Here is a 461,373-nt window from a genome sequence, read left to right on the forward strand (position 1 = left end):
GCCGTACATTTCAGTGTCCAGCAATGGAAACCCTTTATTCGTAAGAGAAGGATTAAGCTATCTTGCAGAAAGCCAGACTGACGGTTACGAACAGATGTTCAAAGAGCAGTCCATTAGAAATAAGGTGATTGACGATATTAAAAGCATTTACCGCCATAAATTTATTGAAGTAACAGGAATTTCCCGAAGCTTGTTCTCAGAACCCGGACAACTTCCTCAGAATCTTGATTTCTTAGAAGGAAAGGAAGAAATTACAAAGTTTCTGGATAATAAAAGTTTCTTGTGGCTTACCTTTGAATTTCCACCGCAGTTTTCAGCAGAAATCCTTGATAACTTCTCGTTTGTACTGAATGCTTTCCCAATCTACAACAGAGGCTGGAAAAAAACAGAATACAGTCTTGATATCATGGGAAATAATATTCCTCTGGTAACCGATGAAGGAGAACATTTCCTTTATGTAGATGAGGTACAGGACGGTGACGGAAGAAAGTACACCGAAATCCCTTTTACACCGGCAGATGATCTTAAAAAAGGTTTATATACCGTAAGAAAAGGAGGAATGGAACGCTTCACAAGCAGAAATGCAGTTGACATGATTGCTAATGTTCTTGAATTGACAAGAGACGAAATTGCAGCATTTTCCCTTTTGAACAGAGACAACGTAAAAGGAGTTCTCAGTGAAATGTCCGATAAAATGAAAACCATGGTGCAGAAAGTAAACAATGCCAAAAGGAATATCAGACAGGAACTGAATTATGTTATCATGGAACCGGTAGAAAAAACCGACCATACCTATGCTTCTTTCTGGGTTACCCATTGTACTTTGGCCAATCATATGCGCCCTGGAACAGAACTTTCCAATCAGTTGAAGTCACAAACTGTTGTATTGCTTAGCGAAACATTAGGTGGTGCCGAAGAACAGAAAGGAACAGACAGTATTCAGGCCTATAAATATGCACTTACAACAAGAGATAAAATTATTTCTTTGGAAGATGTCAAAAACTATTGCCGCATGATTCTGAAAGATGAGGTAAGAGAAGTGAGAGTAAGAAGAGGAACCATGATCAGCAATAAACCCAAAGAAGGTTTTGTAAGAACTGTTGAGGTAGAAATTATTCCGCAGAACTACTCTTTCTACGGAAGAGCGTATTGGGAGAACATGGCCAATATTATCAGAAATCAGATCATTGCCAAAGCCATTGACGGGATTGAATATGTAGTAAGAATAAACAATGAAGATGTTGATTTTCAGGATATGTAACCTTTAAATAAAATTAAAATCATTTTAAAATATAAATGCCGTAGTTGATATGGCATTTTTTTATTTCATTAAATTGAAAAATTTGCAGAATCAGCCAAATCAGCGTGAGGCACAATATTCAATAAAAGCGGGCTTTAGCCCGTTTAACAAAAAAATATATTCATCCGGCTTTAGCCAAAACCTGTATGACCACCCTGCAACATTACTTTACAAACCTCTATGAATTTATGAAATTTTTATACCTTTTATATTCAAAAAAAGTCTATAAAATTTCGTATTTTTGCACGTTGTGATTTTCAGGCAAAATCACCCCGAATTATGAGCAAATCAACAGAATATATAGAAGTTTACGGAGCACGTGAACACAACCTTAAAAATATTAATGTTAAAATTCCACGCAACGAATTGGTCGTTATTACAGGCCTTTCCGGAAGTGGAAAATCCTCATTGGCTTTTGACACCATTTTTGCAGAAGGCCAGCGCCGTTATATCGAAACATTCTCTGCCTACGCACGTCAGTTTCTGGGTGGATTGGAACGTCCTGATGTAGATAAAATAGAAGGACTTTCACCCGTTATCGCCATCGAACAGAAAACAACCAATAAAAACCCTCGTTCTACTGTAGGAACTGTTACCGAGCTGTACGATTTTCTTCGTCTTTTGTATGCAAGAGTTTCAGATGCATACTCTTTGTCTACCGGGCAGAAGCTGGTAAGCTATACGGAAGATCAGATTCTGGAAACCATCAAAGAAAACTATAAAAAAGAGAAAATTATGCTTTTGGCGCCGGTAGTGCGTTCCAGAAAAGGGCACTATCATGAACTTTTTGTACAGATGGCTAAAAAAGGCTACGGACAGGCAAGAATTGATGGTGAATTGCAGGATATTGAATACGATTTAAAGCTTGACCGTTATAAAACCCACGATATTGATATCGTTATCGACCGTTGGATTATAGGGGAGAGTGCCTCAGAAGGCAGAATGGAAAAATCATTGCGTACCGCGATGGAAATGGGAGAAGGAATTATCGGAATTCAGAAATTGGGAAGTAAAGACATTGAATACTTTTCCAAAAACCTGATGGATGCGGAAACGGGACATTCTTTGGCTTTGCCGGAACCGAATACTTTCTCATTCAACTCTCCGAAAGGAAGCTGCCCGAACTGTAAAGGATTGGGAACAATCAAAAAGATCAATACCGATTATTTTATTGATAATCCAAAACTATCAATCAATCAGGGAGGATTATTACCATTGGAAGATATCAAATCAAACAAATGGATTCTTTCACAGATCAAAAATATTCTTGAGATTTTCGGACTAGGATTAACAACACCTTTGCAGGATATTCCTGAAGAAGCACTGGATTACATCTATAACGGATGTCATAAAGAATTTAATAAAGATCTTAAATACGCGGGAATTACCAAGAAGATTAAGATTGGTTTTGACGGGCTGATTGCTTTCATGGAGGAAATGATTGATGAAAGAGAATCTTATGAAGCCATTTTGCTGGAAAGACACTTCACTACAGAAGAAACATGTCCAGAATGTCATGGGACACGTCTTCAGCCTTCAAGTTTAAGTTTTAAAATTGACGGAAAAAATATTGCTGAGGTCAATGGATTAAGCTTAGCAGATTTAAAAGATTGGTTAGCTGATGTTAAAGATAAATTCTCAGAAAAAAATAAAATCATTGCTCACGAGATTTTAAAAGAGATCGAAACCAGACTTCAGTTTTTGCTGGATGTAGGGTTGGATTATTTAAGCTTGAGCAGAAGTTCAAAAACCCTTTCGGGAGGAGAATCACAGAGAATCCGTCTGGCAACACAGATCGGATCTCAATTGGTGAATGTCCTATATATTCTTGATGAACCAAGTATTGGGCTTCACCAGAGAGATAATGAAAGATTGATTCATTCCCTGAAAAACCTTAGAGACATCGGGAACTCTGTATTGGTGGTAGAACACGATAAAGACATGATTCTTGAAGCAGATGAGGTATTGGATATTGGCCCAAGAGCCGGAAAATTCGGTGGCGAAATCCTTTGGCAGGGAAAACCAAAAGATTTGTTGAAAGCAGATACCATCACTGCTCAATATATCAATGGAAAAAGAAAAATTGCAATTCCTGAAGAAAGAAGAGCGGGAAGCGGTAAGAATATTGTTTTAAAAGGAGCTACAGGAAACAACCTTAAAAATGTAACTCTGGATGTTCCTCTTGGAAAACTGGTAGTAGTAACCGGAATCTCGGGAAGTGGAAAATCTTCTTTGATTAATGGTACTTTATATCCAATCCTTAATAAACATTTCTACAGAGCAGTTCAGGAGCCTTTACCTTACAAAAAGATTGAAGGGCTGGAGAATATTGATAAAATTGTAGACGTAGATCAGACACCAATCGGAAGAACGCCACGCTCCAATCCTGCTACCTATACCGGAATGTTTACCGATATCAGAAACCTTTTTGCTGAGCTTCCGGAAAGTAAAATCCGTGGGTATAAGCCGGGAAGATTCTCTTTCAATGTAAAAGGCGGAAGATGTGAAACCTGTCAGGGTGGAGGATTGAAAGTGATCGAAATGAATTTCCTTCCGGATGTATACGTTCATTGTGAAACCTGTAACGGAAAACGTTTCAACAGAGAAACCCTGGAAGTTCGTTACAAAGGAAAATCCATCTCTGATGTTCTGGATATGACTATTGATGAAGCGGTAGATTTCTTCCAGCCGATTCCTAAGATTTTTGCAAAAGTAAAAACATTACAGGACGTTGGGTTAGGATATATTACCCTGGGACAGCAATCAACGACGCTTTCCGGAGGAGAAGCCCAGCGTATCAAGTTAGCAACCGAACTGTCAAAAAGACAAACCGGAAATACCCTTTATATTCTTGATGAACCAACGACAGGACTACATTTTGAAGACGTAAAAATACTGATGGATGCTATCAACCAATTGGTAGAACTTGGAAACTCGTTCATTATCATCGAACATAATATGGATGTAATCAAATTAGCAGACCATATTATTGACGTAGGACCAGAAGGAGGAAAATATGGAGGGCAGATTGTAGCACAGGGAACTCCTGAAGAAATTGTGAAGTCTAAGAAGAGCTTGACAGGGAAGTTTTTGAAGAGAGAACTAGAGTAAATATTCATAAAAATTATAAAGTATGTCATTCCGAAGGAATCTAAATAGTTTTCGTTGCAATGTTGAAATACTTTTAAAATAAAATTCCTATAATATTGGCTAAACTCATCGGGTTTAGCCTTTTTCATGCTTAAAATCGTCTCCCAATATTAAATTTTTAATTATTTTAAAAATTTATTGCACTGAAAATCAATTAATTAAATCACAATGTTAACTCAATGTTAACTGAATGTAAAATTAATATGAATTATTTTTAATAACTTTGGGTAAGAGATACAAAAATAGGTTAGTATAATATTTAAAACCAATTAGTTATGAAAAATAGAATTCAAATATTGTTTGCTTCACTTTTCGTTTGTGGATTTGCTGCCATTTTGAACACTGCCAAAGCCCAAACTACCAATCATAATACCATTGAACCTATTCAGCTGAATAGAAGTGAGACTTTTACAGATATAAGAAATAAACTGGAAGCCAATTTTGACCTTACCAATCCTGATTACAAGCAGGGAACAGTAAACTCAGTAGTGAAATTTGATATTGCAAAAAATGGTAAAATTGTAAATGTTCACTCCACAGGAGACTGCAAAACCGTAAGCAAAGAAATTGAAACAGTATTAAGGGATCTTGATTATAAAGTAGATCGCAATAAACTGACTGAAAATATGGTTGCTTACACTTATGTAATGCCCGTGACAGTAGAGATTCACAGCAGATAGTATTTACAGCATATTATTCAAAAAAGTGTGAATAATGAAAACTTATCAGATTAAGTTGTAATAAAGAATAAGCAGCAAGGTTTTAATTTTGGGCTACCATAAAATTAAAATTATATGAAAAATTTAAAGAAACTGACGAAGTCAGATTTGAAGTCAGTGTACGGAGGAGAACCTAAAAAATACTGTACGTTTTGCGAATGGGCAAATAAAGTAATTTGCAGTGATGTTCCAATCGTGCAGTGTCCATAAAAAAATAAAGCCGCTTTTATAAGCGGCTTTTCTATTATTTTGTACTTTGAACAAATTCTGTTAATCTTGCTTTAAGATCTTTAGAATTCCCTATCTTATCAAAAGTAACATTATCTATTCTCCATCCTTTCTCTGTATTGATCAGATGTACGGTATCCATCCAGGTTTCTTTAGGAATAGAGGAATTGTATTCAAACGCTATCAGTACTTCAGCAGTTTTATCCTGTATCTTGACAGATTTGATTTTATAACCTGTAAACCCTTCATAAAGACTGGAAAAAATAGCCCCTTCGAAAATTAATGGCTTTTCATCAGGGTGATCACTCTTTTTTACCTTTTCAATATCCGCTTTTGATGCATGTATTGCCTCGTCTAAAACTTTTTTTAAACCCGGGGAAAATAAACTATCCGGAATCGGTTGATTATAAATAGCTTCATTGGATTTGCCATACTGAGTATAAAGCTCATTTACTTTCTCATGAATGGCTTTATCTTGGGATAAAGCAGACTGAACTTCATTCTTTTTACAGGATACAAGGAATAGGAAAATTCCTAAAAAGAGAAATAATTTTTTCATTTGATATTATTTTTTGCGGTATTTATCAGAATTCCAGGCTCAAAATGTATACCAAAATCCGTCTATAAAATATTTTTTAAGAATCACAAAAATCAATACATTTGAGTAGATAAAAAAAATTGTGGATCCTATTCTTAACGTTGTTGTCCGTTCCCTCTGTGTTTACCTTTTCATGGTAATTGCTATCCGTTTATTTGGTAAAAATCAGCTTTCCCAGCTCAATGCGGGAGATGTTGTGTTATTGCTGTTGATTTCAAATGCTGTCCAGAATGCGATGGTAGGTCCTGATACCTCCCTTCAGGGAGGAATTATTGCGGCATTGGTTTTGTTTGTTGCTAATTTTATTTTAAAGAGGATTATGTTTTCCAGCCGTTCCTTTCAGGCCTTTATGGAAGATGAGCCGGTAATTCTTATCAGAGATGGAATTGCTGATCAGGCAGCCCTGAATCGTGTGAAAATTACAGAAAGTGAACTGGAAGAAGCTATAAGGGAACATGGGATTGAAAACATACAGAATGTAAAGCTTTCCGTTTTGGAAGTTGATGGCAACATCAGTGTTGTTTCTGAAGATGAAAAGAGCAAGCAGACCCATTATTCAAGGATTAAAAGAAAAATGAAAAGAAAATACCATTAAATACGATGAATTACGAATTAAGAGAAATGCTTCCCGGTGACGAACCCCGTGTGCTTGAAATTTTCCGACAAGGAGTAGATGGTGGAATCGCCACTTTAGAAACAGAAGTTCCTACAGCTGAAGCCTGGAGTATGGAATATTTCAATGACTGCCGCTGGGTGCTGGAAAATGAAAATAATGATGTGGTAGGATGGTGCGCTTTGAAGCCAGTGAGCAAAAGAGAGTCTTTTAAAGGAGTTGCAGAAGTAAGCATTTATTTTGATAACGAATACCAGGGTAAGGGATTGGGTTCCGTGTTGCTTAAAAAGATAATTTTGGATAGCGAAGACCACGGATTCTGGACATTACAAACCAATATCTTCTCCGAAAATGAAATGGCCATCAAGTCTCATCAGAAAAATGGGTTCAGGGTGGTAGGTGTCAGAAAAAAAATCGGAAAGCTCAACGGCGAGTGGAAAGATCTTGTTTTGATGGAAAAAAGAAGCGAAATCATTTAAAAAATTATAAATGATGAGTTATGAATTAGGGATAGCTTCATTATAACTCGATATCTTTAAACCTTAAACCTTAAACCTTAAACCTTACATTTTGAACTTTTCAATTTGGCATTACCCTTGTAATAATAAAGTTGAAAAAATAGAAATAATGAAAAATATAATTAAAATTACCGGAGTACTTATTGTGGCATTTATGCTTTCATCTTGCGTAGTTCATGATAATGGAAACCGTGCTAAGACACTTCCGCCGGGACAGGCTAAAAAAGTGTATGGTGGAAGCGCAAAAGATTATGCCCCTGGGCAGGTGAAAAAGAGAAGTGGTTACTAACTTATAAAATAAGAACACCAACATTCAGTTTTAACATACATTAGCCTAATTTCAATTTCTTTTGGCATTAACATTGATATATTTCGCTATCGAGATTGAAAAAGTGAAAATAATGAAAAGTATGTTTAAAATTGTTGGGGTAGGCGTGGTCCTATTAATGCTGTCCTCTTGCATAGTGCATGAGCCTCATGGAAGAAGAATGCCGCCGGGTCATGCAAAAAGATATTATGGTGGAAGTGCAAGATATTATGCACCTGGTCAGGTTAAGAAAGTGTATATTTATGACGATCGTGGCCATCATCACAGAGGCCGTGGTCATGGACATCACAGATAAAAAAGAAAAGCACTGATTTTTTCAGTGCTTTTTATTATAAATTATAATCTCGATTTTTTTGGATTCAGAAAAGTATTAAAAATCATAACTTCCTGTCCAAACTTTTTCTCAATTCTTTCAGAAATATTCAGAAGTTCACTTTGAATGAAGTCTTCCCTTAGCTGATCATTATCAAAGATTAACAGAAGATTGTAGTTTTTACCTTCCTCAATAAAGTCACTGTGTACTTCAGAAAGAATATATTTGTCTACATCCATCAGGTTTTCAGTCATTAAAACCAGTGTTTCATCAATATAATTTTCCCATTCTTCTAGGTTGTCTTTCGTACAGTGGAAAGTTATACTTAATACGCTCATATTTTAAGATTTTTTAAGATTTTTTTGGATAAATTCTACAGCAAAAATCGGCATTTTTTTCGTAAATTAGCCCGTTAATAAAAATTGGAAATAAATAATTTTCAGACTTACAGCTAAGAGTTTGAATATCATTACAATAAAATTTGTTTATGCAAAAAGAAGGAGAAAGACTGATTCCTATCAACATTGTTGATGAAATGAAGTCGTCTTATATCGATTATTCGATGTCCGTTATCGTTTCAAGAGCGTTGCCGGATGTAAGAGACGGCTTAAAACCTGTTCATAGAAGAGTACTTTATGGTATGTATGGATTAGGGGTGTTTTCTAATAGAAAATATTTAAAATCTGCGAGAATTGTTGGGGATGTTTTGGGTAAATATCACCCCCACGGAGATTCCTCTGTATATGATGCTATGGTAAGAATGGCCCAGGACTGGAGCTTACGTTATCCTCAGGTTGACGGCCAGGGTAACTTTGGTTCAATGGACGGTGACCCGCCTGCAGCAATGCGTTACACTGAGGCAAGATTGAAAAAAATCTCTGATGAGGTGCTTTCAGACTTAGACAAAGAAACAGTTGATTTCCAGAATAACTTCGATGACAGTTTACAGGAACCGACAGTAATGCCAACTAAAATTCCGAACCTTTTGGTAAACGGTACTTCTGGTATTGCAGTGGGGATGGCAACTAATATGGCGCCACACAACTTATCTGAGTCTGTAGATGCTATCTGCGCTTATATTGATAATAAGGAAATTACAATAGACGAGCTGATGCAGCACATCATTGCACCGGATTTCCCTACAGGAGGTATTATCTACGGTTATGATGGAGTAAGAGATGCATTCCACACAGGAAGAGGTAGAGTTGTTTTAAGAGCTAAGGTTAGCTTTGATGAAATTGGAAACAGAAACGCTATTATTGTTAGCGAGATTCCTTATCAGGTTAACAAAGCGGAAATGATCGCCAGAACAGCAGAGCTTGTCAAAGATGAGAAAATCCCTGGTATCCACGAGATCAGAGACGAATCGGACAGAAAAGGACTTCGTGTTGTTTATGAATTGAAAAACGATGCTATCCCGAATGTTGTTCTTAACCTATTATATAAATATACATCACTTCAGACTTCTTTCAGTGTAAACAATATTGCATTGGTACACGGAAGACCGGAGCAGCTGAATCTTAAAGATATCATTCATCACTTTGTAGAGCACAGACACGAGGTAATCGTAAGGAGAACTCAGTTTGAACTTAAGAAAGCAAAAGAAAGAGCACATATCCTTGAAGGGTTCATGAAAGTAATCGGAACTCAGGATTCTTTAGACAGAGCGATTTCTATTATCCGTCACAGTGCAAACCCTCAGGCTGCAAAAGAAGGCCTTATTGAGGCATTTGAACTTTCAGACATTCAGGCTCAGGCGATCCTTGATCTTAGATTGGCTCGTTTAACAGGAATGGAGCTTGATAAGATCCGTGATGAATATGATGCAATCATGAAAGAGATTGAAAATCTGGAAGATATCTTAGCCAATGAGCCAAGAAGATTCCAGATCATTAAAGATGAATTGATCGAAGTCAAAGAAAAATACGGAGACGAAAGAAGAACAGAAATTGATTACTCAGGAGGAGAAATGTCTATCGAAGATATTATCCCGAACGAAGCTGTAGTTCTTACCATTTCTCACGCAGGATATGTCAAGAGAACTTCCCTTTCAGAATATAAAATTCAAAGTAGAGGAGGTGTAGGAAATAAAGCAGCAACAACAAGAGACTCCGATTTCCTTGAATATATCGTTTCTGCCACCAATCACCAGTATATGTTATTCTTTACAGAAAAAGGAAGATGTTACTGGCTAAGAGTATTTGAAATTCCGGAAGGCTCCAGAACAGCAAAAGGAAGAGCGGTACAAAACCTTATCAATATTGAACCGGATGATAAGATCAAAGCTTATATCAGAACCAACAACCTGAAGGATTCAGAATATGTAAATCAAATGAGCGTTGTGATGGTTACCAAAAACGGTACTATCAAGAAAACATCATTAGAAGCTTATTCAAGACCAAGAGTAAACGGGGTAAATGCTATCGAGATTAGGGATAATGACCAGTTATTAGGTGCTTACCTTACCAATGGAACATCTCAGATCATGATTGCTACCAAAAATGGTAAATGTATCCGCTTCCCTGAAGAAAAGGTAAGAGAGGTAGGTAGAGGATCTATCGGAGTAAGAGGTATTGCGATGGAAGACAATGATGAAGCTATTGGTATGATTGTTGTGAACGATGTAGAAAACGAAACAGTACTTGTAGTATCTGAAAAAGGATATGGAAAGAGAACTGCAGTAGAAGACTACAGAATTACCAACAGAGGAGGAAAAGGAGTTATCACCCTGAACATTACCGAAAAAACAGGAAACCTGATTGCTATTCAAAACGTAACAGACGAAGATGGATTGATGATTATCAATAAATCCGGTGTTGCGATCAGAATGGGTATGGATGAAATGAGAGTAATGGGTAGAAATACTCAGGGAGTAAAACTGATCAATCTTAAGAAAAATGACGAAATTGCAGCCATCGCAAAAGTAGCAATGGATAAAGATGTAGAAGAAGATTCTGAAGAAACTGAAGAAGGAACAGACATTGTAGCTGATAACCAGGAAGACAATACAATACCTCAGGCTGAAAATGAAACTCCAGCAGAGGAAAATGAGAATTCTGATTCTGAAGAATAAATTGTACAATATAAATATAAAATAGTTATTATGAAGAAACTAATTTTAGGAATGGCTATCGTAGCGTCTTCTTTTGCTTTTGGGCAGAAAAAAGATGCAGCTGCTTTGAATGCCCAGCTTCAGGAAGCTAATAAGGTTGCTATGGATGCATATAATGCAAAAAACTATGCAGCTGCAGCACCTAAGTTTATAGAAGTTTATGACCTATTGAAGGCTAATGGACAGGACAACAAAATATATATGTATTATGCCGGACTTAGCCATGCGTTAGCGAATAACAGTGATCAGTCTATCAAAATATATACAGATCTTGTTAATTCTGGATTTACAGGAGTAGAAACTACTTATACTGCAAAAGAAAAGAAAACAGGACAGGTAGTGAATCTTGATAAAGCGACTTGGGAGCTTATGAAGAAGAATGCTGACTATACTGATTTCAAAACAGAGCAGACTAAAAGTATAGAGGGAGATTTATATGAAACTCTGGCTTCATTACTTCTTAATGCGAAAAAAGGACCTGAAGCTCTTGCTGTCATCGAAAAAGGATTAGTTAAATTTCCAAACAGTGCTAAACTTAAAGAAGCTCAGACTACAGCATATCTTCAGTCAGGAAATACAGATAAATTTGTTTCCGGATTGAAAGAACAACTAGCTAAGAACCCTAACGATCCAACAAATTGGTATAATCTTGGGGTAATGCAGGCTAAAAATCCTGCTACTGTTAATGATGCTTTAGAAGCGTTTAAAAAAGCAATTGAACTTAAACCTGATTTCTCTGATGCTTATCAGAACTTAGTGTATACAACTATTGGTGATGATGCTAAAGTAGTAGGAGAGATCAATGCATTGAGAAAAGACAAACCGGATGAAGCTTCTAAATTGATCGACGCAAGAAGAGAAAGATTTGGAAAAGCACTACCATACGCAGAAGGATGGTATAAAGCAAATCCAAAGAGTATTGACGCTGTTTCTGCATTGAAGGAAATTTATGTAGTAACTAAAAACATTGAAAAAGTTAAAGAAATGAAAGCTAAAGAAGCTGAGCTTAGTGCAGCTGCTAAGTAATCATTTGATAACTTAACTATAAAAAGCCGGAACAGCAATGTTCCGGCTTTTATTTTTTAAGAAAACAGAGTCCTTGCCCATTCTGAAAAACACATTCTTACTCAATATCTACAAGCAGAAATTTTTCATTCAAAATTTCTCTTCTTTATTGAAATGATGGGTGAATTTCACACAGAGAATTTCTCTGTAATTCCGTATCTTTGAGAAAAATTTTTATAAGATGATCGAGTGGAAAACCGCCAAGGAATACGAAGATATTACCTATAAAAAATCTAACGGAGTAGCAAGAATTGCTTTCAACAGACCGGAAGTACGTAATGCGTTCAGGCCAAAGACAACTTCAGAATTATATGATGCTTTTTATGACGCTTCTGAAGACCCCTCAATAGGTGTTGTTTTACTTTCAGGAGAAGGACCAAGTCCAAAAGACGGAGGTTGGGCTTTCTGTAGTGGAGGAGATCAAAAAGCAAGAGGAGATCAGGGATATGTTGGAGAAGATGGAAGACACCGTTTAAATATTCTTGAAGTTCAGCGTTTGATCCGTTTCATGCCGAAAGTGGTTATCGCAGTGGTTCCGGGATGGGCAGTTGGTGGAGGACACTCACTTCATGTAGTATGTGATTTAACGTTGGCGAGTGAAGAACATGCAATCTTCAAGCAGACAGATGCTGATGTGACAAGCTTTGATGGTGGTTATGGCTCTGCTTACCTTGCTAAAATGGTAGGTCAGAAAAAAGCCCGTGAAATCTTCTTTTTAGGAAGAAACTATTCCGCTCAGGAAGCTTTTGAAATGGGAATGGTAAATAAAGTAGTTCCGCATGCAGAATTAGAAGATACAGCTTACGAATGGGCACAAGAAATTTTAGGAAAATCTCCGATGTCTATCAGAATGCTGAAATTTGCGATGAACCTTACAGACGATGGCATGGTAGGACAGCAGGTATTTGCAGGAGAGGCAACCCGTTTAGCATACATGACCGAAGAAGCTAAAGAAGGAAGAAATGCATTCCTTGAAAAAAGAAAACCGAACTTCGGAGAAGATCAATGGATATCTTAAAAATATAATTGATAATTGATAAATGATCGCTCAATCATCATTTATCAATTATCGTTTATCAATTATAATTATATGACTGATTGGATAAAAGCCGCAAGGCTAAGAACTTTACCGCTTTCCTTAAGCGGAATTATTATGGGAGCTTTCATTGCAAAATGGAGACTTTACGGAGAAGGTGGAATCTGGGACTGGAAAATTTTTGCTCTGGCCCTTTTGGTAACACTTTTATACCAGATTTTATCAAATTATGCCAATGACTATGGTGATGGAGTAAAAGGAACCGATGCCAAAAGAATCAATGAAGCTGAAGCGAGAGCTGTAGCATCAGGAAAAATTACGGCTAAACAGATGAAAAATGCAGTGATCCTTTTCGCAGCATTATCTTTCATTGCTACTATTGCTTTATTGTATGTGGCTTTCATTCCAAACTACATGAATGAATTCTATATTTTCATAGGATTGGGAGTAGCAAGTATTCTGGCAGCAATTGGGTATACAGTAGGTAAAAAACCATATGGATACATGGGGTTGGGAGATATCTTCGTGTTTATCTTCTTCGGACTTGTTTCTGTATGTGGAAGTTACTTTTTATTCACGAAAACTTTCAGCTGGGATATGCTATTACCTGGAACAGCTGTTGGGATGATGAGTATGGCGGTTCTTAACCTGAACAATATGAGAGATATTGAAAGTGATAAACTATCAGGAAAAAACAGCCTTGCTTTAAGAATGGGATTCAGAAATGCAATGATTTATGAAATGGTGCTGTTACAGCTTCCTTTATTGCTGATTCTTGCGTTTTTAGGAATAAACGGATTTATGCAGCAGCAAAACTATTACGTTTTCATCGTAATGATTCTGTTGATCCCACTATCAAAACTGAGAAGAAAGATTCTATCGGTAAAAGAGCCAAAAGAATTAGACCAGTATTTAAAGCAGGTAGGCATCATGACGTTTGTAATGGCAATTCTTACAGCAGCCGGACTTAATTTATTTAACTAAATCTAAAATATTATACCATGAGTTCTAATGTCTATGTTGAAGCTCAAATGCTTATCAGGAAACCGGTTGAAGATGTTTTTGAAGCATTTATCAATCCTGAAATAACAACTCATTTCTGGTTCACAAAATCTACCGGAAAATTAGAAGAAGGTAAAACAGTTACCTGGGAATGGGAAATGTACGGAGTAAAAAACGTAGTAAATGTACATCAGATCATCCCATACCAACTGATCAAAACAGAGTGGGGAGAGCCTTCAACGAACGTAGATTATGAATTCAAAACCATGGAAAAAGGCACTCTTGTTGTGATTAAAAGCTACGGATTCAGCCAGACAGGTGAAGATCTGTTAAAAGTAATTAATGACAATACAGGAGGTTTTACGACAGTTTTAGACGGCTGTAAAGCATATCTGGAACATGGAATTAATCTCAGACTGATTGAAGATAAATTCCCGCAAAAATAGAACACATGAAGACTGCTTTAAAGATAACTTCTTGTCTGTCTATTGTTTTAGCTTTATTACTTATTTATTATTTGATAGAAGAGTTAATGGGGGGTATGTCAGTTTTTGAAATTGATTTCATTCCTGCCTTGGTTACTTTGATTATCATTTCTAATGCTGTGTTAGCTTTTTATGTATTAATCAGGAAAGTACAAATAATGAAACCGTTATTGGGTCTCCAGATTTTAATAATAATACCCACATGTCTGTTGATATATGAGTTTTTTATAAAGCCACCCATGGGATGTTCTTAAATAAAAAGATGATTCTTTTCCTTAAAGGGATGAGACATCATTATTCAAAATTTTAAACTAAATTTAAAATGAAAATACAATTCTTAGGGCAAAATTGCTTCCTGTTTACGTACAAGGACAAAACAATTTTGAGCGACCCTTTTTACAATTACAAAAAAGCAGAATCAGGTTTTGATATTTCTGCTCAGAAAATTGATTACATCCTGTTGACTCATGCACATGGTGATCATATTGCCGATGTAGCAGAAGTATTGCAGCATTATCCTGAAGCTACCATCATTGGAGTACCAGAAGTATGCGGTTATTTTCAACAGGCTAAAAATAGAGACGATGTGAACTTAGGAGGATCTGCAAAAATTGACGATCTTAAAATTTCCATGGTTCCGGCTCATCATACAAGTTCTTTCCCTGATGGAAGCTATGGTGGCGTTCCTGTAGGGTATATCTTCAGATTGCCTGAAGGTAAGAATATCTATTTGGCAGGAGACACAGGAGTAATGGCAGATATGGAGCTGTTCCCGAGATTATACGGAAACATTGATCTTTCTATCCTTCCAATCGGGAGCCACTACACAATGTGCCCTAGAAAAGCTTCTTTTGCCGCTGCAGAACTGTTGAAAACTCCAAAAGTAATCGGATGTCACTTTGATACTTTCCCGGCAATTGAGATCAATCATGAAAGTGCATTAAAACATTTTGCAGATAAAAATGTAGAACTTGTTTTACCAAAATTAGGCGAGACGTTCGAGTTTTAATCAATAACGGGAATAGGTAATCTGAAAAATTAGAAAAATGAAAATGATGCGTAAGGTATTAAAAACAAAAAAAGATAATTATCAAATTACCTCTCTTCTCACTTTAAACCAAAAAAAAATGGCAAGCTACCTAAATCACACCGCTACGACCAATTACCTTTGCTGCGTTCCCACCCTGGAGGATTCTCAGGAGCTGGTTGTTTAGGACTTGCCGTTGCAAAGGTAGGAATATTTTATAAACTTCAAAACTTTATCAAAGAAAATTAGTCGAAAAAATGCCGTGGTAAAGCTAAACACTTGACATTTAGAGGGAAAATTTTTCAACTTTTTTCTAAAAATTTAAATATGACGAAAAGTCCATCAACACTAGGAATTATACTTTTTATCGCTACAATGATCGTTTTCTTTGTAGTATACACTTTTTTCTCAGGAATCAATTATTTTGATATCTCTCTGAAAGCCAATGCTTTTGTTTTGCCTCTTCTCTATGCGGGGGCTGCTTTCTGGTCTGTAAAATCCTATTGGAACAACCATAGAGTAGTAAAATTCAAAGAAGCTTTCAAAAGAGCATTCGTTCCGATGTTTGTCGGAGGAATTCTTTCCATTTTCAGTATTTATGCCTTTTTAAACTTTGTAGATCCGGCGGCCAAAAAGCTGTTGAACTACCAATATGTTCAGAGACAAAAATCAGAATTGGATACAGAATACACCTCTGCAAGAAAAATTCTGAAGCATCAGAAAGATATTGACGAGCTGGATCAGAAGTACACAGAAAGATTACAAAGCTTCACTCCAGAGGCGGTTAAAGGAAAAGATATGCTTACCGCAAGTCATTTTTCAGGATACTTTGCAGCAATTCTTATATTTTACGTAGTTTTGTCGGTGTTTTTCGGAGCGTTTTTCAGAACAAGAACAATACATCAGCCCGAAGAAACAAATCAAGCCTAATTTTTATTAAAATTAAATGAATTTATCTATAGTTATTCCGTTACTGAACGAAGAAGACTCTTTGGAAGAGCTTTTTTCAAGAATTGATAAAGTATGCACAACCAACGATTTATCTTATGAAATCTGGTTTGTAGACGATGGAAGTACGGATTTGTCGTGGAGCATTATTGAGAATATGAAAGTTCAGTATCCTCAGATCCACGCTATTAAATTTTCCAGAAATTATGGAAAATCTCAGGCTCTTCATGCAGCCTTTGAAAGAACAAACGGAGATGTAGTTATTACCATGGATGCAGACTTGCAGGATTTCCCTGAAGAAATTCCGGAACTGTACAATATGGTAATCCATGACAACTACGATATCGTTTCCGGTTGGAAAAAGAAGCGTTTTGATAATGTAATGACGAAGAATATTCCGTCAAAATTATTCAATGCAGCAGCAAGAAAAGTTTCAGGAGTTTATCTTCATGACTTCAACTGTGGTTTGAAGGCTTACAAAAAGCAGGTGGTAAAATCTGTAGATGTTTACGGAGATATGCACCGCTATATTCCGGTATTAGCTGCCAATGCAGGCTTCAGAAGAATTACTGAAAAAGAAGTACAGCATCAGGCAAGGCCTTACGGAACTTCAAAATTCGGAACTGAAAGATTTGTAAGAGGTTTTCTGGATTTGATAACTCTTTGGTTTGTAAGTCGTTTCGGGGGAAGGCCAATGCATTTCTTTGGAGCAGTGGGAACTATAATGTTTATTGTTGGTTTTCTTTCTGCACTTTGGCTGGGAATTTCAAAACTGATTGATGTTGCAAGAGGAATTTACGGACATTTAATTACCAATAATCCTTGGTTCTTTATTGCTTTAACAATGATGATTTTGGGAAGTCTTCTGTTTGTAGCAGGATTCTTAGGAGAAATGATTATCAGAACGAACCGCGAACACAAGAATTATAATATTGATGAAGTGATATAATTTAAACACTAATGGCGCAAATGTTTCACAAATGACACTATTGGTGTTTGTGATATTAGTGTATAAATTAGTGTACTTAGTGGTTTTTAAGCTAAATGATAGACACCACAATTAATTATAAAAATTCATCTTAATAAATGAAAGCACTCTGTCAGCAGGGTGCTTTTTGTAATTTATAAAAACTTTTAACTTTCATGTTTAAACTCAAACCTATTCTTTTTTATTTTCTTTTACTTTTTACAGCTTCCTGCTCATCCAACAAACTTTCTGGTTCCTGGGAGTTTATTGATATTTATGACGGGGAAATCCGTCAGACGGATACGTTGAAGACCAAAACAAACAATTCCAGATACGGAACAGGAATTCTCACTTTTTATCGGGATAAAACTTTCAGTTCGATGGGGAATAACGGAACTTATCAGATAGAAAATAATTTGTTGAAAATGAAGTATCATGGTGATGAAAAAGTAACATCCATGAGAATTTCTAATATCAGTAAAGATTACCTGCTTTTATTTTCAATGGCCGGAAGTCCTAAAACATGGTTTTATAAAAAAGTAAGAGGAAAGGAGAAATAAGAAATAGTCTTTTTCTGAAAAGCAAAAAATTGAAAATTATCAGGTATTTTATTGTCAAAAGACAAAGATTTTTAGAAATTTTAATCCTATTTTTGTTTAAAATAATATTGAAAGTCCTGTGAGAGACATGAAAAACCTTTTATAGATTTTCAGTAAAGATCGTTACGGTTATAATATAGAATATTTAAAATTAAATATGAAAAAAGTTGTATACACATTAATGCTGATGGCAGTAGTTTCCTGTGGAAAAGTTTCTCCGAAAGGAAATATTGAAAAGAAGGATGTGGATGTTTCGGAGTTTGTAAACCTTGATCTGGAAGGGAAATTCCGTGTATTTTATGCCAAAGGGCCTAAGAATTTTGTGGAAATAGAAACCTATCCGAATGTTGCTAATAACCTTGATGTGGATGTAAAAGATAAGACCCTTTTCATCAAAGAAAAAAGAGGTACTAAAGGAGTGGATTTTTATAATGTAACAATTTATTCAAAATATAACCTGGAAAAAGTAGCTGTTTCTGATTCTGTGGAAGTGAATATTTCAAGTGAAATAAAGACAGACAATTTCAGACTTAATATGAAAAATAATGCAAGCTTCATGGGGTCTGTAAATACCAGAAGAGCAGAGGTGGAAATGCACAACAGAAGCCGCGCCAATTTCCTTGGATTGTCCAAAGATGCCGTTATAAAGATTTCAGATACAGCAAGTTTAATTGCTCCATACTGGAAAATTACCAATCTGAATATCGACTCTAAAAACGGGAATTATGCAGAAGTAAATGTAAAAGATTCTTTAAAAGGACATATTCAGAATACTGCAAAATTTATCTATTACAACGACCCTATCAGAGCTTTTAAAATAGAGAAAACAACGAAAGTTGAAAATAAGAAATTAGAGTAGTTTGGCTGGAAGTCAGAAGCTGGAAGATGGGAGTACTATTAGTTTTTCATACTTCTTATTTTCCAGATTAGAAATTTGCTTCCAAACATATTTAAAAATAAAAATAGAAAAAATAAAAACAAAGCCAGAATTTTGAAGCAGGCACAATATAACTTCTAGCCTCCAGCTTCTCTCTTCCAGCTTAAAAAAATATGAGTTTTAAATTTGAAAAGTTAATAATTTGGCAAAAATCTATGGATTTTGGAGAGTCTATTTTTAAATTATCTCAAAAATTTCCAAAGGGTGAAGTGTTTAATTTAACTTCACAAATAAGAAGAGCTTCCGATTCAATTGCACTTAATATTTCTGAGGGAAGTATTTTGCAATCAAAACTAGAATTTAAAAAATTTTTAGGATATTCGATTCGTTCTTTGGCAGAAACAGTAACATGTTTATATAAAGCAAAAAATAGAGCGTATATTACAGAAGACGAATTTAATACATTATATCATGAAAGCTATAATTTGATGAACCAGATTGTGGCATTTAGGAATCAGATAAAAGAATAGAAAAAGGCTGGAAGATGGGAGTACTATTAGTTTTTCATACTTCTTATTTTCCAGATTAGAAATTTGCTTCCAAACATATTTAAAAATAAAAATAGAAAAAATAAAAACAAAGCCAGAATTTTGAAGCAGGCACAATATAACTTCTAGCCTCCAGCTTCTCTCTTCCAGCTTAAAAAAATATGAGTTTTAAATTTGAAAAGTTAATAATTTGGCAAAAATCTATGGATTTTGGAGAGTCTATTTTTAAATTATCTCAAAAATTTCCAAAGGGTGAAGTGTTTAATTTAACTTCACAAATAAGAAGAGCTTCCGATTCAATTGCACTTAATATTTCTGAGGGAAGTATTTTGCAATCAAAACTAGAATTTAAAAAATTTTTAGGATATTCGATTCGTTCTTTGGCAGAAACAGTAACATGTTTATATAAAGCAAAAAATAGAGCGTATATTACAGAAGACGAATTTAATACATTATATCATGAAAGCTATAATTTGATGAACCAGATTGTGGCATTTAGGAATCAGATAAAAGAATAGAAAAAGGCTGGAAGATGGGAGTACTATTAGTTTTTCATACTTCTTATTTTCCAGATTAGAAATTTGCTTCCAAACATATTTAAAAATAAAAATAGAAAAAATAAAAACAAAGCCAGAATTTTGAAGCTAGGCACAATATAACTTCTAGCCTCCAGCTTCTCTCTTCCAGCTTAAAAAACTTAGACATAAATATGAATACACTAGAAAAAGCGAAACTTTGGTTAAGTGATACCTTCGATAAAGAAACGAGAGATGCTGTGCAGGCTTTGATCGACAGCAATTCTCCAGATCTGGAAGATTCTTTCTACAGAGAACTGGAATTCGGGACAGGAGGAATGCGTGGAATAATGGGAGTAGGAACCAACCGCTTGAATAAATATACATTAGGACAGGCTACACAAGGATTGGCGAACTATATGCTGCAGCAATTCAAAGGAGAAGAGATCAAAGTAGCTATTGCTTATGATGTTCGTCATAACTCAAAAGAATTCGGAAAGCTGGTAGCTGATGTTTTGACTGCAAACGGAATCAAAGTATTGCTTTTCAAAGATCATAGACCCACTCCGGAATTGTCTTTCACAGTTCGTGATAAAAAATGTAACGGGGGAATTGTATTGACAGCTTCTCACAACCCACCGGAATACAACGGTTATAAAGTATACTGGAATGACGGAGCTCAGATTGTTCCGCCTAATGATGAAGCCATTATCAATGAAGTATATTCTGTAAAGTTTGAAGAAATTAAATTCAACGGAAATGATGATCTTATCGAGTGGATCGGAGAGGAGCAGGACGATGTATATATCGATGCATGTATTGAAAACTCTACCTATCAGAATGTTGGAAAAGAAAATTTAAATATAGTTTTCACATCAATCCACGGAACAACATATACCACTGTTCCTAAAGCACTTGAAAAAGCAGGATTCAAAAAAATAGATCTTGTGAGAGAACAGATGATCCCAAGCGGAAATTTCCCTACTGTAGATTCTCCAAACCCGGAAGAGCCTGCAGCATTGGAAATGGCAATGGATCTTGCAAGAATTACGAATGCTGATATCGTGATTGGCACAGACCCGGATGGTGACAGATTGGGAATTGCGGTAAGAAATCTTGATGGTGAAATGCAGCTGTTGAACGGAAACCAGACCAATACCATTCTTACCTACTATATCCTGAATGAATGGAGAAAACAGGGAAGAATTACAGGAAAAGAATTTATAGGTTCTACGATTGTAACTTCAGATATCTTCTTTGATATCGCTCAGAAATTCGGAGTAGAGTGCAAAGTAGGTCTTACCGGATTCAAATGGATCGGAAAAATGATCCGTGAAGCAGAAGGAACACAAAAATTTGTGTGTGGAGGTGAAGAAAGTTTCGGATTTATGACCGGAGATTTCGTTCGTGACAAAGATTCTTGTGGAAGTATCCTTTTAGCTTGCGAAATTGCAGCGTGGTGCAAAGCCAACGGAAAAACAATGTATCAGTACATGATCGAGATCTATAAAGATCTTGGAATGTATTACGAAGGATTAATCAACATTGTAAGAAAAGGAAAAGAAGGCGCTGAAGAGATCGAGAATATGATGAAAAACTTCCGTGAAAACCCTCCAAAAGAATTGGCAGGATCATTAGTGGAAGAAGTAAAGGATTTCAAAGAACAGACAAGCCTTACCGTTTCTACGAACGAGAAAAAAGTAATGAACGATATTCCAAAGTCCAACGTATTGATTTATTACACACAGGATGGAACAAAAGTATGCGTAAGACCTTCAGGAACAGAACCTAAAATTAAGTTTTATGTTTCTGTAAAAGATTCTGTTACTTCAGAAGCGGATTTCAGAGATAAATTAAAATCATTGGAAGCTAAAATCGGAGCTGTTAAAACAGATTTGAAACTGGATTAATTTCCCCAAAAACAGCAGATGATCAAAAAAATAATAGCGGTTTGCCTGCTTTCTGCAGCTGTAGTTTCCTGTAAAAAGGAAACTGCAGCTGCAGAGACAAAACTTGAAAATGATTCGATTGCTACTACAGAAACCAAAGAAGATCAGTACAAACCGATAGATACAGTATGTTCTCCAGCTCATAAAACGGAGGATTATATCACATCACTTCAATGGTACCGTACAAAAATCGAAAAAGAAATGGCTGGAAACAGTCCGGAGCAGAATGACAATGTATACGAAGATTATTTAAAAATAAGAGGAAAGTATACAGAATGTCTGATGAACTTACATACTGATATTTTAGATAAATATGTGAATTATTATAACTATGATAAGGATCAGTACAATTTGCCGGACAATGTTAAAAAAATAGCTTCAGAACTGAAAAAAGAAGGCCTTGAATTCAGGGAAGTAGGAGAAGGGATGACTGAAATATGGACTGTGCCCGGATATTATTCTTCTCTGTTTAAGAACAAGGTAACTCCTGATTATGAAGTCTATATTTCACAGACTGATAAAGAAAGTGAATCCAATTATGCTGCAGATGCAGGACTGATAATTACCTGGGAACAGCTTGGAGACAGGCTCATGTTTTGGGAAAATTTCATGAAGAAATATCCTAAGAGTAACCTTTTAAAAGCTGTAGAACAGGATTATAAAATATATTTGTCTGATTATCTTTTGGGAATGGATAATACACCCACTTACGAAAGAGATCAGGACAAAGGAACAGGAAAACTAAACGATGAAAACAGAGCGGAATTCAACAGGATTATTAAAAAATATCCGAATTCCAATACGGCAAAAAAAGCAAAAGAAATAATTACTCTTTTTGATGCGCAAACGCCGGTAGATCAAATAGATGAAAAGATCAATGGAGAACGATAATATAAATTTAAAATAAGAAAAAGTGAAAGTTTCAAAATTAGCAGCGAACCTGATCGGTTCTGAAATTGTAAAAATTGGTAACGAAGTAAATGATCTAAAAGCAAAGGGAGCAGAAATTGCCAATCTTACTATTGGTGATCTGAATTCTAATATCTATCCTATTCCGGCATTGCTGAAGGAAGAGATTCAGAAAGCATATCAGAATAATCTGACGAATTATCCGCCTGCAAATGGACTTTTATCTTTAAGAAAAGAAGTTTCCAAAGACCTTAAAAAAAGATGGAACCTGGACTATTCTCCAGAAGATATTTTGATTACGGCAGGATCAAGACCTTTGATTTATGCGGTATACAAAACAATTGTAGACGAAGGAGATAAAGTAGTTTATCCTACACCATCATGGAACAACAATCACTATGCTTATCTTACTTCTGCCAATGCTGTAGAAGTAAAAACAAAACCTGAAACTAATTTTCTTCCTACAGCAGATGATCTAAGACCTCACCTGGATGGAGCTGTATTATTAGCACTTTGCTCACCATTGAACCCTACAGGAACAATGTTTACAAAAGAGCAGCTTTCAGAAATCTGTGAATTGGTCATCGCTGAAAACAAAAAAAGAGGGGCAGACGAAAAACCGTTATACTTAATGTATGACCAGATCTATTCTTGTCTTACTTTTGGCGCTGAGCATGTAGATCCTGTTTCTCTTTTCCCTGAAATGAAAGATTATACAATCTACATCGATGGTATTTCCAAATGCCTTGCAGCAACAGGAGTACGTGTAGGATGGGGATTCGGGCCTGCTCATATTCTTGATAAAATGAAAGCACTTCTTACTCACGTTGGAGCATGGGCACCAAAACCAGAGCAGGAAGCTACGGCTAAATTCTATGCAAACCCAGAGAATGTAGATACTTTTGTTGAGGATTTTAAAGGTAAACTTGAAGAAAGTTTAAAAGTTCTTCACAACGGAGTTCAGGATTTAAAAGGAAAAGGACTTTCAGTAGACAGTATCGAACCCATGGGAGCTCTTTATCTTACGATTAAGTTAAACTATATCGGAAAAACAAAACCCGATGGAGGAATCATTGAAAACTCTTCAGACCTGGTATTTTACCTGATCAATGAAGCAGGAGTGGCTTTAGTACCATTCTCAGCCTTCGGAGAGGATAAATCTGAACCTTGGTTCCGTGCTTCTGTAGGTGGATTGGCCACAGATGAGATCAAAGTAATGCTTCCAAAACTGGAAAGTGCTTTGAACAATTTAAAGTAGTCTTTACATAAAAAATATATATGCTTCGACTCTGTCCGGCATGACATCGTTAAATCCCAAATGAGTATTAATTGTGTCATGCTGAGCGGAGTCGAAGCGTTTCAAATACAATATAAACCATGAAACTTCCACGGAAATCTTTTCTGGAAACAAAATATCTGTTTTTTTAACGCTGGTGATTATTGCAGTAGTAATTCTAAGCGTTTGGCTTTCCGGAAAAGCAGCACATCGCTCTCTATTTCAGAATTCTATTGTATCAACCTCTTTTTTGGCTGGAGCATTTTTTCTGTTTATCAGTGCAGGACTGTATTATGGCTTGAAATTGAAAGACAATGTCGGGAATGTTTTAAACAAAGAAAGAATACAAAGATATACTGATAAAACCCCAAAACTTAATGGTTTTGAATTTGATCCCCCAGCTGTAGGCGATGGAATAGGAGGCATTATCATTTCCATTCTTTTGTGGATTGTATTTTCAATTTTGCTGATCTTTCTTATTTTTTGGGACTTTTCTTTTGGTCGGCTATATTATTATTGACTGCCAGCTTGTATTGGGTGTTTTTCAGGGCACTCAGATTGGTTTTTAAAAATTCAGGAAAATGTAAAGGCGATTTCTTAAAAAGCATTGGATTCGGTTTTTTTTACTCTTTTCTGTACATTTCCTGGATGTACGGAGTTATTTTTCTCATCAAATATTTGAATTAGATGTGCGTTTATCCGTAAAAGATTAAATAAACATTAAAAGTTAAACAACCACTTTGTACAACACTCATCTAGGAATTATCTTTGAGACTTCTACACACCTAAATATAATAAAGTCGAAAATTACACGAGGAAAAAACTGAGATTTCTACTCTTACCAGTTTCAATATTGGTATGCTCACAAGAAGTTGACACACTGAAAGTAAAAGAATTGCCCAAGGAATCTGAGCTACCAAAAGTACAGACTTATACCTTGAAAGACGGTTCTGTCAGAACTTATACCAAACCCAAATTATTGGATTTTGTAACGAAATTACCCAGAAACTTTATCAATACAAATAAAGATTTCGTTGCCAAAGATCATGCTTATTATCTTGGAGGTGCCGTTGCTGCTACTCTGATTCTCTTGCCATTTGATCAGAAACTGATTGACAATTCAAGAGAGTTGGGAGAAAGATGAGGAATGGATAAAGACAATAACTACAACAAAATAGGTGGTGTTTTTTAAATTCCTAAAGATATTGGATCTACCTTATATCTGATAGGAAATTGTTCCACACTGGTCTTACTGGGCATGGGTTTTGGAACGTATGGTTTGATGAAAAATGATTACAGGGGCAGTATGGATAAAACTAGTAGGGTACACTTTAGCAGGAGCTTTATGTTTTCAGATGATGTAAAGTAAAGTGCACTGGGCTTCAGATTATCCGCTCGCTTTATTAATGGGATATTTTATTGGAAAAACAATATCAAAAAGCCGATATACTTCATCAGAAGGCACCATCGGAAAAACAAAATATAATCTGAATTTTACGGCATCCCGCCAATGGGAATATATATGGTAGGTGTAAAACTCTCTTTTTAAGCTGCCAAAAACTCTGTTTTGTAGAGTAAATAAGATACTTTTCACTACATTTGATCTCAAGATAAAAGGATTATTGCAGCTTTTACAAATATTGCAATGAAACTTGTTGAATTAAAGAGATTTACTTAATATTTTTATTGAATGAAAATAATAGCTGTCATCCCTGCACGTTACGAAGCGAGCCGTTTTCCAGGGAAACTAATGCAGATTTTAGGAGAAAAAACCGTTATCACTACCACTTATCAGAACGTAGTGGAAACCGGGCTATTTGACGAAGTTTTTGTGGCAACAGACTCTGAAATTATTTTTGATGAAATCGAAAAAAACGGTGGAAAAGCTGTTATGACAGGACAGCACGAGACTGGAAGCGACCGTATTGCCGAAGCTGTACAGAATATAGACTGCGATATCGTGATCAATGTTCAGGGTGATGAGCCTTTCCTTAAACTGGAACCTTTACATCAGCTGATTGAAGTCTTTAAACATGATGATCAGCAGGAAATTTCTTTAGCTTCTTTAAAAATACAGCTGCATGAGAAAGAGGAAGTTGAAAATCCTAATAATGTAAAAGTTATTACAGATAACAATGGTTTTGCTTTGTATTTCAGCCGTTCTGTAATCCCTTTTCACAGGGAAGTTTCCTATGGTATAAGCTATTTTAAACATATTGGGGTATATGCTTTCAGGAAGGAAGCACTATTGCAGTTTTCAAAACTGGAAATGAAACCATTGGAAATATCTGAAAAAATCGAATGTATCCGCTATCTTGAATACGGAATGAAGATCAAAATGATAGAAACCAATTTCGTAGGAGTGGGTATTGATACACCGGAAGATCTTGAAAAAGCCAGAAAGCTGATTTAAATAATGTAGAGGCAAAAAGCAGATTCACAGATTCACAGATTCGCTCTTTCGCCTTTTTTTGCAATTGTACATAAATCCCCCTATATTTGAATTTATAAATAAAATTAATGAAGAAGTTACTATTAGTATTTGGACTGATATTTTCGTATTTAACATTTGCGCAGACTGCGAAGGAAATTATAGACAAAAACATTGAATTATCCGGAGGGTTAACCAATTGGAAACTTTTGAATTCAGTATTGCTTCAGGGAAAAGTAGTATTGGGAATCAAAGATGAATATCCGATAAAAATTTATCAGCAGCGTCCAAATCTTACTAAAACATTAATTACTACCGGCGGAAAAGAAACTGCAATTGAAGGTTTTGACGGTACCAAAGGATATGCAATGAATTATGCCGCCAATAAACTTCAGGAATACCCTGAATATGTACCGGAAAGTTTTGATAATGACTTCATTGATTGGGAAAACAAAGGTTTTGATGCCAAATATCTTGGAAAAGAAAAAGTAGGAGACATCTACTGTCATAAAGTAGAACTTACCAAAAATGTGAATAAGAATATGTATTATTTTGATACAAAGACTTATATGCTTTTAAAAGAAGTGAAAAAAGATGAAACGCTGATATATTCTGACTATAAAAAAGTAGGAAATATTATTATGCCTTTCAGAATTGAATCTTCCAGTACCAAAAAAGACGGAGATTATGTGATGTTACTGAACAAAGTAGAAATCAACAAAGTTTTTCCGGCTAACATTTTTAAGTTTTAATTCAACTGCAGCCCGGCTGCATAAAATGATAAAAAATGAAAAATATTTTTTTAATGCTGCTTTCTTGTATAGCATTCCTGCAAAGCTGCACCAATCAAAAAAGTGAAATTTCTAAAGCCAAAACCACTGAACTTATGGGAAAAACAATATATGACTTCAAAGTAGAAAGTCTTGACGGGAAGGAAATCAATTTTGCAGATTTCAAAGGAAAGAAAATCCTGATTGTCAATACCGCTTCAGAATGTGGATTTACTCCTCAGTATGCTGATCTTGAGAAAGTATATGAGGAATATAAAGATAAGCTGGTTGTAGTAGGATTCCCTGCCAATAATTTTGGCGGACAGGAACCTGGAACCAATACCGAAATTGGCGCTTTCTGCCAGAAAAATTACGGAGTGACATTCCCTTTGGCAGCTAAAGTCTCTGTAAAAGGAGATGATACCGCCCCGATCTTCAAATACTTAACAGAAAAGGAATTAAACGGAGTGAAAAATACAACCATTCTTTGGAACTTTACCAAATTCCTGGTTGATGAAAACGGAAAACTGGTTGATACTTTTGTAAGTACTACAAAGCCTACTGATGAGGCGATTACAAAGTATCTGAAATAAAGAGAAAAAAGTATATTTTTACAAGTGGGTGTTTACATCCACTTTTTTTATTTTTATAACCATCAATGATTTCTTATGAAGAAAATAATTTTTACCCTTTCTATTCTGGCAGCTTTTATGTCAGGATTTGCTTTTAAAGCCGTTACAGAAAATAAATCTGATGAAACAAAAAGAGTAACCGGTATCGGCGGAATCTTTTTTAAATGTAAAGATCCTAAAAAGATGAGAGAATGGTATGAAAGCCATCTGGGACTTGTGACCAATGAATACGGAGCTGTATTCGAGTGGTATCAGAGAGCAGATCAATCTAAAAAAGGATTTAGCCAATGGAGTCCTTTCAGTGAAAAAACAAAATATTTTCAGCCTTCTGAGAAAGATTTCATGATCAATTATCGGGTAGAAAATCTTGAAAAACTGATCGGGCAGCTTAAAAAAGAAAATGTAACCATTGTTGATAAAATGGAGACTTATGAATATGGGAAATTTGTCCATATTATGGATATAGAAGGCAACAAAATAGAACTTTGGGAACCTAATGATATTGAATATGAAAAGCTGGGACAAAAAATGGGAAGTAAAACCACAAAGTAATTTTGTAATAGGTAATAGGTAATAGGTAATAGGTAATAGGGCTTAGGTTTTAGGGAAATTAATAACAAAGCCAAACCGCATTATCCCGAAGCCAGTACCTCTAATCTTTTATTCATTAGTCTTTTCCGCAAAACAGAAAATATTTCCAAGTTTTATACTGGAGTATCCGTTACTTTTTATTTTTGAAGATTTTATCATTGCTTTTGCCAGAATATTGGTGGGGAGTGGCTTCTGGCTTTCTAATAACCCCAGTTTATTGGCAAATTTTATAATCCGGCTGCCAAGAACTTCTCCGGTTCTCTCAGAATTTGTCCGTTCAAGCATTCCCGGTTTGAAAATAGTGATCTTATTGAAATGCAGTAGCTTTACGGCTTCTTCCAGCTCACCTTTCATTTTAGAATAGAAAATTTTGGATTGCGGATTGGCACCATAAGCGGATACCAGAATATAATCTTCCACATTATTTTCTCTCGCAGCTTTTGCAAATTCATACTGATAATCGAAATCTACTTTCTTTTGGGCCTCTTTACTTCCTGCATCTTTTAAAGTAGTTCCCAGGCACGAAAACGCCACATCTCCATTCACCATATCTTTCCATTCTTCAGGCTTTTCAAAATTCACAATATGAACCTTAAGCTTTTCATCCTGAATATCAACAGGTTTTCTAACAAAAATATCCACTTCGTCAAACTCTTTGTCATTCAATAACTGATTGACAAGATCTTTTCCCGTGGCGCCTGTAGCACCTATTACCAAAGCTTTCATAATAATTGTGATTTGTGAGATTATTTCTTTCTTAAATTTACTAAATTTGAATTAAAGATTAAAGAATTATATCATTTAATCATTACTAATTATTGATCACTCATTACTTATCTCTGATATGGATGCCAACGAAATTTTAGATTACTGTCTTGCGAAAAAAGGAGTTACGGAAAGCTTTCCGTTTGATAACGAGACCCTTGTGTTGAAAGTAGACACCAAAATGTTTTTACTGATGGGGCTTGAAAGACAACCCTTAGCGATTAATGTAAAAACAGATCCTGAATGGAGTGCAGAGCTTCGTGAACAGTATCCTCAGATTACAGGGGCTTATCATATGAACAAAACCCATTGGAATTCTGTAACAGCAGATGGTTTGAAAAGAGATCTGATCTTTAAACTCATTGACCATTCCTATGATTTGGTTTTTAAATCCCTGACAAAGAAGGCTCAGAATGCAGTAAATTCTTTATAAAATAATAAAAATAATTTAAGGTATGGAATTTGTTACCTATGGTCAGTAAAATACATGATTAATGTTAACAAAATAAATAACAAATGAGAAATCACCTTTTATTATTCGTAGCAGCAGGTACATTGATGTTGTCAAGCTGCACCCAAGCAGTAAAGAAAAGCACTGCTGAAAATCCGGCTTCTGCTGTCTCAGCTTCAGAAAATCTTAAAATAGAATTTTCAGGAACAGAGAATTTTACGATTAAAAATCCAAAACTTAAAGTAAGCTTATACGGAATGGATGAAAAACTGGCAGATGCTCCTGCCACTTTAATTACAGAAAAAGAGTATGAGCAGAAATCTGTACCGTTCACTATTGACCTGCCAGTACCCAAAGATGCTGAAAGCAAAATCAATCCAAAACCTGCAGGACCGGCAAAATATTATGTAACAATAAGCTGGGATTCTGACGGAAACGGAAAAGCAGATGAAAAAGGGGATATTTTTGTTGATTATGACAAACAGTTTCCTAACGTGAAACTAAGTAATGAACCTCAGAAAATATACTTAAAAATATTGAAATAAATAAAAAGGCTATTCATCACTGAATAGCCTTTTTTATATCTTAAAAATCAAATTTCTCTGTTAACCTCTTATCTTCGTCCAGTCTTTCAATCAATTTTTCAAGACCTTCAAATTTGATTTCATCATGAAGAAAATCTCTGAAACTTACCGTAATTTCTTCATCATAGATATCTCCATCAAAATCAAGGATATAAACTTCCACAGTTAATTTCTCTCCATTTACCGTAGGGTTGGTTCCCACACTCAGCATTCCTTTATATTGGTTGCCTTTTACGAATACTTCTACAATATAAGCTCCTTTTTTAGGTAAAAGCTTAATTGATTCCGTATCAATATTGGCCGTTGGATAGCCAATTGTTCTTCCGATTTTCTTCCCGTGAACCACCGTTCCTGAAACAGAGTAGGAGTACCCCAGCATTTCGTTGGCCTCCTTAATATTTCCTGTTAAAAGTGCATTACGTACTTTCGTAGAACTGATATTGTTTTCGTGAATATTGATTGCTTCCATTTGTTCAACATCAAAATCAAGCTCCTTGGATAATGTTTGAAGAAGTTCAAAATTTCCACTCTTGTTTTTTCCGAAAGAATGGTCGTATCCTATAATAAGGTATTTAACGTTGAGTTTATCAATTAAAATCTGACGTACAAATTCTTCTCCGGTTAAGTTTCTGAACTCTTCATCAAACTCCTTCAGGAACAGATTATCAACACCATACTTCTCAACCAGCTGTTTCTTTTCTTCTAAGGTATTCAGAAGTTTTAAATCTTCATTAGGATTAAAAACAAACCTTGGATGCGGCCAGAAAGTAAGGATAGCAGTTTCCAGATTGTTCTCTGTACCTACTTTCGTCAGTTCATCAATAATACTCTTGTGCCCGAGATGTACCCCGTCAAACATTCCTAAAGACAATGCTAAAGGCTTCTGTGAGGAATAATCTGTAAAATTCTTGAAAACTTTCAAAACGGAAAAATTTGACTGCAAATATAGAAATAATGTGCCAATGTATCAATATAACAATGGAGTAATACCTATAACCTTACTATTGCAGCACCTATTCATTGTTATATCGTTATAATACTAAAATAATCTATTCTCAAAAGCATGATAAAAATCTTTTTTTTACCAATTGCGGGTTTATGAAGAATCACTATATTTGCACCAAGAAAAAATTTAGCAATGGCAAACCAAATTAAAGGTAAAATTTCTCAAATTATTGGTCCGGTAATCGACGTTGTCTTCACAGATGTGGAAGCTGTTCCAGCAATCTATGACGCGTTAGAAATTACAAAAGAAAACGGTGAAAAAGTAGTTTTAGAGGTAGAACAACATATTGGCGAAGATACAGTAAGATGTATCGCAATGGACGCTACTGACGGTCTTAAAAGAGGGCAGGACGTAATTGGATACGGAAATCCTATTATGATGCCAATCGGAGAGGCTGTAAACGGAAGACTATTCAACGTTGTTGGTGATGCTATCGACGGACTTCAAGATATTTCTAAGGAGGGTGGTCTACCAATTCACAGACCAGCTCCAAAATTTGATCAACTTTCAACTTCTGCAGAAGTTTTATTTACAGGTATTAAAGTAATCGACTTAGTTGAGCCTTACGCAAAAGGAGGTAAAATTGGTTTGTTCGGTGGTGCTGGTGTAGGTAAAACAGTATTGATCCAGGAGTTGATTAACAATATTGCAAAAGGACACGGAGGTCTTTCTGTTTTTGCCGGAGTAGGTGAAAGAACGAGAGAAGGAAATGACCTTTTGAGAGAGATGCTGGAATCAGGAATTATCAAGTATGGTGATGATTTCATGCACTCTATGGAAAACGGAGGTTGGGATCTTTCTAAAGTAGATTTAGAAGCTATGAAAGATTCTAAAGCTGCATTCGTTTTCGGACAGATGAACGAGCCGCCAGGTGCAAGAGCTAGAGTAGCACTTTCTGGTCTTACATTAGCAGAGTACTACAGAGACGGTGGAGAAAGCGGACAAGGTAGAGACGTACTTTTCTTCGTAGATAACATCTTCCGTTTTACACAGGCTGGTTCTGAGGTATCTGCACTTCTTGGTCGTATGCCATCAGCGGTAGGTTACCAACCAACTCTTGCTTCTGAAATGGGTGCGATGCAGGAAAGAATTACTTCAACTAAAAATGGTTCAATTACTTCAGTACAAGCGGTATACGTACCTGCGGATGACTTAACTGACCCGGCTCCTGCAACTACGTTTGCTCACTTGGATGCAACTACGGTACTTGATAGAAAGATTGCTTCATTAGGTATTTACCCAGCGGTAGATCCATTGGCTTCTACTTCAAGAATCCTTGCTCCGGAAGTTATCGGTCAGGAACACTATGACTGTGCTCAAAGAGTAAAAGAAATTCTTCAAAGATACAAAGCTCTTCAGGATATCATCGCAATCCTTGGTATGGAAGAACTTTCTGAAGAAGATAAATCTGTTGTATACCGTGCAAGAAAAGTTCAGAGATTCTTATCTCAGCCTTTCCACGTAGCAGAACAGTTTACAGGTATTCCAGGATCATTGGTAGATATTAAAGATACAATCAAAGGATTTACTATGATTATGGATGGTGAATTAGATCACTTGCCAGAAGCTGCTTTCAACTTGAAAGGAACTATCGAAGAAGCTATCGAAGCAGGACAAAAAATGTTAGCTGAAAACGCTTAATAATTAGACATAAAGATAAAAGATACCAGACATGAGACTTTAAGGTTGTCTGAAATCTGAAATCTGAAATCTTCAAATCTAAATTAAAATGAATATAAAAATTTTAACACCAGAATACGTAGTTTTTGAAGGAGAAGTAGACTCAGTATTGTTGCCTGGAAAAAATGGTGAATTTCACATCATGAAAAACCACGCGGGAATTGTTTCTTCTTTGATCGGAGGTAATGTAAAGCTTTTTGCTAATTCTATTGATGAGGCTTTTGCTAAAAACTTTACCAAAGAAGCTGGAAAAGACTCTGTTTTTGCTTATGCTATCAAAAGCGGTGTTGTAGAATTTAATCATGATAAAGGTATTATCCTTTGTGAATAATTAAATGAAAAGCTAAATATATTTTCAAGAAAGTGTAACTTTGTGTTACACTTTTTTTATTTGTAAAAGTTTGATTGTATGAAGAGAGGCATAATCATATTCTTTACAGTTCTGGGTGTTTTCCTTCATGCTCAGAATATCAAAACCAAGAGAGGAATTATCAATCTGGATGGTATTCCGGTAGCGAAACTGTCTAACAAATCCAGCGAATATACGTTTATGGATCTGAAGGAAACCCCGATGTATACTATAAAATTCATTGATAAAAGTATCGTTGATTCTGTTCGCGACAGCTATATCAGTATCAATAGAGTATATAACAGGGACAAAACGATTGAAATTGATTATTCATCACCTTCAGCGTTCTCCGGTGAAGAAAAGTCAGCAGTTTTTACTTCGGTTAAGGATCTTAAAATCATTGATAATAAAGGAATCAATGTGAAAAACCTGGATGAGATCTTTTCAAATGTTCCGAAAAGAAAACTGGACAGCAAGACCAAAGATGCATACACGATCAGAAAGAAAATTGATAAGATGAATATTGAGGTCAATAAAGTGGGAGAGATCTTAAGTAATGGTGTTCCGGTGGGATATTTTACCAATCTGCCTGTAAGTTTCGGTTCACAAGATATAATTATGGATAAAACACCTATAGATATTGAGATTTATGATGCCAAAAGTAAACTAATCGGCAGGTATATTACGACCACAAAGCAATTAAAGACAGCAGGCGGAAAATCTTTCACCATTTATAAAGAAATGTCTGGGAGAGCTTCTATTCTAAAGTTCCCGACTTATAAAGCCCTTGCAGAACGCATGGCTATCATGGATCCAAATTTTATTAAAATTCAGGAAAAAGTATCTGTCGGTACTGTTTCAAAAGAAACCCCTAATTAATGCTTTAAAGAGAAAACAGATTTGTAAAATTTGTAATCTGTATTCGAGAGAAATAATATTTAATAGAAACGGGCTAAAGCCCGTTTGTTAATTTAATAGTGACAATTGGCTTCAGCCAAAATAATTTTCATAAAGTAAAACGGAACTTAATCATCCCATAGGATATAAAAAAGCACAAAACTTCCTATTTTTAAAAATCCCTGAGAAAAAATTGAAAATTTTTATAAACTTAAAATCACTCCATTTTCCTTCAACTGCTGCATTTGTTTTGAGAACCAGAATAGCTCAAAATCTTCAAAATTCTCTTCAAAGTGATTCTTAAGTTGTTGAATAGTAGTTTTTTTTGAGTTTTCAATAGAATTTTCTTCCAATACATTCATCAGCCATTCTGCCTTTTCCTGTTCCAGTTCAACCTTTACAATATTGGTTTTTAGGTGGAATGTAAGGATCGTATATGTACCAGAGTATTTCTTTTTATTTTTTACGCGATTCTCAGCGATTACATTTTTGGTCAGAAAGACAACTTTCGAATTGGTCTTCAGTTGAAACTGCCCATCTTCTAAAAGACAGTCGTGGATATAATCCGGATGAATAGTTGTTCTTGGAATTTTAAAATCAAACCATTCCTGAAGTGGCAGTTCAAAATTCACTCCATGCATAAAATTGAATAAAGATTTTTTCAATCCGAAACTGAACTTGTTATGATCAATTCCGGTTTTATCCTGAAAGTCTATATCATTATTGGCAAACAGAATTTCTTGTTTTATAGGAATTACTCCAAAATCCTCAGGCTTCATTCCAACAGGAGAATGGGCAGTCATTGCAAACTGATGCCAGAAACCACTTTGAAGAATTCCCATTTCAAACATCTGCCGGATCATTTCCAAAGAATCAACTGTTTCCTGAATGGTTTGGGTAGGGTAGCCATACATCAGATAAGCATGCACCATAACTCCGGCTTCTGTAAAATTTCTTGTTACGTTGGCCACCTGTTCTACAGAAACTCCTTTGTCAATTAATTTCAGCAATCGGTCACTGGCCACTTCAAGTCCTCCGGAAACAGCAACACATCCCGAAAGTTTCAGGAGGTAGCATAAGTCTCTGGTGAAGCTTTTTTCAAAACGGATATTAGTCCACCAGGTAACGACAAGATTTCTTCGGAGAATTTCCAAAGCAACCTCTCTCATCAAAGCAGGCGGTGCAGCTTCATCCACAAAATGGAATCCTGTTTCACCTGTTGTTCTGATCAATTCTTCAATTCGGTCTACCAGGATCTTAGCAGAAATAGGCTCGTAGATTTTGATATAGTCTAAAGAAATATCACAGAATGTACATTTTCCCCAATAGCATCCATGGGCCATCGTGAGTTTGTTCCATCTTCCGTCACTCCATAAACTGTGCATGGGATTGGCGATTTCGATAACGGAAATATATTGGTCCAGTCTTAGATCTGTATAATCCGGAGTACCAATATCAGCTTGTTTATAGTCGTGTCTTTTTGAGTTATTCTTATAAACAACTTCATTATTTTCGAGAAGAAAAGTTCTTTTAAATTCACCTTCTCCATTGGAAATTTCTAAATTTTGATGAAGAAGTTCAATAGGAAGTTCGCCATCATCTAGGGTAATAAAATCAAAGAATTCAAAAACTCTCTGATCTTTAATTTCTCTTAATTCGGTGTTGGGGAAACCTCCACCCATCGCAATTTTGATGTGAGGATGATTCATTTTGATCCATTGCGCACATTTGAAAGCAGAGTACAGATTACCGGGAAAAGGGATTGAAAAGCAAACCAGTTTCGGCTGAACTGTTTCTATTTTTTCACGAAGAATTTTTAAAGTAAATTCATCAATAAATGTTGAGCCTCCAGATAATTTTGAATACAATTCATCAAAAGAATTGGCACTTTTTCCGAGACGTTCAGCATATCTGCTGAAACCAAAATCAGGATCAATATTTTCAACAATATAATCTGATATGTCTTCTAAGTATAAGGTTGCCAGATGTTTGGCTTTGTCCTGCAGACCCATATTTCCAAAAGCAAATTCCATATCATCCAGCTGGTTGAAACGGGAAGCTTCAGGAAGGAAGTTCATACTGCAGATCTGTCTTGCCAAAGTGGGCGTTTTGTCCTGTAAAAACAGAATAACCTGATCTATGGTTTTGATATATTCTTCTCTTAAGGCATAGATTCTCTGAGAATTTTCAGAGGTATCCTGAAGATCAGTTTTTTTGCTGAAAACCTTCTGAATTCCGTCTTTTGAAAATAATTCCAAAATAACATCAATCCCCAAATCTACCTGATAACCGGAAATATTTTTGGTATTTAAAAATCCTTTAATATAAGCAGTTGCAGGATAAGGAGTGTTAAGTTGTGTAAAAGGCGGAGTAATAAGAAGCAGGTCTTTCAACAGAAATTTTTTGCAAAGTTATTCTAAAGTTTTTTTAGAAAAAAATTTTTTCTCCTGATTATAAACAGTGATGAAAAGTCTTTAGAGTTCTGGTTTATAACAACCTGTTTCTATGGGATGTATCAAAATAAGTTAGTAGGTTTAACAAATAAGGCATCCGGAGGATTGGTATCAATAAAGGTTAAAAAAGAATCTTCATCAAAATATCCGTCTTCGTCAAGAATTTCGGGATTCAACAGTCCAATTTCACTTGGTTTTTCCAGGCTGATATTTTCGATGAACTTTCCGGTTTTTCCTGTTATTTCGTTATGAAAACTAATTAAATACCTGGAATATATATTGCCTTCTGCAACCGTATAATGTCCGTTTTCTGCAATCAGAGAAGTCATAATACTTCCACCGATATACGTTTCATTATCATTACCAGATGCTCCGAATAATACTTTGCTGGTAACATTTCCGGAACAGTACAGTGAACCGTTGATGATAATATTTTCTGCCTGTATATTACCTGTTGCAATAAGAACGATATAGTCTTCAACAAAAAGGGTTTCGGATAAATGAATGTCACCTTCTATGAAAATGATTTTATAGCCTTCATTTTCATCGGTAATCAATTCAAGGGAAGTGCTGTTTTCGTTCTCTATAAGGACAATCTCGGGAGCGTTATTTTCATTATTAATGTGAAGGGAAGCATCTTTTATTTTTTCTGCTGTTTCATCATCCAGCATTTCAAGAAACTCGGCAAGACTTTCTTCATCTAAAGAGCTTTCATTAAAGAAATTATTTTCCAGCGCTTCATGGGCAATGGTATATAGATTTTCAGATTTTTCTTTGAGTTTTTTGTATAATTGATCTTTGGTGAGTTTTTGTAATTCTTTCATCGGCTTTTAAAAGTATATACATTGGTCTGTTCAGTGGGGGAAACACCTATTAATAGACAGATGCAATATAATCAGATAAATCTTGTTATACCAGAAAGTAAGGTATTTATTTTTTCAAATATTTTTCTTATGGGTGATTTCTTACGTTCAAATATTATATTTTTTTCACAAATAATCTGTTTTTTGAGCTTCTGCATATTGTTTTATGATTGTTGATATAAAAAAGAACATTGTTGAGCTTATATTTTGATATTATTTTTTTGAAGCTTTTCATATGTATATCTGTTCAGTTTTTTTTGATATATTGTTATGGTGATTTATTCAGAATCTATATAACAAGTTTTATTTACAATGTCAAAAGAAACCATTCCGCTTGTAGAATATTTTAAAAGCTATATTCCGCTTTCAAAGAAAGAAATTGAGGTGTTGAATGAACGTTTTGTTGAAAGGAGAATCAAACGAAAACAGTTTATTCTGAAAGAAAATGAAGTGTGTCAATATTATACATTTGTTGTCTCAGGATGTTTAAAAATGTACAATATAGATGGTAACGGCGAAGAACATAATCTCCAGTTTGCGGCAGAGAATGACTGGATTGTGGATATAGACAGTTTTCATCATAAAAAACCAAGTCAATTGTACATTGCGGCTCTTGAAACTTCTACTGTTTTGCAGATTGAAAAAAATGATCTTTGGTTTCTTTATACGTATTATCCCAAATTCGACAGGAATTTCAGAGTTATTATTGAACAGAAATTCATCGAGCTCCAAAATAGGGTACTTCAGAATATAAGTGCAACAGGAGAAGAAAAATATGAATTTTTCCTTAAACATTATTCTCAGCTGGCCAACAGGCTTCCCAATACACAGATTGCTTCCTATCTTGGAATTACTCCGCAATTCTTAAGTAAAATCCGTCAGCGGCGGATCAAAAACTGATGATTATGCGCCGGAAAAAGTGTTTATAAAGAATTAATTAAAAAATTACATCAGATTTCAATATTTTGAGAAATAAATAAGTATTTTAGAATAATTTACTCATGTTAAATAAAATTGGCTCTGTTTGCATTTTGTGTTCTACAGCATGCCTATGAACAAATATAAAAAGGACAATGCCAATACATCAGTTACCTCCGGACGGAGGCATATTATATAAAGAAACAGATATGGCTCAGTTTTTTCCTGAGCCGTTAAATGCGGTGACAGCTGTATTTTTTTTAGCCATAGCCATTTTTTGGACCCTTAAAATGAAAGGTAATTTTAAACAATATCCTTTTTTAACCTACTGTTTGGTTTTATTATATATTGGTGCCATAGGAGGAACTGTTTATCATTCATTCAGACAATGGCCGGTATTTATTATGATGGATTGGCTGCCCATTATGTTGCTCTGCCTGTCTGCCGGATTTTATTTTATAGCACAGAGTACGAAATGGTATTATGCTGTTGTAATGGTTCTCGTATATGTACTGCTTATGTTTGCTTTGAGAAACTGGATTTTGATAGATAATCCTTCACTTTTTATCAACCTAAATTATGCAATCATGGCTTCATTTGTAGTTTTCTCGGTATTGCGTTATTTAATCTACACCCAATGGAAAGCTGGTAAATGGGTGGGCTTTGCTGTACTGTCATTTGTTTTTGCATTGACCTTCCGTATCGCTGACAAATGGGAATGGTTCAGTTTCGGAACCCACTTTTTATGGCATACTTTCGGGGCGGCAGCAACATTTTGTATGTTTAATTATATCAGTCTTACGCGGAATACAATTAGGAAGACATAGGTGGTTTTTATTTCCTGTTGTTTAAAGCTTCCCGACTTTGAGCCAGTCAATAAGATTGTTTCCTTTTTTATGAATCAAATATTTTTTGGGAATCAGCGTTATAACCACTAATAACCTATTTAATGATGAACATCAGATGCTTTACCCTTCTCCTGGGCCTATTTTGTACTAACCTTTTTGGACAGACTCCTGAAAAAATCACTTTTAAAGATACTCAGAACCATTATTTGAAATTACTTCCGAAGGATAAACCTGAAGGAATACTTGTTATTTTACCGGGTGGAGGTGAAAATGGCGAAAAAGTAATGAATCAGATTAAGCTGGATGATCTGGCATTGGAGAAGAATCTTATCGTATTACTCCCAACCTGGGAAGACGGAGATTTTGGATTTCATATAGAGCAGAAGTTTTTGGACAGAATGGTAAAAGATACAGTGGAAAAGCATAAAATTTCCAAAGATAAAATATCAATGGGAGGACTTTCCGGCGGTGGAATGCTGGCTTTTACCTATGCTGAAAGGGCAATCAGGGACAAAAACACCTATTTTATACCCAATTCTGTATTCGCTCTTGACACACCGTTAGATTACGAGAATATGTATTACAGGTTGCAGAGAGAGATGGAAAGAAACTATTCTGATATTGGAACTAATGAAGCTAAATATTTAACTGCTGAAATGGTTGATGCTATGGGTACACCGGATAAAAACAGAGCCAATTACGTAAGAGAATCCATGTTTTCTTATCGTGAAAAAGATGGCGGCAATGCAAAATATCTTCTGAATATCCCTATTCTGATTTATACAGAACCCGGGATTATATGGCAGATGGAAAACAGAGGAAGGGATATTTACGACCTTAATGTGGCAGATATTACCGCTATGATTAATCTATTACGACTAAAAGGCCACAAAAACGCTGATCTTGTCATCACCAATGATCGTGGAATTCGTCCGGACGGTACAAGACATCCTCATTCCTGGAGTATCATGGATTCTAAAGAATGCTTAAACTGGATATTAAAACATATGGGGGCATAAAGTTGCCACAGCTGATTGTATGTTTTACAGGTATTTACTAACGGATATACAGATAATAGTTATGAAAAGGGAAGGAGCAAAACCGTAGAGTAGAGCTGGTGAAAAAATAATATAAACCTTATAAGAATACAGGATTAGATATTCTTTTGCTTAAAAAATCCCAACGAATGCTGGGATATTTTTTGTTTTCAAAGCTATACCTTTAATATAACTACTCAGCATTATTATAAAACTCTTCTTCAGCTTTTATCAATGGTAAATGCCATTCCCATAGTTCTTCAAGTGTCTGAAAATTATCAGGTACTTTATTTCCTTCCTGAAACATTTCATTTGGGCTAAGCGGCATTGCCCAATGGCGATAGCTTTCAACCATTCTTCTAGGATGTAATGCTAATGAACTGTTAAAATAATCTTTACAATAATGGTAATGATGAGAGTGTATAAATTTATTCCAAGCATTCCGTACATCATCTTCTTCTCTGATATCTATTAATTCAAATTCTTCCATTGCTCGATCTTCAACATTGCCCCACGCTTTACTTAGCAAATCTATTGCTTCAACATCACTAACAGGTGCTGAGTAGCCAAAAACCGTAACTCTTTCCGCAATTTCCAATCGACCGGCAAGGGAATCCCACTGACCTTTTATGTAAGGATCGGTATTATAATCTTTCTTATCAACTGGATACAGCAACTGAGATGGTTCAAAAAGCTGTTCTGTTTTTTTTGAATACATTCCTGCAGGTCCAACCGTGCCGTTAGATTTGTCAAACCCTAAAGAGACACATCCATGTAAAAACAATATTCCTGGGCTTTTTGTGAACTTACCATTTCTAACATATGCCTTATAAAGAAAGGGATCCCAGTTAAAAGTTGCTATAATATCTTTTCTAGATCTTAATGCCAATATCATATAATCATAAATCGTTGGTTCATCTGGTAAATCAAGTTGCTCAAAGTAGTTGTAAACAGCCAGCTCAATAACCTCTTTTTCCTCGGGAAACTTATCTTCATTAGATATTTTACTGTACAGCTTTTCAAAATCCTGCTTTAATGCTTTGTAATCAGCTGGTAACTGATCAACGATACCGTTTAGACCGACAATATCAACAATATTCCACATTAAGGGAAGATTTTTACCATTCTTTTCAGGATTTTTTAATGTTGATGCAAATGAGGCACCTGCTCCTAATAATAATACATGCGTTCCACTGCCATGTACTTTTTCGATTTCATCTTGAGTAGTCATGTGTTAAAGTTTTTATTTGAACTAAAATAACTATTATCTTTTCTTAAATACCTCTACTAAACATTAAAATTTCAAATTTTTAGCATTATAATCCAATTATTGAGATGTTCAACTTCTGGTAATGAGAAAATAGCTTTAACTAAAAGTTATTTCATTTTTTCTCTGCAGTACAAAGGCTCCTGACTTTGAGCTGGTAAATAAGATTATTACCTTTAAACTTGCACCAAATTTGAGACTTCACAGAGAGAATTTAAATAAATGATTGTAAATCAATTATATTTTCTTGCCCAAACCATTTTTTAATTTTTTCGAGTGCTGCATCATCAATTTTAGATAACATCAACACAACTAAATTCTCTTTTGCTCTAGAACATTCTACATAAAAAAGGTTTCGTGTACGGAATTTTCTTTCTGGTTTTTCTTCTAAATTATTAAAAAAATTATTGAAGTTATATTCTTGTTTCCACTCAGTATCATCAATTACAGTCAATACATTTCTATACTCATCACCCTTAGTTCCGTGTTTAGTAGAAAAAACAGTTTCATTTTGTATATGTTTCCAAAAATTTAAAATTTCTTTGTAAGGTAAATCTATAAAGTTTTCATAGAATTTTTTATCTTTTTCAATTCTTTCTTTAGTGTTTTGGTCTAATTCTTCTGAATTTTGATGTATCCTTTTTAAGTATTCATTAAAAGAATTTGATGAAATTATTCCATTATCTAAAACAGTTTTTAAAACTTCTTTGATTGTTCTTGTACCTCTATTATTATTTAAGTCATCTAAAGTTTCAGATATTATTTTCTTTTTATAATGTTTAAATTCACTTAATAGAGTGCCATTTTTTTTAATAAATCGAATTACTTCATTATGGTTGTTCTGATTCCAATAAATTAATAAATGCTCTAATCCAACTGGTCTTTCCTGCGAGTTTTTCTTATCAACATAACCAGCAACTAATCTTATAAGAATATGATTTCTGTCTAAAAGCCGTTCTTTAACAGACTGTGTAAATCTTTGGGAAAATAATTTATAAAGATTCGAAAACCCTGCTCTTTCTGCTATACGACTATTTGCTAGAACAAGAATTTTGTCTGATTCTGCATTAAAAACCCACCCTTGTTCTATTAATTTGTTTACAGTTTTATCGTAGAAATCATTTTTTTGACTTTTCAATGAATTTTCAAATTCAGTTATTTTTTGTTCCCCTCCCTTTTCAGGATGATTTTTCCAATAAAGAAATTTGACTGAACCTTGTATTTCTTTTTGAGGATTCTGTTCAATATTTGTTCTAAAGCTATTTAGCAACTTCACAACTTCTTTTGAAGATCTATAATTTTCTTCTTTTTTAATTAAGACTAAAGTTTTATTCTCTCCTTCGTAATAGTTTTCCAGATTTCCAATACCTGAATCATAAATTTTTTGATGAGAATCCCCATAGAAACCTAATACAATACTTTTTTCATTTCTTTTTAATAAAAAGTCTATTAGAGTTTGTACTGTATCTAAAGATGTATCTTGATATTCGTCTATAAAAATATATGGATATTTTTGTGCAACAATTGATGCTAATAACGAGTAATTTTCAAAAAGCATTTTAGCCAATTCGATAACATCATCATGATGTAATTCTCCATTTTCAAAATCACGAAAAGAGGAATCATTATAAAATACTGTTTCAATATTATTAACTCGGTCTTTTAAATTTTTAATATACTTAGAAGCTTTATCATTATCAACGTCTTTTTGATATCTTATTTCGTTGAGCTTACATAACTCAATTTTAAGTTGTTTTTGGAATTGTTTTATAGATTGCCATAAAAATTCGTGAATCGTGTATACATTAACCAAATCATTAAATTCAATTCTTTTGATAATTTCATTTTTAGCTACATTGGTATATGTAATACAGATAATACTTTGATTATTCAAGTTCAAATTATCACCTTGCAATTCTATTAAATGATTTAATGTTTGGATTAATAAATATGTCTTACCTGAACCAGCACCAGCTTCAACAACAAAACTTGATTTTTTCTCAATACATTCTTTTACTTCGTCAAATGCTGCCATACTAGTCAATTTTTGTAATTTCCATGTTATCATTTTTTGATAACCATTCCAAGCCTTCTTTAATATATTTGGGGACTTTCCATTCAAGCTTAGTTAAATTTTCATCAAAAGTCATCAAATCGAAAGTAAAATCTGTTTTTTGTTTAGAAGATGGATCTACTTCTGATTGATCTTTTTCCGTATCCATATAAATTAAATCATCCAAATTTTTAAGTTTTTGATAAGAAAAAGATTTGTGCACATTTACCTCTGCGCCGTCTTCAGAAGAATATTTACTTTTAAAAAATATTTGATTGCAATTAACAATTGCATTTTCCAAGCTTCTTGCTACAAATGTTTGATTATCTTCAGCAATTTGGAAAGCGACTCTAATAGTTGTTGATTCGTCTAATTTTTCTTCATAAGTTAATGCTAATAGTTCTGAAATTTTCGTTTTCTTAGGAAGCCATATAGATAATGTTGAATTACTTGTATTTGCATTAGCTTTTAATACATGACAGGACTTACCTGTGATAGAATCAACAGAATCTATATCAGTTATAACAAGAACTTTTGTATTTAAAAATTTAAAAAACTCTTTGAATTTATGAGTATAAGCTCCTCCTACTTCAATGATTGAAACATATTCATTTTCCAGTTCTTTAGCAACTTTCTTTATAAACAAAGGTATCAAAAGTTTTTCGGTGATACCTTCAACCATAATTACCTTATCTGCAAAAAATAAATCACATTTGTTTAAGTTTAAATATTGTTTCAAAAATCTAAAGGTATCTTTATTAGTTTCTCTATGCTTAAAGTCATTAAAATCCTTAACCTCGACAATATTTTTATTGTCTTTTTTGAATTTGTTGAAATATCTGATTCTCTCAAAACTCCTTTTCACATTTAGACCTGCTTCAGCAATCATATGAGAAGAATGAGTACTAATAATTAATTGCACTTGTACTTTGTCTTCTGATAAAGTTTTTTCAATAGTTTCTCTCACTTGTTCAACAAATACTTGTTGCATCTGTGGATGTAAATGTGCCTCTGGTTCCTCAAGAAGAATTGTTAAGATTTCAGTCTCATGCTTTGCTTTATTTTTCTTGAAATTTTCGATAAAAGAAACAATTTTTAATACCAAAAAAATTAGATTGCTATATCCTAATCCATTGTAGTTTTCAGGAAGTTCAATATCACCATTTTTGTAAAAATATTTTATATTATTTTTTATGATGTTCTCTGGGTCAAATTTGGATTTCAGTATTATTTCAGGAATATTTATTTCCTTGTCGACTCCGAATGATTTAAGTTTTTCAAGAATTTTTTCAAGGACTTTTTCATATTTTTCATCTAATTCAGTAGAAACATTTTTTAAAGTATTTTTAAGTGCTTCTACATCAGCATCTTGATCACCATGAACATTTTGATAATAATCTGAAAATCCAACTGCTAATGATCTATTTCTATCTGTCTTAATATCATCTAATTTTCTAGATGCTTGAATACTTTCAAAATATAAAACTTTTGAAATTCTACTTAAAACATTATCTTCTATTAAATTATCTCCTCCAAAAAGACGTGTGGAATAATATCCAATAATATTTTCATTTAGCCATTCAATTAATCTTATGTCTTGATTTACTCTGTTATGAAATGTTTTAAAAAGATTAATTGTATCGCTAGGTTCATGTTTGAAGAGTATTGTTGCTTCTGTTTTTGAATCGTCTAAGTCAGATATAAAGTCGCTTATATTTATTAGAGAATCTTCATTTTTATTATACTCAATTTTTATTTCTAATGTAATTCTGGGAATATTTAGGATAATTTCTTTTTCCAGTCGATCTCGTTTAACTTCGTCGACTTCAACAAGTAATTCATCTTTAAATTTTTTGTAACAATTTTCAAAAATTTCATAACTATTTTGAGAAAAGTCATGAAAGGAAATTTTATATTTTCCTCCTAGAAATAAGTTAATGATTTCAAAAAGAGAAGTTTTTCCAGTGTTATTTTTTCCAACAATTAATGTTATATCATCTTCTATATTTATTGAAATATTATCTAATAAACGAAAGTTGGTGACTGAAATTTTAGTTATTTTCATGGTTAAATATTGTGGAAATAGTTTTTAGTATTTTATAAGACATAAAAATAGTAAAAAGCCAAAAAATCTCATTACGGATTTCCATAAAAATAAGAAATCCCAACTCTCGTCAGGATTTACTCATTTATTTAATTTATTTTCTAAAACACTTTTTTCAAGATGTTGAATTTTAGATTTTAAGTCAATATCATAATCTTCTAATTTTAATTGATTATTGATAACAATCTTTAATTCTTTTTTTACAAAATCAAGTTCATTAAGTATTTGTTCAAGCTTTTTATCCAGAATGATTTGATTATTTCTTATTTTTTCTAATTGTTTTTCCATTTATTTTATTTTTAATTTATGTCAAAATCGAACAATTCTTTTATTGTTACATTTAGCCCTTTTGCTAATTCCAGAATAGTAGACATTTGAATATTTCTTAATCCTTTTTCAATCTTACTAATGTCACTATAATCAATGTCGCAATTTTGTGATAATTGTCTGAGACTTAGATTTTTTTCATTTCTTAATACCTCGATTCTTTTTCCAAAGCTTTTTAGAAATGCGATTTTTTCTGATGTTGTAGACATATCAATATTAAATTGATAGCAAGTTCAATAGAAACATATAAAAATTTGTGGGTATAATTACCCACTTTTTGAAATTTTTTATTATATTTGTACAATAAGCTGCAATAAAGTAGCTTTGCGATACTTCAAAGAATAATAGAAGCTATTGCTTAGAATCTCGTATCAGAAAACTGGTAATTTTTAGCACACGGGAAGATAGGCAGGAAGCTCACGACCTAGGCGTGGGCTCTCTTATCTGTGTGCACGGTATACCAGTACCTCTGATTCAGATATTGTAGAGTCCCATGCCGTTTTTATTTCATGCTGTTCAGTTTTTCTATAATCATCTTTTTCTAAGCCGCTTCACTACATAAAGTATCATGATAGGGTACAATGGAGTGTACAATCCATTGCGGCTTCAGGGCTTTCACGGGAACACAGATTTTATTTCTATTCATCATTTACAATACAACTCAGCGTACATCGGTAGGCTGGTGGTTTCATGCATTCTAAAAATACAAACAATGAAAAAGATAAAAACAGATTTCGATGCCCGGTTTCGGACAGGTAAGAAGTGCTCCGGGTTGCAACTGATGGAAACGTTCTTTCAGTTCAATGAGCTGGATGTTTCCAAAGAAAGGCTCAGCAATTTGATGAATTATGCGGTAAAGAGGAATAGTTGGATCCATGAAGATCCGGCGGTGATCTTCCAGTTTCATCAGTCGATGAGATCGCTGATCCGGGCAGGCTATCTCATCATGCTAAAGGAAAGGACATGGATGGTCGATACCCGGCCGGAAAAGATTTCCCCTTGGGTTCTTGGCCTGCTTTCAGAGAAGGAATACCGGAATCCTCTGTTGGTTTTCAAAACAGCATTCAGGGAATACACCCTCAAAGAGTTTGATTATTTTATGTCCGGAATTGTCTATTTCTCAATGGGTGTGTATGAAAATCTACCGGAAAGAAATATCGTGATGCCCTACATTCATACGGTTAAAATGCTGGATGCCGCACACCTTATTCTTCAAAGAAGGAGAGAAAAGAAGATGGCTGGAACCAGTTCAGGATAAGAAGGTTGTGCGCAAATAAAAAGTAGGAGTTGTAGATCAGTCTCAAAACTTGGGAATAAAAGTTTTAATTCATCTGAATAGAAAAAATGATTTTATAAATTTCAATAAGTCGAATACAGACAAATCGATCTGGAATGAAAAAAGCACCACTTTTTAAAGGAGTGCTTTTTAATTGTTATTTTTTAGAAGACAAAAGTGGGTTGATTTTCAAAATCATTTCCTTCGCATTTTGATTGGTGGGGTCCAGTTCTAATGATTTCTGATAATCGTCTTTTGATAATTGATATTCTTTTTTATTGAAATAGGCTTCACCGCGACTGTCATAAACGTTGGCTGATGCGGGAAATTCTGAAACATTAAGACTGAAAATTTTAAGGGCTGAATCTACATTTCCACCCCTTAATAGTTCATATCCTAGTTTATTAAGCTCGCCTGGGTTCTCAAAGCTATATTCATTTTTAGATTTTTCTTTGAGTACATGGTAGGTTTCTATAGCCTTATTTACGTCACCCAGAGATTCTTTTCTGATCTGTTGATAAATAGATTTTTTAGGAATTTCGTACTCTTTTCCCAACATTAGGTTGTGAATAATATGCCCCAGGTCCCACACTCTATTTAGATTATTAGACACCAGAATTATTGTAATATTATTTTTAAAATCGTTTAAATAGATAGATTCAAATTTATAAGAGACGCCATTATGTCTTTGCAATTCGTCATTTTCAAAGTATCTGCCAAGTGACCCGCCTTCATCTTTTGCGTATGGGTTATTCAGCAAAGTCTGAAGAGATTCTTTGGATATTAACCGATTAGAATTCAGTGCTTCAATCCATTTATAGAGATCATTACTATCTACCCAGAGCCATCCGCTGATAAATTTCAATTCCGGGCATCGGGCATTGTCCATATCATAACACGATGTTCGGTTTTTATAACCCAATTTGGGCTCAAATACCGAATTGGTCATTTTCAATGGTTTCACTATATTTTTAATGACAAATTCCTCAAATGATATTCCGGTTACTTTTTCAATAATTCTTCTTTGTAGAAATACATTTCCATTATCATACCTGTAACTGGTTCCCGGTTCAAAGAGCAGGCTGTCATTACTTCTCAAAATATTCCACGCCGCCGCATCATTTTCGGGTTTTAATCGTTCGATGGGAGGAATACCACTGGCATAATTAAGAAGATGTCTTATGGTCACTTTTTCAGACCATTTCGGCAGGCCCAAATTAAATTTGGATACCCTGTCATCAAGACTAAGAAGACCACGTTCCACTAAAATCATGATGGCAACAGCATTGAATTCCTTTGCAATGGAGCCAATATTAAATATCGACTTATCATTTAAATAAGTTGTATGCGTTTCATCTGTAAAACCAAATGATTTCTGATAGATAATTTTATTATTTTTAGCGATCAGGACATTTCCATTAAATAAACCTCTTTCATAGGATTTTGCCATTAAAGAATCAATTTGATTAACGTGTCTATTTTTCGTTTTATCAAATGTGATATCTATTTTTTGTTGCGTAACGAATTGAATATTTTTCTCACTTTTTTGAGAAAATACAGGTGTTGAAAATAGAAAAAGAAAGGGTACAATTATATTTTTCATGAGTTTTTTTGAATTTGTTTTTTTGATGCAAATATGCTTCAGAAAGTCTCAGGACGCGACCGATTAAAAAAAATCGAACTCATTTTTTGAAAATAATTTGATTTTACAAAGCTTGTTTTCTGTAATCTGTTGGTGTTTTTCCTGTATATTTTTTGAAAGAGGTATTAAAGGAAGATTTGGAATTAAAACCAACCTGATACAAAATTTCCAAAACCGTCAGTTCTTTTTGAGAAGGATCTTTTAGGATTTGCATTGATTTTTCAATTCGATATTCATTCACGAAATCGAAAAAATGTTTATCCATATACAAATTAATCAAAGTAGATAAATCTTTAACAGGCATTTCTACTTGCTCTGCTAAATCCTGAATGGTTAATGAGGAATCCAGATAAGGTTCTTTTTCAACCATAAAATCTTTTAAAAATTCGATTTCCTTATTTTTTTCTTCAACTGGGAGAAGGCTGGTTTTTTGTTTTGGAACAACTTCTGTGATAGGTTTCAGCTCAGAATTTACTCCTCGAAAAAATTCCGGATTGTTTAATGCAGTAAATAGATACCAGCAGGTACAAAATAAAAACGCACACCCATCAAGGATTACAATCCATTGTCTGACCTCTCCTAAACCAAATGTAAAAGTAACCAGCCATCTTAGAAGTACTAAAAAATGTATGAAATAATATAAAATTGTTATTTTGTATAGTGCGTTAAGTACGGAAATATTCGGATTCGTATAATTCTCGAGATAGACCGTTCTGGATTTTCTAATAACCAGAAATGAAGCAATAAAATATACTTGAAACAAAAATTCAAAAAGAAATTGAAAAAATTGCATTAAAGGCATATCATTCATGCCATTTATAAAATCTATTTTCGAGGCTCTGTCTACAAAATAGATTCCCCACATTAAATACAAATTGTAAGCAACAAAGGGAATTGCATGCAGTAAATATTTCGGTTTTAAGCGAAAATTGGAGTAACAAACGGACAATACATAGAGATAAAACGATGCCGGGACCAAATAAACAATACTCCAACGAAACGCCTCCAGGTTGATATAATTAACAGGAAATTCTCGCTGTAAAAATTTTAATGCATCTACGGCATTGGTAAAAATAAAAAAAGCAAAAAGCCAATTTGAAAGTCTGTGCTTGGCTTTTACGGTAATCAAAAACAAGGCAAGCAAAAGTACCATGAAAATCCCAATAGAGGAAACGAGTTCTAAAAAGTTGTATTTGTCCATTGTTTCTAATAGAAATACAAATTTAATTCTTCCCAAATTAAAATATTTGATGTTTTACTGTAATTTTTGTTCAACAGTTTTTTATACCTGTGAAAAAAGAGACAACTATGAAATAATTGTCTCCTTAAGTGACCAAAACAAGGATATTTTCAAAATACTTTAATAAATAATTTATTCTTTTAGATAGAGTTGATTTTAAAATCGATAACCAATACTTAAGCCTAGCTTTAGAACCTGATTGTGATCCGTTTTATCTGCATTGAAGACTAGTCTTCCGTAGGCAGTGTTGGCTTCAAAAACCAATCCTTTCTTTGTAACCAGTTTCCATCCCAAACCTGCACCCAGTGCAAGATCATATACATCTTTACCTTCAGTGAATGTCAGATTGTCTGAGGCATATATTTTTTTTCCATCAATGGAAGTGAACATTCCAAATCCTTCGACAAAAAAACCGGAAGCATATTTTTTCCCCAAATAATATCTGTAATAGGGAGAGATATAGTAATTCATATCTTTTTCTCTTGTATTATCATAAACCTTAAATACAGAAATTCCCAGTGACGAATTTTTGCTGAGATACCGCTCAAAACCTGCTTCTACAGCACCGGATAATGGCGAAATTAGATTCAGTTTAATTTCATTGTTTTTCTGATAAGGATTTGCATCAGGTCCATTTTGAGCATTGACAGAATTAAAAGCAAACAAAAGGATGACTAGTAAAAAGGGTTTTTTCATAAAAAATTAATTTGAATTATTTGAATGCAAAACTCAAATAATTCAAATTAGAACGGGTTTCAAAAGCTTAAAAATGGAGAAAATGGTACTTATTTGAGGGTGTTTTTATATTCATTTGGCGTCTGACCAGTCACTTTTTTAAAGGAATTATAAAAAGTTGTTTTTGAAGTAAACCCGGATTCTAATCCCATCGTCAGCAAAGTATAGTTTTCAAATTCAGGATCTGATATCATTTCCTTGACTGCTTCCACTCGATATTGATTGATATAATGGGCAAAATTATCTCCTGTTATTGTGTTTACAATTTGTGAAAGATATCCCGCGCTTATGCCTAGTTTTTCAGCCACTTTTTCTCTGTTTAATGTACTGTCGGTATAAATGTGCTGATCTTTGCAAAGAAGTTCCAGTTTTTGAAAATAAAGATTATCAGCGGTGATAGATTCCTTATATTCTTGCGGTGTACTATTTTGTACAATTTGCAAATCGGGATATGTAATAACAGAACCATTATTTAGTAAATTATAGATAGCATCTTTGTTTTTGGCCAGTTTATATTTGTAAATACCTATATAAGCTGTCCAATGCATGATGAATGTTGCACATAAAGCAAGGACGCTCATGGTAGAGGAAATATCTAATCCAAAAAACAAACCAGTCATATAGGTGGTAAGCCAGACAAGTAACACCAGATAGATAATGGTTAATAAGGTAATGACCCATTTTTTCTCTTGTGAGTCTTTTAAATGCCTTATCATAAAATAAGAATAGAAAGGAAGAAACAAGATAATAATTACCGCCAATAAAAGCTGAATCATTTGAAGTATATTGACTAGATACATGTAAGATTCAGGGATTTTATAAATTCCTGCTACAGTATCAAGACAGATGGCAGTATTAAGAATACTATTATAGACAAATGGAATGTAATACAAATACGTTTTTTGCCTGTTTTTAACTGCATCATCAATACGATTTATAATAAACAAAAATGTAAAAACGGGTAACAAAAATACCCAGTCGATATTGTCTATAAAACGCAATAAAGGATAGGATATGAAAGCTCCCTCAATTTCAAAAACATAATTTAGTAAGACAATGGAAAGTGCAAATAGCAAGTATGCCAAATATTTATTTGAATTGCTATTGAATAGGGAAGACTTTAAAATAATTAAGCCTAAGATTATTCCCTGGAAAATCGCAATATTTAAAAGTGTTGTATAAATCAATTTTTGAATATAAAAGATGTTTTTAAATATAGTTCTTTCATATAAACTGATACAACTAATCAGCAATAGTTATCATATTTTTTTTACTTCAGTGGGGGAGACCGGATGAGTGAGATCGTTTTAAATATAAAGTATGAAATGGATAATCTTAATCTTGAAAATATTTTGCATTTATATTGTTGAGAATCATCAATTTGTAATTTGCTCGTCTGCTGGATAGCTATTTAATATACTTTTGATGAAAAAAACTCAAACAAAAGTCAATCTAATTTTTATATTTGCACCTGTTGGATTTTTAACCTTGATAGACTTTCGGAATTCCAATAAAAATTTAAAAATAAAATAGCAATAAACAAATAAGAATAAAGAATGGATAATATTAGTTTATTAATTATTGTAAATATAATCTCTTTATTCATCTCGTTGTTTCTGGCATTTTTCCTGATTACCCTTAAAACAAAGTACAAAATAAGTAATTCTTTATTTGCTTTTTTTCTAATATTAAATGCAATAGATATTAGTGAGCCTTTGTTTAGCATGGTAACTGACGGTCCGTCCAACCTGGGAATGTTTAGGACCACCTTTGCTTTTCTGCAGATTCCTGTTTTTTATCTTTATATCATATCAGTCTGTTACTCTGATTTTAAGCTAAAGCCAAAATATCTGCTGCATCTGCTTCCGTTTTTGATTGTTAATCTTGTTTTACTGCCTCGTTTTTATACTGTGGACGCGGCATCAAAAATGAGTTTTATTCAGAATCGTCAAAATATGATAGAGTTTCAGTTCATTCATATTTTAATACATCTGCAGATGGTTCTATATATCATTGCTGTTTTTAGAATACTAAGAAAATCGAAGAAACTATATCTTGAAAACTATGCAGGAAAAAACATCAGTTCCTATAACTGGTTATTCCAGTTTACCGTTGTACTGAGCATTTTATATGCGGTAGCTCTTTTAAAAAATATTTTGAAATTCTCTGATTATCAAAATGTTTCGGAATGGATCAAGATCGGACTTTTCGTATCATCTCTTTTTATTTTTTGTTGGTATCTGTTCAAAGCGTTAAATAACCCTGATCTTTTTAGAAACATTGATTCAAAACTAAAACTTGTTTCTGAGATTGTTTCCGAAGAAAAAAGCAGTAATCAAACAATGGGAGATGAAAAAGAATATAATGAAGAACTTTTGAAATTGAAAAAATATATGGTTGAGAAAAGACCTTTTCTGAACTCCTCACTAACCATTCAGGATGTTTCCAATGATATTGAAATTCCTGTCCGGGATTTATCTCTTTTAATCAATCATCAGTTAGGGCAGCATTTCTATGATTTCGTGAACGCTTATCGGATAGAAAGTGCTAAAGATATTTTAAAAGATACTTCAAAAAGTAAGGTAACGGTTTTAGAAATTCTATACGAAGTTGGTTTTAATTCAAAATCTTCTTTTAATACTGCTTTTAAAAAACATACTGGCAATACACCAACTGCCTATCGCAAAAGCTTGTAAAATAAGTGTTTGTAATTACTCGTACTCTTTTTTATAAAGATTCGTACTCATTTTTTATATAAATCCGACCGATTACATGTACTCGGTCGCATAGTTTTAATGTCTTCCACATCTTTGTATCGAAATAAATTTTAACATAAAAACGATACAATGAAAAGTACCATTTATTTACTAATTCTTATAGCGCTGTTTTCAAGCTGCCAGACAAGAAAAAAAGTTTTTCCGGAAAAAAGAGATTACAGTTTTCTTACGGATAGTTTAAATATTGAACCCCAATTAGAAAAGTACAAACTTCCTGGATTCAGCCTTGTTGTTTTTGAAAATTATAAGATTGTATACTCAAGCCAGGTGGGAGTAAAATCAATGAATTCTAAAGAAAAGTTAGATGAAAACACTGCTTTTTCTACAGCATCTATTACAAAACCAATCACCGCACTTCTTTGCCATATTCTTGAAGAAAAAGGCTTAATCAACCTGAATGATCCAATAGATAAATACTTAAAGCGATGGCATTTGCCAAAAAGTAAGTTTACTGAAAATAATAGCCCAACCTGGAAACAGTTTTTAAATCATACAGCCGGTACAAGTCAGGGGGGATTTGAAGACCATTATGAAGGAGAAAAAATTCCAACGATAACACAAAGCCTTTTAGGGCAGATTCCCAGATATGATAAGGAAATTGAATTTTTGTTCACACCGGGAACCAGCTTTGAATATAGCGGTGGTGGCTATGTAATCATCCAAATGGCATTAGAAGATACTTTGAATAAATCTATTGCAGAATTGGCACAAGAATATATCTTTTCTCCTCTTGGAATGAAAAATACCACAATGATTCAGCCTAATGAAAAAGGATTTCTAAAGAATGTGGCTTTTGTACATGATAAAGAAGGAAAAGTGATAAAAACAGGTCTACCCATCACGCCTCAGGTTGCACCATCCGGGTTATGGTCTACTCCTACAGATTTAGCTAAGCTTTCCATTGAGATCCAAAATGCGCTGCGCAATAAAAACAATAAGGTGATTTCTCATCAGGTAGCAAAAGAAGTAACAAAAGTGACTGCTTTGAAAAATGCAGTTGGAGGATGGAGCTATGGCTGGCAAAAATCTTTTGGATATAGTAATTATGATTGGTTCTCGTGTAATGGTTCCAATACTGGAGTTGGTGGCAATATTTTGGCTTCTATGACAGATGGTAATGGGATGGTATATCTTGCCAATGGTGAGAAACCGAATCGCTTTCCTGTAATGAATTATACCAGAACAAAGGTTCTCACATTGATGGATTGGAATAAAACAATTCATGAAGATATTCAGGAGCTCCCATTAAATCTTAAAAAACAACTCATCGGAAGCTATGACGATTTTCTGTATGGACAGGGAATGGAAACGAAAATTCTGGAAAAGAATAACCGTCTGTATGTAGAGTCTCCAATTTTAGAACATTTTAAAGGGAAAAATGAGTATGAATTACTCTATCTGAAAAATGGAACCTTCAGAATTGTAGATTATCCGAACCTGTTAAAATTTGATTTCAGCAATGGAAAGGTTAACTCTGTCATCTTAACAAGAGATTCGCTGAAAACAGAAGTCAAGATTATTAAAAAATAGGTCCAATAAATATTTAAAAAACAAAAACTTAACCCCCAAAAGTATGAACCTATTATTTTTAATTCCAATAGTAGTAATAATTGCAGGTGTAGCTTTCATGATTATCATGAATAATAAGCACAAAGCTGCAAAATCAGAAATTGATTTAGATTCTGAAAGAACTAAATATGACCGGTACAAACAAGAGCTTCTGGCTCAGGATTTTTCAAAATTGAAACAGTGGATGGAAGGTAAGTCCATTGATGCTTTTACTTCGGCCTCTGTTCCCCAGTCAACAGCCAATAAAGTGCAGGACCTCGTAACCGACGGGATAAAAAATGTAGCATTATCCACGATTGGGGTAAAGCTTACACGAATTGAAACAGATTGCTTCTGGGTGTTAAGTGGAAATGATCTGCATTTTTTCAGTACCAATACTGTTGGAGAACTAAATGAACACATTGTATTTGATAATTTTAGAGTTGAAAAAGCAAGCCTTCAATATGGAGGTCTCTTGAAATCACAACTGGGTATTTATTCAAAATCATCAGAAGAATATTTACCAAAAACATATATTATCACCTTTGATATTGACGGAAGTTCATTATCTCTTGAAATTCATGATAGACTTAATTACGGAGTTGATCCGGAAGATATGCTCAATCTAAAAAAGCAATTGGAAACAAGAGCAAAATATCAGGTAGTTGGTGAAAAATTTGTAAAAATTTCTCAGGATAGATTCCCTAACCTCAAAATGTCTTAATATAGTATGGGAATTGTATCAAAATTTTTAAGCTCATTTAAAAGCATACGATTAAATGATAAGAAAGGAATGGTTGAGTTTCGGAACACATTTTTTATGGTATACTTTCGGGGTGGCAGCAATATTTTGCATATTTAATTATATCTATCTTACTTCGTAGATAAATAAAAAATGAGGCTGTCTCAAAAATGACATTCTGAATGAAATGCAATAAAGAATCTCAAATAATTGATTCCTAATAAGATTCTTCCTTCGTCAGAACTCGAAGATTCAACATAGCCAAGACAAAAACTCAATTATATGACTTTTTGAGACAGCCTCATTATATTATTGTGCTTTTACTTGCTCTAGTTTTATGAATATTTTAGAGAGGTTGGGTTGGGCACTGCCTGAAGTGGGTGCTCCTGCCATAATGGTTGCGGTATAAGCGGTTTTTGAAGAAGAATTACTGTCTATCCAGGTATATCTTCTATGTTCAGGTCCGCCACCGGCTCCATCTATAATCCCTACGTTCCCCCAGTAAGCATTACCCACTGCCCCTGTACCTTGAGGAAACCAGGTAACTGATGAATCTGCCATACCGCCCCATACTCCTGAAGTAATATTGTTTGTTGTTACCGCTGAACCAATATAACCACCATATTCGGTATTATAATTCCAATACAGATTAACGGTAGAACCTGTATTATTATATAATTGTACATTAGGAACTGCAGCGGTTGTACCACTTGTGGTATCAAATATTACCCTGATTGAATATTTACCATCCGGGGTAGCAAGAGGAAAAGTATAGGCTTGTTTCCCATTGGGATCGGTTGTTAGGGTGGGATATCCCATCACAGCGACAGATGAAATGTCTGCACGACTGGTATTTCCCACTGTAGCGGTACAGTTTTGTCCCGCCGTTAAGAAAGGAACTGCAGCGCTGGTGATAGGAAGAGTCATATCATTACCAGTGGTAGGAGTTCCACTCACTGAGAATACCAATTCGCCATCCCCAAATTCTAGCGTTCCAGGTCTTAGTTGGAAGGTTAATCCATTTACTGTAAAAGGAGCTCCTGAATTATACGAACCTCCGTTTCCCTGGCTATAGATAACTCTCAGGTTTCCGTTGAAAGGAGTACCGGGAGTATAAGTAGAAGGATTTAAGTAAGCTGTAGTACATTGTAATGCGGAAATCGAAGGAGCTATGGTATTTGTTGCTTGTGTCAATCTCTGCCATACTGTTCCATCAAAATAATAATAGCCCATAGCAGTAACATTGATACGTTGTCCTGTGGCATCTCCACCGGTAACATCCGTAATATAAATTAATGCTCCTCTCTGATCGCTGCCATAGGTAGCTGTATTTACAGTAAGTTCAGCTCTTGTAAGCCTCGGAGCCTGTAATCCGAATGTTTGTGCGTTATCTGTAATCACTCCTGAAATATCTCTTTTAGCAGATACATCCACCGTTGTTTTTGGTGATACTGTATTGAATCCTACTTGGGCAAATGAGAATCCTGAAATAAGGATAGCACTGATTTGTGTAAATTTTGTTTTCATTTTAAAGTGTGATTTGTTAATTCAAATATAACTTTTTTTTGTAAATAATAAAGAAAATTATTTATAGTTGATAAAAATTAATTAATTAGTAATATTCTATTTGATATAAATAATTTATCACAGATGAAATTATTTATATCAAATTCTATTTTTCTCTCAATCACATTCTTTAATTGTTCTTTGATTAAAAATACAATTCATTGATTATAAGTTCTTTGATGGAAATTCTTCATTCTTTTAACACTTTAGAATACTTTAGAAAATGCCGTACAATTAAGTTTACATAAGATGAAAAGCTTTGACTTTCAGTAACTTTAGTGTACTTCTTATACGAAAAAGTAAATAACTTATGTGTTTAAAAAGCTTTTGTGTCTCCTTTGTGGTTTAATAAAAAAATTAAACAGCTTTATAGGAATGAACAACAATGCTTATTTAATGTTGTGAAATTCAGAGTCTGATTCTTTTACGGTTGAAAGAAAGAGGATTTACTTATATTTGCCTCGCAAAGCAAATTCAAATGTTCAAAAAAGTAATCATTGTATCTATCCTTGGATTTAATACGGTTTTTTGTTCGGCCCAGCAGGTTCGGCCCTCAAAATCATCTGAAATTTACCGCGAACTCAAAACTCTTAAACATCTGCCTAAAGTTTTATACCTTGCCGCTCATCCCGATGATGAAAATACAGGATTACTTTCCTGGTTAATCAACGACCAAAATGTAGAAACGGGCTATTTATCTTTAACCAGAGGTGATGGTGGTCAGAATTTATTAGGAACAGAGCAAGGTGCTGCATTGGGCTTAATCAGAACACATGAGCTTTTAGAAGCAAGAAAGTTAGACGGCGCCCAACAGTTTTTTACCCGGGCGATTGATTTCGGGTTCTCTAAAAATACAACCGATACCTTTAAACAATGGGACGAAAACAGCATTATCGCTGATGCAGTTTGGGTCATCCGTAAATTCCGTCCTGATGTTATCATTTGCCGTTTTCCTCCTACTGCTGCGGCAGGCCACGGACAACATGCGGCTTCGGCTGTGGTTGCGGAAAAAGCTTTTAAGCTGGCAGGTGATAAAACGGCTTTTCCTGATCAACTAAAATATGTGAATGTATGGCAGCCAAAACGCGTATTGTGGAATACTTTCCGCTTTGGTGGAGTCAATACGACCGCTGAAAATCAGCTGAAAGTTACCGTTGGGCAATATGATGCGCAACTGGGAATGGGCTACGGTGAACTGGCAGGATTAAGCAGAAGTTTACATAAAAGCCAGGGTGCAGGAACACAGTCTGTAGCCGGGATCAGAACTGAATATTTTGCCCACGTTATTGGTGAACCCGCAAAAGCAACACTTTTTGATGGAGTAGCTAACACCTGGACAGCAAAAGGAAACGCTGATATTGACCAATCATTAGATAAAATTATTTCCGCTTTCAATTTCAATACTCCAGACCAGAGTTTACCTGCTTTGCTTGCTTTGCGAAAAAAGGTCATGGCGCTAGAGGATACAGACCTAAAAAAGGATAAACTTAAATCTCTTGACAATATCATTGTAAGCTGCGCCGGTTTTATGGGCGAGGTGGTTACCAGTCAGGCTGAAGCTGTTGCCGGAGATCATTACAATTTCAGGCTCAATCTGATCTCAAGAGCTGAAAATCCTGTCGTTTTAGAAAATGTAAAATGGCTAGGTCAGTCAGAGAGCATCAACAGAAAACTATCAAAAGATTCTTTAATTACCATTCAGCATGACATTCAGATTCCTGCTGATGCAGCACTTACAGAACCTTATTGGCTGGCAAAACCAGCTGTGAACCCGGCAATTTTCTCTGTTCCCAATGATACTTTAGTTGGTTTGCCTGAGGCAGAATCACCACTTAATGTTTTGCTTGATTTAAAAATTGGTTCGGAAAAGCTTCAGGTTAAGCTTCCTTTATCTTTCAAGAAATTAGATCCGGTGCGTGGTGATGTTGTCGAAGCTTTGCGCATTGTTCCTGCACTGGAACTGAAATTTACACAACCGGTTTATTTAGTCAAAGAAAATGAAGATTTACATTTGAGTTTAAATGTTAAGGTTAATTCTAACAAACAGTACAGTAATGGTATTCTAAACCTGATGTATAACGGAGAGAGATTAGGAAGTGCTGATGTAAATTCGCTCAAAGGGAAAGACACTACCATTGAATATATTATTCCTAAAAATAAGCTTGCCTCCATACATTCGGATCGTTTGCAACTGGATGCAAATTTTGTGGCAGACGGAGTAACTTATAATAAAAAACAAGTATTAATTCAGTACCCGCATTTACCCACCTTGCAATATTTTGCGCCTGCAACGGTAACCGTAATGAAAGGTGATATTCAGGCAGCGGTTAAAAAAGTGGGTTATATAGAAGGTGCTGGTGATTTCATTCCTGATTTTCTGCGTATAGCAGGTATTCAGGTAGATGTCCTGAAGGACGAAGATTTTTATGGCAGCGTAAATGAATCCGGCGGAAGCGGCAGTCAAAACAAGCTGTCACAATATGATGCCATCGTAATGGGTGTTCGTGCCAATAACACAGAGAAAAAGCTGGGTCGCTGGATGCCTTTTTTATGGTCTTATGCAAAAGCTGGCGGTAATCTGGTGATGCAGTACAACACCAATCAGGATACCACTGTTGACAAATTGGGGATTTACAATTTCAGTATTGCCAATAAGCGGGTTACCGAAGAAAATGCTGCAGTTACGTTTTTAAATCCCAATCATAAAATACTGAACTTTCCGAATAAAATTACTGCGGATGATTTTAAAGGCTGGGTACAGGAGCGTGGTGCCTATTTCCCTGCTCAATGGGATGCAGCGTACGAACCGCTTTTTGAAATGCACGATACAGATGAGGAACCTCTGCAGGGATCAACTTTATATGCCAAATATGGAAAGGGTAATTTTATTTATACACCGTTGGCATTTTTCAGACAGCTTCCTGCGGGAAATGTTGGGGCGGCACGTTTATTTTTAAACTTTTTATCTGCACAGAAAAACTGATGAACAAGAAACTTAAAAATTGGAATACCTGGTACATACTATTAGCAGCTGCATTAGTATTCCAGATCGCATTTTATTATTTGTTTACTAAATTCTGGGCATGAGCAATATAGATTGGACAGTTCTCATTTTTACACTTGTTGTAGTGGTTGTTTACGGCGTATTTATCGGTCGTGGCCAAAAAAGCAACGAATCATACCTGAAAGCAGATAATAAAATGCCCTGGTACATTGTGCTTATCGGTATTATGGCTACGCAGGCAAGTGCCATTACATTTCTTTCAGCACCGGGCCAGGCTTATACAGACGGGATGCGTTTCGTTCAGTATTACTTTGGCCTGCCTTTGGCGATGATTGTTATCTGTATCACTTTCATCCCGATTTTTCAGCGCTTAAATGTTTATACGGCCTATGAATATTTAGAAAACCGTTTTGATAAAAAAACAAGGGTACTTACTTCACTGCTATTTCTTTTTTCCAGAGGCTTATCAACAGGAATCAGCATTTATGCTCCGAGTATCATCTTATCAAGCGTTTTAAACTGGAATATATATTTAACCAATGTTTTAACAGGCGGTATTCTGTTGATTTACACTTATATTGGCGGAGCAAAAGCGATTGCTCACACCCAAAAATTACAGTTTCTCATTATTCTGGGAACCATGGCTTTTGCTGGTTTTCTGCTTGTTCAAAATATGCCGGATGGAATTGGTTTTAAAGATGCGCTTTATCTGGCGGGGAAATCCGGAAAGCTCAATGTAATCACCACAGAATTCGATTGGAAAGATAAGTACAATATCTGGAGCGGGATTATTGGCGGGTTTTTTCTGGCACTTTCTTACTTCGGTACTGACCAGAGTCAGGTTGGGAGATATATTACTGCGAAAGACAATACCAATGCAAAAATGGGCTTGCTGTTGAACGGATTGGTTAAAATTCCGATGCAGTTTGCTATTCTCCTGATCGGTGCTTTGCTTTTCGCTTTCTTTTCGCTGAAACCGGCTCCGATTTATTTTAATGAAAGATCTTATCAATATTTAAAGGAATCACAACCTGAACAGGCTGCGATTTTTGAAAAAGAGCATCAGGATTTACAAATAAAATTTAATGCAGAATCGAAAGAAATTCTAAAGTTGAAAGAAACTCATTCTCCCCAACTTAAAAAGACAATTCAGGATTTTAAAAACACACAAACCCAGGTAAAAGCGCTTCACGGCAGGGTAGAGGAAGCGATCAATAATTCAAACTATAATGCAGAGAAAACGGATACCAATTATATTTTCCTGTATTTTGTAAAAAATACCTTGCCTGTAGGGATGATCGGCTTACTGTTTGCCGTCATTTTTCTGGCCAGCTGGGGTTCAATTTCTGCAGCGCTGAATTCCCTTGCTGCCTGCTCATTAAAAGATGTTCATTTGATATTTAGCAAAGAAATTCCTGATCAGGAAACCGAATTGAAGTATAGCCGGCTGCACACTTTAGCCTGGGGTATTTTCTCAATTGGTGTAGCCATGTTTGCCACGCAGATGGGTTCCCTTATTGAAGCAGTTAATGTATTGGGTTCTCTTTTCTACGGTCCGATATTAGGGATTTTTCTTGTCGCATTTTACTATAAAAAAATCAATGGTGCGAATGTATTTATTGCTGCCATTTTATCAGAAATTACCGTCATTGCCGTTTATCAGTTTGATATCGTTTCTTTCCTTTGGCTTAATGTAATTGGGGCAGCAGCGGTCATTATATTTTCTGCAATCGGGTTATTGTTTTATAAGCCAAAAGCAGTAAATTCGTAAACGGATAAATGAAAATAACCAAATAACAAAATATTATGAATACAATGATTAAATCTGCTACCATGATTTTTGCTGCAATGACGATTTCAGTGAATGCCTTTGCACAGGAAACTAAAAAACCTGCCAGCCCTCCGGCTACTGCTACGGGGAAAATTAAAGATGCAACCATTACCATTGCCTATAGCAGTCCCTCTGTTAAAGGACGTACAATCTGGGGTGGTTTAGAAGCTTATGATAAAGTTTGGCGTGCAGGTGCTAATGAAGCCACTACTTTTGAAACGGATAAAGATATTACCGTTCAGGGTAAAAAACTGCCTGCAGGTAAATACAGCTTTTTCTTAATTCCTAAGGCATCCGGAACCTGGACTGCCATTTTCAACAAAGAGCCAAAACAATGGGGTGCTTATAAATATGAGGAAGCTAAAGATGCTTTGCGTGTTGATGTAAAAACAAAGGCTTTACCGGCAACACAGGAAACTTTAGTTTATAAAATAAACAATAATGGATTCACAATGGATTGGGATAAAATCTCAGTTCCTGTAGAGGTAAAATAAATTTAAATATAAGAAATTAAAATCCCGTTAATCCGGGATTTTTTGTTGAGGTCAAACTCTTAATGAGAGGGATTGATTTGAATTATTTACGGTTTTCCATAATTAATGTTTAAAACAAATAATTAATATTGTCCGATTAAATAGGTGAACCCGATATTTAGGAATAAAACATTATTTTTTTTAGCTATTAATTAACAAAATTAAATATAATGACCATAAAATCTAAACAACTTTTCATTATCATCGGAGATGACAGAACAGGTAAGACAACACTTCAGAAACTTTTAATTGATCGACTTTGTGGTTTAGGCTATGAACGTTTACCAGTAAACAAACTGTTTGATATTAACCATCCCGAAATAAAAAGAAAGTATCAAAGTATTTCTTTTGGTAATAGAAGTTATCAAGAAAAAATTGGCGACTATGAAACGGTTGATAATTATTTTCAAAATCATTTTCATCCAGCAGATATTGCTTTTATTTCTTCGCATTTAGTTCTTTCAGATATTCAACAAATGATAACAAATGGCAGAAATATGTTTTATAACGTGAATGGGCTTTTTTGGACAAATTCTATAGATAGCAATAGAACTGCAAACTCTCAAATCTCTTCGCTTGACTGGAATGAAAGATTTTTAATAACAAATCCTTATTCTGATAATGAAGAATTGATACAACGACAACTTGAGCAAATAGCCGACAGCATTGTTGATTTACTAATTAATAGGACTTCAATTTCATAGTTTTTTGAAGGATATTTACTGAAATTATTCTTTAATTATTACTGATGATTTTAATTAAAGAATCTCATCATATTTTCTAAATATCAAAAAGAAGTGAAAGGTAAGAACCCTTGGAATTAATAGATCGATGACTGATGATGGGACTTTTGATTCTGTAATACATAAATTTACAGGTTAGTAGAAATATTAAGTAAAACAACTATATTAAATAACAATTATGAAAAAAACAATTGCTTTTTTTACTATTCTTTTATCAGTAATTAATATTCAAGCTCAGGAAAATATTGATTTATTGACCTACGAAAACACTCAGGATATTAAATTTTTTAACACTATTAAAAGTGGCACTCAGGTTAAGGAATATATAACAACGAGTAAAAATAGTGTGAAGGTGGGGGACACTTTAATATTAGGATCTCCTACCTCTGAAGAACTGAATACAAGAACTTATTCAGGGAGTTATGGAAATAAGGCAAGAGGGGGTATTTCACAATCAAGAAGTACTTCAAAAAAAACGTATGAATTTATACAAATGGGAAGACCAGCTGGATTTGGAAGTATTATGTCTGCTGTGGGGGGTGATGCACAGAATATGGCAGATAACAGTTTAAAAAATACGAGAGTTATTGTCAGCGAAATAAAAACATATCATAGAGGCAGTAAAAATAAACCTCTGTATGTGGTGATGGTTCTGGGAGAAATAAATGGCAGAGCTTTTGGAATAAATAAATATTTAAGCGTAATGGATACCGAATTAGGGATTGAGTCTGGTGAAATTCTTTTAAAAAATAAAAAAATGACCAGAGATGAAGCGATTGCAAAATTAAAAGAAGCGAAAGAACTAGTGGAAATTGAGATGATGAGCAAAGAACAGTTTGACGAATTAAAAAAAGAACTCGCTCCAATTATCAACAATAATAACTAAGAATAATACTTGTGCTGATAAGGATTAGCAACAGCGGGGCTGAAATTTTTCAATCCACGATTGTGTGTTGTTACAATTTTGTGATATAGTTGAAAGTTTCGTATTCGTTTTGCCTACCATCACATGCCCAAAACGTTTATTTTATTACGTTTCAATCTCAAGAATGATGTTTATATGAAACTAGTTTAATGTTTCACCTTACCATTTATCAAGATTATTTCTTAAACTAGTTTGCCCTTTTTTGAATGACTTTCCTCCTAATTTTGATCTAGATAAATAATTAAAAATCAAAAGAAATGGAAACATTAAAAAAAGTGGCCGTTATCGGTCTGGGGAATATTGGAAAAGCAATCGCAGGTGATTTGGTCAATAACAGTCATGAGGTGATTGTAGCATCAAGAAATAATGAAGAGTCTGCGGACTTCGCTCAGCAATCCAACGGTTTTGCTCAAAGTATGGATATTGATCAGGCGATCAAGGAGGCAGATATTGTAATACCAGCAATATGGTTCGGGGCTTTTAAGGAATTTTTCAATGATCATGGGGATATTCTGAAAAACAAAATTATTGTTGATGTATCCAATCCTATTGCTCCGGATGGAAATGGAGGGTTTAAAAAGATTATCGGAGAAAAAGAATCTGCAGGAGAGCTTAACAGATCTGCGCTTCCCCAGGGAGCCAAGCTGGTAAAAGCATTCGGAACATTAGGGGCTGGAAATCTTGCCGGAGCATCCAACGGAAATCCTGAAAAAACAGTATTGTTTTATGCTTCGGATGATTCATCTATTGACGGGGATATTGAAAAAGTGATAGAAAATGCAGGATTTGATCCTTTAAAAGTAGGAGGGATTGATCAGTCTATTCGTATTGAAGTTTTTGGAGATTTGCATGAATTTGGTGCATTGGGAAAAACGGTAAGCCTTTCAGAAGCGAAGTCAAAATTATAGAAAACACTTGCGTAAGTATACAAAAAGCCGGATTCATGAAGAACTCCGGCTTTTGTATTATTTTTTGTATCAATTTCTAGACGTGTCCTATCTTCTTTTGACTGCCAATCACATTCAGAGTAACTCCAAAAAGAATTAAAGTAATCCCAATAAGCAGATTAGAGGTGAATTTTTCATGAAAGATCAATACACTAATAATTACTGCAACAACGGGTTCCAAAGCTCCCAGAATAGCAACAGGAGTAGATCCGATATCTTTGATGGCAAATACAAGACAGAGACTGGAGATAACTGTAGTGAGAAATGCAAAAATGAGAAAGCTCATGAGAATCTCTGTCGATGGAATAGCAAACGATTCATTCGCCATCACCGCTTTGGTCATAAAGAACAGGGAGGTAAAAAGCATTGAATAAAAAGTTAGCTTAAATCCGGAAACTTTAATATTTGATTTGTTGACAATCACCATATATAAAGCATAGAATAGTGAACTGAGCATTACAATACCCAATCCTGCAAAATTGATTTCCAGTCCGTTTCCTTTTAAACATAAAACAATAACGCCAACGAAAGCAAGTAATAAAGAAACTACGGACAATTTGGAAAGCTTCTCTCTGTAAAAGAAAAACATGATCAATGCTACAATAACCGGATAAATGAATAAAACAGTAGAGGCAATTCCTGCAGTAAGATAATCATAACCCAAAAACAAGAAATCCGAAGAAAGAGCATAACAGGTCCCAAGCACTGCCAGAATTAATGCTTCTTTTTTATTGATTTTAAAACTCTCTCTGGAATACAGCAGATATCCTCCCACCATCAAAGCTGAAAAGAAAAATCTATAAAACAATGTAATATCCATTGAAAAATGTACCTGTTTGATAGGCAGGATAAAAATCGGAATCAGCCCATATGAAACAGCTGACAGAATCCCCAATGCGTAACCTCTAAGTTTCATGTATTGTTATCGGTATTAAATAAAAAACCACTGAATCAATCAGTGGTTTTTATTATTTTAAAATTAAATCGGTTTAAAACTTAATCCTTGTTCCTGCAGTAATTTTTGTTCCTGCTCTTTATAGTAACCACTTACTAATTTATCATGAATCGCTTCAAATGCGGCCAGAGTTTCGTTAATCTCTGCATCTGTATGAGAAGCGGTAGGAATTAATCTTAAAAGAATCATTCCCTTCGGAATCACCGGATATACCACCACTGATGTGAAGATACCGTAATTCTCTCTTAAGTCTTTTACTAATAGAGTTGCTTCTACCGGAGTTCCCTGCATCATTACCGGAGTTACACAAGTGTTGGTATCTCCAATGTTGAATCCTCTTTCTTTAAGTCCGTTTTGCAGTTTGTAAACATTCTCCCAAAGTTTAGCTTTGATCTCAGGCTTTGATCTCAACAGTTCCAATCTTTTCAATCCTCCGATTACCATTGGCATTGTAAGAGATTTTGCAAAGATTTGTGATCTCAGGTTGAATTTCAGATATCTGATGATTTCTTTATCACCTGCAAGGAATGCTCCGAAACCTGCCATTGATTTAGCAAACGTAGAGAAGTATACATCAATCTGATCATTACAGTCTTGCTCTTCACCCACACCGGCACCCGTTTTACCAAGTGTTCCGAAACCGTGTGCATCATCTACCAATAGTCTGAACTGATATTTTGATTTAAGATCGCAAATCTCTTTGATTTTTCCCTGCTGGCCTCTCATCCCGAAAACTCCTTCTGTAATCACAAGAATACCTCCTCCTGTTTCTTCAGCCACCTTAGTTGCTCTCTGAAGGTTTTTCTCAAGGCTCTCCATATCGTTGTGCTTGTAGGTAAATCTTTTACCGGCATGAAGTCTTACTCCATCCACGATGCAGGCATGAGAATCCATATCATAAACAATTACATCATTTCTGCTCACCAAAGCATCAATGGTAGAAACCATTCCCTGGTAGCCGAAATTCAATAAGTATGCTGATTCTTTTTGTACGAAGTCTGCCAATTCTCTTTCCAGCTGAAGATGCTGATCTGTTTCACCAGACATTGCTCTTGCTCCCATTGGATAGAACATTCCGTATTCTGCAGCCGCTTTTGCATCCGCTTCTATTACTTCAGGATGATTACACAATCCTAAATAGTCATTGGCACTCCAGAAAATTACTTCTCTACCCTGAAATTGCATTCTAGGGCCAATAGGTCCCTCTAATCTTGGGAAAATAAAATAGCCTTCACCATAATCTGCAAATTGTCCAAGTGGTCCTGGATTTTCTTTTATTCTTTCAAAAATATCCAACATTGTATCGTAATTTTTAAGTAATAAAGCCTTTTTTGTCCGAACACGCAAAAGGCTTTATTTGTATTTTGATTTTATTCGTTTTTATTTAATAAACTCCGTTTTGAAAACTTCGTCATAATTGTGAACACAGTTGTTGACAAATCCCTGTTCGGCCATCCATTGATCACTGTATACTTTAGTGATGTATCTTGAACCGTGGTCAGGATATATTAAAACAATCAGGTCATTCTCTGTAAGCTCATGAGACTGGGCATACTGTATCAGACCCTGCGTTACTGCTCCGGTAGTATAACCTCCCATAATGGCTTCTTTCAAAGCAATTTCGCGGGTTCTGTACGCGGACATTTCATCATTTACCCTTACAAACTCATCTACCTTGTCGAAAAGCAGGGCAGCAGGGATCAGGTTTTTACCCATTCCCTCAATCTGATAAGGATGTACATCTTCTTTATGGATTTCTCCTGTCTCGTGATAGCTCTTCAATATAGAACCATCTGCATCCACACCAATGATCTTGATATCCGGATTTTTTTCCTTCAAAAACTTGGCAGAACCGGATAGTGTACCACCAGTTCCTGTACAGGCAAAAAGGTGAGTGATCTTACCTTCTGTCTGTTCCCAGATCTCTGGACCCGTCGTCTGATAGTGCGCATCAATATTAAGCTCGTTAAAATATTGATTGATGTAAATAGAATTAGGAGTCTCCTGGGCAATTCTTTTAGCAACTTCATAGTATGATCTCGGATCATCTGCAGGTACATTGGCTGGGCATATATACACCGTAGCACCCAATGCTTTCAGATAAGCAATTTTCTCAGGTTTTGTTTTATCACTTACTGCAAGAATACACTTATATCCCTTAATGATACATACCATCGCAATAGAAAACCCAGTATTGCCTGATGTAGTTTCTACAACTACAGAATCTTCTTTTAAAAGGCCTTTTTTCTCTGCGTTCTCTATAATGTGAAGTGCGATTCGGTCTTTGGTGGAATGTCCAGGATTATATGATTCTAACTTGGCGTAAACGGTTGCTGGAATATCTTTTGTAACAGTATTTAGCTTCACCATCGGAGTATGTCCTATTAGGCCAAGAATATTATCGTAAACATTACTCATTATTTGTTATTTTCAATAAAAATCTGACTGCAAAAATACAAAAAAATAAATAATTACTAAACTTTTGTTTGGTTTCTAGGGCATAGTTTTGTAAAAAGTCATTTTCTTATTTACAGTTTTAACACGTCTATAATCGCAAATACTACGCCAAAATTTTTAAATTTTGTTAAAACCCGCATAAAATAAGATAAAAGCCTTATTTTCGCATAATTGATTTAATACTATGAAAAATTGGACTTTTAGGCAATGGAACACCGTTTCAGGATGGGTGATTTTCGTCATTGCGTTTTTCACGTACTTGTCCACCATAGAACCCAATTTCAGTTTTTGGGATTGTGGCGAGTACATTTCTTCTGCAGTAAAACTTGAAGTAACGCACGCTCCCGGAGCAGCTTTATTCCAGATAGTGGGTGCCGTGGCAGCCATTTTTGCATTAGGGAAGGGCGAAAATTATTCTATCGTGATCAACGCGATGTCTGCATTGTTCAGTGCGCTGACTATTTTATTTTTGTTCTGGACGATTACACACTTTGTGAGAAGACTTCTGAACAAAGATTTTGAAGAAATTACAAAACATCAGGAAATCTCTATTTTATTTGCCGGAGCGGTAGGGGCACTTTGCTTTACCTTTTCAGACACATTCTGGTTCTCAGCAGTAGAGGGAGAGGTTTACTCTATGGCTTCTATGTTTATCGCGCTTTTGGTCTGGTTGATCACCAAATGGGAAAATGAGTACAAAGCGGGAGACAGTGAAAGATGGATTATTCTTATTTTCTTCGTTTTAGGACTTTCTGTAGGGGTGCATATGATGGGTATGCTGGCAATTCCTGCAGTATGTCTGGTATATTATGCAAGAAACTACAAGTTTACATGGAAAAATTTTATCTGGGCAAACCTTATTACATTGGGGATTTTGATTATTGTTTTCAAAATTATCTTCCCTTTGATTATGACAATGTTCGGAAGACTTGAGATTTTCTTTGTGAATGGTCTTGGACTTCCTTTCCACTCTGGAACGATTGCCGCTTTTGTTTTAATGGTAGCGATTTGCTATTTCTTAATCAAATATGCAAAGAAAGCAAAGAAAAACATCTACCAGACTGCAGCTTTATCTGTAGTTTTCATGATGATCGGATTCTCTTGCTGGATGGTTATTCCTATCAGAGCCAATGCTAATCCACCGATGAACCTTAATGATCCGGATACTGCAATTGGTATGCTGGATTATTATAACAGAGAGCAGTATGGTGACTGGCCTACAATCTACGGACAAAACTATACAGCATTCCTTGATGCTAACGGAATTGAGAAAAACGAAGACGGAAGCTTTAAGACACAAAAAACCGGAGAGATCTACGAAAAAGATGAAAAAACAGGAACGTACAGAAAGACCGGAGACCGTTTCAATTATGTCTTCAATAAATCTCAGGTAAGCTTAATGCCGAGAATGTTTAATGAGGATAAGGATGTAATGGCTAACTATATTTCAATGTATGGTGCGCCTGATTTTACATTTAATTATGCTAATGAAGATGTGGCAGATAATCCACAGGCCAAGCAGATTTTTGACGAGCTGAGAGCAAAATATGAAGACAAGTCAATTACTGCTGCAGATTATCTGAAAGTAAAACCTTATAACCTTATCAATGTTCAGAAGCCTTCATTCCTTCAGAATATGGAGTATTTCATTTCTTTCCAAAATGGATATTACTTTGTAAGATACCTGATGTGGAACTATGTAGGAAGACAGAATGACCTTGAAGGAAACATGGAAAGCACAAAAGGAAACTGGATTTCAGGAATTCCTTTTATAGATAATGTAACTGTAGGAAACCAGGATAAAATGCCTGCTAAATTCAAAAATGAAAGTACCGTAAAATTCTTCTTCCTTCCGTTAATTTTAGGTCTTATTGGATTCTTTTTCCAGTTAAACAGAGACTTCGGAAGATTCTATGCACTGTTATCTTTATTTATTTTAACAAGTGTCGGGATTGTTTTCTATACAGGAGTAAAACCTTTTGAACCGAGAGAAAGAGATTATGCAATGGTAGGTTCATTCTACGCATTTGCAATATGGATTGGTATGGGAGCAGGAGCAATTTTATGGTTCCTGCAGTCTAAAATAAAATCAAACGGAGCTAATATTGCTTTAGGAGTGGTTTTATTAGGTGTACCTTTCATGATGGGCTTCCAGAACTACAATGTTCATGACAGAAGCAACAGATATACAGCGTATGATTACGCGTATTCAGTTTTAAAATCATTACCGAAAAACGATATCCTTTTCGTTTACGGAGATAACGATACTTACCCGGTTTGGGCGATCCAGGAAACAGAAAGATTCAGAGATGATGTGAAGGTAGTGAACTTTACCCTTGCTTCAACTCCATGGAACCTTGATCAGATAAAAAGAAGAACTTATAACGCTATGGGAATCCCTAGCCAGCTGGCCCACGAAGATTACAGAGACGGTGTAAATGACCAGATCTATATGATGAAGAAAGAAGATTGGGAAGGTGTTTTCTCTATGTTGAAAGAGCAGGGAGCTCCTGAGACAGAATTCCAGTCTTTCAGAAAGTATCTTACTCAGGATTCTTTAACATTGAAAGAAGCAATCAATTTCATTAAGTTCAAATCTCCTGAGAAAGACGAATTGTTGAAAATGTATTTTGGGGAAGAGAAATTTGAAAAGTATAATATTCTTCCGGTAAATAAATTCATTCTTCCGGTAAATAAAGAAAATGCTTTAAAAGCAGGAATCATCAACAAAGAAGATCTTCCGAATGTTGCGAATCAGATCATGATTACTTACAAAGGAAATACATTATATAAGAACAACCTTATTTTGATGGATCTTTTGGCAAACTTTGATTGGAAACGTCCAATCAACTTCTCATCAGGAGGTATCTATGACAGTGAGAATATTTTCTATCTGAACGATTACCTTCAGTTTGACGGATTCAGCTACAGATTAATTCCCATCCAAACACCTCCTACAGCTGATGGAGACATGGGAAGAGTAGATGCTAATTCTCTTTATAACGTAGTGAAAAGCTTCAGATGGGGGAACTTCAAAAACTTAAATGTTCACTTTGATGAAACAGCGACTTCCAATATTATCAGCTATAGAATGTCGGCGAGCAGAGCTGCTGCTGCACTTGCATTAAACGGACAGAAAGCTAAAGCATTAGAAATTCTGGATCTTGCGGCAAAAGAAATTCCTGCTGAGAAATATAACGACCCTCGTTCATTAAGCTCAATTGTATCAGGATATATTATTGCAGGACAGGAGCAGAAAGGTCTTCAGCTTGCTGAGGTTCTTAAAAAAGGAATCTTTGAAGAATACGATTATTATTTAAGCCTTTCCAAAGCAGATCAAAGCTACCTGAGAAGACAGATGAGAACAAAACCTATGGAATATTCTCTTGTAGTAGCTGCTGTAACGGATGCTTACACGAAGATCGGGCAGAAAGAAAAAGGATATGCTTATCTGGTAAAATCTATAGAGCCTATTGACAAGAAGTTCAATGTATTTGTCAAAGATCTTCAGGAAATGGGCAAAGAAAAGGCGATGAAAGAGTCTGAAAATGTTCAGCAGATCACGCCATTCTATCAGTACTTATTTGATGTGATGGAACCATATGATTCTACGTATTCAAAAGAAAAAGAAAATCAGATAACGACAGCAATTATCAAAGCAACTAAATAACATACTTTAAAACGGGACTTCGGTCCCGTTTTTTATTATTGGGATTCCTGAATATTAAGATTATATTTGTGAAATTAAAAATACATAATGGCTGAAACAAAAAATAGCAGGTTCCCTATCTATGCCGTAATTGCTACAGTTGCTTTTAAACTTCTTTTTTTACTGACACATTATATCCAGGAAGATGCGTTTATTACCTGGAGAGTGGCCCAGAATCTACTGGATTACGGAGTAATCGGTTTCAATGGTGATGTCAAAATTTCTGCATCTACTACCCATTTTTATGTTTTTGTATCTTACCTTTTCAATCTTGTTTTTGGAAAAGAAAACTTTATTGAACCTCTTTTAATATTCAATTCTATATTGTTTACGATAGGAACGTTGCTTCTTTCCCATTTGGTTCTTAAAAACCCGTGGCACAAGGCAATCTTTATATTTTTGATCGGCATTTTACCTCCGGCCATTAAAATTTCAATTCTCGGAATGGAATATGGAATTCTGTTTTTCCTCGAGATGTCATTGTTGTATTATGGTTTCCATAAAGGAAAAAAATGGATGCTGACACTTCTTCCGGTGTTAATTATGTTTACAAGAATTGATACTGTGATATTCCTGGGAATTGTATTTCTCGTAGATATGTTCTGGAACAGAAAAATCAGATGGAACTATATTTTTGGCGGAATTCTGGGTGTTTTATCCACAGTTGCTTTCAACTGGTTTTACTTTGGCGAATTGGTTAACAATACCATTACAGCAAAAAAACTTCTTTATAGCGAGAACTTTACGATCCAGCAGCATATCGGCTACTTTTTTAAGAGCTTCGGAAACTTCTGGGGAATGCTGAAAGTTCCCGGAGATTTCAATCCTATGACGGTTGTAATATTGATTTTTGAACTTCTTTGCTTCGTTTATCTGATCAGACAAAGAGAAAAGAGAAACTACTTCTTATGGATGATCTTCATTTTCGGATGGGTAAAACAGATTATTTTTATTTCTCAGAAAAGCTTGTTCGACTGGTATTACTGGGTGCCTCAGCTTTTGCTTTTCGTTCCTATTCTTATTTTTGTACTGGAACAGAAAGAAAAGAGAAATCTATGGCTGTCATTACTTGTTGTATTTTATATTTTTCCGATGCTTGTTTTCCAGACTGTTCACTGTATTGCAACCGGAAACGGAGAGTGGAACTATCGCAGAACGATTGGTACCTTTTTAAATCAATATGAAAAGGATAAAAACCAGTGGATCCTATTGGAACCTGCTGGTTATGTACCTTATTTTTCAGGATTAAAAACGATTGATGAGGTTGGATTGGTAGATAAGCAGATTCAGGAGGAGATAAAAAAAGACAAAGTAAATTACTGGATCAATACGGTAAAGACAAGAAAACCGAAATACCTTCTTTCTTACCAAAATCTATATGACGGGAACAATACAAATTCAGAGTACTATAAAACTCATTATAAGCTTCTGAAAGAATTCAGAGTGAAAGATCATCTGAGAAGTGACAATAAAATTTTAGAGAAAATTTACAACCTGAAACCTTCCGGTACAGACTATAATTTGTACATTAGAGTTGATTAAAATATTTAAGCATTTAAAGATTTAAAAAATAAGGAACTCCCTTAACTCCAAACCCTGCAACCTATGATCTAATCCCTAATCCCTGAAAAAATGAAATACTGTGCTTTTCTCCGTGGTGTCAACGTAAAAGGAACCAATATGAAAATGGCTGATGTCTGCAAGGTCTTTAAAGATGCCGGAATGACTGATGTGGTTTCAATATTGGCTTCAGGAAATATTGTTTTTTCTTCGGATAAAAATACTCAGGATTTAAAGGTGATTCTGGAAAAGGCAATGTCAGATTACTTTTCTTATGAAGCATTTTTGTTTGTAAAATCTCAGGAAGAGACTGAGGTTTTCTGGAAAAGTATCCCTTTTGAAAAGAATGAAGAACTTCATATTTATGGCTTTGTTGGTATTCCAGGGATTGAAAAAGTTCTGATGGAAGAATTTCAAAAAGCTGCTCAGGTTGAAAATGAAAAGGCAGAAATTGTCAATGATATATTTTACTGGCAGGTTCCGAAAGGCAATACTTTGGACTCTACCTTTGGAAAGGTACTGGGCAAAAAAAGCCTTAAAGATCAGTTTACCAGCAGAAATGTGAATACGTTTGAGAAGATTCTGAAGAAATTCTAAATAAAATATTGCGGATGCTTCTACAGGCTCAGCATGACATCGCTATAAAATAACCTTATTGTAACGCAAATTCCGATATGTTCTCTACACTGGTTGTTTATACTGGTTATCATAGTTTTCACATTAATATAACAGATAGTATTAGGGACGTCATGCTGAGCCTGTCGAAGCATCTATCAATTTAATAATAGGAAATTCAAAAATCCAAAAGACTCAAAAACTATTGCAACCATAGCTTGTTAAAGCAATCAAATAATTTCCATTTGTGAAACTTTCTCAGTATTTTTACTGAACTTTTTAATTACAATAAAATGATTCAGTATTTAGATAATATTTCGCACAAAGATTCAAAGAACTTTTTCCTTATTGCCGGACCTTGTATTATTGAGGGGGAAGATATGGCACTAAGAATTGCTGAAAAAGTAATCAATATCACGGATAAATATAATATTCCTTATATTTTTAAAGGAAGCTTCAAAAAGGCCAACAGAAGCCGTGTAGATTCTTTCACCACTATTGGAGAGGAAAAATCACTGGAAATTTTAAAAAAAGTAGGAGAGACATTTAACATTCCTACAACAACAGATATTCATGAAAATGAACACGCAGCTCTGGCAGCACAGTATGTAGATGTTCTGCAGATTCCCGCATTCCTTGTCCGCCAGACTGATTTATTAATTGCAGCAGCGAAAACAGGAAAATGTGTTACCCTGAAAAAAGGACAGTTCCTTTCACCGGAAGCCATGAAGTTTGCTGTTCAGAAAGTAACAGATTCTGATAACCAGAAAGTAGCGATCATTGAAAGAGGAAATTCTTTCGGATATACAGACCTTATCGTGGATTACAGAGGAATTCCTACGATGAGAGAATATGCTCCCGTTATTTTAGATGTTACACACTCTCTGCAGCAGCCTAACCAGAATTCAGGGGTTACAGGTGGAAGACCGGACCTTATTGAAACCGTTGCCAAAGCAGGAATTGCAGTAGGAGCAGACGGAATTTTCATAGAAACACACCCTACACCGGAAACAGCATTGTCTGATGGTGCCAACATGTTAAGATTAGATTTATTAGAAGATTTGTTACAAAAACTAACAAGAATTAGAGAATCGATTTTGTAATTGTTAAAAAAACATTAATTTTAGAAATTCTAAAACATTTCTTTTGAAAAAACTAGTTTTACCGCTAAGCCTTATGGTCCCTATGCTTATTTTCTCCCAACAAAGAAAAAAGGATACAGCGACCACTAAAGTGACCGATATAGAGGAAGTTGTCTTCCAGAAAAAAACAACAGGAAGAACCAACGACCTTACCAATGTGAGAATTTCAGCAAAAGAAGCAAAATCTGTAGCTTCTATCAACGGTGGAATTGAAGGATTGCTTAAGACACTTCCTTCCGTAAACTCCAATACCGAGCTGTCTTCCCAATATATGGTTCGTGGTGGAAACTATGACGAAAACCTTATCTACATCAATGATATTGAGATCTACAGACCTTTCCTGATCAGAAACTCTCAACAGGAAGGGATGAGCATCATCAATCCGGATATGGTTTCTGCAGTGAATTTCTCTGCAGGAGGATTTGAAGCCAAGTATGGTGATAAAATGTCTTCTGCTTTAAATATTTATTACCGTGAACCTGAAAAATTTGAAGTTTCAGGAGAGGCTAGTTTAATTGGAGGCAGATTGACAACAGGGCTGGCTTCAAAAAATAAAAAATTTACAGCTTTATTTTCCGGAAGATACAGAAATACCAATCTTGTTCTTAATACCTTGAAGGAAGATACAGACTTTAACCCTACGTATTGGGATTTCCAGTCTTATCTGAATTATCATGTCAGTGATAAATTCTCTGTGTCATTCATCGGATATTATTCCAAGAATGATTACGAAATGATTCCTAAAGCAAAAAGTGTTACTTTCGGAAGCCTTCAACAGCCTATTACAGTAAATATAGGATATGCTGGTAAAGAAAATGACCAGTATAAAAATATGATGGGTACATTCTCCATGAATTATAAGCCGACCGACAAATGGAAGCTTACTTTGGATGCCTTTGCCTATCAGAACAGAGAAAGAGAATATTATACAATACAGTCAGCATATGAGCTTCAGACATTTGATCCGGTAACACAGCAGCCTGTGACATCTTTTGATGTTGGCGGACAGATAGAACATGCAAGGAATGATTTATTTGTAAGAACATACGGAACACAGTTCAGAGCCAAATTTTCTCCTAATGTAAATACCGACTTTGAAGTTGGATTTAAATATGAGAAAGAAAACCTGAAAGATCTTACCAATGAGTGGAAATTGGTAGATTCCGCAGGATATAGTATTCCAAGACCGGAAATTATTGATCCGAGAACAGGAACTACAGGAGATCTTAAGCTTGCTTATTATATTGCCGGACAAAACAATATTGAACCTACAAGACTTTCAGCCTATGCACAGTATTCGCAGAAATTCTACTGGGGAGCGAGCAAAGTGTTTGTAAATGCCGGAGTACGTGTTGCCAACTGGAGTTTCAATAAAGAAACAATATTCTCTCCAAGAGTCCAGTTTGCGATAAAGCCTGATTGGGACAGTGATATCTTGTTCAAAATTTCAGGAGGGATCTATTATCAGTCTCCTTTCTATAAAGAAATTAAAGATTTAGACGGTAATTTTAATTCTAATATAAAGTCACAGCGCTCTATCCAGGTAATTCTTGCCAACGATTATGAGTTCCAGATGTATGACAGACCATTTAAGCTTACAACAGAGCTTTACTATAAGAAAATGGATAATCTGATTCCGTATTATATGGATAATGTGAGAATCCGTTATTCCGGGCAGAATAATTCCAAAGGATATGCGTATGGTATTGATACCAGATTATTCGGAGAATTTGTGCCTGGTGTAGATTCTTGGCTGTCTGCAAGTTATGCTAGAGTATATGAAAATATTGATGGAAGGGGAGATATTCCGAGACCTACAGATCAGAGATTGAGATTTGCCATGTTCTATCAGGATTATATGCCAAGCTTTCCGTCTATGCGTGTGAATCTTACTTTGGTCTATGCTATGGGAATGCCTACAGGAGCTCCTGTACTATTCAACAGTAACGGGCAGCCGGATTTTGGTTCTGCTTATAATTATCAGCAGACTCTTCCTGCCTATAAAAGAGTAGACTTAGGATTGACAAAAGTATTTATCGATCCGAAAGAAAAGAATAAGAGATCTGGTTTCTGGGGTAATTTTGAAGAACTGACATTAGGAGTTCAGGTTTTCAACGCATTCAACATCAACAACACGGTAGCGAACCAATGGATCACCGATTATAACAGCAATTATATGTATCCGGTTCCGGTACGTCTTACAGGACGTTTCTTCAATGTGAAACTGGAGTTCAAACTGTAAAAATTAGAGGTTGAAGTTGACTTTAATCTCTCAAAAAATAAATAAAAGCTTTCGGAAAAATTCGGAAGCTTTTTATTTTGCCCGAATTTTATAACAACATTACCAAATTTTATAACAATGGTCTCAAAGATATTTTTAATTTTGTCTTATCAATGAAAAAGATTCTTGCCATATTGTTTTCTATTTTCTACTTCGGATTTTCTTCCGGAGCAGCTTTTAGCATTCATTATTGCATGAAGGAATTTGTTTCTGTAAGCCAGAAAACTGATGGTATCTGTGCTAAATGCGGTGCTAAAGACAAAAAAGGATGCTGCAAAACAGAGATCAAAGTAGTAAAAGTAGATGATTCCCAGAAGTCTGATCTTCTGAACATCGATTTTTTAAGTTCAATTTCAGAAGTCCCGGTGAAACATCAGTTTGCTGTTGTTGACAAATCTTTTTCAGTAACCAAGTATACTCAAATTCAGATTAATGGACCACCAGAATACCGGCCGGTTCCTATCTACATCAATCATTGTAATTTTAGAATTTAGAATCCGTCTGTCGTTTTCTGTATCATTACCGTATACAGTTACTGGCGACATGTTCTGACGCATATTTCTGATGCGTTACCATTATTCTTTATTAAAAATTAATTCTAAAATTTAAAACAATGAAAAAATATATCATCACAGCAGCCCTATCTTTATTTTCAATCATTTCATTATCAGCACAATCTAAAAAGGATGCTCAGGTTTCTAAGCTGTATCAGAACTATATCGCAATCAAATCAGCGTTAGCTTCAGATGATGCTGACAAAACATCAAAAGCCGCAACAGAATTCATTAAAACAGCTTCAACCATTGATTATAAAATGGTTTCAGAAGGTAACCTGAATGTTCTGAGAAAAGATGCGTCTGCTATTTCTGAAGCAAGAAACGTTGCTGCCCAAAGAGAAACTTTTTTCAATCTTTCAGATAATATGATCGCTTTGACCAAGCAGTTCAAACTTTCTGAAAAACCAGTCTATGTACAATATTGCCCAATGGCTGACGGAAGCTGGCTGAGCGACGAAAAACAGATCCTTAATCCATACTACGGGAAGTCTATGCTTTCATGCGGAAGTGTAAAGTCAGAGATTAAATAATTAGTCTATTATTCTTTAAAATAATAAGTTGTATATCTTAAGTTATAATTAACTTTAAGTTGTACAGCTTCTAAAAACTTTGAAATATTATGAAAAAACTGATAATGTTTCTGGTGCTTTTATTCTCTGTTTTTACTTTCGCACAAACTACAAAAACATATTATACCTGTCCGATGCATCCTGAAGTGGTGTCCTCAAAACCTGGAGACTGCCCGAAATGCGGAATGACTCTGGTTAAAAAGACGGTCGTTGTAAAGCCTTATGCGAAACCTATACTTAAAACAGAAACGAAGACAAAGCCTGCAGAAACAAAAATAAATAAGGTAAAAGTTGAGAGAAATGGAGACCTTAAAAAGGCAAGTAAAACAAAGGAAACCAATAAGGCTGAGAAAGCAAAAGTAATAAAGCCTTCTGTTCAGCCAGAGAAAAAAGCTGTATCACCAGCTAAAACCCAGGTTTTAACTCAAGCTCAAACTACTTATACCTGTCCGATGCATCCTGAAGTAGTTTCCGATAAGCCGGGAAAATGTCCTAAATGTGGGATGGATCTGGTTGAAAAGGAAGATCATTCTCATGTACAGGCAGAAAATCCGAAAGAGGAGAAATCTATTTTAAAACGTAATTCTGAAAACGGAAGAATTACTTTTGGTGGAAAAACAGTTCGTTATGATCTGTATGTAAAAGATACCATTGTCAATTTCACTGGAAAAAACAGGAGAGCAATTGCGATCAATGGGAAACTTCAGGCTCCTACTTTATATTTCACAGAAGGAGATACTGCCGAGATTTACCTGCACAATATGCTTAAAGAAAATACAGGATTGCACTGGCATGGAGTAATTCTGCCCAATGAGCATGATGGAGTTCCCTATCTTACTACAAAACCTGTGACACCGGGAGAAACCCACTTATACAAATTCAGAGTTTCCCAAAACGGAACGTATTGGTATCATTCCCATGAAGCCCTTCAGGAGCAGATAGGAATGAATGGAATACTGGTTTTCAATAAAAGAGAAGGTGAGCCTAAAACAGAATACAATGCGGAAATTCCTGTTTTGCTGGGCGATTGGAGTGATGATGATCCCATGCAGATTGCAAGACGACTTCATATGGCCAATACAGACTGGTATGCGGTAAAGAAAAATGCAGTGCAGAGTTATTGGGAAGCCATCAAGTCCGGAAACTTCGGGACAAAAGCATTGAATGAATGGAAAAGAATGGAAGCCATGGATGTAAGTGATGTCTATTATGATAAATTTCTGATTAATGGTACTCCCAGTTCTGATTATTCTAATCTAAAAGCTGGTGATAAAGTAAGATTGAGAGTCGCCAATGGAGGTTCATCCACTTATTTCTGGCTGAATTATGGTGGAGGAAAGATAAAAGTAGTTGGAAATGACGGTAATGATGTTGTCCCGGTAGAAGTTGACCGTCTGATTGTTGGGGTTTCTGAAACGTATGACATTGAAGTTACCATTCCTGAGAATAAAAGCTTTGAATTCAGAGCGACTTCTGAAGATAGAATAGGACATGCTTCCCTTTGGCTGGGTTCAGGTGAAAAAATTGAAGCACCCAATCTTCCAAGGCTGATGCTTTTTGAAGGAATGAAAATGATGAACGGCATGATGGAGATGAGCGGAAATATGAAACCGATGAATATGACGATGGGAAATCAGATGATGGATATGAATGAAGTGATGTACCCGGAATTATCTGAAAATCAAAGAAAAACTACAGCGAAACATATCAATGAAATGATGGGAGTGAAGACAAAGGAAGATAAAAAAGAAGATCACTCTCAACACTCAGAAATGGAGATGAAGGAAGAAAAAACAATCAAGAGATTGTCTTACAATATTTTAAAATCTCCTGAAAAAACCATTCTTCCTACGGATACCATTCGTGAAATGAAATTTACGCTGGAAGGAAATATGAACCATTATCTGTGGACGCTGGACAACAAAACTGTTACAGAGACAGATAAAATTCTGATTAAAAAAGGAGAGATTGTTAGAATTAAACTATACAATAATTCTATGATGCGTCATCCGATGCACCTTCACGGTCATGATTTCAGATTAATAAATTCAAAAGGCGAGTATTCTCCATTGAAAAATGTAGTGGATATCATGCCGATGGAAACCGTAACAATAGAGTTTGCTGCCAATCAGGATGGAGACTGGTTTTTCCACTGTCATATTTTATATCATATGATGGCAGGAATGGGAAGAGTTTTCAGTTATGAAAATTCAAAACCGAATCCACAGCTTCCGAACAGAAAATTAGCCTGGAAAAATTTTATACAGGATAATACAATGACCAGTTCTATGGCGATGCTGGATATAGCAAGCAATAAAATTCATGCAGAAACAATGACAATGTTCGGACCGAGATGGGCAAACCTTAACGAGTTTCATTCCAACTGGAATTTTGATCATTTTGAAGGAAGTGCAAAAGTAGGACGCTTCTTAGGAAAATTCCAATGGGCGCTTCCTTATGCAGGAGTCAGAGTTCAAAAAAATCATGAGATCATGGAAAGACAGATGACAGAGGATATGGGTATGGATTTTCATGGTAAAAAAACCTGGTTCGGACAGCAGAAAGCTTCCAAAAACAAATTTGCATTCATGATAGGTATGCAGTATGTACTTCCCATGTTGATTACCGCTGATGCAAGTGTGGACCAAAACGGAAAAGTATTATTGGAGCTGAGCCGTGAGGATATTCCACTTTCCAGAAGACTGAGAGGAAATTTCAGTGTCAATTCTGATGGGGAATTCTCAACAGGAATGAGATATATTCTTCAAAAATGGTTATCCGTTTCCGGAAACTATGATAATGAAATGGGCTGGGGTGCAGGTGTTACTTTAACCTACTGATACACAATAGAATTTTATAAAATTAATTTAAAAAAAAATGAAAAACATATTAACCGTTCTTTTAGTAGGAGTTCTTTTATACTCGTGTAATAAAAACAGTTCCTCAAAAAAGGCAGCAGAAACTGATCTTAAAACGCAGGAAGAGTCTGTAGAAGCTGTACCACTAAAAGCAGAGAATGATTCTGAAAAAGATATAAAAAAATCAACAGTTTCTTCAGTATTTTCAATAAAGCAAATTGTGGAGGGGTATCTGCCTTTAAAAAATGCTTTAACAAAGGATGATTCTAAAACCGCTTCATTAGAAGCTAAAAAACTGTATTCTATCTTAAAAAAACAGGATGGAAGTAAGCTAAATTCTGAAGTAAAAGATATTTTGGAAAGTGCAGCAGAGAATGCAGAACATATAGGTGAAAAATCTGACGATATAGCCCATCAGAGAGAACATCTGCTGTCCCTGAGTAATGATATTGCCGATTTAATCAAAGAAAAAGGAACCGACGGATTAAAATTATACCAGGACTTCTGTCCAATGTACAATAATGGAAAAGGAGGAACCTGGATCAGTGAGTCGGAAGAGATCATCAATCCGTATGAAGGGCAAAAAATGATCAACTGTGGATCTGTAAAAAAAGTATTTTAAAATTGTAAAAAGTGATGAACCGACACATGAAAAACATATTGTTAGGGTTTGTTCTAATTTTTTTACTTATTCAGATCATTCAGCCTGCCCGTAATATTGATTACGGGCAGGTTCCTTCAACAGATATTTCAAAGGTGTACAAACTTCCTGAGAATGTGCAATCTGTTCTTACAAATTCCTGTTATGATTGTCATAGCAATTCTACTCATTATCCGTTTTATTCCTATATACAGCCTTTAAGTTATTATCTTGAAAAACATATTACAAAAGGAAAAGAAGAATTGAATTTTAATGAATGGGGTAGTTACAGCCGTCGTAAACAGGCCAATAAATTAGAATCTATTGCTCATCAGATACAACAGAAGAAAATGCCGCTTACCTCTTATACTTATCTTCATCCGGAAGCTAAACTTTCCGAAAAACAGATAGAAGAAATGGTCCGTTGGATAGAGCAAATGCAGGTTGAAAATGAAAGATAAGGACTTAAAAAATAAAAGCCATCTCGTAAAAATGAGATGGCTTTGTTTTATTATATAGAAACTTTATTTAGAAGCTCCTGCAGTTTTTTCGCTTTTGGGTGTGTAAGTCACCTTTGAAATATCAACGGTCATTTCCTTCAGGCGTTTTGCCACATTTTCAGGCATTTCTTTCTGATATCTACCTCCGATTACTTCAGCAAGGAATTTCTCCGTTTCAGCATACATTGCCATGCTGTTAACCGGCTTACGGAATCCATGGCCTTCATCATCAGCAAGAATGTAATTTACCTTTTTCCCTTTATCACGAAGCGCAATGACAATCTGATCTGCTTCAGCCTGCTTCACTCTTGGATCATTAGCTCCCTGAACAATCAATAATGGCTTGTTGATTTTATCCACACTGAATAAAGGGCTGGCATCATGCATACGTTTTTTACCTTCTTCGGTTTTAGGATCACCTACCATTCCGTACAGGAAAGCACGTGCCGCTTCCCAGTAAGCAGGTACAGAATCCAATAAAGTAAAGAGGTTGCTTGGTCCTACAATATCTACTCCCGCAGCATATACATCCGGAGTGAAGGCTAAACCTGCCAGTGTTGCATATCCACCATAGCTTCCTCCCATGATCACTACTTTGTTTTTGTCTGCAATTCCCTTATCAATCAGGTATCTTACGCCCCATGTGATATCGTCCTGCATCAGTTTTCCCCACTGAAGATCTCCGCCATTCTGGAACTTTTTACCATAACCGCCACTCGCTCTGAAGTTAGGCTGTAATACTGCATATCCTCTGTTGGCTAAAAACTGTACCGTTGAATTGTACCCCCAATAATCCCTTGGACCCTTCGGACCTCCATGAACAAGAACAACGACAGGTACATTTTTGCCTGATGAACCTACAGGTAGAGTCAGATATGCCGGAATTTCAAGTCCGTCACTGCTTTTATAAGAAATAGGAGTCATTGCAGCCAGATACTTTTCAACCTTTTTTAATTCTGTTCTTGGGGTATACTGGAAAATCAGCTGTTTTGTTTTTGCATCAAAAAAATACGCTTCAGAAGCATATTTATCCCCTCCAACAGCAACTAAGAATTTAGAATAATCATTGGTAGAGCTTGAAAAATTAACTTCTCTTCCAGGAAATTTACTTTGCAGAAATTTATAATTGTCCTCCCATGTTTTGTCTTTCCAGTAGTATTCTGTTTTGTCTCCGGTGTAAGAGGTGTAGATCATCTTTCTGGTATTTCTGTCCAGAAACAGCCCTCCAAAATCTACTTTATCTTTAGGGTCACTTTCTATTTTTGTAATCTGTTTGGTTTTCGGATCCATCAGGAATAAGGTAGATTTATCAAGATTCCCTTTGTTGGTTACCAGATAGAATTTAGAATTATCTTCATTCCAGTTTGAGATATAGGCACTTTCTGTTACCAAAGTCTCATAAATAGGAGTCAGTTTATCGCCTTCTTTATAAAAAAACTGGGTAGTTCCTTTATCATCCGTTTTGGAAAGGACTCTCAATTTTTCATCCCAGTCAAATTCATAGCTTGTGATACGGTCTGTATTTTCATAAATCTTTTTCAGCTCACCTGTAGAAATTTTCAATGAATATAAATCATGCCATGCTTTATCACGGTTATTTAATCCAATCATCAATAAATCAGGATCTTTTCTGCTCACCATATAGATCTGTGCTGTAACATCTTTAAGAGGTGTTATATTCCTGGATTCCGGAACTCCGGTGGTAATTTTTGCCATAGGATCTACGGCGAAAATATTCATGTTTTCATCCCCGTTACCATCTTTTACATAAAGGATATACTTTCCGTCTTCTGACCAGAAATATCCGTTCATCGGGCGTTTGCTATCCGTGAGTGGACGGGCTTTTTCAAAAGGTTCATCAATTTTTTTTACCCATATATTCATGATACCGCCATATTCTTTTGTAAAGGAAATCCATTTTCCATCCGGGCTCAACTGTCCTCCGGAAATTTCCGGATTTCCAAAAAATAATCCTCTGTCCAGTACCGGGACCTCCTGTGCTTGTGCTGTATGTACTCCTATGAATAAGAGCAATACATAAAAGATTTTTTTCATGTTTTTAATTTTAGTTGTTATTAATAAATCGAATATAATTTTTTAAATTTTATATTTTTCTTAAACCGGACTTCTACATTTCCAGTTGTATAATCTTTTTAGCCATTTTTTGATTGATGCTTTCCGGAATCATACCCATCAGAAAATTACGTATTGAATTTCCTCTTTCCCATTGAGAAACTTTTCCTATGGTTCGGCTTGTGTTGACAATATAATCTACTTTTTTTCTTCTGATGCTTTGAAATGCTTCAAAAACCGCATTGAAATCCTGATTTTTTTCCAGTAGTTTTCCAATGATATAAGCATCTTCAATTGCCTGGCAGGCACCTTGTCCCATATTGGGAGTTGTGGCATGAGCAGCATCTCCAATCAGACATAAATTTTCAGAATACCATTTGGGAATAGGTGAGAGGTCAGAAATTGTGTTACAAATAATATTTTCGTCTGCGGTAGCTTCGATAAGTTGTAATACCAAAGAATCAAAATCATTAAAAATCTCTGCGATTTCAGTATATTTCCCAAAGCTTTTTTCATTCACGCAGGCATACCAGTATACTTTTTTATCAGAAATTTTTACAAATCCAAAACGTTTTCCTTTTCCCCACATTTCAAAGGCCTCCTGATGATGTTTCTCAGGCAGATCGAAATCTAAAAGACCACGCCAGCATTTTTGCCCTGAATTACGGATCGTTCCGGTTTTTAGAATCTGGTTTCGGATAGGGGATTTTATGCCGTCAGCTCCAAAAACGATCTGGCTTTCAAATTGATTCCTGTTTTCAAAATCTAAAATATAGTTTCCTTTTTTTTCAATTTTTTGTAGAGAATGATTCAGTTTAATGGAATCGGAAGGAAGGTTTTCAGCTAAAATCTTCTGGAGCTCAGCACGGTGGATCGCAACATTGCATGAATTGTATTGAGTTTCCAATTCCAGAATTTCTGTCTTGGAGATGGTCTGTAACGATTCAGTGGCAATAACAATTCTGTGAATTTTATTGCCAGCCTTTTCAATTTTTTCCTTCAATCCCAGTTGATCAAATACCTGCATCGCATTCACTGCCATCATAATCCCGGCTCCTACAGGTTTTATTTCGGAAGCGGATTCATAGATCGTGAAATCATACTGATGCTGTTTCAGTACATTTCCGAGAGTTAACCCTCCGATTCCGGCTCCGATGATTGAAATGGTGTTCATAAGTTTTTTGTTGGATGATTGATACTCTTGATGTTATGCAGTTTTTAAGGGAGGATTTTACCTTTAAAATTTGATGCTGCATATTTAAATTTATATTGTTAAAATATAGCTTTCCGATACCTTTTTAAAACCATACTTACTAAAAAAGTTGTGAGCTCCATGATTGTTGACTCCGCTTTCCAACAGGATGAAATTGATGTTCCAGTCTTTAGATTCATGAATAGCTTTCTCCAAAAGCTTACTTCCAAGTGACTGACCTCTTACAGACTGATCCAGCAGCATATCCTCCAGAATTGCATACTTTTTAAAAGGGCTGTTGATCACATTGAAAACCATCATTCCAACAATTTCCCCATTTTCATTTTCTGCAATTAAAATATTCAGCTTGGAGCTGCCATCAGAATTAAAATCAGTAATCAGCTGCTCGGTAAGAATCAGTTCAAGATCCGGATTCCAGTGATGGGAATCAATAGCTCTGCCGGACATCATTTCGCCATGGGAAATATAAGAATCTGTTTTATGGGTAATAAAAAAGTCTACCAGTTCTTTAACGCGGGCTTTATCAGTGAGCCATTTTGTAGTATATTTCATGAGGTGTAATGGTGTTTATTTTAATTTTTTCAATTCTCCCAGCAGTTGATTCTGCTTATTGATAAATTGGTTAAGGCTGTCTGTTTTCAAAGGATGAGCATTCTGATATTTTTCAATTTCAGGAAGAGTCTTTCTGATTTTGAATACAATATATTGATCATAAAGCACTGCTTTATTCGCCTTTATTTTGCCGATGAGATCTCTGATAGCTTGTGTTTTTACATCATATTTTTTAGAGCTTGCCTTTATTTCTTCTTCAATCTGCTTTTTGGTAATGGAATCGGTTACAGAGCTAGATAATGTAGTAGCATCATTATAGTATATTTCTGATTTTCCGATAATATCATCATATTCCGAAATAGCGGTTTCGGTTTCTTTTTGAATGTTTTCTATTCTGTTGTCCAGTTCCTGTAAGGATTTATCATTTTTTATAAGTTCCTCATAGATTTCATTAACAAGGTTTCCACCACGTGAGTATGTGGCATTTTTCTTAATAGATCCTGAAACTGAAGATTCAGCATTGTCAACTGCATTTTCTACTATAGGAGCTTGCCGTGATTTGTTTTCTTTGCAGGAAATTACGGAGAAAGCCAGGATAGAGGCGAAAAGTATTTTTTTCATAGTCTGTTTTATTTTGGTGTATTATCAACGTCATATCCCAACAACTAAAATTACTCATTTAGATTTTATTGCAAATGAGTAAAGGATATGATTTTGATTAGTTGAACAAATGGTGAAGAATGTTACATAAATCTGCAGATTGAATGTAATTAGTCCTGTTTATAACCTCTGATGTAAACAAGAAAGCAGACTCCGCTTATAAAATTAATGACATATTTAAAAATGTCAGACCTGTGCTATACTCATGTCATATCTGTGTAATAGGCATTTTTTAGAAGTGGGTTTTACTCTTTTGTATTATTGCGGCTTAAATATTAAAAAAAATAGTAATGGGGAAAAAAACTATTCTCATATGCTCTTTGATCATCTCATCAGTGGCATATTCTCAGGTTGGAATTAATACGACTAACCCTCAAGGCACTTTCCATGTTGATGGAGCTAAAGACAACCCTTCTACGGGAGCTCCTTCCACAGCTCAACAGGCTAATGATTTTACTGTAACTCCTGCCGGAGCTGTGGGAATTGGGATAACGGTTCCGACTAACACTCTTGATGTTAATGGGACTGCAAGAATAAGAACTATCAACTCTGCCTCATCAGGAACCGTTTTGTCTTCTGTTTATGTAGATGCTACGGGGGTTGTAATGAAACAAGAAAGTTCAACCACTGGTGAAGTAAGATCTCATAGCGGTACTATTGGTGCGGGCGTTAATGGTTTATATTTGTCAGGTATCCCGAATGGTTTATACAGGCTTACTATTACAAATGTTAACGGTTGTGGTGATGCTACTACTGTAAATTATTTGGTTCATAGTTATTCAACTAACAGTTATTACGGTCTTAAAGGAATAAATGGTTTTTTAACCAGTACTTTTGGCTCTCCAACATATGCTCAGACATCAAGGAATACTGTTGTTGTGACATGGTCAGGCCTTGGAGGGTGTGCTGATGGTGGTAATGCAACAGCATTTAATTATACGGTAACTATGCCAACTGCAGGACAGATCAATATAATAAATAACGGAAACGTAGCGAGAAATTACAAAGTAACTCTTACTAGAAATGACTAAAACCAGCTTGTTTTTTTGAAATCGGGATATCGTCTTCGAATAAATTGACGATAATATTACGGTACTTAGTTATCCGGGGAAGGATATTTCTCCGGGTTTTTTGTGTATCTGATCTCAAAGAAAGTGAAATTGATGTGTTGTTTGAACCAACTAAAAATGTTACATCAATTATACAATACATTAAATAAGTTGCTTTATTGATGAATTACAATAAAAAACGGAGCCTGAAAAACAGACTCCGCCTATAAAATTTTTTACGCTAAAATTATTTACCCAGGTAAGATTTAAGAATCTTGCTTCTGGTATTGTGTTTTAGTCTCTTAATTGCTTTTTCTTTGATCTGACGAACTCTTTCTCTTGTAAGATCGAAAGTTTCACCAATTTCTTCTAAAGTCATTGGGTGTTTTCCGTTCAGTCCGAAGTATAATCTTACCAAATCAGCCTCTCTTGGCGTCAGAGTATTCAATGCTCTTTCAATCTCAATTTGCAGAGATTCAAGCATCAGATCTTTATCAGGACTTGGAGATTCTCCTGAACGCAATACATCATAAAGATTAGAATCTTCACCTTCTACTAAAGGTGCATCCATAGACAGGTGTCTTCCGGAGTTTTTCATTGATTCTTTGATATCTTCCTCGCTCATGTCAAGAACTTCAGCCAATTCTTCCGGAGAAGGTGGTCTTTCATTTTCCTGCTCAAGGTGAGCGTATGCTTTATTGATTTTGTTGATAGAACCAATCTTGTTCAATGGTAATCTTACAATTCTTGACTGCTCAGCCAATGCCTGTAAAATTGATTGACGGATCCACCATACTGCATAAGAGATAAATTTGAAACCTCTAGTTTCATCGTACCTTTTTGCCGCTTTCATCAATCCTAGGTTACCTTCATTGATCAAATCGGGTAAAGAAAGACCTTGATTTTGGTATTGCTTGGATACAGAAACTACGAAACGAAGGTTGGCTTTGATTAATTTCTCCAGTGCGGCTCTGTCGCCTGCACGTATTCTTTGTGCCAATTCTACTTCTTCGTCCGCAGTGATCAGTTCCACTTTACCAATTTCCTGCAAATACTTGTCTAATGAAGCAGTTTCCCTGTTGGTAACCTGCTTAGTGATTTTTAATTGTCTCATTTATTTTATCCTCAAAAAAGAGTTACTATAATATATACGTATGAAAAGGTAAAAAGGTTACACAAGTTTTATTTTTTTTGTAAAATGTACAAAGTAAAATGTATGAATGTCTTTTTGTTTTTATGTAATTGATTGATAAAAAGTGAATTAAAATGATTTAAGTAGAGTGTTTTTTTATAATGTAAAAAGTAAAATAAATGAATATTTTTTCAGAGATATTTTAATAAATTGATAACTAGCATGTTATGATTTATTTCATTTAAAAACCAAAGTATACATCAATAAGAGGATCTGAAATTCTTTAAAAAACCTCGTAAATTCCCTAAACCCTAAACCCTAAACCCTAAACCCTAAACCCTAAACCCTAAACTTTAGACAAAAAAAAAACGAAACCGAAGTCTCGTTTTTATATCTAAGAATACTTTTTAAGCTGTCTTTACTTAATCCACAACTTACAATCCGTATTTAGAAAAGCTCATTTAATACTTTTGCCAGTCTCAATCCTCCGTACAATAGTTGTCTTTCTACAGTATCATTAAACTTATACTGATAGTCGTAAGATAATTTAGAATCGTTAGGAGTCTGTGCATAGATCTTGTTGGCAATTTTATGAGAATCGTACAACCAGTCTTCCAGTGTCCCGGACTGTATCTGTGCTACTTCTTCTTTAGATTTGATATCCAGAAGCTTAGAATACTCCGTGTAGCTGTATTTTTGAGAATCCACCAATTTCCCGTCCCAAACGGAGTGTAAATTAGTTTTTTCCCCGAAATAGGTCACATTGATTTTGTTTCCACCTAAATCTTCTGCTCTTCCCACGTGAAGGGGTTGTGCAAGATCTCCCATAATATGGATAAGGAAGATTAAAGCAATTTTTCTGTCTTTTTCAGAAGTCTTTTTGTCTTTGATCTGGCTGGATAATGTGTTTACCTGAGTGTAAAGGCTTGGTCCTGCCTGTGCTTTTAAGTTTTGTTCAAAAGCTTTAAAGTCGGTCATCGGATCAATATTTACATAATGCCATGATGAAGCCTGTTTCCATGCTCCAGTGGTATCAGATTTGATGAAGTCCGGCCAGTTGGCCCAGTACGCCAGGCGTTCTTTTCCCATCATCTTTTTAATTTCTCTTCTTGCTTTTCGGGAAAGATGGTTTTCTGCAATGTCTGCAATAACCCTGTGTCCCGTTAATCCCCATGCATAAGAATAAAGTGAAGAGGCCATGAATGCTAAAATCAGAATTTTAGAATAAATACTTTTCATTTTAAATAACAATTTTCAGTCTGCAAAGATACGGCCCGCTTTCGGAATGAGCATGCATTATCCTGAATTTATTCCATAAGATGATGTTAATAAAATTTAATCTAAATAAAAGACCTATTTATATTACGTTTGAAAACTGATATTTTTCAGAAAAAGAGGATAAATAACTGATGAGAAGTAGGAGGGCATGAGGTTCTTTATATAAGGAAGACCTAAAACACGGTATCTCAATCTTAAACCCTAAACCTAGAATTTTGAACCCTTAACCATTTGATTATGAATAGTTAATTTTATATTTTAAAAAACAAACGAACCTTCTATTTACCGTATTTTTACGGAATTTGCTTGAATTTATTCCTTTTAATGTCAATAAATTATTATTTTTAGGATAAAATTATTAGTAAAATATTTTTTCAAACTTATGAGATATATTATCTTTACAAGTCATAATCAGAGGAAACACTATGTATGAGACTAATATTGTAGATATGCATTACAATAAGCTGCAGACAGACTTTAAAGCTGAGGCTGTGGCTGTTAATCTATTGAAATACCATCGTGCGGTAAGTAATATATTCATTGAGCGTGTTGGCGTGAACGACCGTGCTTACCTGAAGGATATAAAGAGCATTTCAAGCAGTTATTTGGGATTTGATGAGGAAGTATTTACCATAGAGAGTTACAGGGAGGGTATTTATGACTATCTTCCGGAAGGCTTATTTCATCCGCCATCTCTTGGAGCTTCCAGAAAGAATGTAGATACTGTGGTAAGGGAAATCCGCAAACAGAAAAGAGTAGAAGATGATGCCCGTAAGTTTTTCCGCCCTTTTGAACTGGAAGTTTTTTTTACGGAAATCAGTGCTTTACTTAAAGAATCAGAATTTGATATTACGAGCAATACGGATTCTTTATTGGAAACGGTAAGTGAGCTTTGGCCTCTGATAAAGATGCTGGATAAACAGAGTGCTTATATTTTTATGCATATTCTGCCATTTTTCCACCAGATCCGGGGAGACAAAAAATGGTTTGAAAGGTGTATGACTGCTTTTCTGCAGGTACCGGTAAACGTGACTTTTTCACCCAACATCATTGATGAGATTGAGAAAAATGATAATTCCATGCTATTGGGAAATTCAAAATTAGGAGTAACCTATATTCCAAGTGGTCCGCATATGGACGGGCAGCGAAACTGGGTGGTGAATATTGGTCCTATTCGATATGAAGATATGAAAAAATATATCCCGGGAAGTCCGTTCAGAAATGTACTTCAGTCACTCTATGATTATTTTCTTCCGGTAACAGTTGACGTGGAAGAGAATTTTGTTACAGAAAAAGAGGAATATTCATTCAGTCTTGAAGACGATGGAAGAAATGCCAGCCGCCTTGGATACTCTACATTTCTCTAAATTATTTTATTATATTTACAGCTACCAACAAAGTATAAATTCGAAAAGAAACAAATGGAAATTTCTTCAGTAAAAGGTATTTTTCTAAGGTATATCTTAATGCCTTTAATCGCAATTATTATGATGGTTATACTGGGTGTAATCCGGAGAAATAAACCTGCGATAAAAATTAAAGTAATTATTATATACGTGCTTCTGTGCAGTCTATGCCTGGCTATTCCGGGATTTTTTGGATTTGCCGGAAATCTCTTTAATCCGTACTGGTATCTCATCGCACAGGTTATTTACCTTATTTTTGGGATTATTCATGTGAATTTATTGCATAAATATTTCAAAAAGCACATCGAATCTCTGGCAATGAGTATTCTGTTTGAGTCTATACTTTCATTAACGTGTATTGCTTTGGGAGGGTATCTTTTTACACTGATCTTTAACTGGATGAGTAAAGGATTGGGATATTCTGTAATGGCGGCAACAAGTATGCTGATCTTTGTAGTTCCAATGGTGTTTTATTACTGTTATATCCAGTTTATCACGATTCCTTTTGATATTTATAAAACATGGAGATATTCACCGGAGCAGAAGCTGCCTGATTTCGAGGGTGCCGATTTTGACCGATTAATGGTATTGAATGTTGAATTGAGCAAAAAGTTAGAAGATACCAACCGTTTCAGAATCAAAGCGAAAACACTTCCAACGGGAGTTACTTTCGGAGATTGGTTTTACAGGGTAGTGGATGATTATAACCATAAGAATCCGGGTTCTGTTATTCATCTTTCAGACGAAGGAAATGAACCTTATTACTGGATCTTTTACACTAAAAAATCGTTTTTCAGCTTTAGAAAATATATAGATTTCGACCACGACATTACAACAAACAGCATTTCTGAAAATGAAGTGGTGATTTGTAAGAGAGTTATTCAGCATGAAGAGGAGGGAGTCGCAAAAAAATCATAATCACAAAAAATTAAAAAGTATTAAACATGATACAGCCTATTAAACATTTTGCAATCAATTGGGTGGATGGGATGAAGGTTTCCCAGAGACACCTGAATGATCAGGATAATTTCTTAATTGATACCATCAGAGATTCCAATTCCCTTGGAATTACTACATATAATTACGGACTTCTGCCTATTTCCAACGAATTTACAGACCGTACCATTTTTGATGTTCACAATACGGCAACCAATGATGTACAGCTTGTTATCAAGCGTTGCAGCGCTGTGACAATGGCTGGATACCGTATTGAGCTGACAGACAGAAGAATTAGCGTGAAGTCTTTGGCAAAATCCATGAACGAAGAGCAGACAGATGGAGAATATTATATCTTAATCTCAGTAAATCCTTTTGATAAAGTTCCTTTTGGAGATATTGACCCTGAAGAAATTCCGCCGCGCCACCCAAGTGCACAGCCGAATCACCATATTGAACTGCTTCCTGTAACTTCTTTAAACAGCAGCTATTCGGGAGGGAACTACCTAATCATTGGAAAAGTAGATTTAAAAGGAAATATTGCCCAGGTAGATTCCAACTTTATTCCGCCATGTACTTCTGTACAGAGTCATCCGGCTTTGGTAGAGTATTACAGCAGCTATGCAAAGTCTATCGGGAATCTTCAGCAGTATGCTTTTAAAATTATTCAGAAGACCTCTCACAAAAATCAAAATACAGCTTTGGCACAAAATGTTAAGTTTCTGTGCAGTACCATGGTGAATACATTTGGAGATATGTATTTCCAGTTCAGAAATATTACTCCATGGCAGCCACCTGTATTTCTGATCGAGTCTTTTGCGAGATTAGCCCTTCATTTATATAATTCTACCCAGCTTCTTGTTCCTGCTGAATTGGAAGAAATGCTGAATTATAGCTTAGAGTGGAGTGAGATTGCTCCCCACACCTTATTGAACCAGCTTTCTATTGTAGCAGAGACCAATTATGATCATCATAACTGTGGTGAGCCATTGCTTTATATTCAGCAGATGCTGAGAAGCCTTGAAACAATTTTCTCTAAACTGAGCGAGCTTGATTACATCGGTCAGAGAAAAGAAAACATCATCGTTAACGAACAAGAGGTTTCTACAAATACAAACCCTAAGAGAGGTTGGAGTGTATTAGACTAATACAGCCCATCATTAAAAATATAAATCCCGAATTTTCATTCGGGATTTTTTATGGTATATACAGATTATGGAAATAAATTATTATTCCGGCTTTTTGTTTTTGTCAAGAAGATCAAGAGTATGCTCTACATGTCCGCCTCCTTTCCATTCATCATGACCTGGAATAATCAGGGTTGCCTGTGAATATTTGTTTTTCAGCTTTGTCATGGTTTGTGGCCACTGTGCGATGTTGGCTTCTCCGGTATAACCGAGATCAACTGCTGCTTTGCTCTTCACAAGACATCCTCCGTCCAGAATTTTATATTTTGGGAACCATACCACTACATTATCGGCGGTATGTCCTTCTCCAAGAAAGTCTACCACAAATTCTTCCCCGCCAATTCGGTAAGGTTTCCCTGTTTTAATGATTTCTGTAGAAGTAGCTTTTCCATCTTTCTTCAACAGTTCATTCGTTTTTGCTGTTGCATAAGTTTTAATTCCTTTGTTGTTATAAAAGCTTAAATCTCCGGCTCTGTCTTCATGTGAATGTGTTGCAAATACTGCAATAACAGGAAGGTTATGACGTTTTTGAATCGTATCCAGTAAGCTTTGATATTGGGTTTTCTGCCATGGCACATCAAATAAGACCACTCCTTTTTTTGTAACCAGATAAACAGCATTGGTAGAATATTCTTTACCTCCAAATACGCCAAAAGTTTTGTAAATATAAAAGTTGGGTTTAATCTGTGGTTCAATCACAAAATCTCTTACCTGAGTTGTCTGAGCGTTTGTAAATGGACTTAATAACATCGAAATAATAAAAAACGGAATGCTTTTTTTCATAATTTTTTTTGGTAATAATTAAAATGTTGGTATTTGTCAGAAAGACAAAGTTTGTAGAATATCTTGCAAACCTAATTAAAAATTAATTTTCAGGTATTTTATGAAAGAGAGTTTAACCGTTTTTTAACAGTTATAGGAATAGAAATATGCTATTTTAAGAGTTCAAAAAATATTTAGTATGATATTGCCGGAATGAAAAACCTCACAGACTTTACAATCTGTGAGGTTTATTTTGATCGTTTAAGATTATTTCTTAATCAATATTTTTTCAGTCGCTTTTTTGCTTAAAATTTCCGTTTTGCCATCAATTTCTATGGTCATAGATTTATCAAAACTTTCTACTTTAACGACTTTTACTTTAGTGTTGAGGAGAAGTTTCCTATCGTTGAGATAAGTTAAAAAAGCATCATCAGATAAGGTGACCGAGGCAAAAGTAACGTTTTCACCAGCTTCACAGTTGCTTAGTTTCTGCAGATCCTGAGAAATAATATTTCCGTCTTTGTCAGGAATAGGTTCTCCATGAGGATCAAATTTAGGATAATCCAGGATTTCATCCATTTTATCAAAGAAGATCTGAGAATGTACATGCTCAAGTTGTTCTGCAATCTCATGAACGTTTTCCCAGCCAAAATTCATTTTTTTGACCAGAAACATTTCTGTAAGTCTATGTTTTCGAACTACCAGAGCCGCTTCCCGTCTTCCGTTCTCTGTAACAAGTAAAGGTTTGTAGGTTTCATAAATGACCCACTTTTTCTCTGCAAACTTTTTCATCATATTATTGACACTCGGCATTTTTACATTCAAAAATTTACTGAGCTCATTAATCGTAACCTTTCCTTCATTGTCAACTAAATGAAACAAAGCTTTCAGGTAATTCTCTTCTGTTAGGGTTGTTTTCAAAATGTTAGATGATTTTCAATACAAATCTAACAAAATAAAATGAAAAGTTTACTCTTGTTATTTTAACTTTTTTTACTTTTACTCTATGAAATTTTCATTCAAAAATGATTATTCTGAAGGATGCCACCCCAATATTTTACAGGCTCTTTTACAGCATAATCTAGATCAGCAGGCCGGATATGGAGAAGATGAGTATTCATTAAAAGCAAAAACATTAATTAAAGAAAAAATCAACAATCACAATTCTGAAGTTTTTCTGGTTTCAGGAGGAACGCAGGCTAACTTAATTGTTATTTCAGCAATCTTAAAACCTTATCAATGTGTGATTTCTGCCGCTCCCGGCCATATTCTAAATAATGAAACAGGAGCTATTGAAGCCACAGGTCATAAAGTATTGAGTATTGAAACTGCAGATGGAAAACTAAGACCGTCAGACATCATCCCGGTTTTAGAAGGACATAGCAATGTACCACACCAGGTGATGCCTAAGCTGGTGTATATATCCAATTCTACAGAGCTGGGAACTATTTATCAGGCAAAAGAACTGGAAGAGCTTTCAGTATTTTGTAAGCAAAATAAGCTATATCTGTTTATGGACGGAGCAAGATTGGGACATGGGCTGACATCAGAAATCAGTGATCTTACCCTGGAAAAAGTAGCTCTTCTAACGGATGTCGTTTACCTTGGAGGAACCAAAAACGGTGCGCTGATAGGAGAAGCTATTGTTATTAATAATCCGGTTCTTCAGGAGGATTTTGCATTTAATATCAAACAGAAAGGTGCATTATTAGCGAAAGGAAGGCTGTTGGGAATACAGTTTATGGAACTGATGAAGGACAATCTGTATTTTGATCTGGCAAAGCATGCCAATCAGCAGGCTATGAAAATTAAGAATGCTTTGCAGAAAAAAGGAGCGGCATTTCTTTCAGATACCTATACCAACCAGATTTTTCCTATTTTGAGTAACGAACTTATTGAGATTCTGTCTGAAAAATTTGAATTCTATGTCTGGAAAAAAGTAGATGAGAATTTTTCGGCCATTCGTCTTATTACTTCCTGGAATACAGGTGATGAAGCCGTAAACCGCTTTATTGAAATTATAGAAACGGAATTACCATAAAATAAAAACAGCCTTATCTTTAAGGCTGTTTTTTATTGATAATGCATTATTATTTTACAGCTTCGCTCACTACTTTACAGTCTGCAGTGCTTAGTTTCTGTCCATCTTTATAGCTGATTTTTTTCTCATCAGCATATTTAGACTGTCCGTCTTCCTCTTTATGATCTCCAATTCCTTCTGTCAGAGCATTGTCTTTCTGGATGAAGTAAATATCTCTTTTGCTTTTTTTACCTTCTGAAGCAAATTCGTAAGTCAGTTTCAGGGTATCTCCGGATTTGAAACCGGTTACATCTCCTTTTGAACTGTCTTTTTCACTGTTTTTATAAGATAATTTTCCGGTGATTGTTCCCAGATTATCATCAATAGAAGCAAAAACACTGTCTTTTCCTGTTACCCCGATATAACAGAACGATTTTGGTCCAAGGGTATCTATTACGGGTTCTTCTACAGCAATGGTATCTGCTTCCACTTTGGGAGCCGGTGCTTCAGTTTTTTTATTGCAATTGATTAAAAAAGCTGATACAGCGCCCAATAAGATTAATTTTTTCATATCCTTAATTGTTAAATCAAATTTCTATTCTGCTAAAATAACAATAGTATTTGTATATTAAAAATAGGATATAAAGAGATAATCATTTTATGATGAAAATTAGTGTTTTTTAGAAAAGATTTTAACAAAAAATATTAATTAAAATATGGTTTTATATGTTCAATTGATTCTTATTTTTCTATCACAGGACTCAGTTCCTATAACCTTGTAATCCTAATCTTTAATTATTAAACGGCTTTAGGCACGGAAAATGATTTACCTAGCAAAATTGATTTTAATGAAAAAGATAACTAAAGCGCTGGGATTGGGATTCTTTATGCTTGGGTTGTATTTTATCTCGGGTCAGACCCCTCAGAATTATATTTATACTTCTTCAGGAGACCTTAAGAAAATAGAAAAAATGATCACTCGCCAGGATATCGGAGGGGTACAGATTGTTTACAACTGGAGAGCTTTGGAAACTTCAAAAGATGTGTATGATTTTTCTGTTATTGAAAAAGATCTGGAATATTTAACTTCCATCAACAGAAAACTATTTATTCAGCTTCAGGATAGATTTTTTGAACCGCAGGCCAGATATATTCCTGATTATGTATTGAATGATAAAGAGTATACAGGAGGGTTGGTTCCCCAATATGATAATCCCGGGGAAAATAAACCTGTAGGAAGCGGATGGGTTACCCAGCAATGGAATCCTGCTGTCCGCGAAAGGTTCCAGAAGCTTATTGGAGCGCTGGCACAGAAGTTTGACGGTAAAATTCAAGGGATTAATCTTCCCGAAACATCAATAGATATAGAAATGAAAGCAGATAAAACAGGTTTTAGCTGTGATCGTTATTTCCAGGCCGAACTGGAAAATCTGAAGTTTGCGAGAGATGCTTTCCATCAATCCAATGTATTGCAGTATGTCAACTTTTTTCCGTGTGAATGGGACAATGACCATCAATACATGTCCAGACTGTTTGATTTTGCGTATAAAAATAATATAGGGCTGGGAGGGCCTGATATTGTTCCGAATAAAAAAGGGCAGATGAAGAACTCTTATCCTTTCTTTAATCAGTACAAAGGGAAGCTGCCTTTAGTTGCTATGGCGGTTCAGGAGCCAACTCTTACGTACAAAAATCCTAAAACTAAAAAACCTTTTACCAAGGAAGAATTTGTAGAATATGCTGAAAATTATCTGGGAGTAAGAATTATTTTCTGGAGTGTGGAATCTCCCTGGTTGAGAGATTCCTGATGTATTCTGATAAAAGATCTCAGTCAGTTCTCCTTTTTATACTTTTAGTATTCCTCTGAATCCTCTTGCTGCATAATAAGAATCTGCACCATTGTGGTAGGTGAATACGGTGTTGTATCGTCTGTCACAGAAAAGGGCGCCTCCAAGCTCTCTTACCTGTGATGGCGTTTTTATCCAGCTTGATGTCTTTTGATCGAACTTTCCAAGTTCCTGAAGATTGCGGTATTGTTCTTCTGCTAAAAGTTCAATGCCCATTTCTTTAGCTTTGTCAATGACGTTGCTTTCCGGCTTATTGGCTTTTCGGGCATCCCAAGCCTGATAATCATAGCATAGACTTCTTCGTTTCGGGCTTTCCGGGGAACAGTCAACGAAAGAATATTCATCTGTTTTTTTATTGTAATCTACGATATCGGGTTCACCTTCTGTAGTTTCCATTTCGTATAGAGACTCTATTTTTTCAGGATTGGCTTCCAGTTTTTGCTGGATTTTTTCCCATTTCAGGTCTTTATGACGGTCCATATTTTTTTCAAAACGGGCTTTTAGTGTTTTTAAAAGTTCGTTGATTTGCTCCTGTGTCAGTTTCTTTTTCATATCAAATTTTGTTTTACTATTGATTGAATTGGTTTATTTTATTGGATAATCGCAAAGGCGTAGGTTTTACAAATAAACGTTTTTTAAGGCGCAAGGATTTTATCTGCGACAAAATTTATGGCTTTTTATCTTAAAAATGTTTAATCAGTACTAGTAATTTTTCTGTCTGCAGGTCTGAAATACCAGGAGATTATAACCAGTACCAGTAATAATACTGCCGGAAAAGTTCTTCCTGCCGTATCACCTACGATCAGATGGGAAATAACAGCTCCTGACATCACAAAGAAAAATCCTGCATACGCCCATTCTTTTAAAAGCAGGCGTTTGGGAATCAGTATGGCAATTACGCCCAATATTTTCCATATTCCAATAATGGTCATCAGGTAAGAAGGATAACCCAAATTGGTGAAATTCAGCAGTTCATCTTTACTTTTCATCAGCTGGACAATTGCAGTGGAAACCATTCCAAGGGCCATCCAAAGTGTGAATATCCAATAGATGATCTTTGTTCTTTTTTGTGAGGGTTGTGGTGTGTTCATGATATGTTTTTTATAGTTAATCGTTTAATCCTATACCGTCCATGATTTGTGGAATACATTTTTCAATGCGGGCTTCACGGGTTTTGGACTGTTTGGCAGAAGAGAAGTGGAGTAGATACGCTCTTTGCCTTCCGGGAGTCAATGCTTTGAAAGCTTCCTGTAATGCTGGGCTTTGATCCAGTTTCTCTTGAAATTCTTCAGCCATCTCGAACTCTTTTGTTTTCTTCATTTCCACTTTAGCACCTGATTCTTCTATTTCAACGGCTTCAAACATATAACTGCGAAGAACATCTTCCAAATCATTGATTTGCTCTACCTCTGTAAAACGAATCTGCCTTGCAGCCTGTACATTTTTAGACTGCTGGATCAGAATATGATCTGGGTCTTTCATTAAAGCACCCTTAAAGAAAAGGATCGCACAATATTCTTTAAAACCGTGGATCAGGAAAATATTTTTCCCTTCATAGGTATAACATGGACATCCCCATTTTAAATCTTCTACAAGGTCGGTGCTTAGGGCAATTGCTCTTAATTTTTCAAATTCTTTGTGCCATTGCTGGCTTTTATCAAAGAAGAAATTAACTTTTGGATTCATGGTGTTTTATATTTGAGGGTTGGGGAGTATTAGAGTGGGAGAGTTGTTGGATTTTTGAGAACAAGATTATCGTTACGGTCGACAGCCTGAAACCTATTATCTGCTACCTCCACCTACAATCTCCTGTAAACGATTGTGAGCCATATTGATGCCTTGAGCGAATGGCATTTTCAGATGCTGGTCTCTGAAATCTACGGATTTATAGATTGTCTGGATTGTGATTTTGCTGGTGGTATCTGTTAATTTTTCAAATTCTAAAAACTCTATCTGAACCGGAAAAGGAGTGTTTTCCATCTGAAAAGTTCTTATAATTTTCTCATTCTGAATCACTTCATGAATAGTTCCGTTGGCACTGAAAACTATGTCACCTTGTGGATTGGAGGTTTCAAAGCGGTAACTTCCGTGTTGTTTGTTTTCAAATTTTGTCACTTTGGTACCCATCCATTGTTCGAAAAGCTCAGCTTCTGTATACGCTTTGAAAAGGAGTTCTACCGGAAGATCGAATTCTCTGGTGATGAAAATTTCCTGTTTTCCGTCTTCGGCGTGGATTTTTGTTTTAAGTTCCATGATGTTGGTGTTTGAGGGTTTCTTGGATTTGAGAGAGGGAGAGTTTGAGGGTTTGAGAATATAAGCGTTCAAGGTTTAAAATTTAATGTTTAAGGTTGTTATCCTTTCAAGGGTAATCGATGATTCACTTGCAAAGCAAAATTCGCTATTGACATTGAGGTTCACAATTTAAACTTTGACGTCCATTGTCTCTCATCTTTTATCTCTTATCATTATTGTTCTGATACGCTTTCATCACACTTTCCAGCTTGTTGAATTTTTCGTCCCACATTTTGCGGAAAGGTTCTATAAAATCGGCTATTTCTTTCATTTTATTGGGATTTAGGTGATAGATTATTTCTCTGCCGTTTTGTTCAGATCTCAGCAGTTCACATTCTGTAAGGATCTGGAGATGCTTTGAAACGGTAGGTCTCGCCGTATCAAAATTGGAGGCAATAGCTCCTGCTGTCATCGACTGTGCCGCCACCAACATTAATATAGATCGTCTTGTAGGATCTGCTATCGCCTGAAATACATCTCTTCTTAAATTCATTGTGAAGTTATTTGACTACAAATATATGTGTAGTTATTTAGCTACGCAAGTTTTTTTGAAAAAAATTTGTATTAATTAATTGTAAGTATGCTTTTTAAAAGAAAAATGGAGAGCTTAATGCTCTCCATTTTATTATTTAAATAATGCTTCTATATATTTTTTATTAACTACTGGCTTGCCAGATGAAGCGAACGAATAGTTTTCCGCAGATTTTTTTTGATTATTTATACATGCTGGATCAGTAATAGATTATTGTTTTACAAAAACGCCGATGTATTTCCCATTGTATTCTACAACAAGAGTGCTGATATTCATTCTATTGCAAAAATCCTGATACGCAGAATTGTCTCCAATATCATCACTGATAAACACTGCGCCAGGTCTCAGTCTTTTATAGATCTTATGATAAGCCCACATTCTTCCGTGATAACTTTTGTCAGAATCATAGTGGAAAACATCGAAAGAGGAAACTTTTTTCAAAATTTTAGGCAAAGATTCTCTGTCTGCAAAACGGAACAGCTGCCAATATTTTTTAAGGTTTTCAGGAACAATATATCCTACATACTGATCACCATCCTGAGCAAGATAAGGCATATCTGAGCTATAGAGCGTACCATTTCTTTTTTGAAGCGAAAGCAATATGGCTAAGGAAGACCATCCATAAGCCACTCCGGTTTCAAGAACGTTTTGTGCTTTGGTGAATTCACATGCATAATAAATAAGCTCCAGAGCACCAGGGCCACCCATTGTAATGGGGCATTCTTTTTCTTTTAAACTGGCTTTTTCAAGGGTCTCAGCATAGATAGATCTGAAACGATCGGTATCCATAGAGAAAAGTCTGGAGATTACTTCTTTTTGGGAAACTGCTATGGATGCAGCCCAGAAATTTGCTTTTGCTTTTCCTTTGAACGGACTTCTTCTGCTTACCGTATTTTTAATGATTTTTCTGCCCAGTTCAGGATAGAGAGCAGGTCTTTTGAGATAAGCTACAAATGTTTTGAGAACTGTTGACATTTCATTGATTATATTAAGGTTACAAGACAAATGTATTTTTTTAAAAACCATATCGCATTTAGATAATATTAATTTTGATATTAAGTTTTTTTAAAATCGTATTAATAATATGGTCCTGTAATTAATCAGTGAGATATCTTATTTTTAATTTAAAATAAAATTTTAACGTGGTGATTTTCTTTAATTTACGGAGATGAAGATTGCAGTGGGTACGGCAATGTGGTTTTTGGGCAGATCAATAGTCGTTTCGGCAAGTAGAAACCAGCTTATTTTGAAAAGGGAAATAAATTGTGAGGAATAAAATTTGATCTTTGATTGTCTCCCGCAGATTATACTGATTTTTGGAAATGTGATAATCTGTGCTGTCTGCTTGATCAGCGGGAGATGATATTTCTTTGATGGTTATCGCAGAAATATCCATCTATTTAAGGTAGAGATCGTTTCTTGAGATTTAAGGAAGAGTTTTTGTTTTTTTCTTTACAAAAATGCCTGTCCAAAAATATATGGAATACGGTCATCAAAACGGTGATGCTTTTCTGCTTTTTCATTGGGTAGGTATTTATCTTTTTCATTAACACACCAAAAAGTGTGCTGTTCAATGAGTGCAAATGTATAAAATAATTGTATAAACAGAAAGATAAATGATACGAAATTTGTTCTGATTATAAAATTTAAGTTATCTGAACTTCATTACCACAAAAGACACAAAAGTTTGTAATGTTTAAATTATTTTAGAACCAGGCTTTATGTATAATAAGTACACCTAAGTTTTGTGAAAATATTTGATTTTCATCTTAATATGATCTTTTCTTCGGCATTAATTAAAACTTACCTAAGTGTTTTCAAATAGTGCTTTTGTGACTTTTGTCGTTGGTGAAGTTTAGAAATACCTACCTTTGAGGTTCTGATGTTTTCTATACATTAATCAATATTATCTTAAATGAAATTTTTACTGGATCTTTTATTTCGTGTTTTACAGCTTTTTGCAGAACCTTATTTCTTATTATTTCTTGCGGTAGTTATAATCGCTCTGCTGAAAAGAAAAAATAAACGCAAAAATCTGAGAATAGGAATTGGTGTATCGGTCGTTTTAATGATCATCTTTATAGGAAATGGGTTTTTGGGTAAATTAACTTCAGAATATCTGCAGAAAAGCTATATCCATACTTCTGAAATAAAGAATACCGCTTCTCAGAACCCCGTTATTGTTGTATTGGGTGGTGGAGTTGTAGATATTGACAATACTGAAAAACTGCATACGATGTCTTATTCAAGGATCGTCACAGCCTATCAATTGTATCAGGAATTCAAGAAAAAAAATATACCCTGCAAAATAGTGATTTCCGGAAAGGGCAGAGGACATACCAGTGAAGCGGAACTGTTTAGCGAAAACTTTAAAAAAATAGGTGTATCAGATGCAGATATTATTAAAGAAGATAAAAGCATGAATACCTATCAGAATGCAAAATTCTCAAGTCCGATAGTAAAAAAGATGGCTCCTGGAAGTGTTTATTTGGTTACTTCGGGTTTTCATATAAAGAGATCTGTTGCTCTGTTTCAGATATTTGGATTAAAGCCCATTCCGCAGGCATCAGATTTTATAGACACCGAAATAACGGTATTTCCTAACAGTTATAATGCTGCGTTTACATTCGTCATGCTTAAGGAGATAGTGGGAATATGGCAGGTGCAATTATATAACAGTTTGGGAATGAATAAATAATAAATTTAAATAAAAAAGCCTCTCAACATATTATTTCTGAGAGGCTAAAATATTTTATTCGAAACCATGCGTTTGACGGTGGTATTGTAGATTGGAAAGATTCAATGTATGATTATCATTAATTGTAAGTTCTCCAGATAAACAACCAATTAATTGTAAATCATCTTTAATTGAAAATACACCTTTATCAAACATGATATGATGATTAGGGCAAAGACAAATAACATTATTAGGATTATCATCTCCATTATGAGGTTTGCCTAGCGGTTTGATATGAGCACCTTCTGCATAATGGCCTAATTTGGTTGGAATAGAAATCTGACAAATTTGGCATTTAAAATTATATAATCTTTTTATTTGCCATGCAACTTTAGTATCTCGTACAATCCTTAAAACAGTACTTTCTATTCTTTTTTTTGTTCTTTCAGAATAGTCTAATTCAATTTGACGCACTGCTTTTTTAGACTGATTATTGCCAGAATATTCTAAACGAAACCTACAAATTTTGAATCCACTTTTACCAGTTTCCTCCCAAGCATCAACAACGCTATATAATCCAGCATAAGAATAACCATTTTGAGGAGAAAATTCAGATGTATGTGTTGATCCCCGAATAACTCTTACGGGTAATCCTTGGTCCATACTTATTATAAGTCCAGCATTTCCTTTTTCCCATGTTTGATCTCTTATTTGTTTTCCAGTATTGCTATCATTACCACCAGCACCAGTATAAACAATTTCTTCCCCAAAATCTAAATCATCTTCATAACCCCCAGAAAGAACGATTGCAGCAGTACCTTCTTTTGAATTTCCATCAATTCCTGCTCCCCAATTTCTATGAAAGCTTGTTGGCATCATCTCTTTTCTATTATTAAAATGATATCCTTCTTCAATACCTTCAATTTCACCAAATATAATAGGTTTACTCACAGTTATTTTTGTTTAGCAGCAAATATATGATTTTGATGAAAAAAAATAACTGTGAGCGATTTAATTTAGAATATTTTATTTATTAAAATATTTATTTTTAATATTTTTTTAATCGAAATCAATGTCTGCAAGACTACAGAAGCAATAATAAATGCTAATCCTATATAAAACGAAAGATTGACTTCTTTGCTTTCATCAAAAAATAAAAAAGCAATAATAATAGCATATACCGGCTCCAGATTGAAGGTTAAGTTGACCGTAAAGGCTGGAATTTTTTTAAAACTTCTGCAAATATCACATAAAGCCCTACCGTACAGAAAAGAGCTAAGAGCCCCAAATAAGCAGTGTCTTTTAATCCAGGAACTATTCTATCTTACTAAAAATAGAGGAGGTATATGGGCAAAACGCGTTCAGCATAAAATATCGTAATTATCTGATAATATTTGATTACTTTTTATTATAAATTGAAGCCCGAACACTGGAAGATATTTTTTAATTCTACATAAAAAATACATTAAACTTGTGCCCATCAGGGTCTGCAAACACAAATCCATAATAATTTTCTCCAAAACTCTCAGGTTCCGAAACAATAGTTCCACCGGCTTTTTTTACTTCCTGAGCCCATTCATCTACCTGTTCTTTATTTTCTGCAGAGAGGGTGAAGATGATTTCGTTGAAACTTTGAGGATCTCCGAATTTCATGGGTTTTAAATTTCTCTCTATGATATTTTTTAAGAAAAAGTGAATAATAAATTCATTTCCAGCCATAAAAAAACTTACCAACTCATTAGAGCTGTGCGGATTATTGGGCTTGAATCCCAGCTCTGTATAAAATTTCTGTGTGCGTTCAAGGTCGGCTACTGCCAGATTGGCCCAGATCATTTTTGGTTTCATATTACTTATTTTTGGTAGGATAAAGGTACTCAGTTTCATGATTATAAAAACTGCCATGTGGCAAGATTTTGTATTTTTAGATCAAAGAGAGATTAGTTTCCATAGTGGTTTCAATTTAACATAATATATTGGAAGACTAAATTATAGCCTATGAATGAGAGTATTGTAAATAAAATCAGAAAGTTAGGAGGAAATACAGACGCTGTACTTACTGACAAAAATTTTGCAGAGAACTGGCGGAGTATCATATTTGGACATCATCTTTATGACAGAGATTGGGATGTCTACGTGATAGATCAGTATTATGAAGAAAATTCAACCGTATATCATAATGATCAGGAAAGTTTTTATAAAGAATTATTAAAGCATTATTTTTCTAACCATGAATTGGCGTACGGACAATATTTTTTCAAAGATTGGTTTTTCACGCCGTTTAAGAAAGATACAGACGATTACGATGAACTAGATGGACTTATAGAGGAACATGAAGTAAAAAAAATGGTAGAAGGCTCTGAAATGGATTTCATCTGTATATTTTATTTTTATGGATATCCTGATCATTTTTTTGTTTGCACAACAGATCCGGATCAGACTAATCCAACAGTATACAGCACAGACCACGAAGTTTATTTTCAGGAAATCGAGAATGAAGGAAAGCTGGAAAATTTTCTGGACAGATTTATGACTAAAGAAGAGTTCTTAGAAACCGTTAAAGAATATCTGGAAGGAAAAATTAAAAAATAACAGATTCTGGAGTGGTTAGTACTCTCTTTCAAATGGTATAATAAATATCCTATAATTTATATTATGTTAAATTGTATATATCGCTTGGTTTTTCATATCTATTAAAATCTTAATATTTAATTAATTACAGAATTGTTATTATTGTTTCACTTAAAAATTACCATTATTAATTAATCTCAATTTTGTTGTAAACAATCCAGCGTTTTAAATTCCCAACCATTCTTTTTAAATGATCTTCATTCAGGAAAATATTTGTCCAATATTCAAATCTGTCACATTGAACACTTATGTAATAGTTCATAATTGCTAAACATGCGAAAGACAAAAACTTTTTTTCTTCGTTATTAATTTTAGTTACGGTCTCATACCCTTTTATGAAACTATCTGCTTTTGCTTGGTATTCCTCTTCGTTCAAATTGGTTGCTAACAACTGAAATAGAAAATAAGAAATATCAAAGCATAAATAACCGTTGCCACAAAAATCAAAGTCAAAAAATGTTATTCCTTTTTCATCGTCAATGTGCAAATTGTCAAACCAAATGTCAAGATGAACGGCTCCATGTCTCATTTTCTGTTTGTCTATATTTTCCATTTTTAGCGTTAAAAAATCGGAAAGACTTTCTAAAAATTCGATTTCGCTATTATTTTTACTATAAAATTCTTTCGTTCTTAGAACAGGATTCCTGAGCAGGTTTTGAGCATTGTAAGACATTCTCTTCAGTTCGATATTTTCTGTCGATTGATGAACTTTTGCCAATGCCTGTCCAATTAGAAAGCTGGCTTGGGGTGAAAATTTTGCTGTCTTTATGCCTTTAGCATACGAAAATAGAACGCCAAACCTTGTCCCTTCCGGAGCTTCAATTTCCTGAATGAATTTGTTCGAAGTATCAGCTATTGGAAAAGCAACTTGTCGGTCCGCTTCTTTTAGAAGAATTAAAAGTCTTAATTCTTCTTCAATTTCTAATTGAGTACGCCAATGATGGGTATAAACTCTAAAAACATATTTGTCTTCGTCATCATGAACAATATATAAATGATTCATGCCAAGTCGAAATATGCTGCATTCCATGTTGTCAGTTAGTCCATAATTTCGTTGAATAAATTTGCCGAGCACATTTGGTGAAAGTGTACTGTTTATTGTGGGGAATTTCTCTGTCATCAATTCTTAGTGAGTCGTTGGTTATTCTTCTTAGTTGACACAAATATAACACACTTAAAATTAAAGCTCCAAAGTACAAAGACCTTGGAGCTTAATTGATAGAGGTAACCTTTCGGCTGATCTATTATTTCTTAATTATTTTACTGAAAATAGTTTCGCCTTTTAATAGATAATTCCCTGAGGGATATCCGGTAAGATCGATTGTGTTTTTTCCTTTTATAAACGTCACATTTTTAATGAGTTTGCCGTTGATATCATATAAAGAAACATTTTCATTTACAGCTGCCTCCACTGTTATCACTCCTGTTGTTGGATTGGGATAAGCTGGAGTTTTTAGTTTTTTTGAAACTTCTGCTGTTGATAAGTAGCATCCCGGGTTATAAGTGTCTCCAACAATAGTAAAGCCTCTGTTAACCAATTGAGCTCTTGCCATAATGGCCTGCGGTGTAGAATAGATCAGCCCTGTTGCATCTATACTTCCAGATGTTAATGTTGTGTTCGCCCATGTAGGATTATTATTGAGAGCAATTAGAAAATTATTATAGTTTGTACATGATAAACCGGAATTTTTTAATCCGAAAGCGATTGATCCTCCGAAGAAATTCTGAAGTCGGATATTCCAGCCGGAAAGATCCTGATCAAAAAGTACAGCACCATTAAACATGTTAAAACCTGAATAATAACTAACCTTGGCTACATTCCAGTTTCCAATCGGCTGGTTGAATGAGACTGCATTTTCAAACATATGTTCAAAATCTGTTACTTTAGCGGTGTTCCAGTTATTAAGAGGTTGATTAAATGCTGCTGCATTAGAGAATACATAGCGAAAATTGACACCATTTGATGTATTCCATGAATTTAATGGCTGGTTAAAAGCTACTGCATCTTTGAACATTGCAGAGAAATTAGTTCCGGATGCAGTATTCCAGGCGGAAATATTCTGATTAAAAGCAGAGGCAAAAGAAAACATTCCATTAAAATCTTTTACATTCGCTGTATTCCAGCTTCCAATATTCTGGTTAAATAGCTTTGCTCTGCTAAACATATTACTCATATTAGTAATTGTACTTGTATTCCAACTTGAAAATGAATTATTTCCGATCAAAGATGAACAATTATAAAACATTTCCGATAAATTGTTTATTTGTGTTAGATTGGGAATGTCTGCAGCAGTTACATTAAGGTTTGGACAGCCCGCAAATCCCTGATTAAATTGCTGAAGCCAAATGATGTCTCCCCACTGACTGATTTCGGTGAGTTCCGGATTAGCATTAGGATCAATAAAGTTTGTACTGGCCCTGAACCCGTAAAATAGCCCGTTGCCATTGTATACTTTCAATTTGTAGGTTGCCTGGATAGGGTTTGTATGTAATGAAGGTCCAAAAAGAATGGTAATCGGATTGGTGCTATTGGATGTAACAGAATTAAGGACTCCATTATGTTGTGGGTATCCCACTTCTTCCCAGCTAATGGTATAATTGGTTCCTGTACCGCCAAAAGATATTGCATGGTCAATGGTACCATTTACATTAGGTTTCCATAAAGTAATAAATTCAGTCTGTGCATAAGAACAGAAAAATAGAAATAGAAAAATGATTACTAGTTGTTTTTTGTGCATAATTTAAAAAATAGTTGTTAAAAAAGTTAATTTTGGTTTAGTAAGACAATAATTTCCCGGAATTTTTTATCTTATCTCTAACATAAAGATATAGACGCGCAGCGTCAAAACATGTCGTATTAAAATTTTATTACTTTTTTTTTAAATATTTTTTTGATTAATTAGCCTTATAAAAAACCACAAAAAATATGCAGCTATCATTGAATGACAACTGCAGAAATGAGATTATTTATATTGTTATTTTCATACCTGCTGAAATATTAATTCCAGGGATAAACGGTTGTCTTTATAGGCTAAACGTACATTCAGTAATGAAATGCCGGCATAGGAAACTCAGGATTGATATCCTTTCAATCAAAAGATCTCAAAATGAAAATAAATGATTGATTGTAAGTGTGATACGTTGGTTTTATTTTCTTTTTGGGCTATAAAAAAATCCGCTCTGAAAAGAGCGGAATGATTTTTAATGTCTATTCTTGCAGATTAGCAAGTAGAACCACACTCAAGTAATTTGATGTGAATTACACCATTTACAACACATTGTGTTTGGCATAAAGCGTTAGTTACGACAGTGCTTACACCACCAACTACACCACCAACAGTAGATCCTACGCCAGTAACTACACCACCTACGATAGTACCTACTCCGCCTACTACTCCACCAACTACACCTCCTAGTCCACCTAGTAAAGTACCAATTGGATCTAGTAATCCGTTACCTGAAATAGCTTTTAATTCGTTTCTGTCTAATTTTTTTAAGTTTTTCATAACTATAATTTTATATGATTATTACATCACGAATATATGAATAATAATATTACAATTGCAAATTATTTTCAATAAATTAATTATATGTTTTTATTATTTAATATTTCATTAATATATGTGTCTTTTAGTATAAATATGATTTTCACTTATATGTGATTGATTTACTAAATGTTAAAAATAATAACTCAATTTATGAAATTTAGAGTTATTATTTATGCATTAAATTCTATTTATTGATGATTATTGTTTAAACTATGTAAAGCCTTCTATATTTGTTCAGAAATCAATTTTCAGCGTGCAAAAATTAAATATCCAGGCATGAAAATTTACCCGTTTTAGTAAAAATGGAGACCTTAGTAGTGAAATTTCCTTATATCTTATAGTAAAACCTGCTTCGGTGGTTGGTAACGCATTCAAATTTTGTATTTTTGCTTACATATTTTTATCAATGTCAATTTTTTCAAATAATATACGCTTCTTAAGAGCCAGGAGAAAGCTTTCCCAACAAAATGTAGCTGATGAACTGATGATTTCCAGAGTTCGCTATTCAAAATATGAAAACGGAATATCTGAACCTCCTATCGAACTTCTTATAAAAATCTCTAAATATTTTCATGTAAGCATTGATCTTATGCTGTCTGTAGATATCCAGAAGTACCCTATGGATGATATGCTGAAATTACCTGACAACAGGATTGTTCTTCCGGTGGCGGTAGATACCCATGGAAATGATACAATAGAAATTATCCCTCAAAAAGCTTCTATGGGATATCTGGAAGGTTACAGTGATGTAGATTATATTGAGAGCCTTCAGCGTATCGCTCTTCCCTTTCTTACTAATGGAAAATACAGGGCATTCCCTGCAGATGGAGATTCTATGCCTCCATTCAGAAACGGGTCTTATATTGTAGGAAAATATGTGGAAGGAATCAATGATTTGAAACAGGGAAAAACCTATGTTTTTGTAACATTGAATGACGGGATTACCTATAAACGTTTTAAGGAAAGAAAAGAAAATGCAATCTGTGTAAGTGCTGACAATTCTTTTTATGAGCCTTATGAGATTCCGTTTGAGGAAGTTGTAGAAATCTGGCAGTATGCTTCAGGAATTTTCCCGGAAGATTTTGAGCCTGGTGACTATGAAAGTTATAATTTTAAAGAAATGTTCCGCGAACTGAGACAGGACATCAGGGATCTAGATAAAAAGGTTTCTGGCCGCCGCCGAAAACAGTCTTAGTATTCATACCAACGTATTATATATTGTATGCTCCTGATTTTATAAACCAGGAGCATATTATAATGTATATGATCCTGCAATTCTTGAATTACAATTAGTCCGCAAGTTCAATCCATACCGGAGCGTGATCGCTGCTTTTCTCCCAGCCGCGCACATGGCTGTCTACTCCACCTGATTTCAGCCGGCTCTGTAGATAAGGACTTAATAAAATATGGTCCAGCCTTATGCCTGCATTCCTGTCATAAGCTTTATATAGATAATCCCAGAATGTGTATACTTTTTCTTCGGGATAAAGACTTCGTATCGAATCAAGCCATCCTTTCTTCTGAAGATCTTTATACGCTTTTCTTACTTCTGTTCTGAACAGGGCATCATTTTCCCAGCGTTCAGGTTTGTACACATCAATAGGCTCCGGAATAATATTAAAATCGCCTATAAGGATGGCGGGAAGTTCCATGGTGATGAGTTGGCTGGCTCTTCTTTTAAAACGTTTGATCCAGGATAATTTATAGTCGAATTTAGGTCCTGGATAAGGATTGCCATTCGGGAGATAAAGACAGCAGATGACCATTTTATCAATAATCACTTCAATATAACGGCTTTGAATGTCTTCAGGATCTCCCGGTAAAGATCTTTGTACTTCTGTAATTTCCCTGTTTTTTGCCAATATAGCAACTCCATTCCAGCTTTTTTGTCCATTCCAGACAGCTTCATAGCCTGCTTTGTTAATTTCTTCTACAGGAAAACGTTCCTGAGGTGCTTTTAGTTCCTGAAGACAGACAATATCTGGAGAGGCTTCTTTCAGCCATTTCAATAAAACGGGCAGGCGGCCGTTGACTCCATTAACATTATATGTGGCTATTTTCATAATGAAATTTTGAAGAAATTAATTTTTTTTAATTACGGCAATAATTATTCCATCATAATTGCTTTTTAAGCATTGTTTAATTGAAAAATAATCTAAAAAAATAAGGTTTGACGAATAATCTCTGGGTTGTGATGTAAAAGTTCAATATATTTGTGATACCAGATGTAGTTCATTAATAATTAAACTTTCAATGAAAAGATATTCAACCTTTTTATTTGCTTTACTTTTTCCAATCACAATGTACAGTCAGCAGAATTTATCAGCTGATGAACTATTCCTTAAAGCCCGAACCGCTGCTTTTGAACAGAAAGATTATCCTGCATCTATTGCTCTGGCCAAAGAGGCATTGGAAAAAGCTCCCAATTATACTGATATTTCAGTTTTCCTGGGAAGGCTGTATACCTGGAACAAAGATCTGGTTTCCGCAAGGGCTATATTTGAAGAGCTTGGAAAAAGAGAGATTCAGGATGAAGATTATTTTCTGGCTTATGCTTCATTGGAATATTGGAATGATCAGAATACAAAAGCTATTGAAATCATAGATAAAGGACTTTCCTATCATGCTAAATCTGAAACATTATTACTGTTGAAAGCGAAAGTATATTTTGGAATGGATAATTACGAGGAAGCAGATAAAGCTGTAAGTACTCTTTTATCCATCAATCCTAAAAACACTGAAGCAAGAGCTCTTGCAGTAAGAATAAATGAGCTTACGTCTAAAAATGCAATAGGAATTGTGTATAATTATTCTCATTTTGACAAACAGTTTGATAACGATTGGCATATTGTGGGAGTAAGTTATAAGAGAGTTACTCCTATTGGTTCCGTGATTGTTCGCGGAAATTATGCCAATAAATTTGCCGAGGGCGGCACACAGATTGAACTGGAGGCATACCCAAGGCTTTCTAAAATGTTTTACCTGTATGTTGGCGGAGGATATTCTGATCATGTGGGATTGTTTCCGAAGTACCGTACCGGAGTTTCTCTGAATGCAAACCTTCCCCATAGTTTTGAAGCAGAATTAGGTTACCGTCAGCTTTATTTCAGCAGCAGTATCTGGATGTATACCGCTGCTATAGGGAAATATTATAAAAATTTCTGGTTTAACCTGCGTACTTATATCACTCCTGACAGCAAGAATATTTCACATTCTTATACGGGAACTGTAAGGTATTATACAAAAGGTGCTCAGGATTATTTTGCTTTTCAGATCGGAACCGGGATCAGCCCGGAAGAAAACCGTAATAATCTTCTGGAAAACGAAACCTTTAAGCTTAAAACTTTTAAAATTGGAGGTGAATACAATTTCTCCTACCATTCCAATCTGTTTTCAGTGGGAACAATGTATTATAACCAGGAATACCGCCCGGGAGAAAAAGGAAATCAGTTTGATATTACATTAGGCTACACCAGAAAGTTTTAAAACTTTGATTTTACTTTTTTCTTAAAGTTCACCATTACCGAATCAGGCATCAGTTTTTTAGTAGAATAAAACTGGGAATTCATGCTTTTATACTGATTAAATCTGCCATTCATCTTATTCAGGGCTGCATTATCATTGGAAGCATCTTCTTCCATATTTTTCAGGGTAAAAAGCTGTCCGTCATGGATATAATACTTTTCAGAGACAAAATCAATAAGTTGGTTTTTACTCTGCATCATTGGAATTCCGGTTTTGCTGATTTCGGAATCCGGAGAAAATCCTCTTCCTACCCATGTTATTGTAGCAGGTGTGCTGATTTTATAATTATTTCTGTAATAAGCTAAAATAGAAGGAGCAATATCAAAATGACTTACGGTCTTATAGAAACGTTTTGATTCTTTCAATAAGGGTGAGTAGATCAATAATGGTACATGGAATCTATCAATCTTGTCCTGTAGTGTGATTTCAGGCATGCTGTGATCTCCTGTGATCACAAAAATGGTATTCTTGAAATCCGGACGTTTGCTGTATTTTTTGAAGAAACCTTTAATGGCATCATCAGCATTAAGAACTGAAATTAACTGGTTTTTGTGAGCTGCGGCCCATTTCTTCTGTTCAGAATTTAAAATACCTGAATTCAGCCTTTGATTGTACAGTTTTTCATAATAATCTTTATTGTTGATTAAAAAAGGATTGTGCGTTGAAAGGGTGAGAATCATATTGAAATACGGTCGATCCTGTGGCTTTTGTTCTTGCTGCATCTTACCAAAAACTGCCTGATCTTCATATCCCCAGCTTTCTCCGTTATTGGCAGGAAGCTTACGGTAAGGACTGCCGAATGAGGTTTCATCTATGATATGGTCTACCCCGCTATATTCAAGAAATTCACTGTAACGGTCAAAGGATGTATGGCCTCCATAATAAAAACCTGTCTCAAAGCCGTTTGCTTTCAGAATGTTATAAAGATTGAAGTTTTCCGGTGTCTTTTCAATTTCAAGGAAGCCATTCTTTCCAAAAGGAAGTGATCCTGTGATTGATGGCAATGCGGCAAAGGTCCTTCCTGCTGAGCTTAACGAGTTTTCCCAATATAATCCTTTGTTGGATAAAGAATCCAGATAGGGAGTGAAGTTGCCGATATATCCTTTTGGGGAAGTGTAGGCATGTCCGAACCCCTCCATGACAAGGAAAACAAGATTGGGAACTTTCTCAGATCTGTTAAAATAAGACCCTAAAAAATCCGGGGTATTTTCTTTCCTCCAGAAAGGGAAATTTTTATTGAGCATTTCGGCATTGGTGGTGAAATCTTCATTTTCACTCAGTAATTCATTCAGTTCAGGATGATCGCTGATGAAATTGTCCTCATTGGATTTAAGGAAATAAGCCCATTTACTTTTTGCCGCATTTTGATTAAATTCATTCTCAGAGCTCAAGGTTTTGGATCCTAATATATTGGAGGGAATAAAAAAGGCTGCTAACCCGAAAGCAAGCAATACAAGTCCCGGATAGATGGATTTCAAAGCTGATTTACCGGCTATCCATATAGAAATGAAAGAGGCTATTATTAAAATACCCATCAGGGCAAAGTTCTTAAAATTAAGCATTCCGCTTGCCTGTAAAATCTGCTTCATCTCTTCTTTGCTGTAGTATAAAAGGTCTGCACCCAATACGTTGCGGGTTTCTGAGAAATACAGGAATAAAATATATTGGGTAACGGTCACAATAAGTAAAGCTGCAATAGCCAGAGTCTTTGCCCAGCCTTCTCTGATGAAATTGATGATGAGATAAGTAATTCCAACACAAAATGTGAGTCTGAGGGCAAATAAAATATTCTCTGTAAAAAGGTTTCCAACAATTGCAGAGGTGTTAAATTTGGAAAAACTATACCGGTACCACAACCACTCTGCGGTTACTCCCACTAAAAACAAGGCAAAGAACACTAATGTGAGTATTCCCCATTTTTTAAGACCAGACTGAAGAATAGCATACATTCTTTCTTTGAAAGGTAAATGCTGTGTGCTTTGATTGAAGCCCTGTCTTGTCATTTCGCCCCATCCGTGGGATTTTTTGAAATAATCTATAAATCCGCTTACTCCTGCTTTTACCACGATAGGATGGAAATAAAAAGGTTCGGAAAAAGCCGTTACAATAAGGGCGAGGAAGTCTTTTCTTTTGGTATAAACCTGATGGCTTACAAGATCCACTAATATTGAATAGATAGAATAAAGAAATCCCATTGAGATCACCAGGGCAAACAGAACCGTAAAGAATGGCCAGTTAATAATTCCCAGCAGTAAAAAAATAATAAAGATGATATATCCTGAAAACTCGATTAACGGACCCAGAAATTCAAAAAAGAACCAATAAGGAAGACTGACCATTCCTAATTTTCCATATTTCGGATTGAACATCATTTTTCTGTGCTTCCACAGGGTTTCCATCGCTCCGCGCATCCATCTGTTGCGCTGTTTTCTCAAAATATCTTTAGATTCAGGGACTTCTGTCCAGCATAAAGGATCCGGAATGGTAAGTACTTCATAAGGTTCATTCTTTTCTTCCATGTACTTTCTCATTCTTACCACCAGCTCCATGTCCTCTCCCACCGTATTCTTATCATAACCGCCACAGGCGAGTACTATTTTTCTGTCAAAAACTCCGAAAGCACCGGAGATCAGGATCAATCCTGATGCCCTGGACCACGCCATACGTCCGAGTACAAAAGCTCTGATGTATTCTAATGCCTGGGTTCTGCCCAAAAGAGTTTTCGGCATATTGACACTTACTATTTTACCATTTTCTATCACGCAGTTATTGGCCAGACGAATAACTCCACCGCAGGCGATGAACTTTTTATCGGTCTGCTCCAGCATTGGTTTTGCGAGTTTCAGAATCGCATCCTGCTCCAAAATGCAATCTACGTCAATGCAAACCAGGTATTCACCGGAAGAAATATTCACTCCCACATTCAGAGCATCTGCTTTTCCTCCGTTTTCTTTATCAACAACGATCAGCTTTTTAAAGGCAGGGTTTTTACTTTTATAAACTCCTCTTACGGTATTGGTTTCTATTTTTCCCTGAATGAAGTAAGCTATGGATTCCAATTCATAAGCCTCGATAAGCTTTTGGATGGAGTCGTCCTTACTTCCGTCATTTACAATAATAATTTCCAGGTTATGGTAATAAAGGGATAGCAGAGAGCGAACATTTTCTACAATGGTCATTCCCTCATTATAAGCCGGAGCGATAACGCTGAATACCGGAGCATTGGGGTTTGCCGCAATAAGGCTGTAATCTGTAAATGTATTTTCTTTTTTATAACGGAGTACAGCTCCAAGTGCATAAATTCCTATCCAGCCATAGATAAGGGTTATTGCTGTTCCGTAAATCAGAAACAACCAGATAACAACTTCATAGATGATGTGTGAGAATTCTAACATACTTTTTCTTGTACTGCGTATTTAATGATTTGAATTAATTCTTCTGATGAGGTCTCTTTTTCAGATATTTCTATCAGGTAGTCCTGCTTTTCCATTGAGCATAAGGCTTCTGCTGCATAAACCTTTATTCCTGAATCAGTGTCTTTTAACAATTGATCTTTCAGAAAATCTACAGAGCATTGGTCTTTTGACTTCCTCATTACTTTCAGGATCTCTTTCTGTACTTCTAAAGGTTGATGAGGATACATTTCCATTAGATAAGCAACAGTTGAAGGATTTTCAAGGGATAATAATGTCTGTACTGCCTGTATCCGCACTTCAACAGAGGGATGATCCAGTAAGTCAGCGACTGTAGGATAAAGAGATAATACCTGGAATTTTCTTAATAGTTTAAGGGTAAAAATGACCACTGAATCATTTGAACTTTCAACCCAGCTTTTAATACTATCGTTGGAGTTCTCAGGAATACTGGTGACTGAAATAAGCAGACGAAGCTGCTGCCATTCTGATATTTTTGTTGAAAAGCTGGTAAGGAAATGAAGTCCTTCAAATCCTTTAAAATGAACCATGGCATATTGTGCTTCCTGATAAACCTGTGCTGAAGGATGTGTTAAAAATGTAGAAATCTTTGGCAGTGCTTCTTCCACATTCATTGCTGTAAGCTCCTGTATACCTCCTGCAATTAAATGTATCTTTTTCTGATTCAATTTTTTTAAAGCTTCCTTCTGAAGGCCATATTCCTGGAAAAGGTCTTTAAGTTTATGCTGTGCTGCACCGGAAAATTTCTTCTCGGATTCTGCCAGTTTCTGAAGGAATAAATTTCTGAATAAAGGATTTGCGGATGCTGATGAAAAGTTGTTGTCTGCATAGGTTTCTTCACCATATACAATCACTTCTGAGATTCTTTTATTGATCATTTCCGACCATTTGAAAATATGGACAGATTCTCTATACTGATAAAAGCTGTAAATGAGTACGGCTATGATCAGTAAGAGTACTAAGGACAACATTCCCAGAAATACGAGAAAAAGAAAATGCACGGAAGTGGTGAGAAACATGAATGTAATTTATTTTGAAAATCTTTTAATTCTTAATATCAATTCATTGGGACTGAATGGTTTTACTATAAAATCGGCAGCTCCGAGGTCAAAAGCATTGAGTACCACTTCCTCCTGCCCCATACTGGAAAGCATGATCACGGGGGTCTGCTTGTCCATCATTTTGATGGCTGAAAGTATTTCAATTCCGGAGGCAAACGGCATCATAATATCTGTAATAGCCAGATCTACCTCTTTGGTTTTAAGGGTTTCGATAGCATCTTTACCATTGCGGGTGAGGATCACTTCATGCCCTTCTTTTAATAATTTGTGCTCTATCGTTTTTAGAATCAGTTCATCGTCTTCCGCGATTAGAATCAACATAGTTTTATTTTTTTATTGTATTAAATGTTTAATTAATTGTAGTCCTGTAGTTATTTCCTGGATAATTTCCTGTTCCATGGAAGCAAAATCCATATCTGGATCTGTTTTTCTTTCCCAATTTGCAGTATATTCTGTAAGCTTTAGCAGTCCGGCAGTTCCGGCAGTTCCTTTGAGTTTGTGAAGGATCAATTTCAGATTGGTACTGTCTTTTTCAGCTGTGCTTTTTTTAATATCTTCTTCAGCCTGAGTAAGCTGCTGTATTACGAGGTCCAAAAATACTTTTCTGAAATCTTCATCATCATCACCTATTTGTTCATTCAAAAGATTGATATCCAGATGTTTTGAATGATCCAGAGCATCCTCAGAAACCATGTGATCTTTATTCATCAGGTATTTCTTCAGCATTTCCAGGAGATCGGCCTGTCTTAAAGGTTTAGGCAGAAAATCATTCATTCCGGAATTTATACATTTTTCCTTTTCACCCAACACATTTCCGGCTGTTACTCCAATAATTGGAACATCGGCATAGCCAGGCAGTAAACGGATTTGTTTTGTTGCCTCAATACCGTCCATTACCGGCATCTGAACATCCATTAAAATGATATTGAATGTTTTTTCTTTGCAGTGTTCCCAAGCCTGAAGACCATCTGTTGCTTCTGTGAGTTCTGCATCTGGAATCAATGAACGCATCATTTTGTGGTTCAGGACCATATTTACAGGGTTGTCATCTACCAGCAAAACTTGAGGTGCCTGCATCAGTGGTGATGCTTCTGTTTCTGGCGGTGTAGTATGGCTGATTTCTTTTTCCGTATACTTCACGGCCTGTTTCAATGTTTTATACAGCTCTTCAGATTTGATAGGCTTCAGCAGGAAGTAAGAATTGTTTTCCTGACGGAAAGAATTGATGACATCATGCTCTTCAGAAGAAGTGTGAAGGATAATCAGAGGTGAAAGTTCGTTTTGTTTGTTAAACAGTTCCTTGATTTTTTCTATCGTTTCCAGCCCCGAAATAATTGGCATGTGATAATCCATAAGAATGACATCGAAACGTTCCCCTGCAAGAAGTATCTGAAGGGCTTCCATACCATTGGCTGCCAGCTTTGAATCTATATTTTTATAAGCAAGCATATGCTGAAGAATCACTCTGTTGGCTTCATTATCATCAACAATAAGAACTCTGTTTATTTTCAGATCTTCATCTTCAGGGCGTTCTGTCATTTCACAAGGGAGCTGAATGTCAAAATAGAAAACAGAACCTTTATCAACCTCACTCACCAGAGACAGACTGCTTCCCATATATTTCAGAATATTGTTCGAGATAGTAAGGCCAAGTCCTGTTCCGCCATAACGTTTGCTGATAGAGCCGTTTTCTTGTGTGAAGGCATCAAAAATAAATTGTTGTTTCTCCTTGGGAATACCAATTCCCGTATCCCGGACTGAAAATCTTAATGTGATATCTTTATTGTCAATTTTCAGTTTTTCCACTTTAAGTTCTATTTCTCCCTGTGCGGTAAATTTGACAGCATTTCCGAGGAGGTTGATCAGAATCTGTTTCAATCTGGATTCATCCACCCAGATGGTTTCAGGAAGTCCCTGCTCTATATTTAACAGTAATTCTATATTCTTTTTCTGCGACTGGTAAAGGATCACATTGATCACCTGGCTTACAATATCATATACATTGGATTTTTCAATGGAAAGATCCATTTTTCCGGATTCTATTTTAGAAAAATCAAGAATGTCATTGATGATGTTTAACAGATTTTCTCCGGATTCATTAATATAATTGAGGTATTGAGTCTGTATCTCATTCAACGGCGTTTTTAACAGAAGATCAGAGAAACCAATAACACCATTCAGCGGAGTCCTGATCTCATGGCTCATATTGGCTAAAAATTCAGATTTTGCTTTATTGGCAATATCGGCCATTTTCTTGGCATTTTTAAGCTCTTTATTGATTCTTACCGATGCTGTAATATTTTGTGCAGAAACAATAATTCCGCCTATTGTACGAGTAGAAAGATACCATGGAGTAACTTCAATATTATAATGCTGAATTATTTCTTTATCGGGAACTTCTATTGCCATATCTTCATTTTTATAGGCAATTCCTGCCAGGGCATCCTGGTAGATCTTTATCCTTTCATCCGGTACATTAGGAGAAATCTTGAACATATTTTCTCCGAGAAGCCTGATGTCATTCATTTGGAATTCATTTTTCCAGCTGCTGCTTACAGAAAGGTAATTAAGATCTTTGTCAAACATAGCCACAGTCGCAGGAACATATGTAACGAATGACTGCAGCATCGCCTCTTTTTTGGCCAGCTCAAGGTAGATTTTTTTGAAATTATCAATATCCTGAATGATTCCGTAGACTCTGATACAGACCCCTTCTTCAAATTCCGGTATTCCTTTTACCCTTACCCAGATCGTCACACCGTCATTCCGGACAAGCTGTAATTCTTCATCGTAAGGAACTCCTTCTTTTACAGCTCTTTCGAATAATAATTTCAGTTTTTCGCGGCTGTTTTCACTATAGAAGCCCAGCGCATTTTCCAGATCAGGCTGGAATGTTTTGTCTATTTTATGTATTTCTCTGGTTGACTGTGACCAAAATACGGTATTCTTTTTAAGATTCACTTCCCATCCTCCCACCTGGGCTACAGCACTTGTCTGTTCCAGCATTTTTTTGGTATGAACAAGATCTTTTTCCAACGTCATTCTTTCGGTAACATTCAGCGCGGTACTTACTACATAAGGTTTTCCTTCTTTGTTGATTTCTACCAGATTATGGTACATCCAGATCACTTCTTCACCTCCTTTTGTTTTCAAAATCATGGTTCCGAAATCTTCCTGGTTTTTGTTGATTCTTTCCAGGTACTGCTCCAACAGAGGCCAGTTTTTTTCAGGAACAAGATCTCTCAGATTCAGTCCTTCCACTTCTTCTGCAGAATACTGCAGGGTTTCTCTGCCTTTTTCGTTTACAGCAGTAATATTCCCTTCCATATCATGCATACTCATCAGTCCTATTGCATTTTCGAAGAAGCTTCTGAAACGGCGTTCAGAACTTTCAAGTTTCAGTTTCTCTTCGATGCGCTGAGTAATATTGATTCCAAAACAGAAAATTTCAGAATGATCCTGATTCAGTTTCAGGTACCACTCTATAATAGTCTGTGTATCACCAATGTTTGTAGAAGTGGTAAATGTTACTTCTTCCTCTGTAGTGGGCAGATTTTTGGTAAGTAATTGCAGCTGGGAGTTATGACTGCCCAGAACACTAAGAAAATCCCGGTCAATGACCTGAGACTTCTCCAATTGAAATACACTTTCAAAAGTCGGATTGACATCTTTTAGAGAGAAATCTTTATTCAAAACACAGATCAGGTTATTGGAAATACTGAAGGTTTGTTGAAAATATTCAGCCTGAATGTTTTTTCTTTTCCCCATCAGAACTTTTGTAATCGCCTCACCTATTTTTTTCAGGGTTGAAATCTGATTGTCTGTAATGGTTTTTGGTTTATAATCGATGACACAGAGGGTTCCTAATACGAATCCTTCATCATCAACCAAAGGAACTCCTGCATAAAACCGAATTCCTCCCGCTAGAATTATTGCGTTGTCAGAAGACCTTTCATCTAATAAAGTGTCATTAATAATTACAACATCCCCGCTTGCAATAGAATACTGGCATACCGTATTTTTCCGGTCTACAAAATCCAGGGCAAGCCCCACACAGCTTTGGATGGTTTGAGTTTCACTTTCCATCATTGCAATAAGCGCTGCAGGACAGTCGGTCACAAGGCATGCCGTTTCTGCAAAAATGTCTAACTGGGGATCTTTTTCCAGGTTTAAAAGATCATAAAACTCCAGTTTCTTCATTCGGGCTTCTTCATTCGCAGGAATTAGATACTTCTTCATATATTATTTCAACGATTAGAGATTTTTCTTTTTTGATTATTAAAAAATGATAATCAGATCCTTAAAGTTTATATTTTAAACATTTTTAAATGCTTTAAATTATTATTTTAATAAGTAAACCAAAGTACGAAATAATTTTATATTCCATTATAGTAAATTTTATAATAAAGGTATATACCTGTTTATTTCAAATTAATTGAAGTGAATTCTGGATTTTTAAAGAAATAATAGGCATTATGGAAATAAAAAGTACCACATCTGATGATATGGTACTTATAGTTGAAACCGTTAGTAAATTAAACTAATTAATTATTATTGGTTTCTTTTAAATTGAACTGTATTTAATTGTATTTTAATGTTTTATGGAACAACTGTTATATTGTCCTTTGAAGCGGCAAATGCTACAGCAGCATCTACATGAATTTGAATGGTATCAAATACCGGAACAGCAACATCTTCCTGCTTGATCAGAAGCGGAATTTCTGTGCAGCCTAAAATAATTCCCTCTGCTCCACGGTCTATAAGCTCCTGGATAATCTTCAGATATTTTTTTTGGTTTCAGGATTAATAATTCCTCTGCTTAATTCATTTCTTAAAATATCCTCGATATAATCTCTGTCTTCACTTTTCTCAGGAATCAGGGGCTCCAGACCACCTTCTATCAGTTTATCCTTATAAAAATCCAGCTCCATCGTATAGCTTGTTCCTAGCAAACCGATTCTTTTTAATCCTTTTCGTTTAACGGCATTGGCTGTAGCAGTTGTAATATGAATGAGCGGTAATTCTATTTGTTCTTCAATCCTGTCGGCAACAATATGAGCAGTGTTGGCACAAAGTACAATAGCTTCCGCACCTGATTTTTTTAAATTTTCGGCAGCATTGTAGAGAAGTTCAAAAGTTGCATCCCAGTCATACTCTGCATTAAATTGCTGAAAATGGTTGAAGTTGACAGAATAAATAATACATTCCGCAAAATTCAATCCACCCAGTTGCTGATTTATTCCTTCATTTAAAAGACGGTAATAGTCTAAAGTAGAAGCCCAGCTGATGCCTCCTACCAATCCTAATTTTTTCATATTCTTCTTATTTTTTTGTTCAGTAAAAGTAGATATCTTTGCTGTGTTGTAACAGATACAAAAAATGAATATATTAGTATAACAGATGAAAGATTTTCAATACATAGCACTTGCGGATAAGTTTGAGCTTTCCATCAATAACGGAACGTATCCTGTGGGAGCTAAACTTCCATCATTACGCAGTATCCGGCAGCAGTTTAATATAAGTGTTGGTACTATTCTGAAAGCTTTCACTCTATTGGAAGATAAGGGGTTGGTAGCAGGAAAAGAAAGGTCAGGATTTGTTGTGCTCCGTACCTCAGTTTCTTCTGTAAGTCTGCCAAAACAGGCCGAAAACAATACTCTTGCTCAAAAAATAGCAATCGGAAAAGTGTTACAGGAAGTCTCATTTCCGGATTCTGAAAACAAATCTTATGTTTCATTTTTCAACGCTGTTTTACATCCGGATCTTCTGCCTTTTAATGCTTTACGGAGAAGCTTACAGCAGGCTTCCAGAGATTTAACAGGTCAGCATTTACAGTATGAGCCTGCTGCAGGAAATAGTCAGTTGAGAACCGAAATTGCCCGCAGGTCTTTCCTTTGGCAGGGTAATATCACAGCTGATGATGTGATTATCACGAATGGTGCATTGGAAGCAGTAAGTCTTTGCCTGCGTGCTGCAGCAAAAACGGGTGATACGGTACTTGTGCAGTCTCCAATCTACCATGGTATATTGCAGACAATAGAAAGCCTTGATCTCAAAGTCATTGAATTCTCCGGCTGCCCTTTAACCGGAATCAATATTCAGGAATTGGCAGAAATCTGCAGCAGACAAAAGATTTCTGCCTGCCTGTTAATTTCAAATTTTAACAATCCGAATGGTATTACTTTAAATAATGAAAAGAAATCAGCAATAGCCGCTTTTGCTGAAAGAATGCAGGTTCCGGTTATAGAAGATGATATTTATGGAGATTTACATTTCCAGACACAGCGCCCAAACACTATAAAAAGCTATGACAATAATGGCTGGGTTATGCTTTGCTCCTCTTTTTCTAAATCGGCTGCCCCTGGTTACAGAATCGGCTGGTGTGCTGCAGGACGGTTTTCAGAACAGGTGGCCAGATTAAAAGCTGTGACTAATGTTGCAACAGCAAGCATCATACAATCTTCTTTGTTACAGCTACTGAAAACAGGAGCCTATGACCGTCACCTGCGCAAACTTAGACCTGAACTGCACAGACTGATGCTATTGACTATTCAGGCGATAGAAAAATATTTCCCATCTGATGTCCGGATGAGCCGGCCTGAAGGAGGTTTGGTAGTATGGATAGAGCTGCCTGCCCATATTGATGCATTTGAGCTTCAGAAAAAAGCTATTGACCAGTTTGTAAATTTTGCTCCGGGACCACTGTTTTCCAATAATGGAAATTATCGAAACTATATCCGGATCAGCTGCAATAACGTTTGGAATGATAAAGTAGAAAAAGCTTTGAAAAGATTAGGCGATATTATAAAGAGTATGTAAATAAATCAGAACTTACAAGATCTGATGATAAATAAAAAAACAAGGCGGACACAATCAATCCGCCTCGTATCTCCCAAATAATTAAATATGAAAAAATATGAATGTCTATATCAAACAGGCTTTCAGCATCAGATCATGGAGGTCTGTATTTTTAATAAAAGGCTGTAAAAGTTCATTTCCGGGACCAAAAGCCGCTACTTCCACATAATCTCCGGAATGGTCCATGCTGATCCAGCCTACAGAATTTCTGCTTTTCTGAATTTCTGAGTAGAGTTTAAAAGGCAGTTTTTTATAATTATAAAGTCCTTCTTCCTCTTTTTCAAGTCCGTTGTAAAAGCTTAGCAGATGTTTGGCTTCATCATCATTCAGCACAATTTTGTTGCTCTCATAAACCCAGTTTTTAATATCTTTTACCGAATAGTCTTTCTGAATTTTGTTCAGAATATATTCATTGGTGTATTGATAGTCTGAAATGCTGTTAAAATTCTTGGTGGCATCAGTTCCGTAAATCGTTCCGGGATTGGCATTTCCATGGTCTGTAGTGATGATGACTAAGGTATTTCCATCTTTTTCGGCAAAATCTATTACTGTTTTTACAGCTTCATCAAATGCAAGCTGATCATGAATGAGTGCTGCAACATCGTTAGCATGGGCAGCCCAGTCTACTTTTCCGGCTTCTATCTGAAGAACAAAACCGCTGGGATGATCTTTCAGCTGATCAATGGCGGTCTTTGCCATTTCTGCAAGAGTCGGTGTATTTTTGAATTCCTGAACATGGGTTCTGTCAATGCTGTAAGGCATTGCTCCTGTACTGAATATTCCTAATAATTTTTCTCCTTTTTTGATTTCTTTAAGGTCGGTTTGTTTTTTTAAAATTCTGTATCCTTTTTTGCTGTACACAGAATAGATATCTTTCTTGTCTTCTCTTTTGGCGGGGTTGAAAAATTCGTCTCCGCCTCCTAACAATACATCAAGTTCCAGCTCGGCATACATTTCAGCGATTTGGGGTTCTGCATTTCTTTTTGAAGAATTTACACAGAATCCTGCAGGAGTGGCATGTGTAATGGTAACGGTTGTCACACAGCCTGCTTTTTTTCCTGCTTTTTTATATTGCTGCCATATGGGAAGATGTTTTTCACCGTTGAGTCCCATATTCAGGACTCCATTCTTGACTCTTATTCCTCCTCCGAAAGCGGAACTTGCTGCAGCGGAATCCGTTACAATAGAACTTGCAGAGGCAGTGTCCATCAAGGCTCGTGTCACTTTTTTCTCATGATACAGATTGAGCCAGTTACTCCCTTTTCCCAAAATATTCCGGGAATACAGATCTGCCATGGAAAGTGTTCCAAGACTCATCCCGTCACTTACCATAAAGATGATGTTCTTTGTTTTTCCTGTCCGCGGATTTTCTATAGCCTTCCCGAAGCTCCAGAGGTCAGTCGGTAATAAAGTAAATAACCCTGAAAGTAATGCTGAACCTTTTAGAAATTTTCTTCTGTCCATATTTTTTTGAAATAAGGTGGTAAGTTATTGCATTTAGTTTTTTATCGAAACAAAGTTGCATTAATTAAAGGTTAATTTTAAATATCCATTGGAAAAGGATCTTCAAAAGGTTGTTTCTGATCAAACAATTCTTTTTCCTGCTCATTAATAAGACAATGCTGCAGGTCTGACACCATTTGATCTTTATCCAGGTTCTGCCCGATAAATACAAGCTCATTGATTCTGTCGCCCCATTTTTTATCCCATCTGCTTTCTATAAATTCCTGATTTTCTGCAAATGAAGAATACAGTGCGCGTTGGTTCATAGGCATGCTGCCCCACCATACTCCAGCTTTTTCCAGACGGAAAGATCCTCCGGCCTGGGAAAAATTCAAAGCATCATCTGGCCTTGAGGCCAGCCAGAACAATCCTTTTGCCCTTATTGTTCCTTCAGGGTAATGATGATTCAAATAGTTCCAGAGCCTTACAGGATGAAACGGTTTTCTATCTCTGAAAACCAGAGAGCTGATTCCATATTCCTCAGTTTCAGGAGTATGATGCTCAGATTGTAATTCTTTTTGCCAGCCAGCTGAAGATTGTGCTTTATCAAAATCAAAAAGTTGAGTATTTAAAATCTGCTGAGGTTCAATTTTACCAAATTCGGAATGTAGAATGACAGCATCAGGATTTAATTTTTTAATGGCAGCTTTTAAAAATCCAAGTGTTTCGGAGTTGATAAGATCTGCTTTGTTTAAAATAATCACATTGGCAAACTCAATCTGGTCCGTAAGAAGATTGACAATGGTTCTATAATCTCCTTCCATATCGGTAAGGTCACGATCCATCAACAGTTCATTGGAACCGAAATCTTTCATAAAATTGAAACAATCCACTACAGTTACCATCGTATCTACATAGCTGAAGCGGGAAAGGTCTATTCCACTCTCATCATCTATATAGGTAAAGGTTTGGGCAACCGGAATGGGCTCACTGATTCCCGTGCTCTCTATCAATAGGTAATCAAAACGATTTTCGTGAGCAAGACGTTCTACTTCTACCATCAGATCTTCGCGGAGTGTACAGCAGATACATCCGTTGCTCATTTCTACCAGCTTTTCTTCCGTTCTTGAAAGAGTATTTTGATTTTCAATAAGACGGGCATCAATATTCACTTCGCTCATATCATTCACAATGACTGCTACTTTCAAGCCTTGTCTATTATGCAGAATATGATTGAGTAATGTGGTTTTTCCAGCTCCCAAAAAACCACTGAGTACCGTTACAGGAAGTTTCTTCGTCATATATTTAATGTTTATGATTTTTAAAATTGATGATATGTCCAGTAATTAAACCCGCAGTTCCAAGATAGATCAGAGGAACATGAATTTCAAAGATCAGATCTGTGAGTACAGAAATAAAGATGAGAGAAACGGATATCCAGAATAAAAGTTTCAGCCAGCGGTTGGTTATCTTTTTGGTTACTCTGAACACGATAATGATACCAATACAAAGGAACCCCAAATCAATATAGGGATTATGCGATATTCCCAAAGGGACAATCAGTAATAATGGGAAGACAATACAATGAATCAGGCATAAAACAGCAGCGGAGATTCCTACAGCATCAAGAATTTTTGATTTCATAATAGTATGGATTGATTTTCTTATTGTAACTTTGTTGCAAAAGTATAAATAAAAACCCGAATAAAGCAACTTTGTTGCATTAAAACATGAAACAAGTTAGAAACACGCATGCTAAAACTGAAATTTTAAGTCTTATCAATGCCTCAGATATAGCCCTTACCCATTCTGATATACAGAAAAAACTGGGTGACCTATGCAATAGAGTAACGATTTACAGGGTATTGGAAAGGCTTGAAAATGAAGGGGCTATCCACAAGATCGTTAATATTGACGGCGTAGTGAATTTTGCAAAGTGCAGCGGGAAATGTACTCACGAAAAACATTTTCATAATCATGTTCATTTCAACTGCAAAGAATGTCATTCTGTGACGTGTATTGAAAACGCGATTCCGGAATTCAGTTTACCGGAACATTTTATTGCACAGGAGTACAATTTTATCATCAGCGGGATATGTCCGAAATGTGCTGATGCTTAGGATGATATATAATAAACAGGCAGATCTGCTAATTTGTAAATCTGCCTGTTTTTATCACAATGAAATTTCGACTATAAAGAAGAGATATAGACTTCTATTTTGGTACCATCATAATTGAATGTGCCGTCAGAATTTCTTTTGCCTAATACCCATTTCATATCTACAGGTACAGACCATGCAGAACCTAATGAAAATCCGTTAACAGATCTTATTTCATTTCCTTTTCCTGTTGTAACCGCTGAATGAAAGAAGGTTTTATCAATAAGTCTGTAGAAACCAATAGCTTTTCCTGCAGGAATTGGTGAATATCCGTCCCACTTTTCTCCTGAAGGATAGTTAAATACAGTTAACCATTTTTGTCCGGCCGATTCTGCCAGCTGAGCAGGACTTATAGAGGCACCACGCATATATAAAGCATAGGCTACCACATCATGACATACTCCACTGTTGTATTTCGAAATATTCTCTGCTCCTGAGAGAATAGCATGAGCAACGGGTGCTCTTTCTGATAGGGATAGCTGAGCCTTCCTGGCTCCTTCCGGTGTAATAAATGACATATAATATTTTGTTTGGTAGCGTAAAGATACAGCTTTAAATTTAATCACTGTTGTTGGAGAATAGGACTAGATTTTTAGCACATTATTAGTCTTTTATAAATTCCAGTAAGCGTTGTCTTGTAATTACCTGGTTTGCTCTATAAAAATCATCATCATCCAGTCGGGCCAGTGATGCGGTGGATTGTTTAGAAAGCCATAAAACAAATAGTTCTCTGTTTTTAAAAACCATTGGAAATGAAAAATCAATCCCATCATAAAGCTCTCCATATAGAAATTGATTTTTTTCGTCCATTTTCATGGCCATTCCGCAAAAATCACGGTGCCGATATCCAAGAAAATAACCTTTCTGAAGTTTGTCTGCAACGAGTTCTGCCATCTTGAAACCAAATATAGAGGTGTCTGCAGCTAAGTAAATTGGATCATTGATCATGAGATGTAAATCTTAGAATTATATAATTTTAATGTAAATAATAATCAAATATATTCTAGCAATAGTACATACATTCATAGCTGAAAAGTTTTCCATCTTTAAAAGTAAAAATAAAGAGTCCTGCATCTCCATTCTGGATGTAATATTCGTGGGGAGAAGAAATCCAGCGTGCAGACAGCATATCCCCAAAACGGGTTACAAAATTTCTTTCATCATAATTGGAATCCATACGCTCATTTCCTAAGACTAAAGCTTCACCATTACTGAAGGACATTTTATAGATACTTCCGGAAACTTTTCCTTTATATTCTTCAAAAGCAATAATAATATTAGGTGTTCTATAAAAATATTGAGGTTCCCAGCCGCATTCCGGCATATTGGGGATCTCTTTAACCTTCTGCATCTCCAGTTGTCTCATCTGTGCATCTGTGATTTTTCCGTCAAAAAGAGAGGTTTCCTTCCATAGGAAATGCATATTTAATGCTTTCAATTTCTTTTCATAAGCCTGTGTACCTGGCTTTTTTGCAAATTGATCTGCCAGAAGAAGTTCAAAATCGATATCTATCTTTGGGTTTTCTATACCGGTATTGGATTCTTTCCAGTATTGTAAGGCTTGTTTAAGGTTTTTATCCCCAATCCATGCCATTTCACGCAGTCTTCCAACCTGAGCCAGTTCTTTTTCTCTGTCTTTGCCCTTCGCTGCCAGGTAGTCTTTCAATACTTTTTCGTAGGTAAGTTCAGTACCCAGATATTTCATTTGGATATATGCGGGATTTTCGTGGAAATGATCACCAATGTAGATCCAGCCATCCTCATATAGAGGAACATAATCAATACAAACCATTTCATTTAAAGCAGCTCTTCGGATTGCTGCACTTTCTGTTGTAGGAGCTTTCCTTACACGCAATTCTGATACCTGTACATAATAATGTGGGCACTGATATCCTTGTGTTCCTCTATAAAAATACTGAGCGGGTTCACCCGCAGATTTCTTTCCACGCATGTTTTTTTGTAAAGGCTGACGATTTATAAAGCCAATATCACCGTTGCTTACCTGTACTTTGTATTGTGTGCGGGTAGAATCGAGAAGATAAACCGGAGCTTCGGTAGAAAATATCCCCAGAAGATCCTTATTATTTCCTTGATCTCGGTAGAGATGTCCCCATTCGGATGTATAAACCGGGTGTTGATCAGGGCTCTGAGCCATAGTATTGTAAAAGCAACAATGAATGATGCTGGCTCCTAAAAGTATTTTTTTCAACATATAATAATTTGTAAAGGGTAAAAAATCTCCAGTTTTTTCAAGTGGATGGGTTATTGCTATAAGGTTATTTCCTTCAAAAATACTAAAAATGAAGGGTTGTTCTATACTTATTGTTATTCAGAATCGGTATAAATTCCATCCTATTCACTTACTTCCATTGGGTAGAGTAAATAAAAATACTATTTTTATCGGCCAAAAAAAAGTAAAGACTAATTATGCCGACTGATGCTTCTCATAAGCTGATTCCGATGACCACTTTCGTGCTGGAATATTATTCACACGAAGGATATGCTGATCTTCAGATTTTAAATCTGATGAATAATTATGCCAATTTTTTAAAGAAGCGTTTAACTCTTGGAATGTTTGTTCCTTTAGATCGTGAAGGAAATATTCTGAAAGAACCTAAAAATTATGACTCATGGAAATCCCTTGACCATAATGACGGAAAAAGAACTGATATTGCAGGTTTTGAAGAATACGGCGAATATCAGAAGGCAGAACAAAACTGTATGTTTGAAGGTTTTAAAGTAGATTATAACGGATATTCAAAAGTGAGAATCATCGCTTCATATGATGCTTCTATCGAATTATCTTTTAATAAAAATGACCTGATTCCTTCAGGATTTAATGATGTAGAATCACTTACGGTGTTTGATGATATCTTTTTGACATCCAGTGCATTAAGGGCAATCGGAATAAAGAGATAAAACTTTAATATATAAAAAACGTTTATCAGATTGATAAACGTCTTTTTGTTTTGATTTTTTATCTTACACATTCTCCTGAATGGCAGTGATAGCCTGAAGGACACAGCCCGTTGATACAGGGACCCACTGCATCAGGATAGCATCTTTCATCTGCGCGGCAATGAGAATGAGGAGGACACAAGGAAAGTAGATTTCCAAGACAGATGCCAACAGGAAGAGGAAGGTTCAGCTCTATACCGATTTCTCCAACAATGTTTTTTAATGTTTTTCTGTTTAATTTTTTCATGGCTTTGTTTTAAGGTGTTATTTTTTTTACTATATTTTCGAGTTCTGTAATAAAATCTTTCTGTGCAATATTAATGCGTTGCTGTGCTTCTTCTGAAGTAAACCATTCCCATTGATCTACTTCGGGAATTTCTATTATTTTGCCGGATTTGGGTGGCCATTCCATAGAGAAGGTATTGCTGTAAAGATCTGAAGTATCCATATGACCCTCCAATGCCCAGGCATAAACTATTTTCCCTCCTTTTTGCTTAATGGGTGACAATTCAACAAAGTTCCCTTCCACTGTTTTCCCTGTTTCTTCTTTAAATTCCGTTAATGCACGATCCAATGGATTTTCATCTGGAAGAAGCTCTCCTTTTGGAATAGACCATGCTCCCAGGTCTTTATTTTTCCAGAAAGGTCCGCCAGGATGAACCAGAAAGTAATACAGTCTGTCTTTTTCTTTTTTAAAGAGTAAAATTCCGGCACTCGCTTTCATAAGCTTAAAGGTTTGATTATTAAAGATATAAAAAATAGATTAATTGAGCTGGAAAGAAAATCATTAAGAAAGTTGAAATGAAACTTATCTTCATTATTTCACCATTGATCTCTTTTTAAACTCAGAAGGAGACACTTCCTTATACCCTTTGAATATTTTATTGAAGTGGCTGGCATCATTGAAGCCCAGTTTATCTGAAATCTCACTGATGTTGTAATGACTCTGAAGCAAAAGTTTTTCTGCAGTTTTCATTTTATGCTGCATCACATGTTGCTGTATTGAAAATCCTGTCTGTTTTTTGATGTAAATACTGATATAATTAGGAGAAAGCATAAACTCTCTGGCCAGATTTTCAATTTTCATTTTATCCCCATCTAAAGCATTAATATTGATATAATATAATATCCTTTCAATTCTGCTCAGGTTTTGAGTAATCCAGTTTTTAGCTGTGATATTGCTCATCGTGTTCCGGATCAGAATAGTAATAATAGCAGAGAAAAGATCTGAACTTATCTCTTTATTATAAGTGTTTTTATGGCTGAACTCGTACAGAAGAATTCGGGCCAGCTGCAGCAGATGTTCCCTATCCGTTTTACATTTGATCACTGATTCGTATACAAAAGAATGATCTTCCATCATGAGCTGAACAACTTTTTTCAGCTCATTCTTTTTATTGGAGAGCAAATTTTCCCATATGTACTGTTCTGTAAATTTTATATAAATAAATCGTGTTTTATTGGTAATAGAAAACTCATGGCCATCGCTGGGCCGCAGGAGAAAAACATCTCCCTTTTTGTAAGGAAAAGTAATATTGTTGAGATGATGAAGCCCTTTTCCACTTTCTATGATAATCAGTTCATAAAAGTTATGATTGTGATATTCAACATCCCAGATTTCTTTTTCAATGCTGAAAACATTAAAAGAATTGAAATTAACGATTCGTTTCATGAAAGAATGGATTTTTACAAATTTACCATTAATTTTTACAATATATCCTGATTCATTATTGATCAATTTTGTCCTATTAAATACATTCAAAATGAAATATATAAAACAATCAATACTGTTGGCTGCTTCAGCAATCGTTCTGATGTCTTTTTCTGATCACGACAAGGATAAAAGAGTAAAAAAAGATCTATCTGAAACAAAGACTTTAACAAAAAAACACTGGCCTAATGGGGCTCAGCTGGTAATTTCAGTTTCCATGCAATTTGAAACAGGCGGACAGCCTGAGGGTGCTGAAAGCCCTTTCAGTGGCACTCCACTTCCTAAAGGCCAACCGGATCTTCCGGCAGAAAGCTGGTATCGTTATGGAGGAAATGAAGGAATTTACAGAATGCTGGATCTATGGAAAAAATATGACATTAAAGTAACCTCCCATGTAGTGGGAACAGCAGCAGAAAAGTATCCGGAAGTGGCAAAAGCTATTGCCAACGGAGGCCATGAAATTGCAGCTCATGGTTTTACCTGGGATAATCAGTGGAATAAGAATTATGCTGATGAGTTGAATTTTGTGAAACAGGGCGTAGATGTTGTTGAAAAAATTACAGGCCAGAAAGCTGTAGGTTATAACGCTAATTGGCTTCGAAGAGGTCCGAATACGCTTAAAGTTTTACAGGAACTCGGCTTTTTGTATCACATAGATGATGTAAGCCATGATGAACCCTTTATTACTAAAGTAAAAGGGAAAAATTTTGCTGTAATCCCTTACACATTGCGTAATAATGATATCGTGAATATTGAAGGCAAGCACTGGAGTCCTGATCAGTTTTTAAACCAATTAAAATTTGAATTTGACCGTCTTTATGAAGAAGGCGCATCAAAGAGAAGAATGATGAGCATCAGCTTTCACGACAGAATTGGTGGTACTCCCGCAATGGTACATGCAATGGAAGAGTTTATAAAATATACCAAAGAAAAACAAGGGGTCGTCTTTATGAGAAAAGATGATATAGCCAAAATGGTAATGAATGATCCTGAAACTCCTGTTGATAATAGCGAAGAAAAGTTTAATAAGTAAGGAAGTTATTAAAGTCTGCAAAAATAAATTACCGGTTAATTGAAACAGATAAAAAAGACAGTAAAATGAATCATACCGGATATATAACTTCCATCTTCAGGCTTCGATCTTCTATCCAAAAAATATCTTTATGAATAATACAAAAACAGCCTATTTTTTCCTTCGTGTTTCGATGGGAATAAATCTTTTAGGGCACGGATTGGTCCGATTGATAAAACTACAGGATTTTGCATCAGGAATGGTGAAGGGTTTTGAAACAAGCTGGCTCCCAGAGCCGTTGGTACATCTCTTTGGGATCACACTCCCCTTTTTAGAATTTATTATCGGATTACTGCTGATGATTGGTTTCAAAACCCGTATCTCTACTATTGCTGGAGCTTCCCTGATCATCTTGCTTCTTTTTGGAAGCAGTACGGTGGAAAACTGGGAAGCCATGGGTATTCAGATGATCTATGCAGGTTTGTTCTACATTCTGATTAGCAGAATTGATGACAATTATCTGGCTCTGGATAGAAAAAATTAAAAAAGCCAGCAGTTAAAGCTGGGAAAGAAAAGGAAACAATGAGGAATAAAAAATAAATTATTCAAGTGTTGTAATCTTTACTTTCTCCGCTTTTTTATGATCTCAGAGATTATGTTACAACTTTCATGGATTCAGCTACTCTGTTTTTATGATTATGCCCGAATTTTGCATTAGAAATAAAAGCAACTGAAAGTATTTATTTATTTTCAATGCAATATATAACCCTCAAAATTAGAAATGATGCAAACGATATTAGGAGCCAATGGGCAGATTGGTGAGGAACTGGCAAGAGAATTAAAAAGAAATTATACTTCAGACATTCGTATTGTCAGCAGAAATGCTAAAAAAGTAAACGATACTGATACTGTTTTCTCTGCAGATTTATCAGACAGGGGAAAAGCAATAGAAGCCGTGAAAGGAACCGAAATTGCCTATTTCACACTTGGACTTCCTATGGATACAGATTTGTGGGAAAAACAATTTTTGACAATATTGAAAAATGTAATTGAAGCCTGTAAAATCAACGGGACAAAGCTTGTATTTTTTGATAATACTTATATGTACCCTCAAAATAATGAAGTTTTGACGGAAGATACCCAATTTGCTCCTGTAGGCAGAAAAGGAAGAGTAAGAAAACAGATGGCAGACATGCTTTTAAAAGAAATGGAAGCCGGAACAATAGAAGCTGTGATCTGCAGAGCTCCTGAATTTTATGGTCCCGGGAAAACTCAAAGTATTACCAATAGTCTTATTTTTAATGCCATTAAAGAAGATAAAAAACTGAAAGTTCCGTTAAGAGATGATAAACTTCGAAGTCTGATCTGGACACCTGATGCAAGCCGCGCTACAGCTTTAATTGGAAATACTCCTGATGCTTATGGGCAAACCTGGCATTTGCCGGTAGACGATAATAAGTTAAGCTATAATAAGTTCATTGCATTGACGTCTCAGATCTATGGAAAAGAACTGAGGTATTCTGTAATTCCTAATCTGGCTTTTAAAATAGGATCTTTATTCAATAAAAATGCAAAAGAGTTACTGGAACTGCTTCCAAGATATAAATATGACAACCTTTTTGATGATTCAAAATTCAGGAAAAGGTTCCCGGAATTTCAGATAACTCCCTACAGACAAGGAATTGAACAGATAAAAAAAGAACAGCAACTTTAATAAAATAAGTGACTTAGAAAAACCAATACCACAACCGAAGGGCTGCATATTCCCCTTCTTCGGAGGGGTGGCGAAAATTCAAAGAATTTTTGACGGGGTGGTTAAAAATAAGCGAAAAAATGAAAGCTCCTGAAAAAGTAACCTCTATCACAGCATTACACAACTATCTGAAGCTGAAAAGGCCTTCCAACCCTCTGATCAGTGTGTTTGATTTTAATGAAGTGAATATTGATCCGGAAACTATTCTGAGTGCCGTGACTACAGATTTTTATGTGATTTCCATTAAAAAGGATTGCGCGGGAAGATGTAAATATGGACAGCATTATTATGACTTTGAGGATGGAATTATGTATTTTATTGCTCCCCATCAGGTATTGCAGTTTGAAGATATTCTGCTTTCTGAAGTGAGAGGAAATGTACTGGTTATACATCCTGATTTTCTGCAGGGATATCCATTAGCCTCTGTAATTAAAGATTATGGCTACTTCTCTTATATGGCCAATGAAGCACTGTATCTTTCCGATAAAGAAGAAAAATCTGTAACAGACATCATGGATAATATCAGCAGAGAAATAGAAGCCAATATGGATGGTTTTACCCAGGATTTATTGGTATCCAATATTGATCTGCTGTTAAAGTACTGTGACAGATTCTACAACCGCCAGTTTTTAACCCGGAAAAAAGTAAATCATGATCTTTTGACTCAGCTTGAAAATTTACTGGATGATTATTTCAAAAATGAAAAACTGCTGATCAATGGGATTCCTACCGTACAATTTGTGGCAGGACAGATGAATATAAGTCCCAATTATCTAAGTGACATGCTGAGGGTTCATACAGGACAGACAACACAGCAGCATATTCAAAACAGAGTGATTGAAAAGGCAAAAGAGCTGTTGTCTACCACTACCATGTCCGTGTCTGAGATTGCTTATAGCCTGGGATTTGAGCATCCACAGTCTTTTCATCGTTTGTTTAAAAATCAGACCGCTGTTTCCCCTTTAGAATTCAGAAAATCTTTTAATTGATACTGCTATGATAAAAAATATTTTGTTAATGGTAACCAATGTAGACCAATACGCCAACAGTCAGCTTAAGACAGGATTGTGGCTGAGTGAACTTACCCATATTTATCATGCTGCAAAGGAAAAAGGATGGCAGATTACCATTGCTTCTCCAAAGGGAGGGAATACTCCTATTGATCCGGAAAGTCTGAAACCGTTTATGCTTGACGGAATTTCAAAAAGCTATTATGAAAATCCTGTATTTATGGATATACTGGCTCATACAAAAAGTCTGAATGAAGTAGAAAACAACTCTTTCGATTGTGTTTATCTGACAGGCGGACATGCTACCATGTATGATTTTCCGGATAACTCCACATTACAGGCTGTTCTCAGGAAGCAGTATGAAAGCCATAAAATGGTTGCCGCAATTTGTCATGGAGTCGGAGGATTGCTAAATGTAAGATTATCTGATGGAGAATATATGATTAAAGGAAAATCTATAACCGGATTCGACTGGTTTGAAGAAACATTAGCCAGAAGAAAAAACGCAGTTCCTTTTAATCTTGAAGCAGCACTCAAAGAACGGGGTGTACATTATAGAAAAGCCTTTATCCCTATGACTTCCAATGTGGTGATTGACGACAATCTGATCACAGGACAAAATCCTTTCAGCTCCAAAGAAATGGCTAAAACAGTTGTTCGGGAACTTGAAAAATAATAATCGTTTAAAAGGCAGCTATAAATATTTTATTATATTTGTCTGAATTGTACGGGATTTATGACAGGAAAAAATGGAATATTACATTGTATACAGATAGTTAGTATATTTTTAATGCTAGTCCATTTTCTGATCCCAAAAACCGAAAACACGACCTTTTCTACCATAGAAATCATAAGTAATTCTAATCCGGAAGAGAAACCACAGAAAAAATGTAATAAGATCTTTCTTGAAGAAAATAACAAGACCCCGATAAAGTGTAATAATAATTATTGTTCTAATTCTTCTCTCTTTTTTACGGCATCTTTTCCTTCGTTTGGATTTGAGAAATTTATGATCCCGGAAATAAGCAATGGCTTTTTTTTATATGATGATCCTCCCTATTCATCTTTTTTTAATTCTATCTGGATTCCGCCCAAAATAAAAATGTAATTTTCAGTTATTGATAAAATAACATTTTCAGCTATGGAATAATCTTTTCCATACACGATCCTATTATCTAAACCAGAATTACATGACCAACTGCTGTTCATGGCTTTATCATGGTGATGTAATCAAAAACGAATTAAAAAAATAATGAAGATAATACTATCAAACCTCGAAAAAAATACAAATAACATCTATATAATATGCAGAATATTAATTGGATTGTTCTTTTTTGTAGCAGGGTTTAATAAACTTTTTCATCCTATTTTCCAGGGATATATGTTGAATACTATCACTACTATAGGGTTTCCTTTTCCTCAGTTTACTGCCAACTTCACTGCATTTTGTGAATGTATCTTTGGATTATTTTTAATGTTGGGTCTTTGGACGAGAATAAGCTCTGTATTTTTAATCATAATTATCCTTGTCGCGTTATTTACCCATGATCTGAGTACAATTCCTAAGGAACTTATTCCTGTCAAACCCGAAACCGGAGTTTATAAAATGGATCCTTTTACATGGCTTGGCTATTTTCTATACCTGCCTCAGATGTTATACCTCCTGTTTTTGCTTCTGTTTTTGTTTCAGGGCTGTACAGGATTTGGAATTGATACTTTCAGAAAAACAAAATCTGGAAATAACTAACTATTATAGACAGCTTTTCTTTTGGGAGCTGTTTTTTGTTGGAAATCAGAGGTGTTCTAATTTTTCTCGCAGATTAAGAAGATTGTGCAGGTTTTATATATCTGCAAAATCTGCAAAATCAGCGTGAGATAAAAGAACGATATCTTTGCCCTCTTATAATGTGAAAATGATACTGTTAAGTTTTTGTTTCTTAAAAAAGCATTTAAAATAAAAAACGCAAAGATTTAATGGTTTCAGATTTTTACTAAAAATGAGTAATGATAGTTGTCAATAGACTGTATCATTGATTTTCCCCTTTTGTTACCTCAATAAAGTAAAACATTAAACTCTTTGCGCTAAAATAAATAGACTTCTTCTCTAAATTGTATGTCTGATTCTTTTGATTATTGATTTTATCATGAAAAGATTGATTTTGTTATTGTAACAAGGCTCATCAGGATGACTACGATTCCTACCACGACAAACATTTTCTTCGTTGGAAGTTTTGCGGTAAGCATTGCAGAAAACGGTGCCGTAAAAACACCACCCAGCAAAAGCCCCAAAACAATATTCCAATGATGAATACCGATTGTAAAGATGAAGGTAATTGCGCTCGTTACAGTCAGCAAAAACTTGGCTACAGTAGAGCTTCCTACTACATAACGGGGAATTCTTCCCTCTTTGATCAGGGTTCCGGTAACTAGCGGTCCCCAGCCTCCTCCAGCAAAGGAATCAATAAAGCCTCCTACCAATCCTAATATTCTGAGATTTGTTCTTCGTTTGGTTTTGCCTTGCTGTGTTTTCTTATCTTTGAAAGCATTTTTTAAAATGTTGATTCCAAGATAAAGGGTATAGAAGGCAATAATGGGTTTTACAATATGAGCATACTGCTCGCCATAATGAGAAAGGGTTAATGCCCCAATAACTGAACCTACAATAGCCAGCGGGAACAATACCCACACCATTTTTTTATTGACATTTCCCAGTTTATAGTGACTGAAACTTCCAGCTGCCGTCGTAAAAGATTCTGCAGAGTGAATGCTTGCACTTACAACAGGCGGTGGAACATTAAGCAATAAAAGTATTGTGGTACATATTACTCCGTAGCCCATTCCCATGGATCCGGCCACAATTTCTGCCATAAAACCTGCAAATAACATCCAGTAAAAAATATGACCGTCCTTATTCAGAAAGTATTGAATATCATTAGAAAGATTGAACTGGTACACTACGAGTCCAAATAGACCGAAAAGAAGTAAAACCCCTATGACAGCCAGATAAATATTGGCTTTTCTCTGAGCTGTTTTGGTAATATTGATCAGCTTTTCAATTTCCAGATTGGCCTTTGAAGAAACATGTCCGTCAGATAGATATTCTGTAGTGATCTTATTGAGTTCTTTAACTTTATAATTGAAATCTCCCGTCAGCTTATTGCGGATGTTCTGCATATTATCCAATACATGATCCATTTCATCAGGAATGACTTCAGTGAAGGTTTCTCTTAATCTTTTAGCGATTGTAGGAGATTTTCCGTTGGTTGAAATAGCAATTTTGAGGCTTCCCTTTTTAACAATAGAACCTAAATAAAAATCGCACAAATCCGGTTTATCTGCTATATTGACCAGTACATTTTTTTCCTGGGCTTTTTCTCTGATTTCCCCGGCCAATACAACATCATTCACTGCTATAATGGCAAGATCCATATCATTAAAATCATGATCATCATAGGCTCTTTCATGCAGTGTTATATTGGAAAACTGATGTTGTAAGGTGTTGATTTCAGGAATAATTTCTTTCGCTACAAGTGTAATGGAAGTATCCGGAGAGTTTCCAAGTACCGACTCCAGTTTTTCAAGGGCAACCTTGCCACCACCAATGATCAGCAGTGAAAGGTTTTCAAGTTTTAAAAATATGGGATATAGTGAATTGCTCATTCTGATTACAGTTTTAAGTCATAAGTAAAAGCAAGATAATACAGTCCTCCGATTTCAGGACCTGCTGCATACTGGAAATAACGGCGGTTCAGCAAATTGGTAGCCCCGATTTTAATATTCGCACGAATTTCCGGAAGCTTCCATGTCGCCTGAGCATCAATGGTGTAATAAGCCGGAATTGCTCCTGATGCTAAAGGACTTTCCCACACAAAACCGCTCTGCCATCTTGCGACAAGAGTGAATCCTATATTTTTAACAATTTCTCTGTTTCCTACACTTACATTCACCATCCATTTTGGGGTGTTGAATGCGGTGATGAACAGATCCGAGGTATTGTTGGAAGCAAGATCATTATAAGAAACATTGGTGTTGATATTATAATTTCCGGTAATATTATAGCGAATCCCCAAAGATGTTCCATAGCTTTTGTAGGTACTGTTGCTGTTGGTATATACTCTGTATCGGTCCTGTTTGCTTCGGTCCAGCATCGCAAGTACGGCGACATTACTTCCTACCTGGCTGTTTTTAGGAACTGCTACCTCTACCTGCCCCAGGAAGCCTTCGTAAATGTTGTAATAGAAATCCCAGTCCAGCACCAGCTTATTATTGAAAAAAGTAGACTTGTACCCTACTTCAAACGAATTGATCTTTTCCGGTTGTAATTTTTGCAGATTGGCTACCGTTAAAAGCTGTTTGTTATCCTGAGCTGCCTGAGCCTGGGTTTTTCCTCCATCAACGTCTGCATTCACTGCTGAGGTAAATTTATCAATGGAAGTCAAAGTGTAAGAATTTTCCAGATAACCCAATCCGTCATTCACTTTTGAGAGACCTCCCACTCTTCTTACATTTCCGTTGTTCACGAAAGAAAGGGCTTCAAATAACGATGGAAAACGATATCCGTTCTGAAACGAAGCTCTGAAATTATGTTCTTTAACCGGAGAATAGACAATACTGATCCTTGGATTCAATTTAGCTTCAAATTCCGGGTTTCTGTCGATCCGTAAGGCTGCATTGATTTTTAATTTATCATCAAAGAAAAGCTTGGTAATCTGTGCAAAAGCCCCGTATTTCTGATAAATAACATCTTTCCCAAAGGTACCATTGGCCAAAGGAATATTTCTTTCATTCACAGGGCGATCAAAATCAACGAAGTTATTTCCATCCGGAGTAATACTGTACAAACGGTAATCTATACCCGCAAGAAGGTTGAATATCTTCACAAACCTGCTAAAATCGTAGGTAAGTTCACCCTGATAAAAGCGTGATTTCTGTTCAAGTTTTGCCCCTCCCGTTGCCGGAGCCCCGGTAATACCTGCATTCGCAGAATCCCAGTTATTGATACCGATAATGGTGTTTTTTAACTGCTCAAAAGCTGCGGTTCCGGGCACTGCCCTGTTTTTATCGGCTTCCTGACGGGCGAGAATAAAAGCATCATTAAGATTGGCTCCAGCATTTAAGTTGTTCTGAAGAGAAGTCTGAAATATATTTTTCCAGTTGGTATTGGAGAGATTGGTAAGATCCAGATTGTCTGCCAAAGGCTTCAGGTTATAAGAATCTCCTGTATTTTCTATAGATACATAAGCTCTGAAGGTCAGTTCTTTTCCTGTGAGTTCTATTTTATGGTTCTGAACGGTTGCATTCTGCAAACGGATTTTATTTCCTCTTTGGAAAGTTCCGTCCAGTAAGCCATAACGATATACATAAGACGTTCTCCACTGATCTCCGAAACGATAATACAATCCTGCATCGAACTTGATGTTTTTCACATCAGGGCTCACCAGATCTTTCTCCAGATATCCTGTTCTGGAAACATTGAATGTAGTAGGTTTTCCATTGTAATCTACTTTTACAGCTACACGGTTATTTCTTTCGTCACCGTATTTATTCCAAAGGTCTTCAGCCGGATTATTTGCCAAAGCAAAATTAGGATTGGCTGTAACCAAAGATCCTGGATTCTGATCTGTCAGATTATTGGAAATCCAGTCGGTTCCGCTGAAATAAGAAGCATTCACCTTCACGGCAAAGTTTTTATTGAATACTTTTGCAAAGCGGATGGCACTCTCTCCAAGTGAGCTTATTTTGTGATTTACATTGTCTACATGATTAACTCCGCCACGGAAGTAAAGACTTATTCCTTCAGAAGTAAATGGATCTTTAGTCTGTAAACTAGCCAGTCCGTTGATTGCATTCATTCCGTACAGGGCTGAAGCCGCTCCGGGAGTAACTTCCATAGATTGAATATCCAGTTCTGTAGGTCCTATGGCATTTCCCAATGGTACTCCCAATGTTGCTGACTGTACGTCTACTCCGTCTACCAGCTGCATGAATCGGAAATTATTAGGTGAATTGAATCCTCTCGAATTAGGAATTTTCAACGTAAGACTTGAGGTTAAAAGCTGTAACCCTTTTACATTTTCCAATGTTTCATAGAATGAAGCTGCTGGACTTTCCCTGATGGTTTTGATATCAATTTTCTCAATAGCTATCGGTGATCTTAATATTTTTTCCGGAACTCTGGAGGCTGAAATGACGACATCATCAATAATCGTATTTTGTGGATTAAGTCCTATCGTTATTTTGTTGGAGGGGGAAAGTATTTCAACGGTTTGACCTGTGAAACCATCTTTCTGAATCACCACCCGGAATGGAATAGTAACCCTTGTTCTGATTTTAAAGTTACCCAGTTGGTCCGTTAATGCGGTATCCTGTGTATTTTCGATCTGTAGTTTTACAGAATCCAACGCTTTGCGTGTACCTGTATTTCTGATGCTTCCACTAAGCTCTATAAGCTGCTGTTGTGCTTCTGCCAGGTTAAAAAATAGAAATGTAAATGCAATAATGCCTGCTTTAGGTAAAAAGTTTCCCTGCTTTTTGTTTTTCATTTTTTCTTCATTTTTTAGGTTGAGAATGAAGCTGTCTGAACTTTTTTACTTTTAATGATGAAAAGCTTCAATATTGTTTTGTATTACAATTGAAGGACTTAGAATTCCCCTCTTTTGGAGGGGTGGCAAAAATTCAAAGAATTTTTTGACGGGGTGGTAAGCCGTTAATATAACGCTGAGATTGCTTCATCTTTGGTTCGCAATGACAGGATGTAGTATTAACTTTCCATAGTGGTTCAAAAAAGTTGAAACAGCTTTGATTGTATTGTTATTTGAGAATCAACAACACGTACACATTCGTCTCCCTAAATGAAGAGGTTGAGTTTTTTTATTTTTTTTCAGATCATAATGAAAACTAGTCATATAATTAATTTAAGGTATGTAAGTAACGGTATGAAAAATCACCAAATGTTTCTTCTGCAAGTCTTTTCTGTACATAAATCCCGAAAAGTTCATCCAGGGTGGTAAGAATCTCTTCTTCACCAATATTTTCTTTAAATTTTGTATTCAGTCGCATTCCTAAACGGTCTCCTCCGATGTGAAGGTTATATTTTCCATAGGCTGTACCCACAAATCCGATTTCAGCATTAGGAGATCTTCCACAGCCGTTAGGACAGCCAGTCATACGGATCGTGATATCTTCTTCCAAAAGACCATATTTTTCTAGAATAGGTTCTATTTTAGTGACCAAGGATGGCAGATAACGCTGCGCTTCAGCCAAAGCCAATGAACAGGTATTCAAAGCAACACATGCAACAGAGTTTTTACGCAGAGCACTTGCTCCATTCGTATACTCTGAAATTCCGTGTTCTTTTAAAATATTTTCAATTTCAGGTTTATCTTTTTCATCAATATCAGCCAGAATAAGGTTTTGGTTACAGGTAAAACGGAAATTGGCTTTTCCTGTCTGTGCGATTTTTAATAATCCTGATTTTAAAGGATATTCCGCCGTATTAAGAATTCTTCCATGCTCTACAAATACGGTATAAAACCATTTTCCTTCATGATTCTGAATCCAGCCATAGCGGTCTTTTCTTTGTTCAAACTTAAATTCTCTGGCAGGTTCAAAACTGAATCCTGTTCTTTTTTCCACTTCAGTTCTGTACTGATCAATACCCAGTTTATCAATTGTATATTTTAATCTTGATAATTTTCGGTCGCTTCTGTTTCCGAAATCTCTTTGAACCGTGATGATTTCGTAGACAGCTTTTAATATTTTTTCTTCCGTATCCACAAATCCAAGGATGGATGCAAGACGTGCATAAGTCGCTTCATTTCCGTGAGTGGCTCCCAATCCTCCTCCGGCAGCAATATTATAGCCAACAATTTTATTATTTTCAATAATAGCGATCAAGGCAATATCATTGATGAATACATCCACATCATTATTGGGGGGAACGGCAATTCCTATTTTCAGTTTTCTTGGAAGATATCTGTCCTGATATAATGGATCTTCTTCAGCTTTTCGGTCTACCAGAAGTTCATCATCAATCCAGATATCGTAATAAGATTTGGTCTTCGGAAGACACATTTCGCTTATTTTACCAGCCAGTTCGTAAGCTTCCTGCTGTAAGGGTGATTCTGAAGGGTTGGCTGTACAGGTGACATTTCTGTTGACATCTCCACAGGCTGCAATAGAATCCAGATGCTGCAGATTGAAGCTCTGAATAGTAGGTCTTAAATGAGATTTTAAAATCCCATGCAGCTGAATCGTTTGTCTTGTGGTTACTTTAATGGTTCCCGTAGAATGATCTTCAGCCGTTTCATTCAGTCCTACCCATTGTTCCGGAGTTAAAAAGCCACCGGGAAGTCTTAATCTGATCATATAAGAATACAGCCATTCCAGTTTTTTAGAGACACGCTCTTCCCTTCGGTCTCTGTCGTCCTGCTGGTACATTCCATGAAATTTGATCAGAGTCTGGTCATCTTCCCTGATGGCTCCGGTAAAATTATCAGTAAGGCTCTCTTTTAAAGATCCTCTGAGCCCGTTACTGCCGGTTTTAATCCTTTCTACCGGTGAAAGATTTTCTTTATCGTTATTCATTATTATTTCCTTTAATTTTTTACGAGTATCGCTTAATTACATTTAATAAACATCTTTGGCATATCTGCCGCCAAGTTCCATTTCTTCCAGATAGATTACAGCATCTTCTTTGCTTCGTTTTCCTTCCTTCTGAATAATGTTCAGGAGTGTTTGTTCTACATCTCTTCCCATCGGCTCTTTAGCTCCGCATACATATACAGAAGCTCCACCTTCCAGCCAGTAGAATACTTCCTGAGCTTTTTGCTCCAACCTGTGCTGAACATATACTTTCTCAGCTGTATCTCTGGAAAAAGCCAAATCTAAATGGGTCAGACTGCCTGTTTTAAGGAAATCCTGAAGCTCAGCCTGATAAAGGAAATCTGACACGAAATTCCTGTCCCCAAAAAACAGCCAGTTTCTTCCTTCTGCACCAGTTGCATCACGTTCCCAAAGGAAAGATCTGAAAGGAGCAATACCAGTTCCCGGACCAATCATGATGATGTCTTTATCGGCTTCCGGAAGTTTAAAATGTCCTGCTTCCTGGATATAAAACTCAATATCTTCTTCTTCTTTGAATTCACTCAGAAAACCACTGCATAATCCGTTATGTTTCTGATGGTCAATAAAGAATTCTGATCTGGCAACGGTAATGTGAATTTCCGTATCACCATGAGCTTCCAGAGAAGACGAAATAGAATACAGGCGGGGTGCCTGAGCGGTTAATATCTGTATGATTTCTTCAAATTCATCCGCATTTTTTACCGGATAAATTCTAAGGAGATCAAGAAGACTTAATCTGACTTCCGGGATCGAATGCCCTGTTATTTTCGCATACTGAGCCACTACAGATTTAAGTAAATAACTGATGTTTAGACGTTTGTGAAGTAGTTCTTCAACAGCAGCTGTAACTTTCGACGTTTCTACCTGTTTTTGAGGATCTATTCCTGTGAGAGTAATGATTTCGTGTACTACTTCTTTTGAATTGAACGGGATCACTCCCAATGCGGCACCGGGCTGATAAGCAAGAGCTTCATCTGTTTCAATTTCAATATGATAGGTTTCTTTTTCAGACGTAATATCATTCAGATTGATGATGGCTGAAACTTTCCCCCGGTATTTCTTTCTGCCTGCAGAAACTTTTGGAGCTGATATATTTTTAACACTTTGATCAGTATTTTTATTGACTGTTTCAAATACATGCTCTATCCAATGAGAGGCTTCCTGTTCGTAATCAATATCACATTTCTTTAATGGAATAATACGCTGTGCCCCTAATATTTCAAAACGTGAATCTACATCTTCTCCGGTTTGGCAGAACAGAGGATAACTGCTGTCTCCCAAAGCCAGTACTCCGAATTTAAGTCCACTGAGATTAATTTCATTTTCATAAATATAATCGTAGAATTTTTTGGCGAGAGCGGGCGGCTCACCTTCTCCCTGAGTGCTGATGATTACAAAAAAGAATTCTTCTTTCGCAAGATCTTTAGGTTTGTATTGGGAAAGGTCAGCCAGTTTTACCTGAAGTCCTTTTTTCTTGACTATACCTGCCAGAGCTGTAGCCAGTTTTTTGCTGTTTCCGGTTTCTGTACCGTAAGCCAGAGTTATTTTCTTTACAGCATTTTGAGTGTTATTATTGATTTGCTGTGGTGGCAGTACAGCGGCCAATGAAGATCCTCCGGCAATACCTGCAAGATATCCGCTTGCCCAGATGGCTTCATCCCTGGAGAGGTCTCCGGAGATTTGTTTTAATACATTTAATTTAGTTTCAGACAGCATATTCAAAGAAATTTTGAGTTGTAGGGATTAGACTTCCGTTTTCCACTGATTTAAAATAAAGACCTTCCTGCTCAGCATTTTCAAGCCATGAAAACTCTTCATGAAGATTGACAATCTTACCCACCACCACCAATGAAGGGGATGCAAAGGTTTTGTCTCCGAATTTTTCATTAAAATCATCAAACGATGAAGTGTACACCTTTTGATATGGAGTTGTAGCCTGCTCAATGACTGCAATTTTTTTATCACTTGAAATCCCCAGCTGTTTCAATTTTTCCACAAGAGAGGTAAGGTTTCCTTTTGACATGTAGAAAACAAGAGTATCATTAGTCAAAGCAAGCTCTTTCCAGTAGTCTTCACTCACGATCTCTGATTTATAATAGGTCAGAAAACGTACTGATGTGGAGTATCCTCTTGCTGTTAAAGGCATCCCTGCAAACGCTGCCGCTCCCAATGCCGCCGTAATTCCGGGAATGATTTCGTAAGGAATATGATTCTGTTTTAAAGCCTGCAATTCATCCAGGATATTGGAGAATATAGAAACATCCCCTCCTTTCAGTCTTACAATGGTCTTATTCTGAAGAGCATATTCTACCATCAAGGTATTGATATGTGACTGAGGAGTGGAAGCATTTTTACTGCATTCTTTCCCTACATAGATGATTTCTGTGTTTTTACTGACGTAGGTTTCCAGGATCTCGGGGCTTACAAGGCGGTCACATAAAATGACGTCAGCTTCTGAGATAGCTTTTACTGCTTTTACAGTGATCAGTTCAGGGTTGCCGGGCCCTGCACCGATAAGGAAGACCTTTGGTGATTTTATATTTGTTTTCATTGAAGTAGTTGTTAATTAAGGATTTAGAAAAGTCCTTCTACGGATAGATATCTCTCTCCAGTATCGTAATTGATGGTAAGGATTTTAGCGTTAGGTTGTATTTCCGGTAAATGTTTTGCGATGGCTGCTAAAGCGGCTCCTGTGGAAACTCCTACAAAAAGACCTTCTTTTTTAGCGGCATTGAGAGTATACTCATAGGCTTCTTCCTTTCCTACTGTGATCACTCCGTCTAAAAGGGTAATATCCAGGATAGAAGGAACAAAACCGGCTCCAAGTCCCTGTAATGGGTGTGGGGCAGGACTTCCTCCGCTCAATACGGGAGATAATTCCGGTTCTACGGCAATCACTTTTACGTCAGGATATTTTTCCTTTACTGTTTTTGCAATTCCGGTGATGTGTCCTCCCGTTCCTACTCCTGTAATGATATAATCAAGCCCGTCCGGGAAGTCTTTTAAAATTTCCTGAGCAGTGGTTTCTACGTGTACTTTTACATTGGCAGGATTATCAAACTGTCTTGGAATCCAAGAATTTGGAGTTTCTTCAGCAAGTTCATTAGCCTTTTCAATGGCACCTTTCATTCCTTTTTCTCTTGGGGTAAGTACGAATTCAGCTCCGTAAGCTTCCATGATTTTACGGCGCTCTATACTCATACTTTCAGGCATAACAAGGATCAGTTTGTATCCTTTTACGGCAGCGACCAAAGCGAGCCCTATTCCTGTATTTCCGCTGGTAGGCTCTATAATGGTGCTGTCTTTATTTAATAATCCTTTTGCTTCTGCATCTTCAATCATTGCCAGTGCAATTCTGTCTTTAATGCTTCCGCCAGGGTTGCTTTTTTCAAGTTTGATCCAGATTTCATGATCTGAACTGAAGAGTTTATTAATTTTTACGACCGGTGTATTTCCAATCGTTTCTAATGCATTCTGAAACTTCATATCAATGTAATTTTTATTTTTGTTTTTTTAGATCACAAAGGTTAATGATTCCGGTAATGAAGTATTATCCTTTATTTTTATTTCACTTTTGTGATAGACCAGAGAATTGGCAGGAACATCCTGTGTAATCCAGACATTTCCTCCTATAATACTCTCTCTTCCTATCGTAGTTTCACCGCCCAGAATAGTTGCTCCCGAATAGATAATCACATCATCTTCAATATTGGGATGTCTTTTCTGATGGGCTTTTTCTTTGGAGACATTTAAGGCTCCGAGGGTGACTCCCTGATAGATTTTAACGTTGTTCCCGATAACGGTTGTTTCTCCGATCACAATTCCTGTCCCATGATCAATAAAAAAGGACTTTCCAATGGCTGCTCCCGGGTGAATATCAATTCCTGTTTTGCTGTGAGCATACTCTGAAATGACACGTGGTAAAATTTTCACTTCCTGAGTCCAAAGCTGGTGGGAAATACGATAGACATACGTGGCGAAAAAGCCGGGATATGCCAGATATACTTCTTCAAGAGAATCGGCTGCAGGATCAAATTCCACGATAGATTTTGCATCCAAAACCAACTGATCATAAAGGCCAGGCAGAGATTCAAAAAACTGATTAACCTGTTTTTCAGTACTGTCCTGATCTCCTGTTACGGTATTGATCTGTTCAGAAAGAGTTTCCCTCAGTGTTTCAAAATTTCTTTTAAGCTGGTCTTCACTATTGTCATTCTGAGGAAGGAAAAGTGTTTCATACAAATCCTTCACCCATCTTTTTGTCTTTATCTTATCAAAGAATCCATGAATACTATTTTGTTTAGTTTGATGAATTCGTTGTGTTAAATGATCGGAAATTGCCATTTTTCTATTGAATTATACAGGCTGCTACCGTTGCGTTGGATGTTTCATCCACCAAAATGGCAGAGCCCGTAGTTTTATTATGGGTAAAGCTGTCGTAAACCAGAGGCTGTGCTGTTCGCAACGTAACTTTTACAATTTCATTCAGTTTAATTTCGCTGTCTACCTGTTCTTGAATCAGGGTATTGACATTGATCTTGTAATCTACCTCTTTTACAACTGCTTTTATAAGTCTGCTGTTTTGTTGCAGAAGGTATTTATTTCCTGGCTGCAACGGTTTCTGATCAAGCCAGCATAACAGAACTTCAAGATCTTTTTCAACTGCAGGAATATGTTCTTCTGTCACAAAAATATCTCCTCTGCTGACATCCACATCATGAGCAAGATGAATAACGGCTGGCTGACCTTCAAAGGCTTCTTCTTTTTCAATACCATTGATCTCAATCTTAGTGATTTCAGTGATCAGATCTGCCGGAAGAATATGAATTTTGTCTCCTTTTGTGAATTTTCCACTTAATATTTGTCCGGCATACCCTCTGTAGTCATGCAGTTCCTCAGTCTGAGGGCGAATCACATACTGAACCTGAAAACGGTTTCCATTATTCTTTTCTTCATTTAAAGTTACTTCTTCAAGATATTCCAGAAGGGAATTTCCTTCATACCATTCTGTTCTGGTGGATGTTGAAACAATATTATCTCCTTTCAGTGCAGAAATAGGAAAATAACTGACATCGTTTAATCCAAGATTTTCTGCAATTTTTGAATATTCAGATTTTATAGATTCAAAAACTTCTTCAGAATAATCCACCATATCCATTTTATTAATGGCTACCGCAACTTTCTTTAATTGTAGTAAAGAAGCGATGATAGAATGTCTTCTGGTCTGCTCAATTACACCTTTTCGTGCATCGATTAGAATAACCATCAGGTCAGAGTTAGATGCTCCCGTAATCATATTACGGGTATATTGCACGTGTCCCGGAGCATCAGCAATGATAAATTTCCTTTTTGCGGTCGAAAAATAGCGGTAGGCAACATCAATGGTGATTCCCTGTTCTCTTTCTGCACGCAAACCATCTGTTAAAAGAGCAAGGTCTACCCCATCTTCATTTTTGTTTTTAGAATGTTTTTCAAGGACTTCCAACTGATCCTGTAAAATACTTTTGCTATCGTAAAGCAGTCTGCCGATAAGGGTACTTTTTCCGTCATCTACGCTTCCTGCTGTTATAAATCTTAATATATCCATCCGATTTTTGTTATAAATGATAAGTGATAAATAATAATTGATAAAAATATTCTGTGTGATTGTTGATCAATTATCTTTTATCATTGATTAAAAATAGCCTCCTTTTTTTCTATCTTCCATAGCGGCTTCTGTCACTCTGTCATCAATTCTGGTTTCTCCGCGTTCTGAAATTCTGGTTGCTACAATTTCTTCGATTACGGCATCTATTGTAACAGCATTAGATTCCACAGCCGCAGTACAGGTCATATCTCCTACAGTACGGTAGCGTATTTTTTTTGTGGTGATAATATCTTCAGGTTCTAAGAAAACGTGGGATGAATTGGCAAGCCACTGGCCGTTAAAATCTACCACTTCCCTTTCATGCGAGAAATAAATGGAAGGAAGGGCAATTTTCTCTTTACGGATATAGTTCCAGATGTCAAGTTCAGTCCAGTTGCTGATGGGAAAAATTCTTACATTTTCTCCTTTGTGGATTTTTCCGTTAAAAATATTCCACAGCTCCGGGCGCTGAAGTTTGGGGTCCCACTGCCCGAATTCATCACGTACAGAAAATATTCTTTCTTTGGCGCGGGCTTTTTCCTCATCTCTGCGGGCTCCTCCGATGCAGGCATCAAATTCAAATTCTTCAATCGTATCAAGAAGAGTGTAGGTCTGAAGCCAGTTTCTGCTTGGGAATTTACCTTTAGCCTCAGTTAATTTTTTACTTTTTATGGTGTCTTCAACTTTTCGGACTACAAGGTTAACATCTAACTGCTTTACCAGGTGATCACGAAAATCCAAAACTTCCGGAAAGTTGTGTCCCGTATCTACATGCACAAATGTAAACGGGATTTTCCCGTGAAAGAATGCTTTTCTTGCCAGATGAGCCAGTACAATACTGTCTTTTCCTCCACTGAATAATAAGGCCGGGCGTTCAAACTGGCCCGCTACTTCTCTTAATATATAAATAGATTCGGCCTCTAACTGATCTAAATAATTTAACTGATGTATTGACATTTTTTTCTTTTTTTATTGATGAATATGCAGACCACACTCTTTTTTGTTGGCATCTTCCCACCACCATCGGCCGGCTCTGAAATCTTCCCCTTCCTTGATCGCTCTGGTACAGGGTTCACATCCTATGCTTACAAATCCCTTTTTATGAAGATGATTATAGGGTAAATGATGGTCTTTTACATAGTCTGTCACTTGTTCTGAAGTCCAGTGAAGAATAGGATGATATTTAATGATCTTATTATCCGGATCCCATTCCAGCTGCGGCATATTCTGTCTGTTGGCAGAATGTTCAGATCTAAGTCCTGTGATCCATACTTTATATCCTTCCAGTGCTTTTTTTAAAGGGTGTACCTTACGGATCGTACAGCATGCTTTCCTCTTCTCTACAGATTGGTAAAATGAGTCCGGACCGTTTTCTGTGACAAATTCTCTGAGCTCTTCCGTATCCGGATAATATGCTTTGATGTTTTTTTTAAAGAAAGCCTTGGTAGATGTCCAGGTTTCGTAAGTCTGTTCAAAAAGTCTTCCCGTGTCTAACGTGAATATTTCAATATTTAAATCTTTTATCAGATGAGTGATAACCTGATCTTCATAGCTGAAACTGGTTGAAAAGATCACTTTACCAGGGAATCTTTCAGTCAGTAATTGCAGCCCATTAGTTTGAAAAGAAGCTTCAGAAGCCTCTTTTACAATATTTTCGAATTCATTTTTCAGACTGTATTCCATTTTGAATTGAGATTTAATTCTTGCAAATATATATAAAATTCTATAACTCCCATCAAAATAGTAGGATTTAAGTAAAAAAAATTTTAATCCTTGTTGATAAACTTAGTCAGAGTGGCCTCCATCATACTTGTTCTGGTCTTTTCACGAACGATGATGAGTTCTTTTCTCAGATAGCAGACTGCTTCATCTACACAATCGTCACATGCTTCATAAAAGTTTAAAGAGACACAAGGTGTAAGGGCAATAGGGCCATCGAAAATCCGGTAAATATCTGCTAATGAGACGTCATCAGGTGATTTTAACAAATAATACCCTCCTACTTTGCCTTGCTTACTATTGACAAGTTTGGCTCTTTTGAGTTCGAGGAGAATTTGTTCCAGAAACTTTTTGGGGATGTTCTCATCTTGTGCAATAATGGAGGTTGACAGAAAGCCCTGGTTATAATTCCTTGCTAATCTGACCATTGCTTTAAGCGCATATTTGCAACGTTTTGACATCATAATTTCTGCAAGTTATGATAAATATCTGATAAATGAAATGTTTTCTGTGTAAGGCTTTGATTATATCTTAACCACAAAAGTCATAAAAGATAAAAAAAACACTTAAGTTGATTTTAAGTGACAGGGTAAGCTGTTGAGAAGTTCACTTAAGCTTAAAAATCTTTGATTTAGTCTTAGGAAAAAGAATATGTGTAAACATCTGTGTAATCTGTGGTGGAAAAATACACAATTTAACCACAAAAGTCATAAAAGATTAAAAAAACACTTAAGTTGATTTTAAGTGACAGGTAAGCTGTTGAGAAGTCCACTTAAGCTTAAAAATCTTTGATTTAGTCTTAGGAAAAAGAATACGTGTAAACATCTGTGTAAATCTGTGGTGGAAAAATACACAATTTAACCACAAAAGTCACAAAAGATTAAAAAACACTTAAGTTGATTTTAAGTGACAGGTAAGCTGTTGAGAGTCCAGTAAAGGTTAAAAATATTTGATTTCATTATTTGCTTAATCTTCGGAAAATAAATGCGTGCAAACATCTGTGTAAATCTGTGTAATCTGTGGTGGAAAAATACACAATTTAACCACAAAAGTCACAAAAGATTAAAAAACACTTAAGTTGATTTTAAGTGACAGGGTAAGCTGTTGAGAAGTTCACTTAAGCTTAAAAATCTTTGATTTAGTCTTAGGAAAAAGAATACGTGTAAACATCTGTGTAAATTCGTGAAATCTGTGGGTGGAAAAAATGATGAAGTCGTTGGAACTGAATGGGGAAACCACCCCGTCAAAAATTCTTTGAATTTTCGCCACCCCTCCAGCAGAGGGGAATTCGCAGATCTCCGGTTCTAAGTATCAGGACTTGTTTACTCTTTCTGTAATATAAAGTAAGCCAATTCACTATCCTCCCGTTTCAGATTTTCAATTCTCTTAAAGTTGTTGTTCAGAAGGACTTTCTGAGATCCGATATTATCAAGATCAGTTACAGCAACAATATCTTTCTTAAGATTTAATGAGAAACAATAATCAATAAGGGTTTTACAAACTTCAGTTCCGAGTCCCTTTCCCCAGTAATTTTCGCCTAAAGTATACCCTATTTCCAGCTGATCTGGATTATCAAGGAAGATTCTGGCCAGGCACATTCCCACAAAATCGTTATTCTGAGTGCTGAATATTCCCCATCTGCTGAATGGCCCTGCTTCATAATCTGCCAGTGCTTTATCAAACATTTCCTTATATTCTTCAGGAGTTTTGTAAGGCAGATAGCGGGTAACATTCTCATTTTCAAAAAGAGTGGAAAACAATAAAAACTCTTTGGGTGTAAATTCACGGATGATAATCCTTTCGTTTTTATAATGCATTGGAATTGTAATTACAGAATAAAAGTACATAAATAAATTATGAACTGAACCTATATAATAAAAAATTGGGCTTAACTTTTAAGCCCAATCAACTGCATATGAATACTAAACTATTATTCATATTTCTGAGAAAAGTGTTTTGTTATTTAAAAAGTTTTAAACCAGTCTGTAACTGCTTTGAGTTTGATTCTATTTTTTAATGAATTTTTGGGAAGATTTCCCTAAAGAAGTTTCAATATCAATTAAATAAGTTCCGCTTAGGAAGTGTTTAACATCAACCTTATCACCAATAACTTTAGCATTCATTTTTCTTCCAAACATGTCGTAAACAGAAATTGATTTAATTTTCCCTTTTGTTTTAATATTCAATACATCAGAAACTGGATTTGGATAGATGGATGTTTCTGAGTTTGTTGTATCAACGCCTGCAGTGGATAATGATAATGCACAAGGGGTTGTAATGCTGCCATATGGTTGTGTATTATATCCAAACTCTGTTACAGAATAATTTGAACCATTTGCCCCCACAATCAGTTTGAAATAGCCGTTAATGTTGTAGCCTTCGAATTGGTTTCTAAAACCAACATAAGCGGTTTGGCCAGACCAGTTAGTATATGTAGGAGTGTATACGTCAAGTTGTCCGGGAGTACCAGTTGGATAACCTATATTATTTGCATTAGTTATAGTGGTGCAAGCCGGAATTAAGCTAATATTTCGTGTTCCTGTTTCACATACTAATCCTTTCCAATAGGTTTCAAATTTTAATTGATTTGCTCCATAGTACCAAGCGCCATACCCTGCATCATCACTAAGCTCCGGATTAATGATAAAATATTTCCAAGTTGCCCCGGAATTGGTTGTTACTGTTGTTGCTGTTGGGTTGGCATAACTTTCCAGAGGAGTTCCTGTAACTATTTTATAAGGATCTTTGTAAGAAAAAGTTAATGCCAAAGCTGTAGTTGATCCTAATGAAGTTACGCCTCCTGTTATAGCCCCATTTAGGAACGTAATTGATGAATTCAGGACCTGACTTTTAGGATGACTGGTTGCCGCACCATTTATGGTAAGTGTAGCAGTAGTAGGGCTTGTAACTGCTATAGTTGCTGTTAGTCCTGCTGGTAATGAAGAAGTGAAATGTGTTCCTGCAGTAAGAGTTGATCCATTGGGTACGGCAAATGTTGCTCCGTTTAGCGTAATCGTTGATGTAGGGGCAGATGCTACTGTTCCATCTAATGACACGGCTCCATTATTGTTTAAGTTCTCTGTAAATGTACTGTTGCTAAGGGTTAATTTAGGTGGAGTATTAGCAACTCCGGTTGCGGCTAAGTTGGCAGGCTGCCATAAATTTATTCGCGAAGGATGATTTAATGCGGCTAGCATTCTGTTGACTTGTCCATTGGTAAACATTTTATAACAACCGGAAGAACCATTGTATCCCATATAGTTTTCAACGTTCACTTTTTGTCCAAGACAATTGTTGCCAGCTGCACATCCTAATCCATTAGAATTATTTTCTACAGGGGTGTCAGCAACTCCATCACCATCATTACCAGGGTTCGCAGTTGAACAAAGAACATTAAACGTATGTTGAAGATTTAACCAATGCCCAAATTCGTGAGTGAATGTATCAGAAAACTCGTTTGAAGCTACTGTTCCTGCGGCATTGAATATATAACGCCCATTATAAACAACTCTGGATGTATTTACTGAAGTCATGTATGAATCCGGATACCAGGCAACTCCTGATTGATATAAATCTTTATTAGCATATAGGTCATTTTGTATATACACATTCATATACTTTGTATTATCCCATGCATCTGCGCCAATTTGTGCATCATATCCACCTCCGTTGCCATATCCACCTTTGAAAGGGTGAAATACCACTCCGCTTGTTGCTTTTCCGGCTGGATCAATTTTAGCTAATCGAAATTCAATACTTAATGCTCTTTTAATAGATTGGAAATCAGGATCTACGGTATTTGAATCAGTGTTGATTCCATTGAAGTTTAAGTTGATTTGTTGCAGTAAGTCAACTACTTTTTGGTAATTTACTTTTACATTACTCTGAGATTCTCCATACACATGAAAAACCACAGGGATAATGTAGGTTGGATTGTTGATCGTATTATTCAATGGAGTTTTGTTTGATTCCATTTTTTTTACAAAATCTTTGGTGAATTTCTCAAAATTTTCATATTCAGCCTTAGATTCAGGGTGCAGTTCAAAATGTTTTTTCATCATTTCATCTGCTTTACACTCATGAGGTCTATTTTCCTGAGCAAAACCTATTATTGGAAATAGGGAAACAAGTAGTAGTAATTTAAATTTTTTCATAAATTTTGGATTTGTTTGTTAATAAATTATTTGAATAATCAAATTGTTTTGGGCTTAATTTTGTGTGTTATGTGATGTTTTTTTAACTAAATCTTTCAGGGTTGAATATATTGATGTCAACAGTTGGCTTTTGGCCATTGGCAAGTTCTGAAACTGTTTTTCCAAAAATGGGTCCTAAACTTAATCCCATCATACCGCCGCCGCCTGCAATAATCAGGTTTTTCAACTGGGAAGACTGTCCCAGATAAGGCAGCCCATCCGGTGCACAGGGTCTGTAGCCAAACCATATTTCAGATTCCTTTTTATAATGCATTTGAAAGTCAGGCAAATATTGAGGAATAGACCGGACGATACCTTCTACTCTTTTCATATTAATTTTATCATGATGGGAAGCCAGCTCCATCGTTCCTCCGAAACGGATCTGCCCATTCATAGGAGTGACAGCCACTCTTGCTTCCAGTAGTAAGGCAGCATGGTTCAGGGTGTTGACCGGATTTTCAGGGGTATGCATGAATGAATATCCTTTGCCGGGCATTAATTGAATTTTGATTCCTGCCTTCTGAGCCAGTTCAGGGAGAAATGAACCTCCTGTCATGACGAAACAATCTGCTGTAAACTTTTTATCATTGGCAATTACGGCTTTAATCCTACTTTCTGAAGTTTCAATTCCGGTTACTTTGTGATGGGTATAAAAAACGACACCATTATTTTTAAGATAAGAGATCATTTGTTTCATCAGTTTCATCGGATTCATATGACCATCACATTTGTAATTAATCCCTCCTATAACGTCCATCCGGATATTAGGCTCAAGTTCCTGAATTCCTTTTTGATCCAGAATGTCAACAGTTAATCCCAGATTGATTGCTTTATGGGCAAGTTCTGTTTCTTCTTCTCTTACTTTTTCGGTTTTGTAGAGCATCAGAATCCCATTCTGATTAAGTTCAAAATCAAATTCATTCTTTGCTGCAATCTCGTTATAGAGAGTGCTGCTCGCCAGATTAAGGTCTCTGATCGCTGATGCCGAACGGTCTACATGCTTCTGATTGGAGTGTTTTAAGAACTTTATCCCCCAGGAAAACAGATCAGCATTGAATGAAGGCTTTACATAAAACGGGCTTTTGCTATCAAACATCCATCGGATTCCTTGGGCAACAACACCCGGTGCTGCTAACGGAGTAAAGTGGCTGGGTACGATCATTCCTGCATTGCCATAAGAACAATTGTTGGAAAGATCATTCTGCTCCAGGATTTCTACACTCCAGCCTTTCTGTAAAAGATAATAGGCGGAGCTTAAACCTGCTATTCCTGCACCAATAATGAGTGCTTTTCCTTTATTTTGTGTCATATGTTTGTTTACATAACCTGAAATCCCTGCCAATAAGGATCTTCATCATCAATAATAATATGGTTATAGCCGGTAATTCTTGCCCAGCCTTCTACTGACGGAATAATTGCTGATTTTCCATCAACAGTATCCGTTCCTTCAATTCTGCCGATGAATTGGGATCCGATATAGCTTTCATGGATAAACTCTTCCCCCTCTTTTAATTTACCTTTAGCATACCATTGAGCCATTCTTGCAGAAGTACCTGTTCCGCATGGTGAACGGTCTAGGGCATTCTCTCCCACTAAAACAGCATTTCGTCCACTTGCTTCAGGATCTTTGGGATTGCCTGTCCATTGAATATGGCTTAATCCTGTAATATGTTCATTTTCAGGATGAATAAATGAGTATTTTTCATTGAGTAATTTTCTGATGATCTTTCCATAATGAATAAGCTGGCTAGCTGTAAAATCAGAAATATCTCTGAAATTTTCCTGTGGATCTATAATCGCATAGAAGTTTCCGCCATAAGCTACATCTGCTTTTATTACTCCAAGATCCGGACATTCAACTTCCAGATTTTCAGCATAAAGAAAGGATTTTACATTGGTCAGTTTTACAGACGTTACTTTTTTGCCTTCCTGTACATAATCAATGAGAATAAGTCCTGCAGGTGTTTCAAGGCGCAGTTTTCCGGGAATTTTAGGAAAAATCAGACCTTCTTCTATGGCAATTGTTACTGTTCCTATCGTTCCGTGCCCACACATGGGAAGACATCCGCTGGTTTCAATATATAAAACTCCGATATCATTTTCTTCGTCAATAGGCGGATACAAAATACTCCCACTCATCATATCATGACCTCGAGGTTCAAACATGAGCCCTTTCCGGATCCAGTCGTACTCTTTCATAAAGTGAAGCCTGCGCTCCATCATGGAATTTCCTTTTAAAATGGGGCCACCTCCTGCAATAAGACGTACAGGGCAGCCGCAGGTGTGTGAATCTATACAAAAAAATGTTCTGTTCATGTTGTCTGTAATTTTAATGATCCTGAATTGACTTCTCCGTTTACTATTCTGTTGATCTGCAATGGATTTTCATTCTTCAGCTCTTCCGGCAAAAATTCATCCGGCCAGTTTTGGAAAGAAATAGGACGGATAAACCTCTTGACAGCATCCGGGCCTACAGAGGTAAAACGGGAATCAGTAGTGGAAGGAAAAGGACCTCCATGCTGCATGGCATAAACAACTTCTACTCCTGTAGGCATTCCGTTGAATAGCAACCTTCCGCATTTATCCTTCAGAAGATTGATCAGCGTAAGGTTATTCCGGGCATCTTCATCGGTAGCTGCTAAGGTAATTGTTAACTGTCCTTTCAGTTGTTGAGCAATTTCCATCATTTCTTCCCGGGTTTCACAAGTTACAATGATCCCAAAGGGTCCGAAAACCTCTTCACCCAGCACAGGATTTTTTATAAAGTTTTGGGCACTGGTTTCTATCATCATAGCACGTCCCTGCCATTCATCAATTTCTGTATTTGCTGTTGCAATAATATGTACTTCCGGCTGTTCTGCTGCAATGGTTTTATGTTTTTCAAAACTTTCATAGATCCCTTTGTGAAGCATATTTGCGGGAATCGTTTCCTGAATTCCGTTTTTCAGGGTATTGATAAAACGGTCCAGGGCTTCTCCTTTAAGAGCAATACATACTCCCGGGTTGGTGCAGAATTGTCCTGCTCCTAATGTTAAGGAGGAAAGATATTCTTTAGCGAAAGCTTCTGCTCTGTTTTCAAGCAAATCCGGCAGGGCAAATACAGGATTAATGCTTCCCATTTCTGCAAAAACCGGAATGGGATCTTTACGGTGGTTAGCTATGTCAAACAAAGCTTTTCCTCCGGTAAATGAGCCGGTAAACGCAACGGCTCTGATCTCCTGATGCTGGACCAAATAAGCCCCAATATCATAGGATGTTCCGGTAATATGGCTGAAGATTCCCTCAGGCCATCCAAATTCTTTTACAGCAGCTGTTATGGCATCAGCCATTAGTTGAGAGGTATTAGGGTGTGCGGGATGCGCTTTTACAATAACAGGACAGCCTGCTCCAATGGCACTCGCCGTATCACCGCCCGCTGTAGAAAAAGCAAACGGAAAATTACTTGCCCCGAAAACAACCACAGGTCCTATGCCTACATTGTATTTTCTGAGGTCTCCTTTTTGCTTGTCTGGCTGGGCAAGATCAATCCGCGGTTCTGTATATATTCCTGTGGCTACAGCTTTTGCATAGCTTCTCCATTGTCCTGCGGTTCTTGCCTTTTCTCCGGTAAGTCTTGCCAAAGGAAGTGAGGTTTCAGAATGGGCCATTGTCAAAAGTTCTTCTCCCAATGTTTCAATCTTATCGGCAACTGTGTTCATGAAGGCCGCCCGTTCTTTTACAGTGGTATTCTTCAGAAACTGATAGGCATCGGCAGCCATCTGAATTCTCCTATCAATATTCTCTTTTGATGCTTCTTCAATCATAGCTTTATTTCTGAAGTTAATCTAATACCGGGCGGTTGGCTATGCCCTCTTCAATGATCTTTTTTACTTTTTCAGCTTCTTCGCCATGAAGTTCCAGGCGTGGTGCTCTTACATAAGGACTGCTGATCCCTTCCGCTGTAGCAGCCAGTTTGATGTACTGAATAAGTTTAGGATGAATATCCAGCTCCAATAATGGCATAAACCATCTGTAGATTGCTACAGCTTTGTCATATTTACCCGCTTTAACGGAGTTGTACATTGCCATAGTTTCATTAGGGAAAGCATCTACAAGACCGGCTACAAGGCCATCTGCGCCAAGCATCAGGGTTTCCAGACAAATGGTATCTACCCCACCAAGAATTTTTATTCTTTTTCCAAAACGGTTAATCATTCTGGTTACATTGGCAAGATCTCTTGTAGATTCTTTAACAGCTTGAATAGTTGGGTACTCAATAAGTTCCTCAAACATTTCAAGAGTAACATAAATTCCGTAATCTACAGGATTGTTATAAATGAGGATAGGAAGATCTGTAGCAGTAGCTACTGCTTTAAAATATTCTACCACCTCACGGCTGTCTGCTTTATAGCGCATAGGAGGAAGCAGCATAAGTCCGTCAGCACCTGATTCTTTAGCTTTTTGAGCGAAGTGTACTGCATTTTTGGTCGTATTTTCAGAAAGATTAAGAATAACGGGGATTCTTCCCTGAGTGATCTTTTTTGCGTATTTCAGCAGTTCAAATTTTTCTTCGGTTTCTAAAGCACTGGCTTCACCTAATGTTCCTGCAAGGATAATTCCATGAACGCCTGCTTTAATCTGGGCTTCTGTATTGAGAGCAAACATTTCAAAGTCGATCTCACCTTCTTTGGTAAAAGGAGTTAATACAGCAGGATAAATACCTTCCCAGTTTAGTTTTGTACTCATATCAAATAATATTTATCCAAAACTAGCAGAATTTCAAAACGGTAAATGTTAATATTTTAATAGATACTCACCGTATTTTAACAGGTTGTTTTTATTGCTCTATGGTAGCCTCTTTGTAATGCTTTAGGTATTCTTTAGGTGAATATTTCATAATGGACTTAAAAACGCGGTTAAAATTGGTAAGACTGTTGAATCCGCTATTAAAAGCAACCGAAGAAATACTGTACATATTGCTGGATGTCAATAGTCTGCATGCTCGCTGTACACGGAGCTCATTAAGGTATTCAATATAAGTGATTCGGGTTCGTTTTTTAAAGGATCTGCAGAATGCCTGCGGGGTCATACAGGCTTCCCGGGCAATACTGTCAAGGGTAAGTTTCGTTTGGGCAAAGTTCTTCTTAATAAAGGTCTGGGCATCTATAATTCTTTGATCATAGTCTGAAATGTGATTAGGAAGATTTTTTTCCGAAGATAAAGGAATATGCAGATGTCTGTTTTGCATAAGATGGTTCAAAATGCGGATGAAATCTATGATCTGTTCTACTCCTTCTGTTTTTTGTAATGCTGCAATGTTTTCCCCAATATTTATTTTTAGTTTAGGAGCAACCTGAAAACCTACTTCTGAATGGGCAATAAAATTTTTAAGTTCCCCAAATTCCGGCAGGTCGAAAAATGCGGCGATCTTTTTATAAGGATCAAAAAAGATAGAGATAGAATGAACTTTTTGCTTTTCATCTTTATCAAAATTACCCCTGAAGACATGCGACTGATTGGCTCCCAGATAGAAAATGTCACCAGCCTCAAAATTGAAGAGGTTCTGTTCTATGGCCAATGTTCCGTGTCCTTTAAGAATCCACATGATCTGGGTTTCCGTATGGCGATGGAAATAAGGATAAAAATTGGGCATTATATCTTCCTGAATGCGGATACTTTTGTTGGTGTCGGCAGGGACTGAAAACTGAAGACTCTTCATAGAATCAATATTTTATGGGCTATCGGTTAAAATATGACCGAATTTAAGCAAAATATGAACACTGAATGTCAAATTAAAATCCAAACTTTACATTATTCTTTATTTTCATGAATAAAGAGCGGTCAATAGTACAAAATCGTAACTTTAAAACTTTAAATTAAAAAGTATTCATAATATGTTTTCAACACAAACCTATCAAGATAGAAGAAAAGTATTACAAAGTAATGTAGCCAACGGAATTTTATTGTTTTTGGGAAATATAGAGAACCCTGTGAATTTTGAACACAATCCTTATTATTTCCGCCAGGACAGTACCTATTTATATTATTTCGGAATCCAGGAACCCCGTATTGCGGCCATTATTGATATTGATGAGAATAAGACCATTATTTTCGGAGATGAATTAAGTATAGATGACATCGTATGGATGGGCAGACAGGAAACACTGAAAGAGAAAAGTCTGAAATCCGGAGTACAGGAAACCATGCCATATACAGAACTTGCTCAATATATTCTGAAAGCACAGACTTCCGGCAGAAAGGTACATTATCTTCCTCCATATCAGTCTTCCAATAAAATTTTGCTTGGCGATCTGCTTGGAATTAAAATAGCAGCATTACAGCCTTCTGCAGAGATGATTAAAGCCATTGTGAAGCAGCGTTCTATAAAAGAGCCTCAGGAAATAGTGCAGATAGAACAGGCAGTGAATGTATCCAATGAAATGCATTTGCTGGCAATGCAGATTGCAAAACCGGGCATTAAAGAATATGAAATTGCGAATGCCATTCAATATCTTGCTGCCAATAAAGAATGTCAGATGTCTTATCCTCCGATCGTAACCATCAACGGAGGAATTCTGCATAACCACTACCGTCTCAATACCTTGAAAGAGGGAGATCTTTTCCTTAATGATTCCGGAGCGGAAACTGCAATGGGATATGCGGGAGACCTTACCAGAACATTTCCTGCGGGCAAAACCTTTACCACTAAGCAAAAGGAAATGTATGAAGTGGTTCTGAATGCTTTTAACAATGCCCAACAGCTTCTTAAACCGGGAGTAAGATTCAAAGATATTCATCTGAAAGCCTCACAATACCTGGTAGAAGGTCTTATAGATCTCGGACTGATGAAAGGAAACCCTGAAGAAGCGGTAAAAAACCATGCCCATACTCTGTTTTTCCAATGTGGATTGGGGCATATGATGGGACTCGATGTGCATGATATGGAAGATCTTGGAGAGCAGTACATTGGTTATACTGAAGAAGAACCCAAAGATACCAAAACATTCGGTCTTAAATCTTTACGCTTAGGAAAAGCCCTTGAATCCGGATTTGTAGTAACAGTTGAACCCGGTATTTATATGATCCCGGAACTGATTGATATCTGGCAGTCTGAAAATAAAAATGCAGATTTTATTAATTATGATACAGTGAATGAATACCGAAACTTCGGAGGAATCCGTGTGGAAGATGATTTCCTGATCACGGATGACGGATACAGACTTCTTGGGAACGGGCTGATCAAAACCGTTGAAGAAATTGAAAATTATAGAGCTGAACATTGAGCTTAATCAAATACTATCTATGAAGAACATAAAAAAACTAACGGCTATCGCATTGTACTTCCTGTGTCTGTCACCATTGGCTGCACAAAAGACACAGTGGACTCCGGATGGCAATGCTTACTATTCATTTACTAAAAAAGGGGTTGAAATTGTTGATGTACTGCATCCCGGAAAAGACCAGACTCTTTTAGACAGCAATGAACTGATTCCTGCGGGAAGTTCTGAAGCGTTGCAGGTACAAAGTTTTCAGGTATCTCCGGACGACAAAAGTTTATTACTCTTTGCCAATACCCGGAAAGTATGGAGAGACAATACCCGTGGAGATTACTGGATTTTCGATAAAAATACTAAAAAACTTACCCAGCTTGGGAAAGGCCTGCCATCTTCATCACTGATGTTTGCAAAATATTCTCCGGATGGAAAAAAAGTAGCGTATGTGTCTAAGCATAATATTTATGTTGAAGATCTTTCAAACAATCAGATGACCAAGATCACTACCGATGGAACAGACGGAATGATCAACGGGACTTTCGACTGGGTCTATGAAGAGGAGTTTGGAACTCAGGATGGTTTCCGATGGTCACCGGACGGTAACAAAATTGCCTACTGGAAACTGGATGCAAGAGGTACAAAAAACTTCCTGATGATCAACAATACAGACAGTCTGTATTCATTTACAGTTCCTGTAGAGTATCCGAAAGTGGGCGAAAATCCTTCAGGATGCAGCATCTGGTTCTATGATCTTGCTTCTAAATCTTCAAAGAAAGCAGATGTTGCAGGAGATGAAATACAAAACTATATTCCGAGAATGGAATGGGTACTGGATTCTAAATCCGTTATTCTCCAGCAATTGAACAGAAAGCAGAATCAAAGTAAAATTATTGTAGCAGATGCCAGTTCCGGCAGCAGTAAGGCTATTTATACGGAAACAGATGCTGCATGGATTGATATCAAATCCCGCTGGAATGATAATGACCCAAGTGGCTGGGACTGGATTGAGAATGGAAAAGAATTCCTTTGGCTTTCTGAAAAAGACGGATGGAGACATATTTATAAAATAGATATGAGCGGTAAGGAAACATTGATTACAAAAGATGCTTTCGATGTGATAAAACCTGAGTTTTTCGATGTTCAGAACAAACAAATCTACTTTTCAGCTTCACCCAATAATGCGACGCAGAAATACCTGTATAAAGTAAGTATGAAAGGAGGAAAAGCACAAAAAGTAACTCCTGAAGCTTATAAAGGTTCTAATAAATATACAATATCACCCAATGGGAAGATTGCTCTCTTTACGAATAACAGTGTCAATGCAATTTCAATGGGTTCAGTAATTTCGCTTCCGGAACATAAAGAACTGGTTGCTGCCAAAAGAACAGCAAAAGCAGATCCTGCAAGGTCTAAAGCAGAATTTTTCCAGATTGCAACACAGGATGGAGTTACATTGGACGGATGGGTAGTAAAACCTAAAAATTTTGATCCTAATAAAAAATATCCGATTGTTTTTATGGTTTATGGAGAACCGGCAACACAAACGGTAACAGACAGTTTCTATACAGGATGGAATGATTTATATGTTGGTGATATGGCTGAAGATGGTTATCTGTATGTTTCTCTTGAAAACCGCGGAACACCTGCTCCAAGAGGCCGTGAATGGAGAAAATCGGTGTACCGTAAAATAGGACAGCTTAATATCCGTGATCAGGCAATGGGAGCCAAAGCTTTATTTGCAAAATGGCCTTATGCAGATACCTCAAGGGTTGCCGTATGGGGATGGAGCGGCGGAGGTTCTTCTACCCTGAACCTTTTGGGACAATATCCTGATATTTACCAGACAGGGATTGCTATTGCTCCGGTGGCTAATCAGCTGTTCTATGATAATATCTACCAGGAAAGGTATATGGGGCTTCCACAGGAGAACAGAGAAGATTTTGTCAATGGATCTCCACTGGCTTATGCTAAAAATCTAAAAGGAAATCTTTTACTGGTTCACGGAACAGGTGATGATAATGTACACTATCAGAATACAGAAGTATACATCAACGAACTGGTAAAATACAACAAACAGTTTCAGCTGATGTCTTACCCTAACCGAACACACTCTATTGATGAAGGAGAAGGGACATCACTGCACCTTGCTACAATGTTTACTAAATTTTTAAAAGAACATTGTCCTCCGGGAGGAAAATAGAAAAAGAAAAAACCAGATATCAGATTATCTGGTTTTTCTTTTAAATAGGGGTAATGAATATTGATCCTGCTTATTATAAACTGTAAGCCAGCCCTACATTTCCTATTCCTTTATATCCAAAACCTACTTCGGCATTTACTCCCAGTCTGCCTCCTAATCTGATTCCGAGTCCTGTAAGTTGGTAATTAAAATGTGAGACATTTTGTAAAGGATTCCTACTCTTTTCCAATGTTAATCCTAATCCTATTCCTGAATACATGCGAAACTTTGGCTTGGATATATAGTTGTAGTTACTTTTTACGGCAAAAGTATAATTGTGTGATTTTTCTGATGATTTATCGGAATATTCTCTCGTTACCTGTTGATATGCGAGGTCTGTCCCAATAATCCATTTATCCTTTATTGCATAGTTATATTCAACAACAAAAGCTCCGGAATTTCCTGTCTCATAGGGGCCATAACCAAATGTAAACACACTGCTGAAAGCATTAATAAAATCTGTGGTCGTTCCAAGTCCATAGGCAATTTTTATCTCTGAGCTTCCCTTACTTTGGGCTTTAATCACGTTACTGCCAACAATTAATAATAACAAGCAAGTAGTTTTACATAAAGCTGCAGATAATTTTTTCTTTTCCATTTTGCAAAATTAAAGCTAATAATGCAGCAGTAAAGCTTTAATGCATTAGAATACAATTAGAACTCACTTAAAATATGGTTAAAGATAATGTTGGATTTCCATTTTTATATAAGTTTTATTTTCTTTTAAATACAATGGTCCAGGTTATATAAAAGGGCTCTCCTTTGTACTTGTCTGTCTCTTTCATTACAATTTTCATGGTGGTTTTGTCTAATTGAATGATTTCAAATTTTCTTTCAGAGTTGCTTCCATCAAATAAAGATAACGTCTTATAATCAGGACCGAATGAATATGAAAAGTAAAGCTGTCCACTATCCATAATAGAACCGTCAGCATTAAACTGCATGATATCTTTGCTGCTAAATTTAGAATTATTTATTACAGTACGTTTTCCGTTAGTTTCAATCCCTTCAGCATAGGAAAGTACAGGATGCCATTTTCCGACAATCATTTTTTGATACGATTGCTGATAAGGAATATTGAATGCCAATGCTGTCAGACAAAAAGTAATCATAAACAGCGTCAAATTAAAAGATTTCATTATAATTTTGCTTTTGGATTGAATGAATATCAATAACTCATATTCAAATGTAGTGACAATCTGTTTATCTCTATGAAAATTGTTTTTATATCCTTACTTTTAACCTGTTAAATTCATTAAAACCATTCATTTGAAACTGCCACTCTCCTATTATTCCAACCAGGATGTCCTTTTTCTCGCTCAGGATCTTCTGGGAAAAGTTCTTTTTACAGATATAAATGGTGAAGTAACAGCCGGAATTATTGTAGAAACAGAAGCCTATTTCGGAGTACTGGATAAAGCTTCCCATGCTTATGGAGGCCGACGGACAGACCGCACTGAAACGTTGTACAGTCACGGTGGTGTTTCCTATGTTTATTTATGCTATGGAATTCATCATCTGTTCAATATTGTGACCTCTGTAAAAGATGAGCCTCATGCTGTATTAATAAGAGCTGTTGAGCCACTGGTAGGAAAAGATATCATGGAACTCAGACGGAATATGCCTGCCGATAAAGCGGCTATTTCTTCCGGCCCCGGATCTGCAGCCAAAGCTTTAGGTATTGATAAATCTTTTAATAAAAAAGACCTGGATGGAAATGAAATATGGATTGAAGATCACGGAATTCAATATTCCTCTGATAATATTATAAAAGCTCCCCGTATAGGTGTTGCATATGCACAGGAAGATGCATTTTTACCCTGGCGGTTTTTTATAAAAGGCAATAAATATGTAAGCAGACCGAATAAAGCATAAGAGTTGATCTATTAAAACTTTAGTTATACCAGCAAAAGAAATCCCGACAAAAAAAATGTCGGGATTTTTTATAAAATTGAATCTGAAAATCAAATTACTGTATAAAAGTTACATCACCTTTAAAGTTTTCGCTGCCGGAACAATTGGTCAGCTTAAGGCTCCATGAGTATACTCCCGGAATATTAACATAGGGTCCCGGATTACCATTCGCATCAGGAGTGTATCTTCCATCCCATCTGATCTGGCCGTTATAAAAACCGAGACAGGTTGTTTCATATTTGTAGTAAACACGGGTTCCCCAGCGGTCATACACACTAAGTTCATATGAATAGGCATTGTATGCAGGTATGGCATATTGGTTCATCATCGTGTTATAAATAACAAACGGATTGGTTACAGACATGCCGGTAGGTTTAAATAAGCCTGGAAAAGCACCTGTAAAAACCGGAGGAGTGATTGTTGCCGTATTTGTTCCGCAAGCACTTGTGACAGTTACCGTTGAAGCTGTGTTTCCTGTTACAGCAGAGGTATCACTGGTACTGCCTGTGTTCCAGGAATACTTAATGCTGTTTGTAGCCTGCTGCATATGAAAACCGTAATCCGGACCTACTTCAGCTTCATTACCGCAGAGTTTGATCCATGGGTCAAATTTCACAGTGCCTGTTCCTGTACAGTTATTATAGCTTACACATCCGAAAGCACCCCGCACATTCTGAATAAGAGTAACATATACCCATTGTGAATTTTTACAGCCGTTATATTCAAATACAACCCTGTACTTGGTACACTTGGTAGGTGTTACAGTGATATCGTTAGCCGGAGTAAAGGGTCCGCCAATAGGTCCGCTATAGGATACGCTGCCGTTACCTATAAAATTACCCGCTTCATCATACCATTTGTAGCTTGTGGCTGAACCATTACCCGGAGCATTCACACTGGCTCTTAATTTAACGCTTGAGCCACAGCAGATCACTTTATTGCTTGTCTGAATGATAGGGAATTCTATTTTAACAATTTTTGAAATCACTACCCAGCCACTGGTACAGTTCCGGACCTGAAGAGTAACTTTATAATAATGCCCGCTTTGTAAATTAATCCCACTGGACCGCAAGCTGTACGTTCCTACAGGCCCATTACGGGTGACAGCAAAAGGCGGGCTTCCGATGAGGTTCCCCAAAGCATCACATTCCTGGGCAAACCATACATATTGAGACTCATTAGTTGTGCGGCTTCCGCTAAAAAGAATGGGATCATCAATATTACATACTGTAGAAGGTCCTACAAGTACAGGTTCAGGAGGTACCGGCTTGCAAAGGGCATCTATGTAAGCATAGCCAAAATGTCCGCTATCTCTGCAGTCTGCAGTTGCAAAATAAATGGTCAGCTGCTGGCCGACATCCTGAGAAGGAATAGGAAGGCATAACGTCTGCCACTCCTTCCATGAGAGAGGTTCACCATTATAGCTTGTGGTCTGGAGGAATGGATCAGCCACGTTGCTGCCGTTAATTTTAACAGGGGAAATGACCAGATTACCAGGTGCGGTACTGTTGGCAAGGTCATTGGTTCTGCTGACCCAGTAACTGAAAAATCCATTGATCATAGAATCGCTGTGGGCTCCCTGTAAAACCAAAGCATACATAAATGATATTGAGCTTCCTGCTGTGAAGGTATAAGACATGATTTCCGCACCGTTCATAGCAGTAGAATTTCCTAACCTGAAAGCACTGTTGCCTTCTCCCACCATCGGTAAAGAAGCGCCTAGTATCGGGTCATTACCTATTCCCGTCACGGTATGCTGGGTTGGTGATAGACTTGGAGTAAAGGTTGATAAATTCAGGGTTCCTGTTGTGTTGCTTCCCACATAAGTCTGCCAGTTGCTGAAATTACCCATTTCCGCATCACCGTTTGGACATTGGGCATTAATGCATGTCATACTCCATAACATGCAGGTTAAAAGGATAATTAGTTTTTTCATAATTGACTGCATTTTATTGAACAATGATTTTTTGAGTAACTGGCGCCTGCCCCTGAGCATTAAACTGTACCAGATAGTTGCCGGCTGGAAGATTGATGTTGTGCTGTATGGTATGTCTTCCGCTCCTGATCTGCTTATCACTGAATACAGTATCTGCAGTACGGCCATTCATATCAATGATCTGAAGGCTGGCCTGGCTCTCTTTTTCCACCTGATAAGTAATATTGATCACATTTTTGGCAGGATTGGGAGCAACAAGCAGAGGAAATGTAACAAGAGATTTTCCTTTGCTTACAACTTTATACTCGGACTTTAAGAATCCTACAGTGCGGTCAATATAATATATGGCAGCAATTGTGTTTCCTGAAGCATCACGGAAGAGATAGTAGGCATTGTCATAATAGTAATCAATATCTGCATTCTTTAAGGTGTATTGATCAATGATTTCATCAACCCGGATATTCTCATGCTTTTGACCGTCAAAAGTAACATTCTGATTGTCATAATGGCGAACCTGGGGATTGTGGCCGGAAGGAACTTTTGCACCCTCATTTAAAAAGAGATCTGCAGGGAAATAGTCCTGCCCTGCCAATACTTCTTTGATTTCTTTTGACCGGAGTTCAATCGGAACAGTGTTTGAAGATCTTCGCTGGATGTCACTGGAAAAGCTGTTCCTTTCTTTACCATACAAAGAAATGACCTGATCGGCCGGATAAGGCTTTTCATTCACAGGCTCACTGACTCTGGACTGTGCTCTGAGTTGAGATGAAAATGCGGTAATAAGGACCGAACAGAGTAAAAGCCGGTTCATTTTTTTGAAACATAGCTGTGGTATGCCTGAGCATACATTCCCTTTTGTTGAACCCAATAAGACAAAATGCCTTTTGATGAATTCGTACTCTTTTGTTTTCATAGTGCTATTTAATGGTTTGAGTTTTAAATGTATCAAACAATCAAATATCAGGGGAGAATGAATAATTAACTGGGAGAATTAGATTAGCAAATGTGTTGTTTTTTCCCTTAAGTGTGATTTTGAAAAAGGGAGACGGAAAATAATCGGGTACAAAAATTGAGGAGCAATTTTGCCACTCCTTTTATACTGCTGATATTGTGTACGACTAGTTCTGGCTATTTTTTACAGCCTGATAAAAACTGCTGTAATAGTAAATAAGATCCGCAAGAGAAAATCCCCGGTTCAGACCGCTGGTATTAGGTAAAACACAAACTTTGGCTCCACAGAAATCTTCTGGCTGCAGTCCCCATAGAATTTCTTTCTTTTTAGAGAAAGCCTTATAAGCTGCTTTGCCGAGAAAAGCCACATATTGAGGTTGGTATTCTGTTATTTTTGCTTTAAAAGTATCCAGGGCATCGTCAAACTCTTCTTTTGAAAGTTCATCAGCACGGGAAGTTGCTCTTGCAACGGCAGTGGTGAGTCCCAGTCCGAAATCCAGAATAGAAGTATCATTCACTGCTTCCACTTCATAAGGAGTAAAACCTGATTGATGAAGAACCTTCCAAAAACGATTACTCTTTCCTGAAAAATGATGTCCGTCATCTGATGATTTTAAACCGGGATTGATTCCGCAAAAAATAACGTTTAGATGAGCTGTAATGATGTCTGTTAACATAATTGATATGAATGGTCTATAGAAAATAAGCGACTTCTGCCTTCTCTGTTTTCATAATATAAAGATATCAATATTAGAGAGATTTCCAAACTTACATCCTATTCCGGAATATTAAACGGTTCACGGTGTGTATCATACGTTCCATCGCTGTTTTTTGCGGTGTCACACAGTTTATTTTATTGAATATGAATGGATAATGATAATTTTGTAGTCGTAATTGAGATGGAGTATTTTATGGTAAAGAACTCATTTTTAATAACATTTTTTTCAATAACAGCACCATCATTAAAAATAAGAAGTATGAACTGGATTGCATTAATTATCGCAGGAATTTTTGAAATTGGATGGCCTTTGGGACTTAAATTATCTCAACAGCCGGAAAATAATAAATGGAGCTGGATCATATTTTCGATCGTATGTATGGCTGTTAGCGGAGGCTTTCTTTGGTACGCTCAGAAAAGCATCCCTATTGGAACTGCCTATGCCGTATGGACCGGAATTGGGGCTGTAGGAACTTTATTGGTGGGAATTCTGTTTTTTCAGGATTCAGCTAGTATTTTACGATTGCTTTCTGCATTACTGATTGTTGTAGGAATAGTTGGACTCAAAATATTTTAAAATAAATATAGCCGCAAAAAGAAATTGGCTTAAGATTATTACTAATCATTAAGCCAAATCATTATTCAACATTCGAATAATAAACTAATCCAACTCATTTTCCAGACTTAATATTTTTTATGCATTCTGTTTTTCATAAAGTAAATTTGAATAAACAAACAGAATTTCGGAAAAAATATCTATCAACAGAGATGCAGAATCTACAAAACTTTTAATTTCGCAGTTTTTTTAATGAAAAGGCTGAAAATCTGGTGGGTTTAAACAATTTTATTCTCAATATTAAAGCTCCAACAACGGCTTATACGTTCTTCCCACAGGAAGCTTTTTTCCATTAATCTGGATAATATTGGCAGATTTGACTTCAATTTTTGATTTGGATATAATGTACGATTTATGAATACGGGTAAACATTTTGGGATTTAAAGCCTCTTCTATTTTGCTGATGGGCATTTTAAAAGTGAAGCTTTCTGTTTTGGTGTGAATATTAATATACTCTCTCAAACTCTCAATGTAGAAAATATCATGTAAAATAATTTTAACCTGTTTTTTCCCGCTATTGATAAAGATAAAATCACGTTCCGACACTTCCAGTAAAGCGTCCTCCGCCTCCATTAAATGTTTGAACTTTCCAATCGCTGTCAGAAAACGTTCATATGGAATAGGTTTCATCAGATAATCCGCAATATCAAGTTCATAGCCTTCAACAGCATATTGATGATAAGCAGTGGTAACAATAACGAATGGAGGATTATTTATTTTCCTCAGAAAGTCAAAGCCTTTTACTACGGGAAGATGGAGGTCCAAAAACATCAGATCCACCTCATGAATGCTTAAAAGACTGCTGGCATATACGGCATCAGCACATTTTCCTACAAGATTCAGTTCCTGATCCCTGGAGATAAAACTTTCCAGAATTTCTGCAGCAATGGGCTCGTCTTCTACGATAATGCAGTTGTATTTTTTAGAGGCTGTGTGTTGTGTCATGGAAATTTATGGTTAATGTTACAATATAGCGGCTACTTTGATCTTCCACAGAAAGTGTATGTTGAGGATAAAGCAGTTCAAGCTGTCTCCGGATATTTTTCTGACCTATTTTTGTGGAATGTGTATGAAGTATTTCTTCTTTGGAATTCTCTATGAAATAAGTAAGAATTCCGTTTTTCAACCGGATATCGATGGTAATAAATGCCTCTCCTAAACTTTCAGAAACCCCATGTTTGAAGGCATTTTCAACAAATTGTATCAAGATCAGCGGTGAGATTTCCTGAGAAGGATGATCAATATCTTCCGTAAAGTTGATGATGAGATGCCGATGCCGGATTTTCTGAATCTGTATGAAATCTTTAATGTTTTCAATATCCTTGGCTATAGAAATGCTTTTTTCTGCTGCTTCATAGATATTATACCGCATTATCTTGGAAAGCTGAAGAATAACATCCGGAGTTTCATCAGCTTTTTTCAGGGCCATTCCGTAAATATTATTGAGGGTGTTGAACAGAAAATGCGGATTGATCTGTGCCTTCAGCATAGTAAGTTCCTGATCCAGTTTTTCAGACTTTAGCTGGGAGATCTGTTCTTTCAGAAGATTTTTCTGACGGGTAATTTCAACCCCGAAAATCAGACCTACCATAAAAATAAGGTCCATAAAAGAATTGAATGCCACATAACCATTGATAAATCCCGACGGATATTTTCCATCCAGAGTTTCTGTAACTCCATAAATATAAGGGTAAATGATATAATGCGTTAAAAAGCGATGCCCAAAAACAGCGGTGATCACGATAAAAATATAGAGAAGATATTTGAAAATTTCCTTAATATGAATCTTTTCAAATACATACAGCAAGGCATAAGCAAGCGGCATTTTGATCAAAAGATATCCCAGTTCCAGGATCAGAGTATTCTGAAGCCTTACTGACCATTGGAAATCCGGAAACTGATACCTGGACCAGTAAAAGTCAAGGTAAACTTCCAGGATATAATACAATATCCAAAAAAGCAAATGAATCTGCCATTTAGATCTTTTGTATGGTTTCAGGTTGATCATGATTTTTAAGAATACAAAGTACGATTTGTTCAATCAAATATAGAAATATAAGTGGACCAAATTGAGGTAATGATCTACAAACTACGATTTTGAATGGTCGTCTTGGAAACTAAAATATAAAACTGCGGATTTTAAGCAAATTTAAATATCCTTTTCATGGGGAAAACGGTTCTGCTTTTTAAAATAAATTTCAGGATACATAAGGTTCAGAAAGCTGAAGATCAGCAAAACATTGAATTCAATTCCATTCGTTCCACCTCCCACTACAAACCAGCCGTTTTGCCAATGAACGAAATAGATTCCAAAAACGAAAATAAGAATATTACCAATAGCCACGGGCTTTATATATCGGTCAAACCAAAGTAATGGCACAGAGAAAAGATGGGTTAGTTTTACAGCCCATGCAATATAAATCCCAATGGGACTGAATCCTATACTATCCAGATAAAAATGCCCGAAATTATTAACATCTCCACTGAAAATAGAAATTACACTATGCATCAGCAATATCACTGACAGCCCCAAGCGAAGGAAGACACTTTTTTTCATACCTCAAAGCTATAAGAAAAAAGAAAGGATTGATGTATGTTGTATATCAATTGCTTTGTAGTGTATATGAAAAAATAAAGAGCAGTAATAGATGTACTGCTCTTTGAATATTTGTAAGATTTTATATTCTTAATTCTGACTTAAAGTTTTCTTTAAAAACTCCTCCAGATCCTTACCGTGAAGATTTTTAGCTAAAATCATTCCCTGTCCGTCGATGATGACATTAAAGGGAAGTTCATCAACTTCGTAAAGTTTGGCTACAGGACTTTTCCAGAATTTTAAATCACTGATCTGTATCCATTTGATCGTAAACCGGTCAATTGCTTTCTGCCAGCTTTCTTTATTTTTATCTAAGGAAACTCCAAGAATTTCAAACTTATTGTTTTTTACCTGTTCAGAATAGGTGTCATACAATGTTTTCAGCTCAGGCTGCTCCTCTACACAGGGTGCGCACCAGGTTGCCCAGAAATCGATCAGAACCACCTTTCCTTTCAATGTTGAAAGAGCGAATGAAGTTCCGTCTGCCTTGGCCATTATAATTTCAGGGGCTTTTTTCCCTACTTCTATTGTACTTTGAGCAGCAATGAACCCTGAGAAAATTATTAAAAATAATAAGGTAAAACCAGTCTTCATATTAATCATTTGTAGGATAATCTTTATCTAGCCAGTCTGTTTTGATGTTTTTCGGAAGATTTAAAAGCTTTGCATTTTTAAAACCCATTTCCATTAGTAATGCAAAAGCAGGACGTATATTAGGACATTTTACAAAAGGACAGCATCCGCAGTAGATTACAATTTCTCTGTTTTTAGGAATATCTTTAAGATAATTTCTCAGTTTTTCCAGGTTTTCAGGCTCATGCGTTGGTCCTATATCTACAGAACCTTTGATGATGGCTTCCGGACCTACTGAAATGATCACCAGATCTTTTGTTGTATGCTTTACAATTCTGGAAGCCAGTAACGCCGGATCCATCAGCTGGCTGTCTTTCCATGGATCCTGTTTTTGCTGTGCCTGACTGAAAATGGAACAGACAAAGCAGGTAATGATAAACAAATACTTCATACTTCTATTTTTCACAAAGATAAGATGAAAAGTTTAGAGTTCGAAGCTGAAAGATAAAAGCAAAATTATTTTAATTTTCAACCCGATTACAAATAATTTTATACATTTATATTAAGTATCATTCAAAAAAAATACCTCATAAAATGGAAGAAACATTCCAGCCTGATGCCATCATCATAGGAAGCGGACTGGCAGGGCTTACTGCTGCGATGGAAATTACCAATGTCGGGAAAAAAGTACTGCTTTTGGATCAGGAAACCGAACAGAATATAGGAGGGCAGGCATTCTGGTCTTTCGGAGGTTTGTTTCTGATTAATTCGCCTCAGCAAAGGAGAATGGGAATTAAAGATTCTTATGAACTGGCCCTTCAGGACTGGAAAGGGACTGCCGGTTTTGACCGTCCGGAAGACTACTGGCCCCGTCAATGGGCAGAAGCTTATCTGAAATTTGCTTCCGGTGAAAAGTATGAATACATCTCGAAATTGGGTATTAAGCTGATGTTTATGGTGGGCTGGGCAGAACGTGGTGATGGTTCAGCAACAGGGCATGGAAATTCAGTACCTCGTTTTCACGTAAGTTGGGGAACCGGGACAGGTGTCGTAAAACCATTTGTAGAAAAAGCTTACAAAGCTCAGGAAAAAGGATTGCTGCAGATGAAATTCAGGCACAGAGTGACAGAATTGCTGGTTGAAAATGGAAAAATAAGAGGTCTTAAAGGAGATATTCTGGAAAATGACACTCAGGAAAGAGGTGCTGAGACTAACAGAACTGTTAGCTCAACCTTTGAATATACTGCTCCAAATATCATTATAGCTTCCGGAGGAATTGGTGCCAATCACGAGCTGGTAAGGAAAAACTGGCCGGAAAGACTAGGTAGAGCCCCGGACAATATGGTCTGTGGTGTTCCTGCTTATGTAGATGGCAAAATGATTGGTATCGCAGAACATACAGGAGCTCATATTATCAATCGTGACAGAATGTGGCACTACACAGAAGGTTTACAAAACTGGAATCCCATCTGGCCCAACCACGGAATCCGGATATTGCCAGGACCATCATCTTTATGGTTTGATGCTGAAGGTAAACGGCTTCCCGCTCCCTTTCTTCCCGGATTTGATACATTGGGAACCTTACAATATATACAGGAAACAGGATATTCTTACTCGTGGTTTATCCTCACTCAGAAAATTATAAAAAAAGAATTTGCTCTTTCAGGTTCGGAACAGAATCCGGATATTACCAATAAGGACTATGTTCTTTTTCTGAAAAGAATTTTTGGTAAAAAAGCTCCCGGGCCGGTAGAAGCTTTTAAAGAACATGGAAAAGACTTTATTGTATCAGATAATCTGGAAGATCTGGTGAAGAGAATGAATGAACTGGCTGGAAATAATCTCTTAAAATATGAGAAAATAAAATCTCAGATCGAAGCGAGGGACAGAGAATTAGATAATAAATTTTCAAAAGATACTCAGGTCAATTATCTCCGGAATACCCGGAATTATTTAGGGGATAAACTTGGGCGTGTAGCGGCTCCCCATAAGATTTTAGCGCCTGAAAACGGACCTTTAATTGCTGTACGGCTCAATATTTTAACCCGCAAAACGTTAGGGGGAATAAAAACCAATCTGAATGGCCAGGTATTAAAAGATGATGACAGTATCATTGAAGGACTGTATGCTGCCGGAGAAGTGGCTGGTTTTGGCGGTGGCGGAATGCATGGTTACAGAGCGCTGGAAGGGACATTTTTGGGAGGCTGCATTTTTTCAGGAATGAAAGCTGGGAAATATATTGCAGGACTTAAAAATTAAATAATAGTACAAGTATGAGCAGTTACTTTGATCATAAGGTTATTTGGATTACCGGAGCATCATCAGGGATTGGGGAAGCTTTAGTAACTAATTTGGCAAAGAACAGCCATGCAAAAATCATCCTGTCCTCCAGAAAAGAAGAACAGCTGCATCTGGTGGCTCAAAAAGCCGGATTGAATACAGATCGGTATGCGGTGATTCCTTTAGACCTGAAAAATTATAAAGAAATGCCTGCCATTGCGGCAAAAGCTTCAGAACAGTTTGGGAAGATTGATATTCTGATCAACAATGCCGGACTGTCTCAACGTTCTTTAGCCATGGAAACGGATATTGAAGTAGATAAACAGCTGATTGATATTGATTATATTGGAACGGTGGCGCTTACTAAAGCAACTGTACCTTATATGATCAGGAATAAAGGTGGGCAGATTGCGGTTGTGTCCAGTCTTATGGGAATATTTGGTGCTCCTATGCGAAGTGGATATGCAGGAGCAAAACATGCTTTACATGGTTTTTTTGATGCTTTACGGGCAGAACTATTCAGCCAGAATATTAGGATTACGATCATTTGTCCGGGTTTTATACAGACAGACATTTCTATTAATGCTGTTACCGGAGATGGCTCATCACAGGGCACAATGGATAATGCCACAAAAAATGGCATGCCTGTAGAAATTTTTGCAAAAAAAATGCTCTATGCTATTGAAAAACAGAAAAAACAAAAAGCTATAGGAGGTAAAGAAGTAATGGCAGTGTATCTGAAGAGATTCTTTCCAGGTTTATTAGCAAAAATAGTCCGTAAGGCGAAAGTGGTATAAAGAAAAGCACAATTCAGTATTGCATTGCGCTTTTATATTAGAAGGTTTTTACCAACCCTATTCCTACAGTTTTATTCTGATCATAAACTATCATTAAATTTCGAATTTAAGCGAATTAACGTAAAAATGCGCTACAACTGTTTATTTTTCTCCCGGAACTTGTGCTTTCTCATAAATCAGCCCTTCATTTTTTAATTCTGTCCAGAATTCAACAGGAATAATGGTATTGAGAGCTTTCATATTATCTTTTACCTGTTTGGGCTGGCTGGCACCCGGAATAATAGAAGCAAATGCATCAGCGGCCAATACAAAATGTAGGGCAGCATCAATAAGGTTTATATTATACTTTTTAGCAATGGTATTCATTCTTTCTCTTTTTTCATGCATTCCTTTTGGAATCACATCTTTATAATTATAACGTTCCCTTCCCGCCAGATAACCTGAATTATACCCTGCTCCCGAAACAAGTTGTACACCTGCTTTTCTAACAACGGGAAGCAGCCGGTCTATCGCATCTTCATGCTCCAGAATAGAATACTGGGTTGCAGAAAGACAGATCTCCGGATCGGCAGAATCAATACAGTCTAAGATAGGTTCTATTTTATTCACCCCCATTCCCCATGCTCTGATAATTCTCTGTTCCCTAAGCTTTGAAAGAATCTTAAAAGCCCCTTCTCTTGCTTGTTTCAGAAAATAAGGATAGCGGTCTCCTACCTGATCTTCAGACAGGTCATGAATATAAACGATATCAATATGGTTCAGTCCGGTTCTATTCAGGCTGTCTTCAATAGATCTTTGTACAGCATCAGCTGTATAGTCATGAAAGAAATCGTAATGAAGAGGATTTTTCCACATGGTAGGTGGAACTTGAGATTCAGGAACCTCATGAAAAAGCCTTCCTACTTTAGTTGAAAAAATAAAGTCATTCCTGTCTTTATCCTTAAGAAAACTTCCAAATCTTTGCTCACTCTTGGTCAGTCCATACCAGGGAGACGTATCATAATATCGGATTCCCGTGTCCCAGGCCGTTTGCAGGATCTCCTGAGCCTGCTCATCCGTAATATTTTCAAAAGCCGTTCCTATGGCTACTCCACCGAGCCCCAGTCGGTGCTTTTCAGTTAAAATGTCTGTTTTCATATTAATATATTTAAGGTGTTGGATTCTTAAACAGGTTGCAAACATCGTGCTGGCATCATTGGAAGCCTTAAAAAGAAAAATTGACTGCAAACCTGAAACTCTGTTTCTCATTTAAATAAAGCATATTTTGTAATTTTAAATATTATGTTAAATATTTGTTTTGAAACTCCTTTGGTCCTGTTATTGAATCACTTTCAGTACACCATTTCAATAACAACTTATTATGAAAAAGCATATTCTAATCGTAGGAGGAGGATTTGCGGGCATCAATCTTATCAAATCTCTCAAGAATGATAAAAGATTCCGGATAACCCTAGTTGATAAAAATAATTATCATTTTTTCCCACCACTCATCTATCAGGTTGCTACTTCCTTTATAGAAGCTTCCAATATCAGCTACCCTTTCCGAAAACTCTTTTCAAACGATAAACATGTGAAATTTCATATGGGAAGCCTTCTGAAAGTAAACCCTGAAAATAGAACAATAGAAACTGATACGGGAAACCTGAGCTATGATTATCTGGTACTGGCATTAGGAACAGAGTCTAATTTCTTTGGAATGGAAAATGTAAAGAAATGCGCTCTACCCATGAAAAATATAGAAGAAGCACTCTATCTGAGGAATCATATCCTACTGACCTTAGAAGAAGCTGCCCGGAATAAAGACATCAAAGAAGCCGAAAAACTTCAGAATATCGTTATTGCCGGAGGTGGTCCCACAGGAGTAGAACTGGCCGGCATGCTGGCTGAAATGGGAAAATATATTGCTCAGAAAGAATATCCTGAAATTAAGCTGGGGCTTTCTAATCTTTATCTAATTGATGCTTTACCTACCTTACTTTCACCCATGAGCCGGCTGGCACAGGAAACAGCGTATGAAAAATTAAAAGAATTAGGTGTAAAAATACTTCTGAATGTTTCTGTAAAAGATTATACTGATCATAAAGTTATTTTAAGCGACGGATCATCTATTGAAACAGAGACACTGATCTGGACTTCCGGAGTGATAGGAAAAGAAGTTCCGGGGTTACCGGAAGAAAGTATTGGAAAAGGAAGAAGAATTTCAGTGGATGCCTATAATAAAGTAGAAGGAACGTCTAATATCTATGCATTAGGAGATCTTTCTTTAATGCTGGCTGAAGAAAAATTCCCGAAAGGTCATCCTCAACTTGCTCAGGTTGCTATTCAGCAGGGTAAAAATCTTGCTGCCAATTTTAAACGGATAGAAGATGGAAAAGTTCTGGAACAATTCCGGTACAATGATAAAGGCAGTATGGCTATTATTTCAAAATACAATGCTGTGGTAGATCTTCCAAAGCATTCCTTTAATGGATTCACAGCGTGGCTCACCTGGCTTTTCATCCATATTATTCCTTTGGTAGGGTTCAAAAATAAAATTCAGATGGCAATGGACTGGTTCCGCCTGTTTATTACCAACAATCCATCTATCAGGCTCATTCTCTTTCCAAAAAGAAACACAGGGAATGGATAATTAAAAAAATACCAACCCTTAAATCTCTATTATTATGAAAAATCAAAGAAGACCTCCTTTTTTTGGAGAAACAGTGGTCATAACCGGTGCTTCAAGTGGTATTGGGAAGGCAACAGCAGAGGCTTTTGCAGAACAGGGAGCAGATCTTGTTCTGGCAGCAAGAGGTGAAGAAGCTTTGAATGAAACGGCAGAACTATGCAGAAAACTGGGAGCTACGGCGATTGCAGTTCCCACAGATACATCCATTGCTGAAGACGTGGAAAATCTCGTTAGAGAAGCCCTTGAATTTAGTGGTAAAATTGATTACTGGGTGAATAATGCCGGAGTGCTTGCATTTGGTAAATTTGAGGAAATTCCGGTTGATGTCAGCGATCAGATCGTGAAAACAAACCTGTTGGGATATATGCATTCCGCCCATGCAGTGCTTCCTGTATTTAAGAAGCAGAAAAAAGGAGTCTTGCTTAATAATATTTCTATTGGCGGATGGATGCCTGCTCCCTACGGAACAGCCTATACAGCTTCAAAATTCGGAGTTCGTGGTATGGTGGAAACGTTACAGGGAGAAGTTTCAGACTTTCCTGATATTCATATCTGTGCCCTTTATCCCGGTTTTCAGAAATCTTCAGGAATAGAACATGCTGCTAATTATTCAGGAATACAATTAAGTACACCGCCTCCTTCATTTGATCCTCGTAAACTGGCTGCTTCTATTGTAAAGACTGCCAAAAACCCAAAAGAAGCCACCTATCCCGATTGGTCTGCGGTCGTATTTAAAAATCTATATGAAATGTTTCCCGAAGCTATTCGTTATGTATCTTCAGCAGGAATGCGTATGATCATGAAAAAAGCTCATCAGGATAAAAATACCGGCGGAAATGTACAGGAACCTTCTAAAGGAAATACGGGAATTGATGGGAAAACATTGTTTCATATTCCTGCAAAACCTTTGATCTTGGCGGGTGCAGGACTCATTGGAGCAGTGGTAGCAGGATTATTATTGACGGGTAGCTCTAAGAAAACAGGATAAATTTTACCGGAAATAAAAACGATAAACAGACTTTAAGAAAAGTGTTTTTTAGTGTTTTTGTGATATATTTCATAAATTTACGGAGCTGTATCAATCTGATGATAGCATAAAATGTTTCTAAGGTGAAAATTCACAACAAAAAAAAGTACCTGAGCTTCCTTAAATTTAAAAGAGATTTCCAAAAATATGGATTAGAAAAAGCGCGCAGTTATGAGCTTATTCTGCATTGGCTGAACAACAGGCTGAGCCGGAATCAGTTTCTGGTTCTTTCCGGAATTCTGGTAGGCTGTACGGCGGGTCTTGCGGGAGTTATTCTGAAAACGCTGGTACACAATATACACAATTTCATTACTACCAAAGTCCACTTTGAATATCAGATACTATTCTATATTGTTTTTCCTTTTTTAGGAATTGTATTGACCACGATGATCGTTCTGACGTTGTTCAAAGGACAGGATCGTAAAGGTATCGGGGCTATACTCTATGAAATTGCACAGAATTCCAGTATCGTAGCTTCCGTTAAAATGTATTCCCAGGTGATACAGAGTGCGGTTACCGTAGGATTGGGAGGTTCGGCAGGATTGGAAAGTCCTATAGCCGTTACCGGAGCTGCTATTGGTTCAAACTATGCGCAGACCTACAGATTAAGTTACAAAGAACGTACTTTATTGCTGGCTGCTGGTGCTACAGCAGGAATTGCATCTGCATTCAATGCTCCGATTGCCGGGATTATGTTTGCCTTTGAAATTCTGTTGACCGGAGTGGTTTTTACAGATTTTATTCCTTTGGTTGTGGCTGCAGTCTGCGGAAGTCTTTTGTCGAGGATTTTGCTTCAGGAAGATGTTCTTTTCAGGTTTTATACAAGAGATCCTTTCAACTATAAAAATGTCCCTTATTACCTTATTTTAGGGCTTGTAACAGGTTTGTATGCCCGCTATTTTGTGATTATTTCCCAAAAAGTAGAACATTTTATAAAAGGACTTCAGCTTTCCAGAATGCGTAAAGCAATGTTTGGTGGCGCTGTACTTTCATTGTTGTGTGTTCTTTTTCCACCATTATTTGGAGAAGGTTATGAAACAGTGAAAGCATTTACCAACGGAAATACCCACTCTATTATTGAAAACAGTTTTTTCAGGTATTTTGAGATCGGAGACTGGACGATTATTGTATTTTTAATTCTGGTATTGCTTTTAAAAGCATTTGCCACTTCTTTTACCATCTTCAGTGGTGGTAATGGAGGTAATTTTGCTCCGTCTCTTTTTGCAGGAGGAACTTTAGGGTACTTATTTGCTTTGGTTTGTCAGCATTTAGGCTTTACAGATGTTCCGGTGACCAACCTTGTTCTGGTAGGAATGGCTGGGGCAATGAGCGGTGTACTGTATGCTCCGCTTACTGCAATATTTCTGATTGCAGAATCCAGTTTCGGATATGATCTGTTTATTCCCTTGATGATCGCTTCTGTGATATCTTACCTTATTGCCAAATGGTTCTCCCCTATCTCTCCGGAACTGAAATCTTTGGCAGATGAAGGAAAGATTTTGACCAATAAACATGATAAAAACCTTCTTTTTGCCTTGAGAACAGAAGATTTTATAGATCAGTATTCTCAGACCATTAATGAAAATGCTTCCGTTACTGAATTATTTGAAATGGTAAAGAGTGGAGATAAAAATATTTTTGCTGTTGTGGATGAAAATAGAAAGCTAAAGGGAATTCTTACCCTGGATGATATAAGACCTTATCTTTTTAACAAAGAAATGGATGCTTCTCAGCTGGTCATTCAGATTATGAAAGCCCCACCAGCTATACTTCACCGTGATAATAAACCTCTGGAGATTCTTCAGACTTTTGATGATACAGGGGTATGGAATCTTCCTGTAGTGAGTGAGAATAATGATTTTATAGGCTTTATTTCAAAATCCTCAATACTGATGAGCTACAGACAGCTTTTGAAGGAATATTCTGATTAATTAATAACTGAATAATCACAATCGAAGAACTAAAATTTCTCTTCATTGGAGAGGTGTCGAAAATTCAAAGAATTTTTGACGGGGTGGTTAGCATTGTCAAAATAAAAAATCCATTCAGCAATGAACGGATTAAATTTTAGTCTATAATGAAAGTCGAAAATTAGTTGCCTGCACTATTCAGCAGATCAATATCTTCCTGATCAAGAATAAGTTTTGGAGCATTGAATACCGTTTCAAGCTGTGATGCACTTGTAGCACTTACAATAGGAGCTGTGATCAAAGGATTGGATAACAGCCATGCCAGAGAAACCGTTCCCTGAGTGGTATTATGTTTTGAACTTACCTGATCCAGAGCTTTTAACACTTCAAGTCCTTTAGGATTTAAATACTTTCTTACCCCTTCACCTCTCGCGCTTTTTGCAAGATCTGCTTCATCACGGTATTTACCCGTTAAGAAACCAGCTGCCAGAGACCAGTAAGGAAATACACTTAAATCGAACTGCTCTGCCAGAGGTGCATAATTTCCCTCAAAACCTTCCCTTTCCATCAGGTTATAATGAGGCTGTAATGCAACATATTTAGGAAGATTATTCTTTTCAGCAGCTTCAAATGAAGCTTTTAAACGTTCCGGTGATAAATTGGAAGCCGCAATATAGCGCACTTTTCCAGCCTTAATGATCTCATCATAAGCCGAAAGCGTTTCTTCTACCGGAGTGATATTATCATCAAAGTGAGTATAATAGAGATCAATATGATCGGTCTGAAGCCTTTTCAGCGACTCATCCACTGATTGTAAGATATGCTTTCTGCTGATATCATAGCCATGTTCTTTGGTTTCAGAACCTACTTTTGTTGCCAAAACGATATCATTACGGTTAGAACGGCTTTTCATCCACTTTCCAATGATCTCTTCAGATTGTCCTCCTTTCCCGTTCACCCACCATGAATAGGTGTCTGCAGTATCTACAAAATTGAATCCTGCTTCTGTAAAGCGATCCAGTATATCAAAAGACTGTTTTTCATCCAGGGTCCATCCAAAAACATTTCCTCCGAAATTGATTGGCGCAATCGTTAAATCGGTGTTTTTGATCTTTCTTTTTTCCATAAAAATAATTTTACTAAGTAGGATCTAAGGTAAGGAATATTATGCCCAAAGGATATTCAAAATAGCCATTCCGTCTATAGTTATTATAAATGAAAACACGGATGTTTCGTCAGTTTTTTTGACTATTATTTTTTACAAAACGCAAAGACGCAAATAATTCTTACCTGCAACATCGTTTTTAAGACGCAAGGATTTTTTCTCCGATAAAATTGTGTATTGTAAAAATAAGATACATCCTTTGTTGGAAATATTTGATTGCCTGCATTTATATTTTATATTTCCCCAACAGAACAACTCAAAAAAACAAAAACAGCCTCCGCGTTGAAAGCTGTTTTTATTATCTATCAATTAAAAAATACGGTTATTTTTCAACCTGCGGAACATCAATAGCAGTAAGCTGAAGTTTATATTCCTGTAATTGCAGATTGATGGTTGATAATCCGTTGCTGAAGAATGATGATCCTATAAAAAGATCATGATAATATTCTATTCCTTCAAGTATATTCTTCTTGAAAGCATTCCATTTTTTTGTTTGGGCATGGGTAATCTGTACTGAAGATTCAGCAATTTCCTTTCTCAGATAGTCAACATACATTTTCAGTTCATTGATAAACATATTTGGACGTTGAGTATGGGAAAGAATATTGGTGTTTCCATAAATATGTTTTACCATTTCCGAAAGTGAAACTTCTTTATCAAAAAAAGCGATATTGGGTCCGGGACATATCACAACCCCCTGTTTTTCTCCTTTGATTTCAAGATTCTGCTCCATATATGCTGCATTCACAAGTCCTACACACAGACAGGCTTTATCGGTAATTTGAGACTTTCTTTTATCAAACTCTTTTTCTGTTAAGGTTTCCCGGTCAGTATACAATTCTTTCAGTTTGATATCCTGATATTTTTTAGAAGCGGTACAGGTTCCTTCCGGTGAGAATTCTTTGCTTAATGCCAGAAGCTTTTTCGGACACGAACTGCCGTATTTACCTTTAGCTTCTTTTTCATACTTCAATAGTTCATTAGAAGTTCCTTTTACTGTATTGAAAGGCACTCCCAGAGGCGAAATATGACTCAGATACAAATCCTGTTCTTTTGATTTTACAAGCAGATTTCGGGTTTCCGTATCTACAGAAGTGGCTTCAGGGACCAGTAAAAACGGAGAGCCCCATCCTACACTGTCTACCTTATAATGCGCCAATAGAAACTCATGTTCTTCGGAAGTTCCTACTCCACCCTGAACGGTAATTTTCATTTCCAAAGGCTCAGAAACCAAAGGCTTTCCTTTTTGCTCCAAAGCAGCTGTCATTAAGGTATGCGCAGACTGTATCAGATCATTTTTTTTCTGCTTAAATTCTTCCATGATAGGCCCGAGAAGCATTCCTTCGGTTGCAAAAGCATGGCCGCCGCAGTTCAGCCCGGATTCTATTCTGTATTCTGAAACCCACAGTCCTTTTTTAGCCAGAAAGTTTCCCTGGATCATTGCAGAACGGAAGTCGCTTACTTTAAGAATGATTTTCTTTTTGATCTTTCCGTTTTCATCCGGGAAAAAGTCTTCAAACTCTTCCATATAACTATACAGACGAGGATTCATTCCTGCAGAAAGAACCATTGATGATGACAATTTGCTTTTGGCAAATCCCCTCAGTGAAGCATGGGCATCGTTATACATTACCGGAAGCTGCTCGTTGTTCTGATAATTGTCCTTATCCACTTTCGTCATGATATTAACGTCAATACTTCCAGGTCTTAAGTTGGATTCTATGAAGTTCTTGATATTGGAGCTCCAGTTACCTTTTTGATTAATGAGATTCTGAAGACTTGTTTTAAGATCCGAAGTATTCGGAAGTATGGCCATGAAGTCCTTTAAAGCCTCTTTGTTTTTGCTGATTTCCTGCTTGAAAGATTCAAATTTTTCATTCACGATATCATCCACCATATCCAGATAGGCAGTAACTCTTCTTGCCCTGTAATCATCTGTTTTTGTTGAGATTCCAAAATAATCAAGATTAAACTTTTTATTATAAAAGTTTTTCATCTTTTCAAGGATTTCATCATCAATAATAGAAATCACAGAAGAAATTCCATATTGTGCAACACGGATCGGGCTGTCTATGGTGTAAGCCAGTCCCATTACCGGAATATGGAAATTGTGCAAAGGTTTTTTTGTCATAAATTTTCGATAAAAGTTCTTTTCTTATTCATCTAAAAAATCCTTTAAAAACTATTCACTTCTTAAATGTATTATTTTAAAATGAATTATGCATTAAATAATATTTTGTAAAATGAAAAACATGTCAAATATCATTTTTTTTAATTGGTTTTATAGCTATGCATATAAAGGATAGTCATTCAAATAAAAAAGATCAGCCGGCTGCCTGATCTTTTCGTTTTGTAGTAGATTTTATTTTAACCACAAAAGGCACAAAAGTTTTTGAACACTTAGGCTTTTTAAGAGCCAGCTTTTATGCATAATAAGTACATTTAAGTTTTTTGAAAATCTCTGATTTTCGTCTTATGTGAACTTATTCGTGTTAGTATTTTAAACTTACTTAGACTAAAGTGTTTTAAAATAAAAACTTTTGTAACTTTTGTGGTTTTAATAAATAAAAATCTTAGTATACTTAATTATTCTGCCTTGTTTTTAAGCATCATCAGAAGGCTGTAAGCACCTTTCTGTACAATTTTTTTATCCATTAAAGCATCTGCTTTTACAATCTCTGTAAACTGGTCATCAGAAATTCCGGTTACAACAGGAATCATTTTATAATTCGATTTTCCGAGATCTTCAAAAACATAATTTTTATTTTCAAAAGATATTACCGCTTCATTAGGAAGTCCCTGTGTGTAGCGGCTGTTGATATTAACTTCAGCATTGACATACATTCCTTTTACAAATTCAGAATTTACCGAAGACAATTTAGCAACGGCAGTTGCAGATCCCCCGTTTTCAATGCTTGGAACTACACTGACAATCCTTGCGTTATATTTCACATCCGGATTCTGATTGTTGTACACTACAATTTCCTGTCCTGCTTTCACATTATTCACATCATTTTCAAAAACTTTTAATTCCAAAAGCAATCCTGCGGGGTTGATCAGCTCAAACAAAGTATCTGCCGGATTGATGTATTGTCCGTTGTTCACAAGAATTTTACTTACAAAACCAGTAAATGGGGCATAGATATTAATCTTACTTCTGATATTTCCGGTATGTAAACCTCTGGCGTTAATTCCAATGATTCTCAACTTTTCTTCAAGCCCCTTTAAAGTAGCATCCAGGGTAGCATAATCTGCCTGAGCGGTCTGCATCGTCTTATCACTGCTGGCTTTGCTTGTATTAAGGTCTTTCTGGCGGTTAAAGTTCAGTCTTGCGGCTTCAAGCTGTGCTTTTGTCACCAGATAATCCTGCTGAAGCTGTATAAATTGTGGATCTTCCACAACAGCAAGAACCTGTCCTTTATTGAAATGGCTTCCGTTAATTATGTTAATAGATTTGATGTGCCCACCCATAATACTGGAAACCAAACTGATGTGTGAAGGTGCAATTTCTGCTTTTCCGTTCAGTCTTATCAGCTTTTCCATATTTCTGTTCTGAATAGATGTGGTGGTAATTCCTACAGACTGAATTTGTTTTTCCGTGAGATGAACCGAATTTTCATTGTTTTTGGTAAATTTTGTGTTTTCGTAAACCGTTTTTTCTTCTTCTTTTTTTCCTGAACATGAAGATAAAGTAAGGATTAAAGTAAGGCTGTATATAGATATATTCTTGAACTGCATGACGTTGTTATTTTGAAATTAAGAAATTAAGTTCGGCACTGATCTGATTCAGTTTTTCCAGCTGATCAATATAGTCTGCTTTGGTTTTTACGGCCTGGTTCACCAATATTACCCAATCCAGGTAATCAATTTCTCCTACTTCCATCTGTTTCTGGGCTGTTTTTAAAATGATTTCAGATTTCGGAAGTTGTTTTTGTTGATAATTTTCAATGATTCTCTGTTGATTCATATAATTATTCAGTTGCTGTCTCAATCTGTTTTTCAGCTCAATTTCTTTTCGCTGGTATTGATTTTCGGATATTGCAATTTTTGCCTGTGCAGCCTTTGCCAAAGCTCTTTGCCCTTTTGTAAACAATGGAATTCCTACGCCCACCTGAACCGAATTAAAACGGTTATTATTGATGTTTTTCATACTCTGATTGGTATATCCAACAAGAAGATCCGGAAGCAGTTTACTTTTCTCCAGCTGTACTTCCGCCTCTCCTACTTTAATCTGTTGCTGCAGATACTGAAGTTCAGGATGTTGTTTTACCATTTCCTCAGAAATCTGAATACCCATATTCATTGTCGGTTGATCAGCAATCGGCTGGTAAGGATTCTCAGACTGAAGTAATACCTGAAGCTGAAGTTTTGCGATATCTAGATCATTTTCAAGATTGTTCAGCTGTACTTGTACCTGTTCTTTCTGGATTTCAGCGGTTGATTCCTCTAAAATATTGGCTTCTCCTTTTTTTAATCTTAATCCCGCTTTGTCAGCAAAATTATTGTACATCTGGCTGATATATTCCAATACTTTTTTCTTTTCCTGAAGCACTAATATTCTGTAGAAAACGTCTGTAACCTCTTTCGTAAGCTGTGTTTTGGTCAAATTCTGATTGATGATACCCGCAGACCATTCCGCATCCAGCATTTGTTTTCTTTTTGAATAAACCGTAGGAAAACTGAATCTTTGAGAGATTCCGAAAGAATTGTCGGTTTCCTCTCCCTGAATCTGTCCAAATCCGCCTGTAACTTCCATTTGTGGAATATCCAGATAGCTGGCTTTGAGTTTTTCCTGATAATCTGATACTAATTTTGAGTTTTTAAGGATTCCGTTTTGTTGATAGGCCTTTTCCAAAGCCTGGTCATAAGTAATGCTTTCCTGAGCCTGAAAACTTCCGAAAGAGATCAGCAGTAGGAAAACGGACAGTTTTTTATAGTTTGATTTTTTAGAGAATTTCATTTTATCTTTATTAATATTTTCGAATAAAACATAGAGAATAGGAAGTACAAAAAGGGTTAAAAGTGTAGCAAGCATCAAACCGCCGATTACAACGGTAGCCAAAGGCCTCTGTACTTCTGCTCCGGCACCATTACTGATCGCCATAGGAAGAAATCCTAACGAAGCCACAAAAGCTGTCATTAACACCGGACGAAGTCTGATTTTTGTACCTATCAGTACAATTCTGTTGGTGTTTGTTATTCCATTCTTTTTCAATCGGTTAAACTCTGATATCAAAACAATTCCATTAAGTACTGCTACTCCGAATAAAGCGATGAATCCTACCCCTGCGCTGATACTGAAAGGCATTCCTCTCAATGCCAGAAAATAAATACCTCCTATCGCAGACAATGGAATGGCGGTATAGATCAGTAAGCTGTGTTTTACAGAACCGAAAGCAAAGAACAACAACAGGAAAATCATTACTAATGAAATAGGAACTGCTACTCCGAGTCTGGCTTTGGCTTCATTTAAATTTTCAAAAGCTCCTCCATAAGAAACGGTATATCCGGGTGATAGTTTCAGGCTTTTAGCTGCCTTTTGCTGAAGTTCTTCCACGATGCTCTGAACATCCCTTCCTCTTACATTAAACCCTACGATGATTCTTCTTTTGGTATCTTCCCTCTGGATCTGGTTCGGACTGTTTTTAAGCTCTACTTTGGCCAGCTGTGATAAAGGAACCTGCTCTCCTGAAGCGGTAGGTATCAAAAGATTCCGGATACTTGTGATATCTTTTTTATGTTCATTATCCATCCGGACTACAATGTCAAACTTCTTCTCTCCTTCGTATAAAGCACCTGCTGTCTGACCGGCAAAAGCCATATTGATAACCCTGTTGATATCTGCTACGGAAATATTATATCGGGACAGTTCCGAACGGTTATAATCAATAACAACCTGTGGAGCTCCCACAACGGGTTCTATATAAAGATCCTGAGCTCCTTTTACCGTGTTGATAATGCTTCCCATCTTTTTTGCGTAGGCAGCAAGGCTGTCCAGATCTTCCCCATAAATTTTGCATACCACATCCTGCCTTGCTCCGGTCATCAGCTCATTGAAACGCATTTGTACCGGGAACTGAAAACTGGTTGTCAATCCCGGAATAACGCTCAGTGCTTTACTCATTTTATCAGAAAGTTCTGGAAATGTTTTTGCAGAAGTCCATTCTTTTTTAGGTTTTAAGACAATGATCATATCTCCGGAATCCATTGGCATTGGTTCCGTAGGAATTTCTGCACTACCAATCTTCATGACCACCTTCTGTATTTCAGGAAACTGGGTTAAAAGTATATTAGCTGCCTGACTGGTTGCTTTTTTGGTTTCATTGATATTGCTTCCCTGAAGAATCCTCATTTCAACGGCAAAGTCACCTTCTTCAAGAGATGGGATAAATTCCCCACCCATTCTGGAAAGGGTAAAAACAGCACCAACAAACAGTACTAACACTCCCAGAATAATGGTTTTTCTATACTTAAGGGCTTTTATCAGGAATTTCTGGTGGCCAGTTTCTACTTTTCCCATTACACGGTCTGAAATATTTTCTTTTTCTTTCTTCTTTCTGCTCAATACCAGAGAACTCATCATAGGAATATAAGTAAGGGAAAGAATAAATGCGCCTATCAGGGCAAATGCAACGGTCTGGGCCATTGGTTTAAACATTTTACCTTCAATGCCCTGAAGTGTAAAAATCGGAAGATATACAATTAAGATAATGATCTGCCCAAAAACGGCACTGTTAACCATTTTGGTCGCAGAACCGGAAACCTGGTCATCCATTTCTTTTTTGCTGAGCATATTATCTTTTCCAAAATGCTTTTTGTGGGCCAGCTGATGCAGTACCGCTTCCACGATGATAACGGCTCCATCTACGATAAGTCCGAAATCAAGCGCTCCAAGACTCATCAGGTTTCCTCCTACCCCAAAAATATTCATCATAATGATAGCGAAAAGCATCGCTAAAGGAATTACTGAAGCTACCAATAATCCTGCTCTGAAGTTTCCTAAGAATAAAACCAGAATAAAAACAACAATCAAAGCGCCTTCCATCAGGTTTGTTTTTACTGTACTGATGGTGTTGTTTACCATTTTAGCACGGTCAAGGAAAGGTTCAATGACAACCCCTTCAGGTAATGATTCCTGTATTTTTTCCAGTCTTTCTTTAATATTTCCAATCACTACATTGGCATTCTCCCCTTTCAGCATCAGGACAATAGCTCCGGATACTTCTCCTGTATCATTATAGGTCATAGCACCATATCTTGTTGCATACCCTATCTTTACGGAAGCAACATCTTTAATGTGAACCGGAATACCTTCTTTGGTTTCTGCCACCTGAATACTTCCGATATCTTCCGTACTTCCCAGAAGCCCTTCGCTGCGAATAAAAAGAACGGTTTCTTTCTTCTCAATATAAGCACCTCCGGTATTTTGGTTATTTTTCTCCAACGCTCCAAAAACATCGTTGATATTGATATTGAATGCCTGAAGTTTGTTGGGATTAATGGCGATTTCATATTGTTTCAGCTTTCCTCCGAAACTGCTGACATCGGCGACTCCTTTAGTTCCCAGAAGCTGTCTTCTGACCACCCAATCCTGAATGGTTCTGAGTTCCGTTTCATCATAGACATTTTCATATCCTTTTTTGGCCCTTACCACATATTGGAAAATTTCTCCCAATCCTGTGGAAATAGGTCCCAGTTCCGGTTTTCCGATTCCGGCCGGGATATTGTCCTGAACAAGCTGCAAACGTTCCTGAACCTGCTGGCGTGCCCAGTAGACATCCGTATTGTCATCAAAAACTACCGTTACTAATGACAGTCCGAAACGTGAGAAACTTCTAAGTTCTGTAATTCCGCTGATATTGCTGGTAGCCTGTTCGATAGGAAATGTAACAAGGCGTTCAATATCTGCTGCACCATAAGAAGGAGCAGTCGTAATAATCTGTACCTGATTATTGGTGATGTCCGGCTGAGCATCTATGGGTAGTTTGGTGGTTTCATAGACCCCAAAAAGAACAAGCCCCACTGTAAACAGAGCAATGATGAGTTTATTCTTTACAGAAAACTCAATAATTTTATTTAACATGGAAAAAACTATTAATTGATAACCCGGAATGTCTTATAAAAGCTGCTGAAGTCTTTATTTGTACAATTACAAAAGCACAGAAGATATCATATCACTCAGTAAGGATATCTCCCTGATAATCATGTGCTTTGTTGTAAACTTATCATTTGAAAAATTTAAACAAAGTTTAGTAAAGACATCATAAACAGAGTTATAATGCACGATGGGTTAAATTGATGTAATAATAAATGGACTGCTTTAAGTCTAAAGCAATGTCAGTGTAAAATCAATTATGAAAGCCGCGGAGGCTGGAAAATCTGGGAAAGATAATCATTGGAGAAATCTTTTTCCTTGTAGATACTGTTTTTCTTGGAAACAGTAATTTCTTTAGGTTTTTTTATTTCAAATGTAAGTTCCGGAAGCTGAGCATGTACAGTCAATACAATAGGAGGATTGATAAATGGCAGTTTCTGATCAGTATCCCAGTCAGAATCCTCTTTGTGATTATCATAATGCTCCATGACAAACTCTGATAAGCTTCCATGATATTCCATAAAATGTTCCACAAACATAGGCACCTTCAGTACTTCCCCCGCATTGGTGGTAGCCAGCACATACATCATTGAGCATAATATGGAGAACCATTTTAACATGAGTGCAAATATAAGGCTTAAATTTTTCCTGAGAAGGCTCTGGTATTAATTTTTTGAGAATTTTATTCCGTTTAAAAATGATTTAAAGCTCTTTGTAATATTATTAGATTTGTCAAACAAAAATCAAAGTCTTGATTTCAATCTGCTTAAAGTTTCCTGAGAGATATTAAGATAGGAAGCTACCATTTTATTAGAAAGTCTCCTTACTACAACAGGATTTTCATTCAGCAGCTGGCGGTACTTTTCAAGAGCATCCTGAACAAGGAAAGACATCAGTCTCTTCGTATTACTCACATACGCTGTTTCCAGATATATCCTGTAAAATTTTTCCCATTGCGGAATAATATCCAGGAGATGGTAAAAGCTTTCATGACTAATATAATATACTTCTGAATCCTCCACGGCCTGAATAAATTCGTCGGAGGGCTCAGAAGTAATAAAACTGGTTAATGCTGTTGCAAACTGATTTTCAAATGCAAAATATCGCGTGGAATCCTGCCCTTCTTCATTAATAAAAAATATACGGAGACAACCGTTTACAACAAAAAATGTCCGTTGGCTGTGTTGTCCGTTGGTAAGGAGTGTCTCATTCTTTTTTAATTGAATATGTTTGAAATAAGAAAGAATGGTATTCAATTCTTCATCCGTTACTGATATTCTATTTTTAATATATGAAGCTAAAAGTTCCTGCATGTAAGCAAAAGTAATGATAAAAAGGGTTTGCTTACTATTTTTATCTAAACTGTCCGGATATTTTCTGCCTGTCCGGCTTTCCAGTACGAGCAGATATATAGACCATGGGGATCCCATTGCAGGGTTGTTTTAAAATAATTACGAAGTTCATGAACTGTTGTGTATTCTGCAGCGATATACACATATTCTTTCAAAACTCCGGGCGGAAACTGAACAGATTTTACAGCTTCTGCAAGCCGGCTTCCCTCTTCCGGATGGGGATTGTGAAGCCATTCTACTGATATATCTGCTGCGGAACACAGAATAAGTTCATCTTCTTTGCCTGCCACCTCTAATAGGATCTTTGCGGATATATAAGGTGGAAACTGCTCAGCAATAGCACAAATGACAGGTAATGCTGTTGCATCTCCCGCCAGCAGATAAAAATCAGCATCGGGAACTAAAGGCCTTGTACTTTCTTTCATCCCTATTTCCAATGAATCACCAGGACTCGCTTGTAATGCCCATGCAGAAGCGGGCCCGTTATCACCATGGGCAACGAAATCTATAGTTAATTCCCGGTTTTCCAAGTCAATTTTTCTGTTAGTATATGTTCTGATTAAAGGAGTTCTTCCTTCTTCAGTTGGAAAAAAGATTTTATTATTTGAACCGGAACGCACATTGGCAAGCAGTTCAGCCTGATTGTCATCCATTTCAAATACCATACGGATAAGATGTGGGGTGAGATACTGTTTGTTTTTAATGATAAATGCAGAACGTATTTTTTTTGTTTTCTCTGCTTGAGTAATGATAGAATTTTCCATTTTTATTTTTTATTAAATAATAAAATAATCATTGATACCATACAGCTGATTCCCCCGAAAAGGTATACTGCCTGATAATCAAACCAGCCTGCAATCAGCCCGGCAATAGGTCCTGCCAGTCCTAATGAAAGATCAACAAAAGCAACATACGCTCCCAATGCTGTTCCTCTCATTTGTGGTTTTACTTTTTGAATCGCAAGAACTCCCAATGCCGGAAAGACCAATGAAAATCCAATCCCAGTTAATCCACATCCGATAATGGCTAATGTTTTGGAAACAGATGTCCATATCAGCAGCTGTCCTGCCACTTCGATGATCAGGGAGATCAAAGCAATCTTAAAACCTCCGTATTTATCCGGAAATGAAGCAAAGAAAATTCTGGTAAGAACATAACATATTCCGAAAACCATAAAAGCAAGTGAAGCATCTCCCCAATTCTTTTGTGAGAAAAATAAAGCAATAAAAGAAGCAATACATCCAAAAGCCATTGATGAAAAAGCAAGACTCAGTCCCTGCCCCGATATTGCCCCGATTACCTTGTAAAAAGGCGTTCGTACATGATCTTTATCTACAGGAATAGAAGGAAGTTTTGCGGTAGAAAGCCAGCTTACAAGCGGAAGTAAGGCTATAAGGATGAAAGCAGGCAGCATATTGTATTCTTTACTCAACCAGATACTGACAGGAGCCCCAATTGCAATTCCTGCATACATAGCAATACCGTTCCAGGTCATTACTTTTCCAGAGTTAGAGGGGCCTGCCAGCCCTATTCCCCACGTCAATGCTCCGGTAACCAGAAAGCTTTCGCCAATACCATGAATGATTCTTGCTGCTAACAGAAAGAGAAGTGCCATCAGCGGATGACCCTGAAATAGTATTGCAAGTATATAAACAATCCCGGCAATAACAGCTAATACCACGCCTGACATTTTACTTTTCTTGGCTCCTCTGGTATCTGTAATTTTCCCGGAATAGGCACGCGTCAAAAGTGTTGACAACGACTGCAAACCAATAACAAGCCCCACAATAATGCTGTCAAAACCTAATGTGTTCTGGACAAACCCGGGAAGTACTCCCAGGGCAATTCCTATGGTAAGATAAACTCCAAATACCGAAATGATAATGGGAGCGGTCGCCTGATAGAAATTAATAGTCTGCCCTTTTTCTAATGTTGTACTCATAAATTTTGTTTAAAATATTCAGGTGCAAATGTCCCTGTACAACAAATACCAAACTTTGATCTAGATCAAAAAAGGTTGAAAAAGGTTATTCAAAATCCAATAAACTGTCGGTAAGCTGTTTCCATTGTATTTTAGCAGTTCCCATCATTCCTCCTGCGGCGGTGACAAGATTCCTGATGACATCAAGTAATTTAGCATTCAGATTAGGTCTTTCATTACGTCCGTATACTGCGGCTTTTACATGAGCAGGACTTTTTGATATCATAAAGGTAGAGGTTGCTCCGGAGCTGTAAAAATGAGCAATATGGCGGTTTTTTTTATCTTCAGGGTTTCTGGATGGTCTGCAGGTCATTGTTATACTTTCGGCAAAACTGTTCTGATAAAAACAGATATCTGTAATTTCCACCCAATCATATCCTTTGGCTTCAGGTTCTCCCGGTCCCGGAATATCAATCCTTATAAAATCTCCTTTCTGTGGTTCACGATCCACAGGATGACCATTGAAATTGTAAAGCTTAAATGCTGCAAATGCCTCCCCGCAATAACTTTGCCACTTATTGACTGAGAAAAATCTCTCTTTTAATGTTTCAAATTTTAACGACATGGAATCCTGATCAAATATTTTTCTGGTTTCTGTATCATGGAAACCTCCGAATTTTTGTTTTGGGACTCCTTTAAATTTTTTTGGCTTCATGCAATATGTTTTTTGGAGAAAATACAGCAAAAATTCTATAAGTTTTTATGAGTAGAGTCACAAAAAAGTTAAACAATTGTTTGAGTATTGTTTTAAAGTAGCTTTATTTTTATAATAATTCACTTCTCACAACTATTCTGTTCATGCTAAAAAATGGCATACAATTCATCAGGGCGCGAATTATATTTAACAGGATATGTTTTTATATAAAGAATTTCGGAATCCTAAAGAAAACCAAAATCATTTAGAGAATAATTATTTTTACTTAAAATAAATAATTATTAAAAAAAATAAGCTTATGATGTTTTGCATAACATGATTTTTACTTATATTTGTGGATCGAAATAATTTTTTTTCATCATTTGTGTTTTTTTAAGGTCTTCATTCGTGGAGACCTTTTTATTTTCAATAGTATCATAATTGAATATTGACTGTTGAAGTGGAAAATGATGTAAAATGTGAATTATACTCTTTTTCAAACAAGTCAATTGCTTTTATACAAAGTAATGTTCAAAGTTTTAAGATCTCAATAAGTCTCTTTTTTGCTATATTTCGACCGCTTCTGCAGGTGCTCTAAACGTCTATTGAATTGTTTTTAATAAAATCTGTAGGTCTGAACTGCATTACAGACAGAAAACTTCTGGTATAGGCCTGTACACTCTTGTACCCTACTTCATAAGCTGTTTCTGAAATAGTAAGTTGCCCAGCACTCAGAAATTCCAGACTTTTAATGATACGAAGCATCTGCTGGTATTTACTTAAAGTGAGTCCGGTTTCTTTTTTGAAAATACGTTCCAATGTACGAAAAGACAAAAGTGCTTTATCGCTGAGATCTTCCATCTTAATTTCATCCCGATAGTGATGATGAAGATGCTCAATAACTTTTGTAAGGCGTTGATCTTTTGGAAGACTGATATGAAGCGTTAAGGAATGTTCAACAAATCGCGGAAGTTCGTTGAACAATGCTTTGAGAAATAGATTTTCATCATCATCAGAAATCATTTGCTTAGACCATTTTTCCGCATATTTTATCATTTCTTTTAAAACTGGTGGAACAGAAAATACATTAACCTCATGATAAAAAGGATTTTTTGTACTGATATCAGCAAACATGATCATCAGTTTTATCTTTTCGGAGTGTGAATTTGTTTTATGAACTGCATTTGGAGGAATCCATACAGCATGATTTTGTGGGAGAAGATAGATTTTTTCTTCAATAGTGATGTATTGGAATCCACTTTCCACATATACCAGCTGACCTTTCTGATGATGGTGAAGGACATCATCATGAACCCAGTTTTCTTCAAACCATACAAAATAAGGTTTCTTCAGATCATCTATTTTTATGCTGTCGTTGGCATTCATGTCGTTTTAGGTTAAAACTTTGGCAAAATTAAACAAAATTACTATATTAATTTTGCAGAAAAGTTTTTATTATGATGAAGAATGAAGTAAAAAGGAATGCTTCGTATGTTTTGTTAATCATTAACGTTCTGGTAGTTATATTAATTTCCAGTAACCTCCGTTCACCAATTGTGGCGGTTGCTCCTGTATTGGGCGAAGTAAGAGATGCATTGAAACTTGATAATTTTCAGGTAAGTCTGCTTACCTCTATTCCACTGTTTATGTTTGCAGTCTGCTCTGTATTGGTTAGTAGATTTTCTAATAAGTTCGGAATCAGTAAACTTCTGATGTATTCTCTGATTATTTTAAGTTTTGGTTTATTTTTAAGAATCAGCGGATCTCTTTGGTTGTTATTTTTAGGATCTATATTTATTGGCTTAGGGATATGCATTGGAAATGTGGTCACTCCGGGATACGTTAAAAATAATTTTCCGAAGCAGATTGGTCTTATGACTGGAATTTTTGCTGTATCCATGAATCTTACGGCGGCCCTGGCTTCTGGTTTTAGTGTGAAGATCGGGGAACTGACGGGGTTTGGATGGAAAGGTTCTTTAGGAATCTGGCTGGTTATTGCGGCATTGGGTTTTCTTGTTTTAGTATTGGAATTTATCTTTAATAAAAGAAATCCAAATCTTCCTAAAACGATACTCAGTACTTCTGATTTTAATATGTTCAAATCTGCTCAGGCATGGAACATCAGTATTTTTATGGGTCTGCAGTCTTTATTTTATTATTGTCTGGTAGCCTGGCTGCCTTCATTTCTTGCAGATTTTCATATGCAGGGAGAAAGCTCCGGCTGGGTTTTCTTTGTGATTCAGATTACGATGATTCCTGTGACGTTCTGCTGCCCGATTATTGCCAGTAAGATGAAAGATCAGAGACTGATGATTCTTTTTATATGCACCCTGATGTTTGGAAGTACGATGATGTTTGTGTTCCTTAAATCTCAGTGGATTTATGTGAATGCTGTGATCATAGGGATTTCTAATGGCTTGTCTTTCAGTTTATCTATCCTGTTTTTTTCAACGAGAACGAAAAGCAGTATCAATGCTGTTAAAATTTCCGGAATGGCTCAGTCTGTCGGATATCTGATTGCTGCATTTGGGCCTCCATTATTTGGAAAACTGCATGATTGGGATGTTTCCTGGAACAGCTCATTTTATTTATTAAGTTTTGCGGTAATATTGATGTTGTATTTTGGAATGAAGGCTGCGAGAAATAAGTATGTTGAGGATTAGGATGGTCAAAGGTCAGGTGACACGTCTTTTATTGCTGGATGCTACCCATTCTTCTTTTTGGCATTTTGGGCAGCGTCCGGCATTGCCCGCTTTTTTATGTTCTGTATACCCACAAAATATACAAGAGTAATGTTTGTCCTCATGAATATATTGTAACGGATTAAGTAATGAGCCTGGCATAATAGGAAGCCCATATCTTACAGATTCATCTTCTAAAAAGAATACACTGATCTCTCCTGATATTTCTTCTATAGCCATTTCAATCTGTCCAAGTTGCGAAATTCCTTTTAGTCTCAACTCTGCAAAGAATTCGTCACTCCCAAGGTTTTCTTTTTGAAAGTTTTTAATTGAAAATTCGCCATTTTCTACCAGGCAGATGGATTTTCCTTCCACCAGATTTTCAAAACGTTTACTTTTTCCGATAAAATGGGTCACAATAGAATACAGAAGAATAATAACAATAAAAACAATAAGGGATGAAATAATTCCGACATCCTTATTAAACATAGGATCTCCTGCTGCCGATCCCAGGCCAATAATGACTACCAATTCAAAGATTGAGAGCTGTTTTACCCCTCTTTTTCCTAAAATTCTAAGTCCTATGATAATAGCAAGGAACATAATCATGGTACGAAGAATGATCTCTAAAAGAAAAGACCATTCTTCGTGTCCCAATAATAATTCTTTCCAATCAAGATGTAAGAGAAAAGCTGACAGCATACCAATTATTTATCAGGAAATATTCAAAAAATAAGCCATAACTCCTGTTATTTATTTCATATCTGTTTCAGGCTTACCTCTTCTCCGTCTTTCAATATGAAACATTGGTTTTCGAGTCCTTTTTCCGTTATTTTTCCCTGAATAAATTTTCTGTCTTCTCTGCAATGGCTTACCGCTTCCAGATGAGTTACCCAAACTGTAGATTCGGGAGCGTGTTCACAGACTTTTATAATATCTTCACTGGTCATAATAATAGGATCTCCTACTGAAAAAGTGGCGGCTCCACCTGCAACAATGATATGTTGTGGTTCATGTTTATCAATTTCCTGAGCAATTTCATCATACCAGATGGTGTCTCCTGCGATATAAACGGATTTATTTTCTGTTTTAAAAACAAAACCATTTACAATTCCCATTTTCTCTCCGATTTCTCCCGTTCCATGTTGTCCTTTGGTACTAGTTATCTCAATATTTCTCCATTGTATGCTGTCACTAACAGAGGTAATATTTGTAAAACCCTGTTCTGCAATTTGTTCCGAAATGAGATCTGAACAGATGATCGGAATATTTTTATCAAGAAGTTCGATAGCAGTAGTGTCCCAATGATCAGGATGAAGATGGGTAACAGCCACAGCATCTACTTTTTCAAATTTTTGATTTAATTCTTCCTTGCCAAAAGGCAGATCTACCAGAGGATTCAGTAATTCGTTGTCTACCATTGGGAATTTACCAAGAGAACCTTTTTCCCCAAGCATTGGATCTACGAGGATGGAAATTCCATCAATATTCAATAGCAATGTTGCATTGCGCCATAATTGTAATTTCATTTTGACTAAGTTTGTACAGCAAAGCTATTGCCCGATCGGGGTAAAACAATCGAAGGTTACCAAAAGGTTAACCATAAATATTCAACTGACATATGAATTTTGAAGAATTTAAAAACTGTGGATTGAGACGAAGCCTGAATATTCTTTCAGGGAAATGGAAACCACTGATTCTGCATAACCTTTTTGAAGAAGATAAAGTACGTTTTGTAGAACTTTGGCGAAGTATGCCCCGGGTTTCCAAGAAAGTACTTGCAGAGCAATTGAAGCAGCTTGAAGACGACCTTATTATTGAACGGATTGAAGTCTATAATTTTCCGCCTGAAGTATATTACAAGTTAACTGAAAAAGGTCAAAAGCTTGGTCCTATTCTTTCTGAGCTTCATTCATGGGGAAATGGACTGGAGTAAAGCAAAAAGCTGAGTATCTTTTTACTTTTCTAAAATTTTATCATACATTTGAAAACACAATCTAAAAATTATACTTACACAGGTTACATTATAACCTCAAAATTTTATTAAAAAAACCAAACAATGAAAAAACAATTATTATTTGTGCTTACTCTCGTGGCACAAGCTTCTTTTGCACAAATTATTTCCAAAGATCCTGCGTTTGCTTCGAACGGGATTTATACCCTTCCAGCAGGAAGCTCATATTTAGGAACGGGAAGCTCTTATGCAGGAGAATTGACTGCAGCGACAAATTCAGTATTCTATAAATCCTATAATACCGGCACCAACCAATTAATTATTTCTAAAGCGACAAATTACAGTGGCTCTTTAGATTTGACTTTTGGCACGAATGGCAACATTGCATTGAATTACAATGATGGTTCTCTTGCTGGATTTATAAGACATGCCGATGATAAATTAACTTTACTGCTCAAACGATATGGTTCTACAAACAATATGTGTTATTTGGATGTAATTCGATTACTTCCGAATGGGCAGTTAGACCCTTCATTTGGAAATGGAGGAATAAAGGTATTAGCCAATTTATCAGTTTCTTTTGAATTAACTAATCTTATACAGCAGGGAAATAAAATTCTTGTTTCAGGAATAAGTATGGATTCTTTTGGACAAACTGACGGGAAAACTCATACATTGAGATTAAATTCGGATGGTACATCAGACAATAGCTTTGGGAATAACGGAGAAATACTGACTTATCAACAGAATCCTTTTCAGAGTCCTTATCTTCCTCGGATCATTTTAGATAACCAGCTTAATCTTCTTTTTTTTGGAAATGGTACAATAAAAAAATACACTGTTGACGGGCAGCCTATGACTGGTTTTGGTAACAATGGAGAAGTTTTGTTTAGTGGTGACCCCAGCATTGTAAAAGTAGATTCTGCCAATAAAATTGTATATGCAAAGAATGATTTAATGTGGCAGACACCACCTGCTTTAGGAAGGCTTAATGCCGATGGTACACCAGATACCACATTTAATTATAATGGTATTGTTGGACTTGAATTCCGTGATATCTATGAAAAAAATGGTTCTTATTATATTGCGGGCTTTGCTGACCTTAATAATAGTGGCTACACTTATTATTATATCTCTAAGCTAAATCAAAATGGAACTGTTGATCCTGTATTTGGAGAATATATAGAAAATGATCCTAATTTAGTCTATCATAATATTAATGCAATAAAGGTTTTTGATAATAATATCATTGTGAGCACCGATGGAGAAACATTAAATATTGTAAAATATCTTATAAACGGTACTGCTACATTAGCAACAAAAGGAACGGTAAAAAACAATCCTGAAATTACTTTTGAAAGCCCAGTACAACATTATTTAGCTTATCAATCAAAAGAAAAAATTGATAAAATAGAGATCTATTCTGTTGGTGGAAAATTATTAAAAACTGTAATAGAAAATAATGCTGATGTTTCTGACCTTTCTGAAGGAGTGTATTTTGTAAAAACTATTTTTGAAAATGGAAGATTTTCCACAAAAAAGCTAATTAAGAAGTAGAAAAAATATATATTTAAAAAACTAATAATAATTCTATCAATGAAAAGAATCATCATTATGATTTCCTGTGTATCAGGTGTATGGGCAGCTGCTCAAATTGCACCACCTCCTGTTCAAAGATCTACAACAACATCTCGCGGACTTACCATCAATTCTAGAAAAGGGACATTAATTGAGAAGAAAATCATTAATGTAGGTAAGTTTAAAAACCTGAATATTCAAAAAATTGAAACAAAAGACGCTTCGGATAACTCATCAGAAACTTTTCTGGGGATAATGTATGAATATGAAACTTTTGACGAAATATCGAAAAAGACCCTTACGATTGATAAAAATGAATTGGGGAAGCTTATCCAGGCTCTTCGTACTGTGGAACAGAAAGAAAATGAAAAATCAAATCAGGAAACCAAATATAAGTTTATCACCATGAGTAATATTGAATTTGGGAGTGTTTATCGTGAGAAACTTTCATCCTGGGTCAACTATATAAAAATTCCGTCAAGCCATTATAATCAGAATTTGCTTGAATTCAGTAAAGAAGAATTGAAAGAGCTGATTGGTATTTTAAGGAAAGCTGAGCAAGAGCTCTAAGACAATCAGGCAATTATTGCGAAAATAAAACGCTGAATATAAAACCCTAAAAACCTTATAGATTTCCAAAATCTATAAGGTTTAAAAAAATTAAAAAAAATTATTACCTGAAGAGATCGTTTAATCTCTAAACTGATCCAGAACTTCCATAATATTCTGATATACAAAATCCAATTCTTCGGAAGTAATACAATATGGCGGAACCAGATAGATTACATTCCCCAGCGGCCTCATAATAATCCCTCTTTTTAAGAATTCATTGTAAAGCTTCTTCCCTATTTCATTGAAATAAGAAGTACCATTCCCGGTTTTAAAATCGAAAGCTAAAATAGTTCCGATCTGACGAACCTTTTCTACATGAGGATGAAAAGCAAGTGCTTTTGCAAACTCTGAATGTTGATGAGTGATGCGGTTGATATTCATTTGAGTTTCGTTTGTAAGTAATAGTTCCATGCTGGCAAGAGCCGCTGTACAGGCTAAAGGATTGGCTGTAAACGAATGCCCGTGAAATAAGGTTTTATGACGATCATCTGAAAGAAAGGCATTGTAAATTTCATCAGAACAAGTCGTGATTCCCATGGGCATAGTTCCTCCGGTAAGTCCTTTTGAAAAACACATAATATCCGGTTTTTCTGTAAGATAATCTGCTGCGAAAAGCTTACCCGTTCTTCCAAATCCTGTAAAAACTTCATCCTGGATCATAAGAATCCCCTCTTCCCTGCAGAATTTCATTAGCTGGCCAAGGTCTTCAGCTTTATACATCAACATTCCTGCAGCACCCTGAACTAATGGCTCATAGATAAAGCAAGCCACTTCATCAGCCAGATCTTTAATCTGCTTTTGCAGGCTTTCCAGGTTTTCTGCATTAGGCGTATCAATAAAAACAACTTCAAACAGCATGCTTTCGAAAGGTCTTGTCCAGAAACTTTTTTCACTTACAGACATGGCTCCGAAAGTATCCCCGTGATAAGCATTTTTAAAAGCTAAAATCTTCGTCTTCTTTTTCTCTTTATTGTATGCATATTGAATACACATTTTTAAAGCAACTTCTACTGCTGTAGAGCCATTATCCGAGTAAAAGACCTTTTCCTGGCCAGCCGGAAGAAGTTTGAGTAAATTTTCAGAAAGCTTTACAGCGGGTTCATGGGTAAATCCTGCAAAAATAACCTGTTCCAGTGTATTTAACTGTTCAAAAACGCGTTGTGCAATATAAGGGTGAGAATGGCCGTGCAAAGTCACCCACCAAGATGAAACGACATCCAGATATTTTTTTCCTTCGTTATCATACAGGTAAATTCCTTTTCCTTTTACAATAGGAATAATATCGTCAGCTGTTTTCATCTGCGTATACGGATGCCAGTTGACCGCTTTATCTCTTTGCTGCAGGCTGATTTCTTTTGTTATTGTATTCATATATTGATGTAAAGAGTAAAAATGAGTGACGTAGTACTTTAATTTTAACGCTATGATCGCTAAGTTTTTTAATTTAATGCTGTTTTTAAGTTCGCAAAGGCGCTTCACTAAGCAATAATAAACATTCTACCTTGCTGAATAGAATGCCTTTGCGAGCGAAATGTTTTCACAATTAATAAATCTTTCTTTGCGAACCTTAGCGCTAAAAACTAATGTTCATATCAATGAAATCAGATATCAATGCTGCAATAAAAATCAGAATACTAACAATCCAGCTCATCACTCATAATTTATCATTCGTAATTTTTTAGCAGCAAGTTTCTTTTTTCATCATAGGTTTCAATCCTAATGTCTGAAGCATCTGCATATCTTCAGAAACTCCCGGATTAGGCGTTACCAATAATGTTTCTCTTTCTCCTGTGAAAATGGAATTAGCTCCTGCCATAAAGCACCAAGCCTGTTCTGTCTCAGACATTTCTATACGGCCGGCACTTAATCTTACCATAGAAGACGGCATTACGATTCTTGCGGTAGCAATCATTCTTACCATTTCCCAGGTATCTACTTTTTCATTATCCTCTAAAGGTGTTCCTGCTACTCTTGCTAATGCATTGATAGGAACAGATTCCGGATGTTTTGGCATTGTTGCTAATGTCAGAAGCATTGAAATTCTGTCTCTGTGGGTTTCACCCAGTCCGATAATTCCTCCGGAGCACACGGTGATTCCTGCATTTCTTACATTGTTGATGGTATTGATCCTGTTGTCAAATGTTCTGGTAGAAATGATCTCTTCATAATATTGCTCAGAGGTGTCAAGGTTGTGATTGTACGCATATAATCCAGCTTCCTGTAGTCTGATAGCCTGTTCTTCAGTAAGCATTCCCAGTGTACAGCAAACTTCAAGACCTAGATCATTTACGCCTTTTACCATGTCAATCACCCTGTCAAAGTCACGGTTGTTACGAACTTCACGCCATGCTGCAGCCATACAGAATCTTGAAGATCCGGAATCTTTTGCTTTCTGAGCATGGGCAATTACAGTTTCAGTTGGCAGCAAAGCCTGTACTTTGATATTCGTGTGATAACGGGCTGCCTGTCCGCAGTATGAACAGTCTTCAGGACATCCGCCGGTTTTGATGGATAATAAAGTGGAGATCTGTACTTCAGAAGGATCATGCCATTCGCGGTGTACGGTGGCTGCCTTATAGATCAGCTCCATCAGAGGAAGATGATAAATTTCCTCAATCTCTTCTTTAGTCCAGGTGTTTCTCAATGTTGTTTTTGTATCCATTATCCTATTTTTGTTATTGTTAATTGCTTTGCAGCATGTTTTATAGATTCCTTATCAGTAGTGTTGATTTCGGGAATCTTTATAATTTTTGTTTCTTTTTCAATAAAACTGCAGATTACTCTTTCTGTATCTTCCGGGAAATCTCCGTTAAGAATTAAATATTCCAATGGGATCTCTCTCTGTTGTAATGCTATGATTGATAATAAGCTGTGATTGATACATCCGAGATAATTTCTGACTACCAATGCAGCCGGAAGGTTTAATTCTTCTATCAGATCGATCATGAATGTAGAGTCAGATAAGGGCACCATAAGGCCCCCTGCTCCTTCTACAATCAATGGGTTTCCGGTTTTTGGGAGTTGAAAATCATTCAGATTTATGGTAATATTTTCTTCTCTTGCGGACTGATGTGGTGATGCAGCCAGCTGTAAGCGGAAAGTTTCCGGATGACAGAAGTTCGTGTCTGTCCATGCTTCAATTTTATCACTGTCCGTATACTGCAGATCCCCGGACTGTATGGGTTTCCAGTATTCTGTTTTAAAATGCTGAACCAAAACAGCCGAGCAGACTGTTTTTCCGATTTCGGTTCCTATTCCTGTTATAAATAATTTCATGTGTTTCGAGATTCGGGATTCGTGTTCCGGGGTTTGGAAGTTTTTTGAGAAAATTGCTTTATTTCTCCTCTTTTCTTTTAAATAAATTCTTTAATAATTCCTGTCAGTTTTATAATTTCCTTTTCTGTATTAAAGCTGTGAAGACATATCCGCAATCGTTCACTTCCTTCTTTTACTGTGGGGCTATATATCGCATAGGCTAAGAATCCTTCCTCAGATAAAGTATCCTGTAATTGTTTCAGTTTTTGATTATCAGGAATTACAATAGCCTGAACCGGGCTTGTTTCCATTGATGGAGACTCTAGATTTTGGCTTCGGAAAATTTTAATATTGTCCTGAAGTTTTATCGCCAGGTCATGATTTTGATCTAAAAATTCATATCCTGTTTTTATACTCATCCACTGAAAATCCTGTGCGGATGTGCTATAAATGAACGGACTCGCAAAATTAATCAGATAAGATTTTACTGTTTCATTGCAGAGGATTGCTGCTCCATGGGCTCCGAGTGCTTTTCCATAGGTCACCACAACTGCTGAAACCTGATGTTGTAACTGATATTTTTCAATCAATCCATATCCGAAAACTCCAAATGCATGGGCTTCATCCACAATCAAATAGGCATTATACTGATCAGCAAGCTCAGCAATTTCCTGAATAGGAGCAAAATCTCCCTCCATAGAGTAAAGACTTTCTATGGCAATATAGCATTGGTTTTCCTGTCTTTTTAAAATGTTTTCAATATCCTCAAGATCATTATGCCTGAACTTTAATTTTTTAGCATTCGACAGTTTGCAGGCATCATGTACCGACCGATGAATCTGTTCGTCTACAATAATTATATCATGACGGCTGGGAAGCGTAGAAAACAAGGCCAGATTGGCATTATATCCAGACGGAAAAAGTAATGCAGATTCAAACTGATGCATCTGAGCAATATAATTTTCTACAGAAACCGCAATATCATTGTTTCCACTAATGAGTCTCGAACCTGTACTTCCTGAAAGCAATTGAGGATTATCTGTAATCTTTTGCAGTAGTAAATGCTGAAGTTCTTTACTTTTTGCAAATCCCAGATAGTCATTGGAGTAGAAATCAATTCCATCAGATTGAAGTCGCAAACGTCTTAATGTTCCTTCCTCTTTTCTTTTGTTAAGAGATTCCTGAAAGCGATTGCTATTACTAAGCATAATTCAACTGAGCTACTTCTTCTGTAACAGCATTAATCCATTCTTCGTGCAGGTCTTTTTCTATTGTTAAAACATGGTCTGCATGCTTTTTCCAGTCTGATGAAAATTCATTAAGCTGGTTGATCATTTCTTCAAGATGGCCTTCTTCCTCAAGAATAATAGATTTTACCATAATTCTGGAAGAAGCTTCGGTAAGAACCTGCTGGTAGACAGGATAAAGTTCATCAGCACGTACCTCAATAGCATAGGTTACAAAAAGGTATGCGGCATATTTAATATCTGTTTTATTAAGATTAAAAGCTTTCTGAAGATAGCGGCAGGCTTTAATATCCAATGAGTGAAGATATTGGCTTGTTGCTATGGGAGCCAGAAGTTCTGTACTTTCGTAGGTTTTACATAATTCAGGATCTATTTTCCCGATCTGTTTTTTTAGATAATAAGCATGGCGGTGCTCTTCAGCAGCATGTTTCAGCTGGATCTGAGAAACCAGAGTTGGATGTTCACATTTTGATATTTTTCTTGCACCGGCATTTTCCATGAAAGAAAGTGTATTCAGCCATTTGGCGTGGGTACTTCCTTCCTGTACAATTTTTTTTAACAGATGATGAAATTCCATAGATTTTTATTTTGATGTCAAAAGTAGTATATTGCCGGATGGTTGTATGGTGCCAGTTTTGATATTATGGATAGTCCGGTTAAGATTCCTTACGAAAGTTTTATAAAGATTGATAGAAAATCAGAGACTTCTATCTATTTGCAGATTGCGAATCAATTGATCAATGCCATTCAGAGAGGATTCCTTCCTTTTGGAACAAAGCTTCCCGGAACAAGAACGTTCAGTGAAATGCTGGAAATCCATAGAAATACAGCTGTTGCTGTGTATGATGAATTGTCGGCTCAGGGCTGGACAGAGAGTTTTCCGAATAAAGGAACATTTGTCATTGGAAAGGATCAGGAAAAACCTGTAAAAGTGAACGATTTTGAGGAAAATAACCTTCAAAACTATCCAATATCGACCGGTTTTTCATTCAAAACATCCAATATTCTTGATAATCCTTTTGAACATTCGGACTGTGAATATATCTTCAATGATGGGGTGCCGGATATCCGTTTGACACAGATCGGGCAGCATTCCCGGTTTTATAGCTCTATTTTGAAGCGTAAATCTAATCAGAAGGCTTTAGGACATTATAATCATGATGGAAGTGAATTTTTTAAAGAACATTTATCACAATATCTGAATCTCTCCCGTGGACTTCCTATTTCCAAGAACAATCTGCTCATTACCAGAAGTACTGAAATGAGTATTTATATTGTTTCCGAAATTCTTCTTTCGGCTGGCGATATTGTATTAGTAGGAGCTTTAAGTTATTTTTCCGTCAATATGATTTTTATGAAAGCGGGTGTTGATATTGTTTCTATTCCCATTGATGAAGAAGGGATCATCGTAGAAAGCGTGCGCGAAGCCTGCAAAAAGCAGAAAATACGGATGCTTTACCTGACACCTCATCACCACTATCCTACTACGGTTGCTTTGAGCGCCCAGAGAAGATTTGAATTATTGGAACTAGCGAATGAATACGGATTTATTATTCTGGAAGACGATTATGATTATGAGTTTCATTATGACAAGAGTCCCATTCTTCCTTTAGCCAGTGCTGATACAAACGGAATGGTAATCTATATCGGTTCTTTCGGAAAATCACTGGCTCCTGGATTCAGGACAGGATTTATCGTGGCTCCGGAAAATCTGATGACAGAAATGCGTAAATATCTGGGAATTATTGACCGTCAGGGTGATATTCTAATGGAAAGAGCTCTTGGAGAAATGATTGCAGAAGGGGAAATCAACCGCTATCTGAAAAAATCTTTAAAAGTTTATCAGGAAAGGCGTGATTATTTTTCTGCGCTTCTGGAAGAAAACCTGGGTGATTTTATTACGTTTCAAAAGCCTTCCGGTGGTCTTGCCATTTGGCTGGAATGGAATATTCCACTGAATCTGATGCAATTGAGCCGAAACTGTGCAAAAGACAATCTTTTCATTCCTAAAACACTGTTGTATCAGAATAAAGGTCTTACCGCCATGCGACTGGGGTTTGGTGATCTTAATTTTGAAGAGATGAACAAAGGGATTGAGGTTTTTTCAAAAAATGTGAAGGGATTGATAAGCTGATTATTTTATTAGTTGGAAAACGCGAAGGCGCAAATAAGGGCCAAAACAATGTGTTTTAAGGCGCGAGGATTTTATCTTCGATAAAATTGATACTGGATAATATGAAGTTCTAACCTTTTAAATTGATTATTTTTGATCACAAAGTCACAAAAGTTCTTAACCGATTAAGTTTTTTAAAGCTAAATTTCATACATAATAAAGTACACCTAAGTTTTGAAAAAATCTTTGATTTTCTTCTTATGTGAACTTTTCTGCGGTATCTTTTTAAACTTACTTAAGTGAACTAATGTGTTTTTAAAATAAAACTTTTGTGACTTTTGTGGTTTTAAAAAAAAGTAAAAGCCTCTTTCCAGAGGCCTTTACTGATAATGAGAAGGAAAAATTACTTTGTTTTTCTTATGTTTTGGTTTCTTCTTTTTCTTATTCAAATAAATGATAAATCCGGTAATGGGAAGTGATAGTGCGATAACAGCGGCCAGAAAATAAATAATTCTGGTAGTCAGTCCCAGAATACTTCCGGTGTGAAGATCATAATTTCTTTCTCTTAATGCGGTTCCATATCCGATATTTTTGTTTTTATAAGATTGAGATTTTAAAATATTTCCTGAATACTGATCAAAATTAAAATGTTCATTTCTGTATTGTCTTCCATCATAAGTAAGTTCAGCATAATACGTTCCCTCTTCCGATCTTGGAAAATTGATAAGTGCTGATTTCTTATCTTTCAGTCCTTTTTCCATGGTATTTCCAATCAGATTGAGGATGTTATTCCGGTCTGAAAATTCTTCGGAAGGGATGGTACTTTTGACTTTCTTTTCTGTAGTGTTTCCGTTCAGTGTATTCTTTACCCATTTGTCTACATCTTCAAAGCTCCATATCAATGCGGAATAAGAGATTAAGAGTAAAGGAATCACAGCATAGAAACCCAGCACATTATGAGCGTCATAGTTGATCCTTTTCCAATTGGCTGATGTTTTAATGAAAAACATTCCTTTCAGCATGGCTTTACTCATTTTGCGGGGATACCATATCACAAGCCCCGATAAAAGGATAATTGCAAAAATCAATGTGGAATAACCGGTAATTGTTTTTCCTATTTTTTCTCCCAGCAGAAGTCTTCTGTGAAGATCCAGCACAATTTCAAAGAAATCTTTTTTGGCATCTTCTACTTCCTGCACTTTTCCATTGTAGGGATCTATATAAATCCGGTAATAATAAAGATAAGTCCCCCAATACGTCCATGCTTCCTCATCCATTTTCAGCGTTCGGAAGACATAGGTTCGCGAGGGATCGGAAGACATTACCACTCTTTTGACTTTCAGCCCTTCAGGAAGTGCTTTTTCTGCTTTTTCCGTAAGTTGAGATAATTCAAGTTTTTTTCTACCGATGTTTTCAACGAAATATCTGTTGGGGTGAACAATGTGTTTTAATTCTTCTTCAAAAGCCAGGATACATCCTGTAGCAGCCATAATAACAACTATAAGCCCGGACGTTAGTCCGAGCCATAGATGTAACTGATATGCTATTTTTCTAAACTTTAACTTCATTCTTAAAATTTAAAGCTAACCTCAGCAACAAAATTACGAGGCATCTGTGCGACTACCACTCCCTGCCCTGCAAAATATTGTACATTACCCAGATTATTCATTTTAAATCCTAATCTGTATCTTTCTTTTTCAAGAGAAATGGAAGCATTCACTAAAGTATAGGCAGGAAATGCAAACTGTCCGGTAACTACCTTGTTTCCGGTAATCTGTTTTCCTACACGGTTTACCCCAAAGCCAACTCCAAGTCCCTGAAATCCTCTGATAGGAAGAATATAACTGATCCATGAATTGAATACATTCGCTGGACCTGCAGATTCCGGACGGCGGCCATCTACAGCTGGATCTGCTTTTTCATATCTGCTGTGGTTGTAGGCATATCCCGCCATAATATTCAATCCCTGAACAGGATTCATGATGGTTTCGATTTCAATCCCTTTACTTCTTTGCTGTCCATCCTGAATAACAATACTGTATTCTTTTCCGTCACGGATGACTCCGGTTCCTCTCTGGATATTGTCAACAAGAATGTCGTAATATGAAACGGTAAAGTTAATCTTGTTTCTCCAAAGGTTTCCTTTGATTCCTACTTCCCACTGGTTCGCCATCTGTGGTTTCATATCTCCGCTATAATCAGCCAATTGCTGCGTAACAGGTGCTGTATAACTGAAACCATTCATATAGTTACCATAAGCAGAGAGTTGATCTTTAAGAATCTGGTAAACAACACCTACTTTTGGAGACCACGCTGTTTGGTTGAATTCTCCTGCACGTTTGTTATCGTTCAGATTCAGCTGGCCTTTGCTTTCATAATGGTCCATACGCAAACTGATCAATGTAGTCAAACGGTCAGTAATGTGAGTTACATTTGAAATATAAGCCCCATACAGGTTGGATGCAGTGGTATTTCTTACTAAAGGTGTTTTACCTACTAAAATAGCTGCCTGAGTAACTGCCTGGATTTTCTGTAGAGCAAGATCTTTGGAAATACTTCCATAGCTGCCTGTCAGGTTTTGTCCATCCACATTGTCGAATACCACAATTGGAGAATGGTTATTATTAATTGTCTGGTTAAGATAATCTAATCCTATCAAGACTTTATTTTTTATTTTTCCGATGTTAAATTCTCCATTAAAGTTTTGTTGAACACTTGTAGAAGAAGCTTCTGAATTCTGCCACTGTACATTACGTTCTAACATTGCATCACTGGTATTTCCTCTGATAAACTGATATTGGTACAAACCTTCTGTTTTTCTGAAGTTTCTTGAAAGCAAGGTCTGTGAAGTCCATTTATCTGCAATTTTGTAGACAGCTTCTGCTTTTACATTGATTGACGGAGCTTTTAAGGTCATATCATTATTGGAGTAAGATCTTTTCCAGTCGAAGCCAAGTTCATCGGGATTATGAGCAAAATAAGCTCTTGTTCTCGGAAGGAAAATAATCGGTGTATTGGTTCCTTCATAATTGTAAATCTGAGCTCCAAGGTTGAATTTCAGTCTGTCATTCACCTGATAACTTACTGTAGGTGCTACAAAAAATGATTTTCTGAATTCAGAATCTCTGAAACCATTCTGATATTGATACGCTGCATTTAAGCGGAACAGCATATTTCGGGATTCTGTAATTGGGCCGTAAACATCAGCTGTTACACGGTTCAGATTATAGCTTCCCATAAGATAAGAAGCCTCGCCACCGAAATAGTCTTTTGGTTTTTTGGTTACCGCATTGATAAGACCTCCAAAAGAAGTTACAGCACCTCCATATAGAGTTCCTGAAGGCCCTTTGATCACCTCCAGACGCTCAATGTCGGCAGGATCTATCTCACCATTGGTATTTGCCGGAACACCATCTACCATGGATACTTTGGTTGGGAAACCTCTAAGGCTGTAATAGAAACTTCCGTCTCCTGAACCTCTTCCCGGGCTTCCCTGCATTTTGACCATACCCGGAACATTTTTCAGTACTTCCGAGATATCGTAAGTAAGCTGTTCCTTCATGATCTGCTGGTTGATGCTTGTATAAGCCTGTGGATTTTCAAGAACTTTCAGAGGCATTTTAGCTACTGAAGTGCTGTCTCTATCCAGAAATTTATTTCTGCTCACTGCATATACAGTGATTCCCTCAATCACATTATTATGTAATGGGGCATAGATCGCAGGAATTTCGTGGACATCTTTCTGAATATGGATAGATTCCCTCATCAGTTCGATGTCATTTAAAACCACCTGAAGCGTATATTCTCCAGGTGGTACATTTTCAAAGTAATATTCTCCTAAATTATTGGTTTTTGCCTGATAAGACGTATTGACAAGTCTTAAAATTGCATTTTTTACTGGTGCCTGTTCTGTCAGCATGATCTTGCCATGAATTCTGTCGCCCTGTTGTGCAGAAAGCGAGTTTGAAGATAAAGCAAGACCAAGAAGTAATATAAGGGTTTTAGATGTTTTCATGCTGTAAGTTTTGTAACAGGGGATAGTTTATTTTACCGTTTTGTGATAATGGAAATGATTCTATAAGTTCGGTGCGTACATATTGCGGGTTGATACGCAGTTTATTTTTAATGGTTTCGGTGATGATCTGAGGATCAATGTCCGGATTGTCATACAACACAACGATTTTTTTATCATTGGCGTTCAGACATACGAAGGTATTGCCCTGCATTTCATTTTTAAGAATGAATTCTACCTCATCCAGATTAAGGCGTATTCCGAAAAGCTTCATGATACGCTTTATTCTTCCTGTGATATAATAAATTCCGTTCTCCCCTTTTCTGGCGGTATCTCCGGTATGCAGTACAGAAGGTTGCTCATAAGTGGCAAGATCCTCCAGTTTATTGGCATAACCTCCGAAAATACTGATGTGTGAGAAGAGAAGTTCATCGGTTTCAGTATCAATTCTGAAACTTCCGTTGTGTACAGGAGTTCCGATAGAGGTTTCAGCTTCCAGCAATCCTTCTGTGGTAAGATAAGCCATTCTTCCTCCTGCTTCGGTCTGACCATATTGCGCAAAGAATTCTTTTTTAAATTCATGACAATAAGAGAAAATGGTTTTTCTAAGCTCAGCATTGATTACGCCTCCGGTATGAGTAAAATACCTTAGGCTTGGAGAATCTTTTCTGAAAAATCCTATTCTGTTCAGGTTCTCATAAAGGAAAGGAACTCCGCCCAAAGTACTGTAGCCATACTCTTCCATTTCATCCCAGAATGCTTTCTGCATAATGTCTTTATCTGTACAGACAATTCTTCCGGCACGCATACAGTTGGTGGTGAAAATAGAGAATCCATATACAAAGTTGATAGGAACGTTTAAAGGAACCACATCGGATTCCTGAACAGGCATATACTGAAGGATGCTCAAAGCATTCTGATAAAGGCTTTTATCTGATAATTTAACCAGTTTCGGAACACCTGTTGTTCCTGAGGTACTTAAAAGGATTTTAATGTCAGGATGAATGGTAATCTCACTCTTATAATCATCTTTTGCAAAGATTCTGATGTGGTCTGAGAATTTTTTCAGGCTGTATCCTTCAATAGCTTCTCTTTGTGAATCAAAGATATATTTCGGACGGTATTCTGCCTCAATACGTGCTTTGAATTCTTCATGCAGCTTTTGTCCCAGGACCGCAATGGTGTGCGCTGTTCCGTAAAAATTGAGGAGTACCTCAATACTGGACAGCTGATTGTCATTGTACAAAAAGAGCAGCCCTTTTTCTACAGGATTTAAGCCTAAAGACCGATACAGTGTTCCCACCGGTATTGTTGTACCGGTGGAAGCATCTGTAAACCCCAAGTTCTTATTGGCAATTACATTTTCTAAAATTTTCATATGCTTAGTTTTCTACGAATACTTCGTATTTTTTCATTTTTTCGCGAATCTTCCCGACGGTTCCCATCTCAAGAATATCGTTAAAATCAAATTTGATCTGATAAAACTGTTCAAGCGCTTCTACGATAAGAAGATGAGACATAGAATCCCATTCCGGGATTTCCTGATACGTTAGTTTTTCATCTACCAATTCTTTTTTTATGGCGATGGCAGAGGCGATAATTTCATAAAATTCTTCTGTATTGTTCATTTTAAATTTTTATAGTTTTCCATTTTCCATTTCTAAAAATCATTAGGAATAACACGGCTAAGACAATTTCCGAAGAAACGATAGCGGTAAATATTCCTCTCAGTTCCCACTGAAACCTTACTCCTAAGAGATAGGCCAAAGGAAGCTGAATCACATAAAACATGACGAGGTACAGCAGTGTAACCTGCAGAATGTTTCCGGCCGCATTCAGAGCACGGCTGATCACCATGGTGAATCCTAACAGCAGGTAAGCCATAGAAACCACATGGATATATTGAACTGCATATCTTGCAACCTCTGGTTCTGTAGTGAAAAATTTCACCACATATTCCGCTGCAATCTGCCAGAATAAGGCTACTATTACCAGATAAGTCATGTTGATTGTTCCTGCTCTCCAGACTGTTTTTTCTGCACGCTCAGGCTCTCCTGCACCCAGATTCTGTCCTGTAAGAACTCCTGCTGCATTTCCTATGCCCCAGGCAGGCATCGTTGCTACTGAAGCAATACGCTGGGCAATAATGTATCCTGCAAGAGCTGTTGTTCCGAAGGTAGAGATGATCTTCACCATAATCAGCCAGCTGGATGTTGGAATGATATACTGAACCAATCCTCCAAAGGCTATTTTCAGAATCTTCTGCAACAATGGTATATCAAGCTGAAAAGGAACTCTGATGCTGATACTGGTTTTACCGGACAGAAATATAAAAGCCTGGTATAAGACTCCTAACGTTCTTGATAAAACCGTAGCATAAGCCAATCCCATCAACCCGAAAGCAGGGATAAACCCTAATCCGAAAACAAGAATCACGGCAAAGATGATATTGGAAATATGGCAGATCCAAAGTGATTTCATTGCAATATCTGCATCACCCGCACCTCTGAAAAGTCCGTTCACCGACAGGCGGAGAATCACAAGCCCTATACTCAGAAAGACCAGTCTTGAAAAAGATACTCCATCGACTACGGCATTGGCATTGACACCAAGGAAATCAACAATTTCAGCGGAGAAATAACAGGAGATACCCCCAATAAGCACAGCAAAAAACAAGGCGAGAAGGATAATATACTGAGCTGTTCTGCCCATTCCTTCCTGATCTTTTTCACCTGCTCTTCTGGCTGTGAGAGTAGCTGCAGCAATGCCTAACCCTACTGCTATGGCATAAGCAAAGTTGATGTAGTTATCTGTAATTCCCACAAGGCCCAGAACTTTGTCTCCTAATTTTGCAATAATCAATAGATTGACGCTCACAAAAACAGATTCCATGACAAGTTCCATCACCATGGGAATGGCAAGGCTAAAGATGGAACGGTTGATGCTTCCGGAAGTCAGTTCGACCTTTTTCCCGGCTATAGCTCCATAGGCAAAAACCGCTCCTTCTTTTAGTATATGCAGGAATTTCCTCATACTGCTGCTACTGAATTTTTATTGGCAATCTGATACAACGGATTAGGCAATGCTCCATCTTTTCTTGGAATCGCAAATGCTTTATTTTCGCTGTAACCATTGTTTTTCAGACGCAGACTGTTGATATAGAATCTTTTGAATGCAGGAACATACAGGTCATACTTTTCGTATCGTTCCTGGAGATGCGTATTCTCAGCTTTATAGTTTTCTACACAGTTGTGAACCAGCTCCCAGAATGTTTCTTCATTAAAGTTGGAATAGGTATGCAGGATATTCGACAGATATCTGAAGAAAGCATCAAAAACACCAAGCAAAATAAACAGTGGAATGTTTTCTTTATTGGAAGACTGGATCAATCCATCTGCAAGGTGAGCAGGAAGCTTTTCTCTGGCTTCAGTTGTTAAAACGATATCATCCACAAAATCTTTGATCACAATTCTCTGTGGAATTCCGTTTTTCAAAACAACCATAATATTTTCTCCGTGTGGCGTTACACATAATGAATGCGTGTAATAGATGTGTAGTAATGGCGTAAGATAAGCGTCAAGATAGCTTTCAATCCATTTTTCAATACTCAGGCCTGCTTTTTCTGCAAATGCCTGAACCAATGGAACTCCATTTTCGTCTACATACAGTAAAGAAGCCATGGTTACCATTTGCTCATCTTCTTTCAGATAGTTTTCAGCACTTTCTCTCCATAATGCTCCAAGGAATTCATTATATTGGTAAGGAACGCTGGCGATAGCTCCGTACTGTGGATGTAAATAAGTGATAGCGGCTTCTTCTCCTAAGAAAATAGTCTCTTTATTCTCAAGGTAAGCATCGTCTTTAATTAAGCCTTTTACCCAATCGGTAATGGCAGGAGCAATTTTCATCTGCTTAGGAGATAATCCTCTGATATTTCCTGTGCTCAGAATAGAAACAGCCGTTTTCAGGTATCTCTTTTTAGGATGATCTACATTGAATAAAGTACGGATACTCTGCTGCGGGCTGTAGGTATCATTTCCCTCTCCCAATTGGATTAAAAGCCCGGAAGCAATATCTCCGGCAAAATGAATCTGAAGCTTATGCTCCCACTGCCATGGATGTACCGGGATAAAATGATAGTCTTCAACAATTTTTCCTTCGCTTATCAATTGCTGCTGAAACTCATTATACAGCAAATCTCCTATTTCAGAACGATAAAACTGCTCTCTGTCAATATGTTCCAAAGATTGAAATGATGATCTGCTTTTATGGGAAGCTAACCAGATTACTTTTAAATTTTCATCAGCCTCAGGGGCAAATGTTTTAAGATCTCTTGGAGAAAAACCAAGTCTGCTTTTGTTCACAATAACCCACGGATGTCCGGTCATATTGTGCTCCACAGTCTGATAATCTGCATCAGCAAGGTCTTTTGAAGACATTACTCCTCTTGATAAAATTAAAGCATCACAATATAATGTGTGCAGCAACTCTTCCGTATATCTTGCAATCGTATAAGGATCTAAATCAAATACAGACTGCATTTCCAGAAAGAAAGCCGCTACATCTACTGATGACAGGTCTTCACCGTTTTCAGTTTTTGTAATGCTGTCTTTATCAATATGCCAGTAATCCATCATTCTCTCCTGTCCGCGGAAGTTGTACGTAATATTTTCAAGTCCGGTTTCAAGTTTAAAAACAGTATATCCGTCTTTATCTTCAAAGGTTACTACGGGCTTTAGAAGCTCTTCGTGCATCAGTTCTGCGATGGTTTTGGCCATTAGATTTCTGTTAGCCTGATTCCAATTTTCCTGGCTTACTGTATTTTTTAAGTTGGTGTTCATTTTATGATTAAATTTTGGCAGTTGGTAAATCAGCATATTTTTCTACATCAAAGTCCTGGAAAGCAATTTTCTTTTCAATTTTATAATGCTCTCTTCCCAGAATATCATTGATGATATAGGAATTACGGTAAGCAGCCATTCCAAGGTCGGTAGAAATATAGCTGTGAGTATGAACTTCAGCATGAAGCACATAGATTTCGCCTCCGTTATGATCTATTGAATAATTTCTGTTGACATCAAACAATCCGCTGGAATCTCTCTTGATTCTGGACTGAATATTCTTTAAGAATGCGGGCTCATGATAACGATATCCGGTTCCAAGAATCACATAATCAGCTTCCTGATCATAAGGTACTTCCTGCTCCAGTTGGGTAAATTCAAGATTGATAAAATCAGGATTGCTGTTGTCTACTGTATTCAGCTGGCTGTTAGGAATGATTTTAAGATTAGGATCAGCATTGTCTATATTCAGATCGTAAATAAAATCATAGATATCATTGATCAGATCGTAATTGATTCCTTTAAACTGAGCCTGCTGTTTGCTTAAAATGGTTTTCCTGGCAGATTCATTTCTGTTGTAGAAATATTCTACATAATCAGGCGATGTAAGTTCCAGTGTCAGTTTAGAATATTCCATAGGGAAAAATCTGTCCGGGCGGGAATACCAACCCAACTGTGTGTTTTCATTTCTGCTCTGAAGAAGGTCATAAAATACCTCAGCAGCACTCTGACCAGAACCGATAATGGCAATTTTCTTTCCTTGAGATAAAAGTTCCTCTTTTCTATACAGATAAGAACTTGTATGAATGATTCTGGAATCATCTTTCGGAATGAAAGAAGGAATATGTGGCTGTGTTCCGGTTCCCAAAATCAGTCTCTCGGTTTTGAAAACCGTAGTTTCTTTGGTTTTGGTATGAACTGTCGTCACCAGATATAATCCATCTTCATAAGTAATATCAACTACCTGGGTTGAAAAACGACATTGTGGAAGCTGTTCGATAACCCACTGGCAATAACGGTTGTATTCTTTTCTTGGGATAAAGAAGCTTTCACGGATAAAGAATTTGTACAATCTTCCGGTTTCCTTCAGATAATTCAAAAGACTTAAAGGATTGGTTGGATCAGCCATGGATACACAGTCACATAAAAATGGAGTCTGCAGGGTTACATGGTCAATCATCAATCCCGGGTGCCAGTCGAAACCATCTCTCTGGTCCAGGAAAAGCGTCTTGAGTTCCGGAATTGGATTGGATAATGCGGCAAGTCCCAGATTGAAAGGTCCTATACCTATGCCTATTACATTGTATACGGCTTCGTTAGTCATTTTTTGTGATGTTTGTGGTGATTTTTACCTCTTTATTCTGTGGGAATTTTTCCCAGTACCATTCTCTGTAACAGAAGTTCAGATTGGCTTTTTTATGAGGCATTTCAATTACTTTTTCTACTTTGAAGCCTACATGGGCTTTGTTCATCATAGAAGCAAGTGAGTCTACAGACCCTTCTCCTACCATTTTACCTACCTGCGGCTGTGCAAAAACATAGTCAACCATAGATTGTGTAGATGGAGATACAAATTTCTTTTTTGGATCAGTAGGTGCTATGAACTGGTGCGTTCCGTAATCTGTAGGCAGCACTTCGTAATAATCGCCTACAATATCTCTGCACGCCCAATATACCTCTATATTACAAGAAGGTTCATCATTACCTGCAATGATATAACTGTGGGCTTCATCACTTGGAAGCATCAGTCTGTAATACGTTTCCAGTTCATCTATCGGCCAGTTCATCTGCCAGATTTTTACGGCATGTTCGCGATTGAACCATTCATGAAGCATTTCAATGTCATTTTCAAGATCTATAGGACGCATACTCATGGTTACATCTTCTTTCTGAAAATATCTTTTAAAGAAAACTTCTTTTCCTTGAGGATGGATCAATTGATCTGAGAAGAAATGTTTATGAAGAAGGTTTGGAACTTTAGCATAAGAAATAGAGGCCGCATTCACTCCGCCATCTACATCGGAAACTGCCGACTGAAGGTTTGATTTTACTGCCCAATATCTTTGATTCAATGCATAATCTGTCAATGAAGAAGGTTCAGATTCATGAAGGTTTTCAAATTCTCTGTACAGAATATGGATCAGTTTTCTTTCTTTAACCAACCCTGTTTTACCTATTGATGAGATCAAAGCACTCAGATTGCTTACCAAAAGATGGTGGGAAACAATATCCAGAAGGCGTTCATCTCTGATGAAAAGATCTTCAACTTCAGGATAATCTTTAATCAGGTTTTGATATTTTTCTTTGAAACTGTCTTTAATAAGATATCCCTGTCCGTCTCTTACGTAGATAGATTGTGGTAAAAGCTGATTGTCAAGCTGAACAAGAAGGTTTTGCTGATGAATTTCCGGAGCCACCCCTAATTGATTGAACAATCTGTTTAAAGGGGAAAGCAATAGATTCACATACTTTTCAAACCAGATAATTGCTGCTTTTTCAGCATCTACACCCAGCTGATTCGCCACATTATTAAAGAAATGAGTCGTAAAATTGAATCTATCTGTAGATTCATCCTGACAAAGCCTTGCTAATAAAATGACTTTATCTTCATTTGAAAAAGGATTTTCACGGAGCAGTATATTCAGACTGTCCATATTCTTTCCTTCGTAATGAACACTTAATGTGGAAGGTTCCAGCAATAATTTAAAGTTGGGAAAGGTTTTTTCAAATGAGGCTTTTTCATGCTGCCACCAGATTGCGGAAGCATATCCTCTGTTGAGATCTTTTAAGCTGTTTGTTCTTACAGAGCCTGTCATTAAAACATGCAGAGAAAATTTCAGCATCCAGCTGAAGTCCGGATTGTATACCGTTCTAATAGAAGATGTTGCATAAAAATCTTCACCCAGTGGTCCTATATGAATAATTTTCCCAGATCCAAGCATTTCAGGGTATTCTTCGGTTGATAGAAGATACTTTGCTTCCCATGGATGGCATGGAACGATATAAAAATCATTTGTGTTCTCAAAATCGTAGCTTTCCGGTAAGGAAGTCCATTTTTCGAAGATTTCTTTTGCTGAAATCCCCGGAAGAGATTTTTCCGTGATACAGTCTTTGTGAATCAGAAAATAATCCAGCTGAAATCCTTTACCGAATTCAGGGCCATATAAAAACTGTTCTTCTTCAGAGAAGCCCATTCTTGATTTGGTGAAAGGATGCAGATTGTGTCCTGCAGGAAGCATTTGTTCAGATTCAAGAAAAGAATATGTTAAAAGCTGATCGTCCTGAAGACATGCTTCTGTCGTTAATTCAAGATTTCTTAAGCTGCTCTGAATTCTTTCCACAAATTGCCTGAATCCACTTTCGTTAGTCGTCTCAGAAAACTCTTTGTAAACCAGTTCAGTCAGTTTTTCATCATTAACTTCAAAAACCTCTTGATTTTTGTGGTCTACAGCCCATAAAACAGGTTCGTATTCATGAAAAAGGGTCTCAGAACGATAAGAAACCGGAGCAAATAAAAATAGCCCGCTTTTCTTCATTTCAAACCTCATATACAGCGGATAATTGCTGTTCTGAAGAGCTTTTGCTGTAAGAAGATCATATTTCGGAACTCCCTGATAGAATTTTCCGTTTCCCAGTTCTCTCAGCATTCCGTTCAGCAGAATTCTGAGGGTAATTTCCCGGGCTCCCGTTTTATTTTTCTGGATTAAAGTCTTTTCCATGTTTTTTGATTGTGGTGAGAATTTGATGAATGTCTTCAGTCGTCGTAATCGGGTTCAGGAACGTAAACTTCAGATAGAAGTTACCATCCACTTTTGTACTTGCTACAAGGATTTCTCCGCTGTAGAAAAGTTTCATCTTGATGTATTGATTCAGGGCGTTCAGATCACTGATTTCCGGATTTACATATCTGAAAACAAGAACACTTAAATCCGAATCTGAAAGAAGTTCAAAATCTGCATCTTCAGTAATCATTGCGGCTGCATCCTTGGTAAGATCAATAACGGTATCTGTATATTCTGCCAGCTGCTCTCTTCCCATCATTCTTATGGTAAACCAAAGTTTTAAAGCATCAAATCTTCGGGTACTCTGCGTAATAGATTTATTGATCTGTGCCGGAATTTCTTCTTCATCCATTTCTTTCGGATTCAGATAATCGGCGTGATGTTTAAGAATCAGCAGTTCTTTTTTATTTTTAACAATAAAGGCACTGCTACTGATGGGTTGGAAGAATGATTTGTGGTAATCAATCGTTACGGAATCTGCTCTCTCAATACCATTAATCAGGTTACGGTATTTATCACTTAATAATAAAGCACAACCATAAGCTGCATCTACGTGCATCCAAATGTTATAATGCTCTGCAATATTTGCGATATCTTCTAATGGATCGATATTTCCAAAGTCTGTTGTTCCTGCGGTAGCCACGATTCCAATTGGAATATTTCCTAATTGTTCTTCTCTTTTAATGTATTTTTTCAAAAGAGAAATGTCCATACGGAATCTTTCATCGGTAGGAACTTTAACAATACTTTTCTCACCCAGTCCCATAATAGAAGCATTTTTCAAATTGCTGAAGTGAGATTTATCTGAAACAAATATCCTGAAACGGCTCGCCTCTGCTGGCAGACCATCCATTTTAATATTGTGATTATATCTTTTCTGGGAGAAACAGTCACGCATCATGACCAATCCCATTAAATTGCTCTGTGAGCCCCCTGCTGTGAAAACGCCATCGCTTTCACTCGTATTATATCCAATTTGACCCGCAGTCCAGTCGATCAGTTTTCTTTCCATAAAAGTTCCTCCGGCACTCTGATCATAGGTATCCTGTGAAGAATTGATAGCACTTACAAGGATTTCTCCTGCCAATGCGGGAATAACTACCGGGCAGTTAAGGTGAGCTACATACTGAGGAAGGTGAAAAGCTGTGGCATGTTTTACATAGATTTCGTCTACTTCCGTCAGAAGCTCATTATAATTGGAAAGTTTTTGATTAAGGTCGATCTGCTGTACCATTCCTTTCATTGTTTTGGCTTCTATACCACTGAAAGGCTTGTTGTTTCTGTAAAGGAATTCCTGAACCAGGTCTAAAGTACTGTTGACAGCATTACGATAATGATCATAATTGTCTGGATGAAAAATATTCCCAAAATTCCCCGAAATGTGAGGTGAAGTTGTGCTTGCGAGCTCTTCTAGGGAAATTAAATTGTTGTTCATAAAAGTTTTGTAATGTGATTTTTTAAATCTGTGAGTTGTTGTGGTTTTTTTGATATACGATTATATATATCTGATAGTCAGGTTTTTATTTTTTTACATTTTTTTAAATTTTGTTTGGTGGTTGAGTAATTATTCATAAATTTGACTCGGTTATTGTTATTTAGAATAATTAAAAACAAATATAAAAATTATTAGTTAACACCAAATTTTTTTTTAATGAATTCTACAGAAATTTTAGATAAAGACTGTTCAACAGTGGTAAAACTGCTTCCTACGGTCATAGAGGTCACCTCACAGGAGAGAAGAATGATAAAAGATGCGGCACTCCATCTTCAGAAAAAGTATGAAACATATGAAAACCGTGATTTTATTAAGCATGTACATCAGCTGGCGTCTTATTTTTTACCAGAGAGAATTTTAAATATAGCGGCTGATTTTGCAAGTGACTTTTCAAAAAATCAATATGGTGCATTGATCTTTACCGGATTAATGGATATAGATCAGGAGAATATAGGTTCTACGCCTTCCAATTGGCAGTCGGCAGATTATTCAAAATTTAATTTATATGGTTTTGCGTGTGCTCTTATTCATGGAGCGCTGCCATCAAAGCCTGTACAATATTATTCACAGCGTAAAGGAGGTGGATTGATCCATGCCATCATTCCTGATGAAAAGATGAAAGAAACACAGACAGGATCGGGATCTTCAACAGATTTGTACGTACATACCGAAGATGCTTTTCTGAAACATCAGGCTGATTATTTAAGCTTTATGTATGTGAGAAATGAAGAACAGGTTCCTTCTACTCTTTACTCAATCCGTTCTCATGAGTCTATCGGTGAAAATTACAGACCTCTTTTTGATCGTATTTATAAAATCCCGAAAGATGCCAACCTGGAAACGGGAAATAGTGAAGAAGAGACATTAGATTCTGTTTTGTATGGAAATTATAGTCTTCCGTTTATGCGATTTGATGCTGCGGAACAGCTTTTCAATTCCAGCATAAGACAATCGGATGAAGCGCAAAGTACACTGCATGAGTTCTGGGAAGAAGCCAGACACTTGATTTATTCGGGATTTACACCTCAGGCAGGTGATGTTATTCTGGTTAATAATCACTTATGTGCTCACGGAAGATCTGCTTTTCGGGCAGGAGTAAGAAATATTGACGGAATAGAATATCCGTGTGAGAGAAGAATTATGCTTCGTATGATGAGTAAAGTGAGCCTTATTGATATGAGAGCTCATACCCTTACGGAAGATCCGTTCTTCGTTATAGAAGAGCATTTGGGTAAAAACTTTCAACAATTTTAATATGCTGATTAGTTAGCATTTTGAACATCAATCAATCGTAAATCCTTTTTGAGCAGTGCTCAAAAAGGATTTTTTATAAATTTTAAAAACTTTACAAAACCACAAAAGTCACAAAAGCTTCTATATTAAAACAATTTAGTTTAATTAAGTAAGTTAAAATAATGCTGTAGAAAGGCTCACATTAAGATGAAAATCAAAGATTTTCGCAAAACTTAGGTGTACTTATTATGCATAAAAATTGGCTCTAAAAATTTAAGTATTAAAAACTTTTGTGTCTTTTGTGGTTAAAAATAATTAATGTAAAAGTTTAAACTGCTTTTTTGTGACAATTACTGTTTAAAAAATCTATCAAATAAAGACAATTGCTCAGACAATGATCTGCTCCAATATTCGGGAACATGGCCTCCCAAAGATTCGGTATAGAGATGCTGGATCTTCATTTCTGTCAGTTTTTTATGAAAATTTCTATTCATGTTGATCATTTGAGTGTCTTCTGTACCGCAATCGAAAATATATTGCTGTCCAGCTTCGGCCATCAATTTTATTTTGCTGTCAGTAAGAAAATTAAGGCTGATCGATTCCAATGGTCCCAGAACTTTATTCACCATATATTTCTGATATCCTTCCCCGAATGAATTGAAATCCAATGCTCCGCAAGAACTTCCTACAATACCAAATGTTTTATTATAGGTAACTCCGATATTGGTTGCTCCGTAACCTCCCATACTCCATCCTAAAATTCCGCGAAATTTTTTCTCAGCTTTCACAGGATAATTTTTATCGATAAATTCTACCAGTTCTTTTCCAATAAAGGTTTGATATTGGGAATCTTTTACGATCGGACTGTCCACATACCATGAACTGTAATTTCCATCCGGAAGTACATAGATTGTTTTCAATTCCTGAGCTTTTTTAACCAGATCAGGAATATCCTGCTTAATGATTCTGTCCGGGTTGCCACTGAAACCATGAAGAATATAGACAGAAGGATATTTCGTATTAGGCTGAAGATTGGGTGTAATGATAACTGTTTTGATTTTTTTATTCATTTTCGGACTGAAAATTTCCTGATGAATAATTTTTTGTGCTGATAATGGGATAAATGCAGCCAGCACAAATACAATTTTGATGAGCTTCTTCATGTTAAAAAATGTTTAATTAATGATAATCACGGATTTTCAATTATAGAACATATAATGTACCAATGATCTTATGATAAAACAAAATTGCAACAGAAAAAGAAAAAAAGCCTCAACATATGTTGAAGCTTTTTAATTTAAATCCTTCTTGATCCGGCTAAGCTGTGTAGGCGTTATTCCAAGATAAGAAGCAATATGATGCTGTTTTAATCTATTATATAATGATTTATTTTCAAATAACTGTAAATATCTTTTTTTTGCAGTTTCGTATTTCAGGGATACTTCCAAAGGTTCTTTTTTCACTACCCAGTTTTTTTCCAGATAATACATATGAAAAAGAGCCAGATCATGATGCTTTTCAAGTAGTTCACGATAGGCTTTTGCAGGATATTGTATCACTGAACAGTCTTCCAGTACAATAATATTGAAATCGCTCGGTTCATTTTTTATAATGGCGGCTGTAGAAGCTGCAAAACTGTTTTCTTCAAAGAAAATTTTATAAATATTATTTCCCTGTTCATCTACTGTATAATACCCTATCAATCCTGATTTGATAAAATAATAATACCTTGCCATAGAACCGGATTCCAGCAGAAGATCATTTTTATGATAGTATTCTTCCGTACAGATATCCAGTAAATCCTGAATCGTTTCTTTGGATAAAGGATAATACTGATTGATATGCTTTACAAATTCTGAATGGTTCATTTGGTAATATTTTATCCTAACACGCAATTATCTTTGAAAATTTGTGCTATCTGTGGGCAAAAAAGGTTTAATCCAATGTTTTTTTCATCATCAGATCAGTCTGTTCTTCTTCTCCAAGTCTGAAAATGTGTTTATCAAATTCAACAAATCCGTTTTTTTTGTAGAAATGTAAAGCTCTCAGATTTTCTTCCCATACACCCAGCCACAGATAAATTTTTTTGAGTTGCTGAGCAGTATCTAAAGCCTGATTATAAAGAAGCTGTCCTACTTTTTTCCCGTGATGGCTTTTCTTCACATAGATTCTTTCAATTTCCAGGCTGGTTTCGTCCTGAAGTTCTGTCTGCGCTTTGCCGGAATTGACTTTCAGGTAACCTACCGGATTGTCTTCTTCCCAGGCAATATAGAAAGAGGAGTCAGGATTATTCAACTCAGATTTTATCTTTTCAGTATTAAAGCTTTCTTCCAGATACTTTTTCATAGCCTCTTCTGTGTTATCTTCAGCAAATGTTTCTGAGAAGGTCTGAATTCCTAAGCTTTGTAAAGTTTCTAAGTCTTCAGCCACCGCTTTGTTTATGATAATTGAACTCATGATCGTAAGAATAAATGTTATGAGAAAAGAATTTTCTTAAAAGCTTCAGAAGCCAGATGTACCTGTACGCTCCAATCGTCTGCAGCGTCACTTCCGGCATCATCAGAAATATATTTAAGGCATAGAAACGGGATCTTTTCCTTTTGAGCAATCAATGCCAGTGGATAGGCTTCCATGTCTACAATATTATAATCGGTTTCGGAGTGGTTCATTTCAAAACTGTCACCACTGCCGCAGATTCCTTCTTTCAAAGTATCCATTTTAAGACCATATTCCAATACAGGCGGAACTCCGGATAGAGGGGTTTCATACAATTTAAATCCAAGTCCTCTTACATCCATATCCCTTTGGATGAACTTTGTACAGCATACTACTTCTCCCTTGTGAAATCCTTTACTTCCTGCAGAGCCTAAATTTACAATCAGTTTAGGTTTTCTTGCGTGAATTTCTTTGGTTAATTCGATGGCGGCGTTTACCTTTCCGATGCCTGTAATTAATTTATTTTTGTCATTAAATACGGTTCCTGCTTCAGAATCCAATGCAAAAACAAAAAGGGTGTCATCAATTGAATAGTGAGTTTCGTTGTTAATTTTTATCATTGAGAAATCAGATTTATACAGCTGTGGCACTGCATTACAAAGATACGTTTCTTCTAATATATTAAATTAAAAACCCCAAAACAATTTATTTGTTTTGGGGTTCTGTTATCTTAAATACTGCATCCGTCAGCATCACAGGAAGCTCCGCTGCCACCGGAAAGATCCTTAAATGGACTTACGGTTTCTTTGTAAGTCTGCTGAAGTGCATTTTCAAACGCTTCTACAGGCTGAGCTCCGGAAACTGCATATTTACCATTCAGAACAAAGAAAGGAACTCCGGAAACCCCATTGTTTCTTGCTTCCTGAATATCCTGATTGACTTCATAATCCAAATTATCTGTTGTAACCGCCTGTTTTGCCTCCTCTTTATCAATTCCTAAACTTTCTGCAAGAGCAACCAAAACTTCAGTATCTCCTACATTTTTTCCGTCAATAAAATGAGCGATAAATAATGCCTCTTCCATTTCATTGGACTTATTGTGCTTTTTAGCCAAATGAAGCAATTTGTGGGCACTGAAAGTATTGGTGATCAGAGCTTTTCCAAAATCAAAATCAATTCCGGCTTCTTTTCCCATTTGGGTAACCTGACTAAGCATTTGTGTAGCCTGAGCTTCAGGAACTCCTTTCTTTTCTCTAAAATATTGAATAGTATCCTGAGTTTTTTCTGGATCTAAAGTTGGATCCAGCTGAAAACTCTTCCACTCCACTTCTACTTCATCTTTGAAAGGAAGCTTGTTTAAAGCCTGTTCAAAATTATTTTTTCCGATATAGCAAAACGGACACATTACGTCCGACCAGATTTCTATTTTCATTGTATTTAATTTTAAATTAAAAAAACTGTTTAAACTTTTAAAAAAAATTCAATATCTATTAAACCATTAAGAAGGATTTAAGAAATAAAGCATAGTTAAGATGAATCATTCTGATTTTTAAGCTTAAAGCGAAGCTTACCTTAATATTTTCAACACCTTAATACAATCTTACTGTTTCAAAAATAAAAATTTAAACAAGTTTCAAATTAATAGAACAAAGGTAATGTATTTTATTTAATGTAACAAAAATTATTACAGTTTAATTCTGACAGCTGGACAATACCTGGCTGCGCTTTTCGAATATCCCTCTTAAGATCATCATCAGAAATGCAAGAAGCCCGAAAACAACACCTATCCATGGAATATACGCTACTCCTTTTGTAACGATTATCCATCCTCCGATTGTAGTTCCCACTGTCACACCCAGATTTCCGAACGATGTGGCAAGACTATTAGCAAATTCCAGTGATTCCGGTGCTGAAGAGATCATATAGGTAGATGCATTCAGAAAGCTAGGTGAATACAGAAATCCCCAGATTCCGATAACGGCAATCGTTGCCCATAAATTTCCATCAGAAAAATAGAGAAGAATGGGTACCAGAATGGTTCCAGAAAGAAAGATAGCGGTAGTTCCTGCCACATTTTTATTAAGCATTTTCCCAGCAACCCCATTGGCCATCACTCCAATAATTCCAAATAACAAAAGCATATAGCTTACCATTGAAGTATCCATCCCTTTGGCTTTATTCAGATAATCTGCAAAATAGCTGTAGGTAGAAAACCATGCGGTAATCATAAAAAAGTTAGCCAGAGTACTCAGAATAAATGGAGGCTGCTTCAGGATTCTGACCTGATTTCCATAAGATTTTTTCTCTTTTACAGGCATCGCAGGAAGAAGAAAGTAAATGACAACCAGAGCAATCAAACTGACTATAGTTTGTATCATGAATGAATATTCCCAGGACCAAAGCCCCGCAATCCATGTGGCAAAAGGAACTGTAGTGACCATGGCAATGGCAACTCCATTAAATACAATTCCCATCAGTTCATTTTTTTTCCGGTCATCAGCCTGGGAGACGGCCACAGATAATGCTGTTGCAATATATACAGGCTGGAGAAATGCCGGTAAAATCCTAACCAGCATCAGTAGCCAGAAAGGAGGTGAAAAAGAAGACACAAATCCTGTAATCAGAAACATGAAAATGGCTGCAAGCATTATTTTTTTACGATCAAAACCTGATGTAAGTAAGGTCATGAAAGGTCCTGTAAGAGCGATAATTAATGCAAAAGCACTCAACAGATACCCCGCTTTGTCTATACTGATTTTATAATGTTCTGCAACTTGTGGAAGAATTCCGATGACCCCAAATTCTGTTGTAATAACGGCTATAAACCCCAGACATCCAATGTATGCGTATTTTTTCATTATACTTTTTCTCCAACAGAATTTAAATTTTGATGAGCAAAAGCAGCCATTTCACTTACGGCAGATTCTACTTCTTCCAGAATTTCTCCCATATGCATAAATCCGTGAACCATGTCTTTGTAGAAACTTGTTGTAAGGGCAACGCCTGCATTTTTCATATTTTCAGAAAGCTGTTTTCCGTCATCAAGCAAAGGATCATGTTCTGCAAGAATGACTAAAGTAGGTGGAGTTTCTTTAAAATCTTGTATTAAGACAGGAATCGCCAAAGGATTATCTTTTTCTTCGTTGGGAAGATACCAGTCCCATGCTTCTATACCACCCTGTTTATTAAGAACCGGTCCGTTTTCATACGTTTCCCATGATTTTGAACTAAGCTGATTATCGGCTGCAGGATAAATTAACACCTGAAATTTCAAATGTTTGCCCATTTGGGTAGAAACAGCAGTAGCCAATGCTCCGCCGGCACTGTCTCCTATAATTCCTATTTTGTCAGGATCTATTCCTAAAGATTCTGCATTGGCTATTACCCACTTTATACCGTCAAGAGAATCGTTTAAGCCCGCTGGAAAAGGATGTTCCGGAGCAAGACGGTAATCTATAAAAATAACCACAGATCCGGTTTTATTAGCCAGTTTACGGACTACCGCATCATGGGTTTCGTATCCTCCAGCTATAAACCAGCCTCCGTGAATATAAATAATAGCCGATGAATTCTGAACATTCTTTCCGTTAGGACGGTAAATCCGAATGGGAATCTGATGGTTTTCCTGTTGGATATCCAATTCTTCGATCATTGCAACGGATTCTTTCTTACCACTAAGCTGAAGAGACATTGTTTCAAGGTATTTACGGGCTCCGTCTAAAGAATCCTGTGGATTGAAAGGTTGTATTTTTTCTAAATGATTTAAAATCTGTGTTATATTAGAGGTTAACTGCATTTTCATTTTTTATTTAAGTTATTATTGTTTCTGCAGGGAACGTGAGCGCTATTGTTCCTTACTGCCGCATATTTTCTGCTTTCTGTGTACAAAATTAAATCTCAAACCTTACATTTGCACTGTATGCAGCTAAATGTATGGTACTAACAAATTTGTAAGTAATGGGAAAGCTAAAAGAAAATTCGACGAATAATATCAACAGACAGTATATACAAGGATGCGACCTGAGCTATGCTGTATGTAAAATCGGAGGCCGATGGAAACTGATTATTTTAAACAAACTAAAAGACGGAAAATTACGTTTCAGCGAACTTAGGAACTCTATTTCAGGAATAACGGAAAGAATGCTTACCCTACAGCTGAGAGAATTGGAAAAAGAAAACTTAGTAAAAAGGACTGTTCATGCAGAAGTTCCTCCAAGAGTAGATTATGAGCTTACAGATATTGCCCGGGAGCTGATCCCTATATGGAAACAGCTTGATGAATGGGGAGGAAAGCATAGGGAAATGATGCTGGCACTGGAAACGATTGAGGAATAAGAGATTTTAAAGATTTCGAAATTAAATAGGTTTGAAAATAAAAGGATCGGGATTTTATCTTTGATAAAATCCCGATCCTTAAACGTCTTAGAAATATAACAATTACATCTCTGCGTTTGCTCTATTTACCCTTTTTGAAAACAAAATATGAGCGATCAAAGCCAATACCCCAAATACCGTTCCTACAAGACATACGCCGCTCCATTGAGCCTTTTGCCATGCAACGGATGCCAGCCAGGTTCCGAGTGAGCCTCCGATGAAATAAGACACCATATACACTGTATTCAGTCTGTTTACAGCATTTGATTTGATCAGAAAATAATTGGTCTGGTTCATAATATGGCTGGACTGCACCCCAAGGTCTACCAGAATTACTCCTACAATGAGTCCCCAATAGGTTTCTCCGGCAAAATAAGTAAAGCCCCAGCTTCCGATAACGATCAATAAGGAATATAATATAATGCGGTTAATATCCAGATATTTTTGAAGCTTTCCCACTTTTGCGGCAGCTAAAGCACCTACAGCTCCTGCTAATCCAAAACTTCCTACAACAGATGATCCGGCATTAAAAGGTGGTTTCTCCATGTGAAAAACCAAAGTTGTAAACAATGCACACATAGACCCAAATGCCATTGCCCCGCGGAAAGATGCCAGCTGAAGAACGGGTTGTGTTCTGGCAAGTTGGGCAACAGAACGCATCAGCTCTTTGTAAGTTCCTTTAAAATTAGGTGAAAGCTCAGGAAGCATTTTATATACAGCCAGCCATACCAGGATCATAAGTCCTGCCGCAATACCAAACATCGCTCGCCAGCCCCAGACTTCACCTACTATACCTCCTACAAAACGGGAAAGAAGAATTCCCAGTAACAGTCCGGACATTACCAATCCGATATTGGCCGATTTTTCTTTATCTGATGAAAGTTCTGCTGCAATAGGAACAAACAGTTGTGGAATAACCGATGTAGCTCCAATCAGCAGACTGGCAGCATACAGCATCCACAATTGAGTGGCAAAGGTCATCCACAAAAGGGATCCAAAAACAAGAAACAAGTCTATTAAAATCAATTTCTTACGGAAAAACTTATCACCCAACGGGACAATCAGAAGCAGTCCCAATGCATAACCGATCTGAGTAAGTACAGAAATTTTACTTGCTGCGCTCTCAGAAACATGCAGCTCTTCTGAAATAAGTGCCAGTAAAGGCTGATTATAATAATTGTTGGCAACTACCAGTCCGGAAATAACGGCCATAAGCCAGATAACAGTCCGGGAAATACCTTGGGAAGAACTCTCCTGCATTACGTATAAAGTTTTTATTTGAATTGAAAGGGGTCTGACGGCAGATCATAATGCATCCGTCAGATTTTTAAGAGATCAAAGATAATCATTAAAAAAAGAAATTATTCTTCCTGTGTCTTTACATTTCTAAGAATAATACAGGATTCTGCGGTAAGTAGAATGATTTCAACACCCTGTCTGTATGATTGTTTTTATTGATGATATATATCGATGGAAAACCTTTTGAATGTTAGAAATATTAAGGAAATTTGCAGCATGAAAATCATTCCGCTCAAAGAAGGCAATTTCTCAGCAAGCAAAACCAAAGACTTCACTCTTTTAACAGAAGAAAATTTTGATAAAGTTGGTGGAATCAAAATGTCTGTACAGCCTTTTCTTATCATCACTGAAAATGATTATATTCTTTTGGATGCCGGAATTGGCTGGAAAAATGAGTCCGGAGCAACTGTTATTTCAGAAATTCTGGAAAGAGAAAATATTCATCCTGATCAAATCACAAAGCTATTGCTGTCCCATCTTCACAAAGATCATATTGAGGGTGCAGTAACCGCTACTGATAATGGTTTTGAAGCCACTTTTCCGAATGCCCAGATTTATATACAGAAACGTGAACTGGATTTTGCCATGGAAAAGAAAGGTAATCCTTCTTTTGATTTTACTATTTTGGAACAGCTGATTCAGCTTCCCAATATTATCTGGATGAATGAAGACAAGGGACAAATCACAGATGAGATTTCCTATGAAGTGGCAGGAGGACACACTCCTTTTATGCAGGTTTTCTGGATCAGGGAAAATGGAGAAACTGTTTTCTATGGGGCTGATGATCTTCCGCAGGCCTCTTATTTAAAATACCATGTAGCCTATAAAAGTGATTTCGATGGCAGAAAAGCCATGGAATTACGCCTTAAATGGGAAAAGGAAGCAAGAGAAAGCCGTTGGAAAATTCTTCTCTATCATGATCTGGATAAAGCGGTAATAGGAATTTAAATAAAAAAAATGGTTTAAATTTCATTAAACCATTTATAAATATCAAATTCAGAAGGAATGTTGAGTTTTTTTCTGATCCTGTTTTTTCTGTTTTGTATCGCTTTGGGTGTTACAAAAATACAGGTTGCAATTTCCTTAGTGGTCATATTGAGCTTAAGATAAATACAAAAGATCAGTTCAGAATTTTTAAGGGCTGGCTGTATAGCAGATAACTTTTTAAAAAAATCAGGATGAACCAGTCTGAATTTATTCAGCAGACGAGGGGAATTTGCTTTGGCCAGGGCCATAATTTCGTCTTGTACAAGAATTTTCTGTTTCAAATCCTCTAAATTGGGTTCAGTTTTTCTATTTTTCATAATACTTTCTCATCTCTACGCATTTCAGATACCACATCTTTTGTGAATCTGTACAAAGTCATTTTTTTCTCTGCTCAATATGGTTTTTGCTAATTTAATATCGGGAACAAAATAATTTTTATGTATTCAAAATTTTATTGGTTTTCATTACTATAATACAACAATTCATAACGTATGGTTTGTATTTATTGAATGATTGTGTTAAAAAAATCACACCTATGAATTTTATTACATTTTTATACTGGCAAAGAAAGAAAAAATGATTAAAATTTTATAAAAACCGCGTACCACATAGATACCACGTTATATTTTAAACAAAAATATCTTAACTGCTTTTATCAGCCTGTTTCCCTTTATTTACGCATTAATTTTTGGTGGGATGTAAATATAGTGGGTTATTGCCTTTACTTTTTATGATCTCAGTCAATGTTTTCCGGGCTATGCATGTGTAAAAAATGAATATATGTGGTATGTGAATGGTACCACATGATAAGAGAAATCAATAAAATTGATGTTCCTTTATTTTATAAATAAAATCACAACTATGATTATTGATAGTTTATTAATTTCTTTTGGAGTGGAAACCAGAACTTATCATACAGGCGAGATAATCTTTCATGAAGAAGAGCTCCCATCCCATTATTATCAGATTAAAAAAGGGAAAATTAAACTCAATAATTATACGGAAGACGGCAAAGAGTTTATTCAGAATATATTCTCAGATGGCCACAGCTTTGGTGAATCTCTCCTGTTTGTAGACCGGCCTTATCCCATGAATGCTGTAGCGATAGAAGATTCCGTTATTTACAAAATGCCAAAGCAGAATTTTTTGGACCTGATCAAAAGTAACCCTGAAATTTCACTCAATATTTACGAATGTCTTGCTGAAAGAATGTATTACAAATATATCATGCTGTATAATCTTTCTTTCCAAAATCCCGTTGGTAAACTGAAACTACTGATGGATTACCTGAAAAGTTATCATGAAGATAAAACGCTTTATTCTTTCCAGATTCCTCTTACCCGCCAGCAGCTGGCATCACTCACCGGATTACGTGTAGAAACAGTTATACGGACCATAAAGCAGATGGAGAAAGACCAGATTGTGAAAATAGAAAAACGGAAGATTTATTATTAAAAGTAAAAGCCGGAGAGATCCGGCTTTAATTATTTGTTGAACAATATATGTATCGTTTTCTTCAAACTCTATAATCCTCTACTGATCAAGCTGTCTTTGAAATTCCTCCAGATATTTGGCAAGATGAAGACCATCAGCCAATCCGTGATGGGCTTCAATAGAAACCGGAAGATACTTTCTGCCGTCACGGATATTGAATCTTCCAAAAGCAATTTTAGGGACTGATTCTGTAGTATTAAAATCTGTAGGGTGTAATATAGCACTGAAGGAATTCCATGGAATAGTCGTGTGTCTTACGTGGTCTTTTCCCAGTCTTCCATTGCTTAATCTTAATCCTGAAGTCTGATGCACTCCTTTTATTTCCTCCTGCAGCGTTTCATTGAAGGTTTCAAAATCTTCTGAGAAAGGAGTAAATGAAAATCCGAAAGTCCCATCCGGTCTTCCAATCGTACTGCCGGCATGAACCGTATCAAACTGTATTACCTGACCATCGATAATTCTCAGTTTTAATTCATTCACAGTATTAATTGCGACCATAGACTTGTGAAAATAATAGGCAAAAAAAGAATATCCTTTTTCTTTCGCTGTGTAATACGCTTTTGTACAGTCTACCTCTGTTGTAAATCCAAAATAAGGGCTTGCCATTTTAGAAAAAAATTCAAAATGCTCTTTTCTGTTCCAGTTCTCTATATCTACAATCTTCATTGATTCTTATTTGCTGCAAATTTCTGAAAGTTTATCCGGTTTTAAAAGCTTATACATAAAAATATAATTAAAACTTAATTTGGTAAATCAGCTATTTGGTAGATATTTTGCTGCAAAATACACGTATTTTACAATCTAACTTGTATATCTTCAGATAACTCCTTTTCATTCAGGAGCTTCACAACATAAAACTTAATTAATAACTACATAAAAATATAACAATGGAAAAAATCGGGTTCATCGGACTAGGAAATATGGGCCACCCTATGGCAAAGAATATTGAAAAAGCAGGATTTCCACTTTCGGTTTACAACAGAACTTCTGAAAAAGCCAGGGATTTTGAAGAGAAGTCTTCAGTCTATACCCAAATTAAAGATCTGGTACAAAACAACGATATTATATTCACAATGCTGACCAACGACAGTGCTGTAAAAGCCGTATATGAGGAAATTCTTTCTTTAGATATTCAAGGAAAACTCTTTATAGATATGAGTACTATTTCCCCGGAAGCCTCAAAAGAAACTGCAGCTGCCTTGAAAATAAAAGAAGCTTCCTTTATTGATGCTCCCGTAGCAGGCAGTACTCAACCTGCACAAGAAGGGACACTAATCATTATGGCTGGAGGTGAAGAAAAAGACATCCAGCGTGCTATGCCCTATTTGTTGAAAATGGGGAAATCTGTGAAACATTTGGGTGAAAACGGAAAAGGAATCGCAGGAAAATTATCTATCAATTATTTTCTTTCCACCATTTATCAGGGACTGGCAGAAACTGTTTTACTGGCCGGAAAATTAGGCATTGAAAGATCTGATATGCTGGAAATAATCAATGAAAGTGCCAGTGGAAGCGGTGCTACCAAAGTAAAAACACCTTTATTAATAGCAGACCAATATGCTCCGGCATTTGCTCTTGATTTGATGCTGAAAGATATTCTTCTTGCTAAAAATGCAGGCGCTGATTATCCTTTATCCGAAGCTTTGATTCAAACCTATCAAAATGCACACGACAAAGGCTTTGGTCAGGATGATGTTATCGGGATCATCAATTATTTAAAAACAATAGGATAAATAAGGAGATCATGAATTACAAAGGGAACCATTGGTCTGCAAGAAAAGTGGATCATATCTACATCGTCAGTCTTGACAACCATTCTAATATTGCAGAAGCTTTAACGGACTTTATTCAAAACCGAAATATTCAGGCAGGAGAAGTTACAGGAATAGGAGCTGTAAGTGAAGCAACACTTCGTTTTTTTAATCCTTCAACCAAAAAATATGTGGATAAGACTTTTAAAGAACAGATGGAAGTCACCAATATCTCCGGAAATATCTCTGAAATAGAAGGGAAACCGACTCTACACCTTCACATTACGTTGGGAAGAGAAGATTATACCGCTTTAGCCGGACATCTTTTAGAGGCAAAAATCCAGGGAGCAGCAGAATTCATTATATATCCGCTGGATACCAGAGTCGTAAAAATTAAAAATGAAGAAATAGGAATCAATCTCTATGATTTTGAAAAATAAAGCTCCAGTTGCAGTGGAAAGTGGTATTTTTGATAAAATATTTATTTGATGTTTGAGGTTCTGCTTTCCCATATTGAGAATAAAGTTGATATTACTGACGAACAGAAAAATCAGGTTCAGACTTTCTTTACCCTTAAAAAACTTCGTAGAAAACAATATCTTCTTCAGGAAGGAGATATCTGCAAATCGTTGTCTTTTGTAAGCAAAGGTCTGTTAAAATCTTATTTTCCGGATGAAAAAGGAAATGAACACATCAATATGTTTGCCTTTGAAGGCTGGTGGATCTCAGACTTCAACAGTTTTATCAATCAGGAAAAATCGGTACTGAATATTGATGCTGTTGAGGAAACAGAAGTATTGATGATCACCTTGGAAAATTATGAAAAAATGCTGTTGCAAATTCCTGTGATGGATCGTTATTTCAGAATTTTATATCAGAACAGCCTCGTTACAAAAGATTACAGACTCATTGTTTCCAACGGTTATACTGCTGAAGAAAAATATCTTCAACTGGCACAAAAGAACCCTGAAATGATCAAAAGAGTACCTCACAATCTTATGGCCTCTTATCTTGGTCTTGCTCCTGAAACCGTAAGCAGAATCCGTAAAAAGAATTCTTTAAACAACACTTGATCCAGATCAACCCGAATGCATGATCCAAATCAAGGATAAAAGCCTCTTATCATCCATAATTTTGTACAAGAAATTTTACAATACTTATGAAAAATATTGCATTGGTAGTAGGCGCTACCGGAATTACAGGAAGTAACCTCGCTGAGGAACTGATCGCTCAAGGCTGGACAACATATGGATTGTCCAGAAATCCAACCTCCAATATCCAGGGCCTTCATCCTGTTAAGGCAGACCTGATGAATGAACAGAATCTTGCTGAAGCCCTGGAAGGAATCTCTCCTACTCATATTTACTTTACCACATGGATGCGTAATGATACTGAAGAGGAAAATATCCGTGTCAACAGTATGCTTGTAAGAAATCTGTTAAATGTTTTATCTGCTAAAAAATCAGTGAAACATGTGGCTCTGGTTACAGGACTTAAACATTATCTGGGCCCATTTGAGGCTTATGCTAAAAAAGGAGTTTTACCGGAAACCCCTGTCAGAGAAGAACATCCAAGGCTTCCTCTCCCCAATTTTTATTATGCACAGGAGGATGAAGTGTACAAAGCTTCCGAAAGAGATGGCTTCACATGGAGCATTCACAGACCACACACGGTTGTTGGATACGCCGTGGGAAATCTGATGAATATCGGGACTACATTGGCTGTGTATGCCAGCATCTGTAAGGAAACAGGACGAAAATTTATCTGGCCGGGATCTGAGGCACAATGGAATGGCGTTTCGGATGTAACAGACGCAAGAGTCCTGGCTAAGCAATTGGTTTGGGCTTCCACCACAGAATCGGCCAAGAACCAGGCATTCAATATTACCAATGGAGATGTCTTCCGGTGGAAATGGCTCTGGAAAAGGCTGGCAGATTGGTTTGACGTAGAAGCTGAAGGTTTTGACGGTACGATAAAACCTCTGGAAAAAGAATTGGAAAACGACCACGAAATCTGGACTGCAATTGCAGAAAAATACAATCTGAAAGAAAAAAATCTCAACCGTCTCTCTTCGGCATGGCATACCGATCTGGATCTTGGGAGACCTCTGGAAGTGATGTGTGATATGTCAAAAAGCAGAAAACTTGGTTTCACAGCTTATACCAGTACAGAAGATTCTTTTACAGAGGTCTTTAAAAGATTAAAAGCTGAAAATATGATTCCTTAATAGAAATTGTTGGAAAACGTAAAAACGCAGAAAAGTGTAACTCAGAGAGATTATGTAGGTTCAAATTTTATCGGAGATAAAATCTTTGCATCTTAAGAATATTTACACTGCCAAATTCTCTTTGTGTCTTTGCGTTTTCCAACAATTAATTAACTCTAATATTAAAAATTGTGTTTTTTTAATGATTTATACTAAACTTCTGTAGTCGTTACGCCAAATTTCTTTTTAAAAGAAGAATAAAAATGGGATAAATTCTCAAAACCCAGATCAAGATAAATATCTGAAGGTTTTTTATCCTTGTTTTTAATTAAATAATAGGCTTCCTTTAATCTCTTTTCCTTCAGCCATTGTTTGGGTGTCATCTGAAATGTTTTATTAAAATCCCTTTTAAATCCTGATAAACTACGGCCTGTAAGCCTTGCAAAAGCATCTACTGATGCATTGAACATAAAATTTTTGTTCATAAACTCCGCAAGATCAATTTTATGAGGTTCTGAAAAATCAAAAAGCAGATTTTTAAGATCAGGATTACTCAGCAAAAGAAGTTCTATGGCTTCTTTCACCTTTAAGGCTGCTAATTTTGGAGGAATCTCCAGTGTTTTATTAATGTAAGGAATAAGAGATGCAAAATAGCTGAAAAAAAAATCGTTAGGCTCAAAAAACAACCGCTGATTCCCTGGAGAATTATTATGTACAGTTATTTTGTTTTCAGCTGCATACTGTCTCAGCGTTTCATCATCAAGCGTGATGGAGATAAACTGATACTTTTCATGCGCTGAAGGATATTTAATAGTCCTGATCAGTTGATTTTTTCTGACCAGAACTACTGTATTTTCTTTAATCACAGTCTTCCCTTGCTCATGAAAAGCATGTGTTTCTCCGGAGATCTGAAATCCTAGAAAATGATCCGGAATGAATTCTTCGTGACCTCTGTAGGACTCAAAAGCACATGAATAAACCAGTTTATCGAATATGATCTCAGAAATGTTTTCCATGATACAAATATCTGAAATTTAAGCAATAGTCAAAGCGCCCGCCTCTGCAATTTCTTTATCCTGTTCGGGAGTTCCGCCTGATGAGCCTATCGCACCAATGATCTTTCCTTCTGTGTTTTTAAGGACAACACCGCCTGCAATAGTCAGAAGCCCATCATTTGAATTCAGCATACCGTAGCTGTGAATCCCGGCTTCCGAAATGATTTCTCCCATCACATCACTGTTTACTCCGAACATCACTGCTGTTTTTGCTTTTTTAACCGCAAAATCAATCACTCCATAAACACTGTCCAGTCTTGCCAGTGATACCAGATGTCCTCCGGCATCCACCACAACAATACTTACAGGAATATTCATAGATAATGCTTTTTCCTTTGCTGCATGCAGCGCTTTTTCTGCAGTCTTATAATTCAGTTCCATGATATTAGCTTTTTGCGGTCCATGCATCTGCCTGAAGCTGTTTTACAAAATCTTCAGTATCTTTTGGATGTACATTTCTAAAATGACTTTCATCATCTAATGCTACATTCACAATCACCTCTGCCATAGACTGTGGATCCAGCTGATGAGCTAATGATTCTGCAGTACCATCGAAAACTGAAGGTGGTGTAAAATTAGTTTCAGGGTTGTACCAACGGGAAATAGTATCTACCCCACGGTCATTAAACCCTGTTCCAAAAACACCCGGATTACAGGTAGCAATTTTAATATTAAACTGAGCCAATTCTGTTCTTAAACCTTCAGCTATGGATCCCATAGCATGCTTTGATGCACAATAAGCAGCTACATAAGGAACAGTCCATAGTTCACCCATAGAAGTTGTAAATACGATTTTCCCCGGTTTCTTTTGATCTATCCATTTTTTGATGAATCCTTGCGCCAGTTCCAACCCACCAAAGACGTTTACATCAAACATTGAACGGATTAAATCGATTGGCTGCTCGGCAATAGGCCCGCCCTCCATTATTCCTGCATTGCTGATTAAAATATCGATATCATATTTCCCATGAATATAAGCAATATCTCGAGGATTGGTTACATCCAGTTTGTCTACTGTAATTTCTACTCCCTGTTCTTTTGCCTCTCTTATAAGGTCGCTCATTTGCGGGTAAACCTGTGCAGTAGCAATTACCTTGTGTCCTTTTTTTGCTAAATCAAATGCTGCGATTTTTCCGAATCCGCTTGCTGCACCTGTAATTAAAATTGTTTTACTCATTGTATTCTTTTTTAATGTTGTTACAAATTTCTAAGATTTCATGAAGCTCAATGTTGTTGCAGCGTTCAATTTTATATTGCTGAAAAGTTCAGATAATCCAGCTAAAAGGAAAATGTTTTGCTAAATAAATAGTGTTTAAAAATCATAAAAAAATATATTTATCGTTAGATTTGTAACTATTAAACTAAAAAACCATGTATGCTTAAAATTAAGACACTCTTTTTGATTTTTTTATCCACTTCTTCTTTTAGTTTTGCTCAAAACTGTACTTGTGAAAGCAATTTTCAGTGGGTAAAAAAAACATTTGAGGAAAATGATGCCGGATACCAATATGTAATCGATAAAAAAGGACTTCCTGCCTACCAGGCTCATAATAATGTTTTTCTGAATAAAATTAAAAATACAAAATCTGATACTGAATGCACTCAGACTATTTATGAATGGCTTAAATTCTTCAGAGCCGGTCATTTTTCTATCAAAATGATCGAAAAAGATAATCAGAAGCCTCAGCCAGTAACATACGAAAATAATAAAACTGAAACGGTAAAAATAGATATTGAAAAATTTAAAAAAGAAATTTTATCTAAAAAGGATTCTGATATTGAAGGTATCTGGGAAGTTCAGCCTTACACTATAGGAATTAAAAAAATCGGAGATGTTTATAAAGGTTTTATTATCCAATCCGGAGCAGAAAACTGGAAACCTTATGAATTGAAACTGAGCCTTACTACTGATAAAACAAAAGGAACTTACTATTTAAGAGACAAATCCGGACAGGAAATAACCAATGTCCGATTTATTGGAAAGAATTATCTTGAAATCAATGATTTTACCTTAAAAAGATTTTCTCCAAAATTTGAAAGAGAAGAAAATATTGAGACTTATCTTGAAGCGGCCAGCGCAGAAAAGCCTTTTTTAAAAGAAATTAATAAAACTACCCTGCTTTTAAGAATTCCTTCCTTTAATGGAGCTTTGAAAAAAGATATAGACAGCGTGATCACAGCTAACCAATCTAAAATTGAAAGCACAGAAAATCTGATCATTGATATCAGAAATAATGGCGGCGGAAGCGACAACAGTTTTGCTAAAATTATTCCGTATCTCTACACTAATCCTATCAGAAGCGTAAGAACACAATTTTATTCTACAAAGCTGAATAACCAGAGAATGCTGGACTTTTATGAGAATTACCAGAAATATGGAATCCCGGCTGAAGAAAGAGAATATCTAAAGAAAGCCTACGACAAGTTAAGTCAGAATTTAGGCAAGTTTGTAAGCCTGCAGGATGATGGAAATATAGTAGGAATCAATAAAATGGATAAAATTTCACCGTATCCAAAAAATGTAGGAATTATCATCAATGAAAGGAATGGCAGTACCGCAGAAGAGTTTTTGCTGGCAGCTAAACAAAGTAAAAAAGTAAAACTTTTTGGAACTACAACTGCCGGGGTTTTGGATATCTCCAATATGTATTTCCTTCCCTCTCCCTGTAATGAATTTAAACTCGGATATTCACTCTCTAAAAGCTTCCGTATACCGGATATGGCCATTGACGGAAAAGGGATTCAACCGGATTATTACATAGACAAAACAATTCCTGATTATCAATGGATTGATCATGTAAGCAATATACTTAACGAAAAATAATATAGAAAAGCTGTTTCAGATTGAAACAGCTTTTTTTATCTGTTTTCAGACATTCAATCATCAAAAAATTAACTGTTTATTGTAAATTGGTTAAGTTTTTGAAGCTTGTTCTATAAAACCAGTCACACCATTGAAATTAATCACATTTACAAAAAAAGGAATCTACTGTCCTCATGGAAAATTTTATATAGATCCGTGGAGACCCGTAGATATGGCGGTTATTACCCATGGCCACGCTGATCATGCCCGTTGGGGAATGAAAAAATACCTTTGCCATCATTTTACGAAACCTATTCTGCATCAAAGAATCGGAACTGATATTGAATGCGAGAGTCTGGAATATGGAGAGATTGTGACTATTAATGGCGTAAAGCTTTCTTTACATCCTGCTGGGCACATTATAGGTTCTGCACAGATTAGACTTGAATATAAAGGATATGTGACCGTCATTTCAGGGGATTACAAAGTTCAGAATGATGGATTGAGCACTCCTTTTGAGTTGGTAAAATGCAACGAATTCGTTACAGAAAGTACTTTTGGGCTGCCCATTTACAATTGGCTGGAAGTTTCCGACTTAAATAAAAAACTACAAAATTGGGTACTGAAGAATAAAGAAAATAATAAAACATCTGTCTTTATTGGCTATTCTTTAGGGAAGGCCCAGCGCATTATGAAGGCGGTGGAAGACCTTGGAAAAATATACGTCCACTATTCTATCGGAAAACTGAATGAAGCTTTTGAAACAGTAGGAATCGACCTTCCGGACTATACCATAGCAGATTTCAGGGAACGTCCAAAAGAGATGGAACATGAAATTGTAATTGTTCCTCCTGCTTTACTTGACAGTAATATCATCAAAAAAATTCCTGATCCTGCTACTGCAATATGTTCCGGCTGGATGCAGGTTCGCGGTGCCAGAAGATGGCGGAGTGCAGATGCAGGCTTTGCCATGAGTGACCATGCAGACTGGAAGGGATTATTACAGACTGTAAAGGCTACGGAAGCCGAACTCGTACATGTTACCCACGGACAGACTGAAGTTTTTTCAAAATACCTGAATGAAATCGGAGTCCGGGCAGATGTTGTGGAAACTTTATTTGGAGAAGACGAAGAAGAATCTGAAAAAGAAATCATAGAAAATCCCGAATCATGAGACATTTTGCAGACCTTATCAACGCTTTGGAAACGACCAATAAGACCAATGCTAAAATTGATGCCATCATTGATTATCTGGAACGTGCTCCTGATGAAGATAAAGTATGGTTTATCGCCTTGTTTACAGGGAAAAGACCCAAGAGAAATGTGAATACCAATTACATGAAAGAATGGGCTCTGGAAATTACAAAACTTCCTTACTGGCTGTTTCAGGAATCTTATTCTTCCGTGGGTGATCTTGGGGAAACCTTATCATTGATTCTTCCACCCCCGCAGGAAAATATAGAGCGTACCTTATCAGAATGGATGAATGATATTGTCGGTTTAAAAGGGAAAACAGATACAGGAAAAAAAGAATTTGTGTTGAATTCATGGAATGGTTTGGACTATACTGAACGTCTGATTTTCAATAAATTAATTGGTGGAAGTTTCAGAATCGGGGTATCAGATAAAACCTTGATCAATGCTCTGACAAAATTTTCCGGCCAGGAATCAAGTGCACTGATGCATAGCTTAATGGGAAAATGGCTGCCAGATGAAGTCTCTTTTAAAGAGCTTATTGATGCTGAAAATGTAAACCCTGACAACTCAAAACCTTATCCCTTCTGCCTTGCTTACCCTTTGGAAAAGGAAACTGAAGAACTTGGAAATCCTGATGAATGGCTGGTGGAATACAAATGGGACGGAATACGCGGACAGATTATCCGTAGAAATGATGAAGTCTTCATCTGGTCCAGAGGAGAAGAGCTCATCACAGAACAATTTCCGGAGATCACAGAAGTGGTGAAAGCCATGAAAGGCAACTTTGTAATAGATGGAGAAATACTTGCGGTAAAGCAAGGTAAAGTTTTAAATTTCAATGAATTGCAAAAAAGATTAAACAGAAAAACTTTAACTAAAAAAATGCTGTCGGAAATTCCTATAGAAGTCTTTGCTTACGATTTATTAGAACTTGAAAATAACGATCTGAGAGAAAAACCCATCTCTGTAAGAAGAGCTTTGCTCGAAGAATTATTATTAAATGAAGTGCCTCAGAACATCAGCATCTCCAAAAGTCTTGACTTTGAAAAATGGGAAGAACTGGATTCTCTTCGTGAAAATTCAAGAGAAGTAAACAGTGAAGGATTGATGTTAAAACAAAAAAACTCACCCTACCATTCCGGCCGGAAAAAAGGCGACTGGTGGAAATGGAAAATTAATCCGTTTACTATTGATGCAGTGCTTATTTATGCCCAGAAAGGAAGCGGCAGACGAAGTGCCTACTATACAGATTATACTTTTGCTGTAAAAAACGGAGATACTCTGGTTACTATAGCCAAAGCTTATTCCGGACTTACTGATAAAGAAATTATGGAAGTAAGCAGATTTGTGACCAAAAATGCCATTGAGAAATTTGGCCCTGTCAGAACTGTAAAAGCAGAACTGGTCTTTGAAATTGCCTTTGAAGGAATAGGTTTCAGCAACCGCCACAAAAGCGGTGTTGCTTTAAGATTTCCGAGAATTGTACGATGGCGAAAGGATAAAACTGCGGATGAAATTGACTCTCTTGAAGAAATTAAAAAATTAATACAATAATATTTTAACGCAAAGACGCAAGGATTTTTGACTTATTAGTACTATTTTTTCGTTCGTAAAGGTACTTCGTTCAGCTATATTAAAATATGGACTTTGCTAAGTGAAACGCCCTTGCGATCGAAAATAAAAAAATATCATATAAAATCTTAGCGCCTTTTGCGTTAAAAATTTAAACTAAATATAAATTGGCAGCTTTTGAACATACCGACGGATTGAAGATCATTCAGCAATGGATGACCGATAAAGGTATTGCCCCTTTTAAATTCCAGTTGGAAACCTGGAAGAAATTTGGAAACGGCTACAGCGGAATGGTCGTAGCTCCTACCGGTTTCGGAAAAACTTTTTCGGTCTTTTTAGCCTTAGTTTCAGACTTCCTGAATCATCCTGAAAGCTATAAAAAAGGCTTGAAAATGATCTGGATTACTCCACTCCGGTCTTTATCCAAAGATATTGCGAAAGCCATGCAGGAGGCTATTGATGAAATAGGACTCGATTGGACTGTAGGTGTAAGAAACGGAGATACCGATCCGAAAGTACGACAGCAGCAGATAAAGAAAATGCCCGAAATTCTGGTTGTAACTCCGGAAAGCCTCCATTTGCTTCTCGCTCAGAAAAATAATGAACCATTTTTCAGAGATATGAAATGTGTCGCTGTGGATGAGTGGCATGAATTACTGGGTTCAAAACGTGGGGTTATGGTGGAACTCGCCATTTCCCAGCTTAGGAAATATGTTCCCAAGATTAAAATCTGGGGGATTACAGCGACCATCGGAAATCTGGATGAAGCCATGGAAGTTCTTATTCCTTATGAGAGCAAAAAGACAAAAATCACAGCCAAAGAGCACAAAAAGATAGATATTCTCCCGGTTTTTCCGGATGAAATCGAAATATTACCCTGGGCAGGACACCTCGGAAACAAACTCGCAGATAAAGTTGTTCCGATTATTCTTGAATCAAAATCCACCATTGTATTTACAAATACCAGAAGCCAGAGTGAAATGTGGTATCAGCTTTTGCTGGATGCTCACCCTGATTTTGCAGGACAGATCGCTATTCATCACAGTTCCATTGATGCCCATTTGAGAATCTGGATTGAAGAAAATCTAAGTTCCGGCAAATTAAAAGCAGTGGTCTCCACATCATCGCTGGATCTTGGTATTGATTTTAAACCTGTGGATACTGTTATTCAGGTAGGATCCGCCAAAGGTGTTGCGCGGTTCCTTCAAAGAGCAGGACGCAGTGGGCACTCCCCTTTTGAAACCTCCAGAATCTATTGTGTTCCCACTCATTCTTTGGAACTGATTGAAGTTTCTGCTTTAAAAGAAGCTGTAAAACAAAAAGTAGTTGAGCCCAGAGAACCACAGGTCTTGTGTTTTGATGTTTTGGTTCAGTTTCTGATGACGCTTGCCGTTGGCGATGGCTTTTATCCTGATGAACTCTATGAAAGAATCAAAAAAGTATATGCCTTCCAGGAAATACTCGATGAAGAATGGAAAAGCATTCTTGAATTTCTTACCATTGGCGGCAGTGTGTTGAAAAGCTATGAAGAGTTTCATAAGGTTGTCATTATGGAAGATGGTCTTTATAAAGTCACTTCAAGAAAGATCGCTATGCTTCACCGGATGAATATGAGGGTGATTGTAAGTGATGCTATGCTGAAGGTGAAATTTATTTCCGGAGGGTATATCGGAATGATTGAAGAATATTTTATTTCAAAATTGAAAAAAGAGGAAAAATTTATTCTGGCCGGGCGCACGCTGGAGGTCGCAATGATCAAAGATATGACCGTTTATGTAAGAGCAGCCAAAGGAAGAGCACTGGTTCCGAGTTATCTTGGTGGAAGATTGCCTTTAAGTACCAATCTGGGACATTTTTTAAGAGAAAAGCTCTCCCATGCCTTAAACCCGAAAGCTTCCGAAAAAGAACTGAAATTTTTACATCCATTGCTCATCAATCAGGAGAAGAACTCTCATATCCCCAAAGAAGGTGAATTCCTGGTGGAAATGATTAAAAACCGTGAAGGATATCATTTGTTTATGTATCCTTTTGAAGGCCGTCTGGTACATGAAGTAATGGCCGCACTGATTGCCTATCGTATCTCAAAACTGGCCCCTATTTCCTTTTCGATGGCAATGAATGATTACGGATTCGAGCTGTTCAGTGATAAAGAAATACCGCTTAATGAAGATAATCTGCAGCAGATTTTAACCAGAGATAATTTGATGAACGATGTGATTGCAAGTATCAATTCTGCTGAAATGGCGAGAAGAAAATTCAGAGATATTGCTGTAATTTCAGGAATGGTAATTCAAAACTATGCCGGGCAGCAGCGCTCCAACAAATCATTGCAGAGTTCAGCCGGGCTTATTTTTAAAGTACTGGAAGAACATGATTCCAATCATTTTTTAATAAAACAGGCCTATACGGAAGTCTTTAACATGCAGCTTCAGGAACAGCGGCTTGTAGAAGCTTTTAAAAGGATTGAAAAGTCTGAAATTATTCTAAAACATTCCCGTTCCTTTACTCCACTCAGTTTCCCGATCAAAGTAGACAGTCTGAGACAAACACTTTCCAGTGAAGGACTTGATGCAAGAATTAAAAGAATGCTGAAACTCTCCAATATAAGTGATATTTCGTAAATAAATTAAGTGGAATTTAATCTTATTCTTAGCCTAATATTCTAAGTTAATTTTCTTGATAAGTTTAAATAATCATCGTAACTTAGAGTATAGCTTCTCAGAAGTTTAAATAAAATTTAAAATGGAAAAATTGTTCTTAGTCCGCCACGGACAGTCACTCTGGAATCTGGAAAACAGATTTACAGGGTGGAAAGATATCGATATAACTGAAGCCGGTATTGAAGAAGCAAAAAAAGCAGGTCTTGCTTTAAAAGGAGAAAAAATAGATATTGCTTTCACTTCTGCATTGATCAGAGCACAGCATACCTTATCCATCATCCTGAATGAAATAGGGAACCCCAATATACCGATCGTTAAAGATAAAGCGCTCAATGAGCGTTCTTACGGAAATCTGGAAGGATTAAATAAAGCAGAAACCGCTCTTAAATATGGTGATGAACAGGTTCATACCTGGCGCAGATCATTTGATGTAGTTCCGCCGGGCGGAGAAAGTCTTAAAGATACGTACAACAGAGTAATTCCCTATTTTGAAAGCCAGATAAGACCATTGTTAAAAAAGGGCGAAAATGTATTGATTGTCGCTCATGGAAATAGTCTCCGCGCACTGATCATGTACCTTGAACATCTGTCTCCTGAAGAAATTTTAGAAAGAGAAATAGCTACAGGCTTTCCACTGACTTATGTTTTTGATGAAAAGTTTCGTGTAAGCCGGAAGGTCAGCTGATTCAATTAATATAACGTAATTTTAAACATTAAATTTTCAATTATAAAGCGTGTTTATAGCAACCAAAAGCATTTCTGTCCAAAATGAAACTTTCATTCTGACCAATCAGCGTGCGGTATTCCGGGAAAGGGAAAAAGCCCTTATCCTTTCTGATCTTCACATCGGAAAAACAGCGCATTTCCGAAAAAATGGTATTGCACTGGCCAACCATATTATGAAAAGCGATCTGGAAAGATTATCAGCACTGATTGAATTCTTTCAGCCTGAAAAATTTATTGTAGTTGGAGATCTGCTTCATGCAGGAGACAATTCTGATGTGGATGAATTCTGTACATGGAAAAACCAATATCCCAATCTACAATTTTATCTTATTGAAGGAAACCATGACCGAATCCCGGAAGCATTGGAGAAAAAATTATGTTTTCATCACAAATCCGAATGGCTGGAAGTAGATGGTATAACCTTTATTCACGATTTTGATACGGCCAGATCCGGATTTCAGGTTACCGGACATATTCACCCCGGAATTGTTCTGAATTCTGCTGTAAAAAATATCAGGCTTCCCTGCTTTGCACTCAGCAGCAATCAGTTATTGCTTCCGGCTTTCAGTGAATTTACAGGATTGGATACTAAAAATTTACCTAAGAAAAGTACATTTTTTGTGTTTACAGATGCTGAGATTTATGAAATTTGATAAAGCTTTTTAATATAAACAGAATAAAGGCAGATAAAACCTGCCTTTATAGCACCACCTTCTTCATTTATCAATCCTTGTCAAGGATTGCTCACTAAAATAAAATGATTAGTAAAATTTTAATTTTTCTTGCTTAAACGGATACTGTATAGAGTAATCAATACGGTGACCACCAAAAATAAAGCTCCGATCCATGGTGTACTTACCAAACCTAAAGAGGAGGTCACAATTATCCCCCCTGCATAAGATCCGATTGCAATACCCATATTAAATGCGGCAATATTAATCCCTGAAGCTACATCCTCAGTTCCCGGAAGTTCTTTCTCTGCAATCTGTACCACTAATAGCTGAAGCCCGGGAACGGAAGCAAATGATAATGCTCCTAAAAAGAAAAGTGTAATAATACTTAATACCGGACTGCTTACAGTAAAATAAAATGCAAGCAATATCAATCCCTGGGCAGCAAACATCCATAGAAGGGCTTTTAGAGGATTTTTATTTGCAATTTTTCCTCCAATAAGATTTCCCAGGGCAATGGCAATTCCATAAATCAAAAGGATAAAAGTGACGGTTGACTCCTGAAACCCTGTAATTTTCTGTAAAATAGGTGACAGATAAGTAAAAACTACAAATGTTCCTCCGTATCCCATAGCTGTCATTAAAAAGGCAAAAATCAGACGTCTGTTTCCCAATACCTTAAACTGACTTTTTAAAGAAGCTGTTTTTCCATTTTTCAGGTTGTTGGGAACCAATAATAAACTGGCAATTAATCCAATAATCCCAAGGATTGAAACCCCAATGAAAGTTGCTCTCCAACCAAAATGCTGTCCTATGAAAGTTCCTAGCGGAACTCCTGTTACAATGGCGAGTGTAAGCCCGGCAAACATAATGGAAATGGCAGTTGCTCGTTTCTCCTCAGGAACTAATGAGGCTGCAATGGTAGAGCCAATGGAAAAATAAACCCCATGAGCAAATCCCGTGAGGATTCTTGCCAGCACTAAAGTAATAAAGCCGGGGGCAATAGATGCCAGACCGTTTCCGATAACAAACAACAGCATGATGGAAACCAAAAGTGTCTTGCGTGGAATTTTCCCCGTTAATGCTGTTAATACCGGAGCCCCAATAGCCACTCCTATCGCATAAAGACTTACCAACAGTCCTGCTGAAGGAATCGTAATCCCTAAATCTGAAGCTACTGTTGGAAGCAGACCTACAATTACAAATTCCGTAGTTCCTATTCCGAAGGCACTTATCGTTAATGCCCATAAAGCTGCAGGGAGACCTTTTTTAGCAGCCTGTGTTGCAGTATTGATCTGTATTTCTTTTTGATAATTCATTGTCTTGTATTTTGTTGATATTGACAAGGCAAATTTCCGACGAATAATTGTATTATAAAAATTATTTAAATTGTATCAATGTATCATAATAATGATAGTTTTATTTTACATTTAAAATTTGTTCCTTTGTAGGATAATCAGTTATTTTTAATGAAGAAATCAGAAGCCACCCGCCTTACTATTCTCCAGAAAGCGTTCGAATTGATCTATGTGAAAGGTTTCCAGACGACAAGCATCGATGAGATTATTGCAACAACTCAGGTGACGAAGGGGGCCTTTTATTATCATTTTAAAACCAAAGATGAAATGGGACTGGCTATTATCAATGAACTGATGAAACCCAATTTCAGACGCAACTTTATTGAATCTCTTCAGAATAATAAAAATCCATTGGATAATATTTATGAGATCATCTACAACCTTCTGATGGAAACTGACTTTTTAAAAGTTGAATATGGCTGTCCTACTTCTAATTTTGTACAGCAAATGGCGCCATGGCACACCGCCTTTACTCAAGCTTTGCACGAACTTTCAAAAGAATGGGAAAATGCTTTCGCAGAAAGTATAGAAAAAGGTAAAGAAACGGGAATAATCAAACAAGAAGTAAGTGCAAGAGAAGTAAGCATTTTTGTCATTTCCGGTTATTGGGGTGTCAGAAATCTCGGAAAAGTTGAAAATTCTAAAGAGGTTTATCTTGTTTACTTAAAAGGACTTAAATCGTATTTTAAAACCCTTCAATAATTTTTTTGATTAAAAACATACTAATTAGTATGTTTTTGTTATACCTTTGCTCTGTTCAAAAAAATAAACAATGTATCAAACCTTAACTTTTTTACATTCTCAGACCCGCTGGCTGGTTTTAATAAGCCTGATGTATGCAATCTTCCGCTCTTATAAAGGATATTCCTCCGACAGGAAATTTACCGGAACTGATAACGCTGTGAGACACTGGACGGCTACGATAGCTCATGTACAATTAATTATCGGAATGATATTCTATTTCAAAAGTCCTGTGGTCCAATATTTTTGGAAAAATTTTAATGAAGCCAAAGAATCTTTTGAACACCTGTTTTTCGGGTTGATTCATATTTCATTGATGATTACAGCCGTTGTGATGATCACTATCGGTTCCGCTTTAGCCAAAAGAAAACCTTCAGACAAAGACAAATTTAAAACCATGGGCATCTGGTTTTCTATAGCACTGATCATTATTTTCATTGCTGTTCCGTGGCCTTTTTCTCCTTTAGCAAACAGACCTTATTTCAGATAATTATGATGGATTTATTCAAAACAAAAATCGGCCGGCTAAGAATTCTGGCGATTCTGGAAGGCATTTCACTGCTAACTTTAGTATGCATAGCCGTTCCTATGAAATACTGGATGGGGAACCCATTATTTGTACGATTAATAGGCCCCGTTCATGGAACATTATTCCTGCTTTTTCTGTTCAATACGCTGAGTGTCGGCGTAGAACAAAGCTGGAAATTTAAAGAAATAACATGGAAAGTAATTCTTGCCTGTTTTATTCCTTTTGGAACATTCTATATTGACAAAAAAATCCTGAGCAAACTATGAAAAGTGTGCTTATATTCTGTGGAATAGCTTTTATACTGTATATTGTGTATAGGATTTATCAGTTTCAGACCTTAGATAACGGATTGCCTGAACTGATCAAAAAAGGAGCAGTCATTCTTGATGTAAGAACTGAAAAAGAATACGAAACGGGACACATAGAAGGTTCTGTCAATATTTCATTAGGAACAATCAGAGAGCGGTATATAGAATTGAATCCTGAAAAAACATACATTACAGTATGTTCCCATGGACTTCGAAGTGTAAAAGCAGAAAATATCCTGAAAGAAAGAGGCTTTAAACATATTTATAACGGCGGTGCCTGGAGTGATCTCCAAAAAACAATCAATCCATAAATGAATAAATAAACCCTCCTTGAACTTTGTCGCGGGAGGGTTTATATTTTTAAACCGTTTTATCATCCAGCCATATAACTTTTTGCTCAGATGAGTGCTTCTGCCCTATGATATCTCTATATAATTCAGGTCTTCGGGCTTTAATATACCTGTACCCTCCTGCCTGAGTAAGCTTTTCGGGAGTAATGACAGCCAATTCAAAGCTGTCTTCCCACGAATGACATTCTGCAATAATATCTCCGAAGGGATCTATAATCATAGAACATCCGTTTTTCAGCTGGTCATCATCCATACCGACAGGATTTGAAAAAACAATATAAGCGCCGTTATCATAGGCTCTTGCCGGAAGCCATTTCATCAGCCAATCTCTCCCCTTCATACCATCAAATTCTAAACGCAAAGAGATAGGATCTGCTTCCCTGTTCTCCCAAAGCTGAGGATCAACAAAACCAGCTCCCGGCCTAGTGGAAGGAGTACACATGGTAACATGGGGCATAAAAATAATTTCGGCACCAAGAAGCCTTGTCGCTCTTACATTTTCAATGATATTGTTATCATAGCAGATGAGAATACCACACTTCCAGCCCATGATATCAAATATACAATACTCATTGCCGGGTGTAAGATGGGGATTGATAAAAGGATGTAATTTTCTGTACTTAGCCTTCAGCCCTGTTTTATCAACACATACATACGCTTTAAAAAGATGATCATGCTCATCTTTTTCAAACAGTCCGGCTAATATGGTGATGTCATTCTGAGCGGCAATATCCTGCAGTTTTTGAATACTCTCCCCTTCCGGAATACGTTCTGCAATATCAAGGAGCTGCTCTCTGGAAAGTTTCCGTGCAAAAGTATACCCTGTAATGGAACATTCATGAAAAGCAATGACATGAGATCCCTGGGAAGCGGCCTGGCTGGCCAGTTTTTCTATGACAGACAGATTATAAGCCTTATCACCACTTCTATTTTCAAATTGTGCGGTTGAAATTTTAATATTCATTGATTTTTTTAAGCAAAACTAGATAGCTCAGCCTCTAAAAAATTGTATAAAACCGACAAGCTTATTTATAGTTCAATGAAATTGACAGCCATTTTATTTTCTGTTTTCAAATACTGTTTGGGAGTAAGCCCGATATTGTTTTTAAATTCCCTGATAAGATGGGACTGATCGGAATAACCTGCTTCATAGGAAAGCATCGTCATATTTTTATCATCAACACTTTTATTAACAAGGCTTAAAAAGTAATGAAGACGGATAATATTTCCATATTTTTTAGGAGATATTCCCATATGAAATTCAAATTTCCTTTCCAGATGACGTTCAGAATATCCTGTGAATTTTTCTAATTCTTTGGATGATACAACGCCTTTATTTTGAAGAATATATTGCTGTGTGGCCGCTATAATATGATGATCCGTGTTTATTGTTTCGGATAAAAATTCAGTAAAAAAAACATTAAGATCATTGATAACGGTCAAGGGATTTGTTTTCTTAAAAAGTTTTTCCTGAAATATTTCCAGTTTATCCTTTAAGACATCTTCAGCAGAGACAATCTGATCTCTAATCTCTTTGGCAGAAGTTTTTAAAAGGATATTTAAAAAATAGGGCTGAAATACAATGGCAATCAGCGAAAATTTTCCTTTTGAAGAGAAATCTTTATACCCATTTAAAGTTCCATAAAAAAAAGAAAGCGGCATCCGATCTTCTGAAACACCGGAATACAGATTCATATCTCCGGATAGAATAAGCCCGGAACTGCCATCCGTAAACAGCCTTAAACTCCTTATATCCTTTTCAGAATTTTCCAAAAAGATATAATGCCTGATAAAAGGAGTCAAATGTTTAGGAGGCGAAATCTGCATTCATCAAATGTACATAAAACTTATGGGCAGAAAAAGAAACTCTTTTAATATTCAAATTCTCTCCAAATATTAAAATCCTTGCGTCTTATACCATAAAAAAATTATCCTTGCGTCTTTGCGATTTCCAACAAATACTCATAAGTTTTTGAAAAGAAATCCATTCCATGTACCACATTTTATTGTCTTTTGGTCAGGTATTTGAATGATTTAGTCTACATCAATCACTTAAAATATTATATTATGTCAACAAAGAATCTCAGCCATCTTGAGGCGATCAAAAAAATCAAGGAACTTTCAGAAAGTTCAAAAATATGTATGTTCTGTACAGAATTGGAAACCGTTCCTGTGAACTCAAGACCTATGACTCTTCAGGAAACGGATGACAATGGAAATCTCTGGTTTATAAGCAGTGGAACCAGTAACAAGAATTTTGAAATCAAAGAAGACCGAAGAGTACAGTTGTTTTTTATGAATAACAGTGATTCCCAATATCTTTCCGTGTACGGAGAAGCTTCTGTTTACAAGGATAAGGCGACCATAGAAGAAAAATGGTCTCCTTTAGCGAAAGCCTGGTTCGATGGAAAAGACGATCCCAATGTTACCATTATCCGTGTAGAACCTAAGGAAACTTACTATTGGGACACTAAAGCAGGAAAACTGGTCAGTCTCTTCAGCTTTGTTGCTTCTGCAATCACAGGGCATAAAACGAACAATTCTGACGGTGTAGAGGGAAATGCAACCATTTAGAAAGTTCTGAATGGGCAATAAATTCTCTCAAAGATTTTACACATAAATGTAATTAGGAAGAAAACAAAAAACGAGGCTGTTTCAGAAAGTCAAATAATTGGCTTTTGTCATTCTGACAAAGGAAGAATCTCATTGATAACTAAATACACGAGATTCTTCACTACATTTCATTTCGTTCAGAATGACAGTTTTGAAACAGCCTCGTTTATACAACAAGATTAATATTCTATTTTTTCACATCTTCCATAGATGCTCCAAAATTAATATGAAGAATGTTACCGTTAGGTGTGACTAAAGCTGGTACAGATTTTACGCCTGCCTTTTCAGCTTCTTCAATTTTATTTCTGTCATTTCCTAAATGGATAATTTCAATATTTTCCAAACCTATAAGGTTGATAATATCATGTTCTGCACTGATACATACAGGACATCCTGCATGATAAAAAATGGATTTTTTCATAAGATTGTATTAATTAACAAGGGTTTTAATAATATTTTTTAATTCTTCAGTCTCTTTTTCCTGAAGAGGTTTTAAAGGACTTCTCAAATTTCCGCCGCCTTCCCCCAGAATCGTAAGCCCTGATTTTACAGCTCTTGGCAATCCTTTATTGACAATAAATTTTAAAAGGTCAAACTGCTGGTAGAAAATAGTTTTTGCTTTTTCAAGATTCCCTTCCTCAACGGCGTTGTAAAGACTGATAGTAAGCTCTGGGATAAGATTCGGTGCAGCGGTACACCAACCTCTTGCTCCGGCACAAAAGGCGGCCAGTGCCAAAGGATTAGAACCGTTATAGAATGCCACTTCGTCTCCCAATTCTCTTCTTAAAAAGTGCATCCTTTGAATATCTCCTGTACTTTCCTTAATCATTGTTACATTAGGAATTTCAAGGAGTCTTTTCAATAAGGCTGGTGACATGTCTACTCCACTCGTTGCAGGATTGTTATAGGCCATAATCGGAATAGAAATTTTACGGGCTACCGCGTCATAATGAGTTACAATCTCATCATCTGTAAGTTTCCAGTAACTCATTGGGATAATCATCACCGCATCAGCGCCTGCTTTTTCTGCAAACTGAGCATGGTGAATTGTTTTTTCCGTTGTAAGATTGGAAACTCCCACCAGCGTCGGAATTCTTCCTTTTACCTGCTGTAAAGTAGCTTCCGTTACTTCTTCTTTTTCTTCATCAGATAAGTAAGGCATTACCCCTGTACTCCCCAATGGAGCAATTCCGTGACTTCCGGAAGTAACCAGTCTTTCTACCAGATGTTTGAAAAGAGGAATATTTACTTTTTCATTTTCATCAAAAGGTGTTATGGGATAGGCAATAATCCCTTTAAATGGAACATTTTTCATGTTTTTCTGATTTAAAATTTAAAATCCTGATATTAAAGGTCTCTGCCTTCTTCTTCTCTCAACGCAACACCCAGATTCTGCAGCTGAGGAGCATTTTCGCAGGCAATATATTTGGCTGGTTCTGTGTCGCTAAGATTCTGATGCTTGTGCCATGCCCATGAAGGAATATATACGGCATCTCCAGCTTCCCAATGCACCCTTTCATCTTCTACTTCTGTCCAGCCTTTCCCTTCGATCACAAATAATACGGTTTCATAAGTATGACGGTGTCTGTTGGTTTGCTGTCCGGGAGTGAGTCCGCCAATCGTCATACTTACATTCTTACTTGGAAGATCTACAAAGAAAACCGGGTGTTTCCTTTCTGTTGAAAACTGATTGTGCTCTCCTGCATTTTCTACATTTTTATGAATCAAATGACTTGGTTTTACATACTTTGGTCTTGCAAAAGTTTCGTGAAAATCTTTAGAACTGAATTGTTTCTTATCCATGATTTTTAAATTATTATGGTTTTGTGCTTTATTGCATGACAAAATTATTTTATATTTGGCCTATTCAAATGATTCAGTTTTTACATAAATAGATAGTCCAGATGCTTCGACCTTGGAAATTAGAATTAGAAATTGATAAAAAGCTTGCTAAAGCCGTTTATCTACAGATTGCAGATACAATCATTAGCGATATCCGTTCAGGAAGATTAAAAGCCGGAGATGCACTTCCCGGAAGCCGAAATCTTGCTCAGACTCTAAAAATTAACAGAAATACTGTGGTAGAAGCTTATCAGGTTCTGATTAATGAAGAATGGGTAGTTTCCAAAGAGCGGAAAGGAATTTTTGTTTCTGAAAGCCTTCCTCCTTTGCATGAGAAAAATGCAGCTAACACACATGGTTCTTTGAATCAGCAGATTATTTCCGGAGGAATGTTAATCAACTTTGATGATGGCCATCCGGACAGTAAAATTGCGCCGGTAACGGAGCTGGCAAGGGCTTACAGACAGATTTTCAGCATTAAAGCCAAGTGGCAGATGATGGGATATGGAAACGAGCATGGTGACACGGAATTCCGTAAAATGATCTCTCAGATGCTGAATCATCAGCGTGGAATGCACATTCATGAAAATGAAATTTCCATTACAAGAGGAAGCCAGATGGGTATGTTTCTGACCGCTCAGACTCTTTTAAACTCCGGTGATAACGTTATTGTGGAAGATCCGGGTTATCAGCCCGCATGGCAGGCTTTTAAATATGCAGGAGCTCAGCTTTTGCCTGTACCTGTGGATAAAGAAGGAATCAATATTGAAGCTATTGAAAAGCTTTTGACAGAACATCAGAACATAAAAGCGATATATATTACTCCCCACAGACAATATCCTACAATAGTTACCCTAAGTTTGTCAAGAAGATTGAGACTTATTGAATTATCAAACCAATATAATATCACAATCATTGAAGATGATTATGACAATGAATTTCATTTCGGTTACCGCCCTATCCTGCCGATTTCAAGTTTTCCGGAACTTCAGCATTATGTATACATCGGAACTTTAAGCAAGGTTGTTGCACCCGCTTTAAGGATCGGTTATCTGGCAACAAAAAACCAGAAACTATTACAAAGAATTGGTGATTTGAGAAAGATTATCGATGTTCATGGAGATGTAATCATGGAACAGGCTGTTCTGCAGCTGATCAAAGAAGGGGCTGTAAAAAAACACATCAAAAAAGCAACCATCCATTATAAAAATAAAAGAGATTTTGTATTTGAACTGCTGATCAAACATATGAAAGGCATTGCAGACTTTACATTGCCTGAAGGCGGTCTTGCTTTCTGGATCACTCCAAAAGTTAAACTGGATTGGGATGCTGTAACCGCTCAGTTATTGGAAAAGAATATTAAGATCATTCACCCGAAACAATACAGCCAGAACCATGTGAACGGATTCAGGTTAAGCTACGGAGCGCTTTCTGAAGAGCAGCTGGAGCAAAGCATTCCTCTTATTTCAGAGGTTTTTGCTAAGTTTTTTTAATCTTTACAGAGCATAACGACAAAATCTGTGATTAGAATTTAATCACAGATTTTATTTTTTGAAATCTATTCTACTTCAAAGACCGCCTGAATTTCAACCGAAGAATTCACCGGAATTGAAGATGCTCCAAAAGTCGCTCTGGCATGTTTTCCTTTGTCTCCGAAAACTTCAACGGCAAGATCAGAAGCAATATTCATCAAATCTGCATGTTTTGTATAATCGTCTTTTGTATTAAAAATTCCTGTAAGCTGCACACATTGCTTTACTCTGCTCAAATCTCCTCCCACAGCTTCTTTCAATACGGAAATAACGTTCAGCATAGTCACCTTTGTAGCTTCTTTTACCTGTTGTTCATTCACTTCAATGCCCAATTTTCCCGGATTGAGAATTTTTCCATCTTTCAAAGCAACCTGATTAATAAATACCAGATTTCCGGAACGGACAAACGGCTGATAGTTTCCTGCGGGTTTAGGAACCTGTGGAAGTATAATATTTTTTTGTCTCAGTATTTCATTAAAGTCCTGATGAGTTTCAGCGATAGGCGCGCTTTTTTTCGGGCGGGTATCTTTCAGAGCTAATGCTATTTTTGCAAAGTTTTTCCCTTGAAGCTCAGCAATATTCCGTTCTCCTTTGGTAGGTCTCTCCACATCTTTTAAAGAAGCCATACTTGTCACTCCTAAAACTGTATTTCCCTGTGGAATAGCTTTGTTTAGCTCTTCTGTTCCACGAATTCCGTTAGACACCAATACCATTCCGTGGACAGCAAGACTGTTCCAGAATGCCTGAAGTGCAAGCTCCTTTCCTGCTCCGCTCCCCGCTGACATAAAAACAGTAGCCGGAACTCCTTCCAAAGCGTGATTGGTCCAAAGCTGAACGGTTTTAGATAAAAATTCACTCATTCCTGTACTGATATTCCCGAAATAAACCGGTGAACCAAAAGCAATTCCATCGTAGTTTGTCAGTTCATCTACCGCTGCTACAGGCAGATTTTTCAGATTGGGATGTTGGGAAGCTTTGACTAATTTGATATAAGGAACTGCATTATTTTCGCTTTCAATGCCTTTGGCAATCTCTTTGGCCAGTTCATAGGTTCCGCCATTATCAGAATGGATAAGAACAAGTATTTTAGCTTTATTTTGTGCCATGATGTTGGTGATATTAGATAATAAAATTAAAATAAAAAAAAGACATAATTTTTTCATTCAGAATAAGATATAAGTTAATATTTTTTGTTGCGACAATTCTTTTTTAATGTCTGTTATCTTGATTATACAAAATTACTATTGTCGTTTTTATTAAATTTGCCAAAATATACATACAAAACGACAATATGAAATGTGGACTGATTGAAAAAACAGAAAGCCAGTTTGTAGATTCCATCGAAAAAGAAGCTTATGTATGGTGTGAAAAAAACTGGAAACATGATGACTATGAACATCAGCATAACCGTGCCCAGCTTACATTTGTGGAAGAAGGTTACCAATATTTCCATATCGACAGGAAGATTTATCTTGTCCCGCAGCATCATGTCATCTGGATTCCGTCAGAAAAAGCCCACAAAATAACTTCTGAAGCACAAACGGTGAACCTGATGGTTTTTCTGTTCAAGTCTGTTTTTGAAGATGAATTTTATCAGAATGTGCAGGTATTTGCCGTTCCTCCTGTTCTAAAAGAAATGCTTTTGTATGCTTCAAAATGGAACCAGTCATTGGATGAAAATGAAGAACAGGACCTATTTTTCAAAGCTATTTTAAAAAGTCTTCCCAACTTCTGCAAAGAAAGCAGCGGACTGGAGATCCCTGTTCCTACGGATACCAGATTGATTCCTGTATGCAATGATATCAATGTTCATTTTAAATATAACCTGGATATTGATTCATTAGCTGAAAAAGCACAAATGTCTGTGAGGAGCCTTCAGCGGATTTTTAAAAATGAAACCGGAATTACCCTGCAAAAATACCTGCAGCTGACAAGAATTTTAAAAAGCATAGAGCTGATAGATACCAGACAATATACTTTAAGTGAAGTTGCTTATAAAGTAGGCTATCAAAGTCTCTCCGCCTTCACATCATCCTACTTTGCCATTATGCAGGTAAAGCCAAAAATCAATAAAAACTAATGAGTTTCAGTATGAGGTATTGTCACTTTAAAGGTTGGCCATTGCTGCAAAAAGTGTATTCTTCAGACCTGATAGCATTTATTTTAAGATTAAAAGCCTGTTGAGTTCACTTTTAAAGCATCCCAATATAAATTCCGTATAATACAGCTGGGCATTCAGGGCTTGTGTTTTTGGGTGAAGTTCAAGCTTTTTAGTCAGAATGATCTCCCCTTTATAGGAAAATGAGAAATATGCAAAAATTTTATAGCCGGAACTCCGGTTCGGTGTACAGTAGCCGGTTGTGGCAATAGACCAATCCGATTCGTAGAGCCTTGCAACGTTTAATGCCATGGTCTCTGCAACATTTTCTGAAACACAGTCACATTCTTCAGCTTCCTGTCTGTTGACTTTTAACAGTCTTACTTTTTCCGGTAAAGAATAGGTTGTCATGCCTCCTTTATAGAACATAGAAGCATTAGGCATCTGTGAGAAAGCCAGCTGTAAACATCCTGAAGTAACACTTTCTGCAACGGAAATGGTCTCGTCAATGGTCATGAATGACTGGCTTATATATTCAAGAAGATTTTGTTGAAATTTCATAATATTATATTTTGAATGAGGTTTAAAATTATTTTAAGAAGATGAAAAAGAGAGGTTCAAAAAGCTGCTGAATGAATAAAACAGCAGCTTTCAAAACCCAAATATTAATATGGTGTGAAAGGTATTTTAATACTTAAGAATTTCTCTCCATTTCAAGATCCCATACTCTGTGTTGGGCAATAGCATTGATAAATTTATCTGCAGGATTTCCATCTTCCCATGTAATGATTCCAGGATCATCATGTTGTCTGGCTGATACATTGGAATGATGATAAAGAGCCTGTGTATTTGTACCGAAATAAATTGCCTTACAATGTCTGTAAGCTTCATTGATAAAATGGAGTACATGGTGTTTATTTTCTGAAATCATCAGTTCTTTTACCGAATCCGCACCTGAACAGATATAAAGTGCATCAAAACAAACACTGGCTGTATTGGTCAGAGAATGTTTCGGGGTCAGGTCTGTGCCGTCATTGGTTTTTATATGAGCAAGACTTGGCGCAATCAATTCAACTTTTGCACCTTCTGCTTCAAGTTTTGCCTTAAGATCGCTGACAGCTCCTCCATCAGCACCGTTGGCCAGGATGAATCCTATTTTTCTGGTTTTAATGGTATTTTTAACGGTATGTTTCATGCTTAAGGCATCAGAAATCTTTGTATTAGGGTCTCTTTCTTCGCTCTGAAGTTCTATAATATTACTGTCTGCAGGCAGACTTTGGTTAGGCCATTCTAATTTTTTGACTTCTACCCCTAATTTTTCTGCAACCCTCCAGGCCAAAGACATATCAATAAAAGCCAGCTGCCCTACCATTCTTTCTCTAATTTCAGGACGATTCACTTTAGACAATTCAAAGATCAATGCATTCTGAAGGTGAGTTTTTTCCGGTGTCGACTGGCTGTTGTAGAATAGTTTAGCCTGTGAATAATGATCTACAAAGCTTTTGCTTCTTTCCCTGATCTTTACCCCGGAAACTCTTTCCTGCTGGGAAGCAAAACCTCCCTCAGATATCATCGCCTGGAAAGGACATCCACCGCCTATGGAATTGGGTTCATAGCTCGTTTTTCCTTTGACAATCTGCTGTCTCATGTGTCCGTCCCTTTGATTATTATAAACGGTATTGATAGACCTGTTAATCGGGATTTCATGGAAATTGGGTGATCCCAGTCTTGACAGCTGAGTATCAGTATATGAAAATAGTCTTCCCTGCAGCAGCGGATCATTCGTAAAATCTATTCCGGGAATGATATGTCCGGGATGAAAAGCTACCTGTTCCGTTTCTGCAAAGAAATTATCCGGATTTTTGTTCAGGGTTAATGTTCCTACCATTTCTACGGGAACTTCTTCTTCAGGAACCAGTTTGGTAGGATCAAGAAGATCAAAATCAAATTTGTGCTCGTCTTCTTCAGGAATCAGCTGTACACCAAAATCCCATTCAGGATAATCACCGTTTTCAATGGCTTCCCAAAGGTCTCTTTTGTGAAAATCAGAATCTACTCCTGAAATAATCTGAGCTTCGTTCCAGGCTACAGAGTGTACTCCCAATTTTGGTTTAAAATGAAATTTCACAAAATGTACTTTTCCTTCCTCATTAATGAATTTGAAAGAATGTACCCCGAAGCCTTCCATCATTCTCAGACTTCTCGGAATAGCTCTGTCGCTCATCACCCACATAATCATGTGCATACTTTCAGGCATGAGTGAAATAAAATCCCAAAATGTATCATGTGCCGAAGCGGCCTGCGGAATTTCATTATCTGGTTCCGGTTTTACAGCGTGTACAAGGTCCGGAAATTTCATAGCATCCTGAATAAAAAACACAGGTATATTATTGGCCACCAAATCATAATTTCCTTCATCAGTATAGAATTTTACCGCAAAACCTCTTGCATCTCTTGCGAGATCTGTACTCCCTTTACTTCCTGCTACAGTTGAAAATCTTACAAAAACAGGTGTTTCTTTTCCCAGTTCTGTTAAAAATTTTGCTTTGGTATAGGCTGCAAGGCTTTTGTTAAGTTTAAAAACGCCATGGGCACCGGAACCTCTTGCATGCACTACTCTTTCGGGAATCCTTTCGTGATCAAAGTGGGTAATCTTCTCTCTCAGAATAAAATCTTCCAGTAATGAAGGACCGCGTTCTCCGGCTTTTAAAGAATCCTGATTATTATTAATCTTTAAACCCTGATTGGTGGTCAGTTTTTCATTTTCATTGGAAGTACTATGTACATCCAGCTGTTCTGCTTTTTTGTTGTGTTTGTTGGTTTCCATATTCATAATCTTTTTGTGGTTGGTGTTCAAAGCAGTGAGATAAGGAAATATTCTGCAGAATTAATCTGCCTTTTTTTCCAGAATTTCAAGAAGCCTGTTGATATATTCTTCCTCCTTCAGTACTTTATAGTAGGCTGTTTTAGCATACAAAGTGAAATCCGGGGATTCAAATCTTATTTCATCATCCATATCAGTGCTTTCCATGCTGTTTTTGGTATGAAACTCACGGATATGAAGGATATATTCTTCCATATAAGCATCTATTACTCTTTTCAGAACCTCACACTGAGCATTGTTTTTAATCTTTTCCAATGATTTGATCAGAAAAGCTGTCACTCCGTAAGAATTGATAATAAGCGGAAATAAAGACTCATTCTCCAGCGCATTATTTTTATCATTCAGCCCTGAATGTTGTAAAGTATCGTTTTCAAATATCATATTCAAAAAAGGTATTAGTTATGAGAAGCTTTTAAATATTGCTCAAAATAATGGAGGTCATTTTTATCTTTGATAGACAGATAAAACATGATCTGTTCCGGCTCTTTTAATCCGATACTGTTGAAGCAGTCAAAATGAGCAATTAATGCCTGTATACTTTCAATATCAATATCTTTCAGGATAATGAATAAAAGAAATATATTTTCTTTTATTTCTTTGGCATAGATTGCTGCTCCATCCCCAAAACATGTTCCTGTGTGGGTAATTTTTATAAAATCTTTGCGTCTCAGCGTTTTTATTATTTTCTGGCCATCCATATATTTTGATTTCATGGTTGAAACAAGCTATATAGAACAAGCTACATGGCTTATTGTATACTTTTAATCTTCCTGTTCTGCATCAAAATTGATGGATGTTTCCGCAATATCTGTAAGATGCGAATCGGTGTTTTCTTCTTCCTGAAGTGTTCTTTCAAGGAGATTGGCGGCTTTATCATGTCCCATGGTAATTGCAAGCTGTACAAGTCCGCCATACGTTGCAATTTCGTAATGTTCTACTTTTTGTGCAGCAATAATTAATGCAGCATCTCTTGTTGCAGAGCCGTCTTCTGTAGATTTGATGACTTATTCACCTTCTTCAATGATTCCTTTTATAGCCTTGCATTCCTTTTTTTCGGGCTTTTCATCAATAAGTTTAAAAACTTTTTCCAGACGTTTTACATGCTTTTGGGTCTGAAGATGGTGATCTTCAAAGGCATCCTTCAGTTCTGCGGTGGTAGCGGCTTCCGGCATTTTTTCCAATGCTTCAAGAATGGCATTTTCAGCATAATAAATATCTTTCAGGGCACTTACAAAGAATTTGTGAAGCGGGGCATTTTTCATTTCATCCTTGTTGACAGTCGTCTTATCTGCAGTTCTTTTCTGGGTGGCAGAAACTGAACTATTGGTTTCTAATATTTTATTGGGCATGGTGTAAATGATGTTTGTATTAATGGGATTACCTCTTTATATAGGTCTAAAAAGGCAATCCCGGAAAAAGAATTATGAATTATGTCTGCCTCCGAATCTGTAGGATGTCTGGCCTTTTGAACTACGATTTTCTTGAATTTCTAGTGTTCATAACTGAATTTTTACTATTACTATTTAGTGATGTGTATTGCAGCCCGTGACTAATATTAGACGGAAACAATTGAGTCTCGGTAATTTTAAAATGATGATAAAAGCAAATGCTTTTTGCGTGCCTTTATTGAGGTCTTAGGAATGGTATCGAATAATTCTTTACCAAATATACGTCAGAATAATTCACTTTTTTATGACCTGAGTCATGTTAATCGAATATTAATATAAAATTTTGCGGTCTTTTAAAGTGATGCTCCCTTCTTTTTCCATTTTTTTTAAAGTTCTGATCACTGTTTCCACACGCAGGCCTGTAAGATTGGCAATCTGCTGACGTGTAAATGCAATATGGAAACACTGGTGACAGTCTTCATCATGATAGCTTTTAAGATAATCCAATAAGCCTTTCAGCCTCTGCATAGGATTTTGCGATGCCAGGCTCTGCATCATTTTTAATTTATAAAAAATTTCCTGTGAAAGGCAGGCATTCATTTCCAGAGAAAGATCCGGATGCTGCCTGATCATTTCAAAGAAATTATTTTTGGGAAGTCTTATTATTCGGGAATCATCAAGACATATAGCATTGATTGGATAATCCTGATTGAGAAAAAGCATTGCTTCTCCAAAGCTCTGTTTTTTGCCCAGAATATTATGAATGAATTCTTTTCCGTTTTCATTATAATTATTCAATTTTACTTTTCCTTCACCAATCTGAAAATAATATAATGCATGATCCTCCTCTCTAAAAACTGATTCCTGTTTTTTATAGCCTTTGTCTTCTGCTCCAAAAGAGTACAGAAGATTTTCATCAATATTCATGCAGCTTATTGTCTTCATAACTTCACTAGCTTTTAAATAAAAAAAAATTTACAAATAATATGCTTTAAATTAGATTAGTATAAAATTTTACGATTTTCAATTCTCACAATTTTATCTCTTTCCATATGTTTGATGGTTCTTATAGCCGTTTCCACACACAGACCTGTAAGGCTTGCCATCTGCTGTCTCGTTAACGGAACCAAAAAAGAATAAGGAGTCAGATCCTTTTGAGAACTTTTAAGATAATCCATTAATCCCCTCAGCCGTATAGAAGGATTTTGAGACGAGAGATTCTGCATCATGACAAATTTATAATAAAGTCGTTCGGAAAGGAAGTTACTTACTTCCATGTATAATTCCGGAGATTGGTTCAGTAAATTAAAAAAAAGAGTTTTATGAAGCCTTAAAACAGTACATTCTGTAATGGCTTCAGCATTCATAGGATAAGGTTTTTCTATAAAAAGTATAGATTCTCCACAACTTTCTCCGTCAGATAAAATATTTTGAATAAATTCTCTCCCTTCCTCATTATAATTATTGAGTTTTACCTCTCCTTTAATAATCTGGTAATAGTAATTACTAATGTCCCCTTCACGGAAAATAGTTTCTGAAGGGGTATAATGTCTCGTTTCTGCTCCCGCTGAAATCAAAATATTTTCGTCGATAACCATAATAGCCTTTTTTGGAATTGTTTTCTTCTTCCTATCCTCTTAGTCTCAGTAAAAATAGTATTGGCAATCGATTTCTAACTGCATGCAAAAACCGCACCTTAATTATTGGCTATAATGTTAAATAAAGTTAAATAAATCATTAATTTCAATCAATTTTAAGCTTATTGATCTAAACTCATCAAAAAATCAGCTTTATACACAATATTTTGCAATCAAAAAACACTGCAATTCAACACAACGCTTTGATTATTAAAGCAAAAGCCCGGTTTCTGTATGAAACGGGGCTTTCTATATGGAGTTCTCAAAGAATTATTGGGTTGTCATTCTCAATATATTTTAATTATTTCGCAAATTTCTTAGTTCCTACAACACATAATATCACTCCTACTGTCACACCCAGCATTCCCATACTCACCTGCTCATGAAGAAGCCAGGCAGCCAATGCAAGGCCAAAGAAAGGCTGAAGCAGCTGCAGCTGTCCCACAGTAGCAATACCACCCTGCGCCAATCCTTTATACCAGAATATAAAACCAATGAACATACTGAAAAGAGAAATATAAGCCATTCCAAACCATCCCTGGAAACTCACACTCCCAATATCCTCAGGGAAATAAATAAAAAATAAAGGAATCATAACAGGCAATGCCAGTACCAAAGCCCAGGAAATCACCTGCCAGCCCCCTAATGTTTTGGATAATTTTGCCCCTTCAGCATAGCCCATACCGCATAAAATAACTGCCAGCAACATCAGAATATCGCCAATGGGTGAAGCAGATATTCCTTGTGAAACTGCATATCCAATCACTAAAAGACTTCCAACAATGGAGAAAAACCAAAATATAGGATGAGGCCTCTCACCCCCACGGAAAACTCCGAATATAGCGGTTGCCAAAGGAAGCATTCCCAAAAATACAATAGAATGAGCCGAAGTAAGGTATTGAAGAGCCAGTGCTGACAAAAGCGGAAAACCTACCACGCAGCCAAGAGAAACCAAGAGCAAAGGAATTAACTGCTCTTTAACGGGACGTTTTTCTTTACCCAGCCATAATACGATAAGAGCTAATATCCCTGCCACAGCTGCACGAACTATCGTCACAAAGGTCGGACTCATTTCCATGACTGCTAATTTGGTAGCAGGCAAACCACCGCTAAATAATACTACCCCTATAAAGCCGTTGATCCATCCGCTTATATTTTCATCTTTTGATATTTGTTTTGTTATCATTGTATCGAAACTTTTAATTGATGGTTCAAAATTAAAAAGGATAATTTGATAAACACAGTATCAGTTTTGTATATTTGCATGAGCACAGTTTGAAATATGAACAAAGAATTTTTATACACAGAAATTGCAGACGGAATTGCAGGACAGATCAGGAATGGTATTTTAAAGGCCGGAGATAAGCTTCCTTCGGTAAGAATGCTATGCCATGAATATCAGGTAAGTATGAATACAGCCAAGCGTGTTTTCCTGGAACTGGAATCCCAGTCTTTGGTAGAATCCAAACCGCAATCCGGTTATTTTGTGAGTCAGTTATTATCCGCAAAACTTCCTTTGCCGGAAGTGAGCCGTCCTTCATTGATCGCCAATAATGATGAACCGGATGAACTGATCAGTAAAGTATATGAAAATATGGGTAAAAAAGACCTTACTTTTTTCTCTATTGGAATTCCGTCAGGAGATCTTTTACCTCAGGCAAAACTGAAAAAAGAAATCGTAAACGCTATCAGGGAATTAAAAGAAGGAGGTACCGAATATGAAGAACTTCAGGGAAATCTGAAATTAAGAAGAATGATTGCCATACGTTCTTTACAATGGGGAGGAAATCTGAGTGAAAACGACCTGATTACTACCAATGGCGGAATGAATGCTTTGTCTTTCTGCTTAATGGCATTAGGAAAATCCGGCGATACAATTGCTATTGAAAGCCCTTGCTATCCGGGAATTCTACAGCTGGCAAACGGAATGGGTTTAAAAGTATTGGAACTTCCTACACACCCTACTACCGGAATAGAAATTGAGGCTTTAAAAAAAGTAATTCCCCAAATAGACATCTGCCTGCTCATTCCGAACTTCAATTCACCCTTGGGAAGCTGTATGCCTGATGAAAATAAAAAAGAAATTGTAAAAATACTTTCGGAAAACAATATTCCACTGATTGAAGATGATGTCTATGGAGATCTTTATTTCGGCTCTACGCGCCCAAAATGTTGTAAATCTTTTGATAAAGACGGAAATGTACTGTATTGCAGTTCCATTTCAAAAACTTTGGCTCCGGGATATCGTGTAGGCTGGATTGCTCCTGGAAAGTATAAAGACAAAATCATGAAGCTTAAGCTCCTGCATTCCACGTCCTCTATTTCAATTGTTAATGAAGCTGTAGCCAACTTTCTGAAATCCGGAAAATATGAAAAACACCTACAGCAGCTCCGCAGAACCCTGCAAAACAATTATCAGAACTATGTTCAGACCATTGCAGAATCTTTCCCGGAAGGTACCAAAACCAGCCGTCCACAGGGAGGATTGTCTTTATGGGTAGAATTTGACAAAAAGATACGGACAACAGAACTATACGATCTGGCCATCAAGCAAAATATAAGTATTGCTCCCGGAAGAATGTTTACCTTTCAGGAGCAGTTTGAAAACTGTATGAGACTCTGTATAGGACTTCCGTGGTCGGAAGATACACAAGCAAAACTCAGACAGGTTGGAAATCTTGCGAAAAAAATTTATTTGAAATAAGGAAGATGGAAGTTATTATAATTTTAAGAATAGATTATGTCAATTCTTATTAAGGATGTTTAAATAATAACTATCAAGTTCTTTTGTGTTTACCAGAACTTCAAGCTTCCCTCTCCCATCTTCCATCCTTTTTTATTTATTATCCGGGACGAAGTTTTTTCTCGCCAGCTCTTTTCTTACACGGCTCAGACTCTCAGGAGTAATTCCAAGGTAAGACGCAATCATCCATTGTGGAACTCTCAAAAGCAAATCAGGATACATTTTAATAAATTTCATATATCTTTCTTCTGCCGTCTCACCAAGCAAAGAGTTGATTCTGTTTTGAAGACTTCTGATATGTTTCTGAAGCAGAAAATCACTTCTTTCAATACTGTTTGGAAAGTGTTCAACCAGCTTATTAAAGAAATCAGGATGCAGAAACAGAATTTCTGAATCTTCAACCGCTTCTATATAATAAATGGATTTTTCATTGAAATAAAGACTGCTTCGGTCAGAAATCAGCCAGCTTTCAGGAGCAAACTGTATAATATGCTCTTTCCCGTTTTTATCAATGGAATACATCTTCAACAGACCTTTTTCTACAAAGAATATATGCCGGCATATTTCGCCGTACTGAAGAAGAAACTGATTTTTAGGAATTTTCTTTACTTCATAGTGCAGGCTGCAAGTGTTCACATTTTGAAGGGGAACATTTAAAACTTTGGCTAAATAATCATTTATATTCTTCATGATACAATCTGGCTTAAAGAAATATCCTGGTGTGAAGCATTGTTTACAGGTTTTCCGTTCTCTATTACAATCAGCTGCGGACTTTCGTGTCTGATCTCAAAATCTGCCGCTATTTTATTGGAAACAGATCTGTGAGCCAACAGATCAAGGTAGTATACATTGACCGGCTGATCTGAATTTTCAACTTCTTTTTCAAAATTCTTCAGTACAGTTCTGCTGATAAAACAGCTTGTTGAATGTTTAAATATAGCAATTCTATTCCTAAAAGAGTCTTCTATAGCTTTTGTAAGGTCTTCTTCAGACTCTATCTTTTTCCAGAATGTTTTTTGGTCAGGGGTTTCGTTTTTTCCACCGAATATTTTATCAAAAAAACTCATACATTAAATTGTTTTAGATGATGATCAAGATGTTTGTATTCTAAAAATGTCCAGTCTTTTTCAGTCATGTTTCCGAATAACCTGTGATGATCCGGCAGGTTGCTTTTTTCACAAGCTTCCCGGAATTCTTCAAGCGTTTTCAGCAGATTGGTTTTTGACACATCAAAATCACACTCAAAATTAACGATTAGTTTTTGAAAAGTAGGCATGTTTCTGGGAATTCCATTATTGAAGACATACATTTCTGTTTTAGTGAATATGCCTATGGTCTTATACACAACGTTGATACGGGGAAGTTCTACTTTTTTTAAAGCTACCTGAAGAACTAGGTCACAGTGCTTTAGCATTTGACATACGTCCATTTTCCCCCATTTTCCAGGGGAATTTTCATATAACATGGAAATTCGGTCTACAATTTCCCTATAATATATGGGATTATTAAGACGTTTCCTTACCAACCTTTTTCTATCTTCAGGTTTTCAATATGAGCAAAATGATGATTACAATGCCAGACGTACAAAGCAAGGCTGTCTCTTAGATTATAATCTCTGTTATGCTCCGGATGATGAAAAGTTCTTTCAAATTGTTTATTCGTAAGGCTTTTAAGGAGTACAACCCATCTTTGGTGCGTTCCTTTCAGCATTCTCATAGCCGGTTTTACAGGCATATGGTAACTATCCTGAAGTTCTGCCCACTTGGCTTCATCATAAGGCTTTATGGTAGGATTATCTTCTGTAAGAGCCAGCTTAAAACGGATAAAACTATTCATATGACTGTCCGAAAGGTGGTTCACAAGCTGTCTTATAGTCCAGCCTCCTTCTCTGTAGGGAGTATCCAATTGATCGTCCGTAAAATATTCAATGAGATTTTTTAGCCTGCCGGGAAAGTCTTTGATCACTTTGATGTAAGTATCCAGTGTAGTATCGCAGATATTTTCTGGAGCTTCAAACGGGCCTATCGGAAACTTTTTTTTCTCTAAATCACTCATTGCTCAAGGGTTTAATTTTTAATTATTGCCGATTTGTCCGATGGTTATCTTTTGGAACAATTTATTAATATCAGCTTCTGTAAATTTATCAAAAATTCAAGAATCTAAGGTGAATAAAGCATTAATTATACCGATAACAATTTTTGTGGTACCAATTTTCATCAAAAAAGGCTTCAATGATAAACTGAAGCCTTTTTTTTTAAATTTATATTGATAAAGGACTAATAACCATGTAAATCAATACCTTCTGTTCTTTGTAAGGTTACTTTTCGGCCCATTTTCTTCTGGATTACTCTGAAATGCTGCAATTCATCATCTGTCAGAATACTGATTGCTGTCCCTTTCTCATTAGCACGCCCTGTTCTGCCGATACGGTGAATATAATCTAAAGGAGAACGCGGCAATTCGTAATTGATCACGCATGGTAATGAATCGATGTGAATTCCACGCCCAAGCAGGTCTGTTGCCACCAAAATCTGGGCTCCGTTTACTTTAAACTCTTCCAGGTTATTCCTGCGGGCTCCCTGCGATTTCTGGCTGTGAATAGCCACCGCTTTAATTTTATTCTTTTTGAGCTTTTCCACCAGGTTATCTGCAGATCTTGTAGACGAAACAAAGATCAAAGCCTTTTCCACCTTTTTTTCCTTAATTAAATAACGAAGGAAAGGACCTTTATTTTCAGGAGAAACATGATATGCAAGTTGTTCGATATTATCAATTTCAACTTCTTCTTTTTTTATTTCAATAATAGTGGGATTGATAGACAGGCGTTCTTTCATTTCAGAAACCTTATCATTTAAAGTCGCTGAAAATAAAGTCGTTTGCTTCACCACAGGCATCATTCCGAAAAGCTTATTCATTTCTTCTCCAAAGCCCAGCTGAAACATTTTATCCGCTTCATCAATCACCAGATGCTGAATTCCTGAAATACTCAATGCATTATGGTCAATTAAGTCTAACAGACGTCCCGGAGTGGCAATAAGAACTTCTACCCCAAACATTCCTTTCATCTGTGGATTGATGGAAACACCTCCATAAACAGCCATTGTACGAATCTCCCGCTTCAGATTTTCTGTAAAAGCTCTGAAAACTTCATCAATCTGAATAGCCAATTCACGGGTAGGAACCAATATTAAAACCTGAACATTACGGTCTTTTTTAACTTCAGCATTCTGTAGTTTTTCTAAAATAGGCATTACAAAACAAGCCGTTTTCCCGGAACCTGTCTGTGCAATCCCCATTAAATCTTTCCCCTGCAAAATAACAGGAACTGCCTGCTCCTGTATTGGAAATGGTTTTAAATACCCTAATTTGTTAACAGAACGAATAATATTGTGTGATAATCCTAACGATTCAAATGACATAAAAATACTTATTTACTGCAAAGATAAGCTATTGAGATTTAGTTCCATTTTTTTGAACCGTAAAAGGCTTGAAGCCGGGAGATGGAAGAAAGAAGTACGAAGGACATAAAGGAATACATAATACTCTCTGCTTCATCATTTTTAAAAAGTTCTTATGCAAAGACAGTGAGCAGTTGTACCACTGAAAGCACTTCCGGCTTATTATTTTTTTTATTGCCGATTTGTCCGAAAATTCGGGTTTGGACAAATTTTTGAAGATTAGTTTTGTAAATTTATCAAAAATTCGAGAAATCAAAATATGAAAAAAGCGTTAATAATAGTCGATGTACAGAATGATTTTTGTGAAGGCGGAGCCCTTGCAGTCCCTAGATCCAACGAAATTATCCCGTATATCAATCTTCTCATGGAGGAAAATGCATATGATCAGGTGGTTCTGACACAGGACTGGCATCCTGCAGGACACAAAAGTTTTGCAAGCAGTAATGGCAGACAGGTTGGAGAAAGTATTATTTTAAATGGTGTTCCACAGTTTATGTGGCCGGATCACTGTATTCAGGGAACTTTCGGGGCAGAATTCCACAAAGATCTGAACAGAGACAAAGTAACCCATATTGTACAAAAAGGCAAAAATATAGAAATTGACAGCTACAGCGGCTTCCAGGATAATAATCACTTTATGAAAACCGGACTGGACGATTTCTTAAAATATCACGATATCCAACTGGTTGAAATCGTAGGGCTGGCATTAGACTATTGTGTGAAGTTCACGGCTCAGGATGCTGTGGCCAACGGATATGTAACATGCCTTCACTTCAATGGTACACGTGCTGTAAACGTAAAACCGGACAACGCCAGAGATGCCATCTACGAGATGATTGAAAAAGGAGTGACAGTTTTAGGGTAATGATCAATTATAAATGATGAGTTATGAATTCTGGAATTCATACTTAATACAATAAAAAAAGCGCAGAATTACTTTCTGCGCTTTTTTGTTTTTTACACTTAAATGTATTGTTTAAAAGAATGATATAAGTTACAAATCCGAATCTGCTATTCATTTTATAACTCATAATTCATCATTATATTAAAGCATTTTAAGGTTATTTACTTCCAGTTCTGTAAGGATTCTCCAGTGTCCTCTCTTGATATTCTTCTTCGTCAATCCTGCAAACATTACTCTGTCTAAAGCTTCCACTTCGTACCCTAATCTTTGGAATATTCTTCTGATAACACGGTTCCATCCAATATGAATCTCAATTCCGATTTCATTTTTTGGTTTTCCTTCAATGTACGAAATCTGATCAACAACTGCTATACCTTCATCAAGACGGATTCCTTCTGCAATAAGACGTAGATCTTCCCCGGTAAGCTTTTTATCTAACGTTACATGGTAAATCTTTTTAGCATCAAAAGATGGATGCGTCAATTTTTTAGTCATGTGTCCGTCATTGGTCAATAAAATAACCCCCGTTGTGGAACGGTCTAATCTTCCAACAGGGAAAACTCTATAAGGAGAAGCATTAGCTACAAGATCCATTACTGTTTTTCTTGCTTTGTCATCTTTCGTCGTAGAAATATAACCTTTTGGTTTATTCAAAAGTACATAAACCGGTTTTTCCGGAGTAATATTTTGTCCGTCAAAAACTACTCTGTCGGTTTTCTGCACCTGATAGCCCATTTCGTTGACTACTTTTCCGTTTACCTCTACCAGTCCCTGAGTAATAAGATCATCAGCTTCTCTCCTGCTGCAGATCCCTGAATTGGCAATATACTTATTTAGACGGATAGTATCTTTATGAACATCTTTGTCAATTTTATTTAACCTTCTTTTTTGTACAAAAGACTTTGCTCTGTCATCTCTTTCATCTCCATTAGAGGGTCTTCTGCCATATTTCAGACTACCTCTTTCATATTTATCTCTTGTATTAAAACTGTTTCCTCCTCTTTTTGATTTTCCGAAAGATTTTCTCTCAAAGCTCTCACTTTTATTGGTGATGTAAGGTTTTTTTTCAGATTTTGAACCCATATCTTCGCTGGAACCTTCAGAGCTGTCTGTATTTCTCTTGAAAGGTTTTTTGTCGAATTTTGAGTTAGCCCCTCTATGTTCAGGAGCTGTTCTGCCTCCGTCTTTAGAAAAAGGTTTTTTAAAAGGTTTTGATCCTGAAGAATTTCCAGATCTGGAAGCACGAGAATCATCAGAACTTTTCTTGGTTGAAATTCTTGGTCTCTTTGGTCTGTCTGAATTATTATTATCTCTGCTCATTCTAAAAATTTCTGCAAAGATAGTAATTTAGTTACGAGTTAAAAATTAAGAATCATAACTTTGCACTATAGTTTACATTTTAACTTTACAAATATTAGAAGATGATAACAATATTAAACGATAATTTTTCTCAGCTTAACGGGTTTCTTCATGAAAAATCTTTCAGTAAAATTTTCATTCTTGTAGATGAAAACACTCATGAATACTGCCTTCCTATTCTTTTAGGAAATATGGAAACAGACCTTGGCTTTGAAATTTTAGAGATTGAAGCCGGAGAAGAAATGAAAAATATCCAGACTGCCAATCAGCTTTGGGAAATTCTTACGGAAATGCAGGCAGACAGAAAAGCGCTGGTTATCAATCTTGGTGGCGGCGTGATTACTGATATGGGTGGATTTGTGGCATCTACTTATAAAAGAGGTATCCAGTTCATCAATATCCCTACTACCCTTTTATCTATGTGTGATGCTTCCATAGGAGGAAAAACAGGTATTGACCTGATGCATTATAAAAATATGGTGGGAACTTTCGCATTCCCGGAACAAATCTTTATTTTTCCGAAATTCTTAGAAACATTACCGTTTAAAGAATTAAGAAGTGGGTTCGCTGAAATGCTGAAACATGGATTAATTGCTGATAAAAATCATTGGGACCAGCTGATCAAAGTTCGTAAACTGGAGGTGGAAACGGTAATTCCGCATATTCAGACTTCTATGAATATTAAACAGGATGTTGTAGATAAAGATTTCCACGAACAGAATATCAGAAAAACTTTGAATTTCGGGCATACAATAGGCCATGCTGTGGAAAGTTTATGTTTACAGCAAGGAAATCCTATCCTTCACGGAGAAGCGGTTGCCATGGGAATGATTGCAGAAACTCATCTGGCTTGTCTGGAGAATCTTATTTCTGAAACAGATGCAAATATGGTTATTGAAAATGTACAGAGATACTATCCTTACCTGGATATCAATGATTTTAAAGATGAAGATATCACTGCATTATTACTGAATGATAAAAAGAATACAGACAGTAAAATCAATTTTTCCCTGCTTTCCGGAATCGGTTCTTGTACTTATGACCATCAGTGCAGACAGGAAAACATCCTTAAATCTCTGTCTTTTTATAGAAAATTGAATAATGCTTAACTGTTTTTTGGAAAAATAAACATGGTTTAAAAGGTTGTTTTTAACAAAATTGTCAATTTAGAGCTCTTCTAAACAAATGTTTATTTAAATTTATAATCAATTGAAAATCAATTTTATATTTTAAAAATCACTTAAACACTAAGTGATTTTTTTATTGATTTTACTCATAAAAAAGATTTTTGGCAAGCAATTTGAAAGATACTCTGCGTTCAACTGAAAAATGTTGAACAAGTAGTAAAATTTAAAATTAAGAAAGAGTAAAATTAAAAAATTAAAGTTATGAAAAAGTTAATTTTAGGATTAGCGTTAACTGCAGGAACATTCGCATTCGCTCAACAGACAGGAAACACATCTTCTAATCCAGTAACATTTGGGGTGAAAGGAGGAATGAACGTATCTTCACTTTCAAAAGACAGTGGACTTGATGATCAGAAATCTAAAATAGGATTCAATGCAGGTGTATTTGCCAATATTCCATTGGCAGCTTCATTCAGCGTTCAACCAGAGGTTCAATACTCACAATATGGTAATAAATCAGATTATACTATAGGAGGAACAAAGTTTTCAGCTTCAACTAAATTAGATTATATTACAGTACCGGTAATGTTCCAGTACAACCTGATTCCCGACCTTTATGTGGAAGCAGGACCAGAATTCGGTTTCATGGTAAGTGCTAAAAACAAGTTCAAAAATGAATCAAACGGACAGTCAAATACCACAGATAATTACAAAGACAATTTAAATACATTCAACTTTGGTATTGGTCTTGGTGCCGGATATTATTTCACTCCGAACTTAGGGCTTACAGCAAGATACGTTGCTGGTTTAACTGATGTAGCGAAAAACAGACCTAGTGGATCTGATGCTACAAGAAACAACCTATTCCAGGTAGGATTAGCTTATAAATTCAAATAAGCTTACACATTCACGAACAAATTTTATATTCAATAGAAAAGATCAGATTAATTTTTTAATCTGGTCTTTTTTTTATGGTAAAGCATTGATCCTTTGATAAAACATTAAATATATATCCCAAACTATTGATTTTTTAATTAGTTAAAAATTTGATAAAGTCTTTACTGAAGGGGGTTCACGGCATATTGTTTGTTGCTTTCCGAGCGTTAAACAACTTAAAATAAAACTAATCTATGAAAAAGATTTTTCTAGGCCTGGCACTTATCGCAGGTACTTTCGTTTTTGCGCAGAACACTTCAACTGATGCTGCCACTCCATCCACATCTTCTTCTAAAATCAAATTCGGTTTGAAAGCGGGACTTAATGTTTCCAGTCTTTCTAATATGGATATGAAATCAAAAGCAGGATTTTATGGTGGCTTTTTTGTGAATATTCCTGTCGCAAAAGATTTTGCTATCCAGCCGGAAGTATTGTATAGCGCTGTTGGGGCAAAAGAAAAAGGAGGAAGAAATTCAAAACTTAATTTAGAATACATTTCCGTTCCTGTAATGTTTCAGTATAAAGCACTTCCTAATTTTTATGTAGAAGCTGGACCTCAATTTAGTTTCCTTATGGGGGCAGAACAAAAGGATGATGTCGGAAGTTTACAACTTAAAAATGCAACCAAGGGTTTCGATTTCGGAATCGGATTAGGAGCTGGTTATAATATTACCAAAAATATTGGTGTAAATGTGAGATATACTGCAGGGTTATCTGATATTGTGAATGCAAAACAACAGAGATATCTTTATGGGTATGGCAGATCAGGATCTGTAAGAAACGGAGTATTCCAGGTAGGAGTAAATTACAAATTCTAAAGCTTGTTTAGCTTTTCTCGTTAAGTTTTAATAATTAAAGTGGGGCCAGATTAATTTTTAATCCGGCTTTTTTATGTAAAAAAAAATTTACTTTTTCCAGTATACACTATAAACACTGGATTTACAATCAGTTTTAACTTTGGCACGCCATTTGATTCTTAATGAAATGTTAAATAAAACTTAAAAACTATTAAAATATAAAACTTATGAAAAAGATTTTTTTAGGCCTTGCACTAGTAGCAGGTACTTTCACTTTCGCTCAGAAGACTTCAACTTCTACTGCTTCATCTTCTCCAGTTAGATTTGGTGTAAAAGCAGGTCTTAACGTTTCTACTATTTCTAACAGTGACTTAAATTCAAAGGCTGGATTTTATGGAGGTGTTTTTGCAAACATTCCTGTAGCACAAGACTTCTCTGTACAGCCAGAAGTATTATACAGTGGTTTGGGCGGTAAATATAAAGGTAACGGTGATCTAAAGCTTAACACAGATTATATCGCAGTACCGATAATGTTACAGTACAACCTTATTCCTAATTTATATGTAGAAGCTGGTCCTCAATTCGGTTTCCTTATCAGTGCTAAAGGAAAAGGCAACGGTGGCTCTGTAGATATTAAAGACAATTTGAAAAGTTTTGATTTCGGAATTGGTCTTGGAGCGGGATATTATTTCACACAAAATATTGGAGTGAATCTAAGATATACTGCAGGATTATCTGATGTCCCTAAAAACAACCCAGGTGATGCTTCCAGAAATGGTGTATTCCAGGTAGGTTTAGCTTATAAATTCTAAAAAATTAGGCCGCTTTTAAAAGCAGACTTTCTAATCAATACAAAGCCGGATTAAATTTAATCCGGCTTTTTTATTACACTGATGTTTTTTGGCAAGAAATTTGCGTATTGAGTAGTGATTGTACTCTATTCCGGAAATCCCAACTTATGATTCCGTTTTTACAATGAAATAGGTATTGGTTCAATTGAATTTCAATGCTCAAATCTAACTATTACCATTATAAACTTTTAACGTGAACGGCATTGGGTGGATTAACACATAGAATGCAAAGCATGATACAGAAATGTATTTTGCTCAATAATTAGATACATTTTGATTTCAATAGAAAAAGTCAGGTTTATTAGTTTAAGCCTGACTTTTTCGCTTATTGCATGATTTTTATCACTTCTCCCTTTTGTGGCAGATATTTTGTCGCGATGATGAAAAATTAAAACTTTAAAATCATGAAAAAACTCTTTGTAGTACTGGCAGTTGCAGGCAGCCTTTTCGCAAATGCACAGGAAAAAAATCAGTCAAAAATTTCTTCTCCTGTTACTTTTGGTGTTAAAGCAGGCTTGAATGGATCTACGCTTACCAGAGGAGACGGTTATGAATATGATAACAATGAAAAAATGAAAGTAGGTTTTCATGCAGGAGTGTTCGCAAATATTCCGGTTTCTGAAAAATTCAGCCTCCAGCCGGAACTTCTTTTCAGCCAGCTGGGATCAAAATCAGACTATAACTACAGAACAAGCTCAGGGAATTACAGAAGAACACAGCATTATGATTATAGTACAACATTAAATTACCTTTCTCTTCCTGTAATGGTTCAATATAATATTCTGCCTCAGCTGTATGTAGAAGCAGGTCCTGAATTTGGATATCTGTTGGGAGGAAAAACAAAAGGAGATTTAACCACTATTGAGACCACTGGAAATTCAATTACGATTGATCATACAGACCATATCTCAAAGAATATTTCAACAAGCCTTTTTAACCGTTTTAATCTGGGGTTAGGTATTGGTGCCGGATATTACTTTACTAAAAATTTTGGCGTGACCGCAAGGTTTAGTGCTGGTATTACTGAAGTTTACAAGTACAACGAGGATGATAAAGTAAGAAATAATGCACTTCAGATTGGAGCTGCTTATAAGTTTAAATAGGGATATTTATTATTTTCAAAAATCGATACCGGACCGTAAATGGTCCGGTATTTTATTTCAGGTCTTGAAAACAGCCTGGATACCCCGTTATTTTTATAAAAACAACTTCTGCTTTTTAATTATTTATCATTTCAATTATCTACATTAAAGCGTTCTGAGTCTTCAACTCTTTTCATAAAATATTCAGTTTGGCAATACATTTATTCATCAAAAAGGGATAAATGATTTAAAAAAAACTTTCCAAAAAGCCCTTCAAAAGCCCTATAAATAAGCATTTTTCAACTTTGGCAAGCAATTTGCAAAATAAATGGAGTCTGATTGAGAAATCATCGACACACAAATAGTAAAATTAAAAAATAAAATTATGAAGAAGTTATTTTTAGGATTAGCATTAACTGCTGGTACATTAGCTTTTGCTCAAGAGACAGAGACAGCAACAAAAACAGTAAATGCATCACCACTAAAAAAAGATGTTCAACCCATTAGATTCGGAGTTAAAGCAGGAGGAAACTCTTCTTATTTCAGTCAGCAGAAGTTCGGGATCAATACCCAGCAACTAGGTTTTCATGCAGGTGCATTCGTTAATATTCCAATTTCAAAACAATTCAGCTTCCAGCCAGAGGTATTATTCAACCAAATGGGTGCTAAAGATGTAATGTATTCTACGGAAACTGATAATGGTGTTACGAATGTAAAGACTAAAGTACAGAGCAGAGTACAAATGAACTACATTTCAGTTCCATTAATGGTTCAAATGAGACCTATTGACAAGTTTTATATTGAAGCAGGACCTGAATTCAGTTATTTCCTTAATGGTAAAAACAAATCAGAATCTACTGTAGCAAGTACTACAGGAGGAATTACTACAACTACTGCAAGTTCGAACTCTCAGGATATCGACAAAGATATGATCAACAAATTCAATTTCGGATTGGGTCTTGGTTTAGGGTATGATATCACTTCCAACATCGGTGTAAGTGCAAGATACGTAAACAGCTTAACCAAAATTGATAAAAGCAGACCTGCCGCTGAAAACAACAACAGAGTATTTCAGTTAGGCCTGAACTATAAATTTTAATTAAAAGAACCAATTTTTTAACCCTAAGTGCAGTTATCTGCACGCATAAAATAGCCGGAAGAATTTCTTCCGGCTATTTATATTAATAGATAAATGTTTTAAAAATTATTCGAATATTCTCGGATCATCGCTGATCACTCCATCTGTTCCCATATCCTTTAGTTCCTTCAGTCTTTCTTTTGTATTCACAGTCCATGGGATCACTTTCATTCCTAATAAGTGGCATTCCTTTATCAATTGGGGAGTTACAAGATTATGTTCAGGACTGTAAATAGTGGGAGTAAAACTCAGGAACTTCATATCTCCTGCCACTCCACTGAGATGATCGGGATACATTTTGAATTTTTCTACAGGAATGTTTTTAAAATAAGCCTGCTGCTGAGCCAGTTTTTTATCATCCACTTTTTCTACCAACAGAGCTGTCATTATTTTTGGATATTCTTTATGAAGGATTTCCAAGGTTCTTGGATCAAAAGACTGGATAATCACTCTGTCCTGAATCTTTTTCTCTACAATAATTTTCATCATCAGATCTACAAATTCTTTCGGTTCCGGATGAAATATATTATCAGAGAAAGGACGTGTCTTTGTTTCTATATTATAAAAAGGCAATGGTCTCTTTAGTTCACGGGCATAAGCTTCACATGCATCTATGACTTCTGAAAAGAGAGGTTTCTGAGCCTTCATTTTCTTTTGATCAGGATAGTTATTAAGCTTTTTCAGGCCTACATCAAATGTTTTAATTTTTGCATAAGGCATTTCATAAATCTTATAATAAAAACCAGAATCTTTTGGAATATAGGTTCCATCCGGTTTTGTAACCAACTCCGGGGAAAGGAAAGCATCATGGGAAAGAATCACCTTTTTGTCCTTTGTGATGGCCAGATCCATTTCCAGGGTCGTTATATTCATTTTTAAGGCATTTTTCATTGCCGGAATGGTGTTTTCCGGGTAAAGAGATTTTCCTCCGCGGTGTGCCTGCTTATCGAAAGATTGTGAAGCGTAAAGTTGGGCAAATACCAGAAAAATACCCGTGAAAAATGCGTTTTTCATATCCAGAACTTTTAATCAGACAAAATTAAAACTCTATTATATATTGTATAATACAGGAATATTAAGCTTCTGCTACATTTATATAACAAAAAGAGCCGGGTTATAGCCCGGCTCTTTTTGTTATATGATTTCAATAAAGAAGTTAATTGAATAAATCTACCTCTTCTCCTTTTTCTACAGGATATTCTTCTGTAAAGCATCCGAAGCAGTGGTTTGCAGATCCTAAAATTTCTTTCAGATTATCAATGCTTAAAAATTCTAAGGAATCTACGCCCAAATAATTTTTAAGTTCTTCTGTGGTCATATTAGCTGAGATCAGATCATCTTTAGACGGAGTATCAATTCCAAGATAACATGGGGCAATGATAGGCGGAGAAACACTTCTAAAGTGGATTTCCTTCACTCCTGCATCTTTTAGAATTTTAACAAGTCTCTTCGATGTTGTTCCTCGAACGATAGAGTCATCAATGATCACTACTTTCTTATCCTTCATCTCAGAGATGATTGGATTCAGTTTAAGGTTCACTACCCTTTCTCTCATTTCCTGTGTAGGAACAATGAAACTTCTTCCGATATATCTGTTTTTAATCAAAACAGGACGGAAAGGGATTCCTGAAGCTTTAGAGAAACCAATGGCAGCAGGAACTCCGGAATCCGGAACTCCAATAACCAGATCAGCCTCTATAGGAGCCTGTTCCCAGATTTTCTCCCCAGATTTTTCTCTGATCTCATATACATTGATGTTTTCTAAGGTAGAGTCAGGTCTTGCAAAGTAGATATATTCAAAAGAACAGATTCTCTGCTTTCCTTTCGCCTCATCCATCATATAAGAATGAAGTTTTCCAGGTTCGTTTTCATTGGTATAAATGATCTCACCAGGAAGGATATCACGTACATATTGAGCTCCTACAGCATCCAATGCCACAGATTCTGAAGCTACTACATAAGATCTTTCATCAATAGCTCCCAAAACCAATGGACGGATTCCGTTGAAATCTCTGAATGCAAAGAATTTATTTCTGGTCATCCCCACTACGGAATAAGCTCCTTCAATCTTTTCCATTGTTGCTTTAATAGCTCCACGAAGACCTAAATCAAGGTTTTTCTGGATCAGTCTCAGGATCACCTCAGAATCAGATGTAGCTCTGAAGACTACGCCTTCAGCCTCTAATTCTTGTTTTAATTCTTTCGCATTGGTAAGGTTACCGTTGTGTGCTATAGAAAGTATAATCTGGTCATATTCGTTTTTCGCGAAAAATGGCTGGAAATTATATTTCTTTTTATCTCCTGCAGTGGTATAACGGGTATGCCCAATTGCAGAATTTCCCATAAAAGTTTCAGGTTCCTGAATTTCTTTATAAACATCTAAAACCAGTCCTTCATCTTTCATATTGGTGATTCTTCCGTCTTTTAAAACGGAGATACCACAAGCTTCCTGGCCTCTGTGCTGTAACGCAAAAAGCCCGAACTGCGAAAGAGAGAAAGTATCCAGATCATTATCCGAATACAATCCGAAGATCCCACACTCTTCATTGGGAGCATCCAGTCTTTCCTCTTCCTGAGTTCTGAAAAGATTTCTTCCGTAAGTCTGGGTTTCAAACTGTTTTAAATATTCACTTTTATGAATGTCTAAACTTTTCATTTCTATTTTTTCTAATGATTAGAAGTTAGATATTAGATGTTAGAAATTAGTCTAAGTTAACTTCAGTTTTTAATTTTTTGTTTTAAATAACAAATTGTTTTACAGAAACATACTTTCTCTGAAATCTTATTTCTGTAAAAGATTTTTAAGACGGTTGTAGATTTCTACATAAGCTTCAGTAACTTCTCCTAAGTCTCTTCTGAATCTGTCTTTATCTAATTTCTTCATAGTATCTTTATCCCAAAGTCTGCATGTATCAGGGGAAATCTCGTCAGCCAGGATAATTTCACCGTCTGAAGTTTTACCTAATTCGATTTTGAAATCTACCAGGATGATGTTGATTTTGTCAAACAGGTCGATCAGGATTTCATTGATATCCGAAGTCAATTCGTACATTTCGTCAAGCTCTTCGTAAGTAGCAGCTCCCAAGAAAACAGCATGGTGATCGTTGATAAGCGGATCTCCCAATTCGTCTTTTTTGTAGCAGATATCGAAGATTGTTACCGGAGATTTGATTCCCTCTTCAACTCCTAATCTTTGTGCCATACTTCCTGCAGAGTAATTTCTTACCACCATTTCCAAAGGAATGATAGATACTTTTCTTACCAGCTGCTCTCTTTCGTCCAATTGTTTGATGAAATGAGTTTTGATTCCTTTTTCATTTAAGTATTCAAAAATAAGGGTTGTGATTGCATTGTTCATTTCCCCTTTAAGATCAACCTGACCTTTCTTTTGAGCGTTAAATGCTGTAGCATCGTCTTTGAAACGTACTACTACTTCATCAGGATTATCAGTTGCAAATACCTGTTTTGCTTTCCCCTCGTACAACATTTCTTTCTTTTGACTCATAATTTTACTTTCTAAATTGTAGTTAGATTTATTGATTTATTTTATTATTATTCCTGTTAAGACAGCCAGCCCAAAACTCAGCAGTGTACCAATTAATACATATTCTGTAAGTTTTCTCTGTTTTGCCTGTGCAAGGTCGCTGAACCTGAAAACAGATTTTGCAGCTACCATGAAACCTACACCTTCCCAGTGATTCACCATGATAAAAGTGAAGACCAGCAGACGTTCTAAAATTCCGATATATTTTCCGGCACTTGATAAAGATTCGGTTTGAATAGTGTTGGGGCCATCCGGAGCGGGTGTCCATGATGACAATAAGATTTTGATAAAAATAGAAGCCGGTGTTGTCAAAAACAATGCAGCCATAATGAGCTTTAAAAATTCCTGATTCTGCAAAAAGCTGAAACTGAATTCCTGAAAATACAGGGAAACTCCGCCAATTACCAGTACATGCAGAAGCTGATCAATGAAAAACCATCTTTTTTTAGTCTTTACATTTTGAAATGTAAGTTTGGCCGCATCAATAATAAAGTGAGTAATCCCCACCAAAACTGCTACCCACCAAAGTTTCAGATCACAAAGTAAAATAAGACTTAATGCAGTGTGAATCAGAATATGAAAGTATAAAAACTTACTTTTTAGTTTATAGTTTTCCTTATCTGCAACCCATGAATTTGGCTGAAGTATAAAATCTCCGAGTAGATGTGCCAATATGAGTTTAATAAAGATCATGCTATAGTTCTGAGATTTTCTTTCTGAAATACTGGTTGGTTTCCACGATAAGCTCATAGTTGGCTCTCTTTAGTCTCTGGCTTATAGAAGACTGTGAAATAGCAAATCTTTTAGCAAGATCTTCCTGGGTAATATCCTGATTCATGATCATTTCATGAATGATTTCAGCAGTAGCCATAGTCCAGTTGTCAAAATCTTTTGATGACCATTTCAACAGAATATTAAGATCCCTGTCCACCGGGTCACTGGATGTTTTGATGGCAACGGTATGGCCGTCATTTTTAAGGTCATTAAGCAGTCTTCCGGAATGTACATAAGCTGTACCATTGGATTCTGTGATTTTCTCAGAAGAGAAACTTTCTTCACCAATACCGATGGCCATTCTTACATCTAAATTTTCCAGACTTTTAATAAGAGATTTTATGGCTAGAAACCGCCAGAAAACGTCATCAATATTGCATTTGAACTGGAATTCATCTCCTCTGTAGATTTCCCATGTGCCAGGAGCACTTCCCCATCTTTCGAGAAGATTTTTAAGTCTGGTAATCCAAACTTCAGTATCTGCATGCTGTGAATTTATAATATCACCGGTAATGACCGCTATCATACTGCAAATATAAGCATAATTACTTATAAATAAAAAATATAAGCAGAAACACTTATAGATATTGATTATTAGTGAATCTGCTTATATCGATTATATAGTAACCATAAGGTTTTTAAGCCCTTACCAAAAAATACAAAATATGAAAATGTAAAAACCTGATAAAACTCTTTTCATTACGTTTACTTTAACTCTACATTTTTCACTTCATTTTTAAGTAAGAAGCTATTTCCTGCTATCCGCTCATACTCCTCGCGCCTTGGCGGCCATCCTAAACTCAGCCGAAAGGCCTCTTCCTGCTGTGGGGTAACCGCTCCTATCAGGGCTAAAACAGTCATTGCGAGCAAAGCGAAGCAATCTCATCCCCCCTATTAAAAAATAAAACCTCACAGATTTTAAAAATATGTGAGGTTTAGACTTGTTACTAAAAAAGCATGGTGATCCTACACCTGTTATCTTTTAATAAACTGATGTGCTTTCTCATCAAGTTGCAAGAAATACAATCCTGTAGGAATTCCCTGTACCGAAATACTTTTCTTATTTCTGAAAGGATCTTTCTCTGTGTAGATCACTTTTCCGGAAAGATCTATAATTCGGGCTGTTTTTATTTTTTCCGTTGTTCCGCTTACATAAAGATCATTGTAAACCGGGTTTGGATATATTGTAAATTCATTATTGGCAGTAATCAGCTCTGCAGTAGACAATGTGCCACCCAGATTCTGACAGTAATTAGCCGGATAAGAATCCCATTCATTCATATTAAATGTATCTGCAGGTTTATTGATGGTACTTTTTCTATATAAAGACACATTTCCATTATTATTGGTAGTATATTTTACACCAATGGCATCTATAGTAACCGTTTTATTATAAGCAAGCTCCACGTAGTTCTGTCCTGCAAACAGCATAGGATCAGAAGCTGTAACAAATCTTGCCTGATCATTGGTATAGCATGATAAAGCAGCTTTTGGATTCAAAATAACAAAAGTTTCATTATTTCCAACCTTACCTTCCAGTTCATAGGTATCACCACTATAAATAGCTCCTGAAGAATTGTTTTTAAACTGAATATTAATTCTGTAATTATTTAAATTAACCTCATGTCCGGTTTTATTAACGATTTCCAGAGCATTATTCTTAACGAAATCTGTATTGTTTCCTGATATATATTTTGTAATCATAAGATCCGGAGCAAATGAATCCAAAGCAATTGTTGAAGCTGTCACCGTATTACTGAACGGAGACTCCAGATATGCTTTATCAAAAGCCTTCACTGTAAAAGTATAAGTTGTTGAAGGGCTCAGGTGGTCTATGCTTATAGAAGTTCCTTTTGTAACAGCTACCGGTGTTGCTGAACCATTCACATAAACCCTGTATCCTAAAACATCGGTATCAGAAGAAGCCGTCCAGTTCAGATTGACAAAATAGGCATTCTGCTGCGTTGAAGCCAAGGATCCCGGAGCTGCCGGTGCAACGTTATCGGGCGTTTCAGACCAGATCATATCAATCCATTCAGGGTGGTCAATAAATGGATTTCTGTTTTTCTGTATGGTATAGATGGCGTTATTCCGGTCAATTTCTCTTTGCGAAACAGGATCTGCAGCACTCCATTGCTTCAGCATGACAACATACGGAAGATCAACGGCTCTTTCTTCGGTTCCGTCAAGCGGACACTGATCTGTAGCCGGTGTTATGTTTGCTGATGTAGTATAAGCGGTGTTAAATGACCCCAGTTTTCCCTCATATCTTACGGCAAAGTACAATAAAGTCCTTGCGATATCCCCTTTAAACTCATTTATAGGTTCGTAAACTCTTCCGGTATATGGATAGTTTGGAATTGCGGCATTGGATATCCTCGAAGTATTGGTAAAAATATAATGATTCGTATTATTTCCTATTCCATAAGGATAATTATTCCTTCGCTGGTTAATATAAGCATCAGCAGGAATAATAAAGTTCAGATCCGAATACATAGGATAATCACTGATAGATGAACTTGTACTGAATGTGCTTTGCGGCATCATATGTTCCCTGTTATAGCCCAAACCTTCTCCTCCTGCACCAGCTATTAATTGATCTGCTTTGTATTCATAAGCATCCGGTCCCGAAGGTATTTCCGAGTAGATATCCAGCATGTACTGAGTATTGGAAGCATCATGATCATAATATTTGTCAAGATCAGTTTGATTATAGAGCACCTTCAGATCGTCATAATGCCAGTTGATCATTTTATCCGAAATAATATCGTGAAGTTTCGACTTCAGAGCATATCCTGTCAATCCTGCTGTTCCATCATAATATCCGGCAGGTACCTGCGCAGAAATAGAAGAGGAAATTAAAATGATAGGAAGTAAAATTTTTTTCATGCTTTAAAAATTGGGAACCAAAATAGTGAAATAAAAATCGTAAAAGACTGAATATTTTATTAAGAAAACATTAATTCTGAAATTATAAAAAATTGAAAATTAAACATATTATGGCTTAAATAGTATGAATGAAATAATTATTTTAGCATTCCATCAATTTGGTTATCTTTGGGCACTAACTATTATTATATGAATACAGAGACTATTGACAACATCAAAATGATAGCGGAGACGGCTAGAGAATTTGCAGAAAAGAACATCAGACCGAACATTATGGAGTGGGATGAAAGCCAGACTTTTCCAAAAGACTTATTCCACCAGTTAGGTGAGATGGGTTTTATGGGAATTGTTGTTCCTGAACAATATGGAGGTTCCGGTTTAGGTTATCATGAGTATGTTACTATTCTGGATGAAATTTCTCAGGTTGACCCATCTATTGGTCTTTCTGTAGCAGCACACAATTCACTTTGTACCAACCATATCTATGAATTTGGAAATGAAGAACAAAGACACAAATGGCTTCCTCAGCTGGCTTCCGGAAAAGTAATCGGAGCTTGGGGTCTTACAGAGCACAATACAGGTTCAGATTCAGGAGGGATGTCTACTACTGCTGTAAAAGATGGTGACGAATGGGTTATCAGCGGAGCTAAAAACTTTATCACTCACGCTATTTCAGGAGATATTGCCGTAGTAATGACAAGAACAGGAGAAATAGGTGCTAAAAATAACTCTACAGCTTTTGTTTTAGAAAAAGGAATGCCTGGGTTCACTTCCGGGAAAAAAGAAAATAAGTTAGGAATGCGTGCTTCAGAAACAGCTGAATTAATCTTTGATAGTGTACGTGTACCGGATTCCCACCGTTTAGGAGAAGTAGGTGAAGGTTTCAAGCAGGCTATGAAAGTATTGGATGGTGGTAGAATTTCTATCGCTGCACTAAGCTTAGGTACTGCAAGAGGAGCTTATAAAGCTGCTTTGAAATATGCAAAAGAAAGACATCAGTTCGGAAAGCCTATTTCAGATTTCCAGGCAATCAACTTTATGCTTGCAGATATGGCTACAGAAATTGATGCTGCTGAGCTTCTTATTCAGAGAGCTTCTACCCTGAAAAACGCAAAACAGAAAATGACAAAAGAAGGAGCTATGGCTAAACTATATGCTTCTGAAGCTTGTGTAAGAATTTCCAACAATGCAGTTCAGATTTTCGGAGGATACGGTTATACAAAAGACTTCCCGGCTGAAAAGTTCTATAGAGATTCTAAACTTTGCACAATTGGTGAAGGTACTTCTGAGATCCAGAGACTGGTAATTGGAAGAGATATTACAAAATAAATCTTTAAATCCCAATACAAATGATTAAACAGGCACTGTTAGGTGAATTTCTGCACGAAACTGAAAACACCAGAAAAATTTTACAGGCAATCCCTGACAGCGCATTAGACTGGAAACCGTCTGAAAAAAACTGGACAACCGGACAGTTAGCCTCTCACATTGCTGAAGTTTACAATTGGTACGAATCCACTTTCAATCAGGACACTTTTGATATGGGTGCGTATAAGTATGACAAAGGAGATATTTCCAAAGCGGAAAATATCCTAGCAAAATTTGAAGAAAATGTTGCCAACGCACAGAAAGTTCTGGAAAACTCGGATGAGAATACTTATTTCAATGAGTGGAAAATGGAAATGAACGGAAACGTACCTTTTCCGCCATCTCCAAGAATCCAGGTGGTAAGAGGTTTTCTTTATAATCATTTGTACCATCACAGAGGGGAATTAGTTGTTTATTTAAGATCAACCGGAAACAAAGTCCCTGGACTTTACGGCCCTACTGCTGATGATAAATTCTAAGTAAGGATTATATAAATATACTAAGCTGTTTCATTTTGAAACAGCTTTTTTTGTAGACAGAATGTAGAATAGATGACAGCAGTTATCAAAATTTAATTCACTAACATTCTTGCATATAATTAAATAATTAACAAATTTTATTGTCTCATTTTAATAAATTAATAAAGAAATATATCTATTTTATTTTTTAAAAAAAATTAAAGTACATTTCATCATTTCATTTTTCTTTTATTAATAAGCTTTTTCAATTATATTCAATGTACTGCATAGTATTCTAAGTCGATATTCTAAATTTCTCTTAAAAAATTTTGTTTTTGATAATATATTTTTCATTAGCTTTGATATTCCACAATCAAATTTAATATTTAATATGAAAAAACAATTAACGCTGATTGGAATGCTCCTTATTTCGGGTATTTCTTTCGCACAGACTGACCGTCTTTGGTCTGAAGGTTCCAGAAAAACTTCATCAGAGATTTTTGAAAACAAAACAGGCATCAGCAATCCTAAGGTTTACAACCTGGACATCAACGGATTGAAAAATGCTCTTGCAAAAGCTCCCAAAAGACTGGCTGTAGGCGAAAAATCAGAACTCATCATCTCTTTTCCAAATTCTGAAGGCAGAATGGAAAATTTTAAAGTGAGGGAGAATTCCAATTTTGCTCCTGAGTTGGCAGCAAAATATCCGGATATCAAATCCTATGTAGGACAAGGTCTGGATGATCCTAATTCCACAGTCTATTTCAGTGTTTCCCCACTAGGACTGTCATCAATGGAAATTTACGGTGATAAATCTGCAGTTTTCATTGAACCTTACACTAAAGATCTTTCTTCTTATGTAGTGTACAGAAAATCTGACAAAAAAGATGATCTTAACAAGTTTGAATGTACAGTAGTAGACGCTGCACAGAAAGGAGTTTCCAACTCTGCTCTTGCTGCAAGACCTAACGCTGATGATGCCAAACTGAGAACGTTCAGACTGGCACTGTCATGTACCGGAGAATACACTACTTATTTCGGGGGTACAAAAGCTCAGGCTTTAGCGGCAATGAACACCACAATGACCCGTGTAAACGGTGTTTTTGAAAAAGACTTCGCTGCAAGAATGGTTCTGATCGCTAATAACGATGCTGTAATCTACACCAACGCATCTACAGACCCTTATTCTGCAGCTTCCGGAATGAGCAGCTGGAATTCTCAATTACAAAGCACTTTAACTTCTGTAATTGGTGAAGCCAACTATGATATCGGACACTTGTTCGGAGCTTCAGGAGGCGGTGGAAATGCAGGCTGTATCGGCTGTATCTGTACAAACGGATCAAAAGGAAGCGGATATACTTCCCCTGCAGATGCTATTCCTTCAGGAGATAATTTTGATATCGACTATGTGGCTCACGAAATGGGACACCAGTTCGGAGGAAATCATACATTCTCTATGAACAATGAAGGAACAGGTGTCAATATGGAACCAGGATCAGGATCCACAATCATGGGCTATGCGGGAATTACCAGCCAGGATATTCAACCGCATTCTGATGCATTCTTCCACGCGATAAGTATCCAGCAGATCACTAATAATATTAAAGCTAAAACCTGCTCTGTCAATACCAATACAGGGAATTCAATTCCTACAGCAAGCGCAGGCTTAGATTATACAATTCCAAAAGGAACTCCATTCGTACTGACTGGTACAGGAACGGATGCTGACGGAGATTCTCTAACCTACATCTGGGAACAAATGGACAATGCTTCTTCTTCACAAACAGGAGCAAGTTCAGCTGCCAGTGCAACAAAAGCTACAGGACCGAACTTCAGATCATGGACCCCTACCACTGCACCTGTAAGATATTTCCCAAGAATGGCTTCTGTATTAACAGGTGCAACCACTACAGCCGGGTCTGAAATCACGGTAGAAGCACTTTCTTCAGTGGCCAGAACATTAAACTTCAGATTTACCGTTCGTGATAACAAGGCAGGAGGTTCAGGAAACAATTCTGACGATGCGGTAATCACAGTTAATGGAACTGCAGGACCATTCAATATCACTTCACAAAATTCAGCAACAACTTACGCTGGAGGAAGCTCTCAAACCATTACATGGAACGTGGCAGGAACTACAGCTAATGGTGTGAATGCAGCCAATGTAGATATCCTTTGGTCAACAGACAGTGGAAATACATGGACTACTCTGTTGGCAGGAACACCAAATGACGGTTCACAGGCAGTTACTATTCCTAATTCTACTACCACTACAGGAAGAATTATGGTAAAAGGATCAAATCACATTTTCTTTGATGTAAACAATGCCAACATCTCTGTAAATGCAGGTTCCGGAACTGATACCGTTGCTCCTACAGCTCCTACCCTTGCTGCTTCAGGAACTACTGCTACAACAACTAACCTTTCATGGTCAGGTGCTACTGATAATGTAGGGGTTACCGGATATGATGTATATCAAGGGGCTTCATTAATAGGTTCTACAGCTTCTACTACATATACTGTAACAGGACTTACTCCATCAACAACCTATTCTTTCTCTGTTAAAGCAAAAGATGCAGCAGGAAACGCATCTGTTTCCAGCAATACAGTAAGTGTTACCACTCTTGCAGGAGGAAGCGTTTCATACTGTTCTTCATCAGCATCTAACACAGCAGATGAAAGAATCGGAAATGTAACATTTGGATCTATTAATAATACTTCTACAGGAACAGCTGGTTACGAAAACTTCACTTCAGTTTCTACCAATGTAACAAGAGGAAGTGCTTATACGATCTCCGTTACTCCGGTTTGGACCTCTACAAAATATAGCGAAGCATATGCTGTTTATATTGATTACAACGGTGATGGAGACTTTACAGACAGTGGAGAATTAGCATGGACAAAAGCAGGATCTACAACAAGCCCAGTAACAGGATCTATCACAATTCCAGCTACAGCAACTGTTGGATCTACAAGAATGAGAGTAATGATGAAATACAGTTCAATACCTACTTCATCATGTGAAGCTTTCACGTATGGCCAGGTTGAAGATTACACTCTTAATATCGTTTCTTCAGGAAAAGGAGATCTTCAGAATACAAAAGATCTGATCACAGATATTAAGCTTTATCCAAACCCTGTAAGAGATGTACTTTATGTTTCCAATACAACTTCAGAAGACTATAAAATCTTCGATATGGGTGGAAAACTAATTGACTCAGGAAAACTTCAGAGAGGCTCTGTGAACGTAAGCAATCTAATTAAAGGTGCTTATATGCTTCAAATTGGAGAATCAACTAAAAGATTTATTAAAAATTAATAACTTTTAAAATTAAACGATGTGAAAAAACTGCCCTTTACGGGGCAGTTTTATTTTTGCAAAATGTAAAATATTATATTAAATGCATTTATGAATGTAACTAATTTCATAAATTTTTTTTATTTAAAATAAAATAACTAGTATTTGAGTTTTTTAATTTAAATTTATCGAACAATAATATTCTTTTGTTGTACCGTTTACCCAGTTTGTATTTAAGGGAGCTCCGAAGTCGTTTTTTGAACGTCTGATACAGTTGCTTCTCTCGACCCTATTTTGGCTGAATTGATCTTTCAACAATTTACTGCCAGAAAAAACTATTATTAAGGCAGATTCCGATCATTTTTTGAACGGAAAAACATTAATAATATTCATATCAACATTTCCACTTAAGATTTTTGTAAAGAATGATGTTTCAAAAAGGCAGCCCCTTCTAATACCTCTGATTTTTAAAATAATTTAAAAATTTTTATATGAAACATTTATTTAAGTACCTCTTTTTTTTTACTATTACTTCGTTCTCTATTGCCTGTAATTCGGATAGAGATGATGAAATAGACATCAATCCGGATGTCACAACCGTATTCTACAAAAATGCTGATGAACTGGCGACAACTTATGACCCCAACAATACGGCAAGCCAGCCTCTTAGAAACCAAGCCTATGATCTTTATAAAAGAGGAAAATGGAGCGAGCTGGAATCACTTTTTAAGGCTAATAATTTAAACGGCGGATGGCCGCCTGCAAACGGAGGCTACAATATCGTTGATGATGTTGCATTACAGGTTGGACAGAAATTTGACAGATACAGCGGTGCTGTAGGCAGTTATAACGGAACAGGTGTTCCTACTTTGGGAGGAAGTTTTACAAGTCCTATCATCAACGGATATACCTATACGTTTACCCAAAGAGCATTAAACCAGCCTGAAGACAAGTACGACTTCTATTATGAGATTGATGTCTTGAACAATTCAATGCAGTTTAAAACACAGACAGCAGACATTATTCCTTGGTTTAGCCAGGCGGGTAAAGGAAAGCAAACCATGTGGAAAATTCCGATTGACATCAACACTGGTTATCAGAAAACGTGGAATAAGCTAGCAGAAGAAGGCTATATAAAAGTTACCATCAAGAAAAGTCCAAGCGGAAAATATCCTAACTTAGTGGGCACAGTTATTCAGCCATAAATTCATTCAGATGTATTCAATATCAAACAAAATAAACATTACTAAAAAAGCTTCAGTTACAAAAAGCACTTTCATTAATGATGAAGCGCTTCCAGCAGCCATTACCACTTTTACCTGCTGTAATTGCGGTCATGAAAATACGGTTGAGATAAAGCCCTACGAATCAGGATTTCCAATCTTCCAGATGTACAATGAAGACAAAATAATATCCAAAGATGAATTATTAAAACACGGAATCGTCAACGGAACTTCTCAAAGAATGCTTCATTTTGGAGAATTGACTGTTAATGATCTGCCTACCTTATATTTTGGGACAGATTGTTCTTCCTGTCATTCAAAATACATCTGCGTATTCAGCTATGGAGAAAAACAGCCGGGACTAATGATATTGAGTATCTCCGGCGTTTGGAAATATGAATAACTAGAATCATTTTACTGAATATAATAAAAGTCTACAACCTTCAAGTTGTAGACTTTTTCTTAATTTAGCAAACAAACTAATTTGAACCGTGAAAAACTTCTATAAATGAAAAAAATAATCTTATTTCTTTTTACTCTATACTTTGGATCTTCATTTTCACAAAAAACACTCGCTAAATATCCGGAAGGTCAGTTTCCTTATAAAGGAGGTACCATCCAGTTATCCTCAGAAATGCAGGACTATTTTCTGAAAAGCGGATCTAAGCCATGTGATAAAAATGAAATGTATTTTGTAAGTCTAAAGATTGATGAGAATGGCAAACCTGCTTTAATAAAGAAGAAAAGTGATGAAAGCATCATAGAGAAAAACAAATGCGCTTTTACTCTTGTGGTAAAATCTTTAGGAAGCCTGAAAAACTGGCAGCCTGCAGAACAAGACGGGAAAACAATTCCGGCTTATTTTGATTTTCTGTTTCAGCCGAAAGATTTTTTTGAAAATTACAAACCCGATTATGATATCATTAAAGCATATCAATCTGCTGATATTCCCGGTGGAATGAAAGCTTTTCGAAAAGATGTCCTTGAAAGCTTATATAATTATTTAGATTGGGAATCTTACAACCCTAAAGGAACATTTATTATATCTTTTGCAATAGATGAAAATGGAGACATCGTCAATGTAGATCTTGAACCCAAAGTAGAAAACAATAAAATTCTTCTTGAAGATGTAAAATTTGCACTAAAAAAAATAAAAGGAAAGTGGAGCCCTGCAAAAACTAAAGGGTTGCCAGTAAGTTCATGGTTTAGAATGCCTATAAACTTTAATTCACGGGAATAAAATAAAAACACTGGATAGTCTGCATTTTTGGATTCCATATTTTACTCTTGTACATTTCACATTTTACAAATCCTTTTCTATCTTTGTGGGAAATAAAAAAATTCATGGATAAAATTGATAGTCTGAACCAAGTAGCAGAATTCCATACTACTTTCAAAGCCCCTATTTTAGATACTCCGCAAATTCCTTCTCCGGAAAGATGCAATCTGAGAGTAGAACTTTTACAGGAAGAATTGAACGAACTGAAACAGGCAATTGCTGATAATAATATTGTAGAAATTGCAGATGCATTGTGTGATCTTCAGTATGTTTTGAGTGGTGCTGTGCTGGAATTCGGACTTGGCAGCAAATTTGTAGAGCTATTCAACGAAGTTCAGCGTTCCAATATGTCGAAAGCGTGTGATAATGAAGAGCAGGCAAAGGAAACCGTTGAATTCTACAAAGAGAAGGAAGTAGAATCTTTTTATGAAAAGTCCGGAGAAAAATTTAACGTTTACAGACAGGCGGATCATAAAGTATTAAAAAACAAATACTACTCTCCTGCTGATTTAAAATCAATTATCGAGAAATAATTATGAAAAAATTTATTACCAATATTGTTGCCATTTCAAGCTTACTTTTAGCTGCACAACAGCTTAGTGCTCAAAAAGTAGTCGTAAACCGTGAGGTTGAAACTCAGAAAGACGGCAAAATGCTTTTAGGAAACCAACTGAAGGAGCAATTTTTAAAAGCTCCCTATGCAGATTGGTATGTAAAAGAACATGATGAATATGCTCTTGACCAAAAAGCAGTCAGTGAATTGAAAAAAGAGAAAATCGGTACCTATGACATTATTGTTTTTATGGGAACATGGTGTGAAGACAGCCACAGAGATTTTCCAAGACTGATGAAAATATTGGAGGCCGTAAACTATCCGGAAAATAAATTAAATATTATTGCCGTAAACCGTAAGAAAGAATCTCCTACCGGGGATGAAAGTCTTTATAATCTTCAAAAAGTCCCTACCGTTATCCTGAAAAGATACGGAAAAGAGATTGGAAGAATTGTAGAAATGCCTACTACAGGCTATATTGAAAGAGATTTGGTTCAAATCCTTAAAAAGAACGATTCCTCTGTTATTAAAGAAATTTTTAAATAGATTTTGAGAAATTATAGAACAATCCTGTCTTTTGCAGCTGGTGCCGGCGCTATGGTGCTTCTGTTTTTTGGTCTGAAGTCCTGTCTGAACCTTGGAACTAAAACAGAACAGTCGGATTATTATATCCTGACCAATCAGATTTCCAAGATGAATAAGATGGTGGTGATGGAACAGAACACTTCCAGTATGCAGAAAACCAAAATGGGTTATGAAGTATTCGGGAAAGAAGTTTCCAGCAACAGCATTATTACGTATACAAAGACCAATGCACAGGTTTCTTATGATCTTAATAAAATGAAGATCGAAGTGGATTCCATCAACAAAAAACTGGTTATTACAGAATTACCTGATGCTGAGATCAGAATTACACCAAGTGTTGAAATTCAATCTTTAGATGATTCATTCATAAACCGTATTTCGGAGAAAGATATTAAGAATGTTACTGCAAAGGCTAAAGAAACGGCAGAAAAATCAATTGATCAGAATCAGTTGAGAAATGAGGGCCGTAAACAGCTGATGGAAAACCTTAATAATGTTTTCGTTTTAGCGAAAGCACTGAATTATACCATTGAGGATAAAACGGGAAAAATTGGTATTCTGGGACTTTAGGATAAAATATTTCTGTTTGGCAGACCCTTTGAATGATATTATCCATATTGTTGAAATTTAAAATTCAAAGTCATGGATAAAAAAGGAAAAACCAACAAGAAAGAATCTGCCAACACCGCAGAAACCCAAAAGCAAAATCAGGATTTCCAGAATATTCCTGCAGCAGCAAAAAAGACCAATCCACCTGATATTGATAAAGAAGACATTCAGAAGTCTTCAAAAAACAAGTCAGGAAAAACGGACAATACGAAATAACGAAAAGAGCTGTTAATGCTTATTGGTACTAAAAAACAAAAAGTTCCGTCTCATATGAGGCGGAACTTTTTTTCTAACTATCTAATTGAACTTTTTTGTTTTCTATACAATCGTCGATTTTCCGATCTTGATATTTTCAAAATTGTAATATGATTTTTCAGAATATCTGATATGGTCGGCGATAAAGCTTCCCACTTCACTTGTTGAGTAATATTGTTTCGTATTAAGATCAATCGTGACATATTTGTTTTCAATAGCATGTTCTACAGATTGTCTTAATTTATCTGCTGCAGCCTTTAAATTAAGATGATCCAGCATCATGGCCACACTTAAAATAGAAGCAATAGGATTGGCAATTCCTTTCCCTTTGGCCTGAGGATAAGATCCATGGATAGGCTCAAATAAAGCATTTTTTTCCCCTACCGAAGCAGACGGCAGCAATCCGATAGACCCTCCAATTACACTTGCTTCATCAGAAATAATATCACCAAACATATTTTCAGTCAAAATCACATCAAAATGCTTAGGATTAAGAATCAGCTGCATAGCTGCGTTATCTACAAACATATAATCAAGCTGTACATCAGGATATTCCAGAGCTATTTCCTGGCACGTTTTTCTCCACAACCTTGAAGTATCCAGCACATTAGCTTTATCAATAAGAGTAAGCTTTTTCTTTCTTTTCTGAGCTTCCTGAAAGGCCATGTGTGCAATCGGAATAATATCTTCACGGCTGTATTTACAAACATCATAGGCATAAGCGCCTTCCGGATCTGTAAATTTCTCACCAAAATAGATTCCGCTTACCAATTCTCTGAAAATCTGAATGTCAGCCCCTTCAATAATTTCTCTTTTGAGCGGACTTTTATCAATTAAAGAAGCATATGTTTTCAAAGGACGGATATTAGCAAACAATCCCAACTCTTTACGGAGTTTCAACAACCCTTGTTCCGGTCTTATTTTTGCTTCAGGATTATTATCAAAAACCGGATCGCCAATAGCTCCGAAAAGCACAGCATCAGATTCCTTACAGATTTTCAATGTCTCTTCAGGCAAAGGATTTCCTGTCTTGAAAATTGCTTCTGCACCGATTAATCCATAATCAAAATGGAATTTACATTGAAAAGCTTCAGCAATGACATCTAATATTTTAATGCTTTCACTGATGATTTCCGGGCCGATCCCATCTCCGGGAAGAACCGCGATTTTAAAATAATTGTTGCTCATTTGCTTTTTGTGTCTTTAATTCAAAATTTGTGATGGTCTGTTTTCTGCTGATTAAAAAATCAATATCGTCATAGCCGTTCAACAGACATATTTTTTTATAAGAGTCTATCTCAAAAGTCTCCGTTGTATCTTTAAAGCTTACTGATTGCAATTCCACATCAATTGCAATCTCATTGTCAGGATTTTCATTGATTCCTTCTAAAATTTCTTTTAAAAACTCTTCAGAAACTTTTACCGGAAGAAGTCCGTTATTTAAAGCATTTCCTTTGAAAATATCAGCGAAATAACTGGAAATAATTACTTTAAACCCATAATCTGTCAAAGACCAGGCTGCGTGTTCACGGCTGCTTCCACATCCGAAATTATTTCCTGCAACCAAAATCTGGCCACTGAATTTAGGATTGTTTAAAACAAAATCCGGATTGGGTTCTCCTGTATGGATATTGAATCTCCAGTCTCTGAAAAGATTTTCTCCAAAACCTTTTCTGTCTATACTTTTCAGGAATCTTGCAGGAATAATCTGGTCTGTATCTATATTTTCTGCCGGCAATGGAACTGCTCGGGATTTTAAAACAACTAATTTTTGCATGTATTCTACATTGTTAGACTTTGAACAACAAAAGGCACAAAAGTTTTTTTCACTTCAGTTTACTTAAAGAAAGGATAAAAAGAACCCCTATAAGAAATTCGCATAAGAATGAAAATCAAATATTTTCAAAAAGCTTAAGTGCTCTTTTTATGCAAGCGAATGATAATTTCTTCTTACTTAAGTGTTACAACCTTTTGTGTCTTTGTGGTTCAAACATAATTTAAAATTACTTTTAGTTTAAACTTTCAAAAGCTGAAATTTTGCCTTCTATTGCGGCTTTTGCTGCAGTAAGAGGACTGGCAAGAATAGTTCTTGAACCCTGTCCCTGTCTGCCTTCAAAGTTTCTGTTGGAAGTGGAAACACAATATTCACCTTCCGGAATTTTATCATCATTCATGGCCAGACACGCCGAACATCCAGGCTGACGGATCTGAAATCCTGCCTCATTGAATATTTTATCCAATCCTTCTTCATAAATCTGTTTAACTACCTGTTGAGATCCGGGAACAATCAGAGCTTTTACCGCTTCTGATTTACTTTTCCCCTTAATATACTGGGCTGCAGAACGGAAATCCTCTATTCTAGCATTGGTACAGCTTCCTATGAAAACATAATTAACTTTGATGCTGTTAACTGTCTGTCCAGCCTCCAGTCCCATATATTTCAACGCTTTCTCTTCGGATTCATTCTGCGGTACCGGAATAACTTCGCGGATTGAAATACCCATTCCCGGATTTGTACCGTAAGTAATCATCGGATAAATATCTGATGCATCAAAATTCAGTTCTTTATCAAATGAAGCTCCTTCATCTGTTTTTAAAGTTTTCCAGTACTCTACTTTTTCCTCCCAATCTTCTCCTTCCGGCGCAAATTTTCTTCCCTGAACATATTCAAAAGTAGTTTCATCAGGAGCAATCATTCCACCTCTGGCCCCCATTTCAATGCTCATATTGCAGACTGTCATTCTTCCTTCCATTGACATTTCTTCAAATACATTACCTGCGTATTCACAGAAATATCCCGTTCCGCCATCAGTTCCTATTTTTGAAATGATATAAAGAATCACATCTTTAGGTTGAACATTTTCATTCAATTTACCATTGACTGTAATTCTCATTGATTTTGGCTTGTTCAGCAATAAACATTGGCTGGCAAATACCTGAGCCACCTGACTGGTACCAATTCCAAAGGCAATAGATCCAAATGCCCCATGGGTAGAGGTATGGCTGTCACCACACACAATACTCATTCCCGGCTGGGTAACCCCCAATTCCGGAGCAATGATATGAACGATTCCCTGATATTGATGTCCCAATCCGAAAAGTTCAATATTGTTTTTCTTACAGTTTTCCGTAAGCTGTTCTACCTGATTTCTTGACAGAGCATCTTTAATGGGCTGTTCCTGATGTAAAGTAGGTACATTGTGATCCGCAGTAGCTACAATCTGTTCCGGTCTGAATATTTCCAGATTTCTTGATTCCAGCTCTGCAAAAGCCTGAGGACTGGTTACCTCATGAATAAGATGTTTGTCTATATAAATGATCTGAGGTCCGTCAGGGATGGTTTCTACCACGTGAGCGTCCCATACTTTATCAAAAAGTGTCTTTTTACTGTTGTCCATTTTTACTTTTATCTTGATTTTAAAATCAAACCTATCCTATTTTTCTGCTGAAAGACTCCATCATCAGGCTCAGATCATCATTGCCTATTTCTTTTTTAAGGTCGGCGATTTTCAAAAATTCCTGATACAGATAGTCCAATTCATTTTTGGTAACCTCATATCCGATATGCTTGAAACGGTAAGCCAATGCTGAACGGCCGCTTCTTGCTGTAAGAATAATCGAAGAAGCATTCACTCCTACTTCTGCAGGATCTATGATTTCATAAGTTTCCCTGTTTTTGATGACGCCATCCTGATGAATTCCTGAGCTGTGAGCAAAAGCATTGGCTCCTACAATCGCTTTATTGGGCTGTACAGACATTCCCATCAGTTCGGAAACCATTGTACTCATTTCATTCAGCATTCTGGAATTCACATTGGTATGCAGATTCAGATCTTTATGCTGTTTTAAAATCATGACGACTTCTTCCAATGCTGTATTGCCAGCTCTTTCTCCTAATCCGTTGATGGTACATTCAATCTGACGCGCTCCGTTGATAGCGCCGGCAATAGAATTGGCAGTAGCCAGTCCAAGATCATTGTGGCAATGGCATGAAAGCACCGCTTTTTCAATTCCTTTTACATTTTCTCTCAGATACTTTATTTTCTCACCATACTCTTCCGGCAGGCAATATCCTGTGGTATCAGGAATATTCAAAACAGTGGCTCCTGCTTTGATTACTGCCTCACAAACTCTTGCCAGGTATTCATTGTCTGTTCTGCCTGCATCTTCAGCATAAAATTCTACATCCTCCACATAAGTTTTGGCATATTTTACGGCTTCCGCTGCTCTTTCAATAATATCTTCTCTTGTCGAGTTGAATTTATATTTAATGTGAGAATCGGAAGTTCCGATTCCGGTGTGTATTCTTGGTCTTTTTGCAAACTTCAGTGCTTCCGCTGCGGTATCAATATCTTTTTTATTTGCTCTTGTCAGCCCGCATACTTTAGCTTTTCTCACCAGTTTCGAAATTTCTGAAACAGATTCAAAATCTCCCGGACTGGAAATTGGGAATCCCGCTTCAATGACATCAATCCCTAACTCATCAAGCCTTTCAGCAATAATCAGTTTTTGTTCCGTGTTCAGTTTACATCCCGGAACCTGCTCGCCATCTCTCAGTGTTGTATCAAAAATTTCAATTTTTTCGGAATCCATAAGTGAAGTTTTTTACTTAATTTTGGTTCAAAACTACGGGTTGCTATATTTTTTCATTTTCATTTTTTTTGAAAATTACAATATTCAACAGTTGAAAAAACAATCGTATTCATTTATTAATCAGTATTTTAATTTATAAAAATTTACAATGGCAGAATTGCAGAAAGATTTTTTGTTTGTATTGGTAAAGTCATTGACCACCTCTGAAAAACGACAGTTCAAGTTATATGTGAACCGTCTCGGAATTAATGTAGATGCCAAATTTCTGCTGCTCTTTTCCGAAATGGATAAGATGAAGGAATATGATGAAAGTATAATTATTGAGAAAAAAATCTCTACCAAACAGCAGCTTTCCAATCTTAAAGCCCATCTTTATAAACAGATCCTCGTAAGTCTCCGTATGAACCCGAGTCATCAAAACTATAGAATTCAGCTTCGTGAGCAGCTCGATTTTGCCAATATTCTGTATCAGAAAGGACTTTACAAGCAGGCTCTGAAGATATTGGACAAAACCAAGCAGTCTGCATTGGAACTGGATGAAAAAAGTATTGCTTCTGAAATCATAGACCTTGAAAAAGTAATTGAATCACAATTCATTACCCGAAGTATTGAAGGCCGTGCTGAAGAGCTTATCAAGCAATCTCAGGAGATCAGCAAACAGAACCGTTACACCACAAAACTGTCTAATCTTTCTCTGAAATTATACAGTGAAATGCTTACCCACGGCTATGTAAAAAATGATGCAGACCGGCAGGAAGTAATGGATGTTTTTAATGCCCAGATTAAAAATATAAACCCTGAGAAGCTAAACTTCACAGAAAAACTTTGGTACTATAAAGCTCATGTCTGGAAAAACCAGCTTTTGCAGGATTATAAATACACCTTGAAATATGCTTATCAGTGGGTTGACCTTTTTCATAAAAAGCCTGAAATGATCTACAGCCACCCGGTTTGGTATATCAAAGGGAATACTTATCTGTTGAAAATCCTGTTTTTATATGGAAATATTGATATTCTGGAGGAGCATTTCGCGAATTTCAATAAAATGGTACATGCTGAGAATTTTATCCAGAATGAAAATCTTCAGTCCCTTATTTTTCTTACCCATTACAATACGCTGATGAATATTCACTTTGTAAAGGGGGAATTTTTCACAGGAACCAAGCTTATTCCTGAAGTGGAATTAAAAATGGAAAAACTCAGAGAAAGAATAGATGAACACCATTTTATGATTCTCTATCTGAAAATGGCGGCCATGTTCTTCGGCAGTAAAATGTTTGACAAGTCTATTGAGTATTCTATGAGGATCATAGAATCTAAGGGAAATGTACAGGAAGATCTGCTGTTTCATACCAGGATTCTGATTTTAATGGCAAAATATGAGTCAGGCAATGATGAAGATTATGATGAATTTATCGCTTCTACTTTAAAGTTTGCCAAAAAAATGAAAAAGCCTGAAGAGTTTCATTTTGAAAGTATTCAGTTTTTTAAGAATCTTAATAATCAGGTATTGGATCAAAGGCAGAAAGCGTTTGAAAGTTTTGATAAAAAGCTGGAAACATATTCTAAAAATGAATATTACAGACGGTCATTATTTTATATTGACATCCATGGATGGATTAAATCTAAAGTCCAGAATGTAGATGTCATCGAGATTATCAAGCAGAAAGTAAAGTATAAAAGAAAGCATTAAATAAAATAACACAAACACTTAATTTATAAAGTATTATTGCGTTTATTTCATGTAAAATCAAACACCAGATCAGCTGTTTTCTTTTTAATATACTCTCACAGAGTTAGTATTAACAGGTCGCTCCTCTGGAGCTTTATTTTTATGAAGACTTCATCTTTTTTTCTATTAAAAGCAGATCCCGATGGGATCAAATCCAACTCCAATGGGAGTTAACTGTTAATAGGACGTATTTGTTTTAAAATTATAGCTCCAGAGAAGCGACCTGATAATTATGCTTTGATTCAACAGACAAGAAATGATTTTATTTATACATATTCTCTATAAAATTCAGTGCATTTTTATGGCTGATCTTTTCTACCAACTCAGTTGAAAACCGCTCTTCAATTTCTTTATTGACTGCCGGATATACCGAAGCGTTGGAATGTTCAGGAAAGAAAAAAGGATGACGGGATGTGTCCGGATGATCCTTCCAGTAAAAATAATCTGCACCATAGGCTATACTATCCTCTCCGCCAAGATCAAGTCCGTATTGAATATGCTCATAAAGTCTTTCAGGATGTTCAATATCAACATAATCTTTGATAAAATTCAGGCCAATCAATCCTTTTCTGTTAATCACTTCCTTCGCCAGTTCATCAGGGAGATTTCTATTGTTTTTATAAACAGTTCTGTAATTGGAATGGCTTGCAAGAATAGGAATTGAATAATTTCTCTGATCAATATAAGTGAAAATATCATAAGCCAGCTGATCACTTGTGTGAGCTAAATCAATGGCAATTTTCCGGTTAGAAATATAGTCGATCAGTACTTTACCATCGTCTTTCAAGCCTGCTGTAGCATTATTCCCGCCTCCAAAACGGTTTTCCAGATGATGCGTAATTCCGATATAAAAGACTTTTTCAGTATTTTCAATAATTGTCTCCAGGTTTTTAAATCCGGATTCCAGGCTTTGGTTTTCATCACAGAAAGCAGATGCATTTTCGATAGAAGCGATGACTCCTACCCGATTTTTATTTTCCGGATTGTTAAAATTATCATTGTTAAAAAGGAAAAAATTCTCGTTTTTGATAAGCTTTGAAAATAATTTGCTTTGTTCCAGTCCGTGAACCGTACTGTTTGCACCTGTTCCTGCATACATTGCCATCACCTGAAGCTTTACATTTCCATCCTGTAAATAAGGCAGCGAACAACCTATTTCTTTATCATCAAGCGCTGAATCTGATCTTAAAAGGTAATATAAAAGATCACAATGTAAATCGATGTTTATCCTGTTCATAGGGATTGTAATTTTTGAAATTAATATGTATTGGATTCTGATTGAATAGGGTCTATTGTATTTCAGGAATTTATAAAAGACAAGTACAATTTCTTTTCCTCATTTATTCTAACCTTTTATTATTGTATCAATATCCTGTATTCATCGGATTAAGATATTACTTTTAATCTTCTAAACTTATATTTTTATTCTTTTTGTAAGATTTAAAATTTCTATTGCTTTTTCTGTAATCTATTTAAAAACAAACCCGAGAAAACGACAAATTCCAGTTATACTAAGGCAATAAAAGTGACAGAATTATTTTCTGAGAACACTGCAATCTAAAGCATATGACTCCCAAACGTTAAAAATCTTTCTATTTTCGATATTAATTCTCATTCTAAATACAGATGGATATAGTATTTTATCTAAAAATTCCGTATTTTTGCCTCTTAAAATTTCTTAGTAAACAATGATAAAAATTACACTTCCAGACAATAGTGTCAAAGAATTCGAGGGAGCAGTGACTCCTCTAGATGTGGCAAAATCTATAAGCGAGGGATTGGCTAGAAACACCATTTCCGCAATTGTTAATGACAAACAAGTAGAAACAACCACACCTATAACCACGGATTCTACGGTACAGCTTTTGACCTGGAATGATGATCTTGGAAAGAAGGCTTTCTGGCACTCTTCTGCCCACCTTTTGGCGCAGGCTATCCTTGACTTTTATCCTAATGCTAAGTTGACGATTGGCCCTGCCATTGAAAGCGGATTCTATTATGACGTAGATTTCGGGGATGAAAGCTTATCTGAAAAAGATTTTGAAAAGATTGAAAAAAAGATCTTAGAAAACGCGAAGAAAGGTTCTACCTTCTCTCTTTACCCGGTTTCTAAAGAAGAGGCTTTAAAAACATATGCAGACAATCCTTACAAAGTGGAACTGATCTCAAATCTTAATGACGGAGAAATCACTTTTGTAACGCATGATAACTTCACAGACTTATGTCGTGGTGGTCACATTCCGAATACAGGAATCGTAAAAGCGGTTAAAATTTTAAATGCAGCAGGAGCGTATTGGAGAGGAAATGAAAAGAACCCTCAATTGACAAGAGTATATGGTATTTCTTTCCCTAAACAGAAAGACCTTACTGAATATCTTGAAAGATTAGAGGAAGCTAAAAGAAGAGACCACAGAAAATTAGGTAAAGAACTTGGAATTTTTGCATTCTCTGAAAAAGTAGGTGCCGGGTTGCCGCTTTGGTTACCAAAAGGAACTGCTTTAAGAAGAAAGCTTGAAAATTTCCTTTCAGATGCTCAGAAAAAAGGAGGTTATGAGTTTGTAATGTCTCCACACATTGGGGCAAAAGAACTCTATGTAACTTCAGGACACTGGGATAAATATGGGGAAGACAGCTTCCAGCCGATCAAAACTCCGAATGAAGGAGAAGAATTCTTATTGAAGCCAATGAACTGTCCTCACCACTGTGAAATTTACAAGACTTCACAATGGAGCTACAGAGATTTGCCTAAGAGATATGCAGAATTCGGAACTGTTTACAGATATGAGCAAAGTGGAGAGCTTCACGGATTGACAAGAGTTCGTGGATTTACTCAGGATGATGCTCACCTTTTCTGTACTCCGGATCAGCTTTCTGAAGAATTTGAAAAAGTAATCGATTTAACTCTTTATGTTTTCAAATCTTTAGGGTTTGAAGATTTTGTAACTCAGGTATCATTAAGAGATCCTGAAAACAAACAAAAATATATCGGTTCTGATGAAAATTGGGAGAAAGCAGAAAGTGCCATCATCAATGCAGCTCAGAAGAAAGGATTAAAAACAGTTGTGGAATACGGCGAAGCGGCATTCTATGGACCTAAGCTTGACTTCATGGTGAAAGATGCTTTGGGAAGAAAATGGCAGCTGGGAACAATCCAGGTAGATTATAACCTTCCTGAAAGATTTGATCTTCATTATATCGGAAATGATAATGAAAAACACAGACCGGTAATGATCCACAGAGCACCATTTGGTTCTATGGAGCGTTTTATTGCTATTTTGTTGGAAAACACAGCAGGTGATTTCCCATTATGGTTAAGCCCGGAGCAGTTTATTATTCTACCGATCAGTGAAAAATATGTAGATTATTCAAAAAAAGTTTCACAATTTTTGGAAAATCACGATATTAGCGGTCAGATTGACGACAGAAACGAGAAGACAGGTAAAAAAATCCGTGATGCGGAATTGAATAAGATTCCTTTTATGCTTGTAGTAGGGGAAAATGAAGAAAATGAAGGCACGATTTCTGTAAGAAGACGTGGAGAAGGAGATCTTGGAGTGATGAAACTGGAGGATTTCGTTGCTTACTTTAAAAAAGAAGCAGCCATATAATTTAAAATTAAAAGATTGAAGGATTCAAAGGATTAATACCAGAACAGAATCTTTCAATTTTTAAATATTTAAATCAATTAAATTAAGTAATTAACCAATAAAATTATAATACAATAGCACAAAGATTTAACAACAGGGGCCCACAAAGACGTCCTGTACAGGAGGACTTACACTTGATCAACGATAAAATTCGTGTGAGAGAGCTTCGTTTGGTGGGCGATAACGTAGAGCCAGGAATTTATCCAATTGACAAAGCAAGACAGATTGCTGCGGAACAGGAATTGGATTTAGTAGTAATTTCTGATAAGGCCGAACCTTTTATTGCAAGAATATTAGAATACAAAAAGTTCTTATATGAGCAAAAGAAAAAACAGAAGGAACTTAAAGCGAAGCAAGTAAAAGTGGTTGTAAAAGAGATCCGTTTCGGGCCTCAGACAGATGACCATGATTATGAATTCAAAAAGAAGCATGCTGAAAAATTCCTTGAAGAAGGTTCTAAGCTAAAAACCTACGTATTTTTTAAAGGACGTTCGATTATCTTTAAGGATCAGGGAGAAATTTTGCTTTTAAAACTTGCTCAGGAACTAGAGCACGTGGGTAAAGTAGACCAGCTTCCTAAACTTGAAGGAAAAAGGATGATTATGATGATGAGTCCTAAAAAACCAGCAAAATAATTAAGTCATTATTTTAATATAAAGAAACCTCAAAGCAATTTGAGGTTTTTTTATGCTAAAAATTTTAGAAAAGACTGTAAATATCGTTGATCCATCCATACTATTTGCCAACTGAATCAACGGCTATACTTTTACAAGGTGTCTGTTATCCCTCAAAATTACCACAGTCATGCTCTGTAAAAAGTGGCAAAGCTTTTTCGGTGGTAAAGTATTTTGATATTCTTTTGTTTTTTAATTCCAGCTTTTTCCCTTCTATAACGAGTTCGTAAACGGGTGCTTTATCTATTTGCGTTACGATATAAGTTCTTTCCGGTGTTTTAAAAATGGTTTTGTTTCCTTCATTAGAGAATGAAAAATCACTAATTTCAAAGGTATCTTTTTCATCACAGACATTCGTCCATATTATTATCTCTTTGGTTATGGATACGCTTGTCAAATCGCATGAATAACAGTTTCCGGAGAATTCTATGCCATATTTCTCATACACATTTACACTTTTACTATTCAGGAGATCAATGGGAACAAGTTCTGAAAGCTCACCCGGTAGCTCTGATGTTGATGTATTATTTTTTTCCGGAGCAGGTGTAGAAACCGGAGCTGTTTTAGCATCTGTAGAAGCCACTTTTTCCACTTTTTTGTCTGTAGCGGGTGAACAGGAAGCTAGTAAAGCGGTCACAATTGAAAGGCTGATTATTACGTTTTTCATTTTTTATAAATAATTTTACAATACTTAGTTTATCGTTTGGTAAAATTGTCCAAATTCTCTCATTCAATATATCCCTGTTTTCAGCCATTTATTCCCTATACCTGGTAGTTTTGTTGGTATCTGTACTGAATACTGATACATTTACCAAAAAATATAAAATGAAAGTTTTAAATCAATTCTTCATCTCATCTATGATTGTTTTTGTGGGATGCAATCAGCAGAATAAAACAACAGAAACAAACAAAGTAGAAACTGAAGTTAAGCAAAAAACGATAACACTGGCCGATTTCAAAAAAATAAAAGGGGTAGATAATGTACAGGATGTTCCATTTCAATTATTTACCAAGCTGGATTCTATACAATTTTTTGCGGCTCCGAATAAAGATGCTGCTCATATGAAAATGGCTTATAATAAGTTTGATAATTATTACGGATTTGAAGAATTTGAGGACTTCTACTCTATTCATTATAGCATTAATAACAACATTTCGAACAGTATTGAAGCGTTTGTCCTGAAGTCAGAATTCACTCCGGCATATGAACTTACTTTAAAGGGCGTAGATCTTTACGAGATCAGAAGCAGCACATTTAAGGAATCGAGTGATTTTAAGAACAAATCTTTTAAGAAATTTGGTACCATTGCTGAGATTTCAGAACAGGAATTTAAAGCCGGCTCAAAAAATCAAATTGGTGAAGCATTGGTAAAAAATCCGAACATACAACTGCAGGATGGCAACTGGGTATACATAGAAAATGGAAGAAAAGAAGTCATTACACAACATGAAAATATCTCTACAGAAACCGGGCCGCTTGCTAATGAATATGTGGGACAGTCACCTTTCTTAAACCTGGAGGTTTTCAAAGAGAATTCTGACGAAGTTGTAGATTCCTTCTATTCTTTTTACAGTATAAAAAACGCAGTGATGTTTGAGCTGGGTACAGAAGGCTATCCACAAATTCTTCCTACTAAAGGCTGGGTTACTTCTGTTTCATCCAATAATGATGTGGGGAGTAATTTTGTTATTTCTAAATATTTTCCACAAACAAAGAAGCAAGATAATCTTTTGTACATGAATTTCACCAACTTCAAAATAGCAGATAATAAAAAGGCATTCTGGACTGATAATGATACTTTTTATGCAGAAGTCTATCCACTCAATTCAGCTTCAGTCAATGGTAAAAAGCAGAAAGCAGCTTATATAAAAATCCAGTTGAAAGCAAATCTGTTTTAGGAAAAATTTTTAAGGGTAAAATTAATTTAAGTTTAGAATAAAAACCCCTGAAATCAGCCAGTGTTTATAGCTATAAAGTCCAATATCTTTGCGGTAATATTTAAAGAGATACAATGAAAAAATTAAGTTTGACCATCCTTTTTTGTTTATTAAGTTTTATAACCTTCGCACAATCACTGAAAGTAGTTATTAAACAGGACGGAAAGGTAATTCAACCTGTAAACGATGTTTATGACCTGAAAAAATCAACGTTCCAATTTGAAATTACATCTTCCAATCTGGAAGGGTTTCTAGTGGGAGCCACTACGAATAAAGATGTTTATGCAGGAGCTTTAGGCATTTTGAACACTGAGGTTGCATGGTTTCAGAATACGGGCATGGCGGAGGAATTGTATAATAAGGACAAAGAAATGTTTCTGATGGATTCTGCGCCATCGTATTGGTATTATACCGATGCTAAAGATCATAGATTCGATAAAAATCCTAAAAGTAATGCAAAACAATGGACAGCTACCCGTACTATTACAAGGTTTTATGATATCATGGCAGACCAGCCTATTGATTTAAAGGATTTTAACGACAGGGTTTTCATATTAATGTATGAGCCTGTATATAATGACGAATATGATTTAGTAGGAAAGAAAAATCTGTTCCAGGCAGCTTTGAGATTCAAAGATTAATGAGTACACACCCGATTATTTGATTATATAAAAAAAGGTCTGCTTTTACGATGTAAGCAGGCCTTTTTGTTGGATGAATATTTTATTCGATCACCAAACCGTATTCTATAGCCAGTTTAATGGCGGAACTAAGATTAGAGGTTTGAAATTTCTCAATAAGATTTTTTCTGTGGCTTTCCACCGTGTGCGGGCTGATAAAGAGCTTTTCTGCCATTTGATTGGTTGTAAGTCCTTTTGCTGCTTCAGCTAAAATTTCTTTTTCTCTTCGTGTCAGTTTTGGAACATGATTTAATCCATCTGTTGATTTTTTCTCCAGAACGGACCTGGTTTGTGAGCATAAAAACCGGTTACCGGTATATACGGCAGTGATTCCTTCAAGGATTTCGGAAACTGAAGCATTTTTCTGAATATATCCTAAAGCGCCTTCCGCCAAAGAACTGTTAATAACAGGCAGCTCATTGTGAACGCTGAGGATGATAATCTGAAGGTTACTATACTTTTTCTTTAAAGGTTTTATCAGTTCGATGCTGTTGACATCTACCAGATTGATGTCCAGCAGTAAAATATCAACGGCTTGTTTCGCCAGGCCTGCATTCATTTCTGAAACGTTTCTGAAACAATCTACAACATCTATGGTATCGCTGTTTCCTAAAATATTCTTCAAACCTTCTAAGAGAAGTGGATGATCATCTGTTATGGCTACTTTTATCATGTTTAATAAATAGGAATTTGAAGTTCTATACTGGTACCAATATTCAATTCGGAGGTGATATTCATTGTTCCTTTTAAAAATTGGACTCTTAATTCTATATTGTGAAACCCTGCTGTTTTTCTAACGTCCAGGTTGGTATGATCGAAACCTTTACCATTATCTTCTACCGTAAGGTTTAACAGATTTTCTTCTTCGCTCACCTGAACAATAATTTCTGAAGTATCGGCATGTTTTATCGCGTTATTCACCAATTCCTGAATGATTCTGTAGATAATCAGCTGCTTTTCCTGTGATATGGAATTACTGTAGTTAATAAATTCAGTATGGATCTCCAATGCACTATTGGAGATACGGGAAGCAAATTCCTGAATGGCTACCTCCAAACCGTATTTCGTTAATAAATCGGGCATTAAATTATGTGCTACCCTTCTTAACTCTTCTACAGCTCCATCAATCTGATCAATTGATTTTGAAATTCCTTCTTCTATATTTTCGGATTGATGAGGGTTTAAATAAGACAACTGATGCTTAGTTCCTGAGAGCAATCCTCCCAATCCGTCATGAAGATCACGGGCAAGACGGCCACGCTCCTGCTCCTGCCCTTCAAGCAATGCAGTAAGTGTGGAAATTTTGGAATTTTGTTTCTCTTTTTCCATGGCCAGGGCATGCAATTCGTCTCTTTGTTTCATAGACTTAGCACGCTGTTTATAGGCATAAAGCAATAAGAGAATCAGAACAATGAAAAAGATAATAAAGAAAATGTAGTACGTATTGATCTTCTCTTTGAATGCCAAGAGCTTTTTAAAGTTGTTAATATCATTATTCTTCTGCCGGGTTTCCAGTTTTGCTAAACGAAGCTGCTGTTCTTTTTTTTCAGATTCAAGTTCTGAAAATTTCAATCGCTCACGCTGGTTTTCTTCCACCAGCTTTAAGTTGTTGTAGACCTGTTCGCGCTGTGCACGCAAAATATTAATCAACTTAATTTCCTGTGCTTTCTTATCACTTTCCAGCTGCAACTTGATATATTTCTGTTCCTGTCGTTCTTTATCAAACTGTGATTCTAATCTTTTGGTAATATCCAGTTTTTCCTGGTCGTAAACGCTTTTGTATTTATCTACATAACTTTTATAATAAGTCAGTGCTTCTTTGTAATTCCCCTGCTCTTCACTAATTCTGGATAAAGATTCAAGAATAGACAATTCAATATTATGATCTCGGACCGGACTTTTCCCAATTTCCATGGAGGCTTTTAGAAAATAAGATTTGGCTAAATTATAATTCTTATTCTGCAGCGCCAGTTCTGCCAGAATCCCAAATGAAGAAGCGATATGAATGGCATCACCGGTTTCCAGGCTCACTTTATTGGCCAGCTGAGCGTATTGCATCGCCTTATCACTGTCAAACTCGGTATATAAATTGGCTAAATTGATGGCTGCATAAGAAAGACTGCTTCTGTTGAGCATTCTGTCTTTATTTTTGTTGAAAGTCGCAATAGCCTGCAGATAATACTGCTCTGTTTTATTTCTCAGCTCCGTATTTGATTGATTTTGAATGTATTTTTGTTCATACACATACCCCATTCGCATATAGGCATCGAAGATAAGATTGGGATCATTTTGTTTGGATGCGAGCAACAGAAACTGCTTGCTATATTTCTCTTCCAGCTGATATTCATTGAGGTTGGAATAAATAGTGGACAATTCTTTCGCTACGTTGCCAAATCTCCCGTACAGCGTGGAGGTTGTTGGTGAGTTTTCGTAATAGTCGATCGCTTTCAGATAAACCGCAACGGCATCAGTTGTTTTGTTATTACGGGTCAGAATCCAGCCTTTTGCGTAATTAAAATAGCCTTTAGCCTCGTTACTATTGGTTTTTAAGCTATAGACCTTTGCCATGTCAAGACTTTTTGAAGACTCTGCTGTTTTATTATCCAACCGATAGTTCATGGCTTGTACAGCGTATAAAATCGTGGCATACTTTCCATCTGCCTGTTTTGATGCAATGGAAATATTGGTTTCTAAAACCTGATAAGACTTCGGTTTAAGGTTATGAAAAAATAAGGCAGTCGCGTATTTGGGAGCCAGATTGAGCTGTTCTGCTGTATTGTTTGATGCATGGCTGTATTCCTTTTCTAATTTACTTAAAACATCCTGCGCCTGAGCAAAAAACGGACAAACACATACAATAAATATAAATAATAACCTGTACATCAAACCCTTATCTCTATTAAAATTCATTCCATTAAGGAACGTAAATATAGGTAAATCCCTGCTAATCTACCTTGAAACCATGCTTTTCAGCAAAAGATCTCCATTTCTGAAATTTCTTTTCATTTTTAAAAGCCGGATCTTCACCATAGTAATACACCAAACGTTGAGCTGCATATTCGTAGGCACTGTAAGCATTGGCTTGTTCAAAATACTTGATGGCTTTCTTCAAATCTGCTTTTACTCCCATTCCGAGTTCGTAGATAATACCATAATAAATACCTGAATAAGACTGATCATAGTCTTTCTTTAAATACACCAAAAGGTTTTTATAATCTCTTAACTGATAATAGATTTCTGAGATTTTATCGTAATTATAATAGTATTTTTTCTCTGCTTTCTGATAAAAATCCAAAGCTTTATCATAATCCTGTAGTACATGTTCTCCAAAATAATACAGGTCACCTAAATTGGCAAGCGCCATTCCGTCACCCAGCTCAGCGCTTTTCCCATAAGCCTGAATCGCCTTTTTGATATTAAAAGAATATCCTGTTCCGTTGTGATACAAAGCCCCAATATTGTTCCAGGCTACAGGATGATTTTTTTGTGCTGCTTTTTCGTAATATATAATTCCTTTTTGTGGATCAAACAATGATTCAATCTCAGGATCAGTGAGTAATATCCCTATTTCCACCAAGCTATCCAAGTCGTTTTTCTGAGCAGATAACTCAAACAAACGAAGCGCTTCGTGGTAATTTTGATTTTCTTTTGCGTCAAAAGCCATTTTTTTAATGATTCCAACCTCCATGAATTGTTCGGAGTTTTTACCTGCCTGGCTCTTCCAACGGTTATAAAAGGAAATAAAGTATTCTAAATCTTTCCCCCGGAATGAATACCGATCCAAATAAATAGCACCATATCCGGAAGCCTCTACCCGATGGATGCTTTTATCTTCATTCATTCTAAACATATTTTCACCCTGATATAGAAACAAAAGACCTTCTTCTGTTCTGTAATTCAAAGGATTGGAAATATAGTCGTACAATTCGGTTGACAGACCATTCTCAAAATCAAACAACTGACAACCTTCATTTTTTTGGACCGATAAAAATCCATTTTCCACATAATGGATCTGTTTAATTTCTGACTGGGGAGCGATTAACCAACGTTCATTGTCTGCATCAAAAAGTCCTGATCCGGCTTGGGTTTCAAGGATAAAGACATTCGTTTTATACCCGACATTTGATTCTGCTTTTACTTTAATAATAGATTCATTTTCTAACAGAAACTGATGTTTTAAGGCGTGATAAATCTTCCAGTTTTTATCTTTACGAACAGCGAGAGTTTCAAAATTATCTATTAAAATCAGTTGATCCGCTTCGTCTATGATAAGACTGCCTTTTTCATCTATTAATTTTCCTTTCTTGTCAAATTTATTCGGTTTAATCCAGAAACAGATACTTGTTTTTAAGATACTTCCTTCCAGAAAATCACCCAGATAGTTCCCTTCCCTTGTATAATATCTACGTTTGCCGGTTCCTTTTTGTTTGGTGAAAAATAGCTCAGGGAAATAATCATATTCATAAGGACTTTCGCTTTCAACAGGAATAATCAGTCCATTTTCATCGTTGTAAATCCCAAATTTCCCACCTTTTTCTACGCCTAAGAATCCATAGGCTACTCTTTCAACAGCATCATAATCGGGAGGAATCATCCATGTGTTTGAATAGATTTTTAAAATACCTGATTTTCCATTCACTTTTACTTCACCTAAAGGTTCCTGCATAAAATCGAATACATCAAAAGCATCTTCATATATGGGAGGAATCCATTCTTTTCCATCACTTTGCAGGTAACCGAATAAAGTATCTTTTTGAATCACAGATATACTGTAATTATAGTCTGCTTCAAAAATCTCATCATAAACAGCAGGAGCTAAAATACCTCCTTTTGCATCCTTCAGTCCAAATTTTCCGCCTTCTTCATATATAGAAGATGCGGCTTTTTTATAAGCAAGTTCCTCAAAATATCCCAACCCGTAATTAATCCAGTCGGTTTGTAAAATTTCGAGAAATGAAGAATACCCTGTCTGCGAGAATAAGGAATCCAACAACGAAATATTCTGAGCTTCCACAGCCTTTTTATACAGCTTACTTTTCTGCTGAATTTCCACCAGCCATTCCTTTGCCTGTACCCTATGTTTTTCTTCGTTCATATTGAAAACATCCGTTGCATTCAATACGAAAGAGTCGTAAGGCAAGGCCTCCAGGAACTCAAACATTTTGTTGACAGGTTCGTAGTAAGCTTTTTTATAATGCAGCTGATAAGTATCGGCCAGCAGATTGAAAAAGTAGCGTAACTGAACAATTCCCTGGTATTTATCAGAGAAAAATTCAATACCTTCCACTCTGATATCTTCTGCCAGCAGAGGATACAGCAATAATGGAATTTCATAGTTCCACTCGCCCAGATAGGTATCGAATGTCTGATTTGATTTTTGATCGTAATTGTATAAATAAATCCGGTGTGCCATTTGTTAAATTTTATCCCGTCGGAAAGCATTAAAACATTCCTGATTACAATAATTTTATTGAAATTAAATAACAGTAATTTGTAAAACTGTCTTCCAAAGAGCTTGTTATTAAGTATATTCGAAACAAATCACTGCTTTTTGCAGCTCTTTGTCATGAAATAAATACAATTGGTCTGCTGCTGTTTTTTGAAAATCGTATCCCTCCAGGCACGCAATATAGTCCATCAATATATTATCGGTTTTATAAGGTTTCTCCAAGAGGTTACATCCAGAATAGTTACATAATTCAAAAGGAAGTTGACTTGTATTGATTTCATCAAAGATCCCTCCTGTTTTTGCCTGAATTCTTTCATGTAAATATTCATTAGGCTCATCTGTTTCCAGATCCTGCACTGTCAATTTACGAAGCCGCTCTAGCCTTCTTATATCTTCTACCTCCAATCCCGGCCGATTAAAATCCCGGTCATAGAGCTTTCCATTTTTATTGAAGTATTCTTTTAATAATGAATACATGGCACTATTCATATTATATTCAATTTCATCCTCTGAATACTGATCGCTATAATTTGCCGGATCAATTTCTTTGGAAAAAGTAAAATAATTCCAGTCTGCGTCAAATTTATATTTGCCATCAATGACATCAAAACCAACCATATCTGCTTTTGTAAACCGGGTGTGGTATTGGGATGTAGAAGAACCAATTTGTCCGTCAAAAAGTTCTTTTACCGATACCATGTGCAGCCACGTATCATCCTGAGGATCTATAAGTTTTAGATTAATTGAACAAATCGGCAGAAAATATTTCTTATGATTTTCAATATCATCATAAAATACGTCTTCATATTCCGGAAAAATTTTTATTAAGTCGTTCATTTCTATTTTCTTATGAGTTGTAACTGCTTTCCTTTTTTCACAATATCAAAGGCCATGTCTTTTGCCGGTTTGAAAGTCTGTGTAGGAGCTTCACAGGTTCCTGTCTTGCGGATACTGTCAACTTCCATTTCTATTTGATCGGCCTGAGTAAAATAATATCTGCCATATACTTCTGTAAAGCAATCATTTCCACATTCCCAACTGTCATAACTTTCAAATTTTTCTTCATCTAAAAAGTTTACAGCATAAAAATTAAGAATTAATGTAGAATCTATTCTCTTTGACAGTTTATAAATTTTATCACCACCCGGAGCAATAAGTCCTCCACTATCAACAATCCAATGGGTATTTTTCAACTCATTCGGAAAATTCATTTTTTTTCTCTCGGGATTCTTGCAGCTGGTGAACAGTGCCAATATGATACTCAACAATATAAAAGTAAGAGTCTTATTCATGAGGCTATTCCATAGTTTTATACATATTCACTAAGCGTTTTGCTTCTGAACATCGGTTTCTTCTGCAAAATAATTTTATTTTGTCGAATAAAACAACAATCCAGACGGGATCAGCTATTACTTTTACAGCTTCTCCTTCACTCAATTTTATTTGGCTAGTGTTTTTACCCATACTTTTTTAGTGTTTGTTCGAAATAAGAATTTATCTTTTAATTGGGTGTGAAAAAGAAAGCTATAAAAGTTATAAATTAATGTTTATCTAAGGGAAAGACTGTCAACAGCTATCATCAAAACCATGAATTTTTAACCGTTTTATCTTTAGTAAACTTTTGAATCAAAGATAAAAATAGGGATTATAAAAAAACATCCCTGATACCAGTGGTTTTTTAATCATTTACGCCTTTTTAGAAAACTCCTTAAAACACCTGAATTACAGCTTTTATAACAATATCATACAAAAATAAAATGCAGCTAAAGCAACTCCAATAGTTCCGGAGATGAGAAATAAGAGCATATAATACCGTCCGCTTTTATTTTCCTTTCTTATAGAATTAAATATAAAAGTGGTTAGCGTACATAAAAATCCTGTTCCAAAAAACACGATCAAAACAGCAAGAAACAATGCTCTTTCCAGATGTAAGTCTGCAGATGATAACATATTTTGTAATTAAGAGATTAAAATTAGGGAGAATTGAAAAACACTGCAATCCCGATTATCAGCTATATTTTAAGGAAACTGAAACCATTGACGGGTATCTTTTGCTCTTTTTCAAGTCATTGCATATAAGAATAACTGACCGTAAGAGGCTATAGAAAAGACAACCCTGTTCGTATGCATTAAAAATTACTTTCATGTGTCACTTTTTTTTCGTAATTTTGCACACTATTATTCCTAATGTCTTTAGGAGTAACCAAAACAGATATTGATAACAAAAACAATAAAAAAGCAGAACAATGCCAAAATTAAAAACGAAATCAGGTGCTAAGAAACGTTTTGCTCTTACCGGTTCTGGTAAGATCAAAAGAAAAAACGCTTACAAAAGCCACATCTTAACTAAGAAAGAAACTAAGCAGAAGAGAAATCTTACTACTACTTCTTACGTAGCTAAAGTGGACGAGAAAAGTGTACAACGTCAATTAGCAATTAAGTAGTTTTTATAAATCTATATTCGGTTTATAAGAATTCAAAACAAATTCAACATTTTAACCCTGAAACGGTGCAAATAAGAGTAACATCAGTTGCCGCCCTTTTCAAAAAAACAATTTAAATTATGCCAAGATCAGTAAATGCCGTAGCTTCAAGAGCTCGCAGAAAGAAAATTTTTAAGCAAGCTAAAGGTTTTTTCGGTAGAAGAAAGAACGTTTGGACTGTAGCTAAAAACGCGGTAGAAAAAGCAATGCAATATGCTTACCGTGGTAGAAAAGAGAAAAAGAGAAACTTCAGAGCACTTTGGATCACTCGTATCAACGCGGGAACTAGAGAGCACGGAATGTCTTACTCTCAATTTATGGGAGCTCTTAAAAAGAACAACATCGAACTTAACAGAAAAGTTTTAGCAGATTTAGCAATGAATCACCCTGAAGCTTTCAAAGCTGTTGTAGATCAAGTAAAATAATGTAGAATAGATTTTGTTATCAATATAAAGTCCCGGGTTTTCCCGGGATTTTTTTGTTTTATATCTTTCCTTTTCGTGTGTTTTCAGGGTGAAATCCAGTTTCAGATCTTTCAGATTTCAGGGCTATTTGATATATCATTAGTAACATTTACCTAGTTGGATGATGAATTGATAAAATTTTTAACATAAATATTTGAAATAATAGAAAAATATAAATAAATACAATTTAATGAATACCAATCTAGCATAACAATAAACAATATAAAAAGATATATTATTGTTAAAAAAACAAACAATTACAGAGAATAAGACTTAATTATTAATAATAAATAATGATTTATTGCTATATTTACAATTCTTAAAATAAAGTATCAAAATGAAAAAAGCTGTAGTTTTTTTGCTGACTTCCATTGCAGTGCAAAACATTGGTGCACAGAGTTTTATTCAGGCTTATAAAAACCGGGCTGATATGGTCACACAAGCCAATATCAATACCAACCTTCAGGAATTTGCCGGGTTTGGAATAAAAAAGACGGGAACAACAGCTAATAATAATGCACTAGACTGGCTTAAAAACAAATATCTGTCTTATGGATATACAGCCAATGACTTTTCTGAAGATGCTTTCACCTACGGAGGCAATCCGTCAAAAAACCTGATTATCACTAAAACCGGAACTTTATATCCCAACAAATATGTCATTATCTGCGGGCATTACGACACCATCGTAGGACCTGGCGTAAGTGATAATGGCAGTGGAACTTCTATTATTCTTGAAGCAGCAAGAATTCTGAAAGATATTCCTACAGAGTATTCTATTAAGTTTATTCATTTTTCGGGGGAAGAGCAAGGCTTGGTGGGAAGTAATCATTATGTAAACAATGTAGCTTACCAGGGAGGCACAAAGGTTCTGGATATAAAACTTGTTTTAAATATTGACCAGGTAGGAGGCCTTATAGGAAATAACAACAATACCATCACTTGTGAAAGAGATACCGGAGGAATGTCTTCCAATAACGCAGCATCTAATACCGTAACACAGGAGTTGATGACATGTACCACCCTTTACTCCCCTCTTCAGACAAATCTTTCTTATGCTTACAGCTCAGATTATATGCCTTTTGAAGCTAAAGGATATACGATTACCGGATTTTATGAAACGATCCTAAGTAATAATGAGCATACGGTAAGTGACACCTATGCCAATATTGACCCTGTGTATGTCTTCAATGTCGGAAAAGCAGCTGTGGGAGCACTACAGCATTTTGCCGTTGCCACAACATCGAATAATCTTTTAAGCACCCATGAAGCCACAACACAGAAATCAGCAGAAGAAATCAGAATTTATCCTAATCCTGCGAAAGATCTTGTAACCGTAGAGTTTCAGCAAAAAGTAAAACAATTCAAAATTGAGGTAAACGACATGGCCGGAAACACTATTTTAACCCTTGAAAATCAGGAAAAAATAAATACTTCAGGTCTTAAAAACGGAGTTTATACATTTACCATCAAGACTGATAAGGGAAATACAACAAAGAAAATAATCATTAATAAATAATGTCAAGTTTAAAATACAGATAAAGGTTAATTTTATCAGTATTTCATGTATTACAATCATAAAAATGAAGAAAATCGCTACTTTTTTACTGGCTTCCATCGCCTTGCAAAGTCTTGGAGCTCAAAGTTTCATTCAGGCTTATCAGGACAGAGCGAATATGGTAACGCAGACCAATATTACGACTTACCTTCAGGAGTTCGCTAATTTAGGGGTCAAAAAAACGGGCACAACAGCAAACAATAATGCTCTTGAGTGGCTTAAAACAAAATATCTTTCCTATGGATATACAGCCAGTCAGATCGCAGAAGATCCTTTTACTGCAGGAAGTTATAATTCTAAAAATCTGGTGATTACAAAGACAGGAACAGTATATCCTAATAAATATGTTATCATTTGCGGGCATTTCGACAGCATTACCGGTTTGGGAGTTAATGATAACGGAAGCGGAACTTCTATTATCCTTGAAGCAGCCAGAATTCTGAAAGATGTACCAACGGAATATTCTATAAAATTCATTCATTTTTCCGGAGAAGAACAAGGACTTCTGGGAAGCAGCCACTATGCCAATACAGTAGCGTATCAAGGCAGTAACCGTGTTTTAGATATAAAACTGGTCTTTAACCTTGATCAGGTGGGCGGTGTAATGGGAAATAATAACAATACCGTTTACTGTGATGAAGATCAGGGAGGACTTCCATCCAATAATGCGGCTTCTGCAGTGGTGACCCAGGAACTGAGAAACTGTACAGCACTCTATTCTCCTCTTCTGACCGCTGTAGATCCGGCAGAAGACACGGATTATATCCCTTTTGAACAGAAAGGCGAAGTGATCACAGGGTTCTTTGAAAGGATCAGAAGTACATATCCGCATACGGTAAATGATACTTTTGCCAATACAGATCCCGTATATATTTATAATATAGGAAAAGCATCTGTGGGAGCACTTCAGCATTTCGCTGTTGCTACAGGAACATTGGGAACGCATGAAGCTATCGCAAAAAACACATTGGAAACTGTAAAAATCTACCCAAATCCAGTAAAGGATGTCATCAATATTGAGCTTCCCGATTCCGGAATCAAGAATTTCACTTTTGAGATTACTGATTTCCAGGGAAGATCTATTTTCAAGAGAACCAATGAAACAAAAATCAATGCTTCCGGATTGGAGAATGGTGCTTACCTTGGAATTTTAAAAGCAGGAGATGAGACTGTAGTAAGAAAAGTAATGATCGAAAAATAGTTCGCAATTCAATATCATTAAATTATAAAACCTTTGAAACTGTTCAGAGGTTTTTTTCTTTTTCTGTCAATCACCAATATTAAATAATTTACAACATTCACACATCTTTCAATGCGAAATATATTGACAGCATAATAAAAATTTCATTTTATCTTAAAACATTAAACACTTCATTGTGATTTATTTACTACATTAGTGTTACCAAAATAATATTATATATGAAAAAATTTACCACAGTATTATGCACTGCATTGATGATGCAGAGTATCGGGGCTCAAAGTTTTATCCAGGCTTATAAAGACAGAGCAGATATGGTCACCCAAGCCAATATCACTACAAATCTTCAGGAGTTTAGTAATTTAGGTGTAAAAACTACAGGCTCAGCAGCAAACACCAATACACTGAATTGGATCAAAAACAAGTATATTTCGTACGGCTATACTGCCAGTCAGATAGAAGAAAGTCCTTTTACTTTTGGAAGTACCAGTTCAAAAAACTTAATCATTACCAAAACAGGAACGCTTTATCCTAACAAATATGTCATTATCTGCGGGCATTTCGATACCATCTACGGCCCGGGAGTGAATGATAACGGCAGCGGAACATCTATTATTCTTGAAGCAGCAAGAATTCTGAGAAATGTGCCTACTGAATATTCTATAAAGTTCATCCATTTTTCTGGTGAAGAGCAGGGATTAAAAGGAAGCAGTCATTATGTGAATAATGTGGTATATCAGGGAGGTGTACGTAAACTGGATATCAAACTTGTCTTCAATCTTGATCAGGTAGGAGGTGTGAAAGGAAATAATAACACAACCGTATATTGTGACGAAGACCAGGGAGGAGTTTCCAGCAACAATGCAGCTTCTGCAGCAGTCACTCAACAGTTGAGAAACTGTACAGCACTCTACTCTCCTCTTCTTACAGCGGTAGATCCGGCTGCTGATACGGATTATATTCCTTTCGAACAGAAAGGTGAAGTGATTACCGGATTTTTTGAAAGGATAAGAAGCAGCTATCCTCACAGCTCTAAAGATACCTTCACCAACATGGATCCTGTCTATGTATATAAGATTGGAAAAGCAACTGTAGGGGCATTACAGCATTTTGCAACAGCTACTACTACAATGAGCAAACCCGCTTCTAAAAACTCATTGGAAGCCGTAAAAATCTATCCTAACCCAGCCAGTAATATACTTAATATTGAATTACCGGATGCTAAAGAAAATAATTTCAGCTTTGAACTGAGCAATTCTATAGGAAGAACAATGCTTAAAGTAAATAATGAAAAGAAGATAGATGTTTCCGGTCTTCAAAATGGAGTGTATATTGGGGTTTTGAAAGTAGGCGAAGAAACTCTTGTAAAGAATATTATGATTGAAAGATAAAGATCAATCAATTTACAATAAAAACAGCAGGAATAATCCTGCTGTTTTTATGAAAACCATTATTCAGGTCTTACCTTACTTTAAACAGTTATTTTGTAATGCTAATTCTTTAATTTTAGAAATTATCTCTTTATCATTAATAAACCCCTCTTTGATATCTGTTAATAATTCTTCCAGAGTTACTTTATAAAGCTCTGCATCATTATTTGATAAGAACTCTATTATCTCATCAAAAGCCCTATCATAATCTTTCAATTTACAAAAAGACAGATATTTTATTTGAGAAGCCAGTTCATTATGTTCATCATTTTGCAACAATTTATCAGCGATATCAATTGCCCAATCATATTCTTCCAAATGATACCAGCAATTTGCCATGAATAACAACCTGTAGCTTTCAGACTTTGAGGATAAACCATTTAATGTATTTAAAATAGTAAGTGAGGGCATGTATTGTCCACTATCCATCAAATCTTTAGCTTTTTGTAAAGGAGTCATGAGTTAAGAGATTGGTTTATTTTTTTTAATTAAAAAACATTATTTTCAAAGGTCTTATTTATTCCTGTTTTGAAGAATCTCCTCTATTTCTTCCAATGTAAATCCTTTTGCTTTCAATAAAATCAAAAAGTGGTACAGCAGGTCTGCAGCTTCATTTTTAAAAAGATCTTCGTTATTATCTTTTGCTTCTATCACCAGTTCTACAGCTTCCTCTCCTACTTTTTGAGCCATTTTATTGATTCCTCTCTGATATAATGAGTAAGTGTAAGAACCTTCAGCTTTAGTATCTATTCTCTGAGATATTTTATCTTCCAGTTCATACAAAAATCCTTTTATATCTTTTTCTCCGAAACAGCTGAAACTTCCTGTATGGCAGACCACATTTTTAGGAACAACTTTAATTAATAGGGTATCCTGATCACAGTCTATATCAATACTTTTTACTGTTAAAAAATTACCTGATTCCTCACCTTTTGTCCAGAGTCTGTTTTTGGAACGGCTGAAAAAAGTAACAATGCCTTCTTTTTTCGTTTTTTCAAAAGCCTCTTCATTCATGTAACCCAGCATCAGTACCTGTAAAGTTCTGTTATCCTGGATAACTACAGGAACAAGGCCTTTATCTTTATTAAAATCTATTTTCATCGTACTTCTATTTTTTGCGTTTTTAATTGTTTTTTTAGATCCTGAATTCCTATTTCATTAAAATGGAAAATACTGGCTGCCAATCCTCCTGTAGCTTTTGTTTCATTAAATACTTGAACAAAATCATTTGCAGTGCCAGCACCTCCGGAAGCAATGACCGGAATACTGATATTTTCTGAAACCAACTTTGTAATACGAAGGTCAAAACCGTTTTTTGTGCCATCTCCATCCATCGAAGTCAGCAGAATTTCTCCTGCTCCCAAACGTTCTGCTTCTTTTGCCCATTCTGCCGTAAAAAGTTCGGTTGCTTCCCTTCCACCTTTGATATGAACCAGATCTTTATTATCAATTTGCTTTGTATCAATGGCTACCACAACACACTGGCTGCCGAATTCTTTGGCTAAATCAGAAATAAGTTCTGGATTTTTTACCGCAGAGGAATTGATGCTGATCTTATCGGCTCCCGCTTCCAAAAGCTTTCTAACATCTTCTACAGACGAAATTCCACCTCCTACCGTAAAAGGAATACTAAGTTCTTTTGCAATTTCTTTTACCAGCTCTATAAATGTTTTTCTATCCTCAATAGTAGCGGTAATATCAAGGAAGACAAGTTCATCAGCGCCTTCCTGCTCATACTTTTTAGCGAGAACTACCGGATCTCCTGCATTTTTAAGACCTTCAAAATTGACTCCTTTCACCGTAGCTCCGTCTTTTATATCCAGACATGGAATAATTCTTTTCTTAAGCATTTTCAATAAAGTTTTGAAGTTGTTGTAAGCTTATTTTTCCCTCATAAATTGCTTTCCCGATGATTGTTCCGGCGCAGCCGATATCTTTCATTTTATAGACATCAGCGATCCCTGAAATCCCTCCGCTTGCCACCAACTGAACTGAAGTTTTATATAAAATCTCAATATAAAGTCCGGTTGAAGGACCTTCCAGCATACCATCTTTTGCGATATCAGTACATATAGTGGTCTGTATTCCTTTTTCCTGATACTGAAGAATAAAATCAATGATGTCATTGTCACTTTCTTCCAGCCAGCCTGAAGTTTTAATCTTTCTGTTTTCACAGTCAGCTCCAAGAATAACTTTCTCAGTACCATACTTTTGTAACATTTCAAAACAGAATTCCGGGTTCTGAACTGCAATACTTCCTAAAGTGATTTGCTTTGCTCCGGAATTAAAGGCTGTTTCAATATCCTCCTGGGTTTTTAAGCCACCTCCAAAGTCGATATGCAGCGAAGTAGAATTAGCAATATTTTCCAGAACCTTTTGGTTAACAATATGCTTTGATTTCGCCCCGTCAAGATCCACCAAATGAAGAAACTGAATACCAAAACTCTCAAATTCTTTTGCCACTTCTACAGGATTTTCATTGTATATTTTCTTTGTGTTGTAATCTCCTTTTGACAAACGGACACATTTCCCGTCAATAATATCAATAGCCGGAATTATTTTCATCATTATAAATTTATAAAGTTCTTAACTATCTGATTTCCTATAATTCCCGATTTTTCAGGGTGAAACTGCACCGCATAGAAATTATCTTTCTGTAATGATGCACTGAATGGCAGGATATAATCACAAACAGATGTTGTAAAGTCTGAAAGCTCACAATAATAGCTGTGAACAAAATAAACATCATTGTTCTCTTCAATTCCTGAAAACAGTAGTGAGGTCTGCCCTGAAACTGTATTCCAGCCCATATGCGGAACAATATCTTTTGCTGGAAATTTTCTGACATTGATATCAAAGATCCCCATCCCTTCCGTATTTCCTTCTTCATTCTCTTTGCACATCAGCTGCATTCCTAAACATATTCCTAAAACAGGCTGTGTAAGGCTCGGAATCAGGAGATCAAGTTCTCTTTCTTTCAACAGCTTCATTGTTGAGGAAGCTTCTCCAACTCCGGGAAAGATTACTTTATCAGCTTTTAAAATCCTTTCAGGGTCATCAGTAATCACAGAGTCAATATTGAGTCTGTTGAGGGCATTCTGAACAGAGTTTACATTTCCGCCGTTGTATTTTATTATGGCTATCATATTTATAAACTTCCTTTTGTAGAAGGCAGGCTGTAATTAGTATCTGATTGATTCACTGCCATTTTAACGGCTTTTGCAAAGGCTTTAAAGATAGATTCAATTTTGTGGTGCTCATTGTCTCCTTCCGCTTTGATATTCAGGTTGCATTTTGAAGCATCTGCAAAGGATTTAAAAAAGTGAAAAAACATTTCGGTAGGCATATCCCCAATCTTTTCTCTTTTAAACGGAGCATCCCATACTAACCAGGGTCTGCCGCCGAAATCAATAGCCACCTGAGAAAGACAGTCATCCATTGGAAGCAGGAAACCATATCGTTCGATCCCTTTTTTCTTTCCTAAAGCTTTTAAAACAGCTTCTCCCAGCACAATTCCTGTATCTTCTATCGTGTGGTGCTCATCTACGGCAAGATCTCCGTTTACTTTAACCGTAAGATCCATATTCCCGTGTCTCGCAATCTGGTCCAACATATGATCAAAAAAGTGAAGCCTTGTTGAAATATCTGAACGTCCGTTTCCATCAAGATTAACTTCAATTTTAATATCTGTTTCATTGGTTTTACGGGAGACTTCAGCCTTCCTCATTCCTGATTTTAAGAACTTATAAATCTCAGACCATTTTGTTGTAGACAGTTCAGCTTCATTATCAAAGTTTTGATTAAGATAAATAGCTTTAGACTTCATATTTTTAGCAAGTTGTACATCCGTATCTCTATCACCAATTACATACGAATTTTCCAGATCATAGTTGCCATACATGTATTTTCCCAGCATTCCGATTCCTGGTTTTCTGGTAGGAAGATTTTCATATTCAAAGCTTTTATCTATTAAAATATCACTAAAAATAATCCCTTCGTTTTCAAATGCCTGTATCATTTTTTCATGAGGTTTTATGAAATCTTCTTCGGGAAAACTGTCCGTTCCCAGCCCATCCTGATTGGTTACCATCACCAATTCATAATCCAGCTCATTAACAATTTTTGAAAGATTTTGGAAAACTCCCGGATAAAACTCAAGCTTTTCCAGAGAATCTACCTGAAAATCTGTGGGTGGTTCAACAATCAGCGTTCCGTCGCGGTCTATAAAGAGTACTTTTTTCATATGTTTTTATAAATTATTTTTAACCATTAAGCTTTTAAGTGATTAAGGATTATTAAGTATATAGCTGAAGCTATTCATTCAGCTATATGTATTTATCTTTGATAAAACTTAAGTTTTCTTATCATATTATTTTTCCTTAATGGTTTATATTTTAACAAGCTATTCTATATTCCTTTTAAAAGATTAATTAATTTTTCATTTTCTGCACGATTTCCTACATTGATTCTGATACATCCCGGAATGGCCGGATCTCTTCTGCTGGTTAAAATCTCTTCTTCAAGCATTTTTCCATACACATTGTCTACATTTTCCATTTTAATCAGGAAGAAATTGGCATCCGTTGAAAATACTTTAGAAATACACGTAATTCCTTCAAACTGTTGCTTCAGCCATGCTCTTTCTTCCAAAATACGGTTTACATTTTCCTGAAGTCTGTTTTCCTGATCCAGTGTATTTAAAATGAGTTCCTGGCTCAATATATTTACGTTATAAGGTGCTTTAACCGTATTGATCAGACTAGTAATTTCTTCGGATGAATAAGCCATTCCTACTCTCGCTCCGGCAATTCCCCACGCTTTAGAAAAAGTTTGCAAAACAATCAGATTGGGGTATTTATCCAAAAGCTCCAAACTTGACTTTTTCCCGGAAAATTCTATATAAGCTTCATCTACCACAACAATTCCGTTGAAATTCTGAAGATAAAATTCAATATCATCAATACTGTTTCCGGTAGGGTTATTGGGTGAGCATAAAAAGAAAATCTTCAATGAAGGATCTTCGGCCGTCTTTAAGAAATTGTCTTTTACGATTTCAAAATTTTCATCCAAATCTAGTTTCAAGACCTTATTTTCATTAATTGCTGCATAGAAACCATACATTGCAAAAGAAGGATTCATCATCAGAATGGCATCTTTTTTAGGCTCACAGAAAATTTTAATGATAAGGTCTATCAGCTCATCGCTTCCGTTTCCTATGGCAATCTGTGAGGGAGAAACATTTTTAAGTACCGCAAGCATGCTTTTAAGCTTTTTCTGGGTAGAATCCGGGTAACGGTTGCATTCTCCGAAAGGACTTTCATTGGCATCCAGCATAACAGGAGCATTAAATTCATTGTGATCCCTGAAACTAATGTAGGGCTGTAATTGTAATATATTTTCTCTTACTAAAGTTTTAATACTGTTATTTTTCATTGTATTGCTGTTCATTTTTTGAAATTATTTTAAACCATTAAGATGAATTGAGTTATTAAGAATAGTGAAGAAAATATCTTCAGATCTTTATTAAGCAGTAAGCTGAATTCAAATGTATTTGAATCTTAACTTTACTTAAAGTCTTTATTTTCTTAATGGTTCAATTCTTTTTTGGGTAAACGCAAAGGCGCAAAGTTTTTTATTCATACATTTTTTTTAGACGTAAGAAAATCTAAGATTTTCAGCAAAGGCATGAGTATTATTTTGCGTTTTCCAACGTTTATTATTTTAATCTTATGGATACTGCATTTTTGTGGGCAAACAGGCCTTCTGCTTCTGCCATGAGTTCTATTGTTTTTCCTAGATTCTGAAGACCTTCTTTTGAAAGCTGCTGAAATGTTATTTTCTTTACAAAGCTATCCAGCGATACGCCACTGTAATTTTTTGCATAAGCATTGGTAGGAAGTGTGTGATTGGTTCCGCTGGCATAATCTCCTGCACTTTCACAAGAATAGTTACCAAGGAAAACGGAACCTGCATTCTGAACCTCCGGAATATATTTTTCAAAATCATCAATGGCAAGAATAAGGTGTTCCGGAGCATAAAGATTACTGAATTCAAGAGCTTCTTCCAACGAATTTACTACAATAAAAGAGCTGTTTTCTAAAGCCTGACCTGCAAATTCATTTCTGGGTAAGTCTTTGATTTGCTGCTCAACAGCCTCTATCGTCTCTTTAAACACTTTAAGATCTGTAGTAATAAAAACAACCTGGCTATCACTTCCGTGTTCTGCCTGTGAAAGAAGATCGGAAGCACAAAACTCAGGAACAGCCTGTTCATCTGCTATGACAAGAACTTCACTCGGACCTGCAGGCATATCGATGGCGACTCCGTAACGCTGAGCATATTCTTTGGCAGCTACAACAAACTGATTTCCCGGACCGAAAATTTTATACACCGCAGGAATACTTTCTGTACCTAAAGTCATAGCTGCTACAGCCTGAGCGCCACCTGTTTTAAAGATTTTTGAAATTCCGCAAAGCTTTGCTGCATACAGAATCGCAGGATTAATATTTCCATTTTTATCCGGTGGTGTACACAGAATGATTTCTTTACAACCCGCCAGGTTTGCAGGCACCGCCAGCATCAGTACTGTAGAAAATAAAGGAGCAGTTCCTCCGGGAATATAAATCCCTACTCTCTCTACAGCACGGTTTTCGCGCCAGCAAATTACTCCTTTCGTCGTCTCTATTTTTTGAATATCCTGTTTTTGAGAAGCGTGAAATCTTGAAATATTTTCTTTTGCCTGCTGAATTGCCTGTTTCAGTTCATCACTTATCTGTTTTTCAGCATCCTGAATTTCTGCATCAGATACTTTAATAGTTACCGTTTCTGCTTTATCAAACTTTCTGTTGAATTCTATTAAAGCTTTATCTCCGTTTTTTTCAACTTCCGTGAATATTTCTGTAATCAAACCTGAAATCTCTTTCTGCTCAAGAACCGGGCGTTTTACTAAATCTGTCCAGGTATTTTTTGTGGGATATCTGTATATTTTCATTGTATTATTTTGAAAGTTTTTCAAACCATTAAGTCACTTATAAGTTATTGATTTTCATAAATATTAACTGAAGCTATTTTTTTGATAAACGCAAAGACGCAAAGTTTTTTTTTATCTTTTACTTTTTTAAGGCGCAAGAAAATCTTAGATTTTCAGCAAGTGTTTGAATTATATTTTTTACTTAAAGCAGCATTCAATTTTATCGCAGATAAAACCTTTGCGCCTTAAAACAGTATTAATTTCACTTTCATTGCGCCTTTGCGTTAACCAATATTAACCATATTAATAGTCAATATATATTAAATAACCATTTTATCAATCGGGATGATTAAAATATCCTGTGCTCCATTGGCTTTCAGTTCATCAATCACTTCCCAGAAACGCACTTCATCAATAACAGAATGAATACTGCTCCAGCCTTCTTCTGCCAATGGAATGACTGTAGGACTCTTTAATACGGGAAGAACTTCAGCGACTTTCTGGATTTTTTCGTTGGGAACATTCATCAGAATGTATTTTGAATTTTTTGCTTTTAAAACGGCTTCAATTCTGAATACGAATTTTTCAAGAATGGCTTCTTTTTCAGTTGACAACTGAGGCGTTTGAGCCAAAACAGCCTCCGATTTCAGCAAAGTAACGGTTTCTCTTAATCCGTTTTTAAATAAGGTACTTCCGGAACTTACAATATCACATATTCCATCTGCCAGACCAATATTAGGGGCAATTTCCACAGAACCTGAAATAACGTGAATGTCTGATACAATTCCTTTTTTTTCTAAAAAGCTTTTGAGAGTATTAGGATAAGAGGTAGCAATTTTTTTACCCTGAAAATAAGAAATTTCGTCGGTCTCTACTTCTTTGGGAACAGCCAGTGAAACACGGCATTTTGAAAATCCAAGTTTCTGGATTGTGGTGATATTTTTACCTTTTTCAATCAGGAGATTTTCGCCAAGAATAGCAACATCTACCACTCCATCTTCCAGATATTGCGGGATGTCTGAATTCCGAAGATACATGATTTCCATCGGAAAATTATCTACTGAAACTTTGAGTTGGTCTTTACCATTGTTGACAAAGATTCCGCAGTCTTTGAGAAGCTGTAGAGATTCTTCGTAAAGCCGGCCGCTTTTTTGGATTGCAATTTTTAATTTACTCATTTTGCCTTTTTTTGGGGTCCGAGTAAATAAAAACTGATCTATTGAAATTTCTGAGGAGAATTCAGGAAACAAAAAAACCGTCTATTTACTCAGACGGTTTTAATTATTTTTTGATTTTAGCACAAACTTATATCAATCAATTCCGCCTAACAGAGATGATGATAGTAATGATGTAATGCTAAAAATACTGGTTTCATTGTATTGAATTATGATGCAAATGTAGGATTTATTTTTAAAATGCAAAGTTTTTTCAGATCAATTTTTGATAAAAATTCATCAGCTCTTTTGCAATGGGTTCGTCATTAAACATCTGAACAAACTCGAAACCCTTTTCCTCACGGCGTTTTCTCTCGGATTCATTTTCCCAGAGAAATTTTAGTTTAGCCATGATATCAAGATCATTATCCGGATTCACATACACAGAGTCTTTTCCTCCGGCTTCCGGCAGACAGCTTGTATTGCTGGTAACGACAACAGTTTTAGAAAAAAGCGCCTCAATCACAGGGATTCCAAAGCCTTCAAAGAAACTCGGATAGACAAAAATATCTGCCAGTTTATAAAGACAAGCCAGCTCGTCCATAGAAACTCCTTCAAGGAAGAGCACTTGCTTTTCCATTTTGCTTTTTTTCAGGAAACGTTCTATTTTCTGATAATATTTGGTCTTTCGTCCCACAACTACAAGAGGAATTTCCGTACCGTTGACTGCTTTTACAACATTCAAAAGATTTTTGCGCTCTTCGATGGTTCCAACATTAAGTATAAACTTTTCCGGAAGCTTAAATTTTTCTTTTACAACCTGCATCAGTTCCGGAGACTGCTGTTCTTTAAAAGCATGATGACATCCCTGATAAATAACTTCAATCTTTGTCTCAGGAACTTTTAAATACTGAATAATATCTCTTTTGGTCTGTTCTGAAATAGCGATGATTTTATCAGCCATATCAGCCGCTTTTTTAAATTTCCAGAAATGGATTTTCCTGTCAAAAAAAGAATAATACTGCGGATATCTTACAAAGATAAGATCATGAATGGTAACGACCTTTTTAATAGGTCTTGAATCCCATTTTAAAGGAAGTTCGCCAGATAATCCATGGAAAATATCAGCTTCTTGTTTTTGGGCATCTTTACCCATTTTCAACTGACGTGAAAAGTTCCCTTTTGAGGTTTCAATAAATTGAACATTAGGGCGTTCCAGAATACCTTTCCCTCTCTCCGATTTATTTTTGTTGAGTAACAGATATTCGTTATCCGGTTTGTATTCGGAGAGAATTCTTACAAGATCTCTTGAGTAATTTCCCAGACCTGAGGTATTGTGGAAAAACCGTTTTGCATCAAAGGCAATCTTCATCGTTGTATCTGTTTTTGGAATTCCTGGAATGTACCGAATGTATGTCCTTTTTGTTTTAGCCAGCCTACAAACGAATCAAATCTTTCTACCATATCTTTTCCTGAGTTTTTTACAGTAAATCCAGGAAGTTTAAAAGCTTCATCTTTGATTTCCGCAAATTCCCATGGATGGAAATAAATATTAAGATAATGGTCCTTTTTCAAGGTATCTGAAGCCAGCTTTTTATAGAAAGATAACGGAAAGTTGTGAAAACTCAGCCAAAACAAAGGAATTCTGAAGTTTGGTGATACAGAGGCCGGAACCTGGGTAACATTTCCTTCCTTAAAATAGGTTCTGGATACTTTTAAATTATTATATCTTCCCGGCAAAAACGTAGGGTTGATGGATGAATTGTATGAATACCCTGCTCTTTCTACTTCTTTTTCATCTACAGGCATCATTCTCGGCATTCTTAATCCTGTCACCTTTGTGGAAAATAGTTCTTCCAGTTTTTCTCTTGATTCCTTCAGGTGTTTGTTTTCAAATTCTGAATGAAACCATGTGTGAGAAGCCAGTTCATGGCCTTCATTTAATAACCTTTCAATAAGGTGTCTGCTGTTTTCTGCAAAAACTACTGTGGAAAAAAAAGTAGCTTTGGCATTATGTTTTTTAAGGATGTCAAGTATTCTCTCTAATCCTGTCTGTGAAATTGAAATCTGCTTTTCAAAGGGAATTTCACCCTTATATTCTAATGGCATATCAAATTCTTCAATATCAAAACTCAATAAAACCATTCTAAAATTTTTTGTTTTTAATAATATAATTAGGTCTGTCTTTTACCTGTTTAAATATTTTACCTAAATAAATTCCCATAATTCCGAGGATGATCAGCTGAAGTCCTCCGAAGAAAACAATGGTCATAATCAATGATGCCCAACCAGAGATCTCCGTCTTTGCAATGAAAGAATGAACCACATAGGTGCCATATCCGATTACTGAAAGTGCTGAAAATAAAAACCCTAGATAAGCTGCCAAATACAATGGTTTTACACTGAAAGCTGTGATTCCCGTAAAGGCAAAAGTGAACATTTTCTTAAGATTGTAGCTGCTTTTTCCTGAAAGTCTTTCCGCTGCGGTAAAATCAATTCCTGTTTGTTTGAAACCCATCCAGCTTGTCAGTCCTCTGAGGAATAAATCATCTTCATTAAAGTTTCTCATCACTTCCACTGCCCTCGCATCCAGTAATCTGAAATCTGAGCCGCCTCCTTTCGTCAAATTAACGTCTGACAGACTTGATAAAAGCTTGTAAAATATGTCTGATGTTTTTCTTTTAAAAAAGGATATCTCTTTAGGATAAGTTCTGAAAGTAAAAACTACATCATAACCTTCTTCCCATTTCTGAATCATTTCCGGAATAAGCTCTGGCGGATGCTGCAGGTCTCCGTCCATCGAAATAACGGCATTTCCCTGAGCGTTATCCATTCCTGCTTTTACGGCTGGCTGATGTCCGAAATTTCTCGAAAACTCAATGAATTTCACTTCATCATATTGGTTGGAAAGTTCTTCTAATTTTTGTTGTGTATTGTCTCTGCTGCCATCATTTACAAATATGATTTCAAAGTCGTAATTATGTAAGCCATCAAAAACTTCTTTAATTTTCTGATGGATCATAGCGACATTTCCTTCTTCGTTATAGGCGGGAATTACAATTGAAATTTTCTTCATATTTATTAATTCAGGCTGTAATTTTTCTCAAAATCTTTAGTAAGGAGTTCATAAGTTACTCTCAACCAGATCACAATACAAGGTACAGCTTTTAATGAATATTTGATGATATAGTTTTCTTTTACAAATTTCGGGAATAGATCGGAAGTGGAAAAACAAGTAAAAATAATAACAAAAACAAGCAATCCTATAATAAGAGGTGTTCTTTCTTTCTGAAGGAAAAACCATATCAGAACTCCTACAACCGCAATAATATAGGTTGGAGATTCTGAACTGGAGCTGAACAATACTAAAAATAATAAGGTTGAAGCCAGAATCATCAGTTGGAAAGCATAGTGTTTGTATTGCTTAATTCTGATATAAGGTAAAGCAAAAAGTGGCAATCCACCTGCTAAAAACACAAGATTGGAGATAGAAGCATCTCCTAAAACTCTTCTTACAAAGCCCATCAGAGAGATATCCTGCATATTCCCCAACACCTGATTTTCACTGTTCTTTTCTACAATAGACTGAAACCAGTCTGAATAGCACTGAATAACAAATTGTGGGCTTGAATACGCCATTGGAAGTACGAAAAACAATACCGCGATGGCTACTCCTGAAAGAATAAATTTGACTTTATTTTTAATGAAGAAAAACTGTGTCAGCCCTACAATTCCGTAGATTTTCACAAATATTCCTATTAAAATTGCAGTTACAGACTTCACTTCTTTTCTTTCGTAAATGTATACTGCAGATAACAGCAAAAGGCCTGTCAGTGCTACATTGAACTGCAAACTTAAAGCTGCTGTAATGTATTCCTGAAGACAAAGCAGTCCGAAAATTGCTTTTTTGCTGTCTGAAAACGGCAGCTTATAAATACCATAGATAAAGATAAAAGTATTGCCAATATTCCATAGTGAAATTCCGAGCCAATCCGGCATCATGGCAAACGGTGCAATCAATGCACTGAAAAATACGCCATAATGGTTTAAATCAAAATAAAGATCGGGATAATGGATAAATAAATTTTTCTGATGAATGGTATTAAAGAATACATTTTTAAAAATCAGATAGTTATTGATCGCATAATCTCCTCTCAGGTATTTGGAAATGGCTGTAACAACCGATATAATAAGATAAACCCCAAATATATATTTAGGGTTTAATAGTATTTTAAGGAATTTTTCTTTCAAGATTGTGGTATTAGCTTACAATATTAATCTTAAACTGCTACATTATTCTCTCTCAATGCATCATTCAGAGATGTTTTCTTGTCTGTAGATTCTTTTCTCTGACCAATGATCAATGCACATGGAACCTGATATTCTCCAGCCGGATATTGTTTCGTATAGCTTCCAGGAATTACTACTGAACGTGCAGGAACTCTTCCTTTGATTTCGATAGGGGTATCTCCTGTAACATCAATAATTTTTGTAGAAGCTGTCAATACTACGTTTGCACCCAATACTGCTTCTTTTTCTACATGAACTCCTTCTACAACGATACATCTTGAACCGATAAAGCAGTCATCTTCAATGATTACCGGGGCCGCCTGTAACGGCTCCAATACTCCACCGATACCTACACCACCACTCAGGTGAACATTTTTACCAATCTGTGCACAGCTTCCTACTGTAGCCCAAGTATCTACCATCGTTCCAGAGTCTACATAAGCTCCAATATTTACGTAAGACGGCATTAAAATAACTCCCGGAGCAATATAAGCTCCTTCTCTTGCCACTGCATGTGGTACAACTCTCACCCCTTTTTCAGCATAGTTTCTTTTCAAAGGCATTTTATCATGAAATTCAAACGGACCTACTTCAATAGTTTCCATTTTTTGGATCGGGAAATACATTACGACGGCTTTTTTCACCCATTCATTTACCTGCCATCCGTTTTCTGTAGGTTCAGCAGTACGAAGTTCACCTTTATCAACTAAAGAAATAACCTCTCTGATCGCCTTCTGGCTGTCTTCATTTTGTAATAGTTCTCTATTATCCCAAATATTTTCAATAGTTTGTTGTAACGACATGTTTCTTATTTAAATTAGTTTGAAAAATTATACCGGCCAAAGATACAAAAAAGTTCAGCAAAACGGTTTTTAACGTTATGCTTTTAATAAAGGCTCAACATACGTTTAACCCTATTTTTATAGATCAGGTAATTTTGTCCGTGTACTTTCATCAAATACTCCTCTTCAAGGCGTATCTGGATCTGCATCAAAATACTTCCGATCAAAAGGAAAGTCAGAGCAATGACAGTTGGGATAACAAGGAAAAAACCAACAAGGCTTACCGTCATTCCCAGAAATATAGGATTCCTGGAAAACCTGAACAGTCCTCGAGTTACCAACTCTGTTTTTATTGTATTATCAATTCCGATCCGCCAGGAGTTTTTCATTTGAAGCTGAGCTGTGATCACCCAAATTAAAGCCAGAATCATTAAAATAAATCCTGTAAATTGAATGGTAATATTCTCCAGAAAATTGATTTTAAAAGCAGAAGAAATATCGTTATAAAAAAATGAAAGAAGTATTACATACATAAACAGTGCGAACAAAACGATCTTAAAATACAGCCCTACAAGCCCATATGCAGAATCGTCCCTGGGCAGAACATTTGGGCTTTTACCAATCTGTTTTGCCACTTTGTAGCTGATACCTACAAAGGAAACAGCAAAGAAAAGTATGAAGTATAAAGGAATAAAGAATCTGATAAAATCTGCCATATGATAATAGTTTTGGACAAATTTCCTGAGTTTCGTGGTGCAATGCTATTGCAATGACAGGAACTTTATTAGGATTGCAGAAATTTCCAATTGGAAACCTAGAAATTCCCCTCCACTGGAGGGATGGCGAAAATTCAAAGAATTTTTGACGGGGTGGTTAAAAAATATTGTTATAAGTTTTGGCTAAAACCAGTTGATTTTTTGATCTTTTATTGAACGGGCTAAAGCCCGTTCCTATTGAATGCTTTATCTACTATTTTTGAGGAGAATTACACCATTTTTAAATCTATTTAATCCAGAATAACGAACTCCATTGTTCTGGCAACATGTTTTTCCTGAATAATTCCCTGTGAATATGGGATATTGTGACCGGTATTGTATTTTGTTAAATACGCTTCATTAATTTCCTCAGTAAGATCATTGATATCTTGTGGGATGAGCGCTTTTATGGAATAAATAGTTTTACCACATTGGATCTCTCCTATCGGGTTTTCTAAAAATGTATTGTACCAGCTTCTTTTGGCGAGACCCCATGATCTTGCAAATACTCTGTTCTGGACAACAACCATCCAAATTTCCAGAAAGTCCGGTCTTTGAAGTCCTCCTTTTACTCCGATAATTGAATTGTTTTGAATGTAATCTAATGCACTGTCTTTATTCATTATATAAGTTTTTGGTAAAACTAGAATAAGAAAACAGGAATAAAAACTTTTTTATGTATGGGGTAAGAAATAGAATGCAGATGACTCTTTTTCTGATGTTGATGAATTTTAAAGCATCATTTTACCGAGCGCAGAATGGAGACATTCTTTATAACTTTTGGCCACGGTAATTTTCAATTCGCCGCATATGAGGTGATTGTCTTCAAAAGATTCTATATTGGTAAGATTGACAATGTATGAATTGTGAACCCGCATAAATTCTTCCGGAAGGGTTGCAATAAGGTCTTTAAGTGTTTTGTAGTAAATATATCTTTTATGGTCTACGGTATGAACTTCTACATAATTTCCGAGTCCCTTGATGACATTAATATCTTTAAAGAAAAGCTTAACCAGCTTTTTATCTGTTTTAATGAAGGCAAATGTCCGGTTCTCTATCATTTTAAAAGATATTTTTACAGAACTCTTTGGGCATGAAGGTATGCTTTATTCCAGTATTTTTCGTTCAGAGATGAAATCATTACTCCTTTTGAGGTAGAAGCATGAATGAACTTTACTTCTCCATCTGGGCCAATATCATGGACGATGCCTACATGAGACACTCTGCTTCCTCCTGCTGTTGCAAAAAACAAAAGATCCCCAGGTTTTACGTCTCTGATATCAATATTTTTTCCAGCTTCAGCCTGGTCAGAAGATCTTCTTGGAAGGTTAAAATCATTTTCTTCAAATACTTTTACGGTAAACCCGGAACAGTCGAATCCTGATGATGTATTTCCTCCGAATTTATAGGGTGTTCCGATATATTTTTCAGCATCTTTCAGAATATCATTAATTGATCTGGATACATTTCCGTCAAATTTTGAATCCAGTTTTCTAAGATTTTCAGATTTTGCAACTGTTTTCGTATTTGATTTTTTATTGCCGGAAACACTTTTCGATGATCCGCATGACACTACAAAAGCAGAAGCAATCAGTAAAACAGACCACTGCTTTATTCTTATTTTTAGTTCAAATAACCCCAATCCCATATTCTTCTGATTTATACTCGGTTAAGTAATTCTTCCACAAATATACATTTTATATTTTAATTATAATATAACTATACTACAACTATATTATAAATATATGTTAAAATTTTGATTTCAAGTATTTATTGGTATATTTGATCTCTATTTTGAATATATGGCAACATATGAAAGTCTCATCAAGATCACAGGGGCTGTAGGCGACCTTGTATTTTATACTCTGAACGGCAAAAATGTGGTTCGGAAGAAAAGCGGGTTCAATAAAGCGGCTTTTAAAAAGGATCCGTCGTATGAGAAAGTCCGGCAGAACAGTTCGGAATTCGGGCATTGCTCCAAAATTGGAAAGATTATAAGGAATACCCTGGAAGTCTATATCAAGGAAGCAGGTGATCCCCTCCTCTACCAGAAGTTCGCAAAGGTTATGACAACGATCAAAGACCTGGATATGATTTCCGGAAGGGGAAAACGAACGGTTGAAAATGGATTAAAGACTGAAGAAGGGAAAAAGCTTCTGAGAGAATTTCAGCTGGGTACTTTCCCTAATATTTCGGATTGTATCAGAATTGAGGATCAGATCCTCTATCAAAGTGAAGATTGTAGTGCTGATAAAGCCGTCATTATGACTATAAAATTAGATTCTGAAAATTACAGCACAGAATATGCTGAAGAAATAATCAGCTGGAATCAGCAACAGCAAAGGCCTTTTAAAAAATATTTTTCAGAAAATGATGTTCTCCTTTATTTTATGATCCTGAAGAATGATCACGATGAGATTACCCACATGGGATTTGTTTAAATAAAAAAGTCTGCAGTAGATTCTGCAGACTTTCTTGTTTTATTTTTTCTCTCCTTTCCAGATTCCTGACTGTGCAGGTGTAGGAAGTGAGTTGGACCAGTTTCCGTTTCCTTTTTTTTCCGTCGTTAACGTTCCTTTGAAATCTCCTTGTGAAGGAAGTCCTACTCTTGCGTTAAGATCTCCTGTCTCACTTAAATTCCCGGAAATACTGTAGTTTTCATTATTAACATCGGAATGCATTGTTCCTACCACTTTACCACTCTCATCTACCACGAAGTTCCAAACTCCTTTATCATTTCCTTCATAAGAACCTGACCATGTTCCTACATAATCATAGATAGTATCATCATCAGAGCTGCAGCCGATAAATAAAAACGCCGTTAATAAAAGTAAAAAAAGTTTCTTCATAGTTTCAGTAGTTTTAACCTAAAATCCTGTTATTCTCAATGTACTTCCCTCCTAAAAATTCCGTCACAGAGAATAGTGCTTAATATTTATTATTTTTTTGTTCCGTGCAAATCTACTAATTTTTTCATTCAAATTATCTGAATTTTAATTAGCACCCAATATGTTTATTAAAAAACAACATATTTTGGCTAAAATACAAATATTTTTCAAACAAATACAAGGTGTATCAGCTTTGAGTTATTTAAAAAACGCTATCTGAAATTTGATATTATTTTATTCAATATCTGTTTACAATTACTTTATATTAGATTTTAAACGATTTCTACACCAGTTTTAAAGTTATTTCCTATATTCGTGAAAAATTTAACCTTTTCAAATAATAACATGAAAACAAAAACATTCTTTTTGGCAGCACTTGCTATTGGCGGGAGTTTAACAGCACAGGTTGGGATTAATACAGCTACTCCTTCTCATACACTAGATGTCAATGGTCTGGTAAGAGTAAGAGGACTTTCAAATGCTGAAAAAAAAATTGTTGCTGCGGATGCACAAGGAGTTTTAACCCTTATATCTCCTGAAGAAATTTTTGCTCCGAAAGCTTTATTGAACACGTCTACTTCTTCCACTGAACAAAGGCTGACCATCTATGAAGGAAAATGCTTTCAACCGACTGATAACGCTTCTTCCTGCACCGTTTCTTTAAATCACTATACCTCCTGTTCCGGATTTACCAATCCTGTAGACACCCAAATTATTGTGGGACAGAGCATCAATACGGGTAACGGACAGTTTTTAGGAACCTGGACAGCCCGATATGTTGATAATAAAGGATTCAGCGGAACAACTGCTGTTGCCAACCAGGTTGCACCGGATTATCCAAGAATCTCCTACCCAACAGCTAATAATGTAAACTATTTAGGAAGCGGTAACTTCAATGGTCAATGTAATACAGATCTTGTAACAACGATTAACCAGACCACCGGAGATATAAAAGTAGAGTCTGTGAAACGAAACATGTTTGCACATCTTGTGTATCTCATCAACATTGCTCGTTCCAGATCTTTATAATAGTCGATATTTGATTTCAAAAGAGGCAGCTACAATTCAATTGTGGCTGTTTTTTTATCTAAGAATCAAACATTTCCATTTAGTTTAATAACTTTAACTTTCATGTTTTAATCAAAGACTTTAATAATTCTTGTTTTAAGCTGTAGATAATCATCCTATTTTTGTTTGAACGAAAACAGAATACATCACTTAAAAATCGTACTATTATACTATGAAACAGATACTAACTGAAGAAATTTTTTCCTCACCGCAATGGTTAAAAATAATCTGTTATTTTTTCGGACCTCTCTTAATTGTGACCGGATTTGGCCTTCTCATGCAGAAAGACCTTCCAAAGGAGATTATTTTTCTGGTACCTATACTTTTGCTGATTGCTGTGAGTATGTTAATGTATACCCGACTAAAATTAATTATTTCAAATACAAATATCCGATTTACTGGAGGTCTGAAACGGCATCAATTTCTCTGGACTGACATTACAGGAATAGATATGAAAATAGTTGGGAAATATCAAACTCCAGTCTGTACTGTATATTATGGCAAAAAATCACTGGAACTCCATAGAGGTTTTTATTTAAAAGGAAATTTCAATAGAATCTTATCATTGTTGGAAATGAAGACCGCACCGGAACTATTTACAGAACAATATCAAGCGATCCGTCGTCAGATCAATTAATTTGCTGAAATTACCCAACAGAAAAGCCCCATCTGGAGGCTAAACTATTGGATGAATGAAAAACTTATCCCAAATGTATGAAATATTAATACTGCCCTTTATGCGTACAATCATAATCAGATATTTTTATTGCTGCTATTATTTTATATCTATACATTAATACAGATAGAGATTGAAAAGATTGCAAGAAGGTAAATAATATATTTAATCGATGATCTCTCCTTTGCTGTCATCTAATTTTTCACGAAACCTTTGAAGATCTTCGGGGTTAGGTTTTGCCCATTCTTTAACCTCTCCACTAATTTTTAAAGGCATTTCGGAACGGTAAGAACGGGTCGGATTTCCCGGGAATTTCTTGTCTGTTACATTGGGATCATTTTCATAGATCCCTGTTGGCTCCACAACATATACACGCTCTACTCCATCGCCTTTTGCTAAAGCAGCAGCAAGCCCAGCTCCGTTAATTAAGGCTGTGAAATAGATATGATTCATTTTTAATTCGGACTTATAATTTGAGATTCCGCCTGCCATCAGTAGATCTCCAACCTGTAGATCGGCTTTTGTTCCATGGTAAAAAGGTCCTTTATCAGAAGGATGATTTTGTAATAACAATGCCTGTTCAGCATTCTTTTTTGACATTTCCAAATCTCCTAAATTCTCATAGCATCTGGAAATATTCAAATAAAGAGAAGGCAAGGCACTTTTAACCGTATCATCATTTATTTTTAAAGCAAATTCCAGAGAGGTTTCAAGCCACTTCAAACGATCAGCAGGTATTTTTTGATGACGTGATACATAATGAGCTGCCAGAAATTTTTCATGATCATCCGCAGCTTTATCCCAGGCTTGTAAAAACAGTCTTCCTGCTTCTTCAGGCATGTTCTTATCTTCCATATTCATTCCCTGAAGACAAAGTTTGATGACATTATTAAAAGGTGAAAATTCCATGGTCAATTTTTTAATTATTTCCGAAGTATTGTATTGTTTCTGAGCAAATTTATGCAAAATACAATAAGGCTGATCTCCAATTCGATGAAATTATTTTATTAAAAAAGAACTGTATTACTCCACATCAATGTCTCATCTGAAAAAACAGGACTTTTCAACGATTGTTTATGCCCGTTTATCGAAAACCGCTGCCGTTTTAGTGGATTATGAATGACCTTTACATCAGAAAAAGAGCAATAATACTCAACTATAAATACCATTATTATGAAAACAAAAATCGGAATTACAGAAAAAAACACAGAAGCTGTTGCAGAACAATTGGCAAAATTATTAGCTGACGAATTTCTACTGTACACCAAAACAAGAAATGCACACTGGAATGTGACCGGAGAAAACTTCCACGCCAACCACATTTTTTTCGAAAAGCAATATAAACAACTGGATGAACTTATTGACAGCGTTGCAGAACGTATGCGCAAAATAGGACATTATGCTCCCATACCATTGAGCAATATGCTTCTGATGCCGCTGAACTGGTAGAATTTCTTGATTTAAAAGATGTAATTCACATTGGGCATTCTACAGGCGGTGGTGAAGTCATTCGTTATGTCAATACATATTCCAATGGAAGGGCTAAAAAAGCGGTTCTGATCAGTGCTATTCCACCGGTAATGGTTCAGAGTGAGAACAATCCTGATGGTGTTCCGATTGAAGTTTTCGACAATATCAGAGATCAGACCCTAAACAACAGAAACCAGTTTTATATTGATTTAACATTTCCTTTCTACGGTTATAACAGAGAGGGTGCCAACGTCAAAGAAGGTATTCAGAGAAACTGGTGGAGACAAGGAATGATGGGTGGTATCGTAGCACATTATGACGGAATTAAAGCCTTTTCTGAAACAGATTTAACCGAAGATTTAAAAGCTGTTGATATTCCTGTTTTAGTTCTTCACGGAGAAGATGACCAGATTGTACCGATTGAAAACTCAGCGATAAAATCAGCCAAATTACTGAAAAACGGAAAATTGATCACTTATCCCGGTTTCCCTCACGGTATGCCAACTACAGAACATGAAACAATTAACAAAGATATCCTGGAGTTTATCATATCTTAAAAAAACAGATATTACTGAGGATGACCACAGAATTGGAAGTCTTAAGCAAAAAATGGCTGGCTGATGACAGCCATTTTTTATTTACTGTCTTTGCTCGCAATCTGCTTCCTATTTTATGTACAGAATATCTTACTAACTGTCATGCAAACTAATCATTTACAACAAATTCTTATTTTCCATGAGAAAAGAGAAAGCTTCCTTCACTGTTTGCTCAGAATTTTTTGGATAAAAGCCTAGTTCATTTCTGGATTTAGATATATCAAAGTTCTGTTGTAATCCCGAAAACATTGCAATCTCTTTTGTAGTTAATAACGGAGGTTTTCCAGTTATTTTAGCTGAAAATTCCATTAACCCTGCAATTGCATATAGTATAAACTTAGGAACAGAGCCTGGTATTTTGATTTTCAATTCCGGATAAAGTTTCTGAGCCAATTTGGTCGTGTCGGTAATAGTCATGCATTTTTCATGAGCTAAAATATATCGTTCCCCTGAGCGCCCTTTTTGTGCAGCAAGATAGCATCCTTCGGCGACATCTTTTACATCTATCCAATTAAGTGTTATTTTGGTATCCATTGGAATTTGCTTATTTAAAATTAGCTTCAGTACACCATAAGAGACATTCAAAGGAAGAAATGCCTCACCGCCTATCATCGCACCAGGCATTACGGATACCAGTTCTATTCCTAATTCTTTGGCAAGTTGAAAGGCCAGTTTTTCACCATCGTTTTTGGAATTATAATACATATCCCGGCGGTCTGGATTATACCCATTGCTTTCTTTAGTAGGGAGATTGGTGTAATCTAAAGCCGCAATAGAACTTACATAGACAATTCTTTTTACACCCGCTTCAGCAGCGGCTTGAATAGTATTCCGGGTTCCATTTATATTTACGTCGTAGATTTCCTTTTTAGGATCTTTTGCCCACAATTTGAATGAAGCTCCTACAGCATAAAACGTATGAACACCTTGAAGAGCCTTAATAAATGAAACTTTGTCCGTAATATCAGCCTGTACTACTTCGCAGTCTAAATCCTTGAAACATTCTCTATTTTTGATGTTGCGGACAGATGCCCGGACCTGAAATCCTTTATTGATGAGTAACCTTACAAGGTTGTTGCCCAAATGTCCATTGGCTCCTGACACCAATACTAAGTTTCTGCTTGTCATATCTTTTTGATTTTAAATGATACTGCAAAGTTCAGTCTTGCCCATTCAAAATCACTTCACAAATGTTACTTAACAATCTGTTTTCGGATACGGCTCAAACTTTTAGGATTCATCCCTAAAAAAGAAGCAATATACTGCATAGGGACATTGTGTAAAATTTCAGGGTTTTGAGCCATCAGCTTTAAATAACGTTTTTCGGCAGTAAGCGTTGCCAGCTCCTTTGCACGTTTTTCATTGTAGGATAATGATTGCTGAAATATTAAAAAACTAAAGTCTTTAAATGCAGGGCTTTGCTGCATAAGCAGATCAAGATCAGCCTTTGTAATTCGTAAAAGCTCACATTCAGTAATGCACTCCAGATTCTCATCAGATTTACTCTGATTGGCAAAGTTAGAATAAGAGGTAATGAAGCCGGGAGGACAGTTGATATGGGTGGTTATCTCATCTCCTCTGTCATTATAATGGAAAAGCCGGACAAAACCAGAAACCACAAAATACAAGTACTGTGGTATTTTTTCTTCTTCCTCAATTACTCTATCTTTTAGATACGAGACAGGTTCGAAATATTGAGTACACAGCTCTCTATCTGAATCTGAGAGCTTTACGTTTTTCGAAATAAGTTGGTACAGCTGATCATGCATAATATGACAAAAATAACAACTTCTACCCTAAAATCTCTTAACTTCTGTAATGGATAAGACTTCTCATCAAGATATAGTTCTGGTATTATTATTTTTTATAGATGAACTAATTCAATTGCAGGAAATCCTTAATCGTTTTCAATACCCCAAAACTATCGTTAGTAGAAGCTTCAAAATTAGCGATCTGTTTCACATTAGGATGGGCATTTTTCATTGCATAGGAATATTTGGCATTCTTCAGCATTTCTATATCGTTCATATAATCTCCGAAAGCCATCGTGTTTTCAGCAGAAATTCCCAGAGACTTCTGGAGTATTTTCAGGGCATTTCCTTTATTGATATCTTTATTCATGACATCAAGCCAATGCGCTCCGGAAATAACAACTTCGAGGCCCAGGGCTTCAAATTTTTTAAGGGCAGGATAAAGATACTTTTCAGAACCATCAGGATGATAAACAGCAATTTTAAAGGCTGTATCATCAATTTTTTCCGTCAGATCATCTTTTTTCATATTTTGGGTATAATACTTTGAGAAAAAATCCACGAACTGCTGATCATCGGTTTCATAATAAGCATATTTCTTAGCTGACAATACAGCTTTGGCTCCCGGTATTTCACGAACAGTCTTTATGATCTCCACAATATGTTCATACTCCAGGGTATCAGCAAAAAGTTCCTGATCTTTATAAACCACATAGCCACCATTTTCAGCAATAAAACCAATCTCACTCTCTATATCCCCGAAATAATGGGTAATTCCAGGCATCTGCCTTCCGCTTGCCGGTACAAATAAAATATTTCTTTTTTTCAGTTCTTTGTAAACATCCGAAAATTCAGGGCTCATTTCATGACTGGAATTCAGAAAAGTTCCGTCCATGTCAGTAACAATTAATTTAATATACTCCATAATATAGGTCAGTGAACAAATAAAGGATAAAACTTAGATGTTCATTAATAGAAAATAATGTAATTGAATATAAAACAATACATATAACTTATTTAAATTCTTTTAAGGAATAAAAAGATCAATTAGCGTGATTCCATAAAGAAAACACCATTTTTTGCAGTTATATATCTAGAGCTAAAGATAGATTATTAAAATTAAAAAATACTATTAAAACAGTTAATTCTATATTACGATATCTATATCAATTACAGAAAATAATTGTCTGATAGTTGTGATAAACTTTACAAATCATCCAGGTCAACTGCTTTGTTCAACTGTTTATAAAACAAATGAAATAGCTGCAATTTTTATGAGTTCTTTGAAAATTTTGTTCATTGGGAGATAAAAAAATTCTGCAAAAAAAATTAAATTTTGCAGGATTAATCAGCTTTTAGCGCATTTTGAAGATTTTTTCAAATACACCAAGTGGAGAATACGGGATTCGAACCCGTGACCTTTTGACTGCCAGTCAAACGCGCTAGCCAACTGCGCCAATCCCCCATATCTTCTCTAATTGTGAAGCGGGTACAAAAGTAAGTATTTAAATGATATTTCCAACTATTTTGTAATTTTTATTGAACTAAAATTAAATAGAATGATGCGCAAAGACAATAAAAGCCACTATTAATCATCGAATAACGTCTCAATATCCCCTATATATCTAGTTTACCCCCAAAGTCTGGAGAAATTATTTTATGTGATTCCTCCCTATAAACCAAACAGTATTATGATCACAGTCATAGCTTAATGCATCTCCATTAATTAAATTTGAATTCCAGAAATTTATTTTCTGAAAACATACATTTTTTTGCCTCCTGATGTCCGGGAGGTTTTTCTTTTTAAGAAAATTCCTTTCTTAAACCAGCTTAAGTATATTCCAGTGTTCTCTTTATAACTTTGTCGCACAGAAATTAAGTACTGGAGATTCATTTTTTAACAATCTATTTTATACCACATGAAAAAAAAGGTTTTACATATAAACTGCCATCCACTTTTTAATGATAACACCCATGCAACGGTTCAGTTATCGGATTATGGCTTGGAATTTTTATCCCAGATTGAAAACATTGAAATCAATACTCTTAATTTGTACGACAGTACTGCGGCCATTATTCCCAGAATAGATGAAACATTGCTTTCTTTATGGAAAAAAAATAGTGAGACGCCCAATGAAGAGGAAAAGGTTTTGCAAAAAGCACAGGAAAAACTGTTGCAGCAGTGGACTGAGGCTGATTATATTTTCATATACTCTCCCCTGCACAACTTCAACATCACTTCAAAGTTCAAAGATCTTGTTGATAACATTCTTATTGCAGGGCGTACGTTTAAATACACTTCAAATGGTTCAGTAGGTTTATTGTCCGACGATAAAAAGATTATGTATGTGCAGTGCAGCGGAAGTGAATACAGCCGTGATTTCAGATATGTGAATGCAGATCATTCCACCCAATATGTCAGAACCATATTAAGCTTTATGGGAATAAACCAACTTCAGTTGATCCGTGTTGAAGGATTGGATTTAAGATCTAATCATAGACCAGCACTTATTGACAAAGGAAAAGCAGAATTACATAGCTGTTTACAGACGTATTTTAATCATTAATAAAAAAATTGTCATCACTGAGTACCCTATTAGTCTTTCCCCACTTAAAACTGGGGTTTTGTTTTTTTAGAAAAAAATGTATTCCATAGAGAATACGGGATTCGAACCCGTGACCTTTTGACTGCCAGTAAAACGCGTTATAAAACAGCAAATGAATCCAATAAACACCAGCTGTAGGAGTATAAAAAGGCCGGATAACCGACCTTTATGATTTAATGAACTTCCGGATCCCATGGCGCTTTAATAATAACGCTACAAGCAAAAATACAAGATTCCATTGAGCCAAATTCTCCAATATATCTGGTACCACAGTTACATGCAAAGCCTCCTCCAATTGTTTTTAAGGCATTTCTTGATAATTTTTTCATAATAAAAATTTTTGATTAGGCTGTAAAATTAAAGATGGACAAAATCCAAGGCAAGAAACAATTAGTAAGTGTGAATGGATAGACAATAAGTGTAATCAAATAACCAAAATCATAAAAACGTTGGAATTATTATTTGAATCTTGTAAAAGATGAACTATCAATATTTCAGCATGGAATAAAGATCATTTCATAAATCATAAGTAAATACCCATAATAAAAAAATCCCTCTTGATGAGGGATTGTATTTTAAAAATCTGGACATTCCATTGTATTTTCTCTCCAGTAGCATTGTGGTATCGGACTGTTAGGGCAATGCATTTCTCTTTGTCCCGGTAAACATACCTTTTGCCCTCCATTAATACTTCTTAATTTCTCCTTAGAAATTTTCTTTACATTTTTCATGGTTTTGATTTTAGTTTAGGATCAAATATAAAAATTATTCCTAAATAAGAGATTTAACATAAAAAAATAATCGTTATGGGTTTCCGTAACCAGAATACATTAAAAGTAACTTAAAAATATGAAAGAAATTATAGACTGCTTATTATTTCAAAGTTCGGATTGGCTTGAAAAACTATTCGGAATCATCACTTGGCTATGTTCCAATAGGATGGATTGTTTTAGTTTATTATATCTTTTTTAAATAGCATCTACTCCACAGAAAACAGCGAGGAATAAAAAACTGGAGCCTTTGATCACATACAACCTGCCCATCGAAGAACAAAATATTTTTTCGAGCAAGTGGTATTTCATTTTTACTTAATACGCGTAGAATACCGCTGTATATATAACACTACAACACTGTGTATTTTTCATAAAATGAAGTAATCTTTATTCTCACAATAATTAAAGTAACTAAATCATTACATATCAAACAGGATATAGTCATGGTCCTGTACCATTTTTTGATTGTAAAAGTAATCCAGTCACCCTTTTCGATCAATTGGTACATCTTTTTCTTGAAATACCTCATAATATGTTCCTTCCTCTTTCCTTTTAATGAAAATAAGTCTTTCATAATCTTTGATAATCTTTAATAATTTTAGTTTAACAAGCTTTTATGTTATCCTTATTTCATGGTCAGCTTTATTATTCCAAATATAGTGAAATATGAGTTTTGACATTATGACTTAGATCATAAAACTTATGTTAAAATATATCAAATCCCTTCTGGCAGGGATTTTTTTATTCTAGATGGTCGTGAAGGAATTAAAAAAAGCAAGCAAAAAATGTGGTATTTTTTTTCCAAAAATTGCTGAATATGGTTTGCTTTTTGTTGTGCGTTTTATAAATTTTTTAAAAATAATTCATTATTAACTTATAAAATTTAAAGACATGATAATAAGTAAAGATTTATTATTAGCCTACGGTGCAAATTATGAAAGTTTTGAAGCGAATCAAACGATTTTTCATGAAGGAAATTTGCCAAAGTTTTATTATCAGATTATTAATGGTATTGTTGAACTAAACAATTATCACGAAGACGGCAAAGAATTTATTCAAAACATTTTGTATGACGGAGAAAGTTTTGGAGAATCTTTTCTCTTTGATGAAAAGGTATATCCTACCAATGCTACAGCTAAAACTACCTGTACTGTTCTCAAATTATCCAAAACGGATTTCTTCAGCTTACTGGAACAAAATCCGGAAGTTTCCTCCAAAATGTTTAAATGCCTGGCTGAGCGGCTATATTACAAATATGTGATGTTATTTAATGTTTCCTCACCGAATCCCTTAAATAAGCTCAAAACGGTAATGGATTATCTGAAGGGTAATAATGATAATAACAAATATTCATTCCAGATTCCCCTCACCAGACAGCAGTTAGCTAATTTAACGGGACTACGCGTGGAAACAGTTATCAGAACAATAAAAAAAATGCATAATGCACATTTAATAAAAGTTCAGAACAGGAAGATATTTTATTAAAAATCAGGAGTTCAGTAATAACAGATAAAAATAATTTGAGAGGCACCCTGAAAAAGGATGCCTCTCAACATATATTAAGACATTTGTGCATTATTTTCAGTCAATTGCTGTTAGCTAAACAATGATAGAACAACAGGATTTTCCATAATTAAAATTTGTATTTTCAGAACCTGTTTATGAATCAATTTCGCTATTGTTCTACGATCGTCAGAGAATTGTATGCTCCGCTTCCTGATATATCAAATTGGCTTATTGTACCGTCAAACGCTACTGTGATCCAGGTAAAAGGTCTTAACCGGTCTCCTTTGTTCAAATAAACACTTACGGTACATGCAGAACCTACTGCCACAGTATTGGGACTGGCTCCTGTATCAGAAGCATATCCATTATTTGTTTTTACCCTTTGAGTGATTGTACCTCCCTGATTTCTGACCTCCCAAATGGCTTCTGTCTGGTTATTTCCTCCGGTATTAACCTGGCTGGACTGCAGTGCAAAAGTAAAGGTCGCAAAATATACTCCGGTTCGGGGAGCAACAAACTCTCCTGTAGCCGGATCAAAATTGTTTGTAGGCACCCCTGAATCTGAGTCAAGTTTTTCTACCCAATTGGTTAAGTAGGACGACCTACGCTGTACAATACCAGGTTTAGTTCCTATTTCTGAGGGTGTTGCACTTTCGAACAGATAGGTATCCTGGGTTACCTTATTGGCCATTACTACAATACGGGGTTTACCTTTAGGAAAAAAACTTACCCAGTTTATACCATCAGAAAATTCTAAATATCCTTTTACCCCAATGGCCGGACTTGCAACATACCGTAAAGCTCCTGCCCCAGCCTGGCTGGCCGTTTTATCTGTATTGCCTATTGCCACTGAACCATTATTTCCACTGCGTAAATCTACAGCGACCCTGGGACTGGGAACCATTACTCCCAACCTTCCCGTATTGTCTATAACAACCTTCCCGGCATCGGTATTGATTTCAACGGGGTTTGTAGGATTTCCTACTCCAAATCCTATTTGTGCATTCACATGAAGCACTCCCAGAAGCAGAAGAGTGAAGACTAAGGATATTTCTTTGATTTTATATGGCTGTATCATCATTTTATTTTTATAGCTCACTAATACTTAGATTATTTAATTTTCCATCGTTTAAGGTATTCCTTGCAGAACCTAGATTATGTTTAACGCTGAATTTAATCGTATTACCTGTCTTCAGGTTGAAAATGGCGTTACAGTTTCCGCTTATAAAATTGCTTACTGCTCCTGCCTGAAACGCAGGATAAGAGTTTAATGTTTTGAATATGGGAATATTCTCAACGCTCTGATTACTTTCTATTGCGGTTTCTATAAAAGTATTTTTAGGAATGTTTCCATTAGCTAGTGTAATATTAAAAGACACCAGATAAAATCCGTCGCGGGGAGCTGTAAAAGTACCATCGGAAGGATCAAAGTCCCCATTGGGAACAGCAGTACCTAAATCAACAGTCTCATTCCAGCCTGATATTGGAGTGGATGTATTATTTCCAATACTTTGCACAGAGGTCTTATTGGCATTCACAAGTGCTTTGGTTGGCGCTGTAAGAGGCAGGGCAATCCATTGCTCTCCATCTGAGTATTCTAAAAATCCACTTGTATTATAACGTATAGCACCGGCACCGGCCTCAACCGGTGTTTGTACACTTGTTCCCAGCCCTATAATTCCTTTATTATCTGCAGAACGAAGATCCAGCTTAGTAACCGGATTCAGCAGACCAATTCCCATGTTGCCTGTTGTGCTTACAACTATATCATTAGATAATTTCAATGCATCCGGGGTATTACCGTTGTCTTTTGCGGCATCTATATGTAAAGTCTGTGCAGGATTATGAGTAAAAATACCTACCTGCGCAACGAGATTACCTGAGGAAAAACATAAAATATAGGCAAGCAGTGTATAGAGTATATTCCTATTCTTTTTCATCATATTGATTTTTTTAATGTTCGATAATTGTTAAATTATTAAACCCATCATCCGGATTGGTGGGATCTGTAGAGTTGCTTGTGACCCTGAGTGTAACAGCACCGCTCGAAATAAGATTATGCCAGAGCCTCGTCACTACTTTTGTACCTGCACTCAATGTAAGTGTAACTGTACTTGATCCACCGGCTTGTGTAGACCGGGTTGCATTAGCATCATCAGAAGTACCTGTCATTGATTGCCCGAAGGTTTTATACACACTCGCCAGAACAGTGTTTGTTGTTGTATTGTAAAATTGTGATTCAACTCTGGAGCCGTCATTAATAACTACTCCATTAAAATTAAAGGTTAACAAAAAAGTATAGGTACCATCGCGGGGAGCTGTAAAAACTCCAAAATTGGCATCAAAACTATTGCTCATATCACGTACCACATTCCAGTTACCAATATTAGTTGCCGAGCCCTGTGTTATTGACTGGCTTGTAATTTTACGTGCCACTACAACCGCCTTCTGGGGAGCAACATAGGCCTTACTCCACACCGAACCATCTGATACTTCAATCTTTGCTCCTACAGGTGCATTGATGACATCGTACCGTACAGCTCCTGCTCCTGCCAAAGCTGCACTCATTGTGGTGGTATTTAGACCCAGAGCATTTTCCGGGCCTGCAGACCTCATATCAAGCTTTACTTTAGGTGCAAGAACTCCCAGCCCTAAAAAACCTGTAGTCTTGTTGATAATAAAATCGTTTGCAGCCTGGGTAACTGTTGGCATTCCGGCAGCAGCATTATCTCTGGCACCATCTACATGTAAAATACCCTGAGGATTAGAGGTACCTATCCCTGTTTGGGCATCTACCTGAGAAAAAAAACCATGCATACCCCCCAGTATTACTATGATCATTTTTTTATTCATCTGTTTTATATTTTTAATTGAACTATTGAAGTTTGATCCATAACAGATCTTTTAAATGGTTAAAAAATATTAGATCGGAAAAAGACTTTTCCATTTAGTAACAGTATTCCTGCTTAATTTAAAATGTCCGGCAAGTTGGGAATTGTTCAGACGGTTCTTTTTCTGATATTCTAATATTTGATAAATCACGGATTCATTATAAGAGCGGTGTTTCTGGTTAAAAACACTGTTTTCTTTGGAACTGTTTCTGAAAAGAAGCTCATTAAGATCTATAATATCAAGTACCGATAAATCTGATTTATCTAATAAATGGCTGCATATCTCTTTTTTTTCAGGGAATTTTATATCGATTATATCATTAAAAATTTTTTTATAATCAGGCGTGTTCTTCATTTAATTAATCTTTCTTTTTTGATTGTGCATATTTGCTCACCCATTTGTACAGGGTAGATCTTGGAATTCTATACTCTTTTACAATTTGCATTTGTGTTTTACCTCCACTATCAATTTGATCCAAAATAAAGTCTACCATCTCTTTTGTATATATGTTTTTCCGGTATTGGGGAAGGGCGGTTTTCTTTTCAGAATCATTTGAAATTGCTTGAGGAGCATAAAGGATCAGATACTGAGAATAAAGCCTGAAAAAATCATATTCCAGCAGTGTACTTAGTTTCAATATGATTTCAGAATCCAGAGACTTTTCTGATAACATAGAATTCAATTCGTCTTCTGTACATTTCAGAAATTTACATATCCGGAGTACATTGATATTCCATTCTTCAATACGCAGTTTTATCAAAGATCCTATATGAATATTTTTAAGATCCAGAATCATTGCGGAAGATTTTTACAGTTATTTTTTTCATCATTCAGGTTTTTGTTTTAGAATTTTGTGTTTATATCAAAGGCTGTTTTATTGCACATTTATTTAGATTTAACTGATATATTTTTTTTAATCTTTATCACAGCATAAAGCATTCTTCAATCACAAATGTAGATGATTGACATACACCAAATGAGTGTGTGTAGTAAGAAATTCGGTTTATATTACATTCCCGGAACAGGCAAAATCCAGGGTTAAAATCACATAATAGAATAAAAAGAAATGACAATGTATGAAAACACCGATTAACACGGATAAAATTAATAATCAGATATTTATCTATAAAAACAGCCATATAAATTCCGAAATAATTACATTTAAATGAAAGATAATTACTTAAAATAACGCTAAAATTGCAAACAGAAAAAACAATTTAACTAGGATGAAAAACAACATTATTCTTTTGTTCGCCTGTATCATTTTCGGTTTTTACCACGCCCAAATAGATAACCGAACCATTACCAAACAAAGTATCAACAAGAAATTAGCATCCGCTAAAAATATATCTCTTGATCCTAAGAAAAAGATTCAGCTTTATTTACAGATATTACAAGATGCTAAAGACATTAATGACAGAGAATCTATCCTTACAAGCGTAAAGAACATAATGATGCTCTATCATAATATTGATGAAAATGAAAAGTCTATTGAATACTCTTATGAAGTAGAAAAGGCAGCCAAGGCAGCTGGCGATAACGAATCTATTGCTATGGCATATATTGAGAGAGGAACTGCTCTTTCAGCACTTGGTCTTTTTGATGAAAACTATAAAGAACTTCATAAGGCAGAATACTTCGTTAATAAACTTACCGATGAAAACAAAAAACACTTTAACAGGGCACATATTTACCAGGGTTTAACGGCCGGCTATTATATTCCTAAAAAAGCTCATCAGGACACTATTCTATTGTATTTCAAAAAAAGCCTGCAGGAAGCAGAAAAAATAAGTGATCTTGAGAATACCCGGCAGACAGATGAAAAGTATGACATGATCTCATATCTTTATATGAATATAGGAATGTATTATGCGATGATTTCAAATCCCAAACGACTGGATATTGCTGAAGAATACCTGCAAAAATCTTTAAACATCCTGAATCAAAGGAAATTTACTCAGATGAAAGTTGATAAAATTCCTATATTAAATTATCTGGGACACTTCTATTCGGAACAGGGTAAAAATACAGAAGCCATTGAGTATGCACAGGAAGTTTTACAATTAGAAAAGAGAACACATTCCCCTGCCAGCAGAGTAGCTGCATATGCTACTTTGACCAATTCTTTTGAAAGTCTTAAAAATAAAGATTCTACCATCAAATATATGGCTCTTTATTCAAACCTTAGCGATAGTTTAGCCCATTCAAACAAGATGTCTGCTGATAAAACTATTAAAAAAATAAATCTGCAAAAAGATAAAGTTCATCAGAATAATATCTTACAGTTCGCCGCCGTTTTTTTTATCATAGCCCTGGTTCTTGTTACAGGAGGATGGTGGTATTGGAAACGAAATCAAAATAAGCTTCATCAGCGATATGAAACAATTATTGAGAATCTGAAAAAAGAAGTACAGGTTACTGAAAAGCAAGACACTGAAATCAAACCAGAAAATAATCTAATCATCTCTGAAGAAACTACGACTCTGTTACTGAGTAAACTTTCAAAATTTGAAAAATCTGAAAAGTTCCTGAAAAAAGATCTGACACTAACTTCTTTATCCAATTCACTGGCTACCAACCCAAGATATCTGTCAGAGATTATCAAACAGTATAAAAATAAAAGCTTCAATAATTATATTAATGGGCTTCGGATTCAATTCATTACAAATAAGTTATATGATACTCCTATCTTCAGAGAATATAAAACAAGCTATCTGGCAGAAGCTTGCGGTTTCTCTTCAAGAGAAGTTTTTGCGGTTATATTTAAAAAAGAAACCGGGGTAAGTCCTTCCTATTTTATCAGTCAGCTGAAAAAAGAAAAAACAGCAGAGTGATGAATCTGTCAACAATTGTCTGAAAAATAGAGTATCTTCGTTAGAGACAGAAATTTTTATCAATCATGAAGTTAGAATTATATCAGATAGATGCATTTACTGAAAAAATTTTCCATGGAAATCCTGCCTGTGTCGTTCCTTTAAAAAACTGGTTACCCGATGAGTTACTTTTAAAAATTGCCCGCGAAAATGCCGTAGCCCAAACAGCTTTCTTTATCAACAATGGCAGTACTGTTCACCTGAGATGGTTTACGCCCGAAATAGAGATGGACTTATGTGGACATGCTACTCTTGCTACAGCGCACTGCCTCATCTCCATCTTAAACTATCAGAGTAATACAATCATTTTTGAAACTAAAAGCGGTGAGTTAACGGTTGAGGTTAAAGATGGTGTTTACTATATGGATTTTCCTTCAAGAATGCCTGAAGCAGCTGCTCTTCCGGACAGCATATCCGAAGCACTCAATATACAGCCCAAAGAAGTTTTCAAATCAAGAGATTATATTCTGCTCTATGATTCTGAGAACGACATCAAAAATATCAAAATTGAAAGATCTGTTTTTGACCTTATCAATCTGGATCCTGGCGTCCTTGTTGTAACGGCAGCCGGTACAGACAGTGATTTTGTCTCAAGATATTTTACTCCGCAGTCCTCTATTCTCGAAGATCCTGTGACCGGTTCTGCCCACTGCTCGCTCATTCCGCTCTGGTCTTCAAGATTAGGAAAAGATACACTTTTTGCCCGCCAGCTGTCTGAAAGAGGCGGACAGCTGTATTGCGAAAACAAAAATGAAAGAGTTATCGTTGCGGGTAAAGCCAAAACCTATTCTATGGGACATTTATGGATAGAATAATATAATCCCTATCCAACTGAATAGTCAAACAACTCGTTCTGGAAAAGGATATATTGAAATGACAGCAAAAAAGGCATTAATCATCTTTGGTTAGTGCCTTTCCTGTAAAAATTTGGTTATCCAAAAGAATGCAGGCAAAAAACAGATCTGACATCCCAATAAAAATTTTTTATTAAATATGAACGAAATTAAACTAGATTAATTTCAGAGAACTCAAACTGTCCTACATTTGCTAAAGAATTAAGACAACAAAAAAATTATTATACAAATTAATCATTAACATTAAAAATTTAAAACTATGAGCACACTTACATTAAAAGACGGAACTGAAATTTTTTACAAAGACCAGGGACAAGGACCAGTATTAATGTTTCACCACGGATGGCCATTATCATCTGACGATTGGGATGCACAGGTTATCTTTTTCTTACAGAGAGGCTACAGGGTAATTTCTCATGACAGAAGAGGCCACGGCCGTTCAAGCCAGAATATCTATAACCATACCATTGAACAATATGCTTCTGATGCTGCGGAACTTGTAGAATTTCTTGATTTGAAAGATGTTGTTCATATAGGACACTCTACAGGCGGTGGTGAAGTGATCCGATATGTACATAAATATGCTAACGGCAGAGCAAAAAAAGCTGTATTAATCAGCGCTGTTCCTCCGGTTATGGTAAAAAGTGAAAACAATCCTGACGGAGTTCCAATGGAAGTTTTTGATGGTATCAGAGAGCAGACTTTGAACAACAGAAACCAGTTTTATTTTGATCTGACGTTTCCTTTCTACGGTTACAACAGAGAAGGTGCCAATATCAAAGACGGAATTCAGAGAAACTGGTGGAGACAGGGAATGATGGGTGGAATTGTTGCTCACTATGACGGTATTAAAGCATTTTCTGAAACTGATTTTACAGAAGATTTGAAAGCAGTTGATATTCCTGTTTTGGTATTACATGGAGAGGATGATCAGATTGTTCCAATCGAAAATTCTGCTATAAAATCAGCGAAGTTATTAAAGAACGGTAAACTGATTACTTACCCAGGTTTCCCTCACGGAATGCCAACTACAGAACATGAAACGATCAACAAAGATCTTTTGGAATTTATCCAGTCTTAACAGAACACAGCTATTATAAAAAAAGGTGGATTATTGCAGTCCACCTTTTGTTTTTGATAGAACAGTAATAAAAAAGCCCCAATTAAGGAGCTTGATTTTACAGAACTATTTATAATACTTTTACAGTCATTTTAATAAATCTCACACTTGGAATACATAGCAGACCGTCAGTGTAAAGGTGAACAGCTGTTATTTGCTTGCCTTGGGAAGTTAATTGGTCTATCTTAGCTTTAAAACCATGATAAACTGTATTGGCTGCATCATTTGTCATAGGAACGCTGTTGCTTCCAAACATATCTCCATATATTTGCGCATTATCTCCGTCCTGACCTATTGTATAATCTTGAATATAACTATAATTCGCACTTGAGTTATTAAAATCATTCATGGCATTGTATCCAATATAAATCTCAGTGAGACTGGTAAAAGGCCCGCCATATCCCCAAATATGTTTTGCAACAAACTCTGAAAGCCTGAGTTGATTTCTTCCATACAGTGGTGCTAAATCACGATAAAGCACTTCATAAGAACTTATGTAAGGATAATTAGGGTTTACATTAATAGGATTTTGGAAATTTGATGATCCATTACATTTTAATGTGATGTTTTCACCTACCAAAAGACTGGCTCCAGATTTAGCCTTCTGTAAAGTAATTTGTTTTGAGTTTGATTCTGTATTTGCCGAAGTTTCTAATTCTTCGCCGGTTGTACAAGAAAACAATAATACACTACTTGCGATAAGTAATAGTTTTTTCATAGTTATTTAGTTTATTCACCAAATGTAGAGAAATAAGTTAATAACAAATCAGCACGTATCTTACATTAACACTTCATTAACCAAACAGGAAATATTTTTTCTTCTATCGAGCTTTCCCCCATTATTACTTACGACAATCAAACTCAAATCCTTTATTCTCCATAAAATCATTATTTAATAGACAAAGCGCTGAAATCTTTGATTTCAGCGCTTATAATTATTAAAAATAAAGCTTTTTACGTTTCAGATAATTGATAAGCTCTTTCGGTCGGTCCGTCTGAATAATGTTGACCCCTTTAGTTATATACCAATCATAAACATCCGCATTTTCCAGGACCAGATCATCATTATTTCCGGCGTTATGATGTGGCCACAATGAATTGACCCAGATTTTGACCTTTTTTTCTCTTAAAGATTTAAAATCAATCAGATCCTTTTCCGTTGTTCCTACTGTAAATTCAAAGCCGTAGATTTTATAGTTTCTGATATAATCTGAGATTTTTTTAAGATCTTCACTTTTGCCTAACTGAATAATCGGCATATAGTGAATCTCATTTTTAATATCGCCGTATTTCTGATTGAATTCAGGGTAAGATTCGTGGCCTTTAAACAAAATCTGATCAAGCATATTTCGTTTTTTTACCAAAGGATATACCTGTTTGATGTAATCAAAACCTTTATCCAGATTCAGAAGAATTTTTCCGTCTGAGATTTCCAGAATTTCCTGTAATGTGGGAACTTTCATTTGCGTTTCCACTCCCAGACCGTCTCTCAGATGAAGTTTTTTGATTTCGTCCAGTGTAAAATCAGACGGCTTTCCTTTTCCTGTTGTCGTTCTGTCGATGGTATTGTCGTGCATCAGGATCAAGACACTGTCTTTGGTCATGGCAAGATCTATTTCAGCCATATCCACTCCTTTTTCAATTGCTTTTTTTACTGCCCATACTGAGTTTTCCGGAGCTTCTCTCCAATCCCCACGGTGGGCAACCACCATTACTTTATCATCAGGAAAATAAGAAAGTGAAATTTTCTTTTGTTGCGCAATGAACAGTGAAGAAAAAGAAAAAAGAAATACTTGTAATAATTTATTGTTTAGCATAATTCAAATGTTTAATTAATATCCGGGATTTTGTTTAATGGCAGGGTCTGTATTGATCTGTCCCTGTGGAACCGGCATCAGAAGATGATGAGGTTTGATCTGTGCAGTACTGTAACCTGCATTATTAGCAAAATGAGCAGTCATCACAGAAATAGCCTTTCCGGTTCTTACAAGGTCAAACCAACGGTGGCCCTCTCCTACAAATTCAAATCTCCTTTCACGATCAATTTCATTAAGCAGAAGATCTTTTGTTGAAAGGTTTACGGGAGCAATTCCTGCTCTGGTTTTAATTTTATTCAGATATAAATTGGCATTAGCAATGTCATTCTGCTCTGCAAAACACTCTGCCATCATCAGGAAAACATCGGCTAACCTCAGCACCACAAAATTGCTTCCTCCATCTGCAATGGTATTGGATGTTTTCACCAATTTCTTACTGAAAGGAATTCCGTTTGAAGTAAGACCAATATAGGCAGAACGTCTGGTATCTCCGGCTGAATAAAGATTGTAGACTTCTTTGGTGGGAAGATTGTGTCCTTTCGCTCCCGAAACCGATCCGGAAGGGCTGAACATTTGAAATGTCGTACTTCCTTCCGAATTTCCGTTCAACCCGGAAGTAAACTGTACATCAAAAATAATTTCAATATTATTTTCATTGGTGACATCAAAAATTTTATTGACATCAGGCAAAAGCTGGTAGCCTAAAGATTCAACCTGATTTAAATAAGTCAATGATTCACCAAATTTCTTTTGTGTCAGAAGCACTTTTCCCATAATTCCCAATGCCGCTCCTTTAGTCACTCTTCCCTTTTGCGAGGTCGTTGCCGGTAAAAGATCAATAGCTTCTTTCAAATCCATTTCTATAGCGGAATACACCTCAGCAACAGGAGTTCTTGGCTGCCCGAAATAATCGTTGACATTTGTAGTTTCTTTTAAAACCAATGGAACATCACCATAAATTCTTACGAGGTTAAAATACATCAATGCGCGAAGAAATTTCATTTCGCCAATTCTTGTATTCTTCAGAGCATCCGTCATATCAGGAATTTTTCCAATTCTGGTAAGAATAATATTAGCCTGCTGAATACCGATATAATGATCCTTCCATGCACTTGCAATAAGACTGTTATTAGGCTGAATCGTGAAAAAATCCATTTCACCATATGTAAAAGAATCATTGGCAGGAACCTCATCATAGGTATTATCTGAAGGCAATTCTCCCAAAGCCGGCATTGCCAGCTGATATTGTCCCGTGTATTGAAGAGTGCTGTACACTGAGATGATACCCTGCTCAATTTCAGAGGAATTGGTATAAAATTGTGATGATACTTTCTGCGCTTCAGGGTTCACATCCAAAAGATCAGACGAGCATGAGCACATCACCGAAATACTGAATATTGTAATGAATATTTTTTTCATGATTTTAAAATTTAAGGTTAAAGCCCATAGAATAAATTTTAGCGACCGGATAGTAAGCCTGATCAAATCCCTGTGTAAGAACATTGTCTGAAGTGGCATCGATATTCATTCCCTTGTATTTTGACAGGGTGAAAAGATTGTTTCCTACCAGATAGATCTGTGCGTTTTCTATCCCTATATTTTCGAGCATAGATTTAGGGAAATTAAAAGCCAGACGAAGCGATCTTAATCTTACATAATCTGCATTTTTAAAGTATAAATTTGAAGTTCTGGCCTCTTTTCTGTTGTTGGAAAAGTTCATATTCGGCATCCCAAAAAAACCATCAGGATTGGTTACTGCATTATAACGGTTATCAAAATAATATTGGGAAGCCATTCCGAACCCTTCTCCTGATTCTAACGTGGTGACCGCATCAGCATTATAGATTTTCTTACCAATTTCACTGTACAATGAGAAGCTTAATTCAAAAAGTCCATACCTGAAGTTATTATTGAAACCGAGAATGTATTTCGGAACACCGCTTCCAAAACTTCTTTTATCGTTGGTATCAATTTTTCCGTCACCATTCAGATCTTCCATAATATAATCTCCTACCATTGTTCCGGTAATGTGTGGCGAATTGTTGATCTGTTCCTGAGTTTTATAGATTCCAAGGATATTATAGCCATACATTTCACCAATTGAACCTCCTACTTTGGTTACAGAGAAGTTATTTTCTCCTGTGATAATCTGGTTCTGCCCGTTGGCCAATGCTAACACTTCATTTTTATTAGTTGAAAAATTAAAGCTTCCCGAATACGTAAAATCTTTAGCGATGGTAAACGTTTTTGACGCAATCTGTAATTCAAATCCTGAATTTTTGATCTTACCAATATTTTGAAGTGAAGTACTGAAACCGGATTGCTGCGGAACAGGAACATCCAATAATAAACCGTCTCTGTTCAGGATATAGTAATCTGCAGAAATGTTCAGTATATTCTTAAACAAAGAAAAATCAATTCCGAAATTGTTTGATCTGGACTTTTCCCAGGAAATATTCGGGTTGGGAGCGGTTGCCGTTGTGTAACCAGGTATTAAAGTTCCACCAAAATTATAATTATCCGGATTCATCAATGAAAGTGCCCCAAAATTAGGAATCTGATTATTTCCGTTGCTTCCCAGACTGTATCTGAGTTTTAAATCCGTTACGAAATTGTTTTCAGGAAAGAAATTTTCATTACTGACGGTCCAGCCTGCAGAAAAAGCATAGAAATTTCCCCACTTAGAGTTTTTCCCAAAACGCGAAGAACCATCTCTACGATAGGAAGCCATCAGGTTATATTTATTGTCAAACGTGTAATTAACTCTGGTAAAATAAGACATCAGCCGCCATTTGTACTGTGTCAATGTATTTTTAAATGAAGTTCCGCCTGCAATATTTCGGATGCTGTTATCTGGAAATGCAGTGGCTTCGGTTAAAAGCTGTGTATTATCTTCCTGCTGGAAAGACTGTCCGGCAATGGCATCCACCCGGTGAGAACCCCATTTCTGATCAAATGAAAGTAAGTTTTCAATTAAATAATTTTTGCGGATATATTCTGTTCTGTTGGCAAAAGTCACATCCGGAGCTGTCGCTCTGTACGCTCCCACGGTAGAAGGATCGAAGAAATTATATTCGTAATTTGAATAATCTCCGCCTACAGACAATCTGTATTTCAGACCTTTCAGCAATTCAAGCTCGGTGAAAATATTCCCGAATGTTTTAAATAATGTATACTTTCTGTTGGTCATTTCCTGAACAGCAACCGGATTTTCTACCAAAGCTCCGTCCGTTGCTGTATTTCCCAGGATCTGCTGGGAAATGGCAAGACTTCCGTCATCATTATAAGGTTTAAAGAAAGGATACATTGCCGTAGCCATCTGCAAAGGATTGTAACTTCTTGAATTTTCTGCAGCATTGATTGTCCCCGTTGCATAAGACGGTGTCATGGTTACACCCACTTTCCATTTATCTGTAAGTTCAGTTGAAAGGTTAATACTGGTTGAAAATTTTTCGTAATCTGTCCCGATGACCAGTCCTTTTTGGTTAAAATAGCTCATGGTAAAAGCATATTTGCTCTTATCGCTTCCTCCGGTAACATTCAGTGAAGTCTGACTGATAGGTGCTGGTTTCATAACAGTATTTAACCAGTCGGTATCTGTTAACTCCGGCTGTTTTGCAAGATAAGGAGCCAAATAATCGGGAATTAATTCTCTTAAAGAAGCGCCTTTGCTAATTCTTGTGGCATTATTATCGGAAATACTCCTGTTACTTCCTTTAGAAAGATAATTATTGTCTCTCGCTTCCTTCAGAAAAGTGGCCATATCATAAGCATTGACCAGTTTCACATTATCACTTCTCATCTGCATTCCGTAATAGGAATCGAAAGAAACAGCCATTCTCCCCTTTTTCCCCTGTTTTGTTTCAATGATAATTACTCCGTTTGCTCCTCTGGAACCGTAGATTGCAGCAGAGGCAGCATCCTTTAAGATATCAATTTTGGCAATGGAATTAGGATCAATAGCATTCAGGTTAGAACCTTCAGTTAGAGGAAGCCCGTCTACGACGATCAAAGGATTGGACCCTGCCGTCAGCGTTCCGATACCTCTTACTCTGATTGATGGTGAACCTCCCGGCGTTGCATTAGCCTGAGTAATCTGAACTCCGGTTGCTTTTCCTGCAATAATATCTCCAAAATTACTGGAAGCCACTCCTTTCATCTGCTTCTCATCAATAGAAGAAATAGAACCCGAGTTGTTTTTCTTACTCTGCTTCCCATAACCGACCAAAACAACCTCATCAATATTTTTTTCTCTTGATTTTACCGTGTCTTTAATTGGATTTACATATTCTGCAGACTGTTGAGCATTCGTTCTCTGAATTTTTGTAATTGCTCTTGCATTAAGACGAACGGTCACCGTTTTCTGATCTACATTAAAATCCAGACCGACATTTTTCTTCAGAGAGTCTAAAGATGCTGATAATGACTGATAGTTCATCTGAGATTCATCCACCTGGATATCTTTCAGGTCTGAAACCGAATAAAAGAATTTTACGCCATGCTCTTTTGAAAGTTTTTCAAAGATTTTAATCAAAGGCGTTTTCCGCTGAATAACGGACTGTTGAAAACATTTGTTAGCCTCTGCATAGGTAAACTGTGGCGCACACAAAAGACCCAACAACATCATGCTAATTGTTGTTTTTTTCATAGCTTTGCTGAAATTAGTTGTTATTTGACTGATTTATTTTCAATGCATCGGTAACCCCAATTACTGGTGCATTATTTTTCTAAAATGATATGATTTGCTGATTGTTTTCCTGCAGTAAGATTAAATGGAAACCCTATTGTTTTAATAACTTTATCCAGATCTCCTGTGATGTCTCCATTTATCACATTCTCTTTGTAATGCTGAGGATATGTTATGGAAACATTGTAAGTCTTCTCCAGTTGAGAAATGGCCTGCCCAAATTTCATTTCATTAAAATCAAATGTTCTTACAACATCCTGATCGTAGAAATGTTTCTCGGTTCCGTCTTTGTCAGCAAGCCAGGTTTCTTTAGGTAAAAGGAAGGTTGTATTCCCTTTGAAATCAATTTTCACTTTTCCTTCCTTCAGATAGACTTTCTTATCTGCGGATCTCTGATCAAGCAAAAACTGAGTTCCCAACACTTTTACTTTAAATCCATTGGCATCAATGATAAACGGCAGCGCTTTATTTTTAGCAACACTGAAAAAAGCTTTCCCTTTAAAGGAGACATTTCTGGTTTTCTTTCCGAAATTTTCAGTCAGCCTCAATTCACTTTCAGGCTCCAGCGTAATGATACTTCCATCGGATAATGTAAATTCTTTCTGAATCTTTTCTGTTCTGAAAACCATTTGCTGATGATCAGAAGATTTTATTTCATTCCCCGTGGAAAATAATGTAATCAGTGTAAATAAAGGCAAAAAAATGGCCGCAGCCCATAACAGTCGTTTAGTATTTTTTCTGAATCTGATTTTATCCTCAAGCCCATTCCAGATTCGCTGATCTGCCGAATCTTTCATTTTCCGGTTTTCTTCTTTAACTGATTTCCATTGATTGTCGAAATCCATACGCTCCTTTTTGATCTTTATTAGAGAATACGCAGGAAGTGTAGAATCGTCAACCTCTATTTTTTTGATTTAACGATTTGTTCATATGGGTTGATATTGGGTTAAAGTTAAAATTGATTTTATTTAAGATAATTATATACAATTTTACATTAATCCTGCTATCTTATTATGATGACTCTGTCATTCTGAATGTAACGCAGTGAAATGAAGAATCCAGGCTGTATATGAGATTCTTCCCTCGTCAGAAATTGAAGATTCGACGTAATCAATGACAATTTTACACTCGTTTAGAAAGAGATTTGAAGTGAAGTTTGTTATCAATATAAACGAAAGTTAAAAGAAAAAACTCAAGTTGGCTCTCAGAAACTTCAGTACCTTATTAACATGCTTCTCAACAGCCGTTTTGGAAATATCATTTTCCTGAGCAATGGTAAAAAGGCTGAGATTCTGGATTTTGTTTTGGATGAAAAATTCACGGCTTCTTTCGGGAACCTGCTCCAGAAGATTTTCTATTTTTTTGAGCTGATCTTCCTGCTGTAGCTGTTTTTCGATTTCAGCGCTTTCTTCATCCTGATTTTCCGGAAAGTTTTCAAGAGAAACAAAGATCATTTTTCTTTTACGGTAGAAATTGGAGATTTCCTGTTTGGCAGATTTAAAAATAAGTGCTTCAATTTCCGAAGGTGAGTTGGTTTTGGATAAGTACTTCCAGACATGCATAAAAATATCCTGAACAATTTCTTCAATATCTTCTTCTTCCGAAAGGTATTTGGCCACAAAAAAATACACCCTGTGCTTGTAACCGGAATATATTTCTTTAAAATGATCCATCCTTTAATACGTCTTTGAACTCAAAACTGATGGTACAAAAGTATCTAAAAGCTATGGTAATCACATTAAATTTATATTAAGTTTAAATTCTCAGCAATAACTATTCTCCGGATTTTCACAGAAATATTTTCCGCCTATTTTTCAGAAAGAAAAGTTTAAATCATCCGCTGAAGGCCTGAAATTGGAATGCATTGCTGCCGTAAAATAATCACAGAATACCTGATAAACTGCGGAATTGGTATCTGTTGCTCTTATTCCCAGCTGTATATAAACAGTAAGGATCTGATGGGATAATTGCTTGGTTAATTCTGTTCCATAAGTATGAATCTCATTCTGTTGATCATCAGAAATCTCTTTGTGATCGCTGAGTATATTTTCTATGTCTCTGGCAATACTTAATACTTTTCTTAAATGCTTTTCAACAGACCCTGCAAAACTTTTGAAACTGATCTCAGGACGAATAAGTTCTGCTTCTTCAATAAAATGAGAAGCCATTCCCAGATAATTCACCAAAAGTGTCAAATCTGCAAAAACCCGAAACGGAATGCTGTCCAGGATATCATCCGTGAAAAAATGATCGTAAACAAAACTGTAATCTTCGCTTACGATAACATTTTTAAGGATAAAGGAATAGGTCCCGCTGGCTTTCATTCCCATAGATTTCCAGTTGGGGATAATTTCAGCCTGCTCTTTCGGAACTATGAATGAGCGGATGATTTCATTTCCATTGTTATCAATTATTGGTTTACCGTTTTCTGTAATCCTGGCATTCAGCGTAAAATGGGTCAGATGGGGAGCTCCGGTTGCGAAATTCCATAATCCATTGATGATATAGGTGTTATCATTTTGCTTTTCCGCAGTTCCTCCAACCATTCCGCTTCCTCCAAAACAAATGTTAGAATTGGTAAACAGTAATTCAGTAATTTCAGGTTTTATATTTCTGGAAAAGTAATTGGCTCCGGCACACAATGTCAGCATCCAGCCAAAGCTTCCATCGGTTTCGGCCCAGCCAAATAATGCTTTAAGTCCTTCTTCAAAACGATAACCCAAGCCACCATATTTTTTCGGCACCCAGATCTTCAGCAATCCTTCTTCATGAATATGCTGTATCAGCTTATTAGAAATTTTAGCAGCACCCTGAAGGTCTTGTCTGATGTCTTTAGTACTCAGCATTCGCTTTGGTTTTAATGATTTTTTGCCATTCGATATATCCTGAGATCGCCACTAAAAATAAGAATGACGTTAAAACAGCATACAGATATAATTCTTTATGAATCATTAAAGGGATTGAAATGATATTGCTGACATTGAGGATCACCCAATTTTCAATTTTCCGTCTTGCCATCAGCCACATCCCTGCCCAGGCAAAAGCACTTACCAGAGAATCCCAAACCGGGACATCCGAATCGGTAAAATGCGTCAGAAAAGACCAGAATAAGATAAAGGTTCCCAAAACAATTCCTCCGGTAATCCATTTTTCGGTAGTTGAGGTAACAGAAATTTCCATTTCAGATTTTTGTTTCCCGAATTTCCAATACATCCATCCGTAGATGCTCATGACCAGATAATAAAGATTTAAGGTAAACTCAGCATAAAGCTTGGAAGTAAGCATCACATACAGCGTAAGCAGAATACCTGCAATTCCGAAAAGATAATTATTGACATTGTTTTTACGGGCCAGTAAGACCTGGATTACTGAAAATAAGACTCCAAACCATTCCGGTAAGGTAATTTGTTTTAAAATGTCCTGCATCATATTAATTGTTAGAAATCAAATGATGAGATGATAAGTAAGCAATCCCTACGCCGGCATTATCCGGATCAGGTGTGGAAATATATTCCTGGGTATCATCTCAGCCACTGTTATCTGTAGCACCCCATTATTGGGCAAAGGTGCAGCTTTTTTACGGAAAAATAAAATGCATCCTGCTTTTTATTGGGATTACGAATATTTTTTATATTTGTCAGATACACTATAGAAACGATAACCATGAACTTCTTCAAAAAACTTTTTTCAAAAAATACAGACACAACTGGTCAGCAGCAGTCTGAAAGTCCAGGAATAGACGGAATATATACAGATGAATATTTTAATAACCGATATACTGAAGATGAGCTTTTGTCAGAAGATGTTCTGGTTGACGGTTCATTCAGAATGTTAAGCAGCTTTTTTATCGATAATAAAGTAACACTGGCAATAGAGAACCCTGTCTACCACCCTAACAATATAGACAAAGCCGTTACTACAGAACCAGGATTTTATCAGTATTGTAAATCATTTGATCAGGAAGACAAACAGATTGGACTGATGCTAACGATAGCATTTTCATACTATATGATCCATGAATTTGGATTTAAACTGTACAGAGATAAAACTCCGGAATTTCCTTTACGATTCATGACCTTAAAATATGACAATAACGGAGGTGTTATTTCTTTATATCCTTTCGAATATTCATTGAAAGTCTTAAACGGAGAAGCTTTATTCAGCGATCTTCTGGAAAGAATTAAAAGTAATCTAGGAAATCTACCAAGCGCGGAGGATTTACTAACTAATTTTAAACAGAATCTGTCTCAGGAATAAATTAACCTCATTCTTCATGAACTAGCCGGAATGTAAGATTTATACGTTCTTTCATAGAAGTTACAGATTTAGCGACCCGGTGTTCCCAGTTTTCCTGCAGATCACCTTTCATAATCAGTAATGAGCCATGAGGAAGAGGCAGGCTGTATTTACTCTGATGATGATCTTTTTTCCGGAAATCAAAATTTCTGGTCTGTCCTAAACTTAAAGAAGCAATTACCGGGCGTTTTCCATATCTGCTTTCCTTATCACGATGCCAGGCAACAGAATCATTGTGATTTCTGTAGAGATTAAGCAATACGGAATTGAATTTATATTTAAACTCTTTTTCTATCCTTTGTTTTAAAGAAAGCAGCTCAGGAGTCCAGAGATTATTCTCCACTTCACCATCTCCCAATGGGTAAGCCGTTTTCTGATCACCATACCAAGCTGTTAAGCGTGGTGTCAAAACCGTTTTATCATACATTTTCTGGGTCCGTTGTTTCCAGGGAGCTGTTTCAAGCAGATGATCTTTAAGGTTATCAGCTTCTTCCTGATTCAGGAAATGTTCTCTGTATTCCAGAAGGTCTTTTGGAAATTCATATAAATCTTCTGAGTCGAATAAACTGAGTTGGGTCATTTTTTCACATTTTTAAAATAGCAGAAAATCTTATGTTATCTGACGAAATGAAACTGATACAAATAATATCTGCAAAAATATTAAAAATGATACAAAACAAATCAAAAATAACTGAAATCATTCAGTAAAAGACAGGCAATGATAAAGTTTATAGGAATCGCATAATTATTTTATTCATTTAAATACATTTCCAGTTTATAATAATTCACTTTTATAACAAATTGTAAATTAAATATCTGAAATAATTAATACACTCAAAAAAATGAATAATAATGCATTATAAGCACACAGTAGGAAGTCACTTCGTGAAGATTTAATACTTAATTCAAAAATAATTATCCATCTTTGCAGCCTTAAATTCAAAAACGCTAGTTTATTTCATGAGCATTATTTTTAAAAAGCGACTAATTATAGCGCTTGTATTACCTACGGCCGCCCTTTATTACGGGCAGAGTACGAAGGATTCTTTAGAGAAATCAAAATCTATTGATGAGGTGATGTTGGTAGGTAGAAACCTTTCCCAAACAGCCAAAGAAAGAAAAACTCCTGTTGCAGTTTCCACCATCAAGGCAGCGGAAATTCAGGAGAAGTTAGGAAACAGAGAATTTCCTGAGATTATGAAGTCTACCCCATCCGTGTACGTTACCAAAGTGGGCGGAGGTTTTGGAGACAGCAGAATCAACATGAGAGGTTTCGATGGGGCTAACATTGCAGTGATCATCAACGGACAGCCGGTGAATGACATGCAGGGAGGAACTGTATACTGGTCTAACTGGACCGGGTTGGCAGACATTGCGAGCAACATCCAGATTCAGAGAGGTTTGGGAGCTTCTAAATTTGTAGTTCCTTCTGTAGGAGGAACGATCAATATTGTGACCAAAGCTACAGATTCTGAGCAGAAAGCAATGATCAAAGGAGAAGTGGGTAACGATAACTACTCCAGAATATCTGCGATGTACTCTTCCGGCTTAAAAAACAAATGGGGAACTACTGTATTGCTTTCCCGCTGGCAAGGTGACGGCTACATCAACGGAACGAAAGGAGAAGGTTATTCATGGTTTTTCTCAACAGGATTTAAGCCCAATGAAAAGCATGCGTTCAATTTAATTGCAACCGGAGCACCACAGGTACATGATACGAGAAGGTCTTCAGCAACCGGAGCGAATGTGGCTACTCTACAGCAATTTGATACGTATGGAAGAAGATACAACCCTCAAACAGGAATGTTGAATGGTTCTCAGTTCAATCTGGCTCCTAACTTCTATCATAAGCCTATTGCATCATTGAACTGGGACTGGACGATGAATGATAACCTGAAACTATCTACCGTTCTTTATGGTTCATGGGGACGTGGCGGCGGTGGTACCGGATTGAACGGTTCTATCAAAAACGGCAGCGGACAGACCATGAATTTTATGAATTACGGTGCAGGCGGTGACGGTACTATCAACTGGGATATGATTTACCGCTATAACAGAGGGGGTATGGTAACAGATTATAACGGAAACACTTTCCAGAAATCAACCTTTACTGCACCTGCAGGCTCTCCTACTGATTATAACGGACAATATGTGGCTACACTGAACGGAACCAATGGTATCGTAAGAAAACAGAGTATCAATGCTCATGACTGGTATGGAGTAATCGCAGATCTTAATTACAAAAAAAATAACTGGACCTTTAACGGAGGTATTGATCTTAAAACTTACAAAGGAGCACTTTATGATATTGTGACTGACATGTTGGGATCTGATGCATTATTTGTTTCCAGTACGGCAAACGCTCCAAAAGGTTATTATATCAACAGTACCGTAAAACCGGAACCTCTTACTAAACTTAAGGATGCTCAAAAGGTATCTATACACAACGAAGGTCTGGTAAAATGGGCAGGTTTATATGGAATGGTTGAATACAGCTCTGAAAAACTAAGTGCATCCGTTCAGGGATCAGTTTCTGAACAGTACTACAAAAGAAGAGACTATATGCTGTATACTCCAGGAAACCAGGAAACAAAATGGTACCACAAAACGGGTTATATTGTAAAAGGAGGTGCCAACTATAATATAGATGAGCATCATAATGTATTTTTCAATACAGGAGTTATTTCAAGACAGCCATTGTTCAATGCTCTGTTCCCTTCAAACCAAAATATCTATAATGATGCAAAGAATGAAAGAATCTTCTCTGTGGAGTTAGGATATGGTTTCAAATCCCGTTATGTAGATGTAAATATCAATGCCTACAGAACGCAGTGGGATGACAGATTTATTTCAAGAACCTTTAATGCAGGAGCTGCAGACGTAGCCAACTTCTCACAATTACAGCTTGGAAATGCTTATTTCTACAACGCACTGAACGTTGGACAGATACACCAGGGTGTTGAACTGGAAGCGAAGGCAAGACCATTTGCTAACCTTAGACTGAGAGGGATGTTATCATTGGGGAACTGGAAGTACAAAGGAAATGCAAATTTCAATATTCTTGATGTTCAAAACAATCAGGAGGTGGCAGGAGCTACAGGAGTTATCAATATCAAAGATCTAAAGGTGGGAGATGCTGCACAAACTACAGCAAGCCTTGGAGTTGATTATAACATTACCAAAGCTTTCAGTATTGATGCCAACTGGGAATATTATGACAAGCTATATGCACAGTTTAACCCAATCAACTTCCTTACTGAAACAGCAAGAGAAAAAGGAATTGTAAAACTGCCAAGTTATAATTTATTTGACGTAGGTGCTTCTTACAAATTCACACTGGATGCGAAAAAATCTTTAACATTGAGAGCGAATGTGTACAACTTATTCAACAAATATTATATTTCTGAATTAAGCTCCAATATTTTCGCAGGGGACAAAATTGCCAGCGGCCCAAATGCCGGAAAAACTTACCAGGAAACCGGAAGAGTTTATCAGGGTATTGCTGATGGTAACACAGGATTCCTTGGTTTTGGAAGAACATGGTCTGTTGCAGCGACTTTGAGATTCTAAGATAACATATTTTAATAATGAATCAATTGAATAGGCTGTCTCATTTTTGGACAGCCTTTTCTTATTTTTAAACATAAGTGTCAAAAATAATGTTCTATCTTTTTACAGCTTAAAAATTTTTAGGTTTTTTATTCTGGGCAGCCTGTCTGGCTATTTCATCAATACGATTTTTTCTGGTTTCAGGTCTTTTGGCAAGTACAATCCATTGAAGCAGCATTTTTTTTATAGATTTACTCAAGCTTAGAAAATAGATTTCGGAGCCTTCATGCAGTTTAAATGCTTCACTCAGGTCATCAGGAATGGTAAGGTCTTCTACCGAATCCAAAATATTCCACGAGCCATTCTCTTTTGCAATTCTGATCGTTTCAAATCCTGCTTTGGTCATCAGATTATTTTCTATCAGCTTCTGAACCTTATCTTTATTAATTTTGGACCAGGTACTCTTCGGCTTCCGTCTGCTGAATAACTGCATAAACGAACCTTTGTCTATGGTTTTTCTCGTACTGTCAATCCAGCCAAAACAAAGGGCTTCATCTACCAGATCCGTCCAATGAACAATGGGTAAATTTGATTTTCTGGTATTACAGATAAGCCATACAGACTGCTCTATATGGTGATTCTCTTCCAGCCATTGCCTCCATTCTTCCTGTGTATTGACACAGAAGGTGTGTTTGTCTGCAATTTCTCCCATAGCTTTTCTTTTATTGATGTAAAATTAACATACTTTAATGACAATAGTTTGTCAGTATTAAATTTCTATTTCTTAATTATCACATTCCATAATATAAGGCTATTTTAAAGAAATAAATGATAAATTAGACAAACTAAATCATTAAAAGGTTTTACTTTTTTTTACTTGGATATGGACACAGAAACTATAAATTATATTATCAGATATTTTGGGAAATTAATGACCAGGGACGAAGCATTAGCACTGAATCATCATATGTATACTTTGAAGAGTTCTGAAAGTGAGCATATAAGAAATGCAATGATAAAGCGGGGCTGGATAAATTCTGATCCTGAAGTCATACAACTATTAGAACATGGATATGAAGTTTTTGAACAAAATGTTGTAACCCGGATAATGGCAGAAACTCCTGAAAAAGTTTTTTTCAACAATTGTCCTAAATGCCACAAACTCGCCCGTACTCCACGTGCAAAACAATGCAGATATTGTGGATATAACTGGCATCATTTAACTGCTGCTCAGTTTAAGCTCAGTAATACATTTCAAGTTACAGGAAGAATTTTTTTTTTAATAGGACAAATTGAAGAAGGCAAAATAAAAGAAGGACAAAGAATAGATTTAAGAATATTGGGTCTTAATAAAAAACCTAAAATTCAATCCATTGAATTTGCCCTTACACGTCAGGACGAAAAAGCATGGGAAGATATTGCACTGGGTATAGCTGAGTTAACTGCAGAAGATAAAGAATATTTAAAAAGTATCATGCCAGTAAGAGATCCACTTGACATCATAACAGAATAAATTATTTTTTCGAGTTCTTCACCTGCAATGCTCTCTGATAAAAAGACTGATTGGCAATTTTCTCTTCTGCTTCATCAATAGCAGTCAGCAGATTGTTTTTATTGTCTGCAATATCCCCTAAAATCTGAGCCATCAGTTCCCAAACAGGTTTCATTTTTTCAATAAGATCGTTCCCTTTTGAAGTCAGTTTAAACAGTCTTTTTCGTTCATCCTGCTTATCTTTTTCCCATTGTATCAACTCCAGTTTTTCCAGTTCTTTGAGCAGGGTTATGGTAGATGGATGGGTGTACCCGATCTCATTGGCAATTTCGACAACGCTTGCGATCTCTTTTTTATAAATGGTAAAGATCACTGGAAACCATTTAAGCTCAAAATCGATTCCGAATGCTTTATAGATAAGCGCTCCATCTTTTCTCAATTGTTCACTGAGACGATGAAGTCTCGTTGATATAGCAAGAATCCCTGCTTCGTTGATCACATTCATATTCAGTCAATATTTAAATGGTAAAAAATATCATCAGCGCTCATCAAAGGGAATTTTACAGGAAGATTTCCTTTTTCAATCTTTACGAACTGATTCCTTTCGTAGAAACGCTGTGCTGCTTTCAGTACCGTTATGGTTCCCAAATATAAATCATCAATTTCGTTTTCGCGGCAGAAAGAAATTAAAACTTCCAATAGTTCCTGGGCAATATTCAGTTCTTTGCCTCTGAATTCTTTTTTAACAAACATTTTTCTGATCGCTCCTGCCCTTTCATCAAACTTAACCAGTGCAATGGAACCTACCAGTTCACCATCCACGAAAGCTCCCCAAAAGTTACCTCCTGCTTCCGTATAAAAACTTTCAATCTGTAAAAGATCAGGCTGATCTTTTATTGTAATCGGAATATTAAACTCTTTCTGTTGAATGGTCAAAATCAAATCAATGGCCTGCTCCGAATAAGAATTTCCTATGGGGTGTATTTCCAGTTTCATAGTGTCTGCATTTTAAAGTACAAAACTACGTAGTTGAATACATATATACAAATTGATTTTACCTATTAAATAGTTTTAGCATGATCAATAATTACATGCAATAACCTTTAAACATCTATCTATATGAAAAAACGTATGCCATTACTGACATACGTTTTTATGATATTAGATTACAAAATACGCTTACTTCCAGCCTCCGCCTAAAGCCTGATAAAGCTCTACAGCAGCTTTCATTTTACTGTATCTTGCATTTGAGATGTTCAACTCTGCATTCAATGAATTTACGCTTGCATTCAATACTTCAAGATAGTTGGCCATACCGTAGTTCACCAATTCCTGAGAATAGTCAACCGATTTTTTGTAGGCATCCAGTTCTTTTTGTTTTAATTCAATAAATGAATCCTGTACAGAGAAGACTCTGATGGCATCCGAAACTTCTTTTCCGGCAGTAAGAACTGTTTTTCTGAAGTTTAAATAAGCCGTTTCCTGATTGGCAAGACTTACATCATAGTTGGTCTTGATCTGTCTTTTATTTAAAATCGGCTGAGCCAGGCCTGCTACTACATTCGCAAATAATGAATTTACACTGAATAAGTGATCAATATCCACAGACTGAAGTCCTCCGCTTCCTGTCAATTTTAAAGTTGGGTAAAACTGAGCTTTGGCAGAATTTGTCAGTTCAAAAGCATTCATTAAGCTGTATTCTGCTCTCATTACATCCGGACGGTTAGCCAACAGCTGAGTTGGGTATCCCAATTTTAAATCAATCGGAAGGTTCTGTCCTTCTAATGTAGATCTTTCAATAGAATGAGAAGGTTCTCCCATTAAAAGACTCATGGTATTTTCAAGAAGCTGGATCTGTGTATCAATATCAATCAGTAATGATTTTGCGTTGAACACAAGAGCCTCACTCTGCTGTACCGCAACTTCTGTAACTGTTCCTGAAATTTTTAAAGCCTTTGTAGCTTCCAGGTTTTTCTCTCTTACCGCAATGGTTTCTGTAATAATCCTCTTCTGTGCATCAAAAGTTAACAATTGATAGTAAGCAGAAGCGATGGAAGATACCAGACTGCTTTTTACCGCCTTATGAGCAGCAACAGTTCCTAAATAGGTAGCTAACTGTGCTTTTTCCTGTGCTCTTAATTTCCCCCAGATATCTGCTTCCCATCCAATACTCGCCGTAATGTCAAACTGGTTTACATAACGTCTTTCTCCAATGATCTGCCCAAACTGGGTGTTGATAGACTGGGTCTGAAAGGTATAGTTGGGCCCAATAGAAAGTGTCGGCTGATAGGCAGCTTTGCTTTGTTTAAGATATGCTTCTGCAGAATTAATGCTCTCTAAAGCGATTCTGATATCAAGGTTGTTTGCCAGTGCTTTAGAAATATGCCCCTGCAATATTGGATCTGTAAATATCTCTTTCCATGAAATATCTGCGATACTGGTACTGTCAGAAGGAAGCATATCCGTACGGAAAAGCTTTTCGTCCACAACGTTCTTCGGTCTTTCATATTCTTTTCTTGCCATACAAGATGAAATGGCCCCGAGTATGAAAACTGAAAAAGTGATTCCTTTTATGATGTTTAATAAACTCTTCATTATGTAAAATTAGAAGTTAGAAATAAGAGGTTGGAAGCTGGATGAATGACTAACTTCCACTACCTCAAATTTTTAATTTTATTCTGCTAAATTGATCTCTTCTTTTTTGATAGGTTTAATTTTTTCCTGCAGTGTTTCAAAGATCACATACAGAACCGGAATTACAAATAATCCCAAAATAGTTCCTATCAATAGCCCGATTGCCGCACCCGTAGCAATAGATCTGTTACCTACTGCACCAATTCCACTTGCCAGCACTAACGGTAATAAACCGAAGATAAAGGCGAATGATGTCATTAGAATAGGTCTTACTCTGGCTTTCGCTGCATTGATGGCTGACATTACAATGGTTTCACCATGATGTCTTCTCTGAACAGCAAATTCAACAATAAGGATCGCATTTTTCGCCAATAATCCCACGAGCATGATCAGGGCAATCTGGAAGTAAATATTATTTTCCAATCCCATAATCTTCTGTCCGAAATAGGCTCCCATTACCCCAAGAGGAAGAGAAATAATAACGATCAGCGGAAGAATATAACTCTCATACTGTGCAGAAAGAATGAAGTAAACGAAGATCAAACTTAGCCCGAAAATCAAAAGCGTCTGAGATCCTGAATTTAATTCTTCTCTGGTCAACCCTGTAAATTCTACTGCATAGTTTTGATTCAGAGTTTCATTAGCTACCTGCTGTACCGCTGCAATTGCATCCCCGGAACTGTATCCGTCTGAGTTTGCTCCTGTCACCTTCACTGAAGTAAACAGGTTATAACGGCTAACAGATTGTGGTCCGTATGCTTTTGTCAATGTTACAAACTGTGAAATCGGAGACATGATGCCTGATCCTGTTCTGACATAAAGCTGGTTCAGGTTTTCGATATTTTTTCTGTTTTCAGGAAGAGCCTGAACCATCACTCTGAACTGTTTTCCATACTTGGTAAAGTCGGCAGTATAAATACCACCAATATATCCCTGCATGGTAGACAGGATGTCATTTACAGAAACCCCAAGCTGTTTGCTCAGAGGAACATTAATCTCCATCTGATACTGAGGATATTTAGTATTGAATGAAGTCTGCGCAAACTGAATTTCCGGTCTCTCCATCAGCTTACCGATAAATTCATTGGTTTTATTATCCAGATCAGCATATTCTCCCCCTGATTTATCCAGCAATACCATTTCAAAACCTGCACTGTTACCAAATCCAGGTACACTTGGCGGTTGGAAGAATACAACTTTAGCATCAGGAACAGCTCCTACAATTCCAAATAATTTTTTGGTGATATCTTCAGAAGTCTGTCCGTCTTTTTTTCTTTCTTCAAATGGTTTTAGCTTAACAAAGGCAAGACCGTTGTTACTTCCGTTTCCGGATAAGAAACCTCTTCCCGTAGAAATCGTTACATTCTGCACTCCCGGAACTTTCAATGCTTTAGCCTGAAGTGTTTTCAATGCGTTGTAAGTTCTTTCCATAGAAGCTCCCGGAGGAAGCTGAACATCGGTAAAGATAATCCCTCTGTCTTCTGTAGGTACAAATCCTTTTTTCATACTGCTGCTTGCCCAGAATAAGATACCTCCGGTAACAGCAAAAATAATCAGGGTTACCCATTTATGTCTTAACAGGAATACAAATCCTCTTCCGTAACGTTCAGTAGTTGTTTTAAAAGCGATATTAAACTTATAGAAAAACTTCTGTAACAGATTTAAGTTTTTATACTCTTTATGATGCTCTGCATGAGGTTTTAGGAATAATGAACATAAAACCGGACTCAGCGTTAATGCATTAATAGCAGAAATGATAATTGCTATAATCAGCGTAATACCAAACTGCTGGTAAAATACCCCTGTAGGTCCTGTAATGAACGTTACCGGGATAAATACTGCTGCCATTACCAAAGTAATAGAGATAATAGCCCCTGTAATCTCATCCATTGCTTCTACCGTTGCTTTTTTAGCATCTGAAATACCATGCTCCATCTTGGCATGCACGGCCTCGACGACGACGATGGCGTCATCCACCACAATTCCGATGGCCAGTACCAATGCAAAAAGGGTTAGCAAGTTTAATGAATATCCGAACAGATTCAGGAAGAAGAACGCCCCTACAATAGATACCGGAACCGCGATGGCCGGAATCAGCGTAGATCTGAAGTCCTGTAGGAAAATATATACTACAATAAATACCAGAATGAAGGCTTCGATCAGGGTGTGTACTACCTTTTCAATAGAAGCTTCCAGGAATTCGTTGGTATCAAAGTTGAAAGTATACTTTACACCTTTTGGAAAAGTTCCCTCAGCTGATTTCAGATATTCTTTGATATTTTTAATAATCTCCTGTGCGTTGGATCCCGGAGTCTGGAAGATCCCCATACTGATGGAAGGATTGTTTCCGTTCTCCCCGATTCCTGTGTAAGACTGACCTGCCAGTTCTACCTTAGCAACGTCTTTCAGCATCAGGTTTTGTCCGTTTGCAAGAGATTTGATGATAATATTATCGTATTGTTCTTTATCGTTGAATTTACCTACGTATTTGATGATATATTCAAAAGAACTACCGCTGTTCTGACCAATAGAACCTGCTGCGGCTTCTCTACTCTGCTCATTGATGGCATTGGTAACATCGGTAGGAGTTACGCTGTAAGCAGCCATTTTTGCAGGATCCAGCCAGATTCTCATGGAGTAATTTTTACCACCGAAAACGTTGGCATCCCCTACACCATTTACCCTTTTCAGGTTTGGAATAATATTAATATTCAAAAAGTTCTGAAGGTATACGTCATCAAGATCTTTATTTTCAGAATAGAAAGACATATACATCAGGGCACTGGTTTGCTGCTTCTGGGTTACAACCCCTGAACGGGTTACTTCAGACGGCAAAAGAGGTGTTGCTCTGGCCACACGGTTCTGTACGTTTACCGCTGCAATATCCGGATCTATTCCTTGTTTGAAGAAAACCTGGATCTGAGCAGAACCGTCGTTTCCGGCACTGGAAGTGATATAATCCATACCTTCCACCCCGTTGATCTGTTCTTCCAAAGGCACTACTACACTTTTCATCACCGTCTCAGCATTGGCTCCCGTATAGTTTGCGGAAACACTTACCGTAGGCGGTGCAATATCCGGATACTGCGTAACCGGTAACGAGATCAGTCCCAACACACCGAGAATCACAATCAAGATTGAGATTACGGTAGATAAAACCGGTCTGTTAATAAAGTTTTTTATCATTAGAATTTCGGTTTTATTGATTGAACAAGACTATCCATTTTAACTGGCTTCGGTTTCACTGCTGTTCCCGGTTTCAAACCTCCGATACCAGCTGCAATAACTTTTTCACCTTTATTAACTCCAGATTTGATAAGCGCTAAATTGTCAATTCTGTCAATCACATTTACAACAACGTTTCTGGCAGTATCTCCTTTTTCTACTTTATATACGTAAACAATACCTTGCTGTTCATAGGTCGCACTTTCAGGAACTACAAGAACATTATCATATTGCTGAGGAAATCTGATGGTTCCGCTGTTACCATTACTTAATAATTTCTGAGCATTCGAGAAAGCAACTCTGAACTGAATAGTCCCTGTTGTAGGATCAATCTGGCCGGTGATGGCTTCAATTTTTCCTTTTTCAGGATAAAGACTTCCATTAGCCAGCTGAAGCTCAACCATTGGTAAGTTTTTGATTTTTTCAGGCATAGAAGCTCCCGGAGATTTTTCAAGAAAATCAAAATATTCTTTTTCATTCATTGCAAAGTAAGCAAAGATCTCAGAAGTATCAGAAATCGTTGTCAGAGCTGTCTGATCAGACGGTCCTACCAAACTTCCTACTTTTAACGGCAGTCTTCCGATCACCCCTGAAATAGGAGCACGAATGATAGAATATTCGATATTGGCTTCTACTCCTTTATAATTGGCTTGTGCCTGTCTTTTGGATGCATTGGCCTGCTGTAACTGAGCCTGGGCCTGAGCCAGCTGAGCTTGAGCAGTCTGTAGCTGTACATTACTGATGATGTTTTTCTGAACCAGAGGTTTTAGTTTGTTTACTTCAACCTGAGCAGCATTTACAGAAGCCTGAGCAGCTGCAATACTGGATTCAGCAGCACCGATCCCTGCTTTTGAAGCAGCCGCATTTTCGTTCAGTATATTGGTTTCCAAACGGAACAAAGGCTGTCCCTTTGTAACATATTGTCCTTCATCTACCAATACCTGGGTAATATATCCCTGTATTTTTGCACGTACATCATTGTTTACCCTACCCTGGATGGTAGCCGGAAACATCTGATAACCCACTATATTTTTTGACTCCACGGAAATAACAGGATATGGCTTGGCACCATCCTGTTTCGGAGCTTCTTTTTTGCAGGCAGTCAGTGAAAACGCTGCAATGGAAAGTATAACTAGCTTATTATTCATTTTATAGTTTATTAAGAGATTCCTGAATATTTTCTATATTTTTGTTTAAGAGTGCTTTGTAAACTTCTATTCTTTCATTGTATCCATCGTCTTTACTTTTTTTAAAATTGTTTAAATCATCTAATAGTTTCAATTCGTCCCGCATTTTCTGGACAATTTTCTCGAATCGTATTTTTTTGTATTCATCATTGATGAAAAAATACCGCTTCCGCTCATCCATTTTGTTATGATCAACAATAAGCTGAGCATTTAACAATAATGAAATACTGGTAGAAACGGAGCTTTTGCTCGCAGAGAGCACTTCAACAAATTCGTCAAAAGTAATTCCTACTTTCTCATAGTCAAAAAGAAGGTAGGAATAGATTTTCGATGCTAAAGGGGGTAAGCTGAACACGGTGCCATAAAATCTTACGGCATCCTGAAAAATTTTCTCATCAATTTCTATACTCTGGTGCATATATAAAAATTTGAACAAAAGTAAAAATTAGTTCAGAACCAAACGAACAAACCCGATAGAGTTTATAAATACAGGCCGGTTTAAAAATTCAATGAAAGATGATTTAACTTTTTACTTAAATTATAATCTTCTCAAAAGCTTTTCTCATGCCGTCTCTTAAAAGAACCTCTCCACAATAGGAATATCCTCTGCCTTCAAGGATTTTCAACATGGCAATATTATCATGGTTGGTATCTACTTTAATACTTTGAATGTCATGGGATTTGGTGAATTCTTCAATATGATCAAAAAATTTCTTCACCATTCCCTGTCCTGCAAATTTTTCATCTACAGCCACTCTATGAACGACTACGAATTCCCCATCACTCAGCCATGCTCCTTCAATGGTGCTGTATGCTGGCTCATCATTCAGAATCAAAGCTCCATATACTGCAATTTCTCCGTCTACGGTCAAAACATGTCCGAAACCTTTAGCAATATCACTTTCTACAGTCCCCAAATTAGGATATCCGTTCTGCCATTGGGTACTTCCGTCTTGTCTTCTTCTTTCAATAGATTGCTGGATAATTTCCCAAATCCTGTCTCTGTCTTCAATTTGCGATTGTCTTAGTTTGATCTCCGGGTTCATGTGTAACATTTGATTTAAAAATTAAAAGATTGAATGATTAAAAAATTAGAATAACTAATAATTGCAAGAATAATTTTTTAATGGTTTGTAGTTAATTAAAAAACCGAAAATTAATCTTAATTAATTTTCGGTTCGAAGTAGTAAAATTTAAAATTATGAAATTGTTTATTGATTTTCACTTTGTTGAAGGTAAGCATCAATAATTTCAAATGCTTTTTTTTCTTCTTCCAGATCTACCATTACCTTCAGCGAAGTTGCTGTTGGAGTTGTGGTAAATGTAAGATAGTTATTTTCAACAGTATTTGTAATTTGCGCATCATCCAATTTAGACTTAACCAACTGAATTTCTGAAGGATTATCACTTTCATAAACTGATACTCTCGTACTTCTTTCCATATTCTAATTGTTTGAGTATCTAAATATACGATGTTTTTTTTAAATTACAAATCCCGGGGTTTAAATTTTATTAATATTGCTTTCAATTTTATCTAGAGCAAGTTGAATTTCTTCCTTTGTCACATTCAAATGAGGTCTGAAACGAAGAGACTGATCTCCACATGGAAGAATGATTAATCCATCATTGAAAAGCTCATTCATCAGATGATTTCTCTGTTCTGCGGATGGCAGATCAACAGCACACATCAGGCCTCTTCCTCTTGCATTTGAAATTTTTTCAGGATATTTTTCAGCAAGGGCTTTCAGGCTTTCCAATAAGAAATCGCCAACTACTCTTGCATTCTCCACAAGGTTTTCTTTTTCGATCACTTCCATTACCAGCTGGAAACGAAGCATATCAATGAAGTTTCCTCCAAATGTAGAATTGATTCTTGAGCTTTCTCTGAAAACATTGTTCGGAACCTGATCAAACTTTTCTTTATTGGCCAAAACACCACAAACCTGTGCTTTTTTACCGAAAGAAATGATGTCCGGTTTTGCTGTAAAGTGCTGGAATGCCCACATTTTCCCTGTAATGGCAATACCTGTCTGAACTTCATCAAAAATAAGTAAGATTTCGTTGTCATCACAGATTCTTCTTAATCCCAACAGGAATTCGTCTCTGAAATGATTGTCACCTCCTTCTGCCTGAATAGGTTCTATGATGATACATGCCACTTTATCAGGGTGCATCAGAATAGCCTCTTCAATCTGAAGTAAAGCAAGGTTTTCATTTTTGATTGTTTCTTCAAGGTTTTCTTCTGTAATCGGGAACTTTAATTTTGGATTTAAAATTCTCGGCCAGTTGAACATTGGGAAATATTGGTACTTTCTTGGGTCAGAAGTATTGGTTAAGCTCAAGGTATAACCGCTCCTTCCATGGAAAGCCTGTTTGAAGTGGATACAGATTCCAGCTTCTGTTTCTAATCCTTTTGCAAAGTTTTTACGGGTTTTCCAGTCGAAACATGCTTTCATTGCATTTTCAACCCCCATAGTTCCGCCTTCAATAAAGAAAGCATATTGTAATTCTTCAGGAATAACCACTCTTTCAAATACTTCAAGGAAATGAGCATATTCTTCAGAGTACACGTCAGCCAAAGTAGGTTTGTTCACAGCCATTCTTCCCAACCATTCTGATCTTTCTAAAAGATAAGGGTGATTGTATCCGATGGATGCTGATGCGAACATAGAAAACATATCCAGATATTCTCTGTCTGTAAGTTTATCATAAAGCCATGATCCGTGTGATCTTTCAATATCCATCACAAAATCGAAACCGTCTGCCAACACATGTTTTCCTACAGTTTCTTTTACTTTATTTGCTTTTATATCTAATGTCTGTTCCATAATAAATTTGTAGTGTGATTTAATAAGTGAATGATCAAATGACTCAAAGAATGAAGCATTTGATCATTCAGGTTATTATTTTTTTTGTTTTTTGAATGCTTTAAGTAAAGCTTTTATAAATCGAATTTAATACCTTGTGCCAAAGGAAGTTGAGCAGTATAATTGATAGTATTGGTTTGTCTTCTCATATAGTACTTCCAAGCATCAGATCCAGACTCTCTTCCTCCTCCGGTTTCTTTTTCACCACCGAAAGCTCCACCAATTTCAGCACCCGAAGTTCCGATATTTACGTTGGCAATACCACAGTCTGAACCTGCATGAGAAAGGAATAATTCTGCTTCTCTTAAGTTTTGGGTCATAATCGCTGAAGATAATCCTTGTGGAACATCATTCTGAATAGCGATAGCTTCTTCCAGTGTTTTATATTTAATCAGATATAAGATCGGTGCAAATGTTTCATGCTGAACGATCTCATAAGAGTTTTTCACTTCTGCAACACATGGCTTCACGTAGCATCCGGATTCGTACTCTTTTCCGTTTAAAACTCCGCCTTCAACAACGAATTTCCCACCTTCTTTTTTACATTTCTTGATAGCTTCTTCGTATTGGTTTACAGCATCAGTATCAATCAGAGGACCTACATGGTTGTTCTCATCCAATGGATTTCCGATTTTCAGCTGCCCGTAAGCTTTTGTTAATCTTGTTTTCACTTCATTGTAAACACTTTCATGGATAATCAGTCTTCTTGTTGAAGTACATCTCTGACCTGCAGTTCCTACCGCTCCGAAAACAGCTCCAATGATCGACATATCAATATCAGCTTCTTTTGTGATGATAATTGCGTTATTTCCGCCTAATTCAAGGATAGATTTCCCGAATCTTTCTGCCACTTTAGAAGAAACCATTCTTCCTACTCTTGTAGATCCTGTGAAAGAAACAAGGGCAACTCTTTTATCATCTACTAATTTCTGTCCGATTTCGTGGTCTGATACCAATACACTTGAAAGTCCTTCAGGAAGATTATTTTCCTTTATAACCTCCATCATGATATTCTGGCATGCGATAGCACAAAGTGGTGTTTTTTCAGATGGCTTCCAGATGGTAACGTTACCACAGATCCAAGCCAATGCTGTATTCCAAGACCAAACAGCTACCGGGAAGTTGAATGCAGTAATGATTCCTACAACTCCCAGCGGATGGTATTGCTCATACATTCTGTGACCAGGTCTTTCAGAGTGCATAGTGTACCCCTGAAGCTGTCTTGAAAGTCCTACAGCAAAGTCGCAGATGTCAATCATCTCCTGAACTTCTCCAAGCCCTTCCTGTAATGATTTACCCATTTCGTAAGAAACAAGTTTACCAAGATCATCTTTATATTCTCTTAATTTTAAGCCCAGCTGTCTTACGATCTCTCCTCTTTTGGGAGCCGGGATCAGTCTGAATTCCTGAAATGCCTTTTGAGCAGTTTCAATTACTTTGTCATAATCACTTTCTCCGGAAGTTTTTACTTTAGCGATCAACTTTCCGTCCACAGGAGAAATGCTTTCTATCACCTTTCCTGAAGCGAAATATTTCCCGCCTGTTGAGGTACCTTTGTTCTCTTCTTTAATACCTAAATTTTTCAGCGTTTTTTCGATTCCGAAATCCTTTACTTTTTTTGACATAAAATCTTACTTTTCGTTCTCTCTAAAGATAAAAATATTATGTGAACCTCAAAACTTTAATTTTTAATGTGTTTTTTATTTGGACTAATTATAAACATGCTTATCTTTGCAGGGTAATCATTTTGATAATCACCAATGGAAAATTCACAAGAAAATAACTCGAAGCTTAAGAAGTGGTTCAAGCGTGTGGGATGGGCAGGACTTGCTTTCTTTACCATTAAAGGCTTGATTTGGCTCGTCATATTCTACGTTGGAGCAGATAGTCTTCAAAGTTGTATAAAATAAAAAAGCAGAGAAATTTTCTCTGCTTTCTTTTTGGTATAAGGTTAATTGAATTGTTATTTATTTATTGAAAAGCTAAAAAAAAGAATCCTTTTTTATATTTTCTGTAATTTAAAAAAGAGAAGAAGTACGATCTCCTGACTGCTATATTCCCTGAAAAGAGCGTTTATAACCCCTCACTTCATCTTTTTTAAACTACTCTTTCTTCTTCCTCCCTGCGTTGACCAGACCCTGATGCAAAAGGTATTCTATCTGTCCGTTCACACTTCTGAAGTCATCATTGGCCCACTTTTCAAGGAGTTTATAAGTAGACTCATCTATCCTTATTACAAAAGATTTTTTGCTTTTGTTTTCTGAAGAGTTCTGAGCTTTTTCTGATTTCATTTTCTAAAATTCTCTAACATTATTTCTGACTATTGTAGTGCAGAAAATATCTGCAGTACAATCTACTTGTTAATTTTTCACTTCTTAATTATAAAGTGTTCCCGCATTTAATATCGGTGTGGCTGCTTTTTCTCCGCAAAGAACTACCATTAAATTGCTCACCATTGCCGCTTTTCTTTCATCATCAAGCTCAACGATATTGTCTTCTGAAAGCTTTTTCAACGCAAGGTCCACCATTCCTACAGCTCCTTCCACAATCTTGGTTCTTGCCGCTACAATAGCTGTTGCCTGCTGTCTCTGAAGCATAGCGCCTGCAATTTCCGAAGCATAAGCCAAATGCGAAATCCTTGCCTCCTGAATCACAATTCCTGCTTTTGAAAGACGGTCTGTAAGTTCCTGCTCCAAGATAGAATTGATTTTATCCCCACCTTCTCTCAGAGTAATAGGAGCATGATCATCTTCTAAATTATCATAAGGAAAGCTCATGGCCAAATGACGTACCGCTGCTTCACTCTGCATTTTTACAAAATCAGAATAACGTTCTACATCAAAAGCTGCTTTATAAGTATCTCCTACTTTCCATACGATGACCACCGCAATTTCAATAGGATTTCCCATTTTATCGTTTACCTTCAAAGTCTGTCCCTGTAAATTCTCAGAACGTAAAGATATCTTCTGCGATGAATACAAAGGATTGATGAAGAATAATCCGTTCTCTTTTACACTTCCTACATATTTTCCAAAAAAGTTCAGCACTCTTGAATGGTTGGGCTGAATGATCATTAAGCCTTTTAAGAAAAAGCACGAAAGAAGAAAGCAAAGCATGGCAATAACCACATAGGCTATACTTTGATCCACACCACTAACAAAAAAGTAAACTGCTGCCACAAACAAGGCAAGGCAGATGACCAATGTAATATAACCTGACATAGGTTTTAATGTTTTTTCCATAATTGAATTTTAATTTGATATTATTTTGATATCATAAAGATAGTAATCAATTTTGAATTACAAATGATAAATTTTGATTTTTTTGAATGAGGTGCGGGATATAGAATTCTGGTATTTTTAACTAACGCAAAGTTCGCGAGGTTACTTTATTAGGATGCATTATATTTTTGTTCGCAAAGCCACTCCGTTTAGCTAAGATCAATAGTTTCTTGCCGAGTGAAACGCCTTTGCGAACGACAACTCATCACCAGAATCATTGCGAACCTTAGCGTTTAGAAGAACATAAGTTCTTTACATTTTAAATAAAACACCTTCTTCTCTTGCTGAATGAAATGCCTTTGCGAACAATATTTATCATCGTAAAAATCATTGCAAACCTTTTGTGATTAAAAACTTCCAATAGTATAAATCATTAGCAAAAAAAATCCCGGAAGATAAATTCCGGGATTTTAATTGATATGTTCAATCTTTTATTTCTTCGTTAAGGCTTTAAACTTGAAATAAGAAACAGCTGATAAAAGAATCATTGTTCCTATTCCGATGTATACCCAAGCCGGTACTGGCACAGGATCTCCTGCTGCATAGGAGTGAAGTCCGCTTAAGTAATAGTTTACCCCAAAATAAGTCATTACCATTGAGCAGAATGCAAACATTGTTGCGATGTGGAATGCCCATCTGCTTCTCAATCCTGGTACCAATCTCATGTGTAATACAAAAGCATATACCATGATGGAAATGAAGGCCCAAGTTTCTTTCGGGTCCCAGCTCCAGTATCTTCCCCATGATTCGTTTGCCCAGATTCCTCCTAAGAAGTTTCCTACCGTCAGAGCAAACAATCCGATAGTTAATGACATTTCAGAAACGATTACCAATTCCTTTAATGTAGTATCGTGGTGAATTTTATAAGTTTCTTTATTAGATATAATATAGAATACCAATGAGATTACAGCAATAATCATCGACAAGGCAAAGAACCCGTAACTGGATGTAATAATGGCTACGTGAACAATTAACCAATAAGACTTCAGTACCGGAACCAGCGGTGTGATCTGAGGATCAAGAGCAGAACCTCCGTGTGCAAATCCCATCATAATAACTGCCACCATGAATCCGGCCGCAGGAATTAATGCATTGGAATTTCTATATAAAAATAAACCTGCTGTAATACCTACCCAAGAGATGAAGATAATGGCTTCATATCCGTTACTCCATGGTGCGTGTCCTGAGATATACCATCTTGCAACAAGCCCTAAGAAATGGCAAAGGTATCCTACTAAACCAACCGCGATGATTACTTTAATGATTTTATTTAAAACTTTATTGGATTTAAACAGCTCAACAAATCCTAAGATTAAAAGAAGTCCTCCAATAAGAGTATAGAAAATCAATAATTTAAAGTTAATATCTGCTTTATTCATAAAAACCTCAAGATCAACTTTAGATTTTGCAGGAACTACTGCCTTACCCCATTTCTGCTGGTATTCTGAAAGTTTTGCCAGTTCTGCATCTGCTTTGCTCCAGTCTCCGGTTTTCTGTGCGGTAAGCGCTTCAGCAAAATAAGGCCCCATCACCTGCTGAGATTCCATATCCGGCTCGAATTTTTGATCTAACCATGAATGCCATGTGTGGTTGGCATCATTTTTCACAGGAACAATTCTCATAAACTGACCGCTAAAGAACTCATTGAAGATCTGTACTCTTTCGTTTACAGCAATTACCTCTTTATCATAGTTCGTTTGTTCAGCTGGTTTTTTACGGAATGCAGTATTGTAATCATGCTCTAAAATATAGGTTAAATTACCATTGGCATCTGCCGGGAAAAGGTTCATCAATGAAGTATACCCTTCTTCATCTGCCTTTGTTTTATTTTTCAGTTCATCACCTCCTTTCGTTCCTACCTTGATCATAGGAACCATAGTCCAGCTTGGAGTATCTGTATTGATTGAAAGGAACCATTGGTTGGCAGTAAGATACTTTCCGTCTGTTCCTTTGAATTTATCTTTCTTGTATAGTTTTCTTAAAACATCCAATGCTTCAGTATTGATAGGAACAATTCTTCCTTCAAAACTTTGCACCAAAAGGTATCCGAATTTTTCGGCATGCTCTTCACTGATTTTGTTTCTTGCAATGATCTCATCCGGAGAAATAGATCTCATTTTCCCCATTGGTGTAGCCAGAGAGTTCTGCTTTGGAGCAGCGCCATCAAGCGGCTGGGCAGATGGAGCCGGAGCGTGGGTATGATTGTCACCTTCCACATGAATGTGTTCTCTGCTTCCGTCCGTAGTTCCGTGAGTTTCAATTTTCTGTGCGTTTAAACCTAAGCTCAGGAACACTAAAAGTATTGCTGCTGCTTTTGTTTTCTTTTTGTTTGCATCAATCAGCATTTTATTTAATTTCCAGAAGTGAGTTCCTTTCCAGAAGAAGATCACAAACATTCCAAAGAATAAAAGTCCATATCCGATATAAGAAATCAAAGTTCCCCAGTAGTCGTGGTTTACAGAAAGAACTGTTCCCATTCTGTCCGGATCAAAACTTGACTGGAAGAAACGGTAACCTTTATGGTTAAGAACATGGTTCATATAGATTTTATAAGGAGTTTCTTTGCCTTCGTCAATGATTTTCACATGGCTTTCATAAGCACTTGGAGATGAACTTCCAGGATAGGTTTCCATCACGAAGTCATCTAATTTCAAGGCAAAAGGAGTATTATATACTTTAGGTCCGAATCCAACCATGATGTTTAATCCGTCCATAGTAACCTGTTTGTATGCATTAGGATTTCCTTTTTCCACAGAAAGGTCTACCAACTGCTTTGTTTTTGGACCCTGAAGCTCAATCTGAAGCATATCCGGAACATTAACATCTTTCTTTCTGTCTCCTTCAATCGCCATCAGTCTTCCTTTTTTAAGACCTTCAGGCACTACAAGTTTCAGTTCGTTGATGGTATATAAACTTCTTAATGCCAAAGGCTGGAATTCATCCTTCACTGTACTTCCGGTTGCCTGAGTAGCCATGGTCATATAGCTTGCATCTACAGGAGTTTTAATGAATAATTTTCCTCCTTCATTTTTGAATTCAACCGCTCCTTCAATAGCTCTGTTGAACGTCACCAAAGTTCCGTTGATCGATTTTGTTTCGCCCGGTTTGATATAAATATTCTGTCTTCCAGTGTTTCCGGTAGATACCAAATGAAGATATTCTGCACCGTTTGGCTCAGCTACAAGGCTGTCTTTTTTTCTCTGAATGTATTCCTTGGCAAACACTTTCACTTCTTTTCCGTGGAAGTCATAAGTTGCTTTGAAATCTTTGTTCAAAGGTGACATCAGATAAGGAACGTCCTGATAATTAAGAACATCACCTTTTTCTTCAATCTGAATTTTAAAGAAATTTTTATCCGTTACAATTTCGTTGGATGTTTCACCTTCTCTGATGTGCATGGTTCCTTCAAAACTGATGTATCTTGTGATAGCACCACCGATAAAAATAAAAATAAAGGCAAGGTGAAAAATAAGAACCGGCCATTTCTCCCTTCTCCATAATCTATATCTTCCGATATTTCCTATGAAATTAAGAATGAGCAGGACCATGATCAGTTCGAACCACTTGGCCTCATAAATTAATGCTTTTGCTGTAGGAGTTCCGTAGTCGTTTTCTAAGAACGTTGCATATGCCATCGCAAATGCGTACACCAGCAACAATACAGCCATTGTTCTGGTTGAGATAAGAATATCTTGGAGCTTCTTCATGATTTATTGTACTTGACATGCAAAAATAAGCATGATAAACCATAAAGAGCTTAAAAAAAGCTGTTTTTTGTCACTTTGGCCTCTGTTTTGCTTATTTTGAAAGATTCTTAATAAGCCTGAAAAGATTAGGAAAAATTCAATTTTAAAAATCACTTCAATCCAGATTCATAATACCTATATCAGTGATTGAATTCTTCTATTTAAAAGCACAACAGTAGCAAATAAACACCTGATTTTCAATAAATAAACTTCAATTATATTACCCCGAGAAAAGAAAAAGAGCAATAAACCATTTTCTACAATAATATTTTCTTTCTGATTTTACTTAAAAACTCATGGGTAATTCCCAAATAAGAAGCAACCTGTTGCTGGGTAAGTTTCTGTTCCAGTCCCGGATATTTTCCAAGAAATTCAAGATAGCGTTTATCTGCCGTTTTACCCGTTAAAGAAAGTATTCTTATCTGCAATGCTACTGAAGACTTTTGGTTCATGATCCTGAAAAGTTTTTCTATCTGAGGCATGGTCTCATACAAAAGCTCTTTGTCTTTTTTGGAAATCATCAATACATCGCTGTCTTCAAGGGCTTCAATATTCAGAATACTCGGAACATTATTGATCAGACTGTCGATATCTGTGATCCACCATCCTTCTACCGCAAAATATAAAGTCTGTTCAAATCCGTTTTCATTCAGATAATAGATTTTAAAACAGCCATTCAGAACAAATCCTTCAAAAAGACAATAATCTCCTTCTTTGAGAACAACCTCTTTCTTTTTAAACTTTTTGTATTCAAATGGCTTTACAAACTGTTTAAAATCCTCCTGCGAAAGGAGTATATATTGACTGATATTTTTAAGAAGTAAATCGGACATTGTTTTATTTAAGCAAAATAAAGGTATCAAATTATTGATACCTTTACAAAACTATGTTATGTTAAGTTATTTTCCGTTTAAAAAATCATTGGCACTCGCTACTTGGGCATAAAGATTTCCAAGAGCAGATATTCCCGCCAAAAAAGACCTTTGAACCTCCGCAGCTTTCACCACTTCCCCATTAAGCTCCCTGTTTCTGGTGGCTGTAGCGTCTCCGATAATTGTATTATGAAAACCGTAGTCGAAAGCGGCTCTGGTAGTTGCTTCTACACAAACATCCGTCATCATTCCTGTAATTACCAGATTTTTGATTTTCTTTGACTGAAGATAGTCCATGAGATCCGTTTCCCTAAAGCTGTTGGGAAAATGCTTGGTGATTATTTTTTCATCCTCTTTAGGTAAAACCAACTGATTGATCTTGGCTCCATCCGTATCCGGAAGAAAAAAAGTGGCTCCTTCATTCGTTGAGATATGCTTGATATGAACGATAGTCAGATTATTTTTTCTGAAATATTCTAAAATCCTCTTTATATTTTCTCCGGCCTGCTCAGCCTTTTCCAATGTCATTTTTCCTCCGGGAAAATAATCATTTTGTACGTCGATAATTAATAATGCGGTGTTTTCCATTTTTTGTTTTTGTGCGTTCATTGTAATCAGTGAAATAAATATCAGACCTAAAGTCAGAATAGTTTTGAATCTGTTTTCCATGTTTGAAATTTTCTGAGACAAAATTATAGTTGTTTTAAATCCTGACCTTTGAACTAGTTCAAAAAACACCCCTGATCTTAAATAATATCAATCATAATTTTTAATATTATTATTTTTTTCATTTCTCTATATTTAGATCAGAAATTTTATTATCTTTTTTAAAGAAATGTAAATATGGATTAGTTAATATTATTTAACAGCATCAGATTTGCATAAACAAAAAAAATAGCCCTATTTTTATTTTATAATTGCGAACAATATTTTTTAATCAAATTTAAATAATCGTTGTAAAAAGCGGGATTTCCAAAATATTTTTTGGAGAAAAAAGATTCTTTTAGTGTTGAAAAAACATTAAATTTGCGACATTGATATTATGGATAAAAAGACACAAAAAAAACAGACTGAATCGCCTGAAGCAGGCAAAATTTTATCTAAGCCGCGTATTTTTTCCGGGCTTACTTTTATACTTTTATCGGTTGTTCTTGCATTCTCATTCATTTCTTATTTAATGAACTGGAAAGCAGACCAAAGCCAGGCAGGAACAATGCTGGACAAGAGTATAAAATCTTCCAATATCTTTGGCAAGGCTGGTGATTGGCTGGGGAATATTTTCATTTTCGAAAGTATTGGTATTGCTTCATTCATCATTGCATTTTTATTTCTTGTAGTCGGTACACTGATTCTTAAGAAGAAAATCTTCAAACCATGGAAAACCTTCGGGCACTCTTTATTCTTTATCTGCTGGCTTCCGATTTTTATGGGAGCACTTACGAAAGGGCAAGGTGTTTTAGGAGGAGTGTATGGATATCAGGTTATGGATTACCTTAATTCTATTATTGGAACGGTAGGCCTATGGACTGTATTAGTGTCAAGCATTCTTTTATATTTTATTCTTGAATTTAATCTTCGCCCAAGTTCTATCAAAGCAAAGCTGGATAAGATCAATGAAAATACTATTGGAAAAGTAAAATCTATGATTCCTGATTCTGATGATGATTTCGAGGCAGATGAGGAGTTGAAAGAAGAAGCTGAAGAAATTGAAGAAACAGCTGCATCCCGGGTTACGGTAAGTGATGTTACCAATAGCACTTCCAATAATTCAATCAATACTGTGAGAGAACCAGAACCTGTAAGCATTCCAAAAGGATTTCCAGAAGTTCCGGTTTCAACCGATATAGAAACTATTATGACTCCTAACCACACTTCTTTTGAAGCGGAGCCGGTAAGTTTAAATCTTTCTGCAAAACCCATTGTTCCGGTTTCTACTCCGGAAGAAGCATTTGATATCAGACCCTCTGCTCCATCTTCCGCTGTAAACACTGCACCGGCACAGGAAAATATTAAATTCAATGTAGAAATAGCTCCTGTAATTGACATTCTGGACGATTCTGAGAAGCAATCACAGGAACTTGTAGAAAAACATGGTTTATATGATCACAAGCTTGATCTGGCTAAATTCCAGATGCCGCCTGTAGAGTTACTGAAAGATTATGGCAGTGAAGAAATTTCCATCAACAAAGAAGAATTAGAAGAAAATAAAAATAAGATCGTTGGACTTCTGAAAAACTTCAACGTAGGAATTGCAGAGATTAAGGCAACCATTGGTCCAACGGTTACATTGTATGAAATTGTACCGGAAGCAGGAATCAGAGTAGCCGCGATTAAAAAACTGCAGGATGATATTGCATTGAACCTTTCCGCTTTAGGAATCAGGATTATTGCTCCAATGCCTGGAAAAGGAACAATTGGTATTGAAGTACCAAGGAAAAATCCTACAATGGTTTCTATGCGCTCTGTAATTGCTTCTCAGAAATTCCAGAATACAGATATGGATCTTCCCGTGGTTTTCGGAAAAACGATATCTAATGAAATTTTCATGGCCGATCTTTCAAAGATGCCTCACTTATTGATGGCCGGAGCAACAGGTCAGGGTAAATCTGTAGGGATTAATGCCATTCTTACTTCCCTTCTTTACAAAAAACATCCAAGCGAGCTGAAGTTCGTCATGGTGGATCCTAAAAAAGTGGAGCTTTCATTATACTCAAAAATCGAAAGACATTATTTGGCTAAACTTCCGGATGCAGAAGAAGCAATCATTACAGATACCAATAAAGTAATCAATACCCTGAACTCTCTGTGTATTGAAATGGATACCCGATATGACCTTCTTAAAAATGCTTTTTGTAAAAACTTAAAAGAATACAATAAGAAATTTGCAGAAAGAAAGTTAAACCCTGAAAACGGTCACCGCTTCTTACCTTACATCGTATTGGTCGTAGACGAGTTTGCAGATTTGATCATGACCGCAGGAAAAGAGGTTGAATTACCGATTGCCAGACTGGCACAGCTTGCCAGAGCCGTAGGAATCCACCTTATCGTAGCAACACAAAGACCGTCTGTAAATGTAATTACAGGGATGATCAAGGCCAACTTCCCTGCGAGAGCAGCCTTCAGAGTAATCTCCAGTGTAGACTCCAGAACCATTCTTGATTCTCCGGGAGCAGACCAGCTGATTGGTAAAGGAGATATGCTTTATTTCAACGGAAATGAGATCCTGAGACTTCAGTGTGCTTTCGTAGATACACCAGAAGTGGAAAGACTTGCTGAATTTATCGGAGAACAGAAAGGATATGCTTCTGCATTCTTACTTCCTGAATATGTTTCTGAAGACTCTACAAGTACAGTAGGTGCTTTTGACCCGAACGAAAAAGATGCTCTTTTTGAAGATGCAGCCAGAATTATTGTTTCCACTCAGCAGGGATCTACCTCAATGCTTCAGAGACAATTGAAACTGGGCTATAACAGAGCAGGAAGAATTATGGATCAGCTTGAAGCCAGCGGTATTGTTGGAGGCTTTAACGGAGCTAAAGCAAGAGAGGTGCTGATCAGCGATCTTCATTCTTTGGAACAGTTTTTGGAAGATCTGCGTAGTTAAGGGAAAAATTGAATGATTTAACCTTTCAAAAATTAAAATGTCTAAAGATTATTAAATAAAAAAATGAAAAATATTATTTCAAAAGTTATATTAGGAAGTTTTGTTGTAAGTGCAGTAGGTATGACCAATGCTCAGAAGATTGATGCTAAGGCTAAGAAGATATTGGATGATATTACAGCCAACTACAATTCTAAAAAGAATTCTTACTTCAAATTTTCTTTTGGAAGCGGCCTTAACGGGCAGGTTGCGAAAACAGAACCGGGTATTTATTACGTTGCGGGAGAAAAATACAAACTGAAGATTATGGATACAGAACAGATCTTCGACGGAAGCAAAATTTACAATATCAATGCAGATGATATGGAAGTAACAGTCGCTAAGCCCAACGGAAGCGGTACCATGTTCTCCCCTATCAACTACCTTACGACTTACAGAAACGATTATAATGTAACTTATAATGGTAAAAAGATGGTCAATGGTGTGAATGCTGATTTTATTAAACTTACTCCGGTAAAAGCAAATGGAATACAGTACGTATACCTTTTTGTAGATTCTGTGAAAAAGCAAATGGTAAAACTGGAACAACACGGAAATAACAAAGATGTGGCAGTAATTGCGATAAAAGAATACAAAGAAAATCAGCAGCTGGATCCTAATATGTTTGTTTTTGACAAAAATAAGTTTAAAAATTACGTAATTACAGAACTTTAAAAAGCTGAAAGTGAATTGGCAAATACGCAAATTTGCTTTTTAAGTTAAAAAATTAACAAAATATAAAAAGCCACAAGTAAACTTTGTGGCTTTTTGATTAATTTTGGCGCATGGTAAAAATACTAGACCGATATATCATAAAAACCTTCTTTGGACCGTTTTTCTTTATATTCAGCGTATTGTTTTTCATTTTTATTGTAAACATTATCTGGGTTCAGTTAGGACAGTTTATGGGAAAAGGATTAAGCTACTGGCAAATCCTCAAACTTCTTTTTTATCTGGGGGTAAACGTCATCAGTATGGTTCTCCCACTGACAATCCTCCTCGCGAGTATTATGTCATTCGGGGAATTTGGAGAACGCTATGAACTTGCTGCAATGAAAGCGGCAGGAATTCCTTTGACCAGGGTAATGACTCCTCTGCTTGGAATTTCAACAGCCCTTGCGATTATGTTGTTTTTCTTCTCCAATAATATTATCCCTGATTTTCAGAAAAAAGCCAAGAACATGCTTTTCAATATTGCCCAGACAAAACCGGCAATCAACTTTACTCCAGGACAGTTTATTGATCAGATTCCCGGGTATATGGTAAAGTTTGATAAAATATATGGGGAAAACGGAGAAAATATTGAAGGGGTTTTTGTACATAAAAAAGCCAATGCTTATGAAAATCAACAATCTGTTGTAGCAGAAAAAGGAAAGTTTGTTCCGGCAGCTAATAAAAATTTCCTGAAACTTGTACTCTATAATGGATATGTCTTTGAAGATGCCTTTGCCGGAAAAGGCGATAATGTAAGACAGAAACAACCCGATCAGGCTATTAAATTTGATACATTGGTTTCTCACTTTGACATCAGTGAAATCATTAATAAAGCAATCGAAAAAGAACAGATCACGGATGACTACCGTTTTCAGACCTATAATCAGCTTGACGGAACGATTAACAAAAACAAAAAAGACAATAAGCAGTTCTTTGACAATATCGGTTCCGAGGTTCTTAACCAGACTAATTCCGTTGTAACTTATATGGATAAGGGCAACAAGCATAAAGTAGCTCCAAAAACACAGATCAAACTGGATACCGTAAAAGGAGACAAAAAGCTGGAAATCATTTACAACTCTTACAACAGGCTGGATAATCTGAAGTCTACACTGGAGTCTAAAAAGAATGAATACAGTTCCAATGTAAAATATTTCAGCAAGGTTGTCATTTATCAGCAAAGGATTGTAGCGTATTCAGTGACCTGCATTATCTTCTTCCTGATTGGTTCCAGTTTAGGATCTATTATCAGAAAGGGAGGAATGGGACTTCCTGTAATCATCGCCATTGTGATTTTCATTATCTTTTATGTAATGAATGTAGGGGTAGAAAACATGTCCTGGAGCGGGAAAATGAATCCTTATCTTGCGGCCTGGCTTCCAAACCTGATCCTCCTTCCTTTTGGAGTGTGGATGACGTATAAAGCCCTTACAGACTCGCAATTATTTGATGCGGAAAAATACAAAGCATTATTCAAGCCTATCACCAAAAGGTTTACAAAAAGTAAAGAACATCAGAGATATCAATAATTCTGATACAGAAATAAAATGAAAGCTTCGGAGGAATTCCGGAGCTTTTTTATTACATGATAATATAAAAGAAATCTTACCTTAAAATTTTTGTATTTTTATCAAATACCAAATCATTATTATGAGAGCCTTACTTCTGACAGCGAGTCTGCTTCTTATTTTTTCCTGTAAAAATGAAAAAGACCAAACTCCCCATAAAGAATCTATTTCAAAAGATAGTTTAGTTGTGAAAAAGGATTCAGTGAAGACCAGTACTTCAGAAGATCCCATTGATCAGATTAAAAAAGAATATGCTGCTCTTCAGATCCAACTGGAGGCTAAAAAGCTAAGTCAATCAAAGTTTATTTATGATTGTAATGATGAACCTTCAGGTGAAGTTACTTTTCATTCAGATAAAAATGAGATCAAAGTGATAGAGCATTTTTATGCAGAACACAGCCATTTCTCCGGATCTGAAAAATATTTTATAAAAGATGGAAAGCCTTTCTTTATATTCAGACAGGAAACTGTATGGAATTTTGACGGCGGTACTCCGGAAAAACCTGTTACTAAAGATGATATTACAGAAACCCGTATTTATCTTCAGCATGGCAAACCCCTGAAATGCCTTGAAAAGAAATACAGTATAAAATCTGATCAAAAAGAAAAAACAGCAGATAATATTCCAAGTAAAGAAGTGCAGTGTAATGCCGATAAATTGCTTACCAACTATCAATCTCTGTTACAGCATAAAGATCAGAAAGGACAAATCAAATGTCTGTAAAAATAAAAGAGGTCTCCATTGGAAACCTCTTTTTATATTTTAAAACTAAAAATTATGCTTTATAATTTCAGCTTTTTTCATGCTCAGTTTAAAACTTGTAAACAAAGGCATTAATGTTCATTCCTGCCCCTACAGAAGCAAATAATATCACATCATCCTTCTGGATTTTATGATGTTCCAGCTCGTCGTTTAAAATCATAGTCAGCAAAGACGGAATGGTAGCCACACTACTGTTTCCCAGTTTATGAATAACCATCGGCATTATATTTTCAGGAACCGGTGTATTATACAATTGGTAAAACCTGTTAACAATAGCCTCATCCATCTTTTCATTAGCCTGATGAATAATAATTTTATTCAATTGACTGATGGAATATCCACTACTGTCCAGACATTTTTTCATAGCATCAGGAACATTTATTAAGGCAAACTCATAAATTTTTCGCCCATCCATTTTGATGTATTTTGTATCCGGACATTTATCATTGTTGTACGATTTCCCAAAATACAGATAATCTTTCTCCTCAAAGGTATAGGAAGCTGACAAATGGGCCTTTATTCCGGAGTCATCATCGTTGTTCACTTCCAGCACAGCCGCTCCTGCTCCATCAGCATAGATCATACTGTCCCTGTCATGAATATCCACTACACGGGAAAGAGTTTCCCCGCCAATCACCAAGCATCGTTTGGCAATACCGGCTTTAATAAATGCATTAGCCTGTATCACTCCTTCAATCCAGCCGGGACATCCAAAAAGGACATCGTACGCCACACAGAAGTTATTTCTGATTCCTAACAAATGCTTTACCCTTGCCGCAAGACTGGGAACCGCATCGGATTGAATTGTTCCAAAACGAACATCTCCAAAATTATGGGCAAAAATAATATAGTCTAATGTTTCAGGATCTATTCCTGCATTTTCAATGGCAGCCTTAGCTGCAATAAATCCAAGATCTGAAGTAACCTCTGTACTATGAGCATATCTTCTTTCTTCAATGCCCGTAATTTTTTTTAATTTATCTGTAATAGATGTATTATTTTCTTTTAATAATATCCCCTTTTCATTAAGAAAAATATGCTTATCAAAAAATAGATTGGTTATCATTTCAGATGGTATGTAGTTGCCTACACCAATAATCTTCGTCATCACTTTTAAAATGTTTAATTTCCTGTTTTAAGTTAAGTCTGCAGGAATAATTCTATAAATATAATGAATTAACGCAAATACTCATCAATATATTATGGAATGAGACCTCTTTACGATAAAGTTCTAAACAAAAAAACCAAATACATAGTTTAAAAGCAACAGAACAAGCTTATTTAAAAGAAAAAAAAGAGGCTTTCCATCGAAAACCTCTTTATTATTTTTCAAAAACCCTAAATTATACTTTCATAATTTCAGCTTCTTTTGTCTTAAGATGCTCATCGCAAAGCTTTACATATTTATCTGTATAATTCTGAATTTCTTCTTCCACTCCTTTTACAACATCTTCAGAAACTCCATCTAACTTTTTAAGCTCTTTCAAACCATCCTGTCTTGCGTTTCTTACAGTTACTTTAGTATTCTCAGCTTCTACTTTAGCCTGTTTTGCAAGCTCTCTTCTTCTTTCTTCTGTCAAAGGCGGAACATTAAGGATGATGTTTTCCCCATTGTTAGAAGGTGCAAAGCCTAAGTTTGAATTGATGATCGCTTTTTCAATCGCGTTGATTGCCGTTCTGTCCCAAGGTTGAATAGAGATTGTCATTGCATCCGGAACAGAAACATTCGCCACCTGGTTGATAGGAGTCATTGCTCCATAGTATTCTACCATTACATCCTGAACCATTGATGTAGAAGCACGTCCTGCTCTAATTCTTTGAAATGCGTGATCCAGGTGCTTTACAGCTGCATCCATGTCTTGTTTTACAGATTCTAATATAAGATCTAATTCTTCCATTATTATATTAAAGTTTGATAAATTACACATCTATTAATTAATCTGAATATCAATGAGTTAAAATTAAAAAAAACCTGTAAACATCAGTGTTCTTTCACTGTTTAAAACTATTTTTTACTATTCAGTGCTGCAAAAATAATAATTGTTTTTGAATAATAGGTATTTCACAGATGTATTTTGCGTACTTGTCCTTGCTTTGAAAAAAAGAAGATGGTTTTTAATGATCTTAATTGAGGAATTTCAGGTACAAATACCTATAGACTATTTTGGTTATTTCTACTTACCGGTATACCATTTTTAATGGCTTATTTTACTTTATCATTTAATGAAGTTCTCAACAGAGATTATAATATCACACAAAGGAGAATTTTATGTAAAATAATACATAATCACTTTATACACAAATTTTAAACCAAACACATTATGACAAATCCATCATTAGATGCCTATCAACAAGTTTTCGGTATGGCAGGTCTTGCCAACCGTGCCGGAGGCTATACCGGTTTTGGTATTCAATTACAGCAGCAGCTTCAGTATGACTTATCTTTTTATTTTAACAATGTTCCTCCTGTTAAAATAATGGGCCAGGAAACACCTTCAACAGCTGATTCTTCAGTTCTTCCGGTATTAGGAAGCTGGGATCTTGTCTGGGGCCCTGCCCTGATCGAAGAAAAAAATGAAAAGGGTATTTCTACAGGAGTTGCAGACAATGCATTGTATGTGGCTAAATGTGATGCTGTTGCATTTCCGGGAGGCCCTACATTACCTACTTACGTTGTGGCTATCGCAGCCACTAACCCCTCATCACTTTACGATTGGGAAACAGAAGATTTCTCAGTTTCAGAAGTGGTCAACTGGACGACTTATGATCCTTCCAATTTCGTTACAACAGCTTATAATGGTACAGACCCTTATATTTCAAAAGGTACAGCTACCGGTGTAAGTATCCTTCTCGGACTTGAAAGCCCTCATTCTGCAGCTTCCCCTAATACGACACTGCAGCAGTTTCTTGCAGGCTTAAATCCGGATCCCGGCACAGCCATTGTATTTTGCGGACACAGTCTTGCAGGAGCATTATCACCTACTCTTGCCCTTTATCTGAAAGAAAATAAAGATCTGAATGCTTTCGGTGTAACGCTTGTATATCCTACCGCCGGACCAACTCCTGGTGAGGCAGCATTTGCCAGCCTGTTCAACAGTAAATTTCCACCGTTGCCACCAGGATGGCAGCAACAATCAGGAACTTACCAAAGCTGGAATACCATGCACTGGAATGATCTGGATGTAGTACCTCATGCGTGGCCGATACCAGAATTGGGAAAAATCGCAACTATATATGGCCAGGCTCCTACAAATTTGACGGCCTCCATATTAAACGCTTTACAAAAGATGGCTATCGATGATTCTTCAAAATCAGGAGCCAGCTATACAAGAATACAAAACCAATCGCTTCCAGGTCAACTGCAACACTCAAGCAGTTCCTCGATTAGCATCACAACACCTCCTGAAACTTTGCAAGACTATATGCTTCAGCTATCAGTACAGCATGTAGGCATGTATAATGGTATTCCTGCAACCGGATCTGATCCTCAGGTAAATGGTCTTATTTTACAACAGCCATTACCCAAACCTGATGTTGTGAAACTGGTACCGGGAGTAACTGCTGTCACCGAACTTGAGATGATCATGAAAATAATAAATCAGATCATTGAATGGGTTTTCTCCCATTACACGTTGGTTGAAAAGGAAAATGCCACGCAAAATGTTGAGGCAAATCAATAAATATTAAAACCAATATAAAACAAAAACACCTGCCATAATAATTATGACAGGTGTTCTTATATTTTTTAGTTCTAGGATTGATTATAAATTAACCAAAGTACCTACATTCTCTCCGTCTACAATTTTTGACAGGTTACCATCTTTATTCATATCGAATACAATAATTGGCAATTTGTTTTCGTGGCTCAAGGTAAAGGCAGTCATATCCATTACCTTAAGGTTTTTTTCAAATACTTCATCGAAAGATAATGAATTGTATTTTACAGCATCAGCATTTTTTTCAGGATCGCTGTCATAGATTCCGTCTACTCTTGTTCCTTTTAAGATCACATCAGCTCCAATTTCGATTGCTCTTAGAGTAGCCGCTGTATCTGTAGTAAAATAAGGGTTTCCTGTACCTGCTCCGAAGATTACGACTCTTCCTTTTTCAAGGTGTCTTACAGCTCTTCTTTTGATGAAAGGTTCAGCTACTTTATCCATTTCGATAGCAGACTGAAGTCTTGTCTTTATTCCTGCATCTTCCAATGCTCCCTGCAACGCCATTCCGTTAATTACAGTTGCCAGCATTCCCATATAGTCTCCCTGTACCCTGTCCATACCTTTTGCAGCTCCTGCAACACCACGGAAAATATTTCCTCCTCCAATGACGATCGCAACTTCACAGCCTTTTTCGACTACTCTCTTAATCTCAACGGCATATTCCTGCAGTCTTTCGGTGTCAATACCATATTGTCTGTTTCCCATTAAGGCCTCACCGCTTAGTTTCAGAAGGATTCTTTTATATTTCATCTTTTATTTTTAGTAACTTTTTATTAGTATGGGTTTCCCCTGAATTTGATTTTGCAAATATAATCATTAAAGATATTGATGAAAGAAAAATATTTAAATAGAAATAATGTAAGAAATATTTTGAAAAGTACGAAAAAGGATTATTTTTGCATTAATTATAAATTGAGTTGAAGAAAATTATCATTTTTTCATTATTTCTATCAGGAATTGTTTCTTATGCGCAAACAGGAACAAATGTTTATCCGTTCTTAAATGTACCTGTATCTGCAAGACAGGCTGCTTTGGGTGGTGATGCAATTTCGATAAGAGATTATGATGTTTCCTTTGCTATTGCAAACCCTGCCCTGTTAAATAGAGATTCTGACAAACAGCTTTCTGTAAACGCAACAGCTTATCTTGCCGATTCAAAATACGGAACTATTGCTTATGCCAAAGACTTTGAGAATGGCCATATGGCTACCATCAACGCCAGGTATATGAGCTATGGAAGTACACCGAGAACGGACGAAAGCGGTTTCGAAAACGGAGAATTCAAGGCTTCGGATGTAGCCATTGGCGCAGGTTATGCCTACCAGTTTGAAGAAGACTGGACGATTGGTGGAGGGCTTAATTTCGTTACCTCAAAAATTGACAACTATACTTCTTCCGCAATTTCAGGAACAGCGGGAGTTACCTATCATAATAAAAAGAACAAAGAAGTAGTTTCTCTTGTGATGAGAAATTTTGGTTTTCAGCTGAAGTCATTCAATGGAACAAGAGAGAATCTTCCTTTCAGAATTGATCTTGGGTATACCAAAATAATCAAGAACTTCCCTCTTGCAATTACCATTACGGCGCACGATCTTCAGAAGTTTGATATTTCTTCAGAATATAACCTGGACGGACAGAAAGTGAATGCCGGCAGAAAAATAGCAGATCACTTTTCATTGGGAGCTGAATTGTTTCCGGAAAAGAACTTCAACATCCGATTGGGATATAATGTAAAAAGAGGAAATGAGCTGGCGGTTGCAGATCAAAGAAACTTCTCAGGACTTTCTGCAGGATTTGGAGTAAAAGTTTCCAGATTCCGCATAGATTATGCTCATGTAAGATATCACAACTCTTCCAATGTCAATCAGATAGGAATTTCCATGGACCTTTCCAGCCACAGAGGAGAGTAATCTTTTCGGCTGAAATTTTCTTAATTATTCTGAAATTTTCTTACTTCCTCTTGATTTTTAAGAAAAAATCTTGAAATTTGCAGTATGAAAAAACCTGTAATTGCTATCGATGGGTACTCGTCTACCGGAAAAAGTTCTATCTCTAAAATCATTGCAGATAAACTGGGACTTATTCATATGGACACAGGAGCTCTTTACCGAGGAGTTACCTGGTATGCATTGCAGCATTGTCTGGACGAAAATGGAGGAATTGATCTGAATACATTATTCTCTTCCTTAGACCAGATCCGCCTTGAGTTTAAAAACAACGACGGAACACTTATCCTTTTCCTTAATAACACGGATATCTCCAAAGAAATCCGTACCAATATAGTATCCGACAATGTAAGCCTTGTTGCCAAACAAAAAGAAGTAAGAGACTTTTTGCTTCAGTCACAGCGCACTTTGGCAGAAAAAGGAGGTGTCATTATGGACGGACGTGACATTGGGACAGTAGTTCTGCCAAATGCGGACTATAAATTCTTTCTTACTGCCAGTATTGATGAAAGAACCAGCAGAAGGTTCCTGGAACTGCAAGGCATGGGAATTGAAGCAGATAAAGAGCAGGTAAAGCAGAACCTTATAGAGCGTGATAAGATTGACAGCGAGCGCGAAATAGCCCCTTTGAAGCAGGCTGAAGACGCTATCGTTATTGATAACTCAGAATTGACCAAAGAAGAAACTATTGAACTTATTTTATCTCACATCGAAAAGATTTAACAATTTTTAATAGGCCACAAGCCCCCTTTGGTATACAAATTGTAAGTTTTATTACTGTAAAAACTAATCTATTATTAATTATTAAAAAACTTAAAATGTCTAGAAAAGGAAATAATACAGCAGGTATATTGGCAGGACTTCTTGCAGGTGCTGCGGCAGGTGTAATCTTAGGAATGCTTTATGCACCGGAAGAAGGTAAAGAAACCAGAAAAAAAATAAAGGATAAGGCAAATGATCTTAAAGATCAGGCTAAAAATAAATACGGAGAGGTTTCTGAAAAAGTAAAAGACCAATATGGCAATATTTCTTCTACTTTCAAAGAAACTGCAAACAGCGTAGCACATACTGTGAAAGACGGATATGACAAATATAAAGATCAGATTGTTTCTAAAACTGCAGATTTGGCAAAAGATGTAGAAGCAGAACTGAATGATCTGAAAAAATAAGTAATTTATCTTTTTTAAGTAAATTACAGAAAGGAACTTTTGTGCAAAAGTTCCTTTTTTTGTAACTTTAAAAAAAAACAATGATAGAAACTATTAAAGAATACGCCTCCAAGAGAATAGATCTTCTGAAAATTGAAGCGACTGAAAAGTCGTCCCTTTCTGCCGGGCTCATTACTTACTTTGTAGTACTGCTTGTTGCTTTTGCTTTTTTTATTATCCTTTTCAATTTTGGAATCGCTTTCCTTATTGGAAAAGCACTGGATAATTACTCTTACGGATTCTTAATTGTTGCTGCATTCTATGCACTGGTAATGGCATTTGTTGTTGCCTTCAAAACGAAGATCGTAAATGCTGTTGCAGATCAGGTTATTAAATTTTTAAATCATTAAACTATGGGCAGAAAATACGAGAGCATAGAAGAATTAAGAAGAAAGAAAAAACTGCTTCAAGGTGAAATAAATGATCTGGAGAATCTTCTTACCTTCAAAAACACAAAGGAAAGCCTAAGTGCATTTACCAATGGATTAAGCGACCAATATCTTCAGGAAAAGATAGATGAAGACGGTGATGAAAAAGTGGTTCTGAGAAAGGACATCATTGCCAAACAGCTTACCTCAGAAGTAAAAGATCTGTTGATTAACAAAAATACAGCTGTAGGAATTGCAAGCTCTGCTTTCAAAGGAGGGAATATTACAGACAGTCTTGTTAAACTAGGGGTTACCGCTATCGTAGGAAACTACGCCAAAAAGAATATGAAAAGCTCCAACTGGAAGAAAAAACTGATTGGTGCAGCATTAATCTACCTCGCTCCTATAGCGTTGAAGTATGTCAGAAAAAAGATGGAAGTATATCAGAAAAATAAAAGTGTTTCCAGTATGGAACAATTGATATAAGGAATTAGGGCTTAGGATTTAGAAAATAATGTTATATTTTCACTCCCTAAGCCCTAATTTCTAAGTTTTATTTTGAAAATAACTGTCCTAAAATAATCCCGGCAGCCATGGATACATTCAGGCTTTCTGTAGACTGGGATTTTCCAAATCTCGGGATGCTGATACTTTTTTGTAAAAGTTTTTCAGTTTCCGGTCTCATTCCATTCCCTTCATTTCCTAAGATCAGATTGATCTTTTCAGGTTTTTCAAATGTATAAATGTTCTCCCCTTCCATATCCGTTCCGATATTTACATTTTCTGTTGCAGAAAGATATTCCACAAGATCAGTATACACAACATTAACTCTGGTAAAAGAACCCATAGTAGCCTGAATCACTTTCGGATTGTAGACATCTACGGTATCTTCACTGCAGATAACCTGTTCTATTCCGAACCAGTCTGCCAGCCGTATAATGGTTCCTAAATTTCCTGGATCCTGTATTCCATCCAAAACCAGCTGTATATTCTTATCCGCCCATTTTTCTTCCTCAGCAAGATAACATACCGCTACGGAATCTTTTGGTGTTTTAAGAAAACTAATTTTTTTTAATTCATTTTCAGAGATATGAGTAACAGGAATATCAGTACGGTCCAATTTTTGTGGATCGGTTGATAATATTTCTTTAACTTTAAAGTTAGAATTAAAAAGTTCACAAATGATTTTATTACCTTCAACCAAAAACAAATTGTATTTTTGTCTGAACTTCTTTTTATCTAAAGACTGTAAAATTTTTATTGTATGAGCTGTAAGCATTATAAGAATTCTCCTCAAAAATATTATAAAATTATCTCATTTGCAACATTTGTTGGTCTCCTTTATGCTTGTAGTACAACAAAAAAAGTTCCTGAAGGCGAATATCTGCTTACCAAGAACACATTAGGGTTCGAGGATAAGAAAGAATTTTTCGATGAGGAACTCAAAGATTATATTCAGCAAAAGCCTAATAAAAAGCAATTTCTTTTCATGCCATTAAGTCTTCTTCTGTACAATATGGCTGACACGAAATACGATACGATACTTAATGAATATATGACCTATCCCGGAGAAATGAGAAATCAGAAACTGAGAGACTCTTTATTCCTTAAATATAATATGAAAAGCAGTGTTGGAAAAAGCCTGCTGTTCGATCGTTTATTGCATAATTGGGGAACACCGCCAGTGATTCTTGATCAGACCAGAAGTGAAAAAAGTGCTGAATCTATTAAAAAAAGACTTACTTACAGAGGATACTGGGATGCGGATGTAACGTTTAAACATACCCTGGATTCCGCTGCTAAAAAAGCCGCTGTTAATTATTCCATTAAGCATAACGACCCTACCCGGATCAAGGATTATTTTTACAATATTCCGGATCAGGGGATCAAAGGTTACTACAACTATAATTTGAACAGAAGTCTTATAAGATCCGGACAGATTCTTGATCAGACTGTTCTTGAAAGAGAAGTCACCCGAATTACTGATCTGATGAGAGAGTTTGGGTTCTATAGATTCAATGCCTCCAATGATGAGGTTTATTTTGTAGCTGACTCTCTCAAAAGCAGAAAACAGGTTCCTTTGACACTGGAAATTCACAAAGATTCTCTGGATACTCCGTATAAAATCTCAACTTTCGGAAATATAGATGTTGCGATTGTTGATGAACCGGGTGATTACCCTAAAAACACCAAAAAAGACAGCTTAAGGAGAATAAGATTTCATACGATGAATGATAAATATAAACTTTCATCCATATGGAGAGCTATTATTCCGGACAGTAAAAAAGTTTTCGACCAGACTAAACTTGACGTAACGAAGAGAAACCTTTTGGCGATGAACAATTTCAGCATCGTTAAGGCAAGAGATTCCCTGAGACAAGGAGGAATGGCATCACCTAACGACAGTATTGTTGATGTTTTATATGTACTGAAACCTCTTCCAAAGTATGAATTTAAACTGGGAACAGATATCAATTACTCTCAGCTCTTAAATCTCGGTATCTCTCCTTCCGTAGACCTTACTACCCGAAATGTTTTCAGGGGGGCAGAAAACCTTTCCACGAGTCTTTCAGGAACATTTGGATCTATCAGAAGTACAAAGGATATTGATAAAAGAGTTGCCGCCTATGAAATATCAGCTCAGGCATCTTTGAATTTCCCAAGGCTTTTGCTTCCATTTAATTATTATAAATTTATCCCTAAACGATATACGCCTACTTCATCTATTCTGTTGGGGGCGTCCATACAGAACAACATCGGTTTGGGAAGAATTATTTTTAATACAGGACTGAATTATCAGGCAAGTGTTAATGATCAGGTATACCATAAGCTTACTTTATTCAATACTCAGGTCAGTTTAACCAAAAATAAAGATGCTTATTACGACTACTTTGTCAATGACAGAAGAGTAAAAGATGAAGTTTTCGGGAATTATTTTATGTTTAACCCGCAAACTGCACAAACTGGTCAGGATTATAAAGATGGAAAACTAAGCGTAGATGAAGTTTCTAAAGAAATTATCGAGAACGATGCTTACCGTGGAAGTCTGAATCAGCAGGGAACAGATCTTTTAACGGCATTTACCGGAACATTGGTCAACAAAGACAGACAAACGCAGGATGTTCTTATTTCTTCCATGATCTATAACTTTGTATACAGTGAAATTGGGAAAAAGGAATATCCAAACGCATTTTATTTTAATGGGAAAGTTGAGCTTGCAGGAAACATTTTAAGCTTATTCAATAAAAAAGATAACGACGGAGGTGTTGTTACCGGTCCTCAAAAAACCATTTTCGGACTGCCATATGCACAGTTTATAAAATTTGATATTGATGCCAGAAAATATTTCAAATTCAATGGAAACCAGACATTGGTACTTCGCCAGTTTATCGGGGTTGGAATACCGTATGGAAATTCTCAGGATATGCCAATCATCAAATCATATTTCAATGGAGGTTCCAACGATATCAGAGCATGGGTAGCATTCGGAGGATTAGGTCCTGCAGATTCTCAAGTGGATGAAAGAGTACGTACTTATATGACAGACAATTTAAAGCTTACCACCAATATTGAATACCGAATTCCGTTCAATAAAACCTATGAGGGTGCTTTATTTACAGATATAGGAAATACATGGAGTCTTCGTAATTATAATGACGGATATGGAGATGAATTTAAATTTAATAAGTTCCTGAAGCAGGTAGGTATCGGAAGTGGATTTGGATTAAGATTGAATATCGCGTATGTAACGGCCAGAATTGACCTTGCTTACAAGATCTATGACCCGAATAAACCTGATGGAGACCGATGGAGATTCAAATATTTCCAGCCTTTTAAACCCACTGTTAATATCGCGTTCGGATATCCTTTCTAATCCGGAGAAACGCCTAAAATAAAATAGACTACAGCAATCACACGGGCGAGGATTTCCCTCGTCTGGTTTCTGTAGAAGCTTTCAGATTTTGTGACATCCTGAGCATCAAATCCCAAAGCATTCATATCATTGTTTCTTGCAAAAAACAAAGCCCTCAGGTTGTGATATCCCTGAGATACAATGATGACATTTTTCTTTTTATAAACATCCTTACAACGGAGAATACTTTTATAGGTATTGAAACCTTTCGGGTCTTCCATAATAATATCTTCCGGAACACCTTCCAGATAAACCAGATAATTTTTCATTGCTCTCGGTTCATTGTACCCTGTACTCTTCTCCCCGCTCACTATAATTTTCTTGATTTTCCCATGGTGGTAAAGAAGAGCTACAGCATCCATTCTTTTCGTAAAATAGGGATTAGATTTTCCGGATCTCATTTTCGGAGATGTCCCCAGGACCAATGCGACCTCTCTTGGTGGGATTTTTGAGATTTTGGTATAGGTTCTCCCGTTGGTAAGCCCGAAAACCCATACATTACAGAAACATATCATCAGAATTCCCAATTCCAATGATATAAAACCCAGGTTAAATATGTTCCTAATGACTCTCAACTAAGATCAAAGTTAAGCTTTATTTTTTTACTTTTCACAATAGACATGCAAGCCAATATATGCCCCTGCTCTTCTTCTCTTTCAGTAAGATACTCATTCTCCAGCAGTTCCACTTCTCCTTCTTCTAAAGAACATTCACAGCTTCCGCAGATTCCGGACTTGCATGAATAAGGAACCGGAAACTTCTGAATCAGAAGCTGCTGCAGGATTTTGTCCTTGTTATCAGGAAGATGAGTTGTATATTTTTTTCCAAGCATGGTAAATTCAACCTCTATATCTTCAATCAGAGGAAATTCTTTTTCTACAGGATAAATATCATCATTAAATTCCTCAAAAAGTTCAAAATGGATGTTCTTTTTCGGAATTCCGTGGTGATAACAGGCATTGGCCAGTGTCTTGATCATTTCTCCTTTTCCGCAGATCAGCACTTCGTCCACCGCATCCCAGATCGTAGATTCTTCATCGGTATCATCCAAATGGAGAATCTGATTGATGATAAGATTTAATTTCTTGGCATCCAATCTGCCATAAAAAAACTGATCTCCTGTTTTCTCCTGTGAGAAGAAATAAAATATCTGAAGTCTGTCACCACATGTTCTGGCAAGATTATCCAATTGATCACGGTATACCAGGTCTTCTGAACTTTTATTTCCAAAAAATAAAAATAACCGGGTTCTGGGTTCTGTATGAAGAATATTCTTAAAGTGGCTCAAAATCGGGGTAATTCCAATACCGGCAGCAAAGGCTACAATGGTTCTGAACTCACTTGGCTTGGAAACCAATGTAAATCTTCCTGCAGGTTCACTCACCCATAGAATATCATCCGCATCATAGTTTTGAAATAACTGGGAAGCAGCACCTTTAGGGGAATTCATCTTTATTCCTAAACATATTTTTCCCTCATAAGGTGCCGAAGTCATTGAGTAATCATTAATAACCTCTTTACCATATGCCTGAAATTTTATACTGACGAACTGCCCGGCTTCAAACCTGAAATTTTCTTTTAAATTCTCAGGAATATCAAACTCCAGAGAAAAAGTATTTTTGGTCAGCTCTTCCTTTTTCGCTATTTTTAACGGATGAAACTGTATCAGTTTTCCTTTATAGATTTGTTGTTCCATAACTTCAATTCAAAAATAGATAAAAAATAATTTATGAAGAAGATAATTTTATCCACGCTACTCCTTACTGCATTGTACAGCTGTAAAAAAGAAGGCCAGAAAACTGAAAATACTGCAGCTGCAGATTCTCTTTCTGTGCCCCAACCAACAGGTGCTGAAGAAAGTACATATATTCCCAAAGAACTTTCTCCTGAAAATGTAAGTCAGTATTTAGCAAAAAACAATGATACTTTATATGTCACCAACTTTTTTGCAACCTGGTGCGGCCCATGCATGAGAGAAATTCCAAGTTTTAAAAGTAAAATGGAGGAACTGAAGGGTAAACCGGTAAAATTCACTTTCATAAACCTTGACGATAAAGCTGATTGGGCTGGTGCTGTAAAGAATTTTGCAACAGAAAATAAGCTGGGAAAAAATGTTATCTTACTTGATGGACAAAAACTAGATCAGAATTTCTTCACTTCCAATTTCAAACAATGGGACGGAGGTTCTATTCCCTTTACTTTCATGAGAAAAGGAGATAAAACCGATGAATATCTGGGAATGATGACGGAAGATGTATTAAATTCAAAAATCGATTCTTTCTTAAAATAAAATAGACTGAACTCTTTCTAAATCATGTCAAAAAGATTTAAAATCCTGTGTTTGCTATTTGTGATTGCCATTATTATGAGTGCTGTCATCAATCTGAACACAGGGTTTTTAAGTTTAAGCTTCCAGGATTTCTTTCTGGATTCTAGTCATAACCAAATTGCCGAAATCCGTATCAACCGTGTTTTGGTAATGATGCTGGCCGGAATTTCAATTCCTACTTCAGGTTTTCTGATGCAGGAATATTTTCAAAACCCGCTGGCAGGACCTGATATATTGGGAATCACTTCGGTTGCCAGCCTGTCTGTCGCCTTTTATATTTTCTTTTCCCACAATATTGTACTTCCTGAGTTTTTACAGAACAGTTTTCTCAGTTTATCAGCTATTGGAGGAAGCTTGCTCTTAATGCTGATATTGTTGTCGATGTCTAACAGATTTCAGGACAAATCTTATCTCATTATTTTTGGGTTTCTTGTATCTGCTTTTGCCGGGGCAATTGTATCATTACTTCAGTTTTATGCGGAGAATCAAAGCTTGAAAAATTATATATTATGGTCTTTCGGAGCCAATAATATGGTGACCAGAAACCAGATTTATGTGTTGCTTGTTTTGGTTTTAATTGGAGTATTGATCTGTTTTAGAGCTATAAAACCACTTATTGGAAACTCTCTTGGGAATTCCTATGCACAAAGTTTAGGAGTAAATCTGAAACAGCTGAAACTTTTAATAATAGTTGCCTCTTCTCTCCTTTCAGCTTCTGTTACTGCATTTCTAGGACCTATTCTCTTTGTAGGAATTATTGTCCCTCACTTCTGCAGACTTGTCTATAATCCATCCAAATTATGGCAGCAATGGATTCTTAATATGTTTCTGGGAATGCTGATCATGCTGCTTTTCTCGGTTATTGCAGAAAAAACTCAGATTCCTCTGAATGTAATAAGCTCTGTATTTGGAATTCCCGTGATTCTGATGATGCTTTTGAAACAGAATAAGGTGTAGTTTTTTGTTGGATAAACGCAAAGACGCAAGGATTTTTTATACTAACGCTTATTTTAAGGTGCAAGAAAATCAAGGATTTTCAGCAAGCGTCGAGTATATGATTCTATGGCTTTAAATATTCAGTATTCAATTTATCGTAGATAAAATCTTTGCGCCTTAATAAAATATAACGCTTTTAATAGCTTTTTTTGCGCCTTTGCATTTACCCAATAGCATACCTAAATAAATTATTGCACCTACATTCCCGTACTTTTACCTAACAATTCATATTTTTAAGTTCAATAAGACACCACAAATGACAGAAAATGAACTATCAAAAATTGTTTTTGAAACAGGATTAAAAATTCATAGAAAACTTGGAGCAGGTTTATTTGAACATGTATATAAAGAATGTATGTACTATGAATTAACAAAAGCTGGATTTTTAGTAGAAAAACAAAAGTTTCTTCCCATCATTTATGAAGATTTGAAAATAGACAATGCCTTTAAACTTGATCTGATGGTTGAAAGCAAAGTAATTCTGGAAGTAAAAACAGTTGAATATATATCACCTACTCATAAAACACAGCTTTTAACTTATTTAAAAATGGCAAATTGCAAATTGGGGTTATTACTCAATTTTCAATCTGATGTTTTCAAAAATGGTGTAACAAGAATTGTAAATAACCTGTAAAGAAAAAATATAAAAATTTTGACAAAGTCAGATTCCTTGCGCCTTAAAACCTTATTTTTGTAAAACATTCTGCGCTTCTGCGTATAATCAAATCAAGTATGCACCTACAGATCAAACAGGCAAATATCGGCTACAATACAACTTTGATTTCCAATGCCAATGCGGACTTGAAGCTTGGTGATGTATGCCTGCTGATTGGTAATAATGGGGTTGGGAAAACAACGCTGATCAAATCTATTCTTCATCAGCTGCCTTTACTGAATGGGGAAATTTCTATGAACGGGAAAAATGTAAAAAGTCTTTCTGTAAAAGAAATTGCAGAAAATATTGCTATTGTTTTTTCAAAGTCTGTTATTCCGCAGCATTATACGGTTGAGGATCTTATTTCTTTGGGGAAATACATCTACTACCCTTTTTATTTTGAGTTAAAAAAAGAAGACCGTGAAGAAGTGGCCCACATCATTGAAGAACTGGATTTAAATCAATACCGATATACCCTTCTGAAAAATCTGTCTGACGGAAACCTTCAGAAAGCTTTTATCGGACGGGCGATAACCCAAAATTCCCCGATCATCATTCTGGATGAACCAACTACTCATCTGGACGAAAAAAACAAAATCATTATTCTTAAAACTTTGAGAAAACTGGCTAAAGAACAGAATAAATTGATCCTGTTTTCTTCTCATGATTGGAGGTTAGCCAAAGAGTTTGCAGATAAAATATGGTATGTAAAGGACAATCATCTGTATTCTGGAATTGTTGAGGACATTCTTCTTCAGCATGAGGAGCTCACCAATGCATCATTATTTCAAATTAATGAGACTTTTATTCCGCCTTTCATCTCGGCACCCCAGTTTCACAAGGAAATGCTGTATTCTCTGCTTCAAAAAAACTTTCCAAAAGACCTATCTGCCTTTAATTTTGACTTTCAGAATGCTTTTTGGGTAATTACTAAAGATTCCTCTACTTACCAATGTGAATCTTTTGAAGAAATCATTGATTTGATTACAAACATTCATTAATACTAGATTTTCTTTGATCAATTCATATACTATGCATGCATAGTATTATGCTAATCATACAATTTAATCTATTTATTATCAGGTTATTAACAAAATTTAACGTTAATAAATACTATGCATGCATAATATTTACTAAATTTGGGTAAAACCATTGGCGCAAAAATGATGGATAATAATAAGGAAAAAATAGAAAACGTAGATTTAATTTTAAAGCAGACCTGGTTGGCTGTTTCTAAAATGTACACAGAACTAGCCCAGGAACATGATTCCACAGCGGTACAGGCGCTTACTCTTCTTAAAATTGATCCCAAAGAAGGAACCCGAAGTACCAATCTTGGTCCTAAGATGGCTATTGAACCCACTTCATTAACGAGAATCATCAAACTTCTGGAAGATAACGGATATATCTATAAGGAAAAGACAACCACTGATAAAAGAGAGGTTATCATTAAGCTTACAGATAAAGGACTAAACTCCAGAAACATGTCAAAGGAAGTCGTTGTCAACTTCAACAAGAAGGTGATGGAAAAAATTGCTCCCGAAAAGCTGGATGCTTTTAAAGATGTGATGACTGAAATCATGAAAATAGCAAACGAATTATTAAACAACAGAAAATAAATTATGATGAAACCTCCGGGTGGCATATAATCTTATAAAAATAAAAATTTACATATGAAAAGAAGAATCAAACATGTAACGGTTCTTGGTTCAGGAATTATGGGAAGCGGTATCGCGGCTCACTTCGCCAACATCGGTGTTGAAGTATCACTCTTGGATATTGTTCCTTTTGAACTTACTGAAGCTGAACAGAAAAAAGGTTTGACCAAAGATGATAAGGTAGTAAGAAACAGAATTGCTTCCGAAAACTTTGAAAAACTTAAAAAAGCAAGTCCTGCACTTCTTTATTCACCAAAGTTTGCAGACAGAATTAAAATCGGAAACTTCGATGATGATCTTCCGAAAATAAAAAACACAGACTGGATCATTGAAGTGGTAGTAGAAAGACTTGACATTAAGAAGTCTGTATACGAAAAGATTGAACAGTTCAGAAAACCGGGAACATTAATTTCTTCTAATACATCCGGGATTCCTATTCATTTCCTGACAGAAGGAAGAAGCGAAGATTTCAAAAAGTACTTCGCAGGAACACACTTCTTCAATCCTGTAAGATATCTTCCTCTTTTAGAAATTATCCCTACTAACGATACAGCTCCTGAGATCATCGATTTCTATATGAACTACGGGGCGAAATTCTTAGGTAAAACCACCGTTTTAGCCAAAGACACTCCTGCTTTCATCGCCAACAGGATCGGTGTATTCTCTATGATGGATCTTCTTCACAATGTACAGAAATTAGGACTTACTGTTTCTGATGTTGATAAATTAACTGGTCCGGTAATAGGACGTCCAAAATCTGCTACGTTCAGAACAGCTGATGTTGTAGGTCTTGATACTTTGGTAATGGTAGCCAACGGCGTTCGCCAGAGTGGTGCTGAAGCTAATGATTTCAATGATGTTTTTGCGCTTCCAGGCTATATCCAGAAAATGATGGATAATAAATGGCTAGGTTCAAAAACAGAACAAGGTTTCTATAAAAAAGTGAAAAATGCAGAAGGAAAATCTGAAATTCACGGATTAAACCTTGACACTTTAGAGTATGAACTTCAAGGAAAATCTTCATTCCCTACCTTAGAATTAACAAAAGCGATTGACAAACCAATTGACAGATTCAAAGTTCTGATCGGAGGTAAGGATAAAGCTGGTGAATTATACAGAAAATCGTTAGGAGCATTATTCGCTTACGTTTCACATAAAGTTCCTGAAATCTCTGACGAGGTTTATAAAATTGACGATGCCATGAGAGCAGGTTTCGGATGGGAAAACGGACCATTTGAAATCTGGGATGCCGTAGGTGTTGCCAAAGGTATAGAATTGGCAAAAGATGCAGGATACGAAGTTTCTGACTGGGTGAAAAATGTAGAAACTTTCTATAAAGTTAATGATGAAGGGCAAAGTATTTACGTTGATAAAAATTCAGGAGAATACAATAAAATCCCAGGTCAGGATGCATTCATCATCTTAGATAATATCAGAAAAAACAAAACACTTTGGAGTAATTCTGGTGCTTCTATTGAAGATTTAGGAGACGGAATTATCAACTTCGAGATCCGTTCAAAAATGAACTCTCTTGGAGGTGAAGTTCTTGATGGATTAAACAGAGCAATTGATTTAGCAGAAAAAGAATATGATGGATTAGTTGTAGGAAACCAGGGAACTAACTTCTCTGTAGGAGCAAACCTTGCTATGATCCTTATGATGGCTATCGAGCAGGATTGGGATGATTTGAATATGGCGATCGCTTACTTCCAGAAATCAATGATGAGAGTACGCTACTCCTCTATTCCTGTAGTTGTTGCTCCTCACGGAATGACTCTGGGTGGAGGATGCGAAATGACAATGCATGCCGACCGAGTGGTTGCAGCAGCAGAAACATACATTGGACTAGTAGAAACTGGTGTAGGTGTAATTCCTGGCGGAGGTGGTACTAAAGAATTGACTTTAAGAACTTCCAGAGAATTCCATAATGATGATGTTAAAAACAACAGACTTCGTGATGCTTTCATGAATATTGCAATGGGTAAAGTAGCAACTTCTACGTATGAAGCTTATGACATGGGAATCCTTGAAAAAGGAAAAGACATTGTTTCCGTAAGCAAAAACAGACAAATTGCTGAAGCTAAAAAAGTAGCAAAACTATTAGCAGAACAAGGCTATACTCAGCCAATCGAGCAAAAAGTAAAAGTTCTTGGTAAAGATGCATTAGGAATGTTCTACGTAGGAACAGACCAAATGCTAACCGGAAACTTCATCTCTGCACACGACAAGAAAATTGCAGATAAACTAGCCAACGTAATGGTAGGTGGAAATCTGTCTGAACCAACAGTCGTTACAGAACAATATCTATTGAATCTTGAAAGAGAAACCTTCCTTCAGCTTTGTGGAGAAAGAAAAACTCTGGAAAGAATCCAGTACATGTTACAGAACGGAAAACCTCTAAGAAACTAGCGGAAGCTCCGTAGGAGTGAACTGTTAATAGATGAATAATTTAAAAATTGGAGAGCCTCGTAGAGGCGGCCTGTTAATTTATGGCAAATACATACACTCAGATTTATATTCAAATTGTTTTCGCTGTAAAAGGAAGACAAAATCTGATTTCAAATGAAAACAGAAAAGAATTACATCAGTTTATTACAGGTATTGTGTCCAATAGAAACCAAAAGTTATTCGCAGTTTTTGCAATGCCAGACCATGTACATATTCTCGTAAGTATGAATCCGACCCTTTCGGTTTCAGATTTAGTAAGAGATATTAAAGCGAGTTCTTCAAAATTCATCAATGAAAAAGGGTGGATCAATGGAAAATTCAATTGGCAGGAAGGGTACGGAGCTTTTTCATATTCTAAAAGCAGTGTTGATTCTGTTGTAAAATATATTTTAAATCAGGAAGAACATCATAAAAAGAAAACTTTTAGAGAAGAATATCTGGATTTTATGTCAAAATTTGAAATAGAATATGATCCAAAATATTTATTTGAATGGGTTAGCGATTAACAGGTCGCTCCTACGGAGCTCTACAAAGAAAGCATAAACAAATACTATGAACAGTTTACCTCTACGAGGCAAAAAAGTCTAAAAATAATTTAATTAAAACAAAATGAAAACAGCATATATAGTAAAAGGTTTCAGAACTGCCGTTGGAAAAGCTCCAAAAGGAAGTTTAAGATTTACAAGACCTGATGTCATGGCGGCTACCGTTATTGAAAAATTAATGGCAGAGCTCCCACAATTAGATAAAAACAGAATTGATGACCTTATCGTAGGAAATGCAATGCCGGAAGCTGAACAAGGGCTGAACGTTGCACGTCTGATCTCTTTGATGGGATTAAATACCGATAAAGTTCCGGGAGTAACCGTCAACAGATACTGTGCTTCTGGAAGTGAGGCCATTGCTATTGCTTCTGCAAAAATTCAGGCTGGTATGGCAGATTGTATCATCGCGGGTGGTACTGAATCTATGTCATACATTCCGATGGGAGGTTACAAACCGGTTCCTGAAACGGATATCGCAAAAACAAACCCTGATTACTATTGGGGAATGGGTTATACGGCTGAAGAAGTTGCAAAACAATATAATATTACGAGAGAAGAGCAGGATCAGTTTGCTTTTGAATCTCATATGAAAGCTTTAAAAGCTAATCAGGAAGGAAAATTTGCCAACCAGATTGTTCCGATTCCTGTAGAATATAACTTCCTGGATGAAAATCAGAAAATGCAGACTAAAAAGTTTGATTTTTCAATAGATGAAGGTCCAAGAGCTGATACTTCTTTAGCTGGTTTAGCAAAATTAAGACCTGTATTTGCCAATGGAGGAAGCGTAACAGCCGGAAACTCTTCTCAAATGAGTGACGGAGCTGCTTTTGTAATGGTAATGAGTGAGGAAATGGTAAAAGAATTAGGTTTGGAGCCTGAAGCAAGATTAGTTGCTTATGCAGCAGCCGGATTAGAGCCAAGAATCATGGGAATGGGACCTATCTATGCTATTCCAAAAGCTTTAAAACAAGCAGGTTTAGAATTAAAAGATATTGAATTAATCGAATTAAACGAAGCATTCGCATCACAATCTGTTGCCATTAAGAAAGAATTAGGCTTAAATCCTGATATTCTAAATGTAAACGGAGGAGCCATCGCTTTGGGTCACCCTCTTGGATGTACAGGAACGAAATTAACAGTTCAGCTTCTTGATGAAATGAGAAAGCGCGGAAACAAATACGGAATGGTTTCTATGTGCGTTGGAACAGGCCAAGGCGCAGCTTCAATCTTTGAATTATTATAATTAAAAAACAAAAATAATGAGTGATACACTTAATAAAACATTAAAAGGCGGTGAGTTTTTAATTAAACAAATTCCAGCTAATGAAATTTTCTCTTTGGAAGAACTTTCTGAAGAACAAAAAATGCTTCGTGATTCTGCTAAAGAATTTATAGACAGAGAAGTAATTCCACAACATGACCGTTTTGAGAAAAAGGATTATGCATTGACTGAAGAAACAATGCGTAAATTAGGAGAAATGGGATTATTAGGAATCACTGTTCCTGAAGAATATGGCGGTTTGGGAATGGGATTTGTGAGTACAATGTTAGCTTGCGATTATGTTTCCGGAGGAAATGGCTCATTAGCTACAGCTTATGGAGCACATACGGGAATCGGAACTCTTCCGACTCTACTTTACGGGAATGAAGAATTGAAAAAGAAATACCTTCCGGATTTAGCTACAGGAACAAAATTCGGTGCCTATTGCTTGACTGAGCCGGATGCAGGATCTGATGCCAATTCAGGGAAAACAAGAGCAAAATTGTCTGAAGACGGAAAACATTACATCATCAATGGACAAAAAATGTGGATTTCCAATGCAGGTTTTGCAGATACTTTCACATTATTTGCAAAAATTGATGATGATAAAAACATTACAGGTTTTGTGATCAACCGTTCAGAATTAGAAAATCCAGACAGTTTAACATTTGGTGAAGAAGAACATAAATTAGGTATTCGTTCCTCTTCCACCCGTCAGGTTTTCTTCAATGATATGAAAATTCCTGTTGAAAATATGTTAGGTGAAAGAAACAACGGTTTCAAAATCGCTTTGAATGCATTAAATGTTGGTAGAATTAAATTAGCTGCAGCAAACCTTGACGGACAAAGAAGAATTTTAAACCATTCTATTCAGTATTCAAATGAAAGAAAGCAATTTGGTGTTTCTATTTCTACTTTCGGAGCAATCAGAAAGAAAATTGCAGAAATGTCAACCGGAGTTTTTGTGAGTGAAGCTGGTTCTTACCGTTTAGCAAAAAATGTTGAAGATAAAATTGCAGACTTAGTTGCTGGCGGAATGGATCATCAACAAGCTGAATTGAAAGGTGTTGAAGAATTTGCAGTAGAAGCTTCTATCCTTAAAGTTTTCGTTTCTGACCTTACTCAAAATACAGCTGATGAAGGAATCCAGATTTATGGAGGAATGGGATTCTCAGAAGATACACCTATGGAATCTGCATGGAGAGATGCCAGAATTGGTAGAATTTATGAAGGTACCAACGAAATCAATAGATTATTGGCTGTAGGAATGCTTATTAAGAGAGCAATGAAAGGTGAATTAGATCTTTTATCTCCTGCAATGGCAATCAGCAAAGAATTGATGGGTATCCCTTCATTTGAAGTTCCAGATTATTCAGAATTCATGAGTGAAGAAAAAGCTATTATTGCAAATCTTAAAAAAGTATTCCTGATGGTTTCCGGAGCTGCACTTCAGAAATTCATGATGGATATTGAAAAACAGCAGCACTTATTATTAAACGCTTCTGAAATCCTTAACCAAATCTATATGGCAGAATCTGCAGTATTAAGAGCAGAGAAACACTTCTCTCCTGAATCTGTAGAAGCAGCTATGGCTCAGCTTAATCTTTACAAAGCGGTTGAGAAAATCATCTCTGCTGCTAAGGAAGGAATCATTTCTTTCGCTGAAGGAGATGAACAGAGAATGATGCTTTCCGGATTAAGAAGATTCACAAAATATACCAATCATCCAAATGTAGTAGCTTTAACTGAAAAAGTTGCGGCTCACTATATCGAGAAAGGAGCTTATTAGTCTTTAACAACATAAATTTGATTCAAAACGCCTCGTTAAGGGGCGTTTTTTATATATTTAATGTACTAATCTTTACTTTTTATTGATGAATTTAAAATTATATGTTTTTATTGTATTTCTGATTCCCGGAATTATTTTTTCACAACGAAAGCCCAATGATACCCTTAGATGCAGCGACCTAATGGAAGATCCGATTATAAACAAAATAGTATATGCCTACCAAAACAAACCTGAGAAACCTAAAAAAATTGTTAACAGTGAACGGACCGCCTTTTGTGGAACAGAGCTGATGAAGGAATTTGAGGAAGAAACATGTATTACAACAAGGATGATTCTTAATGATTATCCTTTTTTAATAAATGAAATTAAGAAGCTTGTCAATCACTATCCGAATTATATAAGATCAGATATATTTTGGATAGACAGAAAAAAAGAAAGGAATGATAAAAGCTTACGGGTTTACAGGGAAGAAACATTAAAAAAATGGGAATCAAAAGGCAATCACTCCTATTTTTCAATTCTCATTATTTCTGATAAAACCAATAACAATCATGAGGCTACAACCCTTACAATCAGATTTCCCGGGAAAACAATCACAAAACACTACAGATTATTACTGAAGGATCAATAATTTTTGCTAATTTTATTATAACTAAAAACCATAAAGCGCAAAACATAATATGAAGACATTATTTCCCCTACTCCTTTTATCTGCTTCTCTGACGGCACAAAAAAAGGAAAATTTAATTCCTATTCCCAAAACAGATACCGTAAAAATTGCCAGCAAAGGGAAATTCCCCGGATACTTTGCGCTGAAATCAAATCAGTCACGGACAGGACTTTATAAAATGTTGATTAAGAAACCTAATGATACTACGGCTTATCTGGCTTTGAAAGAATCCTCAAAGGACTATTCACAATACAAGATTTTAAACGCGATTACTCCTGGCAAACTCCAGATAAGTTCAAAGGAGCTCATACCACCTAAATAATATAACACAAATTCAAAAAAACGATAAACATGGGAAAATTTATTATCTCTAAAAGAACAAACGGAGACTTTCAGTTTAACCTCAAAGCAGGAAACGGACAGGTAATTTTAACCAGCCAGGGTTACAGCACAAAACCATCCTGCGAAAACGGAATCGGATCTGTAAAGACCTATTCACAGGAAGATTCAAAATTTGAAAGAAATACATCCAATGACGGCAGATGTTATTTCAATCTTAAAGCAGGAAACGGACAGATCATAGGAACCAGCCAGATGTATGAATCTGATAACGGCATGGAAAACGGAATAGAGTCTGTAAAAAACAATGCTCCACACGCTCATGTAGAAGATGAAACAAGTATTTAAAATACATTGAAATAATCTTAATAAAAATGTCTTATTTTTTTAAGGCATTTTTTATTTTTGTACTCTATTTTTCATTAGAAATGACAAAAGAAGAATTACTGAACAGAGCAATCAAAATTGCTGACAAAGCCCATAAAGGACAAACCGATAAATACCATGCTCCCTATATTGGACACGTCATGCGTGTGATGAATTATGGTAAAACATTGGACGAAAAAATCGTTGGAGTACTGCATGATGTCGTAGAAGACCATCCGGAAGAATTCAGTCTGGATTATTTAAGGTCTGAAGGGTTTCCTGAATATATCATTTTTGCCATCAGCTGTCTTACCAAATTTGATCCGGAAGAAGATTACGATGATTTCATTAAAAGAACAGAAAGATCTCTGCTCTCTGTTGCCGTAAAGCTGAATGACCTTCGTGACAATATGGATCTCAGAAGAGTAAACAGAGAACTTACACCTAAGGATATTAAAAGATTCAACAAATATCTGAAAGCGTATCGTTATCTGATAGAGAAATATTAATAAAAAAACACATGACTAATAACCTTCCTGAAATTTCATCAGCTTATCAATCCAAGCTGATCTCTGCTATTGTATCTATTTCAGTTTTTTTCCTGATCTATCTGATACTTATACTCGCTTCTCTCCTGATGATATTCTTATTAGGATACGGAGCAATAAAACTTTTAAGTATTTCTCTCAATTACTTTACAGTGTTTGGTGCAGCAGGATTATTGAGTGTTGGAGTTTTTGTATTTATATTTCTTGTTAAATTCATTTTCAAAAAAACACATTACAGCACACGGCATCTGATAGAAGTCAACAGATCCCACCAGCCTGAGTTGTTTGTCATTATTGATGAAATTGTAGCTCAAACCAAAGTAAAAGCTCCACAAAAAGTTTTTCTTTCACCTGACGTGAATGCCAGTGTAAGCTATAATTCTATTTTCTGGAGTATGTTTTTGCCGGTAAAGAAAAATTTAACGATTGGAGTTGGACTTATCAATTCAACCAGTGTAGGAGAATTAAGATCCATTTTAGCCCATGAGTTTGGGCATTTCTCTCAAAAAAGTATGAAAGTGGGCGGCTATGTGAATCAGGCTGAAAAAATAATCTTTGAAACCGTTTACAATAATAAAGAATATGAAAATTTTATATTAGAATTTTCAGGAGGCAATGCTGTTTTTAAAATTTTCGGACTGATATCAGTCAGTTTCATCAATACATTCCAATCTGTTCTTAAAAGTATTTCAAATTTTCTTTTTAAAAATCATGCTTCTCTCCAAAGAGAAATGGAATATCATGCAGATGCTATTTCAACCTTTATCACCAATCCTGAAGAGCAGGCTTCATCTCTATTAAGACTGGAATTAAGTGATGCTGCTTTTAATTATTCTTTTAATTTTTATATTGACAGCCAGCAAAAATATCTTCCAAAAGATCTTTATAAGAACCAGATTTCTTTAATGAAAATCTTATGCGAAAGAAATAATCATCCTTACATAAACGGACTTCCTAAAATAGATGCCGAAGATCTTACCCGATACAATAAATCCAGAATAGAAATTGAAGACCAATGGACTTCACATCCGGATATCCTAAAAAGAATTGAAAGGATTAAAATAAACGATACCAGGAATACAGCCGCAGACCACAGGTATGCAAAAGAGATTATCAGTGGTTTTGATAATATCTGTGAAATAATGACCGCGAAATTCCTCACTTTACACAGTGTAAAAAATGTAGGAGAAGTGATAGATGATGAAAGTTTTATAAAACTCTATCTGGACAATAATATGTATAAAACTTTCAGTTCAGATTTTAACGGATATTACGAAAGGCATAATCCTATTGTAGAAAATATTGAATCTGTAATTTCAGGTTCTGTCCCTCAGCAAATTTCCGATCTTTTCAGTGACAAAAAGGTATCTTTAGTCTATGAAAAATCCGGAATAGAGAGTGATATCCAGACTCTGCAATACCTGGCTTCCTATCCGAAAGAAATAAAAACCTTCAGATTTGATGGCAGTTTATACAAAGCAAAAGATGCCAGAAGCCTTATTCCTGAGCTTGAAAATGAGCTGAAAAAGGTACAAGAAGAACTTCTTGAGAATGATAAAGCCATCTTTCAGCATTATTACCATACTTCTAATGAAGATCTGAAAAAAGATCTGCTTGCCAAATATAAAAAACTGTCAGTCATAGATAGAGAATTTGATGATTTCCAGAAAAGTCTTAATGAATTTACGGTATACCTGCAGTTTATGGCGGTCACTTTACCCTTCGAAGAAATCCGTAAGCATAGGGCCAAGCTATTAAAAGCAGAAGAACCCTTTAAACAAAAGACCAGGGAACTTCTTGAAAATTCAGCTTATAAGGAAGCCTTAACTGATGAAGATAAAAATATTTTACAGGAATTTATAGATTCTGAATATATTTACTTCAACAAAGACAAATATCTTGAGCATGAGGTAGGTGCTATATCTTTGCTGATTGAAAAATACCGGGCATTACTCAATGATCACTATCTTAATTCTAAGCTGGATTTATTAAATTTTCAGTCAGGTTTACGTAAGAATTAATCTGCACCTGGGAAATCGTAGGTCTTCGTGTGATGATTCGTCCCATCGATGTTGATGTTTAACGCAAGGTAAATGAAATGTAAATTTTTGTTCCCTTTCGCTTCAAATTCACGCTGCCAAAGATATCCGCTCACGATTCCAAAGTAATCATCAATCTGATACCCAAAACCACCGTAAACTCTGTTTCTTGCAAAGCTAGGTTTCATAGGGCTTACAAAGAAAATTTCGTCATACGCATTAGCGAAGACAGTACCTTTTTTAATGGTTTTGGCATTTAAAGGAACACTTACATTCAGACGGTATCTGTAACGCATTCTCTGGGAAGTAAGATCTGTTTTAGGCTCATAGAACCAGCTTTTTTCAACACGAAAACGGTTTTCAAACTTTACGATGCCTTTTTTAATATCAATGACATCCTGAAGCCATACTCTGAACTCCTCTCTGCTTAAACTGTGTTCTTTATAGTTGACATATCTTCCCAATCCTACGAAAGGCTTGTGGTTTTTGGTAAGATTATACCCTATTCCTCCTTTTATCTCATAATAATCGGGGTAGGTATAATCTTCATTACCACGCATCTGCCCTTCTGCATAAAGGAAAAATTTTGGATGAAACTTATAGGTCAGAGTCACTGCATTGAAGCTGGAAATATGTTCCTGTGCTTTAAAAAAAGAAATTCCAAGTAGTAAACCTAGGCCTATAAGACGTTTCATAAAAAATTTTTGCAAATGTATATTTTTTAACAATTTATTAATATTAACTTTCATTAATATTAAATTAACACCTACTTAATATTAATTGTGTAGGAAAAACCAATGTGGAACCACCTTTGCGGCATTGCCACCCCAAATGCTTCCGTATAATTTGTATTGGTAATATTATTAACCAAAACGTAAACTGAGTAGTCTTTTTTAGCAAAACTCAGCTTTTCATCAACAAGATTATAAGTTCCCAGATTTACTCTTTCATTATAACGGTAAACAAGCTCATTGGTGAAGGTTTTCAGGAATTTCACTTCTAATTTGGAAATAACCTGGTGTCTCAGGTTGTCCAGAATATATCTTGAAACCAAACCGTTTTTTTCTTCATATTTGCTGTCGATATACGTATACCCAACTGTGTATTTCAGCCAGTCTAACGGCCTATGACTCCACTCTGCTTCAATCCCTTTCGTTTTGATGTCTCCTACATTCTCGGCAAACCAAATTTTGTCTTTAAGGTCATTTTTAACCCAGTCAATAGAATTGCTGGAGTTCCTTAAAAACCCGCTTATTTTAGCTAAAATTCTGTTATTTTGATATTGATATCCTACCTCGGATGAAAGCGCATTTTCAGGCTGTAAATTCGGATTTCCCTGTTCTGTTCCGCTGACATAATAAAGTTCAGTAAAGGTTGGTATACGATGTACTTTTGCAATATTTCCGTAGATTTTACTATTGGGATTAAAGTTATAGCCGACATCCAAACCAGGATAAAAGAAATTTCCTTCTTTAGAGTAATTGGCCCATGAAATTCCCGGACTGATGTTTAGTTTTTTATCCAGTAATGAAAAATGGTGCTCAAAGAAAACCTGAGATACAAAGCGGTTTCTATCCCCCAGATTACTGCTCACTAAAAATTCTTTTCTCAATTCTACTCCAATTCCGGTGGTTCCCAACCCCCATTGGTAGCTAGAATTCACTTCACCGCCTACATTATTTCCAATATGCATATTTCTGTAAAAATCAGGATTCCATCTGTCATAAAGATACATATCCTGTCCTCTTCTCCAGTATACATTTGAATTAAGCTTTAGTTTCCCAAAAGTCTGCTGATGGGCTACACTTACAATAGAAGCCTGTGTTTCCTCATATTGTTTTGTTGCAGCACTGGAAGCATAAAAACCGTTGGCTCCGAATTTCTTTTCCGAAAAACCGGCCTGTACCCTTACGTCTCCGTTTTTGATATTCAGCTTTCCCTGATAAAATACATTTCTGATCTCATAATCAGTATTAAACATATATCCTTCTGAAGAAGCAGAATTGGCCTGAAGGGAGTTGGTAAACTTTTCATTTCCTATCTGCGCATTGAATCCAAGGCCATAGGTACTGAAATCTCCCCCATCTGCACTGATCTTAACTTTCTTTCCGGGAACTGTTTTAGTAATGATGTTGATAACACCGGCATAAGCATTCTGCCCAAAACGTCTGGCAGCCGGCCCTTTTATGATTTCTATCCTTTCTACGTCATCCAGGTCAACCGGGATATTCATATTGTTATGCCCGGTCTGGGAGTCATTCATCCTGATTCCGTTCAGAAGCAGAAGAACCTGCTCAAAAGAACTGCCCCGGAAACCGATATCACTCTGCACCCCATTGGCTCCTCTCCTTCTGATATCCATTCCTGGTACCTGCTGAAGAATTTCATCTATACTTCTAGCCGGAGAATTTACAATATCTTCTCTGCTGATAACGCTGATATTCTGGTTGGCACTTTTATAAGGTGTAGAGATAAATTTTCCCTGAAATTCAATGCTTTCAATATCTGTTGTCTTCTCCTGTGCATTTACCCAAAGTAAAGATCCCAGAAAAAAAGCACTTCCTATCTTTTTGATCATAATCGTTCCGTAGTTTTTCTTTTATAACAGATTCCAAAAGTAAGGGAGTTCACCAAGACAGACAAATGATAGTTGTCATAAAAAAAGATGCAGCGGAATGCTGCATCTTTGTGAGGGATTAATTCTATCTTTTCTTCATTAAATGTGTAACCAGATCTCTGAATAATTTTCTCATTTCTTATTACATATTTAAGGGTACAATTTTAAATAATTTTAAAACACAAAACAATAGTTCAGCAAAAAAAATATAACATAATTTATAAAACTTTATAAAATACTGTGAAATAAACGGTAAAACAGGAATAAATCACAAAACCACCTTCATTTTACCATTTTTCCATGATTATATTTCATTTTTTATCCCCCTGATTTACCATTTATAATAATAATTTTTAACAATAATATATGCATAAAATTTTCACTAAAAATTCGTAATTTTGTGGGTCTTAATTTTACGATGAAAGTATTCTTTTTCAAAGCTAATTTTTGAGGAAAATATTTAAAAGTTCAATTGATGACAGCCTTGGAATATTCTGTGGCAAAACACCATTATACTGGCAGCCTTAATGCTGTACAGTCACTTTTATGAATAAACAAAATATGGCTAATACAACAGAAATAGACATAAAAAAACAGATTTTTGTTAAGAATGCACATCTTAACAATCTGAAACATATAGACGTCCTGATCCCGAAGAATAAACTGATTGTTATCACAGGAGTTTCAGGAAGCGGTAAGTCATCTCTGGCCTTTGATACTATTTATGCTGAAGGGCAGAGAAGATATGTTGAAAGTTTAAGTTCCTATGCGCGTCAGTTTTTGGGGAAATTAGAAAAACCAAAAGTAGATGACATTAAAGGACTTGCGCCGTCTATTGCAATCCAGCAGAAAGTTATTTCTTCCAATCCGCGTTCTACGGTAGGAACATCTACGGAGATCTATGATTATATGAAGCTTCTTTTTGCCAGAATCGGGAAAACCTTTTCTCCTGTTTCGGGAGAAGAAGTAAAAAAAGATTCGGTTTCTGATGTGGTAGATTTTATCAAAGCATCCAAAAAAGATACTTCTTTTTTATTGACAGCTCCTTTAGAATATGATACTGACAATTTCAAAGAAACACTGAATATTTTAAAGCTGGCGGGTTTCACAAGACTTGAAATCAATGGAAACTTAGCCGGAATCGAAGACCTGGAAAGCTTTGGATTTGCTCCTGAAAAAGGAATGACGATCAATCTTGTCATTGACCGCTTTTCCTATGAAGAAGACGAAAGCTTTTTACAAAGACTTGCGGATTCTATTCAGATGGCATTTTATGAAGGACGCGGCTATTGCTCATTAAAAAATACAGATACTGAAAAAGTAAAAGAATTCTCCAATAAGTTTGAACTTGACGGAATGGAATTTCTTGAACCGAATGTTCATTTTTTCAGCTTTAATAACCCATATGGAGCATGTCCTGCATGTGAAGGATATGGAAAAGTAATCGGAATAGACGAAGATCTTGTAATTCCCAATAAAACATTATCCATCTACGAAGATGCTGTTGTCAGCTGGAGAGGTGAAACCATGAGTGAATGGAAAAAAGATTTCATCAAAAAAGCAGGAGACTTCCCTATTCATAAACCTTATCACCAATTAACAAAAGAACAGAAAAACTTCCTTTGGAAAGGTGACGGAAAAAGTAGTTTTCCATCCATCAATAATTTCTTCAAAATGCTTGAAGAAAACTTATATAAAATCCAGTACAGAGTAATGCTTTCACGCTACAGAGGAAAAACCCTTTGTCCTACGTGTGAAGGATTGAGACTTCGTGAAGAAACCAGCTGGGTAAAAGTGGACGGACATAATATCCAGTCGATGATAGAACTTCCTTTGGATGAACTGGCTCCGGTAATCAATGGGCTGCAGCTTTCAGATCATGACAAAGAGGTTGCCAAAAGGCTTATCTATGAAATCACAACCCGTCTTGAATTTTTATTAAAAGTAGGATTAGGCTATTTAACATTAAACAGGACTTCCAATACGCTTTCAGGAGGGGAAAGTCAGAGAATCAACTTAGCAACAAGCTTAGGAAGTTCTTTGGTAGGTTCTATTTATATCCTGGATGAACCTTCTATTGGTCTTCACTCCAAAGACACGGAAAACCTGATTGAAGTATTGAAAAATCTTCGTGACCTTGGAAACACCGTAATTGTGGTAGAACACGATGAAGATGTAATGAGAGCCGCAGATTATATTATTGATATTGGTCCGGAAGCGGGTTATCTTGGTGGTGAACTGGTATTTGCCGGAGATTATAAAGATCTGAAAAAAGCAAATACTCTCACTTCAGAATATCTTACCGGAAGACTGGAAATTGAAGTTCCGAAGAAACGGAGAAAAGGAAAAGAATGGATTCATATCAAAGGAGCTCGTCAGAACAACCTTAAAAATATAGATGTAGATGTTCCACTGGAAAGTCTGGTTGTCATTTCCGGGGTTTCAGGAAGCGGAAAATCTACTTTGATGAAAGAAATTCTTACGAATGACATTCAGATCCAACTTGGAATGGGAGGTAAAAAAGGAGACTATGATTCTGTAGAATTCCCGAAAAAACTAATCAAAAATATTGAACTTATTGATCAGAATCCGATTGGAAAATCATCCCGTTCAAATCCGGTAACTTATCTGAAAGCTTATGACGACATCCGTGATCTTTTTGCCAAGCAGAAGGTAGCAAAAATGATGGGTTACAAGCCTAAACATTTCTCTTTTAACGTAGATGGCGGAAGATGTGATGAATGTAAAGGAGAAGGTGTTATCAACGTTTCTATGCAGTTTATGGCTGATATCGAGCTTGAATGCGAGGTTTGTAAAGGAACACGATTCAAAAACGAGATTCTTGAGGTGAAATTTGATGAGAAAAACATCTCGGATATTCTTCATATGACCGTAAATGAAGCGCTGGAATTCTTTAAAGATAATAATGAAGAGAAGATTGTAACAAAACTGAGACCTCTTCAGGAAGTCGGTTTGGGATATCTGCAGCTTGGACAAAGCTCTTCTACCCTTTCCGGTGGTGAGGCACAGCGTGTAAAACTGGCTTCATTCCTTGTAAAGGGAGTAACAACGGATAAAACTTTATTTATCTTTGATGAACCTTCTACAGGACTACACTTCCATGATATTCAGAAGCTGTTGAAATCACTGCAGGCATTGATTGATCTTGGACATTCAGTGATTGTTATTGAGCACCAGCCTGATATCATCAAATGTGCCGATTATATCATCGATATCGGTCCGGAAGCAGGAAAACACGGTGGCGAAGTTGTGTTTGCAGGAACCCCTGAGGACCTGATAAAAAATAAAAAATCTTATACCGCAAAATACATCAAGGAAAAACTTGAACAATAAAATTAAAAGCGACTGTTTTAAAAATAGTCGCTTTTTTTATGTCAATTTAAAATAGTAATTGAGAAGATTTTGGCTCCTATTTTTAAGATAGATTCTTTACCTTTATAGTATCATTTCAAAATTATTTTTATGCCCTGGAATCCCGAATTATATGATCAGTACAAAGATGTACGCTACAAACCCTTTTACGATTTAGCAGCATTAATCAAGCCTGAAAACAATATAAAAGCCATCGACTTAGGCTGTGGTACCGGAGAGCAAACCTCCATTTTAACCGAAAAACTGACAGGTTCTACATTTTTAGGAATTGATTCATCGGCAGAAATGCTTGAAAAATCGAAGAAATATGAAAATGAAAACCTACATTTTAAACTTCAGAACATTGAAGATGCTGTACAGTCAGAACAACAATGGGATCTTGTTTTCAGTAATGCAGCTCTGCAATGGGCGGACGATCATGAAACTTTATTTCCTAAGATCATTGGACTGCTATCTCCTGAAGGGCAGCTCGCCATTCAGATGCCCGTTCAGAAAGAAAATGTTCTCAATCAGATTCTGACAGCAATGGCAGATGAAGAACCCTACGTATCACAGTTGAATCATTTTAACCGTGATTCACCAGTACTTTCAATGGATGATTATGCTCAGATTTTGTTTGATAACGGAATTCAGGATATAGAAATATACCAGAAAGTTTATCCCATTATTGCGGATGATCATGAGGCTTTATATGAATTTATTTCAGGAACAGCCTTATTACCTTATCTGGAACTTCTGGAAGGAAATCAAAAAGAAAGTTTCATTACCGAATTTAAATCCCGAATAGCACAAAGGTTTACAAAATATCCGGCCATCTATGCTTTTAAGCGGATACTCATGTATGGCCGTAAAAAATAAAGATATTTAAAACAGAATCAGCCACAGAACATTGTGGCTGATTCTTCATTACATTAATATATTCTGATTTTTTATTCTTTCAGATTATACAAAAACGGACTTTTCCTTAGGTATTCAACATCATCAATTTGAGAAACTAAGAATGTTGAAAGATCTGAAGCGCTGATATTTTCCCCTAGGCAGTCAGTAAGATTTGTTTCAGTTTCATAACTTTCTTCTGTAAGGTGAATCAATGGTAATCTTACCAAAGTCCAGTCCAGATTGCTTTCCATAAGAAGTTCGTACTCTTTTTGCTTATCAGCCGTCGTTTCAGGATAGTTCTGGTACATCCAGTCTGTAGCCATTTTTACGTTTTCGTTTTTTTGATCAGATAATGTATTCACACTCAAACCTGTGGTTACAATATAGCGACTGATCCCGTAATGATTCATCGCTTTGATGATATTTTTCGCCGCATCACTGAATATAGATCTCTCTCCTTTTGGCTGGCCTAGCGTGCTTATTACAATACCAGTCCCTTCAATCAGTGTACGGACAGCTGTTTCATCTCTTACATCTCCTTTTACCAACTCAATAAAGGAATTTTGAATGGTGAAATTCTCAGGATGCCTTACTAAAAGTTTAAGGGAATATCCTTTTTTCAAAAGGTCTTGTACCAAATATTGACCGGATTTTCCTGTTCCGCCGATTACGGCAATTTTATAAGTATTCATAATGATTTTTTTATATTAAATATCAATAGCCAATTCTAAGCTAATGACATTGATAGGGGCAAATGACGTATTGTCTTTGCTTAGTTTTATATGATAGAGGTATTGGGTTCAGAAATTGAACCTAGATTTTCAGGTTTCAGAATGACTCCTGAATCAGTGATATGTATTACGAGATTTTAATGAACTAAAGTTACATTTTTTTCGCCATTAAAAAATCAAAAAATTTATGATTTTGACAACACTTATTAAAAGAGAAAGTTTATAACTTTGATAACATCCTTATTGTCAATAACTTTCAAATCATCACTTTACACCAATATAATATATAGATATGGAACCATTTACTATTAACATTCCCGAATCGGTGATAGCCGACCTCAAAAACCGCATCCAAAATACCCGATGGCCCGAAGAACCTGAAGGCTCTGGCTGGAACTACGGCACCAACGAAACTTATCTGAAAGAACTTACCAACTACTGGGTAAACGATTACAACTGGAAGATGCATGAACAGCAGCTAAATCAACATCCACAGTATACAACCCGCATAGACGGAATTCTGATTCATTTTCAATACATCAGAGGAAAAGGTTCCAACCCCAAACCTTTGATTCTTACCCATGGCTGGCCGGACAGTTATTACCGTTTTCATAAAATTATTCCTTTGCTTACCGAAGGTGAACAGAGTTTTGATCTGATTATCCCTTCTATTCCGGGATTTGGCTTTTCTGATAAAACGGCGGTCAGCAGTGCAAAAGTCGCCGATCTTTGGAAAAAACTGATGACTGAAGTACTTGGATATGAAAAATTCTGTGCTGCCGGAGGTGATATTGGCATGGGAGTCGTAAAAGCATTGATTTCAAAATACCCTGATGTAATGGAAGCGGTTCATCTTACAGACGTTGGATACCCAATCGGCCAGGAAGATCCTGCAACAATGAGTGAAGATGAAAAACAATTTGCACAGTTTGTCCAGCACTGGTGGTATAGTGAAGGAGCTTATGCAATGGTACAGTCTACCAAGCCCCAGTCTCTTGCTTACGGGCTAAACGACTCTCCTATCGGGCTTGCAGGCTGGATCATAAGCTTTATAAACGCCGGATCTCCACCAGAGCTAATAGAAACTGCATTTGGAGGAAGGGATGAGATGCTCACCAATATTATGATTTACTGGGTAACTCAGACGATAGGATCTTCTGCCAGAATGTACAAAGAAGACGCTGCAGCTTTATGGAGCGGAACGCATGTTCACCAAAAGAGCGATGTCCCTGCCGGAGTGCTCGTATTTCCCCGTGAAGCTCAGTTTCCCAAAGAATGGGCAGAACGTTTCGTGAATGTAACCAGCTTTAAAAAGATGAATGAAGGTGGTCATTTTGCCGCATTGGAATTACCTCATATATTTGCAGATGAACTAAGATCATTCTTTTATTCTGTCAAATAAAAACAATCCATGAAGTACTCCTTTTCTATTCTTTTGGCCATTCCTCTTTTTATAACCAGCTGTGCTGTACAAAATAAAAATACTGAAAGTCATGATTACGAAGTAAAACTGAATACTTTAACCTTTTTTGATCAAAGCAGAAACCGTAAGATTCCTGTCGCCTTTTATGAGCCGAAAACTGATAAAAAAATTCCCAACCAACAAGTTATTATCTTCAATCATGGATATGGTTTCAATAAAGGCGGAGATTACTTTGTGTATTCTTATTTAACGGAAAAACTGGCATCAAAAGGCTATTTTACAGTAAGCATTCAACATGAACTGACGACAGACAATCCTCTGCCAACAGAAGGAAATTTACAGTTGGTGAGAAGACCTTTCTGGCAAAGTGGTTCGGATAACATTCTGTTTGTACTTCATGAACTTAAAAAAGTAAAACCGGAACTTGATTATAAACATCTGACATTAATAGGTCACTCCAATGGTGGTGATATGGCAGCGTTATTCGGCAATCAGCATCCTAATCTGGTGTATAAACTCATCACAATGGACAACCGGAGAATGTTTCTGCCGAGAACTTCTGTTCCTAAAATTTATACTTTACGTTCTAACGATTATCCGGCTGATGAAGGAGTACTTCCCAATGAAGCAGAACAAAAAAAGTATTCTATAACGGTACAATCAACCTCCATCAATCATGGTCATATGGACAATAAAGGCAGTGATGAAGAGAAAAAAATCTTAAATGATTTTGTTTTAAAATACCTTTCTGAGCAGTAATTGTAAGAAATCATAGGTAAGTCTATAATATGTTAATCCTTCTAAACCATTGCTAAAATTTGTTAACAAGGTATAAATTTGTTGACAAGTTCTTTATTTTAGCCAAAATTAATAACTATGAAAAAATTGACCTACACTATGATAGCAGCATTTCTGTTCTGCTCAGTGGAAGCTCAAATACAAAATGCAGGGTTTGAAAACATGACAGATGGATTACCCAATCACTGGAATATTAAAAAAACGGATTTATACGAAGGAAAGGTAGATTATACACAATACTTCGGAGGAAAAGCCTCAATGCAGTTGACAGGAAAGACTAATGACACCAAAAATTTCCAATCTTTTTCCCAAAAAGTTCCTCTTGACATTCAGCAATTAGAGAAAATAGAAATCAGTGCTTATGTAAAATCTGAAAATACCAATGGAATAATCAATCTATGGACCCAAGTAAAAGATGAAAATGGTCAGATGATTGATTTCGGAAATTCAGAATCACAGCAAAAGTCTATTGCTGTGAATAAAGACTGGACAAAATATTCTTTAATTTTCACTGTTGATAAAAATGTAAAAAGCCTGCTTCTTGGAGGGGTGTTTACAGGAAACGGAACCGTTTGGTTTGATCATTTTGAGCTCAATAAAATTGCATTTTCAAAAGAGGAGCCTTCTAAAATTTCTATAAAATATATTCAGGAGTTTAAAGATATTGTGAAAAAGAATTCTATAGTTTCAGATAAATTAGACTGGCAAAATATTGAAACAAATCTGGGCTATCTTTCAAAAGGGATGAAAACCGTTGATGATACAGATACTGCTTTAAATTATATCATCAAAAACCTGAGAGAGGCAGGCGATAATCATTCTTTCATTGATGGCAAAGAACGTACTGAGAAGCAAAAAATTGCTAATACTAATGATGCAAAGCCTGATTCCAGGCTGATCGATCAGAACATCGGGTATATTTCAGTTCCTGGTTTTGCTTCTTTAAATACGGAAGTTGGGGATACTTTTGCCTTACAGATTCACAATATGATTAAAAAGCTGGATTCCGAAAATGCAATTAAAGGCTGGATAGTAGACCTAAGAACTAACACCGGAGGAAATATGCACCCTATGATCAGTGGACTTGGTAGTCTGATCGGTGAAGGAACATTGGGCTATTTTGTTTACAATGGTAAAAAGAGTCCATGGATCTATAAAAACAGAAAATTTGGTCCGCATAAAATTAAAGAACCTTATGAGCTTAAGAGCGGTCAGTCAAAAATAGCGGTACTAATTGGTCCAAGTACAGCAAGCTCCGGAGAATCCACTACCATTGCTTTTATTGGGAAAAACAATGTAAAATTATTTGGTCAGCCTTCAGCAGGATATACTTCAGCAAACAGACCTTATACGTTAAGTGACGGTAAAAGCCTTGCTTTGGCTACTTCTTACGAAATGGACCGTAACGGAAAAGTCTATTATGGAAAGATAGATCCGGACATTCCGGTAGAACCCAAAGAGGGACAGGATATGGATATTGAGGCAGCAAAAGTCTGGATTTTAAACTAACGACAGACTTATCCACAACAAATTGTGGATAACTTGTGAATTTTAACATTAAATTCATATTTCGTATTAAAATTATTACTACATTTACTATGTAATAAAAATCGAAGTGGAAACTTTATTTGCTTTTCTTACTACTATTGAAATTGCAATTAAATTTGAAATAAAAATTTAAGCACAGCATTGTCGGCTGTGCTTTTTATTGTTGTCTAATTAAAAAAATGAGATGTATTTATCTACTGGATCTGCCCCTAAAGGGCAGATTCTTTTACTCATATACCCTTTTAAATAAAGCTTTCTGAAGATTATTTGGCTCAGTCAAAATCTGAAAAAAAATCTGTATACTGCTTACATTTTCGCACAAAGGTTTAATTATTTAAATTTTATATTCTAAAGGCAACAAAGATGTAATCAATTTCGTTAATTCTTCATAAGCAAACGTATAGCTTACGGCTTAAAGAAGCAAGAAACGCTTCATTTAGAACAGGCCTCATAGTTCAATGGATAGAATAAAAGTTTCCTAAACTTTAGATTCAGGTTCGATCCCTGATGGGGCTACCAGACAGGGATAAGCTGTTTTCTTATCATTTTTTTGTTACCAATGGTAAAACAGCATACAGAATTTTTTTTCTTTATTTTTTCATAATGAATAGATTTTTTGATTATGAAACCCGCACTTTACAGGCTTGATGACAAAGATGTCCGAGTCTAGGTAGTGAATTACAGGAATGGCAGTGGATGGACTCTTTTGGCTGTTAAAGAACCGTGTGCCAGTCAGAATTCCTGTATAAATAATTGTAAATTTGTAAGGAATTTCAAAAAAAATCATGGATAAAAGGTTCACAGATATTATTGAGCTCATCAAACAGTCTCGTAATAATGCGATAAGAAAAGTCAATGAGGAACTCATCGATCTATACTGGAATATTGGTGAGTGAGTATATCAGCAAAAAGGTAGAGCTGAGTGAATGGGGGCAATCTGTGGTTAAAGAACTTTCTCAGTTTATCCAGACTCATGAACCTGAACTAAAAGGTTTTTCGGATAAGAATCTTTGGAGAATGAAGCAGTTTTATGAGACTTACAAGGAATTTCCAAAAATCTCAACACTGTTGAGAGAAATCAGCTGGTCTCATAATCTGTTCATATTCTCCAGATGTAAATCAATCGAGGAAAAGGAATTTTATATCAAGTTGACCAAACAGGAAAATTATAGCTTCCGGGAGTTAGAGAGACAGATATCCAGCAGTCTTTTTGAAAGAACGATGATTGGAAATTCAAAACTCTCAACAGTGTTGAGAGAAACCAATGCCGACATCGCCAATACATTTAATTTGACTTTTTAAATCTGCCTGAAACATTCAATGAAAATGATCTCCAAAAAGGTTTAATTGAGCAGATGAAAAATTTTATCCTGAAGTTAGGACGGGATTTTATTTTTATCAGCGAAGAGTACAAAGTACAGGTAGGAAACTCTGATTTTTATATCGATCTTTTATTCTACCATAGGGGGCTGCAATGCCTTGTCGCTTTTGAACTGAAAGCAGATAAATTCAAACCGGAACATCTGGGTCAGCTTAACTTTTATCTGGAAGCGCTGGACAGGGATGTTAAACGTCAGAACGAAAATCCAAGCATCGGCGTACTGCTTTGTAAAGACAAAGACAGCGAAGTAGTAGAATATGCGCTGAGCAGAAGTCTTTCTCCGACAATGGTTTCTGAATACAAAACGCAACTTCCCGACAAAAAGGCTCTGCAGAAAAAGCTGCACGAATTGTTTGATAACAGATCTTAGTTGAAATTTATTAATAACAAAAGGGGAATTTGCCTAAACAAACTCCCACCTTCAAGACCATCTTTGTAACTGGAAGATATGCTCTCATCATCATTCGAAATGCTCTGACTTAACAAATTTGAAATACGCTTCGAAACCTCCAGTGGCAGACTATATTTACTCTGATGATGGTCTTTTTTTCTGAAATCAAAGTTTCTGGTTTGTCCAAGACTGATGGATGCAATGACAAGATGTTTTCCATAACGGCTTTCCTTATCCCGACGCCAGGCAACAGAGCCATTTTGGTCACATTATATATCTGCTTGTGATAAGTAATAATATTAATAAAAAAAACACCACCTAAATTTATTTTTTAGCCATAAAAAGCAAAATAAGAGAATAAAGCAATAATTAAATTCTAAAATATTCGTCCAACATACCAGTGTTTAAAGCATTCTACGCATGATTTAAAAATAATTTCAAAATAAATTAAATTAACCCATATACAATTATTAAAACAAAAAATATACTTCATCTTAAAATAATATATTGATACCACAAAAAAAATAAAAATTTACTATTATTTATTCACCAACAAAAGATTTAACATAAGCAAAAATACTTGCTAAGTACCATAAATAGGCATATCTTTGACCTGTTTAATAATTTAAATACAACAATAATCATGAGAAGAATTCTTTTTATCCTAGGTGTACTAGGAGTTATGGGACTAGCATCAAGTTTTAAAGATGAGGACACAATGGAGCCAGGTGATGGTGGATGTGGTGGAGGAAGCCGTGTATGTGCTTCAAGTCCTGGAGTAATGCACTTTTAATAACTCTTAAAGAAAATGAGAGGCTTTTTTCAATCTTGGAAAAAGCCTTTTTTAGATATGAAAAAGCTAAAAAATATATTATCAATATTGGTTGTATCCGTAATTATTATTACAGTCTTTTTATTCACATCAATTACTAATAAGACTAAGGTTAAACTTGATACTGAAAGAATTCTAAAAAAATCGATCCAAACGATAAAGCAACAAGAGTTGGGAAACCAATATGATATCTTAAAGATAATGAATGATTCATTATTTTTTATCTCTTGGGCTAAAGAAAACCAAGGAAACATTTATCAATTTAATAAAGACAAAAGTAAAATTGAAAAATATGCATCTCTAAATAGCAACTTAATAATTGGAAATTACTTTAGAACAGATGAGAACGAATTCCTTGTAGTAAATAATGCTAAAAAACAACTTCTAATATTTTACAATAACGGGACTCTAAAAAAGACACATCAACTAAATATTCCAATTGCCAGAGGAGTATTAACAAATGATTTTTTTCTATTTACTTCCTGGGGTAGTGACCTAATTATGAAGTTTTATGAGTATAATTTAACTAATGGCAACTTAAAACAAATTCAGAATAAAGCCTTTAACAACTTCAGCAAAAACACCGGAGTATTATACGATGGAGTGCTTAAACAGGTTGGTGATAAAATTGCCCTTATACCTTATGCTGCAAATGAGGTATTTTTCTTCGATTCTAACTTTCACTTCATTGATAAATTAAAACTAATATCTCAACAAAAAGAGTTCAATCTTACCAAAATGAAAAATGGTGAGCTAATGGTAGATCCTAATAATCTATATCCAAATATTTATGCGGATATATCAAATAAAAATCTATACATTCTAACCAACGAATCAGGTGTTTGGGATACAAAAGATAAATATTACATTGACGTTTATGATATTGAGAAAAAGAAATATTTATATAGTTATCACATAGAAGATAAAACAATACATCCAAGAGAAATCACCGTACGAGAAAACCAACTATACGTCTTAGGGAAAGACAAATTAAATATCTATGAAATCAAATAGAATAACACCAATTGAAATAATAAGATATCTCCTCATCCTACTCTATGTTTATACTTGTTATCATAAAATAGTTGATAGAGATGTTTTTGAACAAACACTTAGTAAATCAAAACTAATTTATAATTATAAAGAAATTTTACTATACTTGATTCCCCTATCTGAAATCATTGCAATTGCTTTATTAATCCCAAATAAGTTCATTAAAGGATTGTACTTCTCTCTCTTTCTAATGGTATCTTTTACAATTTACTTAATTGCTGTAAACAACTTTTCTTTATATGACGGATGCTCATGCGGGGGAATATTCAACTCAATGCCTTATTGGCTGCATGTTTCTGTGAATGCATTCTTTATCACAATTAATATTTATGCTATAATTAAATATGAAGATAAATAACTTACCTATATCATTATTTCTCCTCACTTCTACAACCTTTTTAAATGCTCAATCTATTTCGGGAATAGTTTCAAAAGATGATAAAAGTCAATTAAAAGATATTAAAGTATCTATTGCTAACAAATCTGATAATTATACGGTCAATGCCGACAAAATGGGTTATTATTCTATTAATAATATCAAGACTGGAACTTATTATCTGAAAATATTTAGTAATAAAAACTTACTTTATTCGGAACCTATTGATATTGTACATGAAAAGACAATAAAAAATGTTATGCTAAATGGACACTCTTACCATATTGCTGAAGTCGTAGTCGAAAAAAACAATAAGGTAATTGAAAGAAAATTGGACAAAATAATTTTCAATGTCAATGAAAGCATCTATTCCAATGGGTTTGACGCCGTTGAAGTCCTTTCAAAAGTTCCCATGGTCCAAGTTAGTGAACAAGGAATCAATATTCTTAACAGAGGTAAACTATTGCTATTAGTAAATAATAAAAGGACTTACATAGAAGGAACGGATTTGATTAATTACTTAAAAACAGTACCATCAAATTCAATATCAAAAATTGAAGTGATTACAAACCCTTCTTCTAATTTTGATGCAGAAGGTTCTGTTGGTGTCATCAATATCTTAACAAAAAAGGATCTTACTAATCTATTCAGTATTGGATACTCATCATCTTACACTAAAAGAAAAGGTGAAGGATTTTTAAATGGTTTGAACTTATCCTATAACAAGAATTCACTTCAAATAACATCAAGGCTAAATTATACAGATCAACGAAGAGTTAATACAAGTTACTCTCTTATACAAAAAAATGGAAAAAGATTCAATGAATCAGACATTGAACAGAATAATCAAAACTCTGGCTTAAGTTTTTATACAGGAATAAACTATGCCATTTCAAAGAAATTGGAAGTTGGTCTGGACTTTGATTTGCGTGATATAACTGTTGAAAATAATAGTACAAACCTATTTTATAATTCTGGTAACAGCCAATCAACTATTGACAACAAAAAAAAGACCTTTAATACAACCATAAACTTATATGGAACATATAAATTGGATTCACTTGGTAAGAAAGTCGAAATTTCAGCAACTTCTTTTTTTAACAATAATGACATCTTACAAAGTTCAAATAGTGATCTTGTAAACAATAATAATAAATTTAATTATCGCATCTTATCTCCACAAATAGATTTTACACTCCCTTTAAAAAATAAGATTGAATTGTTGACAGGTGCGAAGGCCACCTTTGTAAAAAACGAACAAAATTATTTTTTTAACCAGGGCTATAGAAATACAAACTTCGAAGAATCAATCTATGCCATGTATTTCTCGGCATCTGGAAAATTATCTGAGAAAATCAATTTAAAAGCAGGATTAAGATATGAAAACTATCAAAATGAGTTCTTTAATGTAATAACACAGAACATTAACAAGACAAATAAAAATAGTTTTTTTCCTTCCATTTTTGCTGACTACGACTTAGGCAAGAACAGTAGAATTTCGTTGTCTTATTCAAGAAGAGTGAATAGACCTAATTTTAGATACTTAGATCCTTTTAGGGTCTATTATTCAGATAAATATTACCAAACCGGCAATCCAAATTTACAATCATTCTTCACCAACAGTTTAGAATTAAACTATTCATTGAAGAATCTAAACATATTACTATTTAGAACTGAAAACAGGAATATGTTTAGTAACATTACTAAGCTTGATGGTGATAATCAGGTTGATTATTTTGAAAACTTCTTCAACCTTACCACCACTGGTATCAATATAAGATATAGCTTCAATAAAATTAAGAATCTGGAATCAAGTATTATGACCAATATTTCCTATTCAAAAGTAAATATTCTAAACGATGCATTCGTTCCTAGAAATGGAGTTATTTTTTATTATTATATTGATAATAATTATTATCTCAATAAGTCTAAGACTGTTTTCCTAAACCTGTCTTATCTCCATAGTCTGCCGACGAATTCCATTAACTCTTATCTTGGAAATGTAGCAAATTTAGCTGGTGGTGTAAAGATTTTACTTTTACAGAAACAAATGCAGTTCAATTTAACTTTTAGTGACTTGTTTAGACAACAAAGAGATAAGGGAATGTATTACTATAATGGCTATGATAATACAATAAATAACTACACAGACAATCGGTACTTAACAGTAGGCTTTTCATATAAAATAGGAAAAGCGAAAACCAAACCAAGTAAAAATACAACTTATGAAAGAAATAGGACAGAATAAACTTTAAACTATAAGACTAAAAATCCCTTGGTAATTAATATCAAGGGATTTTTAAAATATTGAATCTTTAATTCACTAGTTCTTCTGTGTTTCCACGGTACCTGAAGTTTTATGATTTGTATAACTTAGCGATAATAAAAGATCTTTTGGAAACTCACACAACTCTTCTGCATCAAATAAACTAAGATGACTCATTGTAATTTTTCTTTAAATCATTTAACTTTGTCTTATTCCGTTTCTACGGAATAATTTTTTTTCATCATTTGTGTTTTTACTTCCCTTCGGAGAAGTTTTTTAATTATGCCATGTACTCAAAATGAATTCAATTCTTATCTCCAATTTTTTCTTTGATCTGTCTAATATCAGTTTTAATTTCTGTGATAAAGTTTTGAATATGATGTTCTGAAAATTCATCAGGTTCATATTCTTTGGTATTAATACTACAGGCAAATTCCCAGATTTCTTTAATTTCAGGTAATGGTATCTTATAAGGCTCATAAAATTGATTGTCAGCCTTCACCCATATACCATCTGCTTCATGAAACTGAAATCTTTTATAACTGATACCATCATTGGTGGTAATGAAAACATACGTTCTGTCCGTTTTCAAGTCCGAAAGATTTTCTACATATTTTCCTACAATATAGATTCCGTTCTTATAAGGAGGCATTGAATCTCCATCGGCTGGAAATGCCCTGAACTTACCACCTTTTAAAAAAGGTAATGATATGGTATCCAGACTTTCTATGTATTCCGGATCTCCATAGCCATTTAAGTAACCCATAGAAGCTTTTTGGGGGATAATCTCAATCTGATTGTTTCCATCCTGATCAACCCTTATAGGCAGAACAATCCTATTGTCAGGAAGCTCCATAAGTTCATCGATAGAAAATTTTCTGACATCTACAGTCAGCAATAGGTCGATGCTAATGTTATAGAATTTAGAAATTCTAAGCAATATTTCAATAGGTGGTTCTGTTCTGCCATATTCATAGGCTACATATCTGGATCGGGTAAGAATTAATAGATCTGCCAGTTCCTGCTGGGTCATATTTTTCTTTCCTCTCAAAAACACGATGTTATCAGAAAATTTTGACATTGTTACAATTTTAGACAACAAAAATACATAATTTGTTTCAAAACGTAACTAATTTTGTCACATGGAAAGAGCAATTGTACATATGGATCTGGATACGTTCTTTGTTTCCTGTGAAAGGCTGAAAACCTCTGAACTAGAGAATAAGCCTGTGATTATAGGAGGTGGAGACCGCGTGGTGTAGTGGCGTCCTGCTCTTATGAAACCCGTTTTTTCGGGGTCAGGAGTGCCATGCCGATTAAAATGGCTTTACGGCTATGTCCCGAAGCTAAAGTAATTAAGGGAGATATGGAAATGTATTCCAATATGTCCCATATGATAACCGAAATTATTCAGGAAAAAGTTCCTGTCCTCGAAAAAGCAAGTATTGATGAATTTTATCTGGATCTCTCCGGAATGGATCAGTTTTTTGGTTGTTATAGATGGACCCATGAAATAGCTGAAAGTGTACAGAAAAATACAGGATTACCGATAAGTTTTGCTTTGTCTGCCAATAAAACCGTCTCCAAAATAGGGACAGGAGAATCGAAGCCTACCGGAAGACTGGAAGTAAAACAACCTGACATTAAATCATTCTTGAACCCGCTATTGGTTTTTGGCAATTTCAAGATTCTACAGTCAGTCTTTGCGGTGGTATTCATAGGATAGTTTTTATTTCCAAACAATAAAGACTCTCCAAAACTCTGGCCCTGTTAGTGAGGCAATTTCAAGACTCTTGTGTGGCTATGATATTTTTAAGTTTTTCATATCATTCATTACTATTTCTTTCCGGCCATGCAAAACCATCAGGTACATAGCGCGAGGTGTCTACAATGTAGAAAGTGTTTATTCCCTGTATCATAATTCCTATGGCTTTTATATAATCATGCACTTGTTGCTGGTATATGCCAAAGTCGGGTAAATTTTCTTGCAGTATAATAAATTCGGCTACGTCCGCATCGTGAATGCGCATGGTTTCGGTGAGGGCTGCTTCAAGTGATAAGTTGTACTCATGCTGTAATACAATAACAAGGTTAAACACTTCCGTATCCAAAAGCAGTTCTTTTGGCAAAGAATGGATATCGTTTTGCCATGCTATTATTCTAACGGCCAATGTTCTTAATTTTTGTATAATGGGATGCTCTTCAATGAATTTTGGTAAAACAAAATTTACCTCAACATCTACCAGATAAAAAAATGGCAGCATATTAACGGAATATTCACGTATCACCATGTATTGAGCAAGCCTTGGTATAGTTGAGGTTCCTTTATATGGAGCTTCTGCTTGAATACCATACTTAAAACAACGATGTAAAGCTTCCGTAAAACGCTCTAACCATATTTCAGGCATAAAGGCTAGAAATTCATCTCTGAAAAGGGCTGTATGTTGAAAAAAAGCATTTTCGTCAGCAAGAGGCTGCGCTCCTTTTAATATTGTAATCAACCGTTCCAGTATTGGCTCCGATTCTTCAACCGTATGAAATTCCATCTGATCGTCAAGTGTATCATAAAAGTGTATAAACCTGTGACAAGGCACAGCACGCTCGTAACTTGTGGTTGGTATCATTCGCGCCATACAATAATGTTGTTTTTGCCGTTTGTATTTTCCCCTTACTTTTTCTGATAAAAAGATATAGTCATTATCAATCCAATCATCCATTTCTTTTCCTATTCTGTCTACATGTGGGTTAATCAAATTGGGCCAAGGGTAATAGTTTAATGGGAGATAGTCCCTTGGATTAAAGTTTTCTGGTTTCATATTATTTTTATTTATAAATGATTAATTAGTAATATTATATTTGGTTCAGCTTTTTCTTGAGTTCTGCTGCATTTGGAAATTCATAGTCCATAGCATTATAGCGGTCTAATTTTGTGGATATATTCTTCCAACTGGTTAGAACCATGCTCATATAGTGTACCCAATTGACTACTGTATCCTGCCATATCCCAAAATTTGGAAGAGAAGCTTTCAGGTCTTCATTGTGTAGGCGCAGATCTTCAAGGCAAGCTTCTTTCAAGGACATCTGGTGCTCATGCTGAATTACTTTTTACAATATTGTAATAAATGCTGTAGGTAGCTTCGTCGTTGATTACCGATTGTACCTCATTGAAAAAAGTAACAAGATGACAAGCCAGTGTTTGTAAACGACTAATCACAGAATGCTTGTGTATCTCCGGATGGCAAATTATTCCGGTTTCTACTTCTTTAAGTTGTAGAAAGGGATAGAGACGCATAGAATTCTCACATAAAGCAATACATTTTGTCACACTACGATGAAGGTTTGTTTTTTTTTACTTTTTACGAAGGTCAGCCAGGATTCTGCTCATAAAGCCACAGATATTCCCCATCGATCCATTGTTTATCAGTAGTCTCTTGTGATTGTTCGCGTGGGGATTTTTTAATGTTGGGAAGGATACCTGATTTGTTTGTAAAGAGGTTCAACTGTGTTAAAATTCTCACTGTTCATATTGTAATGTTTTTTGGTTTAGTTTTGAAATACTAAAGTAGGTTATTATTCGATATTACATAATTATATTTTGACTAAATACTTTATAAATCGATAAAAACAATTGTACACTGAATTAATTTGAATTTGATTTGGTTCGAATTAAAAATACAACCACCTATGAAACAGTTTATTACAGTCAAATCTATTGTATAACTCATTTGTCCTCTTAAATTTCAACAAACTGATAAACAACCCGAGGGTTTTTCGGGATCAGTTGTTTGACGGCTACGATACTGCACCCAATATGGAGATAATATTGCCACATAATTTTCTATTTAATAGTGTTCATTCTTACCCAAATACACAATATTACAAACTCAACCTTTTTTTCAGAATATTGATTAGCCTAAAATACAAAGATTTATCATACAGTAATCCATATCCACATACACCCCATTAATAATTGTAATGTGGCTTTTTTGCAGTATTCCCAATGACATTTAATGATGTTTTTAATTCTTTATCGTCTATTCTGATTTTTTTTAATAAATTACCAATAAATTTTGAATTGAGATAACTGTACACAACACATTAATATTGGTTGTTTAAAAACTCTGTAATAATGATATTTTTTCAATTCTTAATCCTTAGTTTTTTTATTAATAGAATTTTAACATCTGAAAAAATGAAATCCTCAACCATAAAAATTTTTACGAGTATTATAATTATTTTAATTTTCATTAAGATAATCTATTCATTCAACGTGGAATATAAGCGTGGATTACACTTTGACCATACAATAGGAAATATGATTATTGTAGTTGCTGCTGTACTTATTTTCATCCTTTTGTTTAAATGGTTTAAGAAAAAATAATAATCTAAAATTTTAATAGATCAAAAAGGCTCTAATAATTGCCATTTAAGAATGTAGAATTTTTCCAACCCATAATCCAGTTATCCGCGACTAAATGAAAGAGTTCATCATTAGTTTTAGCTTTTAATCCTTCTAAACCTTCAGCAACATCTTTCAATAACCATCCCTTACTATTTAATATGAGCTATGCTTCCTTCAATTGGTTGTTTAATATATAATTTTCAAACAATTGTTTTTATCTGTCTCTTTAATTAACCATTTTGCCTCCCAAAAGTTTTCCGGTTGTACAGTTCGATATGTATATCGCAGAAAAGATTGACCTTGAAAAGTTTAATATTCTCTCACAGAGAGGTTTAGATATCATTGACGACAAGGTAAAATTGGCTTTACAGAAAGTAAAGGATAATTTCTTTGAATCATGTAAAAAGTTGGGGCATCCTGAACAGTTATCCATGGAAGTATACCGGCAGATCGAATCTTTTGCAGGTTATTCATTTTGTAAAACACATTCCGCTTCCTATGCAGTGGAAAGCTATCAGAGCTTATATCTCAAGGTTTACTACTCTATTGAATTCATGGTCTCCGCTATCAATAACGGCGGAGGTTTCTACAGAACCGAAGTCTACAATCATGAAGCTCGGATGTCGGGAGCTGCAATTCATAATCCCTGTATCAATCTAAGTAAATACCAGACAACGGTTTATGGTTCGTATGTTTATTTGGGATTTATTCATATTGAAAAACTGGAGACAAGGTTAGCACAGCTGATTCCTGAAGAAAGAGCTCAGAATGGAGAGTATACCTCTCTTGAAAACTTTGTCAAAAGGATTCCTATCGGCATCGAAACATTGCAGATTCTAATCTTTATCGGGGCATTCCGCTTTACCGGAAAACAGAAACATGAACTGCTCATTGAATCAAGATTTTTGTTGGGAAATAATAAGGTTCCTTTCAGGCATTTAACTTTACTGGAAGAACCTCAAAAGGATTATCAACTTCCCACCATAGAAAGAAATAAGTTTGAAGATGCTTTTGATGAAATAGAAATATTAGGATTTCCTGTTTCTTTCAGCCCTTTTGATTTATTACAAACCCGATACAGAGGCTCTGTTTGGGTATAAGATCTATTAAAGTTTCATAAACATCAGGTTAAAATGCTGGCCTATCTGATTTCAAGAAAGCATGTTCCCACCAAAAAAGGATCGATGTATTTCGGTACCTGGATTGATGCTGAAGGAGAATATTTTGATACCGCTCATTTTCCGAACTGCCTTGAAGAATATCCTTTTCAGGGAGGAGGCTGCTATCTCTTATCAGGAACGGTAGAGGTCGATTTTCATTTTCCTACTATTACCATTCATAAAATGGCCAAAATGCCTTTCATTCCTGATCCCAGGTATTCAATGGATAAAGAAAAATCATTGGAAGCCCAGCGTAATCTGCATGAGGATGTCAGTATGACTTTTAGAAAACCTTATCCCCAGGAACATGAAATTGGATTGCCAAGGCGGAAAAATACATAAACTATTATCAATTACTCATGTTAACAGCACATTAATAATAATTATTTCTATTTTTTCGGAATATTTTTTTACAGTTATTTGATAAAATAAATATTATAGCAGATCAAATTCAAAATTGGTAAACTTCACTGTTTTTGAAGACTTATTCTTTACAAAATTATAAAACTTGAAATTTGTATAGTTATTTAGTTATGATGGAAATTAATAATAAATAGAAATTAAAATAGTAAAAATAACTATTGCAAATACATTGTATTTTCTTTTTTTAGTTGCCCTATAAAATAAGAAGGAGTCATTCCCGTTTCTTTTTTAAAAATAACCGCAAAAACTTCTCTGGATGTGAAGCCACATTGTTCTGCTAAATAACTGACCTTATATTCTCTATATATAGGGTTTTTATAAAGTTTATTAGTGATATAGCCAATTCTTAAACCATTAATATAATTATTATAGCTTTTTCCTTTATGTTGTTTTATAATTTCAGATAAATATCTGGGGTTTGTATTCAGCTCACTAGCAAGAAATGTAAGGGTAAAATCTTTTCTTATAAATTTCTGTGAGTTTTCAATTTTATTCAGTTTCAACAGAATATTATTTATAGTATCATTTTTAATAATAAGACCTGATGTTTTTTCATTGGGATAAGTGGTACATCCATTATTTTCTATGACCAGAACTTCAGCTGATATCTTCTTTTCTTCAGCAGATTCTGATTTTTTTAAGTTTTCAATGATCTTCTCATACTTTAGATGTAAGGTATGGTTTCTTTTTTTCCAATAAATCCACCCTCCTGACATTGAAAGCACAAGTAAACCAGCACCCGTTATCATCATTCTATTCATCAGGCTTCGGTTATCATTCTCTTTTTCAGACAAAATATGATTCACAGGGGTATTGATCGTTTTCTTTTCTGCATTTACAATACTATCATTCAACTTGGTAAATTTCTCCATGTACTCGGAAGATTTTCCTTTATTTCCCTTCTCTACATAGGATTTGAACATAACTTCATATATATCTCTACGGATATATGGGAAACTGAACTGTTTTTCCATGATAGCAGCTTCCTTAGCGTACTGTATGGCATTGTCATAGTTTTTCTGATCAAAATACAGCCATGCAAATTCATTTAAAACCAATACCTCGGTTTGTATATTTATTGAGTAATTCTTATTTCTGCAAATTTCTAAAGCTTTGGTAAAATGCTCTTCCGCTTGTTTAAGGTTTCCTTTTGCTACACTTGTCATCCCAAGATTCATATAAGCTCTTGAAATTAAGTAATACTTTCTGTTTAGATTTTTTTTATCGGAGGTCATTTTTAATGCTTCATTTAAACTTTTTTGTTGATAAAAAATTACAGAGTCTATAGGTGTGTTAATATGGGCCATATAGGTTCCCATCCCAGTATAAATAAGAGATTTATAATAAAATCTGGAATCAGAAGATTTAATTTTTTCAGATATTTCTAAAGCTTTATTAAAACTTTTAAAGCTTTCTTCATTGAAACCCAATTCAGTATATGCTGAGGCTCTGAGTCTAAATGTATTTGATAAATTTTCCAGATCTTCCATGCTGTTTGATAGAAGTTCTGCTTCTTTGCTAAGTTCAATTACTTTCTTGAAATTTCCCACATCAAAATACTTTGTCAGTTGAATCATAATACTGCTAAGCATCCCCTTTTTATAATCAATTTTTTTAGCTGAATTATAGCATTCTATTGAAATCTCAATCGTTTTTTTAGGATTTGTACGACTTAGTTCCTTTAGCGCATTAATTTTTTTATCCAAATCCTTTTCAGATAAAGATTGCGAATAGATATCTATAAAAAAGAAGCACAATATGAAGAAGATAAAATTTTTCATCGTTACTAATTTTATAACTTACAAGGTAAACATTAATTTAAAAATATTAGTTTAAATTTTGTGTTACATTTTCAGAAGTTATCACACGACAAAATACAATTGACATACTCAATTAAAAGCAGATAAAATCACAAAACTCCGTTTTGATTCATTATAATTTCTGAATAGAAATCGAATACCGTGATTATCTTTGTATAATCTAATGTAAATTAAGTATAAAAAAGAACAATAGATGTTGGTAAGACAATTGCTGTAATGAGATTATTTTTATATTGATTCTAATCTCAAAATCAACACTTTTGGTACAAATATCATAACACCGGAAAAAATCATTTCCTATATTGATGAAGGTCTTTGAAATTACAATAATTCCTAATTTCCTTTACACTCTATTTACTTCACGCTATGTTAATCAAAATTTCTATTAAAACTCAATAGAAACTTATTGTGCTTAAGGTTTGTTTTTTTATTGTAAAACATAGGATACCTTGGTTATTTTATTATTGGCAAGCTGCTCAATCCTAAAAACTATAACTTCTAAAACCATATAGAAATTAAACTATATGTGTTGTTTAACATATTCAATATTTCAGCAAAAGAATATTATTGTTCAACATTTAGTCTATCATTTATATTCTTCTCTGTATTAATTATACTTATTCAGCCATTTGTAAAGGGTTGTTTTGGGTATCCGGTATTTACTGATGACCTCTTCTCTGGTCATTTCCCCTTTATTGATTCTATTGATAATAAATTCTATAATTTCTTTTGTATAAATATTTTTACGAAACTGAAGTTCTTGAATCTCAACCTTTTTTTTGGTTCCTGTCTGGCTATTTCCATTAGCAGCCGGAGGAGCATATAAAACCAAATGCTGGGAATACAATCTGAAAAAATCATATTGTAATAGCTCAGACCATTTGATTAAAATATCCGTACCTACAGTATCTGAACCATACATTTGCTCAATATTCTTAGCCTCACAATTAAAAAAGCTGCACAAACGTTCTATTTCTATATGATTTTCTTTTACACTGTTCTCAAGTAATTGCCCAATTTTAATTTGTTTTAAATCCATCATAAGTTCGTTTGTTTTTATCATTTGTCCATTGATTCTGTTGGTTAAATATTTTATATCTAAATGTATATCACTGGATCTATTTAAAGTACAACAATATGACTTTAGGTTAATACAGAAAAAAGAACCTGGTAATAAATTCTGAATACATCACGATAAGTGATTGCAGCCTTTCTTTCAGACTGCATCAATTAATCATATTAACATATATTATTATTTGTCAAAAAAATTAGAATTAGTCCAATGAAAGACCATCCTGTATAGACTTATCATTTAAACTGCTGATAAAGTACGAAGGAGTAATTCCTGTATCTTTTTTGAAAGTAACAGCAAAAACTTCTCTTGATGAAAATCCGCATTCATCAGCTAGATAGCTTATTTTATACTCTCTATAAATAGGATCTTCAATAAGTTTCGTTTTAATATAAGCTATTCTTAGCCCGTTAATATAGTTACTGTAGCTCTTCTTTTTATGCTGCTTTATAATAGCCGAGAGATATCGCGTATTAGTATCAAGATCGCTGGCCAGAGAGCTGAGACTTATGTCTTTTTTTATAAATTTCTGAGATTTTTCGAATTTGGCAAGCTTATCCAAGATCGACCTCGTTGTATAGTCAGGTATATTTATATTTTTTTCATGGGGAACTTTCAAAGGTTCATTTGGCTCTGCCGTACCATTTCCTGTGTCTGCAACAACAGATGGTTTATATAACTTTTTCCATACAACGATACAGATTATAAGAAGAAGAATAGCAAGAGTAATCCAGATTACAATATTATCCTGTTTCCTTTCCGTGTTATCCTCTTGTTTTCCGATTATAGATTTTTCCCCATTGATATCCGCTACATTTTTCTCTACATTTACAAGGCTGTCATTGAGCTGAATGTAAAGATTGGTGTATTTTCTTGCGAGTGCTTTCTTTTTTAATGATGAATATGTTTTAAAAGCAATTTCAAAAATGTCTCTGCGAACATAAGGCATACCTACCTTTTTTTCTTCTCTTTCTGCCTGAGCTGCATAGTGTGCAGCTTTATCATAGTTTTTCTGGTCATAATATGTCCATGCTAATTCATTGAGTATACTTACTTTAAGGTCTTTATGAATATGATACTTTTCATCCTGACAAATCCCCAACGCTTTGGACAATTTATTGATAGCTTCTTTAGTATTTCCTAAAGCTATATTCATCATTCCCAAATTCATATAAGCAACAGCCAAAGTTTGGTATTTTTTATCCTGAAAATCTTTATTATCATCAATACTCATAGCGCTTTCCAGGCATTCATTCTGATAATACATTACTGAATCAATGGGTGCATTCACATGAGAGAAATAGGATACAAATTCTTTATATACAAGAGCTTTCATGTAATTTTTATCATTCTGAGATTCTAGCTTATCTGCGGTCTTAAGGGCTTTTTTTAATTCTCGAAAGCTTTCATAATTAGCATTCAGCTCAAGATAGGCAGATGCTTTAAGTCTATGAGAATTAACCAGTATTGTATCATTTTTACCAGCCAATTTTTCAATCTCATTACCTATTTCAATTGCTTTTTTAAAGTTTCCAATCTCGCAATATTTATTAATAAGCAAGCTGTTAATTGTAAGTATTCCTTTTTTGTCCCCATTATTCCTCGCGATTCGATATATATCCGTAGAGATAGCAATTATTTTATGGGGATTATTATCAGGAAGGTTTTGAATCTTTTTAATTTCTTCTTGAATCTGGAATTCATTTAATGATTTTAAGCTTGTAAAAGAGAGTATACAAAACAAAAAAATCATTTTTTTTTTTCTATCATTAGTCGTGTTTGTGTTAACAAATTAAATCATAACCTATTGATCTACACAAAAGAACAATGTGAGTTTTTCATAATTCAACTCGTACTTAATAAATGCTAAGTATTTAATAATCAAACAATTAAATACAATATCATTCCTAATATATGGATTTATTCTTCTTAAGAATATTTTCCAAAAAAAAGAGGGCATATTCATAAATCATCTTGTGTTAAATTTTCTATAGCAGAGGTAAACACGTAGGTTTGCAAATCTGTTAATCGCAGGCAGGTTGAACACCGAACTAAAAAACAACATAAAATGAACAAAAAATTATTGACTGCTTTTGCAGTCTCATTATGCATTTCACTTTACGCTCAATCCAATAGTGTAGGTGTCAGCACTTCCACTCCCACCGAAACTTTAGACATTAACGGTACAGAAAGAATAAGAGAGCTTCCGGCAGACGGAACTTCAAATGTGATCTATACTAAACCGGATGGAACAAGGTCTATTAATAAAGACCAGTCTTTCAAAGCTCTTAAAACTCTTGTCGCTGACGCTAATGGTGTACTAGGTTCCGTAAATTGGGTGCCTGCACAGCCTTTCCAAGTTATTAGCGGAACCGACGGTCTGGATGCCGTAACAACCACCAGAACAATATCTGCTGTAAATGGAGTGCTAACTACAACTCCAGTTTTAGCAACAAAAACCTTTACGCTGTTAAAAAAATCAATGGTTACATTTTCCTATAACATTTCCGCTTCTGATATACTAAAAGCCAATGGAGGCAATCTTTTGGACGGTACTTCAAAAAAAATGGGTGCTAAACTGATTTTAAACTCAAAGGACATTATAGATTCCGGAATTCCTTTTACCAATAGCGGTGAGAACTATGCCTTTGGTCTTTTTTACCTGAACGGAAACAGAAGCATTATATTAAACGAAGGTACCTATACTGTTAATCTGGTTGGTTACCTATTTTGCCACACTGAGGACTCTAATGGAATAAGGGCAACCTTTGGAGCTACTTCTACAGATCAGTTTGATATTATTGCAATACCTGTTCAATAATTTATCCTTGCTAATCGAAAATTATATTTCTATAGAAAACAAAACACACTATAACATTCATTATTAACATTTTAAAAATCATTTACGATGAAAAAAACATTATTCGCAGGATTATTACTTGCAACATTAGGAACTGCAAACATCAGTGCAAAAACACACAGTGCTAAAGAGATTGAAACGGCACAATGCTATAGACAAGTATGCACTTTAATTACAGTAAAAGAAGGAAACTGTAATGTTACTTACAAGGTGACAAAAACTTATTTCCTTTGCTTTGTTGTTTGTGAAAACAGAACTGAAGTAAAAAGAAACTGTTCCGGAGGAGGTGAAAATGGTAAATTTACAAAGTAATTTTTAAATAATAATTTTGTATTAGAAAGGAGACTCAAAAGGTCTCCTTTCATGTTTAAAACATTGTTTATTTAACATTTTTTTTAATCCGTCTATATTACCTATAACAGAAGTTTTTCCAATTGGTTATTGTATTTCTAATCAGCTTAAAATGATTGGCAAGTTGCAACTTATTTATGATATTCTTTTTCTTATATTACAATATTTCACAGATATCATTGGTGCTGTAGGACCTATACTTTTGATTAAAGGTTCTATTAACTTATCTGCTCTTCCAAAAAAAATTTAAATTTTATTTATTCTTTCTGGATATTTATCCGAAAGGATATCTTAATATATCCTTTTATAGCTAGCCATTAATTGTTGTATTTTTTCACCCATTTGTATAATGTTGCTTTAGGTACTCCATAATCTTTTATAGCTTCACTACGGGTTTTTTCTCCTTTAGTGATCTTTTCAAGGATAAAATCTATCATCTCCTTAGTATAAATATTCTTACGGAATTGGGGTAATTGACTTTTTATATTTTTATTTTGTTCCTTTTTAAGCAAACTATAAAGTATTAAATGCTGAGAATAAACTCTGAAGAAATCATACTCCAGTAATTTACTCCAACGCAGCAGCGTACTAGTATCCAAATTCTCTTCGTTATACATACTGATAACCTCTTCTTCGGAACATTTGAAAAAACTACAGATACGAGACATATTTATCCCGCTCTGCGCAACTGTTTCTTTAATTAATGCTCCAATATTTATGTTTTTAAAATCCAAATTAAGTGTATTTTAAGTATTGTTATAAATAGCATTCTACATCCGAAAAATGACCACAGCATCTGATTTTTTCAGAACCGTGGTCAATGCAACTAATATTTTTTGCTATTTTCAACTGTTAAAATCCGGTTACAGATCAATTTGTCTTTTGCTTTCCGCAAGGATATTAATTGAATTGATAAGGAATTTAAAGTTATCATTAAGCTCCCCACCAGCCACACCGTTGGTTGTTTGCTGTGCATAAAACGGAAACCGGTAATGAGAAACAATTTTAAATTGAACATCCGTATTGGCTGGTATATCTACTCCGCCGGCCAACGTTATTCTTAAAGGAACCCCTTTAATATATCGATTATTGCACGTGATTCCTGAGTGTGACCACGTAGCTCCGTTATCTGTAGAATAAATCACTTCATAAAACACCATAGCCCCACCCTGGTCATAACCATCCACATCACTTCCGTTTTGATAGAGACGATCTTTTTTTCCGGAATAAGATAATGCACCGCCATGATTCTCCCAGTCCGCAGTTAATGAACCTGAATTCAGCCATTCTCTGTTGTAATTTGAATTCAATGCAGCAGCTGTAGTATATCCGTAATTGGGAGTAGCAACTGATAAAGTTCCATTAAGATAAGTAGGGATAACATGTCCGAAAATAAAAGCATGAATGAATACTTTCTGATTAAAATTAACTCTTAGATTAAAATCTGTGTTGGGAACAGTTGCATACCCGGACATTTTGGTGTTTCCATTGGGTAGCTCACTACAATTGGTTACTGCACTACCTGAGGCTACCAAAGGAATTGTTTTGCTGCCGCTATGCATACATCCTGTAAGATTGGTTGTAATGGCATTATATGCAGCATTAGGCTTGCCTCCGAAAGGCGGTAAAATAGTATAAACTCCAGCCTGCAAATCATTATAATCCGTTACGTTCCACTTTTTATAAAGTACATCTGATATCGTAGCTTTTGCAATATTAAGCTTCTTTACCTTTCCTTCCGCATCAATTATTAAAGGCCTGCTTCCTGGAGTAGGCTCATTCTTAAAGGGAAAGTTTGTGATCTTTAAAGGAAGGGCTCCAGTTTTAGGGTCAATTTCCAACCCGAAATTTGTTGACGGATTGCTATTCATCCTAATCGGATCATTTGACATTAACACCTGAGCTCCTAAAGTTGAACACACAGCTGATATTAACACAGCCATAGTTATATTGATTTTTTTTAATAGTTTCATTTCAGTGTTTTTTAAAAAATTAATTAAGGTT

The 461,373-nt window shown here is 36.0% G+C and carries 423 protein-coding genes, 2 tRNA genes, 1 other RNA gene and 3 pseudogenes (2 of these 429 cut by a window edge); 192 read left to right on the plus strand and 237 right to left on the minus strand.

The window, feature by feature from the left end; all coding sequences use genetic code 11:
- The 4 genes from ACPF63_RS08240 to ACPF63_RS08255 form a co-directional block, all read left to right on the plus strand.
- Positions 1 to 1,261, plus strand: partial view of a type VI secretion system baseplate subunit TssF gene (locus ACPF63_RS08240; protein ID WP_077417012.1) — the 3' portion only. Its footprint begins 623 nt before the window's first position; the window shows 1,261 of its 1,884 coding nt (coding positions 624-1,884); its start codon lies beyond the left edge, outside the window; the stop codon is at positions 1,259 to 1,261.
- A gap of 318 nt (positions 1,262 to 1,579) precedes the next feature.
- Entirely contained in the window at positions 1,580 to 4,411 is a 2,832-nt protein-coding gene (uvrA, locus tag ACPF63_RS08245) for an excinuclease ABC subunit UvrA (RefSeq protein ID WP_219072772.1), read from the plus strand.
- Between the two features lie 314 nt (positions 4,412 to 4,725).
- Positions 4,726 to 5,130 carry a hypothetical protein gene (locus tag ACPF63_RS08250; RefSeq protein WP_426482646.1) on the plus strand — a complete coding sequence of 135 codons (405 nt, stop codon included), beginning with the start codon at positions 4,726 to 4,728 and terminating at the stop codon, positions 5,128 to 5,130.
- Positions 5,131 to 5,244: 114 nt separating this feature from the next.
- Positions 5,245 to 5,379, plus strand: coding sequence for a bacteriocin-like protein (locus ACPF63_RS08255; RefSeq protein WP_077417018.1), 135 nt, complete (start codon positions 5,245 to 5,247; stop codon positions 5,377 to 5,379).
- A 34-nt stretch (positions 5,380 to 5,413) separates the two neighbouring features.
- On the opposite strand, the gene ACPF63_RS08260 is transcribed toward ACPF63_RS08255, so the two are convergent.
- The gene (locus tag ACPF63_RS08260) at positions 5,414 to 5,956 is read right to left on the minus strand and encodes a hypothetical protein (RefSeq protein ID WP_426482647.1); all 543 of its coding nucleotides are present in this window, start codon (positions 5,954 to 5,956) and stop codon (positions 5,414 to 5,416) included.
- Positions 5,957 to 6,077: 121 nt separating this feature from the next.
- On the opposite strand from ACPF63_RS08260, the gene ACPF63_RS08265 reads away from it, so the two are divergent.
- From ACPF63_RS08265 to ACPF63_RS08280, 4 genes are all read left to right on the plus strand, one after another.
- The gene (locus ACPF63_RS08265) at positions 6,078 to 6,590 is read left to right on the plus strand and encodes a DUF421 domain-containing protein (protein ID WP_426482648.1); all 513 of its coding nucleotides are present in this window, start codon (positions 6,078 to 6,080) and stop codon (positions 6,588 to 6,590) included.
- Positions 6,591 to 6,595: 5 nt separating this feature from the next.
- The gene (locus tag ACPF63_RS08270) at positions 6,596 to 7,087 is read left to right on the plus strand and encodes an N-acetyltransferase family protein (protein WP_426482649.1); all 492 of its coding nucleotides are present in this window, start codon (positions 6,596 to 6,598) and stop codon (positions 7,085 to 7,087) included.
- Positions 7,088 to 7,235: 148 nt separating this feature from the next.
- On the plus strand, positions 7,236 to 7,415 hold the full coding sequence (locus ACPF63_RS08275; RefSeq protein WP_426482650.1) for a quinol oxidase subunit 4: 180 nt from the start codon (positions 7,236 to 7,238) through the stop codon (positions 7,413 to 7,415).
- A gap of 157 nt (positions 7,416 to 7,572) precedes the next feature.
- On the plus strand, positions 7,573 to 7,749 hold the full coding sequence (locus ACPF63_RS08280; RefSeq protein WP_426482651.1) for a hypothetical protein: 177 nt from the start codon (positions 7,573 to 7,575) through the stop codon (positions 7,747 to 7,749).
- 41 nt (positions 7,750 to 7,790) lie between these two features.
- On the opposite strand, the gene ACPF63_RS08285 is transcribed toward ACPF63_RS08280, so the two are convergent.
- A complete protein-coding gene (locus tag ACPF63_RS08285) occupies positions 7,791 to 8,105 on the minus strand; it encodes a DUF4286 family protein (protein WP_047385794.1) in 315 nt (104 codons plus the stop codon).
- A 149-nt stretch (positions 8,106 to 8,254) separates the two neighbouring features.
- On the opposite strand from ACPF63_RS08285, the gene gyrA reads away from it, so the two are divergent.
- The 6 genes from gyrA to ACPF63_RS08315 all read left to right on the plus strand — a co-directional run bounded on the left by gyrA (position 8,255) and on the right by ACPF63_RS08315 (position 15,476).
- Positions 8,255 to 10,840 carry a DNA gyrase subunit A gene (gene gyrA, locus ACPF63_RS08290; protein WP_426482652.1) on the plus strand — a complete coding sequence of 862 codons (2,586 nt, stop codon included), beginning with the start codon at positions 8,255 to 8,257 and terminating at the stop codon, positions 10,838 to 10,840.
- A gap of 30 nt (positions 10,841 to 10,870) precedes the next feature.
- A complete protein-coding gene (locus ACPF63_RS08295) occupies positions 10,871 to 11,905 on the plus strand; it encodes a tetratricopeptide repeat protein (RefSeq protein ID WP_426482653.1) in 1,035 nt (344 codons plus the stop codon).
- Positions 11,906 to 12,125: 220 nt separating this feature from the next.
- Complete coding sequence (locus ACPF63_RS08300) at positions 12,126 to 12,962, plus strand: 1,4-dihydroxy-2-naphthoyl-CoA synthase (RefSeq protein ID WP_077417031.1); 837 nt, start codon at positions 12,126 to 12,128, stop codon at positions 12,960 to 12,962.
- 72 nt (positions 12,963 to 13,034) lie between these two features.
- Positions 13,035 to 13,964: a 1,4-dihydroxy-2-naphthoate octaprenyltransferase gene (gene menA / locus ACPF63_RS08305; RefSeq protein ID WP_047385242.1), complete on the plus strand. Its 930-nt coding sequence runs from the start codon at positions 13,035 to 13,037 to the stop codon at positions 13,962 to 13,964.
- Positions 13,965 to 13,981: 17 nt separating this feature from the next.
- Positions 13,982 to 14,428 carry an SRPBCC family protein gene (locus tag ACPF63_RS08310; RefSeq protein ID WP_077417035.1) on the plus strand — a complete coding sequence of 149 codons (447 nt, stop codon included), beginning with the start codon at positions 13,982 to 13,984 and terminating at the stop codon, positions 14,426 to 14,428.
- A 361-nt stretch (positions 14,429 to 14,789) separates the two neighbouring features.
- Positions 14,790 to 15,476 carry a metal-dependent hydrolase gene (locus ACPF63_RS08315; RefSeq protein WP_077417039.1) on the plus strand — a complete coding sequence of 229 codons (687 nt, stop codon included), beginning with the start codon at positions 14,790 to 14,792 and terminating at the stop codon, positions 15,474 to 15,476.
- A 116-nt stretch (positions 15,477 to 15,592) separates the two neighbouring features.
- Here ACPF63_RS08315 and ffs read toward each other — a convergent pair.
- Positions 15,593 to 15,690, minus strand: an RNA gene (gene ffs, locus ACPF63_RS08320) — signal recognition particle sRNA small type.
- Positions 15,691 to 15,821: 131 nt separating this feature from the next.
- Here ffs and ACPF63_RS08325 point away from each other — a divergent pair.
- From ACPF63_RS08325 to ACPF63_RS08395, 15 genes are all read left to right on the plus strand, one after another.
- Entirely contained in the window at positions 15,822 to 16,424 is a 603-nt protein-coding gene (locus tag ACPF63_RS08325) for a DUF4199 domain-containing protein (protein WP_255815492.1), read from the plus strand.
- A 16-nt stretch (positions 16,425 to 16,440) separates the two neighbouring features.
- Positions 16,441 to 17,391: a glycosyltransferase family 2 protein gene (locus ACPF63_RS08330; RefSeq protein WP_426482654.1), complete on the plus strand. Its 951-nt coding sequence runs from the start codon at positions 16,441 to 16,443 to the stop codon at positions 17,389 to 17,391.
- 194 nt (positions 17,392 to 17,585) lie between these two features.
- Positions 17,586 to 17,969 (plus strand): hypothetical protein, encoded by a 384-nt coding sequence (locus ACPF63_RS08335; protein ID WP_426482655.1) that lies wholly within the window; start codon positions 17,586 to 17,588, stop codon positions 17,967 to 17,969.
- Between the two features lie 196 nt (positions 17,970 to 18,165).
- Positions 18,166 to 18,867, plus strand: coding sequence for a GIN domain-containing protein (locus tag ACPF63_RS08340; RefSeq protein WP_426482656.1), 702 nt, complete (start codon positions 18,166 to 18,168; stop codon positions 18,865 to 18,867).
- A 191-nt stretch (positions 18,868 to 19,058) separates the two neighbouring features.
- The gene (locus ACPF63_RS08345) at positions 19,059 to 19,415 is read left to right on the plus strand and encodes a four helix bundle protein (RefSeq protein WP_426482657.1); all 357 of its coding nucleotides are present in this window, start codon (positions 19,059 to 19,061) and stop codon (positions 19,413 to 19,415) included.
- A 179-nt stretch (positions 19,416 to 19,594) separates the two neighbouring features.
- Positions 19,595 to 19,951: a four helix bundle protein gene (locus ACPF63_RS08350; protein WP_426482657.1), complete on the plus strand. Its 357-nt coding sequence runs from the start codon at positions 19,595 to 19,597 to the stop codon at positions 19,949 to 19,951.
- A 191-nt stretch (positions 19,952 to 20,142) separates the two neighbouring features.
- Complete coding sequence (locus ACPF63_RS08355) at positions 20,143 to 21,858, plus strand: phospho-sugar mutase (protein ID WP_426482658.1); 1,716 nt, start codon at positions 20,143 to 20,145, stop codon at positions 21,856 to 21,858.
- Between the two features lie 18 nt (positions 21,859 to 21,876).
- Positions 21,877 to 22,788 carry a hypothetical protein gene (locus ACPF63_RS08360; protein ID WP_426482659.1) on the plus strand — a complete coding sequence of 304 codons (912 nt, stop codon included), beginning with the start codon at positions 21,877 to 21,879 and terminating at the stop codon, positions 22,786 to 22,788.
- Between the two features lie 22 nt (positions 22,789 to 22,810).
- Positions 22,811 to 24,064 (plus strand): pyridoxal phosphate-dependent aminotransferase, encoded by a 1,254-nt coding sequence (locus tag ACPF63_RS08365; RefSeq protein WP_180563846.1) that lies wholly within the window; start codon positions 22,811 to 22,813, stop codon positions 24,062 to 24,064.
- Positions 24,065 to 24,239: 175 nt separating this feature from the next.
- On the plus strand, positions 24,240 to 24,602 hold the full coding sequence (locus tag ACPF63_RS08370; RefSeq protein ID WP_426482660.1) for a hypothetical protein: 363 nt from the start codon (positions 24,240 to 24,242) through the stop codon (positions 24,600 to 24,602).
- 375 nt (positions 24,603 to 24,977) lie between these two features.
- Positions 24,978 to 25,226: a hypothetical protein gene (locus tag ACPF63_RS08375; protein WP_426482661.1), complete on the plus strand. Its 249-nt coding sequence runs from the start codon at positions 24,978 to 24,980 to the stop codon at positions 25,224 to 25,226.
- Between the two features lie 546 nt (positions 25,227 to 25,772).
- Complete coding sequence (kdsB, locus tag ACPF63_RS08380; protein ID WP_077417059.1) at positions 25,773 to 26,495, plus strand: 3-deoxy-manno-octulosonate cytidylyltransferase; 723 nt, start codon at positions 25,773 to 25,775, stop codon at positions 26,493 to 26,495.
- A 107-nt stretch (positions 26,496 to 26,602) separates the two neighbouring features.
- Entirely contained in the window at positions 26,603 to 27,265 is a 663-nt protein-coding gene (locus ACPF63_RS08385; RefSeq protein ID WP_077417061.1) for a histidine kinase, read from the plus strand.
- A gap of 35 nt (positions 27,266 to 27,300) precedes the next feature.
- Positions 27,301 to 27,876, plus strand: coding sequence for a glutathione peroxidase (locus tag ACPF63_RS08390; protein WP_426482662.1), 576 nt, complete (start codon positions 27,301 to 27,303; stop codon positions 27,874 to 27,876).
- A gap of 75 nt (positions 27,877 to 27,951) precedes the next feature.
- Entirely contained in the window at positions 27,952 to 28,467 is a 516-nt protein-coding gene (locus ACPF63_RS08395) for a VOC family protein (protein WP_426482663.1), read from the plus strand.
- A gap of 108 nt (positions 28,468 to 28,575) precedes the next feature.
- Here the strand turns inward: ACPF63_RS08395 and ACPF63_RS08400 are convergent, their stop codons facing one another.
- Positions 28,576 to 29,232 (minus strand): NAD(P)H-binding protein, encoded by a 657-nt coding sequence (locus ACPF63_RS08400; RefSeq protein ID WP_077417065.1) that lies wholly within the window; start codon positions 29,230 to 29,232, stop codon positions 28,576 to 28,578.
- A gap of 118 nt (positions 29,233 to 29,350) precedes the next feature.
- Between ACPF63_RS08400 and ACPF63_RS08405 the strand changes: the two genes are divergently transcribed.
- Positions 29,351 to 29,704 carry an MmcQ/YjbR family DNA-binding protein gene (locus tag ACPF63_RS08405; protein ID WP_047385226.1) on the plus strand — a complete coding sequence of 118 codons (354 nt, stop codon included), beginning with the start codon at positions 29,351 to 29,353 and terminating at the stop codon, positions 29,702 to 29,704.
- A gap of 83 nt (positions 29,705 to 29,787) precedes the next feature.
- Positions 29,788 to 30,267: a hypothetical protein gene (locus ACPF63_RS08410; RefSeq protein ID WP_426482664.1), complete on the plus strand. Its 480-nt coding sequence runs from the start codon at positions 29,788 to 29,790 to the stop codon at positions 30,265 to 30,267.
- Between the two features lie 40 nt (positions 30,268 to 30,307).
- Here ACPF63_RS08410 and ACPF63_RS08415 read toward each other — a convergent pair whose 3' ends face one another.
- Entirely contained in the window at positions 30,308 to 31,228 is a 921-nt protein-coding gene (locus ACPF63_RS08415; RefSeq protein WP_426482665.1) for a bifunctional riboflavin kinase/FAD synthetase, read from the minus strand.
- 216 nt (positions 31,229 to 31,444) lie between these two features.
- Between ACPF63_RS08415 and atpD the strand changes: the two genes are divergently transcribed.
- The 3 genes from atpD to ACPF63_RS08430 all read left to right on the plus strand — a co-directional run bounded on the left by atpD (position 31,445) and on the right by ACPF63_RS08430 (position 34,220).
- A complete protein-coding gene (gene atpD, locus ACPF63_RS08420; protein ID WP_077417072.1) occupies positions 31,445 to 32,953 on the plus strand; it encodes a F0F1 ATP synthase subunit beta in 1,509 nt (502 codons plus the stop codon).
- A gap of 88 nt (positions 32,954 to 33,041) precedes the next feature.
- Positions 33,042 to 33,323, plus strand: coding sequence for a FoF1 ATP synthase subunit delta/epsilon (locus ACPF63_RS08425; protein ID WP_077417074.1), 282 nt, complete (start codon positions 33,042 to 33,044; stop codon positions 33,321 to 33,323).
- Between the two features lie 78 nt (positions 33,324 to 33,401).
- Complete coding sequence (locus ACPF63_RS08430) at positions 33,402 to 34,220, plus strand: hypothetical protein (RefSeq protein WP_426482666.1); 819 nt, start codon at positions 33,402 to 33,404, stop codon at positions 34,218 to 34,220.
- A gap of 221 nt (positions 34,221 to 34,441) precedes the next feature.
- On the opposite strand, the gene ACPF63_RS08435 is transcribed toward ACPF63_RS08430, so the two are convergent.
- Positions 34,442 to 36,631: a B12-binding domain-containing radical SAM protein gene (locus ACPF63_RS08435; RefSeq protein ID WP_426482667.1), complete on the minus strand. Its 2,190-nt coding sequence runs from the start codon at positions 36,629 to 36,631 to the stop codon at positions 34,442 to 34,444.
- Positions 36,632 to 36,753: 122 nt separating this feature from the next.
- Positions 36,754 to 37,515, minus strand: a complete 762-nt coding sequence (locus tag ACPF63_RS08440) for a hypothetical protein (protein WP_426482668.1) — start codon at positions 37,513 to 37,515, stop codon at positions 36,754 to 36,756.
- A gap of 351 nt (positions 37,516 to 37,866) precedes the next feature.
- On the opposite strand from ACPF63_RS08440, the gene ACPF63_RS08445 reads away from it, so the two are divergent.
- The 3 genes from ACPF63_RS08445 (at position 37,867) to ACPF63_RS08455 (ending at position 40,339) form a co-directional block, all read left to right on the plus strand.
- Positions 37,867 to 38,454 carry a Crp/Fnr family transcriptional regulator gene (locus ACPF63_RS08445; protein ID WP_426482669.1) on the plus strand — a complete coding sequence of 196 codons (588 nt, stop codon included), beginning with the start codon at positions 37,867 to 37,869 and terminating at the stop codon, positions 38,452 to 38,454.
- 173 nt (positions 38,455 to 38,627) lie between these two features.
- Complete coding sequence (locus ACPF63_RS08450) at positions 38,628 to 39,299, plus strand: hypothetical protein (protein WP_426482670.1); 672 nt, start codon at positions 38,628 to 38,630, stop codon at positions 39,297 to 39,299.
- A 122-nt stretch (positions 39,300 to 39,421) separates the two neighbouring features.
- Positions 39,422 to 40,339 (plus strand): hypothetical protein, encoded by a 918-nt coding sequence (locus tag ACPF63_RS08455; protein ID WP_426482671.1) that lies wholly within the window; start codon positions 39,422 to 39,424, stop codon positions 40,337 to 40,339.
- Between the two features lie 211 nt (positions 40,340 to 40,550).
- Here the strand turns inward: ACPF63_RS08455 and ACPF63_RS08460 are convergent, their stop codons facing one another.
- The 5 genes from ACPF63_RS08460 to ACPF63_RS08480 form a co-directional block, all read right to left on the minus strand.
- On the minus strand, positions 40,551 to 41,588 hold the full coding sequence (locus ACPF63_RS08460) for a hypothetical protein (RefSeq protein WP_426482672.1): 1,038 nt from the start codon (positions 41,586 to 41,588) through the stop codon (positions 40,551 to 40,553).
- Positions 41,589 to 41,838: 250 nt separating this feature from the next.
- Positions 41,839 to 43,659 carry a UvrD-helicase domain-containing protein gene (locus ACPF63_RS08465; protein WP_426482673.1) on the minus strand — a complete coding sequence of 607 codons (1,821 nt, stop codon included), beginning with the start codon at positions 43,657 to 43,659 and terminating at the stop codon, positions 41,839 to 41,841.
- A gap of 1 nt (position 43,660) precedes the next feature.
- Complete coding sequence (locus ACPF63_RS08470) at positions 43,661 to 45,742, minus strand: ATP-dependent nuclease (protein WP_426482674.1); 2,082 nt, start codon at positions 45,740 to 45,742, stop codon at positions 43,661 to 43,663.
- Between the two features lie 120 nt (positions 45,743 to 45,862).
- Positions 45,863 to 46,069 (minus strand): hypothetical protein, encoded by a 207-nt coding sequence (locus tag ACPF63_RS08475; protein WP_426482675.1) that lies wholly within the window; start codon positions 46,067 to 46,069, stop codon positions 45,863 to 45,865.
- Between the two features lie 11 nt (positions 46,070 to 46,080).
- Complete coding sequence (locus ACPF63_RS08480; RefSeq protein ID WP_426482676.1) at positions 46,081 to 46,317, minus strand: helix-turn-helix domain-containing protein; 237 nt, start codon at positions 46,315 to 46,317, stop codon at positions 46,081 to 46,083.
- A gap of 572 nt (positions 46,318 to 46,889) precedes the next feature.
- Here ACPF63_RS08480 and ACPF63_RS08485 point away from each other — a divergent pair.
- A complete protein-coding gene (locus ACPF63_RS08485) occupies positions 46,890 to 47,366 on the plus strand; it encodes a hypothetical protein (protein WP_426482677.1) in 477 nt (158 codons plus the stop codon).
- Positions 47,367 to 47,541: 175 nt separating this feature from the next.
- Here the strand turns inward: ACPF63_RS08485 and ACPF63_RS08490 are convergent, their stop codons facing one another.
- From ACPF63_RS08490 to ACPF63_RS08505, 4 genes are all read right to left on the minus strand, one after another.
- On the minus strand, positions 47,542 to 48,834 hold the full coding sequence (locus ACPF63_RS08490; RefSeq protein ID WP_426482678.1) for a serine hydrolase: 1,293 nt from the start codon (positions 48,832 to 48,834) through the stop codon (positions 47,542 to 47,544).
- Positions 48,835 to 49,090: 256 nt separating this feature from the next.
- A complete protein-coding gene (locus ACPF63_RS08495) occupies positions 49,091 to 50,227 on the minus strand; it encodes a helix-turn-helix domain-containing protein (protein WP_426482679.1) in 1,137 nt (378 codons plus the stop codon).
- Between the two features lie 195 nt (positions 50,228 to 50,422).
- Positions 50,423 to 50,962, minus strand: a complete 540-nt coding sequence (locus ACPF63_RS08500) for a DUF3575 domain-containing protein (protein WP_426482680.1) — start codon at positions 50,960 to 50,962, stop codon at positions 50,423 to 50,425.
- A gap of 89 nt (positions 50,963 to 51,051) precedes the next feature.
- Positions 51,052 to 52,188 carry a helix-turn-helix domain-containing protein gene (locus ACPF63_RS08505; RefSeq protein WP_426482681.1) on the minus strand — a complete coding sequence of 379 codons (1,137 nt, stop codon included), beginning with the start codon at positions 52,186 to 52,188 and terminating at the stop codon, positions 51,052 to 51,054.
- 768 nt (positions 52,189 to 52,956) lie between these two features.
- Between ACPF63_RS08505 and ACPF63_RS08510 the strand changes: the two genes are divergently transcribed.
- The 3 genes from ACPF63_RS08510 to ACPF63_RS08520 all read left to right on the plus strand — a co-directional run bounded on the left by ACPF63_RS08510 (position 52,957) and on the right by ACPF63_RS08520 (position 56,050).
- Positions 52,957 to 53,697 carry a helix-turn-helix domain-containing protein gene (locus ACPF63_RS08510; protein WP_426482682.1) on the plus strand — a complete coding sequence of 247 codons (741 nt, stop codon included), beginning with the start codon at positions 52,957 to 52,959 and terminating at the stop codon, positions 53,695 to 53,697.
- A gap of 150 nt (positions 53,698 to 53,847) precedes the next feature.
- Complete coding sequence (locus tag ACPF63_RS08515) at positions 53,848 to 55,308, plus strand: serine hydrolase domain-containing protein (RefSeq protein WP_426482683.1); 1,461 nt, start codon at positions 53,848 to 53,850, stop codon at positions 55,306 to 55,308.
- A gap of 43 nt (positions 55,309 to 55,351) precedes the next feature.
- Positions 55,352 to 56,050, plus strand: coding sequence for a hypothetical protein (locus ACPF63_RS08520; RefSeq protein ID WP_426482684.1), 699 nt, complete (start codon positions 55,352 to 55,354; stop codon positions 56,048 to 56,050).
- 327 nt (positions 56,051 to 56,377) lie between these two features.
- On the opposite strand, the gene ACPF63_RS08525 is transcribed toward ACPF63_RS08520, so the two are convergent.
- A complete protein-coding gene (locus ACPF63_RS08525; RefSeq protein ID WP_426482685.1) occupies positions 56,378 to 57,595 on the minus strand; it encodes a hypothetical protein in 1,218 nt (405 codons plus the stop codon).
- Between the two features lie 517 nt (positions 57,596 to 58,112).
- Between ACPF63_RS08525 and ACPF63_RS08530 the strand changes: the two genes are divergently transcribed.
- The 6 genes from ACPF63_RS08530 (at position 58,113) to ACPF63_RS08555 (ending at position 65,578) form a co-directional block, all read left to right on the plus strand.
- A complete protein-coding gene (locus tag ACPF63_RS08530; protein ID WP_426482686.1) occupies positions 58,113 to 60,617 on the plus strand; it encodes a PIG-L family deacetylase in 2,505 nt (834 codons plus the stop codon).
- A gap of 100 nt (positions 60,618 to 60,717) precedes the next feature.
- On the plus strand, positions 60,718 to 62,409 hold the full coding sequence (locus ACPF63_RS08535; RefSeq protein WP_426482687.1) for a sodium:solute symporter: 1,692 nt from the start codon (positions 60,718 to 60,720) through the stop codon (positions 62,407 to 62,409).
- 35 nt (positions 62,410 to 62,444) lie between these two features.
- Positions 62,445 to 62,963 (plus strand): DUF2911 domain-containing protein, encoded by a 519-nt coding sequence (locus ACPF63_RS08540; protein WP_077417113.1) that lies wholly within the window; start codon positions 62,445 to 62,447, stop codon positions 62,961 to 62,963.
- A gap of 209 nt (positions 62,964 to 63,172) precedes the next feature.
- A complete protein-coding gene (locus ACPF63_RS08545; RefSeq protein WP_180563829.1) occupies positions 63,173 to 63,706 on the plus strand; it encodes a hypothetical protein in 534 nt (177 codons plus the stop codon).
- 217 nt (positions 63,707 to 63,923) lie between these two features.
- On the plus strand, positions 63,924 to 64,631 hold the full coding sequence (locus ACPF63_RS08550; RefSeq protein WP_426482688.1) for a hypothetical protein: 708 nt from the start codon (positions 63,924 to 63,926) through the stop codon (positions 64,629 to 64,631).
- A 296-nt stretch (positions 64,632 to 64,927) separates the two neighbouring features.
- Entirely contained in the window at positions 64,928 to 65,578 is a 651-nt protein-coding gene (locus ACPF63_RS08555; protein WP_426482689.1) for an NADPH-dependent F420 reductase, read from the plus strand.
- Between the two features lie 76 nt (positions 65,579 to 65,654).
- Here the strand turns inward: ACPF63_RS08555 and ACPF63_RS08560 are convergent, their stop codons facing one another.
- The 3 genes from ACPF63_RS08560 to ACPF63_RS08570 all read right to left on the minus strand — a co-directional run bounded on the left by ACPF63_RS08560 (position 65,655) and on the right by ACPF63_RS08570 (position 68,990).
- On the minus strand, positions 65,655 to 66,533 hold the full coding sequence (locus ACPF63_RS08560) for a DMT family transporter (RefSeq protein WP_426482690.1): 879 nt from the start codon (positions 66,531 to 66,533) through the stop codon (positions 65,655 to 65,657).
- A gap of 63 nt (positions 66,534 to 66,596) precedes the next feature.
- Positions 66,597 to 67,868: an aminotransferase class I/II-fold pyridoxal phosphate-dependent enzyme gene (locus ACPF63_RS08565; RefSeq protein WP_175627264.1), complete on the minus strand. Its 1,272-nt coding sequence runs from the start codon at positions 67,866 to 67,868 to the stop codon at positions 66,597 to 66,599.
- An 84-nt stretch (positions 67,869 to 67,952) separates the two neighbouring features.
- A complete protein-coding gene (locus ACPF63_RS08570) occupies positions 67,953 to 68,990 on the minus strand; it encodes a PLP-dependent cysteine synthase family protein (RefSeq protein WP_077417123.1) in 1,038 nt (345 codons plus the stop codon).
- Positions 68,991 to 69,213: 223 nt separating this feature from the next.
- Here ACPF63_RS08570 and ACPF63_RS08575 point away from each other — a divergent pair, with 223 nt between their 5' ends.
- From ACPF63_RS08575 to ACPF63_RS08620, 10 genes are all read left to right on the plus strand, one after another.
- Positions 69,214 to 72,699 (plus strand): glycosyltransferase family 117 protein, encoded by a 3,486-nt coding sequence (locus ACPF63_RS08575; RefSeq protein ID WP_426482691.1) that lies wholly within the window; start codon positions 69,214 to 69,216, stop codon positions 72,697 to 72,699.
- A gap of 87 nt (positions 72,700 to 72,786) precedes the next feature.
- Positions 72,787 to 74,280 (plus strand): hypothetical protein, encoded by a 1,494-nt coding sequence (locus tag ACPF63_RS08580; protein ID WP_426482692.1) that lies wholly within the window; start codon positions 72,787 to 72,789, stop codon positions 74,278 to 74,280.
- Positions 74,281 to 74,370: 90 nt separating this feature from the next.
- Positions 74,371 to 74,895: a DUF1697 domain-containing protein gene (locus ACPF63_RS08585; RefSeq protein WP_426482693.1), complete on the plus strand. Its 525-nt coding sequence runs from the start codon at positions 74,371 to 74,373 to the stop codon at positions 74,893 to 74,895.
- A gap of 311 nt (positions 74,896 to 75,206) precedes the next feature.
- Positions 75,207 to 76,016: a 3-deoxy-8-phosphooctulonate synthase gene (gene kdsA / locus ACPF63_RS08590; protein ID WP_047385197.1), complete on the plus strand. Its 810-nt coding sequence runs from the start codon at positions 75,207 to 75,209 to the stop codon at positions 76,014 to 76,016.
- 43 nt (positions 76,017 to 76,059) lie between these two features.
- The gene (locus tag ACPF63_RS08595; protein ID WP_426482694.1) at positions 76,060 to 78,297 is read left to right on the plus strand and encodes a TonB-dependent receptor plug domain-containing protein; all 2,238 of its coding nucleotides are present in this window, start codon (positions 76,060 to 76,062) and stop codon (positions 78,295 to 78,297) included.
- A 152-nt stretch (positions 78,298 to 78,449) separates the two neighbouring features.
- Positions 78,450 to 78,830 carry an HYC_CC_PP family protein gene (locus ACPF63_RS08600; protein WP_257468919.1) on the plus strand — a complete coding sequence of 127 codons (381 nt, stop codon included), beginning with the start codon at positions 78,450 to 78,452 and terminating at the stop codon, positions 78,828 to 78,830.
- A 119-nt stretch (positions 78,831 to 78,949) separates the two neighbouring features.
- Complete coding sequence (locus tag ACPF63_RS08605) at positions 78,950 to 79,423, plus strand: DUF3347 domain-containing protein (RefSeq protein WP_077417135.1); 474 nt, start codon at positions 78,950 to 78,952, stop codon at positions 79,421 to 79,423.
- Between the two features lie 104 nt (positions 79,424 to 79,527).
- The gene (locus tag ACPF63_RS08610) at positions 79,528 to 82,302 is read left to right on the plus strand and encodes a multicopper oxidase domain-containing protein (RefSeq protein WP_426483205.1); all 2,775 of its coding nucleotides are present in this window, start codon (positions 79,528 to 79,530) and stop codon (positions 82,300 to 82,302) included.
- 37 nt (positions 82,303 to 82,339) lie between these two features.
- Complete coding sequence (locus ACPF63_RS08615) at positions 82,340 to 82,942, plus strand: DUF3347 domain-containing protein (protein WP_426482695.1); 603 nt, start codon at positions 82,340 to 82,342, stop codon at positions 82,940 to 82,942.
- A gap of 26 nt (positions 82,943 to 82,968) precedes the next feature.
- Complete coding sequence (locus ACPF63_RS08620) at positions 82,969 to 83,421, plus strand: heme-binding domain-containing protein (RefSeq protein WP_426482696.1); 453 nt, start codon at positions 82,969 to 82,971, stop codon at positions 83,419 to 83,421.
- A 63-nt stretch (positions 83,422 to 83,484) separates the two neighbouring features.
- Here ACPF63_RS08620 and ACPF63_RS08625 read toward each other — a convergent pair whose 3' ends face one another.
- The 4 genes from ACPF63_RS08625 to ACPF63_RS08640 all read right to left on the minus strand — a co-directional run bounded on the left by ACPF63_RS08625 (position 83,485) and on the right by ACPF63_RS08640 (position 87,919).
- On the minus strand, positions 83,485 to 85,515 hold the full coding sequence (locus ACPF63_RS08625) for a S9 family peptidase (protein ID WP_426482697.1): 2,031 nt from the start codon (positions 85,513 to 85,515) through the stop codon (positions 83,485 to 83,487).
- 73 nt (positions 85,516 to 85,588) lie between these two features.
- Positions 85,589 to 86,707 (minus strand): FAD-dependent monooxygenase, encoded by a 1,119-nt coding sequence (locus ACPF63_RS08630; RefSeq protein ID WP_426482698.1) that lies wholly within the window; start codon positions 86,705 to 86,707, stop codon positions 85,589 to 85,591.
- 90 nt (positions 86,708 to 86,797) lie between these two features.
- Positions 86,798 to 87,298, minus strand: a complete 501-nt coding sequence (locus tag ACPF63_RS08635) for a GNAT family N-acetyltransferase (RefSeq protein ID WP_426482699.1) — start codon at positions 87,296 to 87,298, stop codon at positions 86,798 to 86,800.
- 15 nt (positions 87,299 to 87,313) lie between these two features.
- On the minus strand, positions 87,314 to 87,919 hold the full coding sequence (locus tag ACPF63_RS08640) for a hypothetical protein (RefSeq protein WP_426482700.1): 606 nt from the start codon (positions 87,917 to 87,919) through the stop codon (positions 87,314 to 87,316).
- 329 nt (positions 87,920 to 88,248) lie between these two features.
- Between ACPF63_RS08640 and ACPF63_RS08645 the strand changes: the two genes are divergently transcribed.
- A complete protein-coding gene (locus tag ACPF63_RS08645) occupies positions 88,249 to 88,989 on the plus strand; it encodes a hypothetical protein (protein ID WP_426482701.1) in 741 nt (246 codons plus the stop codon).
- A 265-nt stretch (positions 88,990 to 89,254) separates the two neighbouring features.
- Here ACPF63_RS08645 and ACPF63_RS08650 read toward each other — a convergent pair whose 3' ends face one another.
- Both ACPF63_RS08650 and ACPF63_RS08655 read right to left on the minus strand, forming a co-directional pair.
- Positions 89,255 to 90,121 carry a sigma-70 family RNA polymerase sigma factor gene (locus ACPF63_RS08650; protein ID WP_002979276.1) on the minus strand — a complete coding sequence of 289 codons (867 nt, stop codon included), beginning with the start codon at positions 90,119 to 90,121 and terminating at the stop codon, positions 89,255 to 89,257.
- A gap of 465 nt (positions 90,122 to 90,586) precedes the next feature.
- The gene (locus ACPF63_RS08655; protein ID WP_077417147.1) at positions 90,587 to 91,378 is read right to left on the minus strand and encodes a S1/P1 nuclease; all 792 of its coding nucleotides are present in this window, start codon (positions 91,376 to 91,378) and stop codon (positions 90,587 to 90,589) included.
- A gap of 464 nt (positions 91,379 to 91,842) precedes the next feature.
- On the opposite strand from ACPF63_RS08655, the gene ACPF63_RS08660 reads away from it, so the two are divergent.
- The 3 genes from ACPF63_RS08660 to ACPF63_RS08670 are packed head-to-tail and all read left to right on the plus strand — an operon-like array spanning position 91,843 to position 94,907.
- On the plus strand, positions 91,843 to 92,784 hold the full coding sequence (locus ACPF63_RS08660) for a type VI secretion system baseplate subunit TssG (protein WP_426482702.1): 942 nt from the start codon (positions 91,843 to 91,845) through the stop codon (positions 92,782 to 92,784).
- A gap of 54 nt (positions 92,785 to 92,838) precedes the next feature.
- Positions 92,839 to 93,741 (plus strand): TssN family type VI secretion system protein, encoded by a 903-nt coding sequence (locus ACPF63_RS08665; protein ID WP_077417149.1) that lies wholly within the window; start codon positions 92,839 to 92,841, stop codon positions 93,739 to 93,741.
- 26 nt (positions 93,742 to 93,767) lie between these two features.
- A complete protein-coding gene (locus ACPF63_RS08670; protein WP_426482703.1) occupies positions 93,768 to 94,907 on the plus strand; it encodes a hypothetical protein in 1,140 nt (379 codons plus the stop codon).
- Positions 94,908 to 94,988: 81 nt separating this feature from the next.
- Here the strand turns inward: ACPF63_RS08670 and blaIND are convergent, their stop codons facing one another.
- Both blaIND and ACPF63_RS08680 read right to left on the minus strand, forming a co-directional pair.
- Positions 94,989 to 95,729: an IND family subclass B1 metallo-beta-lactamase gene (gene blaIND, locus ACPF63_RS08675; RefSeq protein ID WP_426482704.1), complete on the minus strand. Its 741-nt coding sequence runs from the start codon at positions 95,727 to 95,729 to the stop codon at positions 94,989 to 94,991.
- Between the two features lie 246 nt (positions 95,730 to 95,975).
- Positions 95,976 to 96,629: a metal-dependent transcriptional regulator gene (locus ACPF63_RS08680; RefSeq protein WP_077417153.1), complete on the minus strand. Its 654-nt coding sequence runs from the start codon at positions 96,627 to 96,629 to the stop codon at positions 95,976 to 95,978.
- A gap of 85 nt (positions 96,630 to 96,714) precedes the next feature.
- Here ACPF63_RS08680 and ACPF63_RS08685 point away from each other — a divergent pair, with 85 nt between their 5' ends.
- On the plus strand, positions 96,715 to 97,749 hold the full coding sequence (locus ACPF63_RS08685; RefSeq protein ID WP_426482705.1) for a threonine aldolase family protein: 1,035 nt from the start codon (positions 96,715 to 96,717) through the stop codon (positions 97,747 to 97,749).
- Between the two features lie 49 nt (positions 97,750 to 97,798).
- Here ACPF63_RS08685 and ACPF63_RS08690 read toward each other — a convergent pair whose 3' ends face one another.
- Positions 97,799 to 98,299, minus strand: coding sequence for a hypothetical protein (locus tag ACPF63_RS08690; RefSeq protein WP_426482706.1), 501 nt, complete (start codon positions 98,297 to 98,299; stop codon positions 97,799 to 97,801).
- Between the two features lie 277 nt (positions 98,300 to 98,576).
- On the opposite strand from ACPF63_RS08690, the gene ACPF63_RS08695 reads away from it, so the two are divergent.
- On the plus strand, positions 98,577 to 99,536 hold the full coding sequence (locus tag ACPF63_RS08695; RefSeq protein WP_426482707.1) for a hypothetical protein: 960 nt from the start codon (positions 98,577 to 98,579) through the stop codon (positions 99,534 to 99,536).
- Between the two features lie 36 nt (positions 99,537 to 99,572).
- On the opposite strand, the gene ACPF63_RS08700 is transcribed toward ACPF63_RS08695, so the two are convergent.
- The 6 genes from ACPF63_RS08700 to ACPF63_RS08725 form a co-directional block, all read right to left on the minus strand.
- Positions 99,573 to 100,127 (minus strand): DUF4256 domain-containing protein, encoded by a 555-nt coding sequence (locus ACPF63_RS08700; protein WP_426482708.1) that lies wholly within the window; start codon positions 100,125 to 100,127, stop codon positions 99,573 to 99,575.
- A 140-nt stretch (positions 100,128 to 100,267) separates the two neighbouring features.
- On the minus strand, positions 100,268 to 100,666 hold the full coding sequence (locus tag ACPF63_RS08705; protein ID WP_426482709.1) for a DoxX family protein: 399 nt from the start codon (positions 100,664 to 100,666) through the stop codon (positions 100,268 to 100,270).
- Positions 100,667 to 100,682: 16 nt separating this feature from the next.
- Positions 100,683 to 101,261 (minus strand): YdeI/OmpD-associated family protein, encoded by a 579-nt coding sequence (locus ACPF63_RS08710; protein ID WP_426482710.1) that lies wholly within the window; start codon positions 101,259 to 101,261, stop codon positions 100,683 to 100,685.
- Positions 101,262 to 101,357: 96 nt separating this feature from the next.
- A complete protein-coding gene (locus tag ACPF63_RS08715) occupies positions 101,358 to 101,828 on the minus strand; it encodes an SRPBCC family protein (RefSeq protein WP_180563813.1) in 471 nt (156 codons plus the stop codon).
- A gap of 199 nt (positions 101,829 to 102,027) precedes the next feature.
- Entirely contained in the window at positions 102,028 to 102,360 is a 333-nt protein-coding gene (locus tag ACPF63_RS08720; protein ID WP_077417168.1) for an ArsR/SmtB family transcription factor, read from the minus strand.
- A gap of 249 nt (positions 102,361 to 102,609) precedes the next feature.
- A complete protein-coding gene (locus tag ACPF63_RS08725) occupies positions 102,610 to 103,374 on the minus strand; it encodes an O-methyltransferase (protein ID WP_077417178.1) in 765 nt (254 codons plus the stop codon).
- Positions 103,375 to 104,314: 940 nt separating this feature from the next.
- Between ACPF63_RS08725 and ACPF63_RS08730 the strand changes: the two genes are divergently transcribed.
- Positions 104,315 to 105,097: a YdcF family protein gene (locus ACPF63_RS08730; protein ID WP_426482711.1), complete on the plus strand. Its 783-nt coding sequence runs from the start codon at positions 104,315 to 104,317 to the stop codon at positions 105,095 to 105,097.
- 54 nt (positions 105,098 to 105,151) lie between these two features.
- On the opposite strand, the gene ACPF63_RS08735 is transcribed toward ACPF63_RS08730, so the two are convergent.
- The 3 genes from ACPF63_RS08735 to ACPF63_RS08745 form a co-directional block, all read right to left on the minus strand.
- Positions 105,152 to 106,027, minus strand: a complete 876-nt coding sequence (locus ACPF63_RS08735) for a YDG/SRA domain-containing protein (protein WP_426482712.1) — start codon at positions 106,025 to 106,027, stop codon at positions 105,152 to 105,154.
- Positions 106,028 to 106,092: 65 nt separating this feature from the next.
- Positions 106,093 to 106,383: an EamA family transporter gene (locus ACPF63_RS08740; RefSeq protein ID WP_426483206.1), complete on the minus strand. Its 291-nt coding sequence runs from the start codon at positions 106,381 to 106,383 to the stop codon at positions 106,093 to 106,095.
- 142 nt (positions 106,384 to 106,525) lie between these two features.
- Positions 106,526 to 106,921, minus strand: coding sequence for a VOC family protein (locus ACPF63_RS08745; RefSeq protein ID WP_426482713.1), 396 nt, complete (start codon positions 106,919 to 106,921; stop codon positions 106,526 to 106,528).
- A gap of 150 nt (positions 106,922 to 107,071) precedes the next feature.
- Between ACPF63_RS08745 and ACPF63_RS08750 the strand changes: the two genes are divergently transcribed.
- Complete coding sequence (locus ACPF63_RS08750; protein WP_426482714.1) at positions 107,072 to 107,665, plus strand: hypothetical protein; 594 nt, start codon at positions 107,072 to 107,074, stop codon at positions 107,663 to 107,665.
- 166 nt (positions 107,666 to 107,831) lie between these two features.
- Here ACPF63_RS08750 and ACPF63_RS08755 read toward each other — a convergent pair whose 3' ends face one another.
- The 3 genes from ACPF63_RS08755 to ACPF63_RS08765 all read right to left on the minus strand — a co-directional run bounded on the left by ACPF63_RS08755 (position 107,832) and on the right by ACPF63_RS08765 (position 111,210).
- Entirely contained in the window at positions 107,832 to 108,824 is a 993-nt protein-coding gene (locus ACPF63_RS08755; protein ID WP_426482715.1) for a phosphotransferase, read from the minus strand.
- A 124-nt stretch (positions 108,825 to 108,948) separates the two neighbouring features.
- Positions 108,949 to 110,442 carry a BspA family leucine-rich repeat surface protein gene (locus tag ACPF63_RS08760; RefSeq protein WP_426482716.1) on the minus strand — a complete coding sequence of 498 codons (1,494 nt, stop codon included), beginning with the start codon at positions 110,440 to 110,442 and terminating at the stop codon, positions 108,949 to 108,951.
- A 483-nt stretch (positions 110,443 to 110,925) separates the two neighbouring features.
- Positions 110,926 to 111,210 carry a bacteriocin-like protein gene (locus tag ACPF63_RS08765; RefSeq protein WP_047374658.1) on the minus strand — a complete coding sequence of 95 codons (285 nt, stop codon included), beginning with the start codon at positions 111,208 to 111,210 and terminating at the stop codon, positions 110,926 to 110,928.
- Between the two features lie 448 nt (positions 111,211 to 111,658).
- On the opposite strand from ACPF63_RS08765, the gene ACPF63_RS08770 reads away from it, so the two are divergent.
- The gene (locus ACPF63_RS08770) at positions 111,659 to 112,447 is read left to right on the plus strand and encodes a helix-turn-helix domain-containing protein (RefSeq protein WP_426482717.1); all 789 of its coding nucleotides are present in this window, start codon (positions 111,659 to 111,661) and stop codon (positions 112,445 to 112,447) included.
- 94 nt (positions 112,448 to 112,541) lie between these two features.
- Here ACPF63_RS08770 and xth read toward each other — a convergent pair whose 3' ends face one another.
- Positions 112,542 to 113,315, minus strand: coding sequence for an exodeoxyribonuclease III (xth, locus tag ACPF63_RS08775; RefSeq protein WP_426482718.1), 774 nt, complete (start codon positions 113,313 to 113,315; stop codon positions 112,542 to 112,544).
- Between the two features lie 190 nt (positions 113,316 to 113,505).
- Between xth and ACPF63_RS08780 the strand changes: the two genes are divergently transcribed.
- A complete protein-coding gene (locus ACPF63_RS08780) occupies positions 113,506 to 114,738 on the plus strand; it encodes a YaiO family outer membrane beta-barrel protein (RefSeq protein WP_426482719.1) in 1,233 nt (410 codons plus the stop codon).
- Here ACPF63_RS08780 and ACPF63_RS08785 read toward each other — a convergent pair.
- From ACPF63_RS08785 to ACPF63_RS08810, 6 genes are all read right to left on the minus strand, one after another.
- Positions 114,735 to 118,172 carry a sulfatase-like hydrolase/transferase gene (locus ACPF63_RS08785; protein WP_426482720.1) on the minus strand — a complete coding sequence of 1,146 codons (3,438 nt, stop codon included), beginning with the start codon at positions 118,170 to 118,172 and terminating at the stop codon, positions 114,735 to 114,737. The genes ACPF63_RS08780 and ACPF63_RS08785 overlap by 4 nt on opposite strands.
- The gene (locus ACPF63_RS08790) at positions 118,166 to 119,089 is read right to left on the minus strand and encodes a HEAT repeat domain-containing protein (RefSeq protein WP_426482721.1); all 924 of its coding nucleotides are present in this window, start codon (positions 119,087 to 119,089) and stop codon (positions 118,166 to 118,168) included. The genes ACPF63_RS08785 and ACPF63_RS08790 overlap by 7 nt, the downstream gene beginning before the upstream one ends.
- 150 nt (positions 119,090 to 119,239) lie before the next feature.
- Positions 119,240 to 119,593, minus strand: a complete 354-nt coding sequence (locus ACPF63_RS08795; protein WP_426482722.1) for a response regulator transcription factor — start codon at positions 119,591 to 119,593, stop codon at positions 119,240 to 119,242.
- Between the two features lie 12 nt (positions 119,594 to 119,605).
- The gene (locus ACPF63_RS08800) at positions 119,606 to 123,511 is read right to left on the minus strand and encodes a response regulator (protein WP_426482723.1); all 3,906 of its coding nucleotides are present in this window, start codon (positions 123,509 to 123,511) and stop codon (positions 119,606 to 119,608) included.
- A gap of 360 nt (positions 123,512 to 123,871) precedes the next feature.
- Positions 123,872 to 124,054, minus strand: coding sequence for an aspartate/glutamate racemase family protein (locus ACPF63_RS08805; RefSeq protein ID WP_426483207.1), 183 nt, complete (start codon positions 124,052 to 124,054; stop codon positions 123,872 to 123,874).
- Entirely contained in the window at positions 124,051 to 124,587 is a 537-nt protein-coding gene (locus ACPF63_RS08810; protein WP_426482724.1) for an aspartate/glutamate racemase family protein, read from the minus strand. The genes ACPF63_RS08805 and ACPF63_RS08810 overlap by 4 nt, the downstream gene beginning before the upstream one ends.
- A gap of 85 nt (positions 124,588 to 124,672) precedes the next feature.
- On the opposite strand from ACPF63_RS08810, the gene ACPF63_RS08815 reads away from it, so the two are divergent.
- Positions 124,673 to 126,091 carry a PLP-dependent aminotransferase family protein gene (locus ACPF63_RS08815; RefSeq protein ID WP_426482725.1) on the plus strand — a complete coding sequence of 473 codons (1,419 nt, stop codon included), beginning with the start codon at positions 124,673 to 124,675 and terminating at the stop codon, positions 126,089 to 126,091.
- Positions 126,092 to 126,196: 105 nt separating this feature from the next.
- Here ACPF63_RS08815 and ACPF63_RS08820 read toward each other — a convergent pair whose 3' ends face one another.
- The 3 genes from ACPF63_RS08820 to ACPF63_RS08830 all read right to left on the minus strand — a co-directional run bounded on the left by ACPF63_RS08820 (position 126,197) and on the right by ACPF63_RS08830 (position 129,217).
- Positions 126,197 to 127,594, minus strand: coding sequence for an alkaline phosphatase (locus ACPF63_RS08820; RefSeq protein ID WP_426482726.1), 1,398 nt, complete (start codon positions 127,592 to 127,594; stop codon positions 126,197 to 126,199).
- A gap of 77 nt (positions 127,595 to 127,671) precedes the next feature.
- Positions 127,672 to 128,874, minus strand: coding sequence for a GTP-binding protein (locus ACPF63_RS08825; RefSeq protein ID WP_426482727.1), 1,203 nt, complete (start codon positions 128,872 to 128,874; stop codon positions 127,672 to 127,674).
- A gap of 4 nt (positions 128,875 to 128,878) precedes the next feature.
- Positions 128,879 to 129,217: a MerC domain-containing protein gene (locus ACPF63_RS08830; RefSeq protein ID WP_426482728.1), complete on the minus strand. Its 339-nt coding sequence runs from the start codon at positions 129,215 to 129,217 to the stop codon at positions 128,879 to 128,881.
- An 86-nt stretch (positions 129,218 to 129,303) separates the two neighbouring features.
- On the opposite strand from ACPF63_RS08830, the gene ACPF63_RS08835 reads away from it, so the two are divergent.
- Complete coding sequence (locus tag ACPF63_RS08835; protein ID WP_077417243.1) at positions 129,304 to 129,693, plus strand: Fur family transcriptional regulator; 390 nt, start codon at positions 129,304 to 129,306, stop codon at positions 129,691 to 129,693.
- A 71-nt stretch (positions 129,694 to 129,764) separates the two neighbouring features.
- Here ACPF63_RS08835 and ACPF63_RS08840 read toward each other — a convergent pair whose 3' ends face one another.
- From ACPF63_RS08840 to ACPF63_RS08850, 3 genes are all read right to left on the minus strand, one after another.
- Positions 129,765 to 130,250 carry a hypothetical protein gene (locus ACPF63_RS08840; RefSeq protein WP_077417245.1) on the minus strand — a complete coding sequence of 162 codons (486 nt, stop codon included), beginning with the start codon at positions 130,248 to 130,250 and terminating at the stop codon, positions 129,765 to 129,767.
- 85 nt (positions 130,251 to 130,335) lie between these two features.
- Complete coding sequence (locus ACPF63_RS08845; RefSeq protein ID WP_180563790.1) at positions 130,336 to 130,680, minus strand: hypothetical protein; 345 nt, start codon at positions 130,678 to 130,680, stop codon at positions 130,336 to 130,338.
- Between the two features lie 55 nt (positions 130,681 to 130,735).
- The gene (locus ACPF63_RS08850) at positions 130,736 to 131,944 is read right to left on the minus strand and encodes a hypothetical protein (protein WP_426482729.1); all 1,209 of its coding nucleotides are present in this window, start codon (positions 131,942 to 131,944) and stop codon (positions 130,736 to 130,738) included.
- 215 nt (positions 131,945 to 132,159) lie between these two features.
- Here ACPF63_RS08850 and ACPF63_RS08855 point away from each other — a divergent pair, with 215 nt between their 5' ends.
- Positions 132,160 to 132,651 carry a hypothetical protein gene (locus ACPF63_RS08855; protein WP_077417253.1) on the plus strand — a complete coding sequence of 164 codons (492 nt, stop codon included), beginning with the start codon at positions 132,160 to 132,162 and terminating at the stop codon, positions 132,649 to 132,651.
- A gap of 58 nt (positions 132,652 to 132,709) precedes the next feature.
- Here ACPF63_RS08855 and ACPF63_RS08860 read toward each other — a convergent pair whose 3' ends face one another.
- From ACPF63_RS08860 to ACPF63_RS08870, 3 genes are all read right to left on the minus strand, one after another.
- Positions 132,710 to 132,937 (minus strand): hypothetical protein, encoded by a 228-nt coding sequence (locus ACPF63_RS08860; RefSeq protein ID WP_077417256.1) that lies wholly within the window; start codon positions 132,935 to 132,937, stop codon positions 132,710 to 132,712.
- A 9-nt stretch (positions 132,938 to 132,946) separates the two neighbouring features.
- Complete coding sequence (locus ACPF63_RS08865; RefSeq protein ID WP_180563788.1) at positions 132,947 to 133,414, minus strand: NUDIX hydrolase; 468 nt, start codon at positions 133,412 to 133,414, stop codon at positions 132,947 to 132,949.
- 93 nt (positions 133,415 to 133,507) lie between these two features.
- Positions 133,508 to 134,362 carry an AraC family transcriptional regulator gene (locus ACPF63_RS08870; RefSeq protein WP_139348536.1) on the minus strand — a complete coding sequence of 285 codons (855 nt, stop codon included), beginning with the start codon at positions 134,360 to 134,362 and terminating at the stop codon, positions 133,508 to 133,510.
- A 91-nt stretch (positions 134,363 to 134,453) separates the two neighbouring features.
- On the opposite strand from ACPF63_RS08870, the gene ACPF63_RS08875 reads away from it, so the two are divergent.
- From ACPF63_RS08875 to ACPF63_RS08900, 6 genes are all read left to right on the plus strand, one after another.
- Positions 134,454 to 135,434: a polysaccharide deacetylase family protein gene (locus ACPF63_RS08875; protein WP_426482730.1), complete on the plus strand. Its 981-nt coding sequence runs from the start codon at positions 134,454 to 134,456 to the stop codon at positions 135,432 to 135,434.
- 130 nt (positions 135,435 to 135,564) lie between these two features.
- A complete protein-coding gene (locus ACPF63_RS08880; protein ID WP_077417264.1) occupies positions 135,565 to 135,957 on the plus strand; it encodes a DoxX family protein in 393 nt (130 codons plus the stop codon).
- Positions 135,958 to 136,197: 240 nt separating this feature from the next.
- On the plus strand, positions 136,198 to 137,127 hold the full coding sequence (locus tag ACPF63_RS08885) for an NAD-dependent epimerase/dehydratase family protein (protein ID WP_426482731.1): 930 nt from the start codon (positions 136,198 to 136,200) through the stop codon (positions 137,125 to 137,127).
- Between the two features lie 119 nt (positions 137,128 to 137,246).
- Positions 137,247 to 138,155, plus strand: a complete 909-nt coding sequence (locus ACPF63_RS08890; protein ID WP_219072731.1) for a helix-turn-helix domain-containing protein — start codon at positions 137,247 to 137,249, stop codon at positions 138,153 to 138,155.
- 7 nt (positions 138,156 to 138,162) lie between these two features.
- Positions 138,163 to 138,852, plus strand: coding sequence for a type 1 glutamine amidotransferase domain-containing protein (locus ACPF63_RS08895; RefSeq protein WP_426482732.1), 690 nt, complete (start codon positions 138,163 to 138,165; stop codon positions 138,850 to 138,852).
- Between the two features lie 576 nt (positions 138,853 to 139,428).
- Entirely contained in the window at positions 139,429 to 139,923 is a 495-nt protein-coding gene (locus tag ACPF63_RS08900) for a DoxX family protein (RefSeq protein ID WP_180563784.1), read from the plus strand.
- 395 nt (positions 139,924 to 140,318) lie between these two features.
- On the opposite strand, the gene ACPF63_RS08905 is transcribed toward ACPF63_RS08900, so the two are convergent.
- From ACPF63_RS08905 to ACPF63_RS08990, 18 genes are all read right to left on the minus strand, one after another.
- A complete protein-coding gene (locus ACPF63_RS08905) occupies positions 140,319 to 141,836 on the minus strand; it encodes a TSUP family transporter (RefSeq protein ID WP_426482733.1) in 1,518 nt (505 codons plus the stop codon).
- Between the two features lie 5 nt (positions 141,837 to 141,841).
- Positions 141,842 to 144,718 carry a TonB-dependent receptor gene (locus ACPF63_RS08910; protein WP_426482734.1) on the minus strand — a complete coding sequence of 959 codons (2,877 nt, stop codon included), beginning with the start codon at positions 144,716 to 144,718 and terminating at the stop codon, positions 141,842 to 141,844.
- A gap of 367 nt (positions 144,719 to 145,085) precedes the next feature.
- Positions 145,086 to 146,762, minus strand: coding sequence for an NADPH-dependent assimilatory sulfite reductase hemoprotein subunit (locus ACPF63_RS08915; protein WP_426482735.1), 1,677 nt, complete (start codon positions 146,760 to 146,762; stop codon positions 145,086 to 145,088).
- A 42-nt stretch (positions 146,763 to 146,804) separates the two neighbouring features.
- Positions 146,805 to 148,517, minus strand: coding sequence for a diflavin oxidoreductase (locus tag ACPF63_RS08920; RefSeq protein ID WP_426482736.1), 1,713 nt, complete (start codon positions 148,515 to 148,517; stop codon positions 146,805 to 146,807).
- Entirely contained in the window at positions 148,507 to 149,352 is an 846-nt protein-coding gene (cobA, locus tag ACPF63_RS08925; protein WP_426482737.1) for a uroporphyrinogen-III C-methyltransferase, read from the minus strand. The genes ACPF63_RS08920 and cobA overlap by 11 nt, the downstream gene beginning before the upstream one ends.
- A gap of 23 nt (positions 149,353 to 149,375) precedes the next feature.
- Positions 149,376 to 150,287 (minus strand): cysteine synthase A, encoded by a 912-nt coding sequence (cysK, locus tag ACPF63_RS08930; RefSeq protein WP_426482738.1) that lies wholly within the window; start codon positions 150,285 to 150,287, stop codon positions 149,376 to 149,378.
- A gap of 27 nt (positions 150,288 to 150,314) precedes the next feature.
- Positions 150,315 to 151,145 carry a serine O-acetyltransferase EpsC gene (gene epsC, locus ACPF63_RS08935; protein ID WP_426482739.1) on the minus strand — a complete coding sequence of 277 codons (831 nt, stop codon included), beginning with the start codon at positions 151,143 to 151,145 and terminating at the stop codon, positions 150,315 to 150,317.
- A 4-nt stretch (positions 151,146 to 151,149) separates the two neighbouring features.
- The gene (locus tag ACPF63_RS08940) at positions 151,150 to 152,388 is read right to left on the minus strand and encodes a sulfate adenylyltransferase subunit 1 (RefSeq protein WP_426482740.1); all 1,239 of its coding nucleotides are present in this window, start codon (positions 152,386 to 152,388) and stop codon (positions 151,150 to 151,152) included.
- 87 nt (positions 152,389 to 152,475) lie between these two features.
- Positions 152,476 to 153,384 (minus strand): sulfate adenylyltransferase subunit CysD, encoded by a 909-nt coding sequence (cysD, locus tag ACPF63_RS08945; protein WP_077417291.1) that lies wholly within the window; start codon positions 153,382 to 153,384, stop codon positions 152,476 to 152,478.
- Positions 153,385 to 153,396: 12 nt separating this feature from the next.
- Positions 153,397 to 154,110, minus strand: a complete 714-nt coding sequence (locus tag ACPF63_RS08950) for a phosphoadenylyl-sulfate reductase (RefSeq protein ID WP_077417293.1) — start codon at positions 154,108 to 154,110, stop codon at positions 153,397 to 153,399.
- A gap of 83 nt (positions 154,111 to 154,193) precedes the next feature.
- Positions 154,194 to 154,610, minus strand: a complete 417-nt coding sequence (locus ACPF63_RS08955; protein WP_077417295.1) for an RrF2 family transcriptional regulator — start codon at positions 154,608 to 154,610, stop codon at positions 154,194 to 154,196.
- Between the two features lie 858 nt (positions 154,611 to 155,468).
- Positions 155,469 to 155,963 (minus strand): GNAT family N-acetyltransferase, encoded by a 495-nt coding sequence (locus ACPF63_RS08960; RefSeq protein ID WP_426482741.1) that lies wholly within the window; start codon positions 155,961 to 155,963, stop codon positions 155,469 to 155,471.
- 189 nt (positions 155,964 to 156,152) lie between these two features.
- On the minus strand, positions 156,153 to 158,300 hold the full coding sequence (locus ACPF63_RS08965) for a M43 family zinc metalloprotease (RefSeq protein ID WP_426482742.1): 2,148 nt from the start codon (positions 158,298 to 158,300) through the stop codon (positions 156,153 to 156,155).
- A gap of 82 nt (positions 158,301 to 158,382) precedes the next feature.
- Positions 158,383 to 159,648 carry an NAD(P)/FAD-dependent oxidoreductase gene (locus tag ACPF63_RS08970; protein ID WP_426482743.1) on the minus strand — a complete coding sequence of 422 codons (1,266 nt, stop codon included), beginning with the start codon at positions 159,646 to 159,648 and terminating at the stop codon, positions 158,383 to 158,385.
- Between the two features lie 8 nt (positions 159,649 to 159,656).
- Positions 159,657 to 160,655: a 4-hydroxyproline epimerase gene (locus ACPF63_RS08975; RefSeq protein ID WP_426482744.1), complete on the minus strand. Its 999-nt coding sequence runs from the start codon at positions 160,653 to 160,655 to the stop codon at positions 159,657 to 159,659.
- The gene (locus tag ACPF63_RS08980; RefSeq protein ID WP_426482745.1) at positions 160,652 to 162,142 is read right to left on the minus strand and encodes an aldehyde dehydrogenase (NADP(+)); all 1,491 of its coding nucleotides are present in this window, start codon (positions 162,140 to 162,142) and stop codon (positions 160,652 to 160,654) included. The genes ACPF63_RS08975 and ACPF63_RS08980 overlap by 4 nt, the downstream gene beginning before the upstream one ends.
- Positions 162,143 to 162,158: 16 nt before the next feature.
- Positions 162,159 to 163,064 (minus strand): dihydrodipicolinate synthase family protein, encoded by a 906-nt coding sequence (locus ACPF63_RS08985; protein WP_426482746.1) that lies wholly within the window; start codon positions 163,062 to 163,064, stop codon positions 162,159 to 162,161.
- Positions 163,065 to 163,155: 91 nt separating this feature from the next.
- Positions 163,156 to 164,037 carry a helix-turn-helix domain-containing protein gene (locus ACPF63_RS08990; protein ID WP_047385074.1) on the minus strand — a complete coding sequence of 294 codons (882 nt, stop codon included), beginning with the start codon at positions 164,035 to 164,037 and terminating at the stop codon, positions 163,156 to 163,158.
- A gap of 175 nt (positions 164,038 to 164,212) precedes the next feature.
- Between ACPF63_RS08990 and ACPF63_RS08995 the strand changes: the two genes are divergently transcribed.
- Positions 164,213 to 165,601, plus strand: a complete 1,389-nt coding sequence (locus tag ACPF63_RS08995) for an aminopeptidase P family protein (RefSeq protein WP_426482747.1) — start codon at positions 164,213 to 164,215, stop codon at positions 165,599 to 165,601.
- Positions 165,602 to 165,620: 19 nt separating this feature from the next.
- Entirely contained in the window at positions 165,621 to 167,792 is a 2,172-nt protein-coding gene (locus tag ACPF63_RS09000) for a DPP IV N-terminal domain-containing protein (protein WP_426482748.1), read from the plus strand.
- A 73-nt stretch (positions 167,793 to 167,865) separates the two neighbouring features.
- Here the strand turns inward: ACPF63_RS09000 and ACPF63_RS09005 are convergent, their stop codons facing one another.
- Together ACPF63_RS09005 and ACPF63_RS09010 are read right to left on the minus strand one after the other, a co-directional pair.
- On the minus strand, positions 167,866 to 168,429 hold the full coding sequence (locus ACPF63_RS09005) for an outer membrane beta-barrel protein (RefSeq protein ID WP_426482749.1): 564 nt from the start codon (positions 168,427 to 168,429) through the stop codon (positions 167,866 to 167,868).
- Positions 168,430 to 168,544: 115 nt separating this feature from the next.
- Complete coding sequence (locus ACPF63_RS09010) at positions 168,545 to 168,970, minus strand: hypothetical protein (protein WP_139348537.1); 426 nt, start codon at positions 168,968 to 168,970, stop codon at positions 168,545 to 168,547.
- A 130-nt stretch (positions 168,971 to 169,100) separates the two neighbouring features.
- On the opposite strand from ACPF63_RS09010, the gene ACPF63_RS09015 reads away from it, so the two are divergent.
- Positions 169,101 to 169,706: a DNA-3-methyladenine glycosylase gene (locus ACPF63_RS09015; RefSeq protein ID WP_426482750.1), complete on the plus strand. Its 606-nt coding sequence runs from the start codon at positions 169,101 to 169,103 to the stop codon at positions 169,704 to 169,706.
- A 94-nt stretch (positions 169,707 to 169,800) separates the two neighbouring features.
- Here the strand turns inward: ACPF63_RS09015 and ACPF63_RS09020 are convergent, their stop codons facing one another.
- The 3 genes from ACPF63_RS09020 to mug all read right to left on the minus strand — a co-directional run bounded on the left by ACPF63_RS09020 (position 169,801) and on the right by mug (position 173,309).
- Positions 169,801 to 171,681, minus strand: a complete 1,881-nt coding sequence (locus ACPF63_RS09020; RefSeq protein WP_426482751.1) for a hypothetical protein — start codon at positions 171,679 to 171,681, stop codon at positions 169,801 to 169,803.
- A gap of 13 nt (positions 171,682 to 171,694) precedes the next feature.
- On the minus strand, positions 171,695 to 172,594 hold the full coding sequence (locus ACPF63_RS09025; protein WP_426482752.1) for a T9SS type A sorting domain-containing protein: 900 nt from the start codon (positions 172,592 to 172,594) through the stop codon (positions 171,695 to 171,697).
- 205 nt (positions 172,595 to 172,799) lie between these two features.
- Positions 172,800 to 173,309: a G/U mismatch-specific DNA glycosylase gene (mug, locus tag ACPF63_RS09030; protein WP_426482753.1), complete on the minus strand. Its 510-nt coding sequence runs from the start codon at positions 173,307 to 173,309 to the stop codon at positions 172,800 to 172,802.
- Between the two features lie 300 nt (positions 173,310 to 173,609).
- Here mug and ACPF63_RS09035 point away from each other — a divergent pair, with 300 nt between their 5' ends.
- A complete protein-coding gene (locus tag ACPF63_RS09035; RefSeq protein ID WP_426482754.1) occupies positions 173,610 to 173,927 on the plus strand; it encodes a DMT family transporter in 318 nt (105 codons plus the stop codon).
- Between the two features lie 279 nt (positions 173,928 to 174,206).
- Here the strand turns inward: ACPF63_RS09035 and ACPF63_RS09040 are convergent, their stop codons facing one another.
- From ACPF63_RS09040 to ACPF63_RS09060, 5 genes are all read right to left on the minus strand, one after another.
- Positions 174,207 to 174,911, minus strand: a complete 705-nt coding sequence (locus tag ACPF63_RS09040) for a LytR/AlgR family response regulator transcription factor (RefSeq protein ID WP_426482755.1) — start codon at positions 174,909 to 174,911, stop codon at positions 174,207 to 174,209.
- Entirely contained in the window at positions 174,889 to 175,974 is a 1,086-nt protein-coding gene (locus ACPF63_RS09045) for a sensor histidine kinase (RefSeq protein WP_426482756.1), read from the minus strand. Before ACPF63_RS09045 ends, ACPF63_RS09040 begins: the two co-directional genes overlap by 23 nt.
- 141 nt (positions 175,975 to 176,115) lie before the next feature.
- Entirely contained in the window at positions 176,116 to 176,523 is a 408-nt protein-coding gene (locus ACPF63_RS09050; protein WP_077417329.1) for a DoxX family protein, read from the minus strand.
- A 129-nt stretch (positions 176,524 to 176,652) separates the two neighbouring features.
- A complete protein-coding gene (locus tag ACPF63_RS09055) occupies positions 176,653 to 177,156 on the minus strand; it encodes a TlpA family protein disulfide reductase (protein ID WP_426482757.1) in 504 nt (167 codons plus the stop codon).
- Position 177,157: 1 nt separating this feature from the next.
- Positions 177,158 to 177,586, minus strand: coding sequence for a rhodanese-like domain-containing protein (locus ACPF63_RS09060; RefSeq protein WP_219072713.1), 429 nt, complete (start codon positions 177,584 to 177,586; stop codon positions 177,158 to 177,160).
- A 143-nt stretch (positions 177,587 to 177,729) separates the two neighbouring features.
- Between ACPF63_RS09060 and ACPF63_RS09065 the strand changes: the two genes are divergently transcribed.
- Positions 177,730 to 179,394 (plus strand): FAD-binding dehydrogenase, encoded by a 1,665-nt coding sequence (locus ACPF63_RS09065; protein ID WP_426482758.1) that lies wholly within the window; start codon positions 177,730 to 177,732, stop codon positions 179,392 to 179,394.
- 14 nt (positions 179,395 to 179,408) lie between these two features.
- Positions 179,409 to 180,212: an SDR family oxidoreductase gene (locus ACPF63_RS09070; RefSeq protein WP_426482759.1), complete on the plus strand. Its 804-nt coding sequence runs from the start codon at positions 179,409 to 179,411 to the stop codon at positions 180,210 to 180,212.
- Between the two features lie 141 nt (positions 180,213 to 180,353).
- Here the strand turns inward: ACPF63_RS09070 and ACPF63_RS09075 are convergent, their stop codons facing one another.
- On the minus strand, positions 180,354 to 181,349 hold the full coding sequence (locus tag ACPF63_RS09075) for an aldo/keto reductase (RefSeq protein WP_426482760.1): 996 nt from the start codon (positions 181,347 to 181,349) through the stop codon (positions 180,354 to 180,356).
- 223 nt (positions 181,350 to 181,572) lie between these two features.
- On the opposite strand from ACPF63_RS09075, the gene ACPF63_RS09080 reads away from it, so the two are divergent.
- The 3 genes from ACPF63_RS09080 (at position 181,573) to ACPF63_RS09090 (ending at position 185,838) form a co-directional block, all read left to right on the plus strand.
- Positions 181,573 to 182,841: an NAD(P)/FAD-dependent oxidoreductase gene (locus tag ACPF63_RS09080; RefSeq protein ID WP_426482761.1), complete on the plus strand. Its 1,269-nt coding sequence runs from the start codon at positions 181,573 to 181,575 to the stop codon at positions 182,839 to 182,841.
- Positions 182,842 to 182,875: 34 nt separating this feature from the next.
- Positions 182,876 to 183,868, plus strand: a complete 993-nt coding sequence (locus ACPF63_RS09085; RefSeq protein WP_426482762.1) for an SDR family oxidoreductase — start codon at positions 182,876 to 182,878, stop codon at positions 183,866 to 183,868.
- Between the two features lie 122 nt (positions 183,869 to 183,990).
- Positions 183,991 to 185,838 carry a chloride channel protein gene (locus tag ACPF63_RS09090; RefSeq protein WP_426482763.1) on the plus strand — a complete coding sequence of 616 codons (1,848 nt, stop codon included), beginning with the start codon at positions 183,991 to 183,993 and terminating at the stop codon, positions 185,836 to 185,838.
- A 160-nt stretch (positions 185,839 to 185,998) separates the two neighbouring features.
- On the opposite strand, the gene ACPF63_RS09095 is transcribed toward ACPF63_RS09090, so the two are convergent.
- From ACPF63_RS09095 to ACPF63_RS09140, 10 genes are all read right to left on the minus strand, one after another.
- The gene (locus tag ACPF63_RS09095; protein ID WP_077417352.1) at positions 185,999 to 186,943 is read right to left on the minus strand and encodes an aldo/keto reductase; all 945 of its coding nucleotides are present in this window, start codon (positions 186,941 to 186,943) and stop codon (positions 185,999 to 186,001) included.
- A gap of 361 nt (positions 186,944 to 187,304) precedes the next feature.
- Complete coding sequence (locus ACPF63_RS09100; RefSeq protein ID WP_426482764.1) at positions 187,305 to 189,113, minus strand: hypothetical protein; 1,809 nt, start codon at positions 189,111 to 189,113, stop codon at positions 187,305 to 187,307.
- Positions 189,114 to 189,568: 455 nt separating this feature from the next.
- Positions 189,569 to 190,720 carry an efflux RND transporter periplasmic adaptor subunit gene (locus ACPF63_RS09105; protein ID WP_426482765.1) on the minus strand — a complete coding sequence of 384 codons (1,152 nt, stop codon included), beginning with the start codon at positions 190,718 to 190,720 and terminating at the stop codon, positions 189,569 to 189,571.
- 7 nt (positions 190,721 to 190,727) lie between these two features.
- Complete coding sequence (locus tag ACPF63_RS09110) at positions 190,728 to 195,065, minus strand: CusA/CzcA family heavy metal efflux RND transporter (protein WP_426482766.1); 4,338 nt, start codon at positions 195,063 to 195,065, stop codon at positions 190,728 to 190,730.
- 269 nt (positions 195,066 to 195,334) lie between these two features.
- Positions 195,335 to 195,697, minus strand: a complete 363-nt coding sequence (locus ACPF63_RS09115; RefSeq protein ID WP_426482767.1) for a hypothetical protein — start codon at positions 195,695 to 195,697, stop codon at positions 195,335 to 195,337.
- Positions 195,698 to 195,820: 123 nt separating this feature from the next.
- Complete coding sequence (locus ACPF63_RS09120) at positions 195,821 to 196,390, minus strand: Crp/Fnr family transcriptional regulator (RefSeq protein ID WP_426483208.1); 570 nt, start codon at positions 196,388 to 196,390, stop codon at positions 195,821 to 195,823.
- 44 nt (positions 196,391 to 196,434) lie between these two features.
- Positions 196,435 to 197,193, minus strand: coding sequence for a siderophore-interacting protein (locus ACPF63_RS09125; protein ID WP_426482768.1), 759 nt, complete (start codon positions 197,191 to 197,193; stop codon positions 196,435 to 196,437).
- A 2-nt stretch (positions 197,194 to 197,195) separates the two neighbouring features.
- Entirely contained in the window at positions 197,196 to 198,371 is a 1,176-nt protein-coding gene (locus ACPF63_RS09130; protein WP_426482769.1) for an MFS transporter, read from the minus strand.
- An 85-nt stretch (positions 198,372 to 198,456) separates the two neighbouring features.
- On the minus strand, positions 198,457 to 199,065 hold the full coding sequence (locus ACPF63_RS09135) for a hypothetical protein (protein WP_426482770.1): 609 nt from the start codon (positions 199,063 to 199,065) through the stop codon (positions 198,457 to 198,459).
- 573 nt (positions 199,066 to 199,638) lie between these two features.
- Positions 199,639 to 200,430, minus strand: coding sequence for a helix-turn-helix domain-containing protein (locus ACPF63_RS09140; RefSeq protein WP_426482771.1), 792 nt, complete (start codon positions 200,428 to 200,430; stop codon positions 199,639 to 199,641).
- Positions 200,431 to 200,501: 71 nt separating this feature from the next.
- Here ACPF63_RS09140 and ACPF63_RS09145 point away from each other — a divergent pair, with 71 nt between their 5' ends.
- On the plus strand, positions 200,502 to 201,707 hold the full coding sequence (locus ACPF63_RS09145; protein WP_426482772.1) for a CynX/NimT family MFS transporter: 1,206 nt from the start codon (positions 200,502 to 200,504) through the stop codon (positions 201,705 to 201,707).
- Between the two features lie 12 nt (positions 201,708 to 201,719).
- Here ACPF63_RS09145 and ACPF63_RS09150 read toward each other — a convergent pair whose 3' ends face one another.
- Entirely contained in the window at positions 201,720 to 202,427 is a 708-nt protein-coding gene (locus ACPF63_RS09150; protein WP_180563755.1) for a DUF421 domain-containing protein, read from the minus strand.
- A gap of 56 nt (positions 202,428 to 202,483) precedes the next feature.
- Positions 202,484 to 203,254 (minus strand): MBL fold metallo-hydrolase, encoded by a 771-nt coding sequence (locus tag ACPF63_RS09155; RefSeq protein ID WP_426482773.1) that lies wholly within the window; start codon positions 203,252 to 203,254, stop codon positions 202,484 to 202,486.
- A 92-nt stretch (positions 203,255 to 203,346) separates the two neighbouring features.
- On the opposite strand from ACPF63_RS09155, the gene ACPF63_RS09160 reads away from it, so the two are divergent.
- From ACPF63_RS09160 to ACPF63_RS09170, 3 genes are all read left to right on the plus strand, one after another.
- Complete coding sequence (locus tag ACPF63_RS09160) at positions 203,347 to 203,661, plus strand: winged helix-turn-helix transcriptional regulator (RefSeq protein WP_077417377.1); 315 nt, start codon at positions 203,347 to 203,349, stop codon at positions 203,659 to 203,661.
- 123 nt (positions 203,662 to 203,784) lie between these two features.
- Entirely contained in the window at positions 203,785 to 205,236 is a 1,452-nt protein-coding gene (locus ACPF63_RS09165; protein ID WP_426482774.1) for a T9SS type A sorting domain-containing protein, read from the plus strand.
- A gap of 39 nt (positions 205,237 to 205,275) precedes the next feature.
- Entirely contained in the window at positions 205,276 to 205,827 is a 552-nt protein-coding gene (locus ACPF63_RS09170; protein WP_426482775.1) for a hypothetical protein, read from the plus strand.
- 120 nt (positions 205,828 to 205,947) lie between these two features.
- Here the strand turns inward: ACPF63_RS09170 and bioA are convergent, their stop codons facing one another.
- The 5 genes from bioA to ACPF63_RS09195 form a co-directional block, all read right to left on the minus strand.
- Complete coding sequence (gene bioA, locus ACPF63_RS09175) at positions 205,948 to 207,240, minus strand: adenosylmethionine--8-amino-7-oxononanoate transaminase (protein ID WP_426482776.1); 1,293 nt, start codon at positions 207,238 to 207,240, stop codon at positions 205,948 to 205,950.
- A gap of 307 nt (positions 207,241 to 207,547) precedes the next feature.
- Complete coding sequence (gene bioB / locus ACPF63_RS09180; RefSeq protein ID WP_077417385.1) at positions 207,548 to 208,531, minus strand: biotin synthase BioB; 984 nt, start codon at positions 208,529 to 208,531, stop codon at positions 207,548 to 207,550.
- Positions 208,531 to 209,145 carry a dethiobiotin synthase gene (gene bioD, locus ACPF63_RS09185; protein WP_426482777.1) on the minus strand — a complete coding sequence of 205 codons (615 nt, stop codon included), beginning with the start codon at positions 209,143 to 209,145 and terminating at the stop codon, positions 208,531 to 208,533. The genes bioB and bioD overlap by 1 nt, the downstream gene beginning before the upstream one ends.
- A gap of 77 nt (positions 209,146 to 209,222) precedes the next feature.
- Positions 209,223 to 210,332, minus strand: coding sequence for an aminotransferase class I/II-fold pyridoxal phosphate-dependent enzyme (locus ACPF63_RS09190; RefSeq protein WP_426482778.1), 1,110 nt, complete (start codon positions 210,330 to 210,332; stop codon positions 209,223 to 209,225).
- Positions 210,325 to 210,948 carry a hypothetical protein gene (locus tag ACPF63_RS09195; RefSeq protein WP_426482779.1) on the minus strand — a complete coding sequence of 208 codons (624 nt, stop codon included), beginning with the start codon at positions 210,946 to 210,948 and terminating at the stop codon, positions 210,325 to 210,327. The genes ACPF63_RS09190 and ACPF63_RS09195 overlap by 8 nt, the downstream gene beginning before the upstream one ends.
- 66 nt (positions 210,949 to 211,014) lie before the next feature.
- Here ACPF63_RS09195 and ACPF63_RS09200 point away from each other — a divergent pair, with 66 nt between their 5' ends.
- Positions 211,015 to 212,505 carry a PLP-dependent aminotransferase family protein gene (locus ACPF63_RS09200; protein ID WP_426482780.1) on the plus strand — a complete coding sequence of 497 codons (1,491 nt, stop codon included), beginning with the start codon at positions 211,015 to 211,017 and terminating at the stop codon, positions 212,503 to 212,505.
- 359 nt (positions 212,506 to 212,864) lie between these two features.
- Here the strand turns inward: ACPF63_RS09200 and ACPF63_RS09205 are convergent, their stop codons facing one another.
- The 9 genes from ACPF63_RS09205 to ACPF63_RS09245 are packed head-to-tail and all read right to left on the minus strand — an operon-like array spanning position 212,865 to position 226,554.
- Positions 212,865 to 214,052 (minus strand): PepSY-associated TM helix domain-containing protein, encoded by a 1,188-nt coding sequence (locus ACPF63_RS09205; protein ID WP_426482781.1) that lies wholly within the window; start codon positions 214,050 to 214,052, stop codon positions 212,865 to 212,867.
- Between the two features lie 2 nt (positions 214,053 to 214,054).
- Positions 214,055 to 216,499, minus strand: coding sequence for a TonB-dependent siderophore receptor (locus ACPF63_RS09210; RefSeq protein WP_426482782.1), 2,445 nt, complete (start codon positions 216,497 to 216,499; stop codon positions 214,055 to 214,057).
- Positions 216,486 to 217,874, minus strand: a complete 1,389-nt coding sequence (locus ACPF63_RS09215) for an AMP-binding protein (protein WP_426482783.1) — start codon at positions 217,872 to 217,874, stop codon at positions 216,486 to 216,488. The genes ACPF63_RS09210 and ACPF63_RS09215 overlap by 14 nt, the downstream gene beginning before the upstream one ends.
- Before the next feature lie 4 nt (positions 217,875 to 217,878).
- Positions 217,879 to 218,124, minus strand: coding sequence for an acyl carrier protein (locus tag ACPF63_RS09220; RefSeq protein ID WP_426482784.1), 246 nt, complete (start codon positions 218,122 to 218,124; stop codon positions 217,879 to 217,881).
- A 1-nt stretch (position 218,125) separates the two neighbouring features.
- A complete protein-coding gene (locus ACPF63_RS09225; protein ID WP_180563746.1) occupies positions 218,126 to 219,529 on the minus strand; it encodes an MATE family efflux transporter in 1,404 nt (467 codons plus the stop codon).
- Positions 219,526 to 221,337, minus strand: a complete 1,812-nt coding sequence (locus ACPF63_RS09230) for an IucA/IucC family protein (RefSeq protein ID WP_426482785.1) — start codon at positions 221,335 to 221,337, stop codon at positions 219,526 to 219,528. Before ACPF63_RS09230 ends, ACPF63_RS09225 begins: the two co-directional genes overlap by 4 nt.
- 7 nt (positions 221,338 to 221,344) lie before the next feature.
- A complete protein-coding gene (locus ACPF63_RS09235) occupies positions 221,345 to 222,661 on the minus strand; it encodes a lysine N(6)-hydroxylase/L-ornithine N(5)-oxygenase family protein (RefSeq protein WP_426482786.1) in 1,317 nt (438 codons plus the stop codon).
- Entirely contained in the window at positions 222,654 to 225,056 is a 2,403-nt protein-coding gene (locus ACPF63_RS09240; protein WP_426482787.1) for a GNAT family N-acetyltransferase, read from the minus strand. The genes ACPF63_RS09235 and ACPF63_RS09240 overlap by 8 nt, the downstream gene beginning before the upstream one ends.
- The gene (locus ACPF63_RS09245; RefSeq protein ID WP_219072685.1) at positions 225,028 to 226,554 is read right to left on the minus strand and encodes a pyridoxal phosphate-dependent decarboxylase family protein; all 1,527 of its coding nucleotides are present in this window, start codon (positions 226,552 to 226,554) and stop codon (positions 225,028 to 225,030) included. Before ACPF63_RS09245 ends, ACPF63_RS09240 begins: the two co-directional genes overlap by 29 nt.
- A gap of 216 nt (positions 226,555 to 226,770) precedes the next feature.
- Here ACPF63_RS09245 and ACPF63_RS09250 point away from each other — a divergent pair, with 216 nt between their 5' ends.
- Positions 226,771 to 227,868: a TauD/TfdA family dioxygenase gene (locus ACPF63_RS09250; protein WP_077417406.1), complete on the plus strand. Its 1,098-nt coding sequence runs from the start codon at positions 226,771 to 226,773 to the stop codon at positions 227,866 to 227,868.
- 329 nt (positions 227,869 to 228,197) lie between these two features.
- Here the strand turns inward: ACPF63_RS09250 and ACPF63_RS09255 are convergent, their stop codons facing one another.
- From ACPF63_RS09255 to ACPF63_RS09285, 7 genes are all read right to left on the minus strand, one after another.
- A complete protein-coding gene (locus tag ACPF63_RS09255) occupies positions 228,198 to 229,010 on the minus strand; it encodes an alpha/beta hydrolase (protein ID WP_426482788.1) in 813 nt (270 codons plus the stop codon).
- A gap of 129 nt (positions 229,011 to 229,139) precedes the next feature.
- Positions 229,140 to 229,715, minus strand: coding sequence for a Crp/Fnr family transcriptional regulator (locus tag ACPF63_RS09260; protein WP_426482789.1), 576 nt, complete (start codon positions 229,713 to 229,715; stop codon positions 229,140 to 229,142).
- Between the two features lie 67 nt (positions 229,716 to 229,782).
- On the minus strand, positions 229,783 to 230,304 hold the full coding sequence (locus ACPF63_RS09265; RefSeq protein WP_426482790.1) for a GNAT family N-acetyltransferase: 522 nt from the start codon (positions 230,302 to 230,304) through the stop codon (positions 229,783 to 229,785).
- Between the two features lie 17 nt (positions 230,305 to 230,321).
- Positions 230,322 to 230,903, minus strand: coding sequence for a nucleosidase (locus ACPF63_RS09270; protein ID WP_180563740.1), 582 nt, complete (start codon positions 230,901 to 230,903; stop codon positions 230,322 to 230,324).
- A 110-nt stretch (positions 230,904 to 231,013) separates the two neighbouring features.
- Positions 231,014 to 231,715 carry a DsbA family oxidoreductase gene (locus ACPF63_RS09275; RefSeq protein WP_426482791.1) on the minus strand — a complete coding sequence of 234 codons (702 nt, stop codon included), beginning with the start codon at positions 231,713 to 231,715 and terminating at the stop codon, positions 231,014 to 231,016.
- Between the two features lie 259 nt (positions 231,716 to 231,974).
- Positions 231,975 to 233,141 (minus strand): MFS transporter, encoded by a 1,167-nt coding sequence (locus ACPF63_RS09280; RefSeq protein ID WP_426482792.1) that lies wholly within the window; start codon positions 233,139 to 233,141, stop codon positions 231,975 to 231,977.
- Positions 233,141 to 234,085 carry an alpha/beta hydrolase gene (locus ACPF63_RS09285; protein WP_426482793.1) on the minus strand — a complete coding sequence of 315 codons (945 nt, stop codon included), beginning with the start codon at positions 234,083 to 234,085 and terminating at the stop codon, positions 233,141 to 233,143. The genes ACPF63_RS09280 and ACPF63_RS09285 overlap by 1 nt, the downstream gene beginning before the upstream one ends.
- A gap of 155 nt (positions 234,086 to 234,240) precedes the next feature.
- Here ACPF63_RS09285 and ACPF63_RS09290 point away from each other — a divergent pair, with 155 nt between their 5' ends.
- Complete coding sequence (locus tag ACPF63_RS09290) at positions 234,241 to 234,618, plus strand: winged helix-turn-helix transcriptional regulator (RefSeq protein ID WP_426482794.1); 378 nt, start codon at positions 234,241 to 234,243, stop codon at positions 234,616 to 234,618.
- Between the two features lie 102 nt (positions 234,619 to 234,720).
- On the opposite strand, the gene ACPF63_RS09295 is transcribed toward ACPF63_RS09290, so the two are convergent.
- The gene (locus ACPF63_RS09295) at positions 234,721 to 235,917 is read right to left on the minus strand and encodes an MFS transporter (protein ID WP_219072680.1); all 1,197 of its coding nucleotides are present in this window, start codon (positions 235,915 to 235,917) and stop codon (positions 234,721 to 234,723) included.
- A 255-nt stretch (positions 235,918 to 236,172) separates the two neighbouring features.
- On the opposite strand from ACPF63_RS09295, the gene ACPF63_RS09300 reads away from it, so the two are divergent.
- A complete protein-coding gene (locus tag ACPF63_RS09300; protein WP_426482795.1) occupies positions 236,173 to 236,904 on the plus strand; it encodes an MBL fold metallo-hydrolase in 732 nt (243 codons plus the stop codon).
- A 14-nt stretch (positions 236,905 to 236,918) separates the two neighbouring features.
- Here the strand turns inward: ACPF63_RS09300 and ACPF63_RS09305 are convergent, their stop codons facing one another.
- Complete coding sequence (locus ACPF63_RS09305) at positions 236,919 to 237,260, minus strand: helix-turn-helix transcriptional regulator (protein ID WP_077417421.1); 342 nt, start codon at positions 237,258 to 237,260, stop codon at positions 236,919 to 236,921.
- 544 nt (positions 237,261 to 237,804) lie between these two features.
- Here ACPF63_RS09305 and ACPF63_RS09310 point away from each other — a divergent pair.
- Positions 237,805 to 238,398 carry a Crp/Fnr family transcriptional regulator gene (locus ACPF63_RS09310; RefSeq protein ID WP_426482796.1) on the plus strand — a complete coding sequence of 198 codons (594 nt, stop codon included), beginning with the start codon at positions 237,805 to 237,807 and terminating at the stop codon, positions 238,396 to 238,398.
- 78 nt (positions 238,399 to 238,476) lie between these two features.
- On the opposite strand, the gene ACPF63_RS09315 is transcribed toward ACPF63_RS09310, so the two are convergent.
- Positions 238,477 to 239,103, minus strand: a complete 627-nt coding sequence (locus ACPF63_RS09315; RefSeq protein ID WP_426482797.1) for a CatA-like O-acetyltransferase — start codon at positions 239,101 to 239,103, stop codon at positions 238,477 to 238,479.
- 221 nt (positions 239,104 to 239,324) lie between these two features.
- On the opposite strand from ACPF63_RS09315, the gene ACPF63_RS09320 reads away from it, so the two are divergent.
- The 4 genes from ACPF63_RS09320 to ACPF63_RS09335 all read left to right on the plus strand — a co-directional run bounded on the left by ACPF63_RS09320 (position 239,325) and on the right by ACPF63_RS09335 (position 242,415).
- Positions 239,325 to 240,170 carry an NAD(P)-dependent oxidoreductase gene (locus ACPF63_RS09320; RefSeq protein ID WP_426482798.1) on the plus strand — a complete coding sequence of 282 codons (846 nt, stop codon included), beginning with the start codon at positions 239,325 to 239,327 and terminating at the stop codon, positions 240,168 to 240,170.
- An 11-nt stretch (positions 240,171 to 240,181) separates the two neighbouring features.
- Positions 240,182 to 240,628 carry a PPC domain-containing DNA-binding protein gene (locus ACPF63_RS09325; RefSeq protein ID WP_426482799.1) on the plus strand — a complete coding sequence of 149 codons (447 nt, stop codon included), beginning with the start codon at positions 240,182 to 240,184 and terminating at the stop codon, positions 240,626 to 240,628.
- A 48-nt stretch (positions 240,629 to 240,676) separates the two neighbouring features.
- The gene (locus ACPF63_RS09330; protein WP_426482800.1) at positions 240,677 to 241,261 is read left to right on the plus strand and encodes a Crp/Fnr family transcriptional regulator; all 585 of its coding nucleotides are present in this window, start codon (positions 240,677 to 240,679) and stop codon (positions 241,259 to 241,261) included.
- 86 nt (positions 241,262 to 241,347) lie between these two features.
- Positions 241,348 to 242,415: an SDR family oxidoreductase gene (locus ACPF63_RS09335; RefSeq protein ID WP_426482801.1), complete on the plus strand. Its 1,068-nt coding sequence runs from the start codon at positions 241,348 to 241,350 to the stop codon at positions 242,413 to 242,415.
- 191 nt (positions 242,416 to 242,606) lie between these two features.
- Here the strand turns inward: ACPF63_RS09335 and ACPF63_RS09340 are convergent, their stop codons facing one another.
- The 3 genes from ACPF63_RS09340 to ACPF63_RS09350 are packed head-to-tail and all read right to left on the minus strand — an operon-like array spanning position 242,607 to position 244,626.
- On the minus strand, positions 242,607 to 243,410 hold the full coding sequence (locus ACPF63_RS09340) for a helix-turn-helix domain-containing protein (protein WP_426482802.1): 804 nt from the start codon (positions 243,408 to 243,410) through the stop codon (positions 242,607 to 242,609).
- A gap of 18 nt (positions 243,411 to 243,428) precedes the next feature.
- Positions 243,429 to 243,830: a GlcG/HbpS family heme-binding protein gene (locus ACPF63_RS09345; protein ID WP_426482803.1), complete on the minus strand. Its 402-nt coding sequence runs from the start codon at positions 243,828 to 243,830 to the stop codon at positions 243,429 to 243,431.
- 4 nt (positions 243,831 to 243,834) lie between these two features.
- Positions 243,835 to 244,626, minus strand: coding sequence for an SDR family oxidoreductase (locus ACPF63_RS09350; RefSeq protein WP_180563732.1), 792 nt, complete (start codon positions 244,624 to 244,626; stop codon positions 243,835 to 243,837).
- A 198-nt stretch (positions 244,627 to 244,824) separates the two neighbouring features.
- Here ACPF63_RS09350 and ACPF63_RS09355 point away from each other — a divergent pair, with 198 nt between their 5' ends.
- From ACPF63_RS09355 to pdeM, 6 genes are all read left to right on the plus strand, one after another.
- A complete protein-coding gene (locus ACPF63_RS09355) occupies positions 244,825 to 246,273 on the plus strand; it encodes a S41 family peptidase (protein WP_426482804.1) in 1,449 nt (482 codons plus the stop codon).
- Positions 246,274 to 246,403: 130 nt separating this feature from the next.
- Positions 246,404 to 247,426: a ligase-associated DNA damage response exonuclease gene (locus tag ACPF63_RS09360; RefSeq protein WP_426482805.1), complete on the plus strand. Its 1,023-nt coding sequence runs from the start codon at positions 246,404 to 246,406 to the stop codon at positions 247,424 to 247,426.
- On the plus strand, positions 247,423 to 249,003 hold the full coding sequence (locus tag ACPF63_RS09365) for an ATP-dependent DNA ligase (protein WP_426482806.1): 1,581 nt from the start codon (positions 247,423 to 247,425) through the stop codon (positions 249,001 to 249,003). Before ACPF63_RS09360 ends, ACPF63_RS09365 begins: the two co-directional genes overlap by 4 nt.
- Before the next feature lie 233 nt (positions 249,004 to 249,236).
- Positions 249,237 to 251,642, plus strand: coding sequence for a ligase-associated DNA damage response DEXH box helicase (locus ACPF63_RS09370; protein ID WP_426483209.1), 2,406 nt, complete (start codon positions 249,237 to 249,239; stop codon positions 251,640 to 251,642).
- A 121-nt stretch (positions 251,643 to 251,763) separates the two neighbouring features.
- Positions 251,764 to 252,366 (plus strand): 2,3-bisphosphoglycerate-dependent phosphoglycerate mutase, encoded by a 603-nt coding sequence (locus ACPF63_RS09375; RefSeq protein ID WP_077417446.1) that lies wholly within the window; start codon positions 251,764 to 251,766, stop codon positions 252,364 to 252,366.
- 49 nt (positions 252,367 to 252,415) lie between these two features.
- Positions 252,416 to 253,060: a ligase-associated DNA damage response endonuclease PdeM gene (gene pdeM / locus ACPF63_RS09380; protein ID WP_077417448.1), complete on the plus strand. Its 645-nt coding sequence runs from the start codon at positions 252,416 to 252,418 to the stop codon at positions 253,058 to 253,060.
- 119 nt (positions 253,061 to 253,179) lie between these two features.
- On the opposite strand, the gene ACPF63_RS09385 is transcribed toward pdeM, so the two are convergent.
- The gene (locus ACPF63_RS09385; RefSeq protein WP_426482807.1) at positions 253,180 to 254,397 is read right to left on the minus strand and encodes an MFS transporter; all 1,218 of its coding nucleotides are present in this window, start codon (positions 254,395 to 254,397) and stop codon (positions 253,180 to 253,182) included.
- Between the two features lie 150 nt (positions 254,398 to 254,547).
- On the opposite strand from ACPF63_RS09385, the gene ACPF63_RS09390 reads away from it, so the two are divergent.
- The 4 genes from ACPF63_RS09390 (at position 254,548) to ACPF63_RS09405 (ending at position 256,325) form a co-directional block, all read left to right on the plus strand.
- Positions 254,548 to 255,138 (plus strand): TetR/AcrR family transcriptional regulator, encoded by a 591-nt coding sequence (locus ACPF63_RS09390; RefSeq protein WP_426482808.1) that lies wholly within the window; start codon positions 254,548 to 254,550, stop codon positions 255,136 to 255,138.
- A 70-nt stretch (positions 255,139 to 255,208) separates the two neighbouring features.
- Positions 255,209 to 255,667 (plus strand): hypothetical protein, encoded by a 459-nt coding sequence (locus tag ACPF63_RS09395; RefSeq protein ID WP_077417454.1) that lies wholly within the window; start codon positions 255,209 to 255,211, stop codon positions 255,665 to 255,667.
- A 2-nt stretch (positions 255,668 to 255,669) separates the two neighbouring features.
- Positions 255,670 to 255,972, plus strand: a complete 303-nt coding sequence (locus tag ACPF63_RS09400) for a DUF3817 domain-containing protein (RefSeq protein ID WP_426482809.1) — start codon at positions 255,670 to 255,672, stop codon at positions 255,970 to 255,972.
- Positions 255,969 to 256,325 carry a rhodanese-like domain-containing protein gene (locus ACPF63_RS09405; RefSeq protein WP_077417458.1) on the plus strand — a complete coding sequence of 119 codons (357 nt, stop codon included), beginning with the start codon at positions 255,969 to 255,971 and terminating at the stop codon, positions 256,323 to 256,325. The genes ACPF63_RS09400 and ACPF63_RS09405 overlap by 4 nt, the downstream gene beginning before the upstream one ends.
- A 49-nt stretch (positions 256,326 to 256,374) precedes the next feature.
- Here ACPF63_RS09405 and ACPF63_RS09410 read toward each other — a convergent pair whose 3' ends face one another.
- Complete coding sequence (locus ACPF63_RS09410) at positions 256,375 to 257,328, minus strand: nitrilase family protein (RefSeq protein WP_426482810.1); 954 nt, start codon at positions 257,326 to 257,328, stop codon at positions 256,375 to 256,377.
- A 65-nt stretch (positions 257,329 to 257,393) separates the two neighbouring features.
- Entirely contained in the window at positions 257,394 to 258,191 is a 798-nt protein-coding gene (locus ACPF63_RS09415) for a helix-turn-helix domain-containing protein (protein ID WP_180563725.1), read from the minus strand.
- A 240-nt stretch (positions 258,192 to 258,431) separates the two neighbouring features.
- On the opposite strand from ACPF63_RS09415, the gene ACPF63_RS09420 reads away from it, so the two are divergent.
- Positions 258,432 to 258,938: a pyridoxamine 5'-phosphate oxidase family protein gene (locus ACPF63_RS09420; RefSeq protein WP_426482811.1), complete on the plus strand. Its 507-nt coding sequence runs from the start codon at positions 258,432 to 258,434 to the stop codon at positions 258,936 to 258,938.
- Between the two features lie 226 nt (positions 258,939 to 259,164).
- Here ACPF63_RS09420 and ACPF63_RS09425 read toward each other — a convergent pair whose 3' ends face one another.
- The 3 genes from ACPF63_RS09425 to ACPF63_RS09435 are packed head-to-tail and all read right to left on the minus strand — an operon-like array spanning position 259,165 to position 260,780.
- Positions 259,165 to 259,398, minus strand: coding sequence for a thioredoxin family protein (locus ACPF63_RS09425; RefSeq protein WP_426482812.1), 234 nt, complete (start codon positions 259,396 to 259,398; stop codon positions 259,165 to 259,167).
- A 9-nt stretch (positions 259,399 to 259,407) separates the two neighbouring features.
- Entirely contained in the window at positions 259,408 to 260,292 is an 885-nt protein-coding gene (locus ACPF63_RS09430) for a dihydrodipicolinate synthase family protein (RefSeq protein WP_426482813.1), read from the minus strand.
- Positions 260,293 to 260,324: 32 nt separating this feature from the next.
- Entirely contained in the window at positions 260,325 to 260,780 is a 456-nt protein-coding gene (locus tag ACPF63_RS09435) for a cupin domain-containing protein (protein ID WP_034698222.1), read from the minus strand.
- A gap of 101 nt (positions 260,781 to 260,881) precedes the next feature.
- Here ACPF63_RS09435 and ACPF63_RS09440 point away from each other — a divergent pair, with 101 nt between their 5' ends.
- On the plus strand, positions 260,882 to 262,312 hold the full coding sequence (locus tag ACPF63_RS09440) for a PLP-dependent aminotransferase family protein (RefSeq protein ID WP_426482814.1): 1,431 nt from the start codon (positions 260,882 to 260,884) through the stop codon (positions 262,310 to 262,312).
- Positions 262,313 to 262,377: 65 nt separating this feature from the next.
- On the opposite strand, the gene ACPF63_RS09445 is transcribed toward ACPF63_RS09440, so the two are convergent.
- Complete coding sequence (locus tag ACPF63_RS09445; protein ID WP_426482815.1) at positions 262,378 to 263,514, minus strand: Atu1372/SO_1960 family protein; 1,137 nt, start codon at positions 263,512 to 263,514, stop codon at positions 262,378 to 262,380.
- A 128-nt stretch (positions 263,515 to 263,642) separates the two neighbouring features.
- On the opposite strand from ACPF63_RS09445, the gene ACPF63_RS09450 reads away from it, so the two are divergent.
- Positions 263,643 to 264,431, plus strand: a complete 789-nt coding sequence (locus ACPF63_RS09450) for an AraC family transcriptional regulator (RefSeq protein ID WP_426482816.1) — start codon at positions 263,643 to 263,645, stop codon at positions 264,429 to 264,431.
- A 78-nt stretch (positions 264,432 to 264,509) separates the two neighbouring features.
- On the opposite strand, the gene ACPF63_RS09455 is transcribed toward ACPF63_RS09450, so the two are convergent.
- The 8 genes and pseudogenes from ACPF63_RS09455 to ACPF63_RS09490 form a co-directional block, all read right to left on the minus strand.
- On the minus strand, positions 264,510 to 265,010 hold the full coding sequence (locus ACPF63_RS09455) for a CinA family protein (RefSeq protein WP_426482817.1): 501 nt from the start codon (positions 265,008 to 265,010) through the stop codon (positions 264,510 to 264,512).
- Between the two features lie 133 nt (positions 265,011 to 265,143).
- Positions 265,144 to 267,282 carry a catalase gene (locus ACPF63_RS09460; protein WP_426482818.1) on the minus strand — a complete coding sequence of 713 codons (2,139 nt, stop codon included), beginning with the start codon at positions 267,280 to 267,282 and terminating at the stop codon, positions 265,144 to 265,146.
- Positions 267,283 to 267,336: 54 nt separating this feature from the next.
- A complete protein-coding gene (locus ACPF63_RS09465; protein ID WP_077417479.1) occupies positions 267,337 to 267,714 on the minus strand; it encodes a hypothetical protein in 378 nt (125 codons plus the stop codon).
- A gap of 14 nt (positions 267,715 to 267,728) precedes the next feature.
- Entirely contained in the window at positions 267,729 to 268,046 is a 318-nt protein-coding gene (locus ACPF63_RS09470) for a hypothetical protein (RefSeq protein ID WP_426482819.1), read from the minus strand.
- A gap of 48 nt (positions 268,047 to 268,094) precedes the next feature.
- Positions 268,095 to 268,682 (minus strand): annotated as a pseudogene (locus tag ACPF63_RS09475) (ferritin-like domain-containing protein).
- 369 nt (positions 268,683 to 269,051) lie between these two features.
- On the minus strand, positions 269,052 to 269,666 hold the full coding sequence (locus tag ACPF63_RS09480) for a Crp/Fnr family transcriptional regulator (RefSeq protein WP_426482820.1): 615 nt from the start codon (positions 269,664 to 269,666) through the stop codon (positions 269,052 to 269,054).
- A gap of 56 nt (positions 269,667 to 269,722) precedes the next feature.
- The gene (locus ACPF63_RS09485) at positions 269,723 to 270,319 is read right to left on the minus strand and encodes a Crp/Fnr family transcriptional regulator (RefSeq protein WP_077417484.1); all 597 of its coding nucleotides are present in this window, start codon (positions 270,317 to 270,319) and stop codon (positions 269,723 to 269,725) included.
- Positions 270,320 to 270,659: 340 nt separating this feature from the next.
- Complete coding sequence (locus ACPF63_RS09490) at positions 270,660 to 271,544, minus strand: DMT family transporter (RefSeq protein ID WP_077417486.1); 885 nt, start codon at positions 271,542 to 271,544, stop codon at positions 270,660 to 270,662.
- Positions 271,545 to 271,640: 96 nt separating this feature from the next.
- Between ACPF63_RS09490 and ACPF63_RS09495 the strand changes: the two genes are divergently transcribed.
- Entirely contained in the window at positions 271,641 to 273,062 is a 1,422-nt protein-coding gene (locus ACPF63_RS09495) for a PLP-dependent aminotransferase family protein (RefSeq protein ID WP_426482821.1), read from the plus strand.
- 132 nt (positions 273,063 to 273,194) lie between these two features.
- On the opposite strand, the gene ACPF63_RS09500 is transcribed toward ACPF63_RS09495, so the two are convergent.
- From ACPF63_RS09500 to ACPF63_RS09520, 5 genes are all read right to left on the minus strand, one after another.
- Positions 273,195 to 273,791, minus strand: a complete 597-nt coding sequence (locus ACPF63_RS09500) for a Crp/Fnr family transcriptional regulator (RefSeq protein ID WP_426482822.1) — start codon at positions 273,789 to 273,791, stop codon at positions 273,195 to 273,197.
- A complete protein-coding gene (gene ytxJ / locus ACPF63_RS09505; RefSeq protein ID WP_426482823.1) occupies positions 273,788 to 274,168 on the minus strand; it encodes a bacillithiol system redox-active protein YtxJ in 381 nt (126 codons plus the stop codon). Before ytxJ ends, ACPF63_RS09500 begins: the two co-directional genes overlap by 4 nt.
- Positions 274,165 to 274,530, minus strand: coding sequence for a DUF1569 domain-containing protein (locus ACPF63_RS09510; RefSeq protein WP_426482824.1), 366 nt, complete (start codon positions 274,528 to 274,530; stop codon positions 274,165 to 274,167). Before ACPF63_RS09510 ends, ytxJ begins: the two co-directional genes overlap by 4 nt.
- An 89-nt stretch (positions 274,531 to 274,619) precedes the next feature.
- Complete coding sequence (locus tag ACPF63_RS09515) at positions 274,620 to 275,156, minus strand: YfiT family bacillithiol transferase (protein WP_426482825.1); 537 nt, start codon at positions 275,154 to 275,156, stop codon at positions 274,620 to 274,622.
- Positions 275,157 to 275,377: 221 nt separating this feature from the next.
- Positions 275,378 to 276,520 (minus strand): DEAD/DEAH box helicase, encoded by a 1,143-nt coding sequence (locus ACPF63_RS09520; protein ID WP_426482826.1) that lies wholly within the window; start codon positions 276,518 to 276,520, stop codon positions 275,378 to 275,380.
- A 298-nt stretch (positions 276,521 to 276,818) separates the two neighbouring features.
- On the opposite strand from ACPF63_RS09520, the gene pncA reads away from it, so the two are divergent.
- Positions 276,819 to 277,424: a bifunctional nicotinamidase/pyrazinamidase gene (gene pncA, locus ACPF63_RS09525; RefSeq protein WP_426482827.1), complete on the plus strand. Its 606-nt coding sequence runs from the start codon at positions 276,819 to 276,821 to the stop codon at positions 277,422 to 277,424.
- A gap of 180 nt (positions 277,425 to 277,604) precedes the next feature.
- On the opposite strand, the gene ACPF63_RS09530 is transcribed toward pncA, so the two are convergent.
- On the minus strand, positions 277,605 to 278,783 hold the full coding sequence (locus tag ACPF63_RS09530; protein ID WP_232538943.1) for a pseudouridine synthase: 1,179 nt from the start codon (positions 278,781 to 278,783) through the stop codon (positions 277,605 to 277,607).
- Between the two features lie 101 nt (positions 278,784 to 278,884).
- Here ACPF63_RS09530 and aroB point away from each other — a divergent pair, with 101 nt between their 5' ends.
- From aroB to ACPF63_RS09560, 6 genes are all read left to right on the plus strand, one after another.
- Positions 278,885 to 279,931 carry a 3-dehydroquinate synthase gene (gene aroB, locus ACPF63_RS09535; protein WP_426482828.1) on the plus strand — a complete coding sequence of 349 codons (1,047 nt, stop codon included), beginning with the start codon at positions 278,885 to 278,887 and terminating at the stop codon, positions 279,929 to 279,931.
- Between the two features lie 279 nt (positions 279,932 to 280,210).
- A complete protein-coding gene (locus tag ACPF63_RS09540) occupies positions 280,211 to 280,846 on the plus strand; it encodes a porin family protein (protein ID WP_077417504.1) in 636 nt (211 codons plus the stop codon).
- A gap of 233 nt (positions 280,847 to 281,079) precedes the next feature.
- Positions 281,080 to 281,703, plus strand: a complete 624-nt coding sequence (locus ACPF63_RS09545) for a porin family protein (RefSeq protein WP_426482829.1) — start codon at positions 281,080 to 281,082, stop codon at positions 281,701 to 281,703.
- A 206-nt stretch (positions 281,704 to 281,909) separates the two neighbouring features.
- Positions 281,910 to 282,494: a porin family protein gene (locus tag ACPF63_RS09550; protein WP_426482830.1), complete on the plus strand. Its 585-nt coding sequence runs from the start codon at positions 281,910 to 281,912 to the stop codon at positions 282,492 to 282,494.
- 443 nt (positions 282,495 to 282,937) lie between these two features.
- A complete protein-coding gene (locus ACPF63_RS09555; RefSeq protein ID WP_426482831.1) occupies positions 282,938 to 283,636 on the plus strand; it encodes a porin family protein in 699 nt (232 codons plus the stop codon).
- Between the two features lie 364 nt (positions 283,637 to 284,000).
- Positions 284,001 to 284,714 carry a porin family protein gene (locus ACPF63_RS09560; protein WP_077417512.1) on the plus strand — a complete coding sequence of 238 codons (714 nt, stop codon included), beginning with the start codon at positions 284,001 to 284,003 and terminating at the stop codon, positions 284,712 to 284,714.
- A gap of 105 nt (positions 284,715 to 284,819) precedes the next feature.
- On the opposite strand, the gene ACPF63_RS09565 is transcribed toward ACPF63_RS09560, so the two are convergent.
- The 6 genes from ACPF63_RS09565 to ACPF63_RS09590 all read right to left on the minus strand — a co-directional run bounded on the left by ACPF63_RS09565 (position 284,820) and on the right by ACPF63_RS09590 (position 291,960).
- Entirely contained in the window at positions 284,820 to 285,767 is a 948-nt protein-coding gene (locus ACPF63_RS09565) for a glycerophosphodiester phosphodiesterase family protein (protein ID WP_426482832.1), read from the minus strand.
- Between the two features lie 142 nt (positions 285,768 to 285,909).
- Entirely contained in the window at positions 285,910 to 287,409 is a 1,500-nt protein-coding gene (purF, locus tag ACPF63_RS09570; protein WP_077417516.1) for an amidophosphoribosyltransferase, read from the minus strand.
- A gap of 126 nt (positions 287,410 to 287,535) precedes the next feature.
- The gene (gene purC / locus ACPF63_RS09575) at positions 287,536 to 288,258 is read right to left on the minus strand and encodes a phosphoribosylaminoimidazolesuccinocarboxamide synthase (protein WP_027372243.1); all 723 of its coding nucleotides are present in this window, start codon (positions 288,256 to 288,258) and stop codon (positions 287,536 to 287,538) included.
- Positions 288,259 to 288,294: 36 nt separating this feature from the next.
- The gene (locus ACPF63_RS09580) at positions 288,295 to 288,990 is read right to left on the minus strand and encodes a DUF3307 domain-containing protein (protein WP_426482833.1); all 696 of its coding nucleotides are present in this window, start codon (positions 288,988 to 288,990) and stop codon (positions 288,295 to 288,297) included.
- Between the two features lies 1 nt (position 288,991).
- A complete protein-coding gene (locus ACPF63_RS09585; RefSeq protein WP_047384977.1) occupies positions 288,992 to 289,597 on the minus strand; it encodes a SatD family protein in 606 nt (201 codons plus the stop codon).
- A gap of 449 nt (positions 289,598 to 290,046) precedes the next feature.
- Positions 290,047 to 291,960 (minus strand): endonuclease, encoded by a 1,914-nt coding sequence (locus ACPF63_RS09590; RefSeq protein ID WP_426482834.1) that lies wholly within the window; start codon positions 291,958 to 291,960, stop codon positions 290,047 to 290,049.
- Positions 291,961 to 292,149: 189 nt separating this feature from the next.
- On the opposite strand from ACPF63_RS09590, the gene ACPF63_RS09595 reads away from it, so the two are divergent.
- The 10 genes from ACPF63_RS09595 (at position 292,150) to ACPF63_RS09640 (ending at position 301,549) form a co-directional block, all read left to right on the plus strand.
- The gene (locus tag ACPF63_RS09595; RefSeq protein ID WP_077417523.1) at positions 292,150 to 293,289 is read left to right on the plus strand and encodes an acyl-CoA dehydrogenase family protein; all 1,140 of its coding nucleotides are present in this window, start codon (positions 292,150 to 292,152) and stop codon (positions 293,287 to 293,289) included.
- A 20-nt stretch (positions 293,290 to 293,309) separates the two neighbouring features.
- Positions 293,310 to 293,807, plus strand: a complete 498-nt coding sequence (locus ACPF63_RS09600; protein ID WP_426482835.1) for a DinB family protein — start codon at positions 293,310 to 293,312, stop codon at positions 293,805 to 293,807.
- Between the two features lie 370 nt (positions 293,808 to 294,177).
- A complete protein-coding gene (locus ACPF63_RS09605; protein ID WP_426482836.1) occupies positions 294,178 to 297,105 on the plus strand; it encodes a reprolysin-like metallopeptidase in 2,928 nt (975 codons plus the stop codon).
- Between the two features lie 470 nt (positions 297,106 to 297,575).
- The gene (locus ACPF63_RS09610; RefSeq protein ID WP_426482837.1) at positions 297,576 to 298,289 is read left to right on the plus strand and encodes a hypothetical protein; all 714 of its coding nucleotides are present in this window, start codon (positions 297,576 to 297,578) and stop codon (positions 298,287 to 298,289) included.
- A gap of 10 nt (positions 298,290 to 298,299) precedes the next feature.
- A complete protein-coding gene (locus tag ACPF63_RS09615; RefSeq protein ID WP_426482838.1) occupies positions 298,300 to 298,710 on the plus strand; it encodes a hypothetical protein in 411 nt (136 codons plus the stop codon).
- A 105-nt stretch (positions 298,711 to 298,815) separates the two neighbouring features.
- Positions 298,816 to 299,547, plus strand: a complete 732-nt coding sequence (locus tag ACPF63_RS09620) for a hypothetical protein (protein ID WP_426482839.1) — start codon at positions 298,816 to 298,818, stop codon at positions 299,545 to 299,547.
- Between the two features lie 104 nt (positions 299,548 to 299,651).
- Positions 299,652 to 300,119, plus strand: a complete 468-nt coding sequence (locus ACPF63_RS09625) for a nucleoside triphosphate pyrophosphohydrolase family protein (RefSeq protein ID WP_047374946.1) — start codon at positions 299,652 to 299,654, stop codon at positions 300,117 to 300,119.
- A gap of 2 nt (positions 300,120 to 300,121) precedes the next feature.
- A complete protein-coding gene (locus ACPF63_RS09630; RefSeq protein ID WP_077417535.1) occupies positions 300,122 to 300,685 on the plus strand; it encodes a TlpA family protein disulfide reductase in 564 nt (187 codons plus the stop codon).
- Positions 300,686 to 300,688: 3 nt separating this feature from the next.
- Positions 300,689 to 301,294: a DUF4230 domain-containing protein gene (locus ACPF63_RS09635; RefSeq protein ID WP_047422912.1), complete on the plus strand. Its 606-nt coding sequence runs from the start codon at positions 300,689 to 300,691 to the stop codon at positions 301,292 to 301,294.
- A gap of 72 nt (positions 301,295 to 301,366) precedes the next feature.
- On the plus strand, positions 301,367 to 301,549 hold the full coding sequence (locus tag ACPF63_RS09640) for a hypothetical protein (protein WP_180563709.1): 183 nt from the start codon (positions 301,367 to 301,369) through the stop codon (positions 301,547 to 301,549).
- A 102-nt stretch (positions 301,550 to 301,651) separates the two neighbouring features.
- Here ACPF63_RS09640 and leuB read toward each other — a convergent pair whose 3' ends face one another.
- From leuB to ACPF63_RS09660, 4 genes are all read right to left on the minus strand, one after another.
- Positions 301,652 to 302,776 carry a 3-isopropylmalate dehydrogenase gene (gene leuB, locus ACPF63_RS09645; protein ID WP_426482840.1) on the minus strand — a complete coding sequence of 375 codons (1,125 nt, stop codon included), beginning with the start codon at positions 302,774 to 302,776 and terminating at the stop codon, positions 301,652 to 301,654.
- A complete protein-coding gene (gene leuD, locus ACPF63_RS09650; RefSeq protein ID WP_047374956.1) occupies positions 302,757 to 303,365 on the minus strand; it encodes a 3-isopropylmalate dehydratase small subunit in 609 nt (202 codons plus the stop codon). Before leuD ends, leuB begins: the two co-directional genes overlap by 20 nt.
- Before the next feature lie 232 nt (positions 303,366 to 303,597).
- Positions 303,598 to 304,986, minus strand: a complete 1,389-nt coding sequence (gene leuC / locus ACPF63_RS09655) for a 3-isopropylmalate dehydratase large subunit (RefSeq protein ID WP_426482841.1) — start codon at positions 304,984 to 304,986, stop codon at positions 303,598 to 303,600.
- A gap of 31 nt (positions 304,987 to 305,017) precedes the next feature.
- Positions 305,018 to 306,181, minus strand: a complete 1,164-nt coding sequence (locus ACPF63_RS09660) for a 2-isopropylmalate synthase (protein ID WP_426482842.1) — start codon at positions 306,179 to 306,181, stop codon at positions 305,018 to 305,020.
- 148 nt (positions 306,182 to 306,329) lie between these two features.
- Between ACPF63_RS09660 and ACPF63_RS09665 the strand changes: the two genes are divergently transcribed.
- Positions 306,330 to 307,874, plus strand: a complete 1,545-nt coding sequence (locus tag ACPF63_RS09665) for a hypothetical protein (RefSeq protein ID WP_426482843.1) — start codon at positions 306,330 to 306,332, stop codon at positions 307,872 to 307,874.
- 301 nt (positions 307,875 to 308,175) lie between these two features.
- On the opposite strand, the gene ACPF63_RS09670 is transcribed toward ACPF63_RS09665, so the two are convergent.
- Positions 308,176 to 309,150 (minus strand): dipeptidase, encoded by a 975-nt coding sequence (locus ACPF63_RS09670; RefSeq protein WP_426482844.1) that lies wholly within the window; start codon positions 309,148 to 309,150, stop codon positions 308,176 to 308,178.
- A gap of 451 nt (positions 309,151 to 309,601) precedes the next feature.
- Here ACPF63_RS09670 and thrS point away from each other — a divergent pair, with 451 nt between their 5' ends.
- Complete coding sequence (gene thrS / locus ACPF63_RS09675; RefSeq protein WP_180563704.1) at positions 309,602 to 311,521, plus strand: threonine--tRNA ligase; 1,920 nt, start codon at positions 309,602 to 309,604, stop codon at positions 311,519 to 311,521.
- 173 nt (positions 311,522 to 311,694) lie between these two features.
- The gene (infC, locus tag ACPF63_RS09680; protein WP_172625635.1) at positions 311,695 to 312,195 is read left to right on the plus strand and encodes a translation initiation factor IF-3; all 501 of its coding nucleotides are present in this window, start codon (positions 311,695 to 311,697) and stop codon (positions 312,193 to 312,195) included.
- 145 nt (positions 312,196 to 312,340) lie between these two features.
- Here the strand turns inward: infC and ACPF63_RS09685 are convergent, their stop codons facing one another.
- On the minus strand, positions 312,341 to 312,901 hold the full coding sequence (locus tag ACPF63_RS09685) for a hypothetical protein (protein WP_426482845.1): 561 nt from the start codon (positions 312,899 to 312,901) through the stop codon (positions 312,341 to 312,343).
- A gap of 158 nt (positions 312,902 to 313,059) precedes the next feature.
- Here ACPF63_RS09685 and ACPF63_RS09690 point away from each other — a divergent pair, with 158 nt between their 5' ends.
- Positions 313,060 to 314,133 carry a resolvase gene (locus ACPF63_RS09690; protein ID WP_426482846.1) on the plus strand — a complete coding sequence of 358 codons (1,074 nt, stop codon included), beginning with the start codon at positions 313,060 to 313,062 and terminating at the stop codon, positions 314,131 to 314,133.
- A 113-nt stretch (positions 314,134 to 314,246) separates the two neighbouring features.
- The gene (locus ACPF63_RS09695; protein ID WP_426482847.1) at positions 314,247 to 314,813 is read left to right on the plus strand and encodes a hypothetical protein; all 567 of its coding nucleotides are present in this window, start codon (positions 314,247 to 314,249) and stop codon (positions 314,811 to 314,813) included.
- Between the two features lie 82 nt (positions 314,814 to 314,895).
- Here ACPF63_RS09695 and ACPF63_RS09700 read toward each other — a convergent pair whose 3' ends face one another.
- The 5 genes from ACPF63_RS09700 to ACPF63_RS09720 all read right to left on the minus strand — a co-directional run bounded on the left by ACPF63_RS09700 (position 314,896) and on the right by ACPF63_RS09720 (position 321,512).
- Complete coding sequence (locus tag ACPF63_RS09700; RefSeq protein ID WP_077417558.1) at positions 314,896 to 315,525, minus strand: response regulator transcription factor; 630 nt, start codon at positions 315,523 to 315,525, stop codon at positions 314,896 to 314,898.
- 2 nt (positions 315,526 to 315,527) lie between these two features.
- On the minus strand, positions 315,528 to 317,762 hold the full coding sequence (locus ACPF63_RS09705) for a tetratricopeptide repeat-containing sensor histidine kinase (protein WP_426482848.1): 2,235 nt from the start codon (positions 317,760 to 317,762) through the stop codon (positions 315,528 to 315,530).
- A gap of 34 nt (positions 317,763 to 317,796) precedes the next feature.
- A complete protein-coding gene (locus ACPF63_RS09710) occupies positions 317,797 to 320,265 on the minus strand; it encodes a tetratricopeptide repeat protein (RefSeq protein WP_426482849.1) in 2,469 nt (822 codons plus the stop codon).
- A gap of 108 nt (positions 320,266 to 320,373) precedes the next feature.
- Positions 320,374 to 321,138, minus strand: a complete 765-nt coding sequence (locus ACPF63_RS09715) for a hypothetical protein (RefSeq protein ID WP_077417564.1) — start codon at positions 321,136 to 321,138, stop codon at positions 320,374 to 320,376.
- A gap of 2 nt (positions 321,139 to 321,140) precedes the next feature.
- A complete protein-coding gene (locus ACPF63_RS09720; protein ID WP_426482850.1) occupies positions 321,141 to 321,512 on the minus strand; it encodes a hypothetical protein in 372 nt (123 codons plus the stop codon).
- Between the two features lie 1,035 nt (positions 321,513 to 322,547).
- Here ACPF63_RS09720 and rpmI point away from each other — a divergent pair.
- From rpmI to ACPF63_RS09745, 5 genes are all read left to right on the plus strand, one after another.
- The gene (rpmI, locus tag ACPF63_RS09725; RefSeq protein WP_002979658.1) at positions 322,548 to 322,745 is read left to right on the plus strand and encodes a 50S ribosomal protein L35; all 198 of its coding nucleotides are present in this window, start codon (positions 322,548 to 322,550) and stop codon (positions 322,743 to 322,745) included.
- A 119-nt stretch (positions 322,746 to 322,864) separates the two neighbouring features.
- Positions 322,865 to 323,209: a 50S ribosomal protein L20 gene (gene rplT, locus ACPF63_RS09730; protein WP_034694451.1), complete on the plus strand. Its 345-nt coding sequence runs from the start codon at positions 322,865 to 322,867 to the stop codon at positions 323,207 to 323,209.
- A gap of 376 nt (positions 323,210 to 323,585) precedes the next feature.
- Positions 323,586 to 324,767 carry a M28 family peptidase gene (locus ACPF63_RS09735; protein ID WP_426482851.1) on the plus strand — a complete coding sequence of 394 codons (1,182 nt, stop codon included), beginning with the start codon at positions 323,586 to 323,588 and terminating at the stop codon, positions 324,765 to 324,767.
- 64 nt (positions 324,768 to 324,831) lie between these two features.
- Positions 324,832 to 326,007 (plus strand): M28 family peptidase, encoded by a 1,176-nt coding sequence (locus tag ACPF63_RS09740; protein WP_426482852.1) that lies wholly within the window; start codon positions 324,832 to 324,834, stop codon positions 326,005 to 326,007.
- Positions 326,008 to 326,225: 218 nt separating this feature from the next.
- Positions 326,226 to 327,395 carry a M28 family peptidase gene (locus ACPF63_RS09745; protein ID WP_426482853.1) on the plus strand — a complete coding sequence of 390 codons (1,170 nt, stop codon included), beginning with the start codon at positions 326,226 to 326,228 and terminating at the stop codon, positions 327,393 to 327,395.
- A 75-nt stretch (positions 327,396 to 327,470) separates the two neighbouring features.
- Here the strand turns inward: ACPF63_RS09745 and ACPF63_RS09750 are convergent, their stop codons facing one another.
- The 18 genes from ACPF63_RS09750 to ACPF63_RS09835 form a co-directional block, all read right to left on the minus strand.
- The gene (locus ACPF63_RS09750; RefSeq protein WP_077417576.1) at positions 327,471 to 327,893 is read right to left on the minus strand and encodes a hypothetical protein; all 423 of its coding nucleotides are present in this window, start codon (positions 327,891 to 327,893) and stop codon (positions 327,471 to 327,473) included.
- Positions 327,894 to 327,947: 54 nt separating this feature from the next.
- Positions 327,948 to 328,535 (minus strand): bifunctional phosphoribosyl-AMP cyclohydrolase/phosphoribosyl-ATP diphosphatase HisIE, encoded by a 588-nt coding sequence (gene hisIE / locus ACPF63_RS09755; protein ID WP_426482854.1) that lies wholly within the window; start codon positions 328,533 to 328,535, stop codon positions 327,948 to 327,950.
- A complete protein-coding gene (hisF, locus tag ACPF63_RS09760; protein WP_426482855.1) occupies positions 328,532 to 329,284 on the minus strand; it encodes an imidazole glycerol phosphate synthase subunit HisF in 753 nt (250 codons plus the stop codon). Before hisF ends, hisIE begins: the two co-directional genes overlap by 4 nt.
- Complete coding sequence (hisA, locus tag ACPF63_RS09765; RefSeq protein ID WP_426483210.1) at positions 329,277 to 329,999, minus strand: 1-(5-phosphoribosyl)-5-[(5-phosphoribosylamino)methylideneamino]imidazole-4-carboxamide isomerase; 723 nt, start codon at positions 329,997 to 329,999, stop codon at positions 329,277 to 329,279. The genes hisF and hisA overlap by 8 nt, the downstream gene beginning before the upstream one ends.
- 2 nt (positions 330,000 to 330,001) lie before the next feature.
- On the minus strand, positions 330,002 to 330,580 hold the full coding sequence (hisH, locus tag ACPF63_RS09770) for an imidazole glycerol phosphate synthase subunit HisH (RefSeq protein WP_426482856.1): 579 nt from the start codon (positions 330,578 to 330,580) through the stop codon (positions 330,002 to 330,004).
- Positions 330,581 to 330,582: 2 nt separating this feature from the next.
- Positions 330,583 to 331,677: a bifunctional histidinol-phosphatase/imidazoleglycerol-phosphate dehydratase HisB gene (gene hisB / locus ACPF63_RS09775; RefSeq protein WP_426482857.1), complete on the minus strand. Its 1,095-nt coding sequence runs from the start codon at positions 331,675 to 331,677 to the stop codon at positions 330,583 to 330,585.
- Between the two features lie 164 nt (positions 331,678 to 331,841).
- Positions 331,842 to 332,882: a histidinol-phosphate transaminase gene (gene hisC / locus ACPF63_RS09780; protein ID WP_426482858.1), complete on the minus strand. Its 1,041-nt coding sequence runs from the start codon at positions 332,880 to 332,882 to the stop codon at positions 331,842 to 331,844.
- A 268-nt stretch (positions 332,883 to 333,150) separates the two neighbouring features.
- Positions 333,151 to 334,425, minus strand: a complete 1,275-nt coding sequence (gene hisD / locus ACPF63_RS09785; protein WP_426482859.1) for a histidinol dehydrogenase — start codon at positions 334,423 to 334,425, stop codon at positions 333,151 to 333,153.
- Between the two features lie 299 nt (positions 334,426 to 334,724).
- Entirely contained in the window at positions 334,725 to 335,582 is an 858-nt protein-coding gene (gene hisG / locus ACPF63_RS09790) for an ATP phosphoribosyltransferase (RefSeq protein WP_426482860.1), read from the minus strand.
- Positions 335,583 to 335,832: 250 nt separating this feature from the next.
- Positions 335,833 to 336,930 carry a glycosyltransferase family 4 protein gene (locus tag ACPF63_RS09795; RefSeq protein ID WP_426482861.1) on the minus strand — a complete coding sequence of 366 codons (1,098 nt, stop codon included), beginning with the start codon at positions 336,928 to 336,930 and terminating at the stop codon, positions 335,833 to 335,835.
- Positions 336,927 to 337,703, minus strand: a complete 777-nt coding sequence (locus ACPF63_RS09800; protein ID WP_426482862.1) for a polysaccharide deacetylase family protein — start codon at positions 337,701 to 337,703, stop codon at positions 336,927 to 336,929. The genes ACPF63_RS09795 and ACPF63_RS09800 overlap by 4 nt, the downstream gene beginning before the upstream one ends.
- Position 337,704: 1 nt before the next feature.
- Positions 337,705 to 338,634: a glycosyltransferase family 2 protein gene (locus tag ACPF63_RS09805; RefSeq protein WP_219072650.1), complete on the minus strand. Its 930-nt coding sequence runs from the start codon at positions 338,632 to 338,634 to the stop codon at positions 337,705 to 337,707.
- A 5-nt stretch (positions 338,635 to 338,639) separates the two neighbouring features.
- Complete coding sequence (locus tag ACPF63_RS09810; RefSeq protein ID WP_426482863.1) at positions 338,640 to 339,809, minus strand: glycosyltransferase family 87 protein; 1,170 nt, start codon at positions 339,807 to 339,809, stop codon at positions 338,640 to 338,642.
- Positions 339,810 to 339,838: 29 nt separating this feature from the next.
- Positions 339,839 to 340,651, minus strand: coding sequence for a 2,3,4,5-tetrahydropyridine-2,6-dicarboxylate N-succinyltransferase (locus ACPF63_RS09815; RefSeq protein ID WP_077417676.1), 813 nt, complete (start codon positions 340,649 to 340,651; stop codon positions 339,839 to 339,841).
- An 83-nt stretch (positions 340,652 to 340,734) separates the two neighbouring features.
- Positions 340,735 to 341,346, minus strand: coding sequence for a methyltransferase family protein (locus tag ACPF63_RS09820; RefSeq protein WP_426482864.1), 612 nt, complete (start codon positions 341,344 to 341,346; stop codon positions 340,735 to 340,737).
- Between the two features lie 290 nt (positions 341,347 to 341,636).
- Positions 341,637 to 342,008: a DUF2255 family protein gene (locus tag ACPF63_RS09825; RefSeq protein ID WP_426482865.1), complete on the minus strand. Its 372-nt coding sequence runs from the start codon at positions 342,006 to 342,008 to the stop codon at positions 341,637 to 341,639.
- Positions 342,009 to 342,116: 108 nt separating this feature from the next.
- The gene (locus ACPF63_RS09830; RefSeq protein WP_077417682.1) at positions 342,117 to 342,446 is read right to left on the minus strand and encodes a LytR/AlgR family response regulator transcription factor; all 330 of its coding nucleotides are present in this window, start codon (positions 342,444 to 342,446) and stop codon (positions 342,117 to 342,119) included.
- A gap of 14 nt (positions 342,447 to 342,460) precedes the next feature.
- Complete coding sequence (locus ACPF63_RS09835) at positions 342,461 to 343,033, minus strand: C40 family peptidase (protein WP_426482866.1); 573 nt, start codon at positions 343,031 to 343,033, stop codon at positions 342,461 to 342,463.
- A 154-nt stretch (positions 343,034 to 343,187) separates the two neighbouring features.
- Here ACPF63_RS09835 and ACPF63_RS09840 point away from each other — a divergent pair, with 154 nt between their 5' ends.
- The gene (locus ACPF63_RS09840; protein WP_426482867.1) at positions 343,188 to 343,826 is read left to right on the plus strand and encodes a hypothetical protein; all 639 of its coding nucleotides are present in this window, start codon (positions 343,188 to 343,190) and stop codon (positions 343,824 to 343,826) included.
- Between the two features lie 39 nt (positions 343,827 to 343,865).
- Here the strand turns inward: ACPF63_RS09840 and ACPF63_RS09845 are convergent, their stop codons facing one another.
- Entirely contained in the window at positions 343,866 to 344,234 is a 369-nt protein-coding gene (locus tag ACPF63_RS09845) for a hypothetical protein (RefSeq protein ID WP_426482868.1), read from the minus strand.
- A gap of 384 nt (positions 344,235 to 344,618) precedes the next feature.
- Here ACPF63_RS09845 and ACPF63_RS09850 point away from each other — a divergent pair, with 384 nt between their 5' ends.
- Positions 344,619 to 345,302 carry a hypothetical protein gene (locus tag ACPF63_RS09850; protein ID WP_426482869.1) on the plus strand — a complete coding sequence of 228 codons (684 nt, stop codon included), beginning with the start codon at positions 344,619 to 344,621 and terminating at the stop codon, positions 345,300 to 345,302.
- A 211-nt stretch (positions 345,303 to 345,513) separates the two neighbouring features.
- Positions 345,514 to 345,978, plus strand: coding sequence for a hypothetical protein (locus tag ACPF63_RS09855; protein ID WP_426482870.1), 465 nt, complete (start codon positions 345,514 to 345,516; stop codon positions 345,976 to 345,978).
- 204 nt (positions 345,979 to 346,182) lie between these two features.
- Here ACPF63_RS09855 and arr read toward each other — a convergent pair whose 3' ends face one another.
- Positions 346,183 to 346,617, minus strand: coding sequence for an NAD(+)--rifampin ADP-ribosyltransferase (gene arr, locus ACPF63_RS09860; RefSeq protein WP_426483211.1), 435 nt, complete (start codon positions 346,615 to 346,617; stop codon positions 346,183 to 346,185).
- A gap of 573 nt (positions 346,618 to 347,190) precedes the next feature.
- Between arr and ACPF63_RS09865 the strand changes: the two genes are divergently transcribed.
- Positions 347,191 to 347,466: a Dps family protein gene (locus ACPF63_RS09865; RefSeq protein WP_426482871.1), complete on the plus strand. Its 276-nt coding sequence runs from the start codon at positions 347,191 to 347,193 to the stop codon at positions 347,464 to 347,466.
- Positions 347,460 to 348,044, plus strand: coding sequence for an alpha/beta fold hydrolase (locus ACPF63_RS09870; RefSeq protein ID WP_426483212.1), 585 nt, complete (start codon positions 347,460 to 347,462; stop codon positions 348,042 to 348,044). The genes ACPF63_RS09865 and ACPF63_RS09870 overlap by 7 nt, the downstream gene beginning before the upstream one ends.
- Before the next feature lie 156 nt (positions 348,045 to 348,200).
- Here the strand turns inward: ACPF63_RS09870 and ACPF63_RS09875 are convergent, their stop codons facing one another.
- The 4 genes from ACPF63_RS09875 to ACPF63_RS09890 all read right to left on the minus strand — a co-directional run bounded on the left by ACPF63_RS09875 (position 348,201) and on the right by ACPF63_RS09890 (position 351,299).
- Complete coding sequence (locus tag ACPF63_RS09875; protein WP_426482872.1) at positions 348,201 to 349,211, minus strand: NAD-dependent epimerase/dehydratase family protein; 1,011 nt, start codon at positions 349,209 to 349,211, stop codon at positions 348,201 to 348,203.
- A 65-nt stretch (positions 349,212 to 349,276) separates the two neighbouring features.
- Entirely contained in the window at positions 349,277 to 349,852 is a 576-nt protein-coding gene (locus ACPF63_RS09880; RefSeq protein ID WP_426482873.1) for a Crp/Fnr family transcriptional regulator, read from the minus strand.
- Positions 349,853 to 349,958: 106 nt separating this feature from the next.
- Positions 349,959 to 350,759 carry an HAD family hydrolase gene (locus ACPF63_RS09885; RefSeq protein ID WP_426482874.1) on the minus strand — a complete coding sequence of 267 codons (801 nt, stop codon included), beginning with the start codon at positions 350,757 to 350,759 and terminating at the stop codon, positions 349,959 to 349,961.
- 466 nt (positions 350,760 to 351,225) lie between these two features.
- Positions 351,226 to 351,299: transfer RNA gene (locus ACPF63_RS09890), tRNA-Ala, on the minus strand.
- Positions 351,300 to 351,753: 454 nt separating this feature from the next.
- Here ACPF63_RS09890 and ACPF63_RS09895 point away from each other — a divergent pair.
- Positions 351,754 to 352,401, plus strand: coding sequence for an FMN-dependent NADH-azoreductase (locus ACPF63_RS09895; RefSeq protein WP_426482875.1), 648 nt, complete (start codon positions 351,754 to 351,756; stop codon positions 352,399 to 352,401).
- A 212-nt stretch (positions 352,402 to 352,613) separates the two neighbouring features.
- Here ACPF63_RS09895 and ACPF63_RS09900 read toward each other — a convergent pair whose 3' ends face one another.
- Together ACPF63_RS09900 and ACPF63_RS09905 are read right to left on the minus strand one after the other, a co-directional pair.
- A complete protein-coding gene (locus ACPF63_RS09900) occupies positions 352,614 to 352,769 on the minus strand; it encodes a hypothetical protein (RefSeq protein WP_180563681.1) in 156 nt (51 codons plus the stop codon).
- A 246-nt stretch (positions 352,770 to 353,015) separates the two neighbouring features.
- Positions 353,016 to 353,171 carry a bacteriocin-like protein gene (locus ACPF63_RS09905; RefSeq protein ID WP_426482876.1) on the minus strand — a complete coding sequence of 52 codons (156 nt, stop codon included), beginning with the start codon at positions 353,169 to 353,171 and terminating at the stop codon, positions 353,016 to 353,018.
- A gap of 933 nt (positions 353,172 to 354,104) precedes the next feature.
- Here ACPF63_RS09905 and ACPF63_RS09910 point away from each other — a divergent pair.
- Positions 354,105 to 354,698, plus strand: a complete 594-nt coding sequence (locus ACPF63_RS09910; protein ID WP_180563680.1) for a Crp/Fnr family transcriptional regulator — start codon at positions 354,105 to 354,107, stop codon at positions 354,696 to 354,698.
- A 190-nt stretch (positions 354,699 to 354,888) separates the two neighbouring features.
- On the opposite strand, the gene ACPF63_RS09915 is transcribed toward ACPF63_RS09910, so the two are convergent.
- The 5 genes from ACPF63_RS09915 to ACPF63_RS09935 form a co-directional block, all read right to left on the minus strand.
- The gene (locus ACPF63_RS09915; RefSeq protein ID WP_426482877.1) at positions 354,889 to 355,800 is read right to left on the minus strand and encodes a hypothetical protein; all 912 of its coding nucleotides are present in this window, start codon (positions 355,798 to 355,800) and stop codon (positions 354,889 to 354,891) included.
- Between the two features lie 7 nt (positions 355,801 to 355,807).
- Entirely contained in the window at positions 355,808 to 356,662 is an 855-nt protein-coding gene (locus ACPF63_RS09920; protein ID WP_426482878.1) for a hypothetical protein, read from the minus strand.
- Positions 356,663 to 356,672: 10 nt separating this feature from the next.
- Positions 356,673 to 357,560 carry a hypothetical protein gene (locus tag ACPF63_RS09925; RefSeq protein ID WP_426482879.1) on the minus strand — a complete coding sequence of 296 codons (888 nt, stop codon included), beginning with the start codon at positions 357,558 to 357,560 and terminating at the stop codon, positions 356,673 to 356,675.
- Positions 357,561 to 357,641: 81 nt separating this feature from the next.
- Complete coding sequence (locus ACPF63_RS09930) at positions 357,642 to 357,965, minus strand: helix-turn-helix domain-containing protein (RefSeq protein WP_426482880.1); 324 nt, start codon at positions 357,963 to 357,965, stop codon at positions 357,642 to 357,644.
- A 4-nt stretch (positions 357,966 to 357,969) separates the two neighbouring features.
- The gene (locus ACPF63_RS09935) at positions 357,970 to 358,407 is read right to left on the minus strand and encodes a helix-turn-helix domain-containing protein (RefSeq protein ID WP_317043624.1); all 438 of its coding nucleotides are present in this window, start codon (positions 358,405 to 358,407) and stop codon (positions 357,970 to 357,972) included.
- A 430-nt stretch (positions 358,408 to 358,837) separates the two neighbouring features.
- On the opposite strand from ACPF63_RS09935, the gene ACPF63_RS09940 reads away from it, so the two are divergent.
- The 3 genes from ACPF63_RS09940 to ACPF63_RS09950 all read left to right on the plus strand — a co-directional run bounded on the left by ACPF63_RS09940 (position 358,838) and on the right by ACPF63_RS09950 (position 362,419).
- Complete coding sequence (locus ACPF63_RS09940; protein WP_426482881.1) at positions 358,838 to 360,445, plus strand: helix-turn-helix domain-containing protein; 1,608 nt, start codon at positions 358,838 to 358,840, stop codon at positions 360,443 to 360,445.
- A 65-nt stretch (positions 360,446 to 360,510) separates the two neighbouring features.
- Positions 360,511 to 361,299, plus strand: coding sequence for a PhzF family phenazine biosynthesis protein (locus ACPF63_RS09945; RefSeq protein ID WP_426482882.1), 789 nt, complete (start codon positions 360,511 to 360,513; stop codon positions 361,297 to 361,299).
- A 298-nt stretch (positions 361,300 to 361,597) separates the two neighbouring features.
- Positions 361,598 to 362,419: an alpha/beta fold hydrolase gene (locus ACPF63_RS09950; RefSeq protein ID WP_047384836.1), complete on the plus strand. Its 822-nt coding sequence runs from the start codon at positions 361,598 to 361,600 to the stop codon at positions 362,417 to 362,419.
- Positions 362,420 to 362,528: 109 nt separating this feature from the next.
- On the opposite strand, the gene ACPF63_RS09955 is transcribed toward ACPF63_RS09950, so the two are convergent.
- The 8 genes from ACPF63_RS09955 to pnuC all read right to left on the minus strand — a co-directional run bounded on the left by ACPF63_RS09955 (position 362,529) and on the right by pnuC (position 372,391).
- Complete coding sequence (locus ACPF63_RS09955) at positions 362,529 to 363,176, minus strand: hypothetical protein (RefSeq protein WP_426482883.1); 648 nt, start codon at positions 363,174 to 363,176, stop codon at positions 362,529 to 362,531.
- A 220-nt stretch (positions 363,177 to 363,396) separates the two neighbouring features.
- Positions 363,397 to 364,275, minus strand: a complete 879-nt coding sequence (locus ACPF63_RS09960) for a glycerophosphodiester phosphodiesterase family protein (protein WP_426482884.1) — start codon at positions 364,273 to 364,275, stop codon at positions 363,397 to 363,399.
- Positions 364,276 to 364,290: 15 nt separating this feature from the next.
- On the minus strand, positions 364,291 to 365,694 hold the full coding sequence (locus ACPF63_RS09965) for a RagB/SusD family nutrient uptake outer membrane protein (protein WP_426482885.1): 1,404 nt from the start codon (positions 365,692 to 365,694) through the stop codon (positions 364,291 to 364,293).
- 4 nt (positions 365,695 to 365,698) lie between these two features.
- Complete coding sequence (locus tag ACPF63_RS09970; protein ID WP_426482886.1) at positions 365,699 to 368,923, minus strand: SusC/RagA family TonB-linked outer membrane protein; 3,225 nt, start codon at positions 368,921 to 368,923, stop codon at positions 365,699 to 365,701.
- A 71-nt stretch (positions 368,924 to 368,994) separates the two neighbouring features.
- On the minus strand, positions 368,995 to 369,807 hold the full coding sequence (locus ACPF63_RS09975) for a FecR family protein (RefSeq protein ID WP_426482887.1): 813 nt from the start codon (positions 369,805 to 369,807) through the stop codon (positions 368,995 to 368,997).
- Positions 369,808 to 370,140: 333 nt separating this feature from the next.
- Positions 370,141 to 370,635, minus strand: coding sequence for an RNA polymerase sigma factor (locus ACPF63_RS09980; RefSeq protein WP_426482888.1), 495 nt, complete (start codon positions 370,633 to 370,635; stop codon positions 370,141 to 370,143).
- A gap of 141 nt (positions 370,636 to 370,776) precedes the next feature.
- Positions 370,777 to 371,808 (minus strand): hypothetical protein, encoded by a 1,032-nt coding sequence (locus tag ACPF63_RS09985; protein ID WP_426482889.1) that lies wholly within the window; start codon positions 371,806 to 371,808, stop codon positions 370,777 to 370,779.
- Positions 371,795 to 372,391, minus strand: a complete 597-nt coding sequence (gene pnuC / locus ACPF63_RS09990) for a nicotinamide riboside transporter PnuC (RefSeq protein WP_077417728.1) — start codon at positions 372,389 to 372,391, stop codon at positions 371,795 to 371,797. Before pnuC ends, ACPF63_RS09985 begins: the two co-directional genes overlap by 14 nt.
- A gap of 234 nt (positions 372,392 to 372,625) precedes the next feature.
- Between pnuC and ACPF63_RS09995 the strand changes: the two genes are divergently transcribed.
- Complete coding sequence (locus ACPF63_RS09995) at positions 372,626 to 373,219, plus strand: hypothetical protein (protein ID WP_426482890.1); 594 nt, start codon at positions 372,626 to 372,628, stop codon at positions 373,217 to 373,219.
- Positions 373,220 to 373,226: 7 nt separating this feature from the next.
- On the opposite strand, the gene ACPF63_RS10000 is transcribed toward ACPF63_RS09995, so the two are convergent.
- On the minus strand, positions 373,227 to 373,838 hold the full coding sequence (locus tag ACPF63_RS10000) for an alpha-ketoglutarate-dependent dioxygenase AlkB family protein (protein ID WP_426482891.1): 612 nt from the start codon (positions 373,836 to 373,838) through the stop codon (positions 373,227 to 373,229).
- A 380-nt stretch (positions 373,839 to 374,218) separates the two neighbouring features.
- Here ACPF63_RS10000 and ACPF63_RS10005 point away from each other — a divergent pair, with 380 nt between their 5' ends.
- The gene (locus ACPF63_RS10005) at positions 374,219 to 376,828 is read left to right on the plus strand and encodes a TonB-dependent receptor (protein ID WP_426482892.1); all 2,610 of its coding nucleotides are present in this window, start codon (positions 374,219 to 374,221) and stop codon (positions 376,826 to 376,828) included.
- Between the two features lie 109 nt (positions 376,829 to 376,937).
- On the opposite strand, the gene ACPF63_RS10010 is transcribed toward ACPF63_RS10005, so the two are convergent.
- Positions 376,938 to 377,519 (minus strand): YdeI/OmpD-associated family protein, encoded by a 582-nt coding sequence (locus ACPF63_RS10010; RefSeq protein ID WP_426482893.1) that lies wholly within the window; start codon positions 377,517 to 377,519, stop codon positions 376,938 to 376,940.
- Between the two features lie 171 nt (positions 377,520 to 377,690).
- On the opposite strand from ACPF63_RS10010, the gene ACPF63_RS10015 reads away from it, so the two are divergent.
- On the plus strand, positions 377,691 to 378,320 hold the full coding sequence (locus ACPF63_RS10015) for a hypothetical protein (RefSeq protein ID WP_426482894.1): 630 nt from the start codon (positions 377,691 to 377,693) through the stop codon (positions 378,318 to 378,320).
- 1 nt (position 378,321) lies between these two features.
- Here ACPF63_RS10015 and ACPF63_RS10020 read toward each other — a convergent pair whose 3' ends face one another.
- The 15 genes from ACPF63_RS10020 to ACPF63_RS10090 form a co-directional block, all read right to left on the minus strand.
- Positions 378,322 to 378,804 carry a MarR family winged helix-turn-helix transcriptional regulator gene (locus ACPF63_RS10020; protein WP_426482895.1) on the minus strand — a complete coding sequence of 161 codons (483 nt, stop codon included), beginning with the start codon at positions 378,802 to 378,804 and terminating at the stop codon, positions 378,322 to 378,324.
- Between the two features lie 2 nt (positions 378,805 to 378,806).
- Positions 378,807 to 379,295, minus strand: coding sequence for a GNAT family N-acetyltransferase (locus tag ACPF63_RS10025; protein ID WP_426482896.1), 489 nt, complete (start codon positions 379,293 to 379,295; stop codon positions 378,807 to 378,809).
- A gap of 183 nt (positions 379,296 to 379,478) precedes the next feature.
- A complete protein-coding gene (locus ACPF63_RS10030; protein ID WP_052198577.1) occupies positions 379,479 to 380,894 on the minus strand; it encodes an efflux transporter outer membrane subunit in 1,416 nt (471 codons plus the stop codon).
- 78 nt (positions 380,895 to 380,972) lie between these two features.
- Complete coding sequence (locus ACPF63_RS10035) at positions 380,973 to 384,119, minus strand: efflux RND transporter permease subunit (RefSeq protein WP_426482897.1); 3,147 nt, start codon at positions 384,117 to 384,119, stop codon at positions 380,973 to 380,975.
- On the minus strand, positions 384,119 to 385,306 hold the full coding sequence (locus ACPF63_RS10040; protein ID WP_426482898.1) for an efflux RND transporter periplasmic adaptor subunit: 1,188 nt from the start codon (positions 385,304 to 385,306) through the stop codon (positions 384,119 to 384,121). Before ACPF63_RS10040 ends, ACPF63_RS10035 begins: the two co-directional genes overlap by 1 nt.
- Before the next feature lies 1 nt (position 385,307).
- Complete coding sequence (locus ACPF63_RS10045; RefSeq protein ID WP_426482899.1) at positions 385,308 to 385,763, minus strand: transcriptional regulator; 456 nt, start codon at positions 385,761 to 385,763, stop codon at positions 385,308 to 385,310.
- Between the two features lie 115 nt (positions 385,764 to 385,878).
- Positions 385,879 to 386,391 (minus strand): GNAT family N-acetyltransferase, encoded by a 513-nt coding sequence (locus ACPF63_RS10050; RefSeq protein ID WP_426483213.1) that lies wholly within the window; start codon positions 386,389 to 386,391, stop codon positions 385,879 to 385,881.
- Positions 386,392 to 386,556: 165 nt separating this feature from the next.
- Positions 386,557 to 386,787: a DUF2007 domain-containing protein gene (locus tag ACPF63_RS10055; RefSeq protein WP_047422808.1), complete on the minus strand. Its 231-nt coding sequence runs from the start codon at positions 386,785 to 386,787 to the stop codon at positions 386,557 to 386,559.
- Between the two features lie 60 nt (positions 386,788 to 386,847).
- The gene (gene lat / locus ACPF63_RS10060) at positions 386,848 to 388,173 is read right to left on the minus strand and encodes an L-lysine 6-transaminase (RefSeq protein WP_426482900.1); all 1,326 of its coding nucleotides are present in this window, start codon (positions 388,171 to 388,173) and stop codon (positions 386,848 to 386,850) included.
- 113 nt (positions 388,174 to 388,286) lie between these two features.
- Positions 388,287 to 389,837, minus strand: coding sequence for an L-piperidine-6-carboxylate dehydrogenase (amaB, locus tag ACPF63_RS10065; RefSeq protein ID WP_426482901.1), 1,551 nt, complete (start codon positions 389,835 to 389,837; stop codon positions 388,287 to 388,289).
- Between the two features lie 477 nt (positions 389,838 to 390,314).
- The gene (locus tag ACPF63_RS10070; protein ID WP_047384775.1) at positions 390,315 to 390,503 is read right to left on the minus strand and encodes a hypothetical protein; all 189 of its coding nucleotides are present in this window, start codon (positions 390,501 to 390,503) and stop codon (positions 390,315 to 390,317) included.
- Between the two features lie 84 nt (positions 390,504 to 390,587).
- Positions 390,588 to 391,454, minus strand: coding sequence for an SPFH domain-containing protein (locus ACPF63_RS10075; RefSeq protein WP_077417745.1), 867 nt, complete (start codon positions 391,452 to 391,454; stop codon positions 390,588 to 390,590).
- Between the two features lie 470 nt (positions 391,455 to 391,924).
- On the minus strand, positions 391,925 to 395,200 hold the full coding sequence (ccsA, locus tag ACPF63_RS10080; protein ID WP_426482902.1) for a cytochrome c biogenesis protein CcsA: 3,276 nt from the start codon (positions 395,198 to 395,200) through the stop codon (positions 391,925 to 391,927).
- A 296-nt stretch (positions 395,201 to 395,496) separates the two neighbouring features.
- Positions 395,497 to 396,072, minus strand: coding sequence for a Crp/Fnr family transcriptional regulator (locus ACPF63_RS10085; protein WP_426482903.1), 576 nt, complete (start codon positions 396,070 to 396,072; stop codon positions 395,497 to 395,499).
- A gap of 66 nt (positions 396,073 to 396,138) precedes the next feature.
- Positions 396,139 to 396,780: a cysteine hydrolase family protein gene (locus tag ACPF63_RS10090; protein WP_426482904.1), complete on the minus strand. Its 642-nt coding sequence runs from the start codon at positions 396,778 to 396,780 to the stop codon at positions 396,139 to 396,141.
- A 373-nt stretch (positions 396,781 to 397,153) separates the two neighbouring features.
- On the opposite strand from ACPF63_RS10090, the gene ACPF63_RS10095 reads away from it, so the two are divergent.
- From ACPF63_RS10095 to ACPF63_RS10110, 4 genes are all read left to right on the plus strand, one after another.
- Positions 397,154 to 399,715: a DNA translocase FtsK 4TM domain-containing protein gene (locus tag ACPF63_RS10095; protein WP_426482905.1), complete on the plus strand. Its 2,562-nt coding sequence runs from the start codon at positions 397,154 to 397,156 to the stop codon at positions 399,713 to 399,715.
- 63 nt (positions 399,716 to 399,778) lie between these two features.
- Positions 399,779 to 400,426 carry a LolA family protein gene (locus ACPF63_RS10100; RefSeq protein WP_426482906.1) on the plus strand — a complete coding sequence of 216 codons (648 nt, stop codon included), beginning with the start codon at positions 399,779 to 399,781 and terminating at the stop codon, positions 400,424 to 400,426.
- Between the two features lie 110 nt (positions 400,427 to 400,536).
- Positions 400,537 to 401,994 (plus strand): LptF/LptG family permease, encoded by a 1,458-nt coding sequence (locus tag ACPF63_RS10105; protein WP_426482907.1) that lies wholly within the window; start codon positions 400,537 to 400,539, stop codon positions 401,992 to 401,994.
- Between the two features lie 121 nt (positions 401,995 to 402,115).
- A complete protein-coding gene (locus ACPF63_RS10110) occupies positions 402,116 to 402,757 on the plus strand; it encodes a hypothetical protein (RefSeq protein WP_426482908.1) in 642 nt (213 codons plus the stop codon).
- An 88-nt stretch (positions 402,758 to 402,845) separates the two neighbouring features.
- On the opposite strand, the gene ACPF63_RS10115 is transcribed toward ACPF63_RS10110, so the two are convergent.
- Both ACPF63_RS10115 and frr read right to left on the minus strand, forming a co-directional pair.
- Positions 402,846 to 403,907 carry a 3-oxoacyl-ACP synthase III family protein gene (locus ACPF63_RS10115; RefSeq protein ID WP_426482909.1) on the minus strand — a complete coding sequence of 354 codons (1,062 nt, stop codon included), beginning with the start codon at positions 403,905 to 403,907 and terminating at the stop codon, positions 402,846 to 402,848.
- A gap of 232 nt (positions 403,908 to 404,139) precedes the next feature.
- Entirely contained in the window at positions 404,140 to 404,694 is a 555-nt protein-coding gene (gene frr / locus ACPF63_RS10120) for a ribosome recycling factor (RefSeq protein ID WP_426482910.1), read from the minus strand.
- A 423-nt stretch (positions 404,695 to 405,117) separates the two neighbouring features.
- On the opposite strand from frr, the gene ACPF63_RS10125 reads away from it, so the two are divergent.
- The gene (locus tag ACPF63_RS10125; protein ID WP_426482911.1) at positions 405,118 to 406,476 is read left to right on the plus strand and encodes a lipase family protein; all 1,359 of its coding nucleotides are present in this window, start codon (positions 405,118 to 405,120) and stop codon (positions 406,474 to 406,476) included.
- 81 nt (positions 406,477 to 406,557) lie between these two features.
- Here ACPF63_RS10125 and pyrH read toward each other — a convergent pair whose 3' ends face one another.
- A complete protein-coding gene (gene pyrH / locus ACPF63_RS10130; RefSeq protein WP_077417767.1) occupies positions 406,558 to 407,265 on the minus strand; it encodes a UMP kinase in 708 nt (235 codons plus the stop codon).
- A gap of 167 nt (positions 407,266 to 407,432) precedes the next feature.
- On the opposite strand from pyrH, the gene porQ reads away from it, so the two are divergent.
- The 5 genes from porQ (at position 407,433) to ACPF63_RS10155 (ending at position 410,523) form a co-directional block, all read left to right on the plus strand.
- The gene (gene porQ / locus ACPF63_RS10135) at positions 407,433 to 408,425 is read left to right on the plus strand and encodes a type IX secretion system protein PorQ (RefSeq protein WP_077417769.1); all 993 of its coding nucleotides are present in this window, start codon (positions 407,433 to 407,435) and stop codon (positions 408,423 to 408,425) included.
- Between the two features lie 84 nt (positions 408,426 to 408,509).
- Positions 408,510 to 409,184 (plus strand): (d)CMP kinase, encoded by a 675-nt coding sequence (cmk, locus tag ACPF63_RS10140; RefSeq protein ID WP_426482912.1) that lies wholly within the window; start codon positions 408,510 to 408,512, stop codon positions 409,182 to 409,184.
- 95 nt (positions 409,185 to 409,279) lie between these two features.
- The gene (locus tag ACPF63_RS10145) at positions 409,280 to 409,630 is read left to right on the plus strand and encodes a YtxH domain-containing protein (RefSeq protein WP_047384732.1); all 351 of its coding nucleotides are present in this window, start codon (positions 409,280 to 409,282) and stop codon (positions 409,628 to 409,630) included.
- 80 nt (positions 409,631 to 409,710) lie between these two features.
- Positions 409,711 to 410,019, plus strand: a complete 309-nt coding sequence (locus ACPF63_RS10150) for a phage holin family protein (protein ID WP_077417773.1) — start codon at positions 409,711 to 409,713, stop codon at positions 410,017 to 410,019.
- Positions 410,020 to 410,022: 3 nt separating this feature from the next.
- A complete protein-coding gene (locus tag ACPF63_RS10155; protein WP_426482913.1) occupies positions 410,023 to 410,523 on the plus strand; it encodes a phosphoribosyl-ATP pyrophosphatase in 501 nt (166 codons plus the stop codon).
- 67 nt (positions 410,524 to 410,590) lie between these two features.
- On the opposite strand, the gene ACPF63_RS10160 is transcribed toward ACPF63_RS10155, so the two are convergent.
- On the minus strand, positions 410,591 to 411,316 hold the full coding sequence (locus ACPF63_RS10160; protein ID WP_426482914.1) for a TrmH family RNA methyltransferase: 726 nt from the start codon (positions 411,314 to 411,316) through the stop codon (positions 410,591 to 410,593).
- Between ACPF63_RS10160 and ACPF63_RS10165 the strand changes: the two genes are divergently transcribed.
- Positions 411,302 to 413,911 carry a BamA/TamA family outer membrane protein gene (locus tag ACPF63_RS10165; protein ID WP_077417779.1) on the plus strand — a complete coding sequence of 870 codons (2,610 nt, stop codon included), beginning with the start codon at positions 411,302 to 411,304 and terminating at the stop codon, positions 413,909 to 413,911. The genes ACPF63_RS10160 and ACPF63_RS10165 overlap by 15 nt on opposite strands.
- Here the strand turns inward: ACPF63_RS10165 and ACPF63_RS10170 are convergent.
- Both ACPF63_RS10170 and ACPF63_RS10175 read right to left on the minus strand, forming a co-directional pair.
- Positions 413,908 to 414,465, minus strand: coding sequence for a SanA/YdcF family protein (locus ACPF63_RS10170; RefSeq protein ID WP_410493603.1), 558 nt, complete (start codon positions 414,463 to 414,465; stop codon positions 413,908 to 413,910). The two genes, ACPF63_RS10165 and ACPF63_RS10170, sit on opposite strands and share 4 nt — an antisense overlap.
- A 56-nt stretch (positions 414,466 to 414,521) precedes the next feature.
- The gene (locus ACPF63_RS10175; protein WP_426482915.1) at positions 414,522 to 415,646 is read right to left on the minus strand and encodes a 2Fe-2S iron-sulfur cluster-binding protein; all 1,125 of its coding nucleotides are present in this window, start codon (positions 415,644 to 415,646) and stop codon (positions 414,522 to 414,524) included.
- Between the two features lie 33 nt (positions 415,647 to 415,679).
- On the opposite strand from ACPF63_RS10175, the gene ACPF63_RS10180 reads away from it, so the two are divergent.
- The 14 genes from ACPF63_RS10180 to ACPF63_RS10245 all read left to right on the plus strand — a co-directional run bounded on the left by ACPF63_RS10180 (position 415,680) and on the right by ACPF63_RS10245 (position 429,575).
- A complete protein-coding gene (locus ACPF63_RS10180) occupies positions 415,680 to 416,240 on the plus strand; it encodes a TlpA family protein disulfide reductase (RefSeq protein WP_426482916.1) in 561 nt (186 codons plus the stop codon).
- A gap of 24 nt (positions 416,241 to 416,264) precedes the next feature.
- Complete coding sequence (locus ACPF63_RS10185) at positions 416,265 to 417,236, plus strand: iron chelate uptake ABC transporter family permease subunit (RefSeq protein WP_426482917.1); 972 nt, start codon at positions 416,265 to 416,267, stop codon at positions 417,234 to 417,236.
- A 295-nt stretch (positions 417,237 to 417,531) separates the two neighbouring features.
- Complete coding sequence (locus ACPF63_RS10190; protein WP_426482918.1) at positions 417,532 to 417,909, plus strand: GxxExxY protein; 378 nt, start codon at positions 417,532 to 417,534, stop codon at positions 417,907 to 417,909.
- Between the two features lie 98 nt (positions 417,910 to 418,007).
- A complete protein-coding gene (locus ACPF63_RS10195; RefSeq protein ID WP_180563660.1) occupies positions 418,008 to 418,931 on the plus strand; it encodes an ABC transporter ATP-binding protein in 924 nt (307 codons plus the stop codon).
- 165 nt (positions 418,932 to 419,096) lie between these two features.
- On the plus strand, positions 419,097 to 419,549 hold the full coding sequence (locus ACPF63_RS10200; RefSeq protein WP_034694513.1) for a MarR family winged helix-turn-helix transcriptional regulator: 453 nt from the start codon (positions 419,097 to 419,099) through the stop codon (positions 419,547 to 419,549).
- Positions 419,550 to 419,603: 54 nt separating this feature from the next.
- A complete protein-coding gene (locus tag ACPF63_RS10205) occupies positions 419,604 to 421,997 on the plus strand; it encodes a 3-hydroxyacyl-CoA dehydrogenase/enoyl-CoA hydratase family protein (protein ID WP_426482919.1) in 2,394 nt (797 codons plus the stop codon).
- A gap of 80 nt (positions 421,998 to 422,077) precedes the next feature.
- A complete protein-coding gene (tnpA, locus tag ACPF63_RS10210; RefSeq protein WP_426482920.1) occupies positions 422,078 to 422,542 on the plus strand; it encodes an IS200/IS605 family transposase in 465 nt (154 codons plus the stop codon).
- 103 nt (positions 422,543 to 422,645) lie between these two features.
- On the plus strand, positions 422,646 to 423,824 hold the full coding sequence (locus ACPF63_RS10215) for a thiolase family protein (RefSeq protein ID WP_047384701.1): 1,179 nt from the start codon (positions 422,646 to 422,648) through the stop codon (positions 423,822 to 423,824).
- 16 nt (positions 423,825 to 423,840) lie between these two features.
- Positions 423,841 to 425,631 (plus strand): acyl-CoA dehydrogenase family protein, encoded by a 1,791-nt coding sequence (locus tag ACPF63_RS10220; protein ID WP_426482921.1) that lies wholly within the window; start codon positions 423,841 to 423,843, stop codon positions 425,629 to 425,631.
- A gap of 85 nt (positions 425,632 to 425,716) precedes the next feature.
- On the plus strand, positions 425,717 to 426,262 hold the full coding sequence (locus ACPF63_RS10225; RefSeq protein ID WP_426482922.1) for a hypothetical protein: 546 nt from the start codon (positions 425,717 to 425,719) through the stop codon (positions 426,260 to 426,262).
- Between the two features lie 49 nt (positions 426,263 to 426,311).
- Positions 426,312 to 426,623, plus strand: a complete 312-nt coding sequence (locus tag ACPF63_RS10230; RefSeq protein WP_426482923.1) for a hypothetical protein — start codon at positions 426,312 to 426,314, stop codon at positions 426,621 to 426,623.
- Positions 426,624 to 426,652: 29 nt separating this feature from the next.
- Positions 426,653 to 426,988: a YegP family protein gene (locus ACPF63_RS10235; protein WP_426482924.1), complete on the plus strand. Its 336-nt coding sequence runs from the start codon at positions 426,653 to 426,655 to the stop codon at positions 426,986 to 426,988.
- An 80-nt stretch (positions 426,989 to 427,068) separates the two neighbouring features.
- Positions 427,069 to 427,515, plus strand: a complete 447-nt coding sequence (locus ACPF63_RS10240; RefSeq protein WP_149387324.1) for a phosphohydrolase — start codon at positions 427,069 to 427,071, stop codon at positions 427,513 to 427,515.
- Positions 427,516 to 427,526: 11 nt separating this feature from the next.
- Entirely contained in the window at positions 427,527 to 429,575 is a 2,049-nt protein-coding gene (locus ACPF63_RS10245) for a M48 family metalloprotease (RefSeq protein WP_426482925.1), read from the plus strand.
- Here the strand turns inward: ACPF63_RS10245 and ACPF63_RS10250 are convergent.
- A complete protein-coding gene (locus ACPF63_RS10250; RefSeq protein ID WP_426482926.1) occupies positions 429,572 to 430,288 on the minus strand; it encodes a DUF2490 domain-containing protein in 717 nt (238 codons plus the stop codon). The genes ACPF63_RS10245 and ACPF63_RS10250 overlap by 4 nt on opposite strands.
- A gap of 71 nt (positions 430,289 to 430,359) precedes the next feature.
- Positions 430,360 to 432,171 (minus strand): TonB-dependent receptor plug domain-containing protein, encoded by a 1,812-nt coding sequence (locus ACPF63_RS10255; RefSeq protein WP_426482927.1) that lies wholly within the window; start codon positions 432,169 to 432,171, stop codon positions 430,360 to 430,362.
- 600 nt (positions 432,172 to 432,771) lie between these two features.
- Here ACPF63_RS10255 and uvrA (ACPF63_RS10260) point away from each other — a divergent pair.
- On the plus strand, positions 432,772 to 435,564 hold the full coding sequence (gene uvrA / locus ACPF63_RS10260; RefSeq protein WP_077418115.1) for an excinuclease ABC subunit UvrA: 2,793 nt from the start codon (positions 432,772 to 432,774) through the stop codon (positions 435,562 to 435,564).
- 129 nt (positions 435,565 to 435,693) lie between these two features.
- Positions 435,694 to 436,461, plus strand: coding sequence for a methyltransferase domain-containing protein (locus tag ACPF63_RS10265; protein ID WP_426482928.1), 768 nt, complete (start codon positions 435,694 to 435,696; stop codon positions 436,459 to 436,461).
- Between the two features lie 71 nt (positions 436,462 to 436,532).
- On the opposite strand, the gene ACPF63_RS10270 is transcribed toward ACPF63_RS10265, so the two are convergent.
- Complete coding sequence (locus ACPF63_RS10270) at positions 436,533 to 437,174, minus strand: NAD(P)-dependent oxidoreductase (RefSeq protein ID WP_426482929.1); 642 nt, start codon at positions 437,172 to 437,174, stop codon at positions 436,533 to 436,535.
- Positions 437,175 to 437,505: 331 nt separating this feature from the next.
- On the opposite strand from ACPF63_RS10270, the gene ACPF63_RS10275 reads away from it, so the two are divergent.
- The 9 genes from ACPF63_RS10275 (at position 437,506) to ACPF63_RS10315 (ending at position 447,263) form a co-directional block, all read left to right on the plus strand.
- Positions 437,506 to 438,615: an epoxide hydrolase family protein gene (locus ACPF63_RS10275; protein ID WP_426482930.1), complete on the plus strand. Its 1,110-nt coding sequence runs from the start codon at positions 437,506 to 437,508 to the stop codon at positions 438,613 to 438,615.
- 9 nt (positions 438,616 to 438,624) lie between these two features.
- Positions 438,625 to 439,395, plus strand: coding sequence for an alpha/beta hydrolase (locus tag ACPF63_RS10280; RefSeq protein WP_426482931.1), 771 nt, complete (start codon positions 438,625 to 438,627; stop codon positions 439,393 to 439,395).
- A gap of 117 nt (positions 439,396 to 439,512) precedes the next feature.
- Positions 439,513 to 440,943, plus strand: coding sequence for a S41 family peptidase (locus ACPF63_RS10285; protein ID WP_426482932.1), 1,431 nt, complete (start codon positions 439,513 to 439,515; stop codon positions 440,941 to 440,943).
- Between the two features lie 483 nt (positions 440,944 to 441,426).
- Positions 441,427 to 441,501 (plus strand) — tRNA-Arg (locus ACPF63_RS10290).
- A 336-nt stretch (positions 441,502 to 441,837) separates the two neighbouring features.
- Positions 441,838 to 442,284, plus strand: coding sequence for a DUF1016 N-terminal domain-containing protein (locus tag ACPF63_RS10295; RefSeq protein ID WP_426482933.1), 447 nt, complete (start codon positions 441,838 to 441,840; stop codon positions 442,282 to 442,284).
- Between the two features lie 44 nt (positions 442,285 to 442,328).
- Positions 442,329 to 442,733 carry a PDDEXK nuclease domain-containing protein gene (locus tag ACPF63_RS10300; RefSeq protein WP_426483214.1) on the plus strand — a complete coding sequence of 135 codons (405 nt, stop codon included), beginning with the start codon at positions 442,329 to 442,331 and terminating at the stop codon, positions 442,731 to 442,733.
- Between the two features lie 871 nt (positions 442,734 to 443,604).
- Complete coding sequence (locus ACPF63_RS10305) at positions 443,605 to 444,600, plus strand: hypothetical protein (RefSeq protein WP_426482934.1); 996 nt, start codon at positions 443,605 to 443,607, stop codon at positions 444,598 to 444,600.
- The gene (locus tag ACPF63_RS10310) at positions 444,587 to 444,997 is read left to right on the plus strand and encodes a MauE/DoxX family redox-associated membrane protein (RefSeq protein ID WP_426482935.1); all 411 of its coding nucleotides are present in this window, start codon (positions 444,587 to 444,589) and stop codon (positions 444,995 to 444,997) included. Before ACPF63_RS10305 ends, ACPF63_RS10310 begins: the two co-directional genes overlap by 14 nt.
- Complete coding sequence (locus ACPF63_RS10315) at positions 444,984 to 447,263, plus strand: TonB-dependent receptor domain-containing protein (protein WP_426482936.1); 2,280 nt, start codon at positions 444,984 to 444,986, stop codon at positions 447,261 to 447,263. Before ACPF63_RS10310 ends, ACPF63_RS10315 begins: the two co-directional genes overlap by 14 nt.
- A 322-nt stretch (positions 447,264 to 447,585) precedes the next feature.
- Here the strand turns inward: ACPF63_RS10315 and ACPF63_RS10320 are convergent, their stop codons facing one another.
- On the minus strand, positions 447,586 to 448,362 hold the full coding sequence (locus ACPF63_RS10320; RefSeq protein WP_426482937.1) for an XRE family transcriptional regulator: 777 nt from the start codon (positions 448,360 to 448,362) through the stop codon (positions 447,586 to 447,588).
- Between the two features lie 61 nt (positions 448,363 to 448,423).
- On the opposite strand from ACPF63_RS10320, the pseudogene ACPF63_RS10325 reads away from it, so the two are divergent.
- Positions 448,424 to 448,953: pseudogene (locus tag ACPF63_RS10325) on the plus strand (DNA polymerase Y family protein); the annotation flags it as partial.
- A gap of 154 nt (positions 448,954 to 449,107) precedes the next feature.
- Here ACPF63_RS10325 and ACPF63_RS10330 read toward each other — a convergent pair.
- Together ACPF63_RS10330 and ACPF63_RS10335 are read right to left on the minus strand one after the other, a co-directional pair.
- The gene (locus ACPF63_RS10330) at positions 449,108 to 450,097 is read right to left on the minus strand and encodes a terpene synthase family protein (protein ID WP_426482938.1); all 990 of its coding nucleotides are present in this window, start codon (positions 450,095 to 450,097) and stop codon (positions 449,108 to 449,110) included.
- Between the two features lie 34 nt (positions 450,098 to 450,131).
- Complete coding sequence (locus ACPF63_RS10335; protein ID WP_426482939.1) at positions 450,132 to 450,362, minus strand: hypothetical protein; 231 nt, start codon at positions 450,360 to 450,362, stop codon at positions 450,132 to 450,134.
- A gap of 1,683 nt (positions 450,363 to 452,045) precedes the next feature.
- Between ACPF63_RS10335 and ACPF63_RS10340 the strand changes: the two are divergent.
- Positions 452,046 to 453,185 (plus strand): annotated as a pseudogene (locus ACPF63_RS10340) (DNA polymerase III subunit alpha); the annotation flags it as partial.
- Between the two features lie 236 nt (positions 453,186 to 453,421).
- On the opposite strand, the gene ACPF63_RS10345 reads toward ACPF63_RS10340, so the two are convergent.
- The 3 genes from ACPF63_RS10345 to ACPF63_RS10355 all read right to left on the minus strand — a co-directional run bounded on the left by ACPF63_RS10345 (position 453,422) and on the right by ACPF63_RS10355 (position 457,911).
- On the minus strand, positions 453,422 to 455,047 hold the full coding sequence (locus ACPF63_RS10345; protein ID WP_426482940.1) for a tetratricopeptide repeat protein: 1,626 nt from the start codon (positions 455,045 to 455,047) through the stop codon (positions 453,422 to 453,424).
- 646 nt (positions 455,048 to 455,693) lie between these two features.
- Positions 455,694 to 456,128, minus strand: coding sequence for a helix-turn-helix domain-containing protein (locus ACPF63_RS10350; RefSeq protein WP_426482941.1), 435 nt, complete (start codon positions 456,126 to 456,128; stop codon positions 455,694 to 455,696).
- Between the two features lie 232 nt (positions 456,129 to 456,360).
- Complete coding sequence (locus ACPF63_RS10355; protein WP_426482942.1) at positions 456,361 to 457,911, minus strand: tetratricopeptide repeat protein; 1,551 nt, start codon at positions 457,909 to 457,911, stop codon at positions 456,361 to 456,363.
- A 315-nt stretch (positions 457,912 to 458,226) separates the two neighbouring features.
- Between ACPF63_RS10355 and ACPF63_RS10360 the strand changes: the two genes are divergently transcribed.
- Positions 458,227 to 458,979, plus strand: coding sequence for a hypothetical protein (locus tag ACPF63_RS10360; RefSeq protein ID WP_426482943.1), 753 nt, complete (start codon positions 458,227 to 458,229; stop codon positions 458,977 to 458,979).
- Between the two features lie 87 nt (positions 458,980 to 459,066).
- The gene (locus ACPF63_RS10365; protein ID WP_426482944.1) at positions 459,067 to 459,330 is read left to right on the plus strand and encodes a hypothetical protein; all 264 of its coding nucleotides are present in this window, start codon (positions 459,067 to 459,069) and stop codon (positions 459,328 to 459,330) included.
- A gap of 356 nt (positions 459,331 to 459,686) precedes the next feature.
- Here the strand turns inward: ACPF63_RS10365 and ACPF63_RS10370 are convergent, their stop codons facing one another.
- From ACPF63_RS10370 to ACPF63_RS10380, 3 genes are all read right to left on the minus strand, one after another.
- On the minus strand, positions 459,687 to 460,103 hold the full coding sequence (locus tag ACPF63_RS10370; RefSeq protein ID WP_426482945.1) for a transposase: 417 nt from the start codon (positions 460,101 to 460,103) through the stop codon (positions 459,687 to 459,689).
- A 129-nt stretch (positions 460,104 to 460,232) separates the two neighbouring features.
- Entirely contained in the window at positions 460,233 to 461,342 is a 1,110-nt protein-coding gene (locus ACPF63_RS10375) for a hypothetical protein (protein ID WP_426482946.1), read from the minus strand.
- Between the two features lie 23 nt (positions 461,343 to 461,365).
- Positions 461,366 to 461,373: the 3' portion of a hypothetical protein gene (locus ACPF63_RS10380; RefSeq protein ID WP_209918022.1), read on the minus strand. It continues 838 nt past the right edge of the window; only the last 8 of its 846 coding nucleotides appear in the window; its start codon lies beyond the right edge, outside the window — the gene reads right to left on this strand; it ends in the stop codon at positions 461,366 to 461,368.

This window comes from Chryseobacterium sp. R2ACT005, assembly GCF_049949215.1.
In the GTDB taxonomy this organism is placed as follows: Bacteria; Bacteroidota; Bacteroidia; order Flavobacteriales; family Weeksellaceae; genus Chryseobacterium.

Excerpts from the sequence above, each read along its gene's own strand:
- uvrA (WP_219072772.1), top strand. The coding sequence starts at position 1,580 with ATGAGCAAATCAACAGAATATATAGAAGTTTACGGAGCACGTGAACAC.
- ACPF63_RS08250 (WP_426482646.1), top strand. The coding sequence starts at position 4,726 with ATGAAAAATAGAATTCAAATATTGTTTGCTTCACTTTTCGTTTGTGGA.
- ACPF63_RS08255 (WP_077417018.1), top strand. The coding sequence starts at position 5,245 with ATGAAAAATTTAAAGAAACTGACGAAGTCAGATTTGAAGTCAGTGTAC.
- ACPF63_RS08260 (WP_426482647.1), bottom strand. The coding sequence starts at position 5,956 with ATGAAAAAATTATTTCTCTTTTTAGGAATTTTCCTATTCCTTGTATCC.
- ACPF63_RS08270 (WP_426482649.1), top strand. The coding sequence starts at position 6,596 with ATGAATTACGAATTAAGAGAAATGCTTCCCGGTGACGAACCCCGTGTG.
- ACPF63_RS08275 (WP_426482650.1), top strand. The coding sequence starts at position 7,236 with ATGAAAAATATAATTAAAATTACCGGAGTACTTATTGTGGCATTTATG.
- ACPF63_RS08280 (WP_426482651.1), top strand. The coding sequence starts at position 7,573 with ATGCTGTCCTCTTGCATAGTGCATGAGCCTCATGGAAGAAGAATGCCG.
- ACPF63_RS08285 (WP_047385794.1), bottom strand. The coding sequence starts at position 8,105 with ATGAGCGTATTAAGTATAACTTTCCACTGTACGAAAGACAACCTAGAA.
- gyrA (WP_426482652.1), top strand. The coding sequence starts at position 8,255 with ATGCAAAAAGAAGGAGAAAGACTGATTCCTATCAACATTGTTGATGAA.
- ACPF63_RS08295 (WP_426482653.1), top strand. The coding sequence starts at position 10,871 with ATGAAGAAACTAATTTTAGGAATGGCTATCGTAGCGTCTTCTTTTGCT.
- ACPF63_RS08300 (WP_077417031.1), top strand. The coding sequence starts at position 12,126 with ATGATCGAGTGGAAAACCGCCAAGGAATACGAAGATATTACCTATAAA.
- menA (WP_047385242.1), top strand. The coding sequence starts at position 13,035 with ATGACTGATTGGATAAAAGCCGCAAGGCTAAGAACTTTACCGCTTTCC.
- ACPF63_RS08310 (WP_077417035.1), top strand. The coding sequence starts at position 13,982 with ATGAGTTCTAATGTCTATGTTGAAGCTCAAATGCTTATCAGGAAACCG.
- ACPF63_RS08315 (WP_077417039.1), top strand. The coding sequence starts at position 14,790 with ATGAAAATACAATTCTTAGGGCAAAATTGCTTCCTGTTTACGTACAAG.
- ACPF63_RS08325 (WP_255815492.1), top strand. The coding sequence starts at position 15,822 with ATGACGAAAAGTCCATCAACACTAGGAATTATACTTTTTATCGCTACA.
- ACPF63_RS08330 (WP_426482654.1), top strand. The coding sequence starts at position 16,441 with ATGAATTTATCTATAGTTATTCCGTTACTGAACGAAGAAGACTCTTTG.
- ACPF63_RS08335 (WP_426482655.1), top strand. The coding sequence starts at position 17,586 with ATGTTTAAACTCAAACCTATTCTTTTTTATTTTCTTTTACTTTTTACA.
- ACPF63_RS08340 (WP_426482656.1), top strand. The coding sequence starts at position 18,166 with ATGAAAAAAGTTGTATACACATTAATGCTGATGGCAGTAGTTTCCTGT.
- ACPF63_RS08345 (WP_426482657.1), top strand. The coding sequence starts at position 19,059 with ATGAGTTTTAAATTTGAAAAGTTAATAATTTGGCAAAAATCTATGGAT.
- ACPF63_RS08350 (WP_426482657.1), top strand. The coding sequence starts at position 19,595 with ATGAGTTTTAAATTTGAAAAGTTAATAATTTGGCAAAAATCTATGGAT.
- ACPF63_RS08355 (WP_426482658.1), top strand. The coding sequence starts at position 20,143 with ATGAATACACTAGAAAAAGCGAAACTTTGGTTAAGTGATACCTTCGAT.
- ACPF63_RS08360 (WP_426482659.1), top strand. The coding sequence starts at position 21,877 with ATGATCAAAAAAATAATAGCGGTTTGCCTGCTTTCTGCAGCTGTAGTT.
- kdsB (WP_077417059.1), top strand. The coding sequence starts at position 25,773 with ATGAAAATAATAGCTGTCATCCCTGCACGTTACGAAGCGAGCCGTTTT.
- ACPF63_RS08385 (WP_077417061.1), top strand. The coding sequence starts at position 26,603 with ATGAAGAAGTTACTATTAGTATTTGGACTGATATTTTCGTATTTAACA.
- ACPF63_RS08390 (WP_426482662.1), top strand. The coding sequence starts at position 27,301 with ATGAAAAATATTTTTTTAATGCTGCTTTCTTGTATAGCATTCCTGCAA.
- ACPF63_RS08395 (WP_426482663.1), top strand. The coding sequence starts at position 27,952 with ATGAAGAAAATAATTTTTACCCTTTCTATTCTGGCAGCTTTTATGTCA.
- ACPF63_RS08400 (WP_077417065.1), bottom strand. The coding sequence starts at position 29,232 with ATGAAAGCTTTGGTAATAGGTGCTACAGGCGCCACGGGAAAAGATCTT.
- ACPF63_RS08405 (WP_047385226.1), top strand. The coding sequence starts at position 29,351 with ATGGATGCCAACGAAATTTTAGATTACTGTCTTGCGAAAAAAGGAGTT.
- ACPF63_RS08410 (WP_426482664.1), top strand. The coding sequence starts at position 29,788 with ATGAGAAATCACCTTTTATTATTCGTAGCAGCAGGTACATTGATGTTG.
- atpD (WP_077417072.1), top strand. The coding sequence starts at position 31,445 with ATGGCAAACCAAATTAAAGGTAAAATTTCTCAAATTATTGGTCCGGTA.
- ACPF63_RS08425 (WP_077417074.1), top strand. The coding sequence starts at position 33,042 with ATGAATATAAAAATTTTAACACCAGAATACGTAGTTTTTGAAGGAGAA.
- ACPF63_RS08430 (WP_426482666.1), top strand. The coding sequence starts at position 33,402 with ATGAAGAGAGGCATAATCATATTCTTTACAGTTCTGGGTGTTTTCCTT.
- ACPF63_RS08440 (WP_426482668.1), bottom strand. The coding sequence starts at position 37,515 with ATGAAAGAATTACAAAAACTCACCAAAGATCAATTATACAAAAAACTC.
- ACPF63_RS08445 (WP_426482669.1), top strand. The coding sequence starts at position 37,867 with ATGTCAAAAGAAACCATTCCGCTTGTAGAATATTTTAAAAGCTATATT.
- ACPF63_RS08450 (WP_426482670.1), top strand. The coding sequence starts at position 38,628 with ATGCCAATACATCAGTTACCTCCGGACGGAGGCATATTATATAAAGAA.
- ACPF63_RS08455 (WP_426482671.1), top strand. The coding sequence starts at position 39,422 with ATGATGAACATCAGATGCTTTACCCTTCTCCTGGGCCTATTTTGTACT.
- ACPF63_RS08460 (WP_426482672.1), bottom strand. The coding sequence starts at position 41,588 with ATGACTACTCAAGATGAAATCGAAAAAGTACATGGCAGTGGAACGCAT.
- ACPF63_RS08465 (WP_426482673.1), bottom strand. The coding sequence starts at position 43,659 with ATGGCAGCATTTGACGAAGTAAAAGAATGTATTGAGAAAAAATCAAGT.
- ACPF63_RS08470 (WP_426482674.1), bottom strand. The coding sequence starts at position 45,742 with ATGAAAATAACTAAAATTTCAGTCACCAACTTTCGTTTATTAGATAAT.
- ACPF63_RS08475 (WP_426482675.1), bottom strand. The coding sequence starts at position 46,069 with ATGGAAAAACAATTAGAAAAAATAAGAAATAATCAAATCATTCTGGAT.
- ACPF63_RS08480 (WP_426482676.1), bottom strand. The coding sequence starts at position 46,317 with ATGTCTACAACATCAGAAAAAATCGCATTTCTAAAAAGCTTTGGAAAA.
- ACPF63_RS08485 (WP_426482677.1), top strand. The coding sequence starts at position 46,890 with ATGGAAACGTTCTTTCAGTTCAATGAGCTGGATGTTTCCAAAGAAAGG.
- ACPF63_RS08490 (WP_426482678.1), bottom strand. The coding sequence starts at position 48,834 with ATGGCAAAATCCTATGAAAGAGGTTTATTTAATGGAAATGTCCTGATC.
- ACPF63_RS08495 (WP_426482679.1), bottom strand. The coding sequence starts at position 50,227 with ATGGACAAATACAACTTTTTAGAACTCGTTTCCTCTATTGGGATTTTC.
- ACPF63_RS08500 (WP_426482680.1), bottom strand. The coding sequence starts at position 50,962 with ATGAAAAAACCCTTTTTACTAGTCATCCTTTTGTTTGCTTTTAATTCT.
- ACPF63_RS08510 (WP_426482682.1), top strand. The coding sequence starts at position 52,957 with ATGATAGAGTTTCAGTTCATTCATATTTTAATACATCTGCAGATGGTT.
- ACPF63_RS08515 (WP_426482683.1), top strand. The coding sequence starts at position 53,848 with ATGAAAAGTACCATTTATTTACTAATTCTTATAGCGCTGTTTTCAAGC.
- ACPF63_RS08520 (WP_426482684.1), top strand. The coding sequence starts at position 55,352 with ATGAACCTATTATTTTTAATTCCAATAGTAGTAATAATTGCAGGTGTA.
- ACPF63_RS08525 (WP_426482685.1), bottom strand. The coding sequence starts at position 57,595 with ATGAAAACAAAATTTACACAAATCAGTGCTATCCTTATTTCAGGATTC.
- ACPF63_RS08530 (WP_426482686.1), top strand. The coding sequence starts at position 58,113 with ATGTTCAAAAAAGTAATCATTGTATCTATCCTTGGATTTAATACGGTT.
- ACPF63_RS08535 (WP_426482687.1), top strand. The coding sequence starts at position 60,718 with ATGAGCAATATAGATTGGACAGTTCTCATTTTTACACTTGTTGTAGTG.
- ACPF63_RS08540 (WP_077417113.1), top strand. The coding sequence starts at position 62,445 with ATGAATACAATGATTAAATCTGCTACCATGATTTTTGCTGCAATGACG.
- ACPF63_RS08545 (WP_180563829.1), top strand. The coding sequence starts at position 63,173 with ATGACCATAAAATCTAAACAACTTTTCATTATCATCGGAGATGACAGA.
- ACPF63_RS08550 (WP_426482688.1), top strand. The coding sequence starts at position 63,924 with ATGAAAAAAACAATTGCTTTTTTTACTATTCTTTTATCAGTAATTAAT.
- ACPF63_RS08555 (WP_426482689.1), top strand. The coding sequence starts at position 64,928 with ATGGAAACATTAAAAAAAGTGGCCGTTATCGGTCTGGGGAATATTGGA.
- ACPF63_RS08560 (WP_426482690.1), bottom strand. The coding sequence starts at position 66,533 with ATGAAACTTAGAGGTTACGCATTGGGGATTCTGTCAGCTGTTTCATAT.
- ACPF63_RS08570 (WP_077417123.1), bottom strand. The coding sequence starts at position 68,990 with ATGAGTAATGTTTACGATAATATTCTTGGCCTAATAGGACATACTCCG.
- ACPF63_RS08575 (WP_426482691.1), top strand. The coding sequence starts at position 69,214 with ATGAAAAATTGGACTTTTAGGCAATGGAACACCGTTTCAGGATGGGTG.
- ACPF63_RS08580 (WP_426482692.1), top strand. The coding sequence starts at position 72,787 with ATGGCTGAAACAAAAAATAGCAGGTTCCCTATCTATGCCGTAATTGCT.
- ACPF63_RS08585 (WP_426482693.1), top strand. The coding sequence starts at position 74,371 with ATGAAATACTGTGCTTTTCTCCGTGGTGTCAACGTAAAAGGAACCAAT.
- kdsA (WP_047385197.1), top strand. The coding sequence starts at position 75,207 with ATGATTCAGTATTTAGATAATATTTCGCACAAAGATTCAAAGAACTTT.
- ACPF63_RS08600 (WP_257468919.1), top strand. The coding sequence starts at position 78,450 with ATGAAAAAGATTCTTGCCATATTGTTTTCTATTTTCTACTTCGGATTT.
- ACPF63_RS08605 (WP_077417135.1), top strand. The coding sequence starts at position 78,950 with ATGAAAAAATATATCATCACAGCAGCCCTATCTTTATTTTCAATCATT.
- ACPF63_RS08610 (WP_426483205.1), top strand. The coding sequence starts at position 79,528 with ATGTTTCTGGTGCTTTTATTCTCTGTTTTTACTTTCGCACAAACTACA.
- ACPF63_RS08615 (WP_426482695.1), top strand. The coding sequence starts at position 82,340 with ATGAAAAACATATTAACCGTTCTTTTAGTAGGAGTTCTTTTATACTCG.
- ACPF63_RS08620 (WP_426482696.1), top strand. The coding sequence starts at position 82,969 with ATGAAAAACATATTGTTAGGGTTTGTTCTAATTTTTTTACTTATTCAG.
- ACPF63_RS08625 (WP_426482697.1), bottom strand. The coding sequence starts at position 85,515 with ATGAAAAAAATCTTTTATGTATTGCTCTTATTCATAGGAGTACATACA.
- ACPF63_RS08630 (WP_426482698.1), bottom strand. The coding sequence starts at position 86,707 with ATGAACACCATTTCAATCATCGGAGCCGGAATCGGAGGGTTAACTCTC.
- ACPF63_RS08635 (WP_426482699.1), bottom strand. The coding sequence starts at position 87,298 with ATGAAATATACTACAAAATGGCTCACTGATAAAGCCCGCGTTAAAGAA.
- ACPF63_RS08640 (WP_426482700.1), bottom strand. The coding sequence starts at position 87,919 with ATGAAAAAAATACTTTTCGCCTCTATCCTGGCTTTCTCCGTAATTTCC.
- ACPF63_RS08645 (WP_426482701.1), top strand. The coding sequence starts at position 88,249 with ATGGGGAAAAAAACTATTCTCATATGCTCTTTGATCATCTCATCAGTG.
- ACPF63_RS08650 (WP_002979276.1), bottom strand. The coding sequence starts at position 90,121 with ATGAGACAATTAAAAATCACTAAGCAGGTTACCAACAGGGAAACTGCT.
- ACPF63_RS08655 (WP_077417147.1), bottom strand. The coding sequence starts at position 91,378 with ATGAAAAGTATTTATTCTAAAATTCTGATTTTAGCATTCATGGCCTCT.
- ACPF63_RS08660 (WP_426482702.1), top strand. The coding sequence starts at position 91,843 with ATGTATGAGACTAATATTGTAGATATGCATTACAATAAGCTGCAGACA.
- ACPF63_RS08665 (WP_077417149.1), top strand. The coding sequence starts at position 92,839 with ATGGAAATTTCTTCAGTAAAAGGTATTTTTCTAAGGTATATCTTAATG.
- ACPF63_RS08670 (WP_426482703.1), top strand. The coding sequence starts at position 93,768 with ATGATACAGCCTATTAAACATTTTGCAATCAATTGGGTGGATGGGATG.
- blaIND (WP_426482704.1), bottom strand. The coding sequence starts at position 95,729 with ATGAAAAAAAGCATTCCGTTTTTTATTATTTCGATGTTATTAAGTCCA.
- ACPF63_RS08685 (WP_426482705.1), top strand. The coding sequence starts at position 96,715 with ATGAAATTTTCATTCAAAAATGATTATTCTGAAGGATGCCACCCCAAT.
- ACPF63_RS08690 (WP_426482706.1), bottom strand. The coding sequence starts at position 98,299 with ATGAAAAAATTAATCTTATTGGGCGCTGTATCAGCTTTTTTAATCAAT.
- ACPF63_RS08695 (WP_426482707.1), top strand. The coding sequence starts at position 98,577 with ATGAAAAAGATAACTAAAGCGCTGGGATTGGGATTCTTTATGCTTGGG.
- ACPF63_RS08700 (WP_426482708.1), bottom strand. The coding sequence starts at position 100,127 with ATGAAAAAGAAACTGACACAGGAGCAAATCAACGAACTTTTAAAAACA.
- ACPF63_RS08705 (WP_426482709.1), bottom strand. The coding sequence starts at position 100,666 with ATGAACACACCACAACCCTCACAAAAAAGAACAAAGATCATCTATTGG.
- ACPF63_RS08710 (WP_426482710.1), bottom strand. The coding sequence starts at position 101,261 with ATGAATCCAAAAGTTAATTTCTTCTTTGATAAAAGCCAGCAATGGCAC.
- ACPF63_RS08715 (WP_180563813.1), bottom strand. The coding sequence starts at position 101,828 with ATGGAACTTAAAACAAAAATCCACGCCGAAGACGGAAAACAGGAAATT.
- ACPF63_RS08720 (WP_077417168.1), bottom strand. The coding sequence starts at position 102,360 with ATGAATTTAAGAAGAGATGTATTTCAGGCGATAGCAGATCCTACAAGA.
- ACPF63_RS08725 (WP_077417178.1), bottom strand. The coding sequence starts at position 103,374 with ATGTCAACAGTTCTCAAAACATTTGTAGCTTATCTCAAAAGACCTGCT.
- ACPF63_RS08730 (WP_426482711.1), top strand. The coding sequence starts at position 104,315 with ATGAAATTTTTACTGGATCTTTTATTTCGTGTTTTACAGCTTTTTGCA.
- ACPF63_RS08745 (WP_426482713.1), bottom strand. The coding sequence starts at position 106,921 with ATGAAACCAAAAATGATCTGGGCCAATCTGGCAGTAGCCGACCTTGAA.
- ACPF63_RS08750 (WP_426482714.1), top strand. The coding sequence starts at position 107,072 with ATGAATGAGAGTATTGTAAATAAAATCAGAAAGTTAGGAGGAAATACA.
- ACPF63_RS08755 (WP_426482715.1), bottom strand. The coding sequence starts at position 108,824 with ATGACAGAGAAATTCCCCACAATAAACAGTACACTTTCACCAAATGTG.
- ACPF63_RS08760 (WP_426482716.1), bottom strand. The coding sequence starts at position 110,442 with ATGCACAAAAAACAACTAGTAATCATTTTTCTATTTCTATTTTTCTGT.
- ACPF63_RS08765 (WP_047374658.1), bottom strand. The coding sequence starts at position 111,210 with ATGAAAAACTTAAAAAAATTAGACAGAAACGAATTAAAAGCTATTTCA.
- ACPF63_RS08770 (WP_426482717.1), top strand. The coding sequence starts at position 111,659 with ATGTCAATTTTTTCAAATAATATACGCTTCTTAAGAGCCAGGAGAAAG.
- xth (WP_426482718.1), bottom strand. The coding sequence starts at position 113,315 with ATGAAAATAGCCACATATAATGTTAATGGAGTCAACGGCCGCCTGCCC.
- ACPF63_RS08780 (WP_426482719.1), top strand. The coding sequence starts at position 113,506 with ATGAAAAGATATTCAACCTTTTTATTTGCTTTACTTTTTCCAATCACA.
- ACPF63_RS08785 (WP_426482720.1), bottom strand. The coding sequence starts at position 118,172 with ATGTTAGAATTCTCACACATCATCTATGAAGTTGTTATCTGGTTGTTT.
- ACPF63_RS08790 (WP_426482721.1), bottom strand. The coding sequence starts at position 119,089 with ATGATCAATAAAAGAATCTCAGAAGTGATTGTATATGGTGAAGAAACC.
- ACPF63_RS08795 (WP_426482722.1), bottom strand. The coding sequence starts at position 119,593 with ATGTTGATTCTAATCGCGGAAGACGATGAACTGATTCTAAAAACGATA.
- ACPF63_RS08800 (WP_426482723.1), bottom strand. The coding sequence starts at position 123,511 with ATGAAGAAGTATCTAATTCCTGCGAATGAAGAAGCCCGAATGAAGAAA.
- ACPF63_RS08810 (WP_426482724.1), bottom strand. The coding sequence starts at position 124,587 with ATGAAAAAATTAGGATTGGTAGGAGGCATCAGCTGGGCTTCTACTTTA.
- ACPF63_RS08815 (WP_426482725.1), top strand. The coding sequence starts at position 124,673 with ATGAAAGATTTTCAATACATAGCACTTGCGGATAAGTTTGAGCTTTCC.
- ACPF63_RS08820 (WP_426482726.1), bottom strand. The coding sequence starts at position 127,594 with ATGGACAGAAGAAAATTTCTAAAAGGTTCAGCATTACTTTCAGGGTTA.
- ACPF63_RS08825 (WP_426482727.1), bottom strand. The coding sequence starts at position 128,874 with ATGACGAAGAAACTTCCTGTAACGGTACTCAGTGGTTTTTTGGGAGCT.
- ACPF63_RS08830 (WP_426482728.1), bottom strand. The coding sequence starts at position 129,217 with ATGAAATCAAAAATTCTTGATGCTGTAGGAATCTCCGCTGCTGTTTTA.
- ACPF63_RS08835 (WP_077417243.1), top strand. The coding sequence starts at position 129,304 with ATGAAACAAGTTAGAAACACGCATGCTAAAACTGAAATTTTAAGTCTT.
- ACPF63_RS08840 (WP_077417245.1), bottom strand. The coding sequence starts at position 130,250 with ATGTCATTTATTACACCGGAAGGAGCCAGGAAGGCTCAGCTATCCCTA.
- ACPF63_RS08845 (WP_180563790.1), bottom strand. The coding sequence starts at position 130,680 with ATGATCAATGATCCAATTTACTTAGCTGCAGACACCTCTATATTTGGT.
- ACPF63_RS08850 (WP_426482729.1), bottom strand. The coding sequence starts at position 131,944 with ATGTTGAAAAAAATACTTTTAGGAGCCAGCATCATTCATTGTTGCTTT.
- ACPF63_RS08855 (WP_077417253.1), top strand. The coding sequence starts at position 132,160 with ATGCCGACTGATGCTTCTCATAAGCTGATTCCGATGACCACTTTCGTG.
- ACPF63_RS08860 (WP_077417256.1), bottom strand. The coding sequence starts at position 132,937 with ATGAAAAAATTAAACAGAAAAACATTAAAAAACATTGTTGGAGAAATC.
- ACPF63_RS08865 (WP_180563788.1), bottom strand. The coding sequence starts at position 133,414 with ATGAAAGCGAGTGCCGGAATTTTACTCTTTAAAAAAGAAAAAGACAGA.
- ACPF63_RS08870 (WP_139348536.1), bottom strand. The coding sequence starts at position 134,362 with ATGAAACGAATCGTTAATTTCAATTCTTTTAATGTTTTCAGCATTGAA.
- ACPF63_RS08875 (WP_426482730.1), top strand. The coding sequence starts at position 134,454 with ATGAAATATATAAAACAATCAATACTGTTGGCTGCTTCAGCAATCGTT.
- ACPF63_RS08880 (WP_077417264.1), top strand. The coding sequence starts at position 135,565 with ATGAATAATACAAAAACAGCCTATTTTTTCCTTCGTGTTTCGATGGGA.
- ACPF63_RS08885 (WP_426482731.1), top strand. The coding sequence starts at position 136,198 with ATGCAAACGATATTAGGAGCCAATGGGCAGATTGGTGAGGAACTGGCA.
- ACPF63_RS08890 (WP_219072731.1), top strand. The coding sequence starts at position 137,247 with ATGAAAGCTCCTGAAAAAGTAACCTCTATCACAGCATTACACAACTAT.
- ACPF63_RS08895 (WP_426482732.1), top strand. The coding sequence starts at position 138,163 with ATGATAAAAAATATTTTGTTAATGGTAACCAATGTAGACCAATACGCC.
- ACPF63_RS08900 (WP_180563784.1), top strand. The coding sequence starts at position 139,429 with ATGAAGATAATACTATCAAACCTCGAAAAAAATACAAATAACATCTAT.
- ACPF63_RS08905 (WP_426482733.1), bottom strand. The coding sequence starts at position 141,836 with ATGAGCAATTCACTATATCCCATATTTTTAAAACTTGAAAACCTTTCA.
- ACPF63_RS08910 (WP_426482734.1), bottom strand. The coding sequence starts at position 144,718 with ATGAAAAACAAAAAGCAGGGAAACTTTTTACCTAAAGCAGGCATTATT.
- ACPF63_RS08915 (WP_426482735.1), bottom strand. The coding sequence starts at position 146,762 with ATGAATAACGATAAAGAAAATCTTTCACCGGTAGAAAGGATTAAAACC.
- ACPF63_RS08920 (WP_426482736.1), bottom strand. The coding sequence starts at position 148,517 with ATGCTGTCTGAAACTAAATTAAATGTATTAAAACAAATCTCCGGAGAC.
- cobA (WP_426482737.1), bottom strand. The coding sequence starts at position 149,352 with ATGAAAACAAATATAAAATCACCAAAGGTCTTCCTTATCGGTGCAGGG.
- cysK (WP_426482738.1), bottom strand. The coding sequence starts at position 150,287 with ATGAAGTTTCAGAATGCATTAGAAACGATTGGAAATACACCGGTCGTA.
- epsC (WP_426482739.1), bottom strand. The coding sequence starts at position 151,145 with ATGGCAATTTCCGATCATTTAACACAACGAATTCATCAAACTAAACAA.
- ACPF63_RS08940 (WP_426482740.1), bottom strand. The coding sequence starts at position 152,388 with ATGGATATATTAAGATTTATAACAGCAGGAAGCGTAGATGACGGAAAA.
- cysD (WP_077417291.1), bottom strand. The coding sequence starts at position 153,384 with ATGTCAATACATCAGTTAAATTATTTAGATCAGTTAGAGGCCGAATCT.
- ACPF63_RS08950 (WP_077417293.1), bottom strand. The coding sequence starts at position 154,110 with ATGGAATACAGTCTGAAAAATGAATTCGAAAATATTGTAAAAGAGGCT.
- ACPF63_RS08955 (WP_077417295.1), bottom strand. The coding sequence starts at position 154,610 with ATGATGTCAAAACGTTGCAAATATGCGCTTAAAGCAATGGTCAGATTA.
- ACPF63_RS08960 (WP_426482741.1), bottom strand. The coding sequence starts at position 155,963 with ATGCATTATAAAAACGAAAGGATTATCATCCGTGAATTTACACCCAAA.
- ACPF63_RS08965 (WP_426482742.1), bottom strand. The coding sequence starts at position 158,300 with ATGAAAAAATTTAAATTACTACTACTTGTTTCCCTATTTCCAATAATA.
- ACPF63_RS08970 (WP_426482743.1), bottom strand. The coding sequence starts at position 159,648 with ATGACACAAAATAAAGGAAAAGCACTCATTATTGGTGCAGGAATAGCA.
- ACPF63_RS08975 (WP_426482744.1), bottom strand. The coding sequence starts at position 160,655 with ATGAACAGAACATTTTTTTGTATAGATTCACACACCTGCGGCTGCCCT.
- ACPF63_RS08980 (WP_426482745.1), bottom strand. The coding sequence starts at position 162,142 with ATGATTGAAGAAGCATCAAAAGAGAATATTGATAGGAGAATTCAGATG.
- ACPF63_RS08985 (WP_426482746.1), bottom strand. The coding sequence starts at position 163,064 with ATGAGTACAAAACTAAACTGGGAAGGTATTTATCCTGCTGTATTAACT.
- ACPF63_RS08990 (WP_047385074.1), bottom strand. The coding sequence starts at position 164,037 with ATGAAGAGTCTTCAGTTTTCAGTCCCTGCCGACACCAACAAAAGTATC.
- ACPF63_RS08995 (WP_426482747.1), top strand. The coding sequence starts at position 164,213 with ATGTTTTCAACACAAACCTATCAAGATAGAAGAAAAGTATTACAAAGT.
- ACPF63_RS09000 (WP_426482748.1), top strand. The coding sequence starts at position 165,621 with ATGAAGAACATAAAAAAACTAACGGCTATCGCATTGTACTTCCTGTGT.
- ACPF63_RS09005 (WP_426482749.1), bottom strand. The coding sequence starts at position 168,429 with ATGGAAAAGAAAAAATTATCTGCAGCTTTATGTAAAACTACTTGCTTG.
- ACPF63_RS09010 (WP_139348537.1), bottom strand. The coding sequence starts at position 168,970 with ATGAAATCTTTTAATTTGACGCTGTTTATGATTACTTTTTGTCTGACA.
- ACPF63_RS09020 (WP_426482751.1), bottom strand. The coding sequence starts at position 171,681 with ATGAAAAAACTAATTATCCTTTTAACCTGCATGTTATGGAGTATGACA.
- ACPF63_RS09025 (WP_426482752.1), bottom strand. The coding sequence starts at position 172,594 with ATGAAAACAAAAGAGTACGAATTCATCAAAAGGCATTTTGTCTTATTG.
- mug (WP_426482753.1), bottom strand. The coding sequence starts at position 173,309 with ATGTTAACAGACATCATTACAGCTCATCTAAACGTTATTTTTTGCGGA.
- ACPF63_RS09035 (WP_426482754.1), top strand. The coding sequence starts at position 173,610 with ATGAACTGGATTGCATTAATTATCGCAGGAATTTTTGAAATTGGATGG.
- ACPF63_RS09040 (WP_426482755.1), bottom strand. The coding sequence starts at position 174,911 with ATGACACAACACACAGCCTCTAAAAAATACAACTGCATTATCGTAGAA.
- ACPF63_RS09045 (WP_426482756.1), bottom strand. The coding sequence starts at position 175,974 with ATGATCAACCTGAAACCATACAAAAGATCTAAATGGCAGATTCATTTG.
- ACPF63_RS09050 (WP_077417329.1), bottom strand. The coding sequence starts at position 176,523 with ATGAAAAAAAGTGTCTTCCTTCGCTTGGGGCTGTCAGTGATATTGCTG.
- ACPF63_RS09055 (WP_426482757.1), bottom strand. The coding sequence starts at position 177,156 with ATGAAGACTGGTTTTACCTTATTATTTTTAATAATTTTCTCAGGGTTC.
- ACPF63_RS09060 (WP_219072713.1), bottom strand. The coding sequence starts at position 177,586 with ATGAAGTATTTGTTTATCATTACCTGCTTTGTCTGTTCCATTTTCAGT.
- ACPF63_RS09065 (WP_426482758.1), top strand. The coding sequence starts at position 177,730 with ATGGAAGAAACATTCCAGCCTGATGCCATCATCATAGGAAGCGGACTG.
- ACPF63_RS09070 (WP_426482759.1), top strand. The coding sequence starts at position 179,409 with ATGAGCAGTTACTTTGATCATAAGGTTATTTGGATTACCGGAGCATCA.
- ACPF63_RS09075 (WP_426482760.1), bottom strand. The coding sequence starts at position 181,349 with ATGAAAACAGACATTTTAACTGAAAAGCACCGACTGGGGCTCGGTGGA.
- ACPF63_RS09080 (WP_426482761.1), top strand. The coding sequence starts at position 181,573 with ATGAAAAAGCATATTCTAATCGTAGGAGGAGGATTTGCGGGCATCAAT.
- ACPF63_RS09085 (WP_426482762.1), top strand. The coding sequence starts at position 182,876 with ATGAAAAATCAAAGAAGACCTCCTTTTTTTGGAGAAACAGTGGTCATA.
- ACPF63_RS09095 (WP_077417352.1), bottom strand. The coding sequence starts at position 186,943 with ATGGAAAAAAGAAAGATCAAAAACACCGATTTAACGATTGCGCCAATC.
- ACPF63_RS09100 (WP_426482764.1), bottom strand. The coding sequence starts at position 189,113 with ATGACAAAAAAACCTTTGCACAATTTCCATATTCCGGTAATGGGACTG.
- ACPF63_RS09105 (WP_426482765.1), bottom strand. The coding sequence starts at position 190,720 with ATGCAGTTCAAGAATATATCTATATACAGCCTTACTTTAATCCTTACT.
- ACPF63_RS09110 (WP_426482766.1), bottom strand. The coding sequence starts at position 195,065 with ATGTTAAATAAAATTATTGAGTTTTCTGTAAAGAATAAACTCATCATT.
- ACPF63_RS09115 (WP_426482767.1), bottom strand. The coding sequence starts at position 195,697 with ATGTTAAAATGGTTCTCCATATTATGCTCAATGATGTATGTGCTGGCT.
- ACPF63_RS09120 (WP_426483208.1), bottom strand. The coding sequence starts at position 196,390 with ATGCAGGAACTTTTAGCTTCATATATTAAAAATAGAATATCAGTAACG.
- ACPF63_RS09125 (WP_426482768.1), bottom strand. The coding sequence starts at position 197,193 with ATGGAAAATTCTATCATTACTCAAGCAGAGAAAACAAAAAAAATACGT.
- ACPF63_RS09130 (WP_426482769.1), bottom strand. The coding sequence starts at position 198,371 with ATGAGTACAACATTAGAAAAAGGGCAGACTATTAATTTCTATCAGGCG.
- ACPF63_RS09135 (WP_426482770.1), bottom strand. The coding sequence starts at position 199,065 with ATGAAGCCAAAAAAATTTAAAGGAGTCCCAAAACAAAAATTCGGAGGT.
- ACPF63_RS09140 (WP_426482771.1), bottom strand. The coding sequence starts at position 200,430 with ATGAATGCCAACGACAGCATAAAAATAGATGATCTGAAGAAACCTTAT.
- ACPF63_RS09145 (WP_426482772.1), top strand. The coding sequence starts at position 200,502 with ATGATGAAGAATGAAGTAAAAAGGAATGCTTCGTATGTTTTGTTAATC.
- ACPF63_RS09150 (WP_180563755.1), bottom strand. The coding sequence starts at position 202,427 with ATGCTGTCAGCTTTTCTCTTACATCTTGATTGGAAAGAATTATTATTG.
- ACPF63_RS09155 (WP_426482773.1), bottom strand. The coding sequence starts at position 203,254 with ATGAAATTACAATTATGGCGCAATGCAACATTGCTATTGAATATTGAT.
- ACPF63_RS09160 (WP_077417377.1), top strand. The coding sequence starts at position 203,347 with ATGAATTTTGAAGAATTTAAAAACTGTGGATTGAGACGAAGCCTGAAT.
- ACPF63_RS09165 (WP_426482774.1), top strand. The coding sequence starts at position 203,785 with ATGAAAAAACAATTATTATTTGTGCTTACTCTCGTGGCACAAGCTTCT.
- ACPF63_RS09170 (WP_426482775.1), top strand. The coding sequence starts at position 205,276 with ATGAAAAGAATCATCATTATGATTTCCTGTGTATCAGGTGTATGGGCA.
- bioA (WP_426482776.1), bottom strand. The coding sequence starts at position 207,240 with ATGAATACAATAACAAAAGAAATCAGCCTGCAGCAAAGAGATAAAGCG.
- bioB (WP_077417385.1), bottom strand. The coding sequence starts at position 208,531 with ATGGATACAAAAACAACATTGAGAAACACCTGGACTAAAGAAGAGATT.
- bioD (WP_426482777.1), bottom strand. The coding sequence starts at position 209,145 with ATGAAATTATTTATAACAGGAATAGGAACCGAAATCGGAAAAACAGTC.
- ACPF63_RS09190 (WP_426482778.1), bottom strand. The coding sequence starts at position 210,332 with ATGCTTAGTAATAGCAATCGCTTTCAGGAATCTCTTAACAAAAGAAAA.
- ACPF63_RS09195 (WP_426482779.1), bottom strand. The coding sequence starts at position 210,948 with ATGGAATTTCATCATCTGTTAAAAAAAATTGTACAGGAAGGAAGTACC.
- ACPF63_RS09200 (WP_426482780.1), top strand. The coding sequence starts at position 211,015 with ATGGATAGTCCGGTTAAGATTCCTTACGAAAGTTTTATAAAGATTGAT.
- ACPF63_RS09205 (WP_426482781.1), bottom strand. The coding sequence starts at position 214,052 with ATGAAGTTAAAGTTTAGAAAAATAGCATATCAGTTACATCTATGGCTC.
- ACPF63_RS09210 (WP_426482782.1), bottom strand. The coding sequence starts at position 216,499 with ATGAAAACATCTAAAACCCTTATATTACTTCTTGGTCTTGCTTTATCT.
- ACPF63_RS09215 (WP_426482783.1), bottom strand. The coding sequence starts at position 217,874 with ATGAAAATTTTAGAAAATGTAATTGCCAATAAGAACTTGGGGTTTACA.
- ACPF63_RS09220 (WP_426482784.1), bottom strand. The coding sequence starts at position 218,124 with ATGAACAATACAGAAGAATTTTATGAAATTATCGCCTCTGCCATCGCC.
- ACPF63_RS09225 (WP_180563746.1), bottom strand. The coding sequence starts at position 219,529 with ATGAGGAAATTCCTGCATATACTAAAAGAAGGAGCGGTTTTTGCCTAT.
- ACPF63_RS09230 (WP_426482785.1), bottom strand. The coding sequence starts at position 221,337 with ATGAACACCAACTTAAAAAATACAGTAAGCCAGGAAAATTGGAATCAG.
- ACPF63_RS09235 (WP_426482786.1), bottom strand. The coding sequence starts at position 222,661 with ATGACTAACGAAGCCGTATACAATGTAATAGGCATAGGTATAGGACCT.
- ACPF63_RS09240 (WP_426482787.1), bottom strand. The coding sequence starts at position 225,056 with ATGGAAAAGACTTTAATCCAGAAAAATAAAACGGGAGCCCGGGAAATT.
- ACPF63_RS09245 (WP_219072685.1), bottom strand. The coding sequence starts at position 226,554 with ATGAACAACAATTTAATTTCCCTAGAAGAGCTCGCAAGCACAACTTCA.
- ACPF63_RS09250 (WP_077417406.1), top strand. The coding sequence starts at position 226,771 with ATGAATTCTACAGAAATTTTAGATAAAGACTGTTCAACAGTGGTAAAA.
- ACPF63_RS09255 (WP_426482788.1), bottom strand. The coding sequence starts at position 229,010 with ATGAAGAAGCTCATCAAAATTGTATTTGTGCTGGCTGCATTTATCCCA.
- ACPF63_RS09260 (WP_426482789.1), bottom strand. The coding sequence starts at position 229,715 with ATGAACCATTCAGAATTTGTAAAGCATATCAATCAGTATTATCCTTTA.
- ACPF63_RS09265 (WP_426482790.1), bottom strand. The coding sequence starts at position 230,304 with ATGAGTTCAATTATCATAAACAAAGCGGTGGCTGAAGACTTAGAAACT.
- ACPF63_RS09270 (WP_180563740.1), bottom strand. The coding sequence starts at position 230,903 with ATGATAAAAATTAACAACGAAACTCACTATTCAATTGATGACACCCTT.
- ACPF63_RS09275 (WP_426482791.1), bottom strand. The coding sequence starts at position 231,715 with ATGAAAATAGAAATCTGGTCGGACGTAATGTGTCCGTTTTGCTATATC.
- ACPF63_RS09280 (WP_426482792.1), bottom strand. The coding sequence starts at position 233,141 with ATGAAAAAATACGCATACATTGGATGTCTGGGGTTTATAGCCGTTATT.
- ACPF63_RS09285 (WP_426482793.1), bottom strand. The coding sequence starts at position 234,085 with ATGAAAATGCAGTTAACCTCTAATATAACACAGATTTTAAATCATTTA.
- ACPF63_RS09290 (WP_426482794.1), top strand. The coding sequence starts at position 234,241 with ATGGGAAAGCTAAAAGAAAATTCGACGAATAATATCAACAGACAGTAT.
- ACPF63_RS09295 (WP_219072680.1), bottom strand. The coding sequence starts at position 235,917 with ATGCAGGAGAGTTCTTCCCAAGGTATTTCCCGGACTGTTATCTGGCTT.
- ACPF63_RS09300 (WP_426482795.1), top strand. The coding sequence starts at position 236,173 with ATGAAAATCATTCCGCTCAAAGAAGGCAATTTCTCAGCAAGCAAAACC.
- ACPF63_RS09305 (WP_077417421.1), bottom strand. The coding sequence starts at position 237,260 with ATGAAAAATAGAAAAACTGAACCCAATTTAGAGGATTTGAAACAGAAA.
- ACPF63_RS09310 (WP_426482796.1), top strand. The coding sequence starts at position 237,805 with ATGATTATTGATAGTTTATTAATTTCTTTTGGAGTGGAAACCAGAACT.
- ACPF63_RS09315 (WP_426482797.1), bottom strand. The coding sequence starts at position 239,103 with ATGAAGATTGTAGATATAGAGAACTGGAACAGAAAAGAGCATTTTGAA.
- ACPF63_RS09320 (WP_426482798.1), top strand. The coding sequence starts at position 239,325 with ATGGAAAAAATCGGGTTCATCGGACTAGGAAATATGGGCCACCCTATG.
- ACPF63_RS09325 (WP_426482799.1), top strand. The coding sequence starts at position 240,182 with ATGAATTACAAAGGGAACCATTGGTCTGCAAGAAAAGTGGATCATATC.
- ACPF63_RS09330 (WP_426482800.1), top strand. The coding sequence starts at position 240,677 with ATGTTTGAGGTTCTGCTTTCCCATATTGAGAATAAAGTTGATATTACT.
- ACPF63_RS09335 (WP_426482801.1), top strand. The coding sequence starts at position 241,348 with ATGAAAAATATTGCATTGGTAGTAGGCGCTACCGGAATTACAGGAAGT.
- ACPF63_RS09340 (WP_426482802.1), bottom strand. The coding sequence starts at position 243,410 with ATGGAAAACATTTCTGAGATCATATTCGATAAACTGGTTTATTCATGT.
- ACPF63_RS09345 (WP_426482803.1), bottom strand. The coding sequence starts at position 243,830 with ATGGAACTGAATTATAAGACTGCAGAAAAAGCGCTGCATGCAGCAAAG.
- ACPF63_RS09350 (WP_180563732.1), bottom strand. The coding sequence starts at position 244,626 with ATGAGTAAAACAATTTTAATTACAGGTGCAGCAAGCGGATTCGGAAAA.
- ACPF63_RS09355 (WP_426482804.1), top strand. The coding sequence starts at position 244,825 with ATGCTTAAAATTAAGACACTCTTTTTGATTTTTTTATCCACTTCTTCT.
- ACPF63_RS09365 (WP_426482806.1), top strand. The coding sequence starts at position 247,423 with ATGAGACATTTTGCAGACCTTATCAACGCTTTGGAAACGACCAATAAG.
- ACPF63_RS09370 (WP_426483209.1), top strand. The coding sequence starts at position 249,237 with ATGACCGATAAAGGTATTGCCCCTTTTAAATTCCAGTTGGAAACCTGG.
- ACPF63_RS09375 (WP_077417446.1), top strand. The coding sequence starts at position 251,764 with ATGGAAAAATTGTTCTTAGTCCGCCACGGACAGTCACTCTGGAATCTG.
- ACPF63_RS09385 (WP_426482807.1), bottom strand. The coding sequence starts at position 254,397 with ATGAATTATCAAAAAGAAATACAGATCAATACTGCAACACAGGCTGCT.
- ACPF63_RS09390 (WP_426482808.1), top strand. The coding sequence starts at position 254,548 with ATGAAGAAATCAGAAGCCACCCGCCTTACTATTCTCCAGAAAGCGTTC.
- ACPF63_RS09395 (WP_077417454.1), top strand. The coding sequence starts at position 255,209 with ATGTATCAAACCTTAACTTTTTTACATTCTCAGACCCGCTGGCTGGTT.
- ACPF63_RS09400 (WP_426482809.1), top strand. The coding sequence starts at position 255,670 with ATGATGGATTTATTCAAAACAAAAATCGGCCGGCTAAGAATTCTGGCG.
- ACPF63_RS09405 (WP_077417458.1), top strand. The coding sequence starts at position 255,969 with ATGAAAAGTGTGCTTATATTCTGTGGAATAGCTTTTATACTGTATATT.
- ACPF63_RS09410 (WP_426482810.1), bottom strand. The coding sequence starts at position 257,328 with ATGAATATTAAAATTTCAACCGCACAATTTGAAAATAGAAGTGGTGAT.
- ACPF63_RS09415 (WP_180563725.1), bottom strand. The coding sequence starts at position 258,191 with ATGCAGATTTCGCCTCCTAAACATTTGACTCCTTTTATCAGGCATTAT.
- ACPF63_RS09420 (WP_426482811.1), top strand. The coding sequence starts at position 258,432 with ATGTCAACAAAGAATCTCAGCCATCTTGAGGCGATCAAAAAAATCAAG.
- ACPF63_RS09425 (WP_426482812.1), bottom strand. The coding sequence starts at position 259,398 with ATGAAAAAATCCATTTTTTATCATGCAGGATGTCCTGTATGTATCAGT.
- ACPF63_RS09430 (WP_426482813.1), bottom strand. The coding sequence starts at position 260,292 with ATGAAAAATGTTCCATTTAAAGGGATTATTGCCTATCCCATAACACCT.
- ACPF63_RS09435 (WP_034698222.1), bottom strand. The coding sequence starts at position 260,780 with ATGGATAAGAAACAATTCAGTTCTAAAGATTTTCACGAAACTTTTGCA.
- ACPF63_RS09440 (WP_426482814.1), top strand. The coding sequence starts at position 260,882 with ATGCTTCGACCTTGGAAATTAGAATTAGAAATTGATAAAAAGCTTGCT.
- ACPF63_RS09445 (WP_426482815.1), bottom strand. The coding sequence starts at position 263,514 with ATGAAAAAATTATGTCTTTTTTTTATTTTAATTTTATTATCTAATATC.
- ACPF63_RS09450 (WP_426482816.1), top strand. The coding sequence starts at position 263,643 with ATGAAATGTGGACTGATTGAAAAAACAGAAAGCCAGTTTGTAGATTCC.
- ACPF63_RS09455 (WP_426482817.1), bottom strand. The coding sequence starts at position 265,010 with ATGAAATTTCAACAAAATCTTCTTGAATATATAAGCCAGTCATTCATG.
- ACPF63_RS09460 (WP_426482818.1), bottom strand. The coding sequence starts at position 267,282 with ATGAATATGGAAACCAACAAACACAACAAAAAAGCAGAACAGCTGGAT.
- ACPF63_RS09465 (WP_077417479.1), bottom strand. The coding sequence starts at position 267,714 with ATGATATTTGAAAACGATACTTTACAACATTCAGGGCTGAATGATAAA.
- ACPF63_RS09470 (WP_426482819.1), bottom strand. The coding sequence starts at position 268,046 with ATGAAATCAAAATATATGGATGGCCAGAAAATAATAAAAACGCTGAGA.
- ACPF63_RS09480 (WP_426482820.1), bottom strand. The coding sequence starts at position 269,666 with ATGAAGACAATAAGCTGCATGAATATTGATGAAAATCTTCTGTACTCT.
- ACPF63_RS09485 (WP_077417484.1), bottom strand. The coding sequence starts at position 270,319 with ATGGTTATCGACGAAAATATTTTGATTTCAGCGGGAGCAGAAACGAGA.
- ACPF63_RS09490 (WP_077417486.1), bottom strand. The coding sequence starts at position 271,544 with ATGATAACAAAACAAATATCAAAAGATGAAAATATAAGCGGATGGATC.
- ACPF63_RS09495 (WP_426482821.1), top strand. The coding sequence starts at position 271,641 with ATGAACAAAGAATTTTTATACACAGAAATTGCAGACGGAATTGCAGGA.
- ACPF63_RS09500 (WP_426482822.1), bottom strand. The coding sequence starts at position 273,791 with ATGAAGAATATAAATGATTATTTAGCCAAAGTTTTAAATGTTCCCCTT.
- ytxJ (WP_426482823.1), bottom strand. The coding sequence starts at position 274,168 with ATGAGTTTTTTTGATAAAATATTCGGTGGAAAAAACGAAACCCCTGAC.
- ACPF63_RS09510 (WP_426482824.1), bottom strand. The coding sequence starts at position 274,530 with ATGGACGTATGTCAAATGCTAAAGCACTGTGACCTAGTTCTTCAGGTA.
- ACPF63_RS09515 (WP_426482825.1), bottom strand. The coding sequence starts at position 275,156 with ATGAGTGATTTAGAGAAAAAAAAGTTTCCGATAGGCCCGTTTGAAGCT.
- ACPF63_RS09520 (WP_426482826.1), bottom strand. The coding sequence starts at position 276,520 with ATGTCATTTGAATCGTTAGGATTATCACACAATATTATTCGTTCTGTT.
- pncA (WP_426482827.1), top strand. The coding sequence starts at position 276,819 with ATGAAAAAAGCGTTAATAATAGTCGATGTACAGAATGATTTTTGTGAA.
- ACPF63_RS09530 (WP_232538943.1), bottom strand. The coding sequence starts at position 278,783 with ATGAGCAGAGATAATAATAATTCAGACAGACCAAAGAGACCAAGAATT.
- aroB (WP_426482828.1), top strand. The coding sequence starts at position 278,885 with ATGATAACAATATTAAACGATAATTTTTCTCAGCTTAACGGGTTTCTT.
- ACPF63_RS09540 (WP_077417504.1), top strand. The coding sequence starts at position 280,211 with ATGAAAAAGTTAATTTTAGGATTAGCGTTAACTGCAGGAACATTCGCA.
- ACPF63_RS09545 (WP_426482829.1), top strand. The coding sequence starts at position 281,080 with ATGAAAAAGATTTTTCTAGGCCTGGCACTTATCGCAGGTACTTTCGTT.
- ACPF63_RS09550 (WP_426482830.1), top strand. The coding sequence starts at position 281,910 with ATGAAAAAGATTTTTTTAGGCCTTGCACTAGTAGCAGGTACTTTCACT.
- ACPF63_RS09555 (WP_426482831.1), top strand. The coding sequence starts at position 282,938 with ATGAAAAAACTCTTTGTAGTACTGGCAGTTGCAGGCAGCCTTTTCGCA.
- ACPF63_RS09560 (WP_077417512.1), top strand. The coding sequence starts at position 284,001 with ATGAAGAAGTTATTTTTAGGATTAGCATTAACTGCTGGTACATTAGCT.
- ACPF63_RS09565 (WP_426482832.1), bottom strand. The coding sequence starts at position 285,767 with ATGAAAAACGCATTTTTCACGGGTATTTTTCTGGTATTTGCCCAACTT.
- purF (WP_077417516.1), bottom strand. The coding sequence starts at position 287,409 with ATGAAAAGTTTAGACATTCATAAAAGTGAATATTTAAAACAGTTTGAA.
- purC (WP_027372243.1), bottom strand. The coding sequence starts at position 288,258 with ATGAGTCAAAAGAAAGAAATGTTGTACGAGGGGAAAGCAAAACAGGTA.
- ACPF63_RS09580 (WP_426482833.1), bottom strand. The coding sequence starts at position 288,990 with ATGATCTTTATTAAACTCATATTGGCACATCTACTCGGAGATTTTATA.
- ACPF63_RS09585 (WP_047384977.1), bottom strand. The coding sequence starts at position 289,597 with ATGATAGCGGTCATTACCGGTGATATTATAAATTCACAGCATGCAGAT.
- ACPF63_RS09590 (WP_426482834.1), bottom strand. The coding sequence starts at position 291,960 with ATGAAAAAAATTTTACTTCCTATCATTTTAATTTCCTCTTCTATTTCT.
- ACPF63_RS09595 (WP_077417523.1), top strand. The coding sequence starts at position 292,150 with ATGAATACAGAGACTATTGACAACATCAAAATGATAGCGGAGACGGCT.
- ACPF63_RS09600 (WP_426482835.1), top strand. The coding sequence starts at position 293,310 with ATGATTAAACAGGCACTGTTAGGTGAATTTCTGCACGAAACTGAAAAC.
- ACPF63_RS09605 (WP_426482836.1), top strand. The coding sequence starts at position 294,178 with ATGAAAAAACAATTAACGCTGATTGGAATGCTCCTTATTTCGGGTATT.
- ACPF63_RS09610 (WP_426482837.1), top strand. The coding sequence starts at position 297,576 with ATGAAACATTTATTTAAGTACCTCTTTTTTTTTACTATTACTTCGTTC.
- ACPF63_RS09615 (WP_426482838.1), top strand. The coding sequence starts at position 298,300 with ATGTATTCAATATCAAACAAAATAAACATTACTAAAAAAGCTTCAGTT.
- ACPF63_RS09620 (WP_426482839.1), top strand. The coding sequence starts at position 298,816 with ATGAAAAAAATAATCTTATTTCTTTTTACTCTATACTTTGGATCTTCA.
- ACPF63_RS09625 (WP_047374946.1), top strand. The coding sequence starts at position 299,652 with ATGGATAAAATTGATAGTCTGAACCAAGTAGCAGAATTCCATACTACT.
- ACPF63_RS09630 (WP_077417535.1), top strand. The coding sequence starts at position 300,122 with ATGAAAAAATTTATTACCAATATTGTTGCCATTTCAAGCTTACTTTTA.
- ACPF63_RS09640 (WP_180563709.1), top strand. The coding sequence starts at position 301,367 with ATGGATAAAAAAGGAAAAACCAACAAGAAAGAATCTGCCAACACCGCA.
- leuB (WP_426482840.1), bottom strand. The coding sequence starts at position 302,776 with ATGAGCAACAATTATTTTAAAATCGCGGTTCTTCCCGGAGATGGGATC.
- leuD (WP_047374956.1), bottom strand. The coding sequence starts at position 303,365 with ATGCAAAAATTAGTTGTTTTAAAATCCCGAGCAGTTCCATTGCCGGCA.
- leuC (WP_426482841.1), bottom strand. The coding sequence starts at position 304,986 with ATGGACAACAGTAAAAAGACACTTTTTGATAAAGTATGGGACGCTCAC.
- ACPF63_RS09660 (WP_426482842.1), bottom strand. The coding sequence starts at position 306,181 with ATGGATTCCGAAAAAATTGAAATTTTTGATACAACACTGAGAGATGGC.
- ACPF63_RS09665 (WP_426482843.1), top strand. The coding sequence starts at position 306,330 with ATGGCAGAATTGCAGAAAGATTTTTTGTTTGTATTGGTAAAGTCATTG.
- ACPF63_RS09670 (WP_426482844.1), bottom strand. The coding sequence starts at position 309,150 with ATGAACAGGATAAACATCGATTTACATTGTGATCTTTTATATTACCTT.
- thrS (WP_180563704.1), top strand. The coding sequence starts at position 309,602 with ATGATAAAAATTACACTTCCAGACAATAGTGTCAAAGAATTCGAGGGA.
- ACPF63_RS09685 (WP_426482845.1), bottom strand. The coding sequence starts at position 312,901 with ATGAAAAACGTAATAATCAGCCTTTCAATTGTGACCGCTTTACTAGCT.
- ACPF63_RS09690 (WP_426482846.1), top strand. The coding sequence starts at position 313,060 with ATGAAAGTTTTAAATCAATTCTTCATCTCATCTATGATTGTTTTTGTG.
- ACPF63_RS09695 (WP_426482847.1), top strand. The coding sequence starts at position 314,247 with ATGAAAAAATTAAGTTTGACCATCCTTTTTTGTTTATTAAGTTTTATA.
- ACPF63_RS09700 (WP_077417558.1), bottom strand. The coding sequence starts at position 315,525 with ATGATAAAAGTAGCCATAACAGATGATCATCCACTTCTCTTAGAAGGT.
- ACPF63_RS09705 (WP_426482848.1), bottom strand. The coding sequence starts at position 317,762 with ATGAATTTTAATAGAGATAAGGGTTTGATGTACAGGTTATTATTTATA.
- ACPF63_RS09710 (WP_426482849.1), bottom strand. The coding sequence starts at position 320,265 with ATGGCACACCGGATTTATTTATACAATTACGATCAAAAATCAAATCAG.
- ACPF63_RS09715 (WP_077417564.1), bottom strand. The coding sequence starts at position 321,138 with ATGAACGACTTAATAAAAATTTTTCCGGAATATGAAGACGTATTTTAT.
- ACPF63_RS09720 (WP_426482850.1), bottom strand. The coding sequence starts at position 321,512 with ATGAATTTTCCGAATGAGTTGAAAAATACCCATTGGATTGTTGATAGT.
- rpmI (WP_002979658.1), top strand. The coding sequence starts at position 322,548 with ATGCCAAAATTAAAAACGAAATCAGGTGCTAAGAAACGTTTTGCTCTT.
- rplT (WP_034694451.1), top strand. The coding sequence starts at position 322,865 with ATGCCAAGATCAGTAAATGCCGTAGCTTCAAGAGCTCGCAGAAAGAAA.
- ACPF63_RS09735 (WP_426482851.1), top strand. The coding sequence starts at position 323,586 with ATGAAAAAAGCTGTAGTTTTTTTGCTGACTTCCATTGCAGTGCAAAAC.
- ACPF63_RS09740 (WP_426482852.1), top strand. The coding sequence starts at position 324,832 with ATGAAGAAAATCGCTACTTTTTTACTGGCTTCCATCGCCTTGCAAAGT.
- ACPF63_RS09745 (WP_426482853.1), top strand. The coding sequence starts at position 326,226 with ATGAAAAAATTTACCACAGTATTATGCACTGCATTGATGATGCAGAGT.
- ACPF63_RS09750 (WP_077417576.1), bottom strand. The coding sequence starts at position 327,893 with ATGACTCCTTTACAAAAAGCTAAAGATTTGATGGATAGTGGACAATAC.
- hisIE (WP_426482854.1), bottom strand. The coding sequence starts at position 328,535 with ATGAAAATAGATTTTAATAAAGATAAAGGCCTTGTTCCTGTAGTTATC.
- hisF (WP_426482855.1), bottom strand. The coding sequence starts at position 329,284 with ATGCTTAAGAAAAGAATTATTCCATGTCTGGATATAAAAGACGGAGCT.
- hisA (WP_426483210.1), bottom strand. The coding sequence starts at position 329,999 with ATGAAAATAATTCCGGCTATTGATATTATTGACGGGAAATGTGTCCGT.
- hisH (WP_426482856.1), bottom strand. The coding sequence starts at position 330,580 with ATGATAGCCATAATAAAATACAACGGCGGAAATGTAAACTCTGTTCAG.
- hisB (WP_426482857.1), bottom strand. The coding sequence starts at position 331,677 with ATGAAAAAAGTACTCTTTATAGACCGCGACGGAACGCTGATTGTTGAA.
- hisC (WP_426482858.1), bottom strand. The coding sequence starts at position 332,882 with ATGAACAGCAATACAATGAAAAATAACAGTATTAAAACTTTAGTAAGA.
- hisD (WP_426482859.1), bottom strand. The coding sequence starts at position 334,425 with ATGAAAATATACAGATATCCCACAAAAAATACCTGGACAGATTTAGTA.
- hisG (WP_426482860.1), bottom strand. The coding sequence starts at position 335,582 with ATGAGTAAATTAAAAATTGCAATCCAAAAAAGCGGCCGGCTTTACGAA.
- ACPF63_RS09795 (WP_426482861.1), bottom strand. The coding sequence starts at position 336,930 with ATGAAGATTGCCTTTGATGCAAAACGGTTTTTCCACAATACCTCAGGT.
- ACPF63_RS09800 (WP_426482862.1), bottom strand. The coding sequence starts at position 337,703 with ATGGTTTTATTGAGTTTTGATATTGAAGAATTTGATATGCCATTAGAA.
- ACPF63_RS09805 (WP_219072650.1), bottom strand. The coding sequence starts at position 338,634 with ATGAAGAAAATTTCAATTGTAATTCCCGCCTATAACGAAGAAGGAAAT.
- ACPF63_RS09815 (WP_077417676.1), bottom strand. The coding sequence starts at position 340,651 with ATGTCGTTACAACAAACTATTGAAAATATTTGGGATAATAGAGAACTA.
- ACPF63_RS09820 (WP_426482864.1), bottom strand. The coding sequence starts at position 341,346 with ATGGCAGATTTTATCAGATTCTTTATTCCTTTATACTTCATACTTTTC.
- ACPF63_RS09825 (WP_426482865.1), bottom strand. The coding sequence starts at position 342,008 with ATGAATAAAGACAGTGCATTAGATTACATTCAAAACAATTCAATTATC.
- ACPF63_RS09830 (WP_077417682.1), bottom strand. The coding sequence starts at position 342,446 with ATGATAGAGAACCGGACATTTGCCTTCATTAAAACAGATAAAAAGCTG.
- ACPF63_RS09835 (WP_426482866.1), bottom strand. The coding sequence starts at position 343,033 with ATGGGATTGGGGTTATTTGAACTAAAAATAAGAATAAAGCAGTGGTCT.
- ACPF63_RS09840 (WP_426482867.1), top strand. The coding sequence starts at position 343,188 with ATGGCAACATATGAAAGTCTCATCAAGATCACAGGGGCTGTAGGCGAC.
- ACPF63_RS09845 (WP_426482868.1), bottom strand. The coding sequence starts at position 344,234 with ATGAAGAAACTTTTTTTACTTTTATTAACGGCGTTTTTATTTATCGGC.
- ACPF63_RS09850 (WP_426482869.1), top strand. The coding sequence starts at position 344,619 with ATGAAAACAAAAACATTCTTTTTGGCAGCACTTGCTATTGGCGGGAGT.
- ACPF63_RS09855 (WP_426482870.1), top strand. The coding sequence starts at position 345,514 with ATGAAACAGATACTAACTGAAGAAATTTTTTCCTCACCGCAATGGTTA.
- arr (WP_426483211.1), bottom strand. The coding sequence starts at position 346,617 with ATGTCAAAAAAGAATGCTGAACAGGCATTGTTATTACAAAATCATCCT.
- ACPF63_RS09865 (WP_426482871.1), top strand. The coding sequence starts at position 347,191 with ATGAAAACAAAAATCGGAATTACAGAAAAAAACACAGAAGCTGTTGCA.
- ACPF63_RS09875 (WP_426482872.1), bottom strand. The coding sequence starts at position 349,211 with ATGACAAGCAGAAACTTAGTATTGGTGTCAGGAGCCAATGGACATTTG.
- ACPF63_RS09880 (WP_426482873.1), bottom strand. The coding sequence starts at position 349,852 with ATGCATGATCAGCTGTACCAACTTATTTCGAAAAACGTAAAGCTCTCA.
- ACPF63_RS09885 (WP_426482874.1), bottom strand. The coding sequence starts at position 350,759 with ATGGAGTATATTAAATTAATTGTTACTGACATGGACGGAACTTTTCTG.
- ACPF63_RS09895 (WP_426482875.1), top strand. The coding sequence starts at position 351,754 with ATGAAAAAAAAGGTTTTACATATAAACTGCCATCCACTTTTTAATGAT.
- ACPF63_RS09900 (WP_180563681.1), bottom strand. The coding sequence starts at position 352,769 with ATGAAAAAATTATCAAGAAATGCCTTAAAAACAATTGGAGGAGGCTTT.
- ACPF63_RS09905 (WP_426482876.1), bottom strand. The coding sequence starts at position 353,171 with ATGAAAAATGTAAAGAAAATTTCTAAGGAGAAATTAAGAAGTATTAAT.
- ACPF63_RS09910 (WP_180563680.1), top strand. The coding sequence starts at position 354,105 with ATGATAATAAGTAAAGATTTATTATTAGCCTACGGTGCAAATTATGAA.
- ACPF63_RS09915 (WP_426482877.1), bottom strand. The coding sequence starts at position 355,800 with ATGATGATACAGCCATATAAAATCAAAGAAATATCCTTAGTCTTCACT.
- ACPF63_RS09920 (WP_426482878.1), bottom strand. The coding sequence starts at position 356,662 with ATGATGAAAAAGAATAGGAATATACTCTATACACTGCTTGCCTATATT.
- ACPF63_RS09925 (WP_426482879.1), bottom strand. The coding sequence starts at position 357,560 with ATGATCATAGTAATACTGGGGGGTATGCATGGTTTTTTTTCTCAGGTA.
- ACPF63_RS09930 (WP_426482880.1), bottom strand. The coding sequence starts at position 357,965 with ATGAAGAACACGCCTGATTATAAAAAAATTTTTAATGATATAATCGAT.
- ACPF63_RS09935 (WP_317043624.1), bottom strand. The coding sequence starts at position 358,407 with ATGATTCTGGATCTTAAAAATATTCATATAGGATCTTTGATAAAACTG.
- ACPF63_RS09940 (WP_426482881.1), top strand. The coding sequence starts at position 358,838 with ATGAAAAACAACATTATTCTTTTGTTCGCCTGTATCATTTTCGGTTTT.
- ACPF63_RS09945 (WP_426482882.1), top strand. The coding sequence starts at position 360,511 with ATGAAGTTAGAATTATATCAGATAGATGCATTTACTGAAAAAATTTTC.
- ACPF63_RS09950 (WP_047384836.1), top strand. The coding sequence starts at position 361,598 with ATGAGCACACTTACATTAAAAGACGGAACTGAAATTTTTTACAAAGAC.
- ACPF63_RS09955 (WP_426482883.1), bottom strand. The coding sequence starts at position 363,176 with ATGAAAAAACTATTACTTATCGCAAGTAGTGTATTATTGTTTTCTTGT.
- ACPF63_RS09960 (WP_426482884.1), bottom strand. The coding sequence starts at position 364,275 with ATGCTAAACAATAAATTATTACAAGTATTTCTTTTTTCTTTTTCTTCA.
- ACPF63_RS09965 (WP_426482885.1), bottom strand. The coding sequence starts at position 365,694 with ATGAAAAAAATATTCATTACAATATTCAGTATTTCGGTGATGTGCTCA.
- ACPF63_RS09970 (WP_426482886.1), bottom strand. The coding sequence starts at position 368,923 with ATGAAAAAAACAACAATTAGCATGATGTTGTTGGGTCTTTTGTGTGCG.
- ACPF63_RS09975 (WP_426482887.1), bottom strand. The coding sequence starts at position 369,807 with ATGGATTTCGACAATCAATGGAAATCAGTTAAAGAAGAAAACCGGAAA.
- ACPF63_RS09980 (WP_426482888.1), bottom strand. The coding sequence starts at position 370,635 with ATGGATCATTTTAAAGAAATATATTCCGGTTACAAGCACAGGGTGTAT.
- ACPF63_RS09985 (WP_426482889.1), bottom strand. The coding sequence starts at position 371,808 with ATGCTGAGTACTAAAGACATCAGACAAGACCTTCAGGGTGCTGCTAAA.
- pnuC (WP_077417728.1), bottom strand. The coding sequence starts at position 372,391 with ATGATGCAGGACATTTTAAAACAAATTACCTTACCGGAATGGTTTGGA.
- ACPF63_RS09995 (WP_426482890.1), top strand. The coding sequence starts at position 372,626 with ATGAACTTCTTCAAAAAACTTTTTTCAAAAAATACAGACACAACTGGT.
- ACPF63_RS10000 (WP_426482891.1), bottom strand. The coding sequence starts at position 373,838 with ATGACCCAACTCAGTTTATTCGACTCAGAAGATTTATATGAATTTCCA.
- ACPF63_RS10005 (WP_426482892.1), top strand. The coding sequence starts at position 374,219 with ATGAGCATTATTTTTAAAAAGCGACTAATTATAGCGCTTGTATTACCT.
- ACPF63_RS10010 (WP_426482893.1), bottom strand. The coding sequence starts at position 377,519 with ATGGGAGAAATTGCAGACAAACACACCTTCTGTGTCAATACACAGGAA.
- ACPF63_RS10015 (WP_426482894.1), top strand. The coding sequence starts at position 377,691 with ATGGACACAGAAACTATAAATTATATTATCAGATATTTTGGGAAATTA.
- ACPF63_RS10020 (WP_426482895.1), bottom strand. The coding sequence starts at position 378,804 with ATGAATGTGATCAACGAAGCAGGGATTCTTGCTATATCAACGAGACTT.
- ACPF63_RS10025 (WP_426482896.1), bottom strand. The coding sequence starts at position 379,295 with ATGAAACTGGAAATACACCCCATAGGAAATTCTTATTCGGAGCAGGCC.
- ACPF63_RS10030 (WP_052198577.1), bottom strand. The coding sequence starts at position 380,894 with ATGAAGAGTTTATTAAACATCATAAAAGGAATCACTTTTTCAGTTTTC.
- ACPF63_RS10035 (WP_426482897.1), bottom strand. The coding sequence starts at position 384,119 with ATGATAAAAAACTTTATTAACAGACCGGTTTTATCTACCGTAATCTCA.
- ACPF63_RS10040 (WP_426482898.1), bottom strand. The coding sequence starts at position 385,306 with ATGAATAATAAGCTAGTTATACTTTCCATTGCAGCGTTTTCACTGACT.
- ACPF63_RS10045 (WP_426482899.1), bottom strand. The coding sequence starts at position 385,763 with ATGCACCAGAGTATAGAAATTGATGAGAAAATTTTTCAGGATGCCGTA.
- ACPF63_RS10050 (WP_426483213.1), bottom strand. The coding sequence starts at position 386,391 with ATGAACCCGGAGATCAAACTAAGACAATCGCAAATTGAAGACAGAGAC.
- ACPF63_RS10055 (WP_047422808.1), bottom strand. The coding sequence starts at position 386,787 with ATGGAAAGAAGTACGAGAGTATCAGTTTATGAAAGTGATAATCCTTCA.
- lat (WP_426482900.1), bottom strand. The coding sequence starts at position 388,173 with ATGGAACAGACATTAGATATAAAAGCAAATAAAGTAAAAGAAACTGTA.
- amaB (WP_426482901.1), bottom strand. The coding sequence starts at position 389,837 with ATGTCAAAAAAAGTAAAGGATTTCGGAATCGAAAAAACGCTGAAAAAT.
- ACPF63_RS10070 (WP_047384775.1), bottom strand. The coding sequence starts at position 390,503 with ATGAAATCAGAAAAAGCTCAGAACTCTTCAGAAAACAAAAGCAAAAAA.
- ACPF63_RS10075 (WP_077417745.1), bottom strand. The coding sequence starts at position 391,454 with ATGGAAAAAACATTAAAACCTATGTCAGGTTATATTACATTGGTCATC.
- ccsA (WP_426482902.1), bottom strand. The coding sequence starts at position 395,200 with ATGAAGAAGCTCCAAGATATTCTTATCTCAACCAGAACAATGGCTGTA.
- ACPF63_RS10085 (WP_426482903.1), bottom strand. The coding sequence starts at position 396,072 with ATGTCCGATTTACTTCTTAAAAATATCAGTCAATATATACTCCTTTCG.
- ACPF63_RS10090 (WP_426482904.1), bottom strand. The coding sequence starts at position 396,780 with ATGGAAAACAGATTCAAAACTATTCTGACTTTAGGTCTGATATTTATT.
- ACPF63_RS10095 (WP_426482905.1), top strand. The coding sequence starts at position 397,154 with ATGGATAAAAAGACACAAAAAAAACAGACTGAATCGCCTGAAGCAGGC.
- ACPF63_RS10100 (WP_426482906.1), top strand. The coding sequence starts at position 399,779 with ATGAAAAATATTATTTCAAAAGTTATATTAGGAAGTTTTGTTGTAAGT.
- ACPF63_RS10105 (WP_426482907.1), top strand. The coding sequence starts at position 400,537 with ATGGTAAAAATACTAGACCGATATATCATAAAAACCTTCTTTGGACCG.
- ACPF63_RS10110 (WP_426482908.1), top strand. The coding sequence starts at position 402,116 with ATGAGAGCCTTACTTCTGACAGCGAGTCTGCTTCTTATTTTTTCCTGT.
- frr (WP_426482910.1), bottom strand. The coding sequence starts at position 404,694 with ATGGAAGAATTAGATCTTATATTAGAATCTGTAAAACAAGACATGGAT.
- ACPF63_RS10125 (WP_426482911.1), top strand. The coding sequence starts at position 405,118 with ATGACAAATCCATCATTAGATGCCTATCAACAAGTTTTCGGTATGGCA.
- pyrH (WP_077417767.1), bottom strand. The coding sequence starts at position 407,265 with ATGAAATATAAAAGAATCCTTCTGAAACTAAGCGGTGAGGCCTTAATG.
- cmk (WP_426482912.1), top strand. The coding sequence starts at position 408,510 with ATGAAAAAACCTGTAATTGCTATCGATGGGTACTCGTCTACCGGAAAA.
- ACPF63_RS10145 (WP_047384732.1), top strand. The coding sequence starts at position 409,280 with ATGTCTAGAAAAGGAAATAATACAGCAGGTATATTGGCAGGACTTCTT.
- ACPF63_RS10150 (WP_077417773.1), top strand. The coding sequence starts at position 409,711 with ATGATAGAAACTATTAAAGAATACGCCTCCAAGAGAATAGATCTTCTG.
- ACPF63_RS10155 (WP_426482913.1), top strand. The coding sequence starts at position 410,023 with ATGGGCAGAAAATACGAGAGCATAGAAGAATTAAGAAGAAAGAAAAAA.
- ACPF63_RS10165 (WP_077417779.1), top strand. The coding sequence starts at position 411,302 with ATGAGCTGTAAGCATTATAAGAATTCTCCTCAAAAATATTATAAAATT.
- ACPF63_RS10160 (WP_426482914.1), bottom strand. The coding sequence starts at position 411,316 with ATGCTTACAGCTCATACAATAAAAATTTTACAGTCTTTAGATAAAAAG.
- ACPF63_RS10170 (WP_410493603.1), bottom strand. The coding sequence starts at position 414,465 with ATGATATGTTTCTGTAATGTATGGGTTTTCGGGCTTACCAACGGGAGA.
- ACPF63_RS10175 (WP_426482915.1), bottom strand. The coding sequence starts at position 415,646 with ATGGAACAACAAATCTATAAAGGAAAACTGATACAGTTTCATCCGTTA.
- ACPF63_RS10180 (WP_426482916.1), top strand. The coding sequence starts at position 415,680 with ATGAAGAAGATAATTTTATCCACGCTACTCCTTACTGCATTGTACAGC.
- ACPF63_RS10185 (WP_426482917.1), top strand. The coding sequence starts at position 416,265 with ATGTCAAAAAGATTTAAAATCCTGTGTTTGCTATTTGTGATTGCCATT.
- ACPF63_RS10190 (WP_426482918.1), top strand. The coding sequence starts at position 417,532 with ATGACAGAAAATGAACTATCAAAAATTGTTTTTGAAACAGGATTAAAA.
- ACPF63_RS10195 (WP_180563660.1), top strand. The coding sequence starts at position 418,008 with ATGCACCTACAGATCAAACAGGCAAATATCGGCTACAATACAACTTTG.
- ACPF63_RS10200 (WP_034694513.1), top strand. The coding sequence starts at position 419,097 with ATGGATAATAATAAGGAAAAAATAGAAAACGTAGATTTAATTTTAAAG.
- ACPF63_RS10205 (WP_426482919.1), top strand. The coding sequence starts at position 419,604 with ATGAAAAGAAGAATCAAACATGTAACGGTTCTTGGTTCAGGAATTATG.
- tnpA (WP_426482920.1), top strand. The coding sequence starts at position 422,078 with ATGGCAAATACATACACTCAGATTTATATTCAAATTGTTTTCGCTGTA.
- ACPF63_RS10215 (WP_047384701.1), top strand. The coding sequence starts at position 422,646 with ATGAAAACAGCATATATAGTAAAAGGTTTCAGAACTGCCGTTGGAAAA.
- ACPF63_RS10220 (WP_426482921.1), top strand. The coding sequence starts at position 423,841 with ATGAGTGATACACTTAATAAAACATTAAAAGGCGGTGAGTTTTTAATT.
- ACPF63_RS10225 (WP_426482922.1), top strand. The coding sequence starts at position 425,717 with ATGAATTTAAAATTATATGTTTTTATTGTATTTCTGATTCCCGGAATT.
- ACPF63_RS10230 (WP_426482923.1), top strand. The coding sequence starts at position 426,312 with ATGAAGACATTATTTCCCCTACTCCTTTTATCTGCTTCTCTGACGGCA.
- ACPF63_RS10235 (WP_426482924.1), top strand. The coding sequence starts at position 426,653 with ATGGGAAAATTTATTATCTCTAAAAGAACAAACGGAGACTTTCAGTTT.
- ACPF63_RS10240 (WP_149387324.1), top strand. The coding sequence starts at position 427,069 with ATGACAAAAGAAGAATTACTGAACAGAGCAATCAAAATTGCTGACAAA.
- ACPF63_RS10245 (WP_426482925.1), top strand. The coding sequence starts at position 427,527 with ATGACTAATAACCTTCCTGAAATTTCATCAGCTTATCAATCCAAGCTG.
- ACPF63_RS10250 (WP_426482926.1), bottom strand. The coding sequence starts at position 430,288 with ATGAAACGTCTTATAGGCCTAGGTTTACTACTTGGAATTTCTTTTTTT.
- ACPF63_RS10255 (WP_426482927.1), bottom strand. The coding sequence starts at position 432,171 with ATGATCAAAAAGATAGGAAGTGCTTTTTTTCTGGGATCTTTACTTTGG.
- uvrA (WP_077418115.1), top strand. The coding sequence starts at position 432,772 with ATGGCTAATACAACAGAAATAGACATAAAAAAACAGATTTTTGTTAAG.
- ACPF63_RS10265 (WP_426482928.1), top strand. The coding sequence starts at position 435,694 with ATGCCCTGGAATCCCGAATTATATGATCAGTACAAAGATGTACGCTAC.
- ACPF63_RS10270 (WP_426482929.1), bottom strand. The coding sequence starts at position 437,174 with ATGAATACTTATAAAATTGCCGTAATCGGCGGAACAGGAAAATCCGGT.
- ACPF63_RS10275 (WP_426482930.1), top strand. The coding sequence starts at position 437,506 with ATGGAACCATTTACTATTAACATTCCCGAATCGGTGATAGCCGACCTC.
- ACPF63_RS10280 (WP_426482931.1), top strand. The coding sequence starts at position 438,625 with ATGAAGTACTCCTTTTCTATTCTTTTGGCCATTCCTCTTTTTATAACC.
- ACPF63_RS10285 (WP_426482932.1), top strand. The coding sequence starts at position 439,513 with ATGAAAAAATTGACCTACACTATGATAGCAGCATTTCTGTTCTGCTCA.
- ACPF63_RS10295 (WP_426482933.1), top strand. The coding sequence starts at position 441,838 with ATGAGGAACTCATCGATCTATACTGGAATATTGGTGAGTGAGTATATC.
- ACPF63_RS10305 (WP_426482934.1), top strand. The coding sequence starts at position 443,605 with ATGAAAAAGCTAAAAAATATATTATCAATATTGGTTGTATCCGTAATT.
- ACPF63_RS10310 (WP_426482935.1), top strand. The coding sequence starts at position 444,587 with ATGAAATCAAATAGAATAACACCAATTGAAATAATAAGATATCTCCTC.
- ACPF63_RS10315 (WP_426482936.1), top strand. The coding sequence starts at position 444,984 with ATGAAGATAAATAACTTACCTATATCATTATTTCTCCTCACTTCTACA.
- ACPF63_RS10320 (WP_426482937.1), bottom strand. The coding sequence starts at position 448,362 with ATGTCAAAATTTTCTGATAACATCGTGTTTTTGAGAGGAAAGAAAAAT.
- ACPF63_RS10330 (WP_426482938.1), bottom strand. The coding sequence starts at position 450,097 with ATGAAACCAGAAAACTTTAATCCAAGGGACTATCTCCCATTAAACTAT.
- ACPF63_RS10335 (WP_426482939.1), bottom strand. The coding sequence starts at position 450,362 with ATGTCCTTGAAAGAAGCTTGCCTTGAAGATCTGCGCCTACACAATGAA.
- ACPF63_RS10345 (WP_426482940.1), bottom strand. The coding sequence starts at position 455,047 with ATGAAAAATTTTATCTTCTTCATATTGTGCTTCTTTTTTATAGATATC.
- ACPF63_RS10350 (WP_426482941.1), bottom strand. The coding sequence starts at position 456,128 with ATGATGGATTTAAAACAAATTAAAATTGGGCAATTACTTGAGAACAGT.
- ACPF63_RS10355 (WP_426482942.1), bottom strand. The coding sequence starts at position 457,911 with ATGATTTTTTTGTTTTGTATACTCTCTTTTACAAGCTTAAAATCATTA.
- ACPF63_RS10360 (WP_426482943.1), top strand. The coding sequence starts at position 458,227 with ATGAACAAAAAATTATTGACTGCTTTTGCAGTCTCATTATGCATTTCA.
- ACPF63_RS10365 (WP_426482944.1), top strand. The coding sequence starts at position 459,067 with ATGAAAAAAACATTATTCGCAGGATTATTACTTGCAACATTAGGAACT.
- ACPF63_RS10375 (WP_426482946.1), bottom strand. The coding sequence starts at position 461,342 with ATGAAACTATTAAAAAAAATCAATATAACTATGGCTGTGTTAATATCA.